Here is a 423,160-nt window from a genome sequence, read left to right on the forward strand (position 1 = left end):
CGCGTGGTAGTCGAGTACGGCCCGGCGCTGGGCGTTGAAGCCGAGTCCGGCGCGCGGCACGTTGCCCTGGATCACGGCGACGGTCGCGGTGCCGTCCTCCGCCGTGTCACTGACCAGCGGCCTGGCGGCCACGGCACCCACCACGGGTACGGCCACGCCGAGGAGTGCCACGGCCGCGGCACCGCGTCGCACCTCGTCGCCGCGGCGGGCCCGGACGGCCAGGCGCACGGCCTCGTGGAGGGCGAAGCCGCACAGGACGACCGCGAAGCCGAGAACCGGTGTGCCGCCGACCGCGGCGAGCGGCAGGAACACGCCGTCCGCCTGCCCGAACGCGATTTTGCCCCAGGGGAAGCCCTCGAAGGGCACACGCGCGCGTGCCGCCTCTCCGGCGATCCACAGCGCCGCCGCCCACACCGGCCACCCCGGCAGCTTCGACACGGCGGCCACGCCGGCGCCGACGGCCGCCACGAAGAGCGCCTCGATCGCGGCCAGGGCGAGCCAGGGGCCGGGGCCGACCTCCACGCCGGTCCACACCAGCAGGGGCAGCAGGAAACCGAGGCCGAAGAGGTAACCGAGGCCGAGGCCCGCCTTCCAGCCGCGGCCGCGCAGCACCCAGCCGAAGACGGCGAAGGCGGGCAGCGCCAGCCACCACAGGGTGCGCGGCGGGAAGCTGATGTAGAGGAGCACTCCGGAGAGCGCCGCGGCGGCGGCCGGGAGGAGGCGCGCGAGCCGCGAGACGGCCCGGGAGGCGGGCGTGGTCTGCGGTTGCGTCCGGTCCGGCTCGCCGACGGTGGTTGCGGTGGCTGTCACCCCCCGGAGTGTACGGCGGGTGACCTGGCCGTGGACAGGACGGTCCGAGGACCTCGACGGGCCGTGGGCGACCCGTGCCGCATCGTTTCGCCACAACCGGGCGCCGACCGGTCCACAATCCGCCGACCAGCCGTTACGGTGTGGCCGAGCCCCGGTCGCCGGTCCGATACCGCCGGGCGGCGGGGGCCCGTCAGGTCGGGGGCGACGGGGGCGGGGGACACGGTGGGTTCGAGGGGGACGGCGTCTGCGGCCGGTGCGGTCGCGGACGGCGACAGACGCGGGGGCGTGGACACGGCGGGGATGGTGATCCTCGCCGCCTGCGCCTCCTGGTCGCTGATCACCGCGGCCGCGCGCGACGGGCGTCCCGAGGGGGTGCTGCTCGCGGTGCTGGCCGTGACCGCCGGTTACGCGGCGGGTCGGATCGGCGGGGCGCTGCTGCCCGTTGCCGCGCCCTGTGCCGTCGCACTGGCCGGGGTCGTCCTGGCGGTCGCCGTTCCGCACCTCGCGCCGGGGCCGCGGCTCACCGCACCGTTCGGGCACGCCGGTGCGACCGCCGCCCTGCTCGCGCTGTCGGCGGGCGCCGCGTGCTGCGGGGCGTGGGCGGGCGGGGTGCCGGCCGTGCGGGCGGCGCTACGGCTGCTGGCCGCCGGGATCGGGGTGATCGCGGCCCTACTGGGCTCGGTCGCCGGCTGTGTCGCCTGTGCGGTGGTGCTGCTGTGCTCGCTCGCCGCCGGCCGCATGCGCCGCCGCGGCGCGGGGATCGCCGGGCTGGGTCTCGGCGCGGGTCTGGTGACCGGCCTGAGCTGGGCGGTGCCGGGCGGCTTCGTGCCGGACGGGCTCGCCGCGTCCCTCGAGGGGCAGCTGACCTCCCATCGCGTCCGGCTGTGGTCCGACGCACTGGAGTTGCTGCGCGGGGACCCGGCCCTCGGCGTCGGTCCGGGACGGTTCGGGGCGTCGAGCCCGACGGCCGCGGGGTCACCGGTGCCGGACGGCCGCCCGCACTCCGCGGTGTGGCAGCAGGCGGCCGAACAGGGGCTGGTGGGGGTGGCACTGCTGGCCGCGGCCTTCTGCTGGGTGCTGTACGCGCTGTGGCGCTCCCCGCGCCCCACTCCGGTCGCCCTCACCGCGGGCGCGGCACTCACCGGGGTCGCGGCCATCGCGACCGTCGGCAACGCGCTGAGCTTCACCGCGGTCCCGCTCGGCGCGGGGCTCCTCGCGGGGCTGGCCACGGCCCGCCCCTTCGCGGAGGAATCACCGGCCCGGGGCACGGACGCCAGGCCGCGGAACGGCCGACTGCCCCGCTGAGACAGTGCGGCCCGGCGTCCCGTGCCGCGGGCTTCGGCGGGCCGGGTCCGCCCGGCCTCAGTGGGCCGGGCCCGGTGCCTTCGGGCGCAGACGGTCCTTGATGACCTGGACGGCCGCCTCCGCGTCGTCCACGGTGATCGTGAAGGTGTGGCCGTCCAGCAGGCGCAGGATCAGGCCCTCGCCGCGCCGTACGACGACGGCCGTGCCCATCTCCGGCCGCCACCGGTAGCCCCAGCCGCCCCAGTGGCGCGGGGTGACGTGCGGCGCGAACTCGGCGCCCGCGACGAGGGAGAGGGGGATGCGGCGGCGGGGCACGCCGATGTGGCCGCAGCGCACTTCGAGGCAGTCCTCGTCGACTCTCAGCGCGACGTGCACGAACGCGAGCGTGCCGAACAGGACCAGCAGCCCGGCCGCGATGCAGCCGACGACGGCCATGGCGAGCGGGGCGACGCCGGACTCCCAGGCCGATTCGACGGCCAGGGCGATGCCGAGCGCCATGCAGGCGGCGCCGATGAGCGCCAGGAACCACTGGACCCGGCTGGTGGCACGGCCGGTCCAGACATTGGGCTGTGGGACGGTCTCGCCGTGGCGATGCCTCATGGCTATGAGGTTACTCATGTTTCGCTGCGCGGGTACCTCGTCGCGCAGGGTGACTGGGCCGACCGGGCGGGGCGGACCCGTCAGCCGGCCGGGGTGACCGCGCGCAGGAGGCGGCCCTCGTCGTAGGCCAGCGCGGGCGCGGGCAGGGTGCCCTCACGTCCGCTCAGCAGCACCGTCAGGGTGCCCGTCGCCGGGGCGCCGGGGTCGGGGCGGGCGCCGATCCGGCGCAGCGCCTGGGCGGCCACGGCTCCGGCGGAGCCGTGCAGGACGAGCCGCGGGGCGCCGGGACGCTGCACGGCGGCGCGGATGCGTTCGGCGACCAGTTCGTAGTGGGTGCAGCCCAGGACGACGGTCGTCACGTCGTCGGGTGTGAGGGCGGCCGCGGCGGCGACGGCCTCGGTGATCGCGGTCTCCTCCGCGTGCTCGACGGCGTCGGCGAGTCCCGGGCACGGCACCTCGGTGACCGTCGCGTCTCCCGCGAAGTCCTCGATCAGGCCCCGCTGGTAGGGGCTGCCCGTGGTGGCCGGCGTCGCCCAGATCGCCACCGGACCGCCGCCGGCCGCGGCGGGCTTGATCGCCGGCACGGTGCCGATGACGGGCACCTCGGGCTCTAGCCGTGCGCGCAACGCGGGCAGCGCGTGCACCGTGGCGGTGTTGCAGCCGACGATCAGGGCGTCCGGACGGTGCGCCGCGGCGGCCTCGGCCACGGCGAGGGCGCGCCCGGTCAGGTCCTCGGGGGTGCGCGGGCCCCAGGGCATTCCGTCGGGGTCGAGGGAGAGGATGAGATCGGCGTCCGGTCGCAACCGCCGTACCGCGGCGGTGGCCGCCAGCAGACCGATTCCGGAGTCCATGAGCGCGATCTTCACCCGGCCACCATAGACGATGCGCCGCCACCGGCCGGTGCCGTGGGGCAGACTGCGCACGTGAGCGCCGATGCGTGGACTTCCGTCGTGACCGTCGTGACCTTGGTGTCAGCCCTCTCCCTCGCCGCCTGGCTGTGGCTGCTGTTCGCCCGGGGCTTCTTCTGGCGCACGGACGTCAGACTTCCGGCCCGGGAGGAGCCCGGCGTCTGGCCCCCGGTGTGCGTCGTCGTCCCCGCGCGCGACGAGGCGGCGGTGCTGTCGTCGAGCCTGCCGTCGCTGCTCGCCCAGGACTATCCGGGGCGGGCCGAGGTCTTCCTGATCGACGACGGCAGCACGGACGGCACCGGTGAGCTGGCGTGCGAGCTGGCGCGGCGGCACGAGGGGCTGCCGCTCACCGTGGCCTCCCCCGGGGAGCCGCCGGCCGGCTGGACGGGCAAGCTGTGGGCCGTGCGGCACGGCATCGGCCTGGCACGCGCGCGTGAGCCCGAGTACCTGCTGCTGACGGACGCCGACATCGCGCACGCTCCGGACAGTCTGCGCGCGTTGGTGTCCGCGGCCGGCACCGGGGGCTTCGACGTCGTCTCCCAGATGGCCCGGCTGCGGGTGGAGAGCGTCTGGGAGCGGCTCGTGGTCCCGGCCTTCGTCTACTTCTTCGCCCAGCTGTACCCGTTCCGGTGGATCGGTGGTGGCCGCGCCGGGAGCGGACGGAAGAAGGCGACGCGGACGGCGGCCGCCGCGGGCGGTTGCGTGCTGCTGCGGGCCGACGCCGCCGAGCGGGCGCGGATCCCGGACGCCATCCGGCACGCCGTCATCGACGACGTGGCCCTCGCCCGCGCGGTGAAGGGCGCCGGCGGCCGGGTCTGGCTGGGCCTGGCCGACCGGGTGGACAGCGTGCGCCCGTATCCGCGGCTGCACGACCTGTGGCGGATGGTCTCGCGCAGCGCCTACGCGCAACTGCGGCACAACCCCCTGGTGCTGGCGGGAACGGTGCTCGGCCTGGCCCTGGTGTACCTGGTGCCGCCCGCGGCGGTGCTCGTCGGCGCGGCGACGGGGCAGGGCGCGACGGCCGCCCTGGGGGCCGCCGCCTGGCTGGTGATGGCGGGGACGTTTCTGCCGATGCTGCGCTACTACCGGCAGCCCCTGTGGCTCGCGCCGCTGCTGCCGTTCACCGCGTTCCTCTATCTGCTGATGACGGTCGACTCGGCGGTGCAGCACTACCGGGGGCGCGGCGCGGCCTGGAAGGGCCGCACCTACGCCCGTCCGGACGCGGTGCCCGAGGAGGGCCGGGCGGGCTGAGCGCCTCCCCGGGGGCGGGTCATTTGCGGCCGGGGGTCCAGTTCATGCCCCAGCCGTAGGCGTGATCGACCGTCCGCTGCGGGCTCACCCCCCGGTCGGGCACCAGGTAGCGGGCCTCACGCTGGACGACGAGGTCGTTTCCGGTGTTGGTGATCAGCGCGAGGGCGCACACCGTCGAGGGCACCGTGCACTCGTCGAGCGAGAAGTCGACCGCGGCGCCGTACTGCGGCTGGAGGGTGACCGTGGCGTGCAGGTCGGCGAAGGAGCGGGCGCCCTCGTAGATGGTCACGAAGACGAGGATGCGCCGGAAGTACTGCCGGTGGTCGAGGCTGATGGTGAGGTTCTCGCCGGTCGACACGGCGCCGGTGCGGTCGTCGCCGTCGAGGTGGATGAACGGCGGCTGGTGCAGCGCCCCGAAGGCGTTGCCGAGCGCCTGGACGACGCCCTTGCTGCCGTCGCTCAGTTCGTACAGGCAGCACAGGTCGAGGTCGAGGTCGTCGTGCATGGCGACCGGGCGGCCGAGCTTGCGGGCCCAGCCCGAGAACTGCTTGCGCACCTGCCAGTTGAGGTTGACGCGCATGGCGCCGGAGGTGCCGCCCTGCTTGGTGAGCGAGACGGAGGGCGCGGCCTTGGTGAGCGTGACCTTGGTCAGCCGGACCGGCTCCGCGGCGGGCGCGGCCGGGGGCGGCGGGGGCGCGGCGGCCGGCCGTGCCGCGGGAGGAGCGGGCGGCGCGGGCGGCGCCGGCGGGGGCATCGTGGCCGCGGGGGCGGGCGGGGCCATCGGCGCCGGCTGGGCGGGCGGGGGCGGGGTGTGCTGCGGCTCGTCCACCGAGATGCCGTAGTCCGTGGCCAGGCCCTCGAGTCCGCTGTCGTAGCCCTGTCCGACGGCGCGGAACTTCCAGGCGCCCTGGCGGCGGTAGAACTCGCCGAGCACGAAGGCCGTCTCGACGCTGGCGCCCGGGTTGTCGAAGCGGGCCACGACGGCGTTCCGCGCGGTGTCGCGCACCTCGATGTACAGATCGGGGACCTGCCCGAACGCTCCGCCGTCCGAGGAGGCGGCGAGGAGCACCGTCTCGATCGCGGGCTCCACGCGCGTGAGGTCGACGAGCAGGCTGTCGGTCACCCGGCCGCCGACGTCCCGCTTACCCTCGTGGCGGACCGAACCGGAGGCGTGGGCCGGCTGGTTGTAGAAGACGAAGTCCGCGTCGGAACGGACCTTGCCGCCCACCAGCAGGAGGGCGGAGGCGTCCGCGTCGGGCACGCCGGGGCCGGATCGCCAGCCCAGTTCGACCCGCAGCGCCGTCGTCGGCACCGGGGTGTTCGATCCTTTCGACATTGACATGTCCGCCCCCATCACGTGTCACCGAGCCGGGTCGTGTCCCGGCGAATCGTCGAGTTCCTGACGCACAACCTATTCTCCGGGCCGCCCGCCCTTGAAGAACAGTCCGGCAGAAGCTTCGGTCAACCGCCGGTAACCCGTCCGGAACTCGGCCTTTACCGCAAAATCGCGTGGCGTGACGCCCTATTTTGCCAAGTTCGCTCGCATTGGGGATGCCCGGTCACTGCGGACACGGAAAACAACCCTCTTATCGGTCTCCCCAACCAGCACATCGTGGGCTTAACTTATGGCCATGACCTCCCCCCGCTCCACTTATGGCGGCGGCTACTACTCCGCCTCCTTCCCGGACACCCCGATCTACGACTCGCTCGTGGCCGAACGGGGCACACCGCAGATCGCCCCGATCCGGGTCCCCGCCGCGTACGACATGCCGAGCAGCAGCCATCTGCCCGCGCTGCCGTCCGCCCTGCCCGCCCTCCCGGCGGGCCCCTCGCAGCCCTCCTACGGATACCCGCAGCAGGCCCCGCAGCCCGCCCCGCTGCAGCAGGCGCCCGCCGCGTACATCCCGCACCAGGCGACCGCGCCTCGCGGCTACCCCGGCCCCCAGCAGCCGCAGCAGCCCCGCCCGGGCGCGCCCGGCCCCGCGGGGTACGAGGCGATGCGGCCCGCGGCTCCCCGGCCGGCGCCCGCGCCGTACCAGGACCCGTACAACCAGCAGCAGTACCGCGGCTACTGAGCCGTCCTCGGGGTTGTCGGTGCCACCTGGCACGATGACCTCATGGGGTACGCGCGACTGCAGTCGATCCACGTCCATCCGGTCAAGGCGTTCCGGAGCCTGTCGCTCCAGGAGGCCGTTGTGGAGCCCTGGGGGCCGGCCGGAGACCGACGCTGGATGCTGATCGACGACGGGGGAAAGGTCGTCACGCAACGCCGGCAGCCGCGCCTCGCCCTGGCCGCCGCCGAGCTTCTGCCCGGCGGCGGCGTACGGCTGTCCGCGCCCGGCATGGCACCGCTCTCGGTGCCGGTCCCGCGCGCGGTGGGCACCGTGACGGTGCAGATCTTCCGGGACAAGGTCGAGGCGCTCCCGGCCGAGGACGCGGCCGCGCACGCCTGGTGCAGCACGCTGCTCGGAGCCGACGTCCGGCTGGTGCACCTGGACGATCCCGCCACCCGCAGGCCCGTGGACCCGGCGTACGCGCTGCCGGGCGAGATGGTCTCCTTCGCGGACGGCTTTCCGCTGCTGCTGGCCGCCACCGCCTCGCTCGACGCCCTCAACTCCCTGATCGCGCGGGGCGAGCACGCGCACGAGGGTCCCCTGCCCATGGACCGCTTCCGGCCGAACCTGGTCGTCTCCGGCACCGAGCCCTGGGCCGAGGACCGCTGGTCCCGCGTCGCCGTCGGCGAGGTCCTCCTGCGGGTCGCCAAGCCGTGCGGGCGGTGCGTCGTGACGACCACCGACCAGGGCACCGCCGACCGCGGCGCAGAGCCCCTCCACAGCCTCGGCCGGCACCGTCGCGTCGACGGCAAGCTGGTCTTCGGGCAGAACCTGGTCCCGCTCGGCCCGGGCACGGTCCGGGTCGGTGACCCGGTGCGGATCGTCGAGTGAGGAGCCCGCGCTCGCCCGGACCGTGCCCGAGTTCCGGACAAACAGCCCGGTAACGGGAACCCGGTGCGGGGTCCGCGCGTTGGGGTTCATGAGAGGTTCATGAGAACCCGGCCGTGACGGGCCACCAAGCGGGACGGCGCGCCCCCCGCGGTCCGGTCCGCCCGGGATCCGCGTGAACGGCTCGACGGGGGTGGAGCGGAGCGGGAAGGGGGTCCGTGTGTGCGGGCGATCAGAGGTCTGTGGCGTTGGCGAGGCAATCCGCTGCGCCGCGGAAGCGACCTGGCCGAGGCCTGGGTGGCCCTGACGGCACTGCTGTTGATCCTGTCCGTGGCGCCCCTGATCGGCGTGCTCGTCGGCGGTGCGGCGCAGAACGCCCTGCAGCGGTCGGTGCGCGAGCAGCACGAGTCCCGGCACCGGGTGACGGCCACCGTGCTCCGTGCCCTGGAGCGTTCGCCCGTGGCCGTCGACCCGGAGGGTGCCTCCTCCGGCGAAGAGCTGCGCAGCCGTGTCCTCGCCGCCTGGACCGGGCCGGACGGCTCGCGGCACGAGGGCCCCGTCCTGGTGGGCATCGACCGCCCGGACGGCGGCGACCGGTTCGCGATGTGGACGGACGCGCGGGGCCGTGAGGTGGCCCGCCCGCTGGATGCCGAGACCGCCACCACCCACGCGGTGCTCGCCGGGACAGGCACCGCGGTGGCGGTGGCGGCCCTCGTGGAGGCCGCCCGGCGCACAGTGGTCTGGCGCCTGGTCCGCCGCCGGTACGCGCGCCTGGAGCAGGAGTGGGAGCGGGCGGGGCCGGACTGGGGCAGGACCGGCGCGGGCAGTTGACGGGCTTGTGCCTCCGGTCAACTCACCACCTGCGCGCACGCTACGGTGGACCGGCCGAACCGAATCGGCGACGACCCGCGTACGACGAGGTGGGGGCACAGCAACGCCATGGCACAGGGCACGGTCCAGGTGACGCACACCGGCACCTCGCGGTGGCGGCGCCGCACGGGTGAGTACGCATCGCTCGCCGCCGCCCTGGAGGCCGCGGCCGACGGTGACGTCCTCACCGTCGCCCCCGGGACCTACCGGGAGAACCTCGTCGTCCAGCGGGCGGTGACCCTGCGCGGACCCGAGGGCGCCCAGGGTTCGGTGCGCATCGCGCCGGCCGACGGTGTCCCGCTGACCGTGCGCGCCTCGGCGGTGATCCAGGACCTGCACGTCGAGGGCCAGGACGCGGCGGCGCCGGCGGTCCTGGTGGAGGACGGCACGCCCGAGCTGCTGGGCCTCAGGGTCGTCGCGCGTTCCGCCTCCGGGATAGAGGTGCGCGGCGGCGCGCGCCCCACGGTGCGGCGCTGCACCGTCGACAATCCGGCCGGTGTCGGCATCGCCGTCCTGGACGGCGGGGGCGGCGTGTTCGAGGAGTGCGAGGTCGTCGCGGCCGGGCAGGCGGGCGTCGCGGTGCGCTCCGGAGCCCATCCCCGGCTGGAGCGCTGCCGGGTGCACCACGCCGCGGGTTCGGGACTGACGGCGACGGGCGAGGGCTCCGCCCTGGAGGCCGTGGGCTGCGAGGTCTACGAGGTCCGCGGCAGCGGCGTGCAGGTGACCGCCCGGGCCACGGCCCACCTGACCGACTGCGACGTGCACCGCACCACCGGCGACGGTGTCACGCTGGACACGGACGCGGTGCTCACCCTCGCCGACTGCCGCATCCACGACATCCCGGAGAACGCGGTCGACCTCAGGTCCCGCTCGGTCCTCACCCTGACCCGCACCAGCGTCCGGCAGTTCGGGCGCAACGGCCTGTCGGTGTGGGACCCGGGCACGCGGGTGGACGCCAACCAGTGCGAGATCTTCGACAGCACCGGCGACTATCCGGCGGTCTGGGTCAGTGACGGTGCCACCGCGGTGCTCGACTCCTGCCGGGTGCACGACGTGCCGGACGCGCTGTTCGTCCTGGACCGCGGCTCGCGCGTGGACGTCGTCGACAGCGACCTCTCCCAGGTGCGCAACACCGCCGTGTCGGTGAGCGACGGCGCCACCGCGCAACTCGACGACTGCCGCATCCGGGACGCCGCCACCGGCGCCTGGTTCCGCGACCACGGCAGCGGCGGCACCCTGAACAACTGCACCCTGGACGGCAATCGCACCGGTGTGATCGTCACCAAGGGCGCCGACCCCACGATCGAGCGCTGCACCGTCGACTCCCCCTCCGAGGCGGGCGTCTACGTGTCGGCGGGCGGCCGCGGCAGCTTCCTGAACTGCCGGGTGACCGGCAGCGCCGGCTACGGCTTCCACGTGATCGACGGCTGCCGTACGACGCTGCGGAAGTGCCGCACGGAGCGGTGCGCGCGCGGCGGGTACGAGTTCGCGGACGGCGGCCCCGACTCGGCGTACGACTCCGGGCCGCTCGTCGAGGACTGCACCGGCGACGAGAGCACCGGCCTGACGGCGCCCGCCGCGCCCGAGCCGGTGGTGCAGACCGCGGCCCAGTCCCCCGGTCTGCTGGGCTCGATCCCCGGGCAGCGCACCACCGAGCAGGAGCCGCTGATCGCGGCCGCCGCCCCGCCGGAGCCCGCCCGGACCTCGAAGGCCGTCCTGGGCGAACTGGACGCCCTGGTGGGCCTGGACAGCGTCAAGCGCGAGGTACGGGCGCTGACCGACATGATCGAGGTGGGCCGGCGCCGGCAGCGGGCGGGCCTGAAGGCCGCGTCGGTCAAGCGGCACCTGGTCTTCACCGGCTCCCCGGGCACCGGCAAGACGACGGTCGCCCGGCTGTACGGCGAGATCCTCGCCTCACTCGGGGTGCTGGACAAGGGCCACCTGGTCGAGGTGTCCCGGGTGGACCTGGTGGGCGAGCACATCGGGTCCACGGCGATCCGCACCCAGGAGGCGTTCCAGCGGGCGCACGGCGGCGTGCTGTTCATCGACGAGGCGTATGCGCTCTCCCCCGAGGACGCGGGCCGGGACTTCGGCAAGGAGGCCATCGACACGCTGGTCAAGCTGATGGAGGACCAGCGGGAGTCGGTCGTCGTGATCGTCGCGGGGTACACGGCGGAGATGGAGCGCTTCCTGTCGGTCAACCCCGGCGTGGCGTCCCGCTTCTCACGCACCATCACCTTCGGCGACTACGGCCCCGGGGAGCTGCTGCGGATCGTGGAGCAGCAGGCCGACGAGCACGAGTACCGGCTGGCGCCGGGCACGTCCGAGGCGCTGACGAAGTACTTCACGGAGATCCCCAAGGGCCCCGCCTTCGGCAACGGGCGCACCGCCCGCCAGACCTTCGAGGCGATGGTGGAGCGGCACGCGAGCCGGGTCGCCCAGCTGGCCGACCCCAGCACGGACGACCTGACGCTGCTGTACCCCGACGACCTGCCCGGGCTGCCGTAGCGGAGCCGGGGCGGGACGCCGGGCACTAGCGGTTCCCCGCGTACTAGCAGTCCCCCGCCGTGTCGTCGGCCGCCGGGACGGTGACGGCGGCACCCTCGGTGTGACGCGGTGCCGGCAGCTCCGGGCGCAACCGGGCCAGCAGCCGTCCGCGTTCTTCGGCGAAGACCGGGTCGGCCTGGTAGTCGGAGTGGCCGAGGATCGGCGCCGGCAGCGGATGGAGTTCGGTCCGGCCGTACGTCAGCGGGTCCCTGAGAGGTGCGCGGTCCACCGCGGGGCCCGCGTCGCCCGGCAGCCGCATCGGGCCGCCGATGGGGTCGGTGCGCCGGTAGAGGTTGCGCCAGCAGTCGACCTCCTCGTGCAGCGAGGCGAGCGCGTCGGGACCGAAGTGGGCGGGGAACCAGCGGCCGTACAGCCGCTCCAGCGGGGAGCCGTAGGTGAGCAGGGCGACGCGCCCGCGGGCGGACGGTTCGAGTTGCCAGGACGCGGCGGCGGCGAGGACGCTGCCCTGCGAGTGCCCGGAGATGACCAGCCGGCCGCCGGTGGCGCGGGTCCAGGTGGCCATCCGCCAGGTCAGGTCGGGCACCGCGCGCTCGGCGTAGCAGGGCGGTGCGAAGGGGTGCGCGGCGCGTGGCCAGAAGGTGCCGACGTCCCACAGGATGCCGATGGTGCGCCGCGCGGAGGCGTCCTTGTAGGCGCGCCTGCCCCAGGTGACGAACAGTATGAAGCCGAGGCCGATCAGCCAGGAGCCCAGGTCCTCGGCGGTCTGCGCGGCCCCCTGGACGACGGCGTACGTGCCGCGTGCGGCCTCGCCGGGTACCCGGTCGGTCGTCAGGGCGCCCACCAGGGCTCCGGCGCCGAGGAGCAGGGTGGCGGCGGAGGTGATGGCGACGAGGAGGGGCGCCCGGTCGGTGAGGGTGGCCATGGCGCGGCTGAGGGCGATGCGCCGGGTGCGCCCCGGGTCTCCGGCCTCCCCCGGGTGGTCGCCTTCCACGGTGTCCCGTTCCGCGCGGGCGAGGCGCAGGGTGTGCAGGGCGAGCGCGGCGCACATCAGCAGGACGACGACGAGCAGCGGCGGGATGACGGACGCCTGCCAGGTCAGCAGGACGGGCGGGCCGTCGAGGGAGGTGCCGGTGCCGTCCATCCAGTCGGAGACGCGCTGGGCGACGCCGCCGGACATCACGCCGCCCAGCGCGCAGGCCAGCATGGCGACGGCGGGGCCGCCGAGGCCGCGGATCGCGGCGCGGGCGTCGGGGCGGCTGCGGTGGAGCAGGTGGGCGACCACGGCCAGGGCGACGACCAGCAGCCCCTGTACCAGGGCGATGCCGCCGAAGGCGGTGTTCCCGGACAGTCGGCCGCCCGAGGTCCAGTCCGGGCGGGCCCAGCCGCCGTAGAGCAGGGCGAGGACGAACAGGAGGAGGGCGGCGAGCGGCAGGCGGCGGACGAGGTGCTCGTCGAGTGTCCGGTCGATGAGCCGCTCGCTGCGGCCGCGGCGGCACACCACCGCGACCACGGCGACCGCCGCCGCGGCCATGGCCCCCAGCAGCGCCCATCCGAGCGTGTCGAGCAGCGCGGGCCCGCCCGGCCGGCGGTCGAAGCGGGCCGCCGGGACGGCCACCCCCACGGCGACGGTCAGCAGACCCGCGGTGGTGTGCGCCGCGCGCAGCCGGGCCACCAGGCGGCGCCCGTACCAGAACCCGGGGCGGCCCAGCGCGGCGCGGCGGGGATCGTCCTCGGGGTCGGCCTCGCGGTCCATCGGCTGCTGGGACTCGTACGCCCGCCAGGTGCGCAGCGAGAGGTACCACAGCAGCCCGGTCAGGGCGGCCGGTACCGCGGCCGCGAGGGCGAGCCTGCGGCCGGGCGTGCTCCACCAGCCGCCGTCCGAGAGGGCGGGTGACAGGAAGCCCAGCCAGGAGTGCCGCTCGGCGCACGCGCGGGTGCCCGCGCACTGCCAGGCCACGAGGTCGAGGGCGACCTCGCAGGCGGCGGCGACCAAAAGCACCGTCAGGGTCAGGGCCGCGAGCCGCAGCAGCAGTCCGTAGAGGCGGACCGTGCGGATCCGGTCCTGGGCGGCGGGCCGCATCCAGTGGGCGATGTTGACCACCATGAAGGGCAGGAGCAGCAGCCACAGGGCGCGGGTGCCGTTGCCGGAGGTCAGGTTGCACCAGACGTAGGCCTCGGGGACCGGCCGGCCCCGGTAGTCCTCGGGCCGGGACTCGGCGTCGGCGTCCTCGGTGCGGCGGAAGACGGCCGCGACGTGGTCGCCGGTGATCCGCACGGTCCGCGGGTCGTCCAGCATCTCGGCGGGTGTCGTGCCGCCCACTCCGTGGACCAGGAGTTCCAGGGCGGTGCCGCTTCTCGCGTCGGGCCCGCCCGTCCCGGCCCGTTCCTGCGCCTTCTTCACTGTCCGCACTCCCCCGTGACGTGCCGTCGGCTCTGTCCGTGCGGGCACAAGGATCTCCCGTCCGCGGACGTCGTACACCCCTCGGCACGGAATCTCCCCGATCCGTGTGGCCGGTGGTGCCCGGGCGGGCGGTGGCGCGGGCCGTGGCGGGGCGTGCGAGGATGGGACATCCGCGCACGGGTGCGGGGAGAAGTCCTCATCAGAGCGAGTGCGGCGGCGTGTCGGACGGTTTTGCGGCGAAAGGACCGGGGCGTACGTGAGTGAGAATCCGAACCTCCTCGCGGAGCAGCGGCGCGCCCTGATCCTCGACGAGGTGCGCCGCCGGGGCGGGGTCCGCGTCAACGAGCTGACCCGCAAGCTCGGCGTGTCGGACATGACGGTCCGCCGCGACCTGGACGCGCTGTCGCGGCAGGGCGTGCTGGAGAAGGTGCACGGCGGCGCGGTCCCAGTGGCCGAGGCGAGCACGCACGAGCCGGGGTTCGAGGCCAAGTCGGGGCTGGAGCCGACCGCCAAGGAGGACATCGCGCGGGCCGCGGCGGAGCTGGTCGCGCCGGGTGCCGCGATCGCCCTGTCGGGCGGCACGACGACGTACGCGCTGGCACACCGGCTGGTGGACGTGCCGGATCTGACGGTGGTGACCAACTCGGTGCGGGTGGCCGACGTGTTCCACGTGGCGCAGCGTACTTCGGGGGCGCGGCAGGGCGGGGCGACGGTGGTCCTCACCGGCGGTGTGCGCACGCCCTCCGACTCGCTGGTGGGCCCGGTCGCCGACCAGGCGATCGCGACGCTCCACTTCGACGTGCTGTTCCTGGGCGTGCACGGGATATCGGCCGAGGCCGGCCTGTCCACGCCGAACCTCGCGGAGGCCGAGACGAACCGGCGGCTCGTGCAGTCGGCACGGCGTGTCGTGGTGGTCGCGGACCACACCAAGTGGGGTGTCGTGGGCCTGAGTTCGTTCGCCGCGCTGGAGCAGGTGGACACGCTCGTCACCGACTCCGGCCTGTCGGCGGATGCCCGGCGGGAGGTCGCCGAGCACCTCGGGCTGGTCGTGGCGGGCGAGCCGGAGCCCGAGACCGACTGACCTCGCGTCGGCGTCGGCCGCGCACGGGAGCCCCTGTTGCACAAACCCCTGCCGCACAAACCCCTGCCGTGCGAGGCGCCGCGCATGCCCGCCGTGGGGCGCCCGCCCCGCTGACACCCGGCGTGCCCGGGTCTATCGTGGCGCCACCCAGCCGATCGTCCGCCGCGCGCGGCTTCGCCCCAGGGGGTGGTGTCCATGGCTCGCCGTCTGCGTCCGGTGGGTCTCGACTTCGTCGAGACGGCGCCGGTGCGCCTGGTCTTCGCGCGGGAGGTCGCCGCCGCTCCGGACGCCGTCTTCCGCGCCCTGGCCGAGGACGTGCCCGGCTGGACCGCGTGGTTCTCGGCGGTGACGTTCGCCCGGCCCATCGGTGAGGGCGCGGGGCGCGAGATCCGGCTCAGGGGCGGTGCGCGCTTCGTGGAGACGGTGCTGGCGGCCGAGCGGTCCGAGGTGTACGCCTACCGCGTCGACGTCACCAACGTGCCGGGCGCCCGGGCCATGCTCGAGGAGTGGCGCCTGACGCCGGCCGGGACCGGGACACGGGTGCGCTGGACGTTCGCGGCGGACGGTACGGCGCCGTTCCGTTTCGTGCTCGACCAGGCGCGTCCGGGGCTCGGGCGGGCGTTCCGAAGCGCGGTCACGTCGCTGGACCGGCGGCTGCGGCGGCCGTAGCCGCGCGACCGGCGACCGGCGACCGGCGACCGGCGACCGCTCAGTCGAGCAGGCTGCCGGTGCGCAGCAGGGACTCGATCGCCGCCGTGTACGGCTCGATGTCGAGGCCCTGGTCGGCGAGCCAGGCGTCGGAGTAGTACTTGTCGAGGTACCGGTCCCCCGGATCGCACAGCAGTGTCACGACGCTGCCCCGCTCCCCCGAGGCCACCATCTCGGCGACGATCTTCAGTGCGCTCCACAGCCCGGTGCCCGTGGAGCCGCCCGCCTTGCGGCCGATCGCCCGCTCGAGGGAGCGTACGGCCGCGACGCTCGCCGCGTCCGGCACCTTCATCATGCGGTCGATCGCGCCGGGTACGAAGCTCGGTTCCATCCGGGGCCGGCCGATGCCCTCGATGCGGGAGCCGCGGTCGCAGGCCACGTCGGGATCGCCGGTGGTCCAGCCCTCGAAGAAGCAGGAGTTGTCCGGGTCTGCGACGCAGACGCGGGTGTCGTACTGCATGTAGTGGACGTAGCGGGCGAGGGTCGCCGAGGTGCCGCCGGTGCCGGCCGTGGCGACGATCCAGGACGGCTCGGGATACCGTTCCAGCCGCAGCTGACGGAAGATCGACTCGGCGATGTTGTTGTTGCCGCGCCAGTCGGTGGCGCGTTCGGCGTAGGTGAACTGGTCCATGTAGTGGCCGCCGGTCTCCGCCGCGAGGCGGGCCGACTCCTCGTACATCCGCCGGGAGTCGTCCACGAAGTGGCACCGTCCGCCGTGGAACTCGATCAGCCGGATCTTCTCGGTGCTCGTCGTCCGGGGCATGACGGCGATGAAGGGGACGCCGATCAGGCTCGCGAAGTAGGCCTCGGAGACGGCCGTCGAGCCGCTGGACGCCTCGATCACCGGGCGGTCCGGCCGGATCCAGCCGTTGCACAGGCCGTACAGGAACAGGGAGCGGGCGAGCCGGTGTTTGAGGCTGCCGGTCGGGTGGGTCGACTCGTCCTTCAGATACAGGTCGATGCCCCAGTGTTCCGGGAGCGGGAACAGGAGCAGGTGGGTGTCGGCCGAGCGGTTGGCGTCGGCCTGGACCTTGCGGACGGCCTCTTTCAGCCAGGCACGGTAGGCGGCGTCGCTGTGGTCGACGTCGCGGGTGGTGCCGGTGCCGGTCTGTCGGTCAGTGCTCACTTCGGGGCTCCTTAGGCCGCGCGCCGACGGCGGACAGCGCGGCCGACACCTGGATCATAAACACCTTGCACACGCTTCTCACCTGCATAAACGCACCTTTGGGGGCCTCAAAGGCACCCCTGGGGTGCGGGGGTCGACGCGGCGGGGGCGCGACGGGGGGGCGCATTCACGCGAGTGCTCCGGTCGCCTCCGGAAAGGACCGGCGCGTACTGGTGCTCGGAGCGTGCTGCGGGCAGACTGCCAGCGGCGGAACCGACGCGCGCGAGGGGGCGACGGCCATGACGGAGCCGGAGTTCAGGGCCACGGGGGTGCGGATCGGCAAGCGGCTGCGTTCACTCACCCGGGCCGGGACAGTCCGGATCAGCGGTGGCCGCGTGGAGTTGCTGACCAGCTACGGCAGTGAGATAGACAGCGCGCCGGTGCAGGCGGTGCGCGCCTCCCGCCCGTGGTTCGCCCCGCAGGACCGGGCGCTGGCCGACCTCGACGGGAAGCGGTACCTGCTGACTCTCGGCGAGCGTGACCCGGCCCCCGGGGAGCCGGGGCCTCCCGCGGCCCGCCGCTTCATCGAGGCGGTGCGCAGGGCGGCCGGACGCCACGCCTGAGAGATGTCCGTAACTTGCGGTGCCTCACCCCTTGCGTCACGCTGGTCTCACGTCACTCTGGGTTTACCGGCGATAACGCTGCGAACCAGCCCGCCGGCCATGACAGCGGGCGACGTGCGCCACGTGCGGCTCGCTGGATCCGAACTCCGTGTTCTTCCGGACCTCTATGTCGGGGAGTCGCAGCCGTGATCACTCACCCAAGCAGACACTGCACGGTGGAGCTCCAAGCCCTGCCGTCGCGGATCGGCCAGGTCCGCAGAATCGTATCTGCGCAATTGCGCTACTGGCATATGGATCTCCTGATCGACCGTGCGGTGCTCGGCGTGACGGAGTTGCTGACCAACGTCCATCTGCATGCGCGGCCCGACAAGACGTGCACCGTGGAGATAGAACTGCTCCTGGACCGGCTCACGGTCTCGGTGCGCGACCACGATGCGCGACTGCCCGTCGTGGACGACGCCGAGCCCCTTGCCACGTGCGGGCGCGGGCTCGCCATGGTGGCCGCGATGAGCGAGAGCTGGGGCGCCCGGCCGGACGGTGAGTCCGGCAAGGTCGTCTGGTTCACGCTCCCGACGGCCGTGACCGCCACGCCGGTCACCGCGCCACCCGTGTCGGCCCGCCCGCCGCGCCGTCTGGTCGAGGAGGTGCCGGCCGCCGCGTTCGCCGAGGTCGAGCACGCGGTCGACCTCGGCAGCCCCCAACCCGCTCCCGCCCGGTCGGCCGTTGCCGGCTGACCGGGCGGTGACCGTCCGCTGCCGCGGGCCGTGCGTCACGGTTCCGGCGACGCCCGGAACGCGGGTTTGCGTCTCCGGCGGTTGACGACCGGCGGGGTCGGTAAGGGCCCTGACGGCGCGTCGGCCGTCCGGAAGGACGCGGTACGGGGGCTAGCAGTGGCCCGCGGCCGCAAGCGGCGGCGGGCCCGGTCGAGATGGACGCATCCCCTCTTGCTGAGCCCGCCTTGTCGGCCAGTGAGCGGCCGGCGCGGGACTGGGGTCCGTCGGCGTCCGGCGTGGTCCTGCTCACGGCCCGGCTCCCCGCGCCGGTGCGGCACTCGCCGTGAGGTGAAGGGCGGGTGCCGCACCGGCGGCGGGGTTCGCCGGGGGGTCAACGGACCGGCGCGGGCTACTCCGTGGCGACGGCGCGCAGTACGTCCAGGCGGGATGCCCGCCGGGCCGGGCGCAGGCCCGCCAGGGCACCGGCCGCGAGACCGACCAGGGCCACCACCGCGAGCTGCGCGGGCGGCACGGCGAAGGCGAAGGCGCTGTCCGAGGCACCGTCGGAGGCCGCCACCAGGACCCAGCCGAGGAAGGCGCCGAGGCCGAGCCCGCCGACCGTGCCGAAGGCGGCGACCAGGACGGACTCCCAGCGGACCATGGCCCGCAGCTGGGCCCGGGTCTGCCCGACGGCGCGCAGCAGGCCGAGTTCGCGGGTGCGCTCGTGGACCGCCAGGGTGAGGGTGTTGGCGATGCCGAGCAGGGCGATGAGCACCGCGAGGGCGAGCAGCGCGTAGACGAGGGTCAGCATCATGTCGATGCCGCCCGCCGAGGACTCGGCGTACTCGTCACGGGTCTGCACCTCAGGGTTGCCGTACTGGCCGGCGACCTTCTCGACCGCTGTCTTGCCCGCCTCCGCGCTCACGCCGTCCTTGAAGGCGACGGCGACCAGGGTGTCGGAGTCCTGGGTGCGGTGCGGGGCCCAGGCCGCGCGGGTGATGACGTAGTCGCCGGCGAGTTCGGACTGTCCGTAGACCGCGCGGACGGTGAAGGTCCCGCTGCGTCCGTCGGTGAAGGTGAGGCGCGTGGTGTCACCGGTGGTCAGTCCCTGCTTGTCCGCCTCGCTCCCGGTGACCGCGATGCCGTCGGTGCCGAGGTCGTCCAGTGAGCCGTGGACGGTGCCCAGGTCGAAGGTGCGGTTCAGGGCGACCGGGTCGGTGACGGTCAACGCCCGTCCCTCGCCGTCCACTTCCGCGACGCCCCGGCCCAGGCCGACGGCGGTGTCCACCTCGGGCAGCTTCTGGACCGCGCCGGCCAGTCGCGGGCTGAGGCCGCTGCCGCCCGCGCCGAAGGACGGCGCGCTGACGGCGACGTCGCCCGCGAAGGACCGGGAGACGGTCTGGTCCATGGTCGCCTTGAGCGAGGCGCCGAAGACCGTGAACAGCGACACGACCGCCACACCGATCATCAGCGCCCCGGCGGTGGCCGCCGTGCGCTTGGGGCTGCGCAGGGCGTTGCGCCGGGCGAGGACGCCGGTGACGCCGCGCAGCCGGTCCAGCGGGGCTCCGAGGACGCGTACGGCGGTGGCGGAGGCGACCGGGCCGAGCACCACGAAGGAGGCCAGGGCGAGGACGGCGCCCAGTCCCGCCAGCCACACCGACGGCGAGAGCAGGACGCCGACGAGTGTGACCGCGAGGGCGAGCGCGAGCAGCGCCGTGCCGGTGACCGCCCGCGCGCGGGAGGCGCCGGAGGTGTCGACGGCCGTCTCGCGCAGCGCGGCCAGGGGTGCGGTGCGGCCGGCCCGGGCCGCGGGCAGCAGGGCGGAGCAGAGGCAGACCACGACGCCGACGGCGAGCGGGAGCAGCAGCGACAGCGCGCTGATCACCAGGGCGCCCTCGGGGAACGGGAAGCCGATCGCCGGGAAGAGGGCCTGGAGTCCGGCCGCGATGCCGATGCCGCCCGCGAGCCCGGCGGCGGACGCGGTCACGGCCACGACGGCCGCCTCGACGAGGGTGGCGGCGGTGACCTGGCGGCGGGAGGCGCCGAGGGCGCGCAGCAGGGCGTTCTCGCGGGTGCGCTGGGCGACCACGATGGCGAAGGTGTTGTGGATCGAGAAGGTCGCGACCAGCAGGGCGATGCCGGAGAAGACGAGCAGGAAGGTCGTGAAGAGGCTCAGGAACTGGCTGGAGATCATGTCGGTGTTCTCCGCCGCCGACTCCTGCCCCGTGATGGCCTCGACGCCGTCGGGCAGTACGGGGGTGAGCCGGTCGGCGAGTTCCTGCTGGCCGACGCCCGGCCCGGCCCGCACCTGGATGCTCGCCGCCTCGCCGGGCCGTGCCGTGAGGTACTTCTCGGCGTCGGCCCGGGTCATGCCGGTGAAGGTCACCTGGGCCATGCCGTCCTCGCCGCCGAAGGTGGCGAGACCGACGATCGTGACCCGGACGGGGTCGGGGGTGCGCAGGGTGGTGGTGTCGCCGATCGCCAGGCCGCCCTTCTCGGCGGCGCCGCGGTTGACGACGACCTCGCCGGACTGCTGCGGGGCGCGGCCCTCGGCGAGGCGGTACGGGTTCAGCTCGGTGTCGGTGATCCAGTTGCCGGCCAGGGTGGGCGGGCCCTGGCCGCCGATCGGGTCGCCGTTCGCGCCGACGAGCTGGCCCGCGCCCTGGATGCTGGGCGCGGCCGCCGCGACGCCGGGCACCCGCTCGACGGTCCGCACCAGGTCGGTGCCGACCGGCTGCCGTACGCCCTGGCTCTCGCCCGGTGTGGTGATGGCGTCGGCGCTGCGCACCACGGCGTCGGTGCCGCCGGCGGCGTTGCCGAACATGGTGTCGAAGCTCGCGCGGAGCGTGTCGCCCATGACCAGGGTGCCGGCCAGGAAGGCGACGCCGAGGACCACGGCGAGGAACGTCCCGGCGAAGCGGCGCTTGTGGGCCCTGAGCGACGAGACGCTCAGCCGGACGGGGACGGAGGCGTTCATGACGGCACCTCGAAGGCTTTCATCCGGTCCAGGACCTTGTCGGCGGTCGGCGCGTCCATGCGGTCGACCAGGCGTCCGTCGGCGAGGAAGACGACCTCGTCCGCGTGCGCGGCGGCGACGGGGTCGTGGGTGACCATGACGACCGTGCGGCCGGTCTGCCGGACGGTGCGGCCGAGCAGGCCCAGCACCTCGCCGCCGGAGCGGGAGTCGAGGTTGCCGGTGGGCTCGTCGGCGAAGACCACGTCCGGCTGTCCGGCGAAGGCGCGGGCCACGGCGACGCGCTGCTGCTGTCCGCCGGAGAGTTCGGCGGGCCGGTGGTGGAGGCGGTCGCGCAGTCCGACGACGTCGGTCAGCGCGTCGACCCATTCGGTGTCGCCCCGGCGGCCGGCGAGGTCGAGGGGGAGGGTGATGTTCTCGGCGACGGTCAGCGTGGGCACCAGGTTGAAGGCCTGGAACACGAAGCCGACGCGGTCGCGGCGCAGCAGGGTGAGCCGGCGGTCGTCGAGGGTGCTCAGGTCGGTGTCGCCGATGCGGGCGGTGCCCGAGGTGAGCGTGTCGAGGCCCGCGGCGCAGTGCATGAGGGTGGACTTGCCGGAACCGGAGGGCCCCATGATGGCGGTGAAGCGGCCGGCCGGGAAGTCGACGCTGACGCCGTCGAGGGCGCGTACGGCGGTGTCGCCACCGCCGTACACCTTCACGGCGTCCACGACCCGGGCGGCGGCCCGGGTGACGGTCGTCGTGGTCATGCCGCACCGCCCTTGCCGGTCCGGCCGAACTGCTCGTCCAGCACGGACAGCCGGCGCCAGTACTCGTCCTCGTCGATCTCGCCGGAGGCGAAGCGGTGGCCGAGCACGGTGATGGGCGAGTTGTCCTCGACGGTCCTCGGCCGCCCGGGTCCGCGGCGCCCGCGCCACACCGTGCGGCGCAGCAGGGTGATGCCGCCGCCGATGACCAGCGCCCAGATCAACGGGAAGAGCAGGATCCACGGGCCGGGCCCGCCGTCGCCGAACTGTGCCAGGGTCTCCATGTCGTCCAACTCCTCGGTCGCGATGTCCCTTGTGTCGCTTCCGAGCCTCGCCCCGGGAGGGGGCCCGGGTCGTCGTACGGCCAGCGGCAGTACGGGTACGACGCGGGGAGTACTCCGGCGGCCCGCGTCTGCTTCCCCGGTCTCCGGACACTCACTCGACGTCTGTAACTACTAGTATGTACAGTGCGTGTATGAGCACCTCGGAACGACTGATCGAGTCCACCCGCGAGCTGCTGTGGGAGCGCGGGTACGTGGGCACCAGCCCCAAGGCGATCCTGGAGCGGGCCGAGGCCGGGCAGGGAAGCATGTACCACCACTTCAGGGGCAAGCCCGACCTCGCGCTCGCCGCGATCCGGCGCACCGCCGAGGAGATGCGGGCCGCGGCCGGGGCCGTGCTCGCCGGTCCGGGGACGCCGTACGAGCGCATCGAGGCGTATCTGCGGCGCGAGCGAGACGTGCTGCGCGGATGCCCGGTCGGGCGTCTGACGATGGACCCGGACGTGATCGCCGACGACGCCCTGCGCGCCCCGGTGGACGAGACCCTCGACTGGCTGCGCGAGCAGATCGCCCAGTTGGTGGAGGAGGGGCGGGAACAGGGCGAGTTCGCGCCCTGGCTGGACGGCGAGGAGATCGCGGCGGCCGTCGTCGCGACCGTGCAGGGAGGCTACGTCCTGGCCCGCGCGTCCGGCTCCCCCGCCGCCTTCGACGCGGGCGTCCGGGGCCTGCTCTCGCTGCTTGCGAACCACAAGAACTGACGCGCGACCCACAGGAACTGAGGGGACATCCGATGCATGCCATGCAGTACGCCTTCACCCTGCCCGCCGACTATCCGATGGACGTCATCAGGGAGCGCGTGGCCCGCACCGGGCACCTGCTGGACGACTGGCCCGGTCTCGGGCTCAAGGCGTATCTGATCCGCGAGCGGGGCAAGGACGGTTCGCCGGTCAACCAGTACGCGCCGTTCTACCTGTGGAACACCGTGGAGGGCATGAACTCCTTCCTCTGGGAAGGCGCCTTCCAGCGGCCCACCGACGACTTCGGCCGGCCCGCGGTCCGGCAGTGGACGGGCCTGGCCTACGAGGAGGGCGGCGCCGCCGGCAGCCTCGCGCGGCACGCGGTCCTGCGGCGGCACCGGGTGCCGGAGGGAGTGCCGCTGTCGGAGGTGGCGGCGGATGCGGTGCGGGAGACCGGGCGGCTGGCGGCCTCGGGCGGGGCGCTGCTCGCGGCGGCGGTCGTGGACACCGGGCGCTGGGAGCTGGTGCGCTTCTCGCTGTACGCGGGCGACGCGCCCGACGGGGTGGAGGGCGAGGTCTTCCAGGTGCTGCACCTGTCCGCGCCGGGGCGGGCCCTGCTGTCGAGGGGGCGCCAGTGGTGAGCGCCGTCCGCACGGTTCTCGGGGACGTGCCCGGCGGGGACTTGGGGGTGTGCGACGCCCACGACCACCTGTTCTTCGCCAGCCCCCGGCTGCCCGGCGAGGAACTGCGCGACGCCTCGGCGGCACGGGCGGAGCTGGCCGCCTTCCGGGAGCGGGGCGGCGGCGCGGTGGTGCAGTGGACGCCGTACGGACTGGGCCGGCGGGCCGCCGATCTGCCGCTCCTGTCCCGGGAGACCGGCGTCCACGTGGTGGCCGCCACGGGACTGCACCAGGACGTCCACTACGACCAGGACACACTCGCCGCGCTGCGGGGCCGGGCTGCCGACGTCTTCGTGGCCGAACTGACCCGGGGCATCGGGACGTCGGGCGTCCGCGCCGGGCTGATCAAGGTGGCGGGCGGCTTCCACGCGCTCGACGCGCACGCGCGGTGGAGCATGTCGGCGGCGGCCGAGGCACACCACGCGACGGGGGCGCCGATCGCCGTGCACCTGGAGCTGGGCACCGGCGCCCTGGACGTGCTGGACCTGCTGTGCGGCGAGTTGGGAGTGCCGGCGGACCGGGTGGTCCTCGGTCACCTCAACCGGTCCCCCGACCCCGTGGCCCACCGGCAGGCCGCCGCGTCGGGCTGCTGGCTGGCCTTCGACGGGCCGTCGCGGGCCCACCACCCCACCGACTGGCGGATGCCGGACGCCGTGCGGGACCTCGCCGAGGCGGGTTTCGGCGACCGGCTGCTGCTCGGCGGCGACACGACGACCGCGTCCGCCCGCTCGGTCGACGGCGGTCACGGGATGCCGTACCTGCTGCGCCGGGTGGCTCCCCGGCTGGCGCTCGCCGTGGGCGAGGAGCTGGTGCGGCGGGTCCTGACCGAGAACCCGGCGCGGGCGTTCGCCGTCGAATGGCGCTGAGGTCCGTCCACGCAACCGGCCCCCACCCGACGGGAGATCCCCCATGCCCTTCGTCCGCATCGACGCCCACGGCGGCGGCACCGACGACGACCGGCTCGACGCGCTCGGGCGGGCCGTCCACGACGCCCTGGTGGAAACCCTCGGCATTCCGCCCGACGACCGCTTCCAGGTCCTGACCGCCCACGACCCTGCCGGCAGCACCCTGCGCTACGACGACTACCTCGGGGTGCACCGGGACGAGGGCATCGTCTTCGTGGCGATCACGCTGCGGGCAGGGAGGACGACCGGGCAGAAGGAGGCGCTGTACGGCCGGATCGCCCGACTCGCCGAGGAGTACGCGGGGACCGACCCCCGCAACGTCTTCGTCACCCTGACCGAGAACACCTCCGCGGACTGGTCGCTGGGCAACGGGCTGGCGCAGTACGTAGGGTCGGGACCATGCTGAGACTCGGAATCCCCGTCGTCGGTGTCACGGACCTCCCCCGCGCGGTGGCGTTCTGGACGGCCGCGCTGCCGCTGGTGGCCGCGGAGGAGTGGCAGAGCGGGACCTGGCGCACGCTGGAGTACGCGGACGGCTCCGGGCGGGCCCTCGGTCTCCTGCGCAGTGACTCGCCGCCCGAGCCCCGGCCCCGGCTCCACCTCGACCTGTTCACGGACTCGGCCGAGGAGCAGCAGGCGGAGGTGCGGCGGCTGATCGGCCTCGGCGCGCGGGCCGTCGAGTGGGACCTGTACCCGCCCGACCCCGACTTCGTCGTTCTGGCCGACCCGGACGACAACATCTTCTGCGTCATCGACCTCAGCCACGCCCCGAGCGGCGGGGACCGGCCCGCGCCCTGAGTCGCGGGCCGGTCCGGAGGCCTACGCCGGCACGCCGAGCGGGTCGTCCAGGACCGGCTGCCAGGCCAACTCGGCCGCGCCGACCAGGCTGTTGTGGTCGAGACCGCAGGGCAGGATCGGCACCCCGCCGCTCTGGCCCCACAGGCTGCGCCCCGCGACGACCGCGCGCAGACGCTCGGGGTCGGCGTCGAGGAGCGCCCGGTGGAGTCCGCCGAGGATGATGCGGTCCGGGTTGAGGATGTTCACCAGGCCCGCCAGTCCCAGGCCGAGGCGGTCGAGGAGGGTCTCGGTGGCGGTGCGGACGGCCGGGTCGGCGTAGTGGTCGCGGATCAGGTCGTAGGACTGCTGGAGCAGGGACACCTCGGGTCCCGGTTCGCGTCCGGCCGCCGTGAGGAAGGCCAGCGGGTCGGTCTCCACGTCGAGGCAGCCGCGGCTGCCGCAGTGGCAGGGGCGGCCCTCCGGGTTGACGGCGAGGTGGCCGACCTCCAGGGCGAGTCCGGAGCTGCCGGTGTGCAGGCGGCCGTCCAGGACCAGGGCGCCGCCGACCCCGCGGTGGCCGGTGGCCACGCACAGCAGGTCGCGGGCGCCGCGTCCGGCACCGTGGCGGTGCTCCGCGAGGGCGGCGAGGTTGACGTCGTTGCCGGTGAAGGCGGGGCCCTCGATTCCCGCGGCGCGCACCTGCTGCGCGAAGATCTCCCGCACGGGTGCGCCGGCCGGCCAGGCCAGATGCAGCGGGTTCAGGGCCAGGCCCTCCGGTTCCGCGACGGCGGACGGCACGGCGAGCCCGGCGCCGACGCAGCGCCGCCCGGTCTCCCGCAGCAGCTCCGCGCCCGCCTCGACGACGGAGCCCAGCACCTTCGCCGGGTCGGCGTCGACGACCTCGCAGCCGGGCGCGGTCGCGACGATCCGGCCCCCGAGGCCGACCAGGGCCGCCCGGAAACCGTCGGCGTGGATCTGGGCGGCGAGGGCGACGGGCCCGTCCTCGGCGACCGAGAGACGGTGCGAGGGGCGGCCCTGGGAACCGGCCGCCGCGCCGGGCCTGGCGTCCACCCGGATCAGGCCGAGCGCCTCCAGTTCGGCGGCGACCGCGCCCGCCGTGGCCCGGGTCACGCCCAGTTCGGCGGTGAGGACGGCCCGGGTGGGGGCACGTCCGGTGTGCACGAGCTCCAACGCGGGTCCGAGCGCACCGCGCCCCCGGTCCAGCCGCGTCCTCGAGGTGGTCCCTTCCCCCGCCGTCCGGGGGTCCGCCTTGCCGCTCATGAGGGGGAGTCTCCCATGATCCGTCCGCACGGGGTGCCTAGAAGCCACTGACCCGGAGCGTGATGTTCAGCCGCCCGGCGAGCCCCAACTCGGGCGGCGCGGTGCCCGGGTGCACCCTCGGCACCCCGTGGTGGGCGAGCCGCGAGGGACCACCGAAGACGAACAGGTCGCCGCTGCGCAGCTCGGTGTCCGTATAGGGGCGGGTGCGGGTCTCCGGGTTGCCGAAGCGGAAGACGCAGGTGTCGCCGAGGCTCAGGGAGACCACGGGGGCGTCGGAGCGCTCGTCGGCGTCGCGGTGCATGCCCATGCGGGCGTCGGCGTCGTAGAAGTTGATCAGCGCGATGTCGTACGGCGCCGGTGCCACCGCCTCGGCGCCGAGCGCGTCGGTCACCGCGCGGCGGGCGAGGTCGTCGAGCCGGGCCGGGAAGGGCTTGACCGGGGCGCCGTCGCCGTCGACGGCGGTGGCGGCGTAGCCGTACGGGTACCAGTGCCGGCCGAGGCAGACCTGCCGGGCGGTCATGGTGCCGCCGCCGGGTGTGCGAACCGTGCGAAGTCCGGCCGGCGGGCGGGCCCACGCGCGGCAGGCGTCCAGCAGCTCGCGCTGCCGTTCCGGGGCCAGCCAGTCCGGCACGTGGACGGCACCGGGTGCGGTCTCGGCGCGGGTCCTGGGGAACAGCTCGGCGTCCATGTCCCCATCCTGCCTCCGCGCCCCGCTCCCCGGGTGCGACCGGCGCTGAGCTGCGGCTCGGCTAGCCTGGACACACGATGAACGACCGCAGCACGAACGACCGCAGCACGAATCACCGCAGCGAGCGCGACGACCGCATGGCGACTCCGTGGGGCGAGCGCGTGCTGTCCCGCTTCCCCGAGGACCCGCACGACCGGCTCCGCGCCTGGGACGCCTCCGACGAGTACCTGCTGGGGCACCTCGCGGAGCGGGAGGTCCCCCTGTCCGGCACGGTCGTGGTGGTCGGCGACCGGTGGGGAGCGCTGGTGACGGCGCTGGCGGCGCACCGTCCGGTGCAGATCACCGACTCCCACCTGGCGCGGCAGGCGACGCGGGGCAATCTGGAGCGGAGCGGTGTAGAGCCGGGCTCGGTGCGCCTGCTCACCACGCAGGACCCGCCGCCGGACCGCGTCGACGTGCTGCTGGTGCGGGTGCCGAAGAGCCTCGCCCTGCTGGAGGACCAGCTGCTGCGGCTGGCGCCCGCGCTGCACGCGGGCACGGTCGTGGTCGGCACCGGGATGGTGAAGGAGATCCACACCTCGACGCTCCGGCTGTTCGAGCGGATCGTCGGCCCGACCCGGACGTCTCTGGCCGTGAAGAAGGCCCGGCTGATCTTCGCGGAGCCCGATCCCGCGCTGAAGCAGCCGGCCAACCCCTGGCCGCTCGGCTACCGGCTCCCCGACGACGTCGGACCGCTCCTCTCCGGCAGGCCCGTCGTCAACCACGCCGGTGTCTTCTGCGCCGACCGGCTCGACATCGGCACCCGCTTCTTCCTCCGGCATCTGCCGGATCCCGGGCGCTTCCGGCGGGTGGTGGACCTGGGCTGCGGCAACGGTGTGGTCGGTACGGCGGTGGCGCTGGCCGATCCCGACGCGGAGCTGCTGTTCACCGACGAGTCGTTCCAGGCGGTGGCCTCGGCCCGGGCGACGTACCGGGCGAACGAGGTCGCGGGCCGGGCGGAGTTCCGGGTCGGCGACGGGCTGGACGGGGTGCCGGACGGAAGTGTCGACCTGGTGCTGAACAACCCGCCGTTCCACTCCCACCAGGCGACGACCGATGCCACGGCGTGGCGGATGTTCACCGGGGCGCGGCGGGTGCTGCGCCCCGGCGGCGAACTGTGGGTGGTCGGCAACCGGCACCTGGGCTATCACGTCAAGCTGCGACGCCTGTTCGGCAACAGCCGGCTGGTGGCGGGCGACCGGAAGTTCGTGGTGCTGAAGGCGGTCAAGGAATAGCGGGAGGAGGGGGTACGGGCGCGGTGCGGGCCACCACCTGGATCAGCGTCGCCACCGTCCGGACCATGGCCTCCCTCCCCGCGGTGAGGTAGCCGCGCGAGTCGACCGCCTCGGGACGGGTCGCGAGATGCTCCCGGATCGCGCCCGTCATGGCCATGTTGAGCGCGGTGCCGACGTTGACCTTGGCGATGCCGCCCGCGACGGCCGCGGCGAGTTCGCCGTCCGGGACGCCGGAGGAGCCGTGCAGGACGAGGGGGACGTCCAGGGCGCCGGACAGCTCCCTGAGCAGGTCGTGGTCGAGGACCGCGGTGCGCGTGGTCATCGCGTGCGAGCTGCCGACGGCGACGGCCAGGGCGTCCACGCCACAGGCGGCGACGAAGGCACGCGCCTCGGCGGGGTCGGTGCGGGCGCCGGGGGCGTGGGCGTCGAGCGGCGGCGCACCGTCCTTGCCGCCGACCTCTCCCAACTCGGCCTCGATCCACAGCCCTTGGGAGTGCGCCCAGTCGGCGGCGGCCCGGGTCGCCGCCAGGTTCTCGGCGTACGGCAGCCGGGCGGCGTCGTACATGACGGAGCTGAACCCGGCGTCCGGCGCCTGCCGCAGCAGGCCGTCGCTCTGCACGTGGTCGAGGTGCAGGGCGACGGGCACGGCGGCGGCCTCGGCGGCGGCGACGGCGGCGCGGGCCAGGGGCAGCAGGCGGCCGTGGCGGTACTTCACGGCGTTCTCGCTGACCTGGAGGAGGACGGGCCTGCGTACGGATTCGGCGCCCGCGACTACGGCCTCGACGTGTTCGAGGGTGATGACGTTGAAGGCGGCGACGGCGGAGCGCTCCGCCGCGGCACGGCCGATCAGGTCGCCGGTGGTGGCGAAGGGCACGGTCGGGTCCTTCCCGGGCGTCGGGGGCGGGCGTCAGGGGGCGAGGACGACCGAGCGGGTCAGGTGGCGCGGGCGGTCCGGGTCGAGGCCGCGCGCGGCGGCGACGGCGACGGCGAGCCGCTGGGCACGCACCAGTTCGGCCAGCGGGTCCAGCTCGCCGGGCACCCACAGCGCGCCGGTGTCGCGGACCTGCTCGGCCAGCCCGGCGGGTGCCTCGCCGAACATCCAGGTCGCCGTGCCCGCGGTGCTGATGCTGATGGGGCCGTGCCGGTACTCCATCGCCGGGTAGGCCTCGGTCCAGGACAGGGATGCCTCGCGCATCTTCAGGCCGGCCTCGTTGGCCAGTCCGACGGTCCAGCCCCGGCCGAGGAAGGTGAACTGGGTGCGCTCGACGAGTCCTTCGGGCAGCTCGGCGGCGAGCGCGGCGCGGGCGTCGGCGACGACGGCCTCGGTGTGCAGGCCCAGGTGGGCGCGGAGCAGGGTGAGCGCGGTGGTCGCGAACCGCGTCTGTACGACGGACCGTTCGTCGGCGAAGTCGAGGACGACGACGTCGTCGGCGGCGGTCATGACCGGCGTGGCCGGGTCGGCGGTGAGCGCGACGGTGCGGGTGCGGCCCTTCAGCTCCGTGAGCAGCTCCAGTACCTCGGTGGTGGTGCCGGAGCGGGTGAGGGCCACGACCCGGTCGTACGTCCGCCCGCGCGGGAACTCGGAGGCGGCGAACGCGTCCGTCTCGCCCTGGCCCGCGTCCTCGCGCAGCGCCGCCGCCGACTGCGCCATGAAGTACGAGGTGCCGCAGCCGACGACCGCCACCCGCTCCCCCGCCGCCGGCAGTGCCGCCGTGTGGCGCGCCGCCTCGGCCGCGGCGCGCGTCCAGCACGCGGGCTGGCTGTTGAGCTCGTCCTCGACATACGTCATGCCGCACACTCCCCGAATACGGATTGATTGTTCCTGCAAGGTATAGCGATCTTTCGAGCACAATCAAGCAATCTGGGGAAGAGTGCGTGCGCTAGGGTCGGCGGGGATCGAGGAACGGAGGCGCGGATGTCGCGCGACGCCCGCTGGAAGGCACTGCTGGAACTGCTCGTCGAGCGCGGCCGGCTGGACGTCGAGGAGGCGGCGACCGAGCTGGAGGTCTCGGCCGCGACGATCCGCCGCGACTTCGACCGGCTCGCCGAGCAGCAGATGCTGGTGCGCACGCGCGGTGGCGCGGTGGTGCACGGGGTGTCGTACGAACTGCCGCTGCGTTACAAGACCGCCCGCCGCGCCTCGGAGAAGCAGCGCGTCGCGCAGGCGGTCGCCGCCCTGGTGGCGCCCGGCGAGGCGGTGGGTCTGACCGGGGGCACGACCACCACGGAGGTGGCCCGCGCCCTGGCCGTGCGCGCCGACCTGGCCTCCGGCACCCCCGCGCTGACCGTGGTGACCAACGCGCTCAACATCGCCAACGAACTGGCCGTTCGCCCGCAGTTCAAGATCGTGGTGACCGGCGGGGTGGCCCGGGCGCAGTCGTACGAGCTGATCGGGCCGCTCGCGGACGGCGTGCTGGGGCAGGTGACCCTCGACGTGGCGGTCCTCGGCGTCGTCGCCTTCGACGTCGCGCACGGTGCCGCGGCTCACGACGAGGCCGAGGCCGCGATCAACCGGCTGCTGTGCGAGCGCGCCGAGCGGGTCGTCGTGGCCGCCGACTCCAGCAAGCTGGGCCGGCGGGCGTTCGCCCGGATCTGCGCGACCGAGTCGGTGGACACGCTGGTGACGGACGGCGCGGCCGACCCGGAGCTGGTGGGGCGGTTCGAGGAGGCGGGGGTCCGGGTCGTCACGGCCTGAGGGGCCCCGGAGGTGCGCCCGGCCCCGGAGGTGCGCCCGGCCCTGGTGGTGGTGCCGGTCAGTGCCCGTGGCCGTCGGTGTGTTCCGGCGTGGCGCTCGGGTCGGCCTCCGTCGTCGCGTCGGTCGTCGCGCCGGTCGTCGCGCCCGTCGCCGATCCGGCGCGCACGGTGAACGCCACGGTGTGGACCTCGCCCCGGTGCCGGAAGTCCAGGAAGAGACGGTAGGCGCCGTCGCTGGGCGCGGTGGCGGTGAAGGAGATCTCCGGGCCCGGCCTGGTGGTGCCGTCGCCGGGTTCGCCGTTCGGGTGGACGTGGAGGTAGGCGAGGTCGCCGGAGCGCAGGGCGACGAGGTGGCCGTAGGCGCCCAGGTAGGGCTGGAGGTCGCCCACGGGTTCGCCGTCGCGGGACACCTTCAGCTTCAGCTCGCTTGCCTTGCCGGGGCGCAGGGAACCGTCGAGTTCGACCTCGTAGCCGTCGGTCCGGGCGGTGCCGTTCGGGGCCGGGAGCCGTGCGGGCTCGTATCGGCCGGAGGCGGCCAGGTCGGCGCCGAGGGTGAGGTTCTCCGTATCCTCGCCGGCCGGGGTGAAGTCGGCGAAGACGCGGTAGCCGCCCGCGGCGGGCAGGTCGACGGGGGTGCTCCAGGTGCCGTCGGCGGCACGGGTGGGGTGCAGGTGGCGGTAGGTGACCAGGTCGCGTGAGGCCAGGACGAGGTGGAGTTCCTTGTCGTGCTCGCGCTGGTACGCGGTCACGGCCGCGCCGCTCGCGTCCCGGACCGTGAAGCGCAGCTCGGTGCGCCGACCGGCGGTGACGCGCGAAGTGGCGAGGTCGAGGGTGTAGCCGCCATCGGAGATCTGCAGGCCGCCGGGCGGGGTGCTCTCGTGACCCCCGTGGCCGCCGCCCTCCTTCGGCCGAGGCATCGGTTCACGCGGCCCGTCCGGTTCGCCGTGCTCGTCATGGGGCGCGGGCGCGGCGCCGTCCGCGACGATCGGGTCCATCCCCGTGCCGACGCCGTAGGCGGTGCCGAAGGTGGCGGCCAGTGCGGCGGCGAACGCGGTGATCCTCAGTCCGGTGTGCATGACGGTGGTCTCCTCGGATCCGGGGCTCCGGCTCACTCGGAGCCCTCTTCATGCACTTCACGATACCCCCGGGGGGTACAAATTCAAGCGATGGGGACGCTTGCTTTGGGTACCCCCTAGGGGTATACATGGACTGGCCGGGGCGCATACCCCCGCCCCCTATGCGTGACCACACCTCCGGAGGAAGCAATGCCCTCGAACGTCACCGCCCCCGTCACCACCTCCTACGCCGTCGCCGGCATGAGCTGCGGTCACTGCAGCGCGACGCTCACCCGGGTCATCGGCGAGCTGGACGGTGTCATCGGTGTCGATGTCCGGCTCGACACCGGCCGGGTCACCGTCACTGCCGACGCCGAGCCGGACGACGCCGCGATCGCCGAAGTGGTCGACGAGGCCGGGTACGAGCTGACCGGCCGCGTCTGACCCGGCCCGCACTCCCCCGCCGCACCGCCGGGACCCGCGACGCCGGGTCCCGGCCGACGACCCCGCATCAGGAGCAGCCATGACCACCAGTACGACCAGCGCACCAGCCGAGGTGGAACTCGCCATCGGCGGCATGACCTGTGCCTCGTGCGCCGCCCGGATCGAGAAGAAGCTCAACCGGATGGAGGGGGTCACCGCGACCGTCAACTACGCGACGGAGAAGGCGAAGGTCAGCCATGCCGGGGACGTGTCCGTCCCGGACCTGATCGCCACCGTCGAGGCGACCGGGTACACCGCCCGCGAGCCCGAACCGGTGCGTGCCGATGCCGGGCCCGGGCCGGGGGGCGCCGAGAGCGTCGACGAGTTGCGGCCGCTGCGGGAACGGCTGGTGACGTCGGTGGTGCTGGCGGTCCCGGTGATCGCGATGGCGATGGTGCCCGCGCTGCAGTTCGAGTACTGGCAGTGGCTGTCGCTGACACTGGCGGCGCCCGTGGTGACGTACGCGGCCTGGCCCTTCCACAGGGCGGCGTTCACCAACGCCCGGCACGGCGCGGCCACCATGGACACCCTGATCTCGGTCGGCACGTCGGCGGCGTTCCTGTGGTCGCTGTGGGCGCTGTTCCTCGGCACCGCGGGCACGCCCGGCATGACCCACCCCTTCGAGCTGACCGTCGCCCGCGGCGACGGCTCCGGAAACATCTACCTGGAGGCCGCGGCGGGCGTGACCGCCTTCATCCTCGCCGGGCGCTACTTCGAGGCGCGGTCCAAGCGCAAGGCCGGTGCCGCGCTGAAGGCGCTGCTGGAGCTGGGCGCCAAGGACGTCACGGTCGTGCGGGGCGGCCGTGAGGAGCAGATCCCGGTGGGGGACCTGAGGGTCGGCGACCGCTTCCTGGTCCGCCCCGGCGAGAAGATCGCGACCGACGGCACGGTCGTCGAGGGCACCTCCGCGGTCGACGCGTCGATGCTCACCGGCGAGTCGGTGCCGGTCGAGACCGGCGTGGGCGATGGAGTCACCGGGGCGACCGTGAACGCGGGCGGCCGGCTGGTGGTCGAGGCCACGCGCGTCGGCGCGGACACCCAGCTGGCGCGGATGGCCAGGCTGGTGGAGGACGCGCAGAACGGCAAGGCCGCCGCCCAGCGGCTCGCCGACCGCATCTCCGGTGTCTTCGTTCCCGTCGTGATCGCCCTCGCGCTGGCCACCCTCGGCTTCTGGCTCGGCAACGGCTCCGGACCGGCCGCCGCGTTCACCGCCGCCGTCGCCGTCCTGATCATCGCCTGCCCCTGCGCGCTGGGCCTCGCCACCCCGACCGCGCTGATGGTCGGCACCGGCCGAGGCGCCCAGCTCGGCATCCTCATCAAGGGCCCCGAGGTCCTGGAGTCCACCCGCAGGGTCGACACCATCGTCCTGGACAAGACCGGCACCGTCACCACCGGCCGCATGACCCTGCTCGCCGTGCACACCGCCGACGGCACCGACGAGGCGGAGGTGCTGCGGCTGGCCGGGGCGCTGGAGCACGCCTCGGAGCACCCGATCGCGCAGGCGGTGGCCGCGGGCGCCACCGAACGGGTCGGCGCCCTGCCCACCCCCGAGGACTTCGCCAACGTGCCCGGTCTCGGCGTGCAGGGCGTCGTCGAGGGCCACGCGGTCCTGGTCGGCCGCGAGAAGCTGCTCGCCGAGTGGGCCATGGAACTGCCCGCCGGTCTGGCCCGGACCAAGGCCGAGGCGGAGCGGGACGGCCGTACCGCGATCGCCGTGGCCTGGGACGGCGAGGCCCGGGCGGTCCTGGAGGTCGCCGACGCGGTCAAGAGGACCAGCCCCGAGGCGATCACCCGGCTGCGTGCCCTGGGCCTGACGCCGGTACTGCTGACCGGGGACAACGAGGCGGTGGCCGCCTCCGTCGCCCGCGAGGTCGGCATCGCTCCCGAGCACGTGATCGCCGAGGTCATGCCCGAGGACAAGGTCGCCGTCGTCAAGCGCCTCCAGGGCGAAGGGCGTTCGGTGGCGATGGTCGGCGACGGGGTCAACGACGCCGCCGCACTCGCCCAGGCCGACCTGGGCCTCGCCATGGGCACCGGCACCGACGCCGCCATCGAAGCGGGCGACCTCACCCTCGTCCGCGGCGACCTGCGCGCCGCCGCCGACGCCATCCGGCTGGCCCGCAGGACACTCGGCACCATCAAGTCCAACCTGTTCTGGGCCTTCGCCTACAACGTCGCCGCCCTGCCACTCGCCGCCGCCGGACTCCTCAACCCGATGATCGCCGGAGCCGCCATGGCCTTCTCCTCGGTCTTCGTCGTCGGCAACAGCCTGCGCCTGCGCGGTTTCAAGGCCGCGGACTGACCCACCGCCGCCGTCCCGGACCGCCGGCCGACTCCACGAGGGTCGGCCGGCGGCCCGGCGGTGCGTGGACCCGGCCGAGCCGCACCGCCCGGACCGGGCCCGCCTCCCTTCCCGCCGTCCCCCGGACGGGCCCCGCCCACGCGCCGCCGGATCCGCGGACGACCAGGATGGCTGAGGTCCCGTCTCCCCGCGGAGCAGGAGCCCATGACCGAACCGACCGAACCGACCGACGCCGACGGCGGCACCCGTGGCCCGCTCGGGCCGCCTCCCGGCCCGGGGTCCGCGCGCAAGCCGGCCCTCACCGCCGTACTCGGGGATCTGCGGGCCGTGGACGGCGCGCTGTACGCGGCGGTGGCCGCCACGTCCACGCCCACGCTCGACCGGGCGCTGCGGCGCCTGTCCCACGCCGCGGACCATTCGAAGGTCTCGCTGGGGATCGCCGCCGCGCTCGCGCTGAGCGGTGCGCGGGCGCGGCGGGCGGCCCTGGTCGGCATCGGGGCGGTCGCCGTGGCGTCGGCCTCGACGAACCTGCTGGGCAAGCGTCTGGTGCACCGGGCGCGCCCGGACCGGGAGGCGGCGCGGGTGACGGTGGACCGGTACGTCCCCATGCCCGCGTCTGCGTCGTTCCCCTCGGGGCACACGGCCGCGGCGGTCGCGTTCGCCACGGCCGTGGGCGTCGTCCTGCCCGAGGCCGCCGTACCGCTCGGCGCGCTGGCGGGCGCCGTCGGCTACTCCCGGGTCCACACCGGCGTGCACTATCCCGGTGACGTCGCCGCGGGCGCCGTCCTGGGCATCGCCAGTGCCGCGGCCGCGCTGGCGGCGGCGGCGCCTGCCCGGGTTCGTCAGCCGAACACCTTCACGGCCTGGTAGTACGTCCAGGCGGTGCTGTTGCAGGCGGTCTTGGTGGCGCCGCCGTAACCGGCGCAGACCCGCTTGAGGTCCTCGTAGAAGGCGCTGTCCAGACGGGACTTGTTGGCGCTGAAGGTGCCCGCGTCCTTGTAGTTGCGGTAGCCGAAGTCGTGCCGTGCGCAGGAGGTGCTGAAGGGGAAGCCGAACGGGTTGTCCGGCGAGGAGGAGCAGTAGTCGGTGGTCCAGTCGAAACCGTAGGCGGACCAGGCGGACTTGTTCGCCCGTGCGGCGGTCCAGGCGTGGTAGCTGGACGCGCTGGTCTGCGTCCAGCTCGCGAGGACCTGTGCCTTGTCGGCGGGAGCGGCGTCGGCGGCCGCGGCGGTGGCGACGACGGTGGTCACGGCCAGGGTCGCGGCGGTGAGTCCGGTGGCGAGTCTGCGGTGCATGCCCACACCTCCATGAGGATGCGGCCCGCCCCTCGGACCGCAGGTTCATGCCAAGATGATGCGCATCTCCACCACCCGTTCACACCTCCGGCGACCCAACTCGCTGTGAAAACCCCTCCTTTGGGTCGTTACGCGCGCTCTCCGGGGGCCCAGTCGGGGTGGTCGCCGTGCATCGCGGAGTAGAAGGGGTCACCGGCGGCGATCTCGTCCGCGCGCACCGGCCGCCCGGTGAACGCCGCCTTGTACAGGGCCGCGGCGAACTCCAGCGTGGCGCGCGCCTCCTGGCCGCTGCCGGGCGGGCGGGTCCCGGCGTCCCAGGCGTCCAGTACGGCGCCGAGCTGCGCCGTGTGGGAGCTGGGCACGTCGACGTCCGGGGCGCCCCAGGCGGCGGCGCGGGCGGGCGCGACGTGCCGGGCCGGGATGTAGGTCCAGTCGTCGTTGCGGTGCCCGTACAGGTGCGTCAACTCGACCGTCGCATCCGCGCAGTCGACGCGTATCCGGCTCACCTCGTCCGGGGAGAGCACGCTGTTGACGACGGTGGCGAGGGCGCCGCTCTCGAAGCGGACCAGGGCGGTGGAGACGTCCTCGCTCTCGGTGTCGTGCACCAGGCGCGAGGCCATGGCCCGTATCTCCGCCCAGGGGCCGAGCAGATGCAGCAGCAGGTCGTACTGGTGGATGCCGTGGCCCATGGTCGGCCCGCCGCCCTCGGTGGACCAGCGGCCGCGCCAGGGCACCGCGTAGTAGGCGGCGTCGCGGTGCCAGGTCGTCTGGCAGTGTGCGACCAGCGGGGCGCCCAGCTCGCCGCCGGCGATCAGGTCGCGGGCGTGCGCCGCGCCGGAGCCGTACCGGTGCTGGAAGATCACGGACGCGTACGCCCCGGACGCCTCCTCGGCCGCCGCGATGTCGTCGTACTCGGCGAGGGAGAGGCACAGCGGCTTCTCGCACAGCACCCAGGCCCCGGCCTTCAGCGCGGCCACGGTCTGCTCCCGGTGCAGCGACGGCGGGGTGCCGACCAGGACGAGGTCGGGGCGTACGGCGTCCAGCATGGCGCCCGTCGACGCGTACCCGGCGACGTCGCCGGGCGCCTGCGCGCGGAAGGCGTCGAGCCGCGCGGGGTCCACGTCGACGGCGGCGACCAGTTCGGTGCGGTCGGCGTGGGCGGCGAGGGCGGGCAGGTGACTGCCGGTGACGATGGCACCGGTGCCGACCACCGCGACCCGGCGCCGGGCGGGACTTGGGGACATGCGGTCCTCCTCGGACGGCGGCGCGGTCGCACGCGCCCATGACTAGAAAGCGCTTTCAAACAGGGCCGACCCTAAGCGGGGAGAGATGGCCCGGACAACCCCCACCGTTTGCGGGCCGGGCCTACGGCTGGTCGACTGGCGCGGGGGGACCGGGGCCGGCGGTATCGCGCCGGCCCGCTCTTCAGTCCTCTCCGGAAGGAGTCCAGGCGTGAGTTCCCCGAAGCCGAAACCCTCGTCGTCCGTGGAGCACCGGTCGGACGGCAGCCAGCCCTGGCTGCACCAGAAGGGCCGGACGATTCAGGAGTTCGGCACCGTCAAGCAGTTCCCCGTGGCCCTGACCATGGACACCCGGCTCTACTCCTGCCAGCGGCTCAACAAGGTCCTGGCGGACACCCGGATCCTGCACGATCTGTACAAGAAGTACCACTGGCTGATGCGAGGGGCGACGTTCTACCAACTGCACCTGCTGCTGGACAAGCACGCGGGTGAGCAGCTGGAGCTGATCGACACCGTCGCCGAACGCGTCCAGACGCTCGGCGGCGTCGCGGTCGGCGACCCCCGGCACGTCGCCGAGATCACCACCGTGCCGCGCCCGCCGGACGGCGTGGAGGAGGTGCCGTCGATGCTCTCGCGGCTGCTGGAGGCGCACGAGCTGATCCTGACCGAGTGTCACGACGCGGCGGCCCGCACCCAGGAGTACGGGGACGACGGCACCAACGACCTGCTGGTCTCCGAGGTCCTGCGGACCAACGAACTCCAGGCGTGGTTCGTTGCGGAACACCTGGTGGACACGCCGCTGGTCCACGCCTGACCCCGTCGGACATGGCACACACGTCGCAGGACGCCGACGGCGGCGCGCCGGTGCGCGGGCGGTGGTCCGCGTTCCGGCAGTCGCCGTTCTGGCCGGCCACCGTGCTGGTGCTGATCCTCGCCGCCGCGGCGGGCTTCTTCGCGGGCTCGTACACCTACTCGATGGCGAACCCGACGCCGCGCCTGATCCCCACGGCCGTGGTCGGCTCCTACGAGAAGGCGGACGGCCGGGCCTTCCTGCGCGGCCTGGAACAGGCGCTGGACACCTCGGTGCGGGTGCATCCCTACGAGACCCGCGCCGCGGCCCGCGAGGCGATCGAGCAGCAGGAGGTCTTCGCGGTCTTCGAGCTGCGCGACGACGGGCGGGACGCCGTGCTCGAGGTGTCCGGCGCGTCCGGCGCCTCGGTCGCCGAACTGCTCGCGCAGACGGCACCGGCCGTGGGGAAGAAGCTCGGCGTCCAGGTCACGGTTCGGGACGTCAACCCCCTGCAACGGGGTGACCCGCGCGGGCTGGCGATCTTCTACATCTCCCTGGCCGCCGTGATCATCGGCTTCGTCGGGGCGATCCAGCTCAGCGTGCACGCGCGGGCGCTCACCCCGTTGGAGCGCATCCTGTTCACGGTGGCCTACGCGCTGCTCGGCGCGTTTGTCATCGCGGCCACGGTGGACTGGCTGCTGGGTGCGGTGAACCTGCCGTTCGCCGAGTCGTGGCTGATCCTGGCGCTCACGATGTTCGTGTCCGGCATGGTCTTCACCATGTTCAACACCATGTTCGGCCGCTGGGCGATGCTGCCGACCTGGGGCCTGATGGTGATCATCGGCAACCCCTCCTCGGGCGGCGCGGTGTCCTGGCCGCTGCTGCCGTCGCCGCTGGGGGTGATCGGCCGGTGGCTGCCGCCCGGGGCCTCGGTCAACGCGCAGCACACCGCGGTGTACTTCCAGGGCCACCAGCACGCGTTTCCGTTCCTGGTGCTGGGCGGGTGGGCGCTGCTGTCCTGCACGGTCTTCTGGGTCTGGCGGCACCGGCATCCCGGCGGGCGGGAGAAGGAGCCATCGGACGCCGGACCGCAGGCCGGTCCGCAAGCCGCTGCGTCCTGACGGTCCGCCGGTCTCAGGGGGAGGTCAGGGCACGGCAGGCCATCTGGAGGGCGAGCCGGTTGCTGGGGTCGTCCAGCGGGACGCCGAGCCGTTCGCGGACCTGACGCAGCCGGGCGGCGACGGTGTTGCGGTGCAGGCCGAGGGCGCGGGCGGTGGCGGCGGCGGAGCCGCCGTGCTCGAGGAAGACCCGCAAGGTGGTGAGCAGGTGGGCGTGGTCGGGGCCGCTCAGCGGGGCGAGCGCGGTCTCGGCGAAGGCGCGGGTGATGTCGGACTGCTGCCAGGCGGCCAGCAGTCTGCCCACGCCGAGTTCGTCGGTGTGTTCCACGGACGGCCGGACGTCCCTGGCAGCCGCGAGCCGGGCCGCGTTGCGGGCCTCGGTCAGGGTGTCGGCCAGGCCGCCGGGGCCCTGGCGGGGCCTGCCGATGCCGGCCACCAGCCGCCAGCCGGGAGGAAGTTCGGCGAGCGCCCGGCGCACGCGGCGCAGCAGCAGCCGGGGTTCGTCGTCGTCGGGCCGGGGACCGCTGCTGGACCACAGGGCCCAGTCGCCGTCGCCCTCCGCCACCGCCTGGGCGCCGACCCCGTACCGGGACAGGGCGGCGAGCAGCGGTGCGGGGACGGTGTCGGGACGGTCCGCCGCGGGCGGTTCCTCGGCGCGTACGGCCAGCCCCACGTGCCAGTCCTCCAGCCGCCAGCCCAGGGCGACCGCCTGCTCGACGACCTCCCGGCTGACGGTGCCGCGGCCGGTGACGACCTCGGCCAGCAGTCGGCGGCGGACGGCGCTGTCGTGGTCGGCCCGGGTGCGCGCGCCGGCGAGCCAGGACCGGACGAAGGGTTCGAGCAGGGCGAGACCCAGCGCGACGGTGTCGGCGCGGTCCTCGTCGGCCCGTTCGAAGGGCCACACCAGCCAGGCGGTGACCGGCGCGGTGCCGCCCGGCAGGTGCCCGGCGAGCGGGACGGCGTGCACGGGGTGGGCCAGCAGACCGGGGGTGCGCTGGGGCACGGCCAGCTCCGGGCGCAGGGCGTCCGGCACCACCGGATCGCCGACGATGGCTCCGCCGTCGGGGGTGACGAGGCTGACGTCGGCGGCGAGCACGGCACGGGCGACGGCGATCAGCTCGGGCCCCTCCGTGCGGGTGGTGAGGCGGCGGAGCAGGTTCTCGACGGTGCGGGCCCGCGTCACCTCGGGGGCGCGGACCCGCAGGGTGAGGTCGAGGGCCAGCCGGAACGGGTCGTCGGTGGCGGCCCACAGCACCGGGATCCGCAGCCGGTCCGCCAGTCGTACGGCGGACAGCGGGGGCCTGGCCGTGCCGTCGGCGGTGACGCACAGCGCCGCGGCTCCGGCCTCCTGGGCGCGGCGGACGAGGGCGTCGAGCCGGTAGGCGGGGGTGGCGTCCGCCAGGGCGCAGAGCACCAGGTGGCCGTCGACCGGGGCGAGGGCGCCGCGGTACACGGTGACATCGCGCACGGCCCGCCCCAGCCCGGCGTGTCCGGCCAGCGTGCGGGCACCCCCGAGCAGGGGGTCGGCCAACAGGTCGGCAACACTCGGTGCGGCGGTCACGACGGGCCCCACGACGAGACGGCACCGGGGCCCGCCCGTCCCGCGACCGGACCGGCGGGCGGCGCCAGGCCGAGACCGAAAGCACCGGCACCGGCCAGAGGTTCCGCCCCTGCCGGCCAACGGGTGCGGAGGCGGAGGCGGAGGCGGAGGCGGAGGCGGAACAGGATCACGTGGCCGCCGGTGCGGAACCGGTCGGCGACGCTCACGACGGCGGTCATGACCGGCCCCACGACGAGACAGCGCAGAGGCCCGCGACCGGACCCGGGGGCCGCGCCAGGCCGAGACCGAAAGCACCGGCACCGGCCAGGGATCCCGCCCCGGCAGGCCGCACGGGCAAGGGCGGGAGCCGCAGCGGCATCAGGCGGCAGCCGTTGCGGTGCCGGACGGCGGCGCCACTGGCCGCGGTCATGACCGGCCCCGCGGCGAGACAGCGCCGGGGTCCGCCACCGGGCCGGTGGGCGGCGCCAGGTCGAGACCGAAGGCGGTGGGGCCGACCAGGGGTTCCGTCCCGGCGGGCCATGCGTGCAGGGGCGGGAGGCGGAGCAGGATCAGGTGGCCGCCGGTGCGGAGCTGGTCGGCGCGCAGGGGGCGGCGGCCGCTGGGGTCGACGGCGGCGATGATCTGCGGGGCGGCGGCCCGGGTGACGCCGTCGACCGTGACGGCCAGGTACTCGTCCAGGAGGTCCACCCGGACCACGGCGCCGGTGCGTCCGTCGGTGACGGTCGCCCAGCCGGGGGTCAGGTCCTGGCGGGGGACGAGCTCCTCGACGCGGCCGGTCGCGAGCAACTCGGCACCGAGGGCGTCGGCCAGGCCCTCGGGTGTGCCGCTCGCCTCCCGGGCGGTCAGGAGTCGGTCGCCGAGTCCGAGGCAGGCGGAGACGGAGCCGCGCACCCCGATCGCCGCGAGCCGGGCGGCGGGCAGGGGGTGGACGGCGAGCGCGGCGGCCCCGCCGAGGGCGAGGACGTTGGCGCGCAGCAGCCGTTCGGCCAGGCGGCGTGAGCACTCCCGGACGACGACGGTGTTCCGGCCGGGGCCGACCAGGACGAGCGGCGCCGGGTCCACCCCGGCCACGGCGGCGACGGTCTGGTCGATGCGGGGGAAGGCCCGCCCCATGAGGTCGCCGTCGACCAGCGGCAGGCCGAGCCGGGCGGCGGCGACCGCGGCGACGACGGCGTTGAGGCCGCCGATCTCGATGACCCCGACCGCACCCGCCGGCCCGCCCACCACCTCGGCGGCGGTACGTACGGCGTGGGCGAAGTCCTCGGGGTCGGCGAGCCGTTCGGCCAGGACGTCGGGGGCGCCGACCAGCCCGGCGTGCACCACGAGGGTGTCCGGCGCCTGCGCGCCGGCGGGGACCAGCGGCACCGGTGACCCGGCCAGCTCGCGGCGCAGCAGCAGCGCGCCGGTGGCCACCTCTCCCCCGCCGCCGGAGCCGAGCAAAGTCGCCCCGGCGGCCAGCGCCGGCACCCGCGCGGCGGTCAGCGGCGCGGGAGACACGGGCGAGGGGGCCTCGGCGGACGTGCGGGTCACCCTTCGATCATCACACTTCGGCGCCCCGGAACGGGACGTACTCGTGCGCGTAGCCGAAGTAGCCGGGCCCGGCCAGGTCGAGACCCTCGGGGGTGCGCCAGCGCGGGTCGCAGGGCACTCCGAGGACGCTGACCCGCAGGCCGTAGCGGAGCGTCTCGGTGGTGACCGGTTCGCCGGAGTCGGTGTCGAGGACGCAGATCAGGTCGGGGACGCTGACGACGACCTCGCCGTCGCGGGTGGCGACCAGGTTCTCGTTCTGGAAGGACAGCTCCAGCGCGGAGCCGGTGTCGGCGTCGAGGCCGGTGAGCCGGGCGGTGCCGCGGGCGAAGCCACCCGTCGTGGTGCGCTGCACGTCGCCGATCTTCCCGGTGAAGACCGTCCGGCCGCCGAGGACACCGGATGCCGCCGCCACCGGGTCCTCGTGGCCCTCGCGGGCCTCGCGGATGGCCCGGCCGACCCGCTCGCACAGGGTCAGGGTGCCGGGCACCAGGTGGTCCTTGGCCTGGCGGCCGGTGAGGGCGTACAGGCTGACCGCCGCACTGCACCCCATCTCGACGGTGGCGGCGCGGGCGAGCCGCTCCGCCCAGGCGTTGCCGTCGGTGCGCAGGGTGACGGAGTTGCCGCGCTCGTCGGCGAGCGCCATCGGGGAGGCCCGCACACCGCCGAGGGTGGGCAGCAGCATCTGCAGTTCGGGGAAGGCGCGGCCCATGCCGTCGGCGTCGATCAGCGGGACGCCCGCCTCGGCGGCGGCGACGAACGGCGACATCGAGTTCAGGCCGCCCGCCTCGATGGAGACGGTGTGGGTGGCCTTGCGGCCGAGGAGTTCCTCCAGGGCCCGCATGGCACCGATGATCTCGTCGCCCGAGGGGAGCTTCTCCAGCATCACCGTGGGCGCCCCCATGAAGGCGGTCGGGACGATGAACGCCCCGTCGTCGACCTCGTCGACGTCGAGGAGGGTCACGGGCCCGTTCCGCTTCAGCGCCTGCTGGGCGAGGAGGCGGCCGACGAACGGGTCGCCGCCTCCCCCGGTGCCGAGCACGGCGGCCCCGCGGGCGAGGTCGGGCAGGTGGTCGGCGGTGATCTCACGCACGGGGGCCTCCCAGGCTCAGCTCTCCGACGGCCTTGACCCGGATCCGGGTGGCGTTGCCCGGCAGGTAGGCCAGCGGTACTTCCTCGATGTCGACGATCTCGACGGAGCCCGGCCGGGCTCCGGCGGCCACCGCCCGGTCGACGGCTTCCTGACGCGCCTCGTCGAGCACGGTGTCGCGCTGCTGCGGTACGACCGAGTAGACCCGGTCGACCTCGCCGCCGACCTGGGCGATCGCCGCGCCGATGGCGTTGGCCACGGCGAAGTGGTCGGGGCGCACCACGCGGGACGCGCCCGCGAGGTCCTCGGGCACCAGGATGCTGCCGCCGCCGACGGCGACGACGGGCACCGGTTCGGCGGAGGCCCGCATCCGGTCGACGACCTCGGCGAGCCGGTCGTCGACGACGCGCAGGGCGGCGTCCACCACGCTCTTGTCGAGGTGGGCGACGAGTGAGGCGTCCCCCACCTCGGCGCGCCCGCCGGCCACCGCGACGTCGGTGGCGGTGAGGCGGGTGCCGCCGAAGACGAGGGCCTCCTGGGCGAGCCGGTAGCCGACGCTGGCGGGGCCGACGCTGGTGCCGGAGGCCTGGTGCACGACGTGGCTGCCGCCGCCGATGCCGATCGAGAGCACGTCGGGCATGCGGAAGTTGGTCTGCACGCCGGCCACGTTGACGTCCGTGGACGCTTCGCGTGGGAAGCCCTGCTGGAGGATGCCGACGTCGCTGGTCGTGCCGCCGATGTCGACGACGGCGCAGGACGGCAGCCGGGACAGGAACGCGGCGCCGCGCATGGAGTTGGTCGGTCCTGACGCGAAGGTCGCCACCGGGTAGCGGCGGGCGTAGTCGACGTCCATCAGAGTGCCGTCGTTCTGGCTGAGGAAGACCGGCGCGTTGATGCCCGCCTCCGCGACCGTGCGGAGCAGTCCGGTGGCGACCTGGTCGGCGAGGCCGCGCAGGGCGGCGTTGACGACGGTGGCGTTCTCCCGGCCGAGCAGGCCCATGCGGCCGATCTCGTGGGACAGGCTCACCGGGGCACCGGGCAGCTGCTCGGCGATGATCTCGGCGGCGCGGGTCTCGAACTCGGCGTTGACCGGGGAGAAGACGGAGGACAGCGCGAAGGAGGTGGCCCCGGCGGCGACGGCCCGGTCCAGGACCGCGCGGAACTCGGCCTCGTCGAAGGCCGCGATGGGGCTGCCGTCGTACTCGTGGCCGCCGTGGCACAGATGGCTGTGGCCGCCGATCGCGGTGACCAGGCGGTCGGGCCAGTCGACCAGCGGGGGCAGGGCGCGGGTGGCGGGCAGCCCGAACCGGATGGCGGCGGTCTGGGCCAGGCGTTCGCCCTCCACCAGCGCGTTGATGAAGTGCGTGGTGCCGATCATCACCGCGTGGACGGCGGCCGGGTCGAAGCCGGTGGCCTGCCGGAGGTCGCCGACGGCGGTGACGATACCGCCGGTGACGTCGGCCGTGGTGGACGCCTTCACGGCGCCCAGCACCCGGTCGCCGTCGATGAGGACGGCGTCGGTGTTGGTGCCGCCCACGTCGATGCCCAGTCGGAGCATGTGGGTTGTCCTGCCTTTCTCTTTCGGTGGCCGCTGAAGAGGACGCCATGGGGACTCCAGAGGGGCGGGGCGCCGGGTGCGGTGCGCCGAGACTAGGCCGCCACCCCCGGCCGGTCACCGTGCATCAAGCACTGGTACGCGACAACGGCAGGGCACCCCGCACAGTCGGGCGCCGGTCGCGGACGGCGCCGGTCGCGGACGGCGCCGGTCGCGGACGGCGCCGGTCGCGGACGGCGACGGTCGCGTCGGCGGTGCGGTCCGCACGGTCGTCGCCGCCCGGCTGTGCGCCTGGCACCTTGCGGCCCTCGGCGGGCCCGCGCAGGGTGGGCCGACCGCCCCGCCCACCCACCTGGAGGTGCTGTGAAGCTCACGGTCGTGCTCCCCGTCATCACCGACGCGTTCACCGAGGAGGTCCGCCGCGAGGTGGGTGCCTGGGTGTCGCCCGGCACGGAGGTCGAGGTCCGCCGCATCGCGCGGGGCACCGCCTCCATCGAGTCCGAGTACGACGAGGCGCTCGCCGGACCGGGCATCCTCGACGCGGTGCGTGAAGCCGCCGCGGACGGCGCCGACGCGGTGTTCGTCAGCTGCTTCGGCGACCCCGGCGTACAGGCGACCCGGGAGATCGTGGACATCCCGGTGGTGGGCGGCTTCGAGCCCGCCGTGCTCACCTCCCTCGCGCTGGGCGAGCGCACGGGGGTGATCACCGTCCTGCCGAAGCTGCACGGCCTGGTCCGGCGCTACGCGCTGACGGAACGGGTCGGCCCGATCCGGGTCGTCGACATCCCCGTCCTCGACCTGGACCCCGGCGACCGGCTGGTCGAGGCGCTCGCCGGGCAGGCCCGGGCCGCGGTGGCGGCGCGGGAGGCGGACGTGATCGTGCTCGGCTGCACCGGGATGCTGGGCGTGGCGGCGGCCCTCCAGGAACGTCTCGCCGCCGAGGGTCCCTTCGTCCCTGTCGTAGACCCCACGGGTGCTGCGATCATGTGGCTGGAGTCGCAGGTGCGGCTCGGGGTGCGGCCCAGCCGTACCACCTACCTGCCGCCCCGGCCGAAGGAACGTATCGCCTGACGACCATCCGCCTCCCCGTCCGTCTGGCCCCACGACCCTGGAGTTGCCCCATGGCCCTCGACGTCGCCGCGATCCGCGCGCACGTGCCCGCCCTGAAGTCCGGTACCGCGCGGTTCGACGCGCCGGGCGGGACGCAGACCCCGCAGCCGGTGATCGACGCCATCGCGGCGGCGCTGACCGCCCCGCTCGCCAACCGGGGGCGCAACACCGAGGGCGAGCGCAACGCGGACCGGATCGTCGCCGGGGCCCGGTCCGCCCTCGCCGACCTCCTCGGCACCACGCCGGGGACGGTCGTCTTCGGGCGCAGCGCCACGCAGCTCGCCTACGACCTGTCCCGGACCCTGGCCAAGGGCTGGGGACCGGGCGACGAGGTGGTGGTCACCCGGCTCGACCACGACTCGAACATCCGGCCCTGGGTGCAGGCGGCCGAGGCGGCCGGGGCAGACGTGCGGTGGGCGGACTTCGACCCGGCCACGGGCGAACTGCGTCCCGAGCACCTCGCGGCGGTGCTGGGCCCGCGCACCAGGCTGGTCGCGGTCACCGCCGCGTCGAACCTGATCGGGACCATGCCGGACCTGACGGCGCTGGCATCCCTCGTCCACTCGCACGGGGCGCACTTCCACGTCGACGCGGTGCACTACGCCTCGCACGCCGTGGTGGACCTGGCGGAGACGGGGGCGGACACGCTGGTGTGTTCGCCGTACAAGTTCCTCGGCCCGCACCTGGGCGTGCTGACCGGCCGTGCCGAGCTGCTGGAGTCGCTGCGCCCGGACAAGCTGCTGCCGTCCGCCGACACCGTGCCCGAGCGTTTCGAACTGGGCACCCTGCCCTACGAGCTGCTGGCCGGGGCGAGCGCGGCGGTGGACTTCCTGGCGGGGCTCGACCCGGAGGCCGAAGGCTCTCGCCGGGACCGGCTGGTCGCCTCGTTCGCGGCGCTGGAGGCGCACGAGGACGCGCTGCGCGAGCGGATCGAACGGGGGCTCGGGGACCTCGGCGGGATCACCGTGTACTCGCGGGCCGCGCGGCGCACTCCGACGCTGCTGTTCACCGTGGCGGGCCTGCGCCCGGCCGACGCCTACCGGCAGCTCGCCGAGCGGGCGGTCGACGCGCCGGCCGGCTCCTTCTACGCCGTGGAGACGGCGCGCCGGCTGGGCCTCGGCGACGAGGGCGGCGTACGCGTGGGCCTCGCTCCGTACAGCAGCGCGGAGGACGTGGACCGGCTGCTGACGGCGCTCGGCGCCCTGGAGCGCTGAGACACACCCCGCGCAACGCCCGGCCGAACACCGCGCAGAACGAAGCGGCACGCCCCTCTTGCGTGCCGCTTCGCCGTCTGTGCCACCTGCCACATCCGGATCAGGTCAGGGGCACGGCCACCTCTCCGGTGCCCTGCTCGCTCGCGCCGCCCGCGACCCGGACGGTGAAGGGGCGGTCGGTGCCGCTCGCGGTGACCCGCAGGACGTCCCCGTCGCGCCGCACGCGGAACGTCGCGGCCGGTGTGCCCAGCAGGTCGGGCACGGTGACCTCGGCCGCGTAGTCGGCGGCGGCGGACGGGTGGACCAGCAGGGTCGGGGCGTCCAGCCAGTCGCCGTCGGGCCGCTGGTCGTCGGAGCCCAGCGGCAGGACGGCGCCCCCCCGGACGTACAGCGGCAGGCTGTCGTAGCCGTGCCGTTCGGTGCGCCAGGCCGGGCCGGTGACGCGCTCGCCGGTCAGGAGGTGGGTCCAGGCGCCCTCGGGGAGGTAGACCTCGACCGCGCCGTCCTCGGTGAAGACCGGGGCGACCAGGACGTCGGAGCCGAGCATGTACTGACGGTCCAGCGGACGGCACGCCGGGTCGTGCGGGTACTCCAGGACCATCGGCCGCATCATGGGCACGCCGGTGCGGTGGGCCTCGGCGGCGACGCCGTACAGGTAGGGCATCAGGCGGTGCTTGAGGAGGGTGAAGCGGCGGGCGACGTCGACGGCCTCCTCGCCGAACTCCCACGGCACCCGGTACGACGAGGAGCCGTGCAGCCGGCTGTGCGAGGAGAGCAGGCCGAAGGCCAGCCAGCGCTTGAAGACCGCCGGGTCGGGCGTGCCCTCGAAGCCGCCGATGTCGTGGCTCCAGAAGCCGAAGCCGCTCAGCGAGAGGGACAGGCCGCCCCGGAGCGACTCGGCCATCGCCTCGAAGGACGACCAGCAGTCGCCGCCCCAGTGGACGGGGTACTGCTGGCCGCCCGCGGTCGCCGAGCGGGCGAAGAGGACGGCCTCGCCCTGGCCGCGCTCCTTCTCCAGGAGTTCGAAGACGGTGCGGTTGAACAGGTGCGTGTAGTAGTTGTGCATGCGCTCCGGGTCGGCGCCGTCGTGCCAGACCACGTCGGTGGGGACGCGCTCGCCGAAGTCGGTCTTGAAGCAGTCCACGCCCTGGTCGAGCAGGGGCTTGAGCTTGCCGGCGTACCAGTCGCGGGCGGCCGGGCTGGTGAAGTCGACCAGGCCCATCCCGGCCTGCCACAGGTCCCACTGCCAGATGTCGCCGTCGGGCCTGCGCACCAGGTGCCCGAGGGCGGCGGCCTCGTCGAAGAGCGGGGACTTCTGGGCGATGTAGGGATTGATCCAGGCGCTGACCTTCAGCCCCTTGGCCTTGAGCCGGGCGAGCATGCCGTCCGGGTCCGGGAAGACGTCCGGGTCCCATTCGAAGTCGCACCACTGGTACTCGCGCATCCAGAAGCAGTCGAAGTGGAAGACGGAGAGCGGGATGCCGCGCTCGGCCATGCCGTCCACGAAGGAGGTCACCGTCTGCTCGTCGTAGGAGGTGGTGAAGGAGGTGGTGAGCCACAGGCCGAAGGACCAGGCCGGCGGGAGGGCGGGGCGGCCGGTGAGGGCGGTGTAGCGGGTGAGGACGTCCTTGGGGGTGGGACCGGCGACGACGTAGTACTCCAGCGTCTGGTCCTCGACGCTGAACTGCACCTGGCCGACGGATTCGGAGCCGACCTCGAAGGAGACCGCGCCGGGGTGGTTGACGAAGACGCCGTAGCCGCGCGAGGAGAGGTAGAACGGGATGTTCTTGTAGGCCTGCTCGCTGCTGGTGCCGCCGTCGGCCTGCCACATGTCGACGACCTGGCCGTTCTTGACGAACGGGGTGAAGCGCTCGCCGAGGCCGTAGATCTGCTCGCCGACCCCGAGGGCGAGGCGGCTCAGCATGTGGTGGGCGCCGTCGCCGGTGGTGGCGAAGGCGGTGCCCTTGGCGTTCGCGTGGGTCAGCTCGCGTCCGTCCGCGTCGTGGAAGGTGAGGCCGAAGGGGGCCTCGCGGTCCAGGCGGAGGGAGAGCGGGCCGCTGGTCAGCTCGGTGACGGCGCCGTCCTGGCGTACCTCGCCCGCGCCGTCCGCCGCCGCGGCGAGGGTGAAGTCGGGGCCCGGCCGGCGCTTGCCGGCGTGGTGGGTGACGCGGACGCCGATGACGCCCTCGGCGGGTGAGAAGCACTCGACCGTGAGGAGCGGCGCGTTGAGCGTGTCCCCCCTCCGCGTCACCTTCTTCACGGCGGCATGGGCGGTGAAGCGCTTCGATTCGGGGCGTACATCGCGTACCTCGGTGGCGTACGAGAGATGCACACCCTCGCGGATGAGCCAGAAGCCGTCGGTGAACTTCATGATCTTCCTTGGGTGGGGCGGGAGCTGTCGGGGTGGGAGCGCGGAGGCCGTCTCACAGCGTTTTGATCGTACACAAAACAAATCCCGACGCCGAGGTGTTCGCCTCGGCTCTAACGCGCTGAACTGGCATTATCACGCAAGAGAACGACCTCCTCACCCCGCGGAACGGAGAGAGTGGGGCCACTTTGCTCTAGCGCGGAAGCGGGTTCGTGACGTATTAGTCATCACATCAAACAAAACAGTCCGGCGAGGAAGCCGGACGGTACGACAGCAAGGGCCGCACCATGTCGAAGCGCTTCACCTCGCTCGCCTTGACAGCACACCCCCCGGCTGCCACGCGCCGCGGGCGAGGACGCTCACGCCGAGCCGTCGCCCCGTTCACCGCCGTGTCCGTGCTGGTCGCCGGGGCGGCACTGGCCGGCTGCGGACAGCAGCGCGACGCCGACACGTACACCGTGATGAACTCCTCGACCGACGAGTCGTACCACCGCTGGGACGCGGAGGCGATGGCCCGCTGCGGCAAGGAGCTGGGCGTCACCATCGAGCAGCAGAGCGTCCCGGCGGCGCAGGTGATGACGAAGGCGCTGCGTATGGCCTCGTCCAAGTCGCTGCCCGACATCGTGCAGTTCGACGCGTCCGAGATGCCGACCTTCGCCGACGCGGGCGGCCTGGTCGACCTCAGGACCCTCGGGCTCAGCACCGACGACATCCCCGACGGGATCGTGGACTTCGGCTCGTACAAGGGCACGTACTACGGCGCGGCCCGCTCCGTGAACACCCTCGCCCTCTTCTACAACAAGGACGTCCTCGACAAGGCGGGCCTCGAGGTGCCCACCACCTGGGCCGAGCTGCGGGCGACGGCGAAGAAGCTCACGCAGGGCAAGCAGTACGGCCTGGCGCTCAGCGCGGGCGGCGCGGAGGACGGCGTCTTCCAGTTCACGCCGTTCATGTGGTCCAACGGCGGCGACGAGACCGACCTGGACGGTCCGAAGGTGGTCGAGGCCCTGGACTACTGGAAGGGCCTGCTGAAGGACCGTTCGCTGTCGAAGTCGACGGTCAACTGGACCCAGGCGGACGTCAATGACCAGTTCATGGCCGGGAACGCGGCGATGATGATCAACGGTCCGTGGCAGGTGGAGACCCTCAACAGCGACAAGTCGCTGCACTGGGGCATCGCGCCGATCCCGGTGCCGGAGGCCGGGGACGACTCGGTCGGGCCGCTCGGCGGTGCGGTCCTCACCGTGCCCAACACCGGTGACGAGGCCCGGGAGAAGACGGCCGGCAAGATCGTCGCTTGTCTGGCGAGCGAGAAGGAGCAGCTGACCTACGCGCTCAACAGCTGGATGGTCCCGGCCAACGCCAAGGCCGCCGCCGTCTGGCGCGAGAAGGTGCCCGAGCTGGACTCCCTCGCCGACCAGGTGGCCGTCGCCCGGTCCCGGACGGCGAAGCTCGGCGCCGGCTGGTCGAGTGTGTCGCTGGCGCTGCAGAGCGCCTTCCAGTCGGCCCTGACCGGCCAGTCCAGTGAGACCGCCCTGAAGCGCGCCCAGCAGCGGGCCACGAGCGGGAACTGAGGTACGCCCCCATGACCACGCCCATGCCCACGTCCACGTCTTCCGCCGGCGCGCAGGCGCCCGCAAAGGCGTCCACGTCACCCGCCGCGCCGGACCCCGGCCGGATCGCGCGCCGCCGCAGGCTCGCCCAGTGGGGGTTCGTCGCCCCCGCCGTCGTCTTCATGCTGCTGTTCTTCGGCTACCCGCTCGTGCGCAACGTCGTGATGAGCTTCCAGGACTACACGCCGAAGACCTTCTTCACCGGTGAGGCGCCCTTCAACGGCGCCGACAACTGGTCGAACGTGTTCCAGGACGCCCTGTTCGGCAAGGCGCTGTGGCACACGCTCGTCTTCACGGCGGGCTCCCTGCTCGGCCAGTTCTGCATCGGCCTGGCGCTCGCGGTGTTCTTCAGCCGCCGCTTCCCTCTCAACGGGGTGCTGCGCTCGCTGATCCTGCTGCCCTGGCTGGTGCCCATGGTGGTGTCCGGCATCGTCTGGCGGCGCATCCTCGACCAGGACACGGGCGTGCTCAACTCGTTCCTGGACACGCTGGGGATCGGCGGCCACACGCCGTGGCTGACCAGCCCGGAGATGGCCCTGCTGTCCGTGATCCTGGTCAACATCTGGATCGGCATCCCGTTCAACATGGTCATCCTGTACGGCGGTCTCCAGGAGATCCCGAAGGAGCTGCACGAGGCGGCCGCGCTGGACGGCGCGTCGGCCTGGCGGACCTTCCGTTCGGTGACCCTGCCGATGCTCAAGCCCGTGGTGACGGTCGTCCTCGTGCTGGGCTTCATGTCGACGGTGAAGATCCTGGACCTGATCCTCGCCCTGACCGACGGCGGTCCGGCCGACGCGACCCAGACGCTCGGCACCCTGACCTACCAGAACTCGTTCGTCCAGCTGGACTTCGGCGCGGGCGCCGTCGTCGGCAACGTACTCATCCTGATCTCCGCCGTGTTTGCGGTGTTCTACCTGCGGGCCAACCGCACCGAGGGGAAGTGACGTCCATGGCCTCCCACACGCCCACCGCCTCCCGGCGCCGCTGGGGCTCCACCGTCGCCGGCGTGCTCATCCTGTGCGTGATGCTCTTCCCGCTGTACTGGATGCTCAACACCGCGCTCCAGCCCGACTCGGGGCTGCTCCAGGTCGACCCGGTGCCGGGCAGTCTGGACCTCTCCGGCTTCTCCAAGGCGATCAGCGACCAGGGCGGGCACCTGCTGACCTCGCTCGCGGTCTCGCTCGGCGCGGTCGCCATCTGCCTGGCGATCTCGGCGCCCGCCGCGTACGGTCTCGCCCGGTTCGGGCTGCGCGGCTCGCGCACCATCGTGTTCGGCACGCTGATCACCCAGATGGTGCCGGGCATCGTCATCGCCAACGCGCTCTACAACTCCTACGTCGACCTGGGCCTGGTCAACTCCTACTTCGGCCTGATGCTGGCGGACGCCTCGCTGGGCATCCCGTTCTCCATCGTGCTGATGCGCTCCTTCATGGTGTCGATCCCGGGCGAGGTGATCGAGGCCGCGCAGATCGACGGGGCCGGTCCGGTACGGACGTTCGTGCGGGTGGTGCTGCCGATGAGCCGCAACTCGCTGATCACGTCGGGGCTGTTCGCGTTCCTGTTCTCGTGGAGCGACTTCATGTTCGCGCTCACCCTGAACACGACCGACGACGTCAAGCCCATCACCCTGGGCATCTACCAGTACATCGGCGCGCACGTCGGCGACTGGGGCTCGGTGATGGCCGCGTCGGTGCTGTCCGCGGTGCCCGCGGCGATCCTCCTCGTCCTCGCCCAGAAGTACATCGCCGCCGGGATCACCGGCGGTTCCGTCAAGTGAACCTCGCACGCCCCGCAAGCAGGGAGATGAGCAGCACAGCATGAGCGACTACCCCGGTTTCCCGCCCGGCTTCGTCTTCGGCGCCGCGACCGCCTCGTACCAGATCGAGGGCGCGGCGACCGAGGACGGCCGCGGTCCGTCGATCTGGGACACCTACAGCCACACTCCCGGCCGGGTGGTGAACGGCGACACCGGTGACGTGGCCTGCGACCACTACCACCGCTACCCCGAGGACGTGGCTCTGCTGCGCGGCCTCGGTGTGGACTCCTACCGCTTCTCGATCGCCTGGCCGCGCATCGTGCCGGACGGCTCCGGCGCGGTGAACCCCAAGGGGCTCGACTTCTACTCCCGCCTGGTCGACGAACTGCTGGCGGCGGGCATCGAGCCGGCCGCCACCCTCTACCACTGGGACCTGCCCCAGGCCCTGGAAGAGCGCGGCGGCTGGCGGGTGCGGGCGACGGCGGAGCGGTTCGCCGAGTACACGGCGGTGGTCGCGGAGCACCTGGGCGACCGGGTGCCGCGCTGGATCACCCTCAACGAGCCGTGGTGCAGTTCCTTCGTCGGCTACTCCATCGGCCGGCACGCCCCGGGAGCCAAGGAGGGCCGGGGCGCGCTGGCCGCTGCCCACCACCTGCTGGTCGGGCACGGGCTGGCCGTGCAGGCGCTGCGCGCGGCCGGGGTGCGCGAGGTGGGCATCACGCTCAACCTGGACCGCAACCTGCCCGCCACCGACTCCCCCGCCGACCTGGCGGCGGTGGTCCGCGCGGACACCCAGCACAACCTGGTGTGGACCGAGCCGATCCTCGCGGGCCGCTACCCGGCCACCGAGGAGGAGACCTGGGGCGAGCTGATCACCGGGGCGGACTTCCGGCGGGACGGCGACCTGGACCTGATCTCCCAGCCCCTGGACTTCCTCGGCGTCAACTACTACCGGCCGATCGTGGTCGCCGACGCCCCGCACCGCGAGAGCGACCCGGCCCGCCGCGTGGCCACGGACAACCGCTACGAGGAGGTACGGCTCCCCGGAGTGCGGCACACGGCGATGAACTGGCCGGTCGTGCCGGACAGCTTCACCGACCTGCTCGTCGCCCTGAAGCAGCAGTACGGCGACGCGCTCCCGCCGGTCCACATCACCGAGAACGGCTCGGCGGAGGACGACGCGGCCGCCGCCGACGGCACCGTGCACGACACCGACCGGGTCGCCTACCTGCGCGACCACCTCACCGCGCTGCGGGCGGCGATCGACGCGGGCGTGGACGTGCGCGGGTACTACGTGTGGTCGCTGCTGGACAACTTCGAGTGGGCGTACGGCTACGACAAGCGCTTCGGCATCGTGCGGGTCGACTACGACACGCAGGAGCGCACACCCAAGGACAGCTACCGCTGGTACCGGGAGATGATCGCCGCCAACCGCGGGTGAGAGCGGCGGGCCGATGCGGAGGGCTGCCGGGCGGCCGCCCTCCGCATCAGCCCGGGTCCCGTTCCGCGTACGCCGCCGGGTCGGCCAGCACCTCGCGGACGATCGTGCCGGCCGCGCCCCGGGCCGCGTCTCCGAGCGAGGACGCGGCCCGCAGCCGTTTGCCGTCCTCGCTCCACAGCCCGGACACCACGCGCCGGGCGAGTTCGCGGTCGACGGCCGGGGCGAGCCAGTCCATCAGCTCGCGGTAGACACCGCCGAGCATCACCGCTTCGGGGTCGAAGAGGTTCACCGCGCCCGAGACCACGACGCCCAGTTGCCGCCCGGCGCGTTCGATCGCCGACAGCGCGGACGGGTCTCCTCGCCGGGCACGGCGTTCGAGTTCGGCGACGCCCTGCGCACCACCCGTGTCCGCGTCGAGGCCGGCGGCGGTGAGCAGCGCGGCCTGTCCGGCGTACTGCTCCAGGCAGCCGTGGGCGCCGCAGCGGCACAGCGGGCCGTCGGGGTCGACGACCATGTGCCCGATCTCCCCGGCGAAGCCGTGGGCGCCGCGCAGCAGCTCGCCGCCCAGCACGAGGGCGCCGCCGACGCCGATCTCGCCGGTCAGGTAGAGGAAGCTGCGCACGCCCTCGGTGCCGGCGCCGAACCACAGCTCGGCGAGGGCGGCGGCGTTGGCCTCGTTGTCGGAGCTGACCGGCAGCGGCCGGTGGGCGGGGCGCAGGGCGAGGAGCGCCTGGGCGAACAGTCCCTCGACGGCGACCCGCTGCCAGCCGAGGTTGGGTGCCTGACGCACGGTGCCGCCGGTCACCAGACCGGGCAGCGCGACATGGGCGCCGGCCGGTACGAGGTCCTGTTCCGCCGCCGAGCCGATGGCACGCGCCGCCAGCCGGGCCGCGCGCGTCAGGACCTCGGGGGGCTGGACCCCGCGGTTGTCGACGTGCTCCACGAGCCGCACCCGGTCGGTGCCGGCCAGGTCGACGACGCACACCGCGATGTAGTCGATGTTGACCTCGACACCGAGGCCCGCCGGACCCGAGCGGGACACCTTCAGGACGGTGCCGGGCCGTCCCGCCTGGCCGCTGCTGGTCTTGCCCCACTCGGAGACGAAGCCGTACTCCAGCAACTGCTCGACCAGGGACGACACCGCCGCGCGCGTCAGTCCGACGTGCGTGGCGACACCGGCCCTGGTCGCCTCCCCCGCGTCGTGCACGGCCCTCAGGACCAGGCTGAGGTTGTGCCGTCGGACCGTGGCCTTGTCGGCCTTCGGCTCCAGGGGGGTGAGGTTGTTCATCATGGTGCTGTCGAGCGTATGCGACACCCGGGGCACCGGCCCCGGGTGCTCCCGCGTCTAGACCGGCAGGTTCCACTTCTGGGTGCCGAGGCCGTTGCAGTCGTAGATCTGCAGCTTGGTGCCGTTGGCGGTGCCGCCGGACGGGATGTCCAGGCAGCGGCCGGACTGCGGGTTGAGCAGCGAGCCGTCGGCCTGGTGGCGCCACTGCTGGCCGCCGACGCCCGGGGCGCAGTCCCACACCTGGACCTTGGTGAAGTTGGCCGTGCCGTTGCCGTCGATGTCCAGGCACTTGCCGAACGCGCGCACCGTGTCGTCGGGGGCGACGGACCAGCGCTGGCCGGTGGCGGTGGAGCAGTCCCACAGCTGGGCGGCGTGGCCGTTGCCGCTGGTGTTGGTGTCGACGTCCAGGCACTTGCCCGCGACCCACGGCGTGGTGACCTGGCCGACCGGTCCGCCGAGGCTGCCGGTGCCGAAGCGGACCTGGCACTGGTTGCCGGTGCCGAGCCAGGTGGCGGTCAGGTAGAGGAAGGAGGTGCCGTCGGCGCGCGGCACGATCGGCGAGCTGTAGCCGGGGCAGGAGGGCTCACCGGGGTTGTAGCCGCCGGTGGGGTCGGTCAGGACCGGGGCCTCGATCTCGGTCCACTCCCCCGCGCCGAGGTGGGTGTTGGCGAAGACCACGCTGCCGGACTCCGAAAGCACCGTCTTGTTCCCGGTGGGTCCGCTCACCACACGCTGGCCGGACATCAGCAGCGTGCCGTCGGGGCCGCCGCCCGGCACCCAGGCGAGGTAGGGAGTGTGCAGCAGCTCCCTGCCGTCGGCGGTGCGCACGAGGGTGCCCGGGTTGTCGGCGGGCGCCCAGTTCAGGCCGTCGGGGCTGGTCTTGGTGTACACCTCGCAGGCGTGGTCGGCGTCGGTGGCGTCCCGGCACATCTCGTAGGCCATCATGAACCGCCCGTCGGGCAGCGGGACGACGATGGACATGCCGGGGCGGGCGAGGTTGTCGGCGGGGAAGGCGACGTCCTGGGTGAGCGTGCCGCTCCAGGTGCGGCCGCCGTCGGTGGAGGTGTAGTGGCCGATGACCTGGTTGTTGGTAGGGGTGTTCGCGGGCCGCTCGTCGGAGATGAAGCAGGCCAGTGTGTTGTCGGGAGCGAGCAGGAACCAGGGTTCCCAGATGCCGTGGCCGATGGTGTCGGGCAGGCCGCTGGTGCGGGTGCAGTCGGAGAGGTACTGCCAGCTCTGGCCGTGGTCGGTGCTCTTGAACACCTCGACGCGCTGCGTGGTGTAGTCACCGGCCTGCCAGGCGGTGCCGGCGGCGAGGAGGTCGCCCTGGTTCAGGCCGTTCGCGGTGCGCGGCACCTCGTAGAGGACGGGTGCCTCGATGTCCCAGCCCGGGGTGTGCGAGGTGATGGTGGAGATCGGGGCGGCGCTCCAGGTGCGGCCGCCGTCGGTGCTGCGGTGGACCGGCAGCGTGTTGGTGGCGCCCTGTTCTCGCCGGGCATAGGTGGCCAGCATGGTCTGGCCGGCCGATCCGTCGTGGTCGAGGCGGACGGCGCGCGGGTAGCTGTTGTCGCCCTGCGGGTGGGCCGCGAGGTCGGGCGACGCCAGGACCTGTCCGGCGGGCGCGGCCGACGCGGGGTGCGCCCACAGGGACAGCAGGGCCGTGAGGAGGGCCAGGACGGCGAGCAGGGCCGGTGATCTGCCGCGGGTGAGTGACGGGTTGCGCACGGGTCGACTCCTTGGTGGTGGGGATGTCGGGTGGTGCGGGATCGGTGGATCTGGTGGGTCGGGTGGCCGGGAGGTCAGACGGTGGGGCGGGCCTGCGGGTCGTCGCCGATGTACGGGTCGGTTCGCGTGTCCACGTCCAGCGCGGTCCGGGCGGCGACGGTGCCGTCCACGACGAGTGCGAGGTGCAGCCGGCCGCTGGTCCAGCCCTCGGGCAGCGCGGCGGGCACGGTGACGGGGGCGCCGAGGACGTACGGCTTGGCCTCCGCGCGGCAGCCGGGGACGGCGTCACCGGGTGCGTCGGGCGTCCTGGCGTACACCGGGGTCCAGGTGGTGTGCAAGGTGCCCGCGACCGGGTCGGCGCCGTGGTGGGAGACATGGACGTCGACCGTGAAGTCGCGGTCGGAGGTGAGCAGGTCGCGGCCGGGTGCCACCGGCGTGACGTCCAGGACGAGGGTGGTCGGCGCGTTGGCGTGGGCCGGGTCGACGCCCGCGAGGTCCTTCGTGCCGCGGCCGAAGTCCAGCAGCCCGGCGCTCTCGTGCTCGATGTCGTACAGCTCGGTGTACACGTACCCGGCGAGCCGGTCGTGGCGGCGCAGCTCCTGGGTCTGCCAGCGCAGGTGCCAGGCGCGGTCCAGGCCGGTGAAGCCGCCGCCGTACTCGCTGTTGAGGTTGGGCAGGCCGCGCAGCGGCTGACCGGGGACGGCGAGCTTCTTGTGGACGACGAAGTCGGGGCCGAGCTTGACGGGGAAGTCGTCGCGCTCGCCGGAGAGCAGGTCGGCGACGGTGGTGGCCCAGGAGGCGGCGCTCTCGTCGTAGTAGTGCCAGTCGAGCAGGTCGGTCTTGACGTGGGTCCAGCCGGAGTTGTCGACGACCGGGCGGGTGGGGTCGAGTGCCTTGAGGCGGTCGTAGGCGTCGGCGGTGGCGCGCTGCTTGGCCGGGTCGCCGGGGATGTCCCAGTCCAGGCCCCATTCCTCGTTGTACAGGCCCCAGATGACGATGGCGGGGCTGTTGCCGTCGCGCTCGACCATCGGCTCGATCTGCTCGGCGAAGGCGGCGACGGAGACGGGCGAGAAGCGGCCGGGCGAGGCGGGTTCGGCCCACAGGAGCATGCCGAGGGTGTCGGCGTGGTGGGCGAAGCGGGGGTCCTCCAGCTTGAGGTGCTTGCGGACGAGGTTGTACCCGGCCTCGGCCGCGAGTTCGAGGTCGCGGCCGAGGGCGGTGTCGTCGGGTGCGGTGATGCCGGTCCCGGGCCAGTAGCCCTGGTCGAGCACGCCGCGTACGAACAGCCGCCGCCCGTTGAGGTACAGGGACTCGCCGTCGACGGTGATGGTGCGCAGACCGGTGTAGGCGGCGACCCGGTCGGTGCCGTCGGTGGAGGTCAGCTCCGCGTCCACGTGGTAGAGGTGCGGGTCCTCGGGCGACCACAACCTGGGCGCGGGGAGCGGGAGTTCGGTACGGAGCCGTCCGTCGGGGTCCACGGTCGCCGTGACGGCGGTGTCCTCGTCGCGTACGCGCAACCGCAGTTCGGCGCGGTCGGCCGCGGGGCCGTGCACGACGGCTTCGACGGCGATGCCGGTCAGGTCGTCGTTCGGGCGCAGCCGGAGCGTGGCGAGGTGGGTGGCGGGGCGGGCCTCCAGCCAGACGCTCTGCCAGATGCCGGAGGAGGGGGTGAAGCAGACGCCGTCGTAGTCGTCGCGGGGCATGCTGCGCTGCTTGCCGTGGGCGATGTCCCGCTTGTCGGCGGGGGCGTGGACCCGGACCGTCAGCAGGTGGTCGCCGACGTCGCCGAGCGCGTCGGTGACGTCGGCGGCGAAGGGGGTGTAGCCGCCCTCGTGGTGGGCGACCTCGGTGCCGTCCACCCAGACCGTGGCGGCGTGGTGCACGGCGCCGAAGTGCACCACGACGCGCTGTCCGGCCCAGTCGGCAGGCACGGTGAACATCCGCCGGTACCAGGCGGTCTGGAGCCAGTGCTCGGCGATGCCGGAGGCGGGCGTCTCCCAGGCGAAGGGCACGGTGATCGCTCGGTCGTAGCCGTCGGGCGCGTCGGCGGAGTGGCGCTCGGCGGGGTCGGCGCGGAAGTCCCAGGTGCCGTTGAGGGTGCGCCAGGAGTGGGACCGGTCGAAGTGCGGGCGGGGGTATTCGGGACGGGGGGTGGTCATGGGCGTGTGTGCTCCGATTCGGTGCGGCTGTGGGGCGGTCGGCTGTGTATGGGGGGAAGCTCAGCCCTTGACGCTGCCCGCGAGGATCCCGTTGATGAAGTGGCGTTGCAGCAGGACGAACAGGGCCAGCACGGGCAGCATCGCGATGCTTCCGGCGGCGAGGAGTTCGCCCCAGACGGTCGCGAAGTCGGCGCCGACGCGATTGCCGGTGACGTTCTGCGCGAGAGTGGACAGCACGACTTGCAGCGTCTGGTGGCTCTCGTCGTTGACGGCGACGACCGGCCAGACGAAGTCGTTGTAGATGTTCATGGCGGTCAGGACGCCGAGCGCGGCGATGCCGGGCCGGATGACCGGCACCACGATCCGGGCGAAGATGCCGAACTCGCTCGCCCCGTCCACGCGTCCGGCGTCGAGGAGTTCGTCGGGCACCGCCGCGATGGTCTGCCGCATCCAGAAGATGCTGAAGGCGTCGATGCTGCCGGGCAGGATCAGCGCCTGGTACGTGTTGACCCAGCCCAGTTGGCTCATCTCCAGCAGCAGCGGGATGACCAGCACGAGGGTCGGCAGCATCAGCGTGAGCATCAGCACGCCGAAGAGCAGGTTCTTGCCGGGGAAGCGGTACTTGGCGAAGGCGTAGCCGGCCAGCGGGCAGAAGAACATGGTCATCGCGCCCTTGACGGCCACGACGAGCACGGTGTTGACGAAGCCGGTGCCGATCGGCACGTCGTCGAACATCGCCCGGTAGTTGTCGAGCGTGGCGGAGCCGAGGGAGAAGGACAGGGGGTCGCGGACGATGTCGGCCGGCGGCTTCAGCGAGGAGCTGACGGCCCACCAGATGGGATAGACGAACACCAGGGCGAGGAGGCCGAGCACCAGGTACTGGAGCGGCCCCGGCCGGGGCTGGGACAGGCTCCTGCCCGGCTTCTCGGTCCGTCTGGTCATGAGGCTGGTCATGGTCACTCGTCTCGGGAGCGGAGCAGGCGCACGGACAGCAGGGACAGGGCGAACACCAGCAGCACGAGCAGGAAGGAGTTCGCGGCGCCGGTCCCGAGGTCGGACGCCAGGATGTGGTTGTAGAGGTAGAGCCCGCCGGTGGTGGTCGAGCCGTACGGGCCGCCCTGGGTGACGACGAACGGTTCGGCGAACATCTGGAACACCGCGAGGGTCTGCACCACGACGAGGAAGGCGATGCTGCGCCTGACCAGCGGCAGGGTCAGCGACCAGAACTGCCGCTTGCGGGAGGCGCCGTCGAGGGCGGCGGCCTCGTACACGTCGGAGGGCACGGCCTGGAGCCCGGCGAGCAGGATGATGATCGCGAATCCGGTGGTCTTCCACAGGAACAGCAGCGCGAGCGTCGGTTTGGCCCAGGCGGTCGACTGGAGCCAGTCGACGTCCGGCAGGCCGACGAAGTTGAACAGGTGGTTGACCAGCCCGTAGTCCGTGTCGAAGGCGACGATCCAGACCTGGGCCATGGCCACCAGCGGGGTGACGAACGGCGCGATGAAGGCGACCCGGAACATGCCGCGCAGCCGCAGCTTCGCGTTGGCCAGCAGGACCGCGGCGGCCAGGCCCCCGACGATCTGGAGGGGCACGATCAGCAGCCACATCACCGCGCTGTTGCCCAGCGAGGACCAGAACTCCTCGCTGGTGAGGAGGTAGGTGTAGTTCTCCAGGCCGATGAAGTTCGCCTCGCCGGCGCCCTTCCAGTCGGTGAAGCTCAACTGGAGCGCGAAGACGAGGGGGTAGAGGCCGAAGGCCGCGAAGACGATGTAGAACGGCGCGACGAAGAGGTACGGCGCGAGGAAGGGCTTGCGGCGCGCGCGGGCGGAGCGCGGCGCGTCCGGTGCCGCTCGCTCCTTGCGGGGCGGGGTGAGGGTGCCGGAGGTCATGCGCGGTCCACCAGGTTGCGCTGGATCTTCTTGGTGGAGTCGTCGATGACGTCGTCGGGGGCCATCTTCCCCTCGATGAGCCGCTGGAGGTTGTTGCCGAGGTAGTCGACGGACTTGGCCCACCAGGCCGGGATCGGCGCGGCGGACGGGATGGTGTCGGCGGCGTCCACGGCGACCTTCCACAGGTCCTGTCCGCCGAGCGCGGCCACCGGTTCGAACAGCGGCTTGTCGGGGCGGCGGGCGGGGCCGTAGCTCGGCACGGAGGTGGTCAGTCCGCCCGGGTAGACCTCGCTCGGCCCGTACACGGCGCTGTAGCCGGGCTCCTTGAAGCACAGGAACTCGTAGAGCAGCCAGGCGAGTTCCGGGTTCTTCGCCTTCGCCGGGATGATGAAGCTGCTGCCGCCCATGGCGCCGCTGCGCGCCCCGCCCGGGGTCCAGGCCGGCAGGGGCGCGGCCCGCCACTTGCCCTTGCCCTTCTTCAGCAGCTGCTGGGGCGCGAAGGACCACCACACCGCCCACGGGACCAGGGCCTGCTGACCGTTCTCCAGGGCGGCGAGGTCGGCCTGCTTGAGGTACTCGGCATGGGTGACGAGGTCGTCGTCGACGGCGTCCCGGACCCAGTTGAGGACGTTGCGGTATTCCTTGGAGTCCAGCCGCACCTGCCCGTCGGCGTCGGCGAGGCTCGTGCCCTGCTGGCCCGCGAGCATCTCCAGCCAGAGCTGGCCGAGGAAGGGATCCTTCTCCATGTGCAGGGGGCGGGCCTTCGGGTTCTTCTCCCGCAGCGACCGGGCCGCCGCCAGCAGGTCGTCGTAGGTCTTCAGCCCGGCCGGGTCGACACCGGCGTCCTCCAGCAGGTCCTCGCGGTACCAGAGCAGCCCGGGGTCGAGGTCCCAGGGCACGCCGTAGATCCGGCCGTCCACGGTGTTGACCGAGAGCTTGTACGCCGAGGTCTTGTCGCGGTAGGGCGCTATCAGGTCCGTCAGGTCGTACAGGTGCTCCGCCTGGCCGCCGATCTTGGCGTCGTCCCAGAAGCTGCCGTCGGGCAGGTCGGTGCCGCTGATCAGGGTGTTGGCGAGCTTGGCGTCGATGTCGACGGCCTGGTGGTTGACCTTGATGTCCGGGTAGGCCTTGCGGAAGGCGTCGATCGCCGCGTCGAAGACCTTGAACAGGTCGCCCGAGCGGTTCCAGATGGTGATCTCGCCCTTGGCCGACGCACTCGGCGTCCCGGTGAGCTTGCGCGGCTCGGACCCGGAGGAACCCGGGGCGCACGCGGCGAGGGGACCGGCGGCCGCGGCGAGCGCGCCGGCGCCGAGCGCGCCGCGCAGAACGCTGCGCCGCGGGACGAATGATCTGGACATGAGCACGGCTCCTCGGTCGGGAATGCGGGCTGGGGTGCGCGAGACGGGGTGGCTGAGCAGGAGTGGACGTGAACGCGCGCATGCGTCGTCGGCGGCGCGGCGGTACGCACCTGTCCCGTGCCGCCGCCCTCGCTTTGCAACGATGCAGAGATGATGCTGCGCCTTTTGCAACGATGCAATACCTGAGTAACATCAACCTGCGTCAGCGCCGCTCCGCACCGACGCGAAGACGAGATGCTGCCGACCGAGGCCCCGCGGGGGCCGTGAGGGGGAACTGGATGGCCGGCTCCACGCTCCGCGACGTCGCCCGACGCGCCGGAGTCTCGATTCGCACCGTGTCCAACGTGGTCAACGGGTCGGTGCCCGTCTCCGACGAACTGCGGGTGCGGGTGCAGGCCGCGCTCGACGAACTCGACTACCGGCCCAACCTGGTGGCCCGCAATCTCCGCCGGGGCCGCAGCGGCATGATCGCCCTGGTCGTCCCCGAGCTGGACGTGCCGTACTTCGCGGAGCTGGCCCGCGAGGTGATCACCGCGGCGCGCACCCACGGGTACGTGGTCATGCTCGACCAGACGGACGGCGACGGCGAGCGCGAGCGGGAGCTGCTGGGCCGCGAGTCCCGCGCCACCATGTTCGACGGTCTGCTGCTGAGCCCGCTGTCCATCTCGGCGGACGAGCTGCGCCGGCGCACCAACCGGGTGCCCGTCGTGCTGCTCGGCGAGCACATCTTCAACGGAAGCTTCCACCACGTGGCGATCGACAACGTCGCCGCGGCCCGGGACGCGACGGAACACCTCGTCGGCCTCGGCCGTCGACGGATCGCCGCGATCGGCGACCAGCCGTACAGCACCGGCGAGACCGCGCAGCTGCGTACGGCCGGGTACCGCCAGGCGCTGGAACGCGCCGGACTCACCGTGGACGAGGAGCTGATCGTCCCCACCCCGCGCTTCCACCGCCACCTCGGCGCCCAGGCCATGGAGCGGCTGCTCGCCCTGCCCGAGCCGCCCGACGCGGTCTTCTGCTACAACGACCTGCTGGCCATCGGCGCCATGCACGCCCTGACCCGGGCGGGGGTACGGGTGCCCGACGACATCGCCGTCGTCGGGGTCGACGGCATCCAGGAGGGCCGGTACAGCTCGCCGTCACTGACCACCGTCGCCCCGGACAAGGCCGCGATCGCGCGCACGGCGGTCAGCACCCTGCTCGGCGTGATCGACGGTTCGGCGCCCGCGCCGACGGAGGCCAAGGCGCCGCACCGGCTGGTGGTGCGGCAGAGCACGGCAGGGACACCGGCCGACTGACGACGCCCGGCCTCCCGCACCTCACACCGTCTCCCCAGCCGCCGCCACCCTTGCCGCGTCACCCGTCCCGCACCTAGCCTGACTTTGTGCCGCAAATAAACAAAGCCCGATCGCACAACGTCGTGCCGGGCTCCCGCGACGACCTCACCCGTCTCCGAATCGCCCTGACCGCCTTCTTCGCCCTCGACGGCTTCGTCTTCGCCGGCTGGGTGGTCCGGATCCCCGCCATCAAGGAGCAGACCGGCGCCTCCGCCAGCGCCCTGGGGCTCGCCCTGCTCGGCGTCTCGGCGGGCGCCGTGGTCACCATGACGCTCACCGGACGGCTGGTCCGCCGCTACGGCAGCCATCCCGTCACCGTCGCCTGCGCGGTCCTGCTCTGCCTCAGCATCGCCCTGCCCCCGCTCACCCACTCCGCGCTCGCCCTCGGCGCCGTCCTGCTCGTCTTCGGCAGCGCGTACGGCGGGATCAACGTGGCCTTCAACAGCGCCGCCGTCGATCTGGTGGCCGTACTGGGGCGCCCGATCATGCCCAGCTTCCACGCGGCGTTCAGCCTCGGCGGCATGGTCGGCGCAGGGCTCGGCGGGCTGGTCGCCGGGGCGCTCTCGCCAACGCGGCACCTGCTCGCCCTCACCGTGACCGGCCTGCTGGTCACCCTCGTCGCGGGCCGGGCCCTGCTGCGCTGCGAGCCCGCCGCGCCACCGGACCGCACTCCCGAGGAGGACGGCGCCCCGCGCCGCCGGGACCGCCGTACCCGGCGCCTCGTCATCACCTTCGGCCTGATCGCCCTGTGCACGGCGTACGGCGAGGGTGCCATGGCCGACTGGGGCGCCCTGCACCTGGAGCAGGACCTCGACGCCTCCCCGGGCCTGGCGGCGGCGGGCTACTCGTGCTTCGCGCTCGCCATGACCGTCGGCCGGCTGACGGGGACCACGCTGCTGGAACGCCTGGGCCGGACGGCCACGGTGGTGGCGGGCGGCACCACCGCGGTGGCCGGCATGCTGCTCGGGTCGCTCGCCCCGTCCGTGTGGGCGGCGCTGTTCGGCTTCGCGATCACCGGCCTCGGGCTCGCCAACATCTTCCCGGTCGCGATCGAGCGGGCCGGTGCGCTCGGCGGCCCGAGCGGGGTGGCGACCGCGTCCACCCTGGGCTACGGCGGCATGCTGCTCGGTCCGCCCGCGATCGGTTTCATGGCCGACTGGTTGTCCCTGCCGGCCGCCCTCACCAGCGTGGCGGTGCTCGCGGCGGTGGCGGTACTGGTCGCGGTCGCGACGCGGCGCGCGGCGGTTCCCGGCTGAGCCGGGGCGCCGCCCCGGGAACGTGCCGGGGACGCCTGCCGTCGAGTGCACTCCATGCGGCACACTCCCTGCCATGAAGACCGCGGCGTACATCGAGATCCTGGACCGTGAAGGCGCGTTGCTGGCCTCGGCCGCCGAGGCGGCGGGCGGCGACGCCGAGGTGCCGACCTGCCCCGGCTGGCGGGTGCGGGACCTGCTGCGGCACACGGGGACGATCCATCGCTGGGCGGCCGCGTTCGTCGCCGAGGGACACACCGAACCCCGTCCCGAAGGCGGCCTGCCCGACCTGGACGGCGCTGCGCTCCTGGCCTGGTTCCGCCAGGGGCACGGGCGGCTCGTCGACACCCTCGCGGACGCCGCGCCCGACGTGCGGTGCTGGCACTTCCTGCCCGCGCCGTCACCGCTGGACTTCTGGGCCCGGCGGCAGGCGCACGAGACGACCGTGCACCGGATCGACGCCGAGTCGGCCCGGGGCGGCGAACCCACCGACATCGGCGCGGACTTCGCGGTGGACGGCATCGACGAGCTGCTGTGCGGCTTCCACGCCCGCCCGAAGAGCGCCGTGCGCACCGAGGAGCCCCGCACGCTGCGGGTGCGGGCGACCAACGCGCCGGACGCCGTATGGACCGTACGGCTGTCCGCGCAGCCGCCGGTGACCGTGCGGGACGACGCCGGGGACGCCGACTGCGAGCTGACCGGACCCGCCGCGCAGCTCTACGCGGCGCTGTGGAACCGCCGGCCCTTCCCGGGAGTCACCGGCGACGGCTCGCTTGCCACGCTCTGGCAGGCAAGGTCGGGTGTCGTCTGAAGGTGAGGCGAACCGCGCGCCGGTCAGCCGGCCAGCATCCGGTGCAGCACCGCCCGCTGGACCGGGAGGGCCTCGCCGTGCCGGGCGCGTCCCTTGGGCGTGAGCGCCACCCGCACGCCCCGCCGGTCCTCCGGGCACAGGGAGCGCTCGACGAGACCGTCCTTCTCCAGCCGGGCGACCAGCCGCGACAGCGCGCTCTGGCTGAGGTGGACCCGTTCGGAGATCTGCTGGACGCGGTATCCGCAGGAGCCGTCCTCGTCGCGAGTGCCGGCCAGGACGTCGAGCACCTCGAAGTCGCTTCCGCACAGGCCGTGTCCGTGCAGCGCACGGTCGAGTTCGCACTGGACGCGGGCATGGAGGACCAGGATCGAGCGCCACCGGGTCACGAGCGCCTGTTCGGCCTTCTTCGCCGCCATCCGCGCACCGTAGCAGAGCGCCGCGCGGCAGGCACCGCGCTGCCGAAACGCCGCCGCTCCGGGAGACTTGGCGCCATGGATGCCCCCGGGGGTCGGCGCACGCAGGGCGAGCGGGACGCCATCACGGTCGAGATCGGCTACGCGCTGTGCAGTGCGGCGTTCGCGGCGGCCGTGCTGTTCGGTGCGGTGGCGGGGCCCGCGTTTCTCTTCGGCCTGTCGGGCCGGGTGCGCTCCGCGCTCGTCGGGGCGGGCACCGCGCTCGCCGTGGTGGTGTTCGCCGTCCGGGTGGTGAGCGTGCTGGTCCGGTTCGCGCGCGGCGGTCAGCCGAGCCAGCCCGGCCGCACCAGCCCCGACTCGTAGGCCAGGACGACCAGTTGGGCGCGGTCGCGGGCGCCCAGCTTCACCATGGTGCGGCTGACGTGGGTCTTGGCGGTCAGCGGGCTGACGACCAGCCGGCGGGCGATCTCCTCGTTGGACAGGCCGATGCCGACCAGGGCCATCACCTCGCGCTCCCGTTCGGTCAGCCGGGCCATCTCGCCGGCCGCCGCGGGCTCCTTGGAACGGGCGGCGAACTCGGCGATCAGCCGGCGCGTCACCCCCGGCGACAGCAGCGCGTCGCCGTCCACCACCGCCCGCACGGCGCGCAGGAGTTCCTCGGGTTCGGTGTCCTTGACCAGGAAGCCGGAGGCACCGGAGCGGATCGCCTCGAAGACGTACTCGTCGAGTTCGAAGGTGGTGAGCATCACCACCTTCACCTCGTGCAGCCCCGGGTCGCCGGTGATCCGGCGGGTCGCGGCCAGGCCGTCGAGCAGGGGCATGCGGATGTCCATGAGGACGACGTCGGGGCGCAGTTCGCGGATCGAGCGCACCGCCTCCTCGCCGTCGGCGGCCTCCGCGACCACCTCGATGTCCGACTGCGCGTCCAACAGCGCCCGGAAACCGGCCCGTACCAGTGACTGGTCGTCGGCGAGCAGTACGCGGATCACCGGTCGTCCTCCTTCGCGTGGGTCGTGTGTTTCACGTCGATCGGCAGGGCCGCGAGGACCCGGAAGCCGCCGTCGGGGCGCGGGCCCGCCTCGATGGTGCCACCCAGCGCCGCCGCGCGCTCCCGCATCCCGGCCAGCCCGTTGCCGCTGCCGCCCGCCTCGGCGCCCGTCGCGGGACCGTCGTCGTCGACGCGCAGCAGCAGCGTGCCCCCGTCCCGGTCGAGACGGACGCGCGCGTGCCGGGACCCCGAGTGCCGTACGACGTTGGTGAGCGCCTCCTGCACGATGCGGAACGCGGCCAGATCGGTGCCGGGCGACAGGCGCGGCGGTTTCCCCTCCACCTCGACGGTGAGGCCCGCGCTTGCCGCCTGCTCGACCAGTTCGGGGAGCCGGTCGAGGCCCGGGGCCGGAGCACGTGGCGCGTCCCCGGGGGTACGCAGGGTGTCGAGTACCTGCCGCACCTCGCCGAGCGCCTCCTTGCTCTGGTCCTTGATGGTGGTGAGCGCGGTGCGGGCCTGCTCCGGGTCGGTGTCCAGGAGGGCGAGTCCGACGCCTGCCTGCACGTTGATGACGGAGATGCTGTGCGCGAGTACGTCGTGCAGCTCGCGGGCGATCCGCAGCCGTTCCTCGTCGGCGCGGCGCCGCGCCGCCTGGGCCCGCTCGGCCCGCTCCCGCGCCCACTGCTCGCGGCGCGCCCGGGCCAGCTCCGACAGGGCGGCGATGGCCACCACCCAGGTGGCGATCACGAGTTCCTGCCCCCAGGAAGCGGCCGAGTCCCCGGACGGCGGCAGCCACCGGTAGAGCCAGTGCGCCACCAGGGCGTGCCCGGCCCACAGGGTCGCCATCGCCGCCCACGCGGCCCTGCGGTGCCCGGCGACGACGGCGCTGAAGCAGGCCACCGCGACGGCCACGAACACCGGGCCGTACGGGTATCCGGCGCCGAGGTAGACCAGGGTGGTGACCGCCGTGCCGAACACGACCGGCACCGGGTACCGCTGCCGCCACAGCAGGGCGGCTCCCGTCACGAAGAGCAGCACGCGTGCGAACGGGTCCAGGCCGGCCCGCTCCGCCTCCTGGGCGTGGGCGGCGAAGGTGGAGCCGATCAGCACGAACGCCGTGACGAGCACGGTGGAGGGCCAGGGCCAGGCGGGGCGCTGTTCCTCGTCGCCCCGCCGGTTCCACCACGGGGGCCCGTGCCACCACCACTGCGGCGCCCGGCCCGCGCGCTCGCGCTGTCCGTCCATGACCGCCACGCTAGACGCCGGGCCGGGCGGGCGGCGTCACCCGCGCGTGGTGATCACGCGTACTCCCGGCGAAGTACACCCCTCCACGGCCCGCTCGGGCGGCCACGGTCCCGGACCCGCCGCGGACGGTCGGGGACCAGCGGGCCGGCCGGACGGGCGCGTCGGCCTGCCACGTGGCAGACAGCTCGGCCCAGCAGGCCACCACCGCCGTCGCGGTCTCGGGCGGCGGGCCGGGGACGGGGCCGGCGGCCGGCTGCCGTCCGGCAGGCCTCGGGCCGTGACTCGGTGGGCAGCACCGGCCTGGCGAGGCCCGTGCCCCGGTGTGCCTCCCGGTCAGGTCCCGGCCGGGCGGGCGCCGACGGCCGGACCCGGTCGGACCGCCGCCGACTGCCGGTCGCCCACGGTCAGGCGCCGGCCTCTTCTCCCGCCGACGACTCGGACGGGGCAGACGGGGCGGACGCCTCGGACCGGCGGTCCATCGCCCCCAGTGCCCGCTGCGCCAGCGGATGGCTGCGGACCAGCTCGCCCAGCGAGGTCGAGCCCTGCGTGATGTCCCTGAACGCCTTCCAGGCCGGGCGGAAACCGGTCAGGGCCGCGTGGAAGAGACCGGGCCTGCGCTCGAACACCGTCAGCATCCGCTTGCCGACGCTCATCTCCACGCCCAGCCCGGCCTTGATCGCGAACGCGTAGTTCAGGGCCTGCTTGCGCGCGTCCACCGCGTCGTGGGCCTCGGAGATGCGCACCGCCCACTCCCCCGCGAGCCGGCCCGAGCGCAGCGCGAAGGAGATGCCCTCGCGGGTCCACGGCTCCAGGAGCCCGGCCGCGTCCCCGCACACCAGGACGCGGCCGCGCGAGAGCGGCGAGTCGTCCGCGCGGCAGCGCGTCAGGTGGCCTGAGGAGATGCTCGGTTCGAATCCGGCGAGCCCGAGCCGGGCGACGAAGTCCTCCAGGTACCGCTTGGTCGCCGCGCCCTCGCCGCGCGCCGAGATGACCCCGACCGTGAGCGTGTCGCCCTTGGGGAAGACCCAGCCGTAACTGCCGGGGATCGGGCCCCAGTCGATGAGTACCCGGCCCTTCCAGTCCTCGGCGACGGTCTCGGGCACCGGGATCTCCGCCTCCAGGCCGAGGTCGACCTGGTCGAGCTTCACCCCGACGTGCGCGCCTATCCGGCTGGCGCTGCCGTCCGCGCCGACGACGGCCCGGGCCAGTACCGTCTCGCCGCCCTGGAGGACGACGGCGACCGTGCGCCGGTCCGGCACCGCCGACCCGTGCTGCTCCACCCGGGTCACGGTCGCGCCGGTGCGCAGCTCGGCGCCCGCCTTCTGGGCGTGCTCGACGAGCTGAAGGTCGAACTCGGGCCGGTTGATCAGCCCGAACAGCATCTGCCGGGAGCGCCGGGTCCGGGTGAAGCGCCCGTTGTTCGAGAAGGTCACCGCGTGCACCCGGTCCTGGAAGGGCAGCTCGAAGCCGGGCGGGAGGGTGTCGCGCGAGGGCCCGATGATGCCGCCGCCGCATGTTTTGTAGCGGGGCAGCTCGGCCTTCTCCAGCAACAGGACGCGCCGCCCCGCGACCGCCGCCGCGTAGGCGGCCGAGGCCCCCGCCGGTCCCGCGCCCACCACGACCACGTCCCAGACCTGACGCGCGTCGTCCGCCGAAGAGTTCTCGCTGCTCACGATGGTCTACTGCTCCGATCAAACCGCATGCCGCACCTGACCCCAGCATCCTACGGCGGGCATCGCCGCAGGCCACTGTGGGAGGATCGGCCCGTCATTCCAAGTACTCCTTGGTACAACGTCGCACCCACAAGGAGCGTGCCCATGTCGTCGAATCCGGTCGCCGAGACCGTCGCTTCGCTGATGCCCCGCGCGAAGGAGGAACTGGCCGCGCTGGTGGCCTTCAAGTCGGTGGCCGACTTCGACCAGTTCCCGCGCAGTGAGAGCGAGGGTGCCGCCAACTGGATAGCGGCGGCCCTGCGCACCGAGGGCTTCCAGGACGTGGCCCTGCTGGACACACCGGACGGCACGCAGTCGGTGTACGGGTACCTGCCGGGGCCCGAGGGCGCGAAGACGGTGCTGCTCTACGCCCACTACGACGTGCAGCCGCCGCTGGACGAGGCGGGCTGGGCCACTCCGCCGTTCGAGCTGACCGAGCGCGACGGCCGCTGGTACGGGCGCGGCGCCGCGGACTGCAAGGGCGGGGTGCTGATGCACCTGCTCGCGCTGCGCTCGCTGAAGGCGAACGGGGGCGTGCCGGTGCACGTCAAGGTGATCGCCGAGGGTTCGGAGGAGCAGGGCACGGGCGGCCTGGAGCGGTACGCGGAGGCGCACCCGGACCTGCTGGCCGCCGACACCATCGTCATCGGCGACGCGGGCAACTTCCGGGTCGGTCTGCCGACGGTCACCTCCACGCTGCGCGGCATGACGCTGCTGCGCGTGAAGGTCGACACGCTCGAAGGCAACCTGCACTCGGGTCAGTTCGGCGGTGCGGCGCCCGACGCGCTGGCCGCCCTGATCCGCGTACTGGACTCGCTGCGCGCGGAGGACGGCTCGACGACGGTCGACGGTCTGGCGGCGGACAGCACCTGGGAGGGGCTGGCCTACGACGAGGAGCAGTTCCGCCGGGACGCGCGGGTGCTGGACGGCGTGGAGCTGATCGGGTCCGGTTCGGTCGCCGACCGGATCTGGGCGCGGCCGGCCGTCACGGTGCTCGGCATCGACTGCCCGCCGGTCGTCGGCGCCACCCCGTCGGTGCAGGCGGGCGCGCGGGCACTGGTGAGCCTGCGGGTGCCGCCGGGCGTGGACGCCGCCGAGGCCACCAAGCTGCTCCGGGCCCACCTGGAGACCCGTACGCCGTGGGGCGCGCGGGTCGCCGTGGAGCAGATCGGCCAGGGCCAGGCGTTCCGCGCCGACACCACGAGCCCCGCGTACCAGGCCATGGCGGACGCGATGGCGGTGGCGTACCCCGGCGAGGAGATGCAGTACGCCGGTCAGGGCGGCTCCATCCCGCTGTGCAACACCCTGGCGTCCCTCTACCCGGACGCGGAGATCCTGCTGATCGGCCTGAGCGAGCCGGAGGCGCAGATCCACGCCGTGAACGAGAGCGTGTCCCCCGAGGAGCTGGAGCGGCTGTCGGTGGCGGAGGCGCACTTCCTGCGCAACTACGCGGCGGGCTGAGCCGGGCGGCCCGATGCGGCCGGTCGGCGTCAGCCGACCGGCGTGCCCGCCTCAAGGTAGTGGGCGGCGCCGCGTTCCCGGGCCCGTAGCGCCCAGCGCAGCCGCTCGTAGCGGACCGGGGGCAGCAGGGCGGCGGCCTCGTCCTCGGTGGCGAAGCGCCAGTCGCGCAGCTCGGGGCCGGGCAGCAGCACCCGGTCGGCGTCCGCGGTGTCGAGCCGGCCGCCGTCGAAGAGCAGCCGCAGACCGCCGTAGGCGGGAGGAGCCGGCGGTTCCCAGTCGACGACCAGCAGGGCCGGTACGTCCTGGAGGCTGAGGCCGGTCTCCTCGGCGACTTCGCGCATGCCGGCGCGGGCGGGCGCCTCGCCGGGTTCGACGACGCCGCCGGGGAACTCCCAGCCGGGTTTGTAGGTGGGGTCGACGAGCAGGACCCGGTCCCGCTCGTCGAAGAGCAGGACGCCGGCGGCGACGGTCTCGCCGGTGGGCTCGGGGGTCTGGACGATCTCGCAGGCCGGCACGGCACCCGAGCCGACGGCCTCGGCGACCCGGGCGGCGGCCTCGTAGGGGGTGAGGGCGCCGGTGTCGACGGGGTGGGCGTCGGCGGTGAGCCAGGAGGCGAGGGCGGCCCGGTAGGGCTCGATGTGGTCGTAGGACCACTGCCGTACCCGTATCTCGCCGTCCGGGAGGTCCCGCGGTATCTCGCGGCCCGCTATTCGCTCCCGCAGGATCGTTTCCGCCGGGGCCAGCAGAATGTGCCGGACCTCGATCCGGCGGGCGGCGAGACCGCCGAAGATCTCGTCCCGGTACTCCTGGCGCAACAGGGTCATCGGGACCACGAGCGTCCCGCCGAGGTCGGCGAGCAGCGCGGCCGCCGTGTCGATCACCAGCCGGCGCCAGATCGGCAGGTCCTGGAAGTCGCCCACCTCGGCCAGCCGTTTGGGCGGCAGCAGGTGCGCGAGCGCCCCGCCGATGACCTCGGGGTCGAAGAGCGTGCTGTTCGGGATCAGTTCGATCAGTTCCCGGGCGGTGGTGGTCTTCCCCGCACCGAACGCGCCGTTGATCCAGACGACGGTCACAGGTCCCCCTCTTCTGTTGGCCCACTGTGGCTTGCCCGCTTCACCCCGCCACGGAAACCAGCCCAGCCGGTGACGTGGGAAAAGGCATATGACAACGGCGCCGACGCCCCCTCGGGGGCACCGGCGCCGTGTTGCCCCGACGGGCGCGTCGGCCCGGCCCGGGGTGTCAGCCCAGCTGTCCCAGGGCGTCGTCGTCGAGGGTCAGGCTCTCGGTGGCGACGGTGTCCTCCAGGGTACTGACGGTGTCGTCCACCCCGAGATTGAGCGGGAGGTCGCTCGGGGCGGCGTGGGACGGGCTGACGGCCGCGACCACGAAGCCGGTGGCGAGGGTCGCGAGGGCGAGGATGCTGCGCTTCTTCATGCCCCGTTCAACTACGCCGCCGCCCCGGGGTCACGGCCAGGGCCGCGGGAGTCGCCCGTGCCACGGAGTGCGCCCCGGCCGCCGTACGCGGTGCTCAGACGTGCGCGGCGGTCACGGCCGCCGTCCTCGACAGGGCCGCGGCGGCCGCGCCGACCAGCCCGGCGTCCGTCCCCATCTGGGCGGGGACGACCGCGAGGCGCTGGACGAAGGACAGCGTCGCGTAGTCGGTGAGGGCCTTGCGCAGCGGGGCGAAGAGGACGTCCCCCGCCTTGCCCACTCCGCCGCCCACCACGGCGATGTCGATCTCGACGAGGGTCGCGGTGGCGGCGATACCGGCGGCGAGTGCCTGCGCGGCCCGTTCGAAGGAGGCGACGGCGACGGGGTCGCCGAGGCGCGCCGAGGCGGCGACCGCGGCGGCGGAGGTGTCGCCGTCGGGTCCGGGCAGCCAGCCGGCCTCCAGCGCGCGGCGGGCGATGTTGGGGCCGCTCGCTATGCGCTCCACACAGCCCCGCGCACCGCACGGGCACGGGTCGCCGTCCAGGTCGACGCTGATGTGCCCGATGTGGCCGGCGTTGCCGGTCGGTCCGGGGTGCAGCCGGCCGCCCAGCACCAGTCCGCCGCCGACGCCGGTCGAGACCACCATGCACAGCGCGTTGTCGTGCCCGCGGGCCGCGCCCTGCCAGTGTTCGGCCGCCGTGATGGCCACCCCGTCGCCGATCAGCTCCACCGGCAGGCCGCCGGCGGCGGCCCGGACCCGCCGGACCAGCGGGTAGTCGCGCCAGCCGGGGACGTTCACCGGGCTGACCGTGCCGGCCGAGGCGTCCACCGGACCGGCGCTGCCGATGCCGACCGCCGTGGCCCGCTCCCACAGGGGCGACGCGGTCAGTTCCGCGAGCACGGCCTCGACGGCTCCCATCACGGTGTCACCGTCCTCCCGGGCGGGTGTCGCACGCTGTGCGCGCGCCTGGATGCGGCCGTGGCCGTCCACCAGTGCGCCGGCGATCTTGGTGCCGCCGATGTCCAGCGCTGCCACGAGGTCGGTGTGCATCAGAGTCGGATCTCCCCGTCGGACCGAAAGCGAAAAATGACGAAGCCAAGAGCGCGCAGCGACCGGTCCCACGGTGGGGACGAGGACCGGAGAGTGCGATGGACAGTGTCTCCCGCATCTGACAACGTTGTCCAGGCTCTATGCTCGACGCCACATCCTCATACAAGCCCATCACCGACACATCCCCCTGGACTACAGGAGCCGACGCATTCCCGTGGACGACAGGACAGGACACCGCATCGTGCCCGACACGACCCGCCGCGCAGACCGCCTCCCCGGGAACCGTTACGGCAATCGCCCGACCATGAAGGACGTCGCCGCCCGGGCCGGGGTCGGTCTCAAGACCGTCTCCCGGGTGGTCAACGGGGAGCCCGGCGTCACCCCGGAGACCGAGCGTCGCGTCCAGGAGGCCATCGACGCGCTGGGTTTCCGTCGCAACGACAGCGCGCGGGTGCTCCGCAAGGGCCGCACCGCGAGCATCGGCCTGGTCCTGGAGGATCTGGCGGACCCGTTCTACGGGCCGCTCAGCCGTGCCGTGGAGGAGGTGGCCCGCGCCCACGGCGCCCTGCTGATCAACGGGTCGAGCGCGGAGGACCCGGACCGCGAGCAGGAGCTGGTGCTCGCGCTGTGCGCGCGGCGTGTGGACGGTCTCGTGGTGATCCCCGCCGGGGACGACCACCGGTATCTGGAGCCCGAGCTGAAGGCGGGCGTCGCCACGGTGTTCGTGGACCGTCCGGCGGGGCAGATCGACGCGGACGTGGTGGTCTCCGACAACTTCGGCGGTGCCCGCGACGGCGTGGCCCACCTGATCGCGCACGGGCACCGCAGGATCGGCTTCATCGGCGACATGCCCCGCATCCACACCGCCGCCGAGCGGCTGCGCGGCTACCGGGCCGCGATGGAGGACGCGGGCATACCGGTCAAGGACTCGTGGATGTCTTTGGGTGTCACCGATCCCGTGCGGGTGCGCCGGGCGGCCGAGGAGATGCTCGCCGACCCGCAGCCGGTCACCGCGATCTTCACCGGCAACAACCGGGTGACGGTCACCGTGATCCGGGTCCTGGCCGAGCACACCCGGGGCGTCGCCCTGGTCGGTTTCGACGACATCGAGCTGGCCGACCTGCTCCAGCCGGGCGTCACCGTGGTCGCGCAGGACGCGGCCGCCCTCGGCCGCACTGCCGCCGAGCGGCTCTTCAGGCAGCTGGACGGCTCCCTCCTCGCCCCCGACCGCATCGAACTGCCGACCAGACTGGTCACCCGGGGCTCGGGCGAGCTGCCGCCGTCGGGCTGACCCCACAGCCACAGCCACAGCCACAGCCACAGCCACGAGGAGCATCACACCGTGTCGAAACCTCCCGGCGAGGACCGGACGCTGCGGGCGCTCGGGCTGGCCGGCGTGCCGCGCGAGGAGCCGCTGCTGTACCCGGGCGCGTGGCCCCGGGAGTCCGGGCTGCTGGACGGGGACCGGCTGCTGCCGCTGGACCGGCCGGTGTACGAGGAGGGGGACGGCCGGGTCCCGGTGCTGGCGATCGGGTCCAACGCGAGCCCCGCACAGCTGCGGCACAAGATGGCCGAGTTCGGGATCGACTCGCCGATCCCGATGGTCAGGTCCCGGGTCACCGGACTGGACATCGGCGTCTCCGCGCACGTGAGCCGCATGGGCTACGTGTCCGCCTCGCCGGTGGGCGCCCCCGGCACCGTACGGGAGTTGTTCGTCCTGTGGCTCGACGCCGAGCAGCTCGCGGTGATCGACGCCAGCGAGGGCGTACCGATGACGGGCGGCAACTTCGACCGCGTCCGACTGCCCGCGCCCGACGTGCGCGTCGAGCAGGGGGACGGTTCGGTGCTGGGCGGTGCGTACGCGTACGTCAACCGCCACGGCGTCCTGCACGACGGCACCGGTGCGCCGCGCCGGCATCCGGGGGCGCAACGGCCCCTGATCACCGAGCTGCTGGACGGGTCCGCCCGGCTGCGGGAGTTGTTCGGGGCGACGCCCGAGGAGTTCAGCGCGCGGGCGCGGGCGGACCGGCGGCTGTGCGACCGGGGGACGCGGCTGTTCGCCGAGGAGAAGCGGGTGACGGCGTCCGGCCTGGAGCGGTACGTGGGCTCCGGGCCGGAGGATCCCTTCGCCGGGGGCCGGACGCCGTCGGCGGACCCTACTGCGCCGATGCCGTGAGGTCGCCGCGTCGCGGGCCCGAGAAGCCCTCCAGGTCGGCGCGGGTCAGGCCGGTCAGCCGGGCGACCTCGCCGATGTCGAGCGCGCCGCAGTCCAGGCCGCGCAGCAGGTAGCCGCTGAGGGCCTTGGCGGTGGCGGGCTCGTCCATGACGTCGCCGCCGGTGCGGTTGGCGTAGCGGGAAAGGCGGGCGGCGGCCTGCTCGAAGCCCTCGCGGTAGAAGGCGAAGACGGCCGCGTACCGGGTGGGGATGTGGCCCGGGTGCATGTCCCAGCCCTGGTAGTAGGCGCGGGCCAGGGCGCGGCGGGTGAGGCCGTAGTGCAGCCGCCAGGCGTCGTGGACCTGCGCGGTGGGGCCGACCGGCAGGACGTTGGTCGAGCCGTCCGAGACCCGTACGCCGGTGCCGGCGGCGGCGACCTGCATGACCGCCTTGGCGTGGTCGGCGGCCGGGTGGTCACTGGCCTGGTGGGCGGCGGAGACGCCGAGGCAGGCGCTGTAGTCGAAGGTGCCGTAGTGCAGGCCGGTGGCGCGGCCCTCGGCGGCCTGGATCATGCGGGCGACGGTGGCGGTGCCGTCGGCGGCGAGGATGGACTGGCTGGTCTCGATCTGGATCTCGAAGCCGATCCGGCCGGGCGTGAGGCCGCGCGTCTTCTCGAAGGCCTCCAGGAGCCGCACCATCGCGGTGACCTGCTCGGGGTAGGTCACCTTGGGGAGGGTGAGGACCAGTCCGTCGGGCAGGCCGCCGGCCTCCATCAGGCCGCTGAGGAAGACGTCGAGGGTGCGGATGCCCCGGGCGCGCACGGGGGCCTCCATGCACTTCATGCGGATGCCCATGTACGGGGCGGCCGTGCCCTGCTCGTGCGCCTCGGCGACCAGCCGGGCGGCGCGGGCGGCCGCCTCGTCCTCCTCGGCGTCCGTGCGGTTGCCGTAGCCGTCCTCGAAGTCGACGCGCAGGTCTTCGATCGGCTCGCGCTCCAGTTTGGCGCGTACGCGGCTGTACACGGGCTCGGCGAGGTCGTCGGCGAGACCGAGGACGGCGGCGAAGGAGGCGGCGTCGGGGGCGTGTTCGTCGAGCGCGGCGAGGGCCTTGTCGCCCCAGGAGCGGATCGTGTCGGCGGCGAAGACGTCACCGGGTACGTAGACGGTGTGGACGGGCTGGCGGGTGCCCGGGTCTCCGGGGTAGCGGCGCTCCAGCTCCGCGTCGACCGGTGCGAGGGAGGCACTGATCTCCTCGCCGACGGCGCCCGCGAGGCTCGTTGCCACCTTCTCCTGCTGACCCATTCGACACCCTCCTGATGTTCATTTTTCCGCTGAACGGAATCTGTTATCCGTAGAGTGAAGTTATCTGTCGGTCCGCTCGCCGGTCAACACCCATCCTGCGCGCACGCCGAGGCCCCCGCGACGTCCGTGGACGTCATCGGGGGCCTCGGCGTGCGGTGCGGCGGGGAGGTTCAGCCCTTGCGGGTCTTGACTTCCTCGGTGAGCTGCGGGACGACGTCGAAGAGGTCGCCGACCACGCCGTAGTCGACCAGGTCGAAGATCGGGGCCTCGGCGTCCTTGTTGATCGCCACGATCGTCTTCGAGGTCTGCATGCCCGCACGGTGCTGGATCGCGCCCGAGATGCCGGAGGCGATGTACAGCTGCGGCGAGACGGACTTGCCGGTCTGGCCGACCTGGTTGGTGTGCGGGTACCAGCCCGCGTCCACCGCGGCACGCGAGGCACCGACGGCCGCGCCGAGCGAGTCGGCGAGCGCCTCGATGATCGCGAAGTTCTCCGCGCCGTTGACGCCACGGCCGCCGGAGACGACGATCGCGGCCTCGGTCAGCTCCGGGCGGCCGGTCGACTCGCGCGGCGTGCGCGAGGTGACCTTGGTACCGGTCGCGGCGGCGGAGAAGGTGACCGACAGCGCCTCGACGGCGCCGGCGGCCGGGGCGGCCTCCACGGCGGCCGAGTTCGGCTTGACCGTGATGACCGGGGTGCCCTTGGAGACGCGGGACTTGGTGGTGAAGGCGGCGGCGAACACCGACTGGGTGGCCACCGGGCCCTCGTCGCCGGCCTCCAGGTCGACGGCGTCGGTGATGACACCGGAGCCCAGGCGCAGCGCCAGGCGGGCGGCGATCTCCTTGCCCTCGGCGGAGGACGGGACCAGCACGGCGGCCGGGGAGACGGCGGCGACGGCGGCCTGGAGGGCGTCGACCTTCGGGACGACCAGGTAGTCGGCGTACTCGGCGGCCTCGTGGGTGAGGACCTTCACCGCGCCGTGCTCGGCGAGGGCGGCGGCCGTGTCACCGGCGCCGTTGCCCAGCGCGACGGCGACCGGCTCGCCGACCCGGCGGGCCAGCGTCAGCAGCTCCAGGGTCGGCTTGCGGACGGCGCCGTCCACGTGATCGACGTAGACGAGAACTTCAGCCATGAGACTTCTTCTCTCCTGCTTGCGAAAGATGAGGGGCGATGGGGGCGGCAGGGCTCAGATGAACTTCTGGCCCGCGAGGAACTCGGCGAGCTGCTTGCCGCCCTCGCCCTCGTCCTTGACGATCGTGCCCGCGGTGCGCGCCGGACGCTCGGCGGCCGACTCGACGACCGTGTAGGCGTTCTCCAGACCGACCTCGTCCTCGTCGATCTCGAGGTCGGACAGGTCCCAGGACTGAACCGGCTTCTTCTTGGCCGCCATGATGCCCTTGAACGAGGGGTAACGCGCCTCGCCCGACTGGTCGGTGACCGACACGACGGCCGGCAGCGACGCCTGAAGCTGCTCCGTGGCCGTGTCGCCGTCGCGGCGGCCCTTCACGACGCCGTCCGCGACCGAGACCTCGGACAGCAGCGTCACCTGCGGCACACCCAGGCGCTCCGCGAGCAGCGCCGGGACGACGCCCATGGTGCCGTCGGTGGAGGCCATGCCGGAGACGACCAGGTCGTAGCCGGCCTTCTCGACGGCCTTGGCCAGCACCAGGGAGGTGCCGATGGCGTCGGTGCCGTGCAGGTCGTCGTCCTCGACGTGGATCGCGTTGTCCGCGCCCATGGACAGCGCCTTGCGCAGGGCGTCCTTGGCGTCCTCGGGGCCCACCGTCAGGACGGTCACCTCGACGTCGTCGTCGGAATTCTCGGAGATCTGCAGCGCCTGCTCGACCGCGTACTCGTCCAGCTCGGAGAGCAGACCGTCCACGTCGTCCCGGTCGACGGTCAGGTCATCGGCGAAGTGCCGGTCGCCAGTGGCGTCGGGCACGTACTTCACAGTGACAACGATCCTCAAGCTCACGCCGGCTCTCCTACTGCGTCGACATTTCAGTGCTGCCTCTTGCAGGCAGCATAGGCGCCCCAAGCGGCCGATCCCGGTCGGGGCGACCTGCGCTCCGCCCGGAATATTACTCGTCAGTACACCCAGTTCCTGCCCGCTAAGCAAGCGCTTTGAACTGTGACCTTCGCAACGCAGCGTAACCGGAACTCGACGCCTCCGCAGAAGCCGTCCCCCGACCGGTCAGCCGCGCAGACCCCGGTAACGCCCGTGGTGGTACAGCAACGGCTCGCCGGCTCCGGCGGGGTCGCCGAGGAGGACTTCGGCCAGCACGATCCGATGGTCCCCCGCGGGCACCCGGCCGACCACCCGGCACACGAGCCAGGCGAGCACGCCGTCCAGCACGGGCACGCCCTCGGGCCCCTCCCGCCAGACGGTGGGTGCCGCGAAGCGGTCGGCACCGCTGCGGGCGAAGGTGGCCGCCAGCTCCTCCTGGTGCTCGCCGAGCACGTGGACGCCGACGTGTTCCGCCTCGGACACCGCGGGCCAGCTCGACGAGCCGGTGCCGATGCCGAAGGAGAGCAGCGGCGGGCGGGCGGAGACGGAGGTGAGGGACGTGGCCGTGAAACCGACCGGACCGCCGGGGCCCCGCGCGGTGATCACGGCGACGCCCGCCGCGTGCCGCCGGAAGACGGACCGCAGCAGGTCGTCGGTGGCGGGCCGGGGTGCGGCGAGGCCGGGTGTGACCGTCATGCGGGGTGGTCCTTCTGCGTTGCGCCCCGGTCCCGGGAACGGCGAGCGGGGCATGGGGGCAGGCTGACGACGGGTGGCACACACAGTCAATTACGTCCCGGGATGTGGAGGCTGTGGAGAAGACCTCACCACTGGCGTGGCGCTTGTCACACCGCCTCACCCAGCGCGGCGATCACGTCCGCCCTGCGCGGCTGCCCGGTGGCCCGCCGCACGACGCGGCCGCCGGCATCCAGGACCAGCACGGTGGGAGTCCTGAGCACGTCGAGGGCGCGGACGAGTTCGAGGTGCCCCTCGGCGTCGATCTCGACGTGGGCGACACCGGGGACCAGGCCGGCCACCTCGCCCAGTACCCGCCGGGTGGCCCGGCAGGGCGCGCAGAAGGCACTGGAGAACTGCACGAGCGTCGCGCGGGAGCCCAGCTCCGCACCGAGATCGGCCGCGTCGACCCGTACGGCGGTGGCCTCCGGCCGATTGCCGTTGCCGTCGTCGTGCCCGCGCACCAGCGCGCCCCCGTTCCGCCGCCACCGCGGCACTCATGGGCGCGCGTACCCCGCACGCCACCGGTTCGGTACTCCGAAGGTGCAGCGTTCGCGGAGCCGCGGAGATTCCCGCCCACCGTCGCATTTCGGCCACGAGAGGGCCGGGCAAGTGATGAGGATCTCGCCGCGCACGGGCACCAAGGCTGGTACACCGGCCGTTCTTGGGGCACGATCTGCGACAAGCCGCAAACCTACGGCTGCGTAACTTTCGACTGGGAGTTTCCCTTCCCAGGCTGACAAGGAAGGGTCCGACCCGCCCATGGCAGAAATCGTCTACCGTCCGGTCATCGGTCTCGCCCGCACCCTGTTCAAGGCGTGGGACCTCAAGATCGACTGCCAGGGATCGGAGAACATCCCGCGCTCGGGCGGCGCCGTGCTGGTGAGCAACCACATCAGCTACCTGGACTTCATCTTCGACGGCCTGGCCGCGCTGCCGCAGAAGCGGCTGGTGCGCTTCATGGCGAAGGAGTCGGTCTTCCGGCACCGGATCTCCGGTCCGCTGATGCGCGGGATGAAGCACATCCCGGTCGACCGCAAGCAGGGCGAGGCGGCCTACGCGCACGCCCTGGACTCGCTGAAGTCGGGCGAGATCGTCGGGGTCTTCCCCGAGGCGACGATCTCCGAGTCGTTCACCCTGAAGAGCTTCAAGTCGGGTGCCGCGCGGCTCGCGCAGGAGGCGGGCGTGCCACTGGTCCCCATGGCGCTGTGGGGCACCCAGCGCCTGTGGACCAAGGGCCACCCGCGCAACTTCAAGCGCAGCCACACCCCCATCACCATCCGGGTCGGCGAGGCGATGGAGGCTCCGCGCGAGCAGTACGCGGGTGCCATCACCCGGCGGCTGCGCGAGCGGGTGCAGGAGCTGCTGGAGGCGGCACAGCGCGCCTACCCGGTGCGCCCCAAGGGGGCCGACGACACCTGGTGGATGCCGGCCCATCTCGGCGGCACGGCCCCGACGCCCGAGCAGCTGCGCACGGCCCAGGCGCACTGAGCCGGGCGCCTCAGAGCGCGGCCGGGAGGGTCTGCCACAGGTGCGGCCTGTCGGTGGCCGCCTTGAGGACGTCCAGGACGGCGGGATGCGGCGCCGCGTACAGCTCCGGGTAGTCCGCCTCGCCCGCCGCGTGGTCCGGCGTGAAGGCCAGTCGCTCCCTGCCCAGGGAGAACCGCGCGTTCACGCCGGGCTTGTTCCCGCGAGGATCCTGCCGGTGCCAGGCACCGTCGAGACGTACGGCGACCAGCCCGTGCACCACGTCGAACCGCTGGTAGCACAGCGCGGTGGGGATGTCCTCGGCCCGCAGCAGCGCGGCCAGCGCGTGGGCCTTGGCGTAGCAGATGCCGGTGCGCTGCTCCAGGACGTCGGAGGCCCGCCAGGTGACGCGCGGATCCCCGGAGTCCTGTGAGTGCGGGATGGCGTCGCGCACGAACTCGAAGGCCAGGCGTGCATAGGCATACGAATCCTCCGCCTGCCTGGCCAGTCCGCCGGCCACCTCCCGCACGCGCGGATGGTTGTGGTCGATGACCTCGTCGGCAGCCAGGTAGGCGGACAGGTCAGGGGTCTTCTGGATCAGCTCCATGCCCGCAGAGCATAGGAAAGCGATCACCCACTAGTCAATGACTTTTCAGGTGACCGCATACCTATGCAATATCGGGAGGTGCTCCCGTCAGCGCGCCATCTCCTCCTTCAGCGCGGCCACGAACGCGTCGACGTCGTCCTCGGTGGTGTCGAAGGCGCACATCCAGCGCACGTCACCCGCGGCCTCGTCCCAGAAGTAGAAGCGGAAGCGCTTCTGCAGGCGCTCGCTCACCTCGTGCGGCAGCCGGGCGAAGACCGCGTTGGCCTGCACCGGGTAGAGGATCTCCACGCCGTGCACGGCACGCACGCCCTCGGCCAGGCGCTGGGCCATCTCGTTGGAGTGCCGGGCGTTGCGCAGCCACAGGTCCTTGGCCAGCAGCGCCTCCAGCTGCACGGACACGAAGCGCATCTTCGAGGCGAGCTGCATGGACAGCTTGCGCAGGTGCTTCATGTGGCGCACCGCGTCCTGGTTCAGGACCACGACCGCCTCGCCGAACAGGGCGCCGTTCTTGGTGCCGCCGAGCGAGAGCAGGTCGACGCCGACCGCGTTGGTGAACGTGCGCATGGGGACGTCCAGCGAGGCGGCGGCGTTGGCTATCCGGGAGCCGTCCAGGTGCACCCTCATGCCGTGCGCGTGGGCGTGCTCGCAGACGGCGCGGATCTCGTCGGGCGTGTAGAGGGTGCCCAGCTCGGTGCTCTGGGTGATCGAGACGACCTGCGGCATCGCGCGGTGCTCGTCGTCCCAGCCGTACGCCTGGCGGTCGATCAGCTCGGGGGTGAGCTTGCCGTCCGGGGTGGGGACGGTGAGCAGCTTGAGGCCGCCCATGCGCTCGGGGGCGCCGCCCTCGTCGACGTTGATGTGGGCGCTCTCGGCGCTGATCACGGCGCCCCAGCGGTCGGTGACCGCCTGGAGCGCGACGACGTTGGCGCCGGTGCCGTTGAAGACCGGGAACGCCTCGGCGCCGGAGCCGAAGTGGCTGCGGATCACGCGCTGGAGGTTCTCGGTGTAGTCGTCCTCGCCGTACGCGACCTGGTGCCCGCCGTTGGCCAGGGCCAGGGCGGCGAGCACCTCCGGGTGGGCCCCGGCGTAGTTGTCACTGGCGAAACCGCGGACCTCGGGGTCGTGATGGCGACGCGCGTCGGTCTTCGGGGGGTTCACGGCTTCTCGGTCAGCCACAGACGGTTTCCGTTCACTTCCGCGGCGGGCTTGTCCCAGACACCGGCGACGGCCTCGGCGAGGTCACGCACGTCCGTGAAGCCCGCGAACTTCGCGTTGGGGCGCTCGGCGCGCATCGCGTCGTGCACCAACGCCTTGACCACCAGGATCGCAGCCGCCGACGTCGGTCCCTGCTCGCCCCCCGCCTTGCGGAAGTAGTCCGCCATGGCCAGCGTCCACGCCTCGGCGGCGGCCTTGGCGGCAGAGTAGGCGGCGTTGCCCGCGGTGGGGCTGGACGCGCCGGCGGCGCTGATCAGGACGTAGCGGCCGCGGTCGCTGCGCTGGAGCGCCTCGTGGAAGGCGAGGGACGTGTGCTGCACGGTGCGGATGAGCAGCTTCTCCAGCAGGTCCCAGTCGCCGAGTTCGGTCTTGGTGAAGGTCTTGCTGCCGCGCCAGCCGCCCACGAGGTGGACCATGCCGTCGACGTGGCCGAACTCCTTCTCCGTACGGTCGGCCCAGGCCCGGGTGGAGTCCAGGTCCAGCAGGTCCACGGTCTCGCCGGTGACGGTGGCGCCGCCGTGCGCGTAGCGGGCCGCGTCCACCGCCTCGGCGAGCCGCTCCGGGTCGTTGTCCGCGCCGACGACGGTCGCACCCGCCTCGGCGAGCCGCAGCAGCGCGGCCCGTCCGGCGGGTCCGCCCGCCCCGGCCACCGCGATCACCGCGCCGTCGAGCGCCCCGTTCCCCATGGTCCTCGCCTCCCGAGCCTGCTGAGCCTGTGTATGCCGTGCCTGTTCGTGCGTGCCGCCGCCGTCGCTCACGCGGCGGCCCGCTCGGCGCCGTCCGCGGCCGCGGTGATGCCCCGGGTCGAGGCGATCACCTTCTTCAGCTTCTTGGACAGTGCCTCGTAGAACATGCTCAGCGGAAACTCGTCCGGAAGCACGTCGTCGACGAGTTTGCGCGGCGGCAGGGTCAGGTCCAGGGCGTCGGGACCCTTGGCCCACTTCGAGCCCGGGTGCGGGGCGAGGTAGGTGGAGACCAGCTCGTAGCCGGCGAACCAGTGGACGATCTTCGGGCGGTCGATGCCGTCGCGGTAGAGCTTCTCGATCTCGGCGCACAGCTGGTTGGTGACCTGCGGGGCGCGCTGCCAGTCGATGAAGAGCTTGTTGTCGGTCCAGCGGACGACGTCGTGCTTGTGCAGGTAGGCGAAGAGCAGCTGGCCGCCGAGACCGTCGTAGTTGCGCACGCGCTCGCCGGTGACGGGGAAGCGGAACATGCGGTCGAAGAGCACCGCGTACTGCACGTCGCGGGCCTGCGGGACGCCGTCCGCCTCCAGCTTCACGGCCTCCTTGAAGGCGGTGAGGTCGCAGCGCAGCTCCTCCAGGCCGTACATCCAGAACGGCTGGCGCTGCTTGATCATGAACGGGTCGAAGGGCAGGTCGCCGTGGCTGTGGGTGCGGTCGTGGACCATGTCCCACAGGACGAACGCCTCCTCGCAGCGCTTCTGGTCGTCGACCATGGCGGCGACGTCCTCGGGCAGCTCCAGGCCCAGCAGGTCCACGGCGGCCTCGGTGACGCGACGGAAGCGGGCGGCCTCGCGGTCGCAGAAGATGCCGCCCCAGGAGAAGCGCTCGGGGGCCTCGCGCACGGCGATGGTCTCCGGGAAGAGGACGGCCGAGTTGGTGTCGTAGCCGGCCGTGAAGTCCTCGAAGGTGATGCCGCAGAACAGCGGGTTGTCGTAGCGGGTGCGCTCCAGTTCGGCCAGCCAGTCGGGCCAGACCATGCGCAGCACGACCGCTTCGAGGTTGCGGTCCGGGTTGCCGTTCTGCGTGTACATCGGGAAGACGACCAGGTGCTGGAGGCCGTCCGCGCGGTTCGCGGCGGGCTGGAAGGCCAGCAGCGAGTCGAGGAAGTCGGGCACCTCGAAGCCGCCGTCGGCCCAGCGGCCGAGGTCGGTGACCAGGGCCTCGTGGTAGGCACGGTCGTGCGGCAGCAGCGGGGACAGCTCGCGCACGGCCTCGGTGACGCTGCGTACGGCGTCCTCGGCTGCGGCCCGCTCGGGGGCGCCCTCGGCGTCGAAGTCGATCGACCCGTCCTTGGACTGCCATGGCCGGATCCGCTCCACGGCATCCTTGAGCACGGGCCACGCCGGGTGCTCCACCACCCTGCTCGCCGGAGGAACGTCGCCCTCCACGCCCACCTGCACAAGAATTTCCGTCATGTCCCATCCTCCACGGGAGAAGCTTGCGTCAAGACACCGTAGGCATACGACGTTTCTCCAATCAAGGGGCGACTCCGTAAATTATCCTGCCTCACCCCAGGCTTCGCCGCATTTTTTCCTGTCGAGCGCCGGGTTCGTATACCCGGCGCGGCACGGGGGAAACGGTCCCGCAGGGCCGTTAGGCTGCCGCCCTGCCCACGCCGACGTCGACGGAAGCGAGTCGAGCCTTGAACTTCCTCACCATCGGTCACCGCGGAGCGATGGGTGTCGAACCCGAGAACACCCTGCGCTCCTTCGTCGCCGCCGAGCAGGCCGGCCTCGACGTCGTCGAACTGGACCTGCACCTGAGCAAGGACGGCGCCCTCGTCGTCATGCACGACGCGGACGTGGACCGCACCACCGACGGCACCGGTGCGATCGCCGACAAGACCCTCGAGGAGCTGCGCGCCCTCGACGCCGGCCGCGGGGAGCGGATCCCGGTCTTCGAGGAGGTGCTGGACGCCGTCTCGGTGCCGTTGCAGGCCGAGATCAAGGACGCGGCGGCCGCGCGCCTCCTCGCCGACGTGATGCTCCGCCGGGACCTGGTGGACCGGGTGGAGGTGATCTCCTTCCACGACGAGGCCATCGTCGAGATCGCCCGGCTGGTGCCGGGGGTGCGGACCGCCCTGGTCGCGCAGTACTACGGCCCCGAGGTCGTGGACCGCGCCGTGAAAGCGGGCGCCAAGACCCTGTGCCTGGACATCAACAGGGTCACGCTGGAGATCGTGCGGAAGGCCCGCAAGGCGGGACTGCGGGTCTTCTCCTGGACCGTGAACACCCAGGACCACCTGCGACTGGTGCGCGCCCTGGGCCTGGACGGCGCGACGACCGACTACCCGGAGATCAAACGCACCGGCCGCTTCACCGCCTGAGCGGGCTGCTGAGCGGGCTGAGCGGGCTGAACGGCAGGATCCGGCGGGCTCGCGTCACACCAGCGGCTTGACCAGCAGCTCGAACCGGAGGTCGGCGCGCTGCGGGATGCCGAAGCGCTCGTCGCCGTACGGGAAGGGGGTCATCTCTCCCGTGCGGCGGTAGCCGCGGCGCTCGTACCAGGCGATGAGGTCCTCGCGCACGGAGATCACGGTCATGTGCATCTCCGTGACGCCCCACGTCTCGCGCGCCTGCCGCTCGGCCTCCGCGATGATCACCCTGCCCAGTCCCCCGCCCTGGAGCGCCGGGCTGACGGCGAACATCCCGAAGTAGGCGTGCGCCCCGCGGTGCTCGAGCTGGCAGCAGGCCACGATCCTGCCCTCCCGCTCCACCGTCAGCAGGCGGCTGTCCGGCGCCTTGACGACCTCCAGCACGCCCTGCGGGTCGGTGCGCTGTCCCTGGAGGATGTCCGCCTCGGTGGTCCACCCCGCACGGCTGGAGTCGCCCCGGTACGCGGACTCTATGAGCGCCACGATCGCGTCCACGTCGGCGTCGGTGGCGTCACGGTAGGTCAGTGGGCTGTCGGCGGTGTCCATGGGGCGTCTCCGGTTCGTTCTGGGCGCGGCGCGGGCACCGATGAGCGTAACGCCGTCGAAGGCCGCCACTAGGGTCGGGACGCATGGTGCACGTACTCGGCAGCCGGACCCTGCTCCGCCCCACCGACCCCGACCGCTCCCGCGCCTTCTACGGCGAACAGCTCGGCCTCGCCGTCCACCGGGAGTTCGGCACGGGTCCGGAGCGGGGCACCGTCTACTTCCTCGGCGGCGGTTTCCTGGAGGTCTCCGGGCGCTCCGACGCCCCCCTCACCCCCGGGCTCGCCCTGTGGCTCCAGGTCGAGGACGCGGCGGCGGCCCACGAGGAACTGGGCGCCAAGGGGGTCGAGATCGTGCGACCGCCGGTCAAGGAGCCGTGGGGGCTGGTGGAGATGTGGATCGCGGACCCGGACGGCACCCGGATCGTGCTGGTGGAGGTGCCCGCGGAGCATCCGCTGCGCTACCGGCCCGGGATCTGAGCCGGCGGACGGGCACCGCGACCGGGGCCCGTACGTGCCGGATGGCCGCTGCCCCGGCCCGGCCTTAGCGTGCTGGAGGGGGACGGACGGTCTGCGGCCCCGGCGGAAGGACGCCAGCACGATGAAGCTCCACGAACCGGTGACCGGCGGGCCCTGCTGGGCGGAGCTGGGGACCACCGATCTGGAAACGGCCAAGCGCTTCTACACCAAGCTGTTCGGCTGGCGTCCCGAGACGGACCCGCGGCAGCAGGCGGGTGGTTACACGATCGCCCGGATCGACGACGCGCCGGTCGCCGCCCTGACTCCGCTGTACCAGCAGGGACAGCCGGTCGCGTGGAACGTGTCGTTCGCCGTGCGCGACGCGGACGCGGCCGTACGGCAGGTGACGGCGGCCGGCGGGGTGGCTCTCCAGGGACCCGCGGACGTCTTCGACTCGGGCCGGTTCGCGGTGGCCGCCGATCCGACCGGGGCGGTGTTCCAGTTGTGGCAGGGACGCTCGTTCCCGGGGGCCGGGCTGTTCAACGCGCCCGGCTCGCTGGGCTGGGTGGAGCTGCTGACCCGGGAGCCCGACCGGGCCGCCGACTTCTACACGACGGTGTTCGGCTGGAGCGTCGGCGCCTCGGACCGCTATCCGCAGTGGGGGATAGACGGAGCGGACTTCGGCGGCATGGTGACGATGGACGACAAGTTCCCGCACGAGGTGCCGGCGCACTGGCTGCCGTACTTCGCGGTGGCGGACGTGAACACCGTCGCGGCCGACACGACGGACGGCGGCGGCACCGTGCTCATGGAGCCGACCTCCGTCCCCGACGGGCCGCGCATCGCGGTGCTGCGGGACCCGCAGGGCGCGATGTTCGGCGTGTACCGGGCGGGCGACGAGCGCTGATCCGCCCGGCACGGGATGCCGCCGCCGCTGGGCGGGCAGATGAGCAGCACGGCCGGGGCGGCCACGATCCCGGGCGGTCATGACCCCCCTTTCTTGAGCGAGCGATCCAGATAGGTTACGGTGGGATCATGGCAAGGACCCGGGAGTTCGACACGGAGGCGGCGGTGAGCCGCGCGATGGAGCTGTTCTGGACGCGCGGCTACGAGGCCGCCTCGGTGCGCGACCTGACCGGGCACCTGGGGATCGGACAGGGGTCCTTGTACGCCGCGTTCGGCGACAAGGACGGCCTGTACCGGGCGGCCCTGGAGCACTACCGCACCACCCTCGCGGCGGCCGCCCTGCGCAGCCTGGAGGAGGGAACGGACGCCCGCTCGGCGATCCGCACCATGCTGGTCGAGCGGGTCCGGATCGCGGTGGGCGAGGACGGCCGGGGCTGCCTGGCGGTCAACGCCGCCTGCGAGCGCCTGCCGGAGGATGCGGCGACCCGGCGCACCGTGCGCGACATGCAGGACGCCAGCCGGGAGGCGCTCGCCGACGTACTGCGGGTCGCGGCGGAGCGGGGCGAGATCGCGAATCGGCACGACCCGCACACCCTCGCCGCTTTCCTCGTCACCTTCCTCAACGGCCTGCTGGTCTCCTCGAAGATCACGCCGGACGTCCGTGCCCTCGAACCCCTCGTGGAGGTCGCGCTGGCCGCCCTCGACTGACTTTTTCATGCCTCGAATCTGTAACAAGCGATCCAGAAAATCGCAGTGCTCGCTCGGACACGAGATCCGGCGGCCCCACCACGCTGCAATCGAAGCCTTCGGAGGCCCCATGCCCACCGCAGCCACCCCGAGTACCCCCGCTCTCGGCAAAAGCCGCTGGAACACCTTCCCCGCGGCCGGCACCACCCTGACCGCCCGCCACTTCTTCACCGCCACCGAGCCGCTGCTCCAGGGCATCATCGACGACAACGCCCTCACCAGCGCCGACAGCAAGGTGCTGGAGGACCAGATCCACGCGACACTCGCCCTCGGCACCCGGGAGACCTCCCTTCCGCTGTTCCTCGGCCCGGACAGCGCCTCGGCAGCGCGCGAGCTGGGCGCGCAGGCCGAGGCGATCGGCCGGCAGCTCGCCTCCTGGGCCACCGAGGCGCTGGAGAGGCTGCTCACCGATCCGGTACCGCTGCCCGCCGGCCCGCTGGTCGTCCGCAGCCACTGCTACGGCCACCTGCTCACCCCTCCCGCGGCCGGTCTGCTCCTCGGGCGTCGCGGTGGGCCGGTCACGATGCAGCTCTACAACGAGTGGCTCCACCAGATCGTCCTGCTGCGCGACGCCCTGCTGCCCTTCACCAACTGGCAGGACGTCCCGCTCCTGATCACCCCGACCGGACTACGGCACACCGAACCGGCCCGCGACGCGTTCCTCACCGAACTCCTGGTCCGGCAGATCCGGCACGCCAGCGTCGTGGCCTTCGCCCGCGAGGCCGTCACCGGCGCCTCCGGCCCGGCCGGCTACGGCTTCGAGGCGAGCGGCGGCACCGCCCTGCCCGCCGTCCTCGGCCGGCCACCCCTGACCGCACCCCGGTACCTGCTGACCTGGCGCCCCGACCCGGCCGTCGGTGAAGCCGCCACGTATGTCCCGGAGGTACCGGACTACTACGCCGCACCCCGCACCCTCGTCGAGGACCTGCCGCCCGCCGCCGCCACGTCCGGCCCGCTCACCGCCCGTACCCGCACCGCGCCGGTCGCCGACGGGGCCCGCACCGCCCGCATCGAGGTCACCCACGACGGCACCACCGCCCACGTCGACCTCGGCCAAGCCCTGCGCGGCCACCGCTTCGCCCGGCGTGAGGATCCCGCCGCAGGCGACGCATCCGGCACCGTCGACGTCTGGTCCGCGCTGCGCGCGCCGGGACTGGTGTGGACGCGGGCGGGCGAGGCCGTCCTGGACGCCACCGGTCAGGACGACCTCGTCGTGCTGGCCCTGCTCGGCCGGCTCTACCCGGAGAACGTCGTCCTGCGCCCCGCCGGCCGTTCCGCCGTTGCGACGCCCCCCGGCGGCAGCGGACCGAGCCGTCTGGTGACCCTCGTCGACGCTCCGCAAGCCCACTGACACCCAGATCGCGAAGCACACCAGGAAGGTGGAAGAACATGATGCTCGACCATGACGGAACGCCCGTCCGCACGGGCCGGGCCACGGTCAACGGAACGAGTCTGCACTACCGCGCCGCAGGGTCCGGCCCCGCCGTGGTGCTCCTGCACGGCGTGCCCAAGACCAGCTACCACTGGCGTCACCTCGTCCCGAAGCTGACCCCCCACTACACCGTCGTCGCCCCCGACCTTCGCGGTCTCGGCGACTCCGCACGCCCGTCGGACGGCTACGACTCCGCGACGATGAGCGACGACATCGCCGAGCTGATGAACCACCTCGGACACGAGACGTACGCCGTGGTGGGCGAGGACTGGGGAGCGGTGATCGGCTACCAGCTCGCCGCCCGTCACCGCGACCGCGTCACGGCTCTCGTGTTCGCCGAGGCCCTGTTCCCCGGGTTCGGCTTCGAGGACCACACGGCCCTCACCCCGGAGAACGTCGCCGGCGGCATGCACCTGTGGCACCTGGGCTTCTACTTCCAGCCGGACGTACCCGAGATGCTGATCGCCGGTCACGAGCGTGAGCTGATCACCTACATGATCAAGTTCGAGCGCAGCCGGCCCGACAGCGCCACCTCCGACGCGATCGACGAATACGTGCGCTGCTACTCCATGCCCGGCGGCATCCGCGCGATGCTCGCGGTCTACCGGGCGATGCTCGTGGACGCCGAACAGAACCGGCGGGCCGCGCAGAGGAAGCTGGACATCCCGGTCCTGGCGCTCGGCGGATCCGCGTTCATCGGCGACCGCAACGAGTCCCGGATGCGGCTCATGGCCCATGACGTCACCGGGCATGTCTTCGACGCCGGTCACGATCTCGCGGAAGAAGTACCCGACGAGATGGCCGACGTCCTCCTGCCGTTCCTGGCCACGCACCAGTAACCGCACCCGGGCGCCCGCCCTCGGGGTGCTCAGGCCCGCAGCGCGTCCAGACGGCCCTCCAGCTGGCCGAGGAGCCCGCCGAGGAGCGCCGCCAGCTCGCCCTGCCGCGGCCCGGCCACGCCGGACAGCACGGCCGACTCGTAGGCGAGCTGTTCGGGCAGGATGCCGTCGACGAGGTCCCGTCCGGCGTCCGTGAGGCGGACGTGGGCGACCCGGCGGTCGCGGGTGTCGCCGCGCCGCTCGACGAGGCCGCGCTCGGTGAGCTGCTTGAGGCGCTTGGTCACGGCCGCGCCGGAGGAGAAGGTCTCCCGGGCCAGCTCCCCGGGAGTCAGCTCGTGCCCGGTGCGGCGCAGCGCGCCGAGCAGGTCGAACTCGGCACGGCTGAGGCCCGCCCGGCGCAGCGGCGCGTCCTCGGCCTGCTGGAGGAGGGCCGCGCAGCGGTTGATCCGGCCGATGATCTCCATCGGCCCGGTGTCGAGGTCCGGGTGGACGGCACGCCACTGACGTACGACCGCGGCCACGGTGTCCCCGCCCGGCCCCGTCCCGCCGTCACCGGTCCCGGGCCCGGCGTCCCCGTCGTGCGCTCCCCCGTCGGTTGCGGTCATGGCCGTACGTCCTCCGTTCTCGTGCGCGCGCCCCGGTCCGGACGCGTTGCCTGGCGTCGCACCGCCTCGGCGAGCGTACGGTGTCCGGCCTGCTCGGCGAGCACGACCCTCTCCTGGGGCAGTGCGCGTCCCCACCATTCACCGGCCGCCCCGTCGGCGGTGGCCCGCAGGTCGGTCAGCGCGGCGGCCAGGCGACGGCGCGCCGCCTCCAGAGCGCCGGGGGCGGGGGCGGGCTCGGCGAGGAGGCGCGCGGCGCGCTCCCGGGCCCGGTCGGCCGCGGTCACCGCCTGTTCGACGCGGTTCCCGGCGCGCCGGTTGGTGACGACCACGGCGGCGAGGAAGCCGACCAGGGCCCCGACGAGGGTGTCCACGGCCCGCTCGGTCATCAGGTCGCCGGGGGCCTGGTACCCGGCGAACTCGGTGACGAGCAGGGCCATCGGGGTCACGCAGACGCTGCCGAGCCAGTAGTTGCGGGTGATGAGGGCCTCGGCACCGAAGTTGAGGGCGAGGCAGCACAGGACGAGCAGCGCCTGCCCGAGGTGGGCGAGCGGGGCTATGGCGGCGAAGAGCAGCACTCCGGCGAGGTTGCCGACCACGCGCTGCACGGCCCGGCTCCAGGTCAGGGTGATGTTGGCCTGGTAGAGCGCGGCGGCGGTGACCAGGGCCCAGTAGGGGCGGCCGATACCCAGGGCGAGGGAGGCGTACCCGGCCAGCGCGCAGCCGAGGGCGGTGCGGGCGGCGATCGGGGTCAGCGGGCCGAGCCGCTGCCACAGGGGCGCGGGGCGGGCGGCGAGTTCGGCGTCCGCGCCGAGGAGTTCGTCGGTGTCCCCCGGGGCGTCGCCGGTACGGGGGATCCGGCCGCCGCCGCGCAGGGCGAGGGCCCAGGCGCGCAGCCGCTCCGGGTCGGTGTCGGCGGGGGCGGCGAGGGCGACCTCGGCGCGGACGACGAGGCGTTCCAGGGCGTGCCGGGTGGTGGCGCGGGCGCCCGTGGACGGCAGGGCCAGCAGCGTCTGCCAGGCGGCCTGTACGGCGGCGTACCCGGCGGCGCGGGCACCGGCGTGGACGTCGCCCTCACCGGTGCCGCCCTCACCGGTGCCGCCCTCACCGGTGCCGCCCTCACGGGTGCCGCGGGAGGCGACGGCGTACGCGGCCGCCGCGTTCAGGGCCTGCGCGGTGGCCCGGCGTTCCGGGCCGTGCGGACGGACCGGGGCGGGCGCCATGCCGACGAGCCAGGCCCAGGCGCCCGCGGCGGCGGCCAGTGCCAGGTGGCCGGGGACCTGGCCCAGGGTCTGCGGGACGAACAGGGCGGCGGAGCTGATGAAGGTCAGGACCACGTTGCCCGGCGGACCGACGCGGGTGGCGTCGCACAGGGCCTTCTGCACGGCGGCCAGCAGCGCGCCGACGGTCACGAGGACGACGGCGTTCCGGGTGAGCGAGGCGGTGACCAGGGCGACGACGAGGCCGCCGAGCATGCCGAGCACGACCCAGGCCAGGGTGCGGGCCCGGGCGGCGTAGGGGCGGTTGTGGGCGTAGAGCGCGCACAGGGACCCGGCCATCGTGTACATCGCCAGGTCGAGCCGGCCGAGCGCCAGCAGGAGGAGGTTCGGAGGGGCGACGGCGGCGACCGAACTCAGAGCGGGCTTGAACCAGATCTCGGAGGGCCGGCGCAGGCGCAGCACGCCCGCCAGGGACAGACGTCGGGCCGGGGAGGTGCCGGAGGTGGGGGTCGCACTGCTCATACGCATAAGATTAACAAGTGTTTTACCTGTAAATCAAATACGGGGATGCGCCGGTCCACGACACCGACCAGCGCCGATCCACCGCGGTGGGGGCGCGCGCTCCCCCGGATGCCCCCGCGTACACCCTTGCGCTCGCGTGCGCGCCGCATGGCCCGGGCAGTTCTTGACAGACCGTGTTCTTGACAGACCGTGGACCGCCGAACGGGGAGGTGCGTGTGCACGGACCGGCGTCACCCGGATGGCTGCTGGTCGCGCTGTGCGCGGCGACCGGTGCCTACTGCCTGCTGCGGATGCGCAGCGGCGTCGAGGAGCAGCGCGGGGCCGCGGGCGGCGAGGCCCTCATGGGGTTCGGCATGGCCGCCATGGCCGTGCCCGCGGCGGTCTTCGCCCCGCCGGGCTGGGTCTGGCCCGCCTACGCGGTGGTGTTCGGCGCCGCGGGACTGCGGGCGTTGTGGGCGGCCCGGTCGGGACGCCACCACCTGCACCACGTCGTGGGAGCCGCGGCCATGGTCTACATGGCGGTGGTGATGGCCGCCTCCCCCGCCCACGGCCACGCACACGGCGCGTCCGGCACACCGTTGCTCACGGGGGCGCTGCTGCTCTACTTCACGGGATACGTGCTGCTGACCGGCGTCCGCCTGATACCCGTCGTGGCGGTGGCGGGGGGCGGTCCGGGCGCACCACCCGCGCCCGGGGGCGGTGCGGGGGCCGCCGGCCGTGCGGCGGCCGGGTGGGGCGACCGGCCGGAGCTGGCGCGCGCCTGCCGGCTCTCCATGGCGATCGCGATGCTGGCGATGCTGCTCCCCCTGTGACACCGGCGAGACCAGTGGCAAGGGGGCGAGACCGGGAAACGGACGGCCGGGCGTGGTGCTGCCCGGCGTTCACCGCGCGCAATCGTTGCCTGCGTCACTTTGCGCGTCGGGCCGTACTGCCGACGGCGCGGCGCTCATAGGCTGCCCCCATGATTCTCCCCGCGGCACTGCTGCTGCTCGGTGCGCTGACCGCCGTGCTCGCCCCCAGGCTGCTCGCCCGGGCCGACTGGCCGGATCGCGAACCGGTGGTCGCCCTGTGGGTCTGGCAGTGCGCGGTTGCGGCGGTGATCGTGTGCTGCGCGCTGTCGATGACGTTGAGCGCGGCGGCGGCCTGGCACGCGGTGGGCGGACCCGTCTTCGCGACCGCTCCCGGTCCGGTGGTCGAGGCCTACGCCCTGGGCACGTCCGGACTCTGGGCGGACACGACGGCCGTCACGCTGGCCTGCGGCGGACTGTGGAGCGCGCTGATGCTGGCCCGGGAGGTGGCACGGGCCCGCGCCCGGCGTCGGCTGCGCCGCGCGGAACTGCGGCACCGCGCTCCGCTGTTGCCCGGCGAGGAGCCCGGCCCGGGGCGGCTCGTCGTACTGGAGGGCGAGCGGCCGGACGCCTGGTGGCTGCCCGGCGCCACCCCGCAGCTGGTGGTCACCACCGCCGCCCTGCGTCGCCTCGAGGGGCGGCAACTGGACGCGGTGCTCGCCCACGAGAAGGGACACGCACAGGCGCGGCACGACTGGCTGCTGCACTGCTCCGCCGCGCTGGCGGACGGGTTCCCGCAGGTTCCGGTCTTCGCCGGGTTCCGCGACGAGATGCACCGCCTGGTGGAACTGGCCGCCGACGACGTGGCCTCCCGCCGTTTCGGCCGCCTGACGACCGCGCTGGCACTGGTCGAACTCAACGAGGACCGCGGCGTCTTCGGTCCGTGCCCGACCGCCCGGGCCGATGTCCCGCAGCGGGTGCACCGCCTGCTCACCCCGCCGAACCGGCTGACGGCGGCCCGCAGGCTGCGGCTGACCGCAGCGGCCGCGCTGGTACCGGTGGTCCCGGTCCTGCTGGCGTTCGCGCCGGGGCTGCGGGCGTTGGGCTAGGCCAGGGCCAGGCGCTGTCCCCGCCACGGCATTGGCCCCGGAGCCACCCGTTCGGCGAGGATCGCAGCATGCAGACGCCGCCGGTCGACTCCCCGCCCGCCCCGCCGCAGCCACGCGCCGCCCTCCGTGTCACCTGGGTACTGACCGTGTGCTCCGCACTCCTGCTCACCCTGGTGGCCGTCGAATGGCGCCCGTTGGTGCGGCTCGACGAGGACATCGCCGGCACGACCCACCGCTGGGCGGTCGAAGAAGGCGGCGTCACACACGCCATGCGGATCCTCACCGACTGGGTGTGGGACACCTGGACGATGCGCCTGCTGTGCGCGGTGGTGGTGCTGTGGCTGTGGTGGCGCCGGGCGGACCGGTGGACGGCCGTGTGGCTGGGAGCGACGTGTCTGCTGGGCAGCCTGCTGCAACAGGCCCTCAAGGCGGCGGTGGACCGGCCCCGCCCGGTCTGGCCCGACCCCGTGGACTCCGCGCACTACGCGGCCTTCCCCTCCGGGCACGCCATGACCGCGACGTTCGTGTGCGGCCTGCTGGTGTGGCTGCTCCACCACTACGACGTGGGGCGCGCCCTGCGCCGTACCGGCCTGGCCGTCGCCGCGGTCTCCGTGGCCGGGGTCGGCGTGACCCGGGTGTGGCTCGGCGTCCACTGGGCCACGGACGTGCTCGGCGGCTGGCTCCTGGGCGGCCTGGTCGTGACGCTCGCGGTGCTGGTGCACCGGCGCGGGCATCCGTGAGCGGCGCGGCGATCCGCCGGGCCGGGTCCCGCCCGTACCGCGGCGCCCACCGTCGCATCCGTCGCCCCTAGGATCCGCTCCATGACCGCCGTTCTGTTCGACTTCTCCGGAACCCTGTTCCGGATCGAATCCACCGAGGCCTGGCTGCGCGCGGCGCTCGACGGTGCCGGACTGGAGCTTGCCGCGCCGGAGCTGGCCGAGACGGCCGAGGCTCTCGGGCGGGTGGGAGCGCTGCCCGGCGGCGCACCGCCGCTACGGGTTCCGGAGGAACTCGCCGAGGTGTGGGAGATCCGCGACCACAGCTCCGCGCTGCACCGGGCCGCGTACACCGGGCTCTCCCGGCAGGTGCTGCTGCCGGACCCGGGCCTGCACGACGTGCTGTACGAGCGGCACATGTCGCCGGACGCGTGGAGTCCCTACACCGACGCCGCCGAGGTGCTGAGCGCGTTGCGCGGGCGCGGAGTCGCCGTGGGGGTGGTCAGCAACATCGGCTGGGACCTGCGGCCGGTCTTCCGCGCACACGGCCTCGACCGGTACGTGGACACGTACGTCCTGTCGTACGAGCACGGCATCCGCAAGCCCGACGCCCGGCTGTTCGGCGTGGCCTGCGCGGAGCTGGGCGTGGAGCCGGAGCGGACGCTGATGGTCGGCGACGACCGGAGGGCGGACGGTGGCGCGGCGGCGCTCGGGTGCGGGGTGCACTTCGTCGACCATCTGCCGGTGTCCGAGCGCCCGGCGGGACTGCGGCCGGTGCTGGACCTGGCCACGTAGCCCGAGGCAACCACTGGGTGGTGCCGTCCGCCTCGGACGATCCCCCGTGTCGCCCGAGGCAGACGGTAGCCGGAGCGGCCCGTGAGGGCCCCTCCGTCTGCGTTGAGTATAGTTGGCTGGCAGCCAGTCAACGCAGGAGTACAGCATGTCCCCGCGCAGCGCCTCGGTCAATGAAGAATTGCGGCGGCGCTCGAAGGAGCGTCTCCTGCAGGCCGCCGTGGAGCTGGTGGGCGAGCGCGGGTACGACGCGACCACGCTGGGCGACATCGCGGACCGGGCGGGCTCCGCGCGGGGACTGGTCTCGTACTACTTCCCGGGAAAGCGCCAGCTGGTGCAGTCCGCCGTGCACCGGTTGATGCACCGCACCCTGGAGGAGGCACTGGAGCGCGAGCCGCGCACCGACGAGGGGCGCGAGCGGCTGGCGCGGGCCGTCGACGCGATCCTGGGGCTCGCCCGGGACCGGCCGGTGCTCATGCGCCAGCACATGGCGGGGCTGCTCCAGGCCGAGGTGGGCTTCGTGCCGTGCCCGGAGCAGCGGCGGCTGGCGGAGCTGCTGCGGGACACGGTGGCCCGGCACGGCTCGCGGGACGTCGACCGCGACTACCCGATGCTGCGCGCACAGCTGATGGGCGCCGTCTTCGCCGCTCTCGTGCCGGGGGTGCCGATGCCGGTGCCGGAGCTGCGCGCCGAGTTGTTCGAGCGCTACCGGCTGGACTGGAAGCTGGGTGTCCCGCCGGACGCCGAAGCGCCCGGCGGGACGACGTGCGACCCGGACCTGTCGCGGTTCTTCGCGACCGGTGTACTCGATCGGCCGGAAGGGATGGAGCGGCAGGACCGGACGGACCCGACCGCTCAGTCGAAGTAGTCCGGCTGCGTCTGCGTGTTGAGCTCCCGCAGGTGGACCCGCTTGGCCGGGTCGGTGCGCCGGTCGCTGAGCTTGAGGACGTCGAAGCCCTTGGCGATGTCGTTCGAGTAGATGTAGCCGTTGTAGTAGTACGCCGACCAGGAACCGCCGGTGGTCATCGTGTCGGTGGTCAGCGGACCCCGCTCGAAGTAGGCGATCTCCCTGGGCCGCGAGGAGTCGGTGAACTCCCAGACGGAGATGCCGCCCTGGTACCAGGCCTGGACCATGATGTCCTTGCCCTTGACCGGGATCAGCGAGCCGTTGTGGGCCACGCAGTTCTCGGTGTCCGCCTGGTGGCGCGGGATCTTGAAGTAGCTGCGGAAGACCAGCTTGCGGTGGTCGCCGCGGCCGACGATGTCGTAGATGCCGTCGGCGCCGCGGTTCGGGCCGATCTCCGCGTTGCAGGTGGCGGCACCGCCGCCGCCCAGCTCGTCGGTGAACACGACCTTGTTCGCGCGCTGGTTGAAGGTCGCCGAGTGCCAGAACGCGAAGTTCACGTTGTCCTGGACGCGGTCGATGACCTTCGGGCGCTCGGGGTCCTTGATGGAGAACAGGATGCCGTCGCCCATGCAGGCTCCGGCGGCCAGGTCCTCGGAGGGCAGGACGGTGATGTCGTGGCAGCCGGTGGTCTTGGAGACGCCCGGGTTGGTGGGTCCGCCCGGGTTGCCGCCGCCGTCGGGGCCCTCACCGGGGAAGAGCACGGGGAAGCCCACGAGGGCCGCCCGCTCGGGTGCCTTGCGCGGCACCTTGATCACGGAGATCCCGTCGTGCGGCGGCTTGCAGTCGGGGTAGGCGGCGTTCGGCGAGTACGAGGAGACGTAGATGTAGACGTCCCTGCGCTCGGGCACCAGCGTGTGGGTGTGCGAGCCGCAGGCGGTCTCGACGGCGGCGACGTACTTCGGGTTCCGCTTGTCGCTGATGTCGAAGACCTTCATGCCCTCCCAGGAGGACTTCTCGGTCGCGGGCTGCGTGGTGCTGTTGCAACTGCTGTCGCTGCGCGAGGAGTCGGTCGACAGGAACAGCAGGTCACCGGAGACGGAGATGTCGTTCTGGGAGCCGGGACACAGCACCTGGGCGACGGTCCTCGGCTTCTTCGGGTTCTTGATGTCGAAGATGCGGAAGCCGTCGTAGTTCCCGGCGAAGGCGTACCGGCCCTGGAAGGCCAGGTCCGAGTTGGTGCCGGGCAGTGCGTCCTTGGGGATGTTGGTCAGGTGCTCGATGTTGTCCGAGTGGACGATCTCGTCCTGGCCGGGTATGTCGCCGCTCTCGATCGCGTCGCGCACCTCGGCGCGCGCACTCTTGGACACCTCCTTCGACGTGGCCGGACCGTCCCCGGGGTCGGGGGTCGCCACAGCCGGGCCGGCGGTGAGCAGCGCGGACAGGAGTCCGGCGGCGGCAGCCGCGACTCCCAGGCGTCTGCGCCGCGTTCGCGGGTCGTTCAACAGGGTCACTGTTTCCTCCCAACGTCCGTTCCCGTCGGAACGGTTCACGCACCCCGCAGTATCGTCTTCGCCATGCACATACCAACAGGGGGCAACAAACTCGCAATGAAGTTTTTTGATCAGTGACGCGCGGAAGCGTGCTAGGACGGTCATCGCACCCACAAGGTGCTCCGCCTCCCTCCATCCAGAGGGGCACCCGCAGCCACAGGAGGTCGTTGTGTCCATTCGCCCCGCGATGTCCAGCGCGTCACTCGTCACGGCCTCGCTGACCGCACTGGCCGTGCTCGGGCTGGGGGCCTGCGACTCGGGACCGGACACCGGTTCGGCGGCCGCCGCCGGCCCCTCGGTGATCGCGCCGGGCAAGCCGGGCGAGGGCAACCGGACCCTGTCCGCCGAGGACGCCGAGAAGCAGCGCGCCGACGACGACTCCCCCAACTCGGCGGACGTCTCCTACGCGCGGATGATGATCCAGCACCACGCCCAGGCGCTGAAGATGACCGAACTGGCGCCGGAACAGGCCGAGTCCGGCCAGATCAAGAAGCTGGCGGAACGGATCTCGGCCTCGCAGGGACCGGAGATCAAGGCGATGGAGGGCTGGCTCGAGACGCACGGCGAGAAGGTGACGGGCGGCGGGCACGACCACGCCGCGATGCCGGGCATGGCGACCGAGGCACAGCTGAAGAAGCTGCGCGCGGCCGAGGGCAAGGCCTTCGACCAGCTCTTCCTCACTCTGATGATCACTCACCACGAGGGGGCGATCAGCATGGCCACGGACGTGAAGTCCGGGGGCAACAACGTACTGATCGAGGAGATGGCGGACGACGTGGTCGCCCAGCAGACGAGCGAGATCTCACGCATGCGCGCGATGCTGTGACGACGCGGAGGCCCGGAGCCGGGACGTGCCCGCGGGGGTGCCTCAGCGGCGCGCGCGGCGGGGCGCCAGGAACCCCTCGTCGCGCGCCTGGCCGATCAGCCTGAGCGACCTGCGTCTGCTGTGCCCGGTCGCGCGCATCACCGCGAGGACCGGATCGCCGCCCGCCTCCCGGGCCGCCCGGTACTCCTGGGCGACGAGCCTGCGCCCCTCCCGCCCGCGCGGCCACGCGGCCCGGGCCCGCCGCGACGCGGCCGGCGCCCCGAGGGCGGGGGCCGCGACGCAGGCCTCGAAGAGTGGATGCTCCAGCCACTCGGCCAGTACGGCCAGGTCGTCGAGGGACAGCGGCGGCCGGGCCCGTACGTCCTCGACCCGCACGTCCGCACCGGACAGCACGGCGAGCGCGTCCACCCGGGCGCCGTCGGCGAAGGCCAGCCGGACATCGAACCACGAGGTCGTGGTGGAGCCCTCGCTCACCACCCAGGCGTGCCGCACGGACATCTCACCGTCGTCCGGACAGCGGTCGGAAAGCTGAAGAGAACGATCAACGAAGGATGCTTCGAGCACATACGCAACGTAACCGAATGATCACATTCCATACGAACGGAACACGCTTCGTTCATCGGGTGCAGCACCCTGTCAGCGCAGCGGGTCGCGCCGGGAGACGGCGGCCTGGCGGGCGGCCGCGGCCAGCAGGGCGTCGAGCAGCCCCGGGAACAGCATGTCCAGATCGCCCCTGCGCAGGCCGTTCATCTTGGCCGTGCCCCGGTAGGTCTGCCGGATCACCCCGCTCTCGCGCAGCACCCGGAAGTGGTGCGTGGTGGTGGACTTCGTGACCGGCAGGTCGAAGTGCGAGCAGGAGAAGAGTGCGCCGCTGTCGGCGGCGAGGTCCCGCACGATCCGCAGCCGCACCGGGTCGGAGAGCGCGTGCAGCACCCCCTCCAGCCGGATCTCCTCACGCGTCGGGTGCGGCAGCTCGCGGGTGCCGGCGGCAGTGGCGGCGGGGGTCACGGCGGCTCCAGTCGGTCCGGGGGGCCCACCTGTCAGGGGAGTCCCCATTGCAGGAGGGGTTCCCACTGTACGAGGGACGCCGTAGTTTGACACTCGACGTACTACGAGAGTTACCGTACGAGCCGTCCGACCCGCCGCGACCCAGGAGCAGCCCGCCATGAGCGCCCTCTTCGAGCCCTTCCGGCTCCGTGACACCACGATCCCGAACCGGATCTGGATGCCGCCGATGTGCCAGTACTCCGCGGCACCGGAAGGCCCGTCGGCGGGCGTGCCCGGCGACTGGCACTTCGCGCACTACGGCGCCCGCGCGGTGGGAGGCACCGGCCTGATCGTCGTGGAGGCCACCGGCGTGTCGCCCGAGGGCCGCATCTCCCCGCAGGACCTCGGGCTGTGGAACGACACGCAGGTCGAGGCGTTCCGCCGGATCACGGACTTCCTGCGCTCCCAGGGCACGGTCCCCGCGATCCAGCTGGCACACGCGGGGCGGAAGGCCTCCACCGCGCAGCCCTGGAAGGGCGGGGCGCCGGTGGGGGCGGACGCGTACGGCTGGCAGCCGCTGGCCCCGAGCGCGCTCGCGTTCGACGAGCGGCATCCGGTGCCGACCGAGCTGACGGCCCCGCAGATCCAGGAGGTCGTCGGCCAATTCGCGGACGCCGCGCGCCGGGCGCTGGCCGCCGGATTCGAGATCGCCGAGATCCACGGTGCCCACGGCTACCTGATCCACGAGTTCCTGTCGCCGCACTCCAACCGCCGCACCGACGCCTACGGAGGCTCGTACGAGAACCGCACCAGGTTCGCCCTGGAGGTCGTGGACGCGGTACGGGAGGTCTGGCCCGACGACAAGCCGCTGTTCTTCCGCGTCTCGGCGACCGACTGGCTGGAGGAGGGCGGCTGGACGCCGGACGACACCGTCCGCTTCGCCCGCGACCTCGAGGCCCACGGCATCGACCTGCTCGACGTGTCCACCGGCGGCAACGTCCCGCGCGTCCGGATCCCGACCGGGCCCGGCTACCAGGTCCCGTTCGCCGCGCGCGTGAAGGGCAGGTCCACGCTGCCGGTCGCCGCCGTCGGGCTGATCACCGAGGTCGAGCAGGCCGAGAAGATCCTGGCCAACGGCGAGGCCGACGCGGTGCTGCTGGGCCGCGAGCTGCTGCGCAATCCGTCCTGGGCCCAGCACGCGGCGCGGGAGCTGGGCGTGGACGCCCGGATGCCGGACCAGTACGGCTGGGGCATGTGAGGCGGGCTGCCGCCCGAGGCGTTGACTAGAAAGCGCTTACCCTCTACGGTCCGTTCATCAGCATGACCGTCGCGAACGCCGCGGCTCCACTCTTCCCCACAAGTGCGGCCGCGCGTTCGCGATGCCGGTCAGGTTGACGCACGACGTTCACGTACATGTTCCGTTCCACCCCCACTCCCTATGGAAGGGATCAGAACATGACCCCTGTGACACGACCGCGCACGCGGCGCGCGGCGACCGGCGCGCTGGGCGTACTGGGTTCACTCGGCCTCTCGGTTGGCATGCTCATGACCTCCGGAGCTTCCTCCGCGCAGGCCGCCACCTGGCCGACCCCCAACGGCAGCCAAGGCGTCTCCTCCACCATCTCGGTGTCCGGGACCAAGGACTACGGGATGAAGCGCCTGTACGGCACCGGCGACCTCGGCTCCGACGGACAGGACGAGGACCAGGGCCCCATCCTGGAACTGGCCCCCGGCGCCGTCCTGAAGAACGTGATCATCGGCGCCCCGGCCGCGGACGGCGTGCACTGCGAGGGCAGTTGCACGCTCCAGAACGTCTGGTGGGAGGACGTCGGCGAGGACGCGGCGACCTTCCGGGGCTCCTCGTCGTCGAACGTCTACACGGTCTCCGGCGGTGGCGCCAAGGAGGCCAGTGACAAGGTGTTCCAGTTCAACGGCGCCGGCACGCTGAACGTCTCCGGATTCGCCGTCAAGAACTTCGGCACCTTCGTCCGGTCCTGCGGCAACTGCTCGACGCAGCACAAGCGCACCATCAACCTCAGCGGCATCGAGGTGAACTGGAAGGGCGGCCGGATCGCCGGGATCAACACCAACTACGGCGACAGTGCGACCCTGCGCAACATCACGATCGTCGGGGACAGCAGCAAGAAGATCGTCCCGTGCCAGAAGTACATCGGCAACGACGACGGCGACGAGCCGGACTCGAACGGCTCCGGCGCCGACGGCACCTACTGCAAGTACTCCTCGTCCGACATCACCTACAAGTGACGCGTCAGGTCCGGGTGCCGTGCGCCCGGACCTGCCCGGACTGCTCCCGCTGGTAGCGCGCGTAGGCGTCCCGCAGGGCCGTCCCCGGCCAGTCGGGCGGGAGCAGTTCCGGGGGCAGCACCGGGTCGGCGAGCAGGTGCCGCACGACGGCCGCGAAGGCGGTGAGCCGGCCGGCCGGGCGCCGTGCCCCGTCGACCTGGGCGAGCAGCGCCCGTGCCGTGTCCGCCCAGGCGTCCAACGGCCACAGGCGCGCGGCCAGTTCGCGGTCGGGAGCGTCGGGGCGTGAGACGAGCCGCTCGGCCACCCGGTCGAGAGCCGCGGGCAGCGGGCGGTCGAGGTTCGCAGGACGCAGCCAGACGCCCTCGCGGAGTTCGGCCAGACGCAGGGCGGTCAGCCCGGTGCGCAGCTCGGCACGGGCGGCGGGACCGCGCCCCGTCGCGGTGATCACGAACGTCTCCCAGGCTCCGTCCCACGCGCGCGTGTGCGGGCGCAGGGCCTCGTCCTGGCGCCGCTGGCGCTCCAGCAGCCGCTCGCTGAGCCGGTAGCCGGTGTCCGTGCGGCGCAGGTCCCCGGCGGCGGCCATCCGGCTGAGCGCCGCGCGCGCGGTGGAGGCGCCGACGTCGAACCCCTCCACGAGCCGCACCAGGTCCCGCGCCGGAAGCTCCGGCGGGTGGGTGCCGAGCAACAGGCTCAGGACGACCGACCGCGCGGACAGCGGACGCAGGGTGAGCCCGTCGGGGGTCTCGGAACCGGTCATCCGCGCGCGAGGGTGTCGTTCGTCCACATGGGCACGTACTGTACGTGCGCCCACCGTGTTGCACTATTGCTACGACCGTAGGGATAGTGCAACACTCGATGCATGACGACACTCGCGCAGGAGCCGCCGTACGAGTCCCACGAGCCGTCCGAAGAGCCCTGGGGCGGCCCCGAGGGGCACGCGACGCACGACGTCACCAATCAGCCCCCTCCCCTGGCCCCCTACGACGCGTCCGACGACACGGTCCTGCTGGAGGGCGTGCGACGGGAGGGCGCCGGCTGGGCCGAGGACGGCTTGCGACGGCTGGGCCGCCGGGCGGGCAGCGCCGAGGCGCAGGAGTGGGGCGACCTCGCGAACCGGCACGAGCCCGTGCTGCGCACCCACGACCGGTACGGCAACCGGGTCGACGAGGTCGAGTACCACCCGAGCTGGCACCACCTGATACGGGTGGCCGTCGGCGAGGGCCTGGCCGGGGCGCCGTGGGCCGACGGGCGGCCGGGCGCGCACGTCGCACGGACGGCCGGCGGACTGGTCTGGGGTCACACGGAGGCGGGGCACGGGTGCCCGACCTCGATGACGTACGCGGCGGTCCCCGCGCTGCGTGCCCAGCCCGAGCTGGCGAAGGTCTACGAGCCGCTGCTGACCTCCCGGGAGTACGAACCGGGACTGCGGACACCCGCGGACAAACGGGGTCTGCTGGCCGGCATGGGGATGACCGAGAAGCAGGGTGGCTCGGACGTCCGGACGAACAGCACGACGGCCACCGCGACCGCCGAGCCCGGCGTCTACACGCTGCGCGGGCACAAGTGGTTCACGTCGGCGCCGATGTGCGACGTGTTCCTCGTGCTGGCCCAGGCGACCGGAGGGCTCTCCTGCTTCCTGGTGCCCCGCGTGCTGCCCGACGGCACCCGCAACACCTTCCGCATCCAGCGGCTGAAGGACAAGCTCGGCAACCGGTCCAACGCCTCCTCGGAGCCCGAGTTCGACGGGACGGTGGCGTGGCTGGTCGGGCCCGAGGGTCAGGGCGTCAAGACGATCATCGAGATGGTCAACTGCACCCGGCTGGACTGCGTGATGGCCTCGGCGACGCTGATGCGCAAGACCCTCGTCGAGGCCGGTCACCACGTACGGCACCGCACCGCGTTCGGCGCGCGGCTGGTGGACCAGCCGCTGATGCGCAACGTCCTGGCCGACCTCGCGCTGGAGTCCGAGGCCGCGACCACCCTCACCCTGCGGCTGGCCGGCGCGGCCGACCGTGCCGTGCGCGGGGACGAGGGGGAGGCGGCGTTCCGGCGGATCGCCACCGCCGTCGGCAAGTACTGGGTGACCAAGCGCGGGCCCGCCTTCACCGCGGAGGCCCTGGAGTGCCTGGGCGGCAACGGCTACGTGGAGGAGTCGGGCATGCCCCGCCACTACCGCGAGGCGCCGCTGCTGTCGATCTGGGAGGGCTCGGGGAACGTGAACGCCCTCGACGTGCTGCGGGCGTTGGGACGCTCCCCCGCCGCCGCGCACGCGCTCTTCGGTGAACTGTCCCTGGCGCGCGGGGCGGACGCCCGGCTGGACGCGGCGGCGGACCGGCTTCGGGCAGGGCTCACCGAGGCGTCCGAGACCGGTGCCCGCCGCCTGGTGGAGCTGATGGCCCTCACCCTCCAGGCCTCCCTCCTGGTCCGGCACGCCCCGCCCGCCGTCGCCGACGCCTTCTGCGCCACCCGGCTCGGCGGGGACTGGGGGCACGCCTTCGGCACGCTGCCGGACACGGCCGACCTCGACGGGATCCTGGCGCGGGCCCTTCCGGGCGAGGGCTGAACCGGCGGCGGCAAGAAGCCTCCCCGGACCCGACACCACCGTCCTGACCTGCGCCGACACTCCTTCCGGGGGTGACTGTCAGTGCCTGGGTGCAGACTGGCCCGTGTCCGAGACGAAGGCGTCGACGAGGACGCCGCGGAGGTGATCGGCATGACCGAGGTACTGCTCGCCGTGGGCACCCGCAAGGGCCTGTTCATCGGGCGCCGGCGGGGTGGCACCTGGGAGTTCGACGAGAGTCCCTACTTCAACGCGCAGGCGGTCTACTCGGTCGCCCTCGACACCCGCGGCGACACCCCGCGGCTGCTGGCCGGCGGCGACAGCGCGCACTGGGGGCCGTCGGTGTTCCACTCCGACGACCTGGGCCGGACCTGGACCGAACCGGCCGCGCCCGCCGTCAGGTTCCCCAAGGACACCGGCGCCTCCCTGGAGCGGGTGTGGCAGCTGCACCCGGCCGCCGCCGAGCCGGACGTGGTGTACGCGGGCACGGAACCGGCGGCGCTGTACCGCTCGGAGGACCGTGGTGAGAGCTTCGAGCTGGTCCGCCCGCTGTGGGAGCACCCCACGCGGTCGAAGTGGGTGCCGGGCGGTGGCGGCGAGGGGCTGCACACCGTCCTCACCGACGCGCGCGACCCCAGGTCCGTGACGGTCGCCGTCTCGACCGCGGGCGTCTTCCGCACCGCCGACGGCGGGGCGAGCTGGGCGCCGTCCAACTCCGGCGTCTCCGCCGTCTTCCTGCCGGACCCCGACCCGGAGTTCGGCCAGTGCGTGCACAAGGTCGCGCGCGACGCGGCCACCCCCGACCGCCTGTACCTCCAGAACCACTGGGGGGTCTACCGCAGCGACGACGCCGGAGCGCACTGGACGGACATCGGCGAGGGCCTGCCCTCCACGTTCGGTTTCGCGGTGGCCGCCCACCCGCACCGCGGCGAGACGGCGTACGTCTTCCCGATCAACGCCGACGCCGACCGGGTGCCCGCCGACCACCGGTGCCGGGTCTTCCGCACCGCGGACGCGGGCAAGAGCTGGGAGCCCCTCTCGGCGGGCCTGCCCCAGGAGGACCACTACGGCACGGTGCTGCGCGACGCGCTGTCCACGGACGACGCGGAGCAGGCGGGCGTGTACTTCGGCAACCGCAACGGCGAGCTGTTCGCGTCGGCCGACGACGGCGACAGCTGGCGGCAGTTGGCCTCCCACCTGCCGGACGTACTGTGCGTGCGGGCCGCGGTCGTCGCATGAACCGAACCGGGGGGACCGGCCTTGGCCATCGGTTGATCGGCGTCACCCGTACGGCAGTAGGGTGACGCCCGTGGCACCACGACCCTTGAATGAAATCGTCGAAGCCGGCTGGGCGAAGGCCCTGGAACCCGTCGCCGGACGGATCACCTCGATGGGTGAGTTCCTGCGCGCGGAGATCGCCGCCGGACGCACCTACCTCCCGGCGGGGGCGAACGTCCTGCGGGCCTTCCAACAGCCCTTCGACGATGTCCGGGTCCTGATCGTCGGACAGGATCCCTATCCCACTCCGGGGCACGCTGTCGGACTGTCGTTCTCCGTCGCGCCCGAGGTACGCCCGCTGCCAGGCAGCCTCGTCAACATCTTCCGGGAGCTGAACACCGACCTGAATCTCCCACAGCCCGCCAACGGAGATCTGACGCCCTGGACACAGCAGGGCGTGCTGCTGCTCAACAGGGCGCTCACCACGGCCCCGCGCAAGCCCGCGGCCCACCGCGGCAAGGGCTGGGAGGAGGTCACCGAGCAGGCGATACGCGCGCTGGCGGCACGCGGCAAGCCGATGGTGTCCATCCTCTGGGGCCGCGACGCCCGCAATCTGCGGCCGCTGCTCGGCGATCTGCCGGCCGTGGAGTCGGCGCACCCGTCCCCGATGTCGGCCGACCGGGGCTTCTTCGGCTCCCGTCCGTTCAGCCGGGCCAACGACATGCTGATGCGCCTGGGAGGTCAGCCGGTGGACTGGCGCCTGCCGTGAGCACCGGCTTCCTGGCCGTGGACTCCGGCGGCTCGGGGCTGCGCGTCGTCGTCGGCGCCGTCGGTAACAGCGGTGACAGCGGTGACAGCGGCGGCGGACACGGCCTGCTGGGTCGGCGGGTCTCGCGGGAGCCCGTCCGTACCGGTGCGCGCGGGATCGACCCCGGACACCTCTTGGCGCAACTGCTGCCGATGGCCAGGGCGTTGACCGCAGAGAACGGCGTGACCCGGCTCGACACCGTCGTCGTCGGGGCCGCCGGGCTGGCCACGCTGGGCGACGCGCTGCGCGCCGAACTGCCGGGCGCCCTGGCCCGGGAGCTGGGCGTGCGGACGGTCGCCCTGGTCGCCGACGCCGTCACGGCGTACGTGGGCGCCCTCGGGCCACGGGCCGGGGCGGTGGTGGCCGCCGGTACCGGCCTGATCGCGGTCGGCACCGACCTGACCCGCTGGCGCCGGGCGGACGGCTGGGGGCATCTGCTGGGCGACTGCGGCGGCGGTGCCTGGATCGGGCGGGCCGGTCTCGAGGCGGCGCTGCGCGCCCACGACGGGCGGGAGGGCGGCTCCGCTCCGCTGCTGGTCCGCGCCGAGGAGCGTTTCGGCCCGGCGGCGGGACTGCCCGGGCAGGTGTATCCGCGGTCCGACCGTCCGGCCGTCCTGGCCTCCTTCGCACCGGAGGTGGCGGCGTGCGCGGCCACCGACCCCGTCGCGGCGGAGATCCTCGGGGCCGCCGCCCGGCATCTGGCCGACTCGGCCGCCGCGGTCTGTCCGGCCGCCGGTGAGCCCCTCGTCGCCGTCACCGGCGGGCTGACGCGGCTGGGCGATCCGCTCCTCGTACCGCTGGGAGAGGAGCTGGCGAAGCGGCTGCCGCAGGCGCGGTGGACGGCCGCCGAAGGTGATCCGCTGGACGGCGCGGTCCGGGTCGCGACCGACGTGGCGACCGGTTCATTCACGCTTCCGAGTGACGACAGCATGCTGTGGATGACGACGGTGCCGGGCGGCTGAGAACCGGTCCGCCGACGAGGTGAATCATGCCGATGTCGGCCGATCCGTACATCACTCATCAGACAAAACAGGACGGATACCGCTCACCTGCACCCTCCCCGAACAGGGAAACCCCGGAAACCAGTAACATGCGGCGCCATGAGCTCCCCCACTGGGCCCGCGTCCGGCCTGCCAGTACGAATGCCGCGCCCCCGCCAGCCCGGACGGCACCGCCGTCCCGAACCCCTGGTGGCTCCCGAGGGCGCGCCGGCGCTCGTCCTCGCGGTGCCGGGGACGCCCAGTAGCGCCACCCGGGGCCTCGCCGACGAGGTCATCAGCATCGCCCGTTCCGAGCTGCCCGGGCTCGACGCCCGGATCGGCCACCTCGACGGGGACGACGACGCCGAGTTCCCCTCCCTGACCACCGTGCTCGTCCGGGCCGCCGAGGAGCGCACCGCCCGCTTCGAGCAGGCGCGTGCCGCCGGACTGGACGTGAAGGAGCCGGAGGGCCCCGTCGCGGTCGTCGTGCCGCTGCTCGCCGGGCCGGACAACGCGCTGCTGCGCCGGATCCGACAGGCCGTGATGGACAGCAAAATCGCGGCCGAGCTGACCGACGTTCTCGGGCCGCACCCGCTGCTGGCCGAGGCGCTGCACGTGCGGCTCTCCGAGGCCGGTCTCGCCCGCGCCGACCGCGCCCGGCTGTTCACCGTGGCGACCGCCGCGGACGGCATCATCCTCGCCTCCGTCGGCGGTGACGAGGCCGTCCAGGCGGCCGGGATCACCGGCATGCTGCTCGCCGCGCGCCTGGCCGTGCCGGTGATCGCGGCGGCGCTGGACGAGGAGGGCTCGATCGCGTCCGTCGCCGAGCAGCTGCGCTCCTCGGGCTCCCAGCAGCTGGCGCTCGCGCCGTATCTGATCGGTCCGGAGATCGAGGCGTCCGTGCTCGAGGAGGCGGCCAAGGAGGCGGGCTGCTCCACCGCCGAGCCGCTCGGCCCGTACCCGGCGATCGGCAAGCTGGCGCTGGCCAAGTACACGACGGCGCTGGGCATCTCGCCGCAGCCGGCGCAGGGGGCGCCGGTTCGGTGAAGTGCGCTTGCGCTCGCGCATCCAGGCGTCTGTGAAGGGGCCCGCTCCTGGTGAGGAGCGGGCCCCTTCGGCGTGGGTGCGGGCGGGAGTGGGTCGCGCTACCCGGCGCTTGCGGGGTGCCGCCTGCGCCCACCCGTGCCGCCCTGGGGGTACCTCCCAGGCCGTTCAGGCACTGGAGGAGGCACGACTGCCCGCAGGCTGGGGCAGGGATGGCTGCCCGCAGGCTGGGGCGGCACGAGGGCCCGCAGGCGGGGTGGGATGGCTGCCTACGGTTACGCGGGGGCGAAGATCACGCAGGAGGCTGCCGGGACCGCGAGGGAGCCCGTGCGGCGGGGGATGCCGGTGGCCGAGTCCAGGGCGAACCAGGTCACGTCTCCGGAGCGCTCGTTGGCCGCGTACAGAAAGCCGTCGGACACGGCGATGTCGCGGGGCCAGTGCCCGCCGCAGGGCACGGTGGCGGACAGCCGGAGGCCGTCAGGTTCCACGACGAACACGGACAGGACGTCCTCGCCGCGGGTCGCGGTCCACACGAAGCGGCCGTCGGGCGACACCGCGATGCCGGACGGGTAGGCGTCGCCCGCCGGGGCCCCCGGCAGCAGCGGCACCTCGGTGAGGGGCTTGAGTGCGCCGTCGGCGGCGTCCCAGTGGCAGACGGTGACGGTGGGCGCCAGTTCGTTGACGACGTAGGCCTGGGAGCCGTCCGGATGGAAGGCCAGGTGCCGCGGTCCCGAGCCCGGCCGCAGCGCGACCTCCCGGTGCACGGCGGGGACGCCGTCGGTGAGGGTGCAGACCCGCACGGAGTCGGTGCCGAGGTCCACGCTGACGGCCCAGCGCCCGCTGGGGTCGGGCCGCACCTGGTGGGCGTGCGGTCCCTGCTGACGTTGGGCATGCGGCCCGGAGCCGGTGTGCCGCAGCACACCGGACGCGGAGCGGGCGAGGGTGCCGTCGGCGCGGACCGGTACGGCGGTGACGGTGCCGGAGCCGTAGTTGGCGGTCAGCACGTGCCCGGCGTACAGGCTGAGGTGGGTCGGCCCGTCGCCCTCGACGGGCACCGGCCGTCCGGTGGGCTCGGGCCTGTCCCCGCTCACCCGGTAGGCGGCCACCGCGCCCTCGGCCGTCTCGCTGACGGCGTAGAGCGTGTCCCCGTCGGGCGCCAGGGCCAGGTAGGAGGGGTCGGCCAGACCGTCCGTGCCGCTCACGACCGTGAGGGCGCCGCTGTCGGCGGCGACGGTCGCCGTCAGGATCCCGGGGCCGCCGGCCGCCGTGAACGACCCGATGTATGCCCGCCGCTGCCGCCTGCCGCCGTCCGTCACCGCTGCCCCTCTCGTTCCGCTTCGTCTGCCCGCTTCGCCCTGCGTCGCGTCGAGTTCCGACCCGGTCGCCCGACCACGGTCGCCCGACCTGATCGTCCGCCCGGGAGCGACGGTAGCAGTCGATCATGCGCGGTCTAGACCAAATGGGTGTCGGAGGGGCGACGGGCGGGACGGTCAGGCGCCGGCCAGGCGCGAACCGGAGGGGGCGCGCAGGGGCGCGGCGAGTTCGGCGAGGGCCTGTTCCAGGTCGTGGAGGTGCGCCAACGCGGGTTCGGCGGCGCGCTCCCCGCCGGCGTGGGCGGGGACGGCACCCCCGCCGGTGAGTGCCTCGACCGCGGCCTCGACACGCCAGCAGGCGGCGGCCAGCCGGGCGTCGTGCGAGGCTTCGGGGTCGGCGGCCACGGCGACCAGGCCGCGGATCTCCCGGGCGCAGTCGTCGAGCAGGTCCAGGACCCGGCGGGCCCGCCTCCTGCGGCCGTGCATCGGGCTCAGCGGGTGCACGAGCGGGGCGACCGACAGCCGTACCCGGCCCAGCAGCTGCTCCAGCTCCGCCACGCGCGGCGCGGGGTCTGCGCCCTCGGTCCCGGCGAGTCGGGCCGCGGCCTCCGCGGTGCAGGCGTGCACACAGCGCAGGGCGCGCTGGATCCAGACGTCGGTGACGGCGTGCGTGGTGACCGGCAGGACGAAGAGCACGGCGAGCGCGGCACCGAGCGCGCCGACGCCGGTCTCCGCGAACCGCAGCGCGAGCAGGCCGGGACTGAGGACGCCCAGGAGGCCGTAGAGCAGCTCGGCGAGCAGGGTCACGCAGAGCATCATCCAGGTGTAGGAGACCGCGGCGGTGTAGAAGATGCCGAAGACGCAGGCGGCGGCGAGTACGGCGGTGGGCACCGGTGCCCCGGCCACCGGCACGGCGATCAGGAAGCCCAGGCCGATGCCGACGACCGTGCCGAGGACCCGGCGGAAGCCGCGCACCAGCGTCTCGCCGCGCGAGGTGGTGTTGACGAACACCCACCAGGTGGCGCCGACGGCCCAGTACCAGCGGTCCCCGGACACCAGCTGGCCCACGACCAGGGCGAAACCAGCGCCCGCGGTCGCCTGCACGGCCTGCCGGGTGGTGATGCGGGCCAGTCCGGTGCCGGCGGGCGGCGCGGGGACGGCGGGGGCGGGCCGGCGGCGCTCGTAGCACCACAGTCCGAACCGCACCGTCGCGGCGGTGGCCACGGACAGCAGGACGGCGGCGAACATCTCGGGCAGCCGGTCCGTGGTCGCGTGCAGGAACTGGGCGATGAAGAAGGTCATGAAGGCGAAGACGCCGAGGCTGTGCCCGCGCGGGCCCCAGCGGCGCGCGTACACGCCCGCGCCGACGACGGCGAGGAAGGTGAGGTCCCGGGCCACGGGGAGGTCGTGCAACGCGGCGGCGGCGGTGAGCACGGGCAGCCCGGCGACCGGCAGCAGCGCGGTGGTGACGGCCTGGCCGCGCACGGTGGCGTCGGTGACGGTGAAGAGCGCGAGCAGGGCGGCGAGGCCGCCGATGATCGCTCCGATCAGAGAGATACCGGCCAATCCGCACACCACGACGGCCAGCCCGATGCCGAGGACGGCCCGGGCGGCGAACCGCAGTCGGGACCGTCCCGGGTCCGGGCTCACGAACACCTTCTTCAGCACTGATTACCGCCCCCTCGCTCGCTCACGCCCACTGGCCCGGAAGTCGCCGCATGCAAAAGGCGCCGCGGGGTCCGCAGCGCCATCGACACGTCTATAGGAGCATCCCGGCCGCCAGTGGCTCAACAGGCTGCCTCCAGAGTGGGCCATTGGTACTGTGATCACGGCATGCCTGCGGCCACCGGAGAGCCAATGGCCGACTGGAGGGGGCCGGACCCGCGATGGCCGTCGACGAACTCGACACCCGCATCCTGCGGCTGCTGCTGGAGCAGCCGCGCACCAGCGTGCGCGAGTACGCCCGTCTGCTCGGGATCGCCCGCGGCACGCTCCAGGCCCGCCTCGACCGCCTGGAGCGGGACGGCGTGATCACCGGTACCGCGCCGTCCCTCTCCCCCGCCGCCCTGGGCCACCCGGTGCTCGCGTTCGTGCACATCGAGGTCACCCAGGGCCATCTGGACGAGGTGGGCGAGGCGCTGGCGGCCGTGCCGGAGATCGTCGAGGCCTTCTCCATCACGGGTGGCGGGGACCTGCTGACCCGCGTCGTGGCCCGCGACAACGCGCACCTGGAAGACGTGGTGCAGAAGCTGATCAGCCTGCCCGGCGTGGTCCGCACCCGCAGCGAGGTGGCTTTGCGCGAGCGCGTGCCGCACCGGTTGCTGCCCCTGGTGGAGTCGATCGGACGCTCGGCCCGCAGGTGATCCTTGGCATCCTGGACGCCATGAGCACCATGCGCACCATGCGCCCGCTGGGCGGCATCTCGGTCATCTTCGATCTCGACGGAACGCTCGTGGACAGCGAGCCGAACTACTACGAAGCGGGCCGGCGCACTCTCGCCGAGTACGGCGTCCCCGACTTCACCTGGGCCGACCACGAGGCGTACGTGGGTATCAGCACCCAGGAGACGGTCGCCGACTGGAAGCAACGGTACGGGTTGCGGGCCACGGTCGAGGAACTGCTCGCCGTCAAGAACCGGCACTACCTCGGGCTCGCCCGCACCTCGGCCCGCGCGTATCCCGAGATGCGGAAGTTCGTCGAGCTGCTGGCGGGCGAGGGAGTACCGATGGCGGTGGCGTCGGGTTCGTCGCCCGAGGCCATCGCGACGATCCTGGCGCGCACCGGCCTGGACGCACACCTGCGCACGGTCGTCTCGGCCGACGAGGTGGCGCGGGGCAAGCCCGCCCCCGACGTCTTCCTGGAGGCCGCCCGCCGGCTGGGCGCGGAACCGGCCCGCTGCGTGGTGCTGGAGGATGCCGCTCCCGGTGCCGCCGCCGCGCACGCGGCCGGGATGCGCTGCATCGCGATCCCGTACGTCGCGGGACAGGCCGACGCACCGGACTTCGCCACCGCGGAACTGCTGGTGCGCGGTGGCCAGGAGGAGTTCACCGCGCGGGCGGCGCACGACTGGCTGCGGACCGGCGGAAACAATATGAGCAAGTGCTCGAAACGGTGATCAGACCGCCTCTCGTATCCGTATCTCCTGGTGTCCGAGCCTGTCTTCGCCCCAGGAGGCACGATGCGCATCACGCGCACCACGGCAGGGACCGCCTTCGTGGCCGGTGCCCTGGTCCTCACCCTCAGCGCACTCGCCTACCCGGCCATGCTCGGGGTACAGAACGCGGGCAGTGACCAGGCCCGGGTCGTCACCAACACGCGGTACGGGCCGCTCACCGAGCAGGACCGGGACTTCGTGGTGAAGGTGCGTGCCGCGGGGCTGTGGGAGCACCCGCTGGGGCTGATGGCCATGGAGCGGGGGACGACACCGGAGATGAGGGAGGCCGGTGAGCACCTGGTCGTCGGCCACTCCCGGCTGGACGCCACCTGCCGCAGGATCGCACCGGAGCTGGGCATCACCCTGCCCAATCTGGCCTCACCGCAGCAGCAGCAGTTCGTCTCGACCGTGAACGGGACGACGGGCAAGCAGTTCGACACCACCGCGGTCAACATCATGCGGATCACGCACGGCCAGATCTTCCCGGCCATCGCCAACATCCGGGCCAACACCAAGAACTCCCTGGTGCGCCAGCTCGCCGACCAGGCCAACGACACCGTCCTCGACCACATCACCGTGCTGGAGAGGACCGGGCTGGTCAACTTCGACCAGGTCAACTTCCAGCAGACCGCACCACCGAACCTGCCCAAGGCGCAGCTCACGCCGCCGGCCCCGCAGCCCGGCGAGCCGGTGCTCTCGCTCACCTCGCCGCCCGGGCTCGAGGTCAACACCTCCGCGCCGACGCCCAGTCCGACGGTCCGCTGACGCATCGGGGCGGGGAGTCGGAGTCCGGCGGGTTCAGTGCCGGCGCGGTTTGCCGCCGCGGCCGCCGCTCCTGCCCTTGCCCCCGCTCGCGCCCCGCTTGCTGCCGCCGGTGCCGCGCCGGGCGCCTCCGGTCTGCTTACCGGCCGGCTGCTTACCGGCCGGCTGCTTACCGCCCTTGGAGCGCGCCGGTTCGGGCTGTCGGCCCCGCGTGCTGTTGACGGTCCGGCCCCGGACGATGCCGATGAAGTCCTCGACGCGGTCCGTGTGGGCGTCCTCGGGCCAGGACAGGGCCACCCTCGACTCCGGGGCGTCCGTGACCGTGCGGTAAGTGAGGTCCTTGCGGTGGTGCAGGCGGGCCAGCGACAGCGGCACCAGCAGCACCCCGATCCCGGCCGCCACCAGTTCGACGGCGTCCGCGGTGGTGGCCGGGCGCTCGAGGGCGGGCCTGCCGGGCAGCGGCTCCCAGTCGAGGACGTCGTCCAGGGGGTGCAGCACGATCTCGTCGGCGAGGTCCCCGACGGTCACCTCGTCGGCCGCGGTGACGAGATGGTCCTTGGGGACCAGCACGACCGTGGTCTCGGTGTAGAGGGGGATGGCGCTGAGCGCCGTACGGTCGACGGGCAGGCGTACGAGCCCGGCGTCGGCGTCGCCGCCCAGCAGCACGCCTGCCGCTCCGGCGGCGGGGACCTGGGTCAGGGCGAGGGGGACGTCCGGCAGCCGCTCGTTCCAGATGCGCACCCATTTGTCGGGCGTCACTCCCGGGACGTACGCGAGCCGGAACGAAGGGGGAGTTTCCGAGCCTGTCACCCGGCCAGGTTACCGGGCGTGGTCGGGAGCCACTCACACGATCGATACCCTTGGGCGCATGACGTCGCACCAGAACACCCAGACCATGAAGCCCGCGACCGCGGCGAAGAAGCTGGGTGTGTACCTCGAGGCCACACCCACCGAGTTCCGGGAGGGCGTCGTCACGCGTGCCGAGCTGAACGCGCTCCAGACCGACCCGCCCGCGTGGCTGCGCGAGCTGCGGCGCGACGGTCCGCACCCGCGGCCGGTGGTGGCGGCGAAGCTGGGCGTCTCCATCGCGGGCCTGCACCGGGGCGGGGTCGCCGAGCCGCTCACCACGGAGCAGATCGACGCGCTGAAGCAGGAGCGCCCGGAGTGGCTGGAGCGGGAGCAGGCGGTCCAGGCCGACGTGCGCAAGGAGGCGGCCCGGGTGAAGAAGCTGCACGCCGAGCAGGCGGAGCGCGCCGAGCGCGACTGACCGGGCGCGGCCCGGCAGCAGGCCTCCATCCGTTCATTCCTCAGCTCGTTCCTCAGCTCCTTCCTCGGCTCCTTCCCCGGCTCACTCCTCGGCCTTCTGCGCCGTCAGGCTCCACGCGTACTGCAGCCAGTCCGACACCACGACCGCGCTCAGGCCCGCGCACACCAGCCGCCCCGCCCTGGGCGCGACGGCGTACGTGCCCACGAGCCCGCCGGCGACCCAGGCGGAGGTGCAGAACGGGCAGGAGATCAGGTCCCCGACGGCACGGCGCAGTCCGGTTCCGCGCCCGGCGTCCATCACCTCGTTGGCGTTGCCCTCCCGTTCGCGGCGGGTGAACGGGGCCCGCAGAAAGCTGGTGACCTTGTCCTTGGTCAGCAGCCGGGAGGCCTTGAACGTCGCCGTTCCCAGCAGGACCACGTCCCAGACGGGGACGGAGTCGGGCAGTCGGACCCCACGGCGCCACGCCGTCACCGTGAACGCGCCGGCACCGGCCGCGAAGGTCGTCGCGAGCGCGGCGTATCCGAGGAGGGGTGTCTCCTCCCCGTCGGCGTAGCGCTGCTCAACGTCCGTCATGGGTGTCTCCTCGGTGTCGTTGGCCTGTCTCCGGGGCCGCTCTCAGTGGGGTGCCGGGCCGCCGAAGAGGTCGGCGCAGTCGGCGGGCAGGAGGGCCAGCAGTCGGTCGGCGCGTTCGCGGGGCACGGCCTCGGCGAGGGTGGACAGCACGGCGCCCGCGTCCCACTCGGCGGTGCGCGGCCGGGCGCCGGTCTGCTGGGCCACCCGCCGGAGGAACTCCTCGCGCCCGAAGGTCTCGGGGCGCCCGCGTTCCAGGCGCAGCGCGTCGTCCAGGGGCGCGGGCAGGTCGCGGGCCAGGTCGGCGGCCTCACCCGGCGGGATGCGGGACGCGACCACCCACAGGACGGCCGTGGCGACCTGCTCGGCCTCGTCGTCGCCGTGGAACTCACCGCGGTCGCGGACCCTGGTGAGGAAGTCGTCGAGCCGCACGGCGTCGCCTCCTTGTGCCGGTTCGCGCCCCGGGCGGGTGCCCTGTGTGCGTCCCGGGAAACGGGCGGGCGCTCCCCCCTCCGTGCTCGCCTGGCTCCCTCACCGCCGTGCGCCCGCACGTGCGGCGTCGGCAAGGTCTGTCACGAGGGTCAGGGCGTCCGCGTCGTCGGTGAACAGGGCGCGTCCGGCGGCGATCCGCCGCCGCCGGTCCCGGCCCGGTGCGGTGAGCCGCGCCAAGGCTTCGAGCAGCGCGGTCCGGTCCTCGGCGACCTCGGAGACGCCCAGCGCGGCCATCCGCCGGACGCCGTCCGCGCCGTGTCCGGGTATCGGGCGATGGCCCACGACCGGCAGTCCGGCCGCGAGCGCCTGTACGGCGGTCTGGCCGGCCGCGTTGTCGATCAGGGCGCGGGCGGCGTGCAGCAGACCCGGCATGTCCGTCACCCAGCCCAGGGCGAGGACGCCGGGCGTGCCGGACAGCGTGCGGCGCAGCCGCTGGTTGTCGCCGCAGAGCACGACCGGCAGATAGCCGTGGTCCGCCAGGAGCCGGACGGTGGCGTCCAGGTGCGAGCCGACGCCCCAGGCACCGGCGGACAGCACCACGGCGGGCCGCCCGGGGCCGAGCCGGTCGAACGTCTCCCGCCACTGGGCCGCCCCCGGGGCGTGGCCGGCGGAGAACTCGGGCGCCACGACGGGACCGCACGTGCCGGCCGCAGTGCCGGTGCTCCCCCGCACCTCGCGCGCCGCTTCCTCGGTGAGACACAGGCAGTGGTCGTTGCCGGGATGCAGCCACTGCCGGTGGAGCTCGAAGTCGATCACGAGGACGACACTGGGCACGGGCAGCAGTCCGCGGCTCCGGAGGTGGCCGGTGAGCTGGGCGCCCAGGTGGAAGACGGGCACGACCACGTCCGCGCCGGTGCGTGCGGCCAGCTCGCGCAACCGGTCTCCGGCGAGCCGGGCCAGGGGCGTCCCGCTCGGCCGGCGCCCCGCGCCGGGCCGCAGGAAGAGGCGGTACAGGGCGGCGTACGCCCACGGAAAGTGCCGTACGGACCCCCGGTAGAAGCATCTGAGCACCGTGCCCAGGCCGTACGGCAGCAGGGCGAGGACGTCGACGGTCTGGGCGGTGTCGCCGCGTTCGCGGGCCCGTCGGACCAGCTCGGCGGCGACCGTGTCGTGGCCCGCGCCCATGCTCGCGCTGATCACCAGCAGACGTCTGCCGCCGTGCGGACCGCGCGGGGTGCCGGGGCGCCGGGGCACTGATGAGCTGCGAGGATGCACGACGGACCAAGTTGCCGGTGCCGCGGGTTCCAAACCATCGCACAAGCGGGCGTTTCGGGCGCCCTCTGAGGGATACTCCGTGACCGCCCGTCCGGCCGGACGCCGGAGCCCGACCGCCAGGTCGGCCGCTTCCCGGTGCCCGCCCCGAGCCAAGGTGGTCCCCATGGTCCATGCGTTCTCCCGTCCCCGGTCCGTCCCCGGACCGCAGGTCGTCGCACCCGACGCGGACCACGCGAGGCCCCGGCGGCAGCCCGTCGGGCTCCGGGACCCGCGGACCCGTACGGCGCTCGTGACGGGGGCGTCCTCCGGCATCGGGGCGGCCGTGGCCCGCCGGCTGAGTGACGAGGACGGCTGGCGGCTGGTGCTCACCGGCCGTGACCCGGTGCGGCTGCGCCAGGTCGCCGACGACACGTCGGCCACCGCGTTCGCCGCGGACCTCACCCTCCCGGGCGCCGGCCGGCAGCTCACCGACTTCACGCTGGCCACGGCGGGTCCGGTGGATCTGCTGGTGGCGGGAGCCGGGGTCGGCTGGGCCGGCGAGTTCCTGGACATGCCCCCGCACACCATCGACGAGGTGTTCGACATCAACGTGCTGGCCACGTTGCGGCTGGTGCGGCTGATGCTGCCGGGGATGGTGGCGGCGGGGTCGGGGCGGGTGGTGCTCATCGGCTCGCTGGCGGGCAGCGTCGCGGTGCGCGACGAGGCCGTGTACTCCGCCGCCAAGGCCGCGATCGGCGCCTTCGCGGACTCGCTGCGCTACGAGTTGCGGGGCACGGGCGTCGGGGTCACCCATGTGGTGCCCGGCGTCGTCGACACCCCGTTCTTCGAGCGCCGGGGCGCCCCCTACCGGCGGTCCAGGCCGCGCCCGGTGCCTCCCGAGCGCGTGGCCGACGCGGTGCGGACCGCGGTGCTGCGGGGCCGGGACGAGGTGTACGTGCCCTCGTGGCTGCGCCTGCCCTGCCGGGTGCGGGGCGCGGCCCCGGGACTGTACCGACGGCTGGCCGCACGGTTCGGATGACCGGGAGCACGCCGCGGTGAGTGTCCTCACCGTCGTCCTCGCCCTGTTCGCGGCGCTGTCCAACGCGGCGGCGTCGGTACTGCAGCGCAGGGCCGCGGCGCAGGACGAGGACCGGGCGGGGGCCCGGCACACGATGCTGCGTTCACTGCTGCGGCTGGTGCGCGACCGGTACTGGGTCGGCGGGGCGGCGCTGCTCGCGCTGACGACGGTGCTGCAGGCGGCCGCCCTGGCGGTGGGCAGTCTGGCCGTCGTCCAGCCACTGATGGCCACCGAACTGCTGTTCACCCTCGTGGTCGGCAGTGCGGTCTTCCACCGGCGTCCGGACTCGCGGACGTGGCTGGCGTTCGTCGCGCTGGCCGTGGGGCTCGCACTGTTCCTGGGCTCGGCCGCCCCGGCGCCCGGTCACGACACCGCCACCGCGGGCCGGTGGGTCTGGGCGGGGCTGGCGCTGTGCGTCCTGATGGCGGTCCTCGCCTCGGTCGGCAGTCTGGTGCACGGCGCGCCCCGCGCGGCGCTGTTCGGATCGGCGTCCGCGGTGGGGTTCGGCGGTACGGCGGCGCTGCTCAAGGAACTGACCGGGCGGCTCTCCCAGGGGGTGGGCGAGGTGCTGACCCAGTGGCCGCCGTACGCCACGGCCGTCCTGGGCGTGGCCAGCTTCCTGCTGCTGCAGAGCGCCCTGCGGGCGGGGACCCTCGCGGCCTCGCAGCCCGCGCTGACCCTCGGCGACGCGCTGACCAGCGTCGCCCTGGGCTGGGCCCTGTTCGGCGAGGAGATCCTGCTCGGGGTGCGGGTGCTGCCCGAGCTGATCGGCGTGGCGCTGATCGGCCTCGGCAGCGTCGGACTGGCCCGGGCACCGTCGGTGCACGGCGCCTGGGACACGGCCCCGGCGGCTCGGGACGGTCCCGCGCGGGCGCTGAAGCGGTGAGCGGAACGAACGGGAACGGAATGCACGAGGACCTCGAACGCACCAGGACGGAACGCAGTGAACAGACCAAAGGCACCACGGATGCGGCACGGGTTTCCCACCGGACGGGCGGTGTACGCCGTCGCTCCGGTCGTCGCCGCCGCGCTGGCCCACATCGGTCCGGCCGCGACCTGGCTGCCGGAACTGCGCCGCCGACGGTTCCCGGGCCTGGCCGGCCGGGGCAGCCCCGGCCACGTCGCGCTCACCTTCGACGACGGCCCGGATCCGGCGTCCACGCCGCGGTTCCTCGACGCGCTGGACGGACTCGGGGTACGGGCCACGTTCTTCGTCCTGGGCGAGAACGCCGTACGCCACCCCGCGCTGACCCGTGAGCTGGTCCGGCGCGGACATGAACTCGCCGTCCACGGCTGGACGCACGACCGTCCCTGGTGGCCGTCGCCGGCGCGGGAAACGCGCGAGTTGGTGCGTGCCGTCCGGGTGGTGCACGAGGTGTCCGGAAGTGCGCCGCGCTGGTACCGGCCGCCCTACGGGATCCTCACCTCCGGTCGCTGGGCGGCCGCCCGGCGGGCCGGGCTGCGGCCCGTGCTGTGGACGGCGTGGGGCAAGGACTGGCGGCACGACGCCACGCCCGCCTCGGTACGCGCGACCGTCGCGGCCGACGTGCGCGGGGGTGGCACGGTCCTCCTCCACGACACCGACCACGCCTCCGCCCCGGGCAGCTGGCGGGCCACGCTCGGCGCGCTGCCGGACATCGTGCGCGACTGCCGCGAGGCGGGGCTGGCGGTGGGCCCACTGGGCGAGCACGGCACAGGTGGGGCCATGGGGACGCCGGGGACGGCAGCGACGGCGGGGGCAGCGGTGCCGGCGGGCGCGGCAGGGACCGCAGGGACGGTAGCGCCGTTTCGGTCAGCGGCGCCGGGATAGCCGTAGCGTCATGAAGGACAGCGACGATCGGCGCACGGCGGCACCTGACACGTCCTGCCCGCCCTGGGCGCTGCGCGAGTACGCCGTGCTCGCCGACGGCGAACGAGGTGCGGTCCTGGATCCCCGGGGCCGGATCGTGTGGCTGTGCGCCCCGCGGTGGCACGACGACGCGGTGTTCTCCGCGCTGATCGGCGGGGACGGGCATTTCACGGTGGAGCCGGCGGACCCCTGGCACGTCTGGGGCGGCTCCTACGAGGAGGGCACGCTGATCCGGATCAGCCGGTGGGTGACCGCCGACTGTGTGATCGAGTGCCGCGAGGCGCTGGCCCTGCCGGCCCGCACGGACCGGCTCGTGCTGCTGCGCCGCATGCGGGTGGAGCGGGGCGAGGCACGCTTCAACCTGGACCTGGACCCGCGGCCCGGCTTCGGGCAGGCCCGGATGCGCGACCCCCGGCGGGAGCACGGGATGTGGACGGCCGGGGCGCAGGGGCTGCGGATGCGGCTCGCCGGGGCCCCGGACGCGGTGTGGCGGGACGGGGCGGGGCTGTGCGGCGCATTCCGGCTGCGGGAGGGCGAGAGCCACGACCTCGTCCTCGAACTGTCCACGGCGCGGGAGACCGAACCGCTCGACGCCGACGCGCTGTGGCGGGCCACGGAACAGGAGTGGCGGCGGTCCGTGCCGGACTGCTCCCGGCTGGTCGCACCCCGCGACGCCCGGCACGCGTACGCCGTACTGCGCGGGCTGACCAGCGTCTCCGGCGGGATGGTCGCCGCCGCGACCACGTCCCTGCCGGAACGGGCCAACAGCGGGCGCAACTACGACTACCGCTACGCGTGGCTGCGCGACCAGTGCTACGCCGCTCTCGCGGTCGCCGCGCACGGGCCGCACCCCCTGGTCGACGACGCCGTGCGCTTCGTCGCCGAGCGCATCCTCGCGGACGGCGACCGGGTGCGCCCCGCCTACACGGTCGACGGGCGGCCGGTCGGGAAGGAGCGTTCCCTGCGGCTGCCCGGCTATCCCGGCGGCAACGACCACGTCGGCAACGACGCGGGCGCCCAGTTCCAGCTGGACACCTTCGGCGAGGCGTTGCAGTTGTTCGCGGCGGCGGCCGCGCACGACCGCCTGACCGACGAGGCGGAACGGGCCGCCGCCGTCGCCGTGGACGTCGTCGAGCGGCAGTGGTTGAAGCCGGAGGCGGGTCTGTGGGAGCTGGAGGACCGGTGGTGGACCCACTCCCGGCTGAGCGTGGTGTGCGGTCTGCGGCGGATGGCCGAGGTGCTGCCCGGGTCCGAGGGGGGCCGGTGCGCCGACCTCGCCGACACGGTGCTGCGGGAGACCCGGCGCCGGTGCCTGCACGCGGACGGCCGCTGGCGGCGGGCCGAGGACGACGACGGGCCCGAGGCCGCGCTGCTGGTGCCGATGGCCCGCGGCTGCGCCTTCGGGGACGACGGCGACGCGGCCACCCGCGCGTACGTCGAATCCCGCCTGTCCGAGGACGGGTACCTGTACCGCTTCGAACACCCCGGGATGCCGCTGGGCGAGGCCGAGGGCGCCTTCCTGCTGTGCGGCTTCGCCATGGCGCTGGCCACGCACCGGGTCGGCGACCGGGTGGACGCGTTCCGCTGGTTCGAGCGCACCCGGGCGGCCTGCGGACCGCCCGGGCTGTTCGCCGAGGAGTACGACGTGCGCCAGCGCCAGCTCCGCGGCAACCTCCCGCAGGCCTTCGTGCACGCCATGTTGCTGGAGTGTGCGGTCCGCCTGTCCGGCGAGTCGGCGCTGCCCTGAGCCTTCATCTCAGGCGGCCGCCTCCGTCGGCGACACCTCGGGCGGCCGCCCCGTCGCCTCCCGGTGGATCGGTGCCGCCCCGCCCGTCAGGGGGACCCCCGTTCCGCCGCGGCGGGCCGCGACGATCTCCGCCGCGATGGACAGGGCCGTCTCCTCGGGGGTGCGGGCGCCGAGGTCGAGGCCGATCGGTGAACGCAGCCGGGACAGCTCGTCCTCGCTCAGGCCGGCCTGGCGCAGCCGGCGGTCGCGGTCCTCGTGCGTGCGGCGCGAGCCCATCGCGCCGACGAAGGCGACCGGCATCCGCAGCGCCTCCGCCAGCAGCGGCACGTCGAACTTGGCGTCGTGGGTGAGCACGCACAGCACCGTGCGCCCGTCGGTCGGGGTGTCCCGCAGGTAGCGGTGCGGCCAGTCGACGACGACCTCGTCGGCCTGAGGGAAACGGGCCCGGGTGGCGAAGACGGGCCGGGCGTCGCACACCGTGACGTGGTGCCCGAGGAACTTCCCGGCCCGCACCAGCGCCGCGGCGAAGTCGACCGCGCCGAAGACGATCATGCGGGGCGGCGGCACGCTGGTCTCGACGAGCAGGGTGAGCCCGCCGGGGCAGTGCGAACCGTCCTCCGAGAGTCCGACCGTGCCGGTGCGCCCGGCGTCCAGCAGGGCACCGGCCTCGGCGGCCGCGGTGCGGTCCAGGTCGGCGTGGCCGCCCAGACCGCCCGTGTGCGAACCGTCGGACTGGACGAGCAGGGCCCTGCCCAGCAGCTCGGGCGGTCCCTCGACGACCCGGGCGAGGGCCGCGGTCCCGCCCCGGGCGGCGGTGGCCAGCGCCGCCCGGAGCACCTCCCGTGCGGGCGCGTCGAGGCCGACCGGCGTGACCAGTACGTCGACGATCCCGCCGCAGGTCAGTCCGACCGCGAAGGCGTCCTCGTCGCTGTAGCCGAAGCGTTCGCGCAGCGTCTCGCCGGTGCGCAGGGCATCGGCGCACAGGTCGTACACCGCGCCCTCCACACAGCCGCCGGAGACCGAGCCGATCACGGTGCCCCCGCTGTCGACGGCGAGGGCGGCGCCGGGCCCGCGCGGCGCGCTGCCGCCCACGGAGACGACGGTGGCGACGGCGAACTCCCGGCCCTCGGCGAGCCAGCGGTCCAGCTCCTCGGCGATGTCAAGCATCCGCCGCTCCTGAGCTCGCGGGCACCGCCGACAGCACCCGGTCCGGCCGGATCGGCAGGTTGCGGTGGCGGACGCCGGTCGCGTGCCAGACGGCGTTGGCGACGGCCGCCGCGGCGCCCACGATGCCGATCTCGCCGACGCCCTTGATACCGACCGGGTCGTCGGGGTCGGGGTCGTCCACCCAGTCGGCCTGGATGTCGCCCACGTCGGCGTTGGTGGCCACGTGGTAGCCGGCGAGGTCGGGGGCGTAGAGGCCGCCGCTCGACCGGTCCCGTACCGCCTCCTCGTGCAGGGCCATGGAGATGCCCCACACCATGCCGCCGACGAGCTGGTTGCGGGCGGTGAGCGGGTTGACGATCCGGCCGGCCGCGAAGATGCCGAGCATGCGGCGCACCCGCACTTCGCCGGTGGCGGTGTCCACGGCGACCTCGGCGAACTGCGCGCCGAAGGAGTGCCGTTCCTTCTGTGCGAGGGCGCCGAGCAGGGCGGTGGTGTCGGACCGTACGGTGATGCCCTCCGGCGGGATCGTCGCGCCCAGGGCCAGCCGCTCCCGCAGTTCGCGGGCCGCCTCCGTGATCGCCCAGGCCCAGGACCGCGTGCCCATCGAGCCACCCGCGATCATCGCGGGGCCGAAGTCGCTGTCGCCGATGCGGACCCGGACCCGGTCGGGCGCGACCTCGAGGGCGTCGGCGGCGACCAGGGTGAGCGCCGTACGCGCACCGGTGCCGATGTCGGCGGCGGCGATCCGTACCGTGAATCCGCCGTCGGCCTCCGCGGTCACGACGGCCGTCGAGGGACCGGCGCCCGAGTGGAAGGAGGCGGCGGCGGTGCCGGTGCCCAGCAGCCAGCGCCCGTCACGGCGCACTCCGGGTCGCGGGTCGCGCCCGGCCCAGCCGAACCGCCGGGCTCCCTCGCGGAAGCAGGCGTCCAGGTTGCGGCTGCTGAAGGGCAGACCGGAGACCGGGCCGACCTCGGGTTCGTTGCGCAGGCGCAGCGCGATGGGGTCGATGCCGCCGCGCTCGGCGAGTTCGTCGAGGGCCGACTCGATGGCGAAGGAGCCCGGTGCCTCGCCCGGTGCGCGCATGAACGTCGGCGACGGCACGTCGAGGGGTGCGACCTCGTTGGCCGTGTGGTGCGCCTCGGCGTCGTACATCACCCGGGCCACGCCCGCGCTGGGCTCGACGAACTCGTAGACGGTGGACGTCTGGTTCAGCGAGCGGTGCTCCAGGGCGCGCAGCCGGCCGTCGGCGTCGGCGCCGAGCCGGACGCGCTGGAGGGTGGGGCTGCGGTAGCCGGCCAGCGAGAACATCTGCCGCCGCGTCATGACCACGCGCACCGGCCGCTGGAGTTCGGTCGCGGCCATCACGGCGGCGACCTGGTGGGCGCGCAGGCCCTTGCTGCCGAAGCCGCCGCCGATGTGCTCGGAGCGCACCCGTACCGCGGAGGCGTCGAGGGAGAACAGGCTGGCCAGTTCGTTCTGGATCCAGGTGGTGCCCTGGTTGGAGTCGACGACCTCCAGCCGGCCGCCGTCCCACCGGGCGGTGGCGGCGTGCGGCTCCATCATGCTGTGGTGCTCTTCGGGCGTGGTGTACTCCTCGTCCACCACGAGGGCGGAGGCGGCGAGGCCGGCCGCCAGGTCGCCCTTGGCGGTCTCGCCGGGCATGACGCCGCCGGCCGGGTGGGCACCCGGATGGCCGGCGGTGAGGGCGGTGTCGTGCGGTTCCTCGTCGTAGGCGACGACGAGGGCCTCGGCGGCCTCCCGGGCCTGCTCGGACGTCTCGGCGACGACGAGGGCGACCGGCCAGCCCACGTGGTGCACCCGGTCCTGCTGGAAGACGGCGGCGGTGGGGTCCGGCGGGATGCCGAGCAGGCCGACGTAGTCGGTGTCGACGCGCGGGGCGTTGCCGTGGTGCAGGACGGTGAGCACGCCCGGCATGGCGAGGACGGCTTCGGTGTCGAGGGAGCGGATGCGGCCGCGCGCGACGGTGGAGAGGACCAGCCAGCCGTGCGCGAGGTCGGCGAAGGGGATCTCGCCCGCGTAGCGGGCCGCCCCGGTGACCTTGTCGCGGCCCTCGACGCGGGTGTGCGCGGTGCCGACGACGCCCCGGAGCGTGGTACGGCCGGTCGTGGCGGTGGTCATCGGGCGGTCTCCTCGGCGAGTTCGGTCAGGACGGCCACGGCGAGGTTGCGCATGAGGGTCACCTTGTATCCGTTGTCGGGCAGCGGCCTGGCGGCCGCGAGTTCGGCGTCCGCGGCGGCGGCGAAGGTGTCGCCGTCGGCCGGTGCGCCGGTGAGGACGGCCTCGGCCGCGCGGGCCCGCCAGGGCCGCGAGGCGACCGCGCCGAAGGCCAGCCGGGCCTCGCGCACGACGCCGTCCTCGACGTCGAGCGCGGCGGCGACCGAGCCGATCGCGAAGGCGTAGGAGGCGCGCTCGCGCACCTTGCGGTAGCGGGAGCGGGCGGCGACCGGGGCGGGCGGCAGGGTGACGCCGGTGATCAGCGCGCCGGCCGGCAGTGCGGTCTCCCGGTGCGGGGTGTCCCCGACGGGGAGGTAGAAGTCGGCGAGCGGCAACTCGCCCGGCCCGTCGAGGGTTTCGTAGCCGACGACGGCGTCGAAGGCGGCGAGGGCCACCCCCATGTCCGAGGGGTGCACGGCCACGCAGTGGTCGGAGGCGCCCAGGACGGCGTGATTGTGGTGTTCGCCGGTGACCGCCGAGCAGCCGCTGCCGGGGGCGCGCTTGTTGCAGGGCTTGCTCAGGTCGGTGAAGTAGCCGCAGCGGGTGCGCTGGAGCAGGTTGCCGCCGACGGTGGCCATGTTGCGCAGCTGGCCCGAGGCGCCCGCCAGGACCGCCTGGGTCAGTGCCGGGTACCGACGGCGCACTTCGGGGTGGGCGGCCAGGTCGCTGTTGGTGACGGTGGCGCCGATGCGCAGCCCGCCGTCCGCGGTCTTCTCAATGGCGTCCAGGGGGAGTTCGCGGACGTCGACCAGCCGGGCGGGGCGTTCTACGCCGGTCTTCATCAGGTCCACGAGGTTGGTGCCGCCGCCGAGGAAGCGGGCGTCCGGGTCGGCGGCGAGCAGCGCCACCGCGCCGGAGACGTCGTCGGCGCGCTGGTATCCGAACTCCCTCATGCGGCCGTCTCCTCGGTGATCTCGTCCTGGTCGGCGCGGTCGGCGTCGTGGGCCGCGGTCCGGTGGGCCTCGGCGGCCCGGGTGACGGCCTGGACGATGGAGACGTAGGCGCCGCAGCGGCACAGGTTGCCGCTCATCCGTTCGCGGATCTCGTCCGGCGTCAGCGGTGGCGGCCCGGCCTCGGGGCGTACGTCCTCGGTGGCGGCGCTGGGCCAGCCGGCCGCGTGCTCCTCGATGACGGCGATCGCCGAGCAGATCTGCCCGGGGGTGCAGTAGCCGCACTGGTAGCCGTCGAGGTCGAGGAAGGCCTGCTGGACCGGGTGCAGCCCGTCTGCCTCGGCCATGCCCTCGATGGTGGTGATCTCACGCCCCTCGGCCGCGACGGCGAGGTTCAGGCAGGAGACGGCGCGACGCCCGTCGACCAGGACGGTACAGGCGCCGCACTGTCCCTGGTCACAGCCCTTTTTGGTGCCGGTGAGGTCGAGGCGCTCGCGCAGGGCGTCGAGCAGGGTGGTGCGGTGGTCGACGGTCAGCTGGTGCTTCTCGCCGTTGATGTTCAGGGTGACGGCGCTGGACGTCGACGAGGGCGCTGGGGCCATGATCAGCCTTCTTTGGTGTCTGGTGACCGGGAAAACTGGCTGTAGGCATTGGGTTCATGGGCGGGCGGGGGCCATCGGCCGCTCTCCGCCGGTAGAGTGGGCGGGTAACCGGACAACTGTCCACTCACTGGAAACGTAACGGACAGCTGTCCGCTTAGCAAGGTCGGGATTCGGCCACGAACCCGAAAGGGGGACGAGTGTCGCAGCCAAAGAAGGACAAGTCGGACACTCCCTTGCGCTCGGACGCCCAGCGCAACCGCGAGCGCATCCTGGCAGTGGCCACGGAGGAGCTGACGCACTGCGCGAACGCCCCGCTGAGCGCCATCGCCAAGAAGGCGGGGGTCGGGCAGGGCACCTTCTACCGCAATTTCCCGAATCGCGAGGCGCTCGTCCTGGAGATCTACCGTCACGGGATGCAGCAGGTGGCCCAGGCCGCGCCCGAGATGCTGGCCACCCGGGAACCCGACCTCGCCCTGCGCGAATGGATGGACCGCCTCGCCGAGTTCGCCATGACCAAGGCGGGTCTGGCGGACGCGATCCGGCTGGTCACCAGCGCACCCGGGGCACCGGAGAAGCCACGCCCCACCCCGCTGGAGGACGCGGCCGAGCTCCTGCTCCGCGCCAACGACGAGGCCGGCACGATCCGGCCCGGAGTGACCGGGGACGACTTCTTCCTCGTCCTCGGTGGTCTGTGGCTGATCGGTCCCGGTGAGGACCGGCAGCCGCGGGTCACCCGGTTCCTCGACTTCGTCATGGACGGCCTGCGCGCCGGAGCGCCGGGCCGGTGACCGCGCCCCGGAAGCGGTAGCGGCGCTCCGGGCGGCCCGCCACCCCGTAGCGCAGGGATACCTCCGCGCTGCCCACGGTGTGGAAGTGCTCCAGGTACCGGCGGGCGCTGACCCGGGAGATGCCGGTCAGCGCCGCGCACTCGCTGGCGGACAGCGTGCCGTCGGCCTCGCGCAGGGCGCGCTCGACGAGTTCGGCGGTCTCCACGCTCATGCCCTTGGGCAGCCCCGGGGCCGGCCCGGTCTGCGCCGCGGACCCGGCCAGTACGCGGTCGACGTCGGCCTGGCTGCGCACCACCGTGCCGAGCAGCCGGCCCCGCTGGACCGCGTAGCGCTGCAGCCGGACCCGAAGGTCCTCGAACTCGAAGGGCTTGAGGAGGTAGTCGACCACGCCGTGCCGCACGGCGCCGCGCACCGCGTCCGCCTCCCGGGCGGCGCTGATGACCATGACGTCGCAGTCGTGGCCCGCGGCGCGCAGCCGTGGGATGACGTCGAGGCCGAAGACGTCCGGCAGGTACAGGTCGAGCAGGACCAGGTCGGGGCGCAGCTCCCCGACGGCGGCCAGCGCCTGCTCCCCGGTGCCCGCGACCCCGAGCACCCGGAAGGGCTCGACCCGTTCGACGAACGCGCGGTGGACGCGGGCCACCATGAAGTCGTCGTCGACGACGAGCACGCCGATCGGGGCGGCGCCCGGGGACGTCTCCAGGGGGGCGGCGCTCGGGGCGGTCGCGTCGGACGTGCCGCTCGTAGCCGTCATGGTGCTGCTCCTTCCGCCACCGCGTCGGTGAGGTGGCTGACGGTCATGCGTGCGGTGAACACGGCCCCCTCGGGGGTGTTGGTCACCGAGATCTCACCGCCGTGACGTTCGCAGACCAGCCGGGTCAGCGCCAGGCCGATGCCGCGCTCGCCCTGCCGGGCGGCCTTGGTGGTGAAGCCGTGGGAGAAGACCTCCCGGGCCAGTTCGGGCGCGACGCCGGGCCCGGAGTCGCGGACCACGATCTCGACGCTGGCGGCGTCCTGCCGCAGCTCGATCTCGACCCAGGCCTCGTGCGCGTCGCCCAGGGCCGCGGCGGCGTCCACGGCGTTGTCGACCAGGTTGCCGACCACGGTCGCCACGTCGGCGGCGTCGGCCGGCTCCAGCCGGTCCAGCGCCGTGCGGTCCGAGACGCGCAGCGCGACCCTGCGCTCGGCCGCGAGGGAGGACTTCGCGGTGATCAGCGCGGCCACGGCGGTGTCCCGGACCCGGCGGCTGAGGGTGACGTCCAGGGACTGGCGGCGCTGGTTGAGCCCGCGGATGTAGCGCACCACCTCGTCCTGCTCGCCGATCTGGATGAGCCCGGAGATGGTGTGCAGCTGGTTGGCGAACTCGTGGGCCTGGGCGCGCAGCAGCTCCGAGGTGCTGCGGAAGGAGCCGATCTCCCGCTCCAGGCGGGCCAGTTCGGTGCGGTCGCGCAGGGTGGTGACCGAGCCGAGCGGGCGGCCCTCCTTGGTGACGGTCATGCGGTTCATGACCAGGACCCGGCCGTGGCGGACGACGACCTCGTCGCGCGGCTCGGCCGCTTCGCGGGCGGCGCCCGCGAGGACGTCGCGCAGCCGCCCGTCGATGCCGAGGCCGTCCAGGCTCTGGCCCACGCAGTCGGCGGGCAGGTCGAGCAGACGCCGGCCCATCTCGTTGACCAGGGTGAGCCGGTGCTGCGGATCGAGGGCGACGACGCCCTCCGCGATGCCGTACAGCATGGCCTCCCGGTGCTCGGCGAGCCCGGCGATCTCGCGCGGCTCCAGGCCGAGGGTCTGCCGCTTGACCCGCCGGGCCAGCAGCCAGGAACCGGCCACGCCGAGGCCGCTGGCGATGCCGAGGTAGGCGAGGAGGTAGGAGGAGGCACCGCTGAGGCGCTGCCACACCGTGGGATCGGCCTCGCCGACCATCACCGTGCCGAGGTGGCGGCCGAGGGTCTGCCGGGTGGCACCGAGCACCGGGACCTGGGCGACGAGTTCCCGGCTGCCCTGCACGGTCAGCGGCCCCGACCAGCCGCTCGCGACACCGGCTCCCGCACCGCGCGGCAGCCGGGCGCCGATCAGCGTGGGGTCGGTGGAGCTGACGACCCGGCCGTCGGCGTCGGCCACCGTGACGGAGGTGACCCCGGACTGCGTCTGCGTGGAGTTGACCAGCGGGGCGAGGGCCTCCTGCGGCACCGGGCGCAGCAGCTGGCTGCGGACCAGCGGCGTGGCGGCCAGCTGCTCGGCCAGGGCCGTGACCCGGCGGCCCTCGACGCGGTTGAAGGTGGCCTTGGACTGGGCGAGCGAGACGGCGGCCACCGCGAACAGGACGACCACGACGATGGCGAGCTGGAGGACCAGCATCTCGCCCGCGAGGGTCTGACGGCGGAAAGTGGGGGCCACGGCGGACTCGTTCTCGGCTCACGGGGGGGCGGGGGTGCCGGGACGCCATCATGGCGCCCACCTGCGGCGAGGGAAAGGGATGTGCCTGCTTCGCAATGAACCGGCGATCCGACAGCGATGTGACGCCCTGAATCGGTCACACGTTTCCGGCGACCGCAATGAACACAACCTCCCTTGGTTCCGCAAGGAAGACACGGGACAGGCCCGCGGGCACCATGTGGCCCACGTCACCCTCCCCCACAGGGCTCCCCGTAACGAACTACCCAACCGACAGGTGGTGTCATACGTGCGCCTGCGCACCCCCCTTGCCCTGCTCGGGGCCGCCGTGCTCGTGCTGGCGGGACCGCCGTTGCTCTCCTCGGGCGACGACTCGGATTCCGGCACCCAGATCCCGGGCCTGCGCTTCATGGTTCCCAACACCCCCGGCGGCGGTTACGACATCACCGCCCGCACGGCCGCGAAGAACGCCGAGGACGCCGGGCTCACCCACAACATCGAGGTGTTCAACCTGCCCGGCGCGGGCGGCACCGTGGGCCTGAGCCGGCTGGTGAGCGAGCACGGCAACGGCAAGCTCGCCATGTCCATGGGCCTCGGTGTCGTGGGCGCCGTCCGCTCCAACCACGCCCCCAAGACCCTCGCCGACACCACGCCGATCGCGCGGCTGACCGAGGAGCAGGACGTCGTCGTGGTCGCCAAGGACTCGCCGTACAAGACGATCGACGAGCTGATCGACGCCTGGAAACAGGATCCGGGGAAGATCCCGGTGGGCGGTGGCTCGTCCCCGGGCGGGCCCGACCACCTCGCGCCGATGCTGATGGCGCAGGCCGCCGGGATCCAGCCGAAGTCGGTCAACTACATCCCGTTCGACGGCGGCGGCGAGCTGCTCGCCTCGATCCTCGGCAACAAGGTCGGCTTCGGGGTCTCCGGCGTCGGCGAGTACCTGGACCAGATCAAGGCGGGCGAACTGCGGGTGCTCGCGGTGACCGGTCCCGAGCGGGTGGACGACCTCAAGGACGCGCCCACGCTCAAGGAGTCCGGCTACGACGTGAACTTCACCAACTGGCGAGGCGTCGTCGCCCCGCCCGGTCTGTCCGAGGCCCAGCGCAACAAGCTGACCCGCCTCTTCGAGGAACTGCACGACTCCCCCGAGTGGAAGAAGTCCATGGACCAGAACGGCTGGGACGACGCCTTCCTGACCGGCGAGGAGTTCGGCGACTTCCTGGACGCCCAGGACCAGCGCGTGGTGTCGGTGCTGAAGGAGCTGGGACTGTGACGACGCGGACCGAACTCACCGAGGAGCCCGGGGAAGCGGCCGCCGGCCGGCGCTCGTGGCTGCGCGAGCACTCCGAACTGGGCGTGTGCGTCCTGCTGCTGGCGCTCGGCGTGCTCGTCCTGACCGACGCGCTGACCATGGACGTCGACATCACCCAGCGCGGCCCGGTCGGCCCCAAGACCGTGCCGGTCGTGGTGGGCATCGGCCTGCTGGTGATAGCCGCGCTGCTCGCCGTCGACGTGCTGCGCGGCGGCCGGGGCGAGGCCGAGGGCGGCGAGGACATCGACCTGTCCGAACCGGCCGACTGGCGCACGGTGCTGCTGCTGTCCGGAATCTTCCTGGGCGCCGCCGCCCTGATCGAGCCGGCCGGCTTCCCCGTCGCCGGGGCGCTGCTCTTCTGGGGCGCCGCCTTCGCCCTCGGCAGCCGCCGCGTGGACCGCGATCCGCTGATCGCCGCGGTGGTGTCCCTGATCACCTATGTCGTCTTCGACAAGCTGCTCGGTGTGCCGCTGCCCGGCGGTCCGCTGATGGGAGTGCTCTGACATGAACGCCTTCAACTCCCTCATGGACGGCTTCGGCACGGCCCTGACCCCGCTCAACCTCCTGTGGGCCGCCCTCGGCGTACTGCTCGGCACGGCCATCGGCGTCCTGCCCGGCATCGGCCCGGCGATGGCGGTGGCGCTGCTGCTGCCGGTGACGTACGGGCTGGACCCGGTCGCGGCGTTCATCATGTTCGCGGGCATCTACTACGGCGCGATGTTCGGCGGTTCGACCACCTCCATCCTGCTCAACACGCCGGGCGAGAGCGCCGCCGTGGTCGCGGCGATGGAGGGCAACCCGATGGCCAAGGCGGGGCGTGGCGCGCAGGCGCTGGCCGCCGCCGCCATCGGCCACTTCGCGGGCGGCATGATCGGCACGATCCTGCTCGTGGCCCTCGCCCCGACGGTCGCCGACCTGGCGGTGGACATCGGCGCCCCGGACTACTTCGCCATCATGGTGCTGGCGTTCATCGCCGTGACGTCGGTACTGGGTTCGTCGCGGATCAGAGGCCTGGCCTCGCTGCTGATCGGGCTGACGATCGGCCTGGTGGGCCTGGACCAGATGACGGGCCAGCAGCGGCTGACCTTCGGTTCGCTGCAGCTCGCCGACGGGGTGGACGTGGTGATCGTGGCGGTCGGTCTGTTCGCGATCGGCGAGGCGCTGTGGGTGGCGGCCCATCTGCGGCGCGGGGCGGCCGAACCGATCCCGGTGGGCCGTCCCTGGCTCGGCCGCGGTGACGTGAAGCGCACCTGGAAGTCCTGGCTGCGCGGTCCGATCATCGGCTTCCCGTTCGGCGCGATCCCGGCGGGCGGCGCGGAGATCCCGACCTTCCTGTCGTACGTCACGGAGAAGCGGCTGTCCAAGCACAAGGACGAGTGGGGAAAGGGCGCCATCGAGGGCGTGGCGGGTCCGGAGTCGGCGGCGTCGGCCTCGGCCGCGGGCACGCTGGTGTCCATGCTGACGCTGGGCCTGCCGACCACCGCGGTCGCGGCGGTCATGCTGGCCGCCTTCCAGCAGTACGGCATCCAGCCGGGCCCGCTGCTCTTCGAACGCGAGCCCGAGCTGGTGTGGGGTCTGATCGCCTCGCTGTTCGTGGGCATGGTGCTGCTGCTCGCCCTGAACCTGCCGCTGGCGCCGGTGTGGGCCAAGCTGCTGCGCATCCCGCGGCCGTACCTCTACGCGGGGATCATGTTCTTCGCGGCGGTCGGCGCGTACGCGGTCGGCGGTGAGGTGGTCGACCTGGTGATCCTGCTGGTCATCGGCCTGATCGGGTTCGGTATGCGACGCTACGGCCTGCCCATCCTGCCCGCCGTGATCGGCGTCATCCTCGGCCCGAACGCCGAGCAGCAGCTGCGCCGCGCCCTGCAGATCAGCGACGGCAGCGTGTCGGGCCTGGTCAACACGCCGTTCTCGGTGACGGTGTACGCGGTGATCGTGCTGCTGCTGGCCTGGCCGCTGGTGAAACGGCTGGTGGGCCGGGGACGGACGCGGGTGAACGCCTGATCCTCAGTCCGGTCCGGCGGCGCTTCCACGCGCCCAGGAGCGGTGTGCGCGGCCCGGTACGTCGATCGCGTACCGGGCCGTCCTGCGGTACGGGGTGGCGCGGCTCGTGGCGAGACGGTGGTGGACCAGGACGCCGCGTCCCGTTCAGCCCAGAAAGCTCAGCCGGACCCGGCGGTCGGGGTTGTCCCGGTTGGTGTCCACCAGGCACACCGACTGCCAGGTTCCGAGTTCCAGGCGGCCGCCGATCACCGGCAGCGTCGCGTGCGGCGGTACGAAGGCGGGCAGGACGTGGTCGCGGCCGTGTCCGGGGCTGCCGTGGCGGTGCTGCCAGCGGTCGTCGGCCGGGAGCAGCGTGTGCAGGGCGGACAGCAGGTCGTCGTCGCTGCCGGCGCCGGTCTCGATGATCGCGATCCCGGCGGTGGCGTGCGGGACGAAGACGTTGAGGAGACCGTCGCGGCCGGACGCCGCCTCGCGCAGGAAGGACTCGCAGTCACCGGTGATGTCGGCGACCCGCTCCGCCGAGCCGGTGGCGAGGTTGAGGACTCGGGTGGTGAAGGCATCTGGCATGGGCCCATCCTGACACCGGGGGAAGATCGAGGCCTGCGGCGCCGTTGGTAGAAGCGTGAACAACACACGCGAGGTCGAGGTCGTCGTCATCGGGGCCGGTCAGGCCGGACTCGCCGCCGCCTATCACCTGCGGCGCACGGGGTTCGAGCCGGAGCGCGACTTCGTGGTGCTCGACCACTCCCCCGGGCCCGGCGGCGCCTGGCAGTTCCGCTGGCCGTCGCTGACGTACGGCAAGGTGCACGGCATGCACGCCCTGCCGGGCATGGAGCTGACCGGGGCTGATCCGGCGCGGCCGTCCGCCGAGGTGGTGGGCGGATACTTCGCGGACTACGAGCGGACCTTCGACCTGCGGGTACGGCGGCCCGTGGACGTGCGCGCCGTGCGCGAGGGGAGGGACGGGCGGCTGCTCGTCGAGACGTCGGCCGGGTCCTGGTCGACGCGCGCGCTGATCAACGCGACCGGCACCTGGGACCGCCCCTTCTGGCCGCGCTACCCGGGGCAGGAGGCCTTCCGGGGACGGCAGCTGCACACCGCTCAGTACGCCGGGCCCGAGGAGTTCACCGGCCTGCGCGTGATCGTGGTGGGCGGCGGCGCCTCGGGGACGCAGCACCTGCTGGAGATCGCGCCGTACGCCGCGTCCACCACGTGGGTGACCAGGAGGCCCCCGGTCTTCCGCGAGGAGCCCTTCGACCAGGAGGCGGGCCGGGCCGCGGTGGCGCTCGTGGAGGAACGGGTGCGGCAGGGGCTGCCGCCGAAGAGTGTCGTGTCGGTGACGGGGCTGCCCCTGAACGACGCGGTCCGGACCGGGCTGGAGTCGGGCGTGCTGGACCGGCAGCCCATGTTCGACCGGATCACGCCCGAGGGGGTGGAGTGGGACGGCGGGCGGCGAGTGGCCGCGGACGTCATCCTGTGGGCGACCGGGTTCCGGGCCGCCATCGACCATCTGAGGCCGCTGCGGCTCCGGGAGGCGGGTGGCGGTATCCGTGTCGAGGGGACGCGCGCGGTCGCCGACCCGCGGATCCATCTCGTCGGCTACGGGCCCTCCGCCAGCACCATCGGCGCCAACCGGGCGGGACGCGCCGCCGTGCGGGACATCAGGCGGCTGCTGGCCGAGGAGGAGCCGGTCGCCGCGTGACGCCCCGACCGGTCACTTGGCGGCCCCGGCCCCGGTCTGCTTGGAGGCGCTCTGCCGGAGGCCGTTGAACTCGTCCACGTTGCGCTGGTGTTCGGCGTAGTCGGCGGTGAAGCGCGTGTCGCCCGGCTTGACCGTGACGAAGTACAGCCAGTCACCGGGGGTCGGGTTGATCGCGGCGGTCATCGCCTCGTCGCCCGGATTGGCGATGGGGGTGGGCGGCAGCCCCATGCGCTGGTACGAGTTGTAAGGACTGTCGATCTTCGTGTCCTTGGTGGTGGTCTTCAAGGTGCTGCGGCCCAGGGCGTAGTTGATGGTGGAGTCCATCTGCAGCGGCATGCCGCGTTCCAGCCGGTTGAAGATGACCCGGGCCACCTTGCCCATGTCCTCCTTGGCCGCGGCCTCCGCCTGCACGATGCTGGCGATGGTGACCGCCTGATAGACGTTCAGCGCGTTGCGCTGGGCGCCCGCGGCGACCGGCGCGCCGGTGAACTTCTTGTTCGCCGTGTCGACCATGGCCGTCAGCAGCTTCTCCGGGGTCGGGTTCTCGCCGAGCGGATAGGTCGCCGGGAAGAGGTAGCCCTCGGGGTTGCCCTCGGCGTCGTTGGGCAGCTTGAGGTTGGCCTTGGCCAGGGACTTCTTGGTGGTGCCCGCGGGCAGGGCGAGGACCTTGTCGACGGCTCCGTAGACCTGGGTCGCGCGCCAGCCCTCCGGAATCACCAGCGACGTGGGACGGGACTCGCCCTCGTCGTCCGTCGTCAGCAGCGGTACCGCCACGGCGGTACCGGCCACGACGGCGCCGGCCGCGATCAGGGCGATACGGCCCCGACGCGTCAGCCGGATCGCTCTCCTGGGGCTTTTGGGACTTCCGGGGCCTCTGAGGCCTGTGGGGCTCCTGAGGCTCCTTCTGGGGCCCCTGGCGCTCCTTGCGCTCCTCGCGCTTCTCGCGCTCCGTGACGGAGTGTTCATCTGCATGCGGGCACGGTAACCCCCACATGCACACAAACCCGGCATATCTTCATCTTGTCGGCTCCAGTCGGGCGTCCCGGCGGACCAGCGCGGCGTACCTCCCGTCCTGCGCGAGCAATGCCTCGTGCGTGCCCTGTTCGGCCAGGCGTCCGGAGTCGAGGACCACGATCCGGTCGGCGTCACGGACGGTGGACAGGCGGTGGGCGATCGTGATCGTGGTGCGGTTGGCGGACAGGGCGTCGATGGCGCCCTGCACGGCCGCCTCGGTACGGGTGTCCAGGGCGCTGGTCGCCTCGTCCAGGACGAGGACCGGCGGGTCGCGCAGGATGGTGCGGGCGATGGCCAGGCGCTGCTTCTCGCCGCCGGAGAAGCGGTGGCCGCGCTCCCCGACCACGGTGTCGTAGCCGTCGGGCAGGGCGGCGATGTGGTCGTGGATCTGGGCCGCCCTCGCCGCCGCCTCCAGCTCGGCGTCCGTGGCGTCCGGCTTGGCGAAGCGCAGGTTCTCGGCGACGGAGGCGTGGAAGAGGTACGTCTCCTGCGAGACGACGCCGACCGCGCGGGCGAGGGTGTCGAAGTCGAGGTCGCGCACGTCGACCCCGTCGAGGGTGACCCGGCCGTCCGTCACGTCGTACAGCCGCGGCACCAGGTGGCCGAGCGTGGACTTGCCGGCGCCGGTGGGACCGACGACGGCGAGGCTGCTGCCGGCGGGAACGGTGACGTCGATGCCGTCGAGGACCGGGCCGCCCTTGCCGCCGTAGCCGAACCCGACGCTCTCGAAGCGGACCTCGCCCTTGATGTGGTCGAGGCGGACGGCGTCCTTTCGCTCGGTGATGTCGATCGGCAGGTCGAGGTACTCGAAGATGCGCTGGAAGAGCGCGAGCGAGGTCTGGATCTGCACTCCGGTCGACAGCAGGCTCACGGTCGGGCGGAACAGCCCCTGCTGGAGCGAGACGAAGGCGACGATGGTGCCGAGGGAGACGTCGGGGCCGCCGAGTTGCAGGGCGATGCCCGCGGTCCAGTAGATGACGGCCGGCATGGCGGCCATGACGATCGTGATGACGGCCATCCGCCAGCGGCCCGCCATGTTCGACCTCACTTCAAGGTCGACCAGGCTCTCGGACTCGTCCGCGAAGGCGCGGGTGAGCGAGTCGGACCGGCCCATGGTGCGGCCCAGCAGGATGCCGCTGACGGAGAGCGACTCGGTGACCGTGGCGGCCATCGCGGCCATCTGCTTCTGGCGCCGGGTGGTGATCTTCCTGCGTTCCCTGCCGACGCGACGGCTGATCCACACGAACACCGGGAGGAGGAGCAGCGAGACGACGGTCAGGCGCCAGTCGAGGACGACCATGGCGACGATCGTGGCGACCACGCTGGTCAGGTTGGACACCAGCGAGGTCGCCGTGGAGGTGACGGTGGCCTGCATGCCGCCGATGTCGTTGGCGATGCGGGACTGGACCTCGCCGGTGCGGGTGCGGGTGAAGAAGGCGAGGGACATCTGCTGGAGCCGGCCGTAGACGGCGGTGCGCAGGTCGTGCATGACGCGCTGGCCCACGGTCGTGGAGATCAGGGTCTGCAGCACGCCGAAGACGCTGGTGAGGACGGCGCCGAAGATCATGCCGAGGGCGAGCAGGCTCAGCAGGCCCGTGCGCCCCTCGGGGATGGCGACATCGAGGATCTCCTTGAGCAGGAAGGGCGTGGCGACCGACACCAGCGACGCGGCACCGACCAGCAGGCCGACGACCGCGAGGCGGCCGCGGTAGGGGCGGAACAGCTTGAGGATGCGGCGCACCTGCCGGGGCTGTTCGGCGTCGGCGGGTGCGGTCCAGGCGGATTCGCGATCGGGGTGCATGGGCTCCTTCGGAGGAGGCGGGGAAGGCCGACGGAATCCTCGGACGGCAGGCCTCCGGGGCCTGCGGCGGACTTTCGCCGACCTTACGGATCATAGGTCATTGTTACCTATACTCACAATGAACATCATCCTGATATTGTTCCCGTATGACCGCCCCCGATCCCGACGGCCTGCTCGCCGAGCAGCTGCTGCGGCTCACCCGCAGGGTGCACCGCATCCAGAAGCGCCATCTCGAGCACCGCGACCTCGGCATCACCCCGGCCCAGTCCCGGCTCCTGCGCACGCTGGCGCACTGGGGCTCGCCTCCCCGTATGGCCGACCTGGCCGAGCGGTTGGAAGTCGTGCCCCGGGCGGTGACGACCCTGGTCGACGGGCTGGAGGCGGCCGGGAAGGTACGCCGCGTCCCGGACCCCGCCAACCGCCGGGTCATCCGGATCGAGCTGACCGACGACGGGCGCGCCGCCCTGCGGGAACTGCGCGGTGCGCGCCGCTCGGCCGCCGAGGAGATCCTTGCCCCGCTGACGGACGAGCAGCGCGCGGTGCTGGGCGGACTGCTGGACACCCTGGTCGACGGCCCCGACACGGGCGAGGGCCGCCGGACGGCGTGAACGCGGTGGCCCGGACTCAGGCCTTCAGATGGGCCCTGTCCCCCATCACGACGACGGGGTGCCGGTCCGGGTCCAGCGTGCGCAGCAGGTACTCCATGGCCGGCTTGGGCAGGCTGACGCAGGCCGACGTACCGCTGCCGTGGTCCATGTGCAGCCAGATCGAACCGCCCTTGGACGCACCTTCGGGGCGGGTCGGGTCGTTCGGCGGGGTGCCCTTGACGCGGTTGTAGTCGATGGCGATGACGTAGTCGAAGTCGTGCCAGTACGACTTCGCCCACCACCGCGGTGCCGCGAAGCTCGCGGACCTGCTGTACGGCAGCCCCGTGCCGGGGGCCGGATCCGGGTCCGGGAGCACGCCGCCCGCGTCGCTGAGCGTGAACACTCCGACGGGGCTGCGCCTGTCGTTCTCGTGGTGGTCGGTCGTCCACCCCTTCGTGCCGTTGTGCGCCGCCCAACTCCGGTCGCGGTGCCAGGCGGAGCCCTGTTTGCTGTAGAGCACGACCGTGGAATCGGCGGAATTGCTGCCGTTCCCGTACACCGCGACGACCTGGCGCGAGTCGCCCGGGATGCGCGTCTGGAGCCGGTCGCCGACGCCGGGGATCCTCGTCGGGTCGGCCGAGGCACTGCTCCGGCCCGCCTCGCCGGGGGATTCGCCCGCCCGGGAGTCCCCGCCGTCCCCCGACGGGCCGCCGCAGGCGGACAGCGCCGCCATCGCCAACAGTGATCCAAGGGCCGCCATCGCGACCGCCGTACGCCGTCCACCACCACGTGCCATCCGTCCATGGTCCCACTCCCTTCGGACATACCGTCAGGACGGCCGCGAAGCGGCGCACGCGCCGCGGCGGGTGGTGTGGAGGCCTTGTGGCGGACCACAGCCGGATTCGTACCCCATCGCGGAAAACCGCTTGATTTTGGGCACGTCGCGACGCGAACCTTTCACGGTTTGCAGCCTCTTGATGCCGCATAGCAACGGCATCCCCTGACACGAGCCACGAGCCACTGGGACGTCATGCAGATCCAAGACCTTCCGTATCCCGACCCGGGTGTGCCGGACGCACGCTCGGGCCCCCGATTCCTGTGGTGGCTGTTCCGCAACCAGCTCGGTGGGCAACTCAAGTCGCTGGCTTGGGGCCTGCTGCACTTCGCCTCCGTCTCCGCCCTGCCCTTCTGCGTCGGTCTCGCCATCCAGGCGGTCGTCGACCGCTCCGGCAGCCGGCTCGCCGTCGCGGGCGGCGTCATGGTCCTGTGCTGTGTCGGCAACGCGCTCGGCGACACCTTCCTGCACCGCGCCGCCGTCACCAACTGGATCACCGCCGCGGCCCGCGTCCAGCAACTGCTGGCCCGCAAGACCGCGCTGCTGGGCTCGGCGCTGACCCGGCGCGTCGCGGCCGGTGAGGTCGTGGCCGTGTCCACCGGCGACGTCGAGAAGATCGGCTGGTTCGTGGAGGCCGTCTCCCGCTTCACCGCGGCCGCGCTCACCATCGTGCTGGTCTGTGTGGCGCTGGTGGTCTACCAGCCGGCGCTCGGCGTCGTCGTGATCGTGGGCCTGCCCGTGCTGGCCCTCGCGGTACTGCCCCTGCTGCCCCGCGCCACCCGGCGGGCCGACGTCCAGCGCGACAAGGCCGGCCGCGCCACCGAAATCGCCTCGGACACCGTCGCCGGACTGCGCGTGCTGCGCGGCATCGGCGGCGAGGAACTCTTCCTCGACCGCTATCGCGGCGCCTCCCAGGAGGTGCGTCACGCTGCCGTGCGCAGCGCCCGCATGTGGTCCTTGATCTCCGCCATCCAGGTGCTGCTGCCCGGGCTGCTGCTGATCGCCGTGGTCTGGCACGGCGTCCACCTGGCCCGCGACGGCCGGATCAATGTCGGCGAACTCGTCACCGTCTACAGCTCCGTCATGATCCTCACCTACCCGCTGCGGCACTTCGAGGAGATCGCCATGGCGTACTCCTTCTCCCGGCCCTCGGCCAAACGGGCGGCACGGGTGCTGTCCCTGGAACGCACCACGGACACCGCGGGTTCGCGCGCCGCCGAGACCCCTACCGGCGACCTGTACGACCCCGCCACCGGTCTCCTGGCTCCGGCGGGCCGGTTCACCGCCGTGGTGTGCGGCGACCCGGACACGGCCGGGCGGCTGGCGGAGCGGCTCGGCGGGCACCCCTCGGAGGAGGGCACGTCGGCCCTGCTGGGCGGGGTGCCGCTGGACGAGCTTCCCCTGAAGTCCGCGCGCACCGCCGTGCTGGTGCAGGACAAGGACCCGGTGCTGCTCTCCGGAACGCTCCGGGAGCTGCTGGACGTGCCCGCGTCCGGTGCCGTCGGCGCCGAGGACGCGCTGGCCGCCGCCCAGTGCGGCGACGTACTGACGGCGCTCGCGCAGGGCTCGCTCGGCGCCGACGACCCGATGGACGCCCGCATCACCGAGCGCGGCCGTTCCTTGTCGGGCGGCCAGCGCCAGCGACTGGCGCTGGCCCGGTCCCTGATCACGGACCCGGAGGCGCTGGTCCTGGACGAACCGACCTCGGCCGTCGACTCGCACACCGAGGCGCGGATCGCGGAAGGCGTGCGGGCACTGCGCGCGGGGCGCACCACGGTGGTGTTCACCTCCTCGCCGCTGCTGCTGGACCGTGCCGACCGAATCGTGTTCCTGCACGAAGGCGAGGTCGCGGCGGTCGGCGCGCACCGGGAACTGCTGCAGACCGAGCCCCGGTACCGGGCGGTGGTGACCCGCGAGACCGAAGAGGAGACCGCGGCGCACCCGGGCGCCGTACCGGCCGGCGGGAAACCGGGGAAGCCCCCGACCGGCGACGGCCGCGCCGAGGACCGGGACGGCTCCCTGAGCGACGACGACGTACTGCACCGACTGGAAGAGATCGAGGAGACGGCATGATCGGCGTCGCCCCACCGTCCTACGACCCGGCGGCCCCCACGACGGCGAGCACCCTGCCCGTCGGCGCGCGCCCGACCGTGCGCGCGTACGTGGGAGAACTGCTGCGCCGGCACCGCCGGGCCTTCCTCTTCCTCGTCACCGTCAACACCGTCGCCGTGATCGCCTCGATGGCGGGCCCCTACCTGCTGGGGGGGCTCGTGGAGCGGGTCTCGGACGACGCGCGCGAGCTGCGTCTGGGCCTCACGGCCACGCTCTTCGTGCTCGCCCTCGTCGTGCAGGCCGTGTTCGTGCGCGAGGTACGGCTGCGGGGGGCCATGCTCGGCGAACGGATGCTCGCCGATCTGCGCGAGGACTTCCTCGTGCGGTCGGTCGGACTGCCGCCCGGCGTGCTGGAGCGGGCCGGCACGGGGGACCTGCTCTCCCGGATCACCACGGACATCGACCGGCTCGCCAACGCCATGCGCGAGGCCGTGCCCCAGCTCGCGATCGGTGCCGTCTGGGTGGTGCTGCTGCTCGGCGGCCTGGTGGTGACGGCGCCGCCGCTGGCGCCCGCGGTACTGATCGCGGTGCCGCTGCTGGTGATCGGCTGCCGCTGGTACTTCCGCAGGGCGCCCGCCGCCTACCGCTCGGAGGCCGCCGGGTACGCCGCGGTGGCCGCCGCGCTCGCCGAGACGGTGGACGCCGGGCGCACCGTGGAGTCCCACCGCCTCGACGCCCGTCGCATCGAGCTGTCCGAGCGCCGGGTCAGGGAGTGGACGGCCTGGGAGCGCTACACCCTGTGGCTGCGGTCGGTGCTCTTCCCCGTCATCAACGTCACCCACGTGACCGTACTCGCCTCCGTCCTGCTCATCGGTGGTGTCTTCGTCCTCCAGGGCTGGATCGGGGTGGGCCAGCTGACCACGGCCGCCCTGATCGCGCAGATGCTCGTCGACCCGGTCGGCATCATCCTGCGCTGGTACGACGAGCTGCAAGTGGCCCAGGTGTCCCTGGCCCGGCTGGTGGGCGTGCGGGACATCGAGCCGGACGCCGGTGACGCCACGCTGGCCCCCGACGGACGGCACGTGCACGCCGACCGCGTGCACTTCGGCTACCTCGAGGGCGTGGACGTCCTGCGTAAGGTGTCGCTGGAGGTCGCCCCGGGCACCAGGCTCGCCCTGGTCGGCCCCTCGGGCGCCGGCAAATCCACCCTGGGCAGGCTGCTCGCGGGCATCTACGGTCCCAGGGAGGGCAGGATCACCCTGGGCGGGGCGGAGCTCTCCCGGATGTCCGCGGAACGGGTCCGCTCGCACGTCGCGCTGGTCAACCAGGAGCACCACGTCTTCGTGGGCTCCCTGCGTGACAACCTCCGGCTCGCCAGGACCGGCGCCACCGACGCCGAGCTGTGGGCGGCGCTGGGCGCGGTCGACGCGGACGACTGGTCCCGTGGGCTGGACGAGGGCCTGGACACCGAGGTCGGCTCGGGCGGCTTCGCGCTGACCCCGGCGCAGGCCCAGCAGATCGCGCTGGCCCGCCTGGTGCTGGCCGACCCGCACACCCTGGTGCTGGACGAGGCGACGTCCCTGCTCGACCCACGGGCCGCACGCCATCTCGAACGGTCCCTGGCCCGGGTCCTGGACGGTCGCACGGTGATCGCGATCGCCCATCGCCTGCACACCGCCCACGACGCCGACGTCATCGCCGTGGTCGAGAACGGCCGGATCAGTGAGCTGGGCAGCCACGACGAACTCGTCACGGCGGACGGTGCCTACGCGGCACTGTGGCGGTCCTGGCACGGGTAGCCACGTCACGCTCTTCGAGAGCGGGAGGGTTCCGGGGCGGTGCAGCGCAAGGGCGTCCGGCCCGGCGGGTACCCCGACGGCGTCCGTGCCGTTGCGCGGTGCCGAACGGGAGTGGAAGGCTGGGAGAAGGCACCGGCTCGAGGCAGGCCCGGGAACCGCACGGTTCTCCGACGGGTGAGGCCTGTGCCCCGTGCAGCGGCGGCCCGCCGCGGTCCACGGTGAGAAGGGGCCGGTCCCCACCCCCTGGAGGTATCCGTGAACAGCGTCGACGGATGGGGAGATGACGTCTACCAGCCCGACGGATCCGAGCAGCGGGAGGACACCGGCCTCCTCGACAGCGAGGACACCCTCGAGGAGGACGGTGTCGACGATCCCCTCGACCGGGGCTGGTCCCCGCCCGAGCGCCCCTGGGCGGTGGAGCACACCGGCGTGACGGCCGCCGAACGCCGCCGCGGCGAAACGCTGGACCAGCGGCTCGCCGAGGAGCGGCCGGACGAGCTCGCGCCCGATGGCGACGGGCTGGGCGATTCCGACGGCACCGACGGGGAACTGCTGGACAACGAGGTCGGCGCGGACCGCTCCGGCCGGCTCGTGGCACCCGACGAAGGGGCACACGAGGACGAGGAGCCGGCGCTGGTCGCCCTGGACGTGGGCATCGACGGTGCGGCCGCCTCCGCCGAGGAGGCAGCGATGCACGTGGTCGACGAGGACTCCCTGCCCGGTTGACACCACTCGCGACGACAGGCACCTGCCGCCGCCCCGATGAACCGTGCCGTACGAGGAGCAGCCATGCAGCAGGACAAGCACCCCGACTACCGGCCCGTCGTCTTCCGTGACCGCAGCGCCGGGTACGCCTTCCTGACCCGGTCCACCGCGACCAGCGACCAGACCATCGCGTGGGACGACGGCGAGACCTACCCGGTGGTGGACGTGGAGATCTCCTCGGAGAGCCACCCCTTCTACACGGGCAAGGCACGAACGGTGGACTCGGAGGGGCGCGTCGCCCGCTTCGAGCGGCGTTACGGTGCGGGCGAGGGACAGGACGCCGGGGAGACCGGCTGAGCCGCTCGGACCCGCGTCGCTCAGATGAAGTTGAGCGCCGCCGCGCCGCCCACTCCCCCGAGCAGCATGAACACCGGCATCAGCACCTTCAGCTCCACCCAGCTGCCCGCCCGGAACCGCATCGCCTTCGGCGGGCCGATGGGATACCAGCGCTTGCGGCCCACCGGTATGGGCCAGAGTATCGGGCAGCCGGAGACGGTCAGCGCGTCGCCGATGTCGTGCACCAGCGCGCCGAGCACGATCGGCAGCCCCAGCCACAGGTACTCCTGGCCCGGCGCGGTGAACAGCCAGTCCGCACCACCGTCCGGCTTGTCCAGGATCCCGGCGAGGATCCATGCGCTGGTCCCGGCCAGCAGCCAGACCAGCACGTCGCTGCTGGAGCCGCGGGTGGCCCGCCAGAGCAGGCCCTCGATGGCCAGCACCATGTGCACGAAGAGGATCGCCAGGACCGCCCAACGGCCACCCGTGATGGCCAGGACCGAGGTGCCCCCGCCGATCAGGACCGCCCACAGCCAGGTGTGCGTCAGCGTGCGGTGCCCGCCGGTGCGGCGCGGATCGCCCCGCTTCTTCGTGGCCTTGTAGACGGCGTAGGACAGCTTGTCCACGATCTCGCACAGCCCCCGAGAGACCGGTCCGAAGGCCCGGGAGATGGTGGCCGCCTTGTGGTCGAGGTCGGGGGCGAGCGCCGCTCCGGCGCAGATCAGGGCTCCGGCGAGCAGCACCGGCCAGGGCATCGGATGTCCCGCGGCGGCGGTCGCCGCCCCGACGCCGAGCCACGCCGCGGCGCCCGACAGTGAGTGTGCTGGTCCCATCATCGCCCTTGCCCGCCCCATTCCTCGTGTGCCGCTGTGCAGTTGTCCACGTCCGCGCTTGCCGCGCCGGCGACCCAGCGTAGCGTTCGTGATCTTCATGCGGACAGCCGATTCCCCCATCACGACCCGGGACAGGCAAGATGGGGGCGTGACCCTCATCGATCAGCTGCCGCGGACCGCCGACCCCGATGCCTTGTACGAAGCCTTCGAGGCGTGGGCCCAGGAACGCGGTCTCACGCTCTACCCCCATCAGGAGGAGGCGCTGATCGAGGTGGTCTCCGGCGCGAACGTGATCGTGTCGACTCCCACCGGTTCCGGCAAGAGCATGATCGCGGCCGGCGCGCACTTCGCCGCCCTGGCCCGGGACGAGGTCACCTTCTACACGGCTCCGATCAAGGCGCTGGTGTCGGAGAAGTTCTTCGAGCTGTGCAAGATCTTCGGCACCGAGAACGTGGGCATGCTGACCGGCGACGCCTCGGTGAACTCCGACGCCCCGGTCATCTGCTGCACCGCCGAGGTCCTGGCGTCGATCGCGCTGCGTGACGGCAAGCATGCCGACATCGGTCAGGTCGTCATGGACGAGTTCCATTTCTACGCGGAGCCGGACCGCGGCTGGGCCTGGCAGATTCCCCTGCTGGAACTGCCGCAGGCCCAGTTCGTCCTGATGTCGGCGACGCTCGGCGACGTCTCCTTCTTCGAGAAGGACCTGGCGCGCCGCACCAAGCGGCCCACCGCGGTGGTCCGCTCGGCCACCCGTCCGGTGCCGCTGTCCTACGAATTCCGCTACACCCCGCTCACCGAGACGCTCACCGATCTGCTGGCGGCCCGGCAGGCGCCCGTGTACATCGTGCATTTCACCCAGGCGCAGGCCGTGGAACGGGCGCAGGCGCTGATGAGCATCAACATGTGCTCGCGTGAGGAGAAGGAACGGATCGCCGAGCTGATCGGCAACTTCCGCTTCACCACGAAGTTCGGCCGCAATCTCTCCCGGTACGTGCGCCACGGCATCGGAGTCCACCACGCCGGCATGCTCCCCAAGTACCGGCGGCTGGTGGAGAAGCTGGCACAGGCGGGCCTGCTGAAGGTGATCTGCGGGACGGACACGCTCGGCGTGGGCGTCAACGTGCCGATCCGGACCGTGCTGTTCACCGCGTTGTCCAAATACGACGGCACCCGGGTCCGCACGCTGAGGGCCAGGGAGTTCCACCAGATTGCCGGCCGGGCCGGGCGTGCCGGGTTCGACACGGAGGGCTTCGTCGTCGCCCAGGCACCCGAGCACGTCGTCGAGAACGAGAAGGCACTCGCCAAGGCCGGTGACGACCCGAAGAAGCGGCGGAAGGTCGTCCGGAAGAAGGCTCCCGAGGGGTTCGTCGCCTGGTCGGAAAGCACGTTCGACAAGCTCATCGGCTCGGAGCCGGAGCCGCTGACGTCCCGCTTCCGGGTCACCCACACCATGCTGCTGTCGGTGATCGCCCGCCCCGGCGACGCCTTCTCGGCGATGCGGCACCTGCTGGAGGACAACCACGAGCCGCGCAGGCAGCAGCTGAGGCACATCCGGCGGGCGATCGCCATCTACCGCTCGCTGCTGGACGGCGGCATCGTGGAGAAGCTCGACCGGCCGGACGCGGAGGGTCGCATCGTGCGTCTCACGGTGGACCTGCAGCAGGACTTCGCGCTGAACCAGCCGCTGTCGACGTTCGCCCTGGCCGCCTTCGAGCTGCTGGACCCGGAGTCGCCTTCGTACGCGCTGGACATGGTGTCGGTCGTGGAGTCCACGCTGGACGACCCGCGGCAGATCCTCGCAGCCCAGCAGAACAAGGCCCGCGGTGAGGCCGTGGCCGCGATGAAGGCGGACGGGGTCGAGTACGAGGAGCGCATGGAGCGCCTCCAGGACATCACGTACCCGAAGCCCTTGGAGGAGTTGCTCTTCCACGCCTACGACACGTACCGCAGGAGCCATCCCTGGGTCGGTGACCACCCGCTGTCCCCGAAGTCGGTCATCCGCGACATGTACGAACGGGCACTGACCTTCACGGAACTGGTCTCCCACTACGAACTGGCCCGCACCGAGGGCATCGTGCTGCGCTACCTGGCGAGCGCCTACAAGGCCCTCGACCACACCGTGCCGGACGACCTCAAGTCCGAGGACCTGCAGGACCTGATCGAGTGGCTCGGCGAGATGGTGCGCCAGGTCGACTCCAGCCTCCTGGACGAGTGGGAGCAGCTCGCCAACCCGGAGGAGATGACCGCCGAGGAGGCTCAGGAGAAGGCCGATCAGGTACGGCCGGTCACGGCCAACGCGCGTGCCTTCCGTGTGCTGGTCCGCAACGCCATGTTCCGCCGTGTGGAGCTTGCCGCCCTGGACCAGGTCGGTGAGCTGGGCGAGATGGATGCCGACGCCGGCTGGGACGCCGACGCGTGGGGCGAGGCCATGGACAAGTACTGGGACGAGTACGACGACCTGGGCACCGGCCCCGACGCCCGCGGTCCGAAGCTGCTCATCATCGGGGAGGAGCCGCAGAACGGGCTGTGGCGCGTGCGGCAGATCTTCGACGACCCGAACGACGACCACGACTGGGGCATCAGTGCGGAGGTCGACCTCACCGCCTCCGACGCGGAGGGCCGTGCGGTCGTCCGTGTCACCGATGTCGGCCAGCTGTGAGCACAGGAGAACCCCACGCATGACGAATCCGGCCGAGAGCCTCGTCGCCCTGCTCGACCTGGAGCAGATCGAGGTCAACATCTTCCGTGGCCGCAGTCCCGAGGAGTCGCTGCAGCGGGTCTTCGGCGGCCAGGTGGCCGGCCAGGCCCTGGTCGCCGCGGGCCGCACCACCGACGGTGACCGCCCGGTGCACTCGCTGCACGCGTACTTCCTGCGTCCGGGACGCCCGGGAGTGCCCATCGTGTACCAGGTCGAACGGGACAGGGACGGACGGTCGTTCACCACCCGCAGGGTCACCGCCGTGCAGCAGGGCCGCACGATCTTCACGCTCACCGCCTCCTTTCACAAGCCTGAGCAGGGGAGTTTCGAGCACCAGTTGCCGCCGGCCCGCAAGGTCCCCGATCCGGAGTCCCTGCCGACGGTCGCCGACGAGGTACGGGAACACCTCGGCGCACTGCCGGAGCAGCTGGAGCGGATGGCCCGCCGTCAGCCCTTCGACATCCGCTACGTCGACCGGCTTCGCTGGGGCGCCGAGGACGTCGAGGGAGCCGAGCCCCGCAGCGCCGTGTGGATGCGCGCCGTCGGGCCGCTGGGCGACGACCCGCTCGTGCACACCTGCGCCCTGACCTACGCCAGCGACATGACACTCCTGGACGCCGTGCGCATCCCTGTGGAGCCGCTGTGGGGTCCCCGGGGGTTCGACATGGCGTCGCTGGACCACGCCATGTGGTTCCACCGGCCGTTCCGGGCCGACGAGTGGTTCCTGTACGACCAGGAGTCGCCGATCGCGACCGGCGGGCGTGGGCTGGCCCGTGGGCGGATCTACGACAGGGAAGGCCGCATGCTGGTCTCCGTCGTCCAGGAAGGGCTTTTCCGGGCCCTGTAGGTCAGGAGTCTCTGCGCCACAGCCTGCCGAACAGACCACTCAGCCGTCCGGGTTGCTGCGCCGCGCGCGGTGCGGCGTTCTCCGCCTCGGGCGGCAACGGTTGCGCCGTCTCGCGGGGCAGGGATCCCGGACCGGGCGGGTGCGGCACGACGTGCGTGGCCGGGCGTGGCGCCGGACGATGGCGGCGGGCCACGTCCACCGCGGCCGCCAGGTCCGAGCGGAGCCAGTCGACCTCGTCCGGGTCGCCGGCCGTGACGATCTCCTCGGCGAGCTGCGCGGCCGGGGAGCCCGGCGACCCGTGCGGGGCGAGTGCGGGGCGGAACCGGCGCAGCTGGGAACGCTCGTAGGGATCCGTGACGACGTCCGAGATCTCGGCGGCGTCGAGCAGCGACGCCACCGCCGCGGCCCGGGCCCACGGGTCGTCCGCCTGTCGGAGCAGGAATCCCAGATGCCTTCCCCGCCAGTTGCGGGGACGCAGGTCCAGTCCCTCCCCAAGCTGGTCCCGCAGGCCTTCGGGCGTGCGCCCCTTCAGCAGTGCGGTGTTGCGCTCGTCGGTCCTGAACTGCCGTAGCTCCTCTGCCAGATACAGCCAGACGACGGCGCGGTACCGGTTGACGTAGAACTTCACGGGCACCAGCAGTCCCAGTCGTGCGAGACGGGTGAACCGGGCCGTGGTCACGTCCATGAGGGCCGCGCCCTCCGTGGTCCCGACCGCCCGGACAGCGGCCCGAAGCGCCTCGGGGAAACCGTCCGCCGCCCGGATCCGGTCGATCTCGTCGCGAGGGACGCGCCGCCCGCCTCCTCCGTCGTCGGGTACCGTGCGGACCCGGCCGAGGTGCACGGCGAGATCGAACTCGCTGCGCCTGAGGCCCAGTTCTCGCGCCGCGCGGTGGTAGGTGACCGAGGCGCCCCGGGTGGTCCCGGTCCGGTCGCCGAGCGCTGCGACGTTGTGCGTGATGGTGTTGCCGGACATGGTTCGTCTCCCCCGTGGAGTGTGTGGCCGGCGCCGTCCGCGCCCGCCGACACAAAAAACCGTAGCCGCAACCACACCATCCGCGGCGAGCCTGTGGATAACTCTGCGACCGCCCCCAGGGACGCCGAAAGCGCAGGTCAGAGCTCGGTGGGTGATATTCGCCCCGGCTGTCGCGCGTCGACGTCGAGGTGCTCACCCACCCGGTTCACGAGCAGCGTCATCTCGTACGCGATCTGCCCGATGTCGGTCTCCGCCCCGCTGAGCACGCACAGGCAACTGCCCGATCCCGCCGCGGTGACGAACAGGACGGCATCGTCGAACTCGACCATCGTCTGCCGTACCTGGCCGGCGCCGAAATGACGGCCCGAGCCCTTGGCCAGGCTGTGCAGTCCGGACGACACGGCGGCGAGGTGCTCGGCGTCCTCGCGTCGCAGGCCCGTACTCGCCCCGGTCACCAATCCGTCGTTGGACAGGACCAACGCGTGCCGCACGTGTTCGACGCGTGCGGTCAGGTCGTCCAGCAGCCAGCCCAGTCCCTGGTTCTGCACCATGATCCGATCTCCCCGTGTCTCCCCGTACGCGTTGCCTCCCCCTGGCCGGGGGATCCGTCCGCCAGCCTTCACCACGCCCGTGCTCCGGGCAAGGAGGATGGGGGCATGGCACAGAAGATGACCGATGAGGAATGGCGGGCGTTCGTCTCGGACGGCACCCGCACCGGAAAACTCTCGACCGTCCGGGCCGACGGCAGCCCGCACATCGCGCCCATCTGGTTCCTGCTGGACGGGGACGACCTCGTGTTCAACACCGGCAAGGACACCGTGAAGGGGCGCAATCTGGTCCGTGACGGCCGTATCGCCCTGTGCGTGGACGACGACCGGCCGCCCTTCCACTTCGTGGTGCTGCAGGGACGTGCGCGCATCTCGGAGGACCTCGGCGAACTGCGGCACTGGGCCGCGCGCATCGGCGCCCGGTACATGGGTGAGGAGCGCGCCGAGGAGTTCGGGGCACGCAACGGTGTCCCGGGTGAACTCCTCGTCCGGGTGGCCGTGGACAAGGTCCTGGCCCAGAAGTCGGTGGCTGACTGAGAGCCCCCTGCCCAGGGGGACCGTCCGGTCAGCGGACGGAGTCGAGGAGCCGGGCGGTGTGCATCCGCCCGGCGTACTCGACGAGCCGGATCAGTACTTCCTTCCCCGAGTCACGGTCCCGGGCGTCGCACAGCACCACGGGTGTTCCCGGATCGAGGTCGAGGGCGCGCAGGACGCTGTGCTCGTCGTGGCGGCGTGCTCCCGTGAAGCAGTTCACGGCCACCACGAACGGGATGTGCCGGTGTTCGAAGTAGTCCACCGCGGGGAAGCAGTCCGCCAGGCGTCGGGTGTCCGCGAGGACTACGGCGCCCAGCGCCCCCTGTGCCAGTTCGTCCCAGAGGAACCAGAACCGGTCCTGCCCCGGTGTGCCGAAGAGGTAGAGGGAGAGTCCGGACCGGATGGTGATGCGTCCGAAGTCCATGGCGACGGTGGTGGTGACCTTCCGGTCGATGCCGTCGGTGTCGTCCACCAGCCGTCCGGCCTCGCTGAGCAGTTCCTCGGTGCGCAGCGGCCGGATCTCGCTGACCGCACCCACCAGGGTGGTCTTGCCCACGCCGAACCCTCCGGCGACCAGGATCTTCAACGCCAGCGCGGTCGTGTCGCCGTCCGTGGCGTCGGAGCGTTCGGAGGCCATGGATCACTTCTCTCGGTGCGGGGGGGGCGTGCGGGTGGTCGTGCACGTGCGTGCCGGTCATGGTCGTTCGTGCGGCGTTCTCTACAGAGCGCGCAGTCCGTCGATCACTTCGCGCAGAATCCGTTCGTCCGGCAACTGCGCCGGTGGCACGGGACGGCTGACGGTCACGCACCCCAGTTCCGCCAGGTCGCCGAGGAGCACTCTGACGACGCCCACGGGCAGGTCCGCGTCGGCGGCGAGTTCGGCCACCGACTGGGTCTCCGTGCGGCACAGGTCGATCAGCGTGCGGTGTTCCGGTCCGAGCACGGTGTCGTCGACGTCCGGTGCGCCGACCGCGCGCGTGACGAGGGCGATCAGGTCGAACCGCACTCCCGCGGGGCCCGGCCGGGTGCGGCCGCCGGTCATCGCGTAGGGGCGGACGAGGGGTCCGGCCTCGTTGTCGTACCACTGGCTGCCCGGTCCTTCCCGGCCGCCGCCCGTGATGTCGTCGGTCATCCCTGGGGCCCTTCCGGGTCATGCGCCGAAGGGTGGTCGTGCGGCGGCACGTGGTGCGGTGTGGAGGTGCTCGCCGACCCGTCTCACCAGCCGTGCCATCTCGTAGGCCACGAGACCGATGTCCGCGGTCACGGCGGTGAGGACGGCGAGGCAGGAACCGTCTCCCGCCGCGGCCACGAACAGGTAGCCGTCGTCCATCTCCACCATGGTCCGGTGCACGGCCCCGGCGCCGAAGTGCCGGCCCGCCCCCTTGGCCAGGCTGTGGAAGCCGGAGGCGACGGCGGCGAGGTGTTCGGCGTCTTCGCGGGCGAGTCCGTGCGAGGTGCCCACGGCGAGTCCGTCGTTCGACAGCACCACGGCGTGCCGCACCTCGTGTACGCGTCCGACAAGGTCGTCCAGGAGCCAGTCGAGTTGGCGGGCCCGCCGGGCGGTCCCGGTGCCGGGGTTCTGGATCACGCGGGGTCTCCTTCAATGCTGTCGCCGGTCGGCGGTGGCGGCGGTGCGGGGTGGCCGGGGTCACGGCCACCGCCGCGTGACCAGCCGTCGCGGTAGGCGGTCATGCGGTCCCGTACGGCCTCGGGGGTGCGCTGCTCGTCGTCGTGCGCCGGGCCGGGCCGGGCCGGCTCAGGGGGTCTGCCGTCGCGCAGCTGGGGGGCGAGACTCGCCTGCCGTACCCGCCGGGGAAGATCGTCGGGCTCCCCCGTCGGCTGCGGCGGGCGGGGTACGTCGCTCCTCGCGGGGGCTTCGGAGGGGTCGGGGACGTCGGCGGACCGGTGCAGTCGCAGCGCGGGCGCTCCGGGGGGCCGTCCCGCCGTGGTGGTGCGCGACGCCGCCGGTACGGCGGATGTCAGTGCCGGCCGGTCGACCGGTGCGGACACGGTTTCCTGCTGCCCGCCGGCGCCGGGCACGGGCGCGTGCGGCTGCTCCTCGGCCCGGGCCGCCTCGTGGGCCGCCCGGGGAGGAGGTGGCGCCGTTTCGCTGTGCAGGAGTGCGGTGGGCAGGAGGACGACCGCGGTGGTGCCGCCGTAGGGGGAGGTCTTGAGGTGCACCTTGATGTCCTGCCGGGCGGCGAGCCGGCTGACGACGAACAGACCGAGCCGGTCGCTGTCGAACAGGTCGAGCGTCTCCGACCGCGCGATGCGGTGGTTGGCGTCGGCGAGGGCGTCCTTGCCCATGCCGAGGCCGCGGTCCTCGACCTCGATCGCGTAGCCGTTGCCGACCGGTTCGCCGGTGACCCGTACGCGTGTGTGGGGTGGTGAGAACTGGGCCGCGTTCTCGATGATCTCGGCCAGGAGGTGGGTGACGTCGGCGACGGCCGCGCCCTGGACGGACGCGTCGGGGAGCTGCCGCACCTCCACGCGTGCGTAGTCCTCGACTTCGGAGACGGCGGCACGGACCACGTCGGTCAGGGAGACCGGCATGCGCCAGGCCCGTCCGGGCGCCGCACCGGAGAGGATGATCAGGCTTTCGGCGTGGCGCCGCATGCGGGTGGTGAGGTGGTCGAGCCGGAAGAGGTCGCTGAGTTCGTTCGGGTCGTCGGAGCGGCGTTCCATGCTGTCCAGGAGGCTCAGTTGGCGGTGGACGAGGATCTGGCTGCGGCGGGCGAGGTTGACGAAGACGCCGGCGATGCCGCCGGCGAGTTCGGCACGTTCCACGGCGGCGCGCAGGGCGGCCCGGTGCACGGTGCCCAGTGCCTCGGCGACCTGGCCGGCCTCGTCCTCGGCCGGAGGCCGCGGCGGCGCCTCGGTCCGGATGTCGATCTCGTCCCCGGCGCGCAGCCTGCGCATCGCCGCTGGGAGCTTGTGCCGGGCGATCTCCAGGGCGCTGTTGCGCAGGCTCACCAGCTCGACCACCAGACCGCGGCCGATGCGGACGGAGATGACGAGCGACGCGGCGACGGCCAGGAGTCCGAACAGGACCGCGGCCCCGGCCGGAGTGAGCACCCCGCGGGTGAACGGGTCGGCCCGGTCGGCAACCGAACGTCCAGCGTCCCGCTCGATGGCCCGCATGCCGTCACGCACGCGCGCGTGAGCCCCGTCCCAGGCAGTCAGGGATGTCGTGGCCTCGGCCGGCCGTACCGGCGATCCGCTGTCGAGCAGCCGGTCCTCCGTCGCGCCCACGGTCAGGTAGGCAGCGCTGCCGGCAAGATCCCGCCAGGCGGCGCGCTCGGAGCCGCCCAGATCGGCGACGGCGGACTCGGTCAGCGTCCGGCGCGTGGCGACGGCACCGGTGAACAGGCGTAGCCGCTCACCGGCGAGTTGGTCGGCCGGGCGGGCACCTCCCAGCAGGGCGCCCTCCTGGGCCAGTGCCTCGCCCGCGCGGGCGAACTCGACCAGCACGCGCGCGTCGGATCCCGGATCGGCGTCCTGGACCCCGCTCAGCGCGCCGCCCACGTGGAAGGCGGCCGAGATGGCCGCCGTGTAGCGGCGGTAGGCCTCCTCCCAGTCCGCCCGGTGGTCGAGGACCGCGGTACGCAGCGACGCCAGCCGTTCGGCGCCGGCGACGAACGCCTCGAGCCGCCGGGCCACTCCGGCAGGCAGTTCCTCACTGTCGGCCACGGTGTGCTGGTCGCCGAGCCGCAGCTGTCCCACCGCGCGGTCGGTACGCGCGATCAGTTCCCGGAAGTCGGCGCCCGGCACCGACGACGGGTCGGTGGCGTGGCGCACCGCCGCGAGCCGCTCGGCTTGAAGGGCGGCGACGGCGGTACCGACGGGGGCCCGGACACCGGCGTCCACACGCTGGACCTGCCGCAGCCGGGAGATGTCCTGGGCGGTGGTGACGGTGGCGTACGCCCACAGGGCCAGCAGGGAGACGACGGGCACCATCAGGAGGCAGATGATCCGGGCGCGCACGGTCCGGGGCTGCATGCGCCCGCGCCACACGCGCGTGGCGGGCGGGTCGGGTGTCTCGCCCGCGGGCTCCGCCGCGCCCTCGTCGGCGGGTGGTCCGGCATGCGCACGACGGCCGCGCACGGACGGCGGGGCCGAGGTCTCGGCTCCGGCTTCGGGCGTGGGACGGGCGGGGGTGGTACGGGGTGGACGCATGGCCTCCTCGCTCGGGACGGTGTTCGGTGCGTTGTCGCCGGGCCGTGACGCCCGGTCCGCCGTTACGGGGCGGTGCTCCCGGCGGGTTGCTGCCGGGCCGAGGCGGACGCCTCGCGCTCCCGAGCCGTCGGCGACAGCGCGACGAAGGCCGACGTCAGGAAGAGGTAGGACCCGAGGCCGACGGCGAGGGGGAAGATGAACTGCATCGCCGTGGCCCCCGGCAGCGCCTCGCCGGAGGGCGTGACGCGCACGCTCACCGCGAACATGCCGGTGTAGTGCATGCTGCTCACCGCCGCCCCCATGATCAACGAGGCGAAGGCGACGGCGAGGGGCGACCGGGTGTTGAGCGCAGCCCACAGGGCGGCTGTGGCGGCAGCGACGGCGATGAGCACCGAGAGTCCGACGCGTACCGGGTCGTAGCTCACCTCGCCGTGCAGGCGCATGGCCGCCATGCCGAGATAGTGCATGCTCGCGACGCCGATTCCGGTGGTGAGTCCGCCGAGCAGGAGTGCCCCCGCCCGGTTGCGGCCGTAGCCGACGGCGAAGACTCCGGCGCAGACGACGAGTACCGCGACGAGCAGACTCACGAGGGTGAGCGGTACGTCGTAGCGGATGTCCGTGCCGCTGACCCGGAAGCCGAGCATGGCGACGAAGTGCATCGTCCAGATGCCCGTGCCGATCGCCGAGGCCGCGGTCAACAGCCAGTTGCGGCGCGTGCGCCCGGTGGCGGCCAGGGCGCGCACGGTGCAGCGCAGCCCGAGGGCGGCGCCGGTACAGGCCATCGCGTACGACAGCGCGGGGGTCAGCCAGCCGAGAGCGGCGTGGTCCAGGTGTCCCATGGCTCCGGGACGCTAGTCCCGAACGGGGCGCACAACGGGGGCGCATTTCGAAAGGTGTTGCTATCTGACACAGAGGGGAGATGGAACGATCGCGTCACGCTCGAACGTGTGCGCTGTGGCTCTCTCTGTGCTCCGCGTGGTTCGCATGCTCTTGGGGGATCATGCGAAGCATGAGCGACGACCACACGCACGTCCAGGAATTCTTCGGCTCCCGGGCCGCCGACTGGGACCGCCGGTTCCCGGACGACGGCCCGGCCTACACCGCCGCCGTCGCCGGACTGGGGCTGCGCGAGGGCGGTCGGGTGCTCGATGCCGGATGCGGCACCGGTCGCGCCCTGCCCCCGTTGCGTGCGGCCGTGGGGCCGTCGGGGCTGGTTGTCGGGGCCGATCTGACGCCTGCCATGCTCCGGGCCGCCGTACGGGCGGGGAGGGACCGTGACGGACTTCTGCTGCTGACCGACGTGGCCGCGCTGCCCCTGCGTTCCCGGACGCTCGACGCCGTCTTCGCCGCGGGTCTCGTCGCGCACCTTCCGGATCCGGCCCAAAACCTGCGGGAGTTGGCGCGCGTAGTGCGTCCGGGCGGTGTGCTGGCGCTGTTCCACCCGATCGGCCGGGCGGCCCTCGCGGCACGGCAGGGGCGGCGGCTCACGCCGGGCGACCTTCGCGCCGAGGCCAACCTCCGGCCGCTGCTGGCCGGTTCCGGGTGGGAGATGACGGTGTACGTCGACGAGGAGGATCGGTTCCTGGCCCTGGCGACCCGCACGGACTGAGTCAGTCCCGCCGGGCGACCGCCGCCGCGAACGCGTCGGGGCGGTCGAGCACGACGTCGCGCCCGGCGCCCGGCACGGTCGTCACGCGCACGCCCGCCGCGTCCAGGGCCTCCCGGCCCGGCAGTTCGCCGCTGAGCTCTGAAGACAGACGCGCTCCACCACGAGTTCCGCGAGGAGGGCGGGCATGACGGGGTCCGATCCCCGGCACGGCCTCGCTTCACTCGGCGGCTGACGTGTCGATGTGTCGGACCGGGCAGCCCCGGAGGCCGGGGGTCGGGCGGGTGCCCAGATCGGCCAGCCGGTAGCCGTTCGGATAGCCCTTGATCTCCCGGTTCTGACGGGCATGGTGCGGGGCGCGCCTGGGCGGCAGCAGCCGGACCGCGCGCCCGCGCAGCCTGACGGCGCGACGCACGACCGCGCGGGTGACGGGGCTCGGCGGGACGTAGCCGAAGGCCCGCAGCAGGGGGTCGTCGAGCAGGGCGAGGGTCCCGGCGCGCAGGAGCGGCGCGAGAGGGCGCGGGTACCAGGAGGCCATGAGGTCGAGTGTGGCCTCGGAGACGCGGCGCGCACCCTCGTCCCAGGCGAAGTGGGTTTCCTCGTAGGCGTCGAGGCAGGCCTCGAACTCCTCGTAGGAACCGGGAACGTCCTTGATGCCCATGTGCCGCCCCAGCGTGCGGTAGTGCACGGCGGAGGCGACGGTCTCGTGGCGCGACATCCGGCGCCATCCGTAGGTGTCGATCCAGCGCTTGGGGATCACCACGAACGTGCACAGGACGTACCGCATGTCGTCGTTGGTGATGTCGTAGCTGCGGTGCATCTGGTTGATGCGCCTGATGGCCGTGCGGCCCTGCCGGCTGTCGAAGCCGTGCTCGACCACGGCGTCGAGCAGCAGCGCCGTGTCGTCGTAGCGCTTCTGGGGCCGGGAGGTGAACTCCGCGGTCTCGGCGAGCAGTCGGCCGATGCTCGGCACGGCGTAGGTGCGGAAGAGCGCCAGTTCCAGAGCGCGGGCGAAGTCCCAGGGGAACTCGTAGGCCGAGCACAGCCGATAGATCTCCGAGGCGTCCTCGTGGGGATCCATGCGCCGGATCCGTGCCAATCGCTCGAAGCGCCCTGCCATGGCCGCCCCCTTCTGCCGTCGGGACTTCAACTCTACGTTGAGTAGCAGGAGATGTACGGTCAGCCAGGGTGATCGGATGGGGAGGGTGGTCCGCTTGTTCGCCAGGATCCGCGAGGCTTGGGACAGATCCCGCACCGCTCGGCGCACGGAGCGGAGCAAGCAGGGGGACGCGGGGGGCGGGCCCCGCTCGCACAACCTGTTCGAGGCCGCGGCCGCGTACGTCTCGGCGTGTGTGGACGACGACCAGGACCGGATCGACGAGGCGGCGGGCCGGGTGTCGCCGGAGGCCCTGTCGTTCGGGGTCAACGAACTGGCGTGCCGGGCCGTGATCGCGCTCGCGCGGGAACGGGACGAGCCCCCGGGGGACGTGGCCCGTGCGCTCCTGGGGCTGCCCGCGACCTGAGCCCGCCCTCGGCTCCGGGTGGTCGATTCGCCCCCGTCCAACCGGAAAGCTGCAGCTCGGGTGCGTCTGGGAGTCGTGACAAGGGCTTCTCGGGCGCACTAGGGTGCCCGCCATTGGACGAACCGATGGGGAGGCTGGGATGGCCGGGACGGACGAGGACGCCGTCGCCGCCGCGGACGATGCGCTCTATGTGCTCACGGCGGTACTGCTGACGCCGGCGAAGTTTCCGAGTGTGCTGGGCGACGACTACCCGGAGGCGTGCGCCGCGCTCGGTCTCCCACCGCTGGCCGACGGCTACGGCCTGGTGCTGGGCCAGGACGGTGACGGCGCCCGGTGGACGGTCGTCATCGATGACGCCTCGCTGGTGGCCGTCGCCGTGGCGTCCTGGGACTGCGGCATGGAGTACGACCTGTCGCCGGACGAGCGGACGGTCGTCACGGCACTGCCCGGCTGGCCCCTCGCGGTCGCCGTGGCGGCACCCGGTGTACCCGTGCCGCACGACCCGGGACCCGAGTCCACCGACCAGCCCGCACTGTGCCCGCCGGACACCACCGTCTGGGGGCCGCCGCAGCGCCGCCTGGGGGCCGACGAGATCGCCCTGCAGTGGGCACAGTGGCGGGAGCAGATCGACGACGCGGAGTTCTCGACGCCGGGCCGCGACGCCGGTTCGGTGGACGGTGCCCCCGGGGGCGGCGGAGAGGGCGGCGCGGGCGGCGGCGTGGGCGCACCGGCCGACGCCGCGGACCAGAGCGTGGCCACGGACGGCCGGCCCGGCGCGGAGGTCTCCGGACACGGCGGTGTCCGGCGGGTCCTCGCGGAGGCCCGCGCCTACGTCGACACACCACCGCCGCTCGGCCGGGTCCGGTCGTCGTTCGCGCCGGGGGAGGCGCGGACGCTGCGTGCGGACGGCCCCGGCTGGTCGCTCGTCGCCAGGACCGACGACATCGCGTTCATCCTGCTCGACGAGGAGCCCGGTGAGGTCCTGCCGGTGGGGCGGGGACCGTCGCTGCCCGGACTCCTGGAGGCGCTCGACAAAATGGCCGTACGGCCGAGCTGACCGGGGACACGGAAGGCGTCCCGCCGGCGGGAGCCGGCCGTCGTGGGCGTCAGCTCCTCAGCGGCCTATCTCCTTGCGTGAGACACGGCGCAGCCTGCGTCGCTGCGAGGGGTCGAGCGTGAGGTAGGCGGCGGCCGGGACTCCCAGGACGATCAGCAGGGCGGCCCACCAGGGCAGCCAGATCAGCAGGATGAGCCCGGCCGCCACGCCACCTGCTGCGACCTTGGCGTTCTTCGACATGATGTCGCCTCCTTCGCGGCCACTGCCGCTCTCTGTCCTGAAAACGGTCCCGCGCTCGTGGCGGTTCCGCAGCGCGACCCTGAGAACTCCCTGAGGACCGACCCCTACGCGCCCCTGAGAGCTCGTCGGCGACTGAGTCCGGGAAGGCATCGGCAGGACACCTTCCCCACTGAATAGTGACGCATGCCACACCTTAACCGCAGCCCGCGACCTCGACGTCCGTGTACACTCGGCCGCCGCACCCTGGCTAGTCAAATTTGAGGAATACGTCATCCCTGCGCAGAACACTCCTCCCGCCCCTTCCGAGATCTCCGCACTCGTCGACTGCTGCGCCGTCTTCCTGCCCGGCGATCCGGCACGCACCGGCACGGTCGCGTTCTGGCGCCCCGACGGCGAGGCACCCGGCACCGTGCCGACGGGGGCCCCGGGAAGTCTGACGGTCGCACTTCCCGACGGCGACGGTGTGGAGGCGGTGAGCGTGCCGGCCGTGCTGCTCCCGGTACGGGCCGCCCTGCCCGTGCTCACACGCGCGCGTGCCGGCGGCTACGGCCACCGGGCGTCGGTGTTCTGGGGAGCGGTCGCCGTCGAGGCGCTGCACCTCCTGGCGCGCGGGCTGTTGCTGCCCGGCCTGTCCGCGGCCGGACACGATGCCTGGCGCGCGGGTCCGCTGGACGCCGAGGAGACCGAGCGGGTCCGCCATCTCGCCGCCGCCATGCCGCCCGAGGCGCACGCGGTCCCGGTCGACGGCGCCGGTCCCCTGCGGCTGCCCGACCCGGAACTCCTGGTGCGGTCCTTCCTGGACGCCGTCGCGGACACGCTGCCCCGCTCCCCCGCCGCCGAACTCCTGACGGCCGGGCCCGCCTACGCCTCGTGGGCGCCCCGGCCTTCGCCCGAGCTGCGCGAATGGGTCCTGGACGTCGCCGCGGGACACGACACGGGCGTACGGCTGTCGCTGCGTATCGAGGTGCGGGGACTGTCGGACGCGGCTCCCGAGGACACCCGGCCGGCGTTCCGGGCGGTGCCCCAGGTGCACAGCGTCAGCGATCCCGGGCTCGTCGCCGACACCGCTCAGGTGTGGGGCGGCACCGTGGCAGAGGCGTTCGGCACGCGCGCGCGGATGGACGCCCTGCTCGCCCTGCGCCGGGCGGCACGGGCCTGGCCCTCACTCACGCCGCTGCTGTCGGCGACCGTGCCGGATGCCGTCGAACTCACCGACGAGGAGATCACCGAGCTTCTCGGAACCGGCTCCCGGGCGCTCGCCGGAGCCGGAGTCGACGTGCACTGGCCGAGGGAGCTGGCCCGCGACCTGACCGAGCGCGCCGAGGTGGGACCGCCCGACGGCGTCCCGGCGTCGCGTGCTGCTGCGCCCGAGGCCGGCCCGTCGTTCCTCTCCGCGGACGCGCTGCTTGCCTTCAACTGGACGTTCGCCCTGGGCGACAAGGCCCTCACGCGCGAGGAGCTGGACCTGCTCGCCGAGGCGAATCGCCCCCTCGTGCGCCTGCGCGACCAGTGGGTGCTCGTCGATCCGGAGGAGGCCCACCGCGCCCGCGCCCGCCAGGACCACAAGGTCACGCCGGTCGACGCCCTGGCCGCGGCCCTGACGGGGTCGGCGGAGGTCGACGGACACCGCGTGGAGGTGCGCCCCACGGGATGGCTGGCGTCCCTGCGGGAGCGCCTCGCCGACCCCGAGGCGCAGGAACCCGTGGCGCAGCCCGCCGCCCTCGATGCCACGCTGCGCGACTACCAGCGACGTGGCCTCAGCTGGCTGGTCCGCATGACGTCGTTGGGCCTCGGCTGCTGCCTCGCCGACGACATGGGGCTCGGGAAGACCATCACACTGATCGCCCTGCATCTGCACCGGCAGTCGGACGCGGACGCCGCCGGTCCCACCCTGGTGGTCTGCCCGACCTCCCTGATGGGCAACTGGCAGCGGGAGATCGAACGGTTCGCGCCCGGCACACCCGTACGCCGCTTCCACGGGCCGCGCCGCGACCTCGGCGACCTCGCGGACGGCGAGTTCGTGCTGACCACCTACGGCACCATGCGCCTGGACACCGAACGGCTCTCCGCCGTGTCGTGGGGCATGGTCGTGGCGGACGAGGCGCAGCACGTGAAGAACCCCTACTCCGAGACCGCGCGACAACTGCGCACCATCGGCGCACGCGCGCGCGTGGCGCTCACCGGCACCCCGGTGGAGAACAACCTCTCGGAGCTGTGGGCCGTCCTCGACTGGACCACCCCCGGGTTGCTGGGCCGGCTCGGCAGCTTCCGTCGGCACTACGCCCAGGCCGTCGAGGGCGGACAGGACCCGGCGGCGGCGGAGCGACTCGCCCGGCTCGTACGGCCCTTCCTGCTGCGACGCCGCAAATCGGATCCCGGGATCGCACCGGAACTGCCACCGAAGACCGAGACGGACCATCCCGTGTCGCTGACCGCCGAACAGGCGGGCCTGTACGAGGCGGTGGTGCGCGAGGCCCTCGCGGAGATCGCCGGGGCCGACCACATGGCGCGGCGCGGCCTGATCGTGAAGCTGCTGACAAGCCTCAAGCAGATCTGCAACCACCCGGCGCAGTTCCTCAAAGAGGACCGGCCGAAGATCACCGGCCGCTCGGGGAAGCTGGAACTGCTGGACGAGTTGCTCGACACGATCCTCAGTGAGGAGGCGAGCGTGCTGGTCTTCACGCAGTACGTGCAGATGGCGCGGCTCCTGGAGCAGCACCTGGCCGCGCGCGGCGTGTCGTCGCTGTTCCTGCACGGCGGCACGTCCGTCACCGCACGGGAGTCGCTGGTGCGGCGCTTCCAGGACGGCGAGGCCCCGGTCTTCCTGCTGTCCCTGAAGGCCGCGGGCACCGGGCTGAACCTCACGCGCGCGGAGCACGTCGTTCACTACGACCGCTGGTGGAACCCGGCCGTCGAGGCACAGGCCACCGACCGCGCCCACCGGATCGGCCAGACCCGTCCCGTGCAGGTGCACCGGCTGATCGCCGAGGGGACCATCGAGGACCGCATCGCCGCTCTCCTGAACCGCAAGAGGGCACTCGCCGACGCCGTTCTGGGCGCGGGCGAGGCGGCACTCACCGAACTGACGGACGCGGAACTGGCCGACCTGGTCGAGCTGCGAGGGGGTACGCGATGACCCGGTACGACGACGAGACGGAGCGGACGTTCGTCGCGCTGCCGCCCGCACAGGGACGGGGCTTCGCGCAGACCTGGTGGGGCCGCGCCTGGCTGAAGGCGCTGGAGGACGCGGCGATGGACGCGGCGCAGGTGAAGACGGGGCGCCGGCTGGCGCGCGCGGGAGCGGTCGGGGCGGTGTCGGTGCGGCCGGGGCGCATCACCGCGGTCGTCCAGGACCGGGACCGTACCGCGCACCGGGCCGACGTCCTGCTGGAGCAGCTCTCCGACGCACAGTGGGACCGCTTTGTCGACATGGCGATCGAGCGGTCGGGGCATGTCGCGGCGTTGCTGGACCGCGACATGCCCCCGCACCTCGTGGAGGACGCTGCGGCCGCCGGCATCGACCTGCTGCCGGGCATGGGCGACTTGGAACCGGAGTGCGACTGCGGCGCCTGGGACCACTGCGGGCACACCGCCGCGCTCTGCTACCAGGTCGCGAGGCTGCTGGACCAGGACCCCTTCGTCCTGCTGTTGATGCGGGGACGCGCGGAGGGTGCCGTACTGGACGCCCTCCAGACGCACGGCTCCGCGCCCACGGAGGACGTCGCACCGCGGCCGGAGGGTGTGGACGCCGCGGAGGCGTACGCGGCGGGCCAGGTGCTGCCCCCGTTGCCCGCGCCGCCCGGCCTCGGGGAGGGCCCGGGCGTGCCGCCGTCCCTGGACACCGAGGCGGCGCCTCCGCCGGGAGTCGGCCCTTCCGGTCTGTCCTTCCTGGCCTCGCGGGCGGCGGCGGAAGCCCACCGCCTGCTCGCCGAGGCCCTGCGCGCCGGGCACGGCGGTCACGCGGTGGCCCCGGAGCCGACCCCGGCACAGGATGCGGTGCGCTTGGCCGCGGGAGATCCGGGGCCGGACGTACTGGACCGCCTCGGCGACGGTTCGGGGCGCACGCGCGAGGCACTGGACGCGGCCGTACACGCCTGGCGGCTCGGAGGCGGAGCCGCCCTGTCCGTGCTCGAGGAGGAATGGGCGGTGGAGGGCGACACGCTCGCACGCGCGCGTGCGGCACTGGAGTCGGCCTGGGAGGAGGACGAGCGGCCCTCGCTGCTGGCGCGGGCCAACCGGTGGACCGTCGTCGGCGCGCCTCACCAGCTCCGCCTGGACCGCCAAGGGCGTTGGTGGCCGTACCGCAGGGAGCACGGCCGATGGGCCCCCGTGGGCGGCCCGAGCCAGGACCCGGCGACGGCCCTGGCCTCAGCGACCCTCGCGACGGACTGCGAGCCCTGACGGCCCCGTCCCGCCCTGCCGGGTGACGCCCCGGCACGAGCTCCGGCCCCGTCCGCGAAGGAGGGGGCCGGAGCATTCTCACGGGTGCCGGACCGGTCAGCGGGCGCCGAGGAGGTGGTCCATGGCGAGCTGGTCGAGGTGCTCGAAGGCCATGCCTCGCGCGGCGGCCGCGTCCACGTCGAAGGTGTCGTAGGCGCTCCGGTCGGCCAGCAGGGCGGCGAGACCGTCCTCGGCGGTCGGGCGGGCCAGTTCGTCCAGCCGGGCCGCGGCCAGCGCCTCCTGCACCTGCGGGTCGGCGCGGAATGCCGCCGCCCGGTCCTTGAGGATCAGGTAGTTGCGCATGCAGCCGGCCGCCGACGCCCACACGCCGTCGAAGTCCTCGGTCCGCGGCGGCTTGAAGTCGAAGTGCCGCGGCCCGGCGTACCCGGCCCGCTCCAGCAGGTCGACGAGCCAGAACGCGGCCCGCAGGTCGCCCGCCCCGAACCGCAGGTCCTGGTCGTACTTGATGCCCGACTGGCCATTGAGGTCGATGTGGAAGAGCTTGCCCGCCCACAGCGCCTGTGCGATCCCGTGGGGGAAGTTCAGACCGGCCATCTGCTCGTGGCCGACCTCCGGGTTCACGCCGTACAGCTCCGGCCGCTCGAGACGCTCGATGAACGCCAGGGCGTGCCCCACCGTCGGGAGCAGGATGTCACCGCGCGGCTCGTTCGGCTTGGGCTCGATGGCGAACTTCAGGTCGTAGCCCTGCTCGGTGACGTACTCACCCAGCAGGTCGAAGGCCTCCTTCATCCGGTCCAGGGCGTCCCGCACGTCCTTGGCCGCACCGGACTCCGCGCCCTCCCGGCCGCCCCAGGCCACGTAGACGCTCGCGCCCAGCTCGACCGCGAGGTCGATGTTGCGGATCGTCTTGCGCAGCGCGTAGCGCCGCACGTCCCGGTCGTTCGCCGTGAAGGCGCCGTCCTTGAACACCGGGTGCGTGAACAGGTTCGTCGTCGCCATCGGCACCTTCATGCCGGTCGCGTCCAGCGCCTGCCGGAACCGCTTGATGTGCGACTCCCGCTCCGTGTCGCTCGACCCGAAGGGGATCAGGTCGTCGTCGTGGAACGTGACGCCGTACGCACCCAGCTCGGACAGCCGCCGTACCGACTCGGCGGGGTCCAGGGCCTGCCTGGTGGCGTCACCGAACGGGTCACGGCCCTGCCAGCCGACCGTCCACAAACCGAACGTGAACCTGTCCTCGGGAGTGGGCTGGTAGTTCATTCCGCGGCTCCTCACTCGATGCCGATCAATCGCTGCCGACTATTTCGTCATGGCACTTTACAAATTAGTATGCACACACGGTCCTGGGAAGGGACAAGGTGTCCCCCAAGGAGTGAAGTCCGGGTCACAGGACCCGCGGAAGAGGGAGAAGCCCGATGTCAGCAGCCGAGGGTCCGCTCGTCGTCGGCGTGGACACGTCCACCCAGTCCACCAAGGCACTGGTCGTCGACGCGGCCACCGGCCGGGTCGTCGCGAGCGGCCAGGCCCCCCACACCGTGTCCTCCGGGACCGGCCGCGAGAGCGATCCCCGCCAGTGGTGGGACGCGCTGGGCGAGGCCCTGAGCCAGTGCGGCGAGGCCGCCCGGGAGGCCGCCGCGGTGTCCATCGGCGGGCAGCAGCACGGGCTGGTCACGCTGGACACCCAGGGCGAGCCGGTGCGCCCCGCCCTGCTCTGGAACGACGTGCGCTCCGCTCCGCAGGCCCGCCGCCTGATCGACGAGCTGGGCGGGGCCAAGGCCTGGGCGGAGCGCACGGGGAGCGTGCCCAGCGCCTCTTTCACGGTCACCAAGTGGGCCTGGCTGGCCGAGCACGAGCCGGAGGCGGCCCGCGCGGTGAAGGCCGTACGGCTCCCCCACGACTACCTCACCGAGCGCCTCACCGGCGAGGGGACGACCGACCGCGGCGACGTGTCCGGCACTGGCTGGTGGGCATCGGGCACGGAGGCCTACGACGAGGAGATCCTCGCGCGCGTGGGACTCGATCCGGCGTTGCTGCCCCGGGTGGTCCGGCCCGGTGAGGTGGCCGGCACCGTACGCGCCGACCACGGCCTGCCGTTCTCCAAGGGCACCCTGGTCGCCGCCGGCACCGGCGACAACGCGGCCGCCGCGCTGGGTCTCGGACTGCGCCCCGGTGTCCCGGTGATGAGCCTCGGCACCTCGGGCACGGCGTACGCCGTGTCGCAGCGCCGGCCCGCCGACCCCACCGGCACGGTGGCGGGCTTCGCCGACGCCCGCGGCGACTGGCTGCCGCTGGCCTGCACCCTCAACTGCACGCTCGCCGTGGACCGCGTCGCGTCCCTGCTGGGCCTGGACCGGGAAGCCGTAGAGCCGGGCACCGAAGTCACCCTGCTGCCCTTCCTCGACGGCGAGCGCACACCGAACCTCCCGCACTCCTCCGGCCTCCTGCACGGGCTGCGCCACGACACGACCGCCGGACAGCTGCTCCAGGCCGCGTACGACGGCGCGGTCCACTCGCTGCTCGGCGCGCTCGACCTCGTCCTCGACGCCGACGCGGACCCGTCCGCGCCCCTGCTGCTGATCGGCGGCGGTGCCCGGGGGGCGGCCTGGCAGCAGACGGTACGGCGGCTGTCGGGGCGCCCGGTCCAGATCCCGGAGGCCAGGGAACTGGTCGCGCTCGGTGCCGCGGCGCAGGCGGCCGGTCTGCTGACCGGTGAGGACGCGGCCGCGGTCGCCCGACGCTGGAACACGGCCGCCGGGCCGGTGCTCGACGCCGTGGAGCGGGACGAGGCGACGCTGAACCGGATCACCGGGGTACTCTCCGACGCGGCACCGCTGCTGGAACGGGACGCGGCCTCCCGCTGAGGGCGCGCCCGCACGGGCGAGGCCCCGGCGGACAGGCCACGCTCCGCTCCCTGCGGAGCCGCCGCGGACGGGTCGCCGAGCAGACCGGGACGTGACGAGGGGCATCCCCCGTCGCCACCGGCGTCGGACGGCCCGCACGTGGCCCGACCGCAAACCCGTGGTGACCGGCCGGGACCGGCCGGGACCGGACCGAGCGACGACAGACCAAGGACTGACGGAGGCATGACCGCACCGCCGCACGAAGCCCAGCCGGCCCGCCCCGGGCGCGCGCTGCCGGACACCCAGCAGGGGATGCGCCGCCGCAATCTGGCGCGGGTGATGCACACCGTCAGCGCCGAGGGCCCACTGTCCCGGGCCGCCGTGGCCTCGAGGATCGGGCTGACGCGGGCCGCGGTGTCGACCCTCGTGGACGAACTCGTCCGCTCGGGCCTGCTGGAGGAGCTGGGTCCCGAACGCCCCGGCCGCGTGGGCCGTCCCGGGTCCGCACTCGCCGTCAGCGGGCAGGGCCCGGCCGGCATCGGGGCGGAGGTCGGCGTCGACCATCTCGCGGTCTGCGCGGTGGACCTCCGTGGCCGCGTCCGCGCGCGTGCGGTGCGGTACGGCAGCAACCGCGGCCGTTCACCGGAGCCGGTGCTGGAGCAGCTCACCGGCCTGGTGCGGCAGGTGGTCTCGGAGGCGGAGACCGAGGGACTGTGGCCGGCCGGGCTCGCGGTGGCCGTGCCCGGTCTGGTGGCCCGGGACGGCCGGACGGTCGTCCGCGCACCGAACCTGGACTGGCACGACGCGGACCTCGGCGCCCTGCTGCCGGAGGATCTGCCGCCGACCGTGGACAACGAGGCCAATTTCGGCGCACTCGCCGAACTCTGGCTCGGCGACGGCACTCCCCGGGACTTCCTGCACGTCTCGGCCGAGATCGGCATCGGCGCGGCCGTGGTGTTCGACGGTCGGCTGCTGCGCGGTACTCGCGGGTTCGCCGGTGAGCTGGGGCACGTGCCGGTCCATCCCGACGGGCCCGCGTGTGCCTGCGGCGGGCGCGGGTGCCTGGAACAGTACGCCGGTGAGAAAGCGGTCCTGCGCGCGGCGGGCGTGGAACCCGGGGAGGACCGGGTCGGGCTGCTCGCCGGCCGGGCCGCGGAGGGTGACGAGGACGTACGGCGTGCCCTGCGCGAGGCGGGCACGGCGCTCGGCATCGCGCTGACCGGTGCGGTGAACCTGCTGGACCCCGAGGGCGTGGTGCTGGGCGGCGCCCTCGCCGGACTCGCGCCCTGGCTGCTGCCGTCGCTGCGGGACGAACTGGCCCGGCGCACAGCGGGCCCCGCCTGCCCGGTCGCGGTCTCCGAGCTGGGTCCGCAGGGGCCGCTGCTCGGCGCCGCGCACTCCGTGGTCCGGGCGGTCCTGGACGACCCCGGCGCGGTGGCGGAGCGGGCCTGACCCTTGCCCGCCGGGGGGCACCGGCAAGCCGAACCAACACTCCCGTTCACTCGATCGAGTGAGCACGGTGTCCACAAGGCGGTGGCTGTCCACGGAACGGCGCGGCGCCCTACTGCACAACCGCCGCTCCCCGTACGGTGATTCACGCGGACGCACCTCGCCCACGGGGCGGCCGGACGTCCGCGTCGGCATTCCGCTCCGCAGTCACTTCGCTCCGCAGTCATTCCGCTCTGTCGTGCCGCTCGGACATGTCGCTCCGTCATTCCGAACGGCTGAGCACTCACCCCCCACCGGGCCCAGGGCCCACCGACGAAAGGCCAATCCCATGGAAAGGGAGAGGACAGCACCCGTTCCGACCCGGCGGCGGCTCCTGAAGGGCGCCGCGCTGGCCACCGTCCCCTACACCCTGCTCTCCGGTACCCGGGCCGCCGCGCAGGTCCGCGCCGTCGACTACCCCACCGCCGAGTGGCTGCCGGCGAGCACGTCGAACTACAGCCGGTCGAGCCGGCCCACGGCCTACCCCGTCGACTTCGTGGTCGTCCACGTCACGCAGGAGACGTACGCGGACACGCTGTCCATCTTCCGCGATCCCGAGAAGCAGGTGTCCGCGCACTACGTCGTCCGGTCCTCCGACGGACACGTGGCGCAGTGTGTCCGCGAGACGGACATCGCCTGGCACGCGGGCAACTGGGACTACAACACCCGCAGCATCGGGATCGAGCACGAGGGATGGGTCGACCGTCCCGAGTACTTCACCAACGCCATGTACGAGCAGTCGGCCCGGCTCACCGCGGCGATCTGCACCGCCTACGGCATCCCCAAGGACCGCACGCACATCATCGCGCACCACGAGGTCCCCGGCAGCGACCACACGGATCCGGGGCCGTTCTGGGACTGGACCCGCTACATCAGACTGGTCAACTTCGCCTGACCCCTCGTCCGGCCGTCGCCCCGCCGTCGTCCCGCCGTCGTCCGGCATCCTCGCCGACCCACTCGGAACGCCACATTCGGGTGTCCGGCTGGTCGAAGTGGTTGTCCGCGCGGATCCGCGGAGTCACGATGTCCCACACCGCAACACCGTCCGGGGAGGCCGAGTTGACCGATGCATGGCTGGCTCTGGAACCGGGGGTCGATCCCGTCGAGCGCGCGCGAGCACTGCGCCGGGCCCACGAGACCTTCACCGAAGCGGGGACGGTGCCGCGGCCGGTGCGGGCCGTGGTCGCGGATTCGTGGCGGCGGTCGGTCCGGGCGGGTGTCGGCCCGGACGGTACCGCGAGCGTGGAGCTGATGGACGGCGACCTCGGCGCCTACCGGGCCGAACACCCGCTGTCGCGAGTGATGCCGCTGGTCCGCGAACTGCTGGGCACGTTCGCCGCCGACGGCGAGCACCTGCTCGCGGTGTGCGACGCGCACGGCAGGCTGCTGTGGGTCGAGGGGCATCCTGCCACCCGGCGCCGGGCCGGACGGATGAACTTCGTGCCCGGGGCCCGCTGGTCGGAGTCGGCCGTCGGGACGAACGCGCCGGGCACGGCGGTGGCCGTCGGCCGTCCGGTGCAGGTGTTCGCGGCCGAGCACTTCATACGCCGGGTCCAGCCCTGGACCTGCGCCGCCGCTCCGGTGCACGATCCCCGCACCGGTCGGGTGCTCGGCGCCGTGGACATCACCGGCGGGGACCGTCTGGCGCATCCGCACAGTCTGGGTTTCGTCCAGGCGGTGGCGCGTGCCGCTGAGTCCCAGCTGGCGCTGCTCACTGCGGAGCGGGCCGGTCCCGAGGCGGCCGAGCTGACCGCGCTGGGCCGCGACGAGGCCCTGCTGAGCGCGGACGGTCGCAGGGTCCGGCTGAGCCGGCGGCACAGCGAGATCGTCGTGCTGCTGGCCCACCATCCCGAGGGTCTGACGGGCGACGAGTTGCTGTGCGCTCTGTACGAGGACGAGACGGTGCCGCCGGTGACACTGCGGGCCGAACTGGCCCGCCTGCGCGGCATCCTGGGGCCCGGCCGCCTGGCTTCCCGGCCGTACCGGCTCACGATGCCCGTCGAGTCCGACGCCTCCGTCGTCGAACGTCGGCTGCGGGCCGGTGCGATCACGGCGGCCGCGTCGGCGTACGCGGGTCCGCTGCTGCCCGGTTCCCAGGCTCCGGCGGTCGGACGGCTCAGGCGCCGGCTCGCCGACGGTCTGCGCGCGGCGCTGATCGCCCGCGGCGACCCCGACCTGCTGGCCGACTGGGCTCACGCACCCTGGGGAGAGGACGACCTCGACGTGTGGCGTGCGCTCGCGGCGGTGCGGCCCACGGCGGCGACGAGCTCCCGGCTCGCGGCACTGGAGTCCGAGCTGGCCGCGCCCAACGCGTGGTGAGCACCCTCGGCCGAGCGGCGCTCCGGGAGACCGGGCGCCGACCGCGAGGCGCGCAACGTGCCTGCAACGTCGCGCTGCCTAGCCTCGCGCGCAGAGCTGTCCAACGGCGGACAGCGCTCGATGAGGGAGGCAGACAGGATGACCCGTTACGCGGCGCCCGGCACCGAGGGCGCGATCGTCTCCTATCAGTCGCGCTACGACCACTTCATCGGCGGCGAGTACGTGCCACCGGCGCGCGGGCAGTACTTCGAGAACCCGTCCCCGGTGAACGGCCTGCCGTTCACCGAGATCGCGCGCGGCACGGCGGACGACGTGGAGCGGGCGCTCGACGCCGCGCACGAGGCCGCTCCGGGCTGGGGCCGTACCTCGGTGACCGAGCGTTCCGACATCCTGCTGAAGATCGCCGACCGCATGGAGGCGAACCTGGAGCGCCTGGCGGTCGCGGAGAGCTGGGAGAACGGCAAACCGGTGCGCGAGACTCTGGCGGCCGACATCCCCCTCGCCATCGACCACTTCCGCTACTTCGCGGGCGCGGTCCGCGCCCAGGAGGGCTCACTCGGCGAGATCGACGACGACACCGTGGCGTACCACTTCCACGAGCCGTTGGGGGTCGTCGCGCAGATCATCCCGTGGAACTTCCCGATCCTGATGGCGACCTGGAAGCTCGCGCCCGCCCTCGCCGCCGGCAACGCGGTCGTACTGAAGCCCGCGGAGCAGACCCCGGCGTCGATCCACTACTGGCTGAGCCTGGTCGCGGACCTGCTGCCGCCCGGGGTCCTGAACGTCGTCAACGGCTTCGGCGTGGAGGCGGGCAAACCGCTCGCGTCGAGCCCCCGGGTGGCGAAGGTGGCGTTCACCGGCGAGACCACCACCGGGCGGCTGATCATGCAGTACGCCTCGGAGAACATCAAACCGGTCACCTTGGAGCTGGGCGGCAAGTCGCCGAACATCTTCTTCGACGACGTCTGGGCGCGGGACGACGACTTCCGCGACAAGGCGCTCGAGGGCTTCACGATGTTCGCGCTCAACCAGGGCGAGGTCTGCACCTGCCCGTCCCGGGCGCTCGTCCAGCGGGGCGCCTACGCCGAGTTCATGGCGGCGGCCGTCGCCCGCACCGAGCTGATCAAGCCCGGCCATCCCCTGGACACCGACACGATGATCGGCGCGCAGGCCTCCAACGACCAGCTGGAGAAGATCCTCTCCTACCTGGACATCGGCCGCCAGGAGGGCGCGAAGGTACTCACCGGCGGTGAGCGGATCGAGCACGACGGCGAGTTGAAGGGCGGCTACTACGTCCAGCCGACGATCTTCGAGGGCCACAACCGGATGCGGATCTTCCAGGAGGAGATCTTCGGCCCGGTGGTGTCGGTGACGTCCTTCGACGACTTCGACGACGCCGTCAGGACCGCCAACGACACGCTGTACGGCCTCGGCGCCGGGGTGTGGACCCGCGACATGAACACCGCCTACCGCGCGGGCCGCGCGATCCAGGCGGGACGCGTGTGGACGAACTGCTACCACGCATACCCGGCACACGCCGCCTTCGGCGGCTACAAGCAGTCGGGCATCGGCCGGGAGAACCACAAGATGATGCTGGAGCACTACCAGCAGACCAAGAACATTCTGTGTTCATACAGCCCGAAGAAACTTGGGTTCTTCTAGAGCCGGCTGGGCGAGGGCGTCTGCTCCCCCTTCCAGCCACACTCGAAGGTGGGACGGGCGCTCGGCATCCATGTGCACGGTGTTCGCGGCGACGGCGGTGCGGCGGGCGGCTGCCTCCGGCCGGCCGGTGTTGGTGTTGACGTCGAAGCGGGGGAAGTTGCTGGAGGAGATGTCGAGCCGGATGCGGTGGCCGGCGGCGAAGCGGTTCGCCGTGTCGGGGGCGGCGACCTCGACCTCGTACACCTGGCCCGGAGTGAGCAGTTCCGGCTTCTCGTAGGAGCGGTGGAAGCGGCAGCGGAAGATGCCGTCGGTGAGGTTCATGGCGAAGCCGTGCGGATAGTCGGCGTTGGGCGGGTGGACGTCGATCAGCTTGATGGTGAAGTCGGTGTCCGGGGCGGTGGTGGAGACGTGGAGCCGTGCCGACACCGGTCCGGCCAGGATCACGTCCCGTTCGAGCGGGGGTGTGGTCAGGGTGATGACGTCCGGCCGGGAGTCCAGCGGCAGGTACGGCTCACGCGCCCCGTGCACCCGGGCGTCGGGGGCGTTCTGATCGTAGGCCCCGCCCGTCATCACCGGCTCGCCCGAGGTGACCTGCCCTCCCATGGTGGGGACCGGGTGGCGTGGGTCGAAGTCGTAGGTCACCGACGCGGCGGCCTCGGCGGGCGGGGCGAGGGTGAGATTCCCCGTGGGGGTGAGGTAGAGGGCGACGGGGGCCGTGAGGGCCGGCGGCCACCGGGTGTCGGTGCGCCATGCGCCACCGTGCCGCATCCGCCCCGCCCCGTCGCGTCGGCCGTCGCCGCCGCCCATCAGGAAGTACTGGACGGCGGGGAGGTCGCCGCCGTCCGGATGCCCCTCGTCCTCCCGGCCCAGCGCTCGGTCGAACCAGTGGCGCCGGAACTCCAGGTAGGACGGGGCGAGGTTGCCGTCCAGCGCGGCCCGCGGGCCGAAGTCCACGTCCCCGGCGTACGTGTCGCAGCGGTGCCCGTGCGTCCACGGGCCCATCACCAGGTAGGAGGGGGCCGACTTCAGCTCCCGCAGGGCGGTGAAGTTCTCGATGGTGGAGCGGACGTAGGGGTCGTACCAACTGCCCATGTGGAGGCTCGGCGCGTCCGGGAAACGGTCGTAGAAGCCGCGCCCGTAGATCGCCGGGTTGCGGTAGTAGTCCCCGAAGGCGTCCTCCCGCCACTGCTCCAGCAGGAAGTCCTCGTACGCCGGCAGGTGCCGCAGCGGCGTGCAGCCCGGCCGCCACGGCATCGCACCGAACCAGCCCGCCACGTCCACCCGCCGCAGTTCCTCGGCCAGCACCGGATCCACCGCCGCCTCCGGGCTCTTCGCCGCCTGCCGCAGTGCCCAGGTCACCTGCTTCAGTTCGAAGGCGCCACCCATCCGCATGCCCGCGTCGTACGCGCAGGAGAAGCCGCCCGAGTCCTGGAACATGGCGGCGAGCCCGGTCACCCCCTCGGCGGCCGCGGCGGCCTGGACGTGGGCGGAGTAGGACACCCCGGTCATGACGACCCTGCCGTCGCACCACGGCTGGTTCCTGAGCCACGCGACGGTGTCCGCCCCGTCCGGGCCCTCGCCGAGGTACTTCACGAACGTTCCCTCGGAGTCGCCGCGGCCCCGGCAGTCCTGCCGTACGACGTGGTAGCGCGCCTCGGTGAAGTGCCGGGCGATGTCCTCCGGATGCGGGACCGGCGCATCGCTGCGGTCCTGGTCCGAACCGCGCCGTGCGCGCCGGCCGTAGGGGGTGCGCTCGAGGAGCACGGGAAGCGCGGTCGCCTCCGGCTCGGGTGAGGCGGAGTACAGGTCCGCCGCGAGACGGATGCCGTCCCGCACGGGGATGCGCAGGGTGCGGCGCCACAGGGTGCCGCCCTGGAGGCGTTCGGGTCGCCCGGCATGGGAGGTGTCGTAGCAGGTCACACCCGTGACGCTAGGCAGTGGCCCACGTCATGGCGATCACTTGACGTCATCAGGTCAACTGTGCCGTCGAACGGTGACGGGACCGGGCACGGGACCTACTGTGCAGCGCACACCCCGGGAACTGCCCGCAAGCCCTCGCGACGGCTCCACGGCGCGACGGATCGTGCGTGGCTCCGGGGTGCCGTCTCGTCCTGCTCGCGGCGCGGCCGCGTCATGCCCTCGTTCACCGTCCCCAGGAGGCCGCCATGAGCACACCGAACAGCCGGACCCGGGAGGCGCGGGCTGCCGAGCCCGGCAAGGAGGGCCGTGGCTCCCGGCTCCTGGACGTGGTCGAGCGGGCCGGCAACGCGCTGCCGCATCCGTTCTGGCTGTTCTGGATCCTGTGCGGGGTCGTCGCCCTCGTCAGCTGGGCACTGAACGCCTCCGGACTTCAGGTCGAGGACCCGTCCTCGGGTGACCCGGTCGGTGTGCGGAGCGCCCTGTCGGCGGACGCCGTACGGGACCTGCTCAGCGGGGCCCAGGACTCCTTCGTCACCTTCGGCCCGCTCGGCACCGTGCTGATGGTGATGCTCGGCGTCGCGGTCGCCGAGCGGTCGGGCCTCTTCGAAGCGCTCGCACGCCGCATGCTGTCGGGCCTGTCCCCGCGCACGGTAGTCCTGGGCGTGGCCCTGGGCGGTGTGCTGGGGAAGTTCCTGTCCGACTCCGCGTACGTCGTCCTCATCCCGCTCGGAGCGGTGGCTTTCCGCGCCGTGGGACGCTCCCCGATGCTCGGCATGATCGTCGCGTTCGTCGCCATCAACGCGGCGGGGGACGCCAACCCGCTGATCGCCCCCGGTGACGCGCTGTTCGCGTCCGTGGCCACCGAGGCCGCGCAGCTCGTCGACGGGGACGTGGTGGTCCGCGCGACGGACAACATGTACTTCACCACCGTCTCGGCGTTCGTGCTGGCCGGCACCATCGCCCTGGTCGTGGACAAGGTCCTCGCCAAGCGCGAGCACCACCTGGTCCCCGACGCCGACCTGGAGGCCGCCGCGGCACAGCGGGTCGTCGCCGCGGAGGTCGACGACAGCACCGAATCGCGTGCCCTGAAGCTGACCGGACTGACCGTGCTCGGGTATGCCGCGCTGATCGTGCTTGCGATGCTGCCCGCCTCGTCTCCGCTGCGCGGCGAGGGAGGGGCGATCGTGGAGTCCACCTTCATGGACTCCATCGCCGTCTTCCTGACCGTCTTCTTCCTGCTCATCGGTGCCGTGTACGGGCGGCTCACCGGGCGGATCAGGGGGAGCCGGGCGATCCCGGAGTTCATGGCGGAGGGAGTGCGTTCCATCGCCCCGCTGTTGGTGCTCTTCTTCGCCGTGTCCCAGTTCCTGGCCCTGTTCAAGTGGACCAACATCGCCACGGTCGTCGCGGTCGAAGGCGCGGACTTCCTCAAGCAGTTGGGCGCGCCCACGTTGGTGCTGTTCTCGCTGCTGATCATCGCGGTCGCGCTGATGAACCTCCTCATCACCTCCGGCTCCGCCCTGTGGGCCCTGGTCGCCCCGGCGCTCGTGCCGATGCTGATGCTGCTTGGCACCAGCCCGGCGACCACCATGGCCCTCTACCGCATCGCCGACTCCTGCACCAACTCCATCACCCCGATGAGCACCTCGTTCATGCTGTGTGTCGGCTATCTGCAGACCCTGCGCCGCAAGGCCGGCATCGGCACTCTGGTCTCCTTCACGCTGCCCCTCGCGATGATCATGCTGGTGGTCTGGGTGCTGTTGTTCTTCGTCTGGTACCTGCTGGGCATCCCACTCGGCCCGGGGGCGCCGGTGCGGTGAGCACCGCCGTACGCTGACGGCGTGAGCATCGTCCTCGACCTCGGAGGGCTCGGCCCCGCGGACCTCGTGGCCGGGCCCTTCGCCCTGTCGGAACTGATGGCGAGCCTGCATGTGCTCGCCGAACCCGAGCACCACCCGGAGGCCGCCGACTGGGCGGCCCGCGCCGCCGCCGCGGGACCCGAGCTGCGCGACGAGTTGTCCGTGTTCGCTCCGCTGTGGGCCCGCTTCCGCTGCCGCCTGTTCTTTCCCCTCGCGGTTCCTCTCGCCGCGAGCCTGGACGAGGCGCTGGCGGCGATCGCTGCGCTGTCGGCGGATGCCTTCCTCGGGCTGGTGGCGCCCGGAGTCCTCGGCACCAGCGCGCGGCCCCTGCCGTCGGCCCACGAGCTCCGTGCCGGCACCACCACCGCGGAGGACTACGTCCGCCGCTGTCTGCGCCGCTCCTACGCCCGCGGTGAGCTGGCGCGGCAGCTGGTGTCGGCACCGCTGGAGCTGCGGGACCGTGTGCTCGCGGTGCTGCGGGCCGCGGACACCGCGTTCTTCGCGGACGACTGGCGCACGCTGCGGCCGGCCCTGGAGGACCATGCGCGGGAAGTACGTCGCCGACTGGCGGCCCGGCCGCCCGCCGACGTGCTGGCCGAGCTGCTGCCGACGGCGGCCCGGGTCGGGCCTGGGGAACGCGTCCGGCTGGACAAGCTGCAGATCGACGAGGTGAAGGTGGCCCCGCGCCCGCTGGTCCTCGTCCCCTCAGCCCGGGTTTGGCCGCATCTGACGGTCAAGCACGAGCACCCGTCGTGCGTGGTGGTGCAGTACCCGGCGCGCGGGACCACTCCGGACGGACAGCTGACCCTGCGGGATCTGCACGACCGGCTGATGGCGCTGACCTCGCCCGCCCGGATGGAGCTGTGCCGCCACCTGCTGGGCGAGCCCATCACCACCTCGGAGCTCGCCGCCCGGCTCGGATCCAGCGAACCGCAGGTCTCCCGGGCCCTGCGGACGCTGCGCGACGCGGGCCTGGTGCGCTCCACCCGGGACGGCAAGCTGGTGCGGCACCGGCTCGCCACGGATGTCATCCAGCGACTGGGCAACGACGTCCTCGCAACCGTGGCACGGTGAAGGCGACGGCGGGCACGAGGGAAGCCGGCGCCCGGTGTGCTGGTATGAGTGGTTACCTGCGGGCCTGGGCACAGGTCCGCTGCTTGCGGGCCGCGGCACAGGTCCGCGCCCGGTCCCTCACGGACGAACGCCGATGACCGTCTTGCCGCTGATCCGCTGGGGCGAGTTGAAGGCGTCGACGGCGTCGTCGAGGGTCGCCACTCGGCCGATGTGCGGCCGCAGCCGCCCGTCCCGGACCCGCTGGGCGATCTCCCGCAGTTGTGCGCGATCGGGTACGACGACGAAGTCGACGACCCGGCCGGCCGCCGGACGTACCTCGGGCCTGCCGACGATGCTCACCAGTGTTCCGCCGGCTCGGACCAGTGCGGCGGAGCGTCGTCCGATGTCACCCCCGAAGACGTCGAGGACCAGATCGACCCCACCGACGTCCTCCAGCGCGTCGCGCTCCAGGTCGACGAACTCGTGCGCGCCGAAGTCGATCGCCGCACGACGGTGGTCGGCGCGTCCGGTGCCGATGACGTAGGCGCCGCCGTCGCGTGCCAGCTGTGTCGCCACCGAACCGACTGCGCCGGCCGCTCCGTGAACGAGGACGCTCTGCCCCGTGCGGAGGTGGCCATGCTCGAACAGCCCCTGCCAGGCCGTCAGGCCGGCCATCGCGACGCCCGCGCCCGCCGTGAAGGCGATGTCGCCCGGCAGCGGCGCGAGGTTGCGCTCTTCCACGACGACGTACTCCGCCAGTGTGCCGTCCCGGGTCCAGTCCGTGAGCCCGAAAACCCGCTGCCCCACCGACAAGCCGGCAGCTCCATAGCTGAGAGAGGTGACCACACCGGCCACCTCGTGTCCGGGAATGGACGGCGTCCGATCACGACCGAGGCGGTCGAACCAGGTCGAAGGCCACTCCAGCTCGTTCCCGGTGAATCCCGAGGCATGGACCTCAACGACGACATCGCCGTAGTTCGCGCCCTCCAAGCCGGCGAGTTTCACCGCGTCCGGCCCGGGGCGTTCGGCCAACCTCATCCCCGCGGTCCCCGCGGTCCGGTCGGTCACCACGATTGCCTTCATGGGCATACCTCTCCCGTCGACTGCCGCCTTCCTAGCGGCGAACGCGGATGACCGTCTTCCCCTTGACCCGCTCTGCCGGGTTGAAGGCGGCAACCGCGTCGTCGAGGTCGGCGACCTGGGCGATGTTCGTCCGCAGCCGGCCCTCCCGGACCCGCCGGACGACCTCGGCCAACTGTGCGCGGTCGGCCTCGACGACGAAGTCGACCGCCAGACCGTCCTTCGGCTGCGCCTCGGGCGGGCCGGCGATGCTCACCAGCATCCCTCCCGCTCGAACCAGACTCGCCGACCTCTTCCCGACGTCCCCGCCGATCACGTCGAACACCAGATCCACTCCGCCGACGTCTTCAAGCGCTTCGTTGTCCAGGTCGAGGAACTCGTGGGCGCCGAAGTCCATGGCGTTCTGGCGGTCGGCGGCGCGCCCCGTCCCGATGACGTGGGCGCCGGCCTCGCGAGCGAGCTGCGTGACCACCGATCCGACGCCACCGGCCGCGCCGTGTACCAGAACGGTCTGCCCGACCTGGAAACGGCCGTGCACGAACAGCCCCTGCCACGCGGTCAGGCCGGAGATCGGCAGGCTCGCACCCACCGTGAAGTCGACGTCACCCGGCAGCGGCGCGAGGTTGCGGGCTTCGACGGCCGCATACTCGGCCAGGGTGCCGTCGCGTGTCCAGTCGGTGAGACCGAACACCCGCTGTCCCACCGACAGCCCCCTTGTGCCGTAGCCGAGGGCGGCCACGACGCCGGCGACCTCGTGGCCGGGGATCGACGGTGTGCGGTCCCGGCCCAGCCGATCGGTCCAGGTACCGGGCCACGTCAGCTCGCCGGGGGTGTATCCCGAGGCGTGGACCTCGACGAGCACGTCGTTTCCCGCGGCCTCGGGCTTCGGCCGGTCGGTCAGGGTCATCCCGGCCGCTCCCGCGGCCTGATCTGTCACCACGATGGCTTTCATCCCGCACCTCACTACGATCGGTTCATGCCTGAGCGGCGTTCTCGTTTCATCAGTAGTAGCGGCACCGGCCCACGACGTCTTACCAGGGAGCCCGCTCAGATTCGCCCGGGCAGAGGCGGGACGTCCAGGTCCCCCTCGCGCAGCCGATAGACCTGCAAGGTGAGCCCGTAGTACTTGTCCGTCTCACCCACCCATTCCATGCCCACGCGCCGAGCCGTCGCGATTCCACGCGTGTTGCGGGGGCGCACCACGGCGAAGACCTCGTCCACCCCCGCCGTGAAGGCGTAGTGAGCCACGCCGTGGCCCGCTTCGGTGGCCAGGCCACGTCCCCAGAAGGGTCTCGCGAGCTGCCAGCCGATCTCCAGGTCCACACCGTCGGGTGGCAGCGGCAGGATCGCCGCCCCGCCGACGAGCTCGCCGGTCTCCGAGAGCTCGACGGCCCAACGACCCGCGGGAGGTTCGAGACGCGAGCACTCATCGATCCACTGGCCGAGCACTCTCGCCATGGCTTCCCTGTCGGGCACCGTACCCATGGCCGGAGCCAGCCATCGGGCGACCTCGTCCTCGCCGTACACGGCGACAGCCCCCGCAGCATCGTCTGTCGACCACCGGCGCAGTACGAGCCGTTCGGTCTCGATACGGGCATCGTCGACTCGTACGCGATGCGGTCGATCTGACGGACCAGGCATGTCTGCTCATCCAAACCTTCGGGCCGCGGGGTCGGCAGCGATCCCGTCCGGCCGGCCGGCACCCTCCGGCCGCACGAGACTGCCCCCGTCAGGCCGACGCCCGGGGCAGCTTCCAGCCTTCCCGAACGAAGTGGCACGTGTAGCCGTTCGGATAACGCCGAAGATAGTCCTGATGCTCGGGTTCTGCGATCCAGAAGGTTCCCGCGGGCACCACTTCGGTGACCACCTTGCCGGGCCACAGCCCGGATGCCTCGACGTCGGCGATCGTTGCCTCCGCGACGCGGCGCTGCTCGTCGTTGAGGTAGAAGATGGCAGACCTGTAGCTGAGGCCGATGTCGTTCCCCTGTCGGTTCACCGTGGTGGGGTCGTGGATCTGGAAGAAGAACTCCAGAAGCACGCGGTAGGTCGTTCTGGACGGGTCGTAGGTGATCTCGATCCCTTCGGCGTGGCTCCCGTGACTCCGGTAGGTCGGGTTCACGACCTCGCCTCCGGTGTAACCGACACGCGTCGCCACAACGCCCGGGAGCGTTCGGAACAGTTCCTGCACTCCCCAGAAGCAGCCGCCGGCCAGTACTGCTTTCTCATTTTCCGTTGCCATGTCGCACTCCCTGCCTTCGCTACTCCGCGTGTTCGCCCAAGTAGCGGACCAGGCCGATGACGTCTTCCGGCACGAGCCGTCCGATGGCTCCGCTGGAATAGACACTGACGGCCACGTTTCCTGACGGGTCGAGCACGAATCCGGTCGACTGCAGATAGGCGGGTTCGGTGTTCACGAATGCTCCGGTCGCGGCCGAGACCGCCGCGGCGTCGGCGCTGTGGCCGACCGGAAAGGTGAGACCCAGCTTCGTGATCAGTTCCGCTGTCGTCGCCTCGTCGTCGACGGACAGTGCGACGACCTTGACGCCGGCCTCCGCCAGGCGCTGTTCGGCCCGCTGGAAGGCACGCAACTGGGCGTTGCAGTACGGGCACCAGGATCCGCGATAGAACAGGACGACGCCGAAGCCGTCTCCGAACGCGTCCGGCAGGGTGACTGCCCCGCCGCCCGTCAGTTTCAGGGTGAGGGCCGGGAACGGGTCTCCGGGGCTGAGCAATGGCATCACTGTCTCCTCATGATCTGTCAACCTGCGGCGCCGAGGTGGCCCTCCGCGACCAGCCTGGCGCGCAGCTTCCTGCGTGCGTCGAACATGGTCTTGTAAAGAGCGTTACGGTTCGTTTCCAGCTCGTCCGCCAACGTCTCCAGGGGCGTCCCCTTGAGGACGACCTCGGTGAAGACCTGGCGCTGCCGGATGCTCAGTGCCGTGTCGACGGCATCCTGCACGGCCTCGACCAACTCTTGTGCCTGGCAGCAGCTGACCGGGTCGACCCCGGAGTGGTCCGGTACCTGCGCCCACTCCTCCTGGTCGAAACGGGCAGTCGACACACGCCAGAAATGACGGCTGAGCTTGCTGGAAACCTCAAGCACTACAAACCGGAACGCCCAGGTGGTGAACCTTGCGTCACCACGGAAGTCGTGGATTTTGTACGTGATCCTCATCAAGGCGTCCGCAGCCGCCTGGTGGGCGAGGTCATTCAGCTCGGGTCCCGTGATCCGATAACGGCATCCTCGGCGGAAAGCGTCATCCATCGCGATCCGGACCAGCAGTGCGTGCAGGCGCGCACAGGTCGGCTCGTATTCCGCTCCACTCCTGTCTTTCAGTGCATCGACCCACGCGGCGGATTCCGGATCCAAAGACCTCGGCCGCCTGGGACCCGAGTGACACGACTGTCCGGCATCCGCAGGGTGCATAGTCCTCAAATCCCCAGGTCATCTCGTGTGCACCAGCCAACCACGCCCGCATCTACAGACCGTCTACGCCAAGTCGCCACCCGCCCCCCGAGACAACGCCGGCATTTCGGATGTCAGGCCCGCAGAGCCCGGTCGGGTGCCGCAAGCTGCTCGGCGGCGAACGCGGCAACGAGTCGGTTCCAGCTGTACCTGCCTGGCCCGACCTCTGAGATGAGGTGTGCGTGGACCAGCCGCGGCAGCGTCCGGCGGACCCGGTGTTCGGGCTGGGCGACCATGTGCGCGGCGTCGGACGCGGCGAACTGGGCTCCGGGCACACCGCTCAGGGCGCGGAAGAGGGAGGCCGCCTCCGGATCCAGCAAACCGTAGGAGCGGGCAATCGCGGCGCGGACGTCGAGCACCGGGTCCTCGTCGCCGGCGAAGGCGTCCAGGACACCGTGTTCCGACAGGGCGTACTCGTCGGCCAGGCTCGCCAGGTGCATCTGGGGGCGGTAGGCCGCGCGGGCTGCGACGTTGGCCAGCGCGAGGGGGAGGCTCCCGGCGAACTGGATCATACGGTCGACGGCCTCCGGCTCGGCCGCGGTCCTCGCCGCACCGAGGCGACGGGCCAGGAAACTGCGCGCGTCGGCCTGGCTCAGTGGCAGCAGGGTCAGCGGGAGCGCCTGGTAGGCGGCCACCAGCGTGTGCAGCTGCATGCGGCTGGTGACGAGGGCCATGGAACCGGGGCTCCCCGGAAGGAGGTCCTTGAGCTGGTTCGTGCCGCAGGCGTTGTCGAGCACGACGAGCATGCGACGCCTGGCCAGCAGACCGCGGAACATCAGCCCTCGGGCCTGCGCGGTCTCGGGTACGGCTTCCGGCCGCACGCCCAGGGCGTGCAGGAAGCCCGCGAGTACCTCGGCGGGGTCGCGGGGTTCGGCCTCGGCGTCGATGCCGTGCAGGTCGGCGAAGAGTTGTCCGTCGGGGAAGCGATCGGCAAGACGGTGGGCGGTGGCTGTGGCGAAGGCCGTCTTACCGACTCCCGCCATCCCGCCGATCACACAGATGGCCACCGAGGACGAGGCTGCCGCGTCGTTCGCCAGTCGCTCCAGCTGTTCCTGCTCCTTCTCCCGCCCGACAAGGCTGGGAAGGCCGGCCGGCAGCTGCGCGGGCGCCTGGGGCGACGCGGGGTGCCACTCGCGGACCGGGCGGTCCGTGCTCCGCGGGAGCCGGAATCGCCCGGAGAGAATGCGCTCGTGAACCTGCTGGAGCTCCGGTGAGGGGTTGACTCCGAGGCGCTGACGCAGCAGGTGGCTGGTCGTGTGGTAGATCGTCAGGGCCTCGGACTGCCGTCCCGCTCCGTACAGGGCGGTCATGAGGAGACCGCAGACGCGCTCGCGCAGCGGGTGCTCGACGAGCAGAGCCGACAGCTCTGCGGCGGCCTCGGCATAGCGGCCCCGCTCAACTTCGCAGGCCAGCTGCTCCTCGGCGCAGGCGAGTCGCAGCTCGCCCAGCACGCTTCGCTGCATGTCGGCGAACGGTCCGGGGACGCCGGCAAGCGCAGCGCCCTTCCACATTCCCAGGCTCTCGGACAGCAGGTCCGCTGCCAGCGCGAGGTCTCCGCCGTCGCGTGCTTCGCGCGCCCTGGCCGTCGTCCGCTTGAAGCGGTTCAGGTCCAAGCCGTCCGGTCTGACATGGAGCAGGTAGCCGCCGTCGACGAGCCTGACGAAGCTGTCGCTCTGGTCGCCGAGGGCCTGCCTGAGCCGGTAGACGTACGTACGCACCGAGCCGACGGCGGACGGAGGAGCTTCGTCGCCCCACACGTCCTCCACCAGCGTCGAGAGGCTGACCGGCCTGCCCGCTCTGAGCAAGAGCGAAGCCAGGACCGCGCACTGCCTCGGCTGGCCGGCCACCTCCTCGACTCCTTGCTTGTGCAGTCGGACCGGGCCGAGGACTGAGAACTGGATGCCTGTGTGCATGGCTCGTACCGCCCTGAGGCCTTGTGAGGGTGAGTTGCCTGGCCGTCCGCGAGAGGGACCACCCTCCTCAAACGTACCGCAGCACGCGCGGATTTTCTGGACTAGATAGTCCCTTTCCAAAAGGACATGCGTCGCTTCTCGTGAGAACCGGGCACCCGTCAGCGCAGGTCGGAACCGTCCTCCAAAGGCGCTTCCCCGGCGGGCGCCGCGTGCGCCTTGACGTGGGCGATCGCCATGTCGAGGGCGATACGCATCGGCTCGACGTCCTGCGCCGTCTGCGCGAGGAGGTAGCCGCCCTGCAGTGCCGCCATGAGGCCGGTGGCGAGCCCGCTGACGTCGGCGTCCACCCGGAGGACTCCCGAGTCCTTCATTCTGGCGAGCCCGGCTTCGAGGAGGCCTTCCCAGGCCGCGAAGTGCCGGGCCATCGCCCTGCGCGCCTCTTCGTCCTGGTCGGCCAGTTCGCTCGCCAGGGATCCGAGCGGGCAGCCGTAGGCCCCGTTGTGCAGCGCGTTGCGCTCGATCAGCGCATCACGCCAGCGTTCCAGTCCACGGAAGGAGCTGAGACGCTGCAGGTGTTGGTACTGGCGCTCGAGCACTTCCGCGGCCCGCAATGCGACGACGTCCCGCATCAAGGCGTCCTTGTCAGGATAGTGGCGGTACAGCTGGGACTTGCTCGTTCCGCTGGCCGCCCTGACGTCGTCGAGCGTTGTGAGCGCCACGCCTTTGACATACATCATCTCGGCAGCAGCTGTCAGGATGCGCTCTCGAGTCGCTCGCCCTCGCTCGGTGAGCCGAGAGTCGCCGTCTTCCCGCACCCGTCCTGCCACGTCGGCCAGGTTACTCCCGCAGAGATTAGCAGGATCGAACTGGACTACATAGTCCATTGCCATTGAGGCAATGCGAGCTGCCGCCCGCCGCCTGACGCACGACGCGCCATACCCGGGTAAGGAGCGCGACTCCGCCGACGCGAATCAGCTGGACGGAGACCGCTGGTCCCCGTTGGCCACAGGAGGACCGCAGCATGACCGGGAGCGACCGCGGGGCGTACCGTCCCTTCCGCCGCCGGGCCCGCGGCGGCACGTCAGCCGGAGCGCCCCGCCCCGCGGGACTCGCAGCGCAGGCAACGCTCGACGTGTGGGAAGGCCCGCAGGCGTTCGCCGCCGATCGCCTCGCCGCACTGGACGCAGTGCCCGTAGCCACCGTCCTCGAAGCGGTCGAGAGCCTCCTCGACGCGCGCCAGCAGCGTGAGCGCTCGTTCCGTCTCGGAGACGTGCCGGGCCAGCGCCTCGGTGGCCGAGCCCGCGTCCGCGGCATCCAGGAGGCAGTCGGCCCACAACTGCGCCTTCCGCGCCTCGGCGCCGGCGGTCTGCCGGCGAAGCTCGACCGCCTGCTCGCCGAGCCTGCGGCGCAAGGCCTCGGCTTCGGCTTCGGCTTCGGCCGGCGAGGCCGCGTCGTCCGCTCGGTCGTCACCCACGTGCCCCGCCTCTCCTCACGCGCCGTCCACGCCGCCCGGCACCGAAGGACGGCGTGGACAGGGACGTACCGCGCACCGACGGCCCACCACCCATTTCAACGACGAAGCAGCGCATCACTGGCCTTCTGCACCAGATGAGAGGACCGCAACACTCCATGAACACCGAAGCGTACGAACCACTCGCCGCATCCTCACACACGCTCCCGACGATCGCCTTCGTCGGAGGGCTGGTGATCGCCGGCGCGTTGGTCTGGGCCGTGTGCCTGGGCGTGAGAGTCATGGACCGGGAGCCCCGGCGCCCCCGCGCCGAAGAGCACGGCATGCTCCCGGCGACCGGTGCCGTCCACGAGGAGTTCGAGAGGCGTGAGCCCGACGAGATCCCGCTGGCGGCGGAGGGGACCCCGCGCCTGAGGCCGTACCAACTCCATCACTCCCCCAGCCGTCGGAGCGAGGACCAGACGCGCCGTCGCTGGCTGCCGGGGTCGAGCGGAGCCTTCGGGAGCGGCGGGCCCGGTCACGTATGACGACGGGCACTCCGAGGCGCCGGCCGTACCGCAGGCCGGGCACGCCGACCCTGTGGTTGGCTTGAGGCATGGCTAAGCGCATCCGGGTTCGCGCCCCTGAGCTGGAGGGCAGGGGCGGCTGGATCAACACAGGTGACCGGGAGCTGACTCTGGCGGCCCTGCGCGGGCGGATCGTGATCGTCGACTTCTGGACCTTCTGCTGCATCAACTGCCTGCACGCCCTCGACGAACTGCGCGGGCTGGAGGAGAGACACCGGGACACCGTCGTGATCGTCGGTGTGCATTCACCGAAGTTCGTGCACGAAGCCGACCACAGGGCCGTTCTGGACGCCGTCGAACGCTACGCCGTGGAGCACCCTGTGCTGGACGACCCGGAGTTGGCCACCTGGAAGCAGTACGCGGTACGCGCCTGGCCCACCCTCGTCGTGATCGACCCCGAGGGCTACGTCGTCGCCCAGTACGCGGGCGAGGGACACGCGCCCGCCATCGAGCGGCTGGTCGAGGAGCTGGAGGCCGAGCACCTGGCCAAGGGCACCCTGCGGCGCGGCGACGCCCCGTACGTGGCGCCCGAACCGGAGCCGACGATCCTGCGCTTCCCCGGCAAGGCGCTGCTGCTGCCCTCCGGGACGTTCCTGGTCAGTGACACCACCCGGCACCAACTGGTGGAGCTGGCGCAGGACGGTGAGGGCCTCGTGCGGCGGGTGGGGAGCGGAGAGCGGGGTTTCGCGGACGGTCCCGCCGGCAACGCGTCCTTCAACGAGCCGCAGGGCCTGGCTCTGCTCGACGACGGCTCGGTGGTCGTCGCCGACACCGTCAATCACGCGCTGCGCCGCTACGATCCCGTCACCGGCGACGTCTCCACCCTGGCCGGCACGGGCCGGCAGTGGATGCGCGGGGAAGCCACGTCCGGGCCGGCCCGGGCCGTCAGCCTCTCCTCGCCCTGGGACGTCGCCCTGTGGAACGACCGGCTGTGGATCGCCATGGCGGGCATGCACCAGCTGTGGGCCTACGACCCGCGGGACGGCAGTGTCACCGTCACGGCGGGGACCACCGACGAAGGCCTCGTCGACGGGCCCGGCGCCGAGGCCTGGTTCGCGCAGCCGTCCGGGCTGGCGGCGTCCGGGGAGAGGCTCTGGGTCGCCGACTCCGAGACCTCCGCACTGCGCTGGGTCGACCTGGACGGCACGGTCCGAACGGCCGTCGGGACCGGACTGTTCGACTTCGGGCACCGGGACGGTCCGGCCGGGCAGGCCCTGCTGCAGCATCCGCTGGGCGTGACGGCCCTGCCCGACGGCTCGGTGGCCGTGTCCGACACCTACAACCACGCCCTGCGCCGCTACGACACGGCGACCGGCGAGGTCAGCACGCTCGCCACCGACCTGCGTGAGCCCAGCGACGCCGTGGTCGTCGGGGACGACATCGTGGTCGTCGAGTCGGCCGGGCACCGGCTGACCCGGTTGCGCCTGCCGCAGGAGGCCGTGCGTCCGGCGGGAGCCGCCCACCGGATCCGACGGGACGTGATAGAGGTGGCTCCGGGCATCCTGCGACTGGAGGTCGTCTTCCACGCACCTCCCGGACAGAAGCTCGACACGCGCTACGGGCCCTCGACCCGGCTCCTGGTCTCCGCCTCCCCACCCGAACTGCTGCGCACCGGGGAGGGTGCGGACACCGGCCCGGCCCGTCTGCTCGAACTGGACCCGACGGTCCCGGAGGGTGTGCTGCACGTGTCCGCCATGGCCGCGTCCTGCGACGACGACCCGGACATCCCGTTCCCGGCCTGCCACGTCCACCAGCAGGACTGGGACGTTCCGATCCGTCTCGCCGACGGCGCGGCGGGCAGCCTGTCGCTCGTCCTGGCCGGCCCGGACGACGCCTCCGCGTGACACGACCGTGGAGTCCGTTCGGGATCAGTGCCGCGAGACACGCGTGGATCCGGCCGTGCTCCGGACACCTCTCCGGGTTCGGTCCGTGCACTGCGCCTCTACTGCGCGTCGACACCCCGGTCGCGCGACCTGCGACCTCGCGGGCCGCCGGACTACTATCGGGCGGACCAAGAGGGCCGGAGCCCCGCAGACCGGGCAACGGGCCCGTGCACCGGCATCTCCCGGGGACGGACGGGACACTCCCCCGCAGGACCCACCTCCCGCCGCCCTCTTCGTGCGGCCGCGCCGCGGCCGATCACCGTCGTCGCCCCACCGGCACAGGAGTGGAGTCCGCCTCGGCATGAGTACCCCCGACAGTCCTCCCCGCGAGGTGGAGGTCGTTCAGCTGCTCGTCTCGCCGGTGCACCGATACGCCGGACGCCCGGCCGACGGCGCGGCGGCGGACCCGGACGGTGGCCTGGTCGAGCAGGTCGAGGTGCGCAGCCGGCTGGGGATCGTCGGCGACCGCTACTTCGCCCGGCCGGCGCACCGGGACGCGGCCATCACCGTGATGGCCGTGGAAGGCCTCCCCTTCGGCGCCGATCTCAGGCAGACCCGCCGAAACGTCCTGCTCCGCGGCATCGACATCGACTCGTGCATCGGCCGGACCATCGAACTCGACAGCGGCGCCGGACCCGTGGCGCTGGCGGTGAACCGAGCCGCACGGCCCTGCGCGTGGATGGACGCCGTCATCGGGCCGGGCGCGCAACGGGCACTGCGGGGAAAGGGCGGTGTCCGGTGCACACCGCTGACCGACGGTGTGATCCGTGTCGGCACAGCGCGCTTTCGCGTGCTGGAACAGCCCGACGACGGCAGGTAGCACTTCGTCGGGCTGGGCGCGCGGGTTCGGGCCGGCCGCCCGACGGTCGGGAACGCCGGTCCGCCGTCGTCAGGCCCCCTGGAGGCCCGCCTCCCCCAGCGGGATCGACAGCAGCGCGACGCCGGTCATGTCGAGGCATGCGACACCCCTCGCACGGACCATGCGCAGCACGACTCCGCCGCACTGCTGACAGCGCGCGACGAGGCCCGGGGCCTTGTCGTACACGTACAGACCGGCGAGCGGGCCCGTGCAACCGCAGTGTGCGCACCGGCTCGTCGCGGCGGTGACGTCGACGGCGAACACCTCGGAGAGGGGACCCGCCAGCGCGTTTCCGTCGATGTGTCCGTCAGGGACGCCGTCCGCGTCCGGTTCGTCCGTCCTCGTCGGCGCCATCTCAACCTCCACTGTCGCCGAAGCGTTCGGTGCGGACACGCTCCGGCGCGTGTCCGAGCAACACCAGATAGGCGGCCGCCTTCTCGACGAATCCCGTGGGCCCGCACACATAGCAGGTCGGCTCGAAGTCGGGCGGCCAGCCCTTTCGTGCAAGATCGTCGGGCGTGATGCGACCGGCAGGACGCGGCGCCTCCGCGGGTGTCTCCCGGGTGTAGAGATAGGCGGTGTCCAGCCCCGGCGCCCCCATACGGAGCTCGGAGCCGTACAACAGGTCCTCGGGGGTCCTCACGGAGTACAGGAGCCGAAACGGCGCCCTGCTGCCGGCTGCCTCCCGAGCGCGGACCATGCTCATCAGCGGCACGAGACCGGAGCCGCCTGCCACGAGCAGTACCGGCTCCGGCTGCCTGTGGTGCCAGACGAACCAGCCACCGACCGGGCCGCGCAGTTCGAGCTGGTCACCGGGGGCGAGTTCGTCGACCAGGTAGGGCGACACCTCGCCGTCGGGCAGGCGTTGGACAGTGAGCTCGATGCGTCCTTCCCCGGGCGCGGAGGCGATGGAGTAGCTGCGCTGGGTGCTGTACCCGTCCTCCGCGGTCAGCCGCACGTCCACGTGCTGGCCGGCCGTGTGCCCGGGCCAGTCGGGCACGTCGAGCTCCAGGGTCACGGCTGTGGCGGATTCCGCCCGGCGGCCGGTCACCTCGGCGACCCGCCACCGAAGCCGCTCTCCTAGTCTCCCTGGTACCGCTGTTCCCGCCATGGGTCTCCGTAGTTGTGATAGCCGGCGCCTTCCCAGAAGCCGGGGACGTCGCTCTCTTTCAGCTGGATGTCGCGCACCCACTTCGCGGACTTCCACAGGTACAGGTGCGGGACGAGGAGCCGTGCCGGCCCTCCGTGCTCGGGCGTCAGGTCGCCGCCGCCGTATCCGTAGGCGATCCATGCCTTGCCGTCGAGCAGATCGGCGAGCGGAACGTTGGTGGTGTAGCCGCCGTAGGAGCCGACAAGGACGTGCTCCGCCGCGGTCTCCACGTCCGCCAGCAGGACGTCCAGGGAGACGCCCCGCCATTCGGTGCCGAACTTCGACCATTTGGTCACGCAGTGCAGGTCGACCGTCGGGGACTCCGCCGACAGGGCCATCAGGCCGTCCCAGTCCCATGTGTGCCGCTGCCCGGTCTCCGTGGTGACGGACAGCTCCCAGGTCTCCCGTGGCACACGAGGGGTGGGCCCGGCCGACAGCACGGGGAAACTGGTGGTCTCGTACTGACCGGGCGGCAGTCTGGCACTGTCGAGCGGCCTTCGGCCGTGGAAACCTCGCGAGATGATGGCCATGCCCGCCGTCCTTCGCTGTCGGTTGTCGATGCCGTCGTGACGGCCCTGTGGGATACGCGTCGGCGGGCGGTGGCTTCTTACCTCACGCCGCCCGCGAGACCCGGTGCGTCCTGTTCCAGCCCTGACGTGACAGCCTGCTCATGCGGTTTTGTGGGTCTGCCCCCTTCCACGCTACCCGGGCTGCCGGGCAGGCGCCGCCGCTGGCGGCCTGTCGGGGTCGCGTTCAGAAGTCGTCGGGCGCGTCCGGCACGATATGGACGGCCGCCTCCTCCGCGGAGGACGCGCCGCCGTCGATGCCGACGTCCCGCGCCCAGTAGTCGTCACCGTCGTAGCCGGTGGTCGTGGTGCCGGTGTCCCAGCCCAGGAGGCGCCCCGCCCGCTTGTCGCCGACCTGGTCGTCGATGAGCTCTCCGTCCGTACCGACCGTGTCGCCGAGCCCGTCGCCGTCGTCGGACGGGTCGTTCTCCGGGAGCTCCCGCCGCAGCCGGTGCGTGAGGTCCTCGTGGGAAGCCCCCTCTCTCGCGGTGAGTCCCCAGTCGGTGACCGCGAAGGGTGATTCCGCCGGCGAGTAGCCCCGGTCGAGAACGTCCTCGCCGAGCTCGTCCTCGTCGTAGCCCTCCTGCGACCGGAGCGGGTTGGAGGCCGAGGGGTCGTCCTCGGAGGAGGGGAAATCGTCAGAAGCAGTCATTACGGCCTCCATGCCATGAACGGAGCGAGGTGAACGCCGATGCCCCTTCGGGCCGCGGCGGGGTGGACGGCTCCAGTCAAGGGGTGGGGCGTCGACGGGTCATCTACCACGGATGGTCCCCCTTGCCCGCCGGGCCGAGGAGAGCTTCTTGCCCTCGAATTCCATGACCTCCTCGGCGCTCCGTGTCCGCGGCAGGGCCCGCAATATGGCGGAAACAATTGTGCCGAACACCGCGCATTGGAAGTGCGCCCCGCTCACTCGCTGCCGGTCTGCTCCCCGACGGGTGCGGCGTATCTCTCGACGTGGGCGATCGCCATGTCGATGGCGATCCTCATGGGCGCAACGTCCTGCGCGGTCTGGGCCAGGAGATAGCCCCCCTGCACGGCTGCCATCAGGCCGGTGGCAAGCTTTTCGGTGTCGGCGTTTCGCACAAGGATCCCCGAGTCCCTCATCCTCGCGAGCCCCGCCGCGAGCAGCCCCTCCCAGGTGGCGAAGTGGCGGGCGATCGCCTGGCGCGCCTCCTCGTCCTGGTCGGCCAGCTCGCCGGCCAGGGAGCCTAGCGGACAGCCGTAAGCGCCGTTGTGCAGCGCATTTCGTTCGATCAGCGCATCGCGCCAGCGTTCCAGCCCTCGGAAAGAGTTGAGCCGCCGCAGTTGCTGGTGCTGACGTTCGAGCACTTCCGTGGCCCGTAGGGCCACAACGTCCCGCACCAGGGCGTCCTTGTCGGGGTAATGGCGATAGAGCTGGGACTTGCTCGTTCCGCTGGCCGCCCGGACGTCGTCCAGGGTTGTGAGAGCGACACCCCGGACACGCATCATGTCGGCAGCTGCCCTGAGGATGCGCTCCCGAGTCGCTCGCCCACGCTCGGTCAGTCGGCTGTCACCTGTGTCGCGCACCTGTTCTGCCACGCCGGCCAGGCTACCGTGGAGCCGATTTCCCGAAGAGAATGCACTTCGACGCTGCCCTCGCCCTTGCCGACGTGCGACCTCAGGCGTGTGCACCCGGGGAGGAGTAGGAATGGGACCGCCTGGTCGCGGGCGCGCCGAATCCTCCCGCTCGGGACCCGAGCGGGACCTCAGTCCGCCGCCAGCACCCGCTCCAGCCAGGAACGGCGGGCCTGCCACGCGGCCCGGCTGATCACCGCGTCCGGGACCACCAGGTCGAACGTGTGGTAGCCGCCGGACCACACACGGGCACATCAGCATCTGCCCGACCAGCCGCGGACCGCCCTTGTCACGCACGGACAAGCTCGGCGCGGCGGCCAGGCCACCGCCGGCGCTCGTCCCCGCGACGACGATCCGGTCCGCGTCCAAGCCGAGTTCGGCCGCGTGCTCAGCGGTCCACAGCAGCCCGGCGTAGACGTCGTCGAGCGGTGCCGGATGCGATGCTCCGGCGCGAGCCGGTACCGTGCCGAGATCAGCGACGCCCCCACCCGCTCGGCCTCGGAAGTACCCGACGCCCCCGGAACCGAGCGCGAAGTCACCTCGAACCGCCCGCCCCCGCCGCAACTCGTCGAGCGTCGGCACCTCCGCGGCGTCCTCGGCCCGGACCTTTGGCAGCCGCTCCAGGGTCATCGGGCCCGGACCGGCCTCCCGCACGGCACGGTATCCGTCAACCCGCAGGGCTTCACCGCCTGAGGGGCTGCGCCGGCACCGGGATCACAGCGCGCGGCCCAGCATCACCGCATCCGCCCGTCCGTCCGCCACGAGTGCGTAGGCCGAGGACAGTTCGCCGATCTGGCCGACCGGGGCGATCGGCAGTCCCGAGGCCCGCCGCAGCGTGTTCGCCAGGTCGACGTGGACCGCCTCGCGCACCGCGCGGGCGGCACGCAAGGGCAGCCGCATCCGGTTCTCCAGGCTGCCGCCGTACTCGTCCGCGCGGTGGTTGGTCAGCGGGGAGAGGAACTCGTGCAGGAGGTAACCGTGCGCTCCCTGGATCTCGACGGCGCCGTACCCCGCCAGGTCGGCCATCCGGGTGGCGTGGGCGAAGGCGCCGACCACCTCGTCGAGTGCGGCGTGGGACGCCGGGCGGGGGGCGCGCAGGTCACCGAAGGCGGCCGCTGTCGCCCCGATCGTCTCCCAGCCGCCGTCGGACGGGCCCACCGAGCCGTTCTGCCCCTCCCCCACCCACGGAAGCTGGTGCGATCCCTTGCGCCCCGAGGCCTGGAGATAAATGCAGTGATCGATGCGCTAAAAAAGCAATGATCAGTGCGACAATGGCCTCATGACGCCGTCGACCCCGTCCTCGCCCAACGCCGGCACCCGTCCCGGCGGCCGCTCCGCCAAAGTCCGCGCGGCCGTCCACCGGGCCGTCCAGGAACTCGTGAGGGAGGACAACACCGATGTGCTGACGATCCCGGTGGTGGCCGCCCGCGCCGGGGTGCACGCCACCACGGTGTACCGCCGGTGGGGCTCCATGGGCGATCTGCTGGCGGACGTCGCCACCAGTCGCTTCAGCGGCGACATCGTGGTACCGGACACCAAGAGCCTGCGAGAGGACCTGGAGCGCTACGCCTACGACCTGGCCCGGGACCTCTGCGACCCGGACACCCTCGCACTGGTCCGCGCCACCATCGGCACCGGCGGCGAACAGGGCGCGGCGGCCTGTCGCGGCGAGCGCGAGGCGGGCCTCGAAGCCATACTCGAACGGGAGAAGGCCCGCGGCGGACGGCCGCCGACGCTGGAACGCACCACGGACGCCGTGCTCGCCCCCCTGTACTACCGGGCCGTCTTCACCAACGAGCCCCTCACCCCCCGATGGGCCCGCGACCTCGTCTCCCACCTGCTGCCGGAGTGACAAGCCTGCCCCGCGGCGAGTTCGCCCGGCGCGGCCGTCGCCGCGTCGGGGACCCGTTACCGGGCCACCACGTCGGCGAGGAGCTTGGCGGTCGCCTCGGGGGCCTCGACGGGGAAGTGGTGGCTGCCGAGGTCCGTCAGGACGATGTCGAAGCGCTGCCGGTAGCGCTCGAGCGCGTCCTGGCCGGTGAGCGCGCGGATCGCGAAGACGGTGATGGGCTGCCTGGTCTCGCGCAGGACGGCGTCCATGTCCCAGTCGATCAGACCCTCGATCGCCAGCCGTCCGGCGGGCTGTCGCACGGCTGACATCTTGCCGAAGTACACCTCGCCGAGGGCGGGATCGGTGCCGGCCGGCGTGCCGCCCTCAACGAGACCTCGTACCGCACCGTTGAAGTCCTCCCGGAAGGCACGTCGTGCCGCCTCCGCCTCCTCGTCGCGCTGTACCGGGAACAGGCCCAGGTAGTGCAGGGCGTCCAGGGCGACGATGTGCGAGACGGTGTCGGGCAGCAGCCGGCCGAGCTCGACGGCGACGGCGCCGCCCATGGAGTGTCCGGCGACCACGGCCGAGCCGACCGACTCCGCCTCCAGCACGGCAGCCACGTCGTGGGCGAACTCCTCGATCGTCCAGGTGTCCCGCGTGGAGCGGGACTCACCGTGCTCGGCCAGGTCGACCGCGAGCACCCGGTAGTCCTGCGGCAGATGGCGGGTTACCTCGTCGTAGTCGCCGCGGTTGAGGGCCCAGCCGTGGACCAGGACCAGCGTGGGGCCGTCGGCCGGGCCGCTCGCCGTGTACCGGATCGTTGTGTGGTCGCCGCGCTGGACCTCGAAGTGCTGCCCTGCGTTGGTTTCCGTCGTCATGGTGTGCGTGTCTCCTCGGTGACGGGCGACGTATGCCGCCCCTGTCGCGGAACGGTTCGTGGTGGGCGGCGGGATGGGCCGGGGGCTCACTCGACCGGTGCCTCGGCGGTGCGGCGCCCGGTGCGCAGCCGATTGAGGCGCAGGGCGAGGGCGGCGAAGGTGATGACCGCGATGGCGGTCGCGTAGAACTCGGTGGCGGTCCGCAGGCCGAGGAGAGTGACGGCGATGCCGCCGAGGACGGCGGGCACGCTGTTGCCCAGGTAGTTGATGATGTTGGCCAGGGTGAAGACCGCGCTGCGCTCGTGCGGGCGGGCGATGCGGGTGAAGGTGCCGAAGGCGGCCAGGACCGAGGCGCCGAGGCCGAATCCGGCGACGACGGTTCCGGCGGCCGAGAGCAGGGCCTGGCTCTGGGTCACGCCGGCCAGCGAGACCAGGGTGCCGAGACCCAGCAGGGCGGACGCGGGAGCGAGCAGTCCGGACGCGGGGCGGGAACGGAGCAGGGAGATCGCGAGCGCTCCGGAACCGGCCAGCAGTGTGACGACGACACCGCCGGTCAGGTGGCTGTGCAGACCGAGGAGCTGGGCCGCGACGGACGGGCCGAGAGAGAGGTACATCCCGGCCAGTGCCCAGCCGGCGATCATGGCCGGGATCACCGGGACGATCTCCGCCCGCAGATGGGAGGGCATGGCGACCTTCGGACGCAGCGAGGCCAGGGCGCCGGGCCGGCGCTGCGAGGTCTCCGGCATCCGGGTCACGAACAGCGCGGCGAGGACCATGCCGCCGAACAGCATCCCGTAGACGAGACGGGTCGGGGCGGGGCCGTACTCCACCAGGACGCCGGAGCCGAGCGCTCCGAAGGCGAGGCCGGTCAACGGGGTGACCGAGTTGATGACGCCGGCCCGGCCACGGGCACGGGCCGGTTCCAGGTCGACGAGGGCGGCGCTCAGGGTCGTGGTCGCGGCACCGGTCGCGATGCCCTGCAGCACCCGGGCGACGGACAGTACGACCACGTTCCCGGCGGTGAGGAACAGGACGAGCGCGATCATCTCCAGGGCGATCGCCCCGGCCAGGACCGGCCGTCGGCCGAGGTGGTCGGAGAGCCCGCCGACGGTAAGCAGCGCGCCGAGCAGCCCGACCACGTAGAGGGCGAACACGACGGTCAGCACCCAGGCGGAGAAGCCCCATTGCTGCTGGTAGATGACGTACAGCGGGGACGGTGCGCTGGAGGCGGCCAGGAAGAGGACGAGTACGGCGGCGACCGCGGTGAAGGCACCCGTACCGCCGCGGCGGGGCTTCCGCTCCGGCGGCGGCCGGTACGAGCCGTTCCCCGGTGTGCGCCGCGGCCCCTCGGCCGGCGAATGGTGCGGGCGGTGCGGCTCACCGCTGGGGCGGTCGACCACGGCGCGGGTGACGGGGGTGACGGGGGTGCGGAGGGCGTACCAAGACATGAAGACCTCGCAGTGATCGTTGCCTTTAGGGCATGAGGGTAGCCCAAAAAGCAGCGACAACTGCAACATAAACGCAGTGTTCGCTGCGTCACATGGCCGGTCCGGGGCCGCTCCGAGTGGGCGCCCTCAGTGGGAGTCGCGGGGGACCTCGTGTCCGCGGTTTCCGCGCAGGAATCCGAAGTCGGCGCCCCGGTCTGCCTGTTCCACGTGCTGGGTGTAGAGCCAGGCGTAGCCGCCGGCGTGCCGTTCGGCGGGCGCCCGCCACGCCTGCCTGCGTCGCGTGAGCTCGGCGTCGTCGACGTCCAGGCGCAGGGTGCGGTTCGGGACGTCGAGGACGACCGGGTCCCCGTCGTGGACCAGGGCGAGGGGTCCGCCGACGGCGGCCTCGGGCGCCACGTGCAGGACCACCGTCCCGTACCCGGTGCCGCTCATCCGGCCGTCGCAGACGCGCACCATGTCCTTGACGCCGGCCTTCAGCAGCTTGGCGGGCAGGGGGACGTTGGAGACCTCGGGCATGCCGGGGTAGCCCTTGGGGCCGGCGTTGCGGATGACGACGACGGTGTTCTCGTCGATGTCGAGATCCGGGTCGTCGGCCACGTCGTGATACGCCTCGGGAGAGTCGAAGACACGCGCGGGGCCGCGGTGGGTGAGCAGGTGCGGTGACGCGGCGGACTGCTTGATCACGGCGCCGTCGGGGCACAGGTTGCCGCGGAGGACGGCGATCCCGGTGCCGGCCGGCTGGAAGGGGGTGTCGAGGCGGGTGATGACGTCGGAGTCGGAGTCGACCCGTTCGGTGTCCCCGGTGTCTCCGATGTCTCCGGTGCCCCTCGTGTTCTCGGCGATGGTGCGTCCGGTGACCGTGATCTGGTTGCCGTGCAGCAGCCCGCCGCTGAGCAGTTCGGTCAGGACGGCGGGCAGGCCGCCCGCGTAGCAGAAGTCCTCCATGAGGTACGTGCCGCTGGGCATCAGGTTGACCAGCGTCGGCACCGCGCGGGCCAGGTCGTCGAAGTCCCGCAGGCTCAACTCGACGCCGACGCGCCCGGCGAGGGCCAGGAGGTGGATGACGGCGTTCGTGGAGCCGCCGATGGCCGCGTTGACCCGGACGGCGTTCTCGAACGCCGCCCGGGTCAGGATCCCCGAGGGGCGCAGCTCCTCCTCCACCATCCCCACGATGCGCTGCCCCGCCGCCTGCGCGGTTTCCATCCGCCTGGAGTCGACCGCGGGCCAGGCCGCCGAACCCGGCAGCTGCATGCCGAGCGCCTCGGCCAGGCAGGCCATCGTCGAGGCGGTACCCATCGTCATGCAGTGCCCGTTGGAACGGGCCATGCAGCCTTCCGCGAAGAAGCACTCCTCCTCGGTCATCCGGCCGGTCTTCAGGTCCTCCTCGAACTTCCACACGTGGGTGCCGGACCCCACGTCCTGTCCCCGGTACTTTCCGTTGAGCATCGGCCCGCCGGTGACCATGACGGCGGGCAGGTCGACACTGGCGGCGCCCATGAGCATGGCGGGGGTCGTCTTGTCGCAGCCCGACAGCAACACGACACCGTCGAGCGGATTGGCCCGGACCAGCTCCTCGACCTCCATGGCCATGAGGTTGCGGTACAGCATGGCGGTGGGGCGCATCAGCGTCTCGCCGGTGGCCATGGTGGGGAACTGGAGCGGGAAGCCGCCGGCCTGCCACACACCGCGCTTGACGGCCTCGGCGACGCGGGTGAGGTGGGCATTGCACGGGGCGAGTTCGGAGGCACTGGTCGCGATGCCGATGACGGGGCGCCCGTCGAACACCTCGTGTCCGAAGCCCTGGCTGCGCATCCAGGAGCGGTACACCATGCCGCTGCGGCCCTGGGCGCCGAACCACGCCTGGCTGCGGCGACTCGTCCTCGGATCGTCGGTCATGCGGTCACTCCCGTGGCTCTGGCGTCGTCCGCTGCGCGATGGGGCGTTGCCGGGTGAGGACCCGCGGGCCGTACCTGTCCCACCATCATTGAACGCTTCGATCAACGGCGTCCAGGGGGCGGGCGGAGATCGTGGTGCACCGGCTCGCTGGGCCGCCCCCGCGCCGCCGCCTCACCCGCTCCGGACTTCGGTGTTCTGGCAGGCGTGCAGCAGCCAGCGTCCGTCGTCCTGCTTGGTCATGACGTACAGCGGCGCGCCCTCCGTGTCTCCCTCGGCCGAGTGGTAGACCTGCCGGACCTTGACCGCCGCCACGTCCGGGCGCAGGAACTGCGTGTGGATCACCTCGTAGGTGACGTCGCCGTCCCACACGGCCTGGGGCAGTACCGCGCGGGTGAACTCGGCGATCGCGTCGAGGCCCAGGAGCACCTTGCCGTGCCCGGTCGTCCAGAGGGCGTCGGGCCGGAAGAGGGTGAGGAACCCTTCGGCGTCCTTGTCGCGCTGGGTGCGTTCGACGGTGGCCACCACCAGCTCGATGGCCTTGATGTCCTCGGTGTCGGCTTCCGTGGGTGAGCCCTGTGTGTTCATGCGGATCACCGTGGTGCCTCAACCACGCTTGAGGTCAAGGGCCGGCCGGGACGGCGGAGACCGGCAGGGCGGGACGACCGAGACGGACCGGGACCCCGGGCGAGTAGAGGACGCTGACCGGGCCCTCTCCCGTCGCCGGTATCCCGGCACTCGCGACCAGGTCCTCGTCGCACGAGACGAGTCGGGCTCGGTGCAGGGGCCAGCGGGGATGGTGGTTGGGCAGGTACGCCGCTCCGCCGAAGAACATGTTGTGCATGCCCCAGCGGGCGGTGAGGAAGTGCTCCAGGGCCGTGGGCTCGTGGATGCGTTCGCCGGTCCGCAGGGTGATGCGGCTGTGGGCGCCGCGCGGACCCGGCCAGCGGCGGGAGCTGGTGTAGGTCACGGTGTCGCCCACGGAGCGGACGGTCATGCGGGACCACAGGTACGGCAGCCGGAAGCCGACGCGCCCCATCACCACCGGTATCAGCCGCGAGGCGTCCATCGACCGGAAGACCACGCCGCGCCGCCCGTGCGCGTCCACGCTGTACAGACGCACGTTGGTCTCCGGGAACGAGCCGAAGTACGGGATCCCGGGCAGCCGGAACCATCCCACCCGGTGCATGCGGAACGCGACGAGCCCGACGTAGGTGAGTCCGTCGTGCGTGTCGGGGACGGTGCCGCGCGGCATCAGTCCCGCCACGGCGGCGGGCTCGACGGCCCAGTGGATGAAGGCGAGGTCGAGCCACTCCTGGGTGAGGAGCGGCGTCCGTATCGCCGCGGGGGCGTCCGGGGTGACGGCGCTGGGCTTCTGCACGGCGCAAGGATGGCAGACGGTCGGGCGGAGCGGCCCGAGGGGGGCGGACGTACGGCCCGAGAGGAGCGGGCCGTACGTCCGGCCGGTCGGCCGCTCCTGCCGGAGTCCCCGCATGATTGACCCTCGACCTGGTCCAGGGAGCAGAGTCCCCGACGTGGAGAACGAGATGCGCAGCATTGGGGAGATGGCCCGCGACAGCGGACTGGGCGTGAGCGCCCTGCGGTTCTACGACCGTGCCGGGGTGCTGGTCCCCGCCTGGGTCGATCCGGCGAGTGGCTACCGGTGGTACGCCCCCGGCCAGCTCGAGGAGGCCCGGGTGCTGGTCCGGCTGCGGCGGGCGGGTATGCCGCTGGCGGACATCCGGCTGGTGCTGGCCGGCTGGTCCGGGGCGGACGCCGACCTGGTGCGAGGTCTGCTCCGGGCACACCTGCGCCGTCTGGAGCGGGGGCTGGCCGAGGCCCGCAGCGAGTTCTCCACGCTCGAAGCGCTACTCGATCACAGGGAGAATCCCATGACCACCTGGCCGCGTACCGGCACCGTCCACCTGTCCCTTCCCGCACCCGCGCTGGCGGGCGCGCTCGCCGCGGTCCGCTTCGCCGCGGGCCGGGATCCCGAGCTGCCGATGCTCGGCGGCGTCCTGTTCGACGTCGAGGGCGACGCGCTCCACGTCGTGGCCACCGACCGCTACCGGATGGCCGTCGCACGCCTGGCCGCCGTCGGACACGGGGGACCGCGCGAGCAGGTCGTCGTGCCCGCACCGCTCGTCGACGCGATGCGCGCGCTGCTGAGCGACGACGAGCCCGCCCGTTTCACCGTGGAGACCGACCGCGTGACGCTGGAGGCAGGGGAGCGCCAGGCGTCGGGGCGGCGCCTGGCCCACGACTTCCCCGACTACCGCCGTCTCGTCCAGCTGCCGCCGGGGCGGCGCGTCGTCGTCGATGTGCCCGAGTTCCGGGAGGCGTTGGAGACCGGCCCGGTCCGCACGGCCGAACACGGCGAGCCGGGTCGGTCCGCCCGCGACGTCAGCGTGCTCTCGACGGTGGACGACGGCACGGTGATCGTCTGCGGGGACGGCGACCCGGACAGCGACGCGGACGGGGCCGGGCACCGCGTCGGTGTCGACCGCGGGTACCTGCTGGACGCGCTCGCCGCCGCGGACCGGGACCGGCTGGTCCTGGAGTTCGGGCCCGCCCCCACCGCGCCACTGGCGATCCGCCGGGCGGACGACGAGGGGGCGTTCTCGCTGCTGATGCCGGTCCGCCTGGACGACTGACGGCTCTCCGGTCGCCCGCCCCGTGCCCCTCCCCCACCCTGCGTCCCCCGCGCCGACGGCGTTGTCAGTGGGCTCGCTTACAGTCGTCAGCACTTGATCACTGCGGTGCGGGGAGGCACTCATGGGGTGGGTGACGGCCGGGGACTACGAGGTCGCCCTGGACGAGGGGAAGGTGGTGTGCCGCAACGCCACCGGACGACGGCTGAAGTCGGTGCCGGCCAAGCTCGCGGACGATCCCGCGGTGGTCGGACTGCGGCAGCTCGTCGAGTGGCTGGAGCGGCACGAACGCCAGTGCCTGAGCGACGTGGAGCGGTGGATGGTGCGATCGCTGCCCGTGCCCCTCGCCGTGCTCACCCGCGTGTGGCCCGACCCTGCCTGGCGGTCCGCCCTGCGCGACCTCGTGGTCACCGGTGCCGACGGCGAGGTCGCGGGATTCCTCCGCGACGCCGACCCCGAGCGCGGCCTCGGCCTCGTCGACCTCGACGGTGACACGGTCCGTGTCGCCCCCGCTCTCGTCCGTCTCCCGCATCCCGTGCTCCTCGAAGACCTGGAGGAGCTGCGGGAGTTCGCCGTCGAGCTCGGCGTCGAACAGCGCGCTCAGCAGCTCTTCCGCGAGGTGTGGCACCGCCCCGCCGGACTCGACGCCGAGGCCTCCTCGGTCGAGGAGTACGCGGGCGGCGCCTTCAAGGAGCTGCGCTTCCTGCACGGCCGGGTCACCCAGCTCGGCCACCGTGTACGGGGCGGATACGCGGTCTGCTCCGCCTGGGAGGACGGCCGGGCCGTGGAGGCCCGCGTCTGGGTCGGCGACTACGACGGCTACGAGGAGACGGAGACCGGCCCCCTCATGTGGACCGACGCCGCCGGGCGGGTGCTGAAGCTGGGCCGGGTCGGTCCGGTCGCCTGGTCGGAGGGCATGCGCATGGCTGCCGCGCTGTACGCCGGTCGCGACATCGAGGACGAGGAGCGGGCCGCGTGAACGCCATGGACACCACCACCGCGCCCCACGGCGCCCCCGGCGCGCGCGAGGTCACCGGCCTCGACGACGCCACCGCCTCGGCGCTGCTCGAGGCCGGCGCGCTCCTGCCGCCCGGCAGCAGCGGCCGGGAGGACGCCGACGCCCTCACCGTCCGTACGTACACGCATGCCGCGCTCGGCGAGCGCAGCGTCGTCCGGCTGGTGCCGGGCACCCTCGGTGAGGCCGAGGACCTCGCTCTGGACTTCCTCGGCCTCGTGCGGGACGCGGAGACTCCCGAGGTCGGGCAGGTCAGGCGGGAGACTCTCGGCTTCCCGGCCTGGGCCCTGGTCAACGACCCGGCCAACGGGCACCACGCGCTGGCCCTGGTCAAGGACGTCGAGCGGCTCGCCCGCCAGGCCAAGTCCCGCCCGGGCACCGCCAAGGAGGGCTTCGAGCAGCTCGGCGACCGGCTCGGCCGGGCCGTGCCGCACTTCCTGCCGACCTTCTACGAGCAGGCCGCGCGGATCTTCCTGCAGTTCGACAACACCACCTACGCCGCCGCCTTCTTCGGCAAGGCGCGGGAGGCGGAGCGGGTGCACGCGCTCGCCGTCGACGAGCAGCGGCAGCGCGCCGTGTTCCTGGAGTTCGCCTTCGCCGGGGCGCTGACGGTCAAGGCGCTGAAGCAGCATGTGAGGGACCTGGCCGCCAGGCTGGACGCCGCCGAGGCCTGGGCCCAGTTCCGTCAGCTGGCCGTGGAACGCTGTGCGGCCGGTATGCCGCCGTACGCGTCGCTGCCGCAGGACGCGCGCGTGCTGATCAAGGCGGCCGGGCTGGACCGCGTGGAGGCCGAGTGCGACCTCGTCGCCGACCTGGTCGCCTCGCCCGCCGCCGTCCGGGCGCCCGCCTCCTTCTGGACCGCCTACCGGGCGACGCTCGCCGTCCTCGCCGAGCGGCGGCCCGCGGTCCGGGAACGGCTGCTGGAGATCATGCCGGCCGGGCTGGAGCACGGCACCAAGAGTGACGAGTTCTGGCTCGAGTTGCTGGCCGAGTGCGGTGCCGACCGGCTGCTGACCGGCGAGGACGGTGGGACGGCGGCCGATGACGGCGCGGTGGCCGAGGCCTCGGGCGGTGTCGACGCGGCGGACTGGCTGAGCCGTTGGGCCGCCCATCGCAAGCGCGGCGCCACGGTGTGCGACGGCTCCCCGGCCACGCTCGGCCTCGTCGCACGGATGGCGCCCCGGTTGCGCGCCGACGGACGGGCCGTCGACCTGTTCACCGGCCGTCGGCACGTGGGCGTCGACATCGCCCTGCTCGACCTGTGCGCCGCGGAGGACATTCCCCTCGCCCTGCCCGACGCCGACGCCGAGGTCCACCTCGGACTGGACCGCTGGGTGCTCGACACCCGGCCGGAGCGGCGTGAGCTGGCCGCCGTCGCCGCGGACCCACGGCTGCGCCCCCTGCTGCTGCGGGCCGTCGGTGCCGCAGGCCACGAGCGGCGGTCGAACGGGGTACTGGACCATCTCGCCGACCATCGCGTCCTGAGCGGGGTGCTGCGCGAGTGGCTCGACGGCGCCGTCGGTGAACTGGCCGGCGCGGTGGGCCTGCCCGGAGTCCGCGAGGCGCTGAACCGGCTGAGCCCCTACCGGTCGGTGGCCCCCCGGGTCAATCCCGAGGCCGTCGCCCGTGCCGCCGGGTACGAGGCGGCTCCGCTGCTCGGGCGTACCCTGCGGACCGGCCTCCTGGACGAACTGGGCTGGCCCGCCCTGGACGAAGCCCTGCGGCTGCTCGACGCCGAGACCCGGGCCCGCAACGGCAGCGGCAGCAGCAGCAGCAGCAGCGGGGCCAGGACCCGCGGGGACCGCGACACCGCGCTGATCGTGAACGAGGCCTGGCCCTGCCTGATCCTCAGCCGCGGTCACAAGGCGGTCGTCGTCGGCCCGGACGGGATTCTGCTCGAACACGATCTGCGGCTCCCGGCCGACCTGGACCGCTGGCAGCGCCCGCAGTTCCGCTACGCCGACGGGGAGCTGCTCGTGGTGTGGTGGCAGGACGGCAAGCAGCGCGGCTACTGGTCCACCCGGCCGTCCGAGGTCCTCGCGCTCACGGGCGAGCAGATCTCCCACTGGTGGCGCAACGACGAGGCCGCCCCGTCCATCCCGCTGCCCGACGGCGGCCGGGCCTCCGGCGGGCGCACCCTGCACGCCGGCGACACCGTCCTGCCCGCGAGCAGGCCCGTCATCGGCGACGGCACGTCGTACTGGCGGCAGGGCAGGCAGGGCAGGCAGCACGTGTGGCTGGAGTACGACCCGGCGACGGGCACGCACGGTCGCGCGTCGCTGCCCGCCTTCCTCCGCTCCGGCATCGGCGACGACACGACGCTGCTCCAGGACCAGTGCGAGGTGCTGCCGCTGCAACCCGGTCTGGAACAGAGCCCGTTCGGCACCGACGGCACCGTGCTCGGGCGTTGGGTGCGCGCCGAGGAAGCGGCGGGCGAGGCACTGACCACGGCGGGAACGCCCGACGGCCGGACCGTCACGCTGCGCGCCTCCGGGCGCGGCGAACGCGGCACCCCGCTCGGTGCGCTGCGCCTGCCCGGCGGCGCCGCGCCCGTCGTGGTGCGCACGCGACGCCAGGTCGCCCTGTGCGCGCCGGAGGACGGCGGCGACGCGGGCGTGCTCGGCCGGGTGACACCGAACGAGCGGGGCGGGGAATTCGCCGCGGGCACCCCGTTCGTCCCGCCGGTCTCCTTCTGGCACGCGCTGCGCCCCCGGGACGAGGGGTCGTCGGCCGTCCTGCGTGCCTTCACCGACGACGAGGCGGCCGACCTGCTGCGCGCGGCGGTACGGGCGCTGGCGGAGCGCCAGGCGCAGGTGAGCGCGGCGAAGGCCGCGGACGATGCGGCCGGTGAGCGCGACGCCGACTCCGGAGCGGCCACGGCCACCGGGGCAGCCGACGGGTCGTCCGCGGCGAACAGGCCCGTGGTGCCGACCGCCGACGAGGTGGTACGGCGGATCGTGACCCATGCGCTTCCCGGACTCACCGACAAGCGGCTCCTCGTGGGTGTGACGGCTCTGGTCCGCACCACGGCCCAGATCGCCGACGCGGTCGCCCGCTTCGTCACCCCGCCGGTGGAGCAGCCGAATCCGCAACGGAAGCGGACCGAGGGGATGTTCGCGGACTACCGGCCCGAGCACGGTGACGACCGCACCCTGCGCGCGGCCGCCGACGGCCTGGCTCGCATGTGGGGGTCGTGGGGCGGCGAGAGCCAGTGGACCGCGCTGCGGCAGATCCGTGGCGTGAACCACGTGCTCTCGGGCAAGCCCGCCGACGGCATGCGCCTGCCCGAGCGCACCCGGAGGTCCGCGCTCGACGACGGGTGGCACAGCGACGAGCACACCGTCCCCCGCATCGGCATGATCTGGCCGGAGCTGCTGGGCGTGCTGCGGCCGCTGGCCTACCGGGCCACGGCACCGACCCTGCCGGCGGCGGAACGGGAGGCGCTGCTCCTCCTGTTCGAGGCGCTCGCCGAAGGACCGCTCGCCGCACCCGGGGACGGTATCCGGGAGATCGTCCTGGGCGAGCCGTACGACAAGCACCGGCAGCGGGAGCGTGCGGGGCAGGTACTGCGACGCGAGGGCCGCACCGTGGTCGTTCTCGGCTGCCAGAACGTCGACATGGCCCGGGACCGCGTCAACTGGCTGGCGCTCGAACACGATCCGGCAGGCGTCTTCGGCGCCGTCGCCCACTTCACGCTGGAGAAGGAGACCCGGCACGCCCCGGCGCTCCCCGCCGGCGCACTCCCCGCGGTCGCCCGGCTGACCCGCGACAAGGGCGCCCCGCCCTGGCAGCCCGAGGCGCCGGCCGAGCTCGCCGCGGCCACCGCCCATGGCGTCGGACCGCTCCAGGCCACCGTGCTCCTCGCCGCGCAACCGGAGCGCCTCGACACCGGCGCCCTCGCCACGACCGGACTCAAGCCCCGGCAACTGGACGCGGGCAACCGCATGCTGAACTCCCTCCTCGCCACCGACCGGGCCGCGCTCATCGGCGCCCTCCTGCCCGACGATCCGGCCGAGCTGTGGACGACGGGACCGGACACGGGCGCCGTGGGCCGGGTCTGGTCCGAGCGCCTGGGTTCCCTCGTCCGCCTGCCCGAGGACCTGGCCGGCACGCTCGACGGCCTGCCGGTCGGTTCCGCCGAGGCCGTGCTCAATCCCGAGCGCACCCCTTGGCTCAGCCGCACCACGGTCCAACGACCGGACAAGAACGGGCGGCTGGTCGCGGAGGACCCCGCCGCCGTACCGCACCGTCACACCCTGACCGGCGCCGTCGACGCCCTCGCCTCGCTCGCCTACGCCCTCCCCCACGGCCACCCGTTGCGCGCGGCCCTGCCCGAGGGGCTGGCGGCGCTGCGCCGCCGTCTCACCGATCCGGGACTGCTGCTCGACCTGGACGTGGAGTGGACGGAGAAGGGCGGCACCACCGCCGCCGAACTCCGCAAGGCGTACGGGCTTCCCGCCACCGGCGGCGCCGACGCGCAGGGCACGACGCGGGTCGGTGAGGCTTTGGTCCTGCGCCCCAGGCACGGCGACCGGGAGACCGTCCTGGTGCGGCCGGCCGGTCTCACCGGCCCGGACGACGCCGTGTTCGGACTGCTCGAAGGGCTCGTGGGCGCCGCGCGCGGCACCGGGGTGCGGGCCCTGCGCACGATTTTCGGCGACGACCTGGAGCGCAGCGTCGGCGCCGGGCCGGATCCCGAGGAGGCCGACGGACCGGCCCAGGACCCCACGGTCAGTGTTCCGGCGCTCGTCGTCGAGGTGGCGCGGACCCACGGCCTGAGCGAGGACGCGGCGGCGCTCTACCTGCAGTTGCTCGTCCTGCCCGACCCGACCGACCGCAACTGCGCCCGTTGGACCGGCTGGAGGCCCGCGCGGTCGAAGAAGGCCCGGGCCGAGCTGGCCGCCACGAACCTGGTCGTCGAGGCCAAACGGCCGCGGGCCGGCCGTTCCCTCTTCCTGCCCTGCGGCTGGCGCGATCTCAAGTCGCCCGCCCTGCCGGTGGAGACGTGGAAGGAGGGGCTGTACCCGGTCGGCGAGGGATTCCGTTCCGTTCCCCTGCTCCCGGTGCCCGAGCTGTTCACCCGCGCCTGGGCCCGGGTGCGCGACGGGGACGCGCCCGCCTACGAGGAGCTCACCACCCGTGCCACGCGCGGGGGCCGCCGCCGATGACCCCGCACGACGCCCCAGTGACCGCCGCCCGACCCGACCGGAAGATCCGTCGATGACCACCACCCTCTCCCCCGACACCGCCCGCCAGATCGTGCCGCCCGAGGAGCGGTACGCCGCCGAACTGGCCTTCCTCGCCGCCTACGACGACGGTCCGCGCCCGCCCGCCTGGCGGCTCACCCCCCGCGCCGTGGTCACCTTCGTCATGGGCAGCGACGGCCGTGCCCTGCGGCTGCCCGAGGGCGCCGAGACACCCGAGGGCGTGCCCCGCCGGCTGCCGGTGGAGGGCAAGTTCGTGGGCGACCGGTCGCTGGTCGAGCGGTGCGTCGTCACCCTCGCCGGGGAGCGCGGACTGCTGCTCGTCGGAGAGCCCGGCACCGCCAAGTCCATGCTGTCCGAACTGCTGTCGGCGGCCGTGTGCGGCACCAGTGGCCTGGTGGTGCAGGGCACGGCGGGCACGACCGAGGACCAGCTGAAGTACGGCTGGAACTACGCCCTGCTGCTCGCCCAGGGCCCCAGCCGGACGGCTCTCGTGCCCTCTCCCGTTTTGACCGCGATGGCCCGGGGCGGCATCGCCCGCGTCGAGGAGGTGACGCGCTGTCTGCCGGAGGTGCAGGACGCCCTGGTCTCCCTGCTCTCCGAGCGGCGCATCGCCGTTCCCGAACTCTCGGGCACCGACGACGCCCTGGCGCACGCCGCACCCGGCTTCAACCTCATCGCCACCGCGAACCTCCGCGACAAGGGCGTCTCCGAGATGTCCGCCGCGCTGAAGCGCCGTTTCAACTTCGAGACGGTCGGCCCCATTCCGGACCTCGACGCCGAGACGGCCCTGGTCCGCAGCCAGGCCCGGGCCTCGGTCGAACGGGCCGGCGCGCCCTTCAAGGTCGACGAGGCGGTCCTGGAGGCGCTGGTCGTCGCCTTCCGCGACCTGCGCGAGGGCCGGTCGGCGGAGGGCTGGGAGGTCGAGCGCCCCTCCACGGTCATGAGCACCGCGGAGGCGGTGTCGGTCGCGGGCGCGCTGGGGCTGGCCGCGGCGTACTTCCCCGGGGACCGCGATGTGCTGGGCCTGCTGCCGGGGCATCTCCTCGGTGTGGTCCGCAAGGACGATCCCGCGGACGCGGCGCGGCTGCGCGGGTACTGGGACGGTCCGGTCCGGCGCCGCGCCGAGCAGGGTTCCGCCACCTGGCGCACCCTGTGGGACCTGCGCACGGTCCTGGAGGGCTGACCGCCGTGTCCCGCTCCCCGTCCTCCCCCGGCTGCCACTCCCCCTCCTCGCCCCTGTCCGCGGACCAGGCGGTCGCGGCGCTCACCGGCCCCGGGGTGCCGTTCCTCGTGGGCGTACGGCATCACGCGCCGTCCCTGGCCGCGGCCGTGCCGACGCTGCTCGACCGGGCCGCCCCGGACGTCCTGCTGGTCGAGCTGCCCGCCGAGATGCAGGAGTGGCTCCCATGGCTGGGCCACGAGGAGACGCGGGCGCCGGTCGCGCTGGCCGCGGCCGGCGCGGAGGAGGGGTCGGGACCGGCCTTCTATCCGTTCGCCGACTTCTCCCCCGAGCTGGCCGCCGTGCGCTGGGCCGCCCGGCAGGGGGTGCCGGTCGTCGCCTGTGACCTGCCGCTGGCGGACCGGGCGTGGCACGAAGGGAAGCGCTCGGCTGCCCCCGCCACGCCCACCGAGTCCACCGAGTCCACCGCGCCCACCGCCCCGCGCACGGCACCCGTCGCGCCGGAGTCGCAGCCGCAGCCGCAGCCGCAGCGGGACCTCTCGGACCGTTCCGGCCTCAGCAAGGCACTGCGGGCGCGGCTCACCGGTCGTCCCGGTGAGGATCTGTGGGACCGCCTCGTCGAGGCCACGGCTCCGGGGTCCGGGCCGGAGGCGTTGCGCCGCGCCGCGCTCCTGACCGGCTGGGCCCTGCGCGAGGAGGCCATGGCCTCCGGAGGCGTACCCGAGCTGGACCTGCGACGCGAGGCGTGGATGCGCTCCCGGCTCGCCGCCGCCACCGCGAACGGTGCGCGGGCCGCCCTGGTCGTGGGCGCCTTCCACGCGCCGGCACTCGTCTCCCCGGCCGTCGCGGCCGAACCCGGACAGGACGGCTCCGGAGCCCCCGCCGGGTCGACCGGCCGGCCCGGGTGGATCACGTCCCTCATCCCGTACACGTACGCCCTCCTGGACGAGCGGTCCGGTTACCCGGCCGGCATCCGGGATCCCGAGTGGCAGCATCTGGTGCTGCGCGCGGCCGGTGATCCGGGGGCGCTGGAGGAGGCACTGACGCACGCGGCCGTACGCGTGTGTGCGGCGCTGCGCGGCCTAGGGCATCCGTCGGGTCCGGCCGACGCGCGCGAGATCGTACGGTTGGCCTCGGACCTGGCACGGCTGCGCGGGCTGCCGGCGGCCGGCCGGGGGGAGCTGGTCGAGGCGGTGCAGACCGTACTCACGCAGGGCGAGCCGTACGGCAGGGGGCGGGCCGTCGCCAGGGCGATGGAACAGGTGCTCGTCGGCACCCGCAGCGGCCGCCCCGCCCCGGACGCACCGCGCAGCGGCCTCGCTCCGGCGGTCGAGGCCGAGCTCACGGCCCTGGGGCTGCCCGGTCCGGGTTCGGCCGGCGGCGGGCCGACGGGGACGGGCAACACCGCACGGGGCAGCGGCGCCTCGGGGGGCACCGCGTCGACGACCGCCAGGGATCTGCGGCTGGACCCCCTCCGGTCCGGCCTCGACCGCGCGCGCGACCTGTTGCTTCGCCGCCTGACGGTGTGCGGCGTGCCGTACGCCGAGGCGCGGGGTGCCGTCGGTGCGGGCGGCGCCGAGACGTTGACGACACGGTGGGAGGTGCGCTGGACGCCGGCCACCGCGGCGATGCTGTCCGCGCTCGGCGTGCACGGTGTCACGCCCGCCCAGGCCGCCGAGGGGGTGCTGCGCGAGCGGTGGCGGACGGAGCGGGACGAGGGCGGCCCCACCGCCGCGCAGACCCTGGACGGACTCCGGCAGGCGGCCGAGTGCGGTCTGCCGGACCTGGCGGACGCCCGGCTCACGGAGGCCGCCGACGTGCTGCCCGGTGCCGCCGCGCTGCCCGAACTTCTCACCGGCCTCGGCCTGTTGGACCGGTTGCGGGCGGGGCACGTCCCCGGGCTCGGTGCCGACGAGGACCGTGCGCTCCGGGCCACCGCCGTGGCCGAGCTGCTCACCGCCGCGGCGGTGCGCCAGGTGGACGGGCTGAGCGGTGCCGAGGACCCGGCGGACGCGCACGCCCTGCTGGAACTCGCCCACCGCGCGGACGTGCTCGGCGGCGTCCGGCTGGCCGATGCGCTGGCCCGGTTGGCCCGCGAGGGTTCGCCCCTGATGCGCGGCGCCGCCGGAGCCGTCCGGGTGCTCCTCGGGCACGAGGATCCCGACGTACTCGGCGAGCGTGTCGCGTCCTGGGTCGACGGGGCCCGCGACCGCGCGTCCCGCTCCGCGCTCACCGCCCGGCTCACCGGGCTGCTGACGGCCGCGGGGCCGCTGCTGGAGTCGGCGGCCCCGGCGCTCGAGCCGCTTCTCGACCGGGTGTCGGAGTTGGCCGACCGGGAGTTCCTGGACCGGCTGCCGGCCTTGCGCGGCGGCTTCGACACCCTGAGCCCGGCCGCCCGCGACCGGCTGCTGTCCGTCGTCGAGGAGCGCGTCGGCGTGGACCGGCCGGCCGACACCGGCGGGGTGGATCCCACGGCGCTCGCCCTGTGGACCCGCGCCGACCTCATGGCGCGGGCCGCCCTCGACGGGTTGGGACTGCTGCCCCCGGCCCCGGCCCCGGCGCCGGCCCCGGATCCGGACCGGCTCCAGGCCCCGGCCGACGACGCCGACCCGCCCCAGGCCACGGCCACGGCTGCCGTCGGCACCCCGTCCGTCGGCGCCGGGGATCACCGCCTCACGCCCGCCGACCGCTGGCGGCTCGTGCTCGGTCGCCGTACCGACCGGCTGTCCCTTGCGGCGGCCCGGGCAGCCACCGCCTTGGACGAGCTGTACGGCAGCGGACGCGGCGAGGGCAGCCGGGGTGACCTGACCGGGCGAGGCCGGGGCGGCCCGGGCGGCGGCCGGGAGCCGTCGTATCCGAGTGTGCGCGAGTGGTCGGAGGAACTCGCGGCGCTGTTCGGGCCGGGCATCCGTGAGGAGGTCCTGGCGGCCGCGGCCTCCTCGGGCCGGCCGGACGTCCTGGCCGAACTCGACCCGGACAGCGTGCGGCCCTCCGTCGATCTGCTGCGCACCGTGCTGCGGCATGCGGGAGGCCTGCCCGAGGCACGGCTGGCCGCGCTCCGGCCGCTCGTGCGGCGCCTGGTCGAGGCCCTGACCCGGGAGTTGGCCACCCGGTTGCGCCCCGCGCTGCACGGGACCGTGGTGCCGCGCCCCAGCCGCCGGCCGGGCGGTGGCCTCGACCTCCCCCGCACCCTGCGCGCCAACCTGGCCTCGGCGCACCGCGGTCCGGACGGCACGGTCCGGGTGGTCCCGGAGCACCCCGTCTTCCGCACCCGGGCCAGGAGATCCCCCGACTGGCGACTGGTCCTGGTGACGGACGTGTCGGGGTCCATGGAGGCGTCCACGGTCTGGGCCGCCCTCACCGCGTCGGTGCTGGCGGGGGTGCCCACCCTGTCCACGCACTTCCTGGCCTTCTCCACGGAGGTCATGGACCTCACCGACCACGTCGACGATCCGCTGTCCCTGCTGCTCGAGGTCAGCGTGGGCGGCGGCACGCACATCGCCGCGGGGCTGCGGCACGCCCGTGAGCTGGTCACCGTGCCGTCCCGCACCCTCGTGGTCGTCGTCAGCGACTTCGAGGAGGGCTATCCGCTGGGCGGACTGCTCGCCGAGGTCCGCGCCCTGGTCGGCGCCGGCTGCCATGTGCTGGGCTGCGCGAGCCTCGACGACGCGGGCCGCCCGCGCTACTCCACCGGGGTGGCGGGACAGCTCGTCGCCGCGGGCATGCCGGTCGCCGCGCTCAGCCCGCTCGAACTCGCCCGCTGGGTAGGGGAGAAGATCGCATGAGCCCACTCCTTCCGCCGGTCAGCCCCTCGGTGACCGCCGAGCTCGTCGCCGCGCTCACACCCCGGCTGCGCAAGCGGCTGGACGCGGGGGTCGCCAAGGTCTCGGGGCGGCCGGCGATCCGGGACGGCGACATCGTACGCATCGCGGTCGACGACGAAACCGACCTCGAACTGCACGCTCCCGACGGGGTCGTGTCCAGTGCCGAGGCGATCCGCTGCGGGTGCCTGCTGGCGCCCGACTGCCTTCACCGGGCCGCCGCGGCATCGGCGGCCCCGGTCGCCGATCCCACGGAACCGGCAGTCGGTGCGCCGTCGCCCACGGAGCCACCGCAGACGGCACCTCCGGCACCGGCCGGGGCCTCCACACCCGCCTCAACACCCGCCCCGGCCCTTGCCCGGCCCGCTGCCCAGGCCTTGGGCGCCGCTCCCGGCGACGCCCCCGCCCCGGAGTCGGCCACCCCCGCCCAGTGCACCGCCTCGGCGGCGCTGCACGACGCGGCGGCCGCCGTGCTGGAGGCAGGCATCGAAGGTGCCGGGGCCGTGCTCCAGGCGGAGCTGCTGCGGGCCGCGCACACCGCGCGACTCGCGGGCCTCCCGCGCGCGTCCGGCCGTGCCGTCGCCGTGGTCACGGCGTTGCGCGCGGCCCGTGCCGCCGACCCCGCCCACCGCCTGAGCGATCTCAGCGCCGCACTGCGCGACGTCCTCCTCCTCGCGCACCGCCTCCCGCACGCCACGGGGCCCGAGCTCGCCGGGCTGCGCGGCAGCGTACGCCAGCCGTACTCACCGGACGGGTCGCTGCGCCTGTACGGGCTCTTCGCCGAGCCGGTCCTCACGACGACCGGCTACGGGGGCACCGTCACCTGGACCGCCGATGGCGCGGGGCGGCTCTACACGGTCCCGGACGTGGCCCCGGGCGGCGCCGAACGGGCCACGGGCTCGGCGGACCGTGCCGTGCGCATCGGCGACACGTCCCTGACGCATCGCGAACTCTCCCGCGCGGGGCTCGCCGTGTCGGGGGCGACGGTCTCCCCGACCGGCCGCCTGGGCGCGGGGGCGGGCGTACGGGCCGTGCGCGCACCGGGCACCTCGTGGCACGCCGAGCCGCTGGACCGGCTGTGGGCGGTGCCGGTGGCCGAGCAGGTCTCCCGGGCCCTGGCGAGCGTCCTGGACGCAGGGAGGACCGAAGACGCCCACGACGCCCAGAACCTCGCCGTCGCTGCTGAAGGCACCGCTCGGGACGGTCAGGACCTGCTGTTCCTCGACGTCACGCTCGTCGGCACGGTCCGCGAGGCGGCGGGCGAGTGTCTGCTCGCCGACTGCGACGGGCTGACGGTCCGACTGGCCGCCGCCCACGACGACCCCGCGTTGCCCCACCGTGAGAACCTGCGCCTCCTGGCTCGGCTCACGTCCGCGCGCAGTGCCCGGCTCCGCGTGGTCGCCCGGCTCACGCCCGCCCCCCAGCCCCGCGCGTTGCTGCTGGCGGCGAGCCGTCCCACCGATCCGGACGGCCGCGTCGACCTCGGCCTCGACCGGCTCCGCCGGGCGGACCTGCCCTCGGATGCGGCGTCGGGCCCCGCGGGCGAGGCGCGGACCACGCCGTCCGTACCGGCGGCGACCGCCACGGACGAGGCTCCCGTGCATCTGCTGCGGCGCCGGGTACACCAGGCCGCGTCCGGTGGCCGCCGCGTGCTGGCCTTCCCCGGGAGCCGGGAGTCCGGCGCCACGCGCCTGCGCCGGTACGGCCTCGGCACCGCCGGTGAGCTGCTCGCCGAGTTGCACGCCACCGCCGCGGAACGGGCGCGCGACCCCTTCGGCCGGCTACTCCCGGCCGACACCGGTCGCTTCGCCCACGCGTGGCTGGGCGCGGCCGTCTACGCGGAGGAGGTGGACCGTGCCCTGTGCGCCGCCGCGTGGGGCGCGAGGCTCCCCGGCCTCACCTCTGTGTGATCAGCCGTCCCGGCAGGCAAGCAACCCGGCGGATCACCGTAGTATCGGATGATCTCGTGGGGGAAGGCGGGCGGACATGGGCAGGCAGCGTCCCGGTACGCCGACGCTGGAGGAGGTGGCCGCCCGCGCAGGCGTGGGGCGAGGCACCGTCTCAAGGGTCGTCAACAACGCGGCCGGCGTGCGCGACTCGACGCGCCGCGCCGTGCAGCGGGCCATCGCCGAACTGGGGTACGTGCCGAATCTCGCGGCCCGTTCCCTGGCGGGCCACCGTGCCGACGCCGTCGCGCTGGTGATGACGGAGCCGGACTGGCGGCTGTTCGGGGAGCCGTTCTTCACGGAGATCGTCCACGCCGTCGGCGACGCCCTCACCGACACCCCGTTGCAGCTGCTGCTCACCCTGGTCCGCACGGACACCGAGCGGCGGCGTTTCGTGGAGTACGCGCGCGGCGGCCGGGTCGACGGGGTGCTGCTCATGTCCGTGCACGCCGAGGATCCGCTGCCCGACATGCTCGCCGAGGCGGGGCTGCCCACCGTCATGCTGGGGCGGCGTTCCGGCGAGGAGTGCGTCACCTACGTCGACGCGGACAACGCGGGCGGTGCGCGCGGCGCGGTGACGTATCTGCTGGACGGCGGCCGGAGCACGATCGGGGCCATCAGCGGACCGCTCGACATGTACGTCGCCCAGTGCCGACTGCGCGGGTACCGGGAGGCCCTGGAGGCGGCGGGAGTGGCGGCGGGGGCGTCCCTGGTCGTCGAGGGGAGCGACTTCACGGAGGAGAGCGGGCACCGGGCGATGACCGACCTGCTGGCCCGGCGCCCGGACCTCGACGCGGTCTTCGCCGCCTCGGACACGCTGGCCGCCGGGGCGCTCAACGCGCTGCGCGCCGCGGGCCGGCGAGTGCCGCAGGACGTCGCCGTGATCGGCTTCGACGACTTCCACCCGGCCCGTCCCACGGACCCGCCGCTGACGACCGTCCGGCAGCCGCTGGAGGAGATCGGCCGCACGATGGTGCGGCTGCTGCTGGAGGAGATGGAGGACACCCCGGTCGCCTGGCGGCACGTCATCCTCCGTACGGAACTGGTGCTCCGGGACTCCGCCTGAGCGACCCGGCCGCCGGGAGCGCTCCCGGACCGGGACCTCTCCCACCTGCGGCTTCGAGATTCGTTCGACAACTCTGGCGCGCACAGCCTTGTCAGGAACATGAACCGCTCCTACAGTCCTCAATCAACCGGTAAGTGGGAGCGCTCCCATCAGTGGGGAGTTGGGAGCGCTCCCGCACCGGCCCCTCCTTCCCCCCGCACCCTCCCGGAGAGGCCCCCATGCGAACGTTACGGCCCCAGGCCCGCGCCCCTCGCGGCCTCTTAGCGGCCCTGGGCGCGGCCTTCGCGGCCTTCGCCCTCGTCGCGTCCCTCGTGGCCGCCGCCGCGCCGGCCCAGGCGGACACCACGATCTGCGAACCCTTCGGGACGACGACGATCCAGGGCCGGTACGTCGTCCAGAACAACCGCTGGGGCTCCACCGCCACCCAGTGCGTCACCGCCACCGACACCGGCTTCCGGGTCACGCAGGCCGACGGATCGGCACCGACCAACGGGGCGCCGAAGTCGTACCCGTCGGTCTTCAACGGCTGCCACTACACGACCTGTTCGCCGGGCACCGCCCTCCCCGTCCGCCTCGACACCGTCTCCGAGGCGCCGTCCAGCATCTCGTACGGTTTCGTCGACGACGCCGTCTACAACGCCTCGTACGACATTTGGCTGGACCCGACGGCCCGCACCGACGGAGTCAATCAGACCGAGATCATGATCTGGTTCAACCGGGTGGGCCCGATCCAGCCCATCGGCTCACCGGTGGGCACGGCCTCCGTCGGCGGCCGGAGCTGGGAGGTGTGGAGCGGCGGCAACGGATCGAACGACGTGCTGTCGTTCGTGGCACCGTCGGCGATCACCGGCTGGAGCTTCGACGTCATGGACTTCGTCCGGGCGACCGTCGCGCGCAGACTCGCCGAGGACGACTGGTACCTGACGAGCGTTCAGGCGGGGTTCGAACCCTGGCAGAACGGCGCCGGACTGGCCGTGAACTCCTTCTCCTCCACCGTCGAGACCGGCGGCACCCCCGGCGGCACCGACCCCGACCCCGATCCCGGTGACCCGGGCGCCACGACGGCCTGTGCGGTGTCGTACGGCACGAACGTCTGGCAGGACGGGTTCACCGCGGACGTCACCGTCACCAACACCGGTACGGCTCCCGTCGACGGCTGGCAGCTGGCCTTCACCCTGCCCTCCGGCCAGCGGATCACCAACGCCTGGAACGCGTCCGTGGCGCCGTCCTCGGGCGCCGTCACGGCGACCGGCGCGAGCCACAACGCCCGGATCGCATCGGGCGGCAGCCTGTCGTTCGGCTTCCAGGGCACCTACGGCGGCGCCTTCGCCGAGCCGGCCGGCTTCCGCCTGAACGACACCGCCTGCACCACGGCGTAGCGACCCCGCCTCCCCGCCCGTCCGGTCGAAGCGCCCGCCCCGGACGGGCGGGGGTTCCACGGGATTCCCTCCCGATCTTGTCATGACCTGCTCATTCAGACACTCGTTCAGACACGCATCCAGACACTTGTCAGCCCACTCACGGACCGGAACCAGGAGACCCCTATGGTTCGACGCACCAGACTCCTCACCCTCGCGGCGGTGCTGGCCACCCTGCTCGGCTCGCTCGGCGTGACCCTTCTGCTGGGGCAGGGGCGGGCCGAGGCGCACGGCGTGGCGATGATGCCCGGCTCCCGCACCTACCTGTGCCAGCTGGACGCCAAGACCGGCACCGGCGCCCTCGACCCGACGAACCCCGCCTGTCAGGCCGCCCTCGACCAGAGCGGGGCGACGGCCCTGTACAACTGGTTCGCCGTGCTCGACTCCAACGCGGGTGGCCGCGGGGCCGGTTACGTGCCGGACGGCACCCTGTGCAGCGCAGGCGACCGTTCCCCCTACGACTTCTCCGGCTACAACGCCGCCCGCTCGGACTGGCCCCGCACGCACCTGACGTCGGGCGCGACGATCCCGGTGCAGTACAGCAACTGGGCGGCCCACCCCGGTGACTTCCGGGTGTACCTGACCAAGCCGGGCTGGTCGCCCACGTCCGAGCTGGGCTGGGACGACCTGGAGCTGATCCAGACGGTGACCGACCCGCCCCAGCAGGGCTCGCCGGGCACCGACGGGGGCCACTACTACTGGGACCTCGCGCTGCCCTCGGGCCGCTCGGGCAACGCGCTGATCTTCATGCAGTGGGTGCGTTCGGACAGCCAGGAGAACTTCTTCTCCTGCTCGGACGTCGTCTTCGACGGCGGCAACGGAGAGGTCACCGGCATCCGCGGTTCCGGCAGCACCCCGGACCCGGATCCGACACCGACCCCGACGGACCCGACCACGCCGCCCACGCACACCGGCTCCTGCATGGCCGTGTACTCGGTGGAGAACTCCTGGGGCGGCGGCTTCCAGGGTTCGGTCGAGGTGATGAACCACGGCACCGAGCCGCTCAACGGCTGGGCCGTGCAGTGGCAGCCGGGCAGCGGGACCACGCTCGGCGGGGTGTGGAACGGTTCGCTGACCAGCGGCACCGACGGCACGGTCACGGTCCGGAATGTGGACCACAACCGCGTCGTACCACCGGACGGGAGCGTGACCTTCGGCTTCACCGCCACGTCGACGGGCAATGACTTCCCGGTCGACTCGATCGGCTGCGTGGCACCCTGACGCACGCCCCGGCACACGCGCCGACACACGCCCCGACGCCCGCCCGAAAGGCGTCGGGACGTGCGTCGGGACCCGGTCGGCGGGGGCAGCCAGGGCTCCCGCCGACCTCACGTGCCGGTTACAAATCGCTCAACCTCTGGTTGCGAAGCGGTGAGCGGGCGACGATAGGGCCATGACTCCGGCCCAGCGCGCCTTCGAGCGGCTGCAAGCCTGGCCCGACCTCTCGGCGGGTCCGGCCAGTTGCGGAACCGGACGGGCACTGTGCTCCGTCCGCGACGAGATCGTCCACTTCCACTCGGACCGGGACGTGGACCTCCACCTCACCCACCGGGCCATCCAGCGCTTCCAGTACGACCTGGGCGGCTCCACCGCCATCCGTCTGGTGCCCGGCTCCCGTTGGGTGACCGTGCACCTGGACTGCGACGCGGACGTGGATCTGCTGTTGAGCCTGGTGAGCATCGCCCTGAAGGCCCATCAGTCCCGGCCCCCGGCCGACCTCGCCGCGGGTCCACCCGGGCCGACGGTGCTGTCGGTGCCCCCGGGGTGCAACTACCACCGGGTCACGGTGCTTCCGCGTGCCGCGGCCGGGGAGGCCTGAGTCCGGCCGCCGCCAGCACAGCGCCGAGCACGCAGAGGACGCCGGTGACGACCACGGCCACGTGCACGCCGTTCATGAACGCCTGCCCGCTGCCCTCCACCACGGCGGCCCGCAGCCCGGCCGGCATCTCGCCGGAGACGGGCGCCACGCCCATGGCCACGGCGTCCCGGGCCTCCTGGAGACCGTGGGCCACGGCCGGGGGCACGCCCGCGCCGGTCAGCTCACCGGTGAGGGTGGCGCCCACCTTGGCGCTGATCAGGGAGACCAGCACGGACGTGCCGAGCGCGCCGCCGATCTGCAGGGTCGTCGCCTGGAGACCTCCCGCCACTCCGCCGTCCCGGACGGGGGCGTTGCCCACGATGGCGTCGGAGGAGGCGGCCATCACCATGCCGACGCCGAGGCCGAGCGCGATGAACGGCGGCCACATCGTGGCGTAGGCGGAGTCGGTCTGCCAGGTGAGCATGCCGAAGCAGGAGGCGGCCTGGAGCAGCATGCCCAGCGGCATGGTCAGCCGGGGCCCGAAGCGCTGGGTCAGGGCCGCGCCCAGCGGCGAGGCGACCAGCGAGGCGAGGCTGAGCGGAAGCGTGCGCACGCCCGCCTCGACCGGCGTGAAGCCGCGCACGTTCTGCAGGTAGAGCATGACGAAGAAGATCACGCCGAGCATCACGAAGAAGTTCAGCGCGGTGACGATCGCGCCGATGGTCAGCGCGCGGCTGCGGAACAGGCGCATCGGCAGCAGCGGGTGCTCCACGCGGGTCTCGTACCGGCCGAACACGAGCAGGAGCAGGAGACCGGCGGCGACGGCGCCGAGGGTGCCGGCGGAGGTCCAGCCCCAGGTCTCGCCCTTGACGACGCCGAAGACGACGGCCAGGAGGCCGAGGGCGAGCAGGACGAGCCCGGGTATGTCGAAGCGCTCGCGGCCCGCGGCGTTCCGGCTCTCCGGGAGGACGAGGGCGCCGAAGGCGATGGCGGCGACACCGATGGGGGCGTTGACGTAGAAGACGGACTCCCAGTCGACGTGCTCCACGAGGAGGCCGCCGACGATGGGCCCGAGGGCCGTGGCGACGGCGGAGACCATGGCCCAGATGCCGACGGCCATGCCGAACTTCTTGGGCGGGAACACGGAGCGGAGCAGTCCGAGGGTGTTGGGCATCAGCAGTCCGCCGAAGGCGCCTTGGAGGGCGCGGAAGGCGACGACGCCCTCGATCGAACCGGACAGGCCGATGGCGACGGAGGCGAGGGTGAATCCGGCGACGCCCACCAGGTAGTAGGTACGGCGGCCGAAGCGGTCACCGAGCTTGCCGCCCAGGATGAGGGTCGCGGCGAGGGCCAGCAGGTAGGCGTTGGTCACCCACTGGAGCTGGGCCGTGGACGCGTGCAGGTCGCTGCCGATCTCGGGGTTGGCGATGGCGACGACGGAACCGTCGAGCTGGACCATGAACAGGCCGAACGCGACGGCGAGGAGGGTCAGCCACGGGTTGGACCGCAGGCGGCCGGAGGCCCCCGGGGCGGGGGCGGTCCCGGCCGCGGGCATGGCGGGGTGATCCACGGACGTGGAGGGCATGGAGGAGCTTCTCTTCCGGTTTCAGGGGTGGTGCGGGAAGGGAACGGCGCGCCGCGAGGGCGGGCACACGGGTCAGCGGGCGCCGGGGTGGAGGTGCCGCGTCAACGCGTCGAGGGCATCCAGGGCGGAGCCGAGCGCGCCCTGCTGGCCCTCGGTGAGGGAGGTCAGGGCGTGGCGGATGAACGCGGTCTCCAGTTCCCGCACCTCGGACACCCGCTCACGGGCCGTGGCCGTGAGGTGGAGGTGGGCGACCCGCTTGTCGGCGCTGTCCCGCCGGCGCTCCAGGTCACCCTGCTCGACGAGCTGGGAGACGAGGGCACTGACGTTGTTCGGCTTCATCAGCAGGGCCTCGGCGGCCTCGCGCACCGTGACGCCCTCGTGCTGCGCGACGTACCGCAGCAGGGCGAGCTGCCCCTCGGGGGGCTTGGGGTGCGGGTACCGGGCGGTGACCTGCCGGTCCAGCGCCCGGTGCAGGACGGGAAGGCACGCCGCGAGGCCGGAGGCCATGCGGTCGATGTCCCGGCGAGGGGTGCTGGAGTCGGTCACCCGGAGACAATAGATATGGTCAGATAGGTATGTCAAAAGAGGTATCGTGCGAAGGAGGCGGCCGCCCGCCACGCGTGCCGCGCAACGCACTCGCAACGTTCTCCGTGCTGGCATGGGCGGTATGGGCGACACATACGAGGAGACCCCGCGCGTCGAGCTGACCCCCGAGGCGTCCGTACTGCTGCGGCGGCTCCGCGAGGCGCACGGCCCGTTGATGTTCCACCAGTCCGGCGGTTGCTGCGACGGCAGCGCACCCATGTGCTACCCGGCCGGCGAGTTCCGCACCGGCGCCTCGGACGTCCTGCTCGGCGAACTGGCCGTCGACGGCGTCGAGGAGTCGGTGGAGTTCTGGATGTCGCGCAGCCAGTACGAGGCGTGGCGCCACACCCGGCTGACCGTCGACGTGGTCCCGGGCCGGGGCAGCGGCTTCTCGCTGGAGGCGCCCGAGGGGGTGCGCTTCCTCATCCGCTCCCGTGTGATCGACGTCTAGGGCCACCGAGTTCGCGGAGGCACCGCCCTACGGTCTGAGGCTGCCCACGATGTCCGCCGTGGCGGTCAGTCCGCTGTTGATGGTCGGGGCGATGCTCGTGCTCGCCAGATAGAAGCCGAGCAGCAGGCACACCAGGGCGTGCGAGACCTTCAGCCCGCCGTTGCGCAGGAAGAGCACCGCCAGGATGGACAGCAAGAGCACCACAGAGATGGAAACGGCCATCGTCAACCTCCTCCGCCACGTCCACTTCGCGGCGTTCGGCCGTAAGTGTGGCGTAGCGGAGGGTTCGTCCGGGCGGCTGACCTGTCCTCCGAACGAGTGGTGTTCCGACGCTGCCCTACGCGTCCCGGTGCGCGTCGAGGAACGCTTCGAGGCCCCCGAGGTCGTCGGTGTTGAGGTGGTCGACACCGGCGGCGAGCAGTTCGGCCCACACGGCGTCCCGCGCGGACCCCGCCACGTCGGGGGTGGCCCAGAAGCGCACCCGCTGCCCGCGCGCGTGTGCCGCGCCCACGATGTCCCGCAGTCTGCGCCGCTCGGCCGCCGGGAAGGTGCCGACGCCCTGCCAGGTGAAGTTGAGCGTCCAGTTGTCGCTGATCAGCGGGACGAACGAGGCCGGTGCGGTGGTGCCGAGGTCGGTGAGGCGGCCGTCGTAGAAGGCGCGGCGGCTGCGCTGGGCCGCCATGGGCGCACGGGCCGCCCGGTCGCCGGAGACGACCGCCGTGACCGCGCCCGGGAAGACCCGTCCGTGGGCGTAGGAGGTGAACAGGTGCTTGTAGCGGCGCAGTCGGCGGTCGAGTTCGAGGTAGGTCGCCTCGCCCTCGGTCTTGATGTCGATCAGGAGTTGCAGGGAGCCGCGGTCCCGCCGGTAGACCCGGCCGTGGTGCGCGCGGACGCGGGCGGCTAGCGGGTCGAGGTAGAGGGACTCCAGAGTGCGGGACGGGTCCAGGTCCTCGGGGTCGTGGGCGACCAGGAGTTGGCCGCCGACCAGGTAGATGTCGGCCTCGACGCTGCCGAAGCGGTGGCCGAGGGCGTCCAGGAGGGGCCGGGGGTGCTCGTAGTCGTTGTGGGCGTGCGCGCGCCACAGCGGGCGCGGTCCGTGCCTGCCTTCGGACGCCAGCGCGGTGCCGGCGGGCAGGGCGACCGCGCCCGCGAGGGCGGCGCCGAGGGTGGTGAGGGCTCTGCGTCGGGTGGTGAGGGCCATGCTCTGCCTCCCTGGAAATGCCGTACGGGACGCCTGTGAGTATGGGGTCCCGACGGCCCCAGGGAGCAGAGCCGTGCGGCGAGTTGGCCGGACCGCCGCCGGCCGTTCACCTCACCGCGGCCGGGTGCGTCAGGGAGCCCTCAGGTCGACCAGTTGGGCCAGCGCCGCGCGGTGGGTGCCCGCCGCTCCGTAGGCGATCGAGTCGGCCTTGGCCCGCTTGAGGTACAGGTGGACCGGGTGTTCCCACGTCATGCCGATGCCGCCGTGCAGTTGCAACGCCTCCTCGGCGGCGTGCACGGCGACCTGGGCCGCGTACGCCTGGGCCACGGCCACGGCCACGTCGGTGTCCGCGCCGGTCGCCAGGGCGTCGGCCGCGTTCCGGGCGGCGGCGCGCAGGCCCGCCACCTCCAGCCACAGCCGGGCCAGCCGGTGCTTGAGCGCCTGGAAGCCGCCGACCTGGCGGTTGAACTGCTTGCGTTCCTTGAGGTAGCGGACCGTCTCGGTCAGCAACCAGTCGGCGAGGCCCAGCTGTTCGGAGGCGAGCAGCCCGGCACCGGTCCGCAGGGCACGGCGTACGGCCGGTTCCGCGTCACCGAGGCGACGCCCCGGGGCGCCGTCGAGGCTCACGCGTGCCAGCGGCCGGGTGGAGTCGAGCGACACCTGCTCGGTGACCGTGGCGTCGGCGGCGCCGACCGCGTACAGGCCCCCGTCGTCCGCGGGCACGAGCAGCACGTCGGCGACGGACGCGTCGGCGATGCCGGTCGACTCCCCGTGCAGCACGCCCCCTTCGAGGCGCATGTGCGGGACGGGGCCGCCCGGTGCGACGTGCAGCCCGACGGCGAGCACGGCGACGGTCGTGGCGGACGCCAGCTCGCCGAGCAGGTCGTCGGCCCCGCAGGCCAGCAGCGCCTCGGTGGCGACGACGGCACTCGTGAGGTACGGGACCGGCGCGACCGCACGGCCCAGTTCCTCCACGACCACGGCGGCTTCGCGGGGGGTGGCGCCCTGACCGCCCAGCTCCTCCGGGATCAGCAGGCCCGCGAGGCCCATCGAGTCGGCGAGGGCCTTCCACAGCGCCACGTCGTGGCGGGCGGCCGACTCGGTGCGGGTGATGACGCCCGCCGGGTCGCAGTGGTCGGTGAGCAGGTCCCGGACGGCGGCGCGCAGCGCCTCTTCCTCCTCCGAGGGGAGCAGAGCGGGTTCCGGCTGTGCGCTCATCGGGCGAGGTCCTTCCATGCGACGTCCTTGTCGGTGCGCGGCTCGGCGGGCAGGCCGAGGACGCGCTCGGCGACGATGTTCAGCAGGACCTCGCTGGTCCCGCCCTCGATGCTGTTGCCCTTGGATCGCAGGTAGCGGTATCCGGCGTCGCGGCCGGTGAAGTCGACCAGTTCGGGGCGGCGCATGGTCCAGTCGTCGTAGAGCAGGCCGTCCGCGCCGAGGAGTTCGACCTCCAGGCCGCTGATCTCCTGGTTGAGCCGGGCGAAGTTCAGCTTCATGCCGGCGCCCTCGGGGCCGGGCTGGCCGGCCGCCAGTTGCTGGCGCAGGCGTACGCCGGTGAGGCGGGCGACCTCGGCCTCGACCCACAGTCCGAGCAGCCGCTGGTGCAGGTCGTGGGTGCGCAGTTCGGGGCGTTCCCGCCAGGTCTCGGCGATCTTGCCGATCATGCCGCCCTCGCGGGGGATCGGAGTGCCGCCGATGGCGACGCGTTCGTTGTTCAGCGTGGTCTGCGCGACCCGCCAGCCGTCGCCGATCTCGCCCAGGCGGCGGGAGTCGGGGATGCGGACGTCGGTGAGGAACACCTCGTTGAACTCGGCCTCGCCGGTGATCTGGCGCAGCGGCCGCACCTCGACGCCGGGGTCGGTCATGTCGCACACGAAGTACGTGATGCCTCGGTGCTTGGGGACGTCCGGGTCGGTGCGGGCGATGAGGATGGCCCAGCGGGCGAGGTGGGCGCTGGAGGTCCACACCTTCTGTCCGTTGACGACCCAGTCCTCGCCGTCCCGTACCGCGCGCGTGCCGAGGGCGGCCAGGTCGGACCCGGCACCCGGCTCGCTGAAGAGCTGGCACCAGACCTCCTCGCCGGTCCACAGCGGGCGCAGCAGCCGGCGCTTCTGCTCCTCGGTGCCGTACTGGAGGATGGTCGGGGCGGCCATGCCGAGGCCGATGCCGATGCGCCGGGGGTCGTTGTCGGGGGCGCCCTCCGCCGCCAGCTCGGCGTCCACGACGGCCTGGAGGGCGCGCGGGGCGCCGAGGCCGCCGAGGCCCTCCGGGTAGTGCACCCAGGCGAGTCCCGCGTCGAAGCGGGCGCGCAGGAAGTCCAGGCGATCGATGGTCGCCGGCGGGTGGGCGGCCAGCAACTCCTGGGTACGGCGGCGCAGTTCCGCTGCGTCGGTCATGCGGCGGCTCCCTTGTCCTTGGTCTGCGGTACTGCCTTCTCGGGTACGACGGCCACCCGGCCGGTCGTCCTGCCGTCGGCGACGCGCTGCACGGCGTCCGCCGCCCCGTCGAACGGGACGCGCTCGCTCACCAGCGGCTTGACGGCGCCCTGTGCGGCCAGTTCGGTGAGCTGTTCGTGGCAGTGCCGGACCAGCTTCGGGTTCTTGGTGTTGTACAGGCCCCAGTGCAGGCCGAGGATCGTGTAGTTCTTCACCAGCGCGTGGTTCAGCGCCGGGCTGGGGATCGTGCCGCTCGCGAAGCCGACGACGACGATCCGGCCCTCGAAGGCGACGGCCTTGGCGGACTGGGCGTAGGCCTGGCCGCCGACGGGGTCGTAGATCACGTCGGCGCCCCGGCCGCCGGTGGCCTCCTTCACGGCCGCGACGACGTCCTCGGCGTGCCGGTCGACGACCACGTCGCAGCCCAGTTCGCGGGCGACGGCCGCCTTCTCCGGGCCGCCGACGACGCCGACGACGGTGGCGCCGGCCGCCTTGCCGAGCTGCACGGCGGCGCTGCCGACGCCGCCCGCGGCGGCGTGGACGAGCAGCGTCTCGCCGGCTTCCAGCCGGGCCCGGCGGTGCAGGCCGAACCAGCCGGTCTGGTAGCCGATGTGCAGGGCGGCCACCTCGGCGTCGTCCAGGGAGTCCGGCGCGGGCAGCAGGGCGCGGGCGTCGGCGAGGGCGTACTCGGCGAAGCCGCCGTGCGGCAGCGCGGGGTTGGCGATGACGCGGCGGCCGTCCTCGGTCTCGCCGCAGATCTCCACGCCCGGCGTGAACGGCAGCGGCGGCCGGACCTGGTACTGCCCCCGGCACAGCAGGGCGTCCGGGAAGTTGATGTTGGCGGCGCGGACCCTCAGCAGGACCTGGCCCTCGCCGGGCGTCGGCCGCGGCACGTCCGCGAGGCGCATCACCTCGCCCGGCTCGCCGTTCTCGTGCACCTGCCATGCCTGCATGCGGGGCCTCCACCGACTGCGTCGTCCGACCGGGTCACTCGCATACTAAGCGGTCGCTTGCCGATCAGGGAACAGGGTGGGATCAGGGAACAGGGTGAGGGGTCACGCCTGCGAGGGCCGCGCTCGTACATGCATCCGCTCGCCCTGCGGACCGAAGAGGCTGAGGAACTCGGCCGGCCCCTCCCCCGTCGACCCGAACCAGTGCGGTACCCGGGTGTCGAACTCCGCCGCCTCCCCCGCCGACAGCACCACGTCGTGCTCGCCGAGCACGAGCCGCAGCCGCCCCGAGAGGACGTACAGCCACTCGTACCCCTCGTGGGTGCGCGGGTCCGGCTCCTCCCGGCGCTGGGGCTCCAGCACCTTGAACGCCTGGAGGCCGCCCGCCTGGCGGGTGAGCGGCCAGTGGGTACGGCCGTGGCGCACGATGGGCTTGGCGCGCACCCGGGGGTCACCGACCGGTGGCGCGCCGACCAGTTCGTCCAGCGGCACCTGGTGGGCCTGGGCGATCGGCAGCAGCAGTTCGAGGCTCGGTCTGCGCAGGCCCGACTCCAGCCGCGACAGGGTGCTGACCGAGATGCCGGTCGCCTCGGACAGCGCGGCCAGGGTCACCTCCCGCTCCTTGCGCACCTGGCGGAGCCTCGGCCCGACACCGGCGAGGACGTCGTCTGGGGTCGTCATGCATTTATTGCAGTTCCGGCAAACATATTTGTCAATCCCGTGGGATCCGAGCGACCTTCTACGTGGAGGTGGTCACCATGACCCAGAACACGAACCTGAAGGACCTGATGGATCCGAAGGACCCGTCCGGGAGGTACGACGTGGTGGTCGTCGGCGGCGGGGCGGCCGGGCTCTCCGCCGCGCTCGTCCTGGGCCGCTCCCGGCTGCGCACCCTGGTGGTCGATGCCGGTGAGCCGCGCAACGCGCCCTCGGACCACATGCAGGGCTACCTGACCCGGGACGGCATGTCCCCCGCCGACTTCCTGGCCCTCGGCCGGGAGGAGATCGCCCGCTACGGAGTGGAGCTGGTCCGCGACCGGGCGGTGGACGTGTCCCGGGGCGAGGACTTCGCGGTGGAGCTGGCCGGCGGGGACACCGTGCACGCCCGTCGGCTGATCGTCACCACCGGTCTCAGGGACGAGCTGCCGACTGTGGCCGGAGTCGCCGAGCGGTACGGCCGGGACGTGCTGCACTGCCCGTTCTGCCACGGCTGGGAGGTGCGGGACGAACGCTTCGGGGTCCTCGCCACCAACCCGCTCAGCGTGCACCAGGCCCTGATGGTGTCCGGCTGGTCGGACGACGTGACGCTCTTCCTGCACACCGTCGCGGAGCGGGAGCTGTCCGACGACGACCTGCGGCGGCTCGCCGCGGCCGGGGTCAAGGTGGTGCCCGGCGAGGTGGCCGCCCTGCGGGTCGAGGACGACCGGCTGACCGGGGTGCGGCTGGCGGACGGCACGGCACACGACCGCACGGTGGTGTTCGTCGCCCCGAAGGCGGTCCCGCAGACTGGCCTGATGGAGCGGCTGGGGGCCCAGCTGCAGGAGACGCCGTTCGGCGCCTACCCGGTGGTGGACCCGACGGGCCGGACCAGCGTGCCGGGCGTGTGGACCGCCGGCAACGCGATGGGATTCGCCGAGCAGGTCGTCCACGCGGCGAGCGGCGGGTACCGCGCGGCGTCGGCGGTCGTCGGCGACCTGATCATGTCGGACCTGGACGCCGCCCTCGCGGAGTGAGGGCACTCCGCAGCACCCGGGGAGGGCGTACACGGCCTCGCGCGGCAGTCGCGGGGTGTACGCCCGCCCGCTGCGGTGCACCATGACTGCATGCTGCTTGCCCGATTGGCCCAGGTGTCCCGGGAGGTCGCCGCCACGTCGGCGCGGTCCCGGAAGACCGTCCTGCTCGCGGAGCTGTTCCGTGAGGCGGAGGCGGCGGACGTGCCGGTCGTCATCCCGTACCTGGCGGGACGGCTCCCGCAGGGCCGGATCGGCGTCGGCTGGAAGGTGCTGAGCCGCCGTGTCCCGCCCGCGGACGCACCGACCCTGACCGTACGTGACGTGGACGCCCGTCTCACCCGGCTCGGCGCGGTCTCCGGCGCCGGTTCGCAGGCCGAGCGGACCCGGCTGGTCGGCGAGCTGATGGGCGCCGCCACGGAGGACGAGCAGCGCTTCCTGATCGGGCTGCTCACCGGGGAGGTCCGCCAGGGCGCCCTGGACGCGGCCGCCGTCGAGGGCCTGGCCGCGGCGACGGACGCTCCCCCGGCGGACGTACGGCGCGCGGTGATGCTCGCGGGGTCGCTCCAGACGGTGGCCGAAGCCCTGCTGGCCGACGGGCCCGGCGCCCTCGACCGGTTCCGGCTCACCGTAGGACGGCCCGTGCTGCCGATGCTGGCGCACAGCGCGTCCTCGGTCGCCGAGGCGGTCGGCAAGCTGGGCGGCGCGGCCGTGGAGGAGAAGCTGGACGGCATCCGCGTCCAGGTGCACCGGGACGGCGGCACGGTACGGCTCTACACCCGCACCCTGGACGACATCACCGACCGGCTGCCCGAGGTCACCGAGGCGGCCCTGGCGCTGCCCGGCGAGCGGTTCATCCTGGACGGCGAGGCGATCTCCCTCGACACGGACGGACGCCCCCGCTCCTTCCAGGAGACCGCCGGCCGGGTCGGCTCCCGCACCGACGTGGCCACGGCGGCGCGGGCGGTCCCGGTCTCGGTGGTGTTCTTCGACGCGCTCTCGGTCGACGGGCGCGACCTGCTCGACCTGCCGCTGACCGAACGGCACGCGGAGCTGGCCCGGCTGGTCCCCGAGCCGCTGCGGGTGCGGCGCACGCTGGTGCACGGCCCCGAGGAGACCGGGACCGCGGAGGAGTTCCTCGCCGAGACCCTGGCGCGCGGGCACGAGGGCGTCGTCGTCAAGGGGCTCGACGCCGCCTACAGCGCGGGACGGCGCGGCGCGTCCTGGCTGAAGGTCAAGCCGGTCCACACGCTCGACCTGGTGGTGCTGGCCGCCGAGTGGGGCCACGGCCGCCGCACCGGCAGGCTCTCCAACCTCCACCTGGGCGCCCGCACCGCCGACGGCTCCTTCGCGATGCTCGGCAAGACCTTCAAGGGCATGACCGACGCGCTGCTGGCCTGGCAGACCGAGCGCCTGAAGGAACTGGCCGTCGAGGAGCACGGCTGGGGCGTGACCGTACGCCCAGAACTCGTCGTCGAGATCGCCTACGACGGCCTCCAGCGCTCCACCCGCTACCCGGCCGGCGTCACCCTCCGCTTCGCGCGCGTGGTCCGCTACCGCGACGACAAGCGCCCCGAGGACGCGGACACCGTGGACACCCTGCTCGCCGCACACCCCGGGGTGGCCCCGTGAGGCGCAGCGCGGGCCTGCTGCTGCACCGGCGCGCTCCCGGCGGGGAGCTCCAGGTGCTCCTCGGCCACATGGGCGGCCCGTTCTACACCCGCCGGGACGCCGGGGCATGGACCGTTCCCAAGGGCGAGTACGACGCCGGGGAACCGGCGTGGGAGGCGGCCCGGCGGGAGTTCGAGGAGGAGCTGGGGCTGCCGCCGCCCGAGGGCGAGGCCGTCCCGCTCGGCGAGGTCCGCCAGGCGGGCGGGAAGCTCGTCACGGTCTGGGCCGTCGAGGCCGACCTCGATCCGGCGACGGTCGTCCCCGGCACCTTCACCATGCAGTGGCCGCCGAGGTCGGGGCGGACCGAGGAGTTCCCCGAGCTGGACCGGGTGGCCTGGTTCGGCCTTGGCCGGGCCCGCGAGGTGATCGTGAAGGCGCAGGCCGCGTTTCTCGACCGCCTGGCGGAGCACTCGCACTGACGAGACACCACGAGGAACGACGCGACCCGTCCGCGTTGCGGCACCGCGCGCCGCGCGCCAAGGTCGAAGCACGATTGCGCACCCAGGGAGGTCGGCCATGCCCATCGCGACGGTGAACCCGGCGAACGGCGAGACGCTCAGGACGTACGAGGCCATGGGCGAGGAGGAGATCGAGCGCCGGATCGAGCTCGCGGAGGCCACCTTCCGCACCTACCGGACCACGGGGTTCTACGAGCGGGCCGGGCTGATGCGCCGGGCCGCCGACCTCCTGGAGGCGGACCGGAAGGAGATCGGCAAGGTCATCACCACGGAGATGGGCAAGCCGGTCACACAGGCCCGCGCGGAGGCGGCCAAGTGCGCCAAGGCGATGCGCTGGTACGCCGACCACGCCGCGGAGCTGCTGGCCGACGAGGAGCCGGCGGAGGCCGACGTGAAGGACTCCGGCGCCTCCCGGGCCCTGGTCCGCTACCGGCCGCTCGGCCCGGTGCTCGCGGTGATGCCGTGGAACTTCCCGCTCTGGCAGGTGATCAGGTTCGCGGCGCCCGCGCTGATGGCGGGCAACGTCGGGCTGCTCAAGCACGCCTCGAACGTGCCGCAGACCGCCCTGTACCTGGAGGACCTGTTCCACCGGGCGGGCTTCCCCGAGGGCTGCTTCCAGACCCTGCTCATCGGCTCCGCCCAGGTCGACGACATCCTGCGCGACGAGCGGGTGCGGGCCGCCACCCTCACCGGCAGCGAGCCCGCGGGCCGCGCGGTGGCCTCCACCGCCGGGGAGATGATCAAGAAGACGGTGCTGGAGCTGGGTGGCAGCGACCCGTTCGTCGTCATGCCGTCCGCCGACGTCGAGCGGGCCGCCGAGGTGGCGGTGACCGCGCGCACCCAGAACGCCGGGCAGTCGTGCATCGCCGCCAAGCGGTTCATCGTGCACACGGACGTGTACGACGCCTTCGCCGAGCGTTTCACGGAGGGCATGCGGGCCCTCAAGGTGGGCGACCCGATGGACGAGGGGACGGAGGTCGGCCCGCTCTCCAGCGAGCAGGGCCGCAGCGACCTGGTGGAGCTGGTCGACGACGCGGTGCGCGGCGGCGCGACGGTGCTGTGCGGCGGCGAACGCCCGGACGGGCCGGGCTGGTACTACCCGCCGACCGTCCTCGCGGACGTCACCCGTGAGCTGCGCATCCACCGCGAGGAGGCCTTCGGACCGGTCGCCACGCTCTACCGGGCGGCCGACCTGGACGAGGCGGTGCTGATCGCCAACGACACGCTCTTCGGGCTCAGTTCGAACGTGTGGACGCGCGACGACGCGGACGTGGACCGTTTCGTCCGGGACCTGGAGGCGGGCGGTGTGTACGTCAACGGGATGACGGCGTCCCACCCGGCGTTCCCGTTCGGCGGGGTCAAGCGGTCGGGCTACGGGCGTGAGCTGTCCGGGCACGGAATCCGCGAGTTCTGCAACATCACCACCGTATGGCACGGAGCGTGAGCCTTCCGCGACTACGATCCCCTTTGTGAACCGCGAAGTGACCCTGCCTCTGATCGTCGACGACCGCGGCACGCTCCAGGTCGCCGCGTCCGACGTGAGCAAGCTGCTGCGCACGGTCGGCGGGCGGTGGCTGCGGCTGGTGGAGACCGGCGAGGAGAGCCTGGACGAGGACACCGTCGCGGCCCTCACCATCGAGCTGGCCAAGCTGGCCGACCGGATCGACGTGGCGTGCATCGCCCACAGCAGCGGCCCCTCCTCCTGACGCGCCTGCCGCCTGCCGCCTGCCGCCCGGCTCCCCGAGACGGAGTAACCCCGCGAGAGATCGCCGCCCCGGTGAGTGATCGTGGATGGGCACCCCTGAAAAGGTGCAGCACTTTCCGGCCGGGGGGCGCAAGCCTTCCGCGAGGCGAAAGCAGGCACGGTTCATGGCGACTTTGTGCAGACCCTCGGTGTCCGTCCCGGAGCACGTGATCACGATGGAGGAGACGCTGGAGCTGGCGCGTCGGCGTCACACCGACCATCCTCAACTGCCGCTCGCGCTCCGGCTGATAGAGAACACCGGGGTCCGCACCCGGCACATCGTGCAGCCGATCGAGGACACACTGGAGCACCCCGGCTTCGAGGACCGCAACAAGGTCTACGAACGGGAGGCGAAGTCCCGGGTCCCGGCCGTGATCCAGCGTGCTCTGGACGACGCGGAGCTGCTCACCACCGACATCGACGTGATCATCTACGTCTCCTGCACGGGCTTCATGATGCCGTCGCTCACGGCGTGGCTGATCAACGAGATGGGTTTCGACAGCACCACGCGCCAGATACCCATCGCCCAGCTGGGCTGTGCGGCCGGCGGTGCCGCGATCAACCGCGCCCACGACTTCTGCACCGCCTACCCCGAGGCCAACGCGCTCATCGTGGCCTGCGAGTTCTGCTCGCTGTGCTACCAGCCCACCGACCTCGGCGTGGGCTCCCTGCTCTGCAACGGTCTCTTCGGCGACGGCATCGCCGCCGCGGTGGTCCGCGGCCGGGGCGGCACCGGAGTGCGCCTGGAGCGCAACGGCTCGTACCTGATCCCCAAGACCGAGGACTGGATCATGTACGACGTGAAGGCGACCGGTTTCCACTTCCTGCTGGACAAGCGGGTGCCGGCCACCATGGAGCCGCTCGCACCGGCGCTCAAGGGGCTGGCCGGAGAGCACGGTTGGGACGCCGCCGACCTGGACTTCTACATCGTGCACGCGGGCGGCCCCCGGATCCTCGACGATCTCAGCACGTTCCTTCAGGTGGACCCGCACGCCTTCCGGTTCAGCCGGGCCACGCTCACCGAGTACGGCAACATCGCCAGCGCCGTCGTCCTGGACGCGCTGCGCCGGCTCTTCGACGAGGGCGCCGTCGAGGAGGGGGCACGCGGGCTGCTGGCCGGCTTCGGTCCCGGCATCACCGCGGAGATGTCCCTGGGCTGCTGGCAGACCGCGGACGTGCGGCGGGGCGTGCGACAGGACGTGACGCGGACCGCGGCACGGGGTGTGACACGAAGTGTGAGGCAGACATGAGCGAAGAGACGATCTCCCGGACCGTGCCGCCCGTCCGGGACTGGCCGGCCGTCGACCTGCCCGGCAGCGACTTCGACCCGGTGCTGACCGAGCTGATGCGCGAGGGTCCCGTCACCCGGATCTCGCTGCCCAACGGCGAGGGCTGGGCCTGGCTCGTGACCCGTCACGACGACGTCCGGCTGGTCACCAACGACCCCCGGTTCGGGCGCGAGGCCGTCATGGACCGGCAGGTCACCCGGCTGGCCCCGCACTTCATCCCGGCGCGCGGCGCGGTCGGCTTCCTGGACCCGCCCGACCACACCCGGCTGCGCCGCTCGGTGGCCGCCGCCTTCACCGCGCGGGGCGTGGAGCGCGTACGCGAGCGGTCCCGGGGCATGCTCGACGAACTGGTCGACGCCATGCTGCGGGCCGGTCCGCCCGCCGACCTCACCGAGGCGGTGCTGAGCCCGTTCCCCATCGCGGTGATCTGCGAGCTGATGGGTGTGCCGGCCACCGACCGGCACGCCATGCACACCTGGACCCAGCTGATCCTGTCCTCCTCGCACGGCGCCGAGGTCAGTGAGCGGGCCAAGAACGAGATGAACGCCTACTTCTCGGATCTCATCGGGCTCCGGTCCGACAGCGCGGATGAGGACGTCACCTCACTGCTGGGTGCCGCCGTGGGGCGGGACGAGATCACGCTGTCGGAGGCCGTCGGGCTCGCGGTGCTGCTCCAGATCGGCGGCGAGGCGGTCACCAACAACAGCGGGCAGATGTTCCATTTGCTGCTGACCCGCCCGGAACTGGCCGAACGCCTGCGCTCCGAGCCGGGGATCCGCCCTCGGGCCATCGACGAGCTGCTGCGCTGGATCCCGCACCGCAACGCCGTGGGGCTGTCCCGGATCGCCCTTGAGGACGTGGAGATCAAGGGGGTGCGGATCCGCGCGGGCGACGCGATCTACGTCTCGTACCTGGCCGCCAACCGCGACCCGGAGGTCTTCCCCGACCCGGACACGATCGACTTCGAGCGCTCGCCCAACCCGCACGTGTCCTTCGGCTTCGGCCCGCACTACTGCCCCGGCGGCATGCTCGCCCGGCTGGAGTCGGAGCTGCTCCTCGACGCGGTCCTGGACCGGGTGCCGGGGCTGAAGCTCGCGGTGGCGCCCGAGGACGTGCCCTTCAAGAAGGGTGCGCTGATCCGCGGGCCCGAGGCCCTGCCGGTGACCTGGTGAGCGGCCTGGTCGCGGCGGCCGAGGGCCTGCTGGTGCCGCCCGGTCAGGGCAGGGTGGTGCAGGCGCCGGCCCAGCACGTGACCTTCAAGGTGACCGGTTCGCATTCGCGCATGGCGTCCACCTTCGAGGTGATCGTGCCGCCGGGGTTCGACGTCGGCGCCCATGTGCACACCCGCAGCGAGGAGCTGTTCTACGTGCTGGAGGGCGAGCTGGACGTGCTCGCCTTCGAACCGAGGATCCGTACGCCGGACAGCTGGCGGAGGTGGGAGTCGAGTTCGGGCAACCGCGTGGTGCGCGCCACCCCCGGCACGGTCATCGTCGTACCCCCCGGTTGTCCGCACGCCTTCGCGAACCCGACGGGCGAGCCGGCCAAGATGTTCTTCCAGGCCAGCCCGCCCCCGGACCACGAGCGCTACTTCGAGGAACTGCTGGAGATCCTCGGAGAAGGGGGACCCCCGGACCACGAGGCCATCGAGGCGCTGCGGGCGAAGTACGACATCGAGCAGCTCACGCCGCTGCGACACGGTTAACGGATCGGCATCCCCGCCAGCGTCCGCGCGATCACCAGCCGCTGGATCTCGCTCGTGCCTTCGAAGATCGTGTAGATCGCGGAGTCCCGGTGCATCCGCTCCACCGGGTACTCCCGCGTGTAGCCGTTGCCGCCCAGGATCTGGACCGCCTGGGCGGTCACCTTCTTCGCGGTCTCGCTCGCGAACAGCTTGGACATCGAGCCCTCGGCCGCCGTGAACGGCTTGCCGTTGATCGCCATCCAGGACGCCCGCCACACCAGCAGCCGCGCCGCGTCGATGGACGTGCGCATGTCCGCGAGCTGGAAGGCGACGCCCTGGTTGTCGATGATGGGGCGTCCGAACTGCTCCCGGGTCTGCGCGTACTCCAGCGCCACCTCGTAGGCGGCACGGGCCGTGCCCACCGCCATCGCGCCGACCGCCGGGCGGGACGCCTCGAAGGTGGCCATCGCCGCGTTCTTCACCCGCTCGCCGCCCTTCTTGGCCTTCTCCCGGGCGCGGGCGAGGCGGGCGTCCAGCTTCTCCTTGCCGCCGAGCAGGCAGGAGCCGGGCACGCGCACGTTGTCGAGGACGACCTCGGCGGTGTGCGAGGCGCGGATGCCGTGCTTCTTGAACTTCTGGCCCTGGGACAGCCCCGGCGTGCTCGGCGGGACGATGAAGGAGGCGTGGCCCTTGGAGCCCAGGTCCGGGTCGACGACCGCGACGACGACGTGCACGTTGGCGATGCCGCCGTTGGTCGCCCAGGTCTTGGTGCCGTTGAGCACCCACTCGTCCTTGGCCTCGTCGTACACGGCACGGGTGCGCATGGAGGCCACGTCGGAGCCGGCGTCGGGCTCGGAGGAGCAGAAGGCGGCGACCTTGACGTCGTTGGCGTCGCCGTACATCTGCGGGATCCAGGTGCCGATCTGCTCCTCGGTGCCGTTGGCGAGGACGCCGACGGCGGCGAGGCCGGTGCCGACGATCGACAGGGCGATGCCCGCGTCGCCCCAGAACAGCTCCTCCATCGCCATGGGGATGCCGAGGCCGGTGGAGTCGAAGTACTGCTGGGCGTAGAAGTCCAGGGAGTAGATGCCGACCTTGGCGGCCTCCTGGATGACCGGCCAGGGGGTCTCCTCGCGCTCGTCCCATTCGGCGGCCGCGGGGCGGATGACGTCGGCGGCGAAGCCGTGCAGCCAGTCCCGGACCTCCTTCTGTTCGTCGCTCAGCTCCATGGTGAACTCGGCCATGTCCCCTCCAGTGACGCCCGTGCATGTTACTTGCGGTAACACCGAGTGTGTTACCCACGGGTAAGAAAAGTCAACTCCCGGACCCCCCTCGCCCTCCCGTTCGAGGGCCCTCGTCCCGTGAGTGTTAGTTTGCGCAGGCGTCACCGAAACAGCACGGGTGGGGAGAGCACATGAACACCACGCAGCGGGCCGATCAGCAGACATCCGCCGACCGCAGACGGCGCGAGCTGCTCGAGGCCGCCGACCGGGTGGTGCTGCGCGACGGTCCACACGCCTCGATGAACGCCATCGCCGCCGAGGCGGGCATCACCAAGCCGATCCTGTACCGCCACTTCGGCGACAAGGGCGGACTCTACGCCGCCCTCGCCGTCCGCCACACGGACGCCCTCCTCGCCTCGCTGCGGGCCGCCCTGGACGCCCCGGCCCAGCGTCGGCAGCGCGTCGAGGCCACCCTGGACACCTATCTGGCGGCCATCGAGGCCCGCCCGCAGGTGTACCGGTTCCTGATGCATCCGGCGGAGAGCGCCGGCACCCCTGGCGACCAGTCCGAGCAGGGCTTCGACGTCGGCAAGCACTCGGCGCCGCTGCTGCGCCGCATGGGCGAGGAGCTGGCCCAGGTCATCGAGGAGCGCCTCGACGTCGGGCCGGGCACCCAGCAGCTGGCCCGGGTCTGGGGGCACGGCATCGTCGGCATGATGCACGCCGCCGGGGACTGGTGGCTGGGCGAACGCCCCTGCCCCCGGGAGGAATTGGTGCGCACCCTGGCCGACCTGCTGTGGGGCCGCCTCGCCGAGGCCGGCGACAAGGCGGGCGGTCCCGGGTTCTGACCCCCGGCCGCTGCGTGCCCCGGCCCGGCGCCGGTGAGAGCGCTCAGCGGTGCCAGGACGCCCGGGCCACCTGGCGCATCAGCTTCCGGTGCCGCCGGCCGGTCAGGCGATCGGCGTAGACCCGCCCCTCCAGGTGGTCGCACTCGTGCTGGAGGCACCGGGCGAAGAACCCCGTCCCGCGCACAGTGACCGCCTCACCGGTCACCGTGAAGCCCGTCACCACCGCCTCGTCGTGCCGCTCGGTCCCCGCCTCCAGACCCGGCAGCGACAGACAGCCCTCCGGACCCCGCACCACCACGCCGCCGGTCTCCACCAGCCGGGGGTTCACCACGTGCCCGAGGTGCCGCTCGTCCTCGTCGTCCGGGCAGTCGTACACGAAGACGCGCAGCGCCTCGCCGATCTGGTTCGCGGCCAGGCCCACGCCGTGGGCGGCGTACATGGTCGCGAACAAGTCCTCCACGAGCGCCGCGAGTTCCGGGCCGAAGTCCGTCACCTCCGCGCAGGGGGCGTGCAGGACGGGGTCGCCGAGGAGGCCGAGGGGACGGACGCGCCCGTGGGCGCCCGGGATGGAGCCTTGTCGCATGGCGGCCAGAGTAAGGTCCCTGTGTCCCCCGGCGGCACGCGCCCACCGCCGGAACCGGTGGCCGGTGCCGCGATTCGGGAGTGCGAATGGATCTCGATAGGCTGAGGTCCACACCACGTGGCCGTCAGGCTTCACAGGCTTCAGGCGCGGCGCGTACGGCAAGGAGGATCGAGAACTGATGGCAGGCAACTCGGACCCGCTCACGCCGCGGGCCAAGATCGCCGTGACCGCGGGCAAGGCGGTCGCGGCGGCGTCCCGCGCCGCGGGGCGCGGCAGCGGTTCGGTGATCGGCGGCCGGGTCGCGCTGAAACTCGACCCCGACCTCCTCCACCGGCTCGCCGGGCACCTGGACGTGACCCTCGTCTCGGCGACCAACGGCAAGACCACCACCACCCGGCTCATCGCCGAGGCGCTCAAGGCGGCCGGTCCGGTCGTCTCCAACGCGCTCGGCGCCAACATGCCGGCCGGCATCACCTCGGCGCTCGCGGGCGGCGCGGACGCCCGCTACGGGGTCATCGAGGTCGACGAGAAGTACCTCGTCGGCGTCGCCCAGGCCACCGAACCGAAGTGCATCGCGCTGCTCAACCTCTCCCGCGACCAGCTGGACCGCGCCGCCGAGACCCGCATGCTCGCCGAGAACTGGCGCGAGGGCCTGGCCGGCTCGAAGGCCGTGGTCGTCGCCAACGCCGACGACCCGCTGGTCGTGTGGGCCGCGTCCTCCTCCCCGAACGTGATCTGGGTCGCCGCAGGCCAGATGTGGAAGGACGACGCCTGGTCCTGCCCGTCCTGCGGCGGCGTCATGCAGCGCCCGGGCGACGACTGGTTCTGCGGCGAGTGCGGCTTCCGCCGTCCCACGCCGAGCTGGGCCCTGTCCGGCGACCACGTGCTCGACCCGCACGGCTCCGCCTGGCCCATCCACCTCCAGCTGCCGGGCCGCGCCAACAAGGCCAACGCCGCCTCCTCGGCCGCCGTCGCCGCCGTCTTCGGGGTGCCGCCGCAGGTCGCGCTGGAGCGCATGTACCAGGTGCAGGCGGTCGCCGGGCGCTACGACGTCGTCCAGTTCCAGGGCCGCGACCTGCGCCTGCTGCTCGCCAAGAACCCGGCGGGCTGGCTGGAGACCTTCTCCCTGATCGACCCGCCGCCGGCCCCGGTGATCCTCTCGGTGAACGCGCGCGGCGCCGACGGCACCGACACCTCCTGGCTGTGGGACGTGGACTACACCCGGCTGTCCGGACACCCGATCTGCGTGGTCGGCGACCGGAAGCTGGACCTCGCGGTGCGCCTGGAGGTCGCGAACCAGCAGTTCCAGGTGTGCGAGGACCTCGACCAGGCGGTGCAGCTGTGCCCGCCGGGACGCATCGAGGTCATCGCCAACTACACCGCCTTCCAGGACCTGCGCCGCCGCGTCGGCAACTGACCGCGAGACTTCAGGGGATTTTCGTGAGCGACAACCAACTGCGGATCGTCTGGATCTACCCGGACCTGCTCAGCACGTACGGCGACCAGGGCAACGCCCTCGTCGTGGAGCGCCGGGCCCGCCAGCGCGGCCTCGACGTGGCCCGCCTCGACGTGCGCAGCGACCAGCCCATCCCGACCTCCGGCGACATCTACCTCGTCGGCGGCGGCGAGGACCGGCCGCAGCGGCTCGCGGCCGAGCGGCTGCGCCGCGACGGCGGCCTGTACCGGGCGGTGGAGAACGGCGCGATCGTCTTCTCGGTCTGCGCCGGCTACCAGATCCTGGGCCACGAGTTCATCAACGACCTCGGCCAGCGCGAGCCGGGCCTCGGCCTGCTCGACGTGGTCTCCACCCGCGGCGAGGGCGCGCGGTGCGTCGGCGACGTCCTCGGCGACATCGACCCGCGCCTCGGTCTGCCGCCGCTGACCGGCTTCGAGAACCACCAGGGCGTCACCCACGTCGGGCCGGGCGCCCGTCCGCTCGCCCAGGTCCGCTTCGGCAACGGCAACGGCGCTGGGGACGGCACGGAGGGCGCGTACAACGACACGGTCTTCGGCACGTACATGCACGGCCCCGTGCTGGCGCGCAACCCGCTGATCGCGGACCTGCTGCTCAAGCTGGCCCTCGACGTGAACGCACTGCCGCCGACCGACGACCGCTGGTACGAGGCGCTCCGCAACGAGCGCATCGCGGCTGCGCAGCAGCCTGCGTAGGTACAGTTGCGCAGCAGCCTGCGTAGGTACAGCTGCGCAGCAGCCTGCGTGACGCTCGTCCCGGTGGCCCGTCTGATGCGTCATCCGCACAGGTGAGCGGGCACGTCCAGTAGGCGGACGCACGGTTCGGTCCCGCCCCCCGATGCCGCTAGGGTGGCGGGGATCGAGCCGGACAGCGCGGTCCGGACCCGTGCCACGTTGAGAAGGTATTTCGGGCTATGCGCATTGGTGTCCTCACGTCCGGCGGCGACTGCCCCGGCCTGAACGCCGTCATCCGGTCCGTCGTGCACCGTGCCGTCGTCGACCACGGCGACGAGGTCATCGGTTTCCGGGACGGCTGGAAGGGCCTCCTGGAGTGCGACTACCTCAAGCTCGACCTCGACGCGGTCGGCGGCATCCTGGCCCGCGGCGGCACCATCCTCGGCTCCTCCCGGGTCCGCCCCGAGCATCTGCGGGACGGCGTCGAGCGGGCCCGGGGACACGTCGAGGAACTCGGCCTCGACGCGATCATCCCCATCGGCGGCGAGGGCACGCTGAAGGCGGCCCGGCTGCTGTCCGACAACGGCCTGCCGATCGTGGGCGTGCCGAAGACCATCGACAACGACATAGCGGTCACCGACGTCACCTTCGGCTTCGACACCGCGGTGACCGTCGCCACCGAGGCCCTGGACCGGCTGAAGACCACCGCCGAGTCGCACCAGCGGGTGCTGATCGTCGAGGTCATGGGCCGGCACACCGGCTGGATCGCCCTGCACTCGGGCATGGCGGCCGGTGCGCACGCCGTCGTCGTCCCGGAACGGCCCTTCGACATCGACGAGCTGACCGCGAAGGTCGGCGAGCGCTTCTCCGCGGGCAAGCGGTTCGCGATCGTGGTGGCGGCGGAGGGTGCCAAGCCGAAGGCCGGGACCATGGACTTCGACGAGGGCGGCAAGGACGTCTACGGCCACGAGCGCTTCGCCGGGATCGCCCGCCAGCTCTCCATCGAGCTGGAGGAGCGGCTCGGCAAGGAGGCCCGGCCGGTGATACTCGGGCACGTCCAGCGCGGCGGGACGCCGACGGCGTACGACCGGGTGCTGGCGACGCGGTTCGGGTGGCACGCGGTGGAGGCGGTGCACCGTGGGGAGTTCGGGAAGATGACGGCCCTGCGCGGGACGGACATCGAGATGGTGTCGCTCGCCGACGCGGTGGAGTCTTTGAAGACGGTGCCCGATGCGCGGTACGCGGAAGCGGAATGTGTTCTTTGAGGTTGCTGTAGTACGCCGTCTGCGGCTGGTACGTGGTTGCTCGCGCAGTTCCCCGCGCCCCTGAGGCCAGCTGTCCTGCCCCCGGTCACAAGTGCGGCTGGGGGCGGTTCTAGTCTTGCTTCGGACAAGCGGCGTTCAACCGCGCTCAACCCCCACGAAACAGGAGCGGGCGGATGGATCACAGCGGGCACGGCATGACGATGGATCTGCCGCCGTTCACGCTGGGGCGGGGGCTCGCCTGGTCGGCGGATCCGTTCTTCCTGATCGCCTGCGTCCTGGGACTGGCGCTGTACGGGTGGGGCGTCGTGCGTCTCATGCGGCGCGGTGACAAGTGGCCGGTCAGCCGGACCGTGGCCTTCGTGGCCGGTGTGCTGAGCGTCGCCCTGATGATGTGCACCAAGCTCAACGACTACGGCATGGTCATGTTCAGCGTGCACATGGTGCAGCACATGGTGATCAGCATGGTGTCGCCGATCCTGCTGCTGCTCGGCGCCCCGATCACGCTGGCCCTGCGCGCCCTGCCCCCGGCGGGCCGTGGCCGCAAGGGCCCCCGCGAGCTGCTGCTGATGCTGCTGCACAGCCGCTACATGCGGATCATCACGCATCCGGCGTTCACCATTCCGCTGTTCATCGCGAGCCTGTACGGGCTGTACTTCACCCCCCTCTTCGACACCCTGATGGGCTCGCAGGCCGGTCACATCGCGATGATGGTGCACTTCCTCGCCGTGGGTGTGGTGTTCTTCTGGCCGATCATGGGCGTGGACCCGGGCCCGCACCGGCCGGGCTACCTGATGCGGATGCTGGAGCTGTTCGCCGGCATGCCGTTCCACGCGTTCTTCGGCATCGCGCTGATGATGGCCACCTCCCCGATGGTCGAGACGTTCAAGAACCCGCCCGCCTCGCTCGGCATCGACGCCCTCTCCGACCAGAACGCGGCCGGCGGCATCGCCTGGGCGTTCAGCGAGGTCCCGTCCGTGCTGGTGCTGCTCGCGCTGCTCTTCCAGTGGTACGCCTCGGAGGAGCGCCAGGCCCGGCGCAGCGACCGGGCCGCCGACCGCGACGGCGACAAGGAACTGGCGGCCTACAACGCCTACCTCGCCTCACTGAACACACGCGGCGGCTGAACGGGGCACCATGGAGGGCAACGGACACGAGGAGGGTGTTGCGATGCCCGGTTCCACGGACAGTTCGACGAAGACGATGGGGGCGCTCACCATCGGCGGCCTCGTCGCGGTGACGGCGTACACGGTGGCGCTCGGGAGCAACGGCTGGCTGTGGTTCGGCTGGGTCGTGCTCGGTCTGATCACGCTGGGGCTGGTGGCGACGCGCAGCGCCTGAGCCCCCGCGCGGGGTGCCCCCGTCACTCGGCGGGCCGGCTCAGTCGCGACCGAGCCGGCCCGCCGAGTGCACGCCCGGCTGGTACTTCGGCAGCCGGACCGTGATCTTCATGCCCGCGCCGACGGCCGTCTCGATGACGAGGCCGTGGTCGTCTCCGTAGACCTGGCGGAGGCGGTCGTCGACGTTGGACAGTCCGATGCCGCCCGACGGGCTGACCTCGCGCGCGAGGATGCGGCGCAGCAGGTCGGGGTCCATTCCGGCGCCGTCGTCCTCGATGACGACCAGGGCCTCGGCGCCCGCGTCCTGGGCGGTGATCTGGATGCGGCATCGGTCCGCCTTGCCCTCCAGGCCGTGCTTGACGGCGTTCTCGACGAGCGGCTGGAGGCAGAGGAAGGGCAGCGCGACCGGCAGCACCTCGGGGGCGACCTGGAGGGTGACGGCGAGCCGGTCGCCGAAGCGGGCCCGCACGAGCGCCAGGTAGTGGTCGATGGCGTGCAGCTCGTCGGCGAGGGTGGTGAAGTCGCCGTGCCTGCGGAACGAGTAGCGGGTGAAGTCGGCGAACTCCAGGAGCAGCTCGCGGGCGCGCTCGGGGTCGGTGCGCACGAAGGACGCGATGACCGCGAGCGAGTTGAAGATGAAGTGCGGGGAGATCTGGGCGCGCAGTGCCTTGATCTCGGCCTCGATGAGCCGGGTGCGGGACTGGTCGAGGTCGGCCAGCTCCAGCTGGACGGAGACCCAGCGGGCCACCTCCCCGGCGGCGCGGACCAGGACGGCGGACTCGCGGGGCGCGCAGGCGACGAGGGCGCCGTGCACCCGGTCGTCGACGGTGAGCGGGGCGACGACGGCCCAGCGGACCGTGCAGTCCGGGGTGTCGCAGGAGAGCCGGAAGGCCTCGCCGCGGCCGGTGCTCAGCGGTCCCGCGAGGCGTTCCATGATCTCGGTGCGGTGGTGGGTGCCCACGCCGTCCCAGACCAGGACCTCTTCGAGGTCGGTCAGACACAGTGCGTCCGTGCCCAGCAGGGAGCGCAGCTTGCGGGCCGACTTCCCGGCGGTCTCCTCGGTCAGGCCCGCCCGCAGCGGGGGCGTGGCCAGGGACGCGGTGTGCAGGGTCTGGAAGGTGGCGTGCTCGACCGGGGTGCCCAGGCCGCCGAGGTTCTGCGGGCGGGCCGTGCGCCGCCCCAGCCAGAATCCGGCGGCCAGCAGCGGGAGCAGGGCCACGGCGAGGCCCGCCAGGAAACCGCCCACGGAGCCGCTCACCGCGTCGGCTCCTCGCGCACCTGGCGCACCTCGCGCACCTCGCGCACCTCGCGCAGGTCTTCCGTGCGCAGTTCCTCCGCGTGCAGTTCCTCCGGCAGGTGGAAGCGGGCCAGGATCGCCGCCGTCCCGGCCGGTACCCGGCCCGGGGTGGCGAGGGACACCAGCACCATGGTGAGGAAGCCCAGCGGCACCGACCACAGCGCGGGCCAGGCCAGCAGCGCGTGCAGGGACCCCCCGCCGCCCGGGAAGCCGCCCATGGTGGCAGCGACGGCGAGCAGTGCGGAACCGCCGCCCACCAGCATCCCGGCGGCCGCGCCCGGCGGGGTGAGCCGTCGCCACCAGATGCCGAGGACGAGCAGCGGGCAGAAGGAGGACGCCGACACGGCGAAGGCGAGACCGACGGCGTCGGCGACCGGCAGCCCGCCGACCAGCGCGCTCGCCGCCAGCGGCACGGCCATGGCGAGCAGGGTGCCGAGCCGGAAGTGCGGCACGGCGCGGGACGGCAGCACGTCCTGGGTGAGGACGCCCGCGACGGCCATGGTGAGCCCCGACGCGGTGGACAGGAATGCGGCGAAGGCACCGCCCGCGACCAGCGCGCCGAGCAGGTCGCCGCCCACTCCCCCGATCACCCGGTCGGGCAGCAGCAGGACCGCGGCGTCGGCGTCCCCGGTGAGGGTCAGCTCGGGGGCGTAGAGGCGGCCGAGGGCGCCGTAGAGGGGCGGCAGCAGGTAGAAGGCGCCGATGAGGCCGAGCACGGCGACGGTGGTGCGGCGGGCGGCGACACCGGTCGGGCTGGTGTAGAAGCGGACCACGACGTGCGGCAGGCCCATGGTGCCCAGGAAGGTGGCGAGGATCAGGCCGTACGTGGCGTACAGCGGGCGTTCCGTGCGGCTCTCGGCCCGGGAGGGGGACAGGGCGTCGTCGGCGCCTCGTCCGGCGGCCGGGACGGGGGTGTGCGCGGCGAAGGTGAGGCGGGCGCCGGCCTCGATGCGGTGGGTGCCGGCGGGCAGGGCGACGCGGTCGCCGTCGTGGACGCGGCCGTCCACGGTGCCGTCGACGGTGACGGTGAGCGGCTCCTCCAGTGTGAGGGTGAGGCTGTCGTCGACCCGGACGGAACGCTGCTCCCGGAAGGTGGCGGGTTCGTCGAAGGGGCGGCCGGGGGCGCCGTCGCCCTGCCAGGCCAGCACCAGGAAGAGGGCGGGGACGAGCAGGGCGGTGAGTTTGAGCCAGAACTGGAAGGCCTGGACGAAGGTGATGCTGCGCATGCCGCCGGCGGCGACGATGGCGGTGACGACGACGGCGACGATCACCCCGCCCAGCCAGTCGGGCGCCCCGCTGAGCACGGTCAGCGTCAGCCCGGCGCCCTGGAGCTGGGGCAGCAGGTACAGCCAGCCGACCCCGACGACGAAGGCCCCCGCCAGCCGCCGCACCCCCTGGGAGGCGAGCCGGGCCTCGGCGAAGTCGGGCAGCGTGTAGGCGCCCGAGCGGCGCAGCGGGGCCGCGACGAACAGCAGCAGGACGAGGTAGCCGGCGGTGTAGCCGACCGGGTACCAGAGCATGTCGGGGCCCTGGACGAGGACCAGGCCCGCGATGCCGAGGAAGGACGCGGCGGAGAGGTACTCGCCGCTGATGGCGGCGGCGTTGAGGCGGGGGCCGACGGTGCGGGAGGCGACGTAGAAGTCGGAGGTGGTGCGGGAGATGCGCAGGCCGAAGGCGCCGACGAGGACGGTGGCCACGACGACGAGGGCGACGGCGGGTATCGCGTAGCTGGAGTTCATCGGTCCTCGACGAGCCGCACGAAGTCGCGTTCGTTGCGCTCGGCGCGGCGCACGTACCAGCGGGCGAGGAGGACCAGGGGGGCGTACAGGCCGAAGCCGAGGACGACCCACTCCAGGCCGCGGGCGTCGGGCAGCGCCGCGAAGAGCAGGGGCAGCGGTCCGACGAGGAGGCCGAGGACCGCGAGGGCGGTGAGGCCGGCGCGCAGCTGGCTGCGCATGAGGGAGCGGACGTAGGTGTGGCCGAGGGTGGTCTGCTCGTCGATCTCGGTGCGCGGGCGGTAGTAGCCGGAGGCCCGGCGTGCGCGCCTGGGCGGGCCGGTGACGGTGACGCGCCGTTCGGCGGGGTCCTGGGGCATGGGGTCACGGCCTCCGCATGAGCAGGTCCCGCAGCTCCCGGGCGTGGCGCCGGCTGACCTGGAGTTCCTCGGTGCCGACCAGGACGCTGACGGTGCCGGCGTCCAGGCGGAGTTCGCCGATGTGGCGCAGGGCGACGAGGTGGCGGCGGTGGATGCGGACGAAGCCGCGCGCCCGCCAGCGTTCCTCCAGGGTGGCCAGGGGGATGCGGACGAGGTGGCTGCCCTTGTCGGTGTGCAGTCGGGCGTAGTCGCCCTGGGCCTCGACGTGGGTGATGTCGTCCACGGGGACGAAGCGGGCGACGCCGCCGAGTTCCACGGTGATGTGGTCGAGGTCGGGTTCGTGCACGGGTATCCGCGGCGAGGGGAGGGCCGCGCCACGTTGCTCGGCGGCGCGGCGCACCGCCTCGGCCAGCCGCTCCCGGCGCACGGGTTTCAGGACGTAGTCCACGGCGTCCAGGTCGAAGGCCTGGACGGCGAAGTCCTCGTGCGCGGTGACGAACACGACGAGCGGAGGGCGCGCGAACCCGGTCAGCAGCCGGGCGAGGTCCAGTCCGTCGAGGCCCGGCATCTGGATGTCGAGGAAGACCACGTCGATGGCGTCGGGGCCGTCGGGGCCCGACTCCAGCGCCCGGTTGATGCGGCGCAGCGCCTCGGTCGCGTCGCTCGCGCCCTCCGCCGCGCCGATGCGGGGATCGGCGTTCAGCAGGTACACGAGTTCCTCGAGGGTGGGGCGTTCGTCGTCGACAGCCAGGGCGCGCAGCATGAGGCTGGAGTGTAGGAGTAATCCGTACGCCTGCACACGGGCCCGGCGTGGACGTATCCCCTGGATACAGTGCCCGCATGAGCAGCAGGCCCGCTTCGTTCGACGAACTCGACCGAAAGATCGTCACCGCCCTGATGGAGAACGCCAGGACGTCCTTCGCCGAGATCGGCGCTGAGATCGGACTGTCCTCGACAGCGGTCAAGCGCCGGGTGGACCGGCTGCGCGAGACGGACGTGATCACCGGGTTCACCGCCACGGTGCGGCCCTCCGCGCTGGGGTGGCGCACGGAGGCGTACGTGGAGGTGTACTGCGAGGGGGCGGCGCCGCCGCGGCGGCTCGCGGAGGTGGTGCGGGGCTATCCGGAGATCACCGCGGCGATGACGGTGACCGGCGGCGCGGATGCGCTGCTGCACGTGCGGGCGCGCGACGTGGAGCACTTCGAGGAGGTGCTGGAGCGGATTCGTGCGGAGCCGTTCATCCGGAAGACGATCAGCGTGATGGTGCTGTCCCACCTGATCCCGGACAGTCCGGAGGCAGGGGCGGCCCTGCTCGCCCCAAAGGACGCAGCGGACGTGCGCTGACCAGGGGAACAACGCAGCGATCCTGCGGGAACACGCAGCTTTCGTCGCTTGTCGGGCGCGGTCACCCCTTCTTACCGTGGTGTCAACACATCGTCACACACCGTGAAAAGCGGAGGTACCCCTCTGTGACCGAATCCCGTGTGCCGCGCCGGCGGCGCTTCGTGGTCTGCGAACCCAGACACTTCGCCGTGCAGTACGCGATCAACCCGTGGATGAGCACCGGCCGACCGGTCGACGTCATCCGCGCCCTCGACCAGTGGCAGGCGCTGGTCGACACCTACCGTGCCCACGGCCACACCGTGGACACCGTCGCGCCGGTCCCCGGCCTGCCCGACATGGTCTTCGCCGCGAACTGCGCGGTCGTGGTCGAGGGCCGGGTCTTCGGCTCCCTCTTCCACGCGCCCGAGCGCCGTCCGGAGTCCGTGCCCTTCGAGGCGTGGTTCAAGACGGAGGGCTTCGAGGTCCACCATCCCGAGTCGGTCTGCGAGGGCGAGGGCGACCTGGTGCCGGCCGGCCGCTGGATCCTGGCCGGCACGGGGTTTCGCACCACCCGTGCGGCGCACCGCGAGGTGCAGGAGTTCTTCGGCGTGCCGGTGATCTCGCTGACCCTCGTGGACCCGTACTTCTACCACCTGGACACGGCGCTGTTCGTGCTGGAGGAGGGGTCGGACGCGGACGGCGGGAACATCGCCTACTACCCCGGTGCCTTCTCGCCGGGCAGCCGCGAGGTGCTGGAGCGGCTCTACCCGGACGCGGTGCTCGCCACCCGCGAGGACGCGCTGGCGTTCGGGCTGAACTCGGTGTCCGACGGACGGCACGTGTTCATCGCTCCGGAGGCCGGGGGGCTGGCCGAGCGACTCGACGGTCTCGGCTACGTGCCGGTCCCCGTCGACCTGTCCGAGTTCCACAAGGCCGGTGGCGGCATCAAGTGCTGCACCCAGGAGATCCGGGAGACCCGCTCATGACCGCACCCGCCCGCACCGACCGCGGCTCCGAGGAACTGATCCGCGCGGAGGAGCCCGTCCTCGCGCACAACTACCACCCGCTGCCCGTCGTGGTGGCCCGCGCCGAGGGTGCCTGGGTCGAGGACGTCGAGGGCCGCCGCTACCTGGACATGCTGGCCGGCTACTCGGCGCTCAACTTCGGCCACCGCCACCCGGCACTGATCGAGGCCGCCCACCGGCAGCTGGACCGGCTCACGCTCACCTCACGCGCCTTCCACAACGACCGGCTCGCGGGCTTCGCCGAGCGGCTGGCCGCCCTGACCGGCACGGACATGGTGCTGCCCATGAACACCGGCGCGGAGGCGGTGGAGAGCGGCATCAAGGTGGCCCGCAAGTGGGCCTACGACGTCAAGGGCGTCCCGGCCGACCGGGCGACGATCGTGGTCGCGGCGGACAACTTCCACGGCCGTACCACGACGATCGTGAGCTTCTCCACCGACGAGAGTGCCCGCTCCGGCTTCGGCCCCTTCACCCCGGGCTTCCGGATCGTGCCGTACAACGACCTCGCGGCGATGGAGGCGGCGGTCGACGAGACGACGGCGGCCGTGCTGATCGAGCCGATCCAGGGCGAGGCGGGCGTGCTGATCCCGGACGACGGCTATCTGGCCGGGGTGCGGGAGCTGACCCGGCGCAAGGGCTGTCTGTTCGTCGCGGACGAGATCCAGTCCGGCCTGGGCCGCACGGGGCACACGCTGGCCGTCGGGCACGAGTCGGTGGTGCCGGACGTGGTGCTGCTCGGCAAGGCGCTGGGCGGCGGCATCGTCCCCGTGTCGGCGGTGGTCGGCCGGCGTGACGTGCTGGGTGTGCTGCATCCGGGCGAGCACGGTTCGACGTTCGGCGGCAATCCGCTGGCCGCAGCGGTGGGCACGGCGGTGGTGGAGCTGCTGGAGACCGGCGAGTTCCAGCGCCGGGCGGCCGAGCTGGGCGCGGTGCTGCGCGAGGGGCTGGCCGCCCTGGTCGGCAGGGGCGTCGTCGGCTTCCGGGCGCGGGGGCTGTGGGCGGGCGTGGACGTGGACCCGGCACTGGGCAGCGGACGCGAGATCAGTGAGCGGCTGATGCGCGAGGGCATCCTGGTCAAGGACACCCACGGCTCCACGATCCGCCTGGCCCCGCCGCTGACCGTCACGGCCGAGGAGCTGACGGGCGCCCTCGGGACGCTGGAGAAGGTCCTGACCTCCTGACCGGCCCTGCGAGGTCCTGACCTCCTGACCGGCCCTGCGGGGTTCACCGAGCGGCTCGGCGGTCCTCGTCGAGCCGCTCCACGTGGGCGACGTTGTCCCGGTCCTCGGCGTCCTCGCTCGGACCGCCCGCGAACCAGGCGTCGAGGATCTCGCGCAGCAGCGGCCCGGACGTCAGCCGCAGGCCGATCGCGAGCACGTTGGCGTCGTTCCAGCGGCGGGCCCCGTCGGCGGTGTACGCGTCGGTGCACAGGGCCGCGCGGACGCCCGGCACCTTGTTGGCGGCGATGGACGCGCCGGTGCCGGTCCAGCAGCACACGACGGCCTGGTCGGCCCGGCCCTCGGCGACCTCGCGCGCCGCCCGCTCGGAACAGGCGGCCCACCGCGGGTCCGCCCCGGGGCTCAGTGCGCCGTGCGCGTGCACCTCGTGGCCGCGGGCGCGCAGTTCCTCGACGAGGAGCCGGGCCACGGGTTCGTCCATGTCGGAGGAGACGGAGATACGCATGTGCGAAGCGTACTCACCGGTGGCTCACCTCATCGGCCCAGTCACATGACCGAAGTCACGACCATACCCACGATGATCGGGGGAACGGGTACGAGCTGAGAGACGTACGACCGAGCAGCGCTCCGACCGGAGTGTCTGCGCGTGGAAAGGGAGGCCGCCACGTCCCCCACCGAGAACGGACCGGAGACCGACGCCGCGGCGGTGCGCCGCCACCCCGCCCTCTTCCGGGCGATCAAGCGCCGGCAGAACCCCCGGCTGCGCCGGTCGGACATCACCGTCACGGACGAGGCCGCGGTCAAGCGTGCCGTCAAGGCGGCCTCTCTCGGCAATGCCATGGAGTGGTTCGACTTCGGCATCTACGCCTATCTGGCGGGCACGATCGGCCGGGTGTTCTTCCCGTCCGGGAGCGACACCGCGCAGTTGCTCTCCTCGTTCGCCACGTTCGCCGTGGCGTTCCTGGTGCGGCCGATCGGCGGCATGGTCTTCGGCCCGATGGGCGACAAGATCGGCCGCAAGAAGGTGCTGGCGCTGACGATGATCCTCATGGCGATCGGCACGGCCGCCATCGGGTTCATCCCCAGCTACGACTCCATCGGCTTCTGGTCGCCGCTGCTGCTGATCCTGTTCCGCCTGCTCCAGGGCTTCTCCACCGGCGGCGAGTACGGCGGTGCGTCCACCTTCATCGCCGAGTACGCGCCGGACAAGCGGCGCGGGTTCTTCGGCAGCTTCCTGGAGCTGGGAACGCTGGCCGGGTACACCGCCGCCGCCGGCCTGGTCACCGCGCTGACCGCGGTTCTGGGCAGCGACGGCATGGACTCCTGGGGCTGGCGCGTCCCGTTCCTCGCCGCGCTTCCGCTCGGCATGATCGGTATCTATCTGCGGCTGCGGCTCGACGACACGCCCGCGTACCTGAAGCTGGAGGACTCCAACGTCCACGTCTCGGAGGCCGCGACGGCGGTGGAGACCACCGCCCGGGGCGACCTCGCCAAGATCTTCCGCACCCACTGGCGGGCGCTGGTGCTGTGCATCGCGCTGGTCGGCGCCTACAACATCACCGACTACATGCTGCTGTCGTACATGCCGACGTACCTGTCGGACGAGCTGGACTACAGCGAGAGCCACGGCCTGATGATCCTGGTGGCGACGATGGTGCTGCTGATGCTGATCATCAACCAGGTCGGCCGGCTGTCCGACCACTTCGGCCGCAAGCCCGTCCTGATGACCGGCATGATCGGGTTCTTCGTGCTGTCCGCACCGGCCTTCGTGCTGGTGCAGGAGGGCAGTCTGCTCGCCGTCTCGGGCGGCATGCTGATGCTCGGCCTGTCGCTGGTCTGTCTGCTGGGCACGATGTCGGCGGCGCTCCCGGCGATGTTCCCGACCAACGTGCGGTACGGGTCCCTGTCGGTCGGCTACAACCTGTCGGCGTCGCTGTTCGGCGGGACCACGCCGCTGGTGATCACCGCGCTGATCAGTGTGACCGGCTCCGACATGATGCCCGCCTACTACTCGATGGCGGCGGCCCTGATCGGTGTGGTGGCCGTGGCCTGCATGAAGGAGACGGCCCAGCAGCCGCTGGCGGGCTCCCCGCCCTCGGTGCAGACCGAGGAGGAGGCGGCGGAGATGGTGGAGGCGCAGGCCCCGACGCCGAAGTTCTGACGCCGCGGTCACGGGCACGCGCCGACGGGCGGTGGGGTTCGGTGCGAACCTCACCGCCCGTCGGCGTGTCAGGCGTGTCAGACGTCCTTCTCAGCCGCGTGTCACAGGCGCTGCCACAGGGCGGGGACGTTCGGCGGCTCCCAGCCGGGGTAGGCGGTGTGGCCCTGGATGCACCGGTAGCTGACGCCGTCGTAGCTCACCACGTCACCGGCGGCGTAGGTGGCTCCCAGCTGCCAGGTGGTCTCACCGCCGTCGTCGCCGGACACGGTGAGGGTGTACGTGGTGGTGTGGGTGACGGTGCCCGCACCCGTGAAGGTCAGGGTGTAGGTGCCGCCGGCCGTGCCCGCGGCGACCTGGACCGTGGCGGTCGAGGACTGGCCGGAGGTGACCGAGTCCGGGCTGAAGCCGACGCTCACACCGGTCGGCGCGCCGGACGCCGACAGCCGCACGTTCTGCGCGTCGCCGCCGGTCGTGGCGGTGTTCACGGTGACGGACGCGGAGCTGCCCGGGTCGACGGTGCCCGAGGACGGGTTGGCGGAGATCGAGAAGTCGTCCTGCGGGTTCGGTGCGTCTCCGACGGCGGTCTTCCAGATCGTGTACGCGATGCCGTCGGCGCTGCGGTTCAGCGCGGTGGCGCTGATGTTGGCGGTGGTGTCGCAGGCGGAGTGGTAGCAGGGGTCGTAGGACCGGCCCGCGGTGCCGCCCCACTTGGCGGCCTCCGAGGACGACTTGATCGCGGAGGCGCCGGTGGCGTAGCCCGAGGTCGGGATGCCCACCTGCTGGAAGGAGTAGTCGTCGGAGCGGCCCTGGCCCTCGACGTTCTCCTGCGGGGCGAGGCCGAGGGAGGTCCAGTACTCCCGCATCGGGGCGGAGGCCGAGGAGGACAGGTTGTTGATGAAGTAGCCGCCGTTGACGGAGGCGACCATGTCGAAGTTGTAGTACGCCTTGATCCGGGAGCGGTCGGTGGTGGAGAGGTTCCGGGCGTAGAAGTCGGAGCCGTTGAGACCCTGCTCCTCGTCGGTCCACCAGGCGAAGCGGACGCGGTTCTCCATGGTCGGATTCTGCTCGGCCAGGGTCAGCGCTGTCTCCAGGAGCGCGGCGGAACCGGAGCCGTTGTCGTTGATGCCGGGTCCTGCCGAGACGCCGTCGAGGTGGGCGCCGAACATGTAGACGCTGTTCGCGTCGCCCTTCGGCCACTCGGCGATCAGGTTGTTGCCCGCGCCGGCGGAGCAGCCGGAGGTGCAGGTCTGCTCGGTGACGGTGTAGCCGGCCGCCTGCAGCTTGCCCTTCACGTACGAGAGCGAGGCGTCGTAGCCGGAGCCGGTGGACCGGCGGTTGCCGCCGTTCTGCGCGGCGATCGAGCCGAACTGCGCCAGGTGGGCCTGCACCTGGGCGACGTCGACGTCGGGCGGCGTGCCGGGGTTGTTGCCGCCGCCGACGGTGAGGGTGTACTGGGCGGTGTGGCTCTTGCTGCCCGCCGTGCCCTTGACCGTGAGCGAGTAGGTTCCGGCGGCGGTGCCCGAGGTGGTGGAGACACGCATCGTCGAGCTGGAGCCGGAGGTGACCGTCGACGGGCTGAAGGAGACGCTGACACCGGGCGGGGTGCCGGTGGCGGTCAGCGACACCTGCTGGGCGCTGCCGGTGACAGTGGTGGTGTTGACCGTGGCGTCGACCGCGGAACCGGCCTCGACGTTGCCGCTCGCCGGGCTGAGGGCCAGCGAGAAGTCGGTCTCCTGCCGGGTGCAGGTCGGGTCGCCGCCCTGGGCCGGGATGTCGATCGCGTTCCAGGCGGCCCTGGTGGCGTCGAACAGGTCGCAGGAGGCGTCCAGGTTCTTGGCCGCGGTGAGGGTGGCGGAGCGGTAGCGCTTGTAGGTCATGCCGCTGGTCTTGAGCAGCATCCCGCCGTAGAAGATCTTTCCGGCGTTCTGGATGCCGATGCCGGTCACCCGGCTGCCGTCGCAGGTGGGGCTGGAGGGCTTGCCGCCACCGGGGTTGGAGCCCTCGGCGAGCAGGTAGAACCAGTGGTTCATCGGCCCGGCGGCCGCGTGCTCCTCGGTCCGCGGGATGGCGGAGGAGTAGCAGTTGGGGTCGTTGTTGACGAGCTGGGGGTTGTACATGTTGCGGATCGGGCCGCGGCCCTGGAGGTTGATCTCCTCGCCGACGGTGAAGTCGGGGGTGTCGTACGGGGCCGGCTGGTTCGCGTAGGCCTCGGTCAGGGCGCCCATGATGTCGCCGGTGGCCTCGCCCAGGCCGCTCTCGTGGTTGGCGCCGCCGGGGGTGTAGCTGTCGATGCCGTGGCCGAACTCGTGGCCCACCACGTCCATGCCGGCGATCCACTTGTTGGCGCTGTTGTGGCCGATGGTGACGCGTGAGCCGTCCCAGTAGGCGTTGAGCTGGTTGAGGCCGACGAGGACCGGCCAGCTGCCGCCGTTGCCGTTGTGGCCGTTGCGGCCGAGCCAGTCGCGGAGCATGTCCGACTCCTTCTGCGCCGCGTACATGACGTCGACGCAGCCGGTCTCACGGCTGGCCGCGTTGCCGGTGCCCCAGTCGTCGTCCGGGCCGGTGAAGAGGCCGCCGTTGTAGTCCGAGCACTGCAGGCCGGGGCGGGTGGTGTCGCGCAGGGCGTACTGGCTGCCGGAGCGGGAGGTGTCGATGGTCAGCGGGTCGGGGCCGTTCCACTCGCTGTGGCCGGTGCCGGCCTTCACGTCGTCGTAGCTGTCGACGACCTTGCCGGTGCGGGCGTCGACGAAGACGTGCAGCTTGCTGGGCACATGGTCCGTGGTCGTGCCGACGAGCACGGTCTCCCAGGCGAGGGTCTGGACCTCGTCCTTGACGCGGACCACCAGGCGCTTGGAGTCGACCTTGTCGACGTTCGCGAGCCGTTCGCGGCTGGTCTTCACCGCCTGCCCGGCCTTGATACCGGCCTCGGTGGGTACGGCTATCGCGGCCTCGGTGGCGGACCGGACGGCGCGGACCCTGCCCTTGCCGTCGGCGAGGACGACGGCGTCGCCGCCGACCACCGGCAGGCCGTTGTAGGTGCGCTCGTAGGCGACGGAGAACAGGTTCTTGTCCCAGGGGGTGACCTGGTGGCGGTCGTACTGCTCGTCGGGGCCGCCGGCGACGAGGGCGTCCAGGCCGCTGCGTACGGCCTGGTCGGCCGCGGCCACGGCCCTCTCGACGGGACTGGGTTCCGCCGCGGAGGGCGCGGACCGCTCCGAGGCCGAGGCGAGGGAGGTCGGTACCACCACCCCTGCGAGTGTCATGGCCAGGACTGTCCCGGCCACCGCGGTCTGTCTGAGCATCGTGGCTCCTTGTGAGAGTGGGGGGCTCCTTGCGGGCCGGCCCGGGCCACGACATGCCGGACGCGCAGCCTGGGGTGCGGAGACGCGTCCGTCGAACCTTTGGGTGTCATTTGCATGTCATGTCGCGGGCTGGCGGAACCCTCACACCCCGCCGCCCCGGATTCAACGGCTCCGCGGGCTTGGTCCAGACCTGTCAAAATCCGGCAAGTACGCGTGCGCGTCGCGGAGGTGCCGCGTGCCTCACTGCCCCGTGCGCATCCGGAGCCCTCCCCCGTCTCACTCCCCCGCGTCCAGCAGCCGCTCGCGGTAGGCCCTGACCTCCGGCAGGTCGGCCCACTGCCCGGTGAGCCGGCTGTGCAGGCCGCGCAGTTCGGCGGTGACCATCGACTCGCGCGAGCGCACCGCCTCCGGCAGGACCTCCGAGGCGAGGGCGACGGCGGCGCCGGGATCGCCCGCACACGCCCAGCTGTCCGCCAGACGCAGGGTGAGCAGCAGGCGGGCACCGCGCATCTGGGGCGGCACCTGTGCGCGCGAGCGTGCGGTGGCGTCGACCGCGCGTCGGGCCGCCGCCCGGTCGCCGGTCGCGACGGCCAGGTCGCGCAGGGCGCCGCCGATAGCCGAGTCCACCCGCATCGCGCCCTCGGCCCCGGCCATCCAGGGCGCTTCCAGGTGGTCCTGCGGACCGAGGCGGGCGAAGCCCCGCCGGGCCAGGGAGATGTGCCGACGGCACGCCGCCGGGTCGCCCGCCAGGGCGTGGCCGCGCGCCTGATAGAGGTCCGAGAGGGTGGCCATCCACCGGCGTCGGGCGTCCACCGCGCCGATGCCCTGCGCGTACCCGAGCATCAGGGAGGGGTCCCCGTCGAGCCGGACCAGGGTGCACATGTCGCTGAGCAGGGTCGCGCGGGCCGAGGCGTCCTGGACCGCGTCCGCCCAGCGCAGTCCGTGGCCGAACCAGGCCATGGCCACGCCGATCTGCCCGCGCTCCATCCGCAGCCGGCCGGCGACCTGGGCGTACTGCGCGCCGAGCCGCAACTGCCCGTAGGGCAGCCGCCCGGCGGAGTTGACCTCGCCCGCCCAGCGGGCCAGGGCCCGCAGCAGCCCCTCGACGGCCGTCACGCGGCCCTCGTGCCCGAACGCCTCCCGGATCAGGCAGGCGAGCACCGCGGTGAGGCCGTGCAGCAACTCCGTCTCGGCGACCGCCGCTGTGGCGCCGGTCCCCCACGACGGGGCCGGACCGCCCGCCGGACCCGGCCCGTCGAGCAGCGCCGGTAACTCACCCGGATCGGGCACCGCGCACCCCGCGGTGCCGTGCAGCGGACACGCCAGCCCCTCGGCGGGCAGCCGCGCGGGCCACATCCGGGGATCCGGCGCGCCCTGCCCCACGGGGGCGTCCACGCCGGGCAGCGGTGTGAACAGCGCCGGGTCGGCCGGGAAGCGGCCCGGTCCGGGCGGCACCTCGCGCGGCGCGGCGACGGTCGCGGCCAGCTCGCCGCCCGTCTCCAGCACCGCGTCGAGTCTTCGCACCAGCCCCACGGGCGGTTCGCGCAGGCCCGCCTCGAGTTTGCTCACGGCGGAGTGGTGGTAGCCCACGCGCAGGCCGAGTTGCAGCTGGGTGAGTCCGGCCGCCCTGCGCAGGGAGCGCAACTGCCGCCCGAACTCGGCCCACGGAGCCCCGGCCGCCCCCGCCGGTCCTGTCGCCCGTGCCGCCCGTGCAGGTCCGGCCGCCCGTGCCGATGAACCGGTCATCCGCCCTCCCCCCGGTCGCGCCCCGCCGCGGGCCGTGCGCCGCCCGGGCTTCGCGCCTCCACTACCGGACAGCACAGAGGAGCGGCGGTGCCGCGTCAATCGAGTTGACCGAAGAGCGGCCGAACCGGTCCCGGCCGGTTTCGGCGAGGTCGGGCTACGATCGATCACCGGCCGCGGACGACCGGCCGGGAGCCCGGAGAACTGGGAGACACACCGTGTTCTACTACGTGCTCAAGTACGTACTGCTGGGCCCGCTGCTGAGGGTCGTCTTCCGCCCCCGGATCGAGGGGCTCGACCGCGTGCCGGGGGCGGGGGCTGCCATCGTCGCGGGCAACCACCTCTCCTTCTCGGACCACTTCCTCATGCCCGCGGTGCTCAAGCGCCGCATCACCTTCCTGGCCAAGGCCGAGTACTTCACCGGGCCGGGCCTGAAGGGCAGACTGACCGCCTTCTTCTTCCGCAGCGCGGGGCAGATCCCTGTGGACCGCTCGGGCAAGGAGGCGGGGCAGGCCGCGATCCGCGAGGGGCTCGGCGTGCTGGGCAGGGGCGAGTTGCTCGGCATCTATCCGGAGGGCACCCGCTCGCACGACGGCCGGCTGTACAAGGGCAAGGTCGGTGTGGCGGTGATGGCGCTCAGGGCCGGAGTGCCGGTCGTGCCGTGCGCGATGATCGGCACCTTCGAGGCGCAGCCGCCGGGCCGGAAGATCCCGAAGCTGCACCCGGTGGTCATCCGCTTCGGCGAACCCCTCGACTTCTCCCGCTACGCGGGCATGGAGGGCGAGAAGGCCGTGCTGCGCGCCGTCACCGACGAGATCGTCTACGCGATCCTCTCCCTCTCCGGTCAGGAGTACGTCGACCGGTACGCGGCGGACGTGAAGGCCGAGGAGGCCGAGCGGGCGGCACAGGGCCGCAGGTTCCCCCGGCTGCCGCACCGCTAGCCGGGACGGCCCCCTCTGCCGTCGGCAGAAGGGCGTGCCCGGCGGGCGGCCGGGCGCCTACCGTCGCCGTATGACACGTGCAGTGGTGATCGGGGCGACGGGACAGATCGGGCGGGCGGCGGTCGACGCGCTGGCCCGGGACGGCTGGGAGGTGACGGCCGTCTCGCGGGGCGGCGACCGGGACGCGCGGTGGCCAAAGGACGTACGGGTGGCACGCGCCGACCGGGAGGACGACGCGGCGCTGTCGGCGGCGGTGGGCGAGGGCTGCGACGTCCTGGTGGACATGGTGGCCTACGGGGAGCGGGAGGCGCGGCAGTTGGTCTCGCTCGCCGGGCGGGTCGGCTCGGCGGTGGTGATCTCCAGCGTCTCGGTCTACGAGGACGACAGGGGCCGCAACTTCGACACCCAGGCCGAGCCCGACGGCTTCCCCGCGTACCCGGTGCCGATCACGGAGGCGCAGCGCACCGTCCGCCCGGGCGACGGCTCGTACAGCACCGGCAAGGCGGCGCTGGAGCGGGAACTCCTCGCGGCGGGCGACCGGTTGCCGGTGACACTGCTGCGGGCGGGCGCGATCCACGGCCCGTACTGCCGGACTCCGCGCGAGCTGTACTTCGTCAAGCGCAACCTCGACGGCAGGCGCCGGCGCGTGCTCGCGTACGGCGGTGCGAGCCGCTTCCACCCGGCGGGCGTGCGCAACATCGCCGAGCTGATCCGGCTGGCCGCCCCGCGGCCGGGCACGCGCGTCCTGAACGCGGTGGATCCGGACGCCCCGACGGTGGCGGAGATCGCGGCGGCCATCGACGCGGTGATGGGCGTCGAGACGCAGGACGTACTGCTGGACGGCCCGCCGGTGGACGGCGTGGGCGACACTCCGTGGACCGTGCCCGCGCCCGTGGTGTGCGACATGGACGCGGCCCGGGAGCAGCTGGGCTATCGTCCGGTGGTCCGGTACGCCGACGCCCTGCCGGAGACGGTGGCCTTCATCGAGGAGCGGCTGGCCGGGCGGGACTGGCGGGAGGCCTACCCGAAGATGTTCGAGGCGTACGGCGACCTCTTCGACTACGCGGCGGAGGACGCCTGGGCCGAGGGGCGGTAGCGACACGGGGAGGGGGCGACCGGTCGGACCGGCCGCCCCCTCCCTTCGTGTGCGCCGGGTTACGGCTTGGGCGTGGCGTGCGGCGCGCAGGTCACGTCGCGGGCGTCCACCTTGCCGGTGAGCAGGTAGGTGTCGACCCGGTCGTTGATGCACGGGTTGACCAGTCCGGTGACGCCGTGCGAGCCGGCGTCCCGCTCGGTGATGAGCCGGGAGCCCCTGAACCGCTGGTGCAGTTCGACGGCGCCCTCGTACGGGGTGGCGGCGTCCCGCTCGGACTGGACGATCAGGACCGGCGGCAGCCCCTTGCCGGTCTTCACGTTCAGCGGGGTCTGCTGCTTGACCGGCCAGGTGGCGCAGGGCAGGTTCATCCAGGCGTTGGCCCAGGTCATGAACGGGTGGTCGCGGTGGAGCCGGGTGTTGTCCCGGTCCCAGGTGCGCCAGTTGGTCGGCCACTTGGCGTCGGTGCACTCGACGGCCGTGTAGACGGCGTTGCCGTTCTCCGCGGAGGCGTTGCCCGCGGTGTCGGAGAGGTCCGGTGCGGCGGCGTCGACCAGCGCCTGGGTGTCACCGGCGACGTACTTGCTGAAGATCTCCGCGGTCGGCGCCCAGGCGGAGTCGTAGTACGGGGCGCTCTGGAAGAAGGAGATCAGCTCGGCCGGTCCGACGACGCCGCCCAGCGGCTTTTTCGCGGCGGTGGCGCGCAGCTTCAGCCACTGGTCCTGGACCTCGGCGCGGGTGTCGCCGAGGTGGTAGGCGGCGTCGTTCGCGGCGACCCAGTCCTGCCAGTCCTTCCAGCGGCCCTCGAAGGCGACGTCCTGGTCCAGGTTGGCCTGGTACCAGATCTTGTCGCGGGACGGGTTGACGACGCTGTCGACGACCATGCGGCGGACGTGGTCCGGGAAGAGGGTGCCGTAGACGGCGCCGAGGTAGGTGCCGTAGGAGACGCCGAGGTAGTTGAGCTTCTTCTCGCCGAGGGCGGCGCGGATGACGTCGAGGTCGCGCGCGGTGTTCGGCGTGGTCATGTGCGGGAGCATGTCGCCGCTGCGCTCGAAGCAGCCCTCGGCGTACTCGCGGGCGAGCTTGCGCTGGGCGAGCTTGTCGGCCTCGGACCCGGGCACGGGGTCGGCCTTGGGCGCCTTGACGAACTCCTGCGGGTCGACGCAGGAGATGGGCGCGGAGTGGCCGACGCCGCGCGGGTCGAAGCCGACGAAGTCGTAGGCCTTGGCCGTGTTGGCCCACACCGCGCTCTTGCTCGTGACACGGGCCGGGAAGCGCAGGCCGGAGCCGCCGGGGCCGCCGGGGTTGTAGAGGAGCGCCCCCTGGCGCTCGCTCCTGGTGCCGGTGTTGCCGATGCGGTCGACGGCGAGCTTGATCTGCTTGCCGTACGGCTTGGCGTAGTCCATCGGCACCGTGACGTAGCCGCACTGGATGGGCTTGGGCAGGTTCCAGTCGGCGGCGCAGTCCTGCCAGTCGATGCCGGCCCGGGCGGCGCGGGCGGCGGCGACGGCGGCACCGCGCGCCTCCCGGTCCCAGCCCCGCCCGTGCCCGTGGCCGTCGGCCGGGGTGGCGCTCGCGGCGGGTGCCGCGACCGCGCCGGCTATCAGCGTGGCGGTGACCAGCGCTCCGGCCGTGCCGAACGCGGTCGCCCTCCGCCGTATGCTGCTCTTCCTCAAGTGGCCCTCCCCGTACGTGTTCGCGACAAGTACGGGGATCCTCGCCGCTGTGGGTTTCCTGAGAACAGGGCCAGTACTACTTCTTTGCCAATCCGATAAACGGAGAAGGGCGTTCGGTCGGCGGGGCCGTCGGCCGACCCGTCGGCCGACCGGTCGACGCAGACTCAGTCCAGCGAGGCCAGCGCCCCGTCCAGCAGTCGTCGCAGCCGGAGCGCATCCGGGGCCACGGCGGTCACCAGTGCTGCGGGCCCCGCGAGCGGCATGACGGCCGCGCCCTCCTCGAACACGCGGGCCGCCGGTGGCTCGGTGGCGAAGCCGGGCCGGACGACGACCAACTGGCCGACCGCACGGTGTCCCGCCAGCCCGGCGGGTCCGTCCCAGCCGCCCGGCGCACCGGGCCCGCACGACAACTCCTGGTCGAGGACGCACTGCCCGTCGATCCGCAGGGTGAGACGGCTGGTCAGGCGCCCCGGTTCCTCCCCGGCCCGCCCGAGCACCTGCTCCTCGCGCAGCAGCAGCCGCGCGCCCGCGGCGAGGTCGACGGACGTGGTGACGGTGAGATCGCTGCCGCCCGCGGAGATCAACTGCTCCGGGAGCCAGTACAGTTCCGCGTCGTCGTCGACGGTGAGCCGGACGTCGTAGCGGGCGGCGGCCTTGTCCTGCCCCGGCAGGGCGAGGGTGGCGGCGGCCGAGCCGACCCGCAACCGGGCGCCGTTCCCGGCGTGGACCCCGACCTCGAAGTGGTCGCCGCCGAGCGGCCCGCTCATCGCGCCGACCAGCATCACCCGGGCCTCGGCCGCGCTCCCCCGGGTCCGCCGCACGGCGAGGGGCCCCTCGCCCTCCAGGACGGGCAGCACGGTGCCCCCGCGCCCGTCACCGCGGGCGAGGACGCGGGCGCTCGCCCGGACGCCGCCCGCGGCGGTGGTCACGCGGTCCACGCGGCGATCCGCTCCCGCACCCAGTCAGCGACCTCCCGCACCCCGTCCGCGCCGCGCAGCGACTGCAGGACGACGGGCAGTTCACCGCGCACCGCCTTGGCGTCGGCGGCCATGCGCGCGAGGTCGGAGCCGACGTACGGCGCGAGGTCGGTCTTGTTGACGATGAGCAGGTCGGCGGTGGCGACTCCGGGCCCGCCCTTGCGCGGGATGTCGTCGCCGCCCGCCACGTCGATCACGAACACCTGTGCGTCGACGAGTCCCCTGGAGAAGGTGGCGGTGAGATTGTCCCCACCCGACTCCACGAGGACAAGGTCGAGCGGACCGACCTCGTCCTCCAGGTCCTCGACGGCCTCCAGGTTGGCGGAGATGTCGTCCCGGATCGCGGTGTGCGGGCAGGCGCCGGTCTCCACGGCAGTGATCCGCTCGGGCGGCAGCACCGCCTCACGGAGCAGGAACTCGGCGTCCTCCCGGGTGTAGATGTCGTTGGTCACCACGGCCAGCGACAACTCCTCCCGAAGCGCCCGGCACAACGCGGCGACGGTGGCGGTCTTCCCGGACCCGACGGGCCCACCGAGCCCGATCCGCAGCGCGCGGCGACTCCCATCGGGCCGACGGGCATCGGCCGAGACGGCGGCGGAAGGTTCGAGGTGATGGTCAAGATGCATGAACGGCTCCTGTCAAAGTTGGGGGCGGCCTGCCAGCCCGTCCGGCGCTTGAGGACGAGGCCGTTCAGGCCGAAGGGGGTCCAGGGGGCACAGCCCCCTGGCAGGGTCGAAGGGGCAGAGCCCCTGGGTTCGGGACGGGAAGGGGCGGCGGGGGCGAACCCACCTAGGAGGCGAACAACCGCACAGCCCAAGCGGCATGCGCCTCCGCCCCGATCTCCAGCAACGGCGCCGACCGCGCGGGCAGCACCCCAACCCCGTCGGCCATCACCCGCTCCGCCACCTCCACGGCGTCCACGGCGACCCGGTCGAGCTCACCCGCGAGCCGCGCCAGCACCCCCGTCGCGTCGAGCGGATCGAGACCGAGCAGCCGCACGACGGCCGTCGCGGGTCCGCTCACCCCCTCGTAGAGGGAGCAGTACGCCGCGTCGAGCGCCCCGAGCCCGGCCGCACGCGCGGCGAGCCCGAGCACGACGGGCTGATGCGCTCCCTTGGGGAACAGTGAGGCCAGGGCGTCGAGTTCAGGGCTCGGCCAGGTCGCCCGGGCGGCCCGCATCAGCTGCCGCCCCAGTCTGCGCGCCGCCACCCGCAGGGCGGGCGACGGGGTGCGGGCGTCGGCGGCCCGGTCGAGTTCCCCGGGGTCGGCACCGAGGGCGGAGGCCGCCGCGACGCACGCCGCGACGACCCCGCTGGTGTGCAGGCGGCCCCGGCAGAACGCCTCCAGGCTCGCGGCATCCGTGATACGTCCCGCCCGGACGGCGGCCTCCGCCCCGCCGGAGTGGGCGTGCCCTCCGGCGGGGAAGCGGCCGTCCGCGAGGACGAGCAGTGCTGCGCGGCTCATCTCCGCGCTCAGAAGAGGAAGTACCGCTGGGCCAGCGGCAGTTCGGCGACGGGAGCGGGTTCGACGAGTTCGCCGTCGATGGTCACCGCGAAGGAGTCCGCGGCGACCTCCACGCAGGGCAGCGCGTCGTTCTGCCGCATGTCGGCCTTGGTCCGGCCGCGCGTGGACCGGATGGGCACGAACGCCCGCCCGAGCCCGAGCCGTTCCGCCAGCCCGTCCTCGACGGCCTGCTCGGAGACGAAGTTGACCGAGTTGGTGGCGGGAGCGCTTCCGAGCGCCCCGTACATCGGGCGCGGCAGCACCGGCTGGGGCGTGGGAATGGAGGCGTTGGCGTCGCCCACCTGCGCGTACGCGATCTGGCCGCCCTTGATGACGAGCTGCGGCTTCACGCCGAAGAAGCGGGGGTCCCAGAGCACCAGGTCGGCGAGCTTGCCGGTCTCGACGGAGCCGACCTCGTGCTCGATGCCCTGGGCGACGGCGGGGTTGATCGTGTACTTGGCGACATAGCGACGGGCACGGAGGTTGTCCGCGCGGGTGTCGCCGGGCAGGAGGCCACGCCTGTGCTTCATCACGTGCGCGGTCTGCCAGGTCCGCAGGATCACCTCGCCGATGCGGCCCATGGCCTGGGCGTCCGACGACATGATCGAGATCGCGCCCATGTCGTGCAGGATGTCCTCGGCCGCGATGGTGCTGGGCCGGATCCGGGACTCGGCGAAGGCGAGGTCCTCGGGGACGGCCGGGTTGAGGTGGTGGCAGACCATCAGCATGTCGAGGTGTTCCTCGACGGTGTTGACGGTGTGCGGCCGGGTCGGGTTGGTGGACGCCGGCAGCATGTTGGGCAGCGATACCGCCGTGATCATGTCAGGTGCGTGGCCGCCGCCGGCGCCCTCGACGTGGAAGGCGTGCAGGGTGCGGCCCGCGACCGCGTCGAAGGTGTCGCCGACGAAGCCTGCCTCGTTCAGGGTGTCGGAGTGCACGGCGAGCTGGACGCCCGACTCCTCGCACACGTCCAGGCACGCGGAGATGACGGCGGGGGTCGCGCCCCAGTCCTCGTGGATCTTGAAGCCGAGGACGCCGGCCCGCAGTTGGTCGCGCATGGACTCCTTCGACATGGTGCTGCCCTTGCCGAGGAAGCCGATGTTGACGGGGCTCGACTCCAGGGCGGCGAACATCCACGCGAGGTGCCAGGCGCCGGGCGTGACGGTGGTCGCCTTGCTGCCCTCGGCCGGGCCGGTGCCGCCGCCGATGAGGGTGGTGACGCCGGACGCCAGGGCCTCGTCGACGGCGCCCGGCGCGATGAAGTGGACGTGGGTGTCGATGCCGCCCGCGGTGACGATCTTGCCGTTGCCCGCGACGATCTCCGTCTCGGGGCCGATGACGAGGTCGGGGTGGACGCCGTCCATGGTGTCCGGGTTCCCGGCCTTGCCGATGCCGGTGATCCGTCCGTCGCGGATGCCGATGTCGGCCTTGACGATCCCCCAGTGATCGATGATCAGGGCTCCGGTGATCACGGTGTCGGGGGCGCCCTGGGCGCGGGTGGTGCGCGACTGCCCCATGGACTCGCGCAGCACCTTGCCGCCGCCGAAGACGGCTTCGTCGCCGGAGCGGCCGGGACCGCCGGAGAGGTCCTCCTCGATCTCGACGAAGAGGTCGGTGTCGGCGAGGCGGACACGGTCGCCGGTGGTCGGGCCGAACAGGTCGGCGTAGGCGGTGCGGGACAGTTCAGGCATCGAGGGCACCTCCGGTCGCGCCGCGCAGACCGACGACGACACGGGCGCCCCCGAGGGGGATCAGCCGCACGTCGACCGGGACGCCGGGCTCGAACCGGACGGCGGTGCCGGCGGCGATGTCCAGCCGCCTGCCGTGCGCCGCGGCGCGGTCGAACTCGAGACCGGGGTTGGCCTCGGCGAAGTGGTAGTGGGAACCGACCTGGACGGGCCGGTCGGCGGTGTTGAGCACGGTCAGGCGGATGACTGCGCGGCCTTCGTTGAAGGCGACCGGCTCGTCGGCGAAGAGGATCTCTCCGGGGATCACGGCTGTCTCCCCGTCAGATGATCGGTTCGTGGACGGTGACCAGCTTGGTGCCGTCGGGGAAGGTGGCTTCGACCTGCACGTCGTGGATCATCTCGGGGATGCCCTCCATGACCTCGTCGCGCTGGATCAGCTTGCGCCCGGAGGACATGAGTTCGCCGACGCTGCGCCCGTCTCGGGCGCCTTCGAGGATGTGCGCGGTGATCAGCGCGACGACCTCGGGATGATTGAGCTTGACACCTCGTGCGCGGCGCTTCTCCGCCACGTCCGCGGCCACATGGATGAGCAGTCTCTCCTGCTCGTGCGGGGTCAGTTGCATGTACCACCTCACAGGGCATCACGCCAGGACCGGACGGTCCGGCTGCCGCGGCCACCGCGACGGCTCTAGATGTAACACACATGAATGGGCCGGAATGCACCCACCGGTGCCGAAGAAACCGCAGGTGGATCGGGGTGCAGACTAGGGCTACAGTGTTACGGCCAGGTCACCCGGTTTTGACCGATTGATTACCGATGCCGTCGGTGACTTCGCGCATGCCCGCATGCCCGCATCCCGGACATCCGGCCGCCCTAGGACGGGTTCGGCCCCCGGTGCTCCGCGGCGATGCCGAAGCGGTGATGCTCGCGGGGCGCCGAGGCGGCGGCCGCGTCGTGGACCGCGGCGACCGAGGTGATCACCTGGGCGTCCCGGGATTCCTGGACCTCCTCCAGCCGCTCGAGGTCGGCGGCGGAGACGAGGGCGACGAGAGGCTTGCCGTGCCGCGTCACGACGACGCGCTCGCCGCCGTACACCACCCGGTTGATCAGGTCGGCCAGCTCGGCCCTGGCTTGCGTCACCGGAATCTCGTAGGCCATGACCCCAGCTTACGGTTTCGCCCGAATCCACTCCCATCAAGCGTACGTCCTGTACATTTTTTACAGAGACAGCGCAGCCGAAGTCGGTTCTGCCACGAGGAGGGGTTCGTCATGACCCGGCCGTCCGCCCGCCATGTCCTGCCGGAGTTCACCGAGCGCACGAGCGCCGGAGCCCGCACGCTGGACCCGTACTCCAAGCTGCTCCAGGAGCGGATCGTCTTCCTCGGGACACCGGTCGACGAGACCTCCGCGAACGACGTGATGGCGCAGTTCATGTACCTGGAGCACCAGGCACCGGACCGGGACATCGAGCTCTACGTCAACTCGCCCGGCGGCTCCTTCACCGCCATGACCGCGATCTACGACACGATGCGCTACGTCGCCTGCGACGTGGCCACGACCTGCCTCGGGCAGGCCGGTTCGTCCGCCGCGGTGCTGCTGGCGGCGGGCACCCCCGGCAAGCGCGCCGTCCTGCCGGGCGCCCGGGTGGTGCTCCACCAGCCGGCGCTCACCGAACCGGTGCAGGGGCAGGCGAGCGACCTGGCCGTCCACGCCGAGGAACTGGTCCGCATCCGCGCCCGCCTGGAGGAGATCCTCGTGCGGCACACCGGCCGCACCCCGGAGCAGGTGACCGCGGACATCGAGCGGGACACGGTCCTGGACGCCCGACAGGCGCTGGAGTACGGGCTGGTGGACCGGATCGTGCCGGGCCGCAGGACCCCGCCCGCCTCGTCCGGCGCGAGGTGATCCGCCCGTGCTGCCACCCGAGTTGCCCCCGCTGCCCGCGCTGACCCGCGCCGAGGCCGAGGTCATCGACCGCTATCTGGACGTCGTCGACCTGCTCGGACGCATCAACCCCGGGCGGGAGGGCGACACCTACCGCGGGTTGCGGGCCGCCCAGGCGCTGGTCGGCAAGGCGGCGGCGCTGCGTGACGCGCTGACGCTGATGCACCGGCGGGGCGAGACGGAGGTGCACGCCGCGACCCTGGCCCGGGCGCTGCGCGTGCTCGACGGTGAGCGGCGGACGGCGCGGGTCGGTCTCCCGCCGGCTTCCGAGAGGTGAGGAACCCCGCATCGCATCCTGACGCTTCACACCAGGACGCATCGGCCCCGGGCCGAAACGGACCAAACGGCGTACCCCCTTTCGGCGTAGGAACACCTCCGATTCGCGACCGGTCGAAGTTGCGGCACCCGTGCGCTCCGCCGCTGCGGCACCCCACTGCGCCGCTGGTCCCGGGGCCGCCACCGCGTGTGGCGGCGCTTCGAACAGGAGGGTGTCGACCCGAACGGGTGAGTGGCACGTAACAACACAAAGGGCACGTTCCGTTGGGAATTCCCCTCGGGGCGGGACAAGATCCGTGACTGACGACAAGCCCCCGCCGCAGCGGCGGGGCGGTCCGGGCGGACGCCGAGTCCTGCCGCCGTCCGGACGACCGGTCGCAAGGGAAGTGGATCGGCAGGAGTGGAGGACCCGAGCACGACGGGTCGCCGGCACGGCCGCCTCCGCGCGAGGCACCGGGCCCAGCGGTCCTTGGGGTGAAGCCGCACACCGCGGCCGGGCAACTTCGCCAGCCCGAATCCGACAGGTCATCCTTCACAGGCGGCTGACGAAGGGTTGCGCATGTCCGCGCTCAATCGTGTCCCGTCGCTGATGGCCCGTGCCGGTACGGCCTCGGCTCTCACCCTCGCCGCCGTGGGCGGCTCCGTCGTGGTCCCCGGTGTCGCCTCCGAGGCGGCCGCGGCGAGCCATGCGACGAAAGCCCTCAAGATCGCGGCCTCCAAGAAGGGCGCCCCGTACCGCTGGGGTGCCACCGGCCCGCACCGGTTCGACTGCTCCGGCCTGACCCTGTACTCGTTCAAGAAGGCCGGCAAGAAACTGCCCCGCACCGCGGCCCAGCAGTACAACAGGACCAGCCGGGTCTCCGTGCGGAACCGCAAGGCCGGAGACCTCGTGTTCTTCCACTCCGGCAGCAGCGTCTACCACGTCGGCATCTACGCCGGGAAGGGCAGGATCTGGCACGCGCCGAAGACCGGCGCCGTGGTGCGCCTGGAGAAGATCTGGACCTCAAGCGTCTGGTACGGCCGGGTCAAGTAGCCCGCCCGCGGGGGTGGCGGCGCTCTGTCCCGCCGTCACCCCCGCGGGCGCGGCCGCTGCGCCCGGGGGCGCCCAGGGCAGTTCGATGGAGACGGTCTTGCCGCCCTCGCGGGTCGGCCTGACTCTCAGCTTGCCGCCGCACTCGGCGGTCAGCCAGCGAATGATCACCATGCCCCGGCCGTTGTCCTGCTGGACGGCGGCGGGCAGACGCTTGGGGAAGCGCGGATGGCTGTCGGTGACGCCGAGGCGCAGCCGCTCGTCGCGGTCGAGGACGAGGTCCACCGTGAAGGTGGGCGACTGCCCGAACGTGTGCTGGACCGCATTGGTCGCCAGTTCGGAGACGATGAGCCGCACCGTGTCCGACAGGTCGGCGTCGCCCGGCAGTCCCCACTCCGCCAGGGTGCCCACCACATAGGTGCGCGCGGCGGCCACCGAGGCGGGATCGCTCGGCAGAGTGACGGATGCTTCCAGATGGTCTGCCATGGCGACGCCGTCCCTTTCTCACGGGACCGCGACCCGACACGGAGCGGATGGTTCGAGTACGGTCCCGGACTGGTGCTTCGCCGCCAGACTGCCATCACCGGACCTGTGAAGGGCGGCGATCCACCAAGATATGCATATATCTGTCGCTCGAAGCGGTGAACTCTGCGACGGCAGAGCGTATTTGGGCGACTCATAAGGAGTAAGGGAGTTGTCCCATGCAGCACGGTCCCGTGGTGCGCCGCCGGAAGCTGGGCGCGGAACTGCGCGCCCTGCGCACGTCGGCGGGCATCACCAGCGGTGAGGCGGCCCGGCTCGTGGGCTGGCACCAGTCGAAGGTCAGCCGGATCGAGACCGGGACGAGCGGGGCGAAACCGGCCGACGTGCGGTTACTGCTGGACGCCTACGGCGTGGCCGACGAGCAGCTGCGGGGGCTGCTGGTGATGCTGGCGCGCTCCGAGGACGCGGGGGGACGCAACCACTGGTGGCACGCGTACCGCGGGGTGCTGCCGCCGACCTACCGCGACTTCATCAGCCTGGAGTCGCAGGCCTCCGCGATGCGCACGCTGGAGACCACGGTGGTGCCCGGCCTGCTCCAGACGCCGGAGTACGCCCGCGCGGTGACGCGCGCCGCCGTGGACGGGATGCCGGCGGAACGGCTGGACACGCTCGTGGAGGTCCGGCTGGCCCGGCAGGACGTGCTGCGGGGCGAGCCGCCGCTGGAGCTGAGCGCGGTCCTGGACGAGGCGGTGCTGCGCCGGGTGGTGGGCGGGCCCGGCGTGATGGCCCGTCAACTGGCCAGGCTCGTCGAGGCGGCGCAGCTCCCCCATGTCCGGCTCCAGGTGCTGCCGTTTGCCGCCGGGGCGCACATCGGTGTCACCGGCCCTTTCGTAATCTTCTCATTTTCGAGCACTTCTGATCTGGACGTGGTTGTTCTCGACCACTTGACGAGTAGCTTGCACCTCGAACGGAAAGAAGACCTAGAGGCCTACACCGAGGCCTTCAACGCCCTTCTGATCCATGCCCTTTCGCCCGAGGACTCGTTGGACTTCATCGCCGCGACCGCGGCAGGCGCGTAAGGAGGCACCATGTCAGGCTCCATGTCCGCACTTCCCCGGAACATCCCTGTCAGCACCGATATGCCCGGTGTCCGGTGGCTGCGCAGCAGCTACAGCACCGGAGCGAACAACTGCGTCGAGACGGCCCGTCCGTCGGCCGGCCCCGGTGCCGGACTGCTCGCCGTGCGCGACTCCAAGATCCCGGCCGGACCCGCCCTGCTCTTCTCCCCCGGGAGCTGGACGGCGTTCACCGCCGGCGTCGGCCGCGGCTGACCACGCCGGACACCGGACGACGCACGGCCGTGTCCCGCCGACTCATGGCCGCGTTTCGCCGATCACCCGTACAGCGCGCTCGATCTGTTCCCCGGAGAGGTCCCCGCGGGCGGTCAGCCTGAGCCGTGAGATGCCGTCGGGCACGGAAGGAGGGCGGAAGCAGCCCACGGACAGGCCGGCCGCCCGGCAGTCGGCCGCCCACCGCACGGCCTCCTCCGGGGAGGGTGCGCGCACCGAGACGACCGCGGCGTCCGGACGTACCGCGTCCAGACCCGCGGCGGTCAGGCGTCCGTGCAGTTCGGCGGCGACGGCTCGGGCCCGCGCCGCACGCTCCGGCTCGCGGACGAGCAGCCTGAGCGCCGCGAGGGCCGCCCCCGCGGCGGCGGGGGCGAGTCCCGTGTCGAAGATGAACGTGCGGGCCGCGTTGACCAGGTGGTCGATCACCCGGGCGGGGCCCAGCACGGCGCCGCCCTGGGCGCCGAGCGACTTGGACAGCGTGACGGTCACGACGACGTCGTCACGGCCCGCGAGTCCCGCCCCCTGCGGGGCACCCCGGCCGCCGTCACCGAGGACGCCGAGACCGTGGGCGTCGTCGACGACCAGTCCGGCGCCGTGCTCCCGGCACGCCTCGGCGAGCGCGGTCAGGGGCGCGGCGTCGCCGTCGACCGAGAAGACCGTGTCGGAGACGGCCACGGCGGGTCCGTCGTGCGTCGCCAGCGCCTTGCGCACGGCCTCCGGATCGGCGTGCCCCACCACCTGGGTGGTGCCGCGGGCGAGCCGGCAACCGTCGATCAGCGAGGCGTGGTTGCCCGCGTCGGAGACGACGAGGCTGCCGTGCGGCGCCAGCGCGGTGACCGCGGCGAGGTTGGCCGCGTAGCCGGAGGAGAAGACGAGCGCGGCCTCGAACCCGCAGAACTCGGCCAGTTCGCGCTCGAGTTCGGCGTGCAGCGCGGTCGTGCCGGTCACCAGCCGCGAGCCGGTGGCGCCGCCGCCCCAGGTCCGAGCGGCCGAGGCCGCGCCTTCGACGACCTCCGGGTGCCGGGCGAGACCCAGGTAGTCGTTGCTCGCCAGGTCCAGCAGCGGCGACGCCGCCGGGCGGGGGCGCAGCACCCGTACGAGTCCGGCCTCGCGGCGCGCCCGGTCCTGCTCGTCGATCCAGCCGAACGCCATGCGGCGGCCCTCCGGGTTTTGTAGGCAATGAACAGACATTAGCGGTCCGGCCACCCCCGCGAGGTGTGGCAATACCCACACGTCGATCTGTCAGTGTTGTGCAAAGTCTCCTTGGCCGCGGACGGCCCCTTAGGACAGGATCGGCTCTCATGGACCTGCTGAACACGCTGGTGGACAAGGGGCTTCGGCGCGAGTCGCCGACCCGCGAGGAGGCGCTCGCCGTCCTCGCCACTTCCGACGACGACCTGCTCGACGTGGTGGCCGCGGCCGGAAAGGTGCGCCGCCACTGGTTCGGCCGACGGGTGAAACTCAACTATCTCGTCAACCTCAAGTCGGGCCTGTGCCCCGAGGACTGCTCCTACTGCTCGCAGCGGCTGGGCTCCAAGGCGGAGATCCTCAAGTACACCTGGCTCAAGCCCGACCAGGCCTCGGCGGCCGCCGCGGCCGGAGTGTCCGGGGGTGCCAAGCGCGTGTGCCTGGTGGCCAGCGGACGCGGTCCGACCGACCGGGACGTGGACCGCGTCTCGGACACCATCAAAGCCATCAAGGAGCAGAACGAGGCCGTGGAGGTCTGCGCCTGCCTCGGGCTGCTCTCCGACGGCCAGGCGGAGCGGCTGCGCGAGGCCGGGGCCGACGCCTACAACCACAACCTCAACACCTCCGAGTCGACGTACGGCGACATCACCACCACGCACACGTACGCCGACCGGGTGGACACCGTGAACAAGGCGCACGCGGCCGGGCTGTCCGCCTGCTCGGGGCTCATCGCGGGCATGGGCGAGAGCGACGAGGACCTGGTCGACGTGGTCTTCTCGCTGCGCGAGCTGGACCCGGACTCGGTGCCGGTCAACTTCCTGATCCCGATGGAGGGCACGCCGCTGGCCAAGGAGTGGCACCTCACCCCGCAGCGGTGCCTGCGCATCCTGGCGATGACGCGGTTCGTCTGCCCGGACGTCGAGGTGCGCATCGCCGGCGGGCGCGAGGTCCATCTGCGCACGATGCAGCCGCTCGCGCTGCACCTGGCCAACTCGGTCTTCCTCGGCGACTACCTCACCAGCGAGGGCCAGGCGGGCCACGCGGACCTGGAGATGATCGCGGACGCCGGCTTCGAGGTGGAGGGCGCGGGCGAGGTCACCCTGCCGGAGCACCGCGCATCGGTGCGGGGCGGGGGCTGCGGCTCGCACGAGGGTGGTGGTGGCTGCGGCTCGCACGCGGGCGCCGACGGCGACGCGGGCTGCGGCTCGCACGCCGGTGGTGAAGCGTGCGCCCCCGCGTCCGCGACGCCGCGCCCCGCCGAGGAGCCCCGCACGGACCTGGTGGCGGTACGCCGCCGCGGCGCCGGGACGGACCTCGCGCCCAATGCCTGAGCCCGCGCTGAACGTCGCCGAACTGCTGGCCCTGGACCGGCGGCACGTCTGGCACCCGTACGGGCCCATGCCCGGCCGGCAGGATCCGCTGGTCGTGGAGTCGGCGAGCGGGGTCCGGCTGCGGCCGGCCGACGGCTCCGGGGAACTGGTCGACGGGATGTCGTCCTGGTGGTCGGCGATCCACGGCTACAACCACCCGGTGCTGAACGCGGCCGCGCGCGAGCAGTTGGAGCGGATGAGCCACGTGATGTTCGGCGGGCTCACCCACGAGCCCGCCGTACGGCTGGCGAAGCTCCTTGTCGACATGTCTCCCGAGGGCCTGGAGCACGTGTTTCTCGCCGACTCCGGGTCGGTGTCGGTCGAGGTCGCCGTGAAGATGTGCCTGCAGTACTGGCGCTCGCTCGGCCGCCCCGGCAAGCGCCGTCTGCTCACCTGGCGCGGCGGCTACCACGGCGACACCTGGCAGCCCATGTCGGTGTGCGACCCCGAGGGCGGCATGCACGAGCTGTGGTCCGGCGTCCTGCCGCGCCAGGTCTTCGCGGACGCGCCGCCGGCGGAGTACGAGGAGACGTACGCCGACCACCTGCGGTCGATGGTCGAGCGGCACGCCGACGAACTGGCCGCGGTGATCGTCGAGCCGGTGGTGCAGGGCGCGGGCGGGATGCGCTTCCACTCCCCCGCGTATCTGCGGGTGCTGCGCGAGGCCTGCGACGCACACGGCGTGCTGCTGGTGTTCGACGAGATCGCCACCGGATTCGGACGCACGGGGGCGTTGTTCGCCGCGGAGCACGCGGCGGTGACGCCGGACGTGATGTGCGTGGGCAAGGCACTGACCGGCGGTTACCTGACGATGGCGGCCACGCTGTGCACGTCGCGGGTGGCCGAGGGCATCTCGCGGGGCGAGGTGCCGGTGCTGGCCCACGGGCCGACGTTCATGGGCAATCCGCTGGCCGCGGCCGTGGCGTGCGCGTCGATCGGACTGCTGCTCGGCCAGGACTGGCGCGCGGAGGTCAAGCGCATCGAGGCGGGTCTCACCGAGGGGCTCGCACCCGCCGCCGAGCTGCCCGGCGTACGGGACGTGCGGGTGCTCGGCGCGATCGGGGTGGTGCAGCTCGACCGTGCCGTCGACATGCGGGCGGCCACGGAGGCGGCCGTGCGCGAGGGCGTGTGGCTGCGCCCGTTCCGCGACCTGGTCTACACCATGCCGCCGTACGTCACGGGCGACGCGGACGTGGCACGCATCGCCCGCGCGGTGTGCGCGGCGGCACGGGAGGGATGACATGACGGTACTGGTGATCACGGGCACGGGTACGGAGGTCGGCAAGACGGTCGTGACCGCCGCAGTGGCCGCGGCGGCCCTGACGGGCGGCCGGACGGTGGCCGTGCTCAAGGCGGCGCAGACGGGCGTCGGGCCGGACGAGGCCGGGGACGCCCAGGAAGTGGCCCGCCTGGCCGGGAACGTGACGGTCGCCGAAGTGGCCCGGTTCCCCGAGCCGTTGGCGCCGGGCACGGCCGCGCGCCGGGCCGGGCGGGCACCGGTGCGTCCGTGGGAGGTGGCCGATGCCGCGGCCAAACTGGCCACGGAGCACGATCTGGTGCTGGTCGAGGGCGCGGGCGGACTGCTCGTACGCTTCGACGCGGAGGGCGGGACGCTGGCGGACGTCGCCGGTGTGCTGGGCGCACCGGTGCTGCTGGTGACGTCGGCGGGGCTGGGCACGCTGAACACCACGGAGCTGACGGCGCGCGAGCTGCGTTCCCGGGGGCTGGAGCTGCCCGGGCTGGTGATCGGCAGCTGGCCCGGGGCCCCGGACCTCGCCGCCCGCTGCAACCTCGCGGACCTCCCGGACGTGTCCGGCGTTCCGCTCCTCGGCGCGGTCCCGGCCGGGGCGGGGTCCCTCAGCCCGGCCGCCTTCCGCTCGACGGCACCGAGCTGGCTGGCGCCGCCCTTGGACGGCACCTGGGACGCGGACGCGTTCGGCGACCGGCACGGCCCGTGACCGGCGGGGTGCTCGGGACGGGCGGCACGGGAGCGCGCGGCGACGGACCACGCGCCGCCGAGGCGATCCGGGCACGGGAGGACGCGGGAGCGTCCGGGAGGGTGCGGGAGCGCGCCGCTCGGCGGCACCCAACTGCGGACAACGTCGCGGCGCGGACACGTTCGCCCTGAGCGAGTCGTCCCGGCCGCCGCAGCGGGCCGGGGCCGCGCGGTCGGTCGAGGGCGCTCCGGGCGAATCGCTCGCGCGGTGGGTGCACCGGGCCCGCGCGGGGGAGAATCGCGGTAAGGCGTCGCCTCGTGAGGGAGGTCCCATGCCGTTGCGATCCGCCCGTGCCCGCGGGGTGCCGCGGGACACCGTGCACCATCCGCTGTTCGCCCGGTACTACGCCCGTATCAGTGTGGGCGCCGAGACCCGGATGGGCATGGCCCGCGTGCGCCAACGGCTGCTCGCCGGACTGTCCGGGCGGGTGATCGAGGTCGGCGCGGGCAACGGGCTGAACTTCTCGCACTATCCGGGCACCGTGTCCGAGGTCGTCGCCATCGAACCGGAGCGGGTGCTGCGGCAGTTGGCGGTGGAGGCCGCGCTGCGCGCCGAGGTTCCGGTGGACGTGGCGCCCGGCGCGGCGGAGGCCCTGCCGGTCAAGAGCGAGGCCTTCGACGCGGCCGTGGTCTCGCTGGTGCTGTGCAGTGTCCGGGACGTGCCGCGCGCGCTCGCGGAGCTGCGGCGCGTCCTGCGGCCGGGCGGACAGGTGCGGTTCTTCGAGCACGGCCGGGGCGGCGGGCGGGCGATGACCTTCACCCAGCGGGCGCTGGACCGGACGCTGTGGCCTCCCCTGTCGGGCGGCTGCCACCTGTCCCGCGAACCGGTGGCCGCGCTGCGGGAGGCGGGGTTCGTCCTCGGGCCCTACCGACAGGTGATGATGCCGGAGCACGGGCCGGCCCTGCCGAGTTCGTACTGCGTCCTGGGCACGGCCTGGCGACCGTCCTGAACAGCGGGGCGACCGGTGCGGTCACCGGCTCCAGCCGCGCAGTTCGTCCGCGATCTCCTCGACCGACGCCTCGCCCTTCTTCACGAGCAGCGCGAGGTCCCGCACCCGCTCCGGCGTGGTGACGACCTCGACCCCGCCGGCAACCAGGTAGGCGTAGGCGACCGCGGAGGCGAACAGGGCGTTGGAGCGCTCCAGCGCCGGGACGTGGATCAGCAGCTGGAGCAGCGCGGCGGCGCGGGCGTGCGGGGTGTCGTAGACCGGGGTGTCGAATATCTCGGCCCGGTGGCGGGCGACGGCCGCGACGAGCGCTCCCCAGTCGGTGACCTGCGGGTCACCGGGAGTGCGCCGCTCGGCGAGCATCAGCAGCCAGGCGAGGTCGATGGTGAGGTCGTTCATCCGGAACGCGTGCGACGGCTCAGCGACGGCCCTCGCCGGCCTCCTCGGCGAACACCTTCTCGTACTGCCGCATGAAGTCGGCGGCGGCCTCCACGAAGGTGCGGCCCGCCTCGCCGGTGTCCTGCCGGACCAGTTCCTCGATGTAGCGGTTGACGCTCACCCCCCGGGCCAGGGCCTTCTCACGGGCAGCCTGGGCCGTGCCCTCGTCCACCCGCACGTTCAGCTGGGCCTTCCGGGTCTTCGCCATACCTTGAAGCTAGCGCCGGAACGCTAGCAGCGGCAAGGGCGTGCCGCGTCCGTCCGCATCCCGAAACAACCGCACGGGTGCCCGGCGCTCGTGGTGGGATCGCGGCATGACGGATCTGCGCATACGGCCCGCCGCGCCCGAGGACCTGGACGCCGTGCTGGCCTTCTGGAAGACGGCCGCCGAGGGGACGAGCATCAGCGACGACCGGGACGGCGTGGAGCGTCTGGTGGCGCGCGACCCCGAGGCACTGCTCCTGGCCGAGCGCGAGGGGGAGCTGGTGGGCACGGTGATCGCGGGCTTCGACGGCTGGCGCTGTCATCTGTACCGGCTGGCGGTGCACCCGGACCACCGGCGCCGTGGCATCGGCTCGGCCCTGCTCACGGCCGCCGACGAGCGCTTCGTCCGGCTCGGCGGGCGCCGCGGTGACGCGATGGTGCTGGTGCGCAACGAGCGGGCCCAGCATGCCTGGCGGGCCGCCGGGTACGAGCCGCAGGAGCAGTGGCGGCGCTGGGTGAAGCACCTCACCGACTGAGCCGCCGCGAGGCGAAAGGTTGAAGGCTTGAACATCGGGCGAACCTCCGGGTCCTGGCCGATCATGGGTCCGAGGTGACCCGATGACCGAAGTGCTCCTGCTGCTGGTGGCGATCCTGCTCTCCCTCGCCTGCGGCGCCTTCGTCGCGGCCGAGTTCTCGCTGACCACCGTCGAGCGCGGCGAACTGGAGCGCGCCGCGGCGCGGGGCGAGCGGGGCGCGGCGAGTGCCCTCAAGGGCGTACGGAACCTGACCTTCCAGCTCTCCGGCGCCCAGCTCGGCATCACGGTCACCAACCTGGTGGTCGGCATGCTCGCCGAGCCGTCGGTCGCGGCGCTGATCGCGGGGCCGCTGGAGGACCTCGGGGTGTCGCGTTCGGCGTCGTCCTCACTGGCGCTGGTGCTGGGCACCGCCCTGTCGACGGTCTTCCTGATGATCGTCGGGGAGCTGGTGCCGAAGAACTGGGCGATCTCCTCGCCGCTGGCCGTGGCCAAGCGGGTGGGCGGCCCGCAACGCTGGTTCAGCGCGGTCTTCCGGCCCTTCATCACCCATCTGAACAACACCGCCAACCGCATCGTGCGCCGTTTCGGCGTGGAGCCCGCCGAGGAACTGGCGTCCGCACGCGGCCCGCAGGAGCTGGCGGCGCTCGCCCGGCACTCGGCCAAGGAGGGCGCGCTGGAGGCCGACACCGCCGAGTTGTTCGTGCGCACCCTGAACCTGGCCGACCTGACGGCGCAGCAGGTGATGACCCCGCGCGTCCAGGTCGTGGCCCTCGACGTCCGGGCGACGTGCGAGGACGTGGCGAACGCGACGCGGGCGACCGGGTTGTCCCGGTTCCCGGTCTATCAGGACAGCCTCGACGCCGTGGTCGGGACGGCGCACGTCAAGGACGTCCTGGCGGTACCGGCCGAGCGGCGGCCCGGGATGCCGGTCGCCGACCTGATGCGCGAGCCGCTGCTGGTCCCCGAGTCGCTGACCGTGGACCGGCTCCTGGACCGGCTCTCGGGGCGGCGCACGATGGCCGTGGTGATCGACGAGTACGGCGGTACGGCCGGGGTGGCCACGCTGGAGGACATCGTCGAGGAGGTGGTCGGCCAGGTGCGGGACGAGCACGATCCGCACGAGACGCCCGACCTCGATCCGGCCGGCACGGACGAAGCGGGGCACGCGCTGTACTGGGCCGACGGCTCCGCGCGCGTGGACCGGCTCGAGCGGCTGGGCCTGCGGGTGCCCGAGGGGCCGTACGAGACGGTCGCGGGGCTGGTGGCGGCCGGTCTCGGGCACATCCCCGTCGTCGGCGACAGCCTCGATGTCGCCGGCTGGCGGCTGGACGTCGTGGACGGCACGGGGCGCAGGGCTGCCCGGGTGCTGATGCACGCCCCCCTTGAGGACGGAGCCGACACCGCCGAGCCCGGCCCGGGCGGCGGGGAGGACGAAGGGGAGGCGGGCCGGTGACCGCGGTACAGCTGCTGATCGGTCTGGCGACCCTGGTCGTCAACGCGTTCTTCGTGGGCGCCGAGTTCGCGCTGATCTCCGTGCGCCGCAGCCAGGTGGAGCCGTACGCCGAGGAGGGCGACACCCGGGCCAAGCGCGTGCTGTGGGGGCTCGAGCACGTGTCGGCCCTGCTGGCGGCGGCGCAGCTCGGCATCACGCTGTGCACGCTGGTCCTCGGCATCGTCGCGGAACCGGCGATCGCGCACCTGCTGGAGCCGGTGTTCCACGCGGTGGGCGTGCCGTCGGGCGCCGGGCACGCGGTGTCCTTCGTGATCGCCCTCGCGCTGGCGACGTATCTGCACATGCTGCTCGGCGAGATGGTGCCGAAGAACATCGCGCTGGCCGAGCCGGTGCGCAGCGCGCTGATCCTCGGGCCGCCACTGGTGGCGCTGTCCCGGGCACTGCGCCCGGTGATCTTCACGGTCAACGCCTTCGCGAACGGACTGCTCAAACTGCTCAGGGTCGAGGCCAAGAACGAGGTGGCGGCGACCTTCACGGACGCGGAGCTGGCGGAGATCGTCAAGGACGCGGGCGAGGCCGGACTGATCGACGACCGGGCCAGGGAGCGGCTGCGCGACGCCCTGGAGCTGGGCCGCCGGCCGGTGCGGGACGTGGTACTGCCGCTGGAGCGCGTCGTGCACGCGCGCGTGGGCATCACCCCGGAGCAGTTGGAGCGGCTGTCGGCGCAGTCGGGGTTCTCCCGTTTCCCGGTGGTGGACGACGGGCGGCGGATCGTCGGCTACCTGCACGTGAAGGACGCCCTGGACGCCTCGCCGCGGGACCTGCCGTTCCGGCTGCGGGACATGCGCCCCATCGCCCGGGTGCGCGAGCGCACCCCGCTGGACGACGTGCTCACCGCCATGCGTCGCAGCCGTACGCACCTGGCGGCGGTGCTCGGCTCCGACGGACGGCTGGCGGGTCTGGTGACCATGGAGGACGTGCTGCGGGAGCTGTTCGGGCAACGGACGTGAGCCCGGCGTCCGGCGGGCGCACGGGCCGTCGGGGAGGGCGCCGCGGAGGGCGACCGACCGGCGGGTATGTGCAGGGGATACCATTTCCGTCGCCATGCAGACGAATTCCACGTACACCAGCCTCGTCGCCGTCGGCGACTCCTTCACCGAGGGCATGTCGGACCTGCTGCCCGACGGCTCCTACCGTGGCTGGGCCGACCTCCTCGCCACGCGGATGGCGGCCCGCTCCCCCGGCTTCCGGTACGCCAACCTGGCGGTGCGCGGGAAGCTGATCGGACAGATCGTCGACGAGCAGGTGGACGTGGCCGCCGCCATGGGCGCCGACGTGATCACGCTGGTCGGCGGGCTCAACGACACGCTGCGGCCCAAGTGCGACATGGCCCGGGTGCGGGACCTGCTGACCCAGGCCGTGGAGCGGCTCGCCCCGCACTGCGAGCAGCTGGTGCTGATGCGCAGTCCCGGCCGGCAGGGACCGGTGCTGGAGCGCTTCCGGCCCCGCATGGAGGCCTTGTTCGCCGTGATCGACGACCTGGCCGGGCGGCACGGCGCCGTGGTCGTCGACCTGTACGGGGCCCAGTCGCTGGCCGACCCGCGGATGTGGGACGTGGACCGGCTGCACCTGACCGCCGAGGGCCACCGCCGGGTCGCGGAGGCGGTGTGGCAGTCGCTCGGCCACGAGCCCGAGGACCCCGAGTGGCACGCGCCGGTCCCGGCGACGCCGCCGCCGGGCTGGGTGACGCGCAGGACCGCCGACGTCCGGTTCGCCCGGCAGTACCTGCTGCCCTGGATAGGCCGCAGGCTGACCGGCCGCTCGTCCGGGGACGGCCTGCCGCCCAAGCGCCCGGACCTGCTGCCCTACGAGGACCCCGCGCGGTGATCCCCGGCACCGCGGGCCCTTCGTAGGTTCCGACGAACGGCCCCGCGGCGCCGACCTGCACGAATCGCCAGTAGAATCCGTCCACGTGACTTCCGCTCCCGCCAAGCCCCGCATCCCGAACGTCCTCGCCGGACGCTACGCCTCCGCCGAGCTCGCCACCCTCTGGTCGCCCGAGCAGAAGGTGAGGCTCGAGCGGCAGCTCTGGCTCGCCGTGCTGCGGGCCCAGAAGGACCTGGGCATCGAGGTGCCCGACGCCGCGATCGCCGACTACGAGCGCGTCCTGGACCAGGTCGACCTGGCCTCGATCGCCGAGCGCGAGAAGGTCACGCGGCACGACGTGAAGGCGCGGATCGAGGAGTTCAACGACCTCGCCGGGCACGAGCACGTCCACAAGGGCATGACCTCCCGCGACCTGACGGAGAACGTCGAGCAGCTCCAGATCCGGCTCTCGCTGGAGCTGGTCCGGGACCGTTCGGTGGCCGTCCTGGCCCGCCTCGGCAAGCTGGCCGGCGAGTACGGCGAGCTGGTCATGGCCGGCCGCTCGCACAACGTGGCGGCGCAGGCGACGACGCTGGGCAAGCGGTTCGCCACCGCCGCCGACGAGCTGCTCGTGGCGTACGGCCGGGTGGAGGAGCTGCTCGGCCGCTACCCGCTGCGCGGCATCAAGGGCCCGGTCGGCACCGCCCAGGACATGCTGGACCTGCTCGGCGGCGACGCCGACCGGCTCGCCGAGCTGGAGCAGCGGATCGCCGGGCACCTCGGCTTCTCGCAGGCGTTCACCTCGGTCGGCCAGGTCTACCCGCGCTCCCTGGACTACGAGGTCGTCACCGCGCTGGTGCAGCTCGCCGCCGCGCCGTCCTCGCTGGCCAAGACGATCCGGCTGATGGCCGGGCACGAGCTGGTCACCGAGGGCTTCAAGCCCGGCCAGGTCGGCTCGTCCGCGATGCCGCACAAGATGAACACCCGTTCCTGCGAGCGGGTCAACGGCCTGACGGTGATCCTGCGCGGCTACGCCTCGATGACCGGCGAGCTGGCGGGCGACCAGTGGAACGAGGGCGACGTGTCCTGCTCGGTGGTGCGCCGGGTGGCGCTCCCCGACGCGTTCTTCGCGCTGGACGGGCTTCTGGAGACGTTCCTGACCGTGCTCGACGAGTTCGGTGCCTTCCCGGCCGTCGTGGCCCGGGAGCTGGACCGCTACCTGCCGTTCCTGGCCACCACCAAGGTGCTGATGGGCGCGGTGCGGGGCGGTGTGGGCCGCGAGGTCGCGCACGAGGCGATCAAGGAGAACGCGGTCGCCTCCGCGCTGGCCATGCGCGAGCAGGGCGCCGAGCGCAACGAGCTCCTCGACAAGCTGGCAGCCGACGACCGCATCCCGCTGGACCGTGCCGCGCTGGACGCGCTGATGGCCGACAAGCTCTCCTTCACCGGCGCCGCGGCCGGCCAGGTCGGTGCCGTCGTCGGCCGGATCGAGGACATCGTGAAGCAGCACCCCCAGGCCGCGGGCTACACCCCCGGAGCGATCCTCTGACCCGCTTCACCCGGGCCGAGCTGGAGGCCGCCCGCGACCGTCTCGTACCGGACGTCGTCGCGGACGGCCTCCGCGTGCTGTTCTGCGGCATCAACCCCGGCCTGATGACGGCGGTGACCGGCCACCACTTCGCGCGTCCCGGCAACCGCTTCTGGCCGGTCCTGCATCTGTCCGGGTTCACGCCCCGACTGCTGAAGCCGTCCGAGCAGGACGAGTTGCCGTCGTACGGGCTCGGCATCACGAACGTCGTGGCGCGGGCCAGCGCGCGGGCGGACGAACTGACCGCCGAGGAGTACCGGGAGGGCGGCCGGCTGCTGGCGCGGAAGGTGGCGCGGCTGCGGCCCGGTTGGCTGGCGGTGGTGGGTGTCACCGCGTACCGGGCCGCCTTCGACGAGCCGAAGGCCAGGGTGGGGCCGCAGGACCGGACGTTCGGGAGCACCCGCGTGTGGGTGCTGCCCAACCCCAGCGGGCTCAACGCGCACTGGACGGCGCAGACGATGGCGCAGGAGTACGCCCGGCTGCGGGAGGCGGCGCACGGGACGGGTGCACACGGGCCTGAGGCGCACGGGACTGGGGCGCAGGCCTAGGCGGTGGCCGCGGTCACGGTGGTGCCTCCTGGGTGACCACCGCCAGCAGCCGCACCTCGTCCGCCTCGTCGCGGTCGGCGACGGCCAGAGCGACCCAGCGGCCGGTGCCCTCGGCGTCCCAGAGGCACGCCACCCGCGCGCCGGCGCTCAGCCCGGCCCACGGCTCGGGTATCTCCTCGCGCTCGGTCCGCAGCAGGACCGTCTGCAGGTTGAACGGGTCCGTCGGCCCCCAGCGCGTGGCGAGCCGCTCGTAGAGCGCGTCCCGGTCCTTCTCGTACTGCTCGACCGTCGCCGCCCGCTCCCCCGGATCGCGTCCGCCCAGGCCGTGGCTGCTCTCCAGCACCGCCGTGAAGTACCCGGGCGCCGCGGTGCCCCCGCCCGACGGGCCGTGCTCCGCCGGGAAGGGCCGGAAGCACAGCTCGTCGATGAGGGCGAGGTGCCGCGCGATGTTCATGCCTCCAGTAAACCCGGCGCCACTGACAATTGGCGGGGCGTCAGCCGCCCCGCCAATCGTCCGTGGTCAGGCGTCCCGGCGGCGCAGCCGCCAGAATCCCGCGAGGAGCGCGGCCGCCGCCCACAGCGCGGTCACCGCGAGCCCCGTCCAGGGCCCCAGGGTCCCCTCGTGCGTCTGGTACAGGACGATCTGACCGGCCTGGTCCGGCAGGAAGTCGGCGGCGGCGCCCGCCGCGTCCCCGATCACGAAGGAGACGATGAGGATGAACGGGATCAGGGTGGACAGGGTGGCCACTCCGCTGCGGAAGAGGGCGGTGAGCCCGGCCGCGAACAGGGCGATGAGCATGAGGTAGACCCCGCAGCCCACGACGCCGCGGACCTGTTCGCCGGTGCTGAGCCCGTCCGCCGCGGTGCCAAGCACGGCGCGCGCCGTCCACAGTGCCGCGAGCCCGGTGCCGAGCCCCACCAGCAGGACCGGTACGGCGACGACCGTGAGCTTCGCCGCGAACCACCGGCCGCGCTGCGGAACCGCGGCCAGGGAGAGCCGGATCCCGTTGCCGTGGTACTCGGACGACACGGCCAGGGCCCCGTAGGCGATCGCCGCGATCTGGCCGGGCCAGATGCCGGACAGCGCCGTGAACAGCGGGTCGAAGTCCGGATCGGACGGGTCGGAACCGCCGGCCAGCGCCGAGAACGCCGTGACGACCACGAACACGGCCAGCAGGGTGCAGGACAGGGAGCGCAGGGTGCGGACCTTGAGCGCCTCCGCGCGGAGTACGGGCGTGAACGGCATCGTCAGGCCTCCTGGCGCGGTGCGGGTGCGGGTGCGGGCGCGGTGAACTCGGCCTCGGCGGCCGTCAGGTCGAGGTAGGCCTCTTCCAGGGTTCCCTCGTCCGCGGCGAGTTCGAGGACCGGTACGCCCGCGTCGGACAGGGCCCGGCCGACGGCCTCCACGCTCGCGTGGTGCACGGTCCAGTGGCCGTCGGCGTGTTCCACGGCCTCGTGGCCGAGCCGGGCGAGGACCGTCCGCAGGGCGGCGGCGTCCGAGGTGCGGACGCGAACACGCGGGCGCACGCGCGCGTCGATGAACTCCCGCATCGGCGTGTCGGCGAGGAGCCGGCCGCGGCCGAGGACGACGAGGTGGTCGACGAAGGACGCGGTCTCGTTCATCAGGTGGCTGGAGACCAGCACCGTGCGCCCCTCGGCGGCGAGCCCGCGCAGCAGTCCGCGGATCCAGATGATGCCCTCGGGATCCAGGCCGTTGGAGGGCTCGTCCAGCAGCACCACCTCGGGATCGCCCAGCAGCGCGGCGGCGATGCCCAGGCGCTGACGCATGCCCAGGGAGTACGTCTTCACCCGGCGGCGGGCCACCGCGGCGATGCCCGTCTGCTCCATCACCTCGTCGACCCGGCGGGCCGGAAGGCGGTTGCTCGCCGCCAGGACGCGCAGGTGGTCCCGTGCGGTGCGCGAGCCGTGGGCGCAGTCCGCGTCGAGCAGGGCGCCGACGAGCCGCAGGGGTTCCTCCAGGGCGGCGTAGGGGCGGCCGCCCACGGTCGCGGTCCCGGCGGTCGGCCGGTCGAGGCCGAGGACGAGCCGCATGGTGGTGGACTTCCCGGCGCCGTTGGGGCCGAGGAAGCCGGTGACCCGGCCGGGGCGCACGGTGAAGGAGAGGTCGTCGACGGCTCGTCGGGTGCCGTACTCCTTGGTGAGTTCGCGGACGTCGATGCTGGTCATGGCAACAGCGTGGCGGACCGCACCGCGCGGGGGCCTCCCCCGCCGGTGGACGGTGCCTCCCCCGTGCGGGGGAGCCGCGCCGTCGGTGCCGGATGACACGATGACGGGATGGTTCGCCTGCTGCGCCCGCTGGTACGCGGGAGGACGTACACCCGGCTGCTGCACCTGTGGGTGCCGGTGGCCGCGCTCAGCGTGTGGTGGTGGGTCGCACCGGAGCTGCCCTGGGTGCCGCTGCTCGTGCTGGTGCCGGTGGGTCTGATCCCGGCGGTGCGGGTGGGCGAGGTGATGCAGGCCCGGCTGCTGCTGACACCGGACGAGGCGGAGCCGGACTTCGCCACGCTGCCCGCCACGGCCTGGCGGGACCGCTGGCGGACGGTGCTCTGGCTGGAGGTGAGGACGCTGCTGGGCGGGGTGGCCGCCTACCTCACGATCTGGCTGCCGATCGTGGCGTACGCCCTGGCCGCCCGCACGGTGGGGCACGAGACCGAGGACCTGCCCGGCCTGTCGGGCGAACCGCAGTGGCTGTACGGCCTGCTGGCGCCGCTCGCGCTCCTCGCGCTGTACGCGGTCGTGGTGGGCCTCGGCGAGGTGCTCACCGCCGCCGCCCGGCGCCTGCTCGGCCCCTCGGCCGCCGAACGCCTCACGGCCCTCGAGGAGCGCACCGAGCAGCTGTTGGAACGCACCCGCATCGCCCGCGAGCTGCACGACTCCATCGGCCACGCGCTGACCGTGGCCGTCGTCCAGGCGGGGGCCGCTCGCGCGGCGAACAGCCCGGAGTTCACCGACCGGGCCCTGACGGCGATCGAGGAGACCGGCCGGGCGGCCCTGGAGGACCTGGAGCGGGTGCTCGGGGTGCTGCGGGAGGCGGAGCGGCCGGTGAGCGCCCGGCCGACGCTCACGGACGCCGACCGGCTCCTGGAGTCCGCGCGCGCCGCCGGGGCCAAGGTCGACGCCGAGGTCACGGGTCCACTGGAGAGCCTGCCGGGCCCGGTCTCCCGGGAGGGCTACCGCATCCTCCAGGAGGCGCTGACCAACGTGCTGCGGCACGCGGGTCCGGTGCCGGCCCTGGTCCATGTCGGGGTCGCGGACGGGAAGCTCACCCTGGAGGTGCGCAATCCGCTGCCGGACGACCGGGCCGCCCCGGGCCGCGGGAGCGGTCTGCGCGGCATACGGGAGCGGGCCGCGCTGCTGGGCGGGCGGGCCCGCACGGGGCCGGACGGGGCCGGTGACTGGCAGGTGCGCGTCGAGCTGCCGCTCGGCTGATCTACGCTGGGCGGATGCCGGTCACAGTGCTCCTCGTCGACGACGAACCCCTGGTGCGCGCCGGTCTGCGGGCCGTGCTGGAGGCGCAGCCGGACATCGAGGTGGTCGGTGAGGCGGCCGACGGGGCGGCGGTCATCCCGCTGGTGCGGCAGGTGCGGCCGGACGTGGTCGCCATGGACGTCCGGATGCCGCTGCTTGACGGGATCGAGGCCACGCGCGCGCTGCTGCGGACGGTGGCCGACCCGCCGAAGATCCTCGTGGTGACGACCTTCGAGAACGACGAGTACGTGTACGAGGCGCTGCGCGCGGGCGCCGACGGCTTCCTGCTCAAGCGGGCCCGGCCGGCCGAGATCGTGCACGCGGTGCGGCTGATCGCCGAGGGCGAGTCCCTGCTGTTCCCCGCCTCGGTGCGGCAGCTGGCCGCCGAGTACGGCGACGGCGGCGGGAACCGCGCGGCCCGCGCCGAGTTGGCCCGCGCCCGGCTGACCGAGCGGGAGGGCGAGGTGCTCCGGCTGATGGCGCGGGGGCTGTCGAACGCGGAGATCGCCGCGCGGCTGGTGGTCGGCACGGAGACGGTGAAGTCGCACGTGAGCGCCGTCCTGGCGAAGCTGGGGGCGCGCGACCGCACCCAGGCGGTGATCACGGCGTACGAGTCGGGGTTCGTGGCGCCCGGCTGAGGGCGCTGCGGGGAGCGGGGACGGCGGACCGGAACTCGCCGGGGTCCGGCGGGCCGAGTACCATCCGGCCCACACGCGCACGAGCTGGGAGGACGGACCTTGGCAGGCCTGACCGGCGGGGACCCTTCGCTGTTGCGGAGGATCAATTCCGCTGTGGTGCTGCACGCGTTGCGTGCGACGGACTCCGCGACGCTGACCGAGATCACCCGGGTGACGGGCCTGTCCAGGCCGACCGTCGAGGGCGTCGTCGAGGGGCTGATAGAGGCCGGTCTGGTCGTCGAGGCGGCCGCCGACGAGGGGACGGCCCGGCGGCAGGGGCGGCCCGCGCGGCGGTTCCGGTTCCGGGCGGAGGCCGGACACCTGCTGGGCCTGGAGATCGGTCCGCACCGCGTGGCCGCGCTCCTGTCCGACCTGGACGGGCGGGTGATCGGCGCCCAGGCCAAGGACGTGGACGAGAACGCGCCGGCCGACGAGCGGCTGGAGCGGCTGCGTACGGCCGTGGCGGAGCTGCTGCGCCGGGCCGGTGTGGCGCGCGGCTCGCTGCGGGCGGTCGGCGCGGCCACGCCCGGCATCGTCGAGGCGGACGGCACGGTCCGTCTGGGCACCGCGCTGCCCGGGTGGACGGGTCTTGGCCTGGGTGAGCGGCTGAGCCGTTCCTTCAAGTGCCCGGTGCTGGTGGAGAACGACGCGAACGCGGCGGCGGTGGCCGAGCACTGGAAGGGGACCGCCACCGAGTGCGACGACATCGTGTTCGTGCTGGCGGGGCTCAGCCCCGGGGCGGGGGCGCTGATCGGCGGGCGGCTGCACCGGGGGTACGGCGGGGCGGCCGGGGAGATCGGCGCGCTGCACCTGCTGGGCCGGGACGTGACGCCGGAGACGCTGCTGTCCACCACGGACCAGCCGCTGCACCCGCTGGACGAGCAGGCGGTCGCCAAGGTCTTCGCCGAGGCCCGGGAGGGCGACGAGCGGGCCCGTGCGGCCGTCGAGCGTTTCATCCAGCGGCTGGTGCACGACGTGGCGGCGCTGGCGCTGGCGCTCGATCCCGAGATGGTCGTCATCGGCGGCTGGGCGGCCGGGCTCGACGGCGTACTGGAGCCGTTGCGCCGGGAGCTGGCCCGCTACTGCCTGCGTCCGCCGCGGGTGGCCCTGTCGCTGCTCGGCGAGGCCGCCGTGGCGACGGGGGCGCTGCGGCTGGCCCTCGACCATGTGGAGGAGCAGCTCTTCGCGGTCGAGGGCGCGACGGCCCGCCGCTGATCCACAGGCGGTGGTGGGGCCGCGGCGGGGGCGGGTCGGTCAGGAGGCCCGGGTCTCGGGGCCGTGGTGGATCTCCACGTCGCCCGAGTCGCCGAAGGTCAGCCGGCAGGTGTCCGCGCGGTAGGTGGCCACGGAGAGGGCGGCGGTGCGGCCCGCGGCGAGGTAGCGGGTGGTGACCACGAGGACGGGCGCGCCCGGGAGACGGTCCAGCTCCTTCGCGTCGTCCGCGCCGGCCGAGCCCAGCTCGACGGCGCTCTCCTGCCGCTCCAGGTCGCCGCGCTGCAGTTCACGCAGGACGGCACGCGCGCGTGCGGGGCCGGAGGGCGCGTCGATGGCGGTGAGGTCGGGCACCGAGGACGCCGGGACGTACAGCAGTTCCGCGGCGACGGGCTGGCCGTGGCTCACGCGGGAGCGGCGGACGGTGTGAACCGGCTCGTCGCGGTCGGTCTCCAGGGCGTCGGCCACGGCCGCGGGAGGTGCCGCGAGGACGCAGTCGGCCGGCTGCCAGGCGTCGTCGGCCGCCCCGGGCCAGGCGTGCTCCCGAGTGCCGACGGCCACGCCGACGCGCGGCGGCGCCACGGTCGTACCGACGCCGCGGCGGCGCTGGAGCCTGCCCTCCAGCTCGAGCTGCTCCAGGGCCTGGCGCAGGGTCGCGCGGGCGACGCCGAAGCGGGCGGCGAGGTCGCGTTCGTTGGGCAGGATCTCGCCCACCTCGAACTCCGAGTCCAGTGCCGCGCTCAGCACGGTCCTGAGGTGCCAGTACTTGGGCTCCGGCACCGATTCCAACTGCGTGGTCCCCACCCTGTCCTCCGCAATCGCCGTGGTCCGGCGGCGTTTTGACGCCCTTGTTTATTAAAGGTTGTTGCAGTTCTCTGCGACCATAAAACGCCCCATCCCCTTGGTCAAGACCAATCCCGCGACGGAACGGCCCCGGCCCCCGTCGCGGGACGGGGGCCGGGGCCGTGGGATGGCGGACGGAAGACGGCGCGGGGTTAGAGAATGCCGGCCAGAGACACCAGTTTGTCCGGGTTGCGGATGATGTACATCGACTGGATGCGGCCGTCGACGACGTCCACCTGGACGACGGAGTCCGGCTTGCCGCCCGAGCGGATCAGGAGGGCCGGGCCGCCGTTGAGCTCCAGGAAGTGGAAGGTGGCGTCGGGAATGCCCTGCCGCGCGACACCGAGCAGGAAGCGGCCCACCTTGTCGGAGCTCTCCAGCACGCGCAGCGGCGCCTTGGACCGGCCGCCGCTGTCGCCCACCAGCCGGACGTCCGGCGCGAGCGTGGCCAGCAGGCCGGCCAGATCGCCCTCGGCCGCGGCGGCGAGGAAGCGCTCGGTGAGGTCGCGGCGCTGCGCCGGGTCGACGTCGTAGCGGGGCCGCCGCTCCTCGACGTGCTTGCGGGCGCGTCCGGCGAGCTGGCGCACCGCGGCCTCGCCGCGCTCCAGCATGGCGGCGATCTCCGCGTACGGGTAGCCGAAGGCCTCCCTGAGGACGAACACCGCCCGTTCCAGCGGCGACAGCGACTCCAGGACGACGAGGACGGCGAGGGACACGGAGTCGGCGAGGACGGCCCGCTCGGCGGTGTCCGGCACCGCGTTCCCGAAGTCGGTGACGTAGGGCTCGGGCAGCCACGGGCCCACGTAGGTCTCGCCGCGTGACTTGACCTGGCGCAGCCGGTCGATGGCGAGCCTGGTGGTGATGCGCACCAGGTATCCGCGGGGTTCGCGCACGGCGGTGCGGTCGGCACCGGACCAGCGCAGCCACGCCTCCTGGACCACGTCCTCCGCGTCGGCCAGGCGGCCGAGCATGCGGTAGGCGACGCCCAGGAGGACGGGCCGGTGCTCTTCGAAGACGTCGGTCGCGGTGTCGGTGGTCACCGCTCCATCCCAGCGGACGCGTCCGGTGGTGTCCAGGCGACATCGCCCACACCCGGTGCCGGGACTACCCGCCGGTAGCTCTTACTGACAAGCTGTCTACGCAACGTCCTCATCGTTCGCGCGTTCCCGGAACACGCTTTCCCGGAACACGTGTTCCCGACAAGGAGCCCCATGTCCGCAACGCTCTCCTTCACGGCACCCACCGCCCGCGGTCCGCAGGACGTCACGCTGGCCTACGCGCGCGTGGGCACCGGTGCGCCGCTGGTCCTGCTGCACGGCATCGGTCATCACCGGCAGGCCTGGGACCCGGTGGTCGACATCCTCGCCACCGAACGCGACGTGATAGCCGTGGACCTGCCGGGGTTCGGGGAGTCGTCCGCGCTGCCGCCCGGGCTGCCGCACGACCTGCCGACGACGAACGCGGTGCTGGGCGCCTTCTTCGCGGCCCTGGGCCTGGACCGCCCGCACGTGGCGGGCAACTCGCTGGGCGGCCTGCTCGCCCTGGAGCTGGGCCGGGAGCACCTGGTGCGGTCGGTGACGGCCCTGTCCCCGGCCGGGTTCTGGACGCGGGCCGAGCGCCGCTACGCCTTCGGTCTCCTGACCGGCATGCGCCGCACTGCGCGCGGCCTGCCGCTCCCGCTGGTCGAGCGGTTGTCCCGCACGGCCGTCGGCCGCACCGCGCTGACCAGCACGATCTACGCCCGTCCCGGCCGGCGCTCCCCCGAGGCCGTGGTCGCCGAGACGCTGGCGCTCGCGCGCGCCGAGGGGTTCACCGAGACGCTGCGGGCCGGCCGGAGCGTGCTGTTCACGGACGACGTGCCCGGCATCCCCGTCACCGTGGCGTGGGGCAGCCGGGACCGGTTGCTCCTGCCCCGGCAGGGCATACGGGCCAAGCGGGCCGTTCCGCGCGCCCGGCTGGTGCGGCTGCCCGGCTGCGGCCACGTCCCGATGAACGACGACCCGGCGCTGGTCGCCCGCGTTCTCCTGGACGGCAGCAGCGCTCAGTCGGCCAGGGCCTTGAGGACCTCGTTCAGCACGGTCGCGTTGTAGGGCATGCTCACGTGCGGGGTGTGGTCGTCCGGGTCGATGTCCTGCAGGACGATGTTGTTGACGTAGCGGCCCTCGGTCTTCGCGAGGGCGCACGACGTGTACGGAGTGACCACGTCGTCGTACTGGGTGGCGATGACGGTGTGGCGGACGCCCTCCGTCGTCTCGCCGAGATCGGCCAGCTCGCGCTGGAAGGGGTGTTCGTGCTGGAGTTGCGGCCAGGCCGGCACGACCTCCCCGACGGCGCCCTGTTCGAGGAGTTCCACCGCGCCGGGGATCTGGCGGGCGAGGTTCATCAGACCCTGGGCCGTGACGCCGTGGTTGCTGGGCGAGATGCCGACGAAGTTGCGCACCTTGGGCCCTCCGCCCAGGGCGTTCAGGTAGTAGCGCGGCATCATGCCGCCCTGCGAGAAGCCGACCAAGTCGACCTCCTGGGCGCCGGTCCGCCGCAGCACCTCGTCGACGAAGTCCGCGAGCTGCCGGGCGGAGTGCTTGATGTCCCCCAGGCCGAAGATCACGGGGTTGCCGTGCTGGCCGTAGTCGAGCCGGAAGACCCGGTGACCGTGCTGCCGTAGCAGCGGTGTCGCCGTGTTCCAGGTGTAGCCCCGGTTGCCGAAGGTGCCGTGCACGAGCACCACCGGACGCGGATGCTCCTCGGTGGGCGGGACGTTCCAGTCGTCCTCTCCCGCCGGTACGTCGACGGTCGCGATGATCTGCGCTCCGCCGGCCTGGGCGACCGCACTCAGGCGGTGCGGGGCCTCGGTGACGTCCGTGACGACGTCGTCCGAGTTGGGACCGGGGATACGGGGGTTGAGAAAACTCATGGTCTTCTCGCTTTCGTTGGTGTGTGAAGCTGGTCAACGAGATGGCGGGGTGTCTGCGGGCATGGTTGCCGGTGAAGGGGCGGCCGGCTCCCGGGCCGGTTCGGTGGGGCAGCTTCTGAAGGCGAGTACGGCGTTGTGGCCGCCGAAACCGAAGGAATGGCTCAGGGCGAGGTCGACGGGCTGCGCCCGGCTGGTGCCGGTGACGGCGTTGATCTCGGCGTCCCCTTCCTGCTTTTCGAGGTTGGCCACGGGAGGCACCCGGCGGTGGGCCACGGACAGGGCGGTGATCGCCGCTTCGACCGCCCCGGCCGCGCCGAGCAGGTGGCCCAGGGTGCCCTTGACCGAGGTCACGGAGGGCTGGTGAGGGAAGAGGCGACGGATCAGACGGGCCTCGGCGGCGTCGTTGAGCGGCGTGCTGGTGCCGTGCGCGTTGATGTGCTGCACGTCCGCGGGGCGGGCGCCGGCGTCGTCGAGGGCCCGCCGCACGGCGAGGGCGGCGCCCTTGCCCTCGGGGTCGGGGGCCACGGGGTGGTGGGCGTCGGACGATGCTCCGTAGCCCGCCAGCAGGGCGTAGCCGGGGCGTCCGCGGGCCCTGGCCGCACTCGCCGGCTCCAGGACCAGGGCCGCACCGCCCTCCGCCATGACGAAGCCGTCCCGGGCGGTGTCGAAGGGCCGGGAGGCGGCTTGCGGGTCGTCGCCGCGCCGGGACAGCGCGCCCATCCGGTCGAAGCCGGTGACCCAGAAGGGCTGTACGACCGCGTCGGAGGCGCCCGCGACGGCGATGTCGCAGGCCCCGGAGCGCAGGAGTTGCAGGGCGGTGCCGATGGCGGTGGCGCCGGAGGCGCAGGCGGTGACCGTGCACAGCGCCGGGCCCCGGGCCCGCAGGTGGATGGTGAGCTGTCCGGTGGCCATGTTGGGCAGGAACATCGGCAGCAGCAGCGGTGAGACACGTGCCGTGCCCACTTCGAGCAGTTTGCGGTGCTGTTCCAGCATGGTGCCGGTGCCGCCGGCCGAGCTGCCGAAGACCACCGCGACGCGGTCCGCGTCCCAGTCGGCCGGGTCCAGACCGGCGTCACGGACCGCTTCCAGGGCGGCGTAGAGGGCGAACTGGGTGAAGCGGTCGTACTGCCAGGGGCGTGAGCCGGGGACGTGATCGCGGGGGGAGAAGTCCGGTACGAGGCAGGCGAAGTCGACCTCTAGGCCCTTGAGCTCGGGGACGTGCCGGGCGGTGGGGCGGCCCGCGCACACGCCGTCCCAGGTGGCCTCGCGGCCGGTGCCGGCCGGAGTGACCAGGCCGATCCCGGTGACGGCGACGTCGGGACGGGCGCCGGTCACGGCTTGACGGCCTCGGCGATGAGGTCGGCCACGCCGGCCAGGGTGAGGTCCGGGTCGGCCTCGCCGTCCTGTACTTCGATGCCGAGTTCCTCGGTGAGTACGACGAAGAGCTCCACCACGGCCAGCGAGTCGAGGTCCAGCTGCTCGAAGGTCGCGGTGGGGACGATGGCCTCGGCGGGCACTTCGAACTTGTTGCTGAGAACCGAGGCGAGCAGGTCGTAGGCGCGGCTGTGGGGCGTGGTGTCGGTGGTCATGTCAGGGGTGTCCTTTCCAGTCCGACGGGCGGTACCCCGGGATGGTGGGGTTCCGTGTGGCGGGTTCCGCGGTGGCGGGGTTCCGTGGTGGCGGGTCGGCGGTCAGCCGAGCGCGGCCGGTGCCTCCAGCTCGTCCTTGACGTCCTTGAGCAGGGCCATCGCGTCCCTGCCGTTGACCACCCGGTGGTCGTAGACCAGGCCGAGGTGGACGAACCGGTGGGTGCGAGGGGTGCCCTGCGCGTCCAGGAGCACCTGGTCGTCGACGGCGCCGACGGAGATCACGCAGGTCTGGCCGGGGAAGACGATGGGCGTGGCCAGGACCATGCCCTCGGTGGTGTGCGGGGCGACCATGATGGTGGCCCCGGCGAGTTCGGCGGCCTGGAAGGTGCCCCGGAACGCCTTGCTCCGGAAGCCGGTCAGCAGGTCGGCGATCCGGTCGCCGCTCAGCTCGGCGGCGTCGTGCACCACCGGGGTGTACAGACCTCGGCCCGCGTCCATGGTGACGCCCACATGGGCCCGTTCGCTCTCGCGCACCGCGCCGTCGTCGGTGAGCGCGGCGAACATCAGGGGATGTGCCGCGTGCCGGCGCGCCACCGCCTTGATCAGCAGGACGGGCAGGGAGACGAAACTGCCGGTGCGCTCGGACAGCTGCCGGGCCAGTTCCTCCGCCTGTCCGACGTCGACCTTGGCGTAGGCGGCCGCGGCCGGAACGGTCCGCATCGACTCGGTCACCACCGCCCCCACCGTCCGCTGCCGCTTGGACAGTTGACGCTCGGCGGAGGCGGGCGCGGACGCGGCCCGCCGCACCAGGGCCTCGACGTCGGCCGTACGGACGACCGTGCGTCCGAGACCGCGCAGCTCGGCCTCGGAGACGCCGTGGCGGTCGGCGAGCTCACGGGCCGCGTTGGTGATGCTCAGCTCCGCCCCGGGGGGTGCGGATGTCGCCGCCGGGGTGGCGGCCGACGCCCGGTAGGAGTCGCGCTCGTCGGCCGACTCGAAGAGGTAGGCGATGGTCTGCCCCGGCCGGCAGTCCTGGCCGCCGCCGACGAGGACGTGCAGGATTCCGGGGCCGGTGCTCTCGATCTCCTCACTGGCCTTGGAGGTCTCCACGACCGCCAGCGGTGCCTCGCCCTCGATGCTGCTGCCGTCGGGGACGAGCCACTCGACCAGGGTGTAGCTGGAGTCGTTCGTGTTGAGCGTGGGCAGCTCGATGCCGATCACTTCGTCGCCTCCATGATCGCGCGGTGGATGGTGGACGACTGGAGCAGCACGTCGTGCTCCAGGTGCGCCGCGGTCGGCACGATGCTCAGCTCGGCACTCAACGGCAGTACCGGGCGGGCCAGTCGGCTCCACAGCTGCTCGTGGAGTTGCTGTGCGAGCAGCTCGCCCCAGGTTCCGTCGGCCGTGGAGTCCTCCATGACACAGATGCGGTCGGCACGGGACAGCACCGGGAGCAGCGCCTTGCTGTCGAAGGGGTAGAGCTGGGAGGGCACCAGCAGTTCGCACGTGATCTCCTCTTCGAGGAGCAGGGTGCGCAGGGCGGTGACGGCCCGTTCGGTGAGCCCGCCCGGGGCCAGGACGATCCAGTCGGGGGGCCCGCAGTCCGGCGCGAACACCCGGGCGGTCTCGCTGGGATCGGCCAGCACCTCGTAGCGGAAGAGGTCGTCCACGACCCCGGCCTGGTACATGGAGCGGGTGTAGAGCACCTTGTCCTCGAAGAGCACACCGGGCTCCTCGCGGTCGAGCATCGCGGTCAGTACGCGCCGGTTGTCGTGGAACGGGGAGACTTCCCGCAGGTGCAGCGAGGGAATGCCGAGGAAGTGCTTCTGCAGGCTCTGGCTGTGCGTCGGGCCGTACCCCCGGTTGCCGCCGGTGGGGCAGCGGACGACCATGCTCATCGGGACCCTGCGGCCGTACATCGACACGGACTTGGCGGCGAAGTTCAGCAGCGGGTCGAAGGCCAGCGCGGCGAAGTCCGAGAACATCATCTCGACCACGGACCGGTTGCCGGCCAGGGCCAGGCCCGCGCCCACGCCGGCGATGCCGCCTTCGCTCAGCGGTGAGGAGAGCACCCGGTCCGGGAAACGGTCGGAGAGCCCCCGGGTCACCTTGAACGCCCCACCGTAGGGGTCGGCGACGTCCTCGCCGATCAGATAGGTGCCGGAGTGGGCGCCGAGGAGGTGGTGCAGTGCGCTGTTGAGGTTCTCGGCCACGCGCTGGCGCCTGGTCATCGGGCCTCCCATCGGGACGCCGGACGCGCGCCGACCTCTCGTACGACGGCGGCGACGGCCGCTGCCCGTGCCTGGTCGGCGGCGGCGAACTGTGCGGGATGGTCCTGTCGGTAGCGGCGGTACCAGTCGTGCCGGGCCGCTCGCTCACGGACCTCGGCCGCGCGGGTGTCGTCCCCCTTGCTGTGCGGGCCCACGCGGTGGGTGACGCACTCGACCACGTACGGCAGGTGCCGGTCGCGGACCTGTTCGACCACGGGGGCGAGGGCGGCGCGTACGTCGGTCACGTCCACGGAGTCGATCCGCAGGTGGCCGACGCCGAAGGCCGCCGCCCGGGTCGCGACGGTGCCGGACATCTGCCGCTCGGTCGGTGTCGACTGGGCGATCCCGTTGTGCTCCACCACGACGAGCACCGGGACCTGCCACAGCTGCGCCATGTTGAGCGCCTCGTACACGGCGCCCTCGCCCCAGGTGCCGTCGCCGATGTGGACCACCGCGATCCGGCCCGGCTCGGCCCGCTTCAGGTGCAGGCCGACTCCCACGGCGACGGGCAGGCTCTGGCCCTGTACGCCGGTCGACAGGTAGCGGTCGCGGTAGATGTGCTGGCTGCCGCCCACGCCGTGGCAGACGGCACCGGCCCGCCCCATGATCTCCGCGAGCAGACCGTGCGGGTCGTGGAAGCGGGCCAGGTAGTGGCCGTGCCCGCGGTGGTTGCTGAAGACGTAGTCGCCCTCGTCCAGCAGCGGGTAGAGCGCGACGGGGATGTACTCCTGGCCGAGGCAGGTGTGCGTGGTGCCGTGCAGCCGGCCCTGGGAGAACAGCTCAAGGACGGCCAGTTCGAAGTGGCGGATCATCAGCAGGGTGTCGAGATCGGCGTCGGACAGACGCGACAGGGGACGGGCCACGACACCGGCTTCGGGTGCGCCGGCGGGCCCGAGGTCGACCGCGGGGGACGCGGACGTGACGTTCATGAGGTGCTCCTTACGGAAGTTCGACCACCTGGGCGCACCAGGTCAGCCCGGCGCCGAAGCCCAGGAGCAGCGCCTTGTCGCCGGGCCGTACGGTGGCCGAGGCGAGCAGCGACTCCAGGGCCAGCGGGATGGACGCCGAACTGGTGTTGCCGTCGGTGACGATGCTGCGGGCGATCGCCACGTGCGCGGGCGGGCGCAGTCGGCGCACCATCGCGTCGATCAGCCGCCCGTTGCACTGGTGCGGCACGAAGGCGCCGATGTCGTCCCAGGTGAGCCCGGCCGCGTCGAGTGCGTCCCGGGCCACTTGCGGCATGTGCGAACCGAACCAGCGGACCACCCGGGTGCCGTCCATGTGCATGTACGGGCGGGCGGCATCGGGTTTGGGCGGGGCGCTGGTCATCCAGGGTTCACCGGGGCCGTGGGTTCCCCACACCGTCGGTCCGATCCCGGCGTGCTCCGCGGCGCTGACCACCGCGGCCCCGGCGGCATCGCCGAAGAGCATGACGGTCCCGCAGTCGTCGGGGTCGGTGATGTCGCTCAGCCGCTCGGCGGCGACGACCAGGATCTGACGCGCCTGTTGTGCGGCGATGAGTCCGGAGGCCAGGGTCAGCCCGTAACTGAACCCGGCGCACCCGCCGTTGACGTCGAACCCGCCGGCCCGGCCGGCTCCGATGCGGTGGGTGAGACTCGCCGCCCGGCACGATGCCTGGCCCACGCTGCTGGCGGAGGAGAACACGACACAGTCCAGGTCCTCGGCCGGCACTCCCGCGTGGGCCAGGGCCTTGTCCGCCGCCTGCGCGGCCATCTCGACGAAGGTGTCGTCGGGGTCGGCCTTCAGCCTGGTCCGGATTCCGGTGATCTGCTGGATCCAGCCTTCCTCGTGGCCGAACCTGGTGTCGAGTTCGGCGCTGGTGAGCAGGCCACCGGGGCGGTAGGTTCCGATGCCGGTCAGCCGTCCCGCGCCCCGGGCCATCAGTGGGCTCCGTCCGCCGCGGCGACGGCTGCCTGGCCGTTCACGTAGTCGAGGGTCCGCCGGACGGTGCGCAGGTCGTGCACCGCCTCGTCCGGGATGGGAACGCCGCAGCGCTCCTGGATCCGCTCGGCCAGTTCGATGACGGCCATCGAGTCGAACCCCAACGACGTGAAGGGTGCGTCGGCCGGCTGCTCCGAGATCGCCCGGGCCGCTTCGGCGCCGGCGATCTCGGCCACCATCGCGGTCAGGTCTTCCAGGGTGAAAGGGGACATGCGGAAACTCCAGCTGATGAGATGCGGGTGCGGTGAGGGACGGGAGGGGAGGGGAGGACCGCGCGTGGGTCACTGGGCGGGCAGCACGACGTCGCGGCTCAGGAAGGCGAGCACCCTGCGGAAGTAGTCGGAGTCGAGCACGGGCGGGGCGCGGTGCCCGGACGCCGCGGTGGGGCCGGCGGTGTCCTGCCCCGGGGCCGGGATCATCTGCCGGAGGGTCTCGCCGGCCAGCCGCAGGGTGCTGCGGGGGACCTCGTCGCCCAGGTCGCGAAGCCGCTCCAGCCAGGTGTCGAACGGAACGAGCGGAAGGTCGACACCCGCGTCCGCGAAGCCCTGGAAGTACGACCGGAAGGGCAGCGGTTCGGGATCGATCACGTGGAACACCTGTCCTCGGGCACGTCGGCTCAGGGACAGGTCGACGATGGCGCGGCTGGTGAAGTCGACCGTGCCCACCGGCAGGAGACCGGGGTGGTCGGGGGCACAGCCGGCGCGGATGCTCGCCGTCGTCAGGTGGACGAACCAGTCCGACTTCCCCACCAGGCCGGTGCGCGAGTCCGCCAGGATGACACCGGGCCGGTGCACCATCGTGGGTGATCCGCGGTCCGCGGCCTGCGCGACCAACTGCTCGGCGACCCATTTGGTGGCGCAGTAACCGGAGACGCCGGTCCCGGCCTCTCGGGCCGCCGGGATCACCCCCATCGTCGAAATGTAATGCACGGGAATTCGGCGGGTCCGGGTCGCCAGTCTCAGGATTTCCTGGGTTCCCGACACATTGCAGCCGCGTAGGATCGGGTAACTCGCCAGAAGATTGACCCAGGCACCGCAGTGGTAAATGACGTCGATGCCGCGCGAGAGGTCGGAGAACTCCTCGTCGGTCAGGCCGAACCGCGGCTTCGCCAGGCTGCCGACCACGACGTCGACCCGGGACATGTGGTGCTCCGGCACATCCCGGGCGCGCAACTGACCGGCGATCCGCTCCCGGGCCTGAGCCGCCCACTCCGCTCTCACCAGGCAATGGATTCGAGCGTCGGTGGCCTCCAGCAGGTCGGCGAGCAGGAAACCGCCGAGGAATCCCGTGGCTCCCGTCAGCAGAATTCTCTCAGGCGGCCCTTCGGGAACATCCGGCAGAGCCGACGCATCGATTTCCGCCGGAAGTCGCAAATCGTCGCTGATCGGAAAACTGGCCATACCAACACCGCATTTCAGCACAGGCGAGATTCGGTCCTGCCCTGAACACTCCCCGCACCTCACGAGGTCTACTACAGAAATCTTCCACCAGTGGGAGCACAGGGCGCATCCTCCCGGCCGTCACCCGCTCCCGCACCACTACCACGGGTGAGTAGGGCTCATTCATTCGAACAGACCACGGCTCCGAATGGACGGCCGGAACGTACGCCCGGAGCGCGTTGCCGGTTTCGCGCGCCGTTGGTTGCACGCCAACGCGCTTACGCGGACGGAGTGTTGCGAAACGGGGGTCGGGGGGCGGGGGGCGGCCCGAGCGTAAAGACAGATGAGAAGGACACAGCCAATGAGTGCCGAGGCAAGGGGGGTTGAGCCATGGCCGCAGGGCCTGAGATGCCGGAGGTCCCCGATCCCGTTGGGGGCGGGGCGAATTCACGCTCCGTTCCACCGAAGGCGTTGCCCGAGGCATGGCAGCCTCTGCTCGGCCGCCCGGCCCTCGCGGAGCTGCTCGGGCACCCTCTCGCGGGCGCCGCGCTGACGGAGATGTGCCGGCTCCTGCCACCCCACGTCGCCGTGCACTCCCTGCGGACGTTCCTGCTGGCCGACGCCTGTGCGCGGACCCACGGGACCGCCTACGACCGGGTCGGCCTGCTGGCCGCCGCGGCGTTCCACGACGCCGGGCTGGTAGGGCGCAGTCCGCTCGGTCGCGGTGGATTCCCGTACCGTTCCGCCCAGTTGCTCGACCACTTCCTGGCCCGGAACCAGGTGGGCATGGGGCGGCGCACGACCCTCACGCGTGCGGTGCGCGAGCACATGCGGCCGTTCCCCGCTCGCGACGCCGGGCCCGAGGCGCGACTGCTGCACTTCGGCGTGTGGCTGGACGTCACCGGGCGCGGCGAGCGGAAAGTGCCTGGTGACCGGCGCCTGTTGGCCGGGCTGGCGCCCACCCCCTGGTTCGCCGTGTCCTTCTCCGCCCGGTTGGTGGCCTGCGGGCTGCGCCGGGTGTTGCCGGGCTCCCCGGTCACCCACCGGTGACCGGGGAGCCCGGCGACTCGCTCTTCCCGTCGCGAAAGGAACCGCAGACATGCAAGAAGACCAGCGTGTTTTCGATGTCGCCATCGTCGGAGGCGGCATCGGCGGGACGATGCTGGGGACCGTACTCGCACGTCACGGCGTGCGCGTGCTGCTGCTCGAAGGCAGCGGCCACCCCCGGTTCGCCATCGGAGAGTCCACCGTCCCCGAGACCACGTTCGGGCTCCGGGTCCTGGCCCGCCGCTACGACGTCCCGGAGCTCGAGCACCTGGCGACCAACGCGGCACTGCGCCGCCACGTGTCGTCGAACAGCGGGGTCAAGCGAAACTTCAGCTTCATCTACCACCGGGAAGGTGAGCCCACCCGGCCCGACGAGTGCACCCAGTACCCCACCTGGGGACCTCCGCTCGGTCCCGACTCGCACTACTTCCGGCAGGACGTGGACGCGTACATGTTCCACGTCGCCGTGTCCTACGGCGTGACCGCGTACACCCACACCATGGTCGACGACGTGAAGTTCGAGGAGGACGGCGCGACTCTCGTCACCCGGGACCGGGGCACCTTCCGGGCCTCGTACGTGGTCGACGCCGGCGGCATGCGGGCGGTTCTGCCCGAGCGCCTCGGGCTGCGGCAGGAACCGCCCTACCGCACACGGTCGCGCACGATCTTCACGCACATGGTGGACGTGCGCCCCTTCGACGCCGTGGCGCCTTCGCGTGAACAGCACGGCATGCCCAGTCCGTTCAGTCAGGGAACGCTCCACCACATGTTCCCGGGCGGCTGGTTCTGGGTCATCCCGTTCGACAACCAGACGGCCGGCACGAGCCAGTTGTGCAGCGTCGGCCTCAACCTCGATCTCGACCAGCACCCCCGGCCGGAGGACATCTCGGCGGAGGAGGAGTTCTGGCGGTACGTGCGCCGGTTCCCCAGTGTGGCCCGGCAGTTCGAGGGGGCGCGGGCGGTCCGGCCGTACGTGTCCACCGACCGCACCCAGTTCGCGTCGCAGAAGGTGGTCGGCGACCGGTGGTGCCTGCTGCCGCACGCCAGTGACTTCATCGACCCGCTCTTCTCCAGCGGTCTCGCCGTCACCGTGATGGCGCTGAACGCGCTGGGTCACCGGCTCATCGACGCGGTGCGCCAGGACGACTTCGACACCTCCCGGTTCGCGTACCTGGACCACTGGACCAAGCGCATGTTCCGGTTCTACGACGACCTGGTGTCCTGCAGCTACATCGCGTTCGACGACTTCGACCTGTGGAACGCCTGGAACCGCGTGTGGACCATCACCACGCTGTACGGCACGAACGCGCAGAACCAGACCGCCGTGACGTTCGAGAAGACGCACGACCCGGCCTGTTTCGACACGCTGGAGCTGCCGCCGTACCGAGGTCTCCAGGGTATGGACAATCCCTGGGTGGAGCGGATGTTCGACCAGGCACGGGACGCCGTACTCGCCTACCGCGCGGGCGAGTTGACGAAGGAGCAGGCGATCGCGCGCATCTACGAGGTGCTGGGCGAGAGCGGCCTCGTCCCGGCGGTGTGGGGGACCCTGGACCCCGACGACCGCTGTCCGTCCGGGGTGTTCACCCTCTGGCCGCTGATGAAGATCCTGCTGTGGGGCAAGTACCGCTCACCGCGGCACGTCCGGGGCTCCTACTTCACCGGCGGGGCGCGGCTGGTGGGCAGGGAAGCGGTCCAGGCGTTCACCACCGAGCTGCGCGCCGGCGGCTCCCAAGTGCACCAGACCGTACGGGACATGTGGCTCAACTGGAACCGCGACTGGACGCGGCGGCCCGCTCCTCGGAAATGAGCGCGAAAAAACATTCCTGCCGACCGGCGGAGGAACATATTCCGGTTTGCCGCTCCAGGGCCTCGGGTAGGAAAACCACATGGCCGACAAATGGAAAGTCGGCCGTGGTTCTCCCTGCTCAATCCGAGAGACAACGGGCTGCAATCCACGATGGTGCGACATTCCACCTGCCAATCGCCCGCTGAATGCTCCTGGGAAGAGATCTTCCAGCATCAGGACCGCCTCATGCGGCTGGTTCGGCGAAGACTACCAAGTTTTCAGGACGCCGAGGACTGCGTTCAGGAAACCATGGCCCGGGCAGCCGCCCACGCCGCGTTGGACAGGAATCGACTCGGTGCCTTTCTGACGTCCGTGGCGCTTCGCCTCTGCATCGACTTCTACCGCGACATGGACCGTCGCAGCAGACTTCTCCAGCGTGCGGCGCTCGCGGAAACCCCGGGCACGACCGAGGAGGACGTCTGCGACGAGGACTTCGGCAGATGGCTTCTGGGCCAAGTGCAACACCTGCGGGGGCGGGAGCAAGAGGTCATACTCGCCCGCGCCAAGGGTATTTCCACTGCGGAATTCGCCCGCATACACAACATCTCCGTCAAGGCGGCCGAAGCCGCCTTCACCAGGGGCCGCGCACGATTGAAGAACGTCTGCGCGAAAGCCTTGGAAGGCTGCGCCCGATAACACCCGAAAACCGCACCTCTCCCATCGCAGAGAAACGGAAAGGGACCCCACTCATGGGCAACAGCAAGAACGTCCAGGACATCTTCAAGGATTTGGTCGGTGATATGACCGACAGCTGGAAGGATGCCTTCGACGACCTCCTGAACCGGGACGACGACTCAGGATCGTCGCGCGGCTCAGGATCGTCGCGCGGCTCCGGCAACGCCGTCGACACACTGGCCGGGCTGCCCCCGAACGCCCTCGCCGCACTGGCCGGGGCCGTCAACCCGGCGACCGCGCTCGCGGGTGTCACCAATCCGCTGGCCGCCCTCGGCGGGGTCGGCGCGGCCGGCAACCCGCTCGCCGGCCTCACAGCACAGAACCCCCTGGCCGCGCTCACCGGTGCCGCGGGCGGCGGCAACCCGCTCGCGGCCGCGCTGGGCGGGGCCGGCAACCCCCTGGCCGCGCTGGGCGGGGCGGCCAATCCGCTCGCCGCGGTCGGCGGCGCGGCCGGTGCGCTCGGCGGGCTCGGTCAGCTGGCCGGAGGCCTCGGACACGCGGCGAGCGGGGCGGGCGACCTGATGGCCCTCCCGTCCCAGCTCGCCCAGCTCACCCAGGTGCTCCCCAAGCTCCTGGAGGCGGTCCAGGGCCTGCAGAACCTGACCAACCTGCCGGCCCAGGCAGGTCAGCAGGGGCTGGCGGCCCTGCAGGGTCTGACCGGTCAGCAGGGGCAGGGCGGAAAGCCGTCCGAGGGCGGACAGTCCTCGACCTCGCGCTGACCGGCCGTGCCACCGTCCCGTCCGGCCGTCTCCGTGGTGTACGCCGACCGCCGCTCCGTACCCCGGTCCCGATCTGAGGAGGATCACACAGGATGACGTCTGTCGTCGGCGATCGGCTGCGTCTCGTGGTCAGGGTCCTGGGCAGCCTCGTGGCCGACGAGGTGGGACGGGCGACCCGGCTGCGGAGGGGTACGAAGCGGGACACGCGGTCCCCGGCGGAGGACACCGATGTCTCCGCCGGGTCCGCGGCCGAGGCCACCGCCGGGGCGGAGCAGCGCCGCGCCAAGGCGGTACGGCACGCCCTGGAGAGCCTCGGCCCCTTCTATGTGAAGCTCGGCCAGGTCCTCTCCACCCGGCCCGACATGGTCCCCCAGTCCATCCGGGACGAACTGCAGAACCTGCACGACGAGGTCGACGTCCAGCCGTTCTCGGAGTTCGAGCCGGTACTGGCCCGGGACCTCGGGCCGAACTGGAAGCTGCGCTTCGACGACATCGAGACCGTCGCCCCGCTGGGGGCGGCGTCCCTCGCCCAGGTCTACCGCGTGACGCTGCCCGGCGGGCGCGCGGCCGTGGTGAAGATCCAGCGGCCCGGCATCCGCGAGGGCGTGCTCGCGGACATGGCCCTGATGCGCCGGGCGTCGAAGATCGTGGCCCGTGTGGCTCCCCGGTTCAACGAGGTCATCGACATCGAGGCGATGCTCGGCTCGGTCTTCGACGCCATGGAGCCGGAGCTGGACTTCACCGGCGAGGCCCGCAACATGGACGAGGCCCGTGACCACGTCCGCCCGTTCCGCTCCCTGGAGGTGCCCCGGGTCCTGCACGCCAGCCCCCGGGTCCTGGTCCAGTCGCTGGCCGACGGGAAGTCGGTGCGGCACGTCGACCGCGCCCACTTCACGGACGACGAACGCGTGGAGATCGGCAAGGACCTGCTGCGGTTCATGTACCACGGGTACTTCGTCCATCGCTTCTTCCACGCCGACCCGCACGCCGGCAACGTCTTCGCCGCTCCCGGCGGACCCGCGACGCTGATCGACTGGGGCATGGTCGGCCGCCTGGACCGCAGGACCAGTCTTCAGCTGCTGCCGCTGTTCATGGCCATGGCACAGAACGACGGGGCCGGACTGGCGCAGCACTGGGCGGAGATGGGCCGGCTGACGCCATGGGCCAACATGCCCGCCTTCGCCGCCGACATGGCCGCGTTCGTGCCCACGGTCTCCCATCTCTCACTGGAGGACATGAACTTCGGCGTCGCGCTCACCACCGTGCTGGCCAAGGCGACCAAGCGCGGGATCGGTTCGCCGCCGGCCGTCTCCCTGCTGGGCAAGTCCTTCGCGAACCTCGACGGTTCGGTGCGGTGCCTGGCTCCCGAGATCACACTGCCCGAGGTGTTCCAGGCGGAGGTGCCGAAGATCCTTTTCGCACTGGGCCGCGATTTCCTCGGCCGCAACCAGTTCGCCCGGAACTCCATGGAGCTTCTGCTGGCCGCCGTCACCAGTCCCGAACAGGTCCGGGGCGTCCTCTCCGACGTGGCCAACCGTCAGTTCGCACTGAACATCCACGAGCCGCGCACCCCCGCCGCGATGGGCGGCCAGCGGCCCACCCGCCCCTCCAAAAGCCTGCTCGCGCTGGGCGCCGCGGCCTTCCTGCTGGGCCGTCGCCGCTCCGGATGATCCGGGTCCGCGCAGCCACCCGCCCCATTTCAAGGAGATCCATGCCGGAATCCACACGTCCGCAGTCACCGTTCGCGCCGGCCGCCGCGACCCCGCACGGCATTTCCCGCGCGGCGCTCTGGACGGCCGCCGCACACGCGGCGGAGAGCTCCCGGCCCGCGCCTGTCGTCCGCGACCCGTGGGCCGCCGACTTCCTCCACGCGGCCGGGTTCGACGGGGGCCCGCCCGGTGACGGACCGATGCAGCGCATGCTGCCCGACTACCAGGTGGTACGCACCCGCTTCTTCGACGACTACCTTCTCACCGCGGCCCGTTCGGGCTGCCGCCAGGTGGTGCTGCTCGGCGCCGGACTCGACACCCGTGCCTTCCGGCTCGACTGGCCGACCGGGGTGCACGTCTTCGAGGTGGAGGACGCGGCCGTACATGCCTTCAAGGAACGGGTACTGGACTTGAGCCGGCTCTCCTGCGGACGCCGCACCGTCGTCGAAGCCGACGGCACGGCATCCTGGAGTGAGGAACTCAGGGCGGTGGGATTCGATCCCGGCAGGCCCACCGCATGGCTCTGGGAGGCACCCCTGTACTTCCTTCGGCCCCCGGAGGTGAAGGCCGTCGTCGCAGCGATGACCGAACTCTCCGCGCCCGGCAGCATGTTCGCGGCCGAGTGCGTGAACTCCGCGACGACGTCCTCCCCGCTCGTCGCGCCCTTCATGGACGCCCTGGCGACGATCGGACTGGCCTGGAACTGGCAGATCGCCGATCCGGGGCGCTGGTGGGCGGAGCACGGCTGGGACGCGGCCGCCGCCGACCTGTACACGCTGCCGTACGCGGTCGAGCGCCTCTCCCCGTATCTGCCGCTGATCGGCACGGCCGCCGCAGAGAGCGTCTTCCTCACCACCGGGACGCTGCGCGGCACTCCCTGACACGGCACCACGTGCGGGCCCCGGACGGTGCGTCCGGGGCCCGCACGCGGTGCTGTGGCTACGGCCGCTCCAGCTCAAGCAGCGCCGCGAGCCACAGGTCGGGGAGTTCGTCCGCGGTCGCCAGGGCCTCGTCGTGAACGACGGTCAGGCACGCGGTGTCGTGCTGGCTCGTCAGCGTCGTCACACACCGGATGCCCGACGCGACACCGGCGAAGGCGGCGGCGCGACGGGCCGCGACCCCCTGATGGACCAGGGCCGTACCGAAGTTCACGCTGCTCACCGGGCCGGCCACGAACGACCCGCGGACCAGGCGGGTACCGACGGTGGCGCCGAGCGTCCGCGGGGCGGCGGACAGCAGCAGGCGCATGGCGTCGCGCCGCCGGCTCTCCCGCAGCCGGCCCGTGCGGGCGACGACCCGGGCCAGGGCCCGCTGGGGCGACTCCTCGTCGCAGGGCAGCAGGAGCCGGGCGGTGACCATGCGGTTGCCCGGGGCGTACTCCTCCCCCGGGGCCCGGACCGACATCGGGATCGACACGGGCAGCGGCGGATGGGCCGAGCCGGTGTCCTTCAGGTACCAGGTGCGGACGGCGTGGGACAGGGCCGCGAGATAGACGTCCGTGACCGTGCCGCCGTGGGCGCGGGCGATGGCGCGCAGCCGGGCCAGCGGGGTGTCGGCGTGGCAGACGTCGACGCGGCCCGTGGATTCTCCGTCGAACGCGGGTTTCGGGGTGGGAGCGCGGAAGGCGGCCACCACCTCGCCCATGGCGTCCGCGAGGCCCTGTGCGGTGGGCCGGGCGGGACGCTGTGGAGCCGGTGCGCCCTCGGGGTGGTCTCCGAGGAGGGCGCGGGCGGTGTAGGCGGCGCCCATGCCGTCCTGGAAGGTGTGGTCGGTTCGGTAGACCAGGGTGTGGCGGTCCGCCGGGCCGTGGACCAGCCACACGTCCCACGGCGGCCCGTCGTCCGTGCTCATCGGCCGGGACAGCATCAGGCGGCTGGTCGCCGACCCGTCGGTGTCCTCGGGCAGCCACGCCTCGTGGACATGCCGGTCCACGGCGATCCGGTCCACTCGCCGGAATCTCCTGCGGTCCCGCGCGATGCGGTAGCGCAACGTCGGGACGCGGTGGGCGCGTTCGGCGACCCGCGCGCGTACGGAGTCCAGGGTGGGGGCACGACCCTCGAACCCGAACGTCAACGCGAGCGGAACGGGGCTGCCGCCCGTCGCCAGGTGGAAGGCGACATCTACGGTTCCCATGGACAGGGACGGCGGCAGGCGGCCGTCCGTACCGAAGTCGGGTCGCATGGTGGAACCTCCTGGTCGGGTTCTGAGGGGCTGCGGGGCTGCGGTCTGCGGGGCTGGAGTCCGCGTTCTGCGGAGCTGGGGTACGGATGCGGGCCGCGCCCGCCGTCAGCATGCATGCCGCGCGATTCGACCCGTCACGTCCACGTACGCCCGCAGCAGGGGCCGCACGGGTCCGCGTGCGGGCAGGCGCGGCGCACGGGAGCGGTGCCACGGGAGCGGTTCGCCGGGTTCCGGCTCACCCAGCAGGGCCGCGGCCACGTGCGCGCCGTGCGCCACGGACAGGGCGAGTCCGTGCCCGCAGCAGCCGCCGATGTACCAGACGTCGTCGAAGCCCGGCACCGGCCCCACCACCGGCAGGTCGTCGCCCGTCATGCCGATGCGGCCGGACCAGCGGTGGGTGACCCGTACCCGGGCGAGGTCCGGATGCAGGGACCGCAGCCACCTCTCCAGCCGGGCCCAGGCACGCTCCCTGACGGCCTGAAGACGGGGAGCGCCCATACCCGCCGGGACCGTGGCGGTACCGCCGCCCGCCACCAGGCCCCGGTCCGGGAGCAGCCGGAAATACGGCGCCATCGGGACGGCGTCGACGACGGAGTGTCCGGCGCGCCCGCCCAGGGCCTCGTAGGCCGGGGCGCTCAGCGGTTCGGTGGCGACGGCGTACACCTCGAGCGGCAGGACGGTGCCGACCGGCAGGTCCAGTGCCTGCGCGGCGGAGTTGACGGCCAGCACCGCCTGACCGGCGTAGAGCCTGCCGTGCGGGAGGACCAGCTCGGGGCCGACCAGGTCGCCGGGGCGGAGGGCCAGCAGCGGGCTGCGGCCGTAGAACCGCACGCCCTTGTCGGCACAGGCACGGGCGAGGGCGCAGGTCAGGGCGGCCGGGTCGAGGGTCGCGGCGGGGCGGTGCAGGAGCGCCGCCCGGTAGGGCACGCCGACCCGGTCGCGGATGCCGGCCGGGGTGAGGACGGGGATGTCCAGACCGAGTTCGCGGCAGGCGCGGGCCTGGCGGGCGAGTGCCACCAGGCCCGCGGACGACCGCGTGGCCACCAGTTGCTCGCCGAGCCGCAGCCCGCAGGGCACGTCGAGCCGGGAGCACAGGTCGAGGACGTCCCGCACCGCCCGCTCGCTGGCCCGGTGCATCCTGCGCGCCGTCTGCGGGCCGAAGCGGCGCACCGCGCGGTCGACCGCGGGACCGGCCCGGGGCCCCAGCAGACCGGTGCCCCGGCCGCTGGCGCCGGCGGCCGGGTGCTCGGCGTCCACCACCGCGATGTCGAGCCCGGGGGCGCGTTCCGCCAGGTGGTAGGCGCAGGACAACCCGGCCAAGCCGGCCCCGACGACGGCCACGTCGGCGGTGACCACGCCGTGCAGCTGGGGCTGCGTCGGCAGTTCCGCGGGGTCCCAGTACGGCGTCCCGGCCGCTGGCCTGGTCATCCGGCGGCGTCCGGCACCGGCTCGGTCAGCGCCCCGAACCGGCGGTCGTGCCACAGCAGCGGGCGTCCGCCGCCCACGTGCACGGCGGCGACCCGGCCGACGACGAGGTGGTGGTCGCCGTAGCGGCGTACGTCCTCGGTCAGGCACACCGACCAGGCGAGCGCGTCGGCCAGCACGGGGACGCCCAGCACCTGCCGGGTGTCCGTCCCGGCGAACCGCTCGGCCGCGGTCGTCGCCGGGGACGCGAACCGGCCCGCGAGCTCCCGCTGTTCCTCGCGCAGCAGGTGCACGGCGAAGGCCCGCCGGCCGCGGACGGCGGCGAGGGTGCGGGAGCCGTCGCGCAGACAGGCGAGCAGCAGCGGCGGGCGGGCGGAGAGCGAGGTGACGGCGGACACCGTCATGCCCAGCGGCCCGTCCTCGCCGCGGGCGGTCACGACGGTCACGCCGGCGGCCAGCTTGGCGTACAGGCCGAGACAGCGGGCGGCGCCCGGCCCCGGTTCCTCGTGCAGCGGCTCCTCGTGCGGCGGATCGGCGGCCGGGAGCGGGGCGCCCGCGACGGCCGCCCGGTCAGTCACCAGCTGCAGCCGCGCGCTCATCGATCACCTCCGCGCCCGCAAGGCCCCGCAGCACGCGGGCGATGTTGGTCCGCAGGGTCGACTCGGCCACCGGGTCGAGGATCTCGGCCATGGACGGGATGCCGAGGTCGAAGGCCGCGGTGTAGACGACGAGCGTGCCGCCGTCCCTCGCTTCGCAGCGCCAGCTCCCCTCGAAGGCCTGGAAGTCGCCGCTGACCTGTTCGAAGGCGAGGGAGTACGTCTCGGGCGAGTAGGTGTCGCGTTCCCGCCACCGCATCAGGCCGCCCCGGAACTCGACGGTCCAGTCAGAGACCGTGGAGCCGTCGGGCTGCGAAGGCTCGACGTTCACCTCGCGGAAGGTGTCGCTGTACTCGGGATAGCGGCGGAAGTCGCTGATGCGGGCGTAGACGTCGGCGGGTGCCAGTCCGTCGGCGAGGGCGTGCAGGACCACGTGGCGCATGGGTCGTTCGGTTCCTTCCCGGAGGGTTTCCGGACGCTGGTGTCCGGAGCTGGTGTCAGCTGGTCATACGGTCGGCCGTGCTGCGCAGGGCCGCGCCGAGGGTGGTGAGGAACAGGTCGAGCGCGGAGTCCTCGACCACGGCCGGCGGGGTCAGCCGCAGCACCCGGGTGGAGTTGAGGGAGTTGTTGACGAGCACACCGCGGGAGATCAGTTCCAGCAGGAGTTCGCCGACCGCCTGTTCTTCCGCGAACTCGATACCGATCAGCAGACCCCGGCCGCGCACTTCGCGGACCAGTCCGCCCTCGTACGGCGCGCACACGGCCTGTACGGCGGTGAGGATGCGCGGGCCGAGCGCGGCGGCCCGGACCACGGTGTCCTCCTCCTCCATCGCCCGTACGGTGGCGAGGGCGGCGGCGCAGGCGATCGGCGAGGCGCCGAAGGTGGAGGTGTGCAGGTAGGGGTCGCGGCTGAAGGGGGCGTAGGCCTCCGCGGTGGCGACCATCGCGGCGACCGGTACGACACCGCCGCTGAGTCCCTTGCCGACGAGCAGCACGTCCGGACGCACGTCCTCGGCGTCGACGCCCCACCAGGTGCCCAGCCGTCCCATGCCGGTCTGGATCTCGTCGACGACGAGCAGCGCGCCGTACGCCCGGCACAGCGCCCGCACCTGGCTGAGGTAGCCGTCGCGGGGGATGCGTACGCCGCCCTCGCCCTGGACGGGTTCGACGATGACGCAGGCCCGGTCGCGGTGGGCGGCCAGCGCCTGTTCGAGGTCGGCCGGGTCGTCGTAGGCGACCTGGGTGACGTCCGGGAGCAGGGGCTGGAAGGGCGTCTGGTACGTGGCGTTGGCGGTGACGCTCAGCGCGCCGAGGGTCTTGCCGTGGAAGCCGCTGCGGGTGGTGATCACCGAGGTGAGTCCGTGGGCGCGGGCCAGTTTCAGGGCCGCTTCGGTGGCCTCGGCGCCGGAGTTGACGAAGTGGACGTAGTCGAGGCCGGGCGGGGTGTGGGCGGCCAGGGCCTGGGCGGCCAGGGCGGCGACGGGTTCGAGGAGGACGCGGCTGGCCAGCGGGTGGGTGTCGATCTGCCGGTGCACCGCTTCGACGACGGCAGGGTGGCGGTGGCCCATGATGAAGACGCCGTAGCCGCCGAAGTCCAGGAAGCGGCGGCCGTCGTCGGTGTGGATCCAGCCCCCTTCGGAGCGGACCTCGGCCATGCCGCCCATGACACGGCCCATCACGGCACGGCCGGAGCCGATGTGCTTGAGGTAGAGGTCCACGATGCCGGGCCGGTCGGTCGGCGCGGCGGCCCCGGCGCGCGGGGTGGAGGACTCGGAAGCCGGGGCGCGGGACCCGGCGGACGGCGTGGGGGTCTCGGAGCGCGGTCCGGCAGCCCCGGAGGCGGACCCGGCAGCCCCGGAGGACGACGCGGAGGCCCCGGAGGACGGCCTGGTGGTACCGGTGGACGGGGGCGACACGGTCATGACGCCACCTCCATCGGAGCCGCCGCGGCGGTCCGGTTCCGGGTGAGCAGGCCGGCCCTGTCTTCGGCCCAGCTCTCCGCGTTGCGTACCAGCGCGGCCCTGATGTCGGTCCGGGTCAGGCGGGTGCCGCAGTCGGGTTCGCCGAGGGACGTGTCGAACGGCAGCTCCCGCTGGAACACCAGCAGCAGTTCCGCGTAGTACTCCAGCCGCCGCCTCAGGGGCGCGGGCAGCGAAGTGCCCTCCAGCATGGGCAGGAGCAGCCGGTGCACGGCCTCGACGGGGATGAGCCGGGGCCGCTGGGGCCGGGGAAGGCCGTGGCGTACGGCGACGTCCGCGCAGACGTCGGCGAACTCCCGCAGGTCGATGGCCTCCTTGCCGGCCGTCAGCCAGTACTCGCCGTCGGCCACACCGCCCCGGACCAGGTCGCCGATGGCCCGCGAGACATAGTCCTGGGGCACCATGTCGATCCGGACCTCGGGGGCTCCGGGCAGCACCGGGGCCTGCCCCAGGAGCATCGAGCCGATCGTCTTGGTCAGCCCCTGCTGACCGGCGATCCGCCCGCTGACGGAGTCGCCCATGACGACCGAGGGCCGGACGATGGCGCCGGGCACGCCCGCCTCGCGTGTCATCTGTTCGGCTCTGGCCTTGGAGTCGAGGTAGGCGGCGGCACCCGGGAAGCGCCGGCGGTCCTCCTCGGTGGGGGTGTTGGCAACGAACGCGGTACTCACCAGGTACAGCGGGGCGTCGGCCCGGGCCGCCAGGTCGAGCATGGTGTCGGCACCGCGCAGGTTGGTGCGCGTGATGTCCTGTGGCGGAGTACGCCAGTTGGTCTCGGCGGCGGAGTGCAGCACCACGTCCACCTCAAGGGCCAGTTCGTGCCAGGCCAGAGGGCCCAGGCCGAGTCGGGGAGCGACCAGGTCGCCCTGGAGCTCGCGCACCCGCGGATCGCGCAACGGTGTGTTGCGACGGAGGCACAACAGGTCGAAGTCGGGTGACAGCTCGTCGATCAGGGCACGTCCGAGCACTCCGGAACCGCCGGTGAGCAGCAGGGAGGGGCGGTCGCGCCGTCCCGTACGGCCGACGGGCAGGAGGGCGAGACGCTGGTTGTCTGACGGCATGGGGGGTGTGTTCTCCCAACGGGTCTCGGCCCACCGATGGACGGTGGGGCGGGGCGGGGTCAGGCGATGGCGAGTGGCCGGTCGGCCAGGTACGCGGAGAACGGGCCGGTCATCCGGGAGCGCGACGGCGGGTGCAGGGAGAGTCCGTTGGCGCAGGCCGCCAGGTGGCCCACCTCGTCGGACGTCATGAAGTTGAGGCCGCCGAGGAGTTCGACCGCGCGCGGGACGACCCGGGCGATGGCGTCCTGGACGCCGTAGCGCACGTACAACGCCTGTGCGAGCGCCGACTCGTCGAGGTCACCGGCGTCGATACGCCGGGCGACGCCCTCGGCGGTGGCCATGGCGGCCTCGGTCTCGACGAAGAGGCGTACGCGCTCGTGCTCGGGGATGCGGTCGTTCAGCAGCACCCGCTCCACCAGCGCGCTCGCGGCGCCGAGGTAGCTGCCCGTCATCAGCGTCTGGAACCAGATCAGACCGGCCGTCTGAAGTTCGTCGAGCTGTTCACCGGAGGTCGTCGCGGTGCGCAGCAGGAGTTCCGGCGGTACGAGGACGTCGGTGAGCGTGACCTGTTCGCTCTCGGCCCCGGCGAGGAAGGCACTGGACCAGAAACCGCTGACGCTCATACCCTCGCTCTCCGCGGGCACGAGGGCTACGGCGAGTTCGTCGCCCTGCCCGTCCTCGCGCGGGATCATCACGCTGGCGGTGAGCACGTCCATGGAGTGGGCCAGGCTGCACGGCCGTTTGACGCCGTTGATCCGGACACCGTCCGCGGTCACCGTGGCGGTCATCGACGGGTCGAGGATGCCCGCGCCGCTGCGGCCCTCGGCGAAGCCGGAGGCGATCACGCGGTTGGACGAGGCCACGCCCTCGATCAGCAACCACTCCAGGCCGTCGCCGAGGCCGCCGATCCCGACCAGGGTGGCCATGGAGAAGTGGTGCATGGTGGTGGCCGCGGCCAGGGACGGCGAGCGGCTGCCGATGGCCCGCTGCACGCGCAGGGCGTCGAGCGCGGTGGCGCCCCGGCCCTGGTGGGACTCGGGGACGAGCAGTCCTGGACCGCCGCTGTCCCGGAAGTGCCGGATGCCCGGGCTGCCCGGCCGCTCCAGTTCCATCAGCGGGGCCTCGCGCAGGGCGGGGTCCAGTTCGGGCAGCAGCTTCGCGAGGGTGGCGCGTTCACGCTCTAGGAATCTCATGGGCGTGCGGTCCTCCAGGGTGGGATGAATGCGGAATCGGCGCGGCACTCGCACGGCCGTGGCCGCGCTGGCTCAGAGGGCGTTGGTGGCGCGCAGCAGCTGCCAGACCGCGCCGGGGCGGGGCCTGCCGCGGAAGGCGATGTACTCCGGCAGGACCACGTGCGGGGCCCACTTCTGCTTGTACTCGAGCTGGGAGGCCGCCGGGTAGATCATGTCGCCGCGCTCGGCCAGGAGACGGGCGAACCGGGTGAACATACGGCTGGCACCGGGTAGTTCGTGCTCCGGGTCGAGCCCGGTGAACGGGGTGAACCCGAAGTGCAGCCAGCCCGCTCCGTCGGCGGTCAGCCGTTCCATGACGGTGGCGTTGAGCGCCTCCATCACGCCGGGCGGAGCGTCGGGGCGGCGCCGGCTGAGGTCGTGCAGCCAGCCGGGGCGGCTGCCGTAGACCGGCGAGTAGTTGATGTAGCCGGCCGTCTCGCCGTCGATCCGGCCGACGAACAGACGGCGGTGCCGCTGCAGGCTCCCGTTGCGCTGGCCGATGAGGAAGCGCAGCTCCTTGGCGTGCCGGCCCTTGTCCCGCAGCCAGCACTGGTCGATCCGGTCCAGTTCGGCGCAGTCGTCGCCGGCCGTGACCTCGGCGACCTCCAGGCCCGCCCGCCGGGCGCGCGAGATCTTGTTCCGCAGCCGGACGAACCGTGAGCCGCGCAGCGTGAAACGGCTCAGGTCGACCGCGTACGACGCCCCGAGCTGGTTGACCGTGAAGCCGTGCGCCGCGTACAGCTCGGCGTCCGCCCGCTGCAGTTGCACGGCGACCAGGCGGCGGCCGGCGTGGGCGGCGAACGCGTCCAGCAGACGTGCACGGTGTTCCGGCGCGGTGAACGGGCCGCCGAATTGCAGTACGTAGCGGCCCGAGGTGCGATAGGCGCAGGCGCCGTCGAACCCGCCGTCGTGGAAGTACGCGTTCCCGCTGTTGAGGGCGAGAAAGGAACTGGGGTTGTCACTGTGTGCGGCGAGTGTGTCAAGCACGGACGGCATCGGTGTCCTCCACGGAAGTCCGCGCGGCGGCGTTTGTGCCGGAATCCGCCGCCGAGTGGTAACGCTGCTCGAACCTCCGGAACTCCGGCGTGGTTTCCGGTTCGAAGGCGACACCGAAGGGTTTGAGGGAGTTCCCGAAGAGGGCGCGGTCGCCCATGAGGTGGATCGGGAGGGCCAGCAGTGCCCATTCCGGCCGGACGAACAGCGCCCACGCCCCCGCCAGGACACCCGCTGTGACCAGGCTGTGCATCGTGTTGTAGGCCACGTAGCAGCCGCGCGGCACGTGTCCGTCCGGGCTGCGCCGGAAGGCGATCGCGCCGGGCAGGTATCCGACGACGTCGATCACCGCGAACAGCAGCACGAAGACGGCCCAGCGGATTTCCGTGAGGTGCTGGAATGCGAGCACGACAGATACGGTGAGAAAGCCAAGCCATTCGAGTCGGGAGAGAGCGAAGGTGGTCTTCGTCTCGAAACGGTTCTTGGAGTCCACGGGCGCTCCTGGATTGCGCGTACGATTCCGGGGCGCGACCTCGCTCTGCCCCCTCGCTGTGGTCTGTCACTCTGGTTTACGCACCGGCGGGCCCAACCCCTCGTAAAATGGGGGTGATTGATAGACACGATGCTGGGGGGACTGCTTTCATGACGCCGTCGACCGGTCAGGGCGGCCGTCCGGGCTCCGCCGACCGAGATGCCCATCGCAGCGCCCGCCGCGGCGCCGACAGCAGCGCCGCCTGGGAGTTGCTGCTGCCCGCCGCCTCGGCGCCGGCACGCGCGCGTGGGCGCGCGCTTCAGGCGGCGCTGCGCGACGCGGTCCGCTCGGGCAGACTCACGCCGGGCACCCGCCTCCCGTCCAGCCGGGACCTGGCGGCCGATCTCGGGGTGTCGCGGGGGCTGGTGACGGAGGCGTACGAGCAGCTGACGGCCGAGGGCTATCTGCGCAGCGGGCAGGGCGCGGGGACCTGGGTGGGGGACGCCGCGCGGGCCGCCCGTCCGCGCGCGCGTGATCTCGCTCCGCGCTCCCACGCCGACCGCGTCGACTTCGTGCCGGGGACGCCGGATCTCTCGCTCTTCCCGCGCTCGGCCTGGGCCGCCGCTCAGCGGGGCGTGCTGGCGGAGCTGCCGCACGAGAGCCTCGGCTACCCCGACCCTCGCGGGCTGCCCCGGCTGCGGACCGCGCTGGCCGAGCTGCTCGCGCGGCGCCGGGGTGTGGTGGCCGACCCGGAGCGGATCATGGTGGTCTCCGGGGTGGCGCAGGCGACGGCGCTGCTCGCGAGCGTGCTCCACGCGCGCGGGGTGCGCGCCACCGGCGTCGAGAACCCCGGCAGCCCGCAGCACGACGCTCTGTACGCGTCGGCGGGCGTGGACACCGTGCCGCTGCCGCTGGACGACGAGGGACTCGCCGTCGGCCCGTTGCACGCCTCGGGCGTTCGGGCCGTCGTGACCACTCCGGCCCACCAGTTCCCCACCGGGATCGCCTACTCCGCGCGGCGGCGCGGCGAGCTGCTGGACTGGGCACGGTCCGTGGACGGCCTCGTCCTGGAGGACGACTACGACGGCGACTTCCGGTACGACCGTGCCCCCGTGGGCGCACTCCAGGGGCTCGATCCGGAACGCGTCGCCTACACGGGTTCGGTCAGCAAGTCCCTCGCGCCGGGGCTGCGGCTGGGCTGGCTGCTGGTGCCGGAGTGGCTGGCGGACGACGTGGTCGAGCGCAAACGCACCACGGACCTCGGGCATCCGGCCCTCGACCAGGCACTCTTCGCCCGCTTCGTGGAGCGCGGCGACTACGACCGCCAACTGCGCGTCTGTCAGCGCGCCTACCGTGAGCGGCGCGACGCCATGGTCGACGCCCTGGAGGAGCACTTTCCCGGCTCCCAGGTGTCCGGCATCGCCGCCGGACTCCACGCCATCGCCACACTCCCCGGGCGGTACGGCCCCGAGGAGCGCTTCCTCGCGCGCGTGCGGGAGGCCGGGGTCGCCGTGCGTTCGCTGGCGGAGTACCGGCACGGGGCGGGTGGCGACGAGGCGGCGGCGAAGGAGGTGCGGCTGGTGCTGGGGTACGCGCACCTGACACCGGCCCGCATTCGTGCGGGGGCGGAGATGATGGGCGGGGCTGCGTGATGCGGGCCGGGTGAGGTGCTTGCACGCGCGCGGGCGGCCGGTTGTTCACCCGGAATTTCCGCGGTCGCCGCGCCGCACCAGTAGGTCTGGCTCTGCACACTGGCCCGATCACCGGCCGGATCCCGTCCCTGGACGTCCCTGGAGGCGCATCCATGTCACACCGTCCGTTGCCCGGCCGTCGCAGCGTGCTGCGCGGTTCGCTCGCCGCGTCGGCCGCCCTGACCCTGCCCACCGCCCTCGGCGCGGCGCCCGCGTTCGCCCGTTCCGGGCGGCCGGGCGCGGGCTGGGGCGTGCAGACGGGAGACGTGACCTCCCACTCCGGTCTCGTGTGGGTGCGGTCCGACCGGCCGGCCCGGATGATCGTCGAGACGTCCGCGACCGAGTCGTTCCGCCACCCCCACCGCCGGCACGGTCCGCTGCTCGGGCGCGACACCGACTTCACCGGCACCACCCGGCTGCGCGGCCTGCCGCCGGGCGAGCAGATCCACTACCGCGTGCTTCTCGCCGACCCGGACGACCCGCGCCGCACCGGCGAGCCGGTCACCGGAACCTTCCGCACCGTGCCGGTCCGCCGGCGCGACGGCGTGCGCTTCGTGTGGTCCGGCGACCTCGCGGGCCAGGGCTGGGGCATCAACCCCGACCTCGGCGGCTACCGCATCTACGACGCCATGGGCGCCCTGGACCCGGACTTCTTCCTGTGCAGCGGCGACAACATCTACGCCGACGGCCCCATCGCGGAGACGGCCGTCCTGCCCGACGGCGGCACCTGGCGGAACATCACGACCGAGGAGAAGTCCAAGGTCGCCGAAACCCTGGCCGAGTTCCGCGGCAACTTCCGCTACAACCTGCTCGACGAGAACCTGCGGCGCTTCAACGCGCAGGTCCCGTCGATCGTCCAGTGGGACGACCACGAGGTGCGCAACAACTGGTACCCGGGCCAGGTGATCGCGGACACGGACGACCGGTACACCGAGAAGAGCGTCGACGTCCTGGCCGCCCGCGCCCGGCGCGCGTTCGGCGAGTACTTCCCGGTCTCCACCCTGCGCCCCGGCGCACGCGAGGGACGTGTGCACCGGGTACTGCGCCAGGGCCCGTTGCTCGACGTGTTCGTCCTGGACATGCGGACGTACCGCAACGCCAACTCCCCCGGCGGACAGTCCGTGGACCCGCAGGGCATCCTGGGCCGCGAGCAGCTGGAGTGGCTCAAGCGGGAGCTGGCGCGGTCGCGTGCGGTGTGGAAGGTCATCGCGGCGGACATGCCGATCGGGCTTGTCGTGCCGGACACCACCGAGGGCGCACCCCACATCGAGGCGATCGCGCAGGGCGACCCCGGCGCACCCCTGGGCCGCGAGCTGCAGATCGCCGAACTGCTGCGCTTCGTCAAGCACCGCGGGATCACCGGCACCGTGTGGCTGACGGCCGACGTGCACCACACCTCGGCCCAGCACTACCAGCCGTCACGGGCCGCCTTCGGTGACTTCGAGCCGTTCTGGGAGTTCGTGTCCGGGCCGCTCAACGCGGGCGCCTTCCCGGCCAGCGAGCTGGACGGCACCTTCGGTCCCGAACGGGTCTTCGTGAAGGCGCCGACCGCCTCGAACGTCTCCCCCGCGGGCGGCTACCAGTTCTTCGGCGAGGTCGACATCGACGGCGGCAGCGCCGAGATGACGGTGCGGCTGCGCGAGCAGGACGGCACGGTGCTGTTCACGAAGGTGCTGCGGCCGGGCCGGGTGGGCCAGTAGTCCCGTAGCCTGTCGGGTGTGCCGCGCACCGGCGTCATCCCCCGGTGCGCGGCCCTGCGCCGCGGTCCTGCGGCAGGTGCTTCAACTTCCCCTCCGGAGCGGTCGTATCCGCAGGTCAAGGCGATTGTCAGTGGGCGCCTCTACGGTTTTTCCATGACGCGATCTTTGCAGGCCGTGGCCTATCGACGACCCTCCGTGCTGGAATCCGCGGCGGGCGGACGGCACCTGGGGCTGGAGACCTCCCGGGGTGCGACGCCCGCCGGTGCCGTGGACCATCCGCGGTTCTTCGCGGGCTTCCTGACGTCTCCTCAGAAGGCCTCCGCGGCGCTGCTCGCGGTGGCCGACGTGGCAGCCGCGCGGTACTACCAGCCGCAGCTGCGGGCCTCGCTCGACCCGGTGGTGACGGGCAGCGGCGACCGGCTCCGTTTCGAGTCCTTCTCCGGCTGCGGCGGGGTCTACGCCCGCCTGGACGTGCTGGAGGCGGGTCTCGACGGCGGCGAGGTCGGACACGGCACGACGAACGTCGACGTCAACAACCCCTTGCGCGAGGCCCTGTCCCGGATCGGTGCCGACGACCCGCTGCATCTGCGGGTGGGCCCCGAGGACATGGCCGTGACCACGCTGGACGGCCCGGTCGTGGAGAAGAAGGTGCCGCTGCCCGACCGGTGGCTGCGCGGTTTCGCCGAGGCCCAGGTCATAGCCGCCGGTTTCGACCTGCGGGCCGAACTGGACGCGGCCGAGGCGGTGCGCTTCCTGCGCGCACTGCCCCGCGGCGGCCGGAGCGGGGCGGCCGGCCCCCGGTGGGTGGTGCCGTCCGGGCGTTCGCTGCGGCCGACGACGCGTGCGGTGCCCGGCGCGGTGTGCCTGCCCGGTCCGGAGCGGCTGGTCGCGCTGCAGCGCGTACTGCGGCACGCCACGGCCCTGCGGGTCTACGGTCCGGCGGTCGCCCCGGGGGCCGCCGCCACGGCCTCCGCCTGGGAGGTGCTCCTGCCGGGCATGCGGCTCACCCTCACCCTGTCCCCCGACGCCGCGCGCGGGTTCTCCGGGGAGGGCGGTGTCCTCGACGCGCTCGCCACCGACGAGGCGGCCGCGGACGCCGAGCTGATCTCGGTGCTCCTCGCCTGGGAGCCACGGATCGACATCGCCGACCTGGCCGCCGCCTCGGGCCTGACCGCCGAGCGGGTGCGTGCGGCGCTGGTCCGACTCGGCACGTCGGGGCGCGTCGGGTACGACACCGCCGAAGCGGCCTACTTCCACCGGGAGCTGCCGTACGACGCGGGGCGCGTGGAGCGCCACAATCCGCGGCTGCGTTCGGCCCAGGCTCTGGTGGCGGCGGGCGCGGTCGCCCTGGACGGCCGGATCGGGACGGTCACGGCCGAGGACGGTCATGTGCACCGGGTGCGCGAGGAGGCGGGGGTGCTCTCGTGCAGCTGCCTGTGGTGGGCCAAGTACCGGGGCGGGCGCGGCCCGTGCAAGCACGCACTGGCGGTACGGATGGTACGCAGGGGCGCCGGCGAGGCGCAGGCAACGGTTCGGATCGACGGGGGTGCGCGATGACGACGAGGACAACGGTGACGGATGCGACTGCGACTGTGACCGGGACTGCGGACACGACGGGGCTGCTGGTGGGGGCGGTGCGAGCGGGTCGGACGGCCGAGGTCGTGTCGCTGCTCGACGGCATGACGGACACCGAACGGCGCGCTTGCTTCCCCCAGTTGAAGGCCGTCCGCCAGGAGCTGAGGACGGCCCGCTGGTCCGCGGAGTCCCGCCGGGCCCACCCCGCGCTGCACGCGGCGGGGGCGGCCTGCCAGACCGGCGCCGCGGCCGTGGCGAACTGGCTCGCGGCCGTCGACATGCGCTGGTCGCAGGCCTCACCGGCGCTCCTGCTGCACGTGCTGGGCGACCGCGATCGCGGGTGGCTGGCCGACGTGGCGCACCGCCTCGCCCAGCGACCGGCATCTTCCAACGTGTCGTACGAGCTGATGGCCGGCCTGGTGCGGTTGTCCGGCTGCCCGGTGCCGACGACGGAGGCCTACGTCCGGGGCTGGCTGCTCCACATCGGCGGGAGTTGGCAGCGCGCCGGCACGGTCTGCGACCGCCTGCGCCAGGACCCGCATCTCGCGGAGCTCGTCGCCGCCCTCTTCCGCACCGAAGGCGTCGGCGCGCAACTTGGATGGCTGTCCGGCGACGGACCCGAGAGCTGGACCAGCGCCCTGGCACGGCTGACCGACGAGGGCGCGCTCGACCGGCGGGCCGTGGTCGACGCGTGCGTGGCACGGCTGCTGCGCGGGGGCGCACCGGCCGAGCTCCGGGTTTTCCTGCGCCTGCTGCACGATGTCGCGCTCACCCGCGCGGAGGAGCGCGAGCGGACGGCCGACTGGACGGCGCTCGCCGCGGACGCGATGCCGACGGTGGCCTCCCACGCCCAGTCGGTGCTGGGCGCCCTGGCCCTGGCCGGGGAGCTGGCGCCGCGGCAGCTGGCGGAGGTGACCGACGCGGTGCTGTTCCGCACCGAGAAGAAGCTGGTGCGGGCCCAGCTCGTGCTGCTCGGCAAGGTACTCACCAAGCACCCCACCGCGGCCGATGAGTTGCTGCCGGCCGCCGCCGGGGCGTTCGGGCACGAGGACTCCGACTCGCAGGAGCGGGCGCTGAAGCTGGTCGAGCGGCACGTCGGCAAGGTCGCCACCGCGGAAGTCCGGGAGGAACTGGCCGGGGCGGCGGAGCAGTTGATCCCCGCGCTGCGCGCCCGGGCGGTACGCACCCTGGGGGCGACGCCGCTGGACGCCCGGACCGCGGGCCACGAGGAGGTACTGCCTCCGTCGCCGCAGCCGGTGCGCCTGGCCCCCGTTCCCGCGGCGGCCGTCGAAGTCGCCGAGGAGGTCAGCGCGCTGCTGGCCTCCGGAGGTGACGTGTCCGCCTTCGAGCGGGCCCTGGACGGGCTGGTCCGGCACGCCCACCGGGACCGGGAAGCCCTGCTGGCGGCCCTCGAACCGGTGGTCGCCCGCCGCTGGTGGGCCGAGGGGGAGCCGCGGTACGGCCATCGGCCGGACGACTTCTTCGCCCGCCGCCACGAACTGTTCGACGACGCGCGCGCCTTCGACCTGCTCCTCGCGACCTTGTGCGGGAAGGTCCGGACGGACACCTTGCACCGGGTGGTCCGGGACGGGTTGACCAACTCCGGCTGTGCGCACAACTCACTGGCCCGCCCCTTCGAGGCCCGCGTGTGGGAGGTGGCCCACCGGCTGCGCACCGACCCCCAGCCGTTCCTGCTGGCCACCCCTACCTGGGGCACGGGTCTGCTCGAACCCGGCGAGCTGGTGGACCGTCTGGACGCCTACCGCCGCGCGGGCGCCCGGGTCGCGGCGGTCGACTTCGGCCAGGCGCTGCTGCGGGTGCGGCGGGACGACCGCACGGCGGCACTCGCGGCGGCGGACCGCGCGGCGGCGCTGGGGACCGAGGAGGGGCAGCGTCTCGCGCGCCGGCTGATGACCGAGCGGACCGACCCGTCCGCCACCCGGTGGACGGCGGACACCCGGATCCTGGTGGAACTCGGTGAGGTGCCCGACCTCCGGGCGGAGGAGTTCCCCGCCGCCCTGCGGCTGTTGGGGCGTCCGGTGAGCCCGGGCTCGGAGCACTGGTACTGCAGCCACTGGAGCGGCGGGATGCGCGCGCACTGGTTCGCCCTGCTGCCCGAGCGACCGGAGCTGGTGGCCGCGCGGCTGCTGCGCGACGTGTCCGAGGTGGCCGTGGACGACCAGCGGGGCGCCGCCGCCGCGGTGCTGCCCCAGCTGGCCGACGCGGACGGCGAGGCGGGCGAGGCCGCGCATCTCTGCGTGGCGTACGGTCTGGGCGCGCGGCACGCCGAGGACCGGCTCGCCGCCGTGGACGCCCTGTTGGTGCTGGCGGCGCGCGGTCGGCTCGACCCGGACCGGCTGGGCGCGGACCTCGGACAGCTGGTGCGGCGCGGCGCCGTGAAGCCGGCGCGGCTCGCCGACGCGGTGCGCACCGCCGCGGCGACGGGTGCGAACGCCACCGTGTGGGCGGTCCTCCGTCGGGCGCTGCCCGTACTGCTCGCCGACCTCGCCACCGGCGGCGCGGCCTCACCCTCGCCCCGTGGGCTCGGTGAGCTGCTGGCGGTGGCGGCCGAGTGCGCCGAACGGACGGGCGCCCAGGGGGATCTGCCGCACCTGTCGGCGGCGGCGGGCCGGCGCGGCACGTCACGGTTGGTGACGCAGGCCCGGCGGCTGCGGGAGGCACTGGTGGCGGCACCCGCGGCCGCCTGACACCCATAACGACCTGAAAGGAAGGAACACCCCAGAAGTCTTCTTTACCCACCGGTCACAGAGCGTTCGTGATCACGCAACACCGTTCCTTCACAGTGGGTGCATGAGTCGAGACATGTCTGATGTGACGGACGCCGTGGCGCACCTCGTCGAGCACGGCGCCGCGGTGCCCGCCCTGGTGCTGGCCTCGCTGGCCGCGCTGGTCGCCACGGCGGGTTTCCACACCCGGTGGTCACGACGCCACGGCCAGGCGCCACCGGCGGACGATACCGGCGCCCGGCCGCCGACCGCCGAGCGGCCGGCCGGGACGGGACCGGCCGGCAGCGAGCCCGGCGGTGAGAGCGCGCTGTGGCGGATGCGCACGACGGTGCGGGACACGCCGGGGTCGCTGGCCGTGCTCTGCGCGGCCCTCGCCGACCGGCGGATCGACATCCTGAGCCTGCAGACGCACCCGCTGACCGAGGGCACGGTGGACGAGTTCCTGCTCCGTGCCCCGGGTGAGCTGAGCGGGGCCGAGCTGGCCGACGTGGTGACGACGGCGGGCGGTGCCCGGACGTGGACCGAGCGGGCGGACGCCCACGACCTGGTCGACGCGCCCACCCGGGTGCTGGGCCTGGCCGCCCGCACCGCCCTGGACGCGGCGGAACTCCCGCTGGCACTGCGTCAGTTGCTGGGCCGCTGCACCATCAGGTCCCTTCCGGCGCCCGCGGGCGACGGGGCGGGGGCTCGAGCGGCGGACGCCGTACCGCCGGAGGGCGCGCTGGAGGACACCGTGCTGCGGCTGCGCGCTCCCGAGGGCGGGGTGATCAGCGTGGAGCGGCCCCATCTGCCGTTCACCCCGGCCGAGTTCGCGCGAGCACGGGCGCTGGTCGAGCTGGACGCCCGGCTCGGCCCGCGGGTCCCGCGCGGCCGGGACGTGCTGACGCTGCCCGAGGGCAGCGACATCACGGTCCGCCGGGCCGACACACGTGACGTGCCGGCCGCGAAGGCGATGCACGAGCGCTGCTCGGCGCGGACGCTGGGGATGCGCTACCACGGCCCGGTCGGGGACGCAGACCGGTACCTCAACCACCTGCTCAGCCCCCGCTTCGGCCGCACCCTCGCCGTGCAGACCGCCTCGGGGCGGATCGTCGGGCTCGGCCACCTGTTGTGGGACGGGGACGAGACGGAGGTCGCGCTGCTCGTCGAGGACGGGTGGCAGCGCCGCGGCATCGGCGGCGAACTCCTGGCCCGGCTCGTGACGATGGCGGCCGACGCGGGCTGCGAGAGCGTGTACGCGATCACACAGGCGTCGAACACCGGCATGGTCGCCGCGATGCGTGGCCTGGGCCTCCCCCTCGACTACCAGATCGAGGAGGGGACCCTGGTCGTCACGGCCCGCCTGGACCCGTCCAGCCGCTCCGCGGCACGGCTGCCGCAGGCGGAGCGGATCGGCCGGGAGTGACGTGCGGCAGGCGCGGTGGCGCGGTCAGTCGGCCCGCGACAGCGCCTCCCGCGGCGGGACGGCCCCGGCCGCCCGCTCCCCCAGAGCCCGGTCCAGGTCGGCCCACAGGTCGTCGACGTCCTCCAGGCCGACCGACAGCCGCAGCAGCCGGTCGCCGACCCCGGCCCCCCGCCGGTCGTCCGCGTCCACGATGCGGTGGCTGATGGAGGCCGGGTGCTGGATGAGCGTGTCGACGCTGCCGAGGCTCACGGCCGGGGTGATCAGCCGGACGCCGCCGATGACCGCGTGCGGGTCGCCGTGGACCTCGAAGGAGACCATCGCACCGCCGATGCGCGGATAGTGGACGCGGGCCACCCGCGGGTCCGCGGCCAGCCGCCCGGCCAGTTCGGCGGCGCCCGCGGAGGCGGCCCGTACCCGGACGGGCAGGGTGGACAGCCCCCGCAGCAGGAGGTAACCGGCCAGCGGGTGCAGCACTCCGCCCGTGGCGAAGCGGACCTGCCGCAGCCGCCCGGCGAACTCCTCGTCACAGGCGACCACGCCCGCCAGCACGTCCCCGTGCCCGCCCAGGTACTTGGTGGCGCTGTGCAGCACCAGCCGGGCGCCGTGTTCGGCGGGGCGCTGGAGCACGGGCGTGGCGAAGGTGTTGTCCACGAGCAGCGGCACCGACCCGCAGGCGTGGGCGACGGCCCGCAGGTCGACCTCGGCCAGCGTCGGGTTGGCCGGCGACTCCACGAGCACCAGTCCGGTGTCCGGGCGCAGCGCGTCCGCGACGCCCGCCGGGTCGGTCCAGGTGACCTCGGAGCCGAGCAGGCCGGCGGTGAGCAGGTGGTCGCTGCAGCCGTACAGGGGCCGTACGGCGACGACGTGCCGCAGCCCCATCGAGCCGCGGACCAGCAGGACCGCGCTCAGCGCGGCCATGCCGCTGGCGAAGGCGACGGCGGCCTCGGTCCCCTCCAGGCGGGCCAGCGCCGTCTCGAAGCGGGCGACGGTCGGGTTGCCGAGGCGGCCGTAGACCGGCGGCCCGTCCGGCTCGGCACCGGTGGCGGCGAACGCGTCGATGCGGGCGGCCTCGCCGCGGCTGTCGTACGACGGGTAGGTCGTGGACAGGTCGATGGGCGGGGCGTGCAGTCCCCGGGCGGCGAGGTCGTCGCGGCCGGCGTGCACGGCTTCGGTGGCCAGTGCCCTGCCCGTGGGTGCGGTGGAGCGTACGTCGTCGGGTGGTGACGTGTGCGTGCGCGCTGAGTCCATGGCCGAAGGGTGAACACCGACCGGGACAGCGGGGTCGTACTCCGTGCTACGTTCGGGCCATGGTCGATTCCGTCGTACTGGATCCGGTGGATCTCCATCTGCTGCGGCTGCTGCAGAACGACGCCCGGACCACCTACCGCGATCTCGCCGCCCAGGTCGGCGTCGCCCCGTCGACGTGTCTGGACCGGGTGGCCCGGCTGCGGCGGGCCGGGGTGATCCTCGGCCACCGGCTCGAACTGGACCCGGCGAAGCTGGGGCGCGGTCTCCAGGCGCTGCTGCTGGTGCAGGTGCGCCCGCACCGGCGGGAGCTGGTGGGACCGTTCGTGGAGCGGATCCGGGCGCTGCCGGAGTCGCGCACCGTCTTCCACCTCACCGGCCCGGACGACTACCTGGTGCATGTCGCGGTGGCGGACATGGCGGACCTCCAGCGCCTGGTCCTGGACGGGTTCACGTCCCGGCGGGAGGTGGCCCGCGTCGAGACCCGGCTGATCTTCCAGCAGTGGGAGTGCGGCCCCCTGCTGCCGCCGGCCGCGCCCGCGGCCGCACCGGCCTCGACGGTGACGCCCGCGGCCACGCCCTGAGCGAAATCCGGCCGCCCGCACGGCCGGGCCCGGCCCACCGGGCTGACGCGGCACCGGTATCCGTATGAGGATGTCCGCATGTCAGAGACCAAGAGCCCGCTGCCCCGCGAGGTCGCCGACGCGTACGTCGACGAGCTCATCGCCCTCGACCCGGTCACCGGTACGTATCTCGGTGTCGCGGAGAGTTCCAGCCGTCTGCCCGACTTCTCACCCGCCGGGCAGGAGGCCCTCGCGGAGCTGGCCCGCACCACCCTCGCCCGGCTGGACGAGGCGGAGCGCCGGCCGGGCGGTGACAGCGACGTGGAGCGGCGCTGCGCCCGGCTGCTGCGTGAGCGCCTCACCGCCGAGATCGCGGTGCACGAGGCCGACGAGGGCCTGCGTTCGGTCGGCAACATGGGCACCGCCGCCCACTCGGTGCGCGAGGTCTTCACCCTCACCCCGACCGGGACCGACGAGGACTGGGCCCGGATCGCGGAGCGGCTGCGGGCGGTCCCGGCGGCGTTCGCGGGCTACCGGGCGTCCCTGTCGCTGGGCCTGCAGCGCGAGCTGTACGCGGCTCCGCGGCCGACCGCCACCTTCGTCGAGCAGCTCGGCGAGTGGGCGGACACGGGCGAAGGACGCGGCTGGTTCGAGGACTTCGCCGCCGACGGGCCCGAGGCGCTGCGCGCGGAGCTGGACGAGGCAGCCCGGGGTGCGACCGCCGCCGTGGTCGAACTGCGCGACTGGATGCGCGACGTGTACGCCCCGGCCGTCGAGGGCGCCCCGAACACGGTGGGCCGGGAGCGCTACGCCCGCTGGTCGCGCTACTACAACGGCACGGACCTGGACCTGGACGAGGCGTACGCGTACGGCTGGGCCGAGTACCACCGCCTGCTGGCCGAGATGAAGGCGGAGGCCGAGAAGATCCTGCCGGGCGCCGAGACTCCGTGGGTGGCGCTGGCTCACCTGGACGAGCACGGCAGGCACATCGAGGGCGTCGACGAGGTCCGCGACTGGCTGCAGGGCCTGATGGACCAGGCGATCGAGCAGCTGGACGGCACGCACTTCGAACTCGCCGAGCGGGTACGGAGGGTGGAGTCGCGCATCGCCCCGCCCGGCAGCGCGGCGGCGCCGTACTACACGTCCCCGTCGGAGGACTTCTCCCGCCCCGGCCGCACCTGGCTGCCGACGATGGGCCAGACCCGCTTCCCCGTGTACGACCTGGTGTCGACCTGGTACCACGAGGGCGTCCCCGGCCACCACCTCCAGCTCGCCCAGTGGACGCACGTGGCGGAGGACCTCTCCCGCTACCAGGCCTCGGTCGGCATGGTCAGCGCCAACGCCGAGGGCTGGGCGCTGTACGCGGAGCGGCTGATGGACGAGCTGGGTTACCTCACGGACGCGGAGCAGCGCCTCGGCTACCTGGACGCCCAGATGATGCGGGCCGCCCGGGTCATCGTGGACATCGGCATGCACCTGGAGCTTCAGATCCCGGCGGACTCGCCGTTCCACCCGGGTGAGCGCTGGACGCCGAAGCTGGCCCAGGAGTTCTTCGGCGCGCACAGCAGCCGCCCGGCGGACTTCGTGGAGAGCGAGCTGACCCGGTACCTGACGATCCCGGGCCAGGCGATCGGCTACAAGCTCGGTGAGCGGGCCTGGCTGCTCGGCCGGGAGAAGGCCCGCGAGCGGCACGGCGACGCCTTCGACCCGAAGGCGTGGCACATGGCGGCCCTCTCCCAGGGCTCGCTGGGCCTGGACGACCTGGTGGACGAGCTGTCGCGGCTGTGACTCCCGCGCACCCCACCGCGCACCCCGCCGCTCGCCTCACCGTCTGAACCCGCCCTCCGAGTCGACGACCTGACCGGTGACCCACTCGGCCTCGTCCGTGGCGAGCCACGCGACGAGGCGGGCGGGGTCGTCGGGCATGCCCCAGCGTCCGCCGGGGAACCCCGCGGCGACGGCGTCGTGGTCCTCGCCGGTCAGGTAACCGGTGTCCACCGGGCCGGGGTTGACCGCGTTCACGGTGACGGCGTGCTCGGCGAGGGTCGTCGCCAGGGAGCGCGTGACGGAGGCGAGTGCGCCCTTCTGGAGCGCGTAGGCGATCTCGCCGGGCATGCCGCCGGCGATGTCCTGGCCGGAGGTCATCATCACGACCCGTCCGCCGGGCGTGCGCGGCGGCAGGGCGGCGCGACGGCGGGCGTAGGCCTGGATCAGCAGCAGCACCGACCGGGTGTCGACCTGCCAGTGCGCGTCGAGCATGGCGGCGTCGATGGTGTCGAGGGTGCCGTCGGACCCGCTGAGCGCGTGGTTGGCGACGAGGATGTCCAGCCGTCCGCCGAGCGCTTCGGCGGCGCTGGCGACGAGTTCGCCGGGGGCGCCGGGGCGGGTGAGGTCGCCGGGGCCCGCGTGCACGGCGGCGTCCGGGTCGCCGAGCGCCGCACGGACGGAGTCGACCACGTCGTCCACCCGGTCGGCGCCCCAGGGCATGGCGGCGTCGTGCGGGACGTGGTGGTGCAGGTAGACGCTCGCCCCGTACGCGGCGAGCCGCCGGGCCACGGCGTGGCCGATGCCGCCGCGCCGGCTGGCTCCGGTGACGAGGGCGGTGCGGCCGCGCAGGGGCAGCGGGTCGCGGCGCAGGTCTTCGGGGGCGGGCTGGGGAAGTCGTGGCATGGGCACCCATGATGGGCGGGCCGCGGCCGCCCCGCACGCGAATATCGCCGCGGCTACCGGTCGGCGAGCCGCCGCAGATGTACGAGGCTCAGCCAGGTCTCCGGCCCCGGGCGCACCTCGGCCGCGCGCACCGCGTACCGGCCGGGTTCCAGGGCGACCCGTACCCGGTCGGGGGCGCGGTCCGATGCGCTGCCGGGCCAGGCGGCGTCGAACAGGAGCACGGGGCCGGACACGTGCCAGGACACCTCGGGCTGCCACTCGGCGTCGTCGAGGGCGGCGGGAACCCTCGCCAGTACCTCGTCCTCGGAGTCCGCGGCGCACCAGCGGACGAAGGCGCCGTGGTCGGGGAGGTAGGCGGTGGAGGCGGGTTCGTCGCCGAGCACCAGGGCGGTGGAGTCGCCGACCGGGAGCAGTCCGACGTGGCCGTCGACCTCGCAGGCCCGGTCGTAGTCGGAGTCCGTCTCCTCGCCGTCGGCGCCGGTCCAGAACGGCAGGACCGTCTCGGGTACCGCGATCAGCGGTCCTCCGCCCGACTCGACCCACTCCACCGCGCCCGGCTCCGCGTATCGCACCATGCGGCAGAACCTACACGCCGTTCAGCAACCGCAGTCGGCCGCGTCCACCGGAACGGTCAGGGGGTCGGCGGCGCGTCGCTCGGCGCCCTGCCACGTCTCGAACTCGAAGCCCTCACGCACCCAGTACTCGAAGCCGCCGAGCATCTCCTTGACCGCGTACCCGAGTTCGGCGAGGGCGAGGGCGGCGCGGGTCGCGCCGTTGCAGGCGGGGCCCCAGCAGTACGTCACCACCGGCACCGCGGGGTCGAGGAGTTCCCCGGCCCGCTCGGGGACGAGCGCGGTGGGCAGGTGGACGGCGCCCGGCACGTGGCCCTGGTCCCAGGACTCGGTGGAACGGCAGTCGAGAAGCACGAACCCCGGGTCGCCGCCGGCCGCGAGGGCGTCGGCGACGTCGGAGACGTCGGTGTGGAAGGCGAGGCCGGCCCGGAAGTACGCGGCGGCCTCGGCGGGCGGCGCGGGGGCTACGCGCAGGACGGGGTTGACGTGCCCGACGGCGGTGCTGGTGACGCTCATGGTGGGGCCTCTCCTCGGTGAATCTTCCAGCCAGAAATCTATGCACCCCGACGCGCCGCCTGAAGGGTGATTCCCCGGCCCACTGCTTGTTCCACCGGGGAATCCGTGCTATCTCTGCCGGATGACCGAGCATTCCCTGGACGCCACCGACTGGCGCATCCTCGACGCCCTCCAGCGGGACGGGCGGGCCGGCTTCGCCGAACTGGCCCGTGCCGTCTCGATGTCCGCGAGCGCGGTGACGGAGCGCGTGCGGCGGCTGGAGGAGGCGGGGATCATCCAGGGGTACGCGGCGGTCGTCGATCCCGAGCGGCTGGGCCTGCCGATCCTGGCGTTCGTGCGGCTGCGCTACCCGGTCGCCAACTACAAGCCGTTCCACGACCTGGTCGCGGTCACGCCGGAGATCCTGGAGGCGCACCACGTCACGGGCGACGACTGCTTCGTCATCAAGGTCGCGGCCCGTTCGATGCGGCACCTGGAGGAGGTGTCCGGCCGGATCAGCGCCCTCGGTTCGGTCACTACGAGCGTCGTCTACTCCTCACCGCTCCCCCGCCGCCCGCTGGGCCGCTGAGGGCCGCCGGGGCCACCACCGGGACGGCCTTGCTCAGCCGGCGCCCCGCTGCCGCAGTACCGATCCCGACCGCCCCTTCACGACCTCGAGTTGGGCGTGGACGCGGCGGCGCAGGTCGGCGACGTGGCTGACGATGCCGACGCTGCGGTCCCGCTCGCGCAGGGCGTCCAGGACGTCGAGGACCTCGTCGAGGGTCTGGTCGTCGAGGCTGCCGAAGCCCTCGTCGATGAAGAGGGTGTCCAGGCGGACGCCGCCCGCTTCGTCGGTGACGACGTCGGCGAGGCCGAGCGCGAGGGCGAGCGAGGCGAAGAACGTCTCGCCGCCGGACAGCGTGGCCGTGTCGCGCTCGCGTCCGGTCCAGGCGTCGACGACGTGCAGGCCGAGGCCGCTGCGGCCGCGGCCGGTGCGGCCGTCGGAGTGGACGAGGGTGTAGCGGCCGGAGGACATGCGCAGCAGGCGGGCGGTGGCCGCGGCGGCGACCTGTTCGAGGCGGGCGGCCAGTACGTACGACTCCAGGCGCATCCGGCGTTCGTTGTCCGCCGAGGTGCCCGCGGCGAGCGCGGCGAGGCGGGCGACCCGGGTGTGCTCCTCGCGCAGCGGGGCGAGCCGGCGCACGGAGGTGGTGGCGTGCGCGGACAGCCGGTCCAGCTCGGCGCAGCACCGGGCGGCGGCGTCGCGGGCCGAGGCGGCCTCGCGCAGACGCCGGCCCGCGTCGGCGGCGGCGCGCTCCGCCGTGGCGAGGTCGGCGGGCGGTCGCCGGGCCGCGTCGGCGGTGTCGGCCTCGCCCAGTACCGCACGGACAGCGGCGTCCTCCGACTGCCAGGCGTCGATCCGGCGTTGCAGTTCGCGGTGGGCGGTGTCGTCGAGCAGGGCGGCGGCCGCGTCCGCCGGTGTGTCGAAACGGGCCCGGAAGGCGGCGTCGGCGAGCCGGGCGTCGGCGTCCTTGAGCCGCTGGGCGGTGTCCTCGGCGACGCGGGCGGTCTCGGCGGCCCGGGTGAGCAGCGCCGCCTGTCGCTCCAGTTGCGCCGCCCGCGCCGTCACGCTCTCGGCGCCGCCCCGCGCCCGCGTCAACTCCTCCTCCAGCGACGCCTGTTCCTGCTCCAACCGGTCCCGGCCCGCGACCCGGGAGGCGGACCGTACGACGGCCTGCTGCTGGGCGGCGACACGCTGCTCGCGTTCGCCCTCGGCCCGCCGCAGCTCCTCCTGCGCCGCGTGCAGGGTGGAAGCGGTCGCCCGCGCCCGCGCGTACGCCCCCTCCAGTTCCTCGGCCTCTTCGGCCAGCCGGTCGGTGGCCGCGTCACCGGCTTCCGCCGCGGCGGCGGCGAGCGCCTCCCGTACGGTGCCCAGGTGCCGTTCGGCCTTCACGCGCCGTTCGTCGGCGGTCTGGTGGCCGGCCAGGGCGCGTTCCTCCGCGTCGCGGTCGACGTGCCCGGCGGTCTTGCGCGCGGGGGCGGGGTGCTCGGTGGCGCCGCACACCGCGCAGGGTGCGCCGTCGGTGAGGTTCGCGGCGAGTTCGGCGGCGATGCCGTGCAGCCGCTGTTCCTTGAGGTCGAGCCAGTGGACGCGGGCCTCGACGGCGTCCTCCGCCGCGGCGAGCACCCGCCGCCGCGCGTCTTCGGTGTCGTCGGTGAGCCGGTCGCGCTGCCGGGCGGCCTCGAGCCTGCGCCGCGCCGGTTCGCGCTGCAGGGCGAGCTGTTCGGCGCGGGTGGCGGCTTCCTGCGCGGAGTCGACGCGGCTCTGGAGTCCGGTGCGGGTGGCCTCCCAGCCGGCGAGCCAGGTCTCCGCCTCCTGCCGGACCTCGTCGTCGGCGCGTTCCTGGCGGTCGAGGCCGGCCCGCTCCTCGACCAGTTCGGCGCGGCGTCGTTCGGCGCGGCGGGCGGAGTCGAGTCCGCCCAGTTCCTCGGCGGCCCGGCGGGCGGCGGCGGCAAGCCCGGCGGCACCCGCGTCGGCGAGGACCTGTGGCAGCAGGGCACGCGCGCTCGCTTCCGCGACCGCCGCCCCCCGGTGCTCACTGTCGGCGGCGTCCCGCAGCTCCAGGGCGGGAGCGACCGCCTCGGCCTTGCGGGCCCGCTCCATGCGCGCCTCGGCGGCACGGTGGGCGTCGGCCCGTTCCGCCAGCCGTGCCGCCCGCTCCCGCGCCTCGGCGAACCGGCGTTGCAGCCGGTCGAGTTCGCGGGCGTCGGCCAGGTGGCGTTCGGCAGCGGCCTGGGCGGACTCGGTGGCCGTGAGCCGGCAGTCGGCGACCGTCAGCAGCTCACGGGCGGTGCCGCGGGCGACGGCGGCGGCTTCGAGCACGGCCTCGGCCAGCCCCGGCTCGCCCGGCGCCAGTTCCGGCAGCGCCATGGCGTCACCGGCGGCCTGCTGCATCCGGTGCGCGTCGGCCAGCAGCGTGGCGTCCCCCTCGCGCACCCGTGTCTCGGTGGTGCGGCGTCGTTCGGCGAGGCGCTTCTCGACCTCGGCGAAGCGCCGGGTGTCGAAGAGCCGGCCGAGCAGCTTGCCGCGCGCTTCGGCGTCGGCGCGCAGGAAGCGGGCGAAGTCGCCCTGCGGGAGCAGCACGACCTGGCAGAACTGCTCTCGGCTCATCCCGAGCAGCTGCGTGATCTCCTCGCCGATCTCCTGGTGGGAGCGGCTGAGGTCCTTCCAGGCGCGGGTCGTGGCGTCGTACTCGCGCAGCCAGGTCTGGGCCTTGTCGACGGTCGTGCCCTTGCCGCGGAGCTTCGGGCGCTCCCAGGGCGGCTGCCGGGTGATCTCCAACCGCCGTTCCGCGACGGTCAGTTCCAGCCGCACCTCGGTGCGGGTGCCCACGGCCGCGTGGTCGCTGCGCAGGGTCATGCCCTGGCCGCTGCCGCCCTGCCGGGCGCCCGGCACCGAGCCGTACAGGGCGTAGCAGACGGCGTCGAGGACGGAGGTCTTGCCGGCGCCGGTGGGGCCGTGCAGCAGGAACAGCCCGGCGGCCGAGAGGTCGTCGAAGTCGACGCTCTGCGAGGCCCCGAAGGGCCCGAAGGCGGTGACGTCCAGCCGGTGCAGCCTCACCGGGCCACCTCCCGCACGGTCTCGTCCGCGCGCACCGCGTCGAAGGCGTCCCGCAGCACGGCCTGCTCGTGGTCGTCGGGCCCGGCGCCGCGCACGTGGGTCACGAAGTCCTCCGCGATCTGCTGGTCGCTGCGGTCGGCCAGGCGCCGTGCGTAGGACACCCCGGGCTCGTCGGGGGCGCGCTCGGGGTCGAAGACGAGGCTGAGTGTGTGCGGGAAGCGTTCGGCGAGCCGGGCCATGGGCTCGTCCGGCCGGACCGGGTCGGTGAGGGTCGCCTCGACCCACGCGTCCTCGTGCGGGGTCAGCTCCGGGTCGGCGAGCAGGTCCGCCAGCGTGCCGCGCAGCCGGGCCAGCGCGCGCGGCACCGGGCAGTCGACCCGCTCGGCCGTGACCGACCCGTCGGCGCCGAGATCGACGAGCCACATGCTCTTGCGGTGCCGGTGCTCCGAGAAGGAGTACGGCAGTGGGGAGCCGGAGTAGCGCACGCGCTCGGTGAGGGTCTGGCAGCCGTGCAGATGCCCCAGCGCGACGTAGTCCACGCCGTCGAAGACACCGGAGGGCACGGCGGCGACCCCGCCCACGGTGATGTCCCGCTCGCTGTCGCTCTGCTCACCGCCGGTGACGAAGGCGTGCGCGAGGACGACGGACCGGGTGCCCGCCGCGCGCGTGGCGAGGTCGGCGCGCACCCGGTCCATGGCGGCGGCGAGCACGGCCTCGTGCCCCGCCTTCTCGACGCCGAACTCGGTCTTGACCAGCGCGGGTTCGAGATAGGGCAGCCCGTAGAAGGCCACGTCCCCGTGGGCGTCGCCCAGCACCACCGGGGTGCCGCAGCCCGCCGGGTCGGTGCGCAGGTGGATGCCGGCGCGGTCGATGAGCCCGGCGCCGACCCCGAGGCGTCGGGCCGAGTCGTGGTTGCCGGAGATCATCACGGTCGGCACGCCGAGCCCGGCGAGGCGGTGCAGGGCGTCGTCGAACAGCTCGACGGCGGCGAGCGGCGGCACCGCCCGGTCGTACACGTCTCCCGACACGACCACGGCGTCGACGGAGTGCTCGTGCACGGTCTCGACGAGGTGGCCGACGAACCCCGCCTGGGCGCCGAGCATGTTCACCCGGTGGAACGCCCGGCCGAGATGCCAGTCGGAAGTGTGCAGCAATCTCATGAAATGACCCTGACCAGCATCTTTCTCTTGATAACACCTGAAACCAGCACAGGCCGGCACGGGAGCCCCGGACCGGACCGGCCCGCACCACGCTAGCGCCTGCCGGCACCTGCTTCACCACTGGCCCGTGTGCTCGACGGGCACCGGCAGTGGTACGTCCGTCGCCTCCCACATGCAGGGCAGGCGTATGTGGTCGTCAAGGTTGCGGCCGACGCCGGGAAGGTGCTCGACCACCGGGATGCCCGGGCTCCGCAGTTCGCCCCCGTCTCCGATCCCGGACCGCATGAGCACGGCCGGAGTACTGAGCGCGCCCAGCGACAGCACCACCTCTTGCGACGCGCGAGCGCGCAGCGGCCTGCCGTCGCGCACGAGCTCGACGCCGTGGGCCCGGCCTGCGGAGAGGAGGACGCGGGCGACCGTCGCGTGCGGGAGCACCGTGAGGTTCGGCTGCCCCACACGGTCGCCGACGTAGCGGCGGAAGGGGGCCTCGCACGCCGTCGTGGATGTCCTTGTCCCGCACGGCGCCACCGGAGTCCGACTCCATCAGGACGCCGTTGGCACTGTCGAATCGGGGGATGCCCGCGGCCTCCGCGTAGGAGTTCCAGTCGCTGCGGTGGCCACGGGCCCGGACACCCGCGTTGACGGCGCCTCCCCCGCCCAGTCCGCGGCCTGTGGCGTAGGTGAGCCGGCGCCCGTTCAGATGCTGGTTCGGCTCCGTGACGTGGCCCAGGTCCGCTTGCTGTAGTCGAACGTGGCACCGTCGTCCGTGCGGTCGGCGAGGGCGAGCCGGTGCGCGGTCGCGGCGGTGGTCGGGGTCGCCGCGGCGTCGGCATGTCCGGGGTGGCTGCTCATGTTCAGCGCCTCCCTGGAGTATCAGCGGCGGTGGGTGTCCCGGGCCTGTTCGTAACCGAGTTCGAGCAGGGCGGCACGCAGCTTCTCCGCGGCGTCGTCCAGGGCGGACTGGTCCTCCTCCGGCTCGGCCCTGGTGAAATCGAAGTCGGACATGTCCCAGACCGGAGCGACATGTATGTGCAGGTGCGGCACCTCGAAACCCGCGATGACGAGGCCGGCTCGCGGAGCGTCCCAAGCCCGCTGCACCCCTTGTCCAACGGCCTGGGCGACCTCCATGCACCGCCCCAGAAGCGCGCCGTCGGCATCCGTCCACCGGTCGATCTCGCGCCGGGGGACGACGAGGGTGTGGCCGGGCCGCAGGGGCGCGACGGTGAGAAACGCGGTGACTTCGGGATCCTGCCAGACAAAGCGTCCGGGCAGCTCACCGGCGATGACGCGTGAGAACACAGTGGGCATGGCTGACGTTCCTTTCACATACGGCGGGTTCGGTTCCGCCGCGGAGGGTGACCCCGCACCAGCGCGGTGCCCGGCGGACATGACCCGGCGGACGGTCAGGAGCGGTGGGCCCACGGGATGGATTCGAGCAGGCGCTCCAGCCGCAGTTCGCCGTCGCGCGTCTGCCCACCGTGATCCATCAGCACGCGGAGCCGGTGGACGACGTCGTCCGGGGAGGGATAGACCTTGGCGTGGGCGGCCGCCTCCTCGGCCAGGTTCGGTACGGGGCCGCTCGCCTCGGCCGCGTCCAGCGCCTCCTTCGCGGCGGTGGCCACGCCCTGGGGCAGGGCGGCGATGCGGCGGGCGAGGGCGTCGACGAACGCGTCGAGGTGTTCGTCCGGCACCGCGCGGTTGATCCACCCGTAGCGCTCGGCGGCGGTGGTGTCGAACAGTTCGGCGCCCAGCACGATCTCCAGGGCACGGGCCCGGCCGACCAGCCGGTTGAGGTACTGGGTACCGCCCCCGCCCGGGAAGATGCCCATCAGCGACTCGGGCTGGGAGAGCCAGGTCCGGTCCGCGGCGGCGAACCGCATGTCCGCGGCCATCGCCAGCTCGGCGCCGCCCGCGCGGGCATAGCCGCGCAGCTTCGCGATCGTCACCTGCGGCAGGGTGCGCAGCCGCTCGTTGAGCTGCTGGAGCGGGTTGAGGGCAGGGTCGGCGTCGGGATCGGCCAGGGCCATGAGGGTGCTCGGATCGAAGGACCACTCGAAGTCCGCGTGGGCGGAGAAGAACTCGGGGTTGGCCGACTGGAAGACGATCACGGCGACGTTCTCGTCGGCGGCCACCTCGTCGGCGAACGCCTTGAGATCACCGGCCAGTGTGGCGTCGACCGTGTTCACCGGCGGGTTGTCGATGGTCACCCGGGCGATCCGGTCCTCCACGCGGACCACCAGGGACTTGTAGCCGCTGTAGCTCATCACTGCACTCCTCCGGGCGGGTGCGGCAGCACGGCCGCCCCCCGTTGTTTAATGGGCGTTACAGATGGACCGTAGCACGTTCTTTAACGTGCGCTACAGTTCGAGCATGACAGGCAGACCGAGGACGTTCGACAAGGACGCGGTACTCCGGATGGCGATGCGCGCATTCTGGGAGCGCGGATACGACGGGGTGAGCGTCGCGCAACTGTGCGCGGAGGCGGGGATCGCCGCGCCGAGCCTGTACGCGGCCTTCGGCGACAAGAACGCGCTGTTCGAGAAGGCGTGCGCGCTCTACACCGAGCACCTGGACGAGGACCTGGAGCGCGACCTGTCGGCGCCCACGGCACGTGACGCGATCGAGCGCCTGCTGCGGTCCTCGGCCGAGCACTTCTCCGCACCCGGACAGCCCCCCGGCTGCCTCGTCATGGGCGAGCCGCGACTCGCCGAACGGCGCGGCAGGACACGCGACATGATCCGGGCCCGTCTGCGCAGGGCCGCCGCCGAGGGAGAACTCGCTTCGGCCGCCGAGGCCGACGGCGTGGCCGCGTTCGTCGACACCGTACTGGCCGGCATGGCCGCCCTGGCCCGCGACGGCGCCGACCGGACCCGACTCCTGGACGCCGCCCGGTACGCGGCCCGGGCCTGGCCCGCGTAGCTCCCCCCCATTCGGACCCGCCGGAACGGGACATGCACGGCCGGGGGGCTGCGGCGGGCGGGGGGTTGCGGGCGAGGGCTGCGGGGCGAGGGTTGCGGGCGGAGTAGACCGGTCGTATAGTCCTGGGTGTCGGAGCACGACAGACACCGAACCCCCGGAAGGGGAAGGCATCATGGGACGCATCAAGGTCGGCACGGAGAACAGCACCGACATCGAACTGCACTACGAGGACAAGGGGACCGGGCAGCCGGTCGTCCTCATCCACGGCTACCCGCTGGACGGCAATTCCTGGGAGGGCCAGATTCCGGCCCTGCTGGCCGCCGGCCACCGGGTCATCACCTACGACCGGCGCGGCTTCGGCAAGTCCAGCCAGCCCTCCACCGGTTACGACTACGACACGTTCGCCGCCGACCTGAACACCGTCATGGAGACCCTCGACCTGCGCGACGCGGTCCTGGTCGGCTTCTCGATGGGCACCGGCGAAGTCGCCCGCTATCTGTCCGCCTACGGCTCCGGCCGGATCGCCAAGGCCGTGTTCCTCGCGTCGCTGGAGCCGTACCTGGCGATCACCGACGACAATCCCGACGGCGCCGCCCCGCTCTCCTTCTTCGAGGGCGTCTCCGAGGCGGTGCAGAAGGACCGCTACGCCTTCTTCACCGGCTTCTACGCCGACTTCTTCAACCTCGACGAGAACCTGGGCACCCGGGTGAGCGAGGAGGCCGTGCGCAACGCCTGGAACGTGGCGGCCGGCGCGGGCCCGATCGCCTCGGCCGCCGCCCCGCTGACCTGGCCCACGGACTTCCGGGCGGACATCCCCAAGATCGACGTCCCCGCCCTGATCGTGCACGGCACGGGCGACCGCACCCTGCCCGTCGACGCCACCGGACGCCGCTTCGCCAAGGCCCTGCCCACCGCCAAGTACGTCGAGATCGACGGCGCGCCGCACGGACTGCTCACCACCCACACCGCCGAGGTCAACGAGATCCTCCTGGACTTCCTCGGCCGGTGACGCGCGGGTTGCGGTGCGACCGGCCCGCATGGAGCCGAATAGACGACTGGTCTAATGGGCGGTAGAGTGAGAAGCATGCCAGCCATCCAGGGCGACACTCGCCGCAGCATTCTCGACGCCGCCCAGCGGATCATGGCCCGCAAGGGGTTCTCCGCGGTGGGCATCAACGAAGTCCTCACCGCGGCCGGGGTGCCGAAGGGGTCGTTCTATCACTTCTTCGGTTCCAAGGACGCCTTCGGCGAGGCCATGATGCGGGCCTACTTCACCGACTACCTGGCGGACATGGACCGCGTCCTGGCCGAGCCGGGCCTGACCGCGGCGGAGCGGCTGATGAACTACTGGCAGAACTGGCGCGAGACGCAGAGCCTCGACGACTGCCAGGGCAAGTGCCTGGCCGTCAAGCTCGGCGCGGAGGTCTCCGACCTGTCGGAGGCCATGCGGCTCGCCCTGAAGGAAGGCACCATCGCCATCATCGACCGTCTGGAACGGACGATCACGGCCGGCCTGAAGGACGGCTCGATCGCCGTGGACGCCACCCCCCGCGAGACCGCGCAGGTCCTGTACGACATGTGGCTCGGAGCGAGCGTCATGACCAAGATCCACCGCGACATCGGCCCGCTGGACACCACGACGACGGTCACCCGTCAACTCCTGCACCTGTAGAACCCGAAACACAGAACCCGGGACCCGGGCACGCCCCGGCCTCGAAGATCCGGCCGGACACGGTCGTGTCCGACACCTCATTCGAGACGACCGGTCTACTCACTCAGGAAGTGCACACCATGAAGATCCTCATCGTTCTCACCTCGCACGACGAACTCGGCACCACCGGCCGCAAGACCGGCTTCTGGCTGGAGGAACTCGCCGCCCCCTACTACCGCTTCAAGGAAGCCGGAGCCGAAGTCGTCCTCGCCTCCCCCAAGGGCGGCAGGCCGCCCCTGGACCCCAAGAGCAACGAGCCCGCCTTCCAGACCGACGAGACCCGCCGCTTCGAGGCCGACCCGGAGGCGATGGCGGCCCTCGCCCACACCGCCCGGCTCGACACCGTCTCCGCCGACGACTTCGACACAGTCTTCTACCCCGGCGGCCACGGCCCCCTGTGGGACCTGGCCGAAGACCCCACCTCCGTCCGCCTCATCGAAAGCACCCTGCGCGCCGGAAAGCCCCTCGCCCTGGTCTGCCACGCTCCCGGCACCCTGCGCCACGCCACCAACCCCGACGGCACTCCCCTCGTCCGCGGCCGCAAGGTCACCGGCTTCACCAACGGCGAGGAAGCCGACGCCGGCCTCACCGACGTCGTCCCCTTCCTCGTCGAGGACGAACTCGAACGACTCGGCGCCCACTACACCAAGACCGACAACTGGCAGCCCTACGTCGTCATCGACGGCCTGCTCATCACCGGCCAGAGCCCCGCCTCCTCCGGCCCCGCCGCCGACGCTCTCCTCACCCTCCTCACCCTCGTCAACCAGGTCGACGAGGCCCGCGCCTAGGGCCTGTCCGGCGGATCATGCCGCAGACGCGGGGTCTGGCACGCCCTCCCCCACTGCCCCAAAGGCATGGGAGGTACCCCCAGCGGCGTTGTCGTCGGTTGCCGACTCCCCCACGCTCGACTTTGCTCGCGCGGGGGGACCCCCATCGCGTCGACGCCCTCCTCCGCCTTGCAGCCGCCCGCACCAGACCCCGCTCACCAGCGCCAATGAGGTACGGCGTCTTTCCTGCGACCTGATCCGCCGGACAGGCCCCAGCGAGCGCCGCGACGATCACTGTCGGACGCACGGACGAGTGACCCCACGCCTGCTTCGGCCGGCATCCGACCAAGGAGAGTGACACCAATGAAGGTCTTCATCGTGGGCATCGCGGGCGGGGTCGGGAGCCGTCTGGCCCGTCTGCTGACCGCCGCCGGTGACCGGGTCGACGGGCTCTACCGCCGCCCGGAACAGGGCGAACGCCTCTCCACCGAGGGCATCCATGCCACCCATGGCGATCTGACCCGCCTTGACGCGCCCGCACTCGCGAACCTGCTGCACGGCACCGACGTCCTGGTCTTCGCCGCCGGAGCCGGTGGCGAAGGCGGCGCCGCCGCCACCACCGCCATCGACGGTACCGGCCTGACCACCGCCATCGAGGCAGCCCGCCGCGCCGGCATCCAGCGCCTGCTGCTCGTCTCCGTCTTCCCCGAAGCCTGGCGCGGCCGCGAGGTGTCCGACGCCTTCGAGCACTACATCGACGTCAAGAAGAAGGCCGACGCCGAACTCGCCGCCACCGACCTGGACTGGGTCATCCTGCGCCCCGCCGCCCTGACCGACGACGTGGGCACCGGCCACATCGGCCTCTCCCCCGCCCTGGTCCACACCCAGGTCGCCCGCGACGACGTCGCGGCCACCCTCGCCGAACTCGTCCGCACCCCACAGATCCGCCGCCGGATCCTCGAACTCACCCAGGGTCCCGAACCCATCTCCGACGCCGTCCGCCGGCAGACCCGCAACTGACCGGCCGGGCCCCTCCGATCAGGAGCGCCGTCGGCCGTACTCGGTGGGGGTGAGGCCGTAACGCCGCTTGAAGGCGCGGCTGAAGTGGCTGCTGTCGGCGAACTGCCAGTGCGCGGCGATCTCCGAGACGGTCAGCCGGGACGCCGACAACGCCTGCCTTGCCGACTCCAGGCGCCGTTCCCGGATGTAGGCGGTCACCGATTCCCCGCCGGGCGCGAACGCGCGCTGCAGGGTACGCACGGAGACGTTCAGTTCCCGGGCCAGCATCGCCGGCGAGAGACCGGCGTCGGCGAGCCGCTGCTCCGCGAGGTTCTTGGCCGCCTGTGCGAGGGCCGGGGCGAGGCGGGTGTTCACATCGTCGAAGCCGCGGTGGGCGACCGCGCCGGCCAACTCGACCAGTGTGTCCCGCGCGGCCCGGACGCCGGCCGGGCCCAGATCGGGCAGTACCTCCTCCACCATGGTCGCGTGCGCCACCAGGAGGCGTACCTCGGCGGCGTCGGCCTGGCCGGTGACTTCGCGGCCGGCGAGTGACAGGGAGAAGGGGGCGGCGGGCAGCACGACACACCGCGCCCTCGTGCCGGGCGGGAGCGCGAAGTGAGGCATCCCCGCGGCATGCCGCAGCAGGAAATCTCCCGCCACCACGGTGTGTTCCACGCTGTTTCGCCTGCTGCCCAGCGCCCAGGCCCCGCGGTGCACCAGCCACAGGCGGACATGATCGGTGTCCGGAACCGGCCCGTCGGCCGTCTGCGCCGCCGACACCCCGTCCACGGTGGTGATGGCCACGTCGTGCACCCTGGCGGCACGGAAGCGTACCCGGAAGTCGGCCACGGTCGCCGCGCTGAACGTGGGGAGAGGGAAGTCGTCTCCGACGTGGGTGCGCCAGTTCCGCTCGTAGTCGTCCCGGCCGGTGGTGGCCGCACGGCTCGAGTCGAGCGAGAAGGATGCGGTCTTGTCGTCCATGGTCCTACGAGTCTGCTTCCAGGATGGGTGTCGCCGATGTTCCAGCCGGTTGTCGCCCTGGTGCATGCCGAGGCTTCCGCGATCTCCCTAGTGTGCGAAGCACTTGCAGATCAGGAGGACTTGGTGAACGAGCAGCCCTACCACCAGCACGACAGGCGCGACGACAACGGCCGCGTGGCCGTGATCACCGGCGCCGGAGGCGGCCTCGGCGTCCACATCGCGCACCGTTTCGCCGCCGACGGATACACCACGGTACTGGTGGGGCGTACCGAATCGACCTTGCGCCGGGCCGCCGAGAGCGGCCCGGTCGGGGGCGACATGCACCCGTGGGTCGGCGACGTCTCCGACCTGGCCGCCGTCACCGCGGTCATGGACGGGGTGGCCGAGCGGTACGGGCATCTGGACGTCCTCGTCAACAACGCGGGGCTGGCGCAGCCGGGCACGGTGGAGAGCACGAGCGAGGATGCCTACCGGGCCATGATGAGCGTGAACGTCGACGGCCTCTTCTTCGCTTCCCGAGCCGCCCTGCCCCACCTGCGCACGGTCGGCGGGTGCATCGTCAACATCGGATCCGTCGGCGGCGTGCGCGGTGACTGGGCGCAGGCCGCCTACAACGCGACCAAGGGAGCGGTGGCCAATCTGACCAATGCGATGGCCCTCGACCACGGCCGGGAGATCCGGGTCAACGCCGTCCATCCCGGTGTGACGACCAGCAGCGAGGTGATCCGGGCGGCGCTCGCCGAAGGCACGCCGCTGCGCGACCGGTTCGACGACCGGGTGCCCATGGGCCGGCCCGGCGACCCCGCCGAGGTGGCCGCCGTCGTGGCGTTCCTCGCCGGCTTCGACGCCTCCTACGTCAACGGCGCGCACATCGCCGTGGACGGTGGCCTGACCGCGTCGAACGGCCAGACCGGTCTCTACCGTTGACCCTGCGCGGTCGGCGCCCGGGACGACGAGGACGTCGCAGTCGAGCACGACGTCACCGACCTGCGGATGGCGCGGGGTCTTGCGGTCGGTCGTGTGCTGGGCGGCTGGGAAGCCGTCGAGAGGCTCACGAGCGTCACGAGCGAACGGCCCGCGCCCGTCCCTGGCGCGTGAACCAGGGCCTGGCGCTGTCGCCCGCCGGTGGTCCGGAGGGATGGACGGACCCGGTCGGCCGGTACGCGCGCGTGGTGATGCTCCGCCGTCCGTCCCGTCACGCGTCGCCGTACGCCTCTCCGCCCAGTTCGAATCCGGCCGATCCGGCGGTGGCGTCGGCGAGCCAGGAGCGGAAGGTGTCCACGTCGGCCTCCGGCAGGCCGACCTCGATGGTGACGGCCTCGGCGTACCGCACGTCGCGCACCGCGCGGCCCGCGGTGCGCAGGTCGTTCTGGAGCTTGCCGGCCCGCTGGTGGTCGACGGTCACGGTGGCCAGGCGGAAGCGGCGCCGGGTGAGGGTTCCGAGGTCGTCCAGGGCTTCGCCGACCGCGCCGCCGTAGGCGCGGATGAGGCCGCCCGCGCCGAGCTTGACGCCGCCGTAGTAGCGGGTGACGACGGCGACGACGTACCGCATGTCGCGGCGCAGCAGCATCTGGAGCATCGGGACGCCCGCGGTGCCGCCCGGCTCGCCGTCGTCGCTCGCCTTCTGGACCGCGGCGTCGGCGCCGATGACGTACGCCCAGCAGTTGTGGCTGGCGTCCGCGTGCTCCTTGCGCACGCCCGCGACGAACGCCTGGGCGTCCTGTTCGGTGGCGGCCGGGGCGAGGGCGCACAGGAAGCGCGAGCGGTTGATCTCGGTTTCGTGCACACCCGCGCGGGCGACCGTGCGGTACTCGTCCTGCATCCGGCCAGCCTATGTGCTCGCCGTGCCACGCTCCCCGGGGGCGTCGGCGCGATCCCCGGCGGCGCCCTCGGTCACGGCGCGGACCCGACGTCCCGGGTGAGGTGGAGGCCGAGGAACCGGTCGGCGTACGCGCAGGTCTCGAACCGGGCTCCGTCCGGAAGGTCCGGGTCGGTCTGCACCTGACGCAGGACGCGCAGCACACCGGGGGCGTCCAGGTCGTCCTCCCAGGCCGCCCGCAGCCGGTCGCGGAGCTCTCCCGGGACCGGCCGCGAGGGCCGCCGGGCCCAGTCGGCGACCGCCCCGCGCAGCCCCGCGAGGGTGGCGCGGGCCTCGTCCAGCGCGGCCGCGTCGAGCTCCACGCGCGCGTGGTGGTGCCGTTCCAGCAGGGCGAGGCGCACGGCGTCGGGATCGGCGAGGTCGGGGACGGCCGGATGCACGGGGGCGACGGCGACCGTGGCCACGCCCTGTGCGTCCCTGCCCCCGCCCTCGTCCGCATCCTCCCCTTCGCCCACGACGCGGACGCCCTGCCCGGTGCCCGGTCCGGGCCCGGCTGCGCCGTCCTCGAAGGGCCGGATGCCGAGGGCGGCGGCGTCCTTGCGCGGCCCGTCCCGCTCCGCCGCGCCGGTCAGCACCGCCCACGCGGGCGTGCTGTCGAGTTCCAGGGCGCGCACCAGGAGGTCCGCGACCAGCAGCACGCGCAGGGCGGTGGCGTCACGCCCCGGCACGTGCGCCTCGACACGGGTCGGCGCCCGTCGGGCGGGGGCGGCGGGGGCGGGTTCTCCGGTCCGGGCGTCGATGATGCGCAGCACGAGGCGAGCGTAGGCGCGGTGGCGCGGTGACGCACAGGGGCGCGCTCGCCGCACCCCTCCGGCCTAGGAGGGGAATCCCGGCACGTCGCCGTCCGTTGTCCCGAGCGGGCGGCCCGACCCGCGGGCCGCCCTGGAGCACGAGGAGGCCGCCGGTGTACGGCGACGAGGCAACCGTCCGCAAGATCCTCACCGAGCTGGGCGACACCTGGGCCGTGGTGGGCCTGTCGAACAACCGGCAGCGCGCGGCGTACGGCGTCGCCGAGGTGCTGCAACGCTTCGGCAAGCGCGTCGTGCCCGTGCATCCCAAGGCGGAGCCGGTGCACGGGGAGCAGGGGTACGCGTCGCTCGCGGAGATCCCGTTCGACGTGGACGTCGTCGACGTCTTCGTCAACAGCGACCTGGCCGGAGCGGTCGCCGACGAGGCGGTCGACAAGGGCGCCCGGGCGGTCTGGTTCCAGCTCGGTGTGGTCGACGAGGCGGCGTACGGGCGGACCCGGGCCGCGGGCCTGGACATGGTGATGGACCGGTGTCCGGCGATCGAGATCCCGCGGCTGGGCTGATCGCGCCGGGGTTCACCGGCCGGCGCCCGGACCGGACTCGATGACCACCACGCGGGCCCAGTCGGGGGGTGTGTCGGGGACGTACTCGGGGTCGTCCTCGATCCAGGAGCCGCCCGTCCGCTCCCGGGGGAACAGGCCCACGACCGTCCGGCACGCCGGCCGGGTGTCCGGCCAGGGCGTCTGCCCGTCGGTCAGCACCACGACGGCGTCCGGCGCCGGGCGCGCCCCGAGCGCCTTGGCGAAGCCGGTGCGCAGGTCCGTGCCGCCACCGCCCACCAGCTCGATCCCCTCGTCCCGGCACAGCGAGTGTGCGAGGCGGGCCGCCGCGTCGCAGGGCACCACGCTGACCAGGTCGCGCCGGCCGCCGACGGCGCGGGCGATCGCGGCGACCTCCAAGAGCGCGCTGCCCAGTTCGGCGTCGCTGACCGATCCGGAGGTGTCGATGACCACGGCGACCCGGGGCGGTCTGCGCCGCAGGCTGGGCAGCACCACTCCGGGTGTGCCCGCCGAGCGGCGCGACGGCCGGCCGTACGTGTAGTCCTCGCCCGCGCCGCCCGAGGAGGTCGCCGAGCGGACCGCCGCCCCCAGCAACTCGCGCCAGGGCTGCGGCGGGTGGAACACCTTCTCCGCCCATCGCCGCCAGCCCTTCGGGGCGCTCCCCGGGGCGGCGCTGATGCCGCGGGCCACCCGGAAGCGCACCGCGTCCCGTTCCTGCTCGCTGAGGCCGTCCGCACCGTCCGGGCCGAGGTCCCACTCCCGGTCGAGGCCGTCGGCACCGCTGCCGCAGTCCAGCCAGGCCAGGCTCTCGGTGAGCCGCCCGAGCCGGAACCGGCTCAGGTAGTCCTCCATGAGCTGCCCCTCGGGCAGTTGCAGGAACGCCGGATCGACCGCGCCCTGAGGACGGACCAGTCCGTCGCCGAACACGTCGTCGTTGATCTCGCAGTCCGCGGCGATGTTCATCCGCAGCCGTTCCGCCGCCCCGGTCAGCCCGCGCTCGCGCGCCACCCGGTCGCTGCGCCCGTGGTGGTCGCGCAGCAGGTGCGAGACCTCGTGCACCCACACCCCGGCCAGTTCCTCCACGGGCGTGCGGTCCACGAAGACCGGCGAGACGTAGCACCGCCAGTACCGGTCGACGGCCATCGTCGGCACCCTGCGCGACGGGACGACATGCAGGGCGAACAGCGCCGTCGCCAGATAGGGCCGGGCCCGGGCGGCCTGCAGCCGGGCAGCGAAGAGCTTGTCCAGGTCGATCCGCACCCGGTCCGGCTCGGCCGTCACCATGCTCGGCGTCGGCTTCATCGGGTTCGTCGACTTCATCGGGTTCATCGGCTTCGTCGGGTTCATCGGCTTCGCTGGTCTCATCGGCTTCAACGGACCGTCTTCGCGGTACCCGCGAGCCGTGCCGCCGCCCGGTCGGCCGCGCGGTCCGCGCGTCGTGAGAGGGACATGGCCCCGGCGAGCCGCTCGATCGAGGCAGGGATGTCCCAGTCCTGCTGCCGCAGCGTGGCGAGGGTCGTCGCCGGGACGACCACGACGTCCGGGGCACCGGTCTCCATCGCCCGGGCCAGCAGCGCCCACGCCGAGTCCCACCGGGACTTGTCCGGCCGTTTGCGTACGGCGGCCACCACTCCGTCCAGCACGGCCTGGCGGAGGTCTCCCCGTTCGGGCAGTACGGCACCGGCCGGGTCGGCGAGCAGGGTCTCCGGGTCCGGGAGGTCCATCCGGTCCAGGCTCGCCATCAGTTCAAGGCCGGGGCCGTCCCCCACGGTCCCCCGCACCAGCAGGGAGAGCACTTCCCTGGACGAGCCGGCCGCGGTCGCGAAGGCGATCAGGCACAGGGTCATCTCCCAGCTCCGGGGCGACGGCCAGGCGCCGCCCCGGCGTGTCTCGCCGCTGGGCAGCCGGTGCACGAGTCCGGGGCGGGCGGTGAGGAACTCGCACACCGCGCGGCGTGCGTAACGCACCGCCTCACCCAGCCCGGCCGGGTCGAGGCTCGGCAGGGCCGCCCGGGGCCAGGTCCCCCCGAGGCCCCGCACGACGACGTCCTGGTCGTGGGTCCACTGGAGATGGACGAACCGGTTGGCCAGGGGCGGGCTGAGCTCCCAGCCGTCGGCCGCCGAGGACCGCGGGTTGGCGGCGGCCACGATCCTGACGCCGGGCGGCAGCCGGAGCGCTCCGATCCGCCGTTCCAGGACGAGCCGGAGCAGCGCCGCCTGCACGGCCGGCGGCGCGGTGGACAGCTCGTCGAGGAACAGCAGCCCGCGGCCGGCCCGCACGAGGCGCACGGCCCAGTCCGGCGGGGCCATCGGAACACCCTGCTCCGCGGGGTCGTCGCCGACGACGGGCAGCCCGGAGAAGTCGGACGGTTCGTGCACGCTGGCGATCACGGTGGTCAGCGGGAGATCGAGGGCGGTGGCGAGCTGGGTGAGGGCCGCGGTCTTGCCGATCCCCGGCTCTCCCCACAGCAGCACGGGGAGGTCGGCGGCCACGGCCAGGGTGAGTGCCTCCAGTTGGATGTCGGGCCTGGGTTCGGTGGTCGTGTCGCGCAGCAGCGTCAGGAGCTCACCGGCGACGTCGAGCTGGGCAGGAACGGTGGGAGCGCATGTCGTCATGTGTCATCACCTGAGGGTTGGTAGCGGGAGCAGTTGGTCGTGGGAGGGGTTCGGCACGGAGAGGTCGGCGGGGAGAGGTCGGTGCGGGCGGGACGTCCGCGGTCCCCGGGGTCAGTCGAACGTCGCGTGGCGCGGGCGGGAGCGGCCCTCGCGGGGCCGGTGCGGGTCCGGGGCGACGCGTCCCGGAGCGGGCTCGTCGAGGCCCGCACGGAACAGCCCGTGGGCGATCCGGCGCAGCGCGGCGGCCTCCAGGTCGTCCCGCAGATCGCCGTCGCGCAGGCGTGCGGCGGGTCCCAGCAGCCCCTCGACGGCGGCGAGGGCACCGGCGGTGTCCCCGTGGTTGAGGCGTTCGCGGATGTCGGGGAGGCACTCCGGACGCCGGTGTGCCTCGTCGATGACCTGGAAGCAGGGCAGCGGCGTGCCGGTCAGCGCGGCGAGCAGTTCCTCCCGCCGGATCTCGGCCGGATCGTGGTCCAGCGCCGCCAGCGCCCCGTCGACGAAGCCGATCCGGTGCCTGGCTCCCCGGCAGTCCACCGTCCGCGGCCCCGCCACCGGGTCCGGCGTCCGGAGCCGGGCGTCCGGCACCTGGCCCGGCACCAGTGCGGCGGCGACCAGCGGGTGCAGTCGGCCGGCCTCGATCGCACCGGCGCGCACCAGTTCCAGGTCGGGCAGTACCCAGGTGGCCGCGTCGGGGAGCACCGGCAGCGCGGACGCGGCACCGCCGGTGGGCACCGCGACGATCCGCGGCGGCGTGGCCGGGGGCGTTTCGTCCGCGTCCAGTTCCAGGGCGAGCCGCTGCCCGGACCCGACCCGCACGACGACCGTCGAGCAGCCGGTGTCCTCGGCCCGGAGCAGGATCCGTGCCTCGGCCTCCCACCGGCCCACGGCACAGCGTCGCCCCGGCGGCACCGCCCACCGCGGGCCCGCGGTTTCGGGCGGGGCATCGGAGGGCGGCGGCAGGTCGGCGCCCGAGCGCACGCGCAGCTCATCGGTTCTGCGCGCGTCCCACAGGTGACGGTGCAGATCGAGCCGGAAGCGCCTGCTCGGCCGGGGATGCGGGTGCCGTGCGGGACCGGCGTCCGCACCCGGACCGTCCCACAGGGCCAGGCTGACGCGCTGACCGCCGTCCGCCCAGGCGGGTGGGGTACGGGCGACGAGGTGCACCGGACGTACGCCGTCGCGCCCCTCGGTGTCGTACCGGGCCAGGGTGAGCGTGAGGCCCGGCCGCAGCAGCCCGTCCGGGGCGATTCTCGGCATGTGCCAGCGCAGCAGGTCGGGCGCGAGGTGCCGCAGGTCGGTCCGGAGCCGGGAGACGAGAGAGCGGCCGTGGGTGCGGGCCACGGAGCGCAGGTCGAGGTCGACGTCGACGGCCGCGGCGGCGCACGCGCCCGCCCAGTCCCCGGCACGGCGGCGCGCGGTCGCGGTCTCGATCATGGAGGGCGGCACGGCGAACTCGCGCACGCGCTGCCACAAGGAAAGGCGGGAGTCGGAGTCCCCGTTCACGAAGTGAGTGGCCATCAGCACTCACCTTGCGCGGACGGGTCCCCCAATCTGCCGACAGGAGGAGTAGTCATCGCGGGGAGCGTAGCTGCGCCGGCCCGGAACCGCCAGGTGTTTTCCCGCGGCGAGAGCCGTCGCGACCGTTCCCGTGGCCCGCGCACCGCCGACATAATGTCCGCGTGAGCGCACTCTCCCCCCACCCCAACTCCGTTGCATCACAACGCCTTTCAGTCGTCGTGGTGGGCGCGGGTCCGGCCGGGCTGACGGTCGGCAACATCCTGCGCGCCGCGGGTGTCGACTGTCTGGTGCTGGAGACCGGAACCCGCGAGGTCGTCGAACACCGGCCGCGGGCGGGGGTCATCGAGGAGTGGGCCGTGCGCGGGCTGGAACGGCGCGGGCTGGCACGGACCCTGCTGGAGCGGGCGCAGGCCCACACCGAGTGCGAGTTCCGGTTCGCCGGGAAGCGGTACCGCTTCGAGTACACCGAACTGACGGGACGCCACCACTTCGTCTACCCGCAGCAGTTCCTGGTGACGGACTTGATCCGGGAGTACGCGGACGTGCGCGGCGGGGAGATCCGGTTCGGCGTCCGGGACGTGCGCCTGCACGGCGCCGGGTCCGCCCGGCCGGGGGTGTCGTACGTGTGCCCCGACTCCGGTGAACGCCGGGTCGTGGAGGCGGACTTCGTGGCGGGGTGCGACGGTGCCCGCGGCGTGACGCGCGCGTCGTTGCCCGCCGGGCAAGCCCGCCTCGCCCGTCACGACTACGGCGTCGGCTGGCTGGCGCTGCTGGCCGAGGCACCGCCGTCCTCGGACTGCGTGGTGTTCGGCATGCATCCGCGCGGTTTCGCCGGGCACATGGCGCGCAGCCCCGAGGTGACCCGCTACTACCTCCAGTGTCCGACGGGCGACGACCCGGAGAACTGGCCGCACGAGCGGGTCTGGGCCGAGCTGCGGGTACGGCTCGGCGCGGCGGGCGCACCACCGCTCGAAGAGGGGCGGCTGATCGAGAAGCGCGTGCTCGACATGCACAGTTACGTGGTCGAGCCGATGACCTTCGGGCGGCTCTTCCTGGCCGGGGACGCGGCACACCTGACCGCGCCCATCGCCGCCAAGGGGCTGAACCTCGCCCTGCACGACGCCTTCCTGCTCGGCGACGGGCTGGTCGCGTCCCTGACGAAGGGCGACGGCTCCGGACTGGCCGGCTACTCGGACGCGTGTCTCGCCCGGGTGTGGGACTACCAGGAGTTCTCCCAGTGGCTCGCCGAGATGTACCACGGCACGGCGTCGGGGGACCCGTACCGTGCGGGTGCGGCGCTGGCCCGGCTGCGGCGCCTGTTCTCCTCACCGGCCGCGGCGGCGGAGTTCGCCGAGCGGTACCTCGGCGTGCGGACCACCGGCTGAGCGCCCGGGCAGCCGGGACGGCAGGTCGCTCAGTCGTGCAGTGGCCGGTCTCCGAGCCGGTGGTCGGCCACGTTCAGCGCCTCGTCGACCAGGCGGCGCAGATGTCCGTCGCGCAGTGAGTACACGACCCGGCGCCCCTCCTTGCGGGTCCCGACCAGCCCCGCGAGGCGCAGGCGGGCCAGGTGCTGGCTGACGGCCGGGCGGGCCGCCCCGCAGGCCTCGGTGAGGGTCGTGACGTCGGCCTCGCCGCCGGTCAGGGCGTGCAGCAGGGTCAGGCGGGTGCGGTCGCCGAGCAGCGCGAGGATCTCGGCGGCGAGGGCGAACTGCTCCTCGCCCGGTGTACGCGGATGCGCATGGTCCTCAGGTAACAGGTGCATGCGTGCGCTCATACGCACATAATGGCGGGACGGACGGCGCGCGTCCACCCGTCGCACCGACACACCGGACACCGGAAGGCACCGGGCGCCGAGCACCGGAAGGCACCGAGCACCGGAAGGGGCACCCATGAGCGACCCGCACCGGCACCAACACGATCGCCATCACCACGATCACCACCACGTTCACCACCAGGACGAACACGCTCGCCACGACCGCTCCCCCGCCGTCCGGTGGCGCCGGTTCGCCCACCTTCTCGCCCACCGGCTCACACCCCATTCCCACGAGAGCGTCGACAAGCTGGACCCGGCCCTGGAGGCCTCGGCCCGCGGGCTGCGCGCGCTGTGGGTGTCGCTGGCGGTGCTGGGCGCCACGGCGCTGGCACAGGCGGCCGTGGTCGTGGCCTCCGGATCGGTGGCACTGCTCGGGGACACGGTGCACAACACCGCCGACGCGCTCACCGCCGTACCCCTGGCCATCGCCTTCGTCCTCGGCCGGCGCGCGGCGACCCGGCGCTTCACCTACGGCTACGGCCGGGCGGAGGACCTGGCGGGCATCGTGATCGTGCTGACCATCGCCGCGTCCGCCGTCTTCGCGGCGTGGACGGCGGTCGACCGGCTGCTCGATCCGCGCCCGGTCGCACACGTCCCGGCGGTGGCCGTGGCCGCCCTGGTCGGTTTCGCCGGTAACGAGTGGGTGGCCCGCCACCGGATGCGCGTGGGCCGGGAGATCGGCTCGGCTGCCCTGGTGGCCGACGGTCTGCACGCCCGCACGGACGGGTACACGTCCCTGGCCGTATTGCTGGGCGCCGGGGGCGCGGCACTGGGGTGGCGGCTCGCCGACCCGGTCGTGGGGCTGGCGATCACGGCCGCGATCGTGCTGGTCCTGCGGGACGCGGCACGCGAGGTGTTCCGGCGGCTGATGGACGCCGTCGACCCGGCGCTGGTGGACCGGGCCGAGCGCGCACTGGGTGAGGTTCCCGGCGTGCGCGGGGTGGGCGAGCTGCGGCTGCGCTGGATCGGGCACCGGCTGCGTGCCGAGGTGGCCCTGGTGGTGGACGGCGAGGCGACGGTCCGCGAGGCCCACCGCGTCGCCGTGGCGGCCGAACACGCCCTGCTGCACGCGGTGCCGCGGCTGTCCGCCGCCCTGGTCCACGCCGACCCGGCGCCGTCCCCGGGCGAGGCGGATCCGCACCTGGCGCTCGCCCACCACGCCCCCGCGTGAGGGGTCAGGCGACGCCCAGCCCTTCGAGTACCTCGGCGCCGGGCAGCTCCGCGAAGGCCTTGCCCGGCACGAGCAGCTTGCCGCGCCTGCGTCCGCTGCCGACGAGGACGTACGGCAGGTCGACGACGGCCGAGTCGACCAGCACGGGCCACTCGGCGGGCAGGCCGACCGGGGTGATGCCGCCGTACTCCATGCCGGTCTCCCCGGTGGCCGTGTCCATCGGCGCGAAGGAGGCCTTGCGCGCCCCGAGATGACGGCGTACGACGCCGTTGACGTCGACCCGGGTGGTGGAGAGGACCACGCAGGCGGCGAGTGTCGTGCCGCCGCCGCGCTTGCCGGTGACCACCACGCAGTTGGCGGACTGTTCGAGCAGCTCACGGCCGTAGTGCTCGACGAAGGTGGCGGTGTCGGCCCAGTCCGGTTCGGTGTCGACGTAGAGGATCTGGTCGGCGGGTACGGTGCCGCTCCAGTGGCGTACGGCGTCGGCGACCGGGCGGGTCAGTGCGTCGAGGCAGTCGGGGGCGGGCGTGGCGCTGTCGAAGTTCCCGATGGGTGCGTGCATGGCGGCACGCTAACAACTGCCGGAGCCCCGGAGAACGTCCGTCTCAGCGGACGGGCGGCACCGATACCGCCATGATCATCTGCATCGGCGCGTCACCCTCGTTGCCGTAGGTGTGCGGGGTGTCGGACTCGAAGGAGGCGCTCGCGCCCGTGGGCACGCGGTGGGTCACCCCGTCGACGGTGAGGGCGAGTTCGCCGGAGGTGACGTGCACCAGCTCCACGGTGCCGGTGGGGTGCGGGTCGGAGCGGCTGCTCTCGCCCGGCATCAGCCGCCATTCCCACATCTCCAGCGGGCCGGGCGCCTCCACCCCGGCGAGCAGTCGGCTGAAGCTGCCGGCGTCGGTGTGCCAGAGGCGGACGGCCTCGTCGGCGGGGACGACGCGGACCGCGGGCCCCTGTTCCCAGTCGAGCAGAGTGGTGATGCTGACGCCGAGGGCGTCGCCGATCTTCACGACGGTACCGAGGCTGGGGTTGGTGCGGGCCTGCTCGATCTGGATGAGCATGCCGCGGCTGACCCCGGCGCGCGCCGCGAGCGCCTCCAGGGTGAAGCCGCGTTCGCCGCGCCAGCGCTTGACGTTGCGCGCCAGGGACTGGGTCAGGAGGTCGAGGTCCGCCACGTTCCGTCCAGTGACTCGTACAGGTGCCTACAGGTGCGTACATTATTTTGGATGACATGGTGCAGCGGAGTGAACTATGGTCTGCTGCACCCGAAGGTCCACCGAACTGTACTGCGAGGCGACCGGATCATGACAGCGCTGTTCGCCCTGGCCACCAGCCTCCTGTGGGGCCTGGCCGACTTCGGCGGCGGAGTGCTGACCCGGCGCACCCCGGCACTCACGGTGGTCGTCGTCTCGCAGTCGATCGCGGTCGCGGTCCTCGGTGTGATCGTGGCCGCGACCGGCGCCTGGAGCGAGACGTCGCCGCACCTGTGGTTCGCGGTCGCGGCGGGGCTGGTCGGGCCGGTGGCGATGCTCGCCTTCTACAAGGCACTGGCCCTGGGCCCGATGGGCGTCGTCTCGCCGCTCGGTTCGCTCGGCGTGGCCGTCCCGGTGACCGTGGGCCTCGTCCTGGGCGAGCGGCCGGGACTGCCGCAGCTCGCCGGCATCCTGGTCGCCGTGGCCGGGGTCGTGCTCGCCGGGGGTCCGCAGCTGCGGGGCGCGCCCGTGCAGCGGCGGGCCGTCGCCCTCACCCTCGTCGCCGCGATCGGCTTCGGCGCGGTGATGGCCCTCATCGCCGAGGCCTCGACCACGCTCACCGGTCTCTTCCTCGCCCTGTTCGTGCAGCGCGTCACCAACGTCGCCGCGGGCGGACTGGCCCTGTGGGTGTCCGTCCGGCGCGGCGCCCCCGCGCTGCCCGCGCAGGGCCTCCCCCTCACCGCGCTGCCCGCCCTGGCCTTCGTCGGACTCGCCGACGTCGCGGCCAACGGCACGTACTCGATCGCCGCGCAGCACGGCCCGGTCACGGTGGCCGCCGTACTGGCCTCCCTCTACCCGGTGGTGACGGCGCTGGCCGCGCGCGGGTTGCTGAGCGAACGGCTGCGTGCCGTGCAGGCCGCCGGCGCGGGCCTCGCGCTGGTGGGCACGCTGCTGCTGGCGACGGGCTGAGGCCGGTGCCCGCTCGGCACTCGCGCCCGTTCAGCCCTCCGCGGCCGGTTCCGCGAGCCGGCCCGCTGCCCGCTCCGGGTCGTCCAGTTCGGCGAGACGGGCCACCGCCTCGTCGTCCAGCTTCGACAGCTCCCGCAGCTGCCCCGGCGTGATCCCGTCGGGAATCGGCACCGGAGCCGGGGTCCGCAGCGGCGGCTGCCAGCCCTCGGCGGGCGTCCAGCGCCGTACGACGCGGGCGGGCGCGCCCGCCACCACGGCATGGTCGGGGACCGTGCCCCGGACCACGGCACCGGCGGCCACGACCACGTTCCGCCCGATCCGCGCGCCGGGCAGGATCACCGCGCCGGTGCCGATCCAGCAGCCGGGGCCGATCTCCACCGGGTCCATCCGCGGCCACTGCTTGCCGATGGGCTGCTGCGGGTCGTCGTAGGAGTGGTTGGTGGAGGTGACGTAGACGTACGGACCGAAGTAGCAGTCGCTGCCGATGGTGACGGTGGTGTCCGCGATGACGTGGCTGCCGCGGCCGAGGACGACCCCGTCGCCGATGCGCAGGATCGGTTCCGGTCCGAGGTCGAGGTCGGGCATGAGCCCGGCGGTCAGCGTGACCTGCTCGCCGATGATGCAGTGGGCGCCGACGTGGATCCAGGGCTCGCCGAAGACCGTGCCGAGCGGGAAGGCGAGCCGGGTGCCCGTGCCCAGCGCGCCGAACCGGAACCGCCCGGGGTGTGCGGCGGTGACGGAACCGGTGCGCTGCACCCAGGCCCAGCCCGTGTGGACGGCCTTCTGCGCGAGGCGGCTCCGCCAGGACGAGAACGTGTTCTTGCGCTTCGGCACCCGCTCACGGTAGTCCGCGCGCGGTACGGCCATGCCGCGGTAGGGCTGTGATCTTCACCCCACCGGGTGGCGTACGGTGCCGTACAACACCCGAGCAGGAGGCGAAGATGACGCAGAAGGCGCTGATCACGGGCATCGGCGGCAAGGACCCGAAGGTGGACGCGGAGGCCTTCGTGGCGCCGACCGCCTCGGTCGTCGGGGACGTGACGCTGCACGCCGGGGCGAGCGTCTGGTACGGCGCGGTGCTGCGCGGCGACGTCGAGCGGATCTCCGTCGGCGCGAGCAGCAACGTCCAGGACAACTGCACGCTGCACGCCGACCCCGGCTTCCCCGTCACCGTCGGCGAGCGCGTCTCCATCGGGCACAACGCCGTGGTGCACGGTGCCAGCGTCGAGGACGACTGCCTGATCGGCATGGGGGCCACGGTGCTCAACGGCGCGGTGATCGGCGCCGGTTCACTGGTCGCGGCCCAGGCGCTGGTCCCGCAGGGGATGCGGGTGCCGCCGGGGTCGCTGGTCGCGGGCGTGCCGGCGAAGGTGAAGCGGGAGCTGACGGAGGAGGAGCGTCAGGGGGTCACGCTGAACGGCACGATGTACGCGGCGCTGGCTGGGCAGCATCGGGATGCGGTGGGGGGAGTGCTGTGATCCGCCGTCTGCGGCTTCGTCGTGGTTGATCGCGCCCACGCGGCGGAGCCGCACATCGACACAGCCCCGCGCCCCTTTCGGGGCGCTTCAGTCACCCGCGGTAGCAGGCTCGGCCGCCGGCTGGGTCCTGCCCGCCCTGCGCTTGACGATCAGCATCGACGCGATGCCGATCAGGACCGCCAGCACCAGGCCCAGCCAGGAGAAGCGCTTGAGCCAGTCCTCCGCGACGACGCCGACGTAGTAGATGACGGCGGTGGTGCCGCCCGCCCAGACGATGCCGCCGAGGACGTTGGCGATCAGGAACTTCCAGTACGGCATCCGCAGTACACCGGCGAGCGGGCCCGCGAAGATCCGCAGCAGGGCGACGAAGCGGCCGAAGAACACGGCCCACATGCCCCACTTCTGGAAGGACCGCTCGGCGGTGGCGACGTGCCCCTCGCTGAAGTGCTTGGGGAACTTTCCGCCCAGCCAGGCCAGCAGGGGCCGGCCGCCCTTGCGGCCGATGGCGTATCCGATGGAGTCGCCGATCACCGCGCCCGCGCTGGCGCAGGCGCCGAGGACCAGCGGGTCGATCCCGCCGTGCTGCGACGACAGCAGGGCCGCCGACACCAGGATGATCTCGCCGGGCAACGGAATGCCCAGGCTCTCCAGACCGATGACGAGTCCGACGACGGCGTAGACGGCCGCCGCGGGCACCGTGTCGAGCCATTCCTGGACGTGCAACGCCCCACCCTCCGCTTCGCGAACCTGATCCCTGTTCCCGGTGCGCCTCGATCGAGGCGCACCGGGAAGCGTACCGGGTCGGCGGGGGTCAGCTGTTGGGGCGCAGGGTCCATATGACGGTCATCTCACCGGTGACGGCTCCGTCCTCGCGCTGGATGGCGACGCTCACGGGGAACTCGGGCCGGCTGCCCGCGTCCAGTTCGGCGACGACCTCCGCGGCGGGGCGTCCGAGGGTCGCGGTGGCGGTGACCGGGCCGAGGGCGATCTTCTTGAAGGCGATCTCCGCGGTGACCGGCAGCGGCACCGCCCGGGAGAGCTGGTCGCCGAAGGCGGCCAGCACGATCGCGCCGCTGGCCGACTCGCCCAGCGTGAACATGGCTCCGGCGTGCGGTCCGCCGACGTGGTTGCGGTACTCGCTCTGGTCCGGGAGGGCCAGGACGGCCTTCTCCGGGGTGGTCTCCAGGTACTCGAGGTTCAGGGTCCGGACCATCGGCACCGTGGCGGCGAGCAACTCGCCGATCGACATCTGATCTGCGCTCATGACGGCAGGTTACCCGTGAGTAGCATCCAGGGCCAGGCACTCGGGAAGATCGCCGTATGCTGTGCGCCCATGTGGCCAGGAGAGCAGTCGTCCGCCGGCGGACCGGACCCGCGGCAGCCCAACCCGTACCGGCAGCCCGGCTACCAGCAGCAGCCGCCGTACGCGGGACAGCAGCAGCCCCCTGCCTGGAACGCGCCCACGGTCACGTCCGGCGGACCGGCCGGCCGGGGACCCGGCAGCGGCCGTACGAAGGTGGTGGCGGTCGTGGCCGCCGCGGTCGTGGTGGTCGCCGCCGCCGTGACCGGGGTCGTCCTGCTGGGCGGTGGCGAGGACGACGGGGCCCGGCCCGGTCCCGCCGCCTCCTCCTCCGCCTCCGCCCCGTCCGCCGCCGACGACCCGCGCGGCGGAGACGACCCGCGCGGCGGTGACGACGCCCCGAAGCCCACCGTCGAGGGCTGGACCGTCGTGGCCAACCCCGGCCACGGCATCGCCTTCGACGTGCCGGCGTCCTGGGTGCCGCAGTCGCGCGACTGGGTGACCTACGTCGCCGAGGACGACGACCCCGACGAGAAGCCCCTGGTCGCCATGAAGGCCCCCGCCGTCCTGAAGGAGAAGTGGTGCGGGTCGGACGGCGACCGGGACGGCTCGGTCGACCACACGCCCCTGGCCAGTGCGGGCACCCGCGGCAACAACGGTGCCCGGAGCACCGAGGAGATCGCCCGGACCGACTCCGCGACCTGGGTCTACGGGGCCTACACCCAGCCGGACCGGGACAAGGTCTCCACCGGGCCCGTGACGCCCTTCACCACCGCCTCCGGCATCGAGGGCAGCCTGGCCACCTCCCGGTCGTCCGGGGTGGCGAAGAAGGGCAAGTGCGACGTGAACGGCAAGGCGACCACCTTCGCCTTCAAGTCCGCCGACGGCGACTTCGTGTCGTGGTCGTTCTTCGGCGCCGCGGGCGTCGCCGACGAGGTGACCGACGCCACCGTCCGCAGAATTCTGGCCACCGTCAGGGAGTACACCCCGTCGGACGCCTAGGTTCCGCGGTTTCGGTACGTCCCTGACAAGGGCCGGTGACCGAATCGTTTCCTGGGCGGCATTAGGGTGACTGCTCATGTGGCCAGGACAGCAGCCGCCCGGGGGCGAGCAGAACCCGCAGGACAATCCGTACCAGCAGCCGGGGTACCAGCAGCCGAATCCGTATCAGCAGCCCGGCTACCAGCAGCAGCCCGGCGCGTACGGGCAGCAGCAGTGGAGCACGCCGCAGCCGGCCACCGTTCCGCAGCCGGCCACGGGCGGGGGTGGCGGCGGTGGCGGCAACCGGACGAAGCTGGTAGCGATCATCGCGTCCCTCGCCGTGGTCGTGGCCGCGGGCGTCACCGGCTTCCTGGTGCTCGGCGGTGACAAGGACGACCAGGCGGACGACGGCAAGGACAAGAAGACGTCCGCGAGCCCGACCGTGGAGAAGTCCGAGTCCCCCACCGCCGACCCGAGCGCGTCGGGCTCCGACGAGAACCCGCGCGGGGGCGAGGGCGCGAAGGCCACCGTCGACGGCTGGAAGGTCGTCGCCAACCCGCGCTTCGGCACCATGTTCGACGTGCCGGCGGACTGGGAGATCGAGAGCACCGACACCAGCGTCGGCTTCGAGTGGGAAGCGGACGGCAAGACCGACCGCACCACCGTCACCGCCCCGGCCTACCTGAAGTCCGAGTGGTGCACGACCGACGAGAACAAGGACGGCCGCAAGGAGAGCACCGCGCTCGCCACCACCGGCACCCGTGGTGAGAGCGGCGCCAAGACCACCGACCAGGCGGCCGAGACGCGGGTGCCGTGGTGGATCTTCGGCGGTTACACGCAGCCCGACAAGAAGAGCGTGAAGTACGGCAAGCCGAAGGCGTACACGACCGCCTCCGGCATCAAGGGCAGCGTCATCACCGCGCACTCGGAGGGCACGCCCCAGAAGGGCAAGTGCGACACCGAGGGCAAGGCGATCACCTTCGCGTTCCAGAACAGCGCGGGCGACTTCGTCACCTGGAACCTCTACGGCGCCAAGGGCGTCAAGGAGGAGGTCCCGGAGGCGACGGTCCAGAAGATCCTCAGCACCGTGCGCCTCACCAAGGAACCGCCGACCGAGTCGTAGGCACGCCGGGGCCGGACGGGGCGCCGCTCAGCCGATGCCGAACGCCCCGGCCGGCGGCTCGGGCGACGGTACCGCGTCCTCGTCCCGCACCGGACGTGCGTCGCCGACGAAGTCCCGCAGGGCGGGCCCGTGCTCGACCCTGGCCGGGAAGGCGTCGGCGGCGGTGCGCCGGGCCAGCGCGGCGGTGTCCAGCGGCCGGTGCGCGGCGACGAGCACCGCGTTGCCGAAGCGGCGCCCGCGCAGCACCCCCGGTTCGGCGATCAGCGCCAGCTCCTCGAAGAACGCGGCGAATCCGGCCAGTTGGCCGCGCAGGAAGCCGAACGGCGCCCCGTCGGCCAGGTTGGCCACGTAGACGCCGTCGGCGCGCAGGACCCTGGCCGCCTCGCGCACATAACCGAGGGACGTCAGGTGCGCGGGCACCCGTGAGCCCCCGAAGACGTCGGCGACCAGGACGTCGGCCGAGTCCGCGGGGGCGGCCGCCAGCCAGGCGCGGGCATCGGCGCCGTGGGCGGTGATGCCCGCGTCCGGCGGCAGCGGCAGGTGCTCGGCGACCAGGTCGAGCAGCCCCCGGTCGGCCTCCACCACGTCCTGCCGCGAGCCGGGCCGGGTCGCGGCCACGTACCGGGGCAGGGTGAACGCGCCGCCGCCCAGGTGCAGGACGTCCAGCGCGCGCCCCGGCTCGGCGACCGTGTCCAGGACGTGGCCGAGCCGGCGCGTGTACTCGAACTCCAGGTGCGCCGGCTCGTCCAGGTCGACGTACGACTGCGGCGCCCCGTCCACGGTGAGCAGCCAGGCCCGGTCCCGGTCGACGTCGGGCATGAGCTTGGCGGTGCCGTGGTCGGTGACCCGGCTGACGGGTATGGCTTCGTTCACCTGCCCATTGTGCCGGTGCCCGGTGGGGCGCTCAGTCCACCGCGGTCACGGTCCCCGCCCCCACGGTGCGGCCGCCCTCGCGGATCGCGAAGCCGAGCCCCGTCTCCAGCGGCACCTCCCGCCCCAGCTCGACCGTCATGGTGACGGTGTCCCCGGGCCGGGCGACGGCCACCTCGCCGAGGTCCACGTCGCCGACCACGTCCGCGGTGCGGATGTAGAACTGCGGCCGGTATCCGGTGGTGAGCGGTGTCGAGCGCCCGCCCTCACGCGTGGACAGCACGTACACCTGGGCCCGGAAGCGCCGCGCCGGCACGACGCTGCCGGGTGCGGCGACCACGTGCCCGCGGCGCACCGTGTCGCGGGCGACCCCGCGCAGCAGCAGCGCCACGTTGTCCCCGGCCTGCGCCTCCTGCATGGGCTTGCCGAAGGTCTCCAGGCCGGTGACGACCGTCTCGACCGACGCGCCGAGCACCTCGACCCGGTCCCCGACGCGCACGGTGCCGCGCTCGACGGCCCCGGTGACGACGGTGCCGCGGCCGGTGATGGTGAGCACGTTCTCCACCGGCAGCAGGAACGGCGCGTCCAGGTACCGCTCGGGCATGGGCACGTAGGTGTCCACGGCGTCGAGCAGCGCCTCCACGGACGCCGTCCACCTCGGGTCGCCCTCCAGGGCCTTCAGCCCGGAGACCCGTACGACGGGCACGGCGTCGCCGCCGTAGCCGTGCGCGGTGAGCAGTTCCCGGACCTCCAGCTCGACGAGGTCGGTCAGTACCGCTTCCTCGCCGTCGTCGACGGCGTCGGCCTTGTTCAGCGCGACCACGATGTGGTCGACGCCCACCTGCCGGGCGAGCAGCACGTGTTCGGCGGTCTGCGGCATGATCCCGTCCAGCGCGGAGACGACGAGGATCGCCCCGTCGAGCTGGGCGGCGCCGGTGACCATGTTCTTGACGTAGTCGGCGTGGCCCGGCATGTCGACGTGGGCGTAGTGCCGGGTGTCGGTCTCGTACTCGACGTGCGCGATGTTGATGGTGATGCCGCGCGCCGCCTCCTCCGGGGCGCGGTCGATGCGGTCGAACGAAACGTATTGGGTGGTACTGCCGGCCCCGCGCTCGGCGAGGACCTTGGTGATGGCGGCGGTCAGGGTGGTCTTGCCGTGGTCGACATGGCCCATCGTGCCGATGTTCAGATGCGGTTTGGTGCGGACGTACGCCGTCTTGGACATGGCGGTACCTCGAAGCCTCGTGGCGGTGGTGGGGACCCCTGGGGCCGGCCGACCCTCCCCCTGCGGGGTCCGCCGGACGATCCGGGGAGGGTCAGCTTCGGGCGCCGTCGACTGCGGCGGTGAAGTGGGCGACGGCAGCCTTCGGGGCATCCGCGACCGCGGATGCTGCGAGGTGGAAGGCGTACCGGAACATGAGGCAGATCATTGCCGACGCTTCGTCGCACGTCGAATGGTTTTTGAGGGAACGGCAGTTCGATAGCGGTGCCGCTCCGGCGCTACGGGCCGATGGTCCGCAGCGCCTCCCGCACGGACAGCGGCGCGAGGCGGGTGCGGTGCTCGGCCACGAAGGCACGCACCGCGTCCGGGTCGGTCTTGGCGTACTCGCGCAGGCACCAGCCGACGGCCTTGCGGACGAAGAAGTCGCCGTGGCCGGACTGGCGCAGGCAGTAGCCGAAGAGGCGGTCGGTGTCGGTGCGTTCCTTGTACCGCAGCTGGTGCAGGAGGGCCGCACGGACCAGCCAGCGGTCCTCGTCCTCGATCCAGGCGTCCATGTCGGCCGTGAGGCCGCGGTCGGCGGTGACCAGGCCCCCGACTACGTGTGCGGCGAGCAGGTCGACGGTGTCCCACCAGGGGACCGTGGTGAGCAGGTGCCGGACCACGGGCAGGAATCCGGACGAGCAGTGCGTCACATACCGGCGCAGGTAGTCGACGGCGAAGTAGTGGTACTCGCGCTCGGGCAGCCGCCAGCAGCGCAGCGCGACCGCGGTGCAGTCCGACTCGTCCGGCCGGGGCACGCCCGACAGCACCGTGCGGGACAGGGAGCGGCGAACGGGCGAGGTCATGCCCAGGAACGGCGCCACGTCCTTCATGTACGCCCGCAGCCCGACGGCCCGCTCGAAGTCGGCCGCGGCGGGGTATTCGACGGTGAGCCGCTCCAGTACCGTGTCGGCGAGGGCGCTGTGCGGCGCGTCCGGAATCGGCCGGGCTGTGACGCTCATGAGACGCACCATACGGCGATCACACACATTTGTCGGTTAGTGTCACCGGATGCTCGATGCCACCACCCGCTCTGGGGGCACCGCCACGGTCTCTCCCCGGACCGCCGCCACCGAACTCGCCGTCGCCGCCGCAGGACCGGTCGCGCCGACCGGCTTCGCCGCGCGTGTGACGAGAGTGCTGCTGTCGCCGTGGTCCCGGCTCTCCCTGCTCGTCGCCCTGCTGGCCTCGGCCGCGACGGCGGTGCTGCTGTTCCAGCCGCAGCAGTTGCTGACGAACGGCTGGCCGCCGCAGCTCGGGGGCGCCGCGGCGGCCCTCGCGTACGCGGTGGCGTACGGGCTGTGCACGGTCGCCTTCGTGCCGCGCCCGCTGCTCAACCTGGCGGCCGGCGCGCTGTTCGGCTCGCAGCTGGGGCTGGCCTCCGCGCTGGCCGGGACGGTGCTCGGCGCCGGGGTCGCCTTCTGTCTCGGCCGGGTCCTCGGCCAGGAGGCGCTGCGCCCGCTGCTGCGGGGCAAGTGGCTGAAGGCCGCGGACGGGCAGTTGAGCCGGCACGGTTTCCGGACGATGCTGGCGATGCGGCTGTTCCCGGGGGTGCCCTTCGCGGCGTCCAACTACTGCGCGGCCGTGTCCCGCATGGGCCTGCTGCCCTTCCTGCTGGCGACGGGGCTCGGTTCGATCCCCAACACCGCCGCCTACGTCGTCGCGGGCGCCCGCGCCTCGACGCCGACCTCCCCCGCCTTCCTGATCGCGCTGGCGTGCATCGCCCTGCCGGGGCTCGCGGGTGCGGTGGTGGCCTGGCGCAAGCGGCACCGGCTGCGCGGGCACTGAGCGGTCACTGAGCGAGCGCTGACGGGGCGTTACACCGCCTCCAGGATCATGGCGTTGGCGAGACCGCCCGCCTCGCACATGGTCTGCAGGCCGTAACGGGCGCCGCGTTCGTGCAGGGCGTGGACGAGGGTGGTGGTCAGGCGGGTGCCGCTCGCGCCGAGGGGATGGCCGAGCGCGATGGCGCCACCGTGCACGTTGACCTTGTCCAGGTCGGCGCCGGTCTCCTGCTGCCAGGCCAGTACGACGCTCGCGAAGGCCTCGTTGACCTCGAAGAGGTCGATGTCGCCGAGGGAGAGCGACGCCCGGCGCAGCACCTTCTCGGTGGCCGGGACGACGCCGGTGAGCATGAGCAGCGGGTCGGAGCCGGTCACGGCGAAGCTGTGCAGCCGGGCGAGGGGCCGCAGACCGAGGCGGGCGGCGGTGTCGCCCGAGGTGATCAGCACGGCCGAGGCACCGTCGTTGACCGGGCTGGCGTTGCCCGCGGTGACGTTCCACTCGATCTGCGGGAACCGTTCGGCGAAGGCCGGGTCGTGGTAGGCGGGCCGCAGACCGGCGAGGACCTCGATGCTGCTGTCCGGGCGGACGCACTCGTCGCGCGACACCCCGTCCAGCGGCGCGATCTCGGCGTCGAAGCGGCCGACGGCGTGGGCGGTGGCGGCCTTGTGGTGCGAGGAGACGGCGAAGGCGTCCATGCGCTCCCGGCTCAGGGACCACTTGGCGGCGATCAGTTCGGCGCTGATGCCCTGCGGGACGAGCCCTTCCGGATAGCGGGCGGCGACGCCGGGACCGAAGGGGTCGGCGCCGGGCGGCACGTTCGACCACATCGGCACCCGGCTCATGGACTCGACGCCGCAGGCGACGACGAGGTCGTACGCCCCGGCCATGACGCCCTGCGCGGCGAAGTGGACGGCCTGCTGGGAGGAGCCGCACTGCCGGTCCACGGTGGTGGCGGGGACGGCTTCGGGGAAGCCCGCCGAGAGCAGGGCGTAGCGGGTGGTGTTCATGGCCTGTTCGCCGACCTGGTCCACCGTGCCGCCGATGACGTCGTCGATCAGCGCCGGGTCGACTCCGGACCGCTCGACGAGGGTGCGCAGGCTGTGTGCGAGGAGTTCCACGGGGTGGACGTGGGCGAGGGCGCCGTTCGGCTTGCCCTTGCCCATGGGGGTGCGTACGGCTTCCACGACGACTGCGTCACGCATGGTGCGGGCCTCCGGTGGTCGGTGGTCGGCGAACTGCCGGTGCGGAACTACCAGTGAGTAGGAAATCTGGACTCACCATAGCCCTGTGCGTTGGAAATTCAAACCCTCCCCTGGTCCTCACCTAGACTGGCCGTCATGGCCGCCGCTCCCAAGAACCCGCGTCCCTGCTCCATCGCCGACACGCTGGCGCTCGTCGGCGAGAAGTACTCGCTGCTCGTCCTGCGCGAGGTCTGCCTCGGCAACGGCCGCTTCGACCAGTTGGTGCGCAACACCGGCGCCCCGCGCGACATCCTCGCCACCCGGCTGCGGCGGCTCGTCGACGCGGGGATCCTGGACCGGCGGCCGTACAGCGAGCGTCCGCAGCGCTTCGAGTACCGGCCGACCCGGGCGGGCCTCGAGCTGGAGCCGGTCCTGATGACCCTCATGGCGTGGGGGGACCGGCATCTGCACGCGGACGGCGACCGGCCCATGGTGATCGAGCACGTCTGCGGCCACGAGCTGGCCCCCCAGGTCACCTGCCCGGCCTGCGGCGACGCCGTCCGGCACGAGGACCTGACCGCCCATCCGCAGGTCCCCGGCTGGACGGTGACGGGCCCCGCGGCGGCCTAGGGCCGCTCACCCCCGTCGTCCGGGGTTCATTTTGGGGCGCTACGCTGCCCCACGGCACGCCAGGTCCCGATCACCGCACGCGACGGTTCGGCGTGTCCGCCGACCGTTTCTCGCCGTTCTCCGATCGCCACTTGGACTGACGCAACTCCATGTCTTGGTTTGAATCCCTCGTCCTCGGACTCGTCCAGGGACTGACCGAGTTCCTCCCCGTGTCCTCCAGCGCGCACCTGCGGCTGACCGCGGCGTTCTCCGGCTGGCACGACCCGGGCGCGGCGTTCACGGCGATCACGCAGATCGGCACCGAGGCCGCGGTGCTCATCTACTTCCGCAAGGACATCGGGCGGATCATCGCGGCGTGGACGCGCTCCCTCACCGACAAGTCGATGCGCCACGACCCCGACGCGCGCATGGGCTGGCTGGTGATCGTCGGCTCGATCCCGATCGGCGTGCTCGGCCTGACGCTGAAGGACCAGATCGAGGGTCCCTTCCGCGACCTGCGGATCACCGCGACGATGCTGATCGTCGTCGGCGTGATCATCGGCATCGCCGACCGGATGGCCGCCCGGGACGAGAAGGGCGGCCGGCACCGCGCGCCCCAGCAGCGCAAGGAGCTGGAGAACCTGGGCGTGCGGGACGGCCTGATCTACGGCCTGTGCCAGGCGGCGGCCCTCATCCCCGGCGTCTCGCGCTCCGGCGCGACCATCAGCGGCGGCCTCTTCATGGGCTACCGGCGCGAGGCGGCCGCCCGGTACTCGTTCCTGCTCGCGGTCCCCGCGGTGCTCGCCTCCGGCGTGTTCGAGCTGAAGGACGCGATGGAGAGCGACCACGTCTCCTGGGGACCGACCCTGTTCGCGACGGTCATCGCCTTCGCCGTCGGGTACGTGGTCATCGCCTGGTTCATGAAGTTCATCTCCACCAAGAGCTTCATGCCGTTCGTCTGGTACCGCATCGCGCTCGGCATCGTCATCATCGCGCTGGTCGCGACGGGTGCCCTCAGCCCGCATGCCGCGGAGTCCGCCGGCTGACCGGAACCGCTTGTGTAGCCGTCCGGTAGCGCAGTGTCAGTGCTTGCCCCTACGCTTGTCCGCATGTCCCCCGATTACGTGACCCCTGGTTCCGTGCGGTCCGCCGCGGAGCTGAACGATCAGATCCGCGCGCTGTGGCGGCGCGCGGGCGGGACCCTGTCGGCGCAGGAGCGTGTGGAGTACGAGTTGCTGGTGGTCGAGTGGGCGACCGCGATCCGCGCGAAGGTCGTCGAGGCGGCCTGAGCCGCGGGGCCGCCGCGGTGCGCGGCCCGGCCCGTCCTCGGACGCCCCTGCACCCCGGTCAGCGTCCGCCCGCCACCCGGAGCACCGTCCCCGTCGTGTACGACGCGTCGGGCGACAGCAGCCAGGAGACCGCCGCGGCGATCTCCTCCGCCCGGCCCGCACGTCCCAGCGGCACCGCCGCCCCCATCCGGGCCGCCCGCCCGGCGTCCCCCGCCGCCGCGTGCATCCCGGTGTCGATCACCCCGGGCGCGACGGCGTTGACCCGGATTCCGTCCGGGCCGAGTTCCTTGGCCAGGCCCAGGGTCAGCGCGTCGACCCCCGCCTTGCTTGCCGCGTAGTGGACGTACTCCCCCGGGCTGCCGAGGGTCGCGGCGCCGGACGACACGTTCACGATCGCACCGCTCCCCCGCGGCGTCATCAGCCGCGCCGCCCGCCGGGCGCACAGCAGCACGCCCAGCAGGTTGACGTCGAGGACCCGGCGCAGGTCCGCGGTGTCGCTGTCGGCGAGCCGCCCCAGCGGGCCGGTCACGGCCGCGTTGTTCACCAGCCCCGTCACCGCTCCCAGCCGCTCCTCCGCCACGTCGAAGAGCCGCTCGACGTCGGCCTCGACGGACGTGTCCGCGCGCACCGCGACCCCGCGGCCGCCCGCGTCGCGCACCCCTGCCACCACCGTCTCGGCGGCCGTCGAGTCGCGCGCGAAGCCCACGACGACGTCGTGGCCGTCCGCCGCGAGGCGCAGACAGGTCGCCGCTCCGATCCCCCGGCTGCCGCCGGTGACCACCGTGATGGGCCGTGTCATGAGGTACCTCCACGTTTTGATCGATCATCGATCATCCTAGGTGAGGTCTCACGCGCCGGACAGGCTTCGGTGTGATCAACTGAATTCGCCCTCGTCGCGGGCGCACACTGTACGGATCACCGGGTAGGGATCAGCTGTAGGGAGGAGTCCATGAAGACGCTCGACCGCTGGCTCGCCTCCCGCTGGCGACGCTCGGGCCTCGCCGTGCTCGCCGGCGCCCTGCCCGTGCTCGCCTTCCCGGGCCCGGCCCTGTGGTGGTGGGCCTGGTTCGCGCTGGTCCCCTGGATTCTGCTGGCCCGTACCGCGCCGGGCGGGAAGCGGGCGGCGTACGACGGGTGGTGCGGCGGGTTCGGGTTCGTGCTGGCCATGCACCACTGGCTGCTGCCGAACCTGCACGTGTTCACGTTCGTCATCGCCGCGCTGCTCGGCGCGCTGTGGGTCCCGTGGGGCTGGCTGGTGCGCCGGACCCTGGGCGGGACGCCCTCGTCCGGCCGGGTCGCGGCGGCCCTCGTCGTACTGCCGTCGGGCTGGCTGCTGGCGGAGCTGGTCCGCTCCTGGCAAGGACTCGGTGGCCCCTGGGGGATGCTCGGCGCCAGTCAGTGGCAGGTCGCCCCGGCGCTGCGGCTCGCTTCGGTGGGCGGCGTGTGGCTGCTCAGCTTCCTGGTGGTCGCCGTCAACGTCGCCCTCGCCGTCCTCGTCGCCGTGCGGCGGGCGAGGGTGCCCGCCCTGGCCGGGCTCGTCGCCACGGCCGCGGCCACCTCGGCCGCCTGGGTCTGGTCGCCGCGCCCCGACACCGACGAGCGGGCCGCCGTCGCCGTGGTGCAGCCCGGCGTCGTCGCCGGGGCGGACAGCGCCGACCGGCGCTTCGACCGCGAGGAGCAGCTGACCCGGCGGCTCGCGGAGCGGGACCTCGATCTGATCGTCTGGGGCGAGAGCAGCGTCGGCTTCGACCTGGACGACCGGCCGGATCTCGCCCGGCGGCTCGCCGCGCTGTCCCGGGAGACCGGCGCGGACATCCTGGTCAACGTGGACGCGCGGCGCTCCGACAAACCCGGCATCTACAAGAGTTCGGTGCTCGTCGGCCCCCAGGGTCCGACCGGCGACCGGTACGACAAGATGCGGCTCGTGCCCTTCGGGGAGTACGTGCCGTTCCGTTCGGTGCTCGGCTGGGCCACCTCCGTCGGCAAGGCGGCCGGCGAGGACCGCAGGCAGGGCACCGAGCAGGTGGTGATGGACGTCGGCGACGGCCTGCGGATCGGGCCGATGGTCTGCTTCGAGAGCGCGTTCCCCGACATGAGCCGCAGCCTCGTCGCCGACGGCGCCGAGGTGCTGGTCGCCCAGTCCTCGACCTCGACCTTCCAGCACACCTGGGCCCCCGAGCAGCACGCCTCGCTCGCCGCGCTGCGCGCCGCCGAGACCGGCCGGCCGATGGTGCACGCGACGCTGACCGGGGTCTCCGCCGTCTACGACGCGAACGGCGCCCGGATCGGCTCCTGGCTCGGCACCGGCGCGAGCACCTCGCGGGTGTACGAGATCCCCCTCACCCACGGCACCACGCCGTACGTCCGCTACGGCGACTGGACGGTGTACGCGGCGCTGGGGACCCTCGCGGCCTGGGGCGCCGCCGAGGGCGTACGGACGGTGCGGCTCAGGCGGAGCGGTCGAGCACGGCCCGCACCACCCGCTCGCACAGCTCATGGGTCTCCAGCGCGTCCCGGGCGCTGAGCACCTTGCCGGAGCGCACCGCGTCGAGGAAGGCGAGCACCGCCTGCTCGATGCCGCGCTGACGGGCCACGGGAACCCAGTCGCCGCGCCGCCGCACGGTGGGCTGGCCCTTGTGGTCGATCACCTCGGCGAGGTTGACCACCTGGCGCTTGGTGTCCTGGCCGGACACCTCAAGGATCTCCTCCGCCGAGCCGCTGAGCCGGTTCATCACACCGAGCGCCGTGAAGCCGTCCCCGGCGAGCTGGAGCACGACGTGGTGGAGCAGGCCGTCCTCGGCACGGGCGCGCACGGTCACGTCGTCGACCGGTCCGGGCACCAGGAACCTCAGCGTGTCGACGACGTGGATGAAGTCGTCGAGGATCATCGTGCGCGGGTCCTCGGGCAGTCCCGTGCGGTTCTTCTGCATGAGGATCAGCTCGCGCGGGTGCTCGGCGCACTGGGCGTACCCGGGCGCGTGGCGCCGGTTGAAGCCCACGGCGAGACTGGTGCGGCGCTCCTCGGCCAGGGTCACCAGGCGTTCGGACTCGGCCAGTTCGTAGGCGAGGGGCTTGTCGACGTAGGTGGGTACGCCCGCGTCCAGCAGCCGGGTGACGATCTCGGGGTGGGCGGCCGTCGGCGCGTGCACGAAGGCGGCGTCCAGGCCCTGGGCGAGGAGCGCGTCGAGGTCGGCGTGGCGCTGCGCCGACGGGATGCGCAGCTTGTCCGCGACCCGGGTGAGGGTGGCGGGGGTGCGGGTCTGCAGGTGCAGTTCGATCCCGGGGAGGGCGGCGAGCACCGGCAGGTAGGCCTTCTGCGCGATGTCGCCGAGTCCGATGCAGCCGACCTTCACGGGATGTGCTCCTCTAACGCTCGTAACGCTCGCCGACCTGGGTCCGCCGGGAAGCATACGGGGGCTGCGGGGGCCGCCAGTCGGCGATGTCGTCGAAGCCGCGCAGGAACAGGGCGGGACCGGCCTTGGACAGCGCGAGGATCGCGGCGTCGCGGACGGCGATCCCGGCGCGGTTGCGCATCAGGTTGAGGCGGGCGACCCTGACGGCCTGGCGGGCGATCGCGGTGGTGCGGGGCAGCCGGGCGGCCGTGTAGGCGGCGAGGTCCTGGCTGTGGTGGGCGAGCACGACCGCGTCCTCGACGGCCTGGTTGCCGCCCTGGCCGAGGTTGGGCGGCATGGCGTGCGCGGCGTCCCCGAGGAGGGCGACCCGGCCGCGGTGGTAGGCGGGCAGCGGCTGGGCGATGTGGTGCACGTCGTGACGCAGGACGTCCTCGGGGCGGGCGGCGGCGAGGACGGCGGGGATCGGGTCGTGCCAGTCGCCGTAGCGGTGCAGCAGTTCGGCCCGCTCGTCGGCCGCGTGCCCCGCGGCCGGGGTGACGGCGGCGGCGTAGGCGTAGACCCGGCCGTCCCGCAGCGGATGCGTGCCCCAGATGCGGCCCCGGCCCCAGGTCTCGTGGGAGGCGAACGCCACGCCGGGGACGGGGATCACCGTCCGCCAGGTGGTGAAGCCGGAGTAGACCGGGCCGGGGTGGTCCGGGAAGAGCGCGCGGCGCACGACGGAGTGGATGCCGTCGGCCGCGACGACCAGGTCGGCCTCCAGCTCGCCCGCCGGGGTGCGCACCGTGGCCGGACGGACGCGGTCACCGGGGTCGGCGACCCTCGCGTCGGCGGCCGTGCGGACGGCGTCCGGCGGCAGCAGCGCGGCGAGGCGTTCGATGAGGGTGGCGCGGTGGAGCAGCACCAGCGGACCGCCGAAGCGGGCCGCGGCGGCCTCGGCACTGGAGCGGGAGAGCCAGCGCCCGCCGGGGGTGCGCAGTCCTCCGTCGCCCTGCCAGGCCGCGAGGTCGCGGATCTCGTCGCCGAGGCCGATCACGTCCAGGGCGCGCAGGGCGTTGGGCGACAGCGAGATGGCCGCGCCGAACGGCCGGAGCGTGGGGGCCCGTTCCAGGACGGTGACCCTGAGGCCGCTCAGGTGCAGGGCGGCCGCCGCGGTCAGGCCGCCGATGCCGCCGCCGATCACGACGGCGCTCCTCGTGCGTGTCATGGCTCTCCTCGGCACTCTCCTGGACGCAGGACTCACTACAGATGTAGTAGCTCCTGGCGCCGACTGTACTACAGCCGTAGTGAGACGGGTAGGTTGATCTCCATGTCCGCACACACCGCACCCCCCGGCCCCTCAGCGGGCGCTTCCCGCGCCGACCTGGTCGCCGACGCGGCTCTGGCCCTGCTCGCCGAGCGCGGGATGCGCGGACTCACGCACCGGGCGGTCGACGAGACGGCGGGGCTCCCCCAGGGCTCCACCTCCAACGTCGCGCGGACCCGGCAGGCGCTGCTGGACCTGGCGGTGCGACGGCTGGCCGACCGGGAGGCCCGGGTGCTGGCGCTGCACGAGATGCCGGACCCGCGCGCCGGCCTGGACGCCCTGGTGGACGCGCTGGCGCTGGCGACGCACCGGGCGCTGACCCGTAACCGCGCGCTGACGCTGGCCCGGTACGAACTGGCGCTGGAGGCCACGCGCCGCCCGGAGCTGCGGGCGCACTTCGACGCCGCGGGCGCCCGTTTCCGGGAGCAACTGGGCGCCCTCGTCACCGCGATGGGCTCGGCCGACCCGGCCCGGCACGTCCTGACGCTGGTCGCCTGGGCGGACGGCCTGATGTTCAGTTGCGTGGCCGGGACCTTCCACGCCGAGGTGCCGGGCCTCCAGGAGGTGCGGTCGGGGCTGCGGGAGCTCCTCGCGGGCATGCTGGGCGGCGTGCCGGACCACTGAAAACTCCTGGTGGGGCCCGCCGTTCTGAGCGAGGATGCCGACATGACGACCGAACGCCACGAACCCGCCGTCGACGCCGACGAACGCACCATGCTGGAGGGCTGGCTCGAATACCACCGGCGGACCCTCGCCTGGAAGTGCGAGGGACTCACCGACGAGCAGTTGCGGACGGCCGCCGTCGCACCGTCGACGTTGTCCCTGCTGGGACTCGTCCGGCACATGGCGGAGGTGGAGCGCAGCTGGTACCGCAGGGTGCTGGCGGCGGAGGACGCGGGCCCGATCTACTACTCCGACGAGGACCCGGACGGCGAGTTCCGGCTCACCGAGGCGGACACCTTCGCCGAGGCCCACACCACCTGGCAGGCCGAGATCGAGGCGGCCCGCCGCAACGCGGCCGGCGTCCCCCTGGACGAACCGACCCGGGGCAAGCACCTGCGCACCGGCGAGCGCTACACCCTGCGCTGGATCCACACCCACATGATCGAGGAGTACGCGCGTCACAACGGGCACGCGGACCTGATCCGCGAACGCCTGGACGGCGCCACGGGCGACTGACGTCACCCCGGGTCGCCCACGCGACTCCGTACGGGGCCGGAGATCACCCGTGCGGGGCAACCTCCGCTTGTCCGGCGCCGGTCGTGCCGCCCGAACCAGCAGAGTGGCGCGGGTGCATCGAACGACGACCACCGCAACGCTTCTCGTGACCGTGGCCGTGTCGGCCCTGACCGGCTGTACGACGGTCCGGGGCCCGGCCGCGGCCGACCCGTCGGCGGTCGGCGCCCGCTCGTCCGCGCCGCGTCCGGACGGCGCGGCCGAGCCGCGGGTGGTGCAGGCCCCGGCCCGGGAGGCGCTGGAGATGATCGGCCCCTCCCCCACCCCGGAGCGGGCCACCGGAGAACCCCGCCGCACGAAGGCCCCGGCGCCCCCGTCCGCACGGCACCGCCCCCCGGCCGCCGGTACCACCGAACAGCGGCCCGCCGCTCCGGCGGCTCCTGAGCACACCCGTGCGCCCGCGACCCCTCGGCCCCGGGTGCCCGAACTGCCCGGCGGGTCCGGCGAAGGCACCGGCTCGAAGGCGGACGTGTGCTCCCTCGGCAAGCAGTACGGCGGCTGGCGACCGGACAGCCCCGAGGCCCGCATCTGCGAGCACGCGTACGGCCGCTGAACCCGGCGATGCCACGGTGACCGGCCGGGCCGGGCCTAGGGCCGCTGCCGCGGCGGTCGGCCCCGCCCCTCGGGACCATCGGGACGGCCGGGTCCGTCGGCGCCCCGGCCGGTGCCGTCAAGGCGCAGCTCCAGCCGGTCGATCGAAGCGCGTACGCCCTCTCCGTATCGCCCGGGGGCGAGGGTCTCCGCGGCGGCACGGGCCTGTCTCAGGTGCAGCCGGGCCGCCTCGCGGTGACCGAGCCGGTCGTAGTCGGCGGCCAGGTTCAGGTGGAGCGAGGGGGAGAGGGCGCGGGCGGCGGGCGTGCCCTCGTGCCGGTCGGCAGGCAGGTCCCCCGTCAGTTCCTCGGCGGCCGACAACGCCCGCAGGTCCCAGGCCAGTTCCTCCTGCGGGTCGTCCTGGGTGTCGGCCAGGTAGTGGGCCAGCGTGCAGCGGTGCAGGGCGTCGCCGTGCTCGCCGATCTCCGCCCACAGGGCCAGGAAGCGACGCCGGGCCTCCTCGCGGTCGCCCGCGTGATGCAGCATGGCGACCTGGCCGATCCGCGTCAGCACGGCATCCGGCGCCGCCTGCTCCTGTCCCTTCGTCACCGCGTCCTCCGTGCCCTCGTCGGCTGTCCCGACGACGCTAACCGCACGCGTCCGCTTTCCCGGTCAGGCGGCACCGGGGCGTGCGCGGGCCGGTCGGCGCGACGGACCGGCCCGGGATCGGACCCGCTCAGCCCAGGTTCGGGATGGTCCAGTCGATCGGCTCGTGGCCCTGCCCGGCGACCGCCTCGTCGATCTGCGTGAAGGGGCGGGAGCCGAAGAACTTCTTCGCGGACAGCGGCGAAGGGTGCGCCCCCTTGACCACGACGTGCCGCGCCTCGTCGATCAGCGGCAGCTTCTTCTGCGCGTAGTTGCCCCACAGCACGAAGACCGCGGGGTCGGTCCGGGCGGCCACCGCGCGGATCACCGCGTCGGTGAACAGCTCCCAGCCGCGGGACTTGTGCGAGTTCGCCTCACCGGCCCGGACCGTGAGGACCGCGTTGAGCAGCAGGACGCCCTGCTTCGCCCACGGCATCAGATAGCCGTTGTCCGGGATCGGGGTGTCCAGCTCCGCGTGCATCTCCTTGTAGATGTTCCGCAGGGACGGCGGCACCTTCACGCCCGGCCGGACCGAGAAGCACAGCCCGTGCCCCTGGCCCTCGCCGTGGTACGGGTCCTGGCCGAGGACCAGCACCTTCACCCGGTCGAACGGCGTGGCCTCCAGCGCGGCGAAGACCTCCTCGCGCGGCGGGTAGACGGGGCCGTTCGCCCGCTCCTCCTCGACGAACTCCATCAGCTCCTTGAAGTAGGGCTGCTGCAGCTCGCCGCCCAGCACCTCGCGCCAGGACTCGGGCAGCATGGCGATGTCGGTCACGTCAACTTCCTTACCGTGTGCGGTGGCTTCCACTGCCCAAGAACCTACCGCCGACCACTGACAACGGGAGCGGCTACCAGCTCGTCTTCCGTTGGAGCTGCCACATCATCATGATCGTGGACGGGTCCAGTGCCTGCTCCGCGCCCGAGATGTCCGTGCTGGCGGCCACGTACTGCTTGCCCTGCCACAGCGGGAGCAGCCGCGCGTCGTTCACCATGATCTGCTGCGCCTGCTCGAACTCCCGCTCCACGTTGGCGCGGTCGCTCTCCCGGCGGGAGCGCGGCAGCAGGTCGCCGGTGATCTCCGGGGTGAGGTACGGCGTGCCGAGCGCGTTCTGCTCGCCGACGAAGGGCGCGATGAAGTTCTCCGCGTCCGGGAAGTCCGGGGACCAGCCACGTCCGAACACCGGGTACTCACCCTTCTGGTATCCGGTGACGTAGGTCTTCCAGGGGCGGCTCTTGAGGGTGACCTTGAACAGCCCGGAGGCGTCGAGCTGCCGCTTGATCTCCTCGAACTCCTTGGCCGTCTCGGAGCCGTAGCGGTCGGTGGTGTACCAGAGGGTGAGCGGGACCGGCTCGGTGATGTCGGCGTCCCGGAGGATCTCGCGGGCCTTGGGGACGCTGGGGTCGCCGTAGTCGTCGAAGAAGCCCGTGGTGTGTCCGGTGAGGCCCTTGGGGACCATCGAGTACAGCGGGTCGACGGTGTCCTGGTAGATCTTGTGGGCGATCATCGTCCGGTCGATCACCTGGGCGACGGCCTGGCGCACTTCCTTGCGCCCCGCCCACGGGTCCTCGGGGTTGAAGACGAGGTAGCTGATCTCCGTACCGGTGCCCTCGACCAGCTGGAGGCCCTCCTCCTTGCCCTCCTTGCCCTGGAGGGTGATGACGTCGTCGGCCGCGAGGCCCCGGTAGGTCACCTGGATGTCTCCGTCGCGCAGCGCCTTCACCATGCCGGCGGAGTCCTTGAAGTAGCGGACGGTCACGGCCTTGTTCTGCCGTTCGGCGAAGCCCTTGTAGTGGTCGTTGCGCACGAGTTCGGCCCGTTCGCCGTCCTGGTACGACTTGAGCGTGTACGGGCCCGAGCCCACGACGCCGCTGCCTTCCCGCAGGGCGTCCGCGGGGTAGTCGCCGGGGGCGACGATCGACATGGCGGGCGTGGCGAGCACGAACGGGAAGGTGGCGTCGGGCTTGTTGAGGTGGAAGACGACCTCGCGTTCGCTGGGCGCCTGGACCCGTTCGAGGCTGCCGAGCAGGCCGGCCGGTCCACCGTTGACGTCGATGTCCTTGATCCGGTCGATCGAGTACTTGACGGCCTGGGCGTCGAGGGCGTCGCCGTTGGAGAAGGTCAGGCCCTCGCGCAGCTCGCAGCGGTACACCCGGTTCGTGGTGTCGGCGAACGCGCACTGCTCGGCGGCGTCGGGCTGCGGCGCGGTGGCGCCGCTCGGGTAACTGAGCAGCGTCTGGTAGATGTTCCGGAACAGCTCCCAGGAGCCGTCCCAGGAAGCGGCCGGATCGAGGGTGCTGGGGGCGCTGGTCGTCCCGACGACGATCGGTTCCTCGTCCTCCGGACCGTCCGAGGACAGGATGCCGCATCCGGTGACCAGTGACGATATGGACACGATGGCCGCGACCCGCCGCAGGCCCCGCTTCCGGTTGAACACGCGCACGCTCCTCGATCCGCCGTACCAAGGTCGGCAGACCATACCGCAGCGCCACGCCCCCTGAACCCCCTTCTGAACAGGGGTTTTGATCATTTGGCGATGACTACGTTGTCATCGTGCACCGGGTTCCGATACGCGGACACGGGCGCCGTTTTCGTCAACGGCGCCCGTGTCCGGGATCGATCTTGCGGGTCCTCGTGGGCGAGATCAGGCCACGCCGGCGTTGAGGAAGATGCCGCCGTCGACGACGAGCGTCTGTCCCGTGACCCAGGCGGACTGCTCCGAGGTGAGGAACTCGGCGGCGCCCCCGATGTCGGAGGGCACGCCGAGCCGGCCCAGCGGGTAGCCCGAGGCGGCCTCCTCCTCGCGCCCCTCGTACAGGGCGGCGGCGAACTTGGTCTTCACGACCGCCGGGGCGATCGCGTTGACCCGCACCTTGGGCGCGAACTCGTGCGCCAGTTGCGCGGTGAGGTTGATCAGCGCCGCCTTGCTCACGCCGTACGCGGCGATGAAGGGCGAGGGCGAAAGGCCCGCGACGGAGGCGATGTTGACGATCGCGCCGCCGTTGTCCTTCTGCCAGGCGTGCCAGGTGCGCTGGGCGAAGCCGAGCGCCGAGATCACGTTGGTCTCGAAGACCTTGCGCGCCACGTTCAGGTCGAGGTCGGCGATCGGGCCGAACACCGGGTTCGTACCGGCGTTGTTGACCAGGAAGTCGACGCGGCCGAAGGCCTCCATCACGCGCTCGACTGCGACGGCCTGGTGGGCCTCGTCGTGCGCCTTGCCGGCGACGCCGATGACCCGGTCGGAGCCGAGCCTGTCGACGGCCTCCTTCAGCGCGTCCTCGTTGCGGCCGGTGATGCAGACCCGGTCGCCGCGCGCGACGAGCGCCTCGGCGACGCCGTAGCCGATGCCGCGGCTCGCGCCGGTGACGAGCGCGACCTTGCCGGAGGGCTCGGGCAGTTCAGTCATGTCAGTGTTCCCAACCGTTCCTGGGCTCCGTGTTCCGTGTTCCCTAGTCGAGCGGTCCGCCGGCCACATACAGGACCTGGCCGGAGACGAAGCCGGCGGCCTCGCCGGTGAAGAAGGCGATGGCGTTGGCGATGTCGTCGGGCTCGCCCACGCGTGCGACCGGGATCTGGGTGGCGGCGGCGGCCTTGAAGTCGTCGAAGCCCATGCCGACGCGGTCGGCGGTGGCCTTCGTCATCTCGGTGGCGATGAAGCCCGGGGCGACGGCGTTGGCGGTGACGCCGAACTTGCCCAGCTCCTTGGCGAGGGTCTTGGTGAAGCCCTGGAGACCGGCCTTGGCGGCGGAGTAGTTGACCTGGCCGCGGTTGCCGAGGGCGGAGGAGGAGGACAGGTTGACCACGCGGCCGAACTTGGCGTCCACCATGTGCTTCTGGCAGGCCTTCGTCATCAGGAAGGCGCCGCGCAGGTGCACGTTCATGACGGTGTCCCAGTCGGAGACGCTCATCTTGAACAGCAGGTTGTCGCGCAGCACGCCCGCGTTGTTGACGAGGATCGTCGGCGCGCCCAGCTCCTCGGCGATCCGCGCGACGGCCGCCTCGACCTGCGCCTCGTCGGAGACGTCGCAGCCCACCGCGATCGCCTTGCCGCCGGCCGCGGTGATCTTCTCCACGGTGTCCTTGCAGGCGGCCTCGTCGAGGTCGATGACGGCGACGGCGCGGCCCTCGGCGGCCAGTCGTACGGCGGTGGCGGCGCCGATGCCGCGCGCGGCTCCGGTGACTACGGCGACCCGCTGCTCAGTGGTGGACATTCGCTGCTTCTCCTCGTCCTGGGGGTGCGGCCCGTGCGGAGCGTGCGCCCTGGGGTGAGCGACCGCTTAGTACCTTCCGCAGACGTGACGCTAGAAGCCCTGGCACCCGGTGTCAACGGGACACCGGGCCGGTGTGATCCATTACCTGGTCCCGGCCCTGCGCCGTTCCCCTCGGTCGCCCGATCGGCCCAGCGCTGCGAGCCGCCCGGCCGCCCGGCCCCTAGCGTCGAAGCGCGAGCCACCCGTGGCCGGAAAGGAGGCGTCCATGCGCCGTCGAACCGGTGCAGCAGGCATAGCAGTCGCGATCGCCGCGATCGTGCCGCTGGCCGACCCCGCACCCGCCCAGGACCTCACCGCGAGCCTGGAGCCGGACTGCCGGAGCTTCACCTACCAGGAAGCGGTACCGATCGGGCTGGAGGAGGATCCGGGCAGCCCGGACCCGCTGTGCCCGGACGCAGGGTACGAAGACCCGTCCGCCGAGGCCCCACTGGACGAGGGCCGGACCGACGACGGCCGGCTCGACCCGGGCGGAGCCGACGACGGGCGCCTCGACGGAGGTCTGCCCGACGGAAGCGGGCCGGGTCAGGTCCGACCGGACGAGAACGGCCCCGACGGAGGCGGACCGGGCCAGAACCGGCCCGACGAGGGCGGGATCAACCAGGGCCGGCTCGACCAGGACCTGCCCGGTCAGTCCCACTCCGCCGGCCAGGGTCCTTTCGACCAGGGCGGGATCCGTGAGGTCCGGGAGGCGGACGACGGCGTGGGCGGCGCGGCCCGTCCGGGCCGGGACCAGCTCCCGACGATCTCCGCCACCTCCATGCCGCGTCCGGCCACCACGGCGCCTGCCCCGGCCCCGGTCGTCACCACACCGGCGCCCGTGGCCTCCCCCGCCGTGACGCCGACCCTCGGCACCCAGGGCGGCCTGGGCGGCGCCTCGGGCACCGGTCCCAGCGACTGGGACATCGGCATCGGCCTGAGCTTCGTCACCGGCGCCGCGCTCGCGACGGGCTATGTGATCAGGCGCCGCCGACGCGTCTGACGCACGGCCCGGGCAGCGCGTGCCGACCGTCCGGGCGGGCCCCGCCGCTACCGCACCAGCAACTCGAGCAGCCGTTCCGTCTCGGCCGCCGGGTCGGCCGTGAGGCCGGTGTGGACGGGGCCCGGCTGGACGATGGTCGAACGGGGCGCGATCAGCCAGCGGAACCGGCGGCCGGGATCGTCCTCGGCCGCCTGGCCCGCCGCGTCCCCTCCGGCGCACACGCCCTCCACGGCGCGCAGCGCCGCGCGCACCCCGGGCAGGTCCACCCGCGGGTCCAGGGCCAGCAGCCGGTCCTCGTCGAGGTGGGTGCGGGCACCGACGTAGGACTTGGCACGGCAGTAGACGAGTACGCCGGCGTTGACGCACTCCCCGCGCTCGACGCGCGGCACGACGCGCAGCAGCGCGTACTCGAAGACGTGGCGGTCGCTCACCGCACCCCCTTGACGCGTTCGTGGATCGTGGCAGCCCGCGCGAGCAGCGGCCGGGCGTAGGCGCGGCGCAGGTCGTCGGGGGTGGCGAAGCCGGGTTCGTCCCGCAGCCAGACGTCCGGGATCTCGGCGGTGACCTCGGCGAGGAGTTCCTCGGTGACCAGCGGTGCGAGCGCGGCGGCGGCCGAGCGGACGTCCGGCGCGAAGCGCGCGAGGGCGTGGTCGGTGGCGTCGTAGGGGCGGGCGGCGGATGCCTCGGCGCCGGGCCAGTTGTGGTGCCAGATCATGGTGGCGCCGTGGTCGATGAGCCACGTCTCGCCGCGCAGGCGCAGCAGGTTGGGGTTGCGCCAGGAGCGGTCGACGTTGTTGACCAGCGCGTCGAACCAGACGATCCGTCCGGCGTCCGCCGCGCTCACCTCGAAGGCGAGCGGGTCGAAGCCGAGCGCGCCGGAGAGGAAGCCCATACCCAGGTTGGTGCCGCCGCTGGACTTGAGCAGTTCCTGCACCTGCTGGTCGGGCTCGCCCAGCCCGAGCACCGGGTCCACGTCGACGGTCACCAGGCGTGGCACTCTGAAGCCCAGCCGGCGGGCGAGTTCGCCGCAGACCACCTCGGCGACGAGCGTCTTGCGGCCCTGCCCCGCGCCGGTGAACTTCAGGACGTACGTGCCGAGGTCGTCGGCCTCGACGAGTCCCGGCAGCGAGCCGCCCTCACGCAACGGCGTGATGTAGCGGGTCGCGAGGACCTCTCTCAACACTTGTGCCGGCCACCCGTCTCTTCAGCCCTGCCCGTCCCGCGGGGAGGCTTCCCCCGGACCTGTAGTGAGCATAGTGACCGCGGGTGACCGTCGGCGAGACCGGCCCGGACCCACACCCTGCGGAGAGCTTTTCTTACGTATCCGTAGCGCCCGGGCCCGTATGTACGCGCGGTGGCCGCGGTCCCTAGGTTGCCGTCATCGGCCGGCCGCGTGCCTGCGCGTGTGCCCCCTTCCCGCCGCTCTTCGCACCAGGAGCCTGCCATGGCCAACTCGGTCTTCGATCCGTGTCCCACGGCGTCGCGGACGGCGTCCTTCCTCCTTCCCGCCGTGCCCGCGGCCGTCCGCGAGGGCCGCCGCCGTGTCCGTACGACGCTGCTCGGCTGGGGCCTCGGCCTGGACGAGGACTCCGCCTGGTCACTCACCGTGGTCTGCGGCGAGCTGCTCGTCCGCGCGGTACGGCGGGCGGCCGGGGGACCGGCCGGGCGGCTCGCGGTGGGCGTCGACGTGGAGGGCGACCAGCTCATCGTCGACGTGCTCGAAGTGCTCGACGGCACCCCGCCCTCGGCCCGCGTACGGGCCGAGCCTCCCGACCCGCACGGCGAGGACGGCTGGGCCCTCGCGCTCGTCGGCGCCCACTGCACGGCGCACGGCACCGAGCACACTCCGGCGGGCCCCCGGTGCTGGGCCGTCGTCACGCTGCCCGCCGGGGCGTCCCCGGGACGCCCGTCGGACGCGGAACGCCTGGGGAGCACGCGCTGGGTCCTGGAGCCCGCGGGGGCCGCCCTTGCCTCGGCGGGAAGCCGCGTGCTCAGGATGGGGCAGGAGAACGCCCCGTTCGCCCAGAACGCTCGCCCGGCGGCGGGGCGGCGCGTCCGCGGCTAGCGGTACGAGGGAAAGCGATGGTCGACGACATGGCCGCTGTGCAACGGTCCCCCTGGCTGGCTCCCCTGCGTCTGGCGCTCGGGGGAAGCGGCTCGGTCCTCGTCCTCGTGGAGGGCCCGGCGGGCCTGGGCAAGAGTCGTGCGCTGCACCGACTGAGCGCCCTGCCGGAGGCGGCCGGGGCCCGGCGGGTCCTGTGGCGGTGCGGCACGGCGCAGGAGCGGCCGGAAACGGGCGCGGGCCCCGCCCTTCTGCTGGTGGACGACGTGCACCGGGCGGCACCGGAGGAGAGGGAGTGGCTGCGCGGGATCCTGGAGCGGCCGTGGGAGGGGCTGGCGGCCGTGGTCGCCTACCGTCCCGAGGAGTTGGGCGCCTGTGGTCTGCCGCTGGGCGCCCCGGCCGTCTCCTATCCTCCCGCTCTCGCGGTCTTCCGGCACCGGCTGCGCGCCTGGAGCGTGGACCGGGTGCGCCGGGCCGCCTCGGAGGTTCTGGGCGAACGGGCGACGCCCGAGGCCGTCGCCCGGCTGCACGCGTGCTCCGGCGGGGTGCCGCAGGTGGTGACCGACCTGCTCGGCGCGCTGCGCGCGGACCCGGGCTCCCGGTGCACGGCCGCCGACGTGGACGCGGCCGGCGTTCCGGTGCGGCTGGCCGAACTGGTGCTCAGCCGTACGGACGCACTGGCCCTCGCGGACCGGCCCGTCGTGTGGGCGGCCGCGGTGCTGGGCGAACCGGCCGCCCGGGACGAACTGCTGTCCGTCGCGGGGACGGACCCGGCGCGCGGCCGTGAGGCGCTGCTCGCGGCCCTGGCCCGCGCGGCACTGTCGGAGGTGGCACAGGGACGCTACGGCTTCTCCGTGCCGCTCGCCGCGACCGCCGTACGCGAGCGGGTGCCCGGGCCGGTGCGTGAGGAGTTGCACGGGCGGGCGGCGCGGGTGCTCGCCCGCCGCCGGCCGGTGCCGTGGGCGGAGGTGGCCCGGCACCGCGGGGCCGCCGGCCGGCGCAAGGGCTGGCTCAAGGCGGTGGAGAAGGCCGCGCTGGCCGCGGTGGCGGGGGGTCACCACGAGGAGGCGATCGGGCTCCTGGAGCGGACGCTGGCGGTGCCGGAGGTCCCGGCGCGGTTCCGGGCCCGGCTGGCGCCGCTGCTGGCCCGCAGCGCGGTGGTCGGGCTGCGCTCGGACCGGACGGTGGAGGTGCTCACCCAGGCCGTCCGCGATCCCGGTCTGCCGGTGGACGTCCGGGGGCAACTGCGGCTGGACCTGGGCCTGATGCTGGCGAACCAGGTCGGGGACCTCGCCGCCGGGATGCGTGAGCTGGAGTCGGCGGTCGAGGAGCTGGGCGAGGTGCGACCGGCGCTCACCTCCCGGGCGATGGTGGCGCTGGCCATGCCGGAGTGGCCGACGGGGACGCTGGCGGGGCACCGGGAGTGGCTGCGTCGGGCCGCCGGGCTCGCCCACGCCGGTGACAACGAGGTCGCGCGGGCCGCCGTCGCCGCCAACCACGCCTCGTTGGCCGTGGCCTGCGGTGACCCGCGGGCCCGTGAGCTGGTGGCGGCCCTGCCCGTCGACGGTCCGCCGGCCGGCTGCCGGGAGCACGCGGCGCGGGGCCTGTGCAACGCCGCGGACGCCGCGCTGTGGCGGGGGTCGTACCCGTGGGGCGAGGAACTGCTGTCGGAGGGGCTCGACCTCTCGGCCCGTATCGGTGCCTCGTACACCGAGCAGACGGCGCAGGGCACCCGCCTGCTGCTCGACTGGTGGTCCGGGCGGTGGGCGGGGCTGGGTGAGCGGTGCGAGCGGTTCGTCGCCGACACCGCCGACATGCCCGTGGTGGCGGCGGACGCCCATCTGGTGCGGGGCATGCTGGCCTTCGCCCAGGGCGACTGGACCGAGGCCGTGCACTGGCTGACCGCGCTCGGGGCACCGGCGCCGGAGTGCACGCGGATGCCGCTGGCCGCGGCCACGGCGGGGGCGCTGATCCGTCTCGCCCTGGTCCGCGGCGACCCGTCGGGCGCGGCGGACCAGGCCGCAGCGGCCTGGACGGCCGTGGCGGAGAAGGGCATCTGGGCGTGGGCCGCGGAGCTGGCCCCCTGGGCGGTGGAGGCGGTGGCCCGGGCGGGGGACGTGGCGGCCGCCCGCCGGATGACCGCGGAGTTCGTCCAGGGACTTCAGGGGCAGGAAGCGCCGTCCGCCCGGGCCGCCGTCGTGTGGAGCCGGGCCGCGCTGGAGGAGTGCGAGGGCCGCCACCGGGAGGCGGCCGGGTCGTACCGGACGGCCGCGGCCGCCTACCGGGAGCTGCCCCGTCCCTACGCCTGGGCCCTGACGACGGAGGGGGCGGCACGCTGCGCACTCACCGGCGGCCGCCCAGTCGGTGGCGCGGAGTCCTCCGGTGCGTCCGGCGGGACGGCCGGGGACCGTTCGGAGGGTGCCGCCGGTACGGCCGGCGGGCGGGCCGAGGCCGTCGCGTCGTTGCGGCGCTGTGTCGAGCGGTACACGGAACTCGGCGCGGTCTACGACGCCGCCCGGGCCCGTACCCTGCTGCGCTCCCACCAGCCCCCTCAGGCCCGCCGCCCGGGCCGTCCCGCGTTCGACGACCGGCTCTCCCCCAGGGAGCGGGAGGTGGCGGAGCTCGCGGCCCGCGGGCTGATGAACCGTGAGATCGCGGTGGTGCTGCACCTCTCGCCGCGGACGGTGGAACAGCATGTCGCCCGCGCCCTACGGAAGACGGGCGCCCTCTCCCGCCGCGACCTCCTGCGCACGGAGAAGAGCGCCGGTGCCCCTTGAGGTCGCTCAGCCCGCGAAGCGGGCCATCCAGGCCTCGACCTCGTCGGCGCTGCGGGGCAGGCCCGCGGACAGATTCTCGTGGCCGTCGTCGGTGACGACGAGGTCGTCCTCGATCCGGACGCCGATGCCACGCCACTGTTCGGGCACGGTCAGGTCGTCCGCCTGGAAGTACAGGCCCGGTTCGACGGTCAGGCACATGCCCGGCTCCAGCACGCCCTCGACGTACTCCTCCGTGCGGGCCCGCGCGCAGTCGTGGACGTCCAGGCCCAGCATGTGACCGGTGCCGGCCATGGTGAAGCGGCGCTGCAGCCCCAGCTCGTACGCCCGCTCGGCGGGGCCCTCGATGAAGCCCCACTCCACCAGCCGCGCCGCCAGGTGGCGCTGGGCGGCCTCGTGGAAGTCGCGGTAGGCGGCGCCCGGCTTGACCGTGGCGATCCCGGCCTCCTGGGCCTCGTACACCGCGTCGTACACCTCGCGCTGGAGCGGCGTGAAGGTGCCGCTGATCGGCAGGGTGCGGGTGACGTCGGCGGTGTAGAGGGAGCGGGTCTCCACACCGGCGTCCAGGAGCAGCAGGTCCCCCGGGCGGACCGGGCCGTCGTTGTCCGTCCAGTGCATGATCGTGGCGTGCTCGCCGGCGGCGCAGATCGTGCCGTAGCCCACCGCGTTGCCCTCCAGGCGTGCCCGGCGGAAGAAGGTGCCCTCCAGCCACCGCTCCGACGAGGCGACGGCCCCGGACAGCTCGCCCACGACGTCGGTGAAGCCGCGCACCGTGGAGTCCACCGCCTTGCGCAGCTCCCCGAGTTCCCAGGCGTCCTTGACCAGGCGCAGGTCGCTCAGCGCGTCCTCCAGCTCGGCGTCGCGCTCCTCGTCGGTGGTGACGGCCGCCTCCAGGGCGGGGTCGACCCCTCGCACGATCCGGGTGCGCACATCGCTGACGGCGGCCAGGTCGGCGGCCGCGGTGCGCACGTCGCGGCACGGCAGGCCGAGCACCCGCTCCGACTCGGCCAGCGAGCGGCGCCGGCCGGTCCACAGCTCGGCGTGGGCGCCGGTCCAGAACTCGTCGTTGTCACGGCTGTCCCTGGGCAGCTGGTAGCAGTAGGCGTCGTGGCCGCCGTCCGCGCGGGGTTCGAGCACCAGGGCGCCGTCCCGGGCCTGGTCTCCGGTCATGTGCACGTAGCCGGAGTAGGGCCGGAAGGGGTAGGTGTCGTCGTTCGAGCGGACCTTGAGGTTGCCCGAGGGGACCACCAGCCGTTCGCCGGGGAACCGCGCGGAGAGGGCGGTACGGCGCAGGGCCGCGTACGGGGCCTGCTCGGCGGGCGCGAGGTCGTGCCGCTCCGTGTCCGCCCAGCCCGTGCGCATCAGGGCGGACAGCTCCGCCGAGAGCGTGGGGTACAGGCTGTTCTTCCGACGGTTCGCCACGTCGTGCACCTTCCTTCGCTGGTTCTTCCGCCCGGACGGTACCCCGTCGTGGCGGGCTCCGGGGCTCGGAGGTGCCAGTGGCACTGATCGGCCACGACGGGACCGGTCGGGCCGATAATCGCCTCATGGCGAACGAGAAGCTCGGCGAGTCCCTCCGCGTACTGGGGCTCGACCCCACGGCCTGCCGGGTCTACCTGACTCTGCTGGAGCTGTCCCCCGCCCCGCTGGAGGCGATCGGCGCGGCGACCGGCCTGAGCGGCGACCGGCTCACCGCCGCGTACGCCGCGCTGGCGGACACCGGTCTGGCCAGTGCCGCGGCCGGGGACGCGGACGTCGTGGCGCCGGTGCCGCCCGCGGCGGGCCTGGAGGTGCTCGCGCGGCACCGGGCGGCAGAGCTGGAGGAGTCGCGCATCGCCGTTGGGGGTGCGTTCGAGTCGTTCCGCCGTCGGCGCCTCGCCGCCTACAACGACGGCCTCGTCGAGGTCGTCACCGGGGAGGACGTCGGTCCCCGGATGCGTCACGCCTGGGCCAGTGCCCGGGAGCAGATCCGGCAGTTCGAGTCCCCGCCCTACGTCCACCTGGCGGGCGCCACGGACGACGCGCTCGCGACGCTGGCCCGCGGGGTGACCCAGCGCGTCGTCTACGCGCGCGAGGCGCTGGAGCGGCCCGGGCAGCTCGAGAACGTCGTCGAACCCTGTATCGAGGCCGGTGAGCAGGCCAGGGTGGTGCCGTCGGTGCCGGTCAAGCTGCTGATCATCGACGAGGCGTTCGCGCTGGTGTCATTGTCGATCAAGGACGCGGACGTGCACAACACCATGCTGGTGGTGCAGCCCTGCGGTCTGCTCTCCGCGCTGGCGGCGCTCTTCGAGCAGACCTGGCGCGACGCCGTCCCGCTGCACGGTGTCGCGGCCCGCCCCGCCGGGCTCCCGCCGGCCGACCGGCGCCTGCTGCGGCTCCTGGCCGGTGGCGCGACCGACGAGGTCGCCGCCCGCGAGCTGGGCATCAGCCGGCGCACGCTGTTCCGGCGTCTCCAGATCCTCATGGCCCGCCTCGGCGCCGCGAACCGCTTCCAGCTGGCCCTGCAGGCCCAGCGCGCGGGCTGGCTGTGAACCCGCCACGGCCGTGACCCCCGCCCGGTCCCGGACGGGGGTCGTCGACGCGGTCGTCAGCACATCTGTGTCTTCATGACGTCGTACGGGCTGTTCCAGCTCGCACAGCCGACGGCACTGTGGTCGTACCAGTTGTGCCCGAACTCGTGCGCGGAGAGCAGGGCGAAGTCGCGCACCATGGTGGACAGGGCGATACGGCCGCCGTAGTTCCAGTTGCAGCCGACGGCGTTGGATATGCCGCAGCCCGTCACGTAGCCGTTGGTGCAGGAGACCGGGGTGCCGCTGGAGGCAGTGCGGACACCGCCTCCCCAGTAGTCGGCGCCGGCGACGATCGCGTTCTCGTAGCCCCGGCAGGAGGCGGTGATGTGGTAGTACCAGCTCGCCTGCGCGACGCCCGCGGACTGCTTCGCCGTGGGCTGCTCCGCCGGCCGCGCCGTCGCCGGGGCACCGGCCCGGTCGCCGGTGAGCGGGACGCCCCCGGTCGCGGCGGTGGCCTCGGCCGACGCGGCGGGCGGGCCGGGGACGGGGGCCGTCGTCTCGGCCGCCTCGGCGGTGAAGGGCAGGGCCGCCAGCAGGAGGGAGGCCAGGAGCGCTCCGGCTCCCCGCTTGAGCACGGACATGTCGGGTCCTTTCAGGGGTGGGGGTGAGGACGGCGGGCGGCTCAGAACTGGAGCGACCAGGCGTTGACGTAGCCGGTGTCGTTGACCCAGTTGTCGGTCACCTTGAGCTTCCAGGTGCCGTTCGCGGGGGCGCCGGAGGCGTCGACGGCGACCGTGCCCCGGACGTCGTCCGCGCTGTCGTAGGCGCCGTAGTCCTTCAGCAGGAAGACATCGCCGTCGGGGGCGACCAACTCGACCCGGACGTCGCCGCGGTAGGTGTGGCGGATGTCGACGGTGACGGAGAGGTCGGCGGGCGCGTTGCCGCTGATGCCGGTGACCGTGAGGGGCGCTTCGACGGTGGCCCCGTCCCGGATCGGGTAGTCGTCGGTGTTCTCGAACCGCTCGCCGTCGGAGGGCGGCGGGGTGTCGCCGCCGGTGCCGGTGAACAGCAGGCGGTTGGGTGACCCGTTGCGGGGGTCGGTGACCTTGCCGGACGTGGCGTCGGCGACCAGTCGTTCGCGGACCTGGGCGGGGGACCAGTCCGGGTGGGCCGACAGCAGCAGGGCGGCGGCACCGGCGACGTGCGGGGAGGCCATCGAGGTGCCGCTGTCGGTGCGGGAGGCGGAGTCGCCCGCGTTGGAGGCGGAGACGATGTTGTCGCCGGGGGCGAAGATGTCCAGGCAGGAGCCGTAGTTGGAGCCCTGTCCGTTGGACCAGCCGCTGGCGCGGGCGTCACGGCTGTCGGTGGCGCCGACGGTGACGGCGGCCGGGGTGGAGGAGGGCGAGTAGGAGCAGGCGTCGGCGTTGTTGTTGCCGGCCGCGACCACCCAGGTGACGCCGGAGGCGATGGAGGCGTTGACGGCGTCGTTGACGGACTGGGTTCTGCCGCCGCCGATGCTCATGTTGGCCACCGAGGGACCGTCGGCGTTCTTGGTGACCCAGTCGATGCCCGCGAGGACCGGCGCCCAGGTGTTGCCCGAGGTTCCCTGGCAGTTGAGCACCCGGACGCTGACCAGCCGGACGTCCTTCGCGACGCCGTGGGCGGCGCCGCCGACGGTACCGGCCACGTGGGTGCCGTGGCCCTGGCAGTCGGAGGCGTCGGAGTCGTCGTCGATGAAGTCGTAGCCGCTGGCCGCGCGGCCGCCGAAGTCGCGGTGGCTGAGGCGGACTCCGGTGTCGACGACGTACGCGGTGACGTCCGGGGCACCGCCGGGGTAGGTGTAGGAGCGGTCGACGGGCAGGTCGCGCTGGTCGATGCGGTCCAGGCCCCAGGAGGGCGGGTTGGGCTGGGTGCCGACCGCGTAGGCCACGGCGTCGGCCTCGACGCGGGCGACCGACGGGTCGGCGGCGAGTTCCTCGGCCCGCTGCTCGGTCATCTTCACCGCGAAGCCGCGCAGGGCGGTGGTGTACGTGTATTGCAGGCTGCCTCCGTGGCGTTCGGCCAGCGCCTTGGCCGAGGCGGGTATGTCGGCTCTGGCGACGTCGTCCTCGAGGGTGACGATGTAGGAGCCCTCGACGGCTCCGGCGCGGTCGGCCCCGACGATGTGGCCCCGGTCGTCGGGCGGTACGGGGGCCGCCGCTCCGTTGGCGGCCGCGGCACCTACGAGCAGGGCGGACGTGGCACCGGCGGCGAGCAGCCCCCGTATGGCACGGACGTCGAACTTGACGGGTTTCATGGGCATCTCCGTGGGGTGTCGTGCGCATGACAAGCCAACGCAAGCCACCTTTCGCGTCGTCCATGCCTCCGGGGCGCGGAATCGGTGCGACGGTGTCTCGCGAAAGGGAACCTAGGCACCGGCCCGGCGCGCGCCTATCCGGGTGTCACGGGCACGGACACGCAAGTAATTGCGGAGCCCGGTACGACTTGGGCAGTTCCACGCGGAGTTGCCCAGCAACTTGTCGGCGAGGGACGGCTGCCGGCCTTGAACAACAAGCACCGCGGGGCCGTACCTCTCGGCAGATCATCACGCATCCACCCCGGAAGGGACCCCAGCATGACCAGCGCATCGTTTCATCCCGCAGCGGGACCGGCCCGTCGTACCGTCGTGGCGGCGGCCGGGGCGGCCGGGCTCACCGCCGTGCTGGCCGCCTGCTCAGGCTCGGACGACGACGCGTCCGGCGACAGCGGCACCGCTCCCTCCGGCAGCCCCTCCCAGGAGGCGGGCGGCGGCGGTTCGGGCGGCGGCGAGAACGCGGGGGCCGGGGCCGCCCTCGCGGCGACGGCCGACATCCCCGAGGGCGGCGGCAAGGTCTTCCCCGACCAGAAGGTGGTGGTGACCCAGCCCGCGGCGGGCGACTTCAAGGCGTTCTCCGCCACCTGCACCCACCAGGGCTGCGCCGTGAAGAGCGTGGCCGACGGGCTCATCAACTGCCCCTGCCACAACAGCAGCTTCTCGATCACCGACGGCAGCGTGCAGGGCGGCCCCGCGCCCAAGCCGCTGCCCGCCGTGCAGATCACGGTCAGCGGGGACTCGATCCGGCTGGCCGGATGACCGTGACGCAGCGCCGGGGGCGCCGGATCATGATGACGCCCGGCGAGCTGGAGGCGTTCCTCACCACCCAGCGCACCTGCCGGGTCGCCACCGTCTCGGCGGACGGCGCCCCGCACGTGAGCACGCTCTGGTTCGTCTGGGACGGCGCCTCGATGTGGCTGTACTCGGTCGTGCGCAGCCGGCGCTGGACCGACCTGCGGCGCGATCCGCGGGTGGCGATCGTCGTCGACACCGGCGAGGAGTACGACGAGTTGCGGGGCGTGGAGCTGTCCGGCCGGGTGGCGTTCGTGGGCGAGTCGCCGCGCACCGGTGAGCTGTGCGCCGAACTCGACTTCCCGGAGACGCTGTTCGCCCGCAAGAACTTCGGCCTCCAGGAGATGCCGCACGACGGCCGGCACGCCTGGCTGCGGCTGACGCCGGAGAAGGTCGTCTCCTGGGACTTCCGCAAGCTGGCACCGGTGTAGCCGCCCGGCGCCCCCGCGCCGTCGTCGCCCCGCCCGCCGTTCAGCCCTCCTCGCCCACCTCCCGCGCCGTCGCCCGCAGGGCGTCCACCGCCGCCCGGATCGACGGGCGGCGGTCGGCGTCCGCGCGCCAGACGACGTACACATGGCGGCGCACCCGCTGCTTCAGCGGCACGGTGACGACCGCGGCGGGCATCGGATGACGGCCGAGCAGCGGTGCGATGCACACGCCGAGCCCCGCGGCGACCAGCCCCAGCTGGGTGTGGGTCTCGGCGGCGCGATGGCCGACGATCGGCTCGATGCCCTTGGAGCGCAGCGTGAACATCAGCCACTCGTGACAGAACTCGCCCTCGCCCCACGTGATCCACTCGTCCTCGGCGAACTCGGCGAGGTCCACCTCGTCCCGGTCGGCCAGCCGGTGGCCGACGGGCAGGGCGACATCGGCGGGGTCGTCCAGGAGCGGCGCCTTGACCAGTCCGTCGGGCAGCGGCATCGGCTTGTTGTACCAGTCGAGCACGACGGCCAGGTCCAGGTCGCCGCGCACCACGCCGTTGATGCCGCGCTCCGGCTCCAGCTCCGAGGAGCGGATGCGCAGTGCGGGGTGCTCGGCACGCAGGGCGGCCAGCGCGGCGGGGAAGAGTCCGCGGGCGGCCGTCGGGAACGCCGACAGCCGCAGCTCGCCCGCCACCTGGCCGCGCTGCGCCTCCAGGTCGGCCTGGGCCAGCTCGACCTGGGAGAGGATGCGGGCCGCGTGCTCGGCGAGCAGCCGGCCGGCGTCCGTGAGCCGTACCCCGCGCCCGTTCTTGGCGAGGAGCCGCTGACCGGCCTCCCGCTCCAGCTTGGCCATCTGCTGGGAGACGGCCGAGGTGGTGATGTGCAGTCCGGCCGCGGCACCGCTCACCGATCCGTGCCGGGCGAGGGCGTCGAGGGTTCGCAGGCGCTCCAGGTTCAACATGTAAGCGATACTACGAGGTACCCCGTGCGAAATCTCGATTGTGCTACGAGGATGGCTGCCTCATCGTTGCCTGCATGAGCAGCAGCGTCCCGTCCCCCTCCGTTTCCTCCCCGGCCCGCCGCGTCCTCGACTGGCGGCTGCGCTTCGGGCTCCTCTCCCTCGTCTGGGGTTTCAGCTTCCTCTTCATGAAGGTGGGCACCGAGAGCTTCGCTCCGTTCCAGGTCACGCTCGGCCGGCTGGCGTTCGGCACGGCGGTGGTCGCCGCGGCGATGGCGGTGAAGCGGGAGCGGCTTCCGCGGGGGGCGTGGACGTGGGTGCACCTGACGGTCGCCGGGTTCCTCCTCAACGCGCTGCCGTTCTCGCTGTTCGCCTTCTCCGAGCTGACCATCCCGTCGTCGCTCGCGGGCATCTGCAACGCGACCTCGCCGCTGTGGGGCATGGCCCTGTCGCTGGTCGCCCTGTCCGAGGACCGGCCGACGCGCCGCCGGGTGGCCGGGCTGGGCATCGGCTTCCTCGGCGTCCTGACCGTGCTCGGCGTCTGGCAGGGCTTCCACGGCCTCGACGTCACGGGCACGGCGCTGGCCCTGCTGGCCTCGCTCAGCTATCCGGTCGGCTGGATCTACGTCCGCCGCACCCTGGCGGGCTCCAGCCACTCCCACCTCTCGCTGACCGGTGCCCAGCTGGGCCTGGCCACGCTGCAACTGGCGGTCGTGACACCGCTGTTCACCTCGGTGCCCACCAGCTTCCCGGTACTCCCCCTGCTGGCGGTCGCGGCCCTGGGCGTGCTCGGCACCGGGCTCGCCTTCCTGATCCAGTACGACCTGGTCGCCGAGGTCGGCCCGACGACGGCCCAGATGGTCACCTACTTCACCCCGGTCATCGCGACGGCCGCGGGCGTCGCCCTCCTCGGCGAGTCGCTGTCCTGGTCGACCCCGGTCGGCGCGGCAGTCGTCCTCGCCGGCGCGGCACTGACCCAGTCCCGGCCCAGGACCGACCGAAGCGGGGCCGCGCCCGCGTCGGAGACCCGGGGGACGACGGGGGTACGACAGGGCTCGCGGGTCTGAAGAGCGGTGCCCCGGGCGCGCGTCGCATCACGCACCCGGCGAGAAGGGCTCGCCGGACCGCCCGGCCCACCGTCCGTGCCGGGAGCCACTCGCCTCCGGGTTCGCCGGGGGGCGCTTCAACGCGGCCCGGGTACGCCCTGCGGCAGCGCTCCCGGGCGGCAGCACATCCCACGCTGCCCGCACGCCCCGCACGCCCGCGCCTCGTACGCCTCGCACGCCCGCGCCTCGTACGCTTCGCACGGCCGAGCGGAGTGGAGCGCAGTGGAACGAGACGCCACCGGACACCCCGCGCCGCCGGACCCCGCTCTCGTCGCGGGGCGTGCCGGTAGGTGCTCCCCGGGTCCGGCGGGCGGCCGTCGGCTCGCGGTCCGGATACCGGGCGGCGCGCCCCCCATCCTCAGACGTAGCTCCGTGGCGGTCCCGACCCCGGACCCGTCGCCGCGGCGACCGCCTCCGCCAGTGGTCCGAGGTCGTCCTCCCCCAGCGTCGAGACGGTGATCCGGATACCGGGCGGCGCGCCCAGCCGGAAGCGGGCGCCGGGGGCGACCGCCCAGCCGGCGTGCAGGAGCCGGGCGACGGCACCCGTCTCGTCCGGCACCGGGATCCACACGTTCATGCCGCTGCGCCCGTACCCGGCGACCCCGTGTTCCGCGAGGGCACCGAGGAGCCCGTCCCTGCGTCGCCCGTACACCCCCGCCACCGCGCGGGCGTCCACCGCGCCGTCGGCCCACAGCCGGGCCACGGCCCGCTGGGTGATGCGGCTGACCCAGCCGGGGCCCAGCCGCTGCCGCCCGCGCACCCGGTCGAGCGTGACACGGTCCCCGGTGAGCACGGCGAGCCGCAGGTCGGGACCGCAGGCCTTGGCGGCGGAGCGGACGAAGGCCCAGTGCCGGGTCGTACCGGCGAGGGGGTGCAGCGGGAGGTCGACGATGCCGTGGCCGTGGTCGTCCTCGATGAGCAGCGTCCCGGGGTGCTCGCGCAGGACGGACCGCAGCGCACGCGCGCGTGCCGCGCCCACCGCGGCGCCGGTCGGGTTCTGCGCGCGGTCGGTGACCACCAGGGCGCGGGCACCGGCCGCCAGGACCCGGTGCACGTCCTCGGGCAGCGGCCCCTGGTCGTCGACCCCGACGGGGACCGTGCGCAGGCCGAGCGCGGGCACCAGGTCCAGGAGGCTGCCCCAGCCCGGGTCCTCGACGGCGACGGCGTCACCGGGCCTGAGATGGGCCGCGAGGACCCGCTCCATGGCGTCCAGGGAGCCGGACGTCACCGCCACGGGCCCGTCCGGTACACCGTCGGCGTCCAGTTCGGCCCGCGCGACGCGGGCCAGCTCCGGATCCACGGGGGCGTGCCCGTACAGCACCGGTTCGCGGTCGCCCTGTGCGGCCGCCACGGCGAACACGGGGCCCAGCGCGGGCAGCAACGCCGGGTCCGGATTGCCGTCGGACACGTCGCGCACACCCGCGGGCACGTCCACGCGGATGAACTCCCGCCCGGTGGTCGCCGGTTTCGCGCGCACCCGGCTGCCCCTCCGCCCGGCCGTCTCGATGACTCCGCGTTCCCGCAGGGTGCGGTAGGCGGCGGCGACGGTGTTCGGGTTCACCCCGAGTCGCTGCGCCAACTCCCGCATCGGCGGCAGCGGTTGCCCCGGTTCCAGCTCCCCCGAGCCCACCGCGCGCTCGACGCTCGCGGAAATCTCCGCTGCGCCCCGCCCTGTGATCCGATACTCTCCTAGCACAAAGCAGATTATGCACTAGTGCAATGGAGAACGCCATGCAGGGGACCACGGGGACGCCGCCGCAGCCCACCGGCACCTACCCGCCCACCGACCGCACCGTCCCCACCCGCTCCCCCGAGCGGGCCGCGTACGACAAGGAGCTGGTGCACGCGATACTCGACGAGGGGTACGTCTGCCACCTCGGTTTCGTCCGCGACGGTGCCCCGGTGGTCCTGCCGACGCTGTACGGCCGGGTGGGCGAGCGGCTCTACGTGCACGGTTCCACGGGCTCGCGCCCACTGCGGATGACGGGGGCGGCCGACCCGGGCCTGCCGGTGTGCCTGACCGTGACGCACGTGGACGCGCTGGTGCTGGCCCGCTCGGCCTTCCACCACTCGATCAACTACCGGTCGGTGGTGGTGCACGGCACGGCGTACGAGGTGACGGACCCCGAGGAGCGGCGCACGGCCCTGGACGCCCTGGTCGACCACGTCGTCCCGGGCCGCTCCCTCGACTCGCGGCCGGCCAACAAGAAGGAGCTGGCCGCCACCGCGGTGATCCGCCTCGACCTGAACGAGGTCTCCGCCAAGCTCCGCACGGGCGGAGTGAACGACGAACCGGAGGACCTCTCCCTCCCGCACTGGGCCGGTCTCGTCCCGTTGCGCAAGGGGTACGAGGCTCCGGTCGCCGACCCGCACCTGACATCCGGCACGGCCCTGCCGGACTACCTCTCGGCCGGGTGACCCCGGCCCGCACGACTGCCTGCCGGCCGGGGCGGCACCGGCCCGCACGGGCGGCGCGGGGCCCCCGGGGAGGCCTTGGCCGTCACGCGGGCGCCGGTCGCGTCCGCGCCTCCCGCGCCGCCCGTGTCTCCGCCACCGCGAGCCCCGCGACGGAGCCGAGCATCAGCAGTGTGCCGGCCAGGGTCGCCGCCGTGAGGTGCTCGCCGAGGAGCAGGACGGCGAGCGCGGCGGCGCTGACCGGCTCCAGGAGCATGATCACGGAGACGGTCGCGGAGCGGACGACGGCCGCGCCGGCGAAGTAGAGCCCGTAGGCGAGCGCGGTCGGGACGGCCGCGACGTAGGCAAGCAGCCACAGGAGCCGGACCGGTTCGACGGTGTGCGGCACCAGGCCCTCGGCCAGGGCGAGCGGCAGCAGGCACAGGCTCGTGACGGCGAACGCCCCGACGGACGTACCGGCCGCGTCCGCCCCGCCGCCCCTCCCCCACCAGCGGGTGAGCAGCGTCATCACCGAGTACCCGGCGGCGGACAGCAGCGCGAGGAGCACACCCGGCAGGCGGACGGTCGCACTCCCGCCGCCGAGGACGAGCACCAGGAGTCCGGCGAGGGCGCCGACCACGGCCGCGGCACCCCCCGCTCCCAGCTGTTCACCGAGGGCGAGGCGCGCACCGAGGGCGATCAGTACGGGCCCCGCGCCGAGGGTGACCACCGTGGCCACGGCGAGTCCGGTGGACTGCACGGCGGCGAAGTAGGCGGTCTGGAACACCGCGAGCCCGACGCCGGTGACCCCGGCCCGCAGCGCCTTGCGGGCGAACGGTTCGCGGACCGCCGGGCGCACCCGCGGCCGCAGCGGCCGCAGCGGGCGGACGGCGAGCAGCAGCACCAGCCCCACCGCGCAGCGCCAGAACGACAGGGCGACGGGCCCCATGTCGCTGGCGCGGTAGACCAGCGAGGCGGCGGCACCGGCGGTGCCCCAGGCGACACCGGCGACGATCAGATAGAGGAGGCCACGCCCTACGGGCAGGCCGGAGACGGCATTCGACACGAGTTCTCTCCGCAGACGCGCACGAGGCGCGGAAGTTCGGGGCGGCCCGGAACGACCGGGGCGCGAGGACTTTCGTCTGCGGGCAGCACCGTCCGGCCCGGCGACAGCGCGCCGGGCTCGCTACAGGGCCCGCCTCAGGCGGCCGGAGGCGGGAGGACGAGCGCGTCGGAATGCATGATCCGCACCCTAGGTCGACGTTCCCCGGCTCGACAACTCCCTTTCGGGACCGCCACTGGCCACCGGGTCGGCGGAGCCCTTCGCCGGGGTCGAGGACTGGGCGATGAAGGCGCCCGCCAGCACGACGACGCCGCCGACGATCTGCGGGGCGGAGAGGTGCTCGCCCAGCAGCACCCACGCCAGGACGGTCGCGATGACCGCTTCCAGGCAGGCCACGACTCCGGCGACCTGCGGCGACAGCCGGCGTACGGCCACGATTCCGGTGACGTAGGCGAGCACCGTGGCGATGAGCACGACCCAGGCCAGCAGCAGGGCGGCGGCGACGGGCGTGCCGTCCATGGGGGCCGTTCCGGCGAGGACGGACCAGTCCATCGACCAGGGCCGGGCGACGACGGTGAGCACGGCGGCACCGACGAGCAGGCCGTAGGCGATGACGCCGAGCGGGTCGGGCGCCTCCTCACCGGCGTCGCTGCCGTGGTCGGACAGGACGAAGTAGCCGACCTGGCAGCAGGCGGCGCCGAGGGCGAGCAGCAGTCCGAGGGCGTCGAAGCCCAGCCCCGACCAGATTTCGACCACGCAGGCGAGTCCGCCGACCGCCAGGACCACGCCGAGCGCGGCGGCCCGTGTGACCGGCCGGCGCTGTACGAACCGCACCCAGCCGAGGACCAGGGCGGGCGCCAGGTACTCGACCAGCAGCGCGACGCCGACGGGGATGCGTGAGATGGAGGCGAAGTAGCAGGCCTGCACACCGGCCACGGCGAACAGTCCGTACCCGGCGACCAGCGCGGGGCGGCGGCGCAGCAGGGCGCGGTGGCGCACGGCGAGCGGCAGCATCACCAGGGCCGCGCCCGCGACGCGCAGCCAGACCACGTGGAGCGGATCGAGTCCGGCCTCGATCAGCGGTTTGGCCGCGACTCCGGAACCTCCGAAGGCGAACGCGGAGACCAGTGCCAGGCCGAGCCCGGTGCCCTTGCCGCGGCTGCCGCGGGCGCTGTCAGACGTATGCACCGGCACATGATGACAGGGGTCGACATGACCGTCACCCCCAATGACACCTGTCTCACCGACTGGACGGCGCGAGGACGCACGCTCTGGGGAGCGGGCGAGGGACGCGGGAGGAACGCGGGAGGAGCGAGTGAGGGGCGCCGAAGGGACCAGAACGGGCTCAGGGCGTCGGCTCGAAGTGGCTCTCCACTCGGGCGAGCACGGTGTGCGACTCGACGGCGGCGCGGGCCAGCACCTCGGCGGCGCGCGTCCGCGGGTCCGCGACCAGGGCGGCGAGCAGGTCCGGGCCACCGGCCCGGGCCGCCCCGCGCCGGGCCGCCCGTGCGCACGCGTCCTCCATGGCCGCCGCGGCGGGCGGAGAGAACCCGGCGGCTCCGGTCACGACGGGTACGGCGCCGGAGTCCTCGACGGAGCTCTGCCAGCGCAGCCCGTAACCGATGCTGCGCTGCACGAGGTAGCCGAGGACACGCACGACCCGCGGCCCGTCCCCGAGCAGCTCACGGGAGTCCGCGTCGCACTCGAGCAGCGAGTGCAGCAGATGGGCGGTGTCGATCTGCCGGTCCCCGTCCCGCACCGCCCGGCGGCGGGCGCCGGAGACCGCCGAGGCCAGTTCCGCGTCGAACCGGTCCTCGATGTCGGTGCCGTCCGGCCACCGGCCGCGTTGCTCGCCGGCCGACTGCCGGGGGATACGGGGTTGCACATCCCCAGCTCATCAGTCCCTCGGACCCCGGTCATCCCCGAGGGGGAGCATTTCGCCGTCCCACGCGGAGTGGACCCGCCCGGACAGATCTCCTCCTTGTGGATGAGATCAGGCCGTTTCGGCCCGGCGGGCGCGCGCCGCCTTGCCACACGCCCCCTGGGGCAACCGAAACGTGTCCTCGCGGGTCGAACGGGGGCATGAGGAGCAGGTGCTGGCTCGTGGCGCTGCCCGCCGTCGACGGCAGGCAGTACGTGTACCGGGTGGACGCCCCGGCGGAGGCGCTGCTCGCCGACCTGTTCTGGGAGGCGTGGCACTGCCACGACGAGAGTGCCTTCCCGCGCGCGTGGGACGTCTTCGACTCGGCGGTGATACGGCGCGTCGACTGAACGCCCGCCATCCCCCGGCCGCCCGGCCCCACACGCGAAGGTGCCCCGCGGATCCACTCCGCGGGGCACCTTCGTCCTCGTCCGCAGCGGTGCTCGGTCCGCAGCGGTGCTCGCCGTGTCAGTCCTCGTCGGCGAGGATCAGGTACAGCTTCTTGCGGGCGTCGCCGATGACGGCGAGCGCCTTCTCCCGCTGCTCCTTGCTGCCGGTCTTCCAGACCTGGCCGAAGGCCTCCATCAGTCCGAAACCGGCCTGCCGGATGTCGTTGAGGGCCTCCCAGTCGACGCCTCGCGAGGCCTCCTCCCAGGGTGCCTCCGGGCCTTCCTCGGCCGCGGTGCGGCCCGCCTCGGTGAGTGCGAAGAGCTTCTTGCCGCCCTCGCTCTCGCTGGCGATCAGCCCCTCGTCCTCCAGCAGCTGAAGGGTGGGGTACACCGAACCGGGGCTGGGCTTCCACGCCCCGCCGCTGCGCTCGGCGATCTCCTGGATCATCTCGTAACCGTGCATCGGCCGGTCCTTCAGGAGGGCCAGGATCGAGGCGCGTACGTCGCCTCGCCGTGCCCTTCCCCTGGGTCCGCCGCGTCCTCGGCCGCCCCAGGGGCCCCCGTGACCGAAGCCGGGCCCGAAGGGACCGCCGGGACCGCCGGGGCCGCCGCCGGGACCACCCGGCCCGAAGGGGCCGAATGCCGCACGCCGGCCGTCGAAGCCGCCTCGGCCGAAGGGTCCGAAGGGGCCGCCCTCTCCGTGGCCGGGACCGTGTCCGCCGTGTCCACGCTCGTATCCGTGGCTGTGCATCGCCATCACTCCATTCAGTCGTTGATCTGTCGCGATGCCTCAACGATATATCGGAACGTATCGCATGACAAGGCCCCCGCCGACCCGGGTCCGGTGCCGGCCCTCAGCTGCTGCTGTGTGCCGGCAGACGGAGGCGGCCGTCGTGGACCTCGGCGATCCGGTCGGCGGCCGTGAGGTGGGTGCGGTCGTGGGTGACCAGCACGGTGGCGCTCGCCCGCTGGTGGGTGAGGCGGGTGATCAGCGCGATGACGGCGGCGCCGCGCTCGTGGTCGAGGGCGCTCGTGGGTTCGTCGACCAGGAGGACGGTGGGGTCGTTCATCAGCGCCCGCGCGAGGGCGACGCGCTGGCGCTGGCCGCCGGAGAGCTGGTGGGGACGGCGGCCCGCCTGTCCGGCCAGCCCGACCGCGTCGAGGAGCTCCATCGCCCGGCCCCGTGCGGCGCGCGGCCTGCGGCCGTCGATCTGGGCCATGACCTGCAGTTGTTCGACGGCGGTGAGCGAAGGCAGCAGGTTGGGCTGCTGGAAGACGATGCCGATCCGGTGGCGGCGCAGTGCGGTCAGCTCGCCGCGGCTCAGGCCGGTGGTGGGCGTGCCGTCGACGGTGACGGTCCCGGCGTCGGGCGTGATGAGCGTGGCGGCGACGGCCAGCAGACTGGACTTGCCGGAGCCGGAGGGACCGACCACGGCGGTCAGGCTGCCCCTGGGGACCTCCAGGCTGACCCGGTCGAGCGCGGTCAGGCGCTCCCCGCCGTCGGGGTAGGTGAGGGTGACGTCGGTCAGGTGCAGGCTCATCGGGCGCTCCCCAGGGCGGTCAGCGGGTCGACGGAGGTGATCCGGCGGATGGACAGGGCGGCTCCGAGTGCGCCGAGGAGGACCATCACGGCGGCCGGGAGGAGGACGGTCGCGGGAGTGAGGAGGAACGGCACGGACGAGCCCGCCGCGAGGGCCCCCAGGGCGGCGGCGCCGCCGGTACCGAGCAGGGTGCCGCCCGCCAGCAGGACGACGGCCTGGCCGAGGGCGTCCTTGAGGAGACCGCCGGTGGAGGCACCGAGCGCCTTGAGAACGGCGACGTCACCGCTGCGCTGAATGGTCCACACGGTGAAGAAGGCGCCGACGACGAGCGCGGAGATGGCGAACAGGAAGCCGCGCATCAGCTGCAGTGAACCGTTCTCGGAGGTGTAGGAGCCGATCGCGGACAGCGAGTCGGCGGTGGCGACGGTCCTGGTGCCGGCCTTCTCGTCCACGGCCGCCACGTCGGCCTCCGAGGTGGTGTTCAGCGCGATGACGGTGGCGGTGGCGTCACTCGCACCCCCGGTGACGGTGGCGGTGGCGCCGTCTTCGCCCTCGCCGCCGGCGGGAGGCGCGGCCTTCCGCCACACGTCCAGGCTGGTCCAGACGACCGGGGTGTGGCTGAAGAAGGCGTCGCCCCGCACGGCGGCCACCCTCAGCCGCTGCCCGGCAAGGGCGAAGGAGTCGCCGCGCCGCACCCCGAGATCGTCGGCGGCCGTGGTGGACAGCACCGCCGCGCCGTCGTCGATCCCGCCGCCGGGGGCGAGGCGGGAGCCGGGCCGCACACCGAAGGCGGAGACGCCGGCGCTGCGGTCCCCCGCGGTGGCCTTGGTGGTGGTGATGCCGAGCGGTTCGGCGGCCTCGACGCCGGGGGCCTCCGACCACTGCCGCCACTGCCGCTCGGTGACCGTGGAGTCGGCGTACGAGAGGTCCCCTCCCCCGCCGGGAGCCCGGAAGGCGATCCGGTCGGCGGGCAGGTCCGTGATGGCGGAGGTGTTCTGCCGTCCCAGTCCGGCCGTGAGCCCGGACAGCAGCCCGACCAGCAGGGTGATCAGCACGATGACGGTCCCCATCAGGGCGAAGCGCCCCTTGGCGAACTTGAGGTCTCTCCAGGCGACGAACACGGCCTCGGCCTGTCCTTTCCGACGGTGGCAGCGGTACGGCCCCCACCGTCGCCGCCGACCCCCCACACGCGCGTCCGGCACAGGAGGTCAATTCCCGGGCCGGAAGGCGGCACGCGGGTTGTAACTTTCGACGGAGGCCCCGGGCGTCGGCCTTTCGTAGCCTGGGAGCACTGTGAACGTTTCCACCCCCGCCCCGACGCCGACCACCCGGGCCCTGACCTGGTGCCTGCACCTGCTGGTCGTCGGGCTGCTCGGGCTGGTCGCCGCCCGGGCCGTGACGGACGGCCGGTCCCGCACCGGAACGATCGTCGCCGTGGCGGTGGCGTGCGGCCTGGTGTACGCGGCCGGGCCGCTCCTGCCCCGGGTGCGTCTCGTCCGGCGGGTCGCGGCCTGGTGGCTGGCAGCGGTGGGCGCCGTCTGGCTGGCGCTGCTGGCGCTGTCGCCCGAAGCGGTCTGGGTCGCCTTCCCGCTGTACTTCCTCCAGCTCCACCTGCTGTCGCGCCGCGCCGGACTGGTCGCCGTGACCGCCACCACCGTCGCGGCCGTCGCCGGGTTCGCCGCCCACACCGGCTCCTTCGGCCCGGCGATGGTCATCGGTCCCGCGCTGGGCGCCGCCGTCGCCGTCGCGGTGGTGTGGGGCTATCAGGCCCTCTACCGCGAGAGCGAGCGCCGCAGACGGCTGATCAAGGAGCTGACCGTCACCCGCGCCGACCTCGCCCGGGCCCAGCACACCGCCGGTGTGCTCGCCGAACGCGAGCGGCTGGCCCGCGAGATCCACGACACGCTCGCCCAGGGCCTGTCCAGCATCCAGCTGCTGCTGCGCGCCGCCGAACGCGCGCTGCCCGAGCGGCCCGATGCAGCCGCCGGCCACGTCGTCGCGGCACGGCAGGCCGCCGTGGACAATCTCGCCGAGGCCCGCCGCTTCGTCGCCGCTCTCACCCCGCCCGCCCTGGAGGGCACCACGCTGGCCGACGCCCTGGAGCGCCTGTGCGCCACGGCCCGCGTCCGGCACCGCATCACCGCCCGCTTCCACCTCGTCGGGTCCCCGGCCCCGCTGCCCACGGCCCACGAGGTCGCCCTCCTGCGCGTCGCCCAGTCAGCCCTGGCCAACACGGTCCGCCACGCCCACGCGGGCACGGCCGAGATCACCCTCAGCCACCTCGGCGACCATGTCGCCCTGGACGTGGTCGACGACGGCACCGGCTTCGACCCCGACGAGCTGCCCCCGCCCGACCCCGAGGCGGGCGGCTTCGGGCTGGCCGCCATGCGCGCCCGCCTGGATGCCCTGGGCGGCACCCTGTCCATCGAGTCCGCACCCGGCCACGGCACCGTCCTGGCCGCCCGGCTGCCCCTCGTCCCGCCCACCGAGCCCGAGGCCCACCCGTGACCGACAGCCCCGTCCGCCTGCTCCTCGCCGACGACCACCCCGTGGTCAGGGCCGGGCTGCGCGCCGTACTGGAGACCGAACCCGGCATGGTGGTGGTGGCCGAGGCGGCCACCGCCGAGGAGGCCGTCACACGCGCCGCGCAGGGCGACATCGACGTCGTGCTGATGGACCTGCAGTTCGGCAAGGGGATGAACGGTGCCGAGGCCACCGCCGCCATCGCCGCCCGCCCCGGGGCCCCGCGGGTGCTGATCGTCACCACGTACGACTCGGACGCCGACACCCTGCCCGCCATCGAAGCCGGAGCCACCGGGTACCTCCTCAAGGACGCACCGCCCGAGGACCTGGCCGACGCCGTGCGCACCGCCGCCGCCGGAGGCACCGCGCTGGCCCCCGCCGTCGCCGACCGGCTCATGAACCGGCTGCGCACCCCCGGCACCACCCTGACCCGGCGCGAGACGGAGGTCCTGGCGCTGGTGGCCGACGGCCTGTCCAACCAGGCCATCGGCCAACGGCTGCACCTCACCGAGGGCACCGTGAAGTCCCACCTGGCCCGCGTCTACGCCAAGCTCGACGTCGACTCGCGCACCGCCGCCGTCGCCACCGCGGCCTCCCTCGGCCTGATCCGCCGCTGACCGCACGCGCCTGGCGTCGAAGCCTGCGACAGTCCGGGAACCCACGAGAAGGCCGAACCACGAGAAGGCAAGACGACCGAACCCACGAGAAAAGGGGTCCAGCACTCCGGGATTGGCCTTGGTCCACGGCCCGGTGCGGGCTCTAGCGTCGGGCCATGCGCATCCGAATCGTCGACGCCTTCACCGACCGGCCCTTCGCCGGCAACCCGGCCGGGGTCCTGCTCCTCGACACCTTCCCGGACGACGACCGGCTCCAGCGGGTCGCCCTGGAGGTCAACCACTCCGAGACCGCGTTCGCCCACCGCCTGCCCGCGGGCGGCGAGGCGGACTGGGCGCTGCGCTGGTTCACGCCGGCCACCGAGGTCGCCATGTGCGGCCACGCCACGCTCGCCACGGCGCACGTCCTGCACACCACCGGCGCCCACGAGGGGCCGGTGCGGTTCGCCACCCGCAGCGGCGTCCTGGCGGCGACGCCCCGCGAGGACGGCTCGTTCACCCTGGACTTCCCGACCGCGCCACTCACCCCGGTCGAGGCACCGCCGGGCATCGCCGCGGCCCTGGGCGCCGAGCCCCGCACCGTCCTGGACACCGGGCCGAACATCGGGGACCTGCTGGTCGAGGTCGCCGACGAGGAGACCGTCCGCGGCCTGTCGCCGGACCTCGGGGCGCTGGCCGCCCACTCCGAGCGCGGCATCATCGCCACCGCCCGCGCCGAGGACCCGGCCCGCGGTTACGACTACGTCTCCCGCTGCTTCTTCCCCAACGTCGGCATCGACGAGGACCCGGTCACCGGCAGCGCGCACACCGCCCTGGCCCCCTTCTGGTCCGAGCGCCTCGGGCGTCCCGACCTCATCGGGCTCCAGGCGTCGTCCCGCTCCGGCCGGGTGCGCACGGAACTGCGCGGCGGACGCACGCTGCTGAGCGGGCACGCGGTGACGGTGATCGACGGCGAACTGCTGGTCTGACCCCGCGGCGGCGCGGGCCCCGGTCGGTCACGCCGTCGGCAGCCAGTCCACCTTCCCGGCGAGCAGCCCGTAGCCGACGAAGGCCCCGATGTCGAGCAGTGAGTGCGCCACGACCAGCGGGCCCACGCGGCCCCAGCGGCGGTACAGGTAGACGAACACGACGCCCATCACCATGTTGCCGATGAACCCGCCGATCCCCTGGTAGAGGTGGTACGACCCGCGCAGCACGGAACTGGCCGCCAGTGACGCGCCCGCGCCCCAGCCGAGCTGGTCGAGCCGGCGCAGCAGGTAGCCGACGACGACGACCTCCTCCAGGACGGAGTTCTGCACCGCCGAGAGGATGAGCACCGGGTATTTCCACCACACGTCGGGCAGGGCCTCGGGTACCACGGTGAGGTTGAAGCCGAGGCCGCGCGCGGCGAGGTAGAAGGCGATGCCGGTACTGCCGATGACGGCGGCGACGGCGGCCCCGCGGCCCAGGTCGGGCCAGGGACGGGTGCGGTCGAAGCCGAGGGTGCGCAGACTGCGCCCCTCGCGCAGCAGGAAGTGCGCGACGAGGGCGACCGGGACGAGCGCCGTGGTGATCCCGAAGAGCTGCCAGGCCAGGTCGAGCCAGGGGCGGCCGGGTGCCGCGGAGGCGTTGAGGGTGGCCGCCTGGTCCTTGAGCCCGCCCGGCCGGGTGACCGAGCCGATGAAGCTGATGAGCGCGGACACGCCGCTCGCACCGAGCGACAGCGCGAGGACGAGCAGCGTCTCGTCACGCAGGATCCGCCGCGTAAGCCGCTCCTCGGTCAAGGACCGCTCGCCGAGTCGCTTGTGAGGGAACGCATCGTCCACCGGGCCCGCCTCCGCCATGCACACCTGCCTCCAGCTGGGACGTCACAGCTTGCCCGATCAGTATGGGGCGGCGCGCGGCGGGGGCGGGTCGGGCGGCGGTCAGCTGAGCGGCGCCGGTTCCGGAAGGCCCACCGGCCACAGGTGCACCGGGTCCCCCTCGCGCATCAGCTCGACGTAGCGGCGGGTCGTGGCGGCCAGCGCGGCCTCCCGGGACAGTCCGGCCTCCAGCGCCCGGTGGAACGTGGCCGCCTGCCACGAGGCGCCGTTGACCCGGCGCCGGCACCGCTCCTCGATCACGCCGAGGTAGAGGTCCCGGTCGGCGGGCTCCACCCCCCACGCGTCGAGACCGGCCTCGGCGAGCGGCAGCAGTTCGTCGCGTACGAGGACGGCGGCGTCGACCTCGGTGGTGCCGCCGAGGCGGCCGCGCCGGGGCCACTCGAAGCGGGCGTCGATGCCGTGGCGGCACGCGGCCTCGAAGTTGGCGGCGGCGGCCTCGAACGGCAGCCGGGTCCACACCGGCCGGGGCTCCTCGGCGAGCGCGCGCACGACCCCGTAGTAGAAGGCCGCGTTGGCGATGACGTCGGTGACGGTGGGCCCGGCGGGCAGGACGCGGTTCTCGACGCGCAGGTGCGGGACGCCGTCGGCGATGTCGTAGACGGGGCGGTTCCAGCGGTAGACGGTGCCGTTGTGCAGGACGAGTTCGGACAGGGAGGGCACGCCGCCCGCGTCGAGGACGTCCAGCGGGTCCTCGTCGTCGCAGATCGGCAGCAGCGCCGGGAAGTAGCGCCGGTTCTCCTCGAACAGGTCGTAGGCCGAGGTCACCCACCGCTCCCCGAACCAGGTGCGCGGCCGCACGCCCTGGGCCTGCAGTTCGGGCGGGCGGGTGTCGGTGGACTGCTGGAAGAGCGGGGGCCGCGACTCGCGCCACAGTTCGCGCCCGAAGAGGAAGGGTGCGTTGGCGCCGAGGGCGATCTGGGCGGCGGTCACCGCCTGGGCCGCGTTCCACACGTCGGCGAAGCGGTCCGGGGTGACCTGGAGATGCAGTTGCACCGAGGTGCAGGCGGCCTCGGGTGCGATGGACTTGGAGGTGCAGGTCAGTCGTTCGACGCCCTCGATGTCGAGGGTGAAGTCCTCTCCGCGGGCGGCCACTATCTGTTCGTTGAGCAGGGCGTAGCGGTCGACGGCGGAGAGATTGGACGAGACCAGGTCGTCCCGGTCCAGCGTCGGCAGAATGCCGATCATCGCGATTCCCGCGTCGACCTCGCCCGCCTTGCGATCCGCATATGCCAAGGACGTACGGATCTCTTCGGCGAGCCGATCGAATACCCGGCCGCCCAGACGGTGGGGAGCTATGTTGACTTCCAGGTTGAACATGGCGAGTTCTGTCTGGAAGTCACGGCTCGCGATGCGCTCGAGGACTTGCGCATTCAACATTTTCGGCATCCCGTCGGCACCGACGAGATTCAATTCGATCTCCAGCCCCATCAGGTTCTTCGGGCGGTCGAACCGCTTCTCCGCCAGAAGTCGCTCCAGGCCCGTCAGGCACCGCTGGAGCTTCTCGCGGTAGCGCTGGCGATCGGACAGGTCGAACTGACCCGCCACGACCTTCTCCCCCATGGAAGAGTCCCTTCTCGGAGCGATGAGTGGACGATCCGGCCGCCGCTGGCCGGTGGCCGGTCAGGTGGGATGATGCCCAGCCGAAGCGATCGATAACGTCCCCGTACCGGCCCGGCAGCCGCTACGCTGTGCCGGTGTGACCGGTGGCACATTCACCGGGCATGGCACGTCGAGCAGTTTCCCGGGCCGACAACTCGTGAAAAACGCCGACGACAATTGGCCGACCGCTCGGTGAACATTCCCCGAGGTCACCGCCGTACACCCGGTCCGAAATGCGGAGGATTACCGCATGTCGACGGCCGAATGCAACCTTGTACTCGTTACCGGAATCGGCTAGCCGAAACACAGTCTGAACACGTGTCGTATAAACTCCGCGGACAGGCAGTGGACCGGCGCCCACGGTCGCAGGATCCTGCCGTCGAGCTGACGCGCGGCAGGCCTCCCCCACTTCTCGGTTCCCGGACCCGGCCCCTGCCTCTCCCAGCCCTGTGAGCCGACAGCGTCGTCCGCCCAGCTCCGCCCTCGCGCCACCGTGCCTTCGAATGAGAGGCGACCCATCATGCCCCTGCGTGTCCCCCCGGCCCCCGCGCCCGCCCTGCGCTCCGTCCTCACCGCTCTCTCCTCGCCCACCGCGGTCCGCGAGGCCCGGACCCCCGCCCTGCTCGGCGCCCAGGGACCCGCCACACCCGAACTGCCGCTTCCCGTGCACGTCCTCGACCGGGTCACGACGGAGGGTGCGGCGGCGACGCGGCTGGCCGGCTGGCGGTTCCACATCCGGTTGGGCGACCGGGCGGTGGCGGCGGCGGAGACGATGCTGACCCCCGACGGCTGGGCGTTCTCGCACTTCTTCGAGGGCCCCTACGTCGGCTCGACGGAACGCGCGCTGCGGCAGGCCGAGTCGGTGCCCCAGTCCTACCAGCCGCGCCTCCTGTCGGTGCCCGAGCTGTACATGCTCACGCTGTGGCTGCACGGCGACTGCACGGCGGACGCCGCCGCGGGGCACCCCGCGGCCACCGATCTGCTGGTGCCGCTGGCGCCGGCCCCGCCCGGCATCGCGGCGCACCGGCCGCACCGGGTGGCCGAACTGCTGCCGGTCCTCACGCACCGGCTGACGCCGACGCGGCTGCTGGGTTCTCCCGCCTGACCTGCCCTGTTCCCCGCTCGCCACCCCGTCGCCCCGTCACCCACCCGCGCGGACTAGCCCCATTCGGCCATGCCGAACCATCCGAAGTGACAGTGCAGTTCAGCTGAACCGTCCGCGCGGGTGATGCGTCATCAACCTGTGAGAAGCGGTGCTGCGAAATGCCTGCGGATCGAGGCCCGCGGGGCAACACTGGGTTCCGAACGACTCGACAACGGGGGGCGGCCATGAACGAGGCTTCACGCCGCAGGACAGACAACACAGCGAACTCACCCATCACCACGGACCGAGAGACCCCACTCATGTGTCAGCACCAGCCACCGTGCCCCTCAGCCGTCTCCGCCGACCGGGAGTCCGCCCGTCTCGTGGCGCACCACCCGGAGCAGGGGTGGAGCCTGCTGTGCAACGGTGTCGTCCTCTTCGAGGACACCGGTGAGCTACTGCCGGACGGTCAGGTCATCGCCCCGCACCGTCCCGTCGGCGCGGGCCTGACGACCGCCGCCTGACCACCGGCCGGGCGGGGGTGTCCCCTGCGCCCGGTGCATCACGGGGCCGGCCCGCAGCCACGGCTGTGCACCGGCCCCCACACGTGTCCGGGGCCGGTCACTTTACGTAGTCTGCCCGTCCGGACATGGTGAACGGCCCGGTTTGCGGGTCCGGAACGCCTTCCCCCGAGCACCCGGTTTCCGGAAGACTCCGGGACGTCTGGCGGTCGGCGTCGGCGGAGGTGGGGGAAGTGGCAGCAGACGAGGCCCGGGCCGCAACGGCTTCCGGCCGCCGCGGCAGGGTAACGATCACGGACATCGCCCGCCGCGCGGGCGTCTCGGTCCCGACCGTCTCCCGGGTCGTGAACGGCCGCTCGGACGTGTCGCCCGGGACCAGGGCCCGGGTGGAGGAACTGCTGCGCCGGCACGGTTACCGCAAGCGCGCCGCGGCGCCCGGCCGCCGGGCCGCCCTGATCGACCTGGTCTTCAACGACCTGGACAGCCCCTGGGCCGTGGAGATCATCCGCGGGGTCGAGGAGGTGGCCCACGCCGCCGGGGTCGGCACCGTGGTCTCCGCGATCCACGGACGTTCGGGCGACGCCCGCCAGTGGATGCGCAATCTGCGGGCCCGGGCCTCCGACGGCGTCGTGGTCGTCACCTCCGCCCTGGACCCCGTGCTCCACCAGGAGCTGCGGATCCTCGGCGTGCCGCTGGTGGTCGTCGACCCGGCGGGCGCCCCCGCCCTGGACGTGCCCACCGTCGGCGCCGCCAACCGGTCGGGCGGCCGGGCGGCCACCGAGCATCTGCTGGCGCTGGGACACCGCAGGATCGGGCTGATCGCCGGTCCGCCGCGGCTGCTGTGCTCGCGGGCCCGCCACGACGGCTACCGCGCCGCCCTGGAGGACGCCGGTCTCGCCGTGGACGAGTCGCTGGTCGTCCCCGGGGACTTCCGCCACGAGTCCGGCTTCGCGGCCTGTGCCACCCTGCTGGGCCTGCCCGAGCCGCCGACGGCCGTCTTCGCGGCCAGCGACCAGATGGCGCTCGGCGCGATCGAGGCACTGCGCCGCCGGGGGCTGCGGGTGCCGCAGGACATGAGCGTCGTCGGCTTCGACGACCTTCCGGAGGTCCGCTGGTCGGCCCCGCCCCTGACGACCGTGCGCCAGCCGCTCGCCGACATGGGCAGGGAGGCCGCGCGCACGGTGCTCCGCAGTACTCGCGGCGAACGTCCGGACCCGCCACGGATGGAGCTGGGCACGGAGCTGATCCTCCGCTCCAGCACGGCGCCGCCGCCCCCGCCCGCACCGGCGGCCCCCTCCGGCTGAGGTCTCTCGCTAGGGCCTGTCCGGCGGATCAGGTCGCAGGAAAGCCACGGCACCTCATGGACGCTGGTGAGCGGGGGCGATGGGGGCCCCTCCCGCGCATGGGGGTCCCCCCGCTCGAGCGAAGCCGGGAGTGGGGGAGAAGCCGACCGTGGGGGAGTCGGCAACCGACGACAACGCCGCTGGGGGTACCTCCCACGCGTTTGGGGCAGTGGGGGAGGGCGTGCCAGACCCCGCGTCTGCGGCATGATCCGCCGGACAGGCCCTAGGCCCGGCGCCCGAGCCTGCGGCGCGGCGTGCGCACCACGACCTGGCCCCAGCTGATCGCCCCCGTGATCTCCACCCTCAGCTCCACGGGCGCCCCGGTGTCGACGCTCCGCGGCGTCTTCACCTCGGCGTAACTGGTCACCAGGGAGTCGGTGTCCACCACGATGCCGGGCCGGGTCACGACCCTCAGCGCCCCGGCCCGCATGTCCAGGTCGATGTGGAGGGTGTCGTGCGCGATCACGGCGCGGGCGAGGTCGAGGGTCACCTCGCCCCAGGCCGACCGGATCTCCATCCGCCGCGGGACCACCCAGCCCTCGCCCCGCCGGGTGGACGCCCCCTCCTGCTCGATGCGGACGACGTCCTTGGCCGCGACGACCGGGTGGCCGTCGACAGCCGTCGGCAGGTCGGCGGTGAGGGCGGCGAGCTCCCGCTGGGTGCGCGCGGTGAGCGCCGCGCCCACCCGCTCGTCCAGCTCCTCCGGGGTCAGCCGGCCGTCGCCGGCGGCGGCGCTCAGGAGGTCCACGGCCCGGTCCCGGTCCGTGTGCGAAGCCCGGAGTGCGGGCATCCCGCCGTCCGGTGAGGGCTGCACCGACATAGCTCGACCCCGATCTCCCCGGGGCGTCCCGCGACCACCCCATCCACTGCGGCACACTAACGCTATATCGCGTTATACCCAACGGCCAACCCCACGTCCGCCGGCTCTTCCCCGCGGCGCAACGCCCTGCACCGGGCTACGGTGCCCCCATGAGCCTGAGCATCCGCAACCAGCTCCCCGGCACCGTCACCGCCGTCACCCCGGGCGAGGCCATGGCGACGGTCGCCGTCCGCCTCTCCGGCGGCCAGGACCTCACCGCGGCGATCACCCGGGAGGCCGCCGAGGACCTCGCGCTCGCCCCCGGCACCGCCGTGCGGGCCCTGGTGAAGTCCACCGAGGTGGCTCTGGCCACCGGGCGCGTGGACGGCCTGTCCATCCGCAACCGGCTGCCGGGCACGGTCACCGCCCTCACCACCGGCGCCGCGATGGCCGCGGTCGCGGTCGCCGTCGAGGGCGCCGAGCTGACCGCGGCCGTCACCCGGCAGGCCGCCGACGACCTGGGACTGTCCGTGGGTGTTCCCGTCGTCGCGCTGGTCAAGTCGACGGAGGTGTCGCTCGCCACGGCCTGAGACGCCGAGAGGCCCCGTCCGGACACCGCGGCCCGGACGGGGCCTCTCTCTCGCTTCCGCGGCGGGACTCAGTCCTCGTACGCGTCCAGCGGCGGGCAGGAGCAGACCAGGTTCCGGTCGCCGTAGGCCTGGTCGATGCGGCGCACCGGCGGCCAGTACTTGTCGGCGGCGGACACACCGGCCGGGAAGACGGCCTCCTCGCGGGTGTACGCGTGGTCCCACTCACCGCCGAGCGCGTCCGCGGTGTGCGGGGCGCCGCGCAGCGGGTTGTCGTCCGCCGGCCAGGCGCCGGAGCCGACCTTCTCGATCTCCGCGCGGATGACGATCATCGCCTCGCAGAACCGGTCCAGCTCGGCCAGGTCCTCGGACTCGGTCGGCTCGATCATCAGCGTGCCGGCCACCGGGAAGGACATCGTCGGCGCGTGGAAGCCGTAGTCGATCAGCCGCTTGGCGACGTCGTCCACGCTGACGCCGGTGGCCTTGGTCAGCGGGCGCAGGTCGATGATGCACTCGTGCGCGACCAGCCCGCCGGGGCCGTTGTAGAGCACCGGGAAGTGCGGCTCCAGGCGCTTGGCGATGTAGTTGGCGGACAGCACGGCCACCTGCGTGGCGCGCTTGAGGCCCTCGCCGCCCATCAGCCGCACGTACGACCAGGAGATCGGCAGGATGCCGGCCGAGCCCCACGGGGCCGCCGAGATCGGTCCGACGCCCGTCTGCGGACCGGCCGCGGGCTGCATCGGGTGGTTGGGCAGGTACGGCGCCAGGTGCGACCGTACGCCCACCGGGCCCACGCCGGGACCGCCGCCGCCGTGCGGGATGCAGAAGGTCTTGTGCAGGTTCAGGTGGGAGACGTCGCCGCCGAAGTGACCGGGCTTGGCGAGGCCGACCAGGGCGTTCAGGTTGGCGCCGTCCACGTAGACCTGGCCGCCCGCCTCGTGCACCTGCGCGCAGATGTCGGCCACGTGCTCCTCGAACACGCCGTGCGTGGACGGGTAGGTGATCATCAGCACGGCCAGCTCGTCGCGGTGCTTCTCGATCTTGGCCCGCAGGTCCTCGACGTCGATCTCGCCGTCCTCGGCGGTCTTGACGACGACGACCTTCATGCCGGCCATCACGGCGCTGGCGGCGTTGGTGCCGTGCGCGGAGGACGGGATGAGGCAGACGGTGCGCTGCTCGTCGCCGTTGGCCCGGTGGTAGCCGCGTACGGCGAGCAGGCCGGCGAACTCGCCCTGCGACCCGGCGTTGGGCTGGAGCGAGACCTTGTCGTACCCGGTGACCTCGGCGAGCCGCTCCTCCAGCTCACGGATGAGGGTGAGGTAGCCCTGCGCCTGCTCGGCGGGCGCGAAGGGGTGCAGCGCGCCGAACTCGGGCCAGGTGACCGGCTCCATCTCGGTGGTCGCGTTGAGCTTCATGGTGCAGGAGCCCAGCGGGATCATGCCGCGGTCCAGCGCGTAGTCCCGGTCGGCGAGGCGGCGCAGGTAGCGCAGCATCGCGGTCTCGGAGCGGTGCTGGTGGAAGACGGGGTGGGTCAGGAAGTCGTCGGTGCGCAGCAGCGCCTCGGGCAGCGTCTCCCCGGCCTCCGCGTCCAGCGACTCGATGTCGCCCTCCACGCCGAAGGCGTGCCACACGCCGCCGACCTGGGCGCGCGTGGTGGTCTCGTCGCAGGCGAACGACACGTGGTCGGCGTCGACGAGCCGCAGGTTGACGCCGTTCTCGCGGGCGGCGTGGACGACCTCGCCTGCCCGGCCGGGCACCCGCGCGGTGACGGTGTCGAAGTAGGCGCCGTGGACGATCTCGACGCCGCCCGCGGTGAGGCCGGCGGCGGTGATCGTGGCGTACCGGTGGGTGCGGCGGGCGATGGCCCGCAGGCCCTCGGGGCCGTGGTAGACGGCGTACATGCCGGCCATGACGGCGAGCAGCACCTGCGCGGTGCAGATGTTGCTGGTGGCCTTCTCGCGGCGGATGTGCTGCTCGCGGGTCTGCAGGGCCAGGCGGTAGGCCTTGTTGCCGTCGGCGTCCACGGAAACGCCGACCAGGCGGCCGGGGAGGCTGCGGGCGAACTTCTCGTGCACCGCCATGTAACCGGCGTGCGGTCCGCCGAAGCCCATCGGCACGCCGAAGCGCTGGGTGGTGCCCACCGCGATGTCCGCGCCCAGCTCGCCGGGCGAGGTGAGCAGGGTGAGGGCGAGCAGGTCGGCGGCGACGGTGACGAGCGCGCCGAGCTCGTGCGCCCGGTCGATCACCGGCTTGATGTCGCGGACGGCTCCGGAGGCGCCCGGGTACTGGAGCAGGACGCCGTTGATCTCCCGCTCCGCGACCTCGGCGGGGATGCCCTCGCTCAGGTCGGCGACGACGACCTCGACGCCGGTCGGCTCGGCACGGGTCTGTATCACCGCGACGGTCTGCGGCAACGCGTCCGCGTCGACCAGGAACAGGCCCTTCTTGTTCTTGCCCATGCGCCGGGACAGCGCCATCGCCTCGGCGGCGGCGGTGCCCTCGTCGAGCAGCGAGGCACCGGAGGTGGGCAGGCCGGTCAGCTCGGCGACCATCGTCTGGAAGTTCAGCAGGGCTTCGAGACGGCCCTGGGAGATCTCCGGCTGGTAGGGCGTGTACGCCGTGTACCAGGACGGGTTCTCCATGACGTTGCGCAGGATCACCGGCGGGGTGAAGGTGCCGTAGTAGCCGAGGCCGATCATGGAGTCGAGGACCTGGTTGCGATCGGCCAGCGAGCGGAGCTCGGCCAGCACCTCGGCCTCGGAGCGCGCGCCCGGCAGGTCCAGCGCGTCGGCGTTCTTGATCACATCCGGCACCGCGGCGGCCGTCAGTTCGTCGAGCGAACCGTAACCGACCTGCGCGAGCATCTTGGCCCGGGCCTCGTGGTCGGGGCCGATGTGGCGCTGCTCGAAGGGCATGGCCTGTTCGAGTTCGGAGAGCGGAGTGCGATGGGCGGTCATTGCGGAGGCCTCCTGGTCTGACGACCTTCGAGGGGCACCACGGCGCGGGTACCCGGACGGCCTCCCCCTCTGTCATCTCAACCTGAGAGCTTCACCGGGCGAGCCCTGGGGCTCTCCCGGCTTTCACCGTCGGTGAGAGCGGAAGCCGTCGACACCCGCCCTGCTTTCCAGAGTGACCTCGTCCGTGCGGTACGTGAGCCTGAGAGATTCCGGGGAGGATTTGCTCCTTCGGCGCCTCCGGTGGTGTCCGGAGGACTCTCCCGCGCGGGGTCAGCAGCCGTTTGCCAGCGTACCAGCGAGGTCGCCGCACGGACTTCGAGTGGCCGACCGGGCACTTGTGCCCTTTTGTAGTACTTACGGATGATTAGGCGGCTGGTGTGCGAGCCCAGTCCGGCCCAGTGGTGCGATCAAGTGGAGGGCCCCGTGCGTACTGACATCGATCCGCGGAACCTGATCGGCCGCAAGGCGTTCGACCGCGACGGCACCAGGATCGGCACCGTGGACGAGGTCTACCTCGACGATGCCACCGGCGTCCCCGAGTGGGCGGCGATACGAACCGGTCTCTTCAGCAGGGACGCCTTCGTCCCGCTGGAGCCCAGCGAGCTGGTCGACGGCACCCTGCGCGTGCCCTTCGACCGGGCGCTGATCAAGGAGGCACCCGACTTCGGCGTCGGCCGCCACCTCTCGCCCGAGCAGGAACTCCAGCTCTACCACCACTACGGCTTGGACGTGGCGGCCGCTCCCCCGCCTCCCGACCACGACTTCGGCAAGCTGGCCGGCAAGGGCAAGGGCCCCGACGAGGGCTGACCCGCCCCGTCCTCCGCGTCGGCGACCAGCGGCAGCGGATCCGCGGGCGTCAGCTCCGGGTCGTCCACCGCGAAGGTCCGCACCCGCCCGACCTCCGAGTACGGCGTCTCGAACCGCACGGTGACCCGCCCGAGACCACTGCCCTGCACCCAGCCGTGCCCCAGCTCCGTGTGCCGCACGTCGTGCCCCGCCGGCCACCGCCGCTCGGCGGGCGAGGGTCTGTGCTCCTCGGCGGGCTCGGTCTCGGGCTGCTCGGCCGATTCCTCGGCCCGGTCCCCCGCAGCCTGGGCGAACAGGTCCTCCTGCGTGTAGTCGGCGAGCCCGCTGACCCCCACCCCGAGCAGCCGCACGCCGCCCGTGGTGTCCACCGAGTCCAGCAGTCGGGCCGCCGCCTCGCGCACCACGGCGGGGTCGTCGGTGGGCCCGCGCAGGGTCTCGGAGCGGGTCAGCGTGGAGAAGTCGTATCTGCGCACCTTGAGCACGATGGTCCGCCCGGACAGACCGGAGCCGCGAAGGCGCCGCACGCAGCGGTCCGCCAGCCGTCCCACCTCGACGCCGACCCGCACCCGGTCGTGGATGTCCACGTCGTAGGTGTCCTCCACGGACACCGACTTGGTCTCCCGCTCGGCCACCACCGGCCGCTCGTCCCGCGCCAGCGCCATGGCGTACAGGGCGTGGCCGTGTGCCTTGCCCAGCAGCCGCACCAGCTCGTCCTCGCCCGCCTCGGCGATCTCGCCGACCGTGGTGATCCCCGCCCGCCGCAGGTGGTCACCCGTGGCCGGTCCCACCCCGGGCAGCGTCCGCACGGTCATCGGCTCCAGCATGGCCCGCTCGGTGCCCGGCGGGATGAGCACCAGTCCGTCGGGCTTGGCCGCCTCCGAGGCGATCTTGGCGAGCATCTTGGAGGCGGCGAGGCCCACGGACCCGGTGAGGCCGGTGACGGTGCGGATGTCCGTGCGCAGCTTCGCCCCGGTCACTCGCGCCGACTCCGCGTCCCGGGCCGCCCCGCCCGCGTCCAGGTCCACGAAGGCCTCGTCCAGGCTCAGCGGCTCCACCAGCGGCGACAGCTCCCGCAGCAGCCGCATCACCTGCTCGCTGATCGACCGGTAGAGCTCGAAGCGCGGCACGAGGTAGGCGGCGTGCGGCGCGAGCCTGCGGGCCTGGCCCATCGGCATCGCGGAGTGCACCCCGAACACCCGCGCCTCGTACGAGCAGGTGGCGACCACACCGCGCGGTCCGAGGCCGCCCACCACGACGGCCTTCCCGCGCAGGCTCGGCTTGGACGCCTGCTCCACCGAGGCGAAGAAGGCGTCCATGTCGAGATGCAGGATCGTGGGCGCGGTTCTCACATCTCCGATGCTGCCCTACGCCACTGACAATGCCGTCACCGGACGGCTCCGGGGCGCGGCGGGGTCAGACCGCCCGGTTGTTGCGCCGCCGGGCCAGCTCGTCGGCCGGATTGTGCCCGACCAGGGTCTCCCCCGTGTCGATCCGCTCACCGTGCAGCTGGGACAGCGCGCTCTCCACGTCCCGCCACACCACGCCGACGGCGATCCCGAAGATGCCCTGCCCGCCCTGGAGCAGTGCGTGCACCTCCTCGGGCGAGGTGCACTCGTAGACGGTGGCGCCGTCGCTCATCAGCGTCATCCGCTCCAGGTCGCGGAAGCCGCGCTCCCTGAGGTGCTGGACGGCGGTGCGGATGTTCTGCAGGGACACACCGGTGTCGAGGAAACGCTTGACGATCTTCAGCACGGCCACGTCGCGGAAGCTGTACAGCCGCTGCGTCCCGGATCCGTGCGCGGGCCGCACGCTGGGCTCGACGAGGCCCGTGCGCGCCCAGTAGTCGAGTTGCCGGTAGGTGATACCGGCGGCCGCGCAGGCCGTCGGCCCGCGGTAGCCGATCTGCTCGGACGCCATGGACGTCGCCCCTCCGCTGGTCGGCACGGCTGCCGGTCGCTGCGGACCGGGATCGGCCGCAACACCGTGCTGGGCGTGGCCCGCGCCTGCGCGAAGCCGGGAGCCCTGGGGAGGGTACGGCCCGCCTGCCCCGAGGCTGTGCCCGGGGCCACCCCCAACCGTACCGTCGCCGCTGATTCTCACGCCGACCTCCGTCCTTGACCTGCCTCCTCGAAGGTAGGCAGTCACCAAGGGTGCGTCAACGATCGCCACACTCGGCACGCCGAGTGATAATCACCCTACGAGTGGTTTCCCGTGTCCCATCCCGGGAAAGGCTAGCCGGATGTGCCCGGACGGGCCCCGCGTCTCACTGATTGCTGGTCCCGAAGTCCTCGGGCGAGATCTGGTCGAGGAACTCGCGGAACTTCTCCACCTCGTCCTCCTGCTCGTCCGGAATGGCGATACCGGCGTCGTCGAGGACCGTGTCGCTGCCGTAGATCGGCGTACCGGTGCGCAGGGCCAACGCTATGGCGTCGGACGGCCTGGCACTGACCTCGACCCCGCTCGCGAAGACCAGCTCGGCGTAGAAGACCCCGTCGCGCAGGTCGGTGATGCGTACTTCGGAGAGCTCCTGGCCGACGGCTTCCAGCACGTCCTTGAAGAGGTCGTGGGTCAGCGGCCGTGCGGGAGCCATGCCCTGCTGGGCGAAGGCGATCGCCGTCGCCTCCCCCGGTCCGATCCAGATGGGAAGGTAACGGTCGCCGCCCACCTCGCGCAGCAGCACGATCGGCTGGTTGGAGGGCATCTCGACCCGGACACCTACGACATCGAGCTCGTTCACACAGCAACCCTAGGCCGTGCCCGGGACGTTTGGGTAGTCGGGCCGGGATCGGGTGGGCGATCCGGGTCGCCGGTCCGCCCGTTTCAGGGCAGCCGCACGCCCAGAGCGGTCTGCACCAGCGCCGCGTGCAGTTTCACCGCGAGTCCCGCCAGCTCCTTGGTGCGGGCTTCCGCGTGTGCCCTGGTCTGGGGGTTGCGGTGGCGCTTCAGCGGGGCCACCACCTGGTCGACGAGCCCGGCCTCGCGGTCGGCGGCGGCCTTCATCACCCGCAGGTGCCGCGGTTCGATCCCGAACCGCCCCAGCTGCACCACCAGCGACGCCACGGTGACCGCCTCGGCGTCGTAGGCCCCGTCGGGCAGTGGGACGAGGAGCCCGTACGACTCCCACTCCTTCAGCTCCTGCTCGCCGATCCCGGCCGTGGCGAGCAGCTCGTCCCGCCCGATCCGGGCCACCGTCGGGCTCTCGGCGGGCTCGGGCGCGGCCGCCTCCCCGTCCCGCTGCCGGCCGACCCGCGGCAGCGCCACGGCCTCGCCGCGCTCGACGGCGTCCAGGTGCTCACGGATCACCTTGAGCGGCAGATAGTGGTCCCGCTGCATGCGCAGCACCTGGCCGAGGCGCTCGACGTCGTGCGCACTGAACTTGCGATACCCGGCCGGGGTCCGCCGCGGCTCGACGAGACCCTCCGACTCCAGGAAACGGATCTTGGAGATGGTGACGTCGGGGAACTCGTCACGCAGCGCGTTCAGCACTGCGCCGATGCTCATCAGCCCACTGTCCGTGGCGGCGGCGCCTTGCCCGGCACCGCCGCTCGGTGTTTGAAACATGGACCTTCCCTGGAGGTTCCCCGGGCGGACGGCCCGGGGGCGGGTCAGTAACCCCGCTGGCTCGCGTAGAACACCAGCCGGTACTTGCCGATCTGCACCTCGTCACCGTTGGACAGGGCGACCTGGTCGATGCGCTCCCGGTTGACATAGGTGCCGTTCAGGCTGCCGACGTCGGCGACCGTGAAGGAACCGTCCGGGCTGCGGCGGAACTCCACGTGCCGGCGCGAGACCGTCACGTCGTCCAGGAAGATGTCGCTCTGCGGATGACGCCCGGCGGTGGTCAGCTCGCCGTCCAGCAGGAAGCGGCTGCCCGAGTTCGGACCGCGGCGCACGACCAGGAGGGCGGAGCCCAGCGGCAGCGCGTCCACGGCCGCCTGCGCCTCGGGAGAGAGCGCCGGCATCGCCGTCTGGCCGGTGACCTCGGCGTCGTAGGCCTCCAGACCGGAGATGGAGATCGTGGAGGTCGTCTCGGAGGCACGCTCCGGGACCGCGCCGGGCCGCAGCGGAGCACCGCAGTTGGAGCAGAAACGGCTGTTCTCCGCGTTGCGGTTGCCGCACCTCGTACAGACCAGGGCCGACATGGACGGATCCTCCTGCCGCGACTGCCCCGCCGGGGCGTTCGACGCGTACGGGTCGGGGGTGAACCCTCCACCCGCACCCGGGGCCGAGGGCTGGCCGAAACCTATGCCGCCGGACTGAGCAGGGTCAACAGACGGCGCGCCCGGACCACCCACCTGGTCCCGGTACATCGGGCGTCGGCCCTCCGCCTCGGGCTGTGCGCGATGGCGGGCGGTCGCGTTGTCGCCGCTGCCCTCTCGCGCGCTCTTGCCGAACAACTTCGCAAACAACTTCACGGGCGATTCCCCTTGACCGAAACAGACCCGCCCGTGGGGCAGGACGAACCCTTACTGAACGCACTGGCCGACCCGGACACCTTCACAACGTCCGTCTCCACCAGACAGTTTCCACCACGCACCACCCAATCGGTGCGCCGACCCCCCGCAACCTCATGCCCTCGCCGGACGCCCCCCATGCACCGCCGGTTCACTGGGAGGACGACCGAGCGTAGTCAGGCCGCTCCGCCGCTCGCAAGGCGTCCACGACGATCTTGCTCGACCGCTCAACAGTAACGGTGGCCTGTTCCTTCTCCAGAGTCTGCACCACTCCTCCAGGAATGTTGAGAGCCGGTTCGAGGTCCTGCGGCTTGCCGATGACCTGGAAACGATACGGCGCGTTGATCTTGTTCCCGTCGACGCTGACGGAGTTGTCGGCGTCCGCGAGATAGGTGCCGGCCACCACCCGTACACCGTTCACCTGGATCGCCTCCGCACCCGCCGCGCGCAGCTCCTGGATGGCGTCGAGCAGCATGTCCGCCTCGACCGTCCCCTTCGTGTCCTCGATGGTCACCGTGATGCCGGGCCCCTGCGCGGCCACGGTGCCCGCGAGGATGCCCAGTTGCCGCTCCTTCTCGAGCGTCTGCTTGCGGGCCTCCTCCGCCTGGTCGGAGCTGTTCTCCAGCTCGTCGCGCTGCTTCTCGAGGCCCTGCTTCTCGTCTTCAAGACGCTGAGTACGGTCGTCCAGTTCATCCAGGATGCGGACCAGATCCTCCTGGCGGGCGCCCCGCAGCGCGCTGTCGCTGTCACTGTTGGACGCCACCTGGACCGCGAGGCCGAACCCGAGCCCGAACAGCAGCAGGGCGACGATCAGTTGGGCCCGCGTCAGGCGCGGCGGCCACAGCCCCTTCAGGAGCCGCTGCCTGCCGGTCACTCCGTTCCGCTCCCCCTGCGCGGCCCCCGTCACGCCGCCCGCGGCGTCGTCCGCCGACGCGGACCGCGACGGCGGCACCTCGTCCGGCAGCTCCTTGCGCAGCCTGTTCGCGGGCTGCTCGTCGTCGCTCATCGGCCTCACGCCCGGAAGACGTGGCGTCGGATCGCCGCGGCGTTGGAGAAGATACGGATGCCCAGGACCACCACGACCCCGGTGGACAGCTGGGCTCCGACACCCAACTTGTCGCCCAGGAACACGATCAGTGCGGCCACGACCACGTTCGACAGGAACGACACCACGAAGACCTTGTCGTCGAAGATGCCGTCGAGCATGGCCCTCAGCCCGCCGAACACGGCGTCCAGCGCCGCCACGACGGCGATCGGCAGATACGGCTCCACGGCCGCCGGCACCTCGGGCCGGACCAGCAATCCGGCCACGACTCCCACGACGAGGCCCAGTACGGCGATCACGATGTGCCCTTCTCGGTTATCGGCTGTGCTGTACGTACGATCACACTCGGTGCGGCCGGCAGCTTGAGGTCGTCCGCGACGGAGATGGCGGTCCGGATGCCGTAGCTCTCCTCCAGGGCATGCAGGTACAGCCCGTCCGCGCTGTCCTGGAAGCCCCTGCTCAGCCGCTCGCCGTCGCCCACCGCGAGCACCGTGTACGGCGGCACCAACGGCCTGTTGTCGACCAGTATCGCGTCACCGGCGGCCCTGACCGCCGACAGCGCGGTCAGCCGCTGTCCGTTGATGGAGACCGCCTCGGCGCCCGACTCCCACAACCCGTTCACCACGCGCTGCATGTCCCGGTCCCGCACCCGCCCGGTGTCGGAGAACCCGGAGGTGCCGCGCGGCTGCCCGTCGGCCCCCGTACCGACGTCCTTGGCATCGTTCACCACGAGCTTCACGCCGGGGCCGTGCACCTCCACCGCGCCCGACAGGATCCCCACCAGGTCGGACCGGTCGCCGTCGCCGCTCTTCTCCAACGCCTCGCGCCGGCGGGCGTCCACGTCGTCGCGCAGCTCGTCGACGCTCTTCTCCAGCTCGTCGGCCGCCGAGGTCTCCCCCTCTATGCGGTCGACGAGCTCCTCACGCTCCTTCGCGACGACGGGGGCGGCGACCCGTGCCTGGGCCGCCCCGACCGTCACGACCAGGGCGGCGAGGACCAGACCGGCCGCCAGGCCCAGCTTGGCACGCAGCGTCTTGGGCAGGCCCCCGCTGCCGTCGGCCTTCTTCCGCGCGGCGGCCTCGGCGTATCCGTCGTCGAGGCTGTGGTCCATGACGTTCGTGAGCAGGGACATGGACGCGTCCGGGCGCGCGGGCCGCGTCGGTGTGCTCCGAACGGGGGGTGGCTGCGGCATGCCGCACATCGTCGCACGCCACCGCCACTACCTCCGAACGGCCCCATCGGCGTGCCGGACCGGCCCCCTTGGGGACACTTGTCCGGCACGCGCGCGTGCGGTGTGTTTTCAGCGGCCCGCGCTGTCCACCACCGCGGCCCACTCGTCCAGCAGGGCCTGCGCGGAGGCGTCGTCGGGGCCCTCGGCCCACAGATGGGTGACCGCCTCCGCGGGATCGGGCAGGACCATCACCCAGCGCCCGTCGGTCTCGACCACCCGCACCCCGTCCGTGGTGTCCACGAACCGGTCTCCGGCCGCCTCGACGACCCGCCGCATCACCAGGCCCTTGACCGCCCACGGAGTGGCCAGATCACGCTTGAGGACGTGGGCCCGCGGGATCCGCGCGTCGATCTGGCTCAGCGTGAGCTGCGTGCGCGCGACCAGCCCGATCAGCCGCACGAAGGCCGCCGTGCCGTCGTACACACTGCTGAACTCGGGGACGATGAAGCCGCCCTTGCCATCTCCGCCGAAGATCGCGCCTTCCTCGCCCCCCACCCGCGTCAGGTCGTCCGGGGAGGTGGTCGTCCACTCGACCTGCGTGCCGTGGTACGCGGCGACCTGCTCGGCGATCCTTGTGGTCGTCACCGGGAGCGCCACCCGACCGCTGCGCCGTTCGGCCGCGATCAGGTCCAGCATGACCAGCAGCGCCCGGTCGTCCTCGATGATGCGGCCCTTCTCGTCGACGAGCGACAGCCGTTCACCGACGGGGTCGAACCGCACACCGAACGCGGCCCGCGAGGACGCCACGATCTCCCCGAGGCGCACCAGACCGGACCGCCGCATGTCGGCCGACTCGGTGGGCCTGGCCTCGTCGAGGCCGGGATTGATCGTCAGCGAGTCGACACCGAGCTTCCCGAGCAGGCTGGGCAGCACCAGCCCCGCGCTGCCGTTGGAGGCGTCGACGACCACCTTGAGCCCGGACTCCGCGATGCCGGTGATGTCGACGTTGCGCAGCAGTGACCCGGTGTACGAGTCGAACACGCTGGACGGGAAGTGCAGGTCCCCGATCTCGCCGGGAAACGCCCGCCGGTACTCCTGGCGCGCGAACACCCGGTCCAGCTTCCGCTGGCTGCCCTGCGACAGGTCGGCGCCCTGGCCGTCGAAGAACATGATGTCGACGGAGTCCGGCACACCCAGGGTGGTCCGGATCATGATCCCGCCGGCACTGCCCCGCGCGGTCTGCTGCCGTGCCACGGGCAGGGGTACGTTCTCCAGGTCGCGTACGTCGATGGCGCTGGCCTGCAGTGCGGAGATCACCGCCCGCTTCAGCGCACGGGCGCCACGGGAGTGGTCGCGGGCCGTGGTGACGGTGGACCCCTTCTTCAGGGTCGTCGCGTACGCACCGGCCAGCCGCACGGCCAGCTCCGGAGTGATCTCCACGTTCAGGATGCCGGAGACCCCGCGCGCACCGAAGAGATGCGCCTGCCCGCGGGACTCCCAGATCACCGAGGTGTTGACGAAGGCACCGGCCTCGATGGTCTTGAACGGGTAGACCCGCACATTGCCCTGGATGATCGATTCTTCACCGACCAGGCACTCGTCGCCGATGACCGCGCCGTCCTCGATCCGCGCGGCGCGCATGATGTCGGTGTTCTTGCCGACCACGCAGCCCCGCAGATTGCTGTGCGGTCCGACGTACACGTTGTCGGCGACCACGGCCTTGTGCAGGAAGGCGCCGCTCTTGACGACGACGTTCGACCCGATCACCGTGTGTTCGCGGATCTCCGCGCCGGACTCGACCTTCGCGTAGTCGCCGACGTACAGGGGCCCGCGCAGCACCGCGTCGGGATGCACCTCCGCGCCCTCGGCCACCCAGACGCCGGGCGAGATCTCGAAGCCGTCGATGTCGACGTCGACCTTGCGCTCCAGAACGTCGGCCTGGGCCTTCACATAGCTCTCGTGGGTACCGACGTCCTCCCAGTAGCCCTCGGCGACATAGCCGTAGACGGGCTTGCCTTCCTTCATCAACTGCGGGAAGACGTCACCGGACCAGTCCACGGGCACATCGGGGTCGACATAGTTGAAGACCTCGGGCTCCATGACGTAGATCCCGGTGTTCACGGTGTCGGAGAAGACCTGGCCCCAGGTGGGCTTCTCCAGGAAGCGCTCGACCTTGCCCTCTTCGTCGACGATGGTGATGCCGAATTCCAGCGGGTTGGGCACGCGCGTCAGACACACGGTGACGAGCGAGCCCTTTTCCTTGTGGAAATTGATCAGGTCGGTGAGGTCGAAGTCGGTCAGGGCATCGCCGGAAATGACGAGGAAGGCATCGTCCTTCAATGCCTCCTCGGCGTTCTTGACGCTTCCGGCGGTACCGAGTGGCTTCTCCTCGTTGGCATAGGTGAGCTCCATTCCGAGCTCCTCGCCGTCACCGAAGTAGTTCTTGACCAGCGAGGCCAGGAACTGGACGGTCACGACGGTCTCGTTGAGCCCATGCCTTTTGAGCAGCCGAAGAACGTGCTCCATGATCGGCCGGTTGACCACCGGCAGGAGCGGCTTGGGCATGCTCGAGGTCATGGGACGAAGGCGGGTGCCTTCGCCTCCAGCCATCACGACGGCCTTCATGTCGGAAGCGTCCTCCTCTGAGAGACGACGGTTTAGCCGACTTCACCCGTCCAGGGTCCCGCACTTTTGCAGCGCGGGCCATCCGGCCACCGGGACCGCACAATCAGCGAGTTCAATCGGCTGCGACGTCCGCACGAACCAGGCGGCGGACCTGCACCACGTAGAGAACACCTGCCCACCAATACAGGGTTGTACCCCATCCGGCGAACGCCCATCCGAAGACGGCGGCGAGTGACGCGATCCATCCGCTGCCGTCGCTGAGCAGAAGCAGGGGGAAGGCGTACATGAGGTTGAAGGTGGCGGCCTTGCCCAGGAAGTTCACCTGCGGCGGCGGATAGCCGTGCCGCCGGAGGATGCCCACCATCACCAGCAGCATCGCTTCCCTGGCAAGCAGTACAAGGGTCAACCAGAGCGGGAGAATCTCGCGCCAGGTGAGACCCACCAGCGTGGAGAGGATATAGAGCCGGTCAGCCGCCGGGTCCAGGAGTCGGCCGAGGTTGCTGATCTGATTCCAGCGCCGCGCGAGCTTTCCGTCCAGGTAGTCGCTGACCCCGCTCAGAGCCAGCACCAACAGCGCCCAGCCGTCGCTCTGCGGGCCGCCGAACTCGGGCCGCAGGATGAGCCACAGGAACAGGGGCACGCCGGCCAGGCGCGCCATGCTGAGGATGTTCGGGATGGTGAGGACCCGGTCGGTCTGCACGCGGGTCTCCTGGACCTCCACGCGGGGGCCTCCTGGGGGAAACGAGCCAATGATGCTCACTGACCTTACCTCAACGCAAAAAAGCTCTGGCTCTCGGGCTGCATGCCCAAGAGCCAGAGCTCTAAAAGGAGTTCGGCGGCGTCCTACTCTCCCACAGGGTCCCCCCTGCAGTACCATCGGCGCTGTAAGGCTTAGCTTCCGGGTTCGAAATGTAACCGGGCGTTT

At 73.0% G+C, this 423,160-nt stretch carries 405 protein-coding genes, 1 rRNA gene, 2 pseudogenes and 1 riboswitch (1 of these 409 only partly in view); of the genes and pseudogenes, 194 read left to right on the forward strand and 214 right to left on the reverse strand.

Annotation, left to right across the window (positions count from 1 at the left end; all coding sequences use genetic code 11):
* Positions 1–810, reverse strand: the 5' portion of a protein-coding gene (gene lnt / locus ACZ7MF_RS19945; RefSeq protein ID WP_471478113.1) for an apolipoprotein N-acyltransferase. 804 nt of this gene lie to the left of the window's left edge; only the first 810 of its 1,614 coding nucleotides appear in the window; the start codon lies at positions 808–810; the stop codon falls past the left edge of the window.
* Between the two features lie 300 nt (positions 811–1,110).
* Here lnt (ACZ7MF_RS19945) and ACZ7MF_RS19950 point away from each other — a divergent pair, with 300 nt between their 5' ends.
* Complete coding sequence (locus tag ACZ7MF_RS19950) at positions 1,111–2,115, forward strand: O-antigen ligase family protein (protein WP_471478889.1); 1,005 nt, start codon at positions 1,111–1,113, stop codon at positions 2,113–2,115.
* A gap of 57 nt (positions 2,116–2,172) precedes the next feature.
* Here ACZ7MF_RS19950 and ACZ7MF_RS19955 read toward each other — a convergent pair whose 3' ends face one another.
* Positions 2,173–2,715: a hypothetical protein gene (locus tag ACZ7MF_RS19955; protein WP_271156658.1), complete on the reverse strand. Its 543-nt coding sequence runs from the start codon at positions 2,713–2,715 to the stop codon at positions 2,173–2,175.
* Positions 2,716–2,795: 80 nt separating this feature from the next.
* Positions 2,796–3,581 carry a glutamate racemase gene (locus ACZ7MF_RS19960; protein WP_471478114.1) on the reverse strand — a complete coding sequence of 262 codons (786 nt, stop codon included), beginning with the start codon at positions 3,579–3,581 and terminating at the stop codon, positions 2,796–2,798.
* A gap of 84 nt (positions 3,582–3,665) precedes the next feature.
* Here ACZ7MF_RS19960 and ACZ7MF_RS19965 point away from each other — a divergent pair, with 84 nt between their 5' ends.
* Positions 3,666–4,874: a glycosyltransferase gene (locus ACZ7MF_RS19965; RefSeq protein WP_471478115.1), complete on the forward strand. Its 1,209-nt coding sequence runs from the start codon at positions 3,666–3,668 to the stop codon at positions 4,872–4,874.
* A gap of 19 nt (positions 4,875–4,893) precedes the next feature.
* Here ACZ7MF_RS19965 and ACZ7MF_RS19970 read toward each other — a convergent pair whose 3' ends face one another.
* Positions 4,894–6,210 (reverse strand): TerD family protein, encoded by a 1,317-nt coding sequence (locus ACZ7MF_RS19970; RefSeq protein ID WP_471478116.1) that lies wholly within the window; start codon positions 6,208–6,210, stop codon positions 4,894–4,896.
* A gap of 295 nt (positions 6,211–6,505) precedes the next feature.
* On the opposite strand from ACZ7MF_RS19970, the gene ACZ7MF_RS19975 reads away from it, so the two are divergent.
* The 4 genes from ACZ7MF_RS19975 to ACZ7MF_RS19990 all read left to right on the forward strand — a co-directional run bounded on the left by ACZ7MF_RS19975 (position 6,506) and on the right by ACZ7MF_RS19990 (position 11,194).
* Positions 6,506–6,949, forward strand: a complete 444-nt coding sequence (locus ACZ7MF_RS19975) for a DUF6643 family protein (protein ID WP_003977808.1) — start codon at positions 6,506–6,508, stop codon at positions 6,947–6,949.
* A gap of 42 nt (positions 6,950–6,991) precedes the next feature.
* On the forward strand, positions 6,992–7,819 hold the full coding sequence (locus ACZ7MF_RS19980) for an MOSC domain-containing protein (protein WP_471478117.1): 828 nt from the start codon (positions 6,992–6,994) through the stop codon (positions 7,817–7,819).
* A gap of 219 nt (positions 7,820–8,038) precedes the next feature.
* Complete coding sequence (locus tag ACZ7MF_RS19985; protein WP_471478118.1) at positions 8,039–8,647, forward strand: Rv1733c family protein; 609 nt, start codon at positions 8,039–8,041, stop codon at positions 8,645–8,647.
* Between the two features lie 108 nt (positions 8,648–8,755).
* Positions 8,756–11,194 (forward strand): right-handed parallel beta-helix repeat-containing protein, encoded by a 2,439-nt coding sequence (locus ACZ7MF_RS19990; protein ID WP_471478119.1) that lies wholly within the window; start codon positions 8,756–8,758, stop codon positions 11,192–11,194.
* 43 nt (positions 11,195–11,237) lie between these two features.
* Here ACZ7MF_RS19990 and ACZ7MF_RS19995 read toward each other — a convergent pair whose 3' ends face one another.
* The gene (locus ACZ7MF_RS19995) at positions 11,238–13,595 is read right to left on the reverse strand and encodes a hypothetical protein (RefSeq protein WP_471478120.1); all 2,358 of its coding nucleotides are present in this window, start codon (positions 13,593–13,595) and stop codon (positions 11,238–11,240) included.
* 256 nt (positions 13,596–13,851) lie between these two features.
* Between ACZ7MF_RS19995 and ACZ7MF_RS20000 the strand changes: the two genes are divergently transcribed.
* Positions 13,852–14,676 carry a DeoR/GlpR family DNA-binding transcription regulator gene (locus ACZ7MF_RS20000; RefSeq protein WP_471478121.1) on the forward strand — a complete coding sequence of 275 codons (825 nt, stop codon included), beginning with the start codon at positions 13,852–13,854 and terminating at the stop codon, positions 14,674–14,676.
* Between the two features lie 195 nt (positions 14,677–14,871).
* Positions 14,872–15,345 carry an SRPBCC family protein gene (locus tag ACZ7MF_RS20005; RefSeq protein WP_471478122.1) on the forward strand — a complete coding sequence of 158 codons (474 nt, stop codon included), beginning with the start codon at positions 14,872–14,874 and terminating at the stop codon, positions 15,343–15,345.
* A 40-nt stretch (positions 15,346–15,385) separates the two neighbouring features.
* On the opposite strand, the gene ACZ7MF_RS20010 is transcribed toward ACZ7MF_RS20005, so the two are convergent.
* Positions 15,386–16,510 (reverse strand): PLP-dependent cysteine synthase family protein, encoded by a 1,125-nt coding sequence (locus ACZ7MF_RS20010; protein WP_471478123.1) that lies wholly within the window; start codon positions 16,508–16,510, stop codon positions 15,386–15,388.
* 278 nt (positions 16,511–16,788) lie between these two features.
* Here ACZ7MF_RS20010 and ACZ7MF_RS20015 point away from each other — a divergent pair, with 278 nt between their 5' ends.
* Positions 16,789–17,112 (forward strand): hypothetical protein, encoded by a 324-nt coding sequence (locus tag ACZ7MF_RS20015; RefSeq protein WP_471478124.1) that lies wholly within the window; start codon positions 16,789–16,791, stop codon positions 17,110–17,112.
* A 185-nt stretch (positions 17,113–17,297) separates the two neighbouring features.
* Positions 17,298–17,846, forward strand: a complete 549-nt coding sequence (locus ACZ7MF_RS20020) for an ATP-binding protein (protein WP_471478125.1) — start codon at positions 17,298–17,300, stop codon at positions 17,844–17,846.
* Between the two features lie 388 nt (positions 17,847–18,234).
* Here ACZ7MF_RS20020 and ACZ7MF_RS20025 read toward each other — a convergent pair whose 3' ends face one another.
* Genes ACZ7MF_RS20025 through ACZ7MF_RS20035 form a run of 3 tightly spaced genes read right to left on the reverse strand, consistent with a single transcriptional unit; the run spans position 18,235 to position 21,829 of the window.
* A complete protein-coding gene (locus ACZ7MF_RS20025; RefSeq protein WP_471478126.1) occupies positions 18,235–20,802 on the reverse strand; it encodes an ABC transporter permease in 2,568 nt (855 codons plus the stop codon).
* Positions 20,799–21,548 carry an ABC transporter ATP-binding protein gene (locus tag ACZ7MF_RS20030; protein WP_471478127.1) on the reverse strand — a complete coding sequence of 250 codons (750 nt, stop codon included), beginning with the start codon at positions 21,546–21,548 and terminating at the stop codon, positions 20,799–20,801. The genes ACZ7MF_RS20025 and ACZ7MF_RS20030 overlap by 4 nt, the downstream gene beginning before the upstream one ends.
* Positions 21,545–21,829 carry an SHOCT domain-containing protein gene (locus tag ACZ7MF_RS20035; protein WP_356865775.1) on the reverse strand — a complete coding sequence of 95 codons (285 nt, stop codon included), beginning with the start codon at positions 21,827–21,829 and terminating at the stop codon, positions 21,545–21,547. The genes ACZ7MF_RS20030 and ACZ7MF_RS20035 overlap by 4 nt, the downstream gene beginning before the upstream one ends.
* A 191-nt stretch (positions 21,830–22,020) precedes the next feature.
* Between ACZ7MF_RS20035 and ACZ7MF_RS20040 the strand changes: the two genes are divergently transcribed.
* From ACZ7MF_RS20040 to ACZ7MF_RS20060, 5 genes are read left to right on the forward strand one after another with little or no spacing between them, the layout of a single operon-like run.
* Complete coding sequence (locus ACZ7MF_RS20040) at positions 22,021–22,584, forward strand: TetR/AcrR family transcriptional regulator (RefSeq protein WP_471478128.1); 564 nt, start codon at positions 22,021–22,023, stop codon at positions 22,582–22,584.
* Positions 22,585–22,616: 32 nt separating this feature from the next.
* Complete coding sequence (locus ACZ7MF_RS20045; RefSeq protein ID WP_471478129.1) at positions 22,617–23,204, forward strand: DUF4865 family protein; 588 nt, start codon at positions 22,617–22,619, stop codon at positions 23,202–23,204.
* Positions 23,201–24,109 (forward strand): phosphotriesterase family protein, encoded by a 909-nt coding sequence (locus tag ACZ7MF_RS20050; RefSeq protein WP_471478130.1) that lies wholly within the window; start codon positions 23,201–23,203, stop codon positions 24,107–24,109. The genes ACZ7MF_RS20045 and ACZ7MF_RS20050 overlap by 4 nt, the downstream gene beginning before the upstream one ends.
* Positions 24,110–24,152: 43 nt before the next feature.
* Positions 24,153–24,554, forward strand: coding sequence for a tautomerase family protein (locus ACZ7MF_RS20055; RefSeq protein WP_471478131.1), 402 nt, complete (start codon positions 24,153–24,155; stop codon positions 24,552–24,554).
* On the forward strand, positions 24,548–24,946 hold the full coding sequence (locus ACZ7MF_RS20060) for a VOC family protein (protein ID WP_471478132.1): 399 nt from the start codon (positions 24,548–24,550) through the stop codon (positions 24,944–24,946). Before ACZ7MF_RS20055 ends, ACZ7MF_RS20060 begins: the two co-directional genes overlap by 7 nt.
* 21 nt (positions 24,947–24,967) lie before the next feature.
* Here ACZ7MF_RS20060 and ACZ7MF_RS20065 read toward each other — a convergent pair whose 3' ends face one another.
* A complete protein-coding gene (locus tag ACZ7MF_RS20065; RefSeq protein WP_471478133.1) occupies positions 24,968–26,206 on the reverse strand; it encodes an ROK family protein in 1,239 nt (412 codons plus the stop codon).
* A 37-nt stretch (positions 26,207–26,243) separates the two neighbouring features.
* Positions 26,244–26,894, reverse strand: a complete 651-nt coding sequence (locus ACZ7MF_RS20070; RefSeq protein WP_356865789.1) for an alpha-ketoglutarate-dependent dioxygenase AlkB family protein — start codon at positions 26,892–26,894, stop codon at positions 26,244–26,246.
* 77 nt (positions 26,895–26,971) lie between these two features.
* On the opposite strand from ACZ7MF_RS20070, the gene ACZ7MF_RS20075 reads away from it, so the two are divergent.
* Complete coding sequence (locus tag ACZ7MF_RS20075; RefSeq protein ID WP_471478134.1) at positions 26,972–28,168, forward strand: methyltransferase; 1,197 nt, start codon at positions 26,972–26,974, stop codon at positions 28,166–28,168.
* On the opposite strand, the gene ACZ7MF_RS20080 is transcribed toward ACZ7MF_RS20075, so the two are convergent.
* Together ACZ7MF_RS20080 and ACZ7MF_RS20085 are read right to left on the reverse strand one after the other, a co-directional pair.
* The gene (locus ACZ7MF_RS20080) at positions 28,158–29,042 is read right to left on the reverse strand and encodes a class II fructose-bisphosphate aldolase (protein WP_471478135.1); all 885 of its coding nucleotides are present in this window, start codon (positions 29,040–29,042) and stop codon (positions 28,158–28,160) included. The genes ACZ7MF_RS20075 and ACZ7MF_RS20080 overlap by 11 nt on opposite strands.
* Before the next feature lie 33 nt (positions 29,043–29,075).
* The gene (locus ACZ7MF_RS20085; RefSeq protein WP_471478136.1) at positions 29,076–29,957 is read right to left on the reverse strand and encodes an SIS domain-containing protein; all 882 of its coding nucleotides are present in this window, start codon (positions 29,955–29,957) and stop codon (positions 29,076–29,078) included.
* Positions 29,958–30,083: 126 nt separating this feature from the next.
* On the opposite strand from ACZ7MF_RS20085, the gene ACZ7MF_RS20090 reads away from it, so the two are divergent.
* Entirely contained in the window at positions 30,084–30,863 is a 780-nt protein-coding gene (locus tag ACZ7MF_RS20090; protein WP_011027539.1) for a DeoR/GlpR family DNA-binding transcription regulator, read from the forward strand.
* Positions 30,864–30,921: 58 nt separating this feature from the next.
* Here ACZ7MF_RS20090 and ACZ7MF_RS20095 read toward each other — a convergent pair whose 3' ends face one another.
* Positions 30,922–31,938 carry a hypothetical protein gene (locus tag ACZ7MF_RS20095; protein ID WP_471478137.1) on the reverse strand — a complete coding sequence of 339 codons (1,017 nt, stop codon included), beginning with the start codon at positions 31,936–31,938 and terminating at the stop codon, positions 30,922–30,924.
* A gap of 189 nt (positions 31,939–32,127) precedes the next feature.
* Between ACZ7MF_RS20095 and ACZ7MF_RS20100 the strand changes: the two genes are divergently transcribed.
* From ACZ7MF_RS20100 to ACZ7MF_RS20110, 3 genes are all read left to right on the forward strand, one after another.
* Positions 32,128–32,361, forward strand: a complete 234-nt coding sequence (locus ACZ7MF_RS20100) for a heavy-metal-associated domain-containing protein (RefSeq protein ID WP_356865800.1) — start codon at positions 32,128–32,130, stop codon at positions 32,359–32,361.
* Between the two features lie 79 nt (positions 32,362–32,440).
* The gene (locus tag ACZ7MF_RS20105) at positions 32,441–34,702 is read left to right on the forward strand and encodes a heavy metal translocating P-type ATPase (protein ID WP_471478138.1); all 2,262 of its coding nucleotides are present in this window, start codon (positions 32,441–32,443) and stop codon (positions 34,700–34,702) included.
* A gap of 204 nt (positions 34,703–34,906) precedes the next feature.
* The gene (locus tag ACZ7MF_RS20110) at positions 34,907–35,572 is read left to right on the forward strand and encodes a phosphatase PAP2 family protein (protein ID WP_471478139.1); all 666 of its coding nucleotides are present in this window, start codon (positions 34,907–34,909) and stop codon (positions 35,570–35,572) included.
* Here the strand turns inward: ACZ7MF_RS20110 and ACZ7MF_RS20115 are convergent.
* Together ACZ7MF_RS20115 and ACZ7MF_RS20120 are read right to left on the reverse strand one after the other, a co-directional pair.
* Positions 35,545–35,997 (reverse strand): phospholipase, encoded by a 453-nt coding sequence (locus ACZ7MF_RS20115; protein ID WP_471478140.1) that lies wholly within the window; start codon positions 35,995–35,997, stop codon positions 35,545–35,547. The two genes, ACZ7MF_RS20110 and ACZ7MF_RS20115, sit on opposite strands and share 28 nt — an antisense overlap.
* A 128-nt stretch (positions 35,998–36,125) precedes the next feature.
* A complete protein-coding gene (locus tag ACZ7MF_RS20120; RefSeq protein WP_471478141.1) occupies positions 36,126–37,241 on the reverse strand; it encodes a Gfo/Idh/MocA family protein in 1,116 nt (371 codons plus the stop codon).
* A gap of 208 nt (positions 37,242–37,449) precedes the next feature.
* Between ACZ7MF_RS20120 and ACZ7MF_RS20125 the strand changes: the two genes are divergently transcribed.
* Positions 37,450–38,052, forward strand: coding sequence for a Dps family protein (locus ACZ7MF_RS20125; protein ID WP_356864807.1), 603 nt, complete (start codon positions 37,450–37,452; stop codon positions 38,050–38,052).
* An 11-nt stretch (positions 38,053–38,063) separates the two neighbouring features.
* Positions 38,064–39,149 carry an ABC-2 transporter permease gene (locus ACZ7MF_RS20130; RefSeq protein WP_471478142.1) on the forward strand — a complete coding sequence of 362 codons (1,086 nt, stop codon included), beginning with the start codon at positions 38,064–38,066 and terminating at the stop codon, positions 39,147–39,149.
* A 13-nt stretch (positions 39,150–39,162) separates the two neighbouring features.
* Here the strand turns inward: ACZ7MF_RS20130 and ACZ7MF_RS20135 are convergent, their stop codons facing one another.
* The 4 genes from ACZ7MF_RS20135 to ACZ7MF_RS20150 all read right to left on the reverse strand — a co-directional run bounded on the left by ACZ7MF_RS20135 (position 39,163) and on the right by ACZ7MF_RS20150 (position 44,882).
* Positions 39,163–40,707, reverse strand: coding sequence for a helix-turn-helix domain-containing protein (locus tag ACZ7MF_RS20135; RefSeq protein ID WP_471478143.1), 1,545 nt, complete (start codon positions 40,705–40,707; stop codon positions 39,163–39,165).
* Positions 40,708–41,112: 405 nt separating this feature from the next.
* Entirely contained in the window at positions 41,113–42,237 is a 1,125-nt protein-coding gene (locus ACZ7MF_RS20140; RefSeq protein ID WP_471478144.1) for a DUF917 domain-containing protein, read from the reverse strand.
* Positions 42,238–42,247: 10 nt separating this feature from the next.
* Entirely contained in the window at positions 42,248–43,327 is a 1,080-nt protein-coding gene (locus ACZ7MF_RS20145) for a DUF917 domain-containing protein (protein WP_471478145.1), read from the reverse strand.
* The gene (locus tag ACZ7MF_RS20150; protein ID WP_471478146.1) at positions 43,320–44,882 is read right to left on the reverse strand and encodes a hydantoinase/oxoprolinase N-terminal domain-containing protein; all 1,563 of its coding nucleotides are present in this window, start codon (positions 44,880–44,882) and stop codon (positions 43,320–43,322) included. The genes ACZ7MF_RS20145 and ACZ7MF_RS20150 overlap by 8 nt, the downstream gene beginning before the upstream one ends.
* 360 nt (positions 44,883–45,242) lie before the next feature.
* Here ACZ7MF_RS20150 and ACZ7MF_RS20155 point away from each other — a divergent pair, with 360 nt between their 5' ends.
* Positions 45,243–45,950 (forward strand): aspartate/glutamate racemase family protein, encoded by a 708-nt coding sequence (locus ACZ7MF_RS20155; protein ID WP_471478147.1) that lies wholly within the window; start codon positions 45,243–45,245, stop codon positions 45,948–45,950.
* 50 nt (positions 45,951–46,000) lie between these two features.
* Positions 46,001–47,203: a cysteine desulfurase-like protein gene (locus tag ACZ7MF_RS20160; protein WP_471478148.1), complete on the forward strand. Its 1,203-nt coding sequence runs from the start codon at positions 46,001–46,003 to the stop codon at positions 47,201–47,203.
* 100 nt (positions 47,204–47,303) lie between these two features.
* Here ACZ7MF_RS20160 and yicI read toward each other — a convergent pair whose 3' ends face one another.
* Complete coding sequence (gene yicI, locus ACZ7MF_RS20165; RefSeq protein WP_471478149.1) at positions 47,304–49,574, reverse strand: alpha-xylosidase; 2,271 nt, start codon at positions 49,572–49,574, stop codon at positions 47,304–47,306.
* A gap of 284 nt (positions 49,575–49,858) precedes the next feature.
* Between yicI and ACZ7MF_RS20170 the strand changes: the two genes are divergently transcribed.
* Genes ACZ7MF_RS20170 through ACZ7MF_RS20185 form a run of 4 tightly spaced genes read left to right on the forward strand, consistent with a single transcriptional unit; the run spans position 49,859 to position 54,381 of the window.
* On the forward strand, positions 49,859–51,145 hold the full coding sequence (locus ACZ7MF_RS20170) for an ABC transporter substrate-binding protein (protein WP_471478150.1): 1,287 nt from the start codon (positions 49,859–49,861) through the stop codon (positions 51,143–51,145).
* An 11-nt stretch (positions 51,146–51,156) separates the two neighbouring features.
* On the forward strand, positions 51,157–52,128 hold the full coding sequence (locus ACZ7MF_RS20175) for a carbohydrate ABC transporter permease (protein WP_471478151.1): 972 nt from the start codon (positions 51,157–51,159) through the stop codon (positions 52,126–52,128).
* Positions 52,129–52,133: 5 nt separating this feature from the next.
* Positions 52,134–52,961: a carbohydrate ABC transporter permease gene (locus ACZ7MF_RS20180; protein WP_186778143.1), complete on the forward strand. Its 828-nt coding sequence runs from the start codon at positions 52,134–52,136 to the stop codon at positions 52,959–52,961.
* 40 nt (positions 52,962–53,001) lie between these two features.
* Positions 53,002–54,381, forward strand: a complete 1,380-nt coding sequence (locus ACZ7MF_RS20185; RefSeq protein WP_471478152.1) for a GH1 family beta-glucosidase — start codon at positions 53,002–53,004, stop codon at positions 54,379–54,381.
* 46 nt (positions 54,382–54,427) lie between these two features.
* Here ACZ7MF_RS20185 and ACZ7MF_RS20190 read toward each other — a convergent pair whose 3' ends face one another.
* From ACZ7MF_RS20190 to ACZ7MF_RS20215, 6 genes are all read right to left on the reverse strand, one after another.
* Positions 54,428–55,672, reverse strand: a complete 1,245-nt coding sequence (locus ACZ7MF_RS20190) for an ROK family protein (RefSeq protein WP_471478153.1) — start codon at positions 55,670–55,672, stop codon at positions 54,428–54,430.
* A 54-nt stretch (positions 55,673–55,726) separates the two neighbouring features.
* Complete coding sequence (locus ACZ7MF_RS20195; protein ID WP_471478154.1) at positions 55,727–57,394, reverse strand: ricin-type beta-trefoil lectin domain protein; 1,668 nt, start codon at positions 57,392–57,394, stop codon at positions 55,727–55,729.
* Positions 57,395–57,468: 74 nt separating this feature from the next.
* Positions 57,469–59,553, reverse strand: a complete 2,085-nt coding sequence (locus ACZ7MF_RS20200; protein ID WP_471478155.1) for a glycoside hydrolase family 2 protein — start codon at positions 59,551–59,553, stop codon at positions 57,469–57,471.
* 60 nt (positions 59,554–59,613) lie between these two features.
* On the reverse strand, positions 59,614–60,495 hold the full coding sequence (locus ACZ7MF_RS20205) for a carbohydrate ABC transporter permease (protein ID WP_471478156.1): 882 nt from the start codon (positions 60,493–60,495) through the stop codon (positions 59,614–59,616).
* A gap of 14 nt (positions 60,496–60,509) precedes the next feature.
* On the reverse strand, positions 60,510–61,442 hold the full coding sequence (locus tag ACZ7MF_RS20210; protein ID WP_471478157.1) for a carbohydrate ABC transporter permease: 933 nt from the start codon (positions 61,440–61,442) through the stop codon (positions 60,510–60,512).
* Positions 61,439–62,800 carry an ABC transporter substrate-binding protein gene (locus ACZ7MF_RS20215; protein ID WP_471478158.1) on the reverse strand — a complete coding sequence of 454 codons (1,362 nt, stop codon included), beginning with the start codon at positions 62,798–62,800 and terminating at the stop codon, positions 61,439–61,441. Before ACZ7MF_RS20215 ends, ACZ7MF_RS20210 begins: the two co-directional genes overlap by 4 nt.
* A 278-nt stretch (positions 62,801–63,078) precedes the next feature.
* Here ACZ7MF_RS20215 and ACZ7MF_RS20220 point away from each other — a divergent pair, with 278 nt between their 5' ends.
* The 3 genes from ACZ7MF_RS20220 to ACZ7MF_RS20230 all read left to right on the forward strand — a co-directional run bounded on the left by ACZ7MF_RS20220 (position 63,079) and on the right by ACZ7MF_RS20230 (position 66,204).
* Positions 63,079–64,101, forward strand: coding sequence for a LacI family DNA-binding transcriptional regulator (locus tag ACZ7MF_RS20220; protein ID WP_471478159.1), 1,023 nt, complete (start codon positions 63,079–63,081; stop codon positions 64,099–64,101).
* A gap of 122 nt (positions 64,102–64,223) precedes the next feature.
* On the forward strand, positions 64,224–65,396 hold the full coding sequence (locus ACZ7MF_RS20225; protein ID WP_471478891.1) for an MFS transporter: 1,173 nt from the start codon (positions 64,224–64,226) through the stop codon (positions 65,394–65,396).
* Positions 65,397–65,469: 73 nt separating this feature from the next.
* A complete protein-coding gene (locus ACZ7MF_RS20230) occupies positions 65,470–66,204 on the forward strand; it encodes a maleylpyruvate isomerase family mycothiol-dependent enzyme (protein ID WP_471478160.1) in 735 nt (244 codons plus the stop codon).
* Positions 66,205–66,227: 23 nt separating this feature from the next.
* Here ACZ7MF_RS20230 and ACZ7MF_RS20235 read toward each other — a convergent pair whose 3' ends face one another.
* Positions 66,228–66,620, reverse strand: coding sequence for a MarR family winged helix-turn-helix transcriptional regulator (locus ACZ7MF_RS20235; RefSeq protein WP_471478161.1), 393 nt, complete (start codon positions 66,618–66,620; stop codon positions 66,228–66,230).
* 75 nt (positions 66,621–66,695) lie between these two features.
* Here ACZ7MF_RS20235 and ACZ7MF_RS20240 point away from each other — a divergent pair, with 75 nt between their 5' ends.
* The gene (locus ACZ7MF_RS20240) at positions 66,696–66,980 is read left to right on the forward strand and encodes a DUF6332 family protein (RefSeq protein WP_471478162.1); all 285 of its coding nucleotides are present in this window, start codon (positions 66,696–66,698) and stop codon (positions 66,978–66,980) included.
* Here ACZ7MF_RS20240 and ACZ7MF_RS20245 read toward each other — a convergent pair.
* The 3 genes from ACZ7MF_RS20245 to ACZ7MF_RS20255 all read right to left on the reverse strand — a co-directional run bounded on the left by ACZ7MF_RS20245 (position 66,941) and on the right by ACZ7MF_RS20255 (position 70,523).
* Positions 66,941–67,606 carry a response regulator transcription factor gene (locus tag ACZ7MF_RS20245; RefSeq protein WP_471478163.1) on the reverse strand — a complete coding sequence of 222 codons (666 nt, stop codon included), beginning with the start codon at positions 67,604–67,606 and terminating at the stop codon, positions 66,941–66,943. The two genes, ACZ7MF_RS20240 and ACZ7MF_RS20245, sit on opposite strands and share 40 nt — an antisense overlap.
* A complete protein-coding gene (locus ACZ7MF_RS20250; protein ID WP_471478164.1) occupies positions 67,603–68,850 on the reverse strand; it encodes a sensor histidine kinase in 1,248 nt (415 codons plus the stop codon). The genes ACZ7MF_RS20245 and ACZ7MF_RS20250 overlap by 4 nt, the downstream gene beginning before the upstream one ends.
* 404 nt (positions 68,851–69,254) lie before the next feature.
* A complete protein-coding gene (locus ACZ7MF_RS20255) occupies positions 69,255–70,523 on the reverse strand; it encodes a geranylgeranyl reductase family protein (RefSeq protein WP_471478165.1) in 1,269 nt (422 codons plus the stop codon).
* 144 nt (positions 70,524–70,667) lie between these two features.
* On the opposite strand from ACZ7MF_RS20255, the gene ACZ7MF_RS20260 reads away from it, so the two are divergent.
* Positions 70,668–72,023 (forward strand): M20/M25/M40 family metallo-hydrolase, encoded by a 1,356-nt coding sequence (locus ACZ7MF_RS20260; RefSeq protein ID WP_471478166.1) that lies wholly within the window; start codon positions 70,668–70,670, stop codon positions 72,021–72,023.
* A gap of 29 nt (positions 72,024–72,052) precedes the next feature.
* Here the strand turns inward: ACZ7MF_RS20260 and ACZ7MF_RS20265 are convergent, their stop codons facing one another.
* The 3 genes from ACZ7MF_RS20265 to ACZ7MF_RS20275 all read right to left on the reverse strand — a co-directional run bounded on the left by ACZ7MF_RS20265 (position 72,053) and on the right by ACZ7MF_RS20275 (position 74,505).
* A complete protein-coding gene (locus tag ACZ7MF_RS20265; RefSeq protein WP_471478167.1) occupies positions 72,053–73,096 on the reverse strand; it encodes an NUDIX hydrolase in 1,044 nt (347 codons plus the stop codon).
* A gap of 166 nt (positions 73,097–73,262) precedes the next feature.
* Positions 73,263–73,457 carry a hypothetical protein gene (locus ACZ7MF_RS20270; protein ID WP_115740761.1) on the reverse strand — a complete coding sequence of 65 codons (195 nt, stop codon included), beginning with the start codon at positions 73,455–73,457 and terminating at the stop codon, positions 73,263–73,265.
* 94 nt (positions 73,458–73,551) lie between these two features.
* Entirely contained in the window at positions 73,552–74,505 is a 954-nt protein-coding gene (locus ACZ7MF_RS20275) for an ROK family protein (RefSeq protein WP_388521339.1), read from the reverse strand.
* Positions 74,506–74,719: 214 nt separating this feature from the next.
* On the opposite strand from ACZ7MF_RS20275, the gene ACZ7MF_RS20280 reads away from it, so the two are divergent.
* Both ACZ7MF_RS20280 and ACZ7MF_RS20285 read left to right on the forward strand, forming a co-directional pair.
* Entirely contained in the window at positions 74,720–75,796 is a 1,077-nt protein-coding gene (locus tag ACZ7MF_RS20280) for a LacI family DNA-binding transcriptional regulator (protein WP_471478168.1), read from the forward strand.
* Between the two features lie 51 nt (positions 75,797–75,847).
* A complete protein-coding gene (locus tag ACZ7MF_RS20285) occupies positions 75,848–76,681 on the forward strand; it encodes a hypothetical protein (RefSeq protein ID WP_471478169.1) in 834 nt (277 codons plus the stop codon).
* Here ACZ7MF_RS20285 and ACZ7MF_RS20290 read toward each other — a convergent pair.
* From ACZ7MF_RS20290 to ACZ7MF_RS20310, 5 genes are all read right to left on the reverse strand, one after another.
* Entirely contained in the window at positions 76,662–77,960 is a 1,299-nt protein-coding gene (locus tag ACZ7MF_RS20290; protein ID WP_471478170.1) for a DUF6986 family protein, read from the reverse strand. The two genes, ACZ7MF_RS20285 and ACZ7MF_RS20290, sit on opposite strands and share 20 nt — an antisense overlap.
* Before the next feature lie 170 nt (positions 77,961–78,130).
* Entirely contained in the window at positions 78,131–79,093 is a 963-nt protein-coding gene (locus tag ACZ7MF_RS20295; RefSeq protein ID WP_115740765.1) for an electron transfer flavoprotein subunit alpha/FixB family protein, read from the reverse strand.
* 54 nt (positions 79,094–79,147) lie between these two features.
* Positions 79,148–79,936 (reverse strand): electron transfer flavoprotein subunit beta/FixA family protein, encoded by a 789-nt coding sequence (locus tag ACZ7MF_RS20300; RefSeq protein ID WP_471478171.1) that lies wholly within the window; start codon positions 79,934–79,936, stop codon positions 79,148–79,150.
* Between the two features lie 219 nt (positions 79,937–80,155).
* The gene (locus tag ACZ7MF_RS20305) at positions 80,156–80,665 is read right to left on the reverse strand and encodes a flavin reductase family protein (RefSeq protein ID WP_471478172.1); all 510 of its coding nucleotides are present in this window, start codon (positions 80,663–80,665) and stop codon (positions 80,156–80,158) included.
* A 146-nt stretch (positions 80,666–80,811) separates the two neighbouring features.
* Positions 80,812–81,198, reverse strand: coding sequence for a TlpA family protein disulfide reductase (locus ACZ7MF_RS20310; protein WP_471478173.1), 387 nt, complete (start codon positions 81,196–81,198; stop codon positions 80,812–80,814).
* A 265-nt stretch (positions 81,199–81,463) separates the two neighbouring features.
* Here ACZ7MF_RS20310 and ACZ7MF_RS20315 point away from each other — a divergent pair, with 265 nt between their 5' ends.
* The gene (locus tag ACZ7MF_RS20315) at positions 81,464–82,192 is read left to right on the forward strand and encodes a lysophospholipid acyltransferase family protein (protein ID WP_471478174.1); all 729 of its coding nucleotides are present in this window, start codon (positions 81,464–81,466) and stop codon (positions 82,190–82,192) included.
* Positions 82,193–82,202: 10 nt separating this feature from the next.
* Here ACZ7MF_RS20315 and ACZ7MF_RS20320 read toward each other — a convergent pair whose 3' ends face one another.
* From ACZ7MF_RS20320 to ACZ7MF_RS20335, 4 genes are all read right to left on the reverse strand, one after another.
* Positions 82,203–82,775 carry a transglutaminase domain-containing protein gene (locus ACZ7MF_RS20320; RefSeq protein ID WP_471478175.1) on the reverse strand — a complete coding sequence of 191 codons (573 nt, stop codon included), beginning with the start codon at positions 82,773–82,775 and terminating at the stop codon, positions 82,203–82,205.
* Between the two features lie 87 nt (positions 82,776–82,862).
* Positions 82,863–83,933: a threonine aldolase family protein gene (locus tag ACZ7MF_RS20325; protein WP_471478176.1), complete on the reverse strand. Its 1,071-nt coding sequence runs from the start codon at positions 83,931–83,933 to the stop codon at positions 82,863–82,865.
* Positions 83,930–84,676, reverse strand: coding sequence for an SDR family NAD(P)-dependent oxidoreductase (locus ACZ7MF_RS20330; RefSeq protein ID WP_356864844.1), 747 nt, complete (start codon positions 84,674–84,676; stop codon positions 83,930–83,932). Before ACZ7MF_RS20330 ends, ACZ7MF_RS20325 begins: the two co-directional genes overlap by 4 nt.
* 68 nt (positions 84,677–84,744) lie before the next feature.
* Complete coding sequence (locus ACZ7MF_RS20335) at positions 84,745–86,148, reverse strand: DUF6421 family protein (RefSeq protein WP_356864845.1); 1,404 nt, start codon at positions 86,146–86,148, stop codon at positions 84,745–84,747.
* 227 nt (positions 86,149–86,375) lie between these two features.
* Here ACZ7MF_RS20335 and ACZ7MF_RS20340 point away from each other — a divergent pair, with 227 nt between their 5' ends.
* On the forward strand, positions 86,376–87,059 hold the full coding sequence (locus ACZ7MF_RS20340; protein WP_356864846.1) for a glycerophosphodiester phosphodiesterase: 684 nt from the start codon (positions 86,376–86,378) through the stop codon (positions 87,057–87,059).
* A 54-nt stretch (positions 87,060–87,113) separates the two neighbouring features.
* Here the strand turns inward: ACZ7MF_RS20340 and ACZ7MF_RS20345 are convergent, their stop codons facing one another.
* On the reverse strand, positions 87,114–87,653 hold the full coding sequence (locus ACZ7MF_RS20345; protein WP_471478177.1) for a GNAT family N-acetyltransferase: 540 nt from the start codon (positions 87,651–87,653) through the stop codon (positions 87,114–87,116).
* Between the two features lie 83 nt (positions 87,654–87,736).
* Here ACZ7MF_RS20345 and ACZ7MF_RS20350 point away from each other — a divergent pair, with 83 nt between their 5' ends.
* From ACZ7MF_RS20350 to ACZ7MF_RS20370, 5 genes are all read left to right on the forward strand, one after another.
* Positions 87,737–88,129 (forward strand): VOC family protein, encoded by a 393-nt coding sequence (locus ACZ7MF_RS20350; protein WP_356864848.1) that lies wholly within the window; start codon positions 87,737–87,739, stop codon positions 88,127–88,129.
* Positions 88,130–88,250: 121 nt separating this feature from the next.
* Positions 88,251–89,015: a VOC family protein gene (locus tag ACZ7MF_RS20355; protein WP_471478178.1), complete on the forward strand. Its 765-nt coding sequence runs from the start codon at positions 88,251–88,253 to the stop codon at positions 89,013–89,015.
* A 128-nt stretch (positions 89,016–89,143) separates the two neighbouring features.
* Positions 89,144–89,722, forward strand: a complete 579-nt coding sequence (locus ACZ7MF_RS20360; RefSeq protein WP_471478179.1) for a TetR/AcrR family transcriptional regulator — start codon at positions 89,144–89,146, stop codon at positions 89,720–89,722.
* 109 nt (positions 89,723–89,831) lie between these two features.
* Complete coding sequence (locus tag ACZ7MF_RS20365; protein ID WP_471478180.1) at positions 89,832–91,112, forward strand: hypothetical protein; 1,281 nt, start codon at positions 89,832–89,834, stop codon at positions 91,110–91,112.
* Between the two features lie 38 nt (positions 91,113–91,150).
* The gene (locus ACZ7MF_RS20370) at positions 91,151–92,032 is read left to right on the forward strand and encodes an alpha/beta fold hydrolase (RefSeq protein WP_471478181.1); all 882 of its coding nucleotides are present in this window, start codon (positions 91,151–91,153) and stop codon (positions 92,030–92,032) included.
* 29 nt (positions 92,033–92,061) lie between these two features.
* Here ACZ7MF_RS20370 and ACZ7MF_RS20375 read toward each other — a convergent pair whose 3' ends face one another.
* A complete protein-coding gene (locus ACZ7MF_RS20375; protein WP_471478182.1) occupies positions 92,062–92,637 on the reverse strand; it encodes a MarR family winged helix-turn-helix transcriptional regulator in 576 nt (191 codons plus the stop codon).
* Positions 92,634–94,376, reverse strand: a complete 1,743-nt coding sequence (locus ACZ7MF_RS20380) for an FUSC family protein (protein WP_471478183.1) — start codon at positions 94,374–94,376, stop codon at positions 92,634–92,636. Before ACZ7MF_RS20380 ends, ACZ7MF_RS20375 begins: the two co-directional genes overlap by 4 nt.
* 215 nt (positions 94,377–94,591) lie before the next feature.
* Between ACZ7MF_RS20380 and ACZ7MF_RS20385 the strand changes: the two genes are divergently transcribed.
* The 5 genes from ACZ7MF_RS20385 (at position 94,592) to ACZ7MF_RS20405 (ending at position 98,649) form a co-directional block, all read left to right on the forward strand.
* A complete protein-coding gene (locus ACZ7MF_RS20385) occupies positions 94,592–95,188 on the forward strand; it encodes a DUF5134 domain-containing protein (protein ID WP_471478184.1) in 597 nt (198 codons plus the stop codon).
* 149 nt (positions 95,189–95,337) lie between these two features.
* The gene (locus ACZ7MF_RS20390; RefSeq protein WP_471478185.1) at positions 95,338–96,273 is read left to right on the forward strand and encodes a M56 family metallopeptidase; all 936 of its coding nucleotides are present in this window, start codon (positions 95,338–95,340) and stop codon (positions 96,271–96,273) included.
* Between the two features lie 68 nt (positions 96,274–96,341).
* A complete protein-coding gene (locus tag ACZ7MF_RS20395) occupies positions 96,342–97,013 on the forward strand; it encodes a phosphatase PAP2 family protein (protein WP_471478186.1) in 672 nt (223 codons plus the stop codon).
* Between the two features lie 81 nt (positions 97,014–97,094).
* A complete protein-coding gene (locus ACZ7MF_RS20400; RefSeq protein WP_471478187.1) occupies positions 97,095–97,784 on the forward strand; it encodes an HAD family hydrolase in 690 nt (229 codons plus the stop codon).
* A gap of 145 nt (positions 97,785–97,929) precedes the next feature.
* Positions 97,930–98,649 carry a TetR/AcrR family transcriptional regulator gene (locus ACZ7MF_RS20405; RefSeq protein ID WP_471478188.1) on the forward strand — a complete coding sequence of 240 codons (720 nt, stop codon included), beginning with the start codon at positions 97,930–97,932 and terminating at the stop codon, positions 98,647–98,649.
* On the opposite strand, the gene ACZ7MF_RS20410 is transcribed toward ACZ7MF_RS20405, so the two are convergent.
* Complete coding sequence (locus ACZ7MF_RS20410; RefSeq protein ID WP_471478189.1) at positions 98,637–100,139, reverse strand: LVIVD repeat-containing protein; 1,503 nt, start codon at positions 100,137–100,139, stop codon at positions 98,637–98,639. The genes ACZ7MF_RS20405 and ACZ7MF_RS20410 overlap by 13 nt on opposite strands.
* Positions 100,140–100,347: 208 nt before the next feature.
* On the opposite strand from ACZ7MF_RS20410, the gene ACZ7MF_RS20415 reads away from it, so the two are divergent.
* A complete protein-coding gene (locus ACZ7MF_RS20415; protein WP_471478190.1) occupies positions 100,348–101,004 on the forward strand; it encodes a DUF305 domain-containing protein in 657 nt (218 codons plus the stop codon).
* A 42-nt stretch (positions 101,005–101,046) separates the two neighbouring features.
* Here ACZ7MF_RS20415 and ACZ7MF_RS20420 read toward each other — a convergent pair whose 3' ends face one another.
* Positions 101,047–101,502: a DUF6214 family protein gene (locus tag ACZ7MF_RS20420; protein ID WP_471478192.1), complete on the reverse strand. Its 456-nt coding sequence runs from the start codon at positions 101,500–101,502 to the stop codon at positions 101,047–101,049.
* Positions 101,503–101,640: 138 nt separating this feature from the next.
* A complete protein-coding gene (locus ACZ7MF_RS20425) occupies positions 101,641–102,012 on the reverse strand; it encodes a helix-turn-helix domain-containing protein (protein WP_471478195.1) in 372 nt (123 codons plus the stop codon).
* Positions 102,013–102,169: 157 nt separating this feature from the next.
* Here ACZ7MF_RS20425 and ACZ7MF_RS20430 point away from each other — a divergent pair, with 157 nt between their 5' ends.
* Both ACZ7MF_RS20430 and ACZ7MF_RS20435 read left to right on the forward strand, forming a co-directional pair.
* Positions 102,170–103,249, forward strand: coding sequence for an NADH:flavin oxidoreductase/NADH oxidase (locus ACZ7MF_RS20430; RefSeq protein WP_471478198.1), 1,080 nt, complete (start codon positions 102,170–102,172; stop codon positions 103,247–103,249).
* Between the two features lie 197 nt (positions 103,250–103,446).
* A complete protein-coding gene (locus ACZ7MF_RS20435; protein ID WP_471478200.1) occupies positions 103,447–104,256 on the forward strand; it encodes a pectate lyase in 810 nt (269 codons plus the stop codon).
* A 4-nt stretch (positions 104,257–104,260) separates the two neighbouring features.
* Here ACZ7MF_RS20435 and ACZ7MF_RS20440 read toward each other — a convergent pair whose 3' ends face one another.
* Positions 104,261–105,013 carry a PaaX family transcriptional regulator C-terminal domain-containing protein gene (locus ACZ7MF_RS20440; protein WP_471478203.1) on the reverse strand — a complete coding sequence of 251 codons (753 nt, stop codon included), beginning with the start codon at positions 105,011–105,013 and terminating at the stop codon, positions 104,261–104,263.
* Positions 105,014–105,115: 102 nt separating this feature from the next.
* Here ACZ7MF_RS20440 and ACZ7MF_RS20445 point away from each other — a divergent pair, with 102 nt between their 5' ends.
* The 5 genes from ACZ7MF_RS20445 (at position 105,116) to ACZ7MF_RS20465 (ending at position 110,869) form a co-directional block, all read left to right on the forward strand.
* Complete coding sequence (locus ACZ7MF_RS20445) at positions 105,116–106,819, forward strand: DNA alkylation response protein (RefSeq protein WP_471478206.1); 1,704 nt, start codon at positions 105,116–105,118, stop codon at positions 106,817–106,819.
* 81 nt (positions 106,820–106,900) lie between these two features.
* Positions 106,901–108,055, forward strand: a complete 1,155-nt coding sequence (locus ACZ7MF_RS20450; RefSeq protein ID WP_471478209.1) for a WD40/YVTN/BNR-like repeat-containing protein — start codon at positions 106,901–106,903, stop codon at positions 108,053–108,055.
* A 70-nt stretch (positions 108,056–108,125) separates the two neighbouring features.
* A complete protein-coding gene (locus ACZ7MF_RS20455; protein WP_471478212.1) occupies positions 108,126–108,803 on the forward strand; it encodes a uracil-DNA glycosylase in 678 nt (225 codons plus the stop codon).
* Positions 108,800–109,804 carry an N-acetylglucosamine kinase gene (locus ACZ7MF_RS20460; RefSeq protein ID WP_471478215.1) on the forward strand — a complete coding sequence of 335 codons (1,005 nt, stop codon included), beginning with the start codon at positions 108,800–108,802 and terminating at the stop codon, positions 109,802–109,804. The genes ACZ7MF_RS20455 and ACZ7MF_RS20460 overlap by 4 nt, the downstream gene beginning before the upstream one ends.
* 138 nt (positions 109,805–109,942) lie before the next feature.
* Positions 109,943–110,869 carry a sirohydrochlorin chelatase gene (locus ACZ7MF_RS20465; RefSeq protein WP_471478218.1) on the forward strand — a complete coding sequence of 309 codons (927 nt, stop codon included), beginning with the start codon at positions 109,943–109,945 and terminating at the stop codon, positions 110,867–110,869.
* 272 nt (positions 110,870–111,141) lie between these two features.
* Here ACZ7MF_RS20465 and ACZ7MF_RS20470 read toward each other — a convergent pair whose 3' ends face one another.
* Together ACZ7MF_RS20470 and ACZ7MF_RS20475 are read right to left on the reverse strand one after the other, a co-directional pair.
* Positions 111,142–112,182: a lactonase family protein gene (locus tag ACZ7MF_RS20470; RefSeq protein ID WP_471478221.1), complete on the reverse strand. Its 1,041-nt coding sequence runs from the start codon at positions 112,180–112,182 to the stop codon at positions 111,142–111,144.
* A 174-nt stretch (positions 112,183–112,356) separates the two neighbouring features.
* Positions 112,357–113,847 carry an FUSC family protein gene (locus ACZ7MF_RS20475; RefSeq protein WP_471478223.1) on the reverse strand — a complete coding sequence of 497 codons (1,491 nt, stop codon included), beginning with the start codon at positions 113,845–113,847 and terminating at the stop codon, positions 112,357–112,359.
* A gap of 218 nt (positions 113,848–114,065) precedes the next feature.
* On the opposite strand from ACZ7MF_RS20475, the gene ACZ7MF_RS20480 reads away from it, so the two are divergent.
* The 3 genes from ACZ7MF_RS20480 to ACZ7MF_RS20490 all read left to right on the forward strand — a co-directional run bounded on the left by ACZ7MF_RS20480 (position 114,066) and on the right by ACZ7MF_RS20490 (position 116,098).
* Positions 114,066–114,542 carry an Lrp/AsnC family transcriptional regulator gene (locus tag ACZ7MF_RS20480; RefSeq protein ID WP_003977712.1) on the forward strand — a complete coding sequence of 159 codons (477 nt, stop codon included), beginning with the start codon at positions 114,066–114,068 and terminating at the stop codon, positions 114,540–114,542.
* A 38-nt stretch (positions 114,543–114,580) separates the two neighbouring features.
* Complete coding sequence (locus ACZ7MF_RS20485; protein ID WP_471478894.1) at positions 114,581–115,294, forward strand: HAD family hydrolase; 714 nt, start codon at positions 114,581–114,583, stop codon at positions 115,292–115,294.
* A gap of 63 nt (positions 115,295–115,357) precedes the next feature.
* On the forward strand, positions 115,358–116,098 hold the full coding sequence (locus tag ACZ7MF_RS20490) for a DUF4142 domain-containing protein (RefSeq protein WP_471478228.1): 741 nt from the start codon (positions 115,358–115,360) through the stop codon (positions 116,096–116,098).
* A gap of 33 nt (positions 116,099–116,131) precedes the next feature.
* Here ACZ7MF_RS20490 and ACZ7MF_RS20495 read toward each other — a convergent pair whose 3' ends face one another.
* Positions 116,132–116,905, reverse strand: coding sequence for a LysR substrate-binding domain-containing protein (locus ACZ7MF_RS20495; RefSeq protein WP_471478231.1), 774 nt, complete (start codon positions 116,903–116,905; stop codon positions 116,132–116,134).
* Between the two features lie 58 nt (positions 116,906–116,963).
* On the opposite strand from ACZ7MF_RS20495, the gene ACZ7MF_RS20500 reads away from it, so the two are divergent.
* Positions 116,964–117,362, forward strand: a complete 399-nt coding sequence (locus ACZ7MF_RS20500; protein ID WP_471478235.1) for a DUF5997 family protein — start codon at positions 116,964–116,966, stop codon at positions 117,360–117,362.
* A gap of 81 nt (positions 117,363–117,443) precedes the next feature.
* Here the strand turns inward: ACZ7MF_RS20500 and ACZ7MF_RS20505 are convergent, their stop codons facing one another.
* The 3 genes from ACZ7MF_RS20505 to ACZ7MF_RS20515 form a co-directional block, all read right to left on the reverse strand.
* Positions 117,444–117,935 (reverse strand): DUF1360 domain-containing protein, encoded by a 492-nt coding sequence (locus tag ACZ7MF_RS20505; protein ID WP_471478238.1) that lies wholly within the window; start codon positions 117,933–117,935, stop codon positions 117,444–117,446.
* 42 nt (positions 117,936–117,977) lie between these two features.
* Positions 117,978–118,364, reverse strand: a complete 387-nt coding sequence (locus ACZ7MF_RS20510) for a DUF2267 domain-containing protein (protein ID WP_471478241.1) — start codon at positions 118,362–118,364, stop codon at positions 117,978–117,980.
* 99 nt (positions 118,365–118,463) lie between these two features.
* Positions 118,464–119,618, reverse strand: a complete 1,155-nt coding sequence (locus ACZ7MF_RS20515; RefSeq protein ID WP_471478896.1) for an MGDG synthase family glycosyltransferase — start codon at positions 119,616–119,618, stop codon at positions 118,464–118,466.
* A 184-nt stretch (positions 119,619–119,802) separates the two neighbouring features.
* Between ACZ7MF_RS20515 and ACZ7MF_RS20520 the strand changes: the two genes are divergently transcribed.
* The 4 genes from ACZ7MF_RS20520 to ACZ7MF_RS20535 all read left to right on the forward strand — a co-directional run bounded on the left by ACZ7MF_RS20520 (position 119,803) and on the right by ACZ7MF_RS20535 (position 124,292).
* The gene (locus ACZ7MF_RS20520) at positions 119,803–120,657 is read left to right on the forward strand and encodes an SDR family NAD(P)-dependent oxidoreductase (protein ID WP_471478245.1); all 855 of its coding nucleotides are present in this window, start codon (positions 119,803–119,805) and stop codon (positions 120,655–120,657) included.
* A gap of 16 nt (positions 120,658–120,673) precedes the next feature.
* Positions 120,674–121,582, forward strand: a complete 909-nt coding sequence (locus ACZ7MF_RS20525) for a DMT family transporter (protein ID WP_471478249.1) — start codon at positions 120,674–120,676, stop codon at positions 121,580–121,582.
* An 81-nt stretch (positions 121,583–121,663) separates the two neighbouring features.
* Entirely contained in the window at positions 121,664–122,506 is an 843-nt protein-coding gene (locus tag ACZ7MF_RS20530) for a polysaccharide deacetylase family protein (RefSeq protein ID WP_471478252.1), read from the forward strand.
* Positions 122,507–122,516: 10 nt separating this feature from the next.
* Positions 122,517–124,292, forward strand: coding sequence for a glycoside hydrolase family 15 protein (locus ACZ7MF_RS20535; RefSeq protein WP_471478255.1), 1,776 nt, complete (start codon positions 122,517–122,519; stop codon positions 124,290–124,292).
* 9 nt (positions 124,293–124,301) lie between these two features.
* Here ACZ7MF_RS20535 and ACZ7MF_RS20540 read toward each other — a convergent pair whose 3' ends face one another.
* From ACZ7MF_RS20540 to ACZ7MF_RS20555, 4 genes are read right to left on the reverse strand one after another with little or no spacing between them, the layout of a single operon-like run.
* Positions 124,302–125,459: an XdhC family protein gene (locus tag ACZ7MF_RS20540; RefSeq protein WP_471478259.1), complete on the reverse strand. Its 1,158-nt coding sequence runs from the start codon at positions 125,457–125,459 to the stop codon at positions 124,302–124,304.
* The gene (locus ACZ7MF_RS20545) at positions 125,452–127,599 is read right to left on the reverse strand and encodes a xanthine dehydrogenase family protein molybdopterin-binding subunit (RefSeq protein WP_471478261.1); all 2,148 of its coding nucleotides are present in this window, start codon (positions 127,597–127,599) and stop codon (positions 125,452–125,454) included. Before ACZ7MF_RS20545 ends, ACZ7MF_RS20540 begins: the two co-directional genes overlap by 8 nt.
* Complete coding sequence (locus ACZ7MF_RS20550; protein WP_356864880.1) at positions 127,596–128,588, reverse strand: FAD binding domain-containing protein; 993 nt, start codon at positions 128,586–128,588, stop codon at positions 127,596–127,598. Before ACZ7MF_RS20550 ends, ACZ7MF_RS20545 begins: the two co-directional genes overlap by 4 nt.
* Positions 128,585–129,187: a 2Fe-2S iron-sulfur cluster-binding protein gene (locus tag ACZ7MF_RS20555; protein ID WP_471478265.1), complete on the reverse strand. Its 603-nt coding sequence runs from the start codon at positions 129,185–129,187 to the stop codon at positions 128,585–128,587. Before ACZ7MF_RS20555 ends, ACZ7MF_RS20550 begins: the two co-directional genes overlap by 4 nt.
* A 197-nt stretch (positions 129,188–129,384) precedes the next feature.
* Between ACZ7MF_RS20555 and xdhR the strand changes: the two genes are divergently transcribed.
* Positions 129,385–129,975: a purine salvage operon transcriptional regulator XdhR gene (gene xdhR / locus ACZ7MF_RS20560; protein ID WP_388521205.1), complete on the forward strand. Its 591-nt coding sequence runs from the start codon at positions 129,385–129,387 to the stop codon at positions 129,973–129,975.
* On the opposite strand, the gene ACZ7MF_RS20565 is transcribed toward xdhR, so the two are convergent.
* Both ACZ7MF_RS20565 and ACZ7MF_RS20570 read right to left on the reverse strand, forming a co-directional pair.
* Entirely contained in the window at positions 129,938–130,729 is a 792-nt protein-coding gene (locus tag ACZ7MF_RS20565; protein ID WP_471478271.1) for a response regulator, read from the reverse strand. The two genes, xdhR and ACZ7MF_RS20565, sit on opposite strands and share 38 nt — an antisense overlap.
* Entirely contained in the window at positions 130,726–132,372 is a 1,647-nt protein-coding gene (locus ACZ7MF_RS20570) for a sensor histidine kinase (RefSeq protein ID WP_471478274.1), read from the reverse strand. Before ACZ7MF_RS20570 ends, ACZ7MF_RS20565 begins: the two co-directional genes overlap by 4 nt.
* A gap of 286 nt (positions 132,373–132,658) precedes the next feature.
* On the opposite strand from ACZ7MF_RS20570, the gene ACZ7MF_RS20575 reads away from it, so the two are divergent.
* The 3 genes from ACZ7MF_RS20575 to ACZ7MF_RS20585 are packed head-to-tail and all read left to right on the forward strand — an operon-like array spanning position 132,659 to position 135,688.
* Positions 132,659–133,645, forward strand: a complete 987-nt coding sequence (locus ACZ7MF_RS20575) for a Bug family tripartite tricarboxylate transporter substrate binding protein (protein ID WP_471478276.1) — start codon at positions 132,659–132,661, stop codon at positions 133,643–133,645.
* Positions 133,642–134,187 (forward strand): tripartite tricarboxylate transporter TctB family protein, encoded by a 546-nt coding sequence (locus ACZ7MF_RS20580; RefSeq protein WP_356864135.1) that lies wholly within the window; start codon positions 133,642–133,644, stop codon positions 134,185–134,187. The genes ACZ7MF_RS20575 and ACZ7MF_RS20580 overlap by 4 nt, the downstream gene beginning before the upstream one ends.
* A gap of 1 nt (position 134,188) precedes the next feature.
* Positions 134,189–135,688, forward strand: a complete 1,500-nt coding sequence (locus ACZ7MF_RS20585) for a tripartite tricarboxylate transporter permease (protein WP_356864133.1) — start codon at positions 134,189–134,191, stop codon at positions 135,686–135,688.
* A gap of 144 nt (positions 135,689–135,832) precedes the next feature.
* Here ACZ7MF_RS20585 and ACZ7MF_RS20590 read toward each other — a convergent pair whose 3' ends face one another.
* On the reverse strand, positions 135,833–136,255 hold the full coding sequence (locus ACZ7MF_RS20590) for a secondary thiamine-phosphate synthase enzyme YjbQ (protein WP_165287326.1): 423 nt from the start codon (positions 136,253–136,255) through the stop codon (positions 135,833–135,835).
* 55 nt (positions 136,256–136,310) lie between these two features.
* Here ACZ7MF_RS20590 and ACZ7MF_RS20595 point away from each other — a divergent pair, with 55 nt between their 5' ends.
* A complete protein-coding gene (locus ACZ7MF_RS20595) occupies positions 136,311–137,390 on the forward strand; it encodes an NAD(P)-binding domain-containing protein (RefSeq protein ID WP_471478282.1) in 1,080 nt (359 codons plus the stop codon).
* Positions 137,391–137,402: 12 nt separating this feature from the next.
* Here the strand turns inward: ACZ7MF_RS20595 and mltG are convergent, their stop codons facing one another.
* Entirely contained in the window at positions 137,403–138,164 is a 762-nt protein-coding gene (mltG, locus tag ACZ7MF_RS20600; RefSeq protein WP_471478898.1) for an endolytic transglycosylase MltG, read from the reverse strand.
* A 241-nt stretch (positions 138,165–138,405) separates the two neighbouring features.
* Positions 138,406–140,205 carry an ABC transporter ATP-binding protein gene (locus ACZ7MF_RS20605; protein WP_356864129.1) on the reverse strand — a complete coding sequence of 600 codons (1,800 nt, stop codon included), beginning with the start codon at positions 140,203–140,205 and terminating at the stop codon, positions 138,406–138,408.
* A 146-nt stretch (positions 140,206–140,351) separates the two neighbouring features.
* On the opposite strand from ACZ7MF_RS20605, the gene ACZ7MF_RS20610 reads away from it, so the two are divergent.
* Positions 140,352–140,813 carry a MarR family winged helix-turn-helix transcriptional regulator gene (locus ACZ7MF_RS20610; protein WP_361013540.1) on the forward strand — a complete coding sequence of 154 codons (462 nt, stop codon included), beginning with the start codon at positions 140,352–140,354 and terminating at the stop codon, positions 140,811–140,813.
* A 16-nt stretch (positions 140,814–140,829) separates the two neighbouring features.
* Here the strand turns inward: ACZ7MF_RS20610 and ACZ7MF_RS20615 are convergent, their stop codons facing one another.
* Positions 140,830–141,588 (reverse strand): hypothetical protein, encoded by a 759-nt coding sequence (locus ACZ7MF_RS20615; RefSeq protein ID WP_471478286.1) that lies wholly within the window; start codon positions 141,586–141,588, stop codon positions 140,830–140,832.
* A gap of 234 nt (positions 141,589–141,822) precedes the next feature.
* Here ACZ7MF_RS20615 and ACZ7MF_RS20620 point away from each other — a divergent pair, with 234 nt between their 5' ends.
* From ACZ7MF_RS20620 to ACZ7MF_RS20635, 4 genes are all read left to right on the forward strand, one after another.
* On the forward strand, positions 141,823–143,700 hold the full coding sequence (locus ACZ7MF_RS20620; RefSeq protein WP_471478287.1) for an ABC transporter ATP-binding protein: 1,878 nt from the start codon (positions 141,823–141,825) through the stop codon (positions 143,698–143,700).
* Positions 143,697–145,478 (forward strand): ABC transporter ATP-binding protein, encoded by a 1,782-nt coding sequence (locus ACZ7MF_RS20625; RefSeq protein ID WP_471478290.1) that lies wholly within the window; start codon positions 143,697–143,699, stop codon positions 145,476–145,478. The genes ACZ7MF_RS20620 and ACZ7MF_RS20625 overlap by 4 nt, the downstream gene beginning before the upstream one ends.
* Before the next feature lie 255 nt (positions 145,479–145,733).
* The gene (locus ACZ7MF_RS20630; RefSeq protein WP_471478292.1) at positions 145,734–146,204 is read left to right on the forward strand and encodes a DUF5709 domain-containing protein; all 471 of its coding nucleotides are present in this window, start codon (positions 145,734–145,736) and stop codon (positions 146,202–146,204) included.
* A gap of 63 nt (positions 146,205–146,267) precedes the next feature.
* On the forward strand, positions 146,268–146,540 hold the full coding sequence (locus tag ACZ7MF_RS20635; protein WP_030181930.1) for a type B 50S ribosomal protein L31: 273 nt from the start codon (positions 146,268–146,270) through the stop codon (positions 146,538–146,540).
* Between the two features lie 20 nt (positions 146,541–146,560).
* On the opposite strand, the gene ACZ7MF_RS20640 is transcribed toward ACZ7MF_RS20635, so the two are convergent.
* Entirely contained in the window at positions 146,561–147,355 is a 795-nt protein-coding gene (locus ACZ7MF_RS20640) for a metal-dependent hydrolase (RefSeq protein WP_003977680.1), read from the reverse strand.
* A 145-nt stretch (positions 147,356–147,500) separates the two neighbouring features.
* On the opposite strand from ACZ7MF_RS20640, the gene ACZ7MF_RS20645 reads away from it, so the two are divergent.
* Positions 147,501–150,014, forward strand: coding sequence for a DEAD/DEAH box helicase (locus tag ACZ7MF_RS20645; RefSeq protein ID WP_471478296.1), 2,514 nt, complete (start codon positions 147,501–147,503; stop codon positions 150,012–150,014).
* A 19-nt stretch (positions 150,015–150,033) separates the two neighbouring features.
* Positions 150,034–150,900 carry an acyl-CoA thioesterase gene (locus ACZ7MF_RS20650; protein WP_471478298.1) on the forward strand — a complete coding sequence of 289 codons (867 nt, stop codon included), beginning with the start codon at positions 150,034–150,036 and terminating at the stop codon, positions 150,898–150,900.
* Position 150,901: 1 nt separating this feature from the next.
* Here the strand turns inward: ACZ7MF_RS20650 and ACZ7MF_RS20655 are convergent, their stop codons facing one another.
* Positions 150,902–151,873 (reverse strand): DUF6397 family protein, encoded by a 972-nt coding sequence (locus ACZ7MF_RS20655; protein ID WP_471478300.1) that lies wholly within the window; start codon positions 151,871–151,873, stop codon positions 150,902–150,904.
* 137 nt (positions 151,874–152,010) lie between these two features.
* A complete protein-coding gene (locus ACZ7MF_RS20660) occupies positions 152,011–152,424 on the reverse strand; it encodes a roadblock/LC7 domain-containing protein (RefSeq protein WP_328559138.1) in 414 nt (137 codons plus the stop codon).
* 105 nt (positions 152,425–152,529) lie between these two features.
* Between ACZ7MF_RS20660 and ACZ7MF_RS20665 the strand changes: the two genes are divergently transcribed.
* Positions 152,530–152,958 carry a PPOX class F420-dependent oxidoreductase gene (locus tag ACZ7MF_RS20665; RefSeq protein ID WP_471478302.1) on the forward strand — a complete coding sequence of 143 codons (429 nt, stop codon included), beginning with the start codon at positions 152,530–152,532 and terminating at the stop codon, positions 152,956–152,958.
* 28 nt (positions 152,959–152,986) lie between these two features.
* On the opposite strand, the gene ACZ7MF_RS20670 is transcribed toward ACZ7MF_RS20665, so the two are convergent.
* The 5 genes from ACZ7MF_RS20670 to ACZ7MF_RS20690 all read right to left on the reverse strand — a co-directional run bounded on the left by ACZ7MF_RS20670 (position 152,987) and on the right by ACZ7MF_RS20690 (position 157,970).
* A complete protein-coding gene (locus ACZ7MF_RS20670; RefSeq protein ID WP_471478304.1) occupies positions 152,987–153,592 on the reverse strand; it encodes a GTP-binding protein in 606 nt (201 codons plus the stop codon).
* A gap of 81 nt (positions 153,593–153,673) precedes the next feature.
* The gene (locus ACZ7MF_RS20675; RefSeq protein ID WP_109030345.1) at positions 153,674–154,087 is read right to left on the reverse strand and encodes a DUF742 domain-containing protein; all 414 of its coding nucleotides are present in this window, start codon (positions 154,085–154,087) and stop codon (positions 153,674–153,676) included.
* Between the two features lie 18 nt (positions 154,088–154,105).
* On the reverse strand, positions 154,106–154,543 hold the full coding sequence (locus ACZ7MF_RS20680) for a roadblock/LC7 domain-containing protein (protein WP_471478307.1): 438 nt from the start codon (positions 154,541–154,543) through the stop codon (positions 154,106–154,108).
* Complete coding sequence (locus ACZ7MF_RS20685; RefSeq protein ID WP_471478309.1) at positions 154,540–157,131, reverse strand: sensor histidine kinase; 2,592 nt, start codon at positions 157,129–157,131, stop codon at positions 154,540–154,542. The genes ACZ7MF_RS20680 and ACZ7MF_RS20685 overlap by 4 nt, the downstream gene beginning before the upstream one ends.
* A gap of 62 nt (positions 157,132–157,193) precedes the next feature.
* Positions 157,194–157,970, reverse strand: coding sequence for an MHYT domain-containing protein (locus ACZ7MF_RS20690; RefSeq protein ID WP_471478311.1), 777 nt, complete (start codon positions 157,968–157,970; stop codon positions 157,194–157,196).
* A 170-nt stretch (positions 157,971–158,140) separates the two neighbouring features.
* Between ACZ7MF_RS20690 and ACZ7MF_RS20695 the strand changes: the two genes are divergently transcribed.
* Positions 158,141–158,740: a class I SAM-dependent methyltransferase gene (locus ACZ7MF_RS20695; protein ID WP_471478313.1), complete on the forward strand. Its 600-nt coding sequence runs from the start codon at positions 158,141–158,143 to the stop codon at positions 158,738–158,740.
* A 217-nt stretch (positions 158,741–158,957) separates the two neighbouring features.
* Here the strand turns inward: ACZ7MF_RS20695 and ACZ7MF_RS20700 are convergent, their stop codons facing one another.
* Entirely contained in the window at positions 158,958–159,857 is a 900-nt protein-coding gene (locus tag ACZ7MF_RS20700) for an oxygenase MpaB family protein (protein WP_471478315.1), read from the reverse strand.
* Positions 159,858–159,933: 76 nt separating this feature from the next.
* Here ACZ7MF_RS20700 and ACZ7MF_RS20705 point away from each other — a divergent pair, with 76 nt between their 5' ends.
* Positions 159,934–160,260 (forward strand): hypothetical protein, encoded by a 327-nt coding sequence (locus tag ACZ7MF_RS20705; protein ID WP_356864092.1) that lies wholly within the window; start codon positions 159,934–159,936, stop codon positions 160,258–160,260.
* A 139-nt stretch (positions 160,261–160,399) separates the two neighbouring features.
* Positions 160,400–161,317, forward strand: coding sequence for a hypothetical protein (locus ACZ7MF_RS20710; RefSeq protein WP_471478317.1), 918 nt, complete (start codon positions 160,400–160,402; stop codon positions 161,315–161,317).
* A 57-nt stretch (positions 161,318–161,374) separates the two neighbouring features.
* On the opposite strand, the gene ACZ7MF_RS20715 is transcribed toward ACZ7MF_RS20710, so the two are convergent.
* Positions 161,375–161,557, reverse strand: coding sequence for a hypothetical protein (locus ACZ7MF_RS20715; protein WP_016325661.1), 183 nt, complete (start codon positions 161,555–161,557; stop codon positions 161,375–161,377).
* Positions 161,558–161,828: 271 nt separating this feature from the next.
* Here ACZ7MF_RS20715 and ACZ7MF_RS20720 point away from each other — a divergent pair, with 271 nt between their 5' ends.
* Both ACZ7MF_RS20720 and ACZ7MF_RS20725 read left to right on the forward strand, forming a co-directional pair.
* Entirely contained in the window at positions 161,829–164,693 is a 2,865-nt protein-coding gene (locus tag ACZ7MF_RS20720) for a DEAD/DEAH box helicase (protein WP_471478900.1), read from the forward strand.
* Positions 164,690–165,958 (forward strand): SWF or SNF family helicase, encoded by a 1,269-nt coding sequence (locus tag ACZ7MF_RS20725; protein ID WP_471478319.1) that lies wholly within the window; start codon positions 164,690–164,692, stop codon positions 165,956–165,958. Before ACZ7MF_RS20720 ends, ACZ7MF_RS20725 begins: the two co-directional genes overlap by 4 nt.
* A gap of 96 nt (positions 165,959–166,054) precedes the next feature.
* Here ACZ7MF_RS20725 and xylA read toward each other — a convergent pair whose 3' ends face one another.
* Positions 166,055–167,218, reverse strand: a complete 1,164-nt coding sequence (gene xylA, locus ACZ7MF_RS20730; protein ID WP_003977662.1) for a xylose isomerase — start codon at positions 167,216–167,218, stop codon at positions 166,055–166,057.
* Between the two features lie 155 nt (positions 167,219–167,373).
* On the opposite strand from xylA, the gene xylB reads away from it, so the two are divergent.
* The 5 genes from xylB to exaC all read left to right on the forward strand — a co-directional run bounded on the left by xylB (position 167,374) and on the right by exaC (position 174,267).
* On the forward strand, positions 167,374–168,819 hold the full coding sequence (gene xylB / locus ACZ7MF_RS20735; RefSeq protein WP_471478321.1) for a xylulokinase: 1,446 nt from the start codon (positions 167,374–167,376) through the stop codon (positions 168,817–168,819).
* A 222-nt stretch (positions 168,820–169,041) separates the two neighbouring features.
* Entirely contained in the window at positions 169,042–170,250 is a 1,209-nt protein-coding gene (locus ACZ7MF_RS20740) for an ROK family protein (protein WP_471478323.1), read from the forward strand.
* A 325-nt stretch (positions 170,251–170,575) separates the two neighbouring features.
* On the forward strand, positions 170,576–171,181 hold the full coding sequence (locus ACZ7MF_RS20745) for an N-acetylmuramoyl-L-alanine amidase (protein ID WP_356864081.1): 606 nt from the start codon (positions 170,576–170,578) through the stop codon (positions 171,179–171,181).
* A gap of 164 nt (positions 171,182–171,345) precedes the next feature.
* Complete coding sequence (locus tag ACZ7MF_RS20750) at positions 171,346–172,605, forward strand: GAF domain-containing protein (RefSeq protein ID WP_471478902.1); 1,260 nt, start codon at positions 171,346–171,348, stop codon at positions 172,603–172,605.
* A 138-nt stretch (positions 172,606–172,743) separates the two neighbouring features.
* A complete protein-coding gene (exaC, locus tag ACZ7MF_RS20755; protein WP_471478326.1) occupies positions 172,744–174,267 on the forward strand; it encodes an acetaldehyde dehydrogenase ExaC in 1,524 nt (507 codons plus the stop codon).
* Here the strand turns inward: exaC and ACZ7MF_RS20760 are convergent.
* The gene (locus ACZ7MF_RS20760; protein ID WP_471478328.1) at positions 174,235–176,187 is read right to left on the reverse strand and encodes a CocE/NonD family hydrolase; all 1,953 of its coding nucleotides are present in this window, start codon (positions 176,185–176,187) and stop codon (positions 174,235–174,237) included. The genes exaC and ACZ7MF_RS20760 overlap by 33 nt on opposite strands.
* A 245-nt stretch (positions 176,188–176,432) precedes the next feature.
* Here ACZ7MF_RS20760 and ACZ7MF_RS20765 point away from each other — a divergent pair, with 245 nt between their 5' ends.
* Both ACZ7MF_RS20765 and ACZ7MF_RS20770 read left to right on the forward strand, forming a co-directional pair.
* Positions 176,433–178,007 carry an AbgT family transporter gene (locus ACZ7MF_RS20765; RefSeq protein ID WP_471478330.1) on the forward strand — a complete coding sequence of 525 codons (1,575 nt, stop codon included), beginning with the start codon at positions 176,433–176,435 and terminating at the stop codon, positions 178,005–178,007.
* A 21-nt stretch (positions 178,008–178,028) separates the two neighbouring features.
* Positions 178,029–179,120, forward strand: a complete 1,092-nt coding sequence (locus ACZ7MF_RS20770; protein WP_471478332.1) for an ArsR/SmtB family transcription factor — start codon at positions 178,029–178,031, stop codon at positions 179,118–179,120.
* Between the two features lie 117 nt (positions 179,121–179,237).
* On the opposite strand, the gene ACZ7MF_RS20775 is transcribed toward ACZ7MF_RS20770, so the two are convergent.
* The 9 genes from ACZ7MF_RS20775 to ACZ7MF_RS20815 form a co-directional block, all read right to left on the reverse strand.
* Positions 179,238–180,182 carry an NADP-dependent oxidoreductase gene (locus ACZ7MF_RS20775; RefSeq protein ID WP_471478333.1) on the reverse strand — a complete coding sequence of 315 codons (945 nt, stop codon included), beginning with the start codon at positions 180,180–180,182 and terminating at the stop codon, positions 179,238–179,240.
* A gap of 31 nt (positions 180,183–180,213) precedes the next feature.
* Positions 180,214–181,131, reverse strand: coding sequence for an NADP-dependent oxidoreductase (locus tag ACZ7MF_RS20780; RefSeq protein WP_471478335.1), 918 nt, complete (start codon positions 181,129–181,131; stop codon positions 180,214–180,216).
* 95 nt (positions 181,132–181,226) lie between these two features.
* Positions 181,227–181,820: a GNAT family N-acetyltransferase gene (locus ACZ7MF_RS20785; protein WP_471478338.1), complete on the reverse strand. Its 594-nt coding sequence runs from the start codon at positions 181,818–181,820 to the stop codon at positions 181,227–181,229.
* A gap of 88 nt (positions 181,821–181,908) precedes the next feature.
* Positions 181,909–182,418 carry a peptide-methionine (S)-S-oxide reductase MsrA gene (gene msrA / locus ACZ7MF_RS20790; RefSeq protein WP_471478341.1) on the reverse strand — a complete coding sequence of 170 codons (510 nt, stop codon included), beginning with the start codon at positions 182,416–182,418 and terminating at the stop codon, positions 181,909–181,911.
* Positions 182,419–182,437: 19 nt separating this feature from the next.
* Positions 182,438–182,917 (reverse strand): peroxiredoxin family protein, encoded by a 480-nt coding sequence (locus ACZ7MF_RS20795; RefSeq protein WP_471478343.1) that lies wholly within the window; start codon positions 182,915–182,917, stop codon positions 182,438–182,440.
* A gap of 20 nt (positions 182,918–182,937) precedes the next feature.
* The gene (locus ACZ7MF_RS20800) at positions 182,938–183,549 is read right to left on the reverse strand and encodes an RNA polymerase sigma factor (RefSeq protein ID WP_471478345.1); all 612 of its coding nucleotides are present in this window, start codon (positions 183,547–183,549) and stop codon (positions 182,938–182,940) included.
* A gap of 170 nt (positions 183,550–183,719) precedes the next feature.
* A complete protein-coding gene (locus ACZ7MF_RS20805) occupies positions 183,720–185,492 on the reverse strand; it encodes an AfsR/SARP family transcriptional regulator (RefSeq protein ID WP_471478347.1) in 1,773 nt (590 codons plus the stop codon).
* Positions 185,493–185,716: 224 nt separating this feature from the next.
* Positions 185,717–186,448 carry a TetR/AcrR family transcriptional regulator gene (locus ACZ7MF_RS20810; RefSeq protein WP_471478348.1) on the reverse strand — a complete coding sequence of 244 codons (732 nt, stop codon included), beginning with the start codon at positions 186,446–186,448 and terminating at the stop codon, positions 185,717–185,719.
* 191 nt (positions 186,449–186,639) lie between these two features.
* Positions 186,640–187,032, reverse strand: a complete 393-nt coding sequence (locus tag ACZ7MF_RS20815; RefSeq protein WP_471478350.1) for a TraR/DksA family transcriptional regulator — start codon at positions 187,030–187,032, stop codon at positions 186,640–186,642.
* 155 nt (positions 187,033–187,187) lie between these two features.
* On the opposite strand from ACZ7MF_RS20815, the gene ACZ7MF_RS20820 reads away from it, so the two are divergent.
* The 3 genes from ACZ7MF_RS20820 to ACZ7MF_RS20830 all read left to right on the forward strand — a co-directional run bounded on the left by ACZ7MF_RS20820 (position 187,188) and on the right by ACZ7MF_RS20830 (position 190,298).
* Positions 187,188–187,556, forward strand: coding sequence for a DUF6479 family protein (locus ACZ7MF_RS20820; RefSeq protein ID WP_471478352.1), 369 nt, complete (start codon positions 187,188–187,190; stop codon positions 187,554–187,556).
* A 68-nt stretch (positions 187,557–187,624) separates the two neighbouring features.
* Complete coding sequence (locus ACZ7MF_RS20825) at positions 187,625–189,439, forward strand: NHL domain-containing thioredoxin family protein (RefSeq protein ID WP_471478354.1); 1,815 nt, start codon at positions 187,625–187,627, stop codon at positions 189,437–189,439.
* Positions 189,440–189,779: 340 nt separating this feature from the next.
* Complete coding sequence (locus ACZ7MF_RS20830; RefSeq protein WP_471478356.1) at positions 189,780–190,298, forward strand: molybdenum cofactor biosysynthesis protein; 519 nt, start codon at positions 189,780–189,782, stop codon at positions 190,296–190,298.
* Positions 190,299–190,367: 69 nt separating this feature from the next.
* Here the strand turns inward: ACZ7MF_RS20830 and ACZ7MF_RS20835 are convergent, their stop codons facing one another.
* The 7 genes and pseudogenes from ACZ7MF_RS20835 to ACZ7MF_RS20865 all read right to left on the reverse strand — a co-directional run bounded on the left by ACZ7MF_RS20835 (position 190,368) and on the right by ACZ7MF_RS20865 (position 194,831).
* Positions 190,368–190,691, reverse strand: a complete 324-nt coding sequence (locus ACZ7MF_RS20835) for a DUF6510 family protein (RefSeq protein ID WP_471478358.1) — start codon at positions 190,689–190,691, stop codon at positions 190,368–190,370.
* A gap of 1 nt (position 190,692) precedes the next feature.
* Positions 190,693–191,448, reverse strand: coding sequence for a ferredoxin reductase (locus ACZ7MF_RS20840; RefSeq protein ID WP_471478360.1), 756 nt, complete (start codon positions 191,446–191,448; stop codon positions 190,693–190,695).
* On the reverse strand, positions 191,418–192,017 hold the full coding sequence (locus ACZ7MF_RS20845) for a molybdopterin-dependent oxidoreductase (RefSeq protein ID WP_471478362.1): 600 nt from the start codon (positions 192,015–192,017) through the stop codon (positions 191,418–191,420). The genes ACZ7MF_RS20840 and ACZ7MF_RS20845 overlap by 31 nt, the downstream gene beginning before the upstream one ends.
* 223 nt (positions 192,018–192,240) lie before the next feature.
* A complete protein-coding gene (locus ACZ7MF_RS20850; RefSeq protein WP_471478364.1) occupies positions 192,241–192,705 on the reverse strand; it encodes a DUF5709 domain-containing protein in 465 nt (154 codons plus the stop codon).
* Between the two features lie 254 nt (positions 192,706–192,959).
* Positions 192,960–193,613, reverse strand: a complete 654-nt coding sequence (locus tag ACZ7MF_RS20855; protein ID WP_471478904.1) for a TetR/AcrR family transcriptional regulator — start codon at positions 193,611–193,613, stop codon at positions 192,960–192,962.
* A 336-nt stretch (positions 193,614–193,949) separates the two neighbouring features.
* A pseudogene (locus ACZ7MF_RS20860) lies at positions 193,950–194,279 on the reverse strand (alpha/beta hydrolase); the annotation flags it as partial.
* A gap of 84 nt (positions 194,280–194,363) precedes the next feature.
* Complete coding sequence (locus ACZ7MF_RS20865; RefSeq protein ID WP_471478366.1) at positions 194,364–194,831, reverse strand: oxidoreductase; 468 nt, start codon at positions 194,829–194,831, stop codon at positions 194,364–194,366.
* Positions 194,832–194,928: 97 nt separating this feature from the next.
* Between ACZ7MF_RS20865 and ACZ7MF_RS20870 the strand changes: the two genes are divergently transcribed.
* A complete protein-coding gene (locus ACZ7MF_RS20870) occupies positions 194,929–195,501 on the forward strand; it encodes a TetR-like C-terminal domain-containing protein (RefSeq protein ID WP_471478368.1) in 573 nt (190 codons plus the stop codon).
* Positions 195,502–195,557: 56 nt separating this feature from the next.
* Here ACZ7MF_RS20870 and ACZ7MF_RS20875 read toward each other — a convergent pair whose 3' ends face one another.
* The 5 genes from ACZ7MF_RS20875 to ACZ7MF_RS20895 form a co-directional block, all read right to left on the reverse strand.
* Positions 195,558–196,358 carry an alpha/beta fold hydrolase gene (locus ACZ7MF_RS20875; protein WP_471478370.1) on the reverse strand — a complete coding sequence of 267 codons (801 nt, stop codon included), beginning with the start codon at positions 196,356–196,358 and terminating at the stop codon, positions 195,558–195,560.
* 86 nt (positions 196,359–196,444) lie between these two features.
* A complete protein-coding gene (locus ACZ7MF_RS20880) occupies positions 196,445–197,806 on the reverse strand; it encodes an MFS transporter (RefSeq protein ID WP_471478372.1) in 1,362 nt (453 codons plus the stop codon).
* Positions 197,807–197,932: 126 nt separating this feature from the next.
* A complete protein-coding gene (locus ACZ7MF_RS20885) occupies positions 197,933–199,702 on the reverse strand; it encodes an IlvD/Edd family dehydratase (RefSeq protein WP_471478374.1) in 1,770 nt (589 codons plus the stop codon).
* Positions 199,703–199,873: 171 nt separating this feature from the next.
* On the reverse strand, positions 199,874–200,287 hold the full coding sequence (locus tag ACZ7MF_RS20890; protein WP_471478376.1) for an SgcJ/EcaC family oxidoreductase: 414 nt from the start codon (positions 200,285–200,287) through the stop codon (positions 199,874–199,876).
* A 34-nt stretch (positions 200,288–200,321) separates the two neighbouring features.
* The gene (locus ACZ7MF_RS20895) at positions 200,322–201,080 is read right to left on the reverse strand and encodes a YqjF family protein (protein ID WP_471478378.1); all 759 of its coding nucleotides are present in this window, start codon (positions 201,078–201,080) and stop codon (positions 200,322–200,324) included.
* 166 nt (positions 201,081–201,246) lie between these two features.
* Here ACZ7MF_RS20895 and ACZ7MF_RS20900 point away from each other — a divergent pair, with 166 nt between their 5' ends.
* The 10 genes from ACZ7MF_RS20900 to ACZ7MF_RS20945 all read left to right on the forward strand — a co-directional run bounded on the left by ACZ7MF_RS20900 (position 201,247) and on the right by ACZ7MF_RS20945 (position 219,822).
* Complete coding sequence (locus tag ACZ7MF_RS20900) at positions 201,247–202,353, forward strand: DNA polymerase III subunit beta family protein (RefSeq protein WP_471478380.1); 1,107 nt, start codon at positions 201,247–201,249, stop codon at positions 202,351–202,353.
* A gap of 121 nt (positions 202,354–202,474) precedes the next feature.
* Positions 202,475–203,329 (forward strand): DUF4132 domain-containing protein, encoded by an 855-nt coding sequence (locus ACZ7MF_RS20905; protein ID WP_471478382.1) that lies wholly within the window; start codon positions 202,475–202,477, stop codon positions 203,327–203,329.
* A gap of 5 nt (positions 203,330–203,334) precedes the next feature.
* Complete coding sequence (locus ACZ7MF_RS20910; protein ID WP_471478906.1) at positions 203,335–208,533, forward strand: hypothetical protein; 5,199 nt, start codon at positions 203,335–203,337, stop codon at positions 208,531–208,533.
* Positions 208,534–208,585: 52 nt separating this feature from the next.
* Positions 208,586–209,755, forward strand: coding sequence for an ATP-binding protein (locus ACZ7MF_RS20915; protein ID WP_471478385.1), 1,170 nt, complete (start codon positions 208,586–208,588; stop codon positions 209,753–209,755).
* Between the two features lie 5 nt (positions 209,756–209,760).
* Entirely contained in the window at positions 209,761–213,537 is a 3,777-nt protein-coding gene (locus tag ACZ7MF_RS20920) for a vWA domain-containing protein (protein ID WP_471478386.1), read from the forward strand.
* The gene (locus tag ACZ7MF_RS20925; protein ID WP_471478389.1) at positions 213,534–215,483 is read left to right on the forward strand and encodes a hypothetical protein; all 1,950 of its coding nucleotides are present in this window, start codon (positions 213,534–213,536) and stop codon (positions 215,481–215,483) included. The genes ACZ7MF_RS20920 and ACZ7MF_RS20925 overlap by 4 nt, the downstream gene beginning before the upstream one ends.
* Positions 215,484–215,559: 76 nt before the next feature.
* Positions 215,560–216,585: a LacI family DNA-binding transcriptional regulator gene (locus ACZ7MF_RS20930; RefSeq protein WP_471478392.1), complete on the forward strand. Its 1,026-nt coding sequence runs from the start codon at positions 215,560–215,562 to the stop codon at positions 216,583–216,585.
* Positions 216,586–216,803: 218 nt separating this feature from the next.
* Positions 216,804–217,964 (forward strand): glycoside hydrolase family 12 protein, encoded by a 1,161-nt coding sequence (locus tag ACZ7MF_RS20935; RefSeq protein WP_471478394.1) that lies wholly within the window; start codon positions 216,804–216,806, stop codon positions 217,962–217,964.
* Between the two features lie 165 nt (positions 217,965–218,129).
* The gene (locus tag ACZ7MF_RS20940; protein WP_471478396.1) at positions 218,130–219,224 is read left to right on the forward strand and encodes a lytic polysaccharide monooxygenase; all 1,095 of its coding nucleotides are present in this window, start codon (positions 218,130–218,132) and stop codon (positions 219,222–219,224) included.
* 172 nt (positions 219,225–219,396) lie between these two features.
* Complete coding sequence (locus ACZ7MF_RS20945; protein ID WP_471478399.1) at positions 219,397–219,822, forward strand: luciferase domain-containing protein; 426 nt, start codon at positions 219,397–219,399, stop codon at positions 219,820–219,822.
* Here ACZ7MF_RS20945 and ACZ7MF_RS20950 read toward each other — a convergent pair.
* Both ACZ7MF_RS20950 and ACZ7MF_RS20955 read right to left on the reverse strand, forming a co-directional pair.
* Positions 219,785–221,386, reverse strand: a complete 1,602-nt coding sequence (locus ACZ7MF_RS20950) for an MFS transporter (protein WP_471478401.1) — start codon at positions 221,384–221,386, stop codon at positions 219,785–219,787. The genes ACZ7MF_RS20945 and ACZ7MF_RS20950 overlap by 38 nt on opposite strands.
* Positions 221,387–221,458: 72 nt before the next feature.
* On the reverse strand, positions 221,459–221,932 hold the full coding sequence (locus ACZ7MF_RS20955) for a MarR family winged helix-turn-helix transcriptional regulator (RefSeq protein WP_356863999.1): 474 nt from the start codon (positions 221,930–221,932) through the stop codon (positions 221,459–221,461).
* Between the two features lie 121 nt (positions 221,933–222,053).
* Here ACZ7MF_RS20955 and ACZ7MF_RS20960 point away from each other — a divergent pair, with 121 nt between their 5' ends.
* Positions 222,054–222,422, forward strand: coding sequence for a DUF779 domain-containing protein (locus tag ACZ7MF_RS20960; RefSeq protein ID WP_356863997.1), 369 nt, complete (start codon positions 222,054–222,056; stop codon positions 222,420–222,422).
* Between the two features lie 27 nt (positions 222,423–222,449).
* On the opposite strand, the gene ACZ7MF_RS20965 is transcribed toward ACZ7MF_RS20960, so the two are convergent.
* The 6 genes from ACZ7MF_RS20965 to ACZ7MF_RS20990 form a co-directional block, all read right to left on the reverse strand.
* Positions 222,450–222,644, reverse strand: a complete 195-nt coding sequence (locus ACZ7MF_RS20965) for a hypothetical protein (RefSeq protein ID WP_003977636.1) — start codon at positions 222,642–222,644, stop codon at positions 222,450–222,452.
* 115 nt (positions 222,645–222,759) lie between these two features.
* On the reverse strand, positions 222,760–223,623 hold the full coding sequence (locus tag ACZ7MF_RS20970; protein WP_471478403.1) for a phosphatidylinositol-specific phospholipase C/glycerophosphodiester phosphodiesterase family protein: 864 nt from the start codon (positions 223,621–223,623) through the stop codon (positions 222,760–222,762).
* 129 nt (positions 223,624–223,752) lie between these two features.
* Entirely contained in the window at positions 223,753–224,841 is a 1,089-nt protein-coding gene (locus tag ACZ7MF_RS20975; protein ID WP_471478405.1) for an acyl-CoA dehydrogenase family protein, read from the reverse strand.
* On the reverse strand, positions 224,838–226,019 hold the full coding sequence (locus tag ACZ7MF_RS20980) for an acyl-CoA dehydrogenase (RefSeq protein WP_471478407.1): 1,182 nt from the start codon (positions 226,017–226,019) through the stop codon (positions 224,838–224,840). Before ACZ7MF_RS20980 ends, ACZ7MF_RS20975 begins: the two co-directional genes overlap by 4 nt.
* A complete protein-coding gene (locus ACZ7MF_RS20985; protein WP_471478409.1) occupies positions 226,016–227,011 on the reverse strand; it encodes an NADPH:quinone oxidoreductase family protein in 996 nt (331 codons plus the stop codon). Before ACZ7MF_RS20985 ends, ACZ7MF_RS20980 begins: the two co-directional genes overlap by 4 nt.
* Positions 227,012–227,113: 102 nt before the next feature.
* Entirely contained in the window at positions 227,114–227,689 is a 576-nt protein-coding gene (locus ACZ7MF_RS20990; RefSeq protein ID WP_356863987.1) for a helix-turn-helix domain-containing protein, read from the reverse strand.
* A 77-nt stretch (positions 227,690–227,766) separates the two neighbouring features.
* Here ACZ7MF_RS20990 and ACZ7MF_RS20995 point away from each other — a divergent pair, with 77 nt between their 5' ends.
* From ACZ7MF_RS20995 to ACZ7MF_RS21030, 8 genes are all read left to right on the forward strand, one after another.
* Positions 227,767–228,741 carry an NAD(P)/FAD-dependent oxidoreductase gene (locus tag ACZ7MF_RS20995; RefSeq protein ID WP_471478412.1) on the forward strand — a complete coding sequence of 325 codons (975 nt, stop codon included), beginning with the start codon at positions 227,767–227,769 and terminating at the stop codon, positions 228,739–228,741.
* Between the two features lie 90 nt (positions 228,742–228,831).
* Positions 228,832–230,370 carry an ATP-dependent DNA ligase gene (locus ACZ7MF_RS21000; protein ID WP_471478414.1) on the forward strand — a complete coding sequence of 513 codons (1,539 nt, stop codon included), beginning with the start codon at positions 228,832–228,834 and terminating at the stop codon, positions 230,368–230,370.
* Positions 230,367–230,828, forward strand: a complete 462-nt coding sequence (locus ACZ7MF_RS21005) for an NUDIX hydrolase (RefSeq protein ID WP_471478417.1) — start codon at positions 230,367–230,369, stop codon at positions 230,826–230,828. The genes ACZ7MF_RS21000 and ACZ7MF_RS21005 overlap by 4 nt, the downstream gene beginning before the upstream one ends.
* A 97-nt stretch (positions 230,829–230,925) precedes the next feature.
* Positions 230,926–232,311: an NADP-dependent succinic semialdehyde dehydrogenase gene (locus ACZ7MF_RS21010; RefSeq protein ID WP_471478419.1), complete on the forward strand. Its 1,386-nt coding sequence runs from the start codon at positions 230,926–230,928 to the stop codon at positions 232,309–232,311.
* 25 nt (positions 232,312–232,336) lie between these two features.
* A complete protein-coding gene (locus tag ACZ7MF_RS21015; protein ID WP_003977626.1) occupies positions 232,337–232,573 on the forward strand; it encodes a DUF6213 family protein in 237 nt (78 codons plus the stop codon).
* 85 nt (positions 232,574–232,658) lie between these two features.
* Positions 232,659–233,861: a 1,3,6,8-tetrahydroxynaphthalene synthase gene (locus tag ACZ7MF_RS21020; protein WP_471478422.1), complete on the forward strand. Its 1,203-nt coding sequence runs from the start codon at positions 232,659–232,661 to the stop codon at positions 233,859–233,861.
* A complete protein-coding gene (locus ACZ7MF_RS21025; RefSeq protein ID WP_471478424.1) occupies positions 233,858–235,072 on the forward strand; it encodes a cytochrome P450 in 1,215 nt (404 codons plus the stop codon). The genes ACZ7MF_RS21020 and ACZ7MF_RS21025 overlap by 4 nt, the downstream gene beginning before the upstream one ends.
* Positions 235,069–235,602 (forward strand): cupin domain-containing protein, encoded by a 534-nt coding sequence (locus ACZ7MF_RS21030; protein ID WP_471478426.1) that lies wholly within the window; start codon positions 235,069–235,071, stop codon positions 235,600–235,602. The genes ACZ7MF_RS21025 and ACZ7MF_RS21030 overlap by 4 nt, the downstream gene beginning before the upstream one ends.
* Here the strand turns inward: ACZ7MF_RS21030 and ACZ7MF_RS21035 are convergent.
* Positions 235,599–236,825 carry an acyl-CoA dehydrogenase family protein gene (locus ACZ7MF_RS21035; protein ID WP_159324687.1) on the reverse strand — a complete coding sequence of 409 codons (1,227 nt, stop codon included), beginning with the start codon at positions 236,823–236,825 and terminating at the stop codon, positions 235,599–235,601. The two genes, ACZ7MF_RS21030 and ACZ7MF_RS21035, sit on opposite strands and share 4 nt — an antisense overlap.
* A gap of 170 nt (positions 236,826–236,995) precedes the next feature.
* Between ACZ7MF_RS21035 and ACZ7MF_RS21040 the strand changes: the two genes are divergently transcribed.
* The gene (locus ACZ7MF_RS21040) at positions 236,996–237,652 is read left to right on the forward strand and encodes a TetR/AcrR family transcriptional regulator (protein WP_030866111.1); all 657 of its coding nucleotides are present in this window, start codon (positions 236,996–236,998) and stop codon (positions 237,650–237,652) included.
* A gap of 43 nt (positions 237,653–237,695) precedes the next feature.
* Here the strand turns inward: ACZ7MF_RS21040 and def are convergent, their stop codons facing one another.
* Complete coding sequence (gene def, locus ACZ7MF_RS21045) at positions 237,696–238,235, reverse strand: peptide deformylase (protein WP_471478429.1); 540 nt, start codon at positions 238,233–238,235, stop codon at positions 237,696–237,698.
* Between the two features lie 178 nt (positions 238,236–238,413).
* On the opposite strand from def, the gene ACZ7MF_RS21050 reads away from it, so the two are divergent.
* The 5 genes from ACZ7MF_RS21050 (at position 238,414) to ACZ7MF_RS21070 (ending at position 242,986) form a co-directional block, all read left to right on the forward strand.
* Positions 238,414–239,652 (forward strand): Mur ligase family protein, encoded by a 1,239-nt coding sequence (locus ACZ7MF_RS21050; RefSeq protein WP_087810636.1) that lies wholly within the window; start codon positions 238,414–238,416, stop codon positions 239,650–239,652.
* Positions 239,653–239,675: 23 nt separating this feature from the next.
* Complete coding sequence (locus ACZ7MF_RS21055) at positions 239,676–240,404, forward strand: type 1 glutamine amidotransferase (protein WP_471478434.1); 729 nt, start codon at positions 239,676–239,678, stop codon at positions 240,402–240,404.
* Between the two features lie 218 nt (positions 240,405–240,622).
* Positions 240,623–241,648, forward strand: a complete 1,026-nt coding sequence (locus ACZ7MF_RS21060; RefSeq protein ID WP_003977617.1) for a 6-phosphofructokinase — start codon at positions 240,623–240,625, stop codon at positions 241,646–241,648.
* Between the two features lie 173 nt (positions 241,649–241,821).
* Complete coding sequence (locus tag ACZ7MF_RS21065) at positions 241,822–242,772, forward strand: cytochrome c oxidase assembly protein (RefSeq protein ID WP_471478437.1); 951 nt, start codon at positions 241,822–241,824, stop codon at positions 242,770–242,772.
* A gap of 43 nt (positions 242,773–242,815) precedes the next feature.
* Positions 242,816–242,986, forward strand: coding sequence for a hypothetical protein (locus ACZ7MF_RS21070; RefSeq protein WP_016325678.1), 171 nt, complete (start codon positions 242,816–242,818; stop codon positions 242,984–242,986).
* 39 nt (positions 242,987–243,025) lie between these two features.
* Here ACZ7MF_RS21070 and ACZ7MF_RS21075 read toward each other — a convergent pair whose 3' ends face one another.
* The 4 genes from ACZ7MF_RS21075 to ACZ7MF_RS21090 are packed head-to-tail and all read right to left on the reverse strand — an operon-like array spanning position 243,026 to position 247,140.
* A complete protein-coding gene (locus tag ACZ7MF_RS21075) occupies positions 243,026–244,231 on the reverse strand; it encodes a sensor histidine kinase (protein ID WP_356864139.1) in 1,206 nt (401 codons plus the stop codon).
* 8 nt (positions 244,232–244,239) lie between these two features.
* Positions 244,240–246,021 (reverse strand): sodium/solute symporter, encoded by a 1,782-nt coding sequence (locus ACZ7MF_RS21080; RefSeq protein ID WP_471478440.1) that lies wholly within the window; start codon positions 246,019–246,021, stop codon positions 244,240–244,242.
* Complete coding sequence (locus ACZ7MF_RS21085) at positions 246,018–246,377, reverse strand: hypothetical protein (protein ID WP_356863960.1); 360 nt, start codon at positions 246,375–246,377, stop codon at positions 246,018–246,020. The genes ACZ7MF_RS21080 and ACZ7MF_RS21085 overlap by 4 nt, the downstream gene beginning before the upstream one ends.
* Before the next feature lie 4 nt (positions 246,378–246,381).
* Positions 246,382–247,140: a LytR/AlgR family response regulator transcription factor gene (locus tag ACZ7MF_RS21090; protein WP_471478444.1), complete on the reverse strand. Its 759-nt coding sequence runs from the start codon at positions 247,138–247,140 to the stop codon at positions 246,382–246,384.
* A 77-nt stretch (positions 247,141–247,217) separates the two neighbouring features.
* Between ACZ7MF_RS21090 and ACZ7MF_RS21095 the strand changes: the two genes are divergently transcribed.
* From ACZ7MF_RS21095 to rocD, 3 genes are all read left to right on the forward strand, one after another.
* Positions 247,218–247,721 (forward strand): Lrp/AsnC family transcriptional regulator, encoded by a 504-nt coding sequence (locus ACZ7MF_RS21095; RefSeq protein WP_471478447.1) that lies wholly within the window; start codon positions 247,218–247,220, stop codon positions 247,719–247,721.
* Positions 247,722–247,846: 125 nt separating this feature from the next.
* The gene (gene ddaH / locus ACZ7MF_RS21100) at positions 247,847–248,686 is read left to right on the forward strand and encodes a dimethylargininase (protein ID WP_471478451.1); all 840 of its coding nucleotides are present in this window, start codon (positions 247,847–247,849) and stop codon (positions 248,684–248,686) included.
* On the forward strand, positions 248,683–249,906 hold the full coding sequence (rocD, locus tag ACZ7MF_RS21105) for an ornithine--oxo-acid transaminase (RefSeq protein ID WP_471478453.1): 1,224 nt from the start codon (positions 248,683–248,685) through the stop codon (positions 249,904–249,906). Before ddaH ends, rocD begins: the two co-directional genes overlap by 4 nt.
* A gap of 43 nt (positions 249,907–249,949) precedes the next feature.
* Here rocD and ACZ7MF_RS21110 read toward each other — a convergent pair whose 3' ends face one another.
* The gene (locus ACZ7MF_RS21110; RefSeq protein WP_356863950.1) at positions 249,950–250,408 is read right to left on the reverse strand and encodes an RpiB/LacA/LacB family sugar-phosphate isomerase; all 459 of its coding nucleotides are present in this window, start codon (positions 250,406–250,408) and stop codon (positions 249,950–249,952) included.
* Positions 250,409–250,549: 141 nt separating this feature from the next.
* On the opposite strand from ACZ7MF_RS21110, the gene ACZ7MF_RS21115 reads away from it, so the two are divergent.
* Positions 250,550–252,064 carry an MFS transporter gene (locus tag ACZ7MF_RS21115; protein ID WP_471478456.1) on the forward strand — a complete coding sequence of 505 codons (1,515 nt, stop codon included), beginning with the start codon at positions 250,550–250,552 and terminating at the stop codon, positions 252,062–252,064.
* 101 nt (positions 252,065–252,165) lie between these two features.
* Here the strand turns inward: ACZ7MF_RS21115 and ACZ7MF_RS21120 are convergent, their stop codons facing one another.
* Positions 252,166–255,366, reverse strand: a complete 3,201-nt coding sequence (locus ACZ7MF_RS21120; RefSeq protein WP_471478459.1) for a M28 family peptidase — start codon at positions 255,364–255,366, stop codon at positions 252,166–252,168.
* 276 nt (positions 255,367–255,642) lie between these two features.
* A complete protein-coding gene (locus ACZ7MF_RS21125; protein ID WP_471478462.1) occupies positions 255,643–257,112 on the reverse strand; it encodes a helix-turn-helix domain-containing protein in 1,470 nt (489 codons plus the stop codon).
* A gap of 215 nt (positions 257,113–257,327) precedes the next feature.
* On the opposite strand from ACZ7MF_RS21125, the gene ACZ7MF_RS21130 reads away from it, so the two are divergent.
* Positions 257,328–258,050, forward strand: coding sequence for a lysophospholipid acyltransferase family protein (locus ACZ7MF_RS21130; RefSeq protein WP_471478465.1), 723 nt, complete (start codon positions 257,328–257,330; stop codon positions 258,048–258,050).
* A gap of 70 nt (positions 258,051–258,120) precedes the next feature.
* Positions 258,121–259,146, forward strand: a complete 1,026-nt coding sequence (locus tag ACZ7MF_RS21135) for an NAD-dependent epimerase/dehydratase family protein (protein WP_471478468.1) — start codon at positions 258,121–258,123, stop codon at positions 259,144–259,146.
* Between the two features lie 59 nt (positions 259,147–259,205).
* Here ACZ7MF_RS21135 and ACZ7MF_RS21140 read toward each other — a convergent pair whose 3' ends face one another.
* The 8 genes from ACZ7MF_RS21140 to ACZ7MF_RS21175 form a co-directional block, all read right to left on the reverse strand.
* A complete protein-coding gene (locus ACZ7MF_RS21140; protein WP_471478470.1) occupies positions 259,206–260,819 on the reverse strand; it encodes an alpha/beta hydrolase in 1,614 nt (537 codons plus the stop codon).
* 164 nt (positions 260,820–260,983) lie between these two features.
* The gene (locus ACZ7MF_RS21145; RefSeq protein WP_471478910.1) at positions 260,984–261,748 is read right to left on the reverse strand and encodes an urease accessory protein UreD; all 765 of its coding nucleotides are present in this window, start codon (positions 261,746–261,748) and stop codon (positions 260,984–260,986) included.
* The gene (ureG, locus tag ACZ7MF_RS21150; RefSeq protein ID WP_471478472.1) at positions 261,745–262,422 is read right to left on the reverse strand and encodes an urease accessory protein UreG; all 678 of its coding nucleotides are present in this window, start codon (positions 262,420–262,422) and stop codon (positions 261,745–261,747) included. The genes ACZ7MF_RS21145 and ureG overlap by 4 nt, the downstream gene beginning before the upstream one ends.
* Before the next feature lie 163 nt (positions 262,423–262,585).
* Entirely contained in the window at positions 262,586–263,260 is a 675-nt protein-coding gene (locus ACZ7MF_RS21155; RefSeq protein ID WP_471478474.1) for an urease accessory protein UreF, read from the reverse strand.
* 8 nt (positions 263,261–263,268) lie between these two features.
* Complete coding sequence (locus tag ACZ7MF_RS21160; RefSeq protein WP_471478476.1) at positions 263,269–264,990, reverse strand: urease subunit alpha; 1,722 nt, start codon at positions 264,988–264,990, stop codon at positions 263,269–263,271.
* A complete protein-coding gene (locus tag ACZ7MF_RS21165) occupies positions 264,983–265,294 on the reverse strand; it encodes an urease subunit beta (RefSeq protein ID WP_471478478.1) in 312 nt (103 codons plus the stop codon). Before ACZ7MF_RS21165 ends, ACZ7MF_RS21160 begins: the two co-directional genes overlap by 8 nt.
* Positions 265,295–265,307: 13 nt before the next feature.
* Positions 265,308–265,610: an urease subunit gamma gene (locus tag ACZ7MF_RS21170; RefSeq protein WP_003977595.1), complete on the reverse strand. Its 303-nt coding sequence runs from the start codon at positions 265,608–265,610 to the stop codon at positions 265,308–265,310.
* A 251-nt stretch (positions 265,611–265,861) separates the two neighbouring features.
* Entirely contained in the window at positions 265,862–266,146 is a 285-nt protein-coding gene (locus ACZ7MF_RS21175; RefSeq protein ID WP_471478480.1) for a type II toxin-antitoxin system Phd/YefM family antitoxin, read from the reverse strand.
* Between the two features lie 111 nt (positions 266,147–266,257).
* On the opposite strand from ACZ7MF_RS21175, the gene ACZ7MF_RS21180 reads away from it, so the two are divergent.
* The 3 genes from ACZ7MF_RS21180 to ACZ7MF_RS21190 all read left to right on the forward strand — a co-directional run bounded on the left by ACZ7MF_RS21180 (position 266,258) and on the right by ACZ7MF_RS21190 (position 268,241).
* Positions 266,258–266,893 (forward strand): ATP-dependent Clp protease proteolytic subunit, encoded by a 636-nt coding sequence (locus tag ACZ7MF_RS21180; RefSeq protein ID WP_471478482.1) that lies wholly within the window; start codon positions 266,258–266,260, stop codon positions 266,891–266,893.
* A 7-nt stretch (positions 266,894–266,900) separates the two neighbouring features.
* Complete coding sequence (locus ACZ7MF_RS21185; RefSeq protein ID WP_471478485.1) at positions 266,901–267,209, forward strand: hypothetical protein; 309 nt, start codon at positions 266,901–266,903, stop codon at positions 267,207–267,209.
* A 558-nt stretch (positions 267,210–267,767) separates the two neighbouring features.
* Positions 267,768–268,241 (forward strand): C40 family peptidase, encoded by a 474-nt coding sequence (locus tag ACZ7MF_RS21190; RefSeq protein WP_356868080.1) that lies wholly within the window; start codon positions 267,768–267,770, stop codon positions 268,239–268,241.
* Here the strand turns inward: ACZ7MF_RS21190 and ACZ7MF_RS21195 are convergent.
* Complete coding sequence (locus tag ACZ7MF_RS21195) at positions 268,212–268,724, reverse strand: ATP-binding protein (RefSeq protein ID WP_471478489.1); 513 nt, start codon at positions 268,722–268,724, stop codon at positions 268,212–268,214. The two genes, ACZ7MF_RS21190 and ACZ7MF_RS21195, sit on opposite strands and share 30 nt — an antisense overlap.
* A gap of 215 nt (positions 268,725–268,939) precedes the next feature.
* Between ACZ7MF_RS21195 and ACZ7MF_RS21200 the strand changes: the two genes are divergently transcribed.
* Together ACZ7MF_RS21200 and ACZ7MF_RS21205 are read left to right on the forward strand one after the other, a co-directional pair.
* Positions 268,940–269,800: a helix-turn-helix domain-containing protein gene (locus ACZ7MF_RS21200; protein ID WP_471478493.1), complete on the forward strand. Its 861-nt coding sequence runs from the start codon at positions 268,940–268,942 to the stop codon at positions 269,798–269,800.
* Between the two features lie 21 nt (positions 269,801–269,821).
* A complete protein-coding gene (locus ACZ7MF_RS21205) occupies positions 269,822–270,052 on the forward strand; it encodes a DUF397 domain-containing protein (protein WP_356868098.1) in 231 nt (76 codons plus the stop codon).
* A gap of 42 nt (positions 270,053–270,094) precedes the next feature.
* On the opposite strand, the gene ACZ7MF_RS21210 is transcribed toward ACZ7MF_RS21205, so the two are convergent.
* The gene (locus ACZ7MF_RS21210; protein WP_471478496.1) at positions 270,095–271,222 is read right to left on the reverse strand and encodes an 8-amino-7-oxononanoate synthase; all 1,128 of its coding nucleotides are present in this window, start codon (positions 271,220–271,222) and stop codon (positions 270,095–270,097) included.
* Positions 271,223–271,371: 149 nt separating this feature from the next.
* Here ACZ7MF_RS21210 and bioB point away from each other — a divergent pair, with 149 nt between their 5' ends.
* The 4 genes from bioB (at position 271,372) to ACZ7MF_RS21230 (ending at position 275,574) form a co-directional block, all read left to right on the forward strand.
* The gene (bioB, locus tag ACZ7MF_RS21215; protein ID WP_471478499.1) at positions 271,372–272,589 is read left to right on the forward strand and encodes a biotin synthase BioB; all 1,218 of its coding nucleotides are present in this window, start codon (positions 271,372–271,374) and stop codon (positions 272,587–272,589) included.
* A complete protein-coding gene (locus ACZ7MF_RS21220) occupies positions 272,582–273,868 on the forward strand; it encodes an adenosylmethionine--8-amino-7-oxononanoate transaminase (protein WP_471478502.1) in 1,287 nt (428 codons plus the stop codon). Before bioB ends, ACZ7MF_RS21220 begins: the two co-directional genes overlap by 8 nt.
* 1 nt (position 273,869) lies before the next feature.
* The gene (gene bioD / locus ACZ7MF_RS21225) at positions 273,870–274,586 is read left to right on the forward strand and encodes a dethiobiotin synthase (protein ID WP_471478506.1); all 717 of its coding nucleotides are present in this window, start codon (positions 273,870–273,872) and stop codon (positions 274,584–274,586) included.
* A 310-nt stretch (positions 274,587–274,896) separates the two neighbouring features.
* Positions 274,897–275,574 (forward strand): class I SAM-dependent methyltransferase, encoded by a 678-nt coding sequence (locus ACZ7MF_RS21230; RefSeq protein WP_471478509.1) that lies wholly within the window; start codon positions 274,897–274,899, stop codon positions 275,572–275,574.
* A 21-nt stretch (positions 275,575–275,595) separates the two neighbouring features.
* Here ACZ7MF_RS21230 and ACZ7MF_RS21235 read toward each other — a convergent pair whose 3' ends face one another.
* Positions 275,596–275,970 carry a fic family toxin-antitoxin system, toxin component gene (locus ACZ7MF_RS21235; protein ID WP_356868064.1) on the reverse strand — a complete coding sequence of 125 codons (375 nt, stop codon included), beginning with the start codon at positions 275,968–275,970 and terminating at the stop codon, positions 275,596–275,598.
* A gap of 19 nt (positions 275,971–275,989) precedes the next feature.
* The gene (locus ACZ7MF_RS21240) at positions 275,990–276,217 is read right to left on the reverse strand and encodes a toxin-antitoxin system HicB family antitoxin (protein ID WP_356868062.1); all 228 of its coding nucleotides are present in this window, start codon (positions 276,215–276,217) and stop codon (positions 275,990–275,992) included.
* A 40-nt stretch (positions 276,218–276,257) separates the two neighbouring features.
* Here ACZ7MF_RS21240 and ACZ7MF_RS21245 point away from each other — a divergent pair, with 40 nt between their 5' ends.
* From ACZ7MF_RS21245 to mug, 6 genes are all read left to right on the forward strand, one after another.
* Entirely contained in the window at positions 276,258–276,749 is a 492-nt protein-coding gene (locus ACZ7MF_RS21245) for a GNAT family N-acetyltransferase (protein ID WP_471478513.1), read from the forward strand.
* A gap of 82 nt (positions 276,750–276,831) precedes the next feature.
* On the forward strand, positions 276,832–278,202 hold the full coding sequence (locus ACZ7MF_RS21250; protein ID WP_471478516.1) for a hemolysin family protein: 1,371 nt from the start codon (positions 276,832–276,834) through the stop codon (positions 278,200–278,202).
* Entirely contained in the window at positions 278,199–279,212 is a 1,014-nt protein-coding gene (locus ACZ7MF_RS21255; protein ID WP_471478518.1) for a hemolysin family protein, read from the forward strand. Before ACZ7MF_RS21250 ends, ACZ7MF_RS21255 begins: the two co-directional genes overlap by 4 nt.
* 94 nt (positions 279,213–279,306) lie before the next feature.
* The gene (locus ACZ7MF_RS21260; RefSeq protein WP_471478521.1) at positions 279,307–280,089 is read left to right on the forward strand and encodes an SGNH/GDSL hydrolase family protein; all 783 of its coding nucleotides are present in this window, start codon (positions 279,307–279,309) and stop codon (positions 280,087–280,089) included.
* An 85-nt stretch (positions 280,090–280,174) separates the two neighbouring features.
* Entirely contained in the window at positions 280,175–281,617 is a 1,443-nt protein-coding gene (gene purB, locus ACZ7MF_RS21265; RefSeq protein ID WP_471478525.1) for an adenylosuccinate lyase, read from the forward strand.
* A 20-nt stretch (positions 281,618–281,637) separates the two neighbouring features.
* On the forward strand, positions 281,638–282,204 hold the full coding sequence (mug, locus tag ACZ7MF_RS21270; protein WP_471478914.1) for a G/U mismatch-specific DNA glycosylase: 567 nt from the start codon (positions 281,638–281,640) through the stop codon (positions 282,202–282,204).
* Between the two features lie 13 nt (positions 282,205–282,217).
* Here mug and ACZ7MF_RS21275 read toward each other — a convergent pair whose 3' ends face one another.
* The 3 genes from ACZ7MF_RS21275 to ACZ7MF_RS21285 form a co-directional block, all read right to left on the reverse strand.
* Positions 282,218–282,658 (reverse strand): hypothetical protein, encoded by a 441-nt coding sequence (locus ACZ7MF_RS21275; protein WP_471478528.1) that lies wholly within the window; start codon positions 282,656–282,658, stop codon positions 282,218–282,220.
* Between the two features lie 66 nt (positions 282,659–282,724).
* The gene (locus tag ACZ7MF_RS21280; protein WP_471478530.1) at positions 282,725–283,450 is read right to left on the reverse strand and encodes an ABC transporter permease; all 726 of its coding nucleotides are present in this window, start codon (positions 283,448–283,450) and stop codon (positions 282,725–282,727) included.
* Between the two features lie 2 nt (positions 283,451–283,452).
* Positions 283,453–284,391, reverse strand: coding sequence for an ABC transporter ATP-binding protein (locus ACZ7MF_RS21285; RefSeq protein ID WP_471478532.1), 939 nt, complete (start codon positions 284,389–284,391; stop codon positions 283,453–283,455).
* 108 nt (positions 284,392–284,499) lie between these two features.
* Between ACZ7MF_RS21285 and ACZ7MF_RS21290 the strand changes: the two genes are divergently transcribed.
* From ACZ7MF_RS21290 to ACZ7MF_RS21300, 3 genes are all read left to right on the forward strand, one after another.
* Entirely contained in the window at positions 284,500–285,654 is a 1,155-nt protein-coding gene (locus tag ACZ7MF_RS21290) for a sensor histidine kinase (RefSeq protein WP_471478534.1), read from the forward strand.
* Positions 285,655–285,668: 14 nt separating this feature from the next.
* Complete coding sequence (locus ACZ7MF_RS21295) at positions 285,669–286,331, forward strand: response regulator transcription factor (protein WP_471478536.1); 663 nt, start codon at positions 285,669–285,671, stop codon at positions 286,329–286,331.
* Between the two features lie 99 nt (positions 286,332–286,430).
* Positions 286,431–287,585, forward strand: coding sequence for an ROK family transcriptional regulator (locus ACZ7MF_RS21300; RefSeq protein ID WP_356365336.1), 1,155 nt, complete (start codon positions 286,431–286,433; stop codon positions 287,583–287,585).
* A gap of 39 nt (positions 287,586–287,624) precedes the next feature.
* Here the strand turns inward: ACZ7MF_RS21300 and ACZ7MF_RS21305 are convergent, their stop codons facing one another.
* Both ACZ7MF_RS21305 and ACZ7MF_RS21310 read right to left on the reverse strand, forming a co-directional pair.
* Positions 287,625–288,386: a GntR family transcriptional regulator gene (locus tag ACZ7MF_RS21305; RefSeq protein ID WP_471478538.1), complete on the reverse strand. Its 762-nt coding sequence runs from the start codon at positions 288,384–288,386 to the stop codon at positions 287,625–287,627.
* Positions 288,387–288,577: 191 nt separating this feature from the next.
* On the reverse strand, positions 288,578–289,465 hold the full coding sequence (locus ACZ7MF_RS21310; RefSeq protein ID WP_471478540.1) for an RNA polymerase sigma-70 factor: 888 nt from the start codon (positions 289,463–289,465) through the stop codon (positions 288,578–288,580).
* Positions 289,466–289,636: 171 nt separating this feature from the next.
* On the opposite strand from ACZ7MF_RS21310, the gene ACZ7MF_RS21315 reads away from it, so the two are divergent.
* Positions 289,637–290,515 carry an alpha/beta fold hydrolase gene (locus ACZ7MF_RS21315; protein WP_471478543.1) on the forward strand — a complete coding sequence of 293 codons (879 nt, stop codon included), beginning with the start codon at positions 289,637–289,639 and terminating at the stop codon, positions 290,513–290,515.
* Here ACZ7MF_RS21315 and ACZ7MF_RS21320 read toward each other — a convergent pair.
* From ACZ7MF_RS21320 to ACZ7MF_RS21360, 9 genes are all read right to left on the reverse strand, one after another.
* Positions 290,467–291,336 (reverse strand): alpha/beta fold hydrolase, encoded by an 870-nt coding sequence (locus tag ACZ7MF_RS21320; protein WP_471478545.1) that lies wholly within the window; start codon positions 291,334–291,336, stop codon positions 290,467–290,469. The genes ACZ7MF_RS21315 and ACZ7MF_RS21320 overlap by 49 nt on opposite strands.
* 33 nt (positions 291,337–291,369) lie before the next feature.
* Positions 291,370–292,671 (reverse strand): beta-ketoacyl-[acyl-carrier-protein] synthase family protein, encoded by a 1,302-nt coding sequence (locus ACZ7MF_RS21325; protein ID WP_471478548.1) that lies wholly within the window; start codon positions 292,669–292,671, stop codon positions 291,370–291,372.
* The gene (locus ACZ7MF_RS21330; RefSeq protein ID WP_471478550.1) at positions 292,668–292,925 is read right to left on the reverse strand and encodes an acyl carrier protein; all 258 of its coding nucleotides are present in this window, start codon (positions 292,923–292,925) and stop codon (positions 292,668–292,670) included. The genes ACZ7MF_RS21325 and ACZ7MF_RS21330 overlap by 4 nt, the downstream gene beginning before the upstream one ends.
* Before the next feature lie 102 nt (positions 292,926–293,027).
* Positions 293,028–294,146, reverse strand: coding sequence for a 2-oxo acid dehydrogenase subunit E2 (locus tag ACZ7MF_RS21335; protein ID WP_471478553.1), 1,119 nt, complete (start codon positions 294,144–294,146; stop codon positions 293,028–293,030).
* Entirely contained in the window at positions 294,143–295,156 is a 1,014-nt protein-coding gene (locus ACZ7MF_RS21340) for an alpha-ketoacid dehydrogenase subunit beta (RefSeq protein ID WP_471478557.1), read from the reverse strand. The genes ACZ7MF_RS21335 and ACZ7MF_RS21340 overlap by 4 nt, the downstream gene beginning before the upstream one ends.
* Positions 295,153–296,124 carry a thiamine pyrophosphate-dependent dehydrogenase E1 component subunit alpha gene (locus tag ACZ7MF_RS21345; RefSeq protein WP_471478560.1) on the reverse strand — a complete coding sequence of 324 codons (972 nt, stop codon included), beginning with the start codon at positions 296,122–296,124 and terminating at the stop codon, positions 295,153–295,155. The genes ACZ7MF_RS21340 and ACZ7MF_RS21345 overlap by 4 nt, the downstream gene beginning before the upstream one ends.
* 10 nt (positions 296,125–296,134) lie before the next feature.
* Complete coding sequence (locus tag ACZ7MF_RS21350) at positions 296,135–297,097, reverse strand: ketoacyl-ACP synthase III (protein ID WP_471478563.1); 963 nt, start codon at positions 297,095–297,097, stop codon at positions 296,135–296,137.
* Complete coding sequence (locus tag ACZ7MF_RS21355; protein ID WP_471478566.1) at positions 297,097–297,369, reverse strand: acyl carrier protein; 273 nt, start codon at positions 297,367–297,369, stop codon at positions 297,097–297,099. Before ACZ7MF_RS21355 ends, ACZ7MF_RS21350 begins: the two co-directional genes overlap by 1 nt.
* 69 nt (positions 297,370–297,438) lie before the next feature.
* Positions 297,439–298,620 (reverse strand): thioester reductase domain-containing protein, encoded by a 1,182-nt coding sequence (locus ACZ7MF_RS21360; RefSeq protein WP_471478570.1) that lies wholly within the window; start codon positions 298,618–298,620, stop codon positions 297,439–297,441.
* A gap of 387 nt (positions 298,621–299,007) precedes the next feature.
* Between ACZ7MF_RS21360 and ACZ7MF_RS21365 the strand changes: the two genes are divergently transcribed.
* The 6 genes from ACZ7MF_RS21365 to ACZ7MF_RS21390 all read left to right on the forward strand — a co-directional run bounded on the left by ACZ7MF_RS21365 (position 299,008) and on the right by ACZ7MF_RS21390 (position 305,416).
* Positions 299,008–299,586, forward strand: coding sequence for an HD domain-containing protein (locus ACZ7MF_RS21365; RefSeq protein WP_471478573.1), 579 nt, complete (start codon positions 299,008–299,010; stop codon positions 299,584–299,586).
* A 49-nt stretch (positions 299,587–299,635) separates the two neighbouring features.
* Positions 299,636–301,393: an NAD(P)/FAD-dependent oxidoreductase gene (locus ACZ7MF_RS21370; protein WP_471478575.1), complete on the forward strand. Its 1,758-nt coding sequence runs from the start codon at positions 299,636–299,638 to the stop codon at positions 301,391–301,393.
* A gap of 90 nt (positions 301,394–301,483) precedes the next feature.
* Entirely contained in the window at positions 301,484–302,068 is a 585-nt protein-coding gene (locus ACZ7MF_RS21375) for an RNA polymerase sigma factor (RefSeq protein ID WP_471478577.1), read from the forward strand.
* Between the two features lie 53 nt (positions 302,069–302,121).
* On the forward strand, positions 302,122–302,826 hold the full coding sequence (locus ACZ7MF_RS21380; protein WP_471478579.1) for a hypothetical protein: 705 nt from the start codon (positions 302,122–302,124) through the stop codon (positions 302,824–302,826).
* Between the two features lie 92 nt (positions 302,827–302,918).
* Positions 302,919–304,496: an ABC1 kinase family protein gene (locus ACZ7MF_RS21385; RefSeq protein WP_471478581.1), complete on the forward strand. Its 1,578-nt coding sequence runs from the start codon at positions 302,919–302,921 to the stop codon at positions 304,494–304,496.
* 41 nt (positions 304,497–304,537) lie between these two features.
* Positions 304,538–305,416 (forward strand): SAM-dependent methyltransferase, encoded by an 879-nt coding sequence (locus ACZ7MF_RS21390; protein WP_471478584.1) that lies wholly within the window; start codon positions 304,538–304,540, stop codon positions 305,414–305,416.
* 58 nt (positions 305,417–305,474) lie between these two features.
* On the opposite strand, the gene ACZ7MF_RS21395 is transcribed toward ACZ7MF_RS21390, so the two are convergent.
* From ACZ7MF_RS21395 to ACZ7MF_RS21435, 9 genes are all read right to left on the reverse strand, one after another.
* Entirely contained in the window at positions 305,475–306,716 is a 1,242-nt protein-coding gene (locus ACZ7MF_RS21395; protein WP_471478587.1) for a wax ester/triacylglycerol synthase domain-containing protein, read from the reverse strand.
* Positions 306,717–306,821: 105 nt separating this feature from the next.
* On the reverse strand, positions 306,822–308,144 hold the full coding sequence (locus tag ACZ7MF_RS21400; protein WP_471478589.1) for an NAD(P)/FAD-dependent oxidoreductase: 1,323 nt from the start codon (positions 308,142–308,144) through the stop codon (positions 306,822–306,824).
* Positions 308,141–308,740 (reverse strand): flavin reductase family protein, encoded by a 600-nt coding sequence (locus tag ACZ7MF_RS21405; RefSeq protein WP_471478591.1) that lies wholly within the window; start codon positions 308,738–308,740, stop codon positions 308,141–308,143. Before ACZ7MF_RS21405 ends, ACZ7MF_RS21400 begins: the two co-directional genes overlap by 4 nt.
* Positions 308,712–309,179 carry an aromatase/cyclase gene (locus tag ACZ7MF_RS21410; RefSeq protein WP_471478594.1) on the reverse strand — a complete coding sequence of 156 codons (468 nt, stop codon included), beginning with the start codon at positions 309,177–309,179 and terminating at the stop codon, positions 308,712–308,714. Before ACZ7MF_RS21410 ends, ACZ7MF_RS21405 begins: the two co-directional genes overlap by 29 nt.
* Before the next feature lie 55 nt (positions 309,180–309,234).
* Positions 309,235–310,659, reverse strand: coding sequence for an aspartate aminotransferase family protein (locus tag ACZ7MF_RS21415; protein WP_471478596.1), 1,425 nt, complete (start codon positions 310,657–310,659; stop codon positions 309,235–309,237).
* Positions 310,656–311,777 carry an SDR family oxidoreductase gene (locus tag ACZ7MF_RS21420; protein ID WP_471478597.1) on the reverse strand — a complete coding sequence of 374 codons (1,122 nt, stop codon included), beginning with the start codon at positions 311,775–311,777 and terminating at the stop codon, positions 310,656–310,658. Before ACZ7MF_RS21420 ends, ACZ7MF_RS21415 begins: the two co-directional genes overlap by 4 nt.
* Positions 311,778–311,836: 59 nt before the next feature.
* The gene (locus ACZ7MF_RS21425; protein ID WP_356863204.1) at positions 311,837–312,970 is read right to left on the reverse strand and encodes an acyl-CoA dehydrogenase family protein; all 1,134 of its coding nucleotides are present in this window, start codon (positions 312,968–312,970) and stop codon (positions 311,837–311,839) included.
* A gap of 72 nt (positions 312,971–313,042) precedes the next feature.
* Complete coding sequence (locus ACZ7MF_RS21430; protein ID WP_471478600.1) at positions 313,043–314,005, reverse strand: bifunctional lysylphosphatidylglycerol flippase/synthetase MprF; 963 nt, start codon at positions 314,003–314,005, stop codon at positions 313,043–313,045.
* The gene (locus ACZ7MF_RS21435; RefSeq protein WP_471478603.1) at positions 313,989–314,495 is read right to left on the reverse strand and encodes a hypothetical protein; all 507 of its coding nucleotides are present in this window, start codon (positions 314,493–314,495) and stop codon (positions 313,989–313,991) included. Before ACZ7MF_RS21435 ends, ACZ7MF_RS21430 begins: the two co-directional genes overlap by 17 nt.
* Before the next feature lie 149 nt (positions 314,496–314,644).
* Here ACZ7MF_RS21435 and pdxR point away from each other — a divergent pair, with 149 nt between their 5' ends.
* The 5 genes from pdxR (at position 314,645) to ACZ7MF_RS21460 (ending at position 323,592) form a co-directional block, all read left to right on the forward strand.
* Positions 314,645–316,126: a MocR-like pyridoxine biosynthesis transcription factor PdxR gene (gene pdxR, locus ACZ7MF_RS21440; RefSeq protein WP_471478605.1), complete on the forward strand. Its 1,482-nt coding sequence runs from the start codon at positions 314,645–314,647 to the stop codon at positions 316,124–316,126.
* A 152-nt stretch (positions 316,127–316,278) separates the two neighbouring features.
* Positions 316,279–317,865, forward strand: coding sequence for an alkaline phosphatase D family protein (locus tag ACZ7MF_RS21445; RefSeq protein ID WP_471478607.1), 1,587 nt, complete (start codon positions 316,279–316,281; stop codon positions 317,863–317,865).
* 153 nt (positions 317,866–318,018) lie between these two features.
* Positions 318,019–319,422 carry an SWIM zinc finger family protein gene (locus tag ACZ7MF_RS21450; protein ID WP_471478610.1) on the forward strand — a complete coding sequence of 468 codons (1,404 nt, stop codon included), beginning with the start codon at positions 318,019–318,021 and terminating at the stop codon, positions 319,420–319,422.
* Positions 319,419–322,148, forward strand: a complete 2,730-nt coding sequence (locus ACZ7MF_RS21455; protein WP_471478613.1) for a DUF7825 domain-containing protein — start codon at positions 319,419–319,421, stop codon at positions 322,146–322,148. Before ACZ7MF_RS21450 ends, ACZ7MF_RS21455 begins: the two co-directional genes overlap by 4 nt.
* A gap of 115 nt (positions 322,149–322,263) precedes the next feature.
* Positions 322,264–323,592, forward strand: a complete 1,329-nt coding sequence (locus ACZ7MF_RS21460) for a GNAT family N-acetyltransferase (protein ID WP_471478615.1) — start codon at positions 322,264–322,266, stop codon at positions 323,590–323,592.
* A 24-nt stretch (positions 323,593–323,616) separates the two neighbouring features.
* Here ACZ7MF_RS21460 and ACZ7MF_RS21465 read toward each other — a convergent pair whose 3' ends face one another.
* Complete coding sequence (locus ACZ7MF_RS21465; RefSeq protein WP_471478617.1) at positions 323,617–324,840, reverse strand: trans-sulfuration enzyme family protein; 1,224 nt, start codon at positions 324,838–324,840, stop codon at positions 323,617–323,619.
* 59 nt (positions 324,841–324,899) lie between these two features.
* Between ACZ7MF_RS21465 and ACZ7MF_RS21470 the strand changes: the two genes are divergently transcribed.
* Positions 324,900–325,421 (forward strand): Lrp/AsnC family transcriptional regulator, encoded by a 522-nt coding sequence (locus tag ACZ7MF_RS21470; RefSeq protein ID WP_471478619.1) that lies wholly within the window; start codon positions 324,900–324,902, stop codon positions 325,419–325,421.
* 78 nt (positions 325,422–325,499) lie between these two features.
* Positions 325,500–327,188 (forward strand): DUF885 domain-containing protein, encoded by a 1,689-nt coding sequence (locus ACZ7MF_RS21475; RefSeq protein WP_471478621.1) that lies wholly within the window; start codon positions 325,500–325,502, stop codon positions 327,186–327,188.
* A 36-nt stretch (positions 327,189–327,224) separates the two neighbouring features.
* On the opposite strand, the gene ACZ7MF_RS21480 is transcribed toward ACZ7MF_RS21475, so the two are convergent.
* From ACZ7MF_RS21480 to ACZ7MF_RS21490, 3 genes are read right to left on the reverse strand one after another with little or no spacing between them, the layout of a single operon-like run.
* Entirely contained in the window at positions 327,225–328,070 is an 846-nt protein-coding gene (locus ACZ7MF_RS21480) for an SDR family oxidoreductase (protein WP_471478622.1), read from the reverse strand.
* Positions 328,071–328,123: 53 nt separating this feature from the next.
* Entirely contained in the window at positions 328,124–328,645 is a 522-nt protein-coding gene (locus tag ACZ7MF_RS21485) for an immunity 21 family protein (protein ID WP_471478625.1), read from the reverse strand.
* Between the two features lie 21 nt (positions 328,646–328,666).
* Complete coding sequence (locus tag ACZ7MF_RS21490; RefSeq protein ID WP_471478628.1) at positions 328,667–329,158, reverse strand: rhodanese-like domain-containing protein; 492 nt, start codon at positions 329,156–329,158, stop codon at positions 328,667–328,669.
* Between the two features lie 121 nt (positions 329,159–329,279).
* Here ACZ7MF_RS21490 and ACZ7MF_RS21495 point away from each other — a divergent pair, with 121 nt between their 5' ends.
* Entirely contained in the window at positions 329,280–329,726 is a 447-nt protein-coding gene (locus ACZ7MF_RS21495; RefSeq protein WP_471478630.1) for an Lrp/AsnC family transcriptional regulator, read from the forward strand.
* 33 nt (positions 329,727–329,759) lie between these two features.
* On the opposite strand, the gene ACZ7MF_RS21500 is transcribed toward ACZ7MF_RS21495, so the two are convergent.
* The 7 genes and pseudogenes from ACZ7MF_RS21500 to ACZ7MF_RS21530 all read right to left on the reverse strand — a co-directional run bounded on the left by ACZ7MF_RS21500 (position 329,760) and on the right by ACZ7MF_RS21530 (position 336,183).
* Positions 329,760–332,759: an AAA family ATPase gene (locus ACZ7MF_RS21500; protein ID WP_471478632.1), complete on the reverse strand. Its 3,000-nt coding sequence runs from the start codon at positions 332,757–332,759 to the stop codon at positions 329,760–329,762.
* Positions 332,756–333,919 (reverse strand): exonuclease SbcCD subunit D, encoded by a 1,164-nt coding sequence (locus tag ACZ7MF_RS21505; RefSeq protein WP_471478634.1) that lies wholly within the window; start codon positions 333,917–333,919, stop codon positions 332,756–332,758. Before ACZ7MF_RS21505 ends, ACZ7MF_RS21500 begins: the two co-directional genes overlap by 4 nt.
* Positions 333,920–334,033: 114 nt before the next feature.
* Positions 334,034–334,447 (reverse strand): GMC family oxidoreductase N-terminal domain-containing protein, encoded by a 414-nt coding sequence (locus ACZ7MF_RS21510; protein ID WP_471478637.1) that lies wholly within the window; start codon positions 334,445–334,447, stop codon positions 334,034–334,036.
* Positions 334,448–334,535: 88 nt separating this feature from the next.
* Positions 334,536–334,649: pseudogene (locus ACZ7MF_RS21515) on the reverse strand (hypothetical protein); the annotation flags it as partial.
* Positions 334,616–334,771, reverse strand: coding sequence for a hypothetical protein (locus ACZ7MF_RS21520; protein ID WP_471478640.1), 156 nt, complete (start codon positions 334,769–334,771; stop codon positions 334,616–334,618). The gene ACZ7MF_RS21520 and the pseudogene ACZ7MF_RS21515, both read right to left, overlap by 34 nt.
* Before the next feature lie 21 nt (positions 334,772–334,792).
* Positions 334,793–335,227: an HIT family protein gene (locus ACZ7MF_RS21525; protein ID WP_471478642.1), complete on the reverse strand. Its 435-nt coding sequence runs from the start codon at positions 335,225–335,227 to the stop codon at positions 334,793–334,795.
* Positions 335,228–335,322: 95 nt separating this feature from the next.
* Entirely contained in the window at positions 335,323–336,183 is an 861-nt protein-coding gene (locus ACZ7MF_RS21530) for an enoyl-CoA hydratase/isomerase family protein (RefSeq protein ID WP_471478645.1), read from the reverse strand.
* A 106-nt stretch (positions 336,184–336,289) separates the two neighbouring features.
* Here ACZ7MF_RS21530 and ACZ7MF_RS21535 point away from each other — a divergent pair, with 106 nt between their 5' ends.
* The 5 genes from ACZ7MF_RS21535 to ACZ7MF_RS21555 all read left to right on the forward strand — a co-directional run bounded on the left by ACZ7MF_RS21535 (position 336,290) and on the right by ACZ7MF_RS21555 (position 340,336).
* Complete coding sequence (locus ACZ7MF_RS21535; protein WP_356863165.1) at positions 336,290–336,838, forward strand: TetR/AcrR family transcriptional regulator; 549 nt, start codon at positions 336,290–336,292, stop codon at positions 336,836–336,838.
* Positions 336,839–337,010: 172 nt separating this feature from the next.
* A complete protein-coding gene (locus ACZ7MF_RS21540; RefSeq protein ID WP_471478649.1) occupies positions 337,011–337,847 on the forward strand; it encodes an alpha/beta fold hydrolase in 837 nt (278 codons plus the stop codon).
* A 75-nt stretch (positions 337,848–337,922) separates the two neighbouring features.
* The gene (locus ACZ7MF_RS21545; RefSeq protein ID WP_471478652.1) at positions 337,923–338,510 is read left to right on the forward strand and encodes a TetR/AcrR family transcriptional regulator; all 588 of its coding nucleotides are present in this window, start codon (positions 337,923–337,925) and stop codon (positions 338,508–338,510) included.
* Between the two features lie 119 nt (positions 338,511–338,629).
* On the forward strand, positions 338,630–339,337 hold the full coding sequence (locus ACZ7MF_RS21550; RefSeq protein ID WP_471478655.1) for a type 1 glutamine amidotransferase domain-containing protein: 708 nt from the start codon (positions 338,630–338,632) through the stop codon (positions 339,335–339,337).
* 342 nt (positions 339,338–339,679) lie between these two features.
* The gene (locus ACZ7MF_RS21555) at positions 339,680–340,336 is read left to right on the forward strand and encodes an NAD(P)H-binding protein (protein WP_471478656.1); all 657 of its coding nucleotides are present in this window, start codon (positions 339,680–339,682) and stop codon (positions 340,334–340,336) included.
* 18 nt (positions 340,337–340,354) lie between these two features.
* Here the strand turns inward: ACZ7MF_RS21555 and ACZ7MF_RS21560 are convergent, their stop codons facing one another.
* The gene (locus ACZ7MF_RS21560; RefSeq protein ID WP_471478658.1) at positions 340,355–341,296 is read right to left on the reverse strand and encodes a helix-turn-helix domain-containing protein; all 942 of its coding nucleotides are present in this window, start codon (positions 341,294–341,296) and stop codon (positions 340,355–340,357) included.
* Positions 341,297–341,419: 123 nt separating this feature from the next.
* On the opposite strand from ACZ7MF_RS21560, the gene budC reads away from it, so the two are divergent.
* A complete protein-coding gene (budC, locus tag ACZ7MF_RS21565; RefSeq protein ID WP_471478662.1) occupies positions 341,420–342,223 on the forward strand; it encodes a meso-2,3-butanediol dehydrogenase in 804 nt (267 codons plus the stop codon).
* 268 nt (positions 342,224–342,491) lie between these two features.
* On the opposite strand, the gene ACZ7MF_RS21570 is transcribed toward budC, so the two are convergent.
* Both ACZ7MF_RS21570 and ACZ7MF_RS21575 read right to left on the reverse strand, forming a co-directional pair.
* Positions 342,492–343,118: a YigZ family protein gene (locus tag ACZ7MF_RS21570; protein ID WP_087810549.1), complete on the reverse strand. Its 627-nt coding sequence runs from the start codon at positions 343,116–343,118 to the stop codon at positions 342,492–342,494.
* 71 nt (positions 343,119–343,189) lie between these two features.
* Positions 343,190–343,927: a hypothetical protein gene (locus ACZ7MF_RS21575; protein WP_471478665.1), complete on the reverse strand. Its 738-nt coding sequence runs from the start codon at positions 343,925–343,927 to the stop codon at positions 343,190–343,192.
* A gap of 152 nt (positions 343,928–344,079) precedes the next feature.
* Between ACZ7MF_RS21575 and ACZ7MF_RS21580 the strand changes: the two genes are divergently transcribed.
* Positions 344,080–344,487, forward strand: a complete 408-nt coding sequence (locus tag ACZ7MF_RS21580) for a CoA-binding protein (protein WP_471478667.1) — start codon at positions 344,080–344,082, stop codon at positions 344,485–344,487.
* A gap of 12 nt (positions 344,488–344,499) precedes the next feature.
* Here ACZ7MF_RS21580 and ACZ7MF_RS21585 read toward each other — a convergent pair whose 3' ends face one another.
* The 3 genes from ACZ7MF_RS21585 to ACZ7MF_RS21595 form a co-directional block, all read right to left on the reverse strand.
* Positions 344,500–345,786, reverse strand: a complete 1,287-nt coding sequence (locus ACZ7MF_RS21585; protein WP_471478917.1) for a vWA domain-containing protein — start codon at positions 345,784–345,786, stop codon at positions 344,500–344,502.
* Between the two features lie 68 nt (positions 345,787–345,854).
* Positions 345,855–347,099, reverse strand: coding sequence for an AAA family ATPase (locus tag ACZ7MF_RS21590; RefSeq protein WP_471478671.1), 1,245 nt, complete (start codon positions 347,097–347,099; stop codon positions 345,855–345,857).
* A gap of 111 nt (positions 347,100–347,210) precedes the next feature.
* Entirely contained in the window at positions 347,211–348,617 is a 1,407-nt protein-coding gene (locus ACZ7MF_RS21595; protein WP_471478674.1) for a hypothetical protein, read from the reverse strand.
* 161 nt (positions 348,618–348,778) lie between these two features.
* Here ACZ7MF_RS21595 and ACZ7MF_RS21600 point away from each other — a divergent pair, with 161 nt between their 5' ends.
* On the forward strand, positions 348,779–350,002 hold the full coding sequence (locus tag ACZ7MF_RS21600; RefSeq protein ID WP_471478678.1) for a 4-hydroxybenzoate 3-monooxygenase: 1,224 nt from the start codon (positions 348,779–348,781) through the stop codon (positions 350,000–350,002).
* Positions 350,003–350,031: 29 nt separating this feature from the next.
* Here the strand turns inward: ACZ7MF_RS21600 and ACZ7MF_RS21605 are convergent, their stop codons facing one another.
* Positions 350,032–350,391, reverse strand: coding sequence for an ArsR/SmtB family transcription factor (locus ACZ7MF_RS21605; RefSeq protein WP_471478681.1), 360 nt, complete (start codon positions 350,389–350,391; stop codon positions 350,032–350,034).
* A gap of 115 nt (positions 350,392–350,506) precedes the next feature.
* On the opposite strand from ACZ7MF_RS21605, the gene ACZ7MF_RS21610 reads away from it, so the two are divergent.
* Positions 350,507–351,601, forward strand: a complete 1,095-nt coding sequence (locus tag ACZ7MF_RS21610; RefSeq protein ID WP_471478682.1) for a cation diffusion facilitator family transporter — start codon at positions 350,507–350,509, stop codon at positions 351,599–351,601.
* Between the two features lie 4 nt (positions 351,602–351,605).
* Here ACZ7MF_RS21610 and ACZ7MF_RS21615 read toward each other — a convergent pair whose 3' ends face one another.
* Together ACZ7MF_RS21615 and ACZ7MF_RS21620 are read right to left on the reverse strand one after the other, a co-directional pair.
* On the reverse strand, positions 351,606–352,163 hold the full coding sequence (locus tag ACZ7MF_RS21615; protein WP_471478683.1) for a YbaK/EbsC family protein: 558 nt from the start codon (positions 352,161–352,163) through the stop codon (positions 351,606–351,608).
* A gap of 43 nt (positions 352,164–352,206) precedes the next feature.
* On the reverse strand, positions 352,207–352,779 hold the full coding sequence (locus tag ACZ7MF_RS21620) for a helix-turn-helix domain-containing protein (RefSeq protein ID WP_471478686.1): 573 nt from the start codon (positions 352,777–352,779) through the stop codon (positions 352,207–352,209).
* A 129-nt stretch (positions 352,780–352,908) separates the two neighbouring features.
* On the opposite strand from ACZ7MF_RS21620, the gene ACZ7MF_RS21625 reads away from it, so the two are divergent.
* The gene (locus ACZ7MF_RS21625; RefSeq protein ID WP_471478687.1) at positions 352,909–353,766 is read left to right on the forward strand and encodes an EamA family transporter; all 858 of its coding nucleotides are present in this window, start codon (positions 352,909–352,911) and stop codon (positions 353,764–353,766) included.
* A gap of 30 nt (positions 353,767–353,796) precedes the next feature.
* On the opposite strand, the gene ACZ7MF_RS21630 is transcribed toward ACZ7MF_RS21625, so the two are convergent.
* Entirely contained in the window at positions 353,797–354,600 is an 804-nt protein-coding gene (locus tag ACZ7MF_RS21630) for an acyltransferase (protein WP_356863131.1), read from the reverse strand.
* A 107-nt stretch (positions 354,601–354,707) separates the two neighbouring features.
* Between ACZ7MF_RS21630 and ACZ7MF_RS21635 the strand changes: the two genes are divergently transcribed.
* The gene (locus tag ACZ7MF_RS21635) at positions 354,708–355,244 is read left to right on the forward strand and encodes a gamma carbonic anhydrase family protein (protein ID WP_471478690.1); all 537 of its coding nucleotides are present in this window, start codon (positions 354,708–354,710) and stop codon (positions 355,242–355,244) included.
* Between the two features lie 87 nt (positions 355,245–355,331).
* Here the strand turns inward: ACZ7MF_RS21635 and ACZ7MF_RS21640 are convergent, their stop codons facing one another.
* Positions 355,332–355,967 carry a DedA family protein gene (locus tag ACZ7MF_RS21640; RefSeq protein ID WP_471478691.1) on the reverse strand — a complete coding sequence of 212 codons (636 nt, stop codon included), beginning with the start codon at positions 355,965–355,967 and terminating at the stop codon, positions 355,332–355,334.
* An 88-nt stretch (positions 355,968–356,055) separates the two neighbouring features.
* Positions 356,056–356,493 carry a DUF4442 domain-containing protein gene (locus ACZ7MF_RS21645; RefSeq protein WP_109030208.1) on the reverse strand — a complete coding sequence of 146 codons (438 nt, stop codon included), beginning with the start codon at positions 356,491–356,493 and terminating at the stop codon, positions 356,056–356,058.
* A gap of 84 nt (positions 356,494–356,577) precedes the next feature.
* Between ACZ7MF_RS21645 and ACZ7MF_RS21650 the strand changes: the two genes are divergently transcribed.
* On the forward strand, positions 356,578–357,546 hold the full coding sequence (locus ACZ7MF_RS21650; protein WP_471478694.1) for a DUF8017 domain-containing protein: 969 nt from the start codon (positions 356,578–356,580) through the stop codon (positions 357,544–357,546).
* A gap of 76 nt (positions 357,547–357,622) precedes the next feature.
* Positions 357,623–358,648 carry a DUF8017 domain-containing protein gene (locus ACZ7MF_RS21655; protein ID WP_471478696.1) on the forward strand — a complete coding sequence of 342 codons (1,026 nt, stop codon included), beginning with the start codon at positions 357,623–357,625 and terminating at the stop codon, positions 358,646–358,648.
* A 27-nt stretch (positions 358,649–358,675) separates the two neighbouring features.
* Here ACZ7MF_RS21655 and ACZ7MF_RS21660 read toward each other — a convergent pair whose 3' ends face one another.
* The 3 genes from ACZ7MF_RS21660 to ACZ7MF_RS21670 form a co-directional block, all read right to left on the reverse strand.
* Positions 358,676–359,521, reverse strand: a complete 846-nt coding sequence (locus ACZ7MF_RS21660) for a spermidine synthase (RefSeq protein ID WP_471478699.1) — start codon at positions 359,519–359,521, stop codon at positions 358,676–358,678.
* A 31-nt stretch (positions 359,522–359,552) separates the two neighbouring features.
* Positions 359,553–360,743, reverse strand: coding sequence for an elongation factor Tu (tuf, locus tag ACZ7MF_RS21665; RefSeq protein ID WP_471478702.1), 1,191 nt, complete (start codon positions 360,741–360,743; stop codon positions 359,553–359,555).
* Positions 360,744–361,018: 275 nt separating this feature from the next.
* Complete coding sequence (locus ACZ7MF_RS21670; RefSeq protein ID WP_471478705.1) at positions 361,019–361,741, reverse strand: DNA alkylation repair protein; 723 nt, start codon at positions 361,739–361,741, stop codon at positions 361,019–361,021.
* A 49-nt stretch (positions 361,742–361,790) separates the two neighbouring features.
* Between ACZ7MF_RS21670 and ACZ7MF_RS21675 the strand changes: the two genes are divergently transcribed.
* The gene (locus ACZ7MF_RS21675; protein WP_471478708.1) at positions 361,791–362,567 is read left to right on the forward strand and encodes a TVP38/TMEM64 family protein; all 777 of its coding nucleotides are present in this window, start codon (positions 361,791–361,793) and stop codon (positions 362,565–362,567) included.
* A 29-nt stretch (positions 362,568–362,596) separates the two neighbouring features.
* Here the strand turns inward: ACZ7MF_RS21675 and ACZ7MF_RS21680 are convergent, their stop codons facing one another.
* Positions 362,597–363,766 carry a thiolase family protein gene (locus ACZ7MF_RS21680; RefSeq protein WP_471478709.1) on the reverse strand — a complete coding sequence of 390 codons (1,170 nt, stop codon included), beginning with the start codon at positions 363,764–363,766 and terminating at the stop codon, positions 362,597–362,599.
* A gap of 135 nt (positions 363,767–363,901) precedes the next feature.
* Here ACZ7MF_RS21680 and ACZ7MF_RS21685 point away from each other — a divergent pair, with 135 nt between their 5' ends.
* The 3 genes from ACZ7MF_RS21685 (at position 363,902) to ACZ7MF_RS21695 (ending at position 365,643) form a co-directional block, all read left to right on the forward strand.
* Positions 363,902–364,375: a winged helix-turn-helix transcriptional regulator gene (locus tag ACZ7MF_RS21685; RefSeq protein WP_356863113.1), complete on the forward strand. Its 474-nt coding sequence runs from the start codon at positions 363,902–363,904 to the stop codon at positions 364,373–364,375.
* A gap of 149 nt (positions 364,376–364,524) precedes the next feature.
* On the forward strand, positions 364,525–365,400 hold the full coding sequence (locus ACZ7MF_RS21690; RefSeq protein WP_471478713.1) for an undecaprenyl-diphosphate phosphatase: 876 nt from the start codon (positions 364,525–364,527) through the stop codon (positions 365,398–365,400).
* A gap of 63 nt (positions 365,401–365,463) precedes the next feature.
* Positions 365,464–365,643, forward strand: a complete 180-nt coding sequence (locus tag ACZ7MF_RS21695; RefSeq protein WP_356863075.1) for a hypothetical protein — start codon at positions 365,464–365,466, stop codon at positions 365,641–365,643.
* A 58-nt stretch (positions 365,644–365,701) separates the two neighbouring features.
* Here ACZ7MF_RS21695 and ACZ7MF_RS21700 read toward each other — a convergent pair whose 3' ends face one another.
* Positions 365,702–366,442 (reverse strand): SDR family NAD(P)-dependent oxidoreductase, encoded by a 741-nt coding sequence (locus ACZ7MF_RS21700; protein ID WP_471478716.1) that lies wholly within the window; start codon positions 366,440–366,442, stop codon positions 365,702–365,704.
* Positions 366,443–366,592: 150 nt separating this feature from the next.
* On the opposite strand from ACZ7MF_RS21700, the gene lnt (ACZ7MF_RS21705) reads away from it, so the two are divergent.
* Positions 366,593–368,167 carry an apolipoprotein N-acyltransferase gene (gene lnt, locus ACZ7MF_RS21705; protein ID WP_471478718.1) on the forward strand — a complete coding sequence of 525 codons (1,575 nt, stop codon included), beginning with the start codon at positions 366,593–366,595 and terminating at the stop codon, positions 368,165–368,167.
* On the opposite strand, the gene ACZ7MF_RS21710 is transcribed toward lnt (ACZ7MF_RS21705), so the two are convergent.
* On the reverse strand, positions 368,091–368,996 hold the full coding sequence (locus ACZ7MF_RS21710; RefSeq protein WP_471478720.1) for a Gfo/Idh/MocA family protein: 906 nt from the start codon (positions 368,994–368,996) through the stop codon (positions 368,091–368,093). The two genes, lnt (ACZ7MF_RS21705) and ACZ7MF_RS21710, sit on opposite strands and share 77 nt — an antisense overlap.
* Positions 368,997–369,009: 13 nt before the next feature.
* On the reverse strand, positions 369,010–370,200 hold the full coding sequence (locus ACZ7MF_RS21715) for an FAD-dependent monooxygenase (RefSeq protein WP_471478722.1): 1,191 nt from the start codon (positions 370,198–370,200) through the stop codon (positions 369,010–369,012).
* Between the two features lie 102 nt (positions 370,201–370,302).
* Between ACZ7MF_RS21715 and ACZ7MF_RS21720 the strand changes: the two genes are divergently transcribed.
* From ACZ7MF_RS21720 to ACZ7MF_RS21730, 3 genes are all read left to right on the forward strand, one after another.
* Positions 370,303–370,923, forward strand: a complete 621-nt coding sequence (locus ACZ7MF_RS21720; protein ID WP_471478724.1) for a TetR/AcrR family transcriptional regulator — start codon at positions 370,303–370,305, stop codon at positions 370,921–370,923.
* A gap of 42 nt (positions 370,924–370,965) precedes the next feature.
* Positions 370,966–371,478, forward strand: coding sequence for a DinB family protein (locus ACZ7MF_RS21725; protein ID WP_471478726.1), 513 nt, complete (start codon positions 370,966–370,968; stop codon positions 371,476–371,478).
* A gap of 103 nt (positions 371,479–371,581) precedes the next feature.
* Positions 371,582–372,088: a hypothetical protein gene (locus ACZ7MF_RS21730; protein WP_471478728.1), complete on the forward strand. Its 507-nt coding sequence runs from the start codon at positions 371,582–371,584 to the stop codon at positions 372,086–372,088.
* A 35-nt stretch (positions 372,089–372,123) separates the two neighbouring features.
* On the opposite strand, the gene ACZ7MF_RS21735 is transcribed toward ACZ7MF_RS21730, so the two are convergent.
* The 5 genes from ACZ7MF_RS21735 to fabG form a co-directional block, all read right to left on the reverse strand.
* Positions 372,124–372,675 (reverse strand): hypothetical protein, encoded by a 552-nt coding sequence (locus tag ACZ7MF_RS21735; RefSeq protein WP_471478731.1) that lies wholly within the window; start codon positions 372,673–372,675, stop codon positions 372,124–372,126.
* Between the two features lie 127 nt (positions 372,676–372,802).
* The gene (ung, locus tag ACZ7MF_RS21740) at positions 372,803–373,486 is read right to left on the reverse strand and encodes a uracil-DNA glycosylase (protein WP_471478733.1); all 684 of its coding nucleotides are present in this window, start codon (positions 373,484–373,486) and stop codon (positions 372,803–372,805) included.
* Between the two features lie 73 nt (positions 373,487–373,559).
* Positions 373,560–375,146, reverse strand: coding sequence for an ABC transporter substrate-binding protein (locus tag ACZ7MF_RS21745; protein ID WP_471478735.1), 1,587 nt, complete (start codon positions 375,144–375,146; stop codon positions 373,560–373,562).
* Between the two features lie 207 nt (positions 375,147–375,353).
* On the reverse strand, positions 375,354–376,115 hold the full coding sequence (locus ACZ7MF_RS21750; protein WP_356863055.1) for an SDR family oxidoreductase: 762 nt from the start codon (positions 376,113–376,115) through the stop codon (positions 375,354–375,356).
* Between the two features lie 43 nt (positions 376,116–376,158).
* Positions 376,159–376,920, reverse strand: a complete 762-nt coding sequence (fabG, locus tag ACZ7MF_RS21755) for a 3-oxoacyl-ACP reductase FabG (protein ID WP_003977481.1) — start codon at positions 376,918–376,920, stop codon at positions 376,159–376,161.
* Between the two features lie 265 nt (positions 376,921–377,185).
* Between fabG and ACZ7MF_RS21760 the strand changes: the two genes are divergently transcribed.
* Positions 377,186–377,959, forward strand: a complete 774-nt coding sequence (locus ACZ7MF_RS21760) for a hypothetical protein (protein WP_471478738.1) — start codon at positions 377,186–377,188, stop codon at positions 377,957–377,959.
* 47 nt (positions 377,960–378,006) lie between these two features.
* Here the strand turns inward: ACZ7MF_RS21760 and ACZ7MF_RS21765 are convergent, their stop codons facing one another.
* Both ACZ7MF_RS21765 and ACZ7MF_RS21770 read right to left on the reverse strand, forming a co-directional pair.
* Positions 378,007–378,390 (reverse strand): DUF3037 domain-containing protein, encoded by a 384-nt coding sequence (locus tag ACZ7MF_RS21765; protein WP_356863051.1) that lies wholly within the window; start codon positions 378,388–378,390, stop codon positions 378,007–378,009.
* Entirely contained in the window at positions 378,387–379,142 is a 756-nt protein-coding gene (locus ACZ7MF_RS21770) for a HipA family kinase (protein ID WP_471478741.1), read from the reverse strand. Before ACZ7MF_RS21770 ends, ACZ7MF_RS21765 begins: the two co-directional genes overlap by 4 nt.
* Before the next feature lie 261 nt (positions 379,143–379,403).
* Here ACZ7MF_RS21770 and ACZ7MF_RS21775 point away from each other — a divergent pair, with 261 nt between their 5' ends.
* Together ACZ7MF_RS21775 and ACZ7MF_RS21780 are read left to right on the forward strand one after the other, a co-directional pair.
* A complete protein-coding gene (locus tag ACZ7MF_RS21775; RefSeq protein ID WP_471478743.1) occupies positions 379,404–380,024 on the forward strand; it encodes an ATP-binding protein in 621 nt (206 codons plus the stop codon).
* 29 nt (positions 380,025–380,053) lie between these two features.
* On the forward strand, positions 380,054–382,798 hold the full coding sequence (locus ACZ7MF_RS21780; RefSeq protein WP_471478745.1) for a LuxR C-terminal-related transcriptional regulator: 2,745 nt from the start codon (positions 380,054–380,056) through the stop codon (positions 382,796–382,798).
* 6 nt (positions 382,799–382,804) lie between these two features.
* On the opposite strand, the gene ACZ7MF_RS21785 is transcribed toward ACZ7MF_RS21780, so the two are convergent.
* Positions 382,805–384,217 (reverse strand): aminopeptidase P family protein, encoded by a 1,413-nt coding sequence (locus ACZ7MF_RS21785; protein WP_471478747.1) that lies wholly within the window; start codon positions 384,215–384,217, stop codon positions 382,805–382,807.
* A 125-nt stretch (positions 384,218–384,342) separates the two neighbouring features.
* Between ACZ7MF_RS21785 and ACZ7MF_RS21790 the strand changes: the two genes are divergently transcribed.
* Positions 384,343–385,326 carry a helix-turn-helix transcriptional regulator gene (locus ACZ7MF_RS21790; RefSeq protein WP_471478749.1) on the forward strand — a complete coding sequence of 328 codons (984 nt, stop codon included), beginning with the start codon at positions 384,343–384,345 and terminating at the stop codon, positions 385,324–385,326.
* 56 nt (positions 385,327–385,382) lie between these two features.
* On the opposite strand, the gene ACZ7MF_RS21795 is transcribed toward ACZ7MF_RS21790, so the two are convergent.
* Positions 385,383–385,946, reverse strand: a complete 564-nt coding sequence (locus ACZ7MF_RS21795; RefSeq protein ID WP_471478751.1) for a hypothetical protein — start codon at positions 385,944–385,946, stop codon at positions 385,383–385,385.
* Between the two features lie 41 nt (positions 385,947–385,987).
* Positions 385,988–387,601 (reverse strand): S8 family peptidase, encoded by a 1,614-nt coding sequence (locus ACZ7MF_RS21800; RefSeq protein ID WP_471478753.1) that lies wholly within the window; start codon positions 387,599–387,601, stop codon positions 385,988–385,990.
* Between the two features lie 318 nt (positions 387,602–387,919).
* Here ACZ7MF_RS21800 and ACZ7MF_RS21805 point away from each other — a divergent pair, with 318 nt between their 5' ends.
* Both ACZ7MF_RS21805 and ACZ7MF_RS21810 read left to right on the forward strand, forming a co-directional pair.
* Positions 387,920–388,417 (forward strand): Rieske (2Fe-2S) protein, encoded by a 498-nt coding sequence (locus ACZ7MF_RS21805; RefSeq protein ID WP_109030041.1) that lies wholly within the window; start codon positions 387,920–387,922, stop codon positions 388,415–388,417.
* Positions 388,414–388,881 (forward strand): pyridoxamine 5'-phosphate oxidase family protein, encoded by a 468-nt coding sequence (locus tag ACZ7MF_RS21810; protein ID WP_471478755.1) that lies wholly within the window; start codon positions 388,414–388,416, stop codon positions 388,879–388,881. The genes ACZ7MF_RS21805 and ACZ7MF_RS21810 overlap by 4 nt, the downstream gene beginning before the upstream one ends.
* Positions 388,882–388,921: 40 nt before the next feature.
* On the opposite strand, the gene ACZ7MF_RS21815 is transcribed toward ACZ7MF_RS21810, so the two are convergent.
* Complete coding sequence (locus ACZ7MF_RS21815) at positions 388,922–389,833, reverse strand: LysR family transcriptional regulator (protein WP_356863032.1); 912 nt, start codon at positions 389,831–389,833, stop codon at positions 388,922–388,924.
* A gap of 74 nt (positions 389,834–389,907) precedes the next feature.
* On the opposite strand from ACZ7MF_RS21815, the gene ACZ7MF_RS21820 reads away from it, so the two are divergent.
* Positions 389,908–390,897 carry a DMT family transporter gene (locus tag ACZ7MF_RS21820; protein WP_471478759.1) on the forward strand — a complete coding sequence of 330 codons (990 nt, stop codon included), beginning with the start codon at positions 389,908–389,910 and terminating at the stop codon, positions 390,895–390,897.
* A gap of 397 nt (positions 390,898–391,294) precedes the next feature.
* Here ACZ7MF_RS21820 and ACZ7MF_RS21825 read toward each other — a convergent pair whose 3' ends face one another.
* Positions 391,295–392,632 (reverse strand): aminotransferase class I/II-fold pyridoxal phosphate-dependent enzyme, encoded by a 1,338-nt coding sequence (locus tag ACZ7MF_RS21825; protein WP_471478762.1) that lies wholly within the window; start codon positions 392,630–392,632, stop codon positions 391,295–391,297.
* Between the two features lie 35 nt (positions 392,633–392,667).
* Between ACZ7MF_RS21825 and ACZ7MF_RS21830 the strand changes: the two genes are divergently transcribed.
* A complete protein-coding gene (locus ACZ7MF_RS21830; RefSeq protein ID WP_471478764.1) occupies positions 392,668–393,354 on the forward strand; it encodes a pyridoxamine 5'-phosphate oxidase family protein in 687 nt (228 codons plus the stop codon).
* An 82-nt stretch (positions 393,355–393,436) separates the two neighbouring features.
* Here the strand turns inward: ACZ7MF_RS21830 and ACZ7MF_RS21835 are convergent, their stop codons facing one another.
* From ACZ7MF_RS21835 to ACZ7MF_RS21845, 3 genes are all read right to left on the reverse strand, one after another.
* Positions 393,437–394,396 carry a DMT family transporter gene (locus tag ACZ7MF_RS21835; protein ID WP_471478767.1) on the reverse strand — a complete coding sequence of 320 codons (960 nt, stop codon included), beginning with the start codon at positions 394,394–394,396 and terminating at the stop codon, positions 393,437–393,439.
* Between the two features lie 186 nt (positions 394,397–394,582).
* Positions 394,583–395,587 (reverse strand): EamA family transporter, encoded by a 1,005-nt coding sequence (locus ACZ7MF_RS21840; protein WP_471478769.1) that lies wholly within the window; start codon positions 395,585–395,587, stop codon positions 394,583–394,585.
* A gap of 151 nt (positions 395,588–395,738) precedes the next feature.
* A complete protein-coding gene (locus tag ACZ7MF_RS21845; protein ID WP_471478770.1) occupies positions 395,739–396,278 on the reverse strand; it encodes a Clp protease N-terminal domain-containing protein in 540 nt (179 codons plus the stop codon).
* A 218-nt stretch (positions 396,279–396,496) separates the two neighbouring features.
* Between ACZ7MF_RS21845 and ACZ7MF_RS21850 the strand changes: the two genes are divergently transcribed.
* Positions 396,497–396,664, forward strand: a complete 168-nt coding sequence (locus ACZ7MF_RS21850; protein ID WP_471478772.1) for a hypothetical protein — start codon at positions 396,497–396,499, stop codon at positions 396,662–396,664.
* A 118-nt stretch (positions 396,665–396,782) separates the two neighbouring features.
* Here the strand turns inward: ACZ7MF_RS21850 and ACZ7MF_RS21855 are convergent, their stop codons facing one another.
* From ACZ7MF_RS21855 to ACZ7MF_RS21865, 3 genes are all read right to left on the reverse strand, one after another.
* A complete protein-coding gene (locus ACZ7MF_RS21855; RefSeq protein ID WP_471478773.1) occupies positions 396,783–397,454 on the reverse strand; it encodes a PadR family transcriptional regulator in 672 nt (223 codons plus the stop codon).
* Positions 397,455–397,557: 103 nt separating this feature from the next.
* A complete protein-coding gene (locus ACZ7MF_RS21860) occupies positions 397,558–398,244 on the reverse strand; it encodes an ABC transporter ATP-binding protein (protein WP_471478775.1) in 687 nt (228 codons plus the stop codon).
* Positions 398,241–399,365: an ABC transporter permease gene (locus ACZ7MF_RS21865; protein ID WP_471478777.1), complete on the reverse strand. Its 1,125-nt coding sequence runs from the start codon at positions 399,363–399,365 to the stop codon at positions 398,241–398,243. The genes ACZ7MF_RS21860 and ACZ7MF_RS21865 overlap by 4 nt, the downstream gene beginning before the upstream one ends.
* Before the next feature lie 172 nt (positions 399,366–399,537).
* On the opposite strand from ACZ7MF_RS21865, the gene ACZ7MF_RS21870 reads away from it, so the two are divergent.
* The 3 genes from ACZ7MF_RS21870 to ACZ7MF_RS21880 all read left to right on the forward strand — a co-directional run bounded on the left by ACZ7MF_RS21870 (position 399,538) and on the right by ACZ7MF_RS21880 (position 402,349).
* The gene (locus ACZ7MF_RS21870) at positions 399,538–400,752 is read left to right on the forward strand and encodes a sensor histidine kinase (RefSeq protein ID WP_471478779.1); all 1,215 of its coding nucleotides are present in this window, start codon (positions 399,538–399,540) and stop codon (positions 400,750–400,752) included.
* Entirely contained in the window at positions 400,749–401,384 is a 636-nt protein-coding gene (locus ACZ7MF_RS21875) for a response regulator (protein WP_471478781.1), read from the forward strand. Before ACZ7MF_RS21870 ends, ACZ7MF_RS21875 begins: the two co-directional genes overlap by 4 nt.
* 155 nt (positions 401,385–401,539) lie before the next feature.
* A complete protein-coding gene (locus ACZ7MF_RS21880) occupies positions 401,540–402,349 on the forward strand; it encodes a PhzF family phenazine biosynthesis protein (RefSeq protein ID WP_471478784.1) in 810 nt (269 codons plus the stop codon).
* A gap of 27 nt (positions 402,350–402,376) precedes the next feature.
* Here the strand turns inward: ACZ7MF_RS21880 and ACZ7MF_RS21885 are convergent, their stop codons facing one another.
* Both ACZ7MF_RS21885 and ACZ7MF_RS21890 read right to left on the reverse strand, forming a co-directional pair.
* Positions 402,377–403,204, reverse strand: a complete 828-nt coding sequence (locus ACZ7MF_RS21885; protein WP_471478786.1) for a CPBP family intramembrane glutamic endopeptidase — start codon at positions 403,202–403,204, stop codon at positions 402,377–402,379.
* A gap of 81 nt (positions 403,205–403,285) precedes the next feature.
* Positions 403,286–404,803 carry a glutamate-cysteine ligase family protein gene (locus ACZ7MF_RS21890; protein ID WP_471478788.1) on the reverse strand — a complete coding sequence of 506 codons (1,518 nt, stop codon included), beginning with the start codon at positions 404,801–404,803 and terminating at the stop codon, positions 403,286–403,288.
* A gap of 559 nt (positions 404,804–405,362) precedes the next feature.
* Here ACZ7MF_RS21890 and ACZ7MF_RS21895 point away from each other — a divergent pair.
* The 3 genes from ACZ7MF_RS21895 (at position 405,363) to ACZ7MF_RS21905 (ending at position 407,751) form a co-directional block, all read left to right on the forward strand.
* Positions 405,363–405,947, forward strand: a complete 585-nt coding sequence (locus tag ACZ7MF_RS21895) for a hypothetical protein (RefSeq protein ID WP_471478790.1) — start codon at positions 405,363–405,365, stop codon at positions 405,945–405,947.
* Positions 405,948–406,246: 299 nt separating this feature from the next.
* Complete coding sequence (locus ACZ7MF_RS21900) at positions 406,247–406,450, forward strand: DUF5999 family protein (RefSeq protein ID WP_030401952.1); 204 nt, start codon at positions 406,247–406,249, stop codon at positions 406,448–406,450.
* 230 nt (positions 406,451–406,680) lie between these two features.
* Positions 406,681–407,751, forward strand: a complete 1,071-nt coding sequence (locus ACZ7MF_RS21905; protein ID WP_471478793.1) for a LacI family DNA-binding transcriptional regulator — start codon at positions 406,681–406,683, stop codon at positions 407,749–407,751.
* 262 nt (positions 407,752–408,013) lie between these two features.
* Here ACZ7MF_RS21905 and ACZ7MF_RS21910 read toward each other — a convergent pair whose 3' ends face one another.
* A complete protein-coding gene (locus ACZ7MF_RS21910) occupies positions 408,014–408,610 on the reverse strand; it encodes a DUF1707 SHOCT-like domain-containing protein (RefSeq protein WP_471478795.1) in 597 nt (198 codons plus the stop codon).
* 149 nt (positions 408,611–408,759) lie between these two features.
* Between ACZ7MF_RS21910 and ACZ7MF_RS21915 the strand changes: the two genes are divergently transcribed.
* Entirely contained in the window at positions 408,760–409,179 is a 420-nt protein-coding gene (locus ACZ7MF_RS21915; RefSeq protein ID WP_356862996.1) for a TOBE domain-containing protein, read from the forward strand.
* A 68-nt stretch (positions 409,180–409,247) separates the two neighbouring features.
* Here ACZ7MF_RS21915 and gcvP read toward each other — a convergent pair whose 3' ends face one another.
* A complete protein-coding gene (gene gcvP, locus ACZ7MF_RS21920) occupies positions 409,248–412,133 on the reverse strand; it encodes an aminomethyl-transferring glycine dehydrogenase (protein ID WP_471478798.1) in 2,886 nt (961 codons plus the stop codon).
* A 177-nt stretch (positions 412,134–412,310) separates the two neighbouring features.
* Positions 412,311–412,406: riboswitch (glycine riboswitch) on the reverse strand.
* A gap of 150 nt (positions 412,407–412,556) precedes the next feature.
* Here gcvP and ACZ7MF_RS21925 point away from each other — a divergent pair.
* Positions 412,557–412,940, forward strand: a complete 384-nt coding sequence (locus ACZ7MF_RS21925; RefSeq protein WP_356862992.1) for a PRC-barrel domain-containing protein — start codon at positions 412,557–412,559, stop codon at positions 412,938–412,940.
* Here the strand turns inward: ACZ7MF_RS21925 and ACZ7MF_RS21930 are convergent.
* From ACZ7MF_RS21930 to rrf, 11 genes are all read right to left on the reverse strand, one after another.
* Positions 412,850–414,289, reverse strand: coding sequence for a DNA polymerase IV (locus tag ACZ7MF_RS21930; protein ID WP_471478800.1), 1,440 nt, complete (start codon positions 414,287–414,289; stop codon positions 412,850–412,852). The genes ACZ7MF_RS21925 and ACZ7MF_RS21930 overlap by 91 nt on opposite strands.
* A gap of 64 nt (positions 414,290–414,353) precedes the next feature.
* Positions 414,354–415,040, reverse strand: a complete 687-nt coding sequence (locus ACZ7MF_RS21935) for a MerR family transcriptional regulator (RefSeq protein ID WP_471478802.1) — start codon at positions 415,038–415,040, stop codon at positions 414,354–414,356.
* A gap of 163 nt (positions 415,041–415,203) precedes the next feature.
* Entirely contained in the window at positions 415,204–415,677 is a 474-nt protein-coding gene (locus tag ACZ7MF_RS21940) for a bifunctional nuclease family protein (protein ID WP_003977444.1), read from the reverse strand.
* An 83-nt stretch (positions 415,678–415,760) separates the two neighbouring features.
* The gene (gene ftsR / locus ACZ7MF_RS21945; RefSeq protein WP_356862986.1) at positions 415,761–416,501 is read right to left on the reverse strand and encodes a transcriptional regulator FtsR; all 741 of its coding nucleotides are present in this window, start codon (positions 416,499–416,501) and stop codon (positions 415,761–415,763) included.
* Positions 416,502–416,545: 44 nt separating this feature from the next.
* Positions 416,546–417,397, reverse strand: coding sequence for an FHA domain-containing protein (locus tag ACZ7MF_RS21950; RefSeq protein ID WP_471478919.1), 852 nt, complete (start codon positions 417,395–417,397; stop codon positions 416,546–416,548).
* Between the two features lie 148 nt (positions 417,398–417,545).
* The gene (locus tag ACZ7MF_RS21955) at positions 417,546–418,400 is read right to left on the reverse strand and encodes a DUF881 domain-containing protein (protein WP_471478805.1); all 855 of its coding nucleotides are present in this window, start codon (positions 418,398–418,400) and stop codon (positions 417,546–417,548) included.
* Positions 418,401–418,405: 5 nt separating this feature from the next.
* A complete protein-coding gene (locus ACZ7MF_RS21960; RefSeq protein WP_003977440.1) occupies positions 418,406–418,738 on the reverse strand; it encodes a small basic family protein in 333 nt (110 codons plus the stop codon).
* Entirely contained in the window at positions 418,735–419,640 is a 906-nt protein-coding gene (locus tag ACZ7MF_RS21965) for a DUF881 domain-containing protein (RefSeq protein ID WP_471478807.1), read from the reverse strand. Before ACZ7MF_RS21965 ends, ACZ7MF_RS21960 begins: the two co-directional genes overlap by 4 nt.
* 99 nt (positions 419,641–419,739) lie before the next feature.
* On the reverse strand, positions 419,740–422,235 hold the full coding sequence (locus ACZ7MF_RS21970) for a sugar phosphate nucleotidyltransferase (RefSeq protein WP_471478809.1): 2,496 nt from the start codon (positions 422,233–422,235) through the stop codon (positions 419,740–419,742).
* Between the two features lie 112 nt (positions 422,236–422,347).
* A complete protein-coding gene (locus ACZ7MF_RS21975) occupies positions 422,348–422,956 on the reverse strand; it encodes a CDP-alcohol phosphatidyltransferase family protein (RefSeq protein WP_471478811.1) in 609 nt (202 codons plus the stop codon).
* A gap of 109 nt (positions 422,957–423,065) precedes the next feature.
* Positions 423,066–423,160 (reverse strand): 5S ribosomal RNA (gene rrf, locus ACZ7MF_RS21980); the annotation flags it as partial.

The sequence above is a fragment of the Streptomyces sp. NPDC111628 genome, from assembly GCF_055635195.1.

Coding starts and splice junctions, on each gene's coding strand:
- ACZ7MF_RS19950 (WP_471478889.1), top strand. CDS start 1,111: ATGGTGATCCTCGCCGCCTGCGCCTCCTGGTCGCTGATCACCGCGGCC.
- ACZ7MF_RS19955 (WP_271156658.1), bottom strand. CDS start 2,715: ATGAGGCATCGCCACGGCGAGACCGTCCCACAGCCCAATGTCTGGACC.
- ACZ7MF_RS19970 (WP_471478116.1), bottom strand. CDS start 6,210: ATGTCGAAAGGATCGAACACCCCGGTGCCGACGACGGCGCTGCGGGTC.
- ACZ7MF_RS19975 (WP_003977808.1), top strand. CDS start 6,506: ATGACCTCCCCCCGCTCCACTTATGGCGGCGGCTACTACTCCGCCTCC.
- ACZ7MF_RS19980 (WP_471478117.1), top strand. CDS start 6,992: ATGGGGTACGCGCGACTGCAGTCGATCCACGTCCATCCGGTCAAGGCG.
- ACZ7MF_RS19990 (WP_471478119.1), top strand. CDS start 8,756: ATGGCACAGGGCACGGTCCAGGTGACGCACACCGGCACCTCGCGGTGG.
- ACZ7MF_RS20005 (WP_471478122.1), top strand. CDS start 14,872: ATGGCTCGCCGTCTGCGTCCGGTGGGTCTCGACTTCGTCGAGACGGCG.
- ACZ7MF_RS20015 (WP_471478124.1), top strand. CDS start 16,789: ATGACGGAGCCGGAGTTCAGGGCCACGGGGGTGCGGATCGGCAAGCGG.
- ACZ7MF_RS20025 (WP_471478126.1), bottom strand. CDS start 20,802: ATGAACGCCTCCGTCCCCGTCCGGCTGAGCGTCTCGTCGCTCAGGGCC.
- ACZ7MF_RS20030 (WP_471478127.1), bottom strand. CDS start 21,548: ATGACCACGACGACCGTCACCCGGGCCGCCGCCCGGGTCGTGGACGCC.
- ACZ7MF_RS20035 (WP_356865775.1), bottom strand. CDS start 21,829: ATGGAGACCCTGGCACAGTTCGGCGACGGCGGGCCCGGCCCGTGGATC.
- ACZ7MF_RS20040 (WP_471478128.1), top strand. CDS start 22,021: ATGAGCACCTCGGAACGACTGATCGAGTCCACCCGCGAGCTGCTGTGG.
- ACZ7MF_RS20045 (WP_471478129.1), top strand. CDS start 22,617: ATGCATGCCATGCAGTACGCCTTCACCCTGCCCGCCGACTATCCGATG.
- ACZ7MF_RS20055 (WP_471478131.1), top strand. CDS start 24,153: ATGCCCTTCGTCCGCATCGACGCCCACGGCGGCGGCACCGACGACGAC.
- ACZ7MF_RS20060 (WP_471478132.1), top strand. CDS start 24,548: ATGCTGAGACTCGGAATCCCCGTCGTCGGTGTCACGGACCTCCCCCGC.
- ACZ7MF_RS20065 (WP_471478133.1), bottom strand. CDS start 26,206: ATGAGCGGCAAGGCGGACCCCCGGACGGCGGGGGAAGGGACCACCTCG.
- ACZ7MF_RS20070 (WP_356865789.1), bottom strand. CDS start 26,894: ATGGACGCCGAGCTGTTCCCCAGGACCCGCGCCGAGACCGCACCCGGT.
- ACZ7MF_RS20075 (WP_471478134.1), top strand. CDS start 26,972: ATGAACGACCGCAGCACGAACGACCGCAGCACGAATCACCGCAGCGAG.
- ACZ7MF_RS20085 (WP_471478136.1), bottom strand. CDS start 29,957: ATGACGTATGTCGAGGACGAGCTCAACAGCCAGCCCGCGTGCTGGACG.
- ACZ7MF_RS20090 (WP_011027539.1), top strand. CDS start 30,084: ATGTCGCGCGACGCCCGCTGGAAGGCACTGCTGGAACTGCTCGTCGAG.
- ACZ7MF_RS20095 (WP_471478137.1), bottom strand. CDS start 31,938: ATGCACACCGGACTGAGGATCACCGCGTTCGCCGCCGCACTGGCCGCC.
- ACZ7MF_RS20100 (WP_356865800.1), top strand. CDS start 32,128: ATGCCCTCGAACGTCACCGCCCCCGTCACCACCTCCTACGCCGTCGCC.
- ACZ7MF_RS20105 (WP_471478138.1), top strand. CDS start 32,441: ATGACCACCAGTACGACCAGCGCACCAGCCGAGGTGGAACTCGCCATC.
- ACZ7MF_RS20110 (WP_471478139.1), top strand. CDS start 34,907: ATGACCGAACCGACCGAACCGACCGACGCCGACGGCGGCACCCGTGGC.
- ACZ7MF_RS20115 (WP_471478140.1), bottom strand. CDS start 35,997: ATGCACCGCAGACTCGCCACCGGACTCACCGCCGCGACCCTGGCCGTG.
- ACZ7MF_RS20120 (WP_471478141.1), bottom strand. CDS start 37,241: ATGTCCCCAAGTCCCGCCCGGCGCCGGGTCGCGGTGGTCGGCACCGGT.
- ACZ7MF_RS20130 (WP_471478142.1), top strand. CDS start 38,064: ATGGCACACACGTCGCAGGACGCCGACGGCGGCGCGCCGGTGCGCGGG.
- ACZ7MF_RS20150 (WP_471478146.1), bottom strand. CDS start 44,882: ATGCTCCGACTGGGCATCGACGTGGGCGGCACCAACACCGACGCCGTC.
- ACZ7MF_RS20160 (WP_471478148.1), top strand. CDS start 46,001: ATGGCCCTCGACGTCGCCGCGATCCGCGCGCACGTGCCCGCCCTGAAG.
- yicI (WP_471478149.1), bottom strand. CDS start 49,574: ATGAAGTTCACCGACGGCTTCTGGCTCATCCGCGAGGGTGTGCATCTC.
- ACZ7MF_RS20170 (WP_471478150.1), top strand. CDS start 49,859: ATGTCGAAGCGCTTCACCTCGCTCGCCTTGACAGCACACCCCCCGGCT.
- ACZ7MF_RS20175 (WP_471478151.1), top strand. CDS start 51,157: ATGACCACGCCCATGCCCACGTCCACGTCTTCCGCCGGCGCGCAGGCG.
- ACZ7MF_RS20180 (WP_186778143.1), top strand. CDS start 52,134: ATGGCCTCCCACACGCCCACCGCCTCCCGGCGCCGCTGGGGCTCCACC.
- ACZ7MF_RS20185 (WP_471478152.1), top strand. CDS start 53,002: ATGAGCGACTACCCCGGTTTCCCGCCCGGCTTCGTCTTCGGCGCCGCG.
- ACZ7MF_RS20190 (WP_471478153.1), bottom strand. CDS start 55,672: ATGATGAACAACCTCACCCCCCTGGAGCCGAAGGCCGACAAGGCCACG.
- ACZ7MF_RS20200 (WP_471478155.1), bottom strand. CDS start 59,553: ATGACCACCCCCCGTCCCGAATACCCCCGCCCGCACTTCGACCGGTCC.
- ACZ7MF_RS20205 (WP_471478156.1), bottom strand. CDS start 60,495: ATGACCAGACGGACCGAGAAGCCGGGCAGGAGCCTGTCCCAGCCCCGG.
- ACZ7MF_RS20210 (WP_471478157.1), bottom strand. CDS start 61,442: ATGACCTCCGGCACCCTCACCCCGCCCCGCAAGGAGCGAGCGGCACCG.
- ACZ7MF_RS20215 (WP_471478158.1), bottom strand. CDS start 62,800: ATGTCCAGATCATTCGTCCCGCGGCGCAGCGTTCTGCGCGGCGCGCTC.
- ACZ7MF_RS20220 (WP_471478159.1), top strand. CDS start 63,079: ATGGCCGGCTCCACGCTCCGCGACGTCGCCCGACGCGCCGGAGTCTCG.
- ACZ7MF_RS20230 (WP_471478160.1), top strand. CDS start 65,470: ATGAAGACCGCGGCGTACATCGAGATCCTGGACCGTGAAGGCGCGTTG.
- ACZ7MF_RS20235 (WP_471478161.1), bottom strand. CDS start 66,620: ATGGCGGCGAAGAAGGCCGAACAGGCGCTCGTGACCCGGTGGCGCTCG.
- ACZ7MF_RS20240 (WP_471478162.1), top strand. CDS start 66,696: ATGGATGCCCCCGGGGGTCGGCGCACGCAGGGCGAGCGGGACGCCATC.
- ACZ7MF_RS20250 (WP_471478164.1), bottom strand. CDS start 68,850: ATGGACGGACAGCGCGAGCGCGCGGGCCGGGCGCCGCAGTGGTGGTGG.
- ACZ7MF_RS20260 (WP_471478166.1), top strand. CDS start 70,668: ATGTCGTCGAATCCGGTCGCCGAGACCGTCGCTTCGCTGATGCCCCGC.
- ACZ7MF_RS20270 (WP_115740761.1), bottom strand. CDS start 73,457: ATGAAGAAGCGCAGCATCCTCGCCCTCGCGACCCTCGCCACCGGCTTC.
- ACZ7MF_RS20275 (WP_388521339.1), bottom strand. CDS start 74,505: ATGCACACCGACCTCGTGGCAGCGCTGGACATCGGCGGCACCAAGATC.
- ACZ7MF_RS20290 (WP_471478170.1), bottom strand. CDS start 77,960: ATGGGTCAGCAGGAGAAGGTGGCAACGAGCCTCGCGGGCGCCGTCGGC.
- ACZ7MF_RS20295 (WP_115740765.1), bottom strand. CDS start 79,093: ATGGCTGAAGTTCTCGTCTACGTCGATCACGTGGACGGCGCCGTCCGC.
- ACZ7MF_RS20305 (WP_471478172.1), bottom strand. CDS start 80,665: ATGACGGTCACACCCGGCCTCGCCGCACCCCGGCCCGCCACCGACGAC.
- ACZ7MF_RS20315 (WP_471478174.1), top strand. CDS start 81,464: ATGGCAGAAATCGTCTACCGTCCGGTCATCGGTCTCGCCCGCACCCTG.
- ACZ7MF_RS20320 (WP_471478175.1), bottom strand. CDS start 82,775: ATGGAGCTGATCCAGAAGACCCCTGACCTGTCCGCCTACCTGGCTGCC.
- ACZ7MF_RS20330 (WP_356864844.1), bottom strand. CDS start 84,676: ATGGGGAACGGGGCGCTCGACGGCGCGGTGATCGCGGTGGCCGGGGCG.
- ACZ7MF_RS20335 (WP_356864845.1), bottom strand. CDS start 86,148: ATGACGGAAATTCTTGTGCAGGTGGGCGTGGAGGGCGACGTTCCTCCG.
- ACZ7MF_RS20345 (WP_471478177.1), bottom strand. CDS start 87,653: ATGGACACCGCCGACAGCCCACTGACCTACCGTGACGCCACCGACGCC.
- ACZ7MF_RS20350 (WP_356864848.1), top strand. CDS start 87,737: ATGGTGCACGTACTCGGCAGCCGGACCCTGCTCCGCCCCACCGACCCC.
- ACZ7MF_RS20355 (WP_471478178.1), top strand. CDS start 88,251: ATGAAGCTCCACGAACCGGTGACCGGCGGGCCCTGCTGGGCGGAGCTG.
- ACZ7MF_RS20360 (WP_471478179.1), top strand. CDS start 89,144: ATGGCAAGGACCCGGGAGTTCGACACGGAGGCGGCGGTGAGCCGCGCG.
- ACZ7MF_RS20365 (WP_471478180.1), top strand. CDS start 89,832: ATGCCCACCGCAGCCACCCCGAGTACCCCCGCTCTCGGCAAAAGCCGC.
- ACZ7MF_RS20370 (WP_471478181.1), top strand. CDS start 91,151: ATGATGCTCGACCATGACGGAACGCCCGTCCGCACGGGCCGGGCCACG.
- ACZ7MF_RS20375 (WP_471478182.1), bottom strand. CDS start 92,637: ATGACCGCAACCGACGGGGGAGCGCACGACGGGGACGCCGGGCCCGGG.
- ACZ7MF_RS20380 (WP_471478183.1), bottom strand. CDS start 94,376: ATGAGCAGTGCGACCCCCACCTCCGGCACCTCCCCGGCCCGACGTCTG.
- ACZ7MF_RS20390 (WP_471478185.1), top strand. CDS start 95,338: ATGATTCTCCCCGCGGCACTGCTGCTGCTCGGTGCGCTGACCGCCGTG.
- ACZ7MF_RS20395 (WP_471478186.1), top strand. CDS start 96,342: ATGCAGACGCCGCCGGTCGACTCCCCGCCCGCCCCGCCGCAGCCACGC.
- ACZ7MF_RS20400 (WP_471478187.1), top strand. CDS start 97,095: ATGACCGCCGTTCTGTTCGACTTCTCCGGAACCCTGTTCCGGATCGAA.
- ACZ7MF_RS20405 (WP_471478188.1), top strand. CDS start 97,930: ATGTCCCCGCGCAGCGCCTCGGTCAATGAAGAATTGCGGCGGCGCTCG.
- ACZ7MF_RS20420 (WP_471478192.1), bottom strand. CDS start 101,502: ATGTCCGTGCGGCACGCCTGGGTGGTGAGCGAGGGCTCCACCACGACC.
- ACZ7MF_RS20430 (WP_471478198.1), top strand. CDS start 102,170: ATGAGCGCCCTCTTCGAGCCCTTCCGGCTCCGTGACACCACGATCCCG.
- ACZ7MF_RS20435 (WP_471478200.1), top strand. CDS start 103,447: ATGACCCCTGTGACACGACCGCGCACGCGGCGCGCGGCGACCGGCGCG.
- ACZ7MF_RS20440 (WP_471478203.1), bottom strand. CDS start 105,013: ATGACCGGTTCCGAGACCCCCGACGGGCTCACCCTGCGTCCGCTGTCC.
- ACZ7MF_RS20445 (WP_471478206.1), top strand. CDS start 105,116: ATGACGACACTCGCGCAGGAGCCGCCGTACGAGTCCCACGAGCCGTCC.
- ACZ7MF_RS20465 (WP_471478218.1), top strand. CDS start 109,943: ATGAGCTCCCCCACTGGGCCCGCGTCCGGCCTGCCAGTACGAATGCCG.
- ACZ7MF_RS20480 (WP_003977712.1), top strand. CDS start 114,066: ATGGCCGTCGACGAACTCGACACCCGCATCCTGCGGCTGCTGCTGGAG.
- ACZ7MF_RS20485 (WP_471478894.1), top strand. CDS start 114,581: ATGCGCCCGCTGGGCGGCATCTCGGTCATCTTCGATCTCGACGGAACG.
- ACZ7MF_RS20490 (WP_471478228.1), top strand. CDS start 115,358: ATGCGCATCACGCGCACCACGGCAGGGACCGCCTTCGTGGCCGGTGCC.
- ACZ7MF_RS20500 (WP_471478235.1), top strand. CDS start 116,964: ATGACGTCGCACCAGAACACCCAGACCATGAAGCCCGCGACCGCGGCG.
- ACZ7MF_RS20505 (WP_471478238.1), bottom strand. CDS start 117,935: ATGACGGACGTTGAGCAGCGCTACGCCGACGGGGAGGAGACACCCCTC.
- ACZ7MF_RS20520 (WP_471478245.1), top strand. CDS start 119,803: ATGGTCCATGCGTTCTCCCGTCCCCGGTCCGTCCCCGGACCGCAGGTC.
- ACZ7MF_RS20530 (WP_471478252.1), top strand. CDS start 121,664: ATGCGGCACGGGTTTCCCACCGGACGGGCGGTGTACGCCGTCGCTCCG.
- ACZ7MF_RS20535 (WP_471478255.1), top strand. CDS start 122,517: ATGAAGGACAGCGACGATCGGCGCACGGCGGCACCTGACACGTCCTGC.
- ACZ7MF_RS20540 (WP_471478259.1), bottom strand. CDS start 125,459: ATGCTTGACATCGCCGAGGAGCTGGACCGCTGGCTCGCCGAGGGCCGG.
- ACZ7MF_RS20545 (WP_471478261.1), bottom strand. CDS start 127,599: ATGACCACCGCCACGACCGGCCGTACCACGCTCCGGGGCGTCGTCGGC.
- ACZ7MF_RS20550 (WP_356864880.1), bottom strand. CDS start 128,588: ATGAGGGAGTTCGGATACCAGCGCGCCGACGACGTCTCCGGCGCGGTG.
- ACZ7MF_RS20555 (WP_471478265.1), bottom strand. CDS start 129,187: ATGGCCCCAGCGCCCTCGTCGACGTCCAGCGCCGTCACCCTGAACATC.
- ACZ7MF_RS20565 (WP_471478271.1), bottom strand. CDS start 130,729: ATGACGGCTACGAGCGGCACGTCCGACGCGACCGCCCCGAGCGCCGCC.
- ACZ7MF_RS20585 (WP_356864133.1), top strand. CDS start 134,189: ATGAACGCCTTCAACTCCCTCATGGACGGCTTCGGCACGGCCCTGACC.
- ACZ7MF_RS20590 (WP_165287326.1), bottom strand. CDS start 136,255: ATGCCAGATGCCTTCACCACCCGAGTCCTCAACCTCGCCACCGGCTCG.
- ACZ7MF_RS20605 (WP_356864129.1), bottom strand. CDS start 140,205: ATGCACCCCGATCGCGAATCCGCCTGGACCGCACCCGCCGACGCCGAA.
- ACZ7MF_RS20610 (WP_361013540.1), top strand. CDS start 140,352: ATGACCGCCCCCGATCCCGACGGCCTGCTCGCCGAGCAGCTGCTGCGG.
- ACZ7MF_RS20615 (WP_471478286.1), bottom strand. CDS start 141,588: ATGGCACGTGGTGGTGGACGGCGTACGGCGGTCGCGATGGCGGCCCTT.
- ACZ7MF_RS20620 (WP_471478287.1), top strand. CDS start 141,823: ATGCAGATCCAAGACCTTCCGTATCCCGACCCGGGTGTGCCGGACGCA.
- ACZ7MF_RS20625 (WP_471478290.1), top strand. CDS start 143,697: ATGATCGGCGTCGCCCCACCGTCCTACGACCCGGCGGCCCCCACGACG.
- ACZ7MF_RS20635 (WP_030181930.1), top strand. CDS start 146,268: ATGCAGCAGGACAAGCACCCCGACTACCGGCCCGTCGTCTTCCGTGAC.
- ACZ7MF_RS20640 (WP_003977680.1), bottom strand. CDS start 147,355: ATGATGGGACCAGCACACTCACTGTCGGGCGCCGCGGCGTGGCTCGGC.
- ACZ7MF_RS20650 (WP_471478298.1), top strand. CDS start 150,034: ATGACGAATCCGGCCGAGAGCCTCGTCGCCCTGCTCGACCTGGAGCAG.
- ACZ7MF_RS20655 (WP_471478300.1), bottom strand. CDS start 151,873: ATGTCCGGCAACACCATCACGCACAACGTCGCAGCGCTCGGCGACCGG.
- ACZ7MF_RS20660 (WP_328559138.1), bottom strand. CDS start 152,424: ATGGTGCAGAACCAGGGACTGGGCTGGCTGCTGGACGACCTGACCGCA.
- ACZ7MF_RS20665 (WP_471478302.1), top strand. CDS start 152,530: ATGGCACAGAAGATGACCGATGAGGAATGGCGGGCGTTCGTCTCGGAC.
- ACZ7MF_RS20670 (WP_471478304.1), bottom strand. CDS start 153,592: ATGGCCTCCGAACGCTCCGACGCCACGGACGGCGACACGACCGCGCTG.
- ACZ7MF_RS20675 (WP_109030345.1), bottom strand. CDS start 154,087: ATGACCGACGACATCACGGGCGGCGGCCGGGAAGGACCGGGCAGCCAG.
- ACZ7MF_RS20685 (WP_471478309.1), bottom strand. CDS start 157,131: ATGCGTCCACCCCGTACCACCCCCGCCCGTCCCACGCCCGAAGCCGGA.
- ACZ7MF_RS20690 (WP_471478311.1), bottom strand. CDS start 157,970: ATGGGACACCTGGACCACGCCGCTCTCGGCTGGCTGACCCCCGCGCTG.
- ACZ7MF_RS20695 (WP_471478313.1), top strand. CDS start 158,141: ATGAGCGACGACCACACGCACGTCCAGGAATTCTTCGGCTCCCGGGCC.
- ACZ7MF_RS20700 (WP_471478315.1), bottom strand. CDS start 159,857: ATGGCAGGGCGCTTCGAGCGATTGGCACGGATCCGGCGCATGGATCCC.
- ACZ7MF_RS20705 (WP_356864092.1), top strand. CDS start 159,934: ATGGGGAGGGTGGTCCGCTTGTTCGCCAGGATCCGCGAGGCTTGGGAC.
- ACZ7MF_RS20710 (WP_471478317.1), top strand. CDS start 160,400: ATGGCCGGGACGGACGAGGACGCCGTCGCCGCCGCGGACGATGCGCTC.
- ACZ7MF_RS20715 (WP_016325661.1), bottom strand. CDS start 161,557: ATGTCGAAGAACGCCAAGGTCGCAGCAGGTGGCGTGGCGGCCGGGCTC.
- ACZ7MF_RS20725 (WP_471478319.1), top strand. CDS start 164,690: ATGACCCGGTACGACGACGAGACGGAGCGGACGTTCGTCGCGCTGCCG.
- xylA (WP_003977662.1), bottom strand. CDS start 167,218: ATGAACTACCAGCCCACTCCCGAGGACAGGTTCACGTTCGGTTTGTGG.
- xylB (WP_471478321.1), top strand. CDS start 167,374: ATGTCAGCAGCCGAGGGTCCGCTCGTCGTCGGCGTGGACACGTCCACC.
- ACZ7MF_RS20740 (WP_471478323.1), top strand. CDS start 169,042: ATGACCGCACCGCCGCACGAAGCCCAGCCGGCCCGCCCCGGGCGCGCG.
- ACZ7MF_RS20745 (WP_356864081.1), top strand. CDS start 170,576: ATGGAAAGGGAGAGGACAGCACCCGTTCCGACCCGGCGGCGGCTCCTG.
- exaC (WP_471478326.1), top strand. CDS start 172,744: ATGACCCGTTACGCGGCGCCCGGCACCGAGGGCGCGATCGTCTCCTAT.
- ACZ7MF_RS20765 (WP_471478330.1), top strand. CDS start 176,433: ATGAGCACACCGAACAGCCGGACCCGGGAGGCGCGGGCTGCCGAGCCC.
- ACZ7MF_RS20775 (WP_471478333.1), bottom strand. CDS start 180,182: ATGAAGGCAATCGTGGTGACCGACCGGACCGCGGGGACCGCGGGGATG.
- ACZ7MF_RS20780 (WP_471478335.1), bottom strand. CDS start 181,131: ATGAAAGCCATCGTGGTGACAGATCAGGCCGCGGGAGCGGCCGGGATG.
- ACZ7MF_RS20785 (WP_471478338.1), bottom strand. CDS start 181,820: ATGCCTGGTCCGTCAGATCGACCGCATCGCGTACGAGTCGACGATGCC.
- msrA (WP_471478341.1), bottom strand. CDS start 182,418: ATGGCAACGGAAAATGAGAAAGCAGTACTGGCCGGCGGCTGCTTCTGG.
- ACZ7MF_RS20795 (WP_471478343.1), bottom strand. CDS start 182,917: ATGCCATTGCTCAGCCCCGGAGACCCGTTCCCGGCCCTCACCCTGAAA.
- ACZ7MF_RS20810 (WP_471478348.1), bottom strand. CDS start 186,448: ATGGCAATGGACTATGTAGTCCAGTTCGATCCTGCTAATCTCTGCGGG.
- ACZ7MF_RS20820 (WP_471478352.1), top strand. CDS start 187,188: ATGAACACCGAAGCGTACGAACCACTCGCCGCATCCTCACACACGCTC.
- ACZ7MF_RS20825 (WP_471478354.1), top strand. CDS start 187,625: ATGGCTAAGCGCATCCGGGTTCGCGCCCCTGAGCTGGAGGGCAGGGGC.
- ACZ7MF_RS20830 (WP_471478356.1), top strand. CDS start 189,780: ATGAGTACCCCCGACAGTCCTCCCCGCGAGGTGGAGGTCGTTCAGCTG.
- ACZ7MF_RS20835 (WP_471478358.1), bottom strand. CDS start 190,691: ATGGCGCCGACGAGGACGGACGAACCGGACGCGGACGGCGTCCCTGAC.
- ACZ7MF_RS20840 (WP_471478360.1), bottom strand. CDS start 191,448: ATGGCGGGAACAGCGGTACCAGGGAGACTAGGAGAGCGGCTTCGGTGG.
- ACZ7MF_RS20845 (WP_471478362.1), bottom strand. CDS start 192,017: ATGGCCATCATCTCGCGAGGTTTCCACGGCCGAAGGCCGCTCGACAGT.
- ACZ7MF_RS20850 (WP_471478364.1), bottom strand. CDS start 192,705: ATGACTGCTTCTGACGATTTCCCCTCCTCCGAGGACGACCCCTCGGCC.
- ACZ7MF_RS20870 (WP_471478368.1), top strand. CDS start 194,929: ATGACGCCGTCGACCCCGTCCTCGCCCAACGCCGGCACCCGTCCCGGC.
- ACZ7MF_RS20875 (WP_471478370.1), bottom strand. CDS start 196,358: ATGACGACGGAAACCAACGCAGGGCAGCACTTCGAGGTCCAGCGCGGC.
- ACZ7MF_RS20880 (WP_471478372.1), bottom strand. CDS start 197,806: ATGTCTTGGTACGCCCTCCGCACCCCCGTCACCCCCGTCACCCGCGCC.
- ACZ7MF_RS20885 (WP_471478374.1), bottom strand. CDS start 199,702: ATGACCGACGATCCGAGGACGAGTCGCCGCAGCCAGGCGTGGTTCGGC.
- ACZ7MF_RS20890 (WP_471478376.1), bottom strand. CDS start 200,287: ATGAACACACAGGGCTCACCCACGGAAGCCGACACCGAGGACATCAAG.
- ACZ7MF_RS20900 (WP_471478380.1), top strand. CDS start 201,247: ATGCGCAGCATTGGGGAGATGGCCCGCGACAGCGGACTGGGCGTGAGC.
- ACZ7MF_RS20905 (WP_471478382.1), top strand. CDS start 202,475: ATGGGGTGGGTGACGGCCGGGGACTACGAGGTCGCCCTGGACGAGGGG.
- ACZ7MF_RS20910 (WP_471478906.1), top strand. CDS start 203,335: ATGGACACCACCACCGCGCCCCACGGCGCCCCCGGCGCGCGCGAGGTC.
- ACZ7MF_RS20915 (WP_471478385.1), top strand. CDS start 208,586: ATGACCACCACCCTCTCCCCCGACACCGCCCGCCAGATCGTGCCGCCC.
- ACZ7MF_RS20925 (WP_471478389.1), top strand. CDS start 213,534: ATGAGCCCACTCCTTCCGCCGGTCAGCCCCTCGGTGACCGCCGAGCTC.
- ACZ7MF_RS20930 (WP_471478392.1), top strand. CDS start 215,560: ATGGGCAGGCAGCGTCCCGGTACGCCGACGCTGGAGGAGGTGGCCGCC.
- ACZ7MF_RS20935 (WP_471478394.1), top strand. CDS start 216,804: ATGCGAACGTTACGGCCCCAGGCCCGCGCCCCTCGCGGCCTCTTAGCG.
- ACZ7MF_RS20940 (WP_471478396.1), top strand. CDS start 218,130: ATGGTTCGACGCACCAGACTCCTCACCCTCGCGGCGGTGCTGGCCACC.
- ACZ7MF_RS20945 (WP_471478399.1), top strand. CDS start 219,397: ATGACTCCGGCCCAGCGCGCCTTCGAGCGGCTGCAAGCCTGGCCCGAC.
- ACZ7MF_RS20950 (WP_471478401.1), bottom strand. CDS start 221,386: ATGCCCTCCACGTCCGTGGATCACCCCGCCATGCCCGCGGCCGGGACC.
- ACZ7MF_RS20960 (WP_356863997.1), top strand. CDS start 222,054: ATGGGCGACACATACGAGGAGACCCCGCGCGTCGAGCTGACCCCCGAG.
- ACZ7MF_RS20965 (WP_003977636.1), bottom strand. CDS start 222,644: ATGGCCGTTTCCATCTCTGTGGTGCTCTTGCTGTCCATCCTGGCGGTG.
- ACZ7MF_RS20970 (WP_471478403.1), bottom strand. CDS start 223,623: ATGGCCCTCACCACCCGACGCAGAGCCCTCACCACCCTCGGCGCCGCC.
- ACZ7MF_RS20975 (WP_471478405.1), bottom strand. CDS start 224,841: ATGAGCGCACAGCCGGAACCCGCTCTGCTCCCCTCGGAGGAGGAAGAG.
- ACZ7MF_RS20980 (WP_471478407.1), bottom strand. CDS start 226,019: ATGACCGACGCAGCGGAACTGCGCCGCCGTACCCAGGAGTTGCTGGCC.
- ACZ7MF_RS20985 (WP_471478409.1), bottom strand. CDS start 227,011: ATGCAGGCATGGCAGGTGCACGAGAACGGCGAGCCGGGCGAGGTGATG.
- ACZ7MF_RS20990 (WP_356863987.1), bottom strand. CDS start 227,689: ATGACGACCCCAGACGACGTCCTCGCCGGTGTCGGGCCGAGGCTCCGC.
- ACZ7MF_RS20995 (WP_471478412.1), top strand. CDS start 227,767: ATGACCCAGAACACGAACCTGAAGGACCTGATGGATCCGAAGGACCCG.
- ACZ7MF_RS21000 (WP_471478414.1), top strand. CDS start 228,832: ATGCTGCTTGCCCGATTGGCCCAGGTGTCCCGGGAGGTCGCCGCCACG.
- ACZ7MF_RS21010 (WP_471478419.1), top strand. CDS start 230,926: ATGCCCATCGCGACGGTGAACCCGGCGAACGGCGAGACGCTCAGGACG.
- ACZ7MF_RS21020 (WP_471478422.1), top strand. CDS start 232,659: ATGGGCACCCCTGAAAAGGTGCAGCACTTTCCGGCCGGGGGGCGCAAG.
- ACZ7MF_RS21025 (WP_471478424.1), top strand. CDS start 233,858: ATGAGCGAAGAGACGATCTCCCGGACCGTGCCGCCCGTCCGGGACTGG.
- ACZ7MF_RS21035 (WP_159324687.1), bottom strand. CDS start 236,825: ATGGCCGAGTTCACCATGGAGCTGAGCGACGAACAGAAGGAGGTCCGG.
- ACZ7MF_RS21040 (WP_030866111.1), top strand. CDS start 236,996: ATGAACACCACGCAGCGGGCCGATCAGCAGACATCCGCCGACCGCAGA.
- def (WP_471478429.1), bottom strand. CDS start 238,235: ATGCGACAAGGCTCCATCCCGGGCGCCCACGGGCGCGTCCGTCCCCTC.
- ACZ7MF_RS21050 (WP_087810636.1), top strand. CDS start 238,414: ATGGCAGGCAACTCGGACCCGCTCACGCCGCGGGCCAAGATCGCCGTG.
- ACZ7MF_RS21060 (WP_003977617.1), top strand. CDS start 240,623: ATGCGCATTGGTGTCCTCACGTCCGGCGGCGACTGCCCCGGCCTGAAC.
- ACZ7MF_RS21065 (WP_471478437.1), top strand. CDS start 241,822: ATGGATCACAGCGGGCACGGCATGACGATGGATCTGCCGCCGTTCACG.
- ACZ7MF_RS21070 (WP_016325678.1), top strand. CDS start 242,816: ATGCCCGGTTCCACGGACAGTTCGACGAAGACGATGGGGGCGCTCACC.
- ACZ7MF_RS21080 (WP_471478440.1), bottom strand. CDS start 246,021: ATGAACTCCAGCTACGCGATACCCGCCGTCGCCCTCGTCGTCGTGGCC.
- ACZ7MF_RS21085 (WP_356863960.1), bottom strand. CDS start 246,377: ATGCCCCAGGACCCCGCCGAACGGCGCGTCACCGTCACCGGCCCGCCC.
- ACZ7MF_RS21090 (WP_471478444.1), bottom strand. CDS start 247,140: ATGCTGCGCGCCCTGGCTGTCGACGACGAACGCCCCACCCTCGAGGAA.
- ACZ7MF_RS21095 (WP_471478447.1), top strand. CDS start 247,218: ATGAGCAGCAGGCCCGCTTCGTTCGACGAACTCGACCGAAAGATCGTC.
- rocD (WP_471478453.1), top strand. CDS start 248,683: ATGACCGCACCCGCCCGCACCGACCGCGGCTCCGAGGAACTGATCCGC.
- ACZ7MF_RS21110 (WP_356863950.1), bottom strand. CDS start 250,408: ATGCGTATCTCCGTCTCCTCCGACATGGACGAACCCGTGGCCCGGCTC.
- ACZ7MF_RS21120 (WP_471478459.1), bottom strand. CDS start 255,366: ATGCTCAGACAGACCGCGGTGGCCGGGACAGTCCTGGCCATGACACTC.
- ACZ7MF_RS21125 (WP_471478462.1), bottom strand. CDS start 257,112: ATGACCGGTTCATCGGCACGGGCGGCCGGACCTGCACGGGCGGCACGG.
- ACZ7MF_RS21135 (WP_471478468.1), top strand. CDS start 258,121: ATGACACGTGCAGTGGTGATCGGGGCGACGGGACAGATCGGGCGGGCG.
- ureG (WP_471478472.1), bottom strand. CDS start 262,422: ATGCATCTTGACCATCACCTCGAACCTTCCGCCGCCGTCTCGGCCGAT.
- ACZ7MF_RS21155 (WP_471478474.1), bottom strand. CDS start 263,260: ATGAGCCGCGCAGCACTGCTCGTCCTCGCGGACGGCCGCTTCCCCGCC.
- ACZ7MF_RS21160 (WP_471478476.1), bottom strand. CDS start 264,990: ATGCCTGAACTGTCCCGCACCGCCTACGCCGACCTGTTCGGCCCGACC.
- ACZ7MF_RS21170 (WP_003977595.1), bottom strand. CDS start 265,610: ATGCAACTGACCCCGCACGAGCAGGAGAGACTGCTCATCCATGTGGCC.
- ACZ7MF_RS21175 (WP_471478480.1), bottom strand. CDS start 266,146: ATGGCCTACGAGATTCCGGTGACGCAAGCCAGGGCCGAGCTGGCCGAC.
- ACZ7MF_RS21180 (WP_471478482.1), top strand. CDS start 266,258: ATGACCCGGCCGTCCGCCCGCCATGTCCTGCCGGAGTTCACCGAGCGC.
- ACZ7MF_RS21190 (WP_356868080.1), top strand. CDS start 267,768: ATGTCCGCGCTCAATCGTGTCCCGTCGCTGATGGCCCGTGCCGGTACG.
- ACZ7MF_RS21195 (WP_471478489.1), bottom strand. CDS start 268,724: ATGGCAGACCATCTGGAAGCATCCGTCACTCTGCCGAGCGATCCCGCC.
- ACZ7MF_RS21200 (WP_471478493.1), top strand. CDS start 268,940: ATGCAGCACGGTCCCGTGGTGCGCCGCCGGAAGCTGGGCGCGGAACTG.
- ACZ7MF_RS21205 (WP_356868098.1), top strand. CDS start 269,822: ATGTCCGCACTTCCCCGGAACATCCCTGTCAGCACCGATATGCCCGGT.
- ACZ7MF_RS21210 (WP_471478496.1), bottom strand. CDS start 271,222: ATGGCGTTCGGCTGGATCGACGAGCAGGACCGGGCGCGCCGCGAGGCC.
- bioB (WP_471478499.1), top strand. CDS start 271,372: ATGGACCTGCTGAACACGCTGGTGGACAAGGGGCTTCGGCGCGAGTCG.
- ACZ7MF_RS21220 (WP_471478502.1), top strand. CDS start 272,582: ATGCCTGAGCCCGCGCTGAACGTCGCCGAACTGCTGGCCCTGGACCGG.
- bioD (WP_471478506.1), top strand. CDS start 273,870: ATGACGGTACTGGTGATCACGGGCACGGGTACGGAGGTCGGCAAGACG.
- ACZ7MF_RS21230 (WP_471478509.1), top strand. CDS start 274,897: ATGCCGTTGCGATCCGCCCGTGCCCGCGGGGTGCCGCGGGACACCGTG.
- ACZ7MF_RS21235 (WP_356868064.1), bottom strand. CDS start 275,970: ATGAACGACCTCACCATCGACCTCGCCTGGCTGCTGATGCTCGCCGAG.
- ACZ7MF_RS21240 (WP_356868062.1), bottom strand. CDS start 276,217: ATGGCGAAGACCCGGAAGGCCCAGCTGAACGTGCGGGTGGACGAGGGC.
- ACZ7MF_RS21250 (WP_471478516.1), top strand. CDS start 276,832: ATGACCGAAGTGCTCCTGCTGCTGGTGGCGATCCTGCTCTCCCTCGCC.
- ACZ7MF_RS21260 (WP_471478521.1), top strand. CDS start 279,307: ATGCAGACGAATTCCACGTACACCAGCCTCGTCGCCGTCGGCGACTCC.
- ACZ7MF_RS21275 (WP_471478528.1), bottom strand. CDS start 282,658: ATGAACATCGCGCGGCACCTCGCCCTCATCGACGAGCTGTGCTTCCGG.
- ACZ7MF_RS21280 (WP_471478530.1), bottom strand. CDS start 283,450: ATGCCGTTCACGCCCGTACTCCGCGCGGAGGCGCTCAAGGTCCGCACC.
- ACZ7MF_RS21285 (WP_471478532.1), bottom strand. CDS start 284,391: ATGACCAGCATCGACGTCCGCGAACTCACCAAGGAGTACGGCACCCGA.
- ACZ7MF_RS21290 (WP_471478534.1), top strand. CDS start 284,500: ATGGTTCGCCTGCTGCGCCCGCTGGTACGCGGGAGGACGTACACCCGG.
- ACZ7MF_RS21295 (WP_471478536.1), top strand. CDS start 285,669: ATGCCGGTCACAGTGCTCCTCGTCGACGACGAACCCCTGGTGCGCGCC.
- ACZ7MF_RS21315 (WP_471478543.1), top strand. CDS start 289,637: ATGTCCGCAACGCTCTCCTTCACGGCACCCACCGCCCGCGGTCCGCAG.
- ACZ7MF_RS21320 (WP_471478545.1), bottom strand. CDS start 291,336: ATGAGTTTTCTCAACCCCCGTATCCCCGGTCCCAACTCGGACGACGTC.
- ACZ7MF_RS21330 (WP_471478550.1), bottom strand. CDS start 292,925: ATGACCACCGACACCACGCCCCACAGCCGCGCCTACGACCTGCTCGCC.
- ACZ7MF_RS21340 (WP_471478557.1), bottom strand. CDS start 295,156: ATGACCAGGCGCCAGCGCGTGGCCGAGAACCTCAACAGCGCACTGCAC.
- ACZ7MF_RS21345 (WP_471478560.1), bottom strand. CDS start 296,124: ATGAACGTCACGTCCGCGTCCCCCGCGGTCGACCTCGGGCCCGCCGGC.
- ACZ7MF_RS21350 (WP_471478563.1), bottom strand. CDS start 297,097: ATGGCCCGGGGCGCGGGACGGCTGACCGGCATCGGAACCTACCGCCCC.
- ACZ7MF_RS21355 (WP_471478566.1), bottom strand. CDS start 297,369: ATGTCCCCTTTCACCCTGGAAGACCTGACCGCGATGGTGGCCGAGATC.
- ACZ7MF_RS21370 (WP_471478575.1), top strand. CDS start 299,636: ATGCAAGAAGACCAGCGTGTTTTCGATGTCGCCATCGTCGGAGGCGGC.
- ACZ7MF_RS21375 (WP_471478577.1), top strand. CDS start 301,484: ATGGAAAGTCGGCCGTGGTTCTCCCTGCTCAATCCGAGAGACAACGGG.
- ACZ7MF_RS21380 (WP_471478579.1), top strand. CDS start 302,122: ATGGGCAACAGCAAGAACGTCCAGGACATCTTCAAGGATTTGGTCGGT.
- ACZ7MF_RS21385 (WP_471478581.1), top strand. CDS start 302,919: ATGACGTCTGTCGTCGGCGATCGGCTGCGTCTCGTGGTCAGGGTCCTG.
- ACZ7MF_RS21390 (WP_471478584.1), top strand. CDS start 304,538: ATGCCGGAATCCACACGTCCGCAGTCACCGTTCGCGCCGGCCGCCGCG.
- ACZ7MF_RS21395 (WP_471478587.1), bottom strand. CDS start 306,716: ATGCGACCCGACTTCGGTACGGACGGCCGCCTGCCGCCGTCCCTGTCC.
- ACZ7MF_RS21400 (WP_471478589.1), bottom strand. CDS start 308,144: ATGACCAGGCCAGCGGCCGGGACGCCGTACTGGGACCCCGCGGAACTG.
- ACZ7MF_RS21405 (WP_471478591.1), bottom strand. CDS start 308,740: ATGAGCGCGCGGCTGCAGCTGGTGACTGACCGGGCGGCCGTCGCGGGC.
- ACZ7MF_RS21410 (WP_471478594.1), bottom strand. CDS start 309,179: ATGCGCCACGTGGTCCTGCACGCCCTCGCCGACGGACTGGCACCCGCC.
- ACZ7MF_RS21415 (WP_471478596.1), bottom strand. CDS start 310,659: ATGACCGTGTCGCCCCCGTCCACCGGTACCACCAGGCCGTCCTCCGGG.
- ACZ7MF_RS21420 (WP_471478597.1), bottom strand. CDS start 311,777: ATGCCGTCAGACAACCAGCGTCTCGCCCTCCTGCCCGTCGGCCGTACG.
- ACZ7MF_RS21425 (WP_356863204.1), bottom strand. CDS start 312,970: ATGAGATTCCTAGAGCGTGAACGCGCCACCCTCGCGAAGCTGCTGCCC.
- ACZ7MF_RS21430 (WP_471478600.1), bottom strand. CDS start 314,005: ATGCCGTCCGTGCTTGACACACTCGCCGCACACAGTGACAACCCCAGT.
- pdxR (WP_471478605.1), top strand. CDS start 314,645: ATGACGCCGTCGACCGGTCAGGGCGGCCGTCCGGGCTCCGCCGACCGA.
- ACZ7MF_RS21445 (WP_471478607.1), top strand. CDS start 316,279: ATGTCACACCGTCCGTTGCCCGGCCGTCGCAGCGTGCTGCGCGGTTCG.
- ACZ7MF_RS21450 (WP_471478610.1), top strand. CDS start 318,019: ATGACGCGATCTTTGCAGGCCGTGGCCTATCGACGACCCTCCGTGCTG.
- ACZ7MF_RS21455 (WP_471478613.1), top strand. CDS start 319,419: ATGACGACGAGGACAACGGTGACGGATGCGACTGCGACTGTGACCGGG.
- ACZ7MF_RS21460 (WP_471478615.1), top strand. CDS start 322,264: ATGTCTGATGTGACGGACGCCGTGGCGCACCTCGTCGAGCACGGCGCC.
- ACZ7MF_RS21465 (WP_471478617.1), bottom strand. CDS start 324,840: ATGGACTCAGCGCGCACGCACACGTCACCACCCGACGACGTACGCTCC.
- ACZ7MF_RS21470 (WP_471478619.1), top strand. CDS start 324,900: ATGGTCGATTCCGTCGTACTGGATCCGGTGGATCTCCATCTGCTGCGG.
- ACZ7MF_RS21475 (WP_471478621.1), top strand. CDS start 325,500: ATGTCAGAGACCAAGAGCCCGCTGCCCCGCGAGGTCGCCGACGCGTAC.
- ACZ7MF_RS21480 (WP_471478622.1), bottom strand. CDS start 328,070: ATGCCACGACTTCCCCAGCCCGCCCCCGAAGACCTGCGCCGCGACCCG.
- ACZ7MF_RS21485 (WP_471478625.1), bottom strand. CDS start 328,645: ATGGTGCGATACGCGGAGCCGGGCGCGGTGGAGTGGGTCGAGTCGGGC.
- ACZ7MF_RS21490 (WP_471478628.1), bottom strand. CDS start 329,158: ATGAGCGTCACCAGCACCGCCGTCGGGCACGTCAACCCCGTCCTGCGC.
- ACZ7MF_RS21495 (WP_471478630.1), top strand. CDS start 329,280: ATGACCGAGCATTCCCTGGACGCCACCGACTGGCGCATCCTCGACGCC.
- ACZ7MF_RS21505 (WP_471478634.1), bottom strand. CDS start 333,919: ATGAGATTGCTGCACACTTCCGACTGGCATCTCGGCCGGGCGTTCCAC.
- ACZ7MF_RS21520 (WP_471478640.1), bottom strand. CDS start 334,771: ATGAGCAGCCACCCCGGACATGCCGACGCCGCGGCGACCCCGACCACC.
- ACZ7MF_RS21525 (WP_471478642.1), bottom strand. CDS start 335,227: ATGCCCACTGTGTTCTCACGCGTCATCGCCGGTGAGCTGCCCGGACGC.
- ACZ7MF_RS21530 (WP_471478645.1), bottom strand. CDS start 336,183: ATGAGCTACAGCGGCTACAAGTCCCTGGTGGTCCGCGTGGAGGACCGG.
- ACZ7MF_RS21535 (WP_356863165.1), top strand. CDS start 336,290: ATGACAGGCAGACCGAGGACGTTCGACAAGGACGCGGTACTCCGGATG.
- ACZ7MF_RS21540 (WP_471478649.1), top strand. CDS start 337,011: ATGGGACGCATCAAGGTCGGCACGGAGAACAGCACCGACATCGAACTG.
- ACZ7MF_RS21545 (WP_471478652.1), top strand. CDS start 337,923: ATGCCAGCCATCCAGGGCGACACTCGCCGCAGCATTCTCGACGCCGCC.
- ACZ7MF_RS21550 (WP_471478655.1), top strand. CDS start 338,630: ATGAAGATCCTCATCGTTCTCACCTCGCACGACGAACTCGGCACCACC.
- ACZ7MF_RS21555 (WP_471478656.1), top strand. CDS start 339,680: ATGAAGGTCTTCATCGTGGGCATCGCGGGCGGGGTCGGGAGCCGTCTG.
- ACZ7MF_RS21560 (WP_471478658.1), bottom strand. CDS start 341,296: ATGGACGACAAGACCGCATCCTTCTCGCTCGACTCGAGCCGTGCGGCC.
- ACZ7MF_RS21570 (WP_087810549.1), bottom strand. CDS start 343,118: ATGCAGGACGAGTACCGCACGGTCGCCCGCGCGGGTGTGCACGAAACC.
- ACZ7MF_RS21585 (WP_471478917.1), bottom strand. CDS start 345,786: ATGAAGCCGACGCCGAGCATGGTGACGGCCGAGCCGGACCGGGTGCGG.
- ACZ7MF_RS21590 (WP_471478671.1), bottom strand. CDS start 347,099: ATGACGACATGCGCTCCCACCGTTCCTGCCCAGCTCGACGTCGCCGGT.
- ACZ7MF_RS21595 (WP_471478674.1), bottom strand. CDS start 348,617: ATGGCCACTCACTTCGTGAACGGGGACTCCGACTCCCGCCTTTCCTTG.
- ACZ7MF_RS21605 (WP_471478681.1), bottom strand. CDS start 350,391: ATGAGCGCACGCATGCACCTGTTACCTGAGGACCATGCGCATCCGCGT.
- ACZ7MF_RS21610 (WP_471478682.1), top strand. CDS start 350,507: ATGAGCGACCCGCACCGGCACCAACACGATCGCCATCACCACGATCAC.
- ACZ7MF_RS21615 (WP_471478683.1), bottom strand. CDS start 352,163: ATGCACGCACCCATCGGGAACTTCGACAGCGCCACGCCCGCCCCCGAC.
- ACZ7MF_RS21625 (WP_471478687.1), top strand. CDS start 352,909: ATGACAGCGCTGTTCGCCCTGGCCACCAGCCTCCTGTGGGGCCTGGCC.
- ACZ7MF_RS21635 (WP_471478690.1), top strand. CDS start 354,708: ATGACGCAGAAGGCGCTGATCACGGGCATCGGCGGCAAGGACCCGAAG.
- ACZ7MF_RS21645 (WP_109030208.1), bottom strand. CDS start 356,493: ATGTCGATCGGCGAGTTGCTCGCCGCCACGGTGCCGATGGTCCGGACC.
- ACZ7MF_RS21650 (WP_471478694.1), top strand. CDS start 356,578: ATGTGGCCAGGAGAGCAGTCGTCCGCCGGCGGACCGGACCCGCGGCAG.
- ACZ7MF_RS21655 (WP_471478696.1), top strand. CDS start 357,623: ATGTGGCCAGGACAGCAGCCGCCCGGGGGCGAGCAGAACCCGCAGGAC.
- tuf (WP_471478702.1), bottom strand. CDS start 360,743: ATGTCCAAGACGGCGTACGTCCGCACCAAACCGCATCTGAACATCGGC.
- ACZ7MF_RS21670 (WP_471478705.1), bottom strand. CDS start 361,741: ATGAGCGTCACAGCCCGGCCGATTCCGGACGCGCCGCACAGCGCCCTC.
- ACZ7MF_RS21675 (WP_471478708.1), top strand. CDS start 361,791: ATGCTCGATGCCACCACCCGCTCTGGGGGCACCGCCACGGTCTCTCCC.
- ACZ7MF_RS21680 (WP_471478709.1), bottom strand. CDS start 363,766: ATGCGTGACGCAGTCGTCGTGGAAGCCGTACGCACCCCCATGGGCAAG.
- ACZ7MF_RS21685 (WP_356863113.1), top strand. CDS start 363,902: ATGGCCGCCGCTCCCAAGAACCCGCGTCCCTGCTCCATCGCCGACACG.
- ACZ7MF_RS21690 (WP_471478713.1), top strand. CDS start 364,525: ATGTCTTGGTTTGAATCCCTCGTCCTCGGACTCGTCCAGGGACTGACC.
- ACZ7MF_RS21695 (WP_356863075.1), top strand. CDS start 365,464: ATGTCCCCCGATTACGTGACCCCTGGTTCCGTGCGGTCCGCCGCGGAG.
- ACZ7MF_RS21700 (WP_471478716.1), bottom strand. CDS start 366,442: ATGACACGGCCCATCACGGTGGTCACCGGCGGCAGCCGGGGGATCGGA.
- lnt (WP_471478718.1), top strand. CDS start 366,593: ATGAAGACGCTCGACCGCTGGCTCGCCTCCCGCTGGCGACGCTCGGGC.
- ACZ7MF_RS21715 (WP_471478722.1), bottom strand. CDS start 370,200: ATGACACGCACGAGGAGCGCCGTCGTGATCGGCGGCGGCATCGGCGGC.
- ACZ7MF_RS21720 (WP_471478724.1), top strand. CDS start 370,303: ATGTCCGCACACACCGCACCCCCCGGCCCCTCAGCGGGCGCTTCCCGC.
- ACZ7MF_RS21725 (WP_471478726.1), top strand. CDS start 370,966: ATGACGACCGAACGCCACGAACCCGCCGTCGACGCCGACGAACGCACC.
- ACZ7MF_RS21750 (WP_356863055.1), bottom strand. CDS start 376,115: ATGACTGAACTGCCCGAGCCCTCCGGCAAGGTCGCGCTCGTCACCGGC.
- fabG (WP_003977481.1), bottom strand. CDS start 376,920: ATGTCCACCACTGAGCAGCGGGTCGCCGTAGTCACCGGAGCCGCGCGC.
- ACZ7MF_RS21760 (WP_471478738.1), top strand. CDS start 377,186: ATGCGCCGTCGAACCGGTGCAGCAGGCATAGCAGTCGCGATCGCCGCG.
- ACZ7MF_RS21775 (WP_471478743.1), top strand. CDS start 379,404: ATGGCCAACTCGGTCTTCGATCCGTGTCCCACGGCGTCGCGGACGGCG.
- ACZ7MF_RS21780 (WP_471478745.1), top strand. CDS start 380,054: ATGGCCGCTGTGCAACGGTCCCCCTGGCTGGCTCCCCTGCGTCTGGCG.
- ACZ7MF_RS21790 (WP_471478749.1), top strand. CDS start 384,343: ATGGCGAACGAGAAGCTCGGCGAGTCCCTCCGCGTACTGGGGCTCGAC.
- ACZ7MF_RS21795 (WP_471478751.1), bottom strand. CDS start 385,946: ATGTCCGTGCTCAAGCGGGGAGCCGGAGCGCTCCTGGCCTCCCTCCTG.
- ACZ7MF_RS21800 (WP_471478753.1), bottom strand. CDS start 387,601: ATGAAACCCGTCAAGTTCGACGTCCGTGCCATACGGGGGCTGCTCGCC.
- ACZ7MF_RS21805 (WP_109030041.1), top strand. CDS start 387,920: ATGACCAGCGCATCGTTTCATCCCGCAGCGGGACCGGCCCGTCGTACC.
- ACZ7MF_RS21810 (WP_471478755.1), top strand. CDS start 388,414: ATGACCGTGACGCAGCGCCGGGGGCGCCGGATCATGATGACGCCCGGC.
- ACZ7MF_RS21815 (WP_356863032.1), bottom strand. CDS start 389,833: ATGTTGAACCTGGAGCGCCTGCGAACCCTCGACGCCCTCGCCCGGCAC.
- ACZ7MF_RS21820 (WP_471478759.1), top strand. CDS start 389,908: ATGAGCAGCAGCGTCCCGTCCCCCTCCGTTTCCTCCCCGGCCCGCCGC.
- ACZ7MF_RS21830 (WP_471478764.1), top strand. CDS start 392,668: ATGCAGGGGACCACGGGGACGCCGCCGCAGCCCACCGGCACCTACCCG.
- ACZ7MF_RS21855 (WP_471478773.1), bottom strand. CDS start 397,454: ATGCACAGCCACGGATACGAGCGTGGACACGGCGGACACGGTCCCGGC.
- ACZ7MF_RS21860 (WP_471478775.1), bottom strand. CDS start 398,244: ATGAGCCTGCACCTGACCGACGTCACCCTCACCTACCCCGACGGCGGG.
- ACZ7MF_RS21880 (WP_471478784.1), top strand. CDS start 401,540: ATGCGCATCCGAATCGTCGACGCCTTCACCGACCGGCCCTTCGCCGGC.
- ACZ7MF_RS21885 (WP_471478786.1), bottom strand. CDS start 403,204: ATGGCGGAGGCGGGCCCGGTGGACGATGCGTTCCCTCACAAGCGACTC.
- ACZ7MF_RS21890 (WP_471478788.1), bottom strand. CDS start 404,803: ATGGGGGAGAAGGTCGTGGCGGGTCAGTTCGACCTGTCCGATCGCCAG.
- ACZ7MF_RS21895 (WP_471478790.1), top strand. CDS start 405,363: ATGCCCCTGCGTGTCCCCCCGGCCCCCGCGCCCGCCCTGCGCTCCGTC.
- ACZ7MF_RS21900 (WP_030401952.1), top strand. CDS start 406,247: ATGTGTCAGCACCAGCCACCGTGCCCCTCAGCCGTCTCCGCCGACCGG.
- ACZ7MF_RS21910 (WP_471478795.1), bottom strand. CDS start 408,610: ATGTCGGTGCAGCCCTCACCGGACGGCGGGATGCCCGCACTCCGGGCT.
- ACZ7MF_RS21915 (WP_356862996.1), top strand. CDS start 408,760: ATGAGCCTGAGCATCCGCAACCAGCTCCCCGGCACCGTCACCGCCGTC.
- gcvP (WP_471478798.1), bottom strand. CDS start 412,133: ATGACCGCCCATCGCACTCCGCTCTCCGAACTCGAACAGGCCATGCCC.
- ftsR (WP_356862986.1), bottom strand. CDS start 416,501: ATGTTTCAAACACCGAGCGGCGGTGCCGGGCAAGGCGCCGCCGCCACG.
- ACZ7MF_RS21955 (WP_471478805.1), bottom strand. CDS start 418,400: ATGAGCGACGACGAGCAGCCCGCGAACAGGCTGCGCAAGGAGCTGCCG.
- ACZ7MF_RS21965 (WP_471478807.1), bottom strand. CDS start 419,640: ATGTGCGGCATGCCGCAGCCACCCCCCGTTCGGAGCACACCGACGCGG.
- ACZ7MF_RS21970 (WP_471478809.1), bottom strand. CDS start 422,235: ATGAAGGCCGTCGTGATGGCTGGAGGCGAAGGCACCCGCCTTCGTCCC.